This is a genomic window from Hyphomicrobium sp. NDB2Meth4 (genome assembly GCF_900117445.1).
Taxonomy (GTDB): domain Bacteria; phylum Pseudomonadota; class Alphaproteobacteria; order Rhizobiales; family Hyphomicrobiaceae; genus Hyphomicrobium_A.
Window position 1 is genome coordinate 54,848 of the sequence record NZ_FPEJ01000005.1, and the last position, 452,320, is coordinate 507,167.

The 452,320-nt window shown below is 62.5% G+C and carries 440 protein-coding genes, 6 tRNA genes and 2 pseudogenes (2 of these 448 cut by a window edge); 197 read left to right on the top strand and 251 right to left on the bottom strand.

Going from position 1 to position 452,320, the window contains the following annotated elements:
- The 3 genes from NDB2M4_RS09160 to NDB2M4_RS09170 form a co-directional block, all read left to right on the top strand.
- Positions 1 to 206: the final stretch of an energy transducer TonB family protein gene (locus NDB2M4_RS09160; protein ID WP_072373651.1), read on the top strand. It extends 859 nt beyond the left edge of the window; the window shows 206 of its 1,065 coding nt (coding positions 860-1,065); its start codon lies beyond the left edge, outside the window; its stop codon occupies positions 204 to 206.
- Between the two features lie 56 nt (positions 207 to 262).
- Complete coding sequence (locus tag NDB2M4_RS09165) at positions 263 to 1,066, top strand: hypothetical protein (protein WP_083556099.1); 804 nt, start codon at positions 263 to 265, stop codon at positions 1,064 to 1,066.
- Between the two features lie 99 nt (positions 1,067 to 1,165).
- A complete protein-coding gene (locus tag NDB2M4_RS09170) occupies positions 1,166 to 2,059 on the top strand; it encodes a hypothetical protein (protein WP_072373657.1) in 894 nt (297 codons plus the stop codon).
- A gap of 226 nt (positions 2,060 to 2,285) precedes the next feature.
- Here NDB2M4_RS09170 and NDB2M4_RS09175 read toward each other — a convergent pair whose 3' ends face one another.
- Positions 2,286 to 2,747 (bottom strand): hypothetical protein, encoded by a 462-nt coding sequence (locus NDB2M4_RS09175; RefSeq protein WP_072373660.1) that lies wholly within the window; start codon positions 2,745 to 2,747, stop codon positions 2,286 to 2,288.
- Between the two features lie 115 nt (positions 2,748 to 2,862).
- Positions 2,863 to 5,388 carry a hybrid sensor histidine kinase/response regulator gene (locus NDB2M4_RS09180; RefSeq protein WP_244536109.1) on the bottom strand — a complete coding sequence of 842 codons (2,526 nt, stop codon included), beginning with the start codon at positions 5,386 to 5,388 and terminating at the stop codon, positions 2,863 to 2,865.
- 302 nt (positions 5,389 to 5,690) lie between these two features.
- Between NDB2M4_RS09180 and NDB2M4_RS09185 the strand changes: the two genes are divergently transcribed.
- Both NDB2M4_RS09185 and NDB2M4_RS09190 read left to right on the top strand, forming a co-directional pair.
- Entirely contained in the window at positions 5,691 to 6,035 is a 345-nt protein-coding gene (locus tag NDB2M4_RS09185; RefSeq protein WP_072373666.1) for a flagellar biosynthetic protein FliO, read from the top strand.
- Positions 6,036 to 6,086: 51 nt separating this feature from the next.
- The gene (locus NDB2M4_RS09190; protein ID WP_072373669.1) at positions 6,087 to 8,933 is read left to right on the top strand and encodes a DUF3772 domain-containing protein; all 2,847 of its coding nucleotides are present in this window, start codon (positions 6,087 to 6,089) and stop codon (positions 8,931 to 8,933) included.
- Positions 8,934 to 9,062: 129 nt separating this feature from the next.
- Here the strand turns inward: NDB2M4_RS09190 and dksA are convergent, their stop codons facing one another.
- On the bottom strand, positions 9,063 to 9,500 hold the full coding sequence (gene dksA, locus NDB2M4_RS09195) for an RNA polymerase-binding protein DksA (protein WP_072374937.1): 438 nt from the start codon (positions 9,498 to 9,500) through the stop codon (positions 9,063 to 9,065).
- 516 nt (positions 9,501 to 10,016) lie between these two features.
- On the opposite strand from dksA, the gene NDB2M4_RS09200 reads away from it, so the two are divergent.
- The gene (locus NDB2M4_RS09200) at positions 10,017 to 10,862 is read left to right on the top strand and encodes an AAA family ATPase (RefSeq protein ID WP_072373672.1); all 846 of its coding nucleotides are present in this window, start codon (positions 10,017 to 10,019) and stop codon (positions 10,860 to 10,862) included.
- Between the two features lie 14 nt (positions 10,863 to 10,876).
- Here the strand turns inward: NDB2M4_RS09200 and NDB2M4_RS09205 are convergent, their stop codons facing one another.
- On the bottom strand, positions 10,877 to 11,281 hold the full coding sequence (locus NDB2M4_RS09205) for a hypothetical protein (RefSeq protein WP_139247176.1): 405 nt from the start codon (positions 11,279 to 11,281) through the stop codon (positions 10,877 to 10,879).
- Positions 11,282 to 11,539: 258 nt separating this feature from the next.
- On the opposite strand from NDB2M4_RS09205, the gene NDB2M4_RS09210 reads away from it, so the two are divergent.
- The 6 genes from NDB2M4_RS09210 (at position 11,540) to NDB2M4_RS09235 (ending at position 16,888) form a co-directional block, all read left to right on the top strand.
- The gene (locus tag NDB2M4_RS09210; protein WP_244536111.1) at positions 11,540 to 12,091 is read left to right on the top strand and encodes a DUF2975 domain-containing protein; all 552 of its coding nucleotides are present in this window, start codon (positions 11,540 to 11,542) and stop codon (positions 12,089 to 12,091) included.
- Positions 12,092 to 12,098: 7 nt separating this feature from the next.
- Complete coding sequence (locus NDB2M4_RS09215) at positions 12,099 to 12,311, top strand: helix-turn-helix domain-containing protein (RefSeq protein WP_072374940.1); 213 nt, start codon at positions 12,099 to 12,101, stop codon at positions 12,309 to 12,311.
- Between the two features lie 67 nt (positions 12,312 to 12,378).
- Positions 12,379 to 13,257, top strand: coding sequence for a class I SAM-dependent methyltransferase (locus NDB2M4_RS09220; RefSeq protein ID WP_072373681.1), 879 nt, complete (start codon positions 12,379 to 12,381; stop codon positions 13,255 to 13,257).
- A gap of 118 nt (positions 13,258 to 13,375) precedes the next feature.
- Complete coding sequence (locus tag NDB2M4_RS09225; RefSeq protein WP_072373684.1) at positions 13,376 to 14,080, top strand: hypothetical protein; 705 nt, start codon at positions 13,376 to 13,378, stop codon at positions 14,078 to 14,080.
- Between the two features lie 275 nt (positions 14,081 to 14,355).
- Complete coding sequence (locus NDB2M4_RS09230; RefSeq protein ID WP_244536112.1) at positions 14,356 to 15,825, top strand: YcjX family GTP-binding protein; 1,470 nt, start codon at positions 14,356 to 14,358, stop codon at positions 15,823 to 15,825.
- A 16-nt stretch (positions 15,826 to 15,841) separates the two neighbouring features.
- Positions 15,842 to 16,888 carry a YcjF family protein gene (locus tag NDB2M4_RS09235; protein ID WP_072373687.1) on the top strand — a complete coding sequence of 349 codons (1,047 nt, stop codon included), beginning with the start codon at positions 15,842 to 15,844 and terminating at the stop codon, positions 16,886 to 16,888.
- 198 nt (positions 16,889 to 17,086) lie between these two features.
- Here NDB2M4_RS09235 and mdoH read toward each other — a convergent pair whose 3' ends face one another.
- Positions 17,087 to 19,030 carry a glucans biosynthesis glucosyltransferase MdoH gene (mdoH, locus tag NDB2M4_RS09240; RefSeq protein ID WP_244536113.1) on the bottom strand — a complete coding sequence of 648 codons (1,944 nt, stop codon included), beginning with the start codon at positions 19,028 to 19,030 and terminating at the stop codon, positions 17,087 to 17,089.
- Positions 19,027 to 20,508, bottom strand: a complete 1,482-nt coding sequence (locus tag NDB2M4_RS09245) for an OpgD/OpgG family glucan biosynthesis protein (protein WP_244536114.1) — start codon at positions 20,506 to 20,508, stop codon at positions 19,027 to 19,029. The genes mdoH and NDB2M4_RS09245 overlap by 4 nt, the downstream gene beginning before the upstream one ends.
- 925 nt (positions 20,509 to 21,433) lie before the next feature.
- Here NDB2M4_RS09245 and NDB2M4_RS09250 point away from each other — a divergent pair.
- The 7 genes from NDB2M4_RS09250 (at position 21,434) to NDB2M4_RS09280 (ending at position 29,471) form a co-directional block, all read left to right on the top strand.
- A complete protein-coding gene (locus NDB2M4_RS09250) occupies positions 21,434 to 22,672 on the top strand; it encodes a porin (protein ID WP_072373696.1) in 1,239 nt (412 codons plus the stop codon).
- 743 nt (positions 22,673 to 23,415) lie between these two features.
- Positions 23,416 to 24,873, top strand: coding sequence for a porin family protein (locus NDB2M4_RS09255; protein WP_072374946.1), 1,458 nt, complete (start codon positions 23,416 to 23,418; stop codon positions 24,871 to 24,873).
- Positions 24,874 to 25,076: 203 nt separating this feature from the next.
- Positions 25,077 to 25,796 carry a hypothetical protein gene (locus NDB2M4_RS09260; protein ID WP_072373698.1) on the top strand — a complete coding sequence of 240 codons (720 nt, stop codon included), beginning with the start codon at positions 25,077 to 25,079 and terminating at the stop codon, positions 25,794 to 25,796.
- Positions 25,797 to 25,902: 106 nt separating this feature from the next.
- Positions 25,903 to 27,081 carry a vWA domain-containing protein gene (locus tag NDB2M4_RS09265; RefSeq protein WP_072373701.1) on the top strand — a complete coding sequence of 393 codons (1,179 nt, stop codon included), beginning with the start codon at positions 25,903 to 25,905 and terminating at the stop codon, positions 27,079 to 27,081.
- Between the two features lie 99 nt (positions 27,082 to 27,180).
- On the top strand, positions 27,181 to 27,717 hold the full coding sequence (locus NDB2M4_RS09270; RefSeq protein ID WP_244536115.1) for a hypothetical protein: 537 nt from the start codon (positions 27,181 to 27,183) through the stop codon (positions 27,715 to 27,717).
- 18 nt (positions 27,718 to 27,735) lie between these two features.
- The gene (locus NDB2M4_RS09275) at positions 27,736 to 28,095 is read left to right on the top strand and encodes a hypothetical protein (RefSeq protein WP_072373704.1); all 360 of its coding nucleotides are present in this window, start codon (positions 27,736 to 27,738) and stop codon (positions 28,093 to 28,095) included.
- An 83-nt stretch (positions 28,096 to 28,178) separates the two neighbouring features.
- Positions 28,179 to 29,471 carry a GNAT family N-acetyltransferase gene (locus NDB2M4_RS09280; protein WP_072373707.1) on the top strand — a complete coding sequence of 431 codons (1,293 nt, stop codon included), beginning with the start codon at positions 28,179 to 28,181 and terminating at the stop codon, positions 29,469 to 29,471.
- Here the strand turns inward: NDB2M4_RS09280 and NDB2M4_RS09285 are convergent.
- The 3 genes from NDB2M4_RS09285 to NDB2M4_RS09295 form a co-directional block, all read right to left on the bottom strand.
- Positions 29,464 to 30,516 carry an NAD(P)/FAD-dependent oxidoreductase gene (locus NDB2M4_RS09285; protein ID WP_072373710.1) on the bottom strand — a complete coding sequence of 351 codons (1,053 nt, stop codon included), beginning with the start codon at positions 30,514 to 30,516 and terminating at the stop codon, positions 29,464 to 29,466. The two genes, NDB2M4_RS09280 and NDB2M4_RS09285, sit on opposite strands and share 8 nt — an antisense overlap.
- 20 nt (positions 30,517 to 30,536) lie before the next feature.
- Positions 30,537 to 30,857, bottom strand: coding sequence for a 2Fe-2S iron-sulfur cluster-binding protein (locus NDB2M4_RS09290; protein ID WP_072373713.1), 321 nt, complete (start codon positions 30,855 to 30,857; stop codon positions 30,537 to 30,539).
- 155 nt (positions 30,858 to 31,012) lie between these two features.
- Entirely contained in the window at positions 31,013 to 31,396 is a 384-nt protein-coding gene (locus tag NDB2M4_RS09295) for an Hpt domain-containing protein (RefSeq protein ID WP_072373716.1), read from the bottom strand.
- A 330-nt stretch (positions 31,397 to 31,726) separates the two neighbouring features.
- Between NDB2M4_RS09295 and NDB2M4_RS09300 the strand changes: the two genes are divergently transcribed.
- Both NDB2M4_RS09300 and dgcA read left to right on the top strand, forming a co-directional pair.
- Entirely contained in the window at positions 31,727 to 34,555 is a 2,829-nt protein-coding gene (locus NDB2M4_RS09300) for an apolipoprotein A1/A4/E domain-containing protein (RefSeq protein WP_244536116.1), read from the top strand.
- Between the two features lie 7 nt (positions 34,556 to 34,562).
- Complete coding sequence (gene dgcA / locus NDB2M4_RS09305) at positions 34,563 to 35,552, top strand: N-acetyl-D-Glu racemase DgcA (RefSeq protein WP_072373719.1); 990 nt, start codon at positions 34,563 to 34,565, stop codon at positions 35,550 to 35,552.
- On the opposite strand, the gene NDB2M4_RS09310 is transcribed toward dgcA, so the two are convergent.
- From NDB2M4_RS09310 to NDB2M4_RS09345, 7 genes are all read right to left on the bottom strand, one after another.
- Complete coding sequence (locus tag NDB2M4_RS09310; RefSeq protein WP_072373722.1) at positions 35,521 to 36,783, bottom strand: MFS transporter; 1,263 nt, start codon at positions 36,781 to 36,783, stop codon at positions 35,521 to 35,523. The two genes, dgcA and NDB2M4_RS09310, sit on opposite strands and share 32 nt — an antisense overlap.
- Positions 36,784 to 37,073: 290 nt before the next feature.
- Entirely contained in the window at positions 37,074 to 37,913 is an 840-nt protein-coding gene (gene thiD / locus NDB2M4_RS09320; RefSeq protein ID WP_072374954.1) for a bifunctional hydroxymethylpyrimidine kinase/phosphomethylpyrimidine kinase, read from the bottom strand.
- A gap of 13 nt (positions 37,914 to 37,926) precedes the next feature.
- The gene (locus tag NDB2M4_RS09325; protein ID WP_072373728.1) at positions 37,927 to 38,748 is read right to left on the bottom strand and encodes a cytochrome c biogenesis CcdA family protein; all 822 of its coding nucleotides are present in this window, start codon (positions 38,746 to 38,748) and stop codon (positions 37,927 to 37,929) included.
- Between the two features lie 148 nt (positions 38,749 to 38,896).
- A complete protein-coding gene (locus tag NDB2M4_RS09330; RefSeq protein ID WP_072373731.1) occupies positions 38,897 to 40,105 on the bottom strand; it encodes a phosphoglycerate kinase in 1,209 nt (402 codons plus the stop codon).
- A gap of 10 nt (positions 40,106 to 40,115) precedes the next feature.
- A complete protein-coding gene (gene tkt, locus NDB2M4_RS09335) occupies positions 40,116 to 42,131 on the bottom strand; it encodes a transketolase (RefSeq protein ID WP_072373734.1) in 2,016 nt (671 codons plus the stop codon).
- Positions 42,132 to 42,256: 125 nt separating this feature from the next.
- Entirely contained in the window at positions 42,257 to 43,159 is a 903-nt protein-coding gene (locus NDB2M4_RS09340; protein ID WP_072373737.1) for a PfkB family carbohydrate kinase, read from the bottom strand.
- Positions 43,156 to 44,991 carry a cation:proton antiporter domain-containing protein gene (locus NDB2M4_RS09345; protein WP_072373739.1) on the bottom strand — a complete coding sequence of 612 codons (1,836 nt, stop codon included), beginning with the start codon at positions 44,989 to 44,991 and terminating at the stop codon, positions 43,156 to 43,158. The genes NDB2M4_RS09340 and NDB2M4_RS09345 overlap by 4 nt, the downstream gene beginning before the upstream one ends.
- Before the next feature lie 376 nt (positions 44,992 to 45,367).
- On the opposite strand from NDB2M4_RS09345, the gene NDB2M4_RS09350 reads away from it, so the two are divergent.
- The gene (locus NDB2M4_RS09350) at positions 45,368 to 45,607 is read left to right on the top strand and encodes a hypothetical protein (RefSeq protein ID WP_072373742.1); all 240 of its coding nucleotides are present in this window, start codon (positions 45,368 to 45,370) and stop codon (positions 45,605 to 45,607) included.
- 43 nt (positions 45,608 to 45,650) lie between these two features.
- Here the strand turns inward: NDB2M4_RS09350 and kdsA are convergent, their stop codons facing one another.
- The 8 genes from kdsA to tpiA form a co-directional block, all read right to left on the bottom strand.
- Positions 45,651 to 46,529 (bottom strand): 3-deoxy-8-phosphooctulonate synthase, encoded by an 879-nt coding sequence (kdsA, locus tag NDB2M4_RS09355; protein WP_072373744.1) that lies wholly within the window; start codon positions 46,527 to 46,529, stop codon positions 45,651 to 45,653.
- Between the two features lie 123 nt (positions 46,530 to 46,652).
- Complete coding sequence (locus tag NDB2M4_RS09360) at positions 46,653 to 46,907, bottom strand: GlsB/YeaQ/YmgE family stress response membrane protein (protein WP_210186534.1); 255 nt, start codon at positions 46,905 to 46,907, stop codon at positions 46,653 to 46,655.
- A gap of 344 nt (positions 46,908 to 47,251) precedes the next feature.
- Positions 47,252 to 47,590 (bottom strand): P-II family nitrogen regulator, encoded by a 339-nt coding sequence (locus NDB2M4_RS09365; RefSeq protein WP_072373750.1) that lies wholly within the window; start codon positions 47,588 to 47,590, stop codon positions 47,252 to 47,254.
- A gap of 319 nt (positions 47,591 to 47,909) precedes the next feature.
- Positions 47,910 to 49,538: a CTP synthase gene (locus tag NDB2M4_RS09370; RefSeq protein WP_072373753.1), complete on the bottom strand. Its 1,629-nt coding sequence runs from the start codon at positions 49,536 to 49,538 to the stop codon at positions 47,910 to 47,912.
- A gap of 109 nt (positions 49,539 to 49,647) precedes the next feature.
- Positions 49,648 to 50,172 carry a CC0125/CC1285 family lipoprotein gene (locus NDB2M4_RS09375; RefSeq protein ID WP_139247177.1) on the bottom strand — a complete coding sequence of 175 codons (525 nt, stop codon included), beginning with the start codon at positions 50,170 to 50,172 and terminating at the stop codon, positions 49,648 to 49,650.
- 102 nt (positions 50,173 to 50,274) lie between these two features.
- Complete coding sequence (gene secG / locus NDB2M4_RS09380) at positions 50,275 to 50,664, bottom strand: preprotein translocase subunit SecG (RefSeq protein ID WP_072373759.1); 390 nt, start codon at positions 50,662 to 50,664, stop codon at positions 50,275 to 50,277.
- Positions 50,665 to 50,769: 105 nt separating this feature from the next.
- A complete protein-coding gene (locus NDB2M4_RS09385; protein ID WP_072373762.1) occupies positions 50,770 to 51,732 on the bottom strand; it encodes a hypothetical protein in 963 nt (320 codons plus the stop codon).
- Positions 51,733 to 51,806: 74 nt separating this feature from the next.
- Positions 51,807 to 52,568: a triose-phosphate isomerase gene (gene tpiA, locus NDB2M4_RS09390; protein ID WP_072373765.1), complete on the bottom strand. Its 762-nt coding sequence runs from the start codon at positions 52,566 to 52,568 to the stop codon at positions 51,807 to 51,809.
- Positions 52,569 to 52,781: 213 nt separating this feature from the next.
- Between tpiA and NDB2M4_RS09395 the strand changes: the two genes are divergently transcribed.
- Together NDB2M4_RS09395 and trpE are read left to right on the top strand one after the other, a co-directional pair.
- Entirely contained in the window at positions 52,782 to 54,689 is a 1,908-nt protein-coding gene (locus tag NDB2M4_RS09395; RefSeq protein ID WP_072373767.1) for a peptidyl-prolyl cis-trans isomerase, read from the top strand.
- Between the two features lie 66 nt (positions 54,690 to 54,755).
- Complete coding sequence (trpE, locus tag NDB2M4_RS09400) at positions 54,756 to 56,267, top strand: anthranilate synthase component I (RefSeq protein WP_072373770.1); 1,512 nt, start codon at positions 54,756 to 54,758, stop codon at positions 56,265 to 56,267.
- A 30-nt stretch (positions 56,268 to 56,297) separates the two neighbouring features.
- Here trpE and NDB2M4_RS09405 read toward each other — a convergent pair whose 3' ends face one another.
- On the bottom strand, positions 56,298 to 57,197 hold the full coding sequence (locus NDB2M4_RS09405) for a hypothetical protein (protein WP_072373773.1): 900 nt from the start codon (positions 57,195 to 57,197) through the stop codon (positions 56,298 to 56,300).
- 376 nt (positions 57,198 to 57,573) lie between these two features.
- Here NDB2M4_RS09405 and NDB2M4_RS09410 point away from each other — a divergent pair, with 376 nt between their 5' ends.
- The 4 genes from NDB2M4_RS09410 to NDB2M4_RS09425 all read left to right on the top strand — a co-directional run bounded on the left by NDB2M4_RS09410 (position 57,574) and on the right by NDB2M4_RS09425 (position 61,884).
- A complete protein-coding gene (locus NDB2M4_RS09410) occupies positions 57,574 to 58,101 on the top strand; it encodes a SixA phosphatase family protein (protein WP_072373776.1) in 528 nt (175 codons plus the stop codon).
- Between the two features lie 33 nt (positions 58,102 to 58,134).
- A complete protein-coding gene (locus NDB2M4_RS09415; protein ID WP_072373779.1) occupies positions 58,135 to 58,749 on the top strand; it encodes an anthranilate synthase component II in 615 nt (204 codons plus the stop codon).
- Positions 58,750 to 58,767: 18 nt separating this feature from the next.
- The gene (trpD, locus tag NDB2M4_RS09420; RefSeq protein WP_072373782.1) at positions 58,768 to 59,793 is read left to right on the top strand and encodes an anthranilate phosphoribosyltransferase; all 1,026 of its coding nucleotides are present in this window, start codon (positions 58,768 to 58,770) and stop codon (positions 59,791 to 59,793) included.
- 135 nt (positions 59,794 to 59,928) lie between these two features.
- Entirely contained in the window at positions 59,929 to 61,884 is a 1,956-nt protein-coding gene (locus NDB2M4_RS09425; RefSeq protein ID WP_072373785.1) for a hypothetical protein, read from the top strand.
- 78 nt (positions 61,885 to 61,962) lie between these two features.
- On the opposite strand, the gene NDB2M4_RS09430 is transcribed toward NDB2M4_RS09425, so the two are convergent.
- A complete protein-coding gene (locus NDB2M4_RS09430; protein ID WP_072373789.1) occupies positions 61,963 to 62,256 on the bottom strand; it encodes a hypothetical protein in 294 nt (97 codons plus the stop codon).
- A 212-nt stretch (positions 62,257 to 62,468) separates the two neighbouring features.
- Between NDB2M4_RS09430 and NDB2M4_RS09435 the strand changes: the two genes are divergently transcribed.
- On the top strand, positions 62,469 to 62,987 hold the full coding sequence (locus NDB2M4_RS09435; protein ID WP_072373792.1) for a hypothetical protein: 519 nt from the start codon (positions 62,469 to 62,471) through the stop codon (positions 62,985 to 62,987).
- Positions 62,988 to 63,251: 264 nt separating this feature from the next.
- On the opposite strand, the gene NDB2M4_RS09440 is transcribed toward NDB2M4_RS09435, so the two are convergent.
- Entirely contained in the window at positions 63,252 to 64,484 is a 1,233-nt protein-coding gene (locus tag NDB2M4_RS09440; RefSeq protein WP_210186528.1) for a hypothetical protein, read from the bottom strand.
- A gap of 168 nt (positions 64,485 to 64,652) precedes the next feature.
- Here NDB2M4_RS09440 and NDB2M4_RS09445 point away from each other — a divergent pair, with 168 nt between their 5' ends.
- The gene (locus NDB2M4_RS09445; RefSeq protein WP_072373798.1) at positions 64,653 to 65,579 is read left to right on the top strand and encodes a hypothetical protein; all 927 of its coding nucleotides are present in this window, start codon (positions 64,653 to 64,655) and stop codon (positions 65,577 to 65,579) included.
- Here NDB2M4_RS09445 and NDB2M4_RS09450 read toward each other — a convergent pair.
- Positions 65,576 to 65,806: a hypothetical protein gene (locus tag NDB2M4_RS09450; RefSeq protein ID WP_072373801.1), complete on the bottom strand. Its 231-nt coding sequence runs from the start codon at positions 65,804 to 65,806 to the stop codon at positions 65,576 to 65,578. The two genes, NDB2M4_RS09445 and NDB2M4_RS09450, sit on opposite strands and share 4 nt — an antisense overlap.
- Positions 65,807 to 66,005: 199 nt before the next feature.
- Between NDB2M4_RS09450 and trpC the strand changes: the two genes are divergently transcribed.
- The 4 genes from trpC to lexA all read left to right on the top strand — a co-directional run bounded on the left by trpC (position 66,006) and on the right by lexA (position 69,364).
- Positions 66,006 to 66,812 (top strand): indole-3-glycerol phosphate synthase TrpC, encoded by an 807-nt coding sequence (gene trpC, locus NDB2M4_RS09455; RefSeq protein ID WP_072373804.1) that lies wholly within the window; start codon positions 66,006 to 66,008, stop codon positions 66,810 to 66,812.
- On the top strand, positions 66,809 to 67,309 hold the full coding sequence (gene moaC, locus NDB2M4_RS09460) for a cyclic pyranopterin monophosphate synthase MoaC (protein ID WP_072373807.1): 501 nt from the start codon (positions 66,809 to 66,811) through the stop codon (positions 67,307 to 67,309). The genes trpC and moaC overlap by 4 nt, the downstream gene beginning before the upstream one ends.
- Before the next feature lie 2 nt (positions 67,310 to 67,311).
- Complete coding sequence (gene glp / locus NDB2M4_RS09465) at positions 67,312 to 68,517, top strand: molybdopterin molybdotransferase MoeA (protein ID WP_072373810.1); 1,206 nt, start codon at positions 67,312 to 67,314, stop codon at positions 68,515 to 68,517.
- A gap of 133 nt (positions 68,518 to 68,650) precedes the next feature.
- Positions 68,651 to 69,364: a transcriptional repressor LexA gene (lexA, locus tag NDB2M4_RS09470; RefSeq protein ID WP_072373813.1), complete on the top strand. Its 714-nt coding sequence runs from the start codon at positions 68,651 to 68,653 to the stop codon at positions 69,362 to 69,364.
- 34 nt (positions 69,365 to 69,398) lie between these two features.
- Here the strand turns inward: lexA and NDB2M4_RS09475 are convergent, their stop codons facing one another.
- Entirely contained in the window at positions 69,399 to 71,561 is a 2,163-nt protein-coding gene (locus tag NDB2M4_RS09475) for a ComEC/Rec2 family competence protein (protein WP_072373816.1), read from the bottom strand.
- A gap of 80 nt (positions 71,562 to 71,641) precedes the next feature.
- Here NDB2M4_RS09475 and gltX point away from each other — a divergent pair, with 80 nt between their 5' ends.
- Positions 71,642 to 73,084, top strand: a complete 1,443-nt coding sequence (gltX, locus tag NDB2M4_RS09480) for a glutamate--tRNA ligase (RefSeq protein ID WP_072373819.1) — start codon at positions 71,642 to 71,644, stop codon at positions 73,082 to 73,084.
- Between the two features lie 283 nt (positions 73,085 to 73,367).
- Positions 73,368 to 74,681 carry a citrate synthase gene (gene gltA, locus NDB2M4_RS09485; protein WP_072373824.1) on the top strand — a complete coding sequence of 438 codons (1,314 nt, stop codon included), beginning with the start codon at positions 73,368 to 73,370 and terminating at the stop codon, positions 74,679 to 74,681.
- 63 nt (positions 74,682 to 74,744) lie between these two features.
- On the opposite strand, the gene lpxB is transcribed toward gltA, so the two are convergent.
- The 14 genes from lpxB to NDB2M4_RS09555 form a co-directional block, all read right to left on the bottom strand.
- On the bottom strand, positions 74,745 to 75,995 hold the full coding sequence (gene lpxB, locus NDB2M4_RS09490; protein ID WP_083556105.1) for a lipid-A-disaccharide synthase: 1,251 nt from the start codon (positions 75,993 to 75,995) through the stop codon (positions 74,745 to 74,747).
- Positions 75,992 to 77,296, bottom strand: coding sequence for an LpxI family protein (gene lpxI, locus NDB2M4_RS09495; RefSeq protein ID WP_072373827.1), 1,305 nt, complete (start codon positions 77,294 to 77,296; stop codon positions 75,992 to 75,994). Before lpxI ends, lpxB begins: the two co-directional genes overlap by 4 nt.
- 3 nt (positions 77,297 to 77,299) lie before the next feature.
- The gene (gene lpxA, locus NDB2M4_RS09500; protein ID WP_072373830.1) at positions 77,300 to 78,106 is read right to left on the bottom strand and encodes an acyl-ACP--UDP-N-acetylglucosamine O-acyltransferase; all 807 of its coding nucleotides are present in this window, start codon (positions 78,104 to 78,106) and stop codon (positions 77,300 to 77,302) included.
- Positions 78,099 to 78,620: a 3-hydroxyacyl-ACP dehydratase FabZ gene (gene fabZ / locus NDB2M4_RS09505; protein WP_072373833.1), complete on the bottom strand. Its 522-nt coding sequence runs from the start codon at positions 78,618 to 78,620 to the stop codon at positions 78,099 to 78,101. The genes lpxA and fabZ overlap by 8 nt, the downstream gene beginning before the upstream one ends.
- A 52-nt stretch (positions 78,621 to 78,672) precedes the next feature.
- Positions 78,673 to 79,716, bottom strand: a complete 1,044-nt coding sequence (gene lpxD, locus NDB2M4_RS09510; protein WP_072373836.1) for a UDP-3-O-(3-hydroxymyristoyl)glucosamine N-acyltransferase — start codon at positions 79,714 to 79,716, stop codon at positions 78,673 to 78,675.
- Positions 79,717 to 79,826: 110 nt separating this feature from the next.
- Positions 79,827 to 82,211, bottom strand: a complete 2,385-nt coding sequence (gene bamA, locus NDB2M4_RS09515; RefSeq protein ID WP_244536117.1) for an outer membrane protein assembly factor BamA — start codon at positions 82,209 to 82,211, stop codon at positions 79,827 to 79,829.
- 235 nt (positions 82,212 to 82,446) lie between these two features.
- Positions 82,447 to 83,607: an RIP metalloprotease RseP gene (gene rseP / locus NDB2M4_RS09520; RefSeq protein ID WP_072373841.1), complete on the bottom strand. Its 1,161-nt coding sequence runs from the start codon at positions 83,605 to 83,607 to the stop codon at positions 82,447 to 82,449.
- Between the two features lie 145 nt (positions 83,608 to 83,752).
- Positions 83,753 to 84,964, bottom strand: a complete 1,212-nt coding sequence (dxr, locus tag NDB2M4_RS09525; RefSeq protein WP_072373844.1) for a 1-deoxy-D-xylulose-5-phosphate reductoisomerase — start codon at positions 84,962 to 84,964, stop codon at positions 83,753 to 83,755.
- A gap of 22 nt (positions 84,965 to 84,986) precedes the next feature.
- On the bottom strand, positions 84,987 to 85,847 hold the full coding sequence (locus NDB2M4_RS09530) for a phosphatidate cytidylyltransferase (RefSeq protein WP_083556107.1): 861 nt from the start codon (positions 85,845 to 85,847) through the stop codon (positions 84,987 to 84,989).
- 8 nt (positions 85,848 to 85,855) lie between these two features.
- Positions 85,856 to 86,614, bottom strand: coding sequence for an isoprenyl transferase (locus NDB2M4_RS09535; protein WP_072373847.1), 759 nt, complete (start codon positions 86,612 to 86,614; stop codon positions 85,856 to 85,858).
- 66 nt (positions 86,615 to 86,680) lie between these two features.
- On the bottom strand, positions 86,681 to 87,244 hold the full coding sequence (gene frr / locus NDB2M4_RS09540) for a ribosome recycling factor (protein WP_072373850.1): 564 nt from the start codon (positions 87,242 to 87,244) through the stop codon (positions 86,681 to 86,683).
- A gap of 104 nt (positions 87,245 to 87,348) precedes the next feature.
- On the bottom strand, positions 87,349 to 88,095 hold the full coding sequence (gene pyrH / locus NDB2M4_RS09545) for a UMP kinase (protein WP_072374965.1): 747 nt from the start codon (positions 88,093 to 88,095) through the stop codon (positions 87,349 to 87,351).
- A gap of 159 nt (positions 88,096 to 88,254) precedes the next feature.
- A complete protein-coding gene (tsf, locus tag NDB2M4_RS09550) occupies positions 88,255 to 89,184 on the bottom strand; it encodes a translation elongation factor Ts (RefSeq protein WP_072373853.1) in 930 nt (309 codons plus the stop codon).
- Positions 89,185 to 89,280: 96 nt separating this feature from the next.
- A complete protein-coding gene (locus tag NDB2M4_RS09555; RefSeq protein ID WP_072373856.1) occupies positions 89,281 to 90,267 on the bottom strand; it encodes a 30S ribosomal protein S2 in 987 nt (328 codons plus the stop codon).
- 213 nt (positions 90,268 to 90,480) lie between these two features.
- Between NDB2M4_RS09555 and NDB2M4_RS09560 the strand changes: the two genes are divergently transcribed.
- Positions 90,481 to 91,260 (top strand): RMD1 family protein, encoded by a 780-nt coding sequence (locus NDB2M4_RS09560; protein ID WP_072373859.1) that lies wholly within the window; start codon positions 90,481 to 90,483, stop codon positions 91,258 to 91,260.
- A 90-nt stretch (positions 91,261 to 91,350) separates the two neighbouring features.
- Here NDB2M4_RS09560 and NDB2M4_RS09565 read toward each other — a convergent pair whose 3' ends face one another.
- From NDB2M4_RS09565 to NDB2M4_RS09675, 23 genes are all read right to left on the bottom strand, one after another.
- Positions 91,351 to 92,229 carry a hypothetical protein gene (locus tag NDB2M4_RS09565; protein WP_072373862.1) on the bottom strand — a complete coding sequence of 293 codons (879 nt, stop codon included), beginning with the start codon at positions 92,227 to 92,229 and terminating at the stop codon, positions 91,351 to 91,353.
- A 57-nt stretch (positions 92,230 to 92,286) separates the two neighbouring features.
- Entirely contained in the window at positions 92,287 to 95,850 is a 3,564-nt protein-coding gene (gene dnaE, locus NDB2M4_RS09570; RefSeq protein WP_139247178.1) for a DNA polymerase III subunit alpha, read from the bottom strand.
- An 88-nt stretch (positions 95,851 to 95,938) separates the two neighbouring features.
- Positions 95,939 to 96,694, bottom strand: a complete 756-nt coding sequence (locus NDB2M4_RS09575) for an ABC transporter ATP-binding protein (protein WP_083556203.1) — start codon at positions 96,692 to 96,694, stop codon at positions 95,939 to 95,941.
- An 11-nt stretch (positions 96,695 to 96,705) separates the two neighbouring features.
- Positions 96,706 to 97,977 carry a lipoprotein-releasing ABC transporter permease subunit gene (locus NDB2M4_RS09580; RefSeq protein WP_072373868.1) on the bottom strand — a complete coding sequence of 424 codons (1,272 nt, stop codon included), beginning with the start codon at positions 97,975 to 97,977 and terminating at the stop codon, positions 96,706 to 96,708.
- A gap of 120 nt (positions 97,978 to 98,097) precedes the next feature.
- Positions 98,098 to 99,630 carry a proline--tRNA ligase gene (gene proS / locus NDB2M4_RS09585; protein ID WP_072373870.1) on the bottom strand — a complete coding sequence of 511 codons (1,533 nt, stop codon included), beginning with the start codon at positions 99,628 to 99,630 and terminating at the stop codon, positions 98,098 to 98,100.
- A 621-nt stretch (positions 99,631 to 100,251) separates the two neighbouring features.
- Entirely contained in the window at positions 100,252 to 100,503 is a 252-nt protein-coding gene (locus NDB2M4_RS09590; protein ID WP_072373873.1) for a DUF1467 family protein, read from the bottom strand.
- A 39-nt stretch (positions 100,504 to 100,542) separates the two neighbouring features.
- Positions 100,543 to 100,947, bottom strand: coding sequence for a methylmalonyl-CoA epimerase (mce, locus tag NDB2M4_RS09595; protein ID WP_072373876.1), 405 nt, complete (start codon positions 100,945 to 100,947; stop codon positions 100,543 to 100,545).
- Between the two features lie 70 nt (positions 100,948 to 101,017).
- Positions 101,018 to 102,727 (bottom strand): ribonuclease J, encoded by a 1,710-nt coding sequence (locus tag NDB2M4_RS09600; RefSeq protein WP_072373879.1) that lies wholly within the window; start codon positions 102,725 to 102,727, stop codon positions 101,018 to 101,020.
- Positions 102,724 to 103,497 (bottom strand): biotin--[acetyl-CoA-carboxylase] ligase, encoded by a 774-nt coding sequence (locus tag NDB2M4_RS09605; protein ID WP_072373882.1) that lies wholly within the window; start codon positions 103,495 to 103,497, stop codon positions 102,724 to 102,726. The genes NDB2M4_RS09600 and NDB2M4_RS09605 overlap by 4 nt, the downstream gene beginning before the upstream one ends.
- Positions 103,494 to 104,966, bottom strand: coding sequence for an NADH-quinone oxidoreductase subunit NuoN (gene nuoN, locus NDB2M4_RS09610; RefSeq protein WP_072373885.1), 1,473 nt, complete (start codon positions 104,964 to 104,966; stop codon positions 103,494 to 103,496). The genes NDB2M4_RS09605 and nuoN overlap by 4 nt, the downstream gene beginning before the upstream one ends.
- An 11-nt stretch (positions 104,967 to 104,977) precedes the next feature.
- Entirely contained in the window at positions 104,978 to 106,519 is a 1,542-nt protein-coding gene (locus tag NDB2M4_RS09615) for an NADH-quinone oxidoreductase subunit M (protein WP_072373888.1), read from the bottom strand.
- Complete coding sequence (gene nuoL / locus NDB2M4_RS09620) at positions 106,519 to 108,462, bottom strand: NADH-quinone oxidoreductase subunit L (RefSeq protein WP_072373891.1); 1,944 nt, start codon at positions 108,460 to 108,462, stop codon at positions 106,519 to 106,521. The genes NDB2M4_RS09615 and nuoL overlap by 1 nt, the downstream gene beginning before the upstream one ends.
- A 5-nt stretch (positions 108,463 to 108,467) precedes the next feature.
- Positions 108,468 to 108,776: an NADH-quinone oxidoreductase subunit NuoK gene (gene nuoK / locus NDB2M4_RS09625; protein ID WP_072373895.1), complete on the bottom strand. Its 309-nt coding sequence runs from the start codon at positions 108,774 to 108,776 to the stop codon at positions 108,468 to 108,470.
- A 22-nt stretch (positions 108,777 to 108,798) separates the two neighbouring features.
- A complete protein-coding gene (locus NDB2M4_RS09630; RefSeq protein WP_072373898.1) occupies positions 108,799 to 109,440 on the bottom strand; it encodes an NADH-quinone oxidoreductase subunit J in 642 nt (213 codons plus the stop codon).
- Positions 109,441 to 109,645: 205 nt separating this feature from the next.
- On the bottom strand, positions 109,646 to 110,140 hold the full coding sequence (gene nuoI, locus NDB2M4_RS09635; RefSeq protein ID WP_072373901.1) for an NADH-quinone oxidoreductase subunit NuoI: 495 nt from the start codon (positions 110,138 to 110,140) through the stop codon (positions 109,646 to 109,648).
- Between the two features lie 20 nt (positions 110,141 to 110,160).
- Positions 110,161 to 111,228, bottom strand: a complete 1,068-nt coding sequence (gene nuoH, locus NDB2M4_RS09640) for an NADH-quinone oxidoreductase subunit NuoH (protein ID WP_072373903.1) — start codon at positions 111,226 to 111,228, stop codon at positions 110,161 to 110,163.
- Positions 111,229 to 111,243: 15 nt separating this feature from the next.
- Complete coding sequence (nuoG, locus tag NDB2M4_RS09645; protein WP_072373906.1) at positions 111,244 to 113,355, bottom strand: NADH-quinone oxidoreductase subunit NuoG; 2,112 nt, start codon at positions 113,353 to 113,355, stop codon at positions 111,244 to 111,246.
- Positions 113,356 to 113,377: 22 nt separating this feature from the next.
- Positions 113,378 to 113,629, bottom strand: a complete 252-nt coding sequence (locus NDB2M4_RS09650) for a hypothetical protein (protein WP_139247179.1) — start codon at positions 113,627 to 113,629, stop codon at positions 113,378 to 113,380.
- Positions 113,630 to 113,639: 10 nt separating this feature from the next.
- Positions 113,640 to 113,975, bottom strand: coding sequence for a pentapeptide repeat-containing protein (locus NDB2M4_RS09655; RefSeq protein WP_072373912.1), 336 nt, complete (start codon positions 113,973 to 113,975; stop codon positions 113,640 to 113,642).
- A gap of 5 nt (positions 113,976 to 113,980) precedes the next feature.
- Positions 113,981 to 115,264, bottom strand: a complete 1,284-nt coding sequence (nuoF, locus tag NDB2M4_RS09660; RefSeq protein ID WP_072373915.1) for an NADH-quinone oxidoreductase subunit NuoF — start codon at positions 115,262 to 115,264, stop codon at positions 113,981 to 113,983.
- A 13-nt stretch (positions 115,265 to 115,277) separates the two neighbouring features.
- Complete coding sequence (nuoE, locus tag NDB2M4_RS09665; RefSeq protein WP_072373918.1) at positions 115,278 to 115,901, bottom strand: NADH-quinone oxidoreductase subunit NuoE; 624 nt, start codon at positions 115,899 to 115,901, stop codon at positions 115,278 to 115,280.
- A 170-nt stretch (positions 115,902 to 116,071) separates the two neighbouring features.
- On the bottom strand, positions 116,072 to 116,422 hold the full coding sequence (locus NDB2M4_RS09670; RefSeq protein WP_072373921.1) for a hypothetical protein: 351 nt from the start codon (positions 116,420 to 116,422) through the stop codon (positions 116,072 to 116,074).
- A gap of 3 nt (positions 116,423 to 116,425) precedes the next feature.
- Entirely contained in the window at positions 116,426 to 117,616 is a 1,191-nt protein-coding gene (locus NDB2M4_RS09675) for an NADH-quinone oxidoreductase subunit D (RefSeq protein ID WP_072373924.1), read from the bottom strand.
- 171 nt (positions 117,617 to 117,787) lie between these two features.
- Here NDB2M4_RS09675 and NDB2M4_RS09680 point away from each other — a divergent pair, with 171 nt between their 5' ends.
- Positions 117,788 to 119,029: a DMP19 family protein gene (locus tag NDB2M4_RS09680; RefSeq protein WP_072373927.1), complete on the top strand. Its 1,242-nt coding sequence runs from the start codon at positions 117,788 to 117,790 to the stop codon at positions 119,027 to 119,029.
- A 101-nt stretch (positions 119,030 to 119,130) separates the two neighbouring features.
- On the opposite strand, the gene NDB2M4_RS09685 is transcribed toward NDB2M4_RS09680, so the two are convergent.
- The 7 genes from NDB2M4_RS09685 to NDB2M4_RS09715 are packed head-to-tail and all read right to left on the bottom strand — an operon-like array spanning position 119,131 to position 122,409.
- Positions 119,131 to 119,586, bottom strand: coding sequence for a thioesterase family protein (locus tag NDB2M4_RS09685; protein ID WP_072373930.1), 456 nt, complete (start codon positions 119,584 to 119,586; stop codon positions 119,131 to 119,133).
- Positions 119,583 to 120,011: a DUF6278 family protein gene (locus NDB2M4_RS09690; protein WP_139247180.1), complete on the bottom strand. Its 429-nt coding sequence runs from the start codon at positions 120,009 to 120,011 to the stop codon at positions 119,583 to 119,585. The genes NDB2M4_RS09685 and NDB2M4_RS09690 overlap by 4 nt, the downstream gene beginning before the upstream one ends.
- Positions 120,012 to 120,015: 4 nt before the next feature.
- Positions 120,016 to 120,396: a hypothetical protein gene (locus NDB2M4_RS09695; protein WP_072373935.1), complete on the bottom strand. Its 381-nt coding sequence runs from the start codon at positions 120,394 to 120,396 to the stop codon at positions 120,016 to 120,018.
- 24 nt (positions 120,397 to 120,420) lie between these two features.
- On the bottom strand, positions 120,421 to 121,038 hold the full coding sequence (locus NDB2M4_RS09700; RefSeq protein ID WP_072373938.1) for an NADH-quinone oxidoreductase subunit C: 618 nt from the start codon (positions 121,036 to 121,038) through the stop codon (positions 120,421 to 120,423).
- Between the two features lie 28 nt (positions 121,039 to 121,066).
- A complete protein-coding gene (locus NDB2M4_RS09705; protein WP_072373941.1) occupies positions 121,067 to 121,477 on the bottom strand; it encodes a hypothetical protein in 411 nt (136 codons plus the stop codon).
- 18 nt (positions 121,478 to 121,495) lie between these two features.
- Positions 121,496 to 122,053 (bottom strand): NuoB/complex I 20 kDa subunit family protein, encoded by a 558-nt coding sequence (locus NDB2M4_RS09710; RefSeq protein ID WP_072373943.1) that lies wholly within the window; start codon positions 122,051 to 122,053, stop codon positions 121,496 to 121,498.
- Positions 122,044 to 122,409 carry an NADH-quinone oxidoreductase subunit A gene (locus NDB2M4_RS09715; protein ID WP_072373945.1) on the bottom strand — a complete coding sequence of 122 codons (366 nt, stop codon included), beginning with the start codon at positions 122,407 to 122,409 and terminating at the stop codon, positions 122,044 to 122,046. Before NDB2M4_RS09715 ends, NDB2M4_RS09710 begins: the two co-directional genes overlap by 10 nt.
- 568 nt (positions 122,410 to 122,977) lie before the next feature.
- Here NDB2M4_RS09715 and NDB2M4_RS09720 point away from each other — a divergent pair.
- A complete protein-coding gene (locus tag NDB2M4_RS09720; protein WP_072373947.1) occupies positions 122,978 to 124,333 on the top strand; it encodes a tyrosine-type recombinase/integrase in 1,356 nt (451 codons plus the stop codon).
- Here NDB2M4_RS09720 and NDB2M4_RS20635 read toward each other — a convergent pair.
- Positions 124,296 to 124,373, bottom strand: a pseudogene (locus NDB2M4_RS20635) (DNA-binding protein); the annotation flags it as partial. The gene NDB2M4_RS09720 and the pseudogene NDB2M4_RS20635 sit on opposite strands and share 38 nt — an antisense overlap.
- Positions 124,374 to 124,423: 50 nt before the next feature.
- Positions 124,424 to 124,627 carry a helix-turn-helix transcriptional regulator gene (locus NDB2M4_RS09730; RefSeq protein WP_072374971.1) on the bottom strand — a complete coding sequence of 68 codons (204 nt, stop codon included), beginning with the start codon at positions 124,625 to 124,627 and terminating at the stop codon, positions 124,424 to 124,426.
- 89 nt (positions 124,628 to 124,716) lie between these two features.
- Between NDB2M4_RS09730 and NDB2M4_RS09735 the strand changes: the two genes are divergently transcribed.
- The 4 genes from NDB2M4_RS09735 (at position 124,717) to NDB2M4_RS09750 (ending at position 128,749) form a co-directional block, all read left to right on the top strand.
- Entirely contained in the window at positions 124,717 to 125,211 is a 495-nt protein-coding gene (locus NDB2M4_RS09735; RefSeq protein WP_072373951.1) for a hypothetical protein, read from the top strand.
- A 369-nt stretch (positions 125,212 to 125,580) separates the two neighbouring features.
- Positions 125,581 to 126,057 carry a hypothetical protein gene (locus tag NDB2M4_RS09740; protein WP_139247181.1) on the top strand — a complete coding sequence of 159 codons (477 nt, stop codon included), beginning with the start codon at positions 125,581 to 125,583 and terminating at the stop codon, positions 126,055 to 126,057.
- Between the two features lie 83 nt (positions 126,058 to 126,140).
- Entirely contained in the window at positions 126,141 to 127,190 is a 1,050-nt protein-coding gene (locus NDB2M4_RS09745) for a transposase (RefSeq protein WP_083556111.1), read from the top strand.
- A 329-nt stretch (positions 127,191 to 127,519) separates the two neighbouring features.
- Positions 127,520 to 128,749: a transposase gene (locus tag NDB2M4_RS09750; protein ID WP_139247182.1), complete on the top strand. Its 1,230-nt coding sequence runs from the start codon at positions 127,520 to 127,522 to the stop codon at positions 128,747 to 128,749.
- 967 nt (positions 128,750 to 129,716) lie between these two features.
- Here the strand turns inward: NDB2M4_RS09750 and NDB2M4_RS09760 are convergent.
- From NDB2M4_RS09760 to NDB2M4_RS09795, 8 genes are all read right to left on the bottom strand, one after another.
- Positions 129,717 to 129,986, bottom strand: coding sequence for a hypothetical protein (locus tag NDB2M4_RS09760; protein WP_072373963.1), 270 nt, complete (start codon positions 129,984 to 129,986; stop codon positions 129,717 to 129,719).
- A 549-nt stretch (positions 129,987 to 130,535) separates the two neighbouring features.
- Complete coding sequence (locus NDB2M4_RS09765; protein WP_072373967.1) at positions 130,536 to 131,438, bottom strand: tetratricopeptide repeat protein; 903 nt, start codon at positions 131,436 to 131,438, stop codon at positions 130,536 to 130,538.
- Positions 131,439 to 131,530: 92 nt separating this feature from the next.
- Positions 131,531 to 134,764, bottom strand: coding sequence for an efflux RND transporter permease subunit (locus NDB2M4_RS09770; protein WP_072373970.1), 3,234 nt, complete (start codon positions 134,762 to 134,764; stop codon positions 131,531 to 131,533).
- Positions 134,765 to 134,776: 12 nt separating this feature from the next.
- Positions 134,777 to 136,240, bottom strand: a complete 1,464-nt coding sequence (locus NDB2M4_RS09775) for an efflux RND transporter periplasmic adaptor subunit (RefSeq protein WP_083556113.1) — start codon at positions 136,238 to 136,240, stop codon at positions 134,777 to 134,779.
- An 8-nt stretch (positions 136,241 to 136,248) separates the two neighbouring features.
- Complete coding sequence (locus NDB2M4_RS09780) at positions 136,249 to 137,604, bottom strand: TolC family protein (protein WP_072373973.1); 1,356 nt, start codon at positions 137,602 to 137,604, stop codon at positions 136,249 to 136,251.
- 73 nt (positions 137,605 to 137,677) lie between these two features.
- Positions 137,678 to 138,157: a hypothetical protein gene (locus NDB2M4_RS09785; RefSeq protein ID WP_139247183.1), complete on the bottom strand. Its 480-nt coding sequence runs from the start codon at positions 138,155 to 138,157 to the stop codon at positions 137,678 to 137,680.
- A 135-nt stretch (positions 138,158 to 138,292) separates the two neighbouring features.
- Positions 138,293 to 139,198: a cation diffusion facilitator family transporter gene (locus NDB2M4_RS09790; protein WP_072373979.1), complete on the bottom strand. Its 906-nt coding sequence runs from the start codon at positions 139,196 to 139,198 to the stop codon at positions 138,293 to 138,295.
- Positions 139,199 to 139,483 carry a hypothetical protein gene (locus NDB2M4_RS09795; RefSeq protein WP_072373982.1) on the bottom strand — a complete coding sequence of 95 codons (285 nt, stop codon included), beginning with the start codon at positions 139,481 to 139,483 and terminating at the stop codon, positions 139,199 to 139,201.
- 459 nt (positions 139,484 to 139,942) lie between these two features.
- Between NDB2M4_RS09795 and NDB2M4_RS09800 the strand changes: the two genes are divergently transcribed.
- From NDB2M4_RS09800 to NDB2M4_RS20640, 5 genes and pseudogenes are all read left to right on the top strand, one after another.
- On the top strand, positions 139,943 to 140,590 hold the full coding sequence (locus NDB2M4_RS09800; RefSeq protein ID WP_348533039.1) for a response regulator transcription factor: 648 nt from the start codon (positions 139,943 to 139,945) through the stop codon (positions 140,588 to 140,590).
- 62 nt (positions 140,591 to 140,652) lie between these two features.
- A complete protein-coding gene (locus NDB2M4_RS09805; RefSeq protein WP_244536118.1) occupies positions 140,653 to 141,954 on the top strand; it encodes a sensor histidine kinase in 1,302 nt (433 codons plus the stop codon).
- Between the two features lie 267 nt (positions 141,955 to 142,221).
- Entirely contained in the window at positions 142,222 to 142,602 is a 381-nt protein-coding gene (locus NDB2M4_RS09810; RefSeq protein ID WP_072373987.1) for an ArsR/SmtB family transcription factor, read from the top strand.
- Entirely contained in the window at positions 142,599 to 143,579 is a 981-nt protein-coding gene (locus NDB2M4_RS09815; protein ID WP_072373990.1) for an arsenic resistance protein, read from the top strand. Before NDB2M4_RS09810 ends, NDB2M4_RS09815 begins: the two co-directional genes overlap by 4 nt.
- Positions 143,580 to 143,637: 58 nt before the next feature.
- Positions 143,638 to 143,826, top strand: a pseudogene (locus NDB2M4_RS20640) (integrase); the annotation flags it as partial.
- Positions 143,827 to 144,111: 285 nt separating this feature from the next.
- On the opposite strand, the gene NDB2M4_RS09825 reads toward NDB2M4_RS20640, so the two are convergent.
- Genes NDB2M4_RS09825 through NDB2M4_RS09835 form a run of 3 tightly spaced genes read right to left on the bottom strand, consistent with a single transcriptional unit; the run spans position 144,112 to position 147,214 of the window.
- Positions 144,112 to 144,585 carry a DUF411 domain-containing protein gene (locus NDB2M4_RS09825; RefSeq protein WP_244536120.1) on the bottom strand — a complete coding sequence of 158 codons (474 nt, stop codon included), beginning with the start codon at positions 144,583 to 144,585 and terminating at the stop codon, positions 144,112 to 144,114.
- Positions 144,582 to 145,103, bottom strand: a complete 522-nt coding sequence (gene lspA / locus NDB2M4_RS09830) for a signal peptidase II (protein ID WP_083556115.1) — start codon at positions 145,101 to 145,103, stop codon at positions 144,582 to 144,584. The genes NDB2M4_RS09825 and lspA overlap by 4 nt, the downstream gene beginning before the upstream one ends.
- The gene (locus NDB2M4_RS09835) at positions 145,100 to 147,214 is read right to left on the bottom strand and encodes a heavy metal translocating P-type ATPase (protein WP_171988086.1); all 2,115 of its coding nucleotides are present in this window, start codon (positions 147,212 to 147,214) and stop codon (positions 145,100 to 145,102) included. The genes lspA and NDB2M4_RS09835 overlap by 4 nt, the downstream gene beginning before the upstream one ends.
- 126 nt (positions 147,215 to 147,340) lie before the next feature.
- Here NDB2M4_RS09835 and NDB2M4_RS09840 point away from each other — a divergent pair, with 126 nt between their 5' ends.
- From NDB2M4_RS09840 to NDB2M4_RS09865, 6 genes are all read left to right on the top strand, one after another.
- On the top strand, positions 147,341 to 147,766 hold the full coding sequence (locus NDB2M4_RS09840) for a MerR family transcriptional regulator (RefSeq protein ID WP_072373998.1): 426 nt from the start codon (positions 147,341 to 147,343) through the stop codon (positions 147,764 to 147,766).
- A 374-nt stretch (positions 147,767 to 148,140) separates the two neighbouring features.
- A complete protein-coding gene (locus NDB2M4_RS09845) occupies positions 148,141 to 148,515 on the top strand; it encodes a hypothetical protein (RefSeq protein ID WP_072374983.1) in 375 nt (124 codons plus the stop codon).
- Between the two features lie 104 nt (positions 148,516 to 148,619).
- Positions 148,620 to 149,015: a FixH family protein gene (locus tag NDB2M4_RS09850; RefSeq protein ID WP_072374001.1), complete on the top strand. Its 396-nt coding sequence runs from the start codon at positions 148,620 to 148,622 to the stop codon at positions 149,013 to 149,015.
- Entirely contained in the window at positions 149,012 to 150,511 is a 1,500-nt protein-coding gene (locus NDB2M4_RS09855; protein ID WP_072374004.1) for an efflux RND transporter periplasmic adaptor subunit, read from the top strand. Before NDB2M4_RS09850 ends, NDB2M4_RS09855 begins: the two co-directional genes overlap by 4 nt.
- Positions 150,508 to 153,726, top strand: coding sequence for an efflux RND transporter permease subunit (locus NDB2M4_RS09860; RefSeq protein WP_083556117.1), 3,219 nt, complete (start codon positions 150,508 to 150,510; stop codon positions 153,724 to 153,726). Before NDB2M4_RS09855 ends, NDB2M4_RS09860 begins: the two co-directional genes overlap by 4 nt.
- 857 nt (positions 153,727 to 154,583) lie before the next feature.
- Entirely contained in the window at positions 154,584 to 155,069 is a 486-nt protein-coding gene (locus NDB2M4_RS09865) for a DUF305 domain-containing protein (RefSeq protein ID WP_072374986.1), read from the top strand.
- Between the two features lie 396 nt (positions 155,070 to 155,465).
- Here the strand turns inward: NDB2M4_RS09865 and NDB2M4_RS09870 are convergent, their stop codons facing one another.
- The 5 genes from NDB2M4_RS09870 to NDB2M4_RS09890 form a co-directional block, all read right to left on the bottom strand.
- Positions 155,466 to 155,855 carry a hypothetical protein gene (locus tag NDB2M4_RS09870; protein WP_072374007.1) on the bottom strand — a complete coding sequence of 130 codons (390 nt, stop codon included), beginning with the start codon at positions 155,853 to 155,855 and terminating at the stop codon, positions 155,466 to 155,468.
- Between the two features lie 26 nt (positions 155,856 to 155,881).
- Positions 155,882 to 159,004 carry an efflux RND transporter permease subunit gene (locus NDB2M4_RS09875; RefSeq protein ID WP_072374010.1) on the bottom strand — a complete coding sequence of 1,041 codons (3,123 nt, stop codon included), beginning with the start codon at positions 159,002 to 159,004 and terminating at the stop codon, positions 155,882 to 155,884.
- An 11-nt stretch (positions 159,005 to 159,015) separates the two neighbouring features.
- A complete protein-coding gene (locus NDB2M4_RS09880; RefSeq protein WP_171988065.1) occupies positions 159,016 to 160,758 on the bottom strand; it encodes an efflux RND transporter periplasmic adaptor subunit in 1,743 nt (580 codons plus the stop codon).
- A 37-nt stretch (positions 160,759 to 160,795) separates the two neighbouring features.
- The gene (locus tag NDB2M4_RS09885; RefSeq protein ID WP_139247218.1) at positions 160,796 to 161,248 is read right to left on the bottom strand and encodes a CopM family metallochaperone; all 453 of its coding nucleotides are present in this window, start codon (positions 161,246 to 161,248) and stop codon (positions 160,796 to 160,798) included.
- A 787-nt stretch (positions 161,249 to 162,035) separates the two neighbouring features.
- Complete coding sequence (locus tag NDB2M4_RS09890; protein ID WP_072374013.1) at positions 162,036 to 162,311, bottom strand: metal-sensitive transcriptional regulator; 276 nt, start codon at positions 162,309 to 162,311, stop codon at positions 162,036 to 162,038.
- Positions 162,312 to 162,439: 128 nt separating this feature from the next.
- Here NDB2M4_RS09890 and NDB2M4_RS09895 point away from each other — a divergent pair, with 128 nt between their 5' ends.
- The 11 genes from NDB2M4_RS09895 to NDB2M4_RS09950 all read left to right on the top strand — a co-directional run bounded on the left by NDB2M4_RS09895 (position 162,440) and on the right by NDB2M4_RS09950 (position 172,431).
- On the top strand, positions 162,440 to 162,643 hold the full coding sequence (locus tag NDB2M4_RS09895) for a hypothetical protein (protein ID WP_139247184.1): 204 nt from the start codon (positions 162,440 to 162,442) through the stop codon (positions 162,641 to 162,643).
- 48 nt (positions 162,644 to 162,691) lie between these two features.
- Complete coding sequence (locus NDB2M4_RS09900) at positions 162,692 to 165,061, top strand: heavy metal translocating P-type ATPase (protein ID WP_072374016.1); 2,370 nt, start codon at positions 162,692 to 162,694, stop codon at positions 165,059 to 165,061.
- Between the two features lie 86 nt (positions 165,062 to 165,147).
- Complete coding sequence (locus NDB2M4_RS09905; protein WP_210186529.1) at positions 165,148 to 166,128, top strand: cation diffusion facilitator family transporter; 981 nt, start codon at positions 165,148 to 165,150, stop codon at positions 166,126 to 166,128.
- A 59-nt stretch (positions 166,129 to 166,187) separates the two neighbouring features.
- Positions 166,188 to 167,402 (top strand): hypothetical protein, encoded by a 1,215-nt coding sequence (locus tag NDB2M4_RS09910; protein ID WP_244536121.1) that lies wholly within the window; start codon positions 166,188 to 166,190, stop codon positions 167,400 to 167,402.
- Between the two features lie 189 nt (positions 167,403 to 167,591).
- Positions 167,592 to 168,683, top strand: a complete 1,092-nt coding sequence (locus NDB2M4_RS09915; protein ID WP_171988066.1) for a replication protein RepA — start codon at positions 167,592 to 167,594, stop codon at positions 168,681 to 168,683.
- A 1,290-nt stretch (positions 168,684 to 169,973) separates the two neighbouring features.
- Positions 169,974 to 170,270, top strand: a complete 297-nt coding sequence (locus NDB2M4_RS09925; protein WP_072374027.1) for a nucleotidyltransferase family protein — start codon at positions 169,974 to 169,976, stop codon at positions 170,268 to 170,270.
- On the top strand, positions 170,267 to 170,626 hold the full coding sequence (locus NDB2M4_RS09930; protein WP_171988067.1) for a HepT-like ribonuclease domain-containing protein: 360 nt from the start codon (positions 170,267 to 170,269) through the stop codon (positions 170,624 to 170,626). The genes NDB2M4_RS09925 and NDB2M4_RS09930 overlap by 4 nt, the downstream gene beginning before the upstream one ends.
- Before the next feature lie 59 nt (positions 170,627 to 170,685).
- On the top strand, positions 170,686 to 171,000 hold the full coding sequence (locus NDB2M4_RS09935; protein ID WP_072374030.1) for a hypothetical protein: 315 nt from the start codon (positions 170,686 to 170,688) through the stop codon (positions 170,998 to 171,000).
- Between the two features lie 49 nt (positions 171,001 to 171,049).
- Positions 171,050 to 171,715: a nucleotidyl transferase AbiEii/AbiGii toxin family protein gene (locus NDB2M4_RS09940; RefSeq protein WP_072374033.1), complete on the top strand. Its 666-nt coding sequence runs from the start codon at positions 171,050 to 171,052 to the stop codon at positions 171,713 to 171,715.
- The gene (locus tag NDB2M4_RS09945) at positions 171,712 to 172,026 is read left to right on the top strand and encodes a hypothetical protein (protein ID WP_072374036.1); all 315 of its coding nucleotides are present in this window, start codon (positions 171,712 to 171,714) and stop codon (positions 172,024 to 172,026) included. The genes NDB2M4_RS09940 and NDB2M4_RS09945 overlap by 4 nt, the downstream gene beginning before the upstream one ends.
- Before the next feature lie 54 nt (positions 172,027 to 172,080).
- Positions 172,081 to 172,431 (top strand): A1S_2505 family phage non-structural protein, encoded by a 351-nt coding sequence (locus NDB2M4_RS09950; RefSeq protein WP_244536122.1) that lies wholly within the window; start codon positions 172,081 to 172,083, stop codon positions 172,429 to 172,431.
- Positions 172,432 to 173,143: 712 nt separating this feature from the next.
- On the opposite strand, the gene NDB2M4_RS09960 is transcribed toward NDB2M4_RS09950, so the two are convergent.
- The 11 genes from NDB2M4_RS09960 to NDB2M4_RS10010 all read right to left on the bottom strand — a co-directional run bounded on the left by NDB2M4_RS09960 (position 173,144) and on the right by NDB2M4_RS10010 (position 182,927).
- A tRNA-Asp gene (locus NDB2M4_RS09960) sits at positions 173,144 to 173,220 on the bottom strand.
- Positions 173,221 to 173,312: 92 nt separating this feature from the next.
- Positions 173,313 to 173,831, bottom strand: a complete 519-nt coding sequence (locus NDB2M4_RS09965) for a DUF1993 domain-containing protein (RefSeq protein WP_072374044.1) — start codon at positions 173,829 to 173,831, stop codon at positions 173,313 to 173,315.
- Between the two features lie 90 nt (positions 173,832 to 173,921).
- On the bottom strand, positions 173,922 to 174,467 hold the full coding sequence (locus NDB2M4_RS09970) for an AAA family ATPase (RefSeq protein WP_139247186.1): 546 nt from the start codon (positions 174,465 to 174,467) through the stop codon (positions 173,922 to 173,924).
- A gap of 38 nt (positions 174,468 to 174,505) precedes the next feature.
- Positions 174,506 to 175,243, bottom strand: a complete 738-nt coding sequence (locus tag NDB2M4_RS09975) for a class I SAM-dependent methyltransferase (RefSeq protein ID WP_072374050.1) — start codon at positions 175,241 to 175,243, stop codon at positions 174,506 to 174,508.
- Positions 175,244 to 175,405: 162 nt separating this feature from the next.
- Positions 175,406 to 175,480: transfer RNA gene (locus tag NDB2M4_RS09980), tRNA-Val, on the bottom strand.
- Between the two features lie 271 nt (positions 175,481 to 175,751).
- The gene (locus tag NDB2M4_RS09985; RefSeq protein ID WP_280173530.1) at positions 175,752 to 176,156 is read right to left on the bottom strand and encodes an HU family DNA-binding protein; all 405 of its coding nucleotides are present in this window, start codon (positions 176,154 to 176,156) and stop codon (positions 175,752 to 175,754) included.
- 152 nt (positions 176,157 to 176,308) lie between these two features.
- Positions 176,309 to 178,732 carry an endopeptidase La gene (lon, locus tag NDB2M4_RS09990; RefSeq protein WP_072374056.1) on the bottom strand — a complete coding sequence of 808 codons (2,424 nt, stop codon included), beginning with the start codon at positions 178,730 to 178,732 and terminating at the stop codon, positions 176,309 to 176,311.
- Positions 178,733 to 179,020: 288 nt separating this feature from the next.
- Positions 179,021 to 180,274, bottom strand: coding sequence for an ATP-dependent Clp protease ATP-binding subunit ClpX (gene clpX, locus NDB2M4_RS09995; RefSeq protein WP_072374100.1), 1,254 nt, complete (start codon positions 180,272 to 180,274; stop codon positions 179,021 to 179,023).
- A 344-nt stretch (positions 180,275 to 180,618) separates the two neighbouring features.
- Positions 180,619 to 181,269: an ATP-dependent Clp protease proteolytic subunit gene (locus NDB2M4_RS10000; protein WP_072374103.1), complete on the bottom strand. Its 651-nt coding sequence runs from the start codon at positions 181,267 to 181,269 to the stop codon at positions 180,619 to 180,621.
- 164 nt (positions 181,270 to 181,433) lie between these two features.
- The gene (gene tig, locus NDB2M4_RS10005; RefSeq protein WP_072374106.1) at positions 181,434 to 182,789 is read right to left on the bottom strand and encodes a trigger factor; all 1,356 of its coding nucleotides are present in this window, start codon (positions 182,787 to 182,789) and stop codon (positions 181,434 to 181,436) included.
- A gap of 53 nt (positions 182,790 to 182,842) precedes the next feature.
- Positions 182,843 to 182,927: transfer RNA gene (locus NDB2M4_RS10010), tRNA-Leu, on the bottom strand.
- Between the two features lie 446 nt (positions 182,928 to 183,373).
- Here NDB2M4_RS10010 and NDB2M4_RS10015 point away from each other — a divergent pair.
- Together NDB2M4_RS10015 and sseA are read left to right on the top strand one after the other, a co-directional pair.
- A complete protein-coding gene (locus NDB2M4_RS10015) occupies positions 183,374 to 184,414 on the top strand; it encodes a cysteine synthase A (protein WP_072374109.1) in 1,041 nt (346 codons plus the stop codon).
- A 124-nt stretch (positions 184,415 to 184,538) separates the two neighbouring features.
- Entirely contained in the window at positions 184,539 to 185,411 is an 873-nt protein-coding gene (sseA, locus tag NDB2M4_RS10020; protein ID WP_072374112.1) for a 3-mercaptopyruvate sulfurtransferase, read from the top strand.
- Between the two features lie 177 nt (positions 185,412 to 185,588).
- On the opposite strand, the gene NDB2M4_RS10025 is transcribed toward sseA, so the two are convergent.
- Positions 185,589 to 186,011 (bottom strand): hypothetical protein, encoded by a 423-nt coding sequence (locus tag NDB2M4_RS10025; RefSeq protein ID WP_072374115.1) that lies wholly within the window; start codon positions 186,009 to 186,011, stop codon positions 185,589 to 185,591.
- Positions 186,012 to 186,319: 308 nt separating this feature from the next.
- On the opposite strand from NDB2M4_RS10025, the gene NDB2M4_RS10030 reads away from it, so the two are divergent.
- On the top strand, positions 186,320 to 186,817 hold the full coding sequence (locus tag NDB2M4_RS10030) for a four-helix bundle copper-binding protein (protein WP_072374118.1): 498 nt from the start codon (positions 186,320 to 186,322) through the stop codon (positions 186,815 to 186,817).
- Positions 186,818 to 186,905: 88 nt separating this feature from the next.
- On the opposite strand, the gene NDB2M4_RS10035 is transcribed toward NDB2M4_RS10030, so the two are convergent.
- On the bottom strand, positions 186,906 to 187,646 hold the full coding sequence (locus tag NDB2M4_RS10035; protein ID WP_072374121.1) for a Crp/Fnr family transcriptional regulator: 741 nt from the start codon (positions 187,644 to 187,646) through the stop codon (positions 186,906 to 186,908).
- 75 nt (positions 187,647 to 187,721) lie between these two features.
- Positions 187,722 to 188,036 (bottom strand): hypothetical protein, encoded by a 315-nt coding sequence (locus tag NDB2M4_RS10040; RefSeq protein WP_072374123.1) that lies wholly within the window; start codon positions 188,034 to 188,036, stop codon positions 187,722 to 187,724.
- Positions 188,037 to 188,311: 275 nt separating this feature from the next.
- On the opposite strand from NDB2M4_RS10040, the gene NDB2M4_RS10045 reads away from it, so the two are divergent.
- The 17 genes from NDB2M4_RS10045 to NDB2M4_RS10115 all read left to right on the top strand — a co-directional run bounded on the left by NDB2M4_RS10045 (position 188,312) and on the right by NDB2M4_RS10115 (position 199,225).
- Positions 188,312 to 188,719: a hypothetical protein gene (locus NDB2M4_RS10045; protein WP_139247187.1), complete on the top strand. Its 408-nt coding sequence runs from the start codon at positions 188,312 to 188,314 to the stop codon at positions 188,717 to 188,719.
- A 127-nt stretch (positions 188,720 to 188,846) separates the two neighbouring features.
- Positions 188,847 to 190,334 carry a cytochrome-c oxidase, cbb3-type subunit I gene (gene ccoN, locus NDB2M4_RS10050; protein WP_072374129.1) on the top strand — a complete coding sequence of 496 codons (1,488 nt, stop codon included), beginning with the start codon at positions 188,847 to 188,849 and terminating at the stop codon, positions 190,332 to 190,334.
- A gap of 8 nt (positions 190,335 to 190,342) precedes the next feature.
- On the top strand, positions 190,343 to 191,068 hold the full coding sequence (gene ccoO / locus NDB2M4_RS10055) for a cytochrome-c oxidase, cbb3-type subunit II (protein ID WP_072374132.1): 726 nt from the start codon (positions 190,343 to 190,345) through the stop codon (positions 191,066 to 191,068).
- Positions 191,069 to 191,076: 8 nt separating this feature from the next.
- Positions 191,077 to 191,241, top strand: coding sequence for a cbb3-type cytochrome oxidase subunit 3 (locus tag NDB2M4_RS19955; protein WP_139247188.1), 165 nt, complete (start codon positions 191,077 to 191,079; stop codon positions 191,239 to 191,241).
- Positions 191,234 to 192,103, top strand: a complete 870-nt coding sequence (gene ccoP / locus NDB2M4_RS10060; RefSeq protein WP_072374135.1) for a cytochrome-c oxidase, cbb3-type subunit III — start codon at positions 191,234 to 191,236, stop codon at positions 192,101 to 192,103. The genes NDB2M4_RS19955 and ccoP overlap by 8 nt, the downstream gene beginning before the upstream one ends.
- Entirely contained in the window at positions 192,103 to 193,566 is a 1,464-nt protein-coding gene (gene ccoG, locus NDB2M4_RS10065) for a cytochrome c oxidase accessory protein CcoG (RefSeq protein ID WP_072374138.1), read from the top strand. Before ccoP ends, ccoG begins: the two co-directional genes overlap by 1 nt.
- Positions 193,563 to 194,063, top strand: coding sequence for a FixH family protein (locus NDB2M4_RS10070; protein ID WP_072374141.1), 501 nt, complete (start codon positions 193,563 to 193,565; stop codon positions 194,061 to 194,063). The genes ccoG and NDB2M4_RS10070 overlap by 4 nt, the downstream gene beginning before the upstream one ends.
- Before the next feature lie 30 nt (positions 194,064 to 194,093).
- A complete protein-coding gene (gene ccoS, locus NDB2M4_RS10075; protein ID WP_072374144.1) occupies positions 194,094 to 194,264 on the top strand; it encodes a cbb3-type cytochrome oxidase assembly protein CcoS in 171 nt (56 codons plus the stop codon).
- On the top strand, positions 194,251 to 194,628 hold the full coding sequence (locus NDB2M4_RS10080; RefSeq protein ID WP_072374147.1) for a hypothetical protein: 378 nt from the start codon (positions 194,251 to 194,253) through the stop codon (positions 194,626 to 194,628). The genes ccoS and NDB2M4_RS10080 overlap by 14 nt, the downstream gene beginning before the upstream one ends.
- Before the next feature lie 33 nt (positions 194,629 to 194,661).
- Entirely contained in the window at positions 194,662 to 195,360 is a 699-nt protein-coding gene (locus NDB2M4_RS10085) for a sulfite exporter TauE/SafE family protein (protein WP_072374150.1), read from the top strand.
- A 76-nt stretch (positions 195,361 to 195,436) separates the two neighbouring features.
- A complete protein-coding gene (locus NDB2M4_RS10090; RefSeq protein WP_072374153.1) occupies positions 195,437 to 196,102 on the top strand; it encodes a Crp/Fnr family transcriptional regulator in 666 nt (221 codons plus the stop codon).
- A 74-nt stretch (positions 196,103 to 196,176) separates the two neighbouring features.
- Complete coding sequence (locus NDB2M4_RS10095) at positions 196,177 to 196,392, top strand: YgaP family membrane protein (RefSeq protein WP_072374156.1); 216 nt, start codon at positions 196,177 to 196,179, stop codon at positions 196,390 to 196,392.
- Positions 196,389 to 196,541 carry a hypothetical protein gene (locus NDB2M4_RS20220; RefSeq protein ID WP_171988069.1) on the top strand — a complete coding sequence of 51 codons (153 nt, stop codon included), beginning with the start codon at positions 196,389 to 196,391 and terminating at the stop codon, positions 196,539 to 196,541. Before NDB2M4_RS10095 ends, NDB2M4_RS20220 begins: the two co-directional genes overlap by 4 nt.
- 9 nt (positions 196,542 to 196,550) lie before the next feature.
- A complete protein-coding gene (locus NDB2M4_RS10100; RefSeq protein WP_072374159.1) occupies positions 196,551 to 196,979 on the top strand; it encodes a YeeE/YedE family protein in 429 nt (142 codons plus the stop codon).
- Position 196,980: 1 nt separating this feature from the next.
- Positions 196,981 to 197,439, top strand: coding sequence for a DUF6691 family protein (locus NDB2M4_RS10105; protein ID WP_072374162.1), 459 nt, complete (start codon positions 196,981 to 196,983; stop codon positions 197,437 to 197,439).
- Positions 197,440 to 197,441: 2 nt separating this feature from the next.
- Entirely contained in the window at positions 197,442 to 198,326 is an 885-nt protein-coding gene (locus NDB2M4_RS10110) for an MBL fold metallo-hydrolase (RefSeq protein WP_072375003.1), read from the top strand.
- A 116-nt stretch (positions 198,327 to 198,442) separates the two neighbouring features.
- Entirely contained in the window at positions 198,443 to 199,225 is a 783-nt protein-coding gene (locus NDB2M4_RS10115; protein WP_072374165.1) for a sulfite exporter TauE/SafE family protein, read from the top strand.
- 5 nt (positions 199,226 to 199,230) lie between these two features.
- Here NDB2M4_RS10115 and NDB2M4_RS10120 read toward each other — a convergent pair whose 3' ends face one another.
- Both NDB2M4_RS10120 and NDB2M4_RS10125 read right to left on the bottom strand, forming a co-directional pair.
- Complete coding sequence (locus NDB2M4_RS10120; RefSeq protein WP_072374168.1) at positions 199,231 to 199,998, bottom strand: hypothetical protein; 768 nt, start codon at positions 199,996 to 199,998, stop codon at positions 199,231 to 199,233.
- A 55-nt stretch (positions 199,999 to 200,053) separates the two neighbouring features.
- Positions 200,054 to 200,770 carry a Tll0287-like domain-containing protein gene (locus NDB2M4_RS10125; RefSeq protein WP_171988070.1) on the bottom strand — a complete coding sequence of 239 codons (717 nt, stop codon included), beginning with the start codon at positions 200,768 to 200,770 and terminating at the stop codon, positions 200,054 to 200,056.
- Between the two features lie 140 nt (positions 200,771 to 200,910).
- Here NDB2M4_RS10125 and NDB2M4_RS10130 point away from each other — a divergent pair, with 140 nt between their 5' ends.
- The 6 genes from NDB2M4_RS10130 (at position 200,911) to NDB2M4_RS10155 (ending at position 209,580) form a co-directional block, all read left to right on the top strand.
- Entirely contained in the window at positions 200,911 to 201,927 is a 1,017-nt protein-coding gene (locus NDB2M4_RS10130; RefSeq protein WP_072374171.1) for an efflux RND transporter periplasmic adaptor subunit, read from the top strand.
- Positions 201,924 to 205,148, top strand: a complete 3,225-nt coding sequence (locus NDB2M4_RS10135) for an efflux RND transporter permease subunit (RefSeq protein WP_072374174.1) — start codon at positions 201,924 to 201,926, stop codon at positions 205,146 to 205,148. Before NDB2M4_RS10130 ends, NDB2M4_RS10135 begins: the two co-directional genes overlap by 4 nt.
- A gap of 131 nt (positions 205,149 to 205,279) precedes the next feature.
- Positions 205,280 to 205,480 carry a hypothetical protein gene (locus tag NDB2M4_RS10140; RefSeq protein WP_072374177.1) on the top strand — a complete coding sequence of 67 codons (201 nt, stop codon included), beginning with the start codon at positions 205,280 to 205,282 and terminating at the stop codon, positions 205,478 to 205,480.
- A 284-nt stretch (positions 205,481 to 205,764) separates the two neighbouring features.
- Entirely contained in the window at positions 205,765 to 207,096 is a 1,332-nt protein-coding gene (locus tag NDB2M4_RS10145) for a glycosyl transferase family protein (RefSeq protein ID WP_072374180.1), read from the top strand.
- Positions 207,097 to 207,121: 25 nt separating this feature from the next.
- A complete protein-coding gene (gene wecB / locus NDB2M4_RS10150) occupies positions 207,122 to 208,249 on the top strand; it encodes a non-hydrolyzing UDP-N-acetylglucosamine 2-epimerase (RefSeq protein ID WP_072375009.1) in 1,128 nt (375 codons plus the stop codon).
- Positions 208,250 to 208,266: 17 nt separating this feature from the next.
- Positions 208,267 to 209,580, top strand: coding sequence for an HlyD family secretion protein (locus tag NDB2M4_RS10155; RefSeq protein WP_072374183.1), 1,314 nt, complete (start codon positions 208,267 to 208,269; stop codon positions 209,578 to 209,580).
- 62 nt (positions 209,581 to 209,642) lie between these two features.
- Here NDB2M4_RS10155 and NDB2M4_RS10160 read toward each other — a convergent pair whose 3' ends face one another.
- From NDB2M4_RS10160 to NDB2M4_RS10170, 3 genes are all read right to left on the bottom strand, one after another.
- Complete coding sequence (locus tag NDB2M4_RS10160; protein ID WP_072374186.1) at positions 209,643 to 211,589, bottom strand: acyl CoA:acetate/3-ketoacid CoA transferase; 1,947 nt, start codon at positions 211,587 to 211,589, stop codon at positions 209,643 to 209,645.
- Between the two features lie 499 nt (positions 211,590 to 212,088).
- The gene (locus NDB2M4_RS10165; protein WP_072374189.1) at positions 212,089 to 214,395 is read right to left on the bottom strand and encodes a Tex family protein; all 2,307 of its coding nucleotides are present in this window, start codon (positions 214,393 to 214,395) and stop codon (positions 212,089 to 212,091) included.
- A gap of 200 nt (positions 214,396 to 214,595) precedes the next feature.
- Positions 214,596 to 215,255: a M23 family metallopeptidase gene (locus NDB2M4_RS10170; protein ID WP_244536123.1), complete on the bottom strand. Its 660-nt coding sequence runs from the start codon at positions 215,253 to 215,255 to the stop codon at positions 214,596 to 214,598.
- Between the two features lie 316 nt (positions 215,256 to 215,571).
- Here NDB2M4_RS10170 and NDB2M4_RS10175 point away from each other — a divergent pair, with 316 nt between their 5' ends.
- Positions 215,572 to 216,309 (top strand): 4'-phosphopantetheinyl transferase family protein, encoded by a 738-nt coding sequence (locus tag NDB2M4_RS10175; RefSeq protein ID WP_072374195.1) that lies wholly within the window; start codon positions 215,572 to 215,574, stop codon positions 216,307 to 216,309.
- A gap of 55 nt (positions 216,310 to 216,364) precedes the next feature.
- Positions 216,365 to 220,426, top strand: a complete 4,062-nt coding sequence (locus NDB2M4_RS10180; RefSeq protein ID WP_072374198.1) for a Pls/PosA family non-ribosomal peptide synthetase — start codon at positions 216,365 to 216,367, stop codon at positions 220,424 to 220,426.
- 2 nt (positions 220,427 to 220,428) lie between these two features.
- Here the strand turns inward: NDB2M4_RS10180 and NDB2M4_RS10185 are convergent, their stop codons facing one another.
- On the bottom strand, positions 220,429 to 221,268 hold the full coding sequence (locus NDB2M4_RS10185; protein ID WP_139247189.1) for a TorF family putative porin: 840 nt from the start codon (positions 221,266 to 221,268) through the stop codon (positions 220,429 to 220,431).
- A 270-nt stretch (positions 221,269 to 221,538) separates the two neighbouring features.
- On the opposite strand from NDB2M4_RS10185, the gene NDB2M4_RS10190 reads away from it, so the two are divergent.
- Together NDB2M4_RS10190 and NDB2M4_RS10195 are read left to right on the top strand one after the other, a co-directional pair.
- The gene (locus NDB2M4_RS10190) at positions 221,539 to 222,294 is read left to right on the top strand and encodes an outer membrane protein (protein ID WP_072374204.1); all 756 of its coding nucleotides are present in this window, start codon (positions 221,539 to 221,541) and stop codon (positions 222,292 to 222,294) included.
- Positions 222,295 to 222,696: 402 nt separating this feature from the next.
- On the top strand, positions 222,697 to 223,539 hold the full coding sequence (locus tag NDB2M4_RS10195) for a hypothetical protein (RefSeq protein ID WP_139247190.1): 843 nt from the start codon (positions 222,697 to 222,699) through the stop codon (positions 223,537 to 223,539).
- 55 nt (positions 223,540 to 223,594) lie between these two features.
- On the opposite strand, the gene hrpB is transcribed toward NDB2M4_RS10195, so the two are convergent.
- A complete protein-coding gene (gene hrpB / locus NDB2M4_RS10200) occupies positions 223,595 to 226,069 on the bottom strand; it encodes an ATP-dependent helicase HrpB (protein WP_171988071.1) in 2,475 nt (824 codons plus the stop codon).
- A 173-nt stretch (positions 226,070 to 226,242) separates the two neighbouring features.
- Between hrpB and NDB2M4_RS10205 the strand changes: the two genes are divergently transcribed.
- Positions 226,243 to 227,178, top strand: a complete 936-nt coding sequence (locus NDB2M4_RS10205) for an RlpA-like double-psi beta-barrel domain-containing protein (protein WP_072374209.1) — start codon at positions 226,243 to 226,245, stop codon at positions 227,176 to 227,178.
- Positions 227,179 to 227,193: 15 nt separating this feature from the next.
- Here NDB2M4_RS10205 and NDB2M4_RS10210 read toward each other — a convergent pair whose 3' ends face one another.
- Positions 227,194 to 227,439: a hypothetical protein gene (locus NDB2M4_RS10210; RefSeq protein WP_072374212.1), complete on the bottom strand. Its 246-nt coding sequence runs from the start codon at positions 227,437 to 227,439 to the stop codon at positions 227,194 to 227,196.
- Between the two features lie 282 nt (positions 227,440 to 227,721).
- A complete protein-coding gene (locus tag NDB2M4_RS10215) occupies positions 227,722 to 227,931 on the bottom strand; it encodes a cold-shock protein (protein ID WP_072374215.1) in 210 nt (69 codons plus the stop codon).
- Between the two features lie 491 nt (positions 227,932 to 228,422).
- On the opposite strand from NDB2M4_RS10215, the gene NDB2M4_RS20460 reads away from it, so the two are divergent.
- From NDB2M4_RS20460 to NDB2M4_RS10230, 3 genes are read left to right on the top strand one after another with little or no spacing between them, the layout of a single operon-like run.
- Positions 228,423 to 228,623: a hypothetical protein gene (locus NDB2M4_RS20460; protein WP_072374218.1), complete on the top strand. Its 201-nt coding sequence runs from the start codon at positions 228,423 to 228,425 to the stop codon at positions 228,621 to 228,623.
- Positions 228,544 to 228,894, top strand: a complete 351-nt coding sequence (locus tag NDB2M4_RS10225) for a GcrA family cell cycle regulator (RefSeq protein ID WP_280173532.1) — start codon at positions 228,544 to 228,546, stop codon at positions 228,892 to 228,894. Before NDB2M4_RS20460 ends, NDB2M4_RS10225 begins: the two co-directional genes overlap by 80 nt.
- On the top strand, positions 228,891 to 229,160 hold the full coding sequence (locus NDB2M4_RS10230) for a hypothetical protein (RefSeq protein ID WP_139247191.1): 270 nt from the start codon (positions 228,891 to 228,893) through the stop codon (positions 229,158 to 229,160). Before NDB2M4_RS10225 ends, NDB2M4_RS10230 begins: the two co-directional genes overlap by 4 nt.
- A 21-nt stretch (positions 229,161 to 229,181) precedes the next feature.
- Here NDB2M4_RS10230 and lpxD (NDB2M4_RS10235) read toward each other — a convergent pair whose 3' ends face one another.
- From lpxD (NDB2M4_RS10235) to NDB2M4_RS10250, 4 genes are all read right to left on the bottom strand, one after another.
- Complete coding sequence (gene lpxD, locus NDB2M4_RS10235; RefSeq protein ID WP_072374227.1) at positions 229,182 to 230,255, bottom strand: UDP-3-O-(3-hydroxymyristoyl)glucosamine N-acyltransferase; 1,074 nt, start codon at positions 230,253 to 230,255, stop codon at positions 229,182 to 229,184.
- Between the two features lie 467 nt (positions 230,256 to 230,722).
- Positions 230,723 to 231,133, bottom strand: a complete 411-nt coding sequence (locus NDB2M4_RS10240) for a Rieske (2Fe-2S) protein (protein WP_072375015.1) — start codon at positions 231,131 to 231,133, stop codon at positions 230,723 to 230,725.
- A 146-nt stretch (positions 231,134 to 231,279) separates the two neighbouring features.
- Positions 231,280 to 232,935, bottom strand: coding sequence for a GMC family oxidoreductase N-terminal domain-containing protein (locus NDB2M4_RS10245; RefSeq protein ID WP_072374230.1), 1,656 nt, complete (start codon positions 232,933 to 232,935; stop codon positions 231,280 to 231,282).
- 223 nt (positions 232,936 to 233,158) lie between these two features.
- On the bottom strand, positions 233,159 to 234,055 hold the full coding sequence (locus NDB2M4_RS10250; protein ID WP_072375017.1) for a LysR substrate-binding domain-containing protein: 897 nt from the start codon (positions 234,053 to 234,055) through the stop codon (positions 233,159 to 233,161).
- A gap of 135 nt (positions 234,056 to 234,190) precedes the next feature.
- On the opposite strand from NDB2M4_RS10250, the gene can reads away from it, so the two are divergent.
- From can to NDB2M4_RS10280, 5 genes are all read left to right on the top strand, one after another.
- Positions 234,191 to 234,838 (top strand): carbonate dehydratase, encoded by a 648-nt coding sequence (can, locus tag NDB2M4_RS10255; protein WP_072374233.1) that lies wholly within the window; start codon positions 234,191 to 234,193, stop codon positions 234,836 to 234,838.
- A gap of 164 nt (positions 234,839 to 235,002) precedes the next feature.
- Positions 235,003 to 235,380: a hypothetical protein gene (locus NDB2M4_RS10260; RefSeq protein ID WP_139247192.1), complete on the top strand. Its 378-nt coding sequence runs from the start codon at positions 235,003 to 235,005 to the stop codon at positions 235,378 to 235,380.
- A gap of 170 nt (positions 235,381 to 235,550) precedes the next feature.
- A complete protein-coding gene (locus tag NDB2M4_RS10265; RefSeq protein ID WP_139247193.1) occupies positions 235,551 to 235,793 on the top strand; it encodes a hypothetical protein in 243 nt (80 codons plus the stop codon).
- Between the two features lie 97 nt (positions 235,794 to 235,890).
- The gene (gene rpsU, locus NDB2M4_RS10270; protein WP_072375020.1) at positions 235,891 to 236,139 is read left to right on the top strand and encodes a 30S ribosomal protein S21; all 249 of its coding nucleotides are present in this window, start codon (positions 235,891 to 235,893) and stop codon (positions 236,137 to 236,139) included.
- A 245-nt stretch (positions 236,140 to 236,384) separates the two neighbouring features.
- Complete coding sequence (locus NDB2M4_RS10280) at positions 236,385 to 236,729, top strand: hypothetical protein (protein WP_171988072.1); 345 nt, start codon at positions 236,385 to 236,387, stop codon at positions 236,727 to 236,729.
- A gap of 85 nt (positions 236,730 to 236,814) precedes the next feature.
- Here NDB2M4_RS10280 and NDB2M4_RS10285 read toward each other — a convergent pair whose 3' ends face one another.
- Positions 236,815 to 237,024, bottom strand: coding sequence for a cold-shock protein (locus NDB2M4_RS10285; RefSeq protein ID WP_072374248.1), 210 nt, complete (start codon positions 237,022 to 237,024; stop codon positions 236,815 to 236,817).
- Between the two features lie 341 nt (positions 237,025 to 237,365).
- Here NDB2M4_RS10285 and NDB2M4_RS20225 point away from each other — a divergent pair, with 341 nt between their 5' ends.
- Genes NDB2M4_RS20225 through NDB2M4_RS10305 form a run of 4 tightly spaced genes read left to right on the top strand, consistent with a single transcriptional unit; the run spans position 237,366 to position 238,791 of the window.
- A complete protein-coding gene (locus NDB2M4_RS20225; RefSeq protein ID WP_072374250.1) occupies positions 237,366 to 238,022 on the top strand; it encodes a hypothetical protein in 657 nt (218 codons plus the stop codon).
- Positions 238,023 to 238,054: 32 nt separating this feature from the next.
- On the top strand, positions 238,055 to 238,255 hold the full coding sequence (locus NDB2M4_RS20465) for a hypothetical protein (protein ID WP_244536152.1): 201 nt from the start codon (positions 238,055 to 238,057) through the stop codon (positions 238,253 to 238,255).
- Positions 238,252 to 238,509, top strand: coding sequence for a GcrA family cell cycle regulator (locus NDB2M4_RS20470; protein ID WP_348533038.1), 258 nt, complete (start codon positions 238,252 to 238,254; stop codon positions 238,507 to 238,509). The genes NDB2M4_RS20465 and NDB2M4_RS20470 overlap by 4 nt, the downstream gene beginning before the upstream one ends.
- 3 nt (positions 238,510 to 238,512) lie before the next feature.
- Positions 238,513 to 238,791, top strand: coding sequence for a hypothetical protein (locus tag NDB2M4_RS10305; protein WP_072374253.1), 279 nt, complete (start codon positions 238,513 to 238,515; stop codon positions 238,789 to 238,791).
- Positions 238,792 to 238,862: 71 nt separating this feature from the next.
- Here NDB2M4_RS10305 and NDB2M4_RS10310 read toward each other — a convergent pair whose 3' ends face one another.
- Both NDB2M4_RS10310 and NDB2M4_RS10315 read right to left on the bottom strand, forming a co-directional pair.
- On the bottom strand, positions 238,863 to 239,072 hold the full coding sequence (locus NDB2M4_RS10310) for a hypothetical protein (protein ID WP_072374256.1): 210 nt from the start codon (positions 239,070 to 239,072) through the stop codon (positions 238,863 to 238,865).
- Positions 239,073 to 239,430: 358 nt separating this feature from the next.
- Positions 239,431 to 240,813 carry an O-linked N-acetylglucosamine transferase, SPINDLY family protein gene (locus NDB2M4_RS10315; protein ID WP_244536124.1) on the bottom strand — a complete coding sequence of 461 codons (1,383 nt, stop codon included), beginning with the start codon at positions 240,811 to 240,813 and terminating at the stop codon, positions 239,431 to 239,433.
- A gap of 426 nt (positions 240,814 to 241,239) precedes the next feature.
- Between NDB2M4_RS10315 and NDB2M4_RS19960 the strand changes: the two genes are divergently transcribed.
- Genes NDB2M4_RS19960 through NDB2M4_RS20235 form a run of 3 tightly spaced genes read left to right on the top strand, consistent with a single transcriptional unit; the run spans position 241,240 to position 241,859 of the window.
- Positions 241,240 to 241,461 carry a hypothetical protein gene (locus tag NDB2M4_RS19960; RefSeq protein WP_072374258.1) on the top strand — a complete coding sequence of 74 codons (222 nt, stop codon included), beginning with the start codon at positions 241,240 to 241,242 and terminating at the stop codon, positions 241,459 to 241,461.
- A gap of 29 nt (positions 241,462 to 241,490) precedes the next feature.
- Entirely contained in the window at positions 241,491 to 241,631 is a 141-nt protein-coding gene (locus NDB2M4_RS20230; protein ID WP_171988074.1) for a hypothetical protein, read from the top strand.
- A 12-nt stretch (positions 241,632 to 241,643) separates the two neighbouring features.
- Positions 241,644 to 241,859, top strand: coding sequence for a hypothetical protein (locus NDB2M4_RS20235; RefSeq protein ID WP_072374261.1), 216 nt, complete (start codon positions 241,644 to 241,646; stop codon positions 241,857 to 241,859).
- Positions 241,860 to 241,870: 11 nt separating this feature from the next.
- On the opposite strand, the gene NDB2M4_RS10330 is transcribed toward NDB2M4_RS20235, so the two are convergent.
- Both NDB2M4_RS10330 and NDB2M4_RS20240 read right to left on the bottom strand, forming a co-directional pair.
- A complete protein-coding gene (locus tag NDB2M4_RS10330; RefSeq protein WP_072375029.1) occupies positions 241,871 to 242,743 on the bottom strand; it encodes a transglutaminase family protein in 873 nt (290 codons plus the stop codon).
- 174 nt (positions 242,744 to 242,917) lie between these two features.
- The gene (locus NDB2M4_RS20240) at positions 242,918 to 243,088 is read right to left on the bottom strand and encodes a hypothetical protein (RefSeq protein WP_171988075.1); all 171 of its coding nucleotides are present in this window, start codon (positions 243,086 to 243,088) and stop codon (positions 242,918 to 242,920) included.
- A 38-nt stretch (positions 243,089 to 243,126) separates the two neighbouring features.
- On the opposite strand from NDB2M4_RS20240, the gene NDB2M4_RS10335 reads away from it, so the two are divergent.
- Together NDB2M4_RS10335 and NDB2M4_RS10340 are read left to right on the top strand one after the other, a co-directional pair.
- On the top strand, positions 243,127 to 243,336 hold the full coding sequence (locus NDB2M4_RS10335) for a hypothetical protein (protein WP_072374265.1): 210 nt from the start codon (positions 243,127 to 243,129) through the stop codon (positions 243,334 to 243,336).
- A 119-nt stretch (positions 243,337 to 243,455) separates the two neighbouring features.
- Positions 243,456 to 243,671 (top strand): hypothetical protein, encoded by a 216-nt coding sequence (locus NDB2M4_RS10340; RefSeq protein ID WP_139247195.1) that lies wholly within the window; start codon positions 243,456 to 243,458, stop codon positions 243,669 to 243,671.
- A gap of 68 nt (positions 243,672 to 243,739) precedes the next feature.
- Here the strand turns inward: NDB2M4_RS10340 and NDB2M4_RS10345 are convergent, their stop codons facing one another.
- Genes NDB2M4_RS10345 through kdpA form a run of 5 tightly spaced genes read right to left on the bottom strand, consistent with a single transcriptional unit; the run spans position 243,740 to position 251,524 of the window.
- Positions 243,740 to 244,429, bottom strand: coding sequence for a response regulator (locus tag NDB2M4_RS10345; protein ID WP_072374271.1), 690 nt, complete (start codon positions 244,427 to 244,429; stop codon positions 243,740 to 243,742).
- Positions 244,426 to 247,113 (bottom strand): sensor histidine kinase, encoded by a 2,688-nt coding sequence (locus NDB2M4_RS10350; protein ID WP_072374273.1) that lies wholly within the window; start codon positions 247,111 to 247,113, stop codon positions 244,426 to 244,428. The genes NDB2M4_RS10345 and NDB2M4_RS10350 overlap by 4 nt, the downstream gene beginning before the upstream one ends.
- Positions 247,114 to 247,129: 16 nt before the next feature.
- A complete protein-coding gene (gene kdpC / locus NDB2M4_RS10355) occupies positions 247,130 to 247,735 on the bottom strand; it encodes a potassium-transporting ATPase subunit KdpC (protein WP_072374276.1) in 606 nt (201 codons plus the stop codon).
- Positions 247,736 to 247,746: 11 nt separating this feature from the next.
- Positions 247,747 to 249,795 (bottom strand): potassium-transporting ATPase subunit KdpB, encoded by a 2,049-nt coding sequence (gene kdpB, locus NDB2M4_RS10360; RefSeq protein WP_072374279.1) that lies wholly within the window; start codon positions 249,793 to 249,795, stop codon positions 247,747 to 247,749.
- A gap of 25 nt (positions 249,796 to 249,820) precedes the next feature.
- On the bottom strand, positions 249,821 to 251,524 hold the full coding sequence (gene kdpA / locus NDB2M4_RS10365) for a potassium-transporting ATPase subunit KdpA (protein WP_072374282.1): 1,704 nt from the start codon (positions 251,522 to 251,524) through the stop codon (positions 249,821 to 249,823).
- Here kdpA and NDB2M4_RS20475 point away from each other — a divergent pair.
- Positions 251,518 to 251,679, top strand: a complete 162-nt coding sequence (locus tag NDB2M4_RS20475; RefSeq protein WP_244536126.1) for a hypothetical protein — start codon at positions 251,518 to 251,520, stop codon at positions 251,677 to 251,679. The two genes, kdpA and NDB2M4_RS20475, sit on opposite strands and share 7 nt — an antisense overlap.
- 425 nt (positions 251,680 to 252,104) lie before the next feature.
- Here NDB2M4_RS20475 and NDB2M4_RS10375 read toward each other — a convergent pair whose 3' ends face one another.
- From NDB2M4_RS10375 to NDB2M4_RS10385, 3 genes are all read right to left on the bottom strand, one after another.
- Complete coding sequence (locus tag NDB2M4_RS10375) at positions 252,105 to 253,361, bottom strand: porin (protein WP_072374288.1); 1,257 nt, start codon at positions 253,359 to 253,361, stop codon at positions 252,105 to 252,107.
- 794 nt (positions 253,362 to 254,155) lie between these two features.
- Positions 254,156 to 254,797 carry a helix-turn-helix domain-containing protein gene (locus tag NDB2M4_RS10380; protein ID WP_171988076.1) on the bottom strand — a complete coding sequence of 214 codons (642 nt, stop codon included), beginning with the start codon at positions 254,795 to 254,797 and terminating at the stop codon, positions 254,156 to 254,158.
- 273 nt (positions 254,798 to 255,070) lie between these two features.
- On the bottom strand, positions 255,071 to 255,859 hold the full coding sequence (locus tag NDB2M4_RS10385) for a sulfurtransferase (protein ID WP_072374291.1): 789 nt from the start codon (positions 255,857 to 255,859) through the stop codon (positions 255,071 to 255,073).
- A gap of 472 nt (positions 255,860 to 256,331) precedes the next feature.
- Between NDB2M4_RS10385 and NDB2M4_RS10390 the strand changes: the two genes are divergently transcribed.
- Positions 256,332 to 256,601 (top strand): hypothetical protein, encoded by a 270-nt coding sequence (locus NDB2M4_RS10390; RefSeq protein WP_072374294.1) that lies wholly within the window; start codon positions 256,332 to 256,334, stop codon positions 256,599 to 256,601.
- Here the strand turns inward: NDB2M4_RS10390 and NDB2M4_RS10395 are convergent.
- From NDB2M4_RS10395 to ssuD, 4 genes are read right to left on the bottom strand one after another with little or no spacing between them, the layout of a single operon-like run.
- Positions 256,590 to 257,963 carry an FAD/NAD(P)-binding protein gene (locus tag NDB2M4_RS10395; RefSeq protein WP_072375038.1) on the bottom strand — a complete coding sequence of 458 codons (1,374 nt, stop codon included), beginning with the start codon at positions 257,961 to 257,963 and terminating at the stop codon, positions 256,590 to 256,592. The two genes, NDB2M4_RS10390 and NDB2M4_RS10395, sit on opposite strands and share 12 nt — an antisense overlap.
- A gap of 8 nt (positions 257,964 to 257,971) precedes the next feature.
- Positions 257,972 to 258,772, bottom strand: coding sequence for an ATP-binding cassette domain-containing protein (locus tag NDB2M4_RS10400; RefSeq protein ID WP_244536127.1), 801 nt, complete (start codon positions 258,770 to 258,772; stop codon positions 257,972 to 257,974).
- Between the two features lie 4 nt (positions 258,773 to 258,776).
- A complete protein-coding gene (gene ssuC, locus NDB2M4_RS10405; RefSeq protein ID WP_072374297.1) occupies positions 258,777 to 259,577 on the bottom strand; it encodes an aliphatic sulfonate ABC transporter permease SsuC in 801 nt (266 codons plus the stop codon).
- Positions 259,574 to 260,836, bottom strand: a complete 1,263-nt coding sequence (gene ssuD, locus NDB2M4_RS10410; protein WP_083556145.1) for an FMNH2-dependent alkanesulfonate monooxygenase — start codon at positions 260,834 to 260,836, stop codon at positions 259,574 to 259,576. Before ssuD ends, ssuC begins: the two co-directional genes overlap by 4 nt.
- A 160-nt stretch (positions 260,837 to 260,996) precedes the next feature.
- Here ssuD and NDB2M4_RS10415 point away from each other — a divergent pair, with 160 nt between their 5' ends.
- From NDB2M4_RS10415 to NDB2M4_RS10435, 5 genes are all read left to right on the top strand, one after another.
- Positions 260,997 to 261,971 carry an aliphatic sulfonate ABC transporter substrate-binding protein gene (locus NDB2M4_RS10415; RefSeq protein ID WP_072374300.1) on the top strand — a complete coding sequence of 325 codons (975 nt, stop codon included), beginning with the start codon at positions 260,997 to 260,999 and terminating at the stop codon, positions 261,969 to 261,971.
- Between the two features lie 282 nt (positions 261,972 to 262,253).
- A complete protein-coding gene (locus NDB2M4_RS10420) occupies positions 262,254 to 263,201 on the top strand; it encodes a family 2A encapsulin nanocompartment shell protein (protein WP_072374303.1) in 948 nt (315 codons plus the stop codon).
- Between the two features lie 19 nt (positions 263,202 to 263,220).
- A complete protein-coding gene (locus NDB2M4_RS10425) occupies positions 263,221 to 265,224 on the top strand; it encodes a family 2A encapsulin nanocompartment cargo protein cysteine desulfurase (RefSeq protein WP_210186536.1) in 2,004 nt (667 codons plus the stop codon).
- Positions 265,225 to 265,262: 38 nt separating this feature from the next.
- The gene (locus NDB2M4_RS10430; protein ID WP_072374309.1) at positions 265,263 to 266,036 is read left to right on the top strand and encodes an HAD family hydrolase; all 774 of its coding nucleotides are present in this window, start codon (positions 265,263 to 265,265) and stop codon (positions 266,034 to 266,036) included.
- A 106-nt stretch (positions 266,037 to 266,142) separates the two neighbouring features.
- Positions 266,143 to 267,198 carry a sulfate ABC transporter substrate-binding protein gene (locus NDB2M4_RS10435; RefSeq protein ID WP_072374312.1) on the top strand — a complete coding sequence of 352 codons (1,056 nt, stop codon included), beginning with the start codon at positions 266,143 to 266,145 and terminating at the stop codon, positions 267,196 to 267,198.
- Between the two features lie 53 nt (positions 267,199 to 267,251).
- On the opposite strand, the gene NDB2M4_RS10440 is transcribed toward NDB2M4_RS10435, so the two are convergent.
- The 24 genes from NDB2M4_RS10440 to NDB2M4_RS10555 all read right to left on the bottom strand — a co-directional run bounded on the left by NDB2M4_RS10440 (position 267,252) and on the right by NDB2M4_RS10555 (position 290,414).
- Entirely contained in the window at positions 267,252 to 267,824 is a 573-nt protein-coding gene (locus tag NDB2M4_RS10440) for an RBBP9/YdeN family alpha/beta hydrolase (protein WP_072374315.1), read from the bottom strand.
- Between the two features lie 189 nt (positions 267,825 to 268,013).
- Positions 268,014 to 268,952 (bottom strand): LysR substrate-binding domain-containing protein, encoded by a 939-nt coding sequence (locus NDB2M4_RS10445; protein ID WP_072374317.1) that lies wholly within the window; start codon positions 268,950 to 268,952, stop codon positions 268,014 to 268,016.
- Between the two features lie 460 nt (positions 268,953 to 269,412).
- On the bottom strand, positions 269,413 to 271,797 hold the full coding sequence (gene hypF, locus NDB2M4_RS10450) for a carbamoyltransferase HypF (protein WP_210186530.1): 2,385 nt from the start codon (positions 271,795 to 271,797) through the stop codon (positions 269,413 to 269,415).
- An 11-nt stretch (positions 271,798 to 271,808) separates the two neighbouring features.
- Entirely contained in the window at positions 271,809 to 273,260 is a 1,452-nt protein-coding gene (locus NDB2M4_RS10455; protein WP_072374320.1) for a nickel-dependent hydrogenase large subunit, read from the bottom strand.
- On the bottom strand, positions 273,257 to 274,282 hold the full coding sequence (locus NDB2M4_RS10460; RefSeq protein WP_072374323.1) for an NADH-quinone oxidoreductase subunit B family protein: 1,026 nt from the start codon (positions 274,280 to 274,282) through the stop codon (positions 273,257 to 273,259). The genes NDB2M4_RS10455 and NDB2M4_RS10460 overlap by 4 nt, the downstream gene beginning before the upstream one ends.
- Complete coding sequence (locus NDB2M4_RS10465; protein WP_072374326.1) at positions 274,275 to 275,696, bottom strand: sensor histidine kinase; 1,422 nt, start codon at positions 275,694 to 275,696, stop codon at positions 274,275 to 274,277. The genes NDB2M4_RS10460 and NDB2M4_RS10465 overlap by 8 nt, the downstream gene beginning before the upstream one ends.
- The gene (locus NDB2M4_RS10470) at positions 275,665 to 277,152 is read right to left on the bottom strand and encodes a sigma-54-dependent transcriptional regulator (protein WP_072374329.1); all 1,488 of its coding nucleotides are present in this window, start codon (positions 277,150 to 277,152) and stop codon (positions 275,665 to 275,667) included. The genes NDB2M4_RS10465 and NDB2M4_RS10470 overlap by 32 nt, the downstream gene beginning before the upstream one ends.
- Positions 277,153 to 277,216: 64 nt before the next feature.
- On the bottom strand, positions 277,217 to 278,263 hold the full coding sequence (gene hypE, locus NDB2M4_RS10475; protein WP_072374332.1) for a hydrogenase expression/formation protein HypE: 1,047 nt from the start codon (positions 278,261 to 278,263) through the stop codon (positions 277,217 to 277,219).
- The gene (gene hypD, locus NDB2M4_RS10480) at positions 278,260 to 279,420 is read right to left on the bottom strand and encodes a hydrogenase formation protein HypD (protein ID WP_072374335.1); all 1,161 of its coding nucleotides are present in this window, start codon (positions 279,418 to 279,420) and stop codon (positions 278,260 to 278,262) included. The genes hypE and hypD overlap by 4 nt, the downstream gene beginning before the upstream one ends.
- Positions 279,417 to 279,659 (bottom strand): HypC/HybG/HupF family hydrogenase formation chaperone, encoded by a 243-nt coding sequence (locus NDB2M4_RS10485; protein ID WP_072374338.1) that lies wholly within the window; start codon positions 279,657 to 279,659, stop codon positions 279,417 to 279,419. The genes hypD and NDB2M4_RS10485 overlap by 4 nt, the downstream gene beginning before the upstream one ends.
- A gap of 3 nt (positions 279,660 to 279,662) precedes the next feature.
- On the bottom strand, positions 279,663 to 280,607 hold the full coding sequence (gene hypB / locus NDB2M4_RS10490) for a hydrogenase nickel incorporation protein HypB (RefSeq protein ID WP_072374341.1): 945 nt from the start codon (positions 280,605 to 280,607) through the stop codon (positions 279,663 to 279,665).
- Positions 280,607 to 280,948, bottom strand: a complete 342-nt coding sequence (gene hypA / locus NDB2M4_RS10495; RefSeq protein WP_072374344.1) for a hydrogenase maturation nickel metallochaperone HypA — start codon at positions 280,946 to 280,948, stop codon at positions 280,607 to 280,609. Before hypA ends, hypB begins: the two co-directional genes overlap by 1 nt.
- A complete protein-coding gene (locus tag NDB2M4_RS10500) occupies positions 280,948 to 282,114 on the bottom strand; it encodes a nickel-dependent hydrogenase large subunit (protein ID WP_072374347.1) in 1,167 nt (388 codons plus the stop codon). The genes hypA and NDB2M4_RS10500 overlap by 1 nt, the downstream gene beginning before the upstream one ends.
- Positions 282,111 to 282,653, bottom strand: a complete 543-nt coding sequence (gene hybE / locus NDB2M4_RS10505; protein WP_072374349.1) for a [NiFe]-hydrogenase assembly chaperone HybE — start codon at positions 282,651 to 282,653, stop codon at positions 282,111 to 282,113. The genes NDB2M4_RS10500 and hybE overlap by 4 nt, the downstream gene beginning before the upstream one ends.
- A complete protein-coding gene (locus NDB2M4_RS10510; protein WP_072374352.1) occupies positions 282,637 to 282,879 on the bottom strand; it encodes a rubredoxin in 243 nt (80 codons plus the stop codon). The genes hybE and NDB2M4_RS10510 overlap by 17 nt, the downstream gene beginning before the upstream one ends.
- Entirely contained in the window at positions 282,876 to 283,724 is an 849-nt protein-coding gene (locus NDB2M4_RS10515) for a hydrogenase expression/formation protein (protein WP_072374355.1), read from the bottom strand. The genes NDB2M4_RS10510 and NDB2M4_RS10515 overlap by 4 nt, the downstream gene beginning before the upstream one ends.
- On the bottom strand, positions 283,721 to 284,182 hold the full coding sequence (locus NDB2M4_RS10520) for a thioredoxin domain-containing protein (RefSeq protein ID WP_072374358.1): 462 nt from the start codon (positions 284,180 to 284,182) through the stop codon (positions 283,721 to 283,723). The genes NDB2M4_RS10515 and NDB2M4_RS10520 overlap by 4 nt, the downstream gene beginning before the upstream one ends.
- A gap of 13 nt (positions 284,183 to 284,195) precedes the next feature.
- Entirely contained in the window at positions 284,196 to 284,528 is a 333-nt protein-coding gene (gene hypC, locus NDB2M4_RS10525) for a HypC/HybG/HupF family hydrogenase formation chaperone (protein WP_072374362.1), read from the bottom strand.
- 2 nt (positions 284,529 to 284,530) lie between these two features.
- Positions 284,531 to 285,178 carry a HyaD/HybD family hydrogenase maturation endopeptidase gene (locus tag NDB2M4_RS10530; protein WP_072374365.1) on the bottom strand — a complete coding sequence of 216 codons (648 nt, stop codon included), beginning with the start codon at positions 285,176 to 285,178 and terminating at the stop codon, positions 284,531 to 284,533.
- Positions 285,179 to 285,477: 299 nt separating this feature from the next.
- On the bottom strand, positions 285,478 to 286,191 hold the full coding sequence (gene cybH / locus NDB2M4_RS10535; protein WP_072374368.1) for a Ni/Fe-hydrogenase, b-type cytochrome subunit: 714 nt from the start codon (positions 286,189 to 286,191) through the stop codon (positions 285,478 to 285,480).
- A gap of 9 nt (positions 286,192 to 286,200) precedes the next feature.
- Positions 286,201 to 286,785, bottom strand: coding sequence for a HupE/UreJ family protein (locus NDB2M4_RS10540; RefSeq protein WP_072374371.1), 585 nt, complete (start codon positions 286,783 to 286,785; stop codon positions 286,201 to 286,203).
- A 24-nt stretch (positions 286,786 to 286,809) separates the two neighbouring features.
- Positions 286,810 to 288,603, bottom strand: a complete 1,794-nt coding sequence (locus NDB2M4_RS10545; RefSeq protein ID WP_072374374.1) for a nickel-dependent hydrogenase large subunit — start codon at positions 288,601 to 288,603, stop codon at positions 286,810 to 286,812.
- Entirely contained in the window at positions 288,603 to 289,673 is a 1,071-nt protein-coding gene (locus NDB2M4_RS10550) for a hydrogenase small subunit (protein WP_072374377.1), read from the bottom strand. Before NDB2M4_RS10550 ends, NDB2M4_RS10545 begins: the two co-directional genes overlap by 1 nt.
- Positions 289,674 to 289,964: 291 nt before the next feature.
- Positions 289,965 to 290,414 (bottom strand): CBS domain-containing protein, encoded by a 450-nt coding sequence (locus NDB2M4_RS10555; protein WP_072375047.1) that lies wholly within the window; start codon positions 290,412 to 290,414, stop codon positions 289,965 to 289,967.
- A 334-nt stretch (positions 290,415 to 290,748) separates the two neighbouring features.
- Here NDB2M4_RS10555 and NDB2M4_RS10560 point away from each other — a divergent pair, with 334 nt between their 5' ends.
- On the top strand, positions 290,749 to 292,908 hold the full coding sequence (locus NDB2M4_RS10560; RefSeq protein WP_072375050.1) for a TonB-dependent receptor: 2,160 nt from the start codon (positions 290,749 to 290,751) through the stop codon (positions 292,906 to 292,908).
- 333 nt (positions 292,909 to 293,241) lie between these two features.
- Here the strand turns inward: NDB2M4_RS10560 and NDB2M4_RS10565 are convergent.
- Positions 293,242 to 293,316 (bottom strand) — tRNA-Lys (locus tag NDB2M4_RS10565).
- Between the two features lie 138 nt (positions 293,317 to 293,454).
- Between NDB2M4_RS10565 and NDB2M4_RS10570 the strand changes: the two genes are divergently transcribed.
- Both NDB2M4_RS10570 and NDB2M4_RS10575 read left to right on the top strand, forming a co-directional pair.
- Positions 293,455 to 294,438, top strand: coding sequence for a DMT family transporter (locus NDB2M4_RS10570; protein WP_083556147.1), 984 nt, complete (start codon positions 293,455 to 293,457; stop codon positions 294,436 to 294,438).
- Positions 294,439 to 294,456: 18 nt separating this feature from the next.
- On the top strand, positions 294,457 to 294,690 hold the full coding sequence (locus tag NDB2M4_RS10575; RefSeq protein ID WP_139247197.1) for a hypothetical protein: 234 nt from the start codon (positions 294,457 to 294,459) through the stop codon (positions 294,688 to 294,690).
- Between the two features lie 215 nt (positions 294,691 to 294,905).
- Here the strand turns inward: NDB2M4_RS10575 and tgt are convergent, their stop codons facing one another.
- From tgt to NDB2M4_RS10615, 8 genes are all read right to left on the bottom strand, one after another.
- Positions 294,906 to 296,030: a tRNA guanosine(34) transglycosylase Tgt gene (tgt, locus tag NDB2M4_RS10580; RefSeq protein WP_072374383.1), complete on the bottom strand. Its 1,125-nt coding sequence runs from the start codon at positions 296,028 to 296,030 to the stop codon at positions 294,906 to 294,908.
- Between the two features lie 78 nt (positions 296,031 to 296,108).
- Positions 296,109 to 297,182, bottom strand: coding sequence for a tRNA preQ1(34) S-adenosylmethionine ribosyltransferase-isomerase QueA (queA, locus tag NDB2M4_RS10585; protein ID WP_072374386.1), 1,074 nt, complete (start codon positions 297,180 to 297,182; stop codon positions 296,109 to 296,111).
- Positions 297,183 to 297,632, bottom strand: a complete 450-nt coding sequence (locus NDB2M4_RS10590) for a DMT family transporter (protein WP_072374389.1) — start codon at positions 297,630 to 297,632, stop codon at positions 297,183 to 297,185.
- Positions 297,633 to 297,664: 32 nt separating this feature from the next.
- The gene (locus NDB2M4_RS10595; RefSeq protein WP_244536130.1) at positions 297,665 to 298,057 is read right to left on the bottom strand and encodes a DUF423 domain-containing protein; all 393 of its coding nucleotides are present in this window, start codon (positions 298,055 to 298,057) and stop codon (positions 297,665 to 297,667) included.
- A gap of 27 nt (positions 298,058 to 298,084) precedes the next feature.
- Positions 298,085 to 298,558: a peptidylprolyl isomerase gene (locus tag NDB2M4_RS10600; protein WP_072374392.1), complete on the bottom strand. Its 474-nt coding sequence runs from the start codon at positions 298,556 to 298,558 to the stop codon at positions 298,085 to 298,087.
- A gap of 211 nt (positions 298,559 to 298,769) precedes the next feature.
- Positions 298,770 to 299,312, bottom strand: coding sequence for a peptidylprolyl isomerase (locus NDB2M4_RS10605; protein ID WP_210186537.1), 543 nt, complete (start codon positions 299,310 to 299,312; stop codon positions 298,770 to 298,772).
- 123 nt (positions 299,313 to 299,435) lie between these two features.
- Positions 299,436 to 299,939 carry a pantetheine-phosphate adenylyltransferase gene (gene coaD / locus NDB2M4_RS10610; RefSeq protein WP_072374394.1) on the bottom strand — a complete coding sequence of 168 codons (504 nt, stop codon included), beginning with the start codon at positions 299,937 to 299,939 and terminating at the stop codon, positions 299,436 to 299,438.
- A 152-nt stretch (positions 299,940 to 300,091) separates the two neighbouring features.
- Positions 300,092 to 300,778, bottom strand: coding sequence for an OmpW/AlkL family protein (locus NDB2M4_RS10615; protein WP_072374397.1), 687 nt, complete (start codon positions 300,776 to 300,778; stop codon positions 300,092 to 300,094).
- Between the two features lie 390 nt (positions 300,779 to 301,168).
- Between NDB2M4_RS10615 and NDB2M4_RS10620 the strand changes: the two genes are divergently transcribed.
- On the top strand, positions 301,169 to 301,816 hold the full coding sequence (locus NDB2M4_RS10620) for a Crp/Fnr family transcriptional regulator (RefSeq protein WP_171988077.1): 648 nt from the start codon (positions 301,169 to 301,171) through the stop codon (positions 301,814 to 301,816).
- A 69-nt stretch (positions 301,817 to 301,885) separates the two neighbouring features.
- Here the strand turns inward: NDB2M4_RS10620 and gyrA are convergent, their stop codons facing one another.
- Positions 301,886 to 304,648, bottom strand: coding sequence for a DNA gyrase subunit A (gene gyrA / locus NDB2M4_RS10625; RefSeq protein WP_072374403.1), 2,763 nt, complete (start codon positions 304,646 to 304,648; stop codon positions 301,886 to 301,888).
- A 356-nt stretch (positions 304,649 to 305,004) separates the two neighbouring features.
- On the opposite strand from gyrA, the gene NDB2M4_RS10630 reads away from it, so the two are divergent.
- Positions 305,005 to 305,766, top strand: coding sequence for a PRC-barrel domain-containing protein (locus NDB2M4_RS10630; RefSeq protein ID WP_083556153.1), 762 nt, complete (start codon positions 305,005 to 305,007; stop codon positions 305,764 to 305,766).
- Positions 305,767 to 305,803: 37 nt separating this feature from the next.
- Here NDB2M4_RS10630 and NDB2M4_RS10635 read toward each other — a convergent pair whose 3' ends face one another.
- From NDB2M4_RS10635 to NDB2M4_RS10650, 4 genes are all read right to left on the bottom strand, one after another.
- Positions 305,804 to 306,361 carry an ATP-binding protein gene (locus NDB2M4_RS10635; RefSeq protein ID WP_072374409.1) on the bottom strand — a complete coding sequence of 186 codons (558 nt, stop codon included), beginning with the start codon at positions 306,359 to 306,361 and terminating at the stop codon, positions 305,804 to 305,806.
- A gap of 71 nt (positions 306,362 to 306,432) precedes the next feature.
- Positions 306,433 to 307,239: a hypothetical protein gene (locus NDB2M4_RS10640; RefSeq protein ID WP_072374412.1), complete on the bottom strand. Its 807-nt coding sequence runs from the start codon at positions 307,237 to 307,239 to the stop codon at positions 306,433 to 306,435.
- Positions 307,240 to 307,504: 265 nt separating this feature from the next.
- Positions 307,505 to 308,008, bottom strand: a complete 504-nt coding sequence (locus NDB2M4_RS10645; protein ID WP_072374415.1) for a single-stranded DNA-binding protein — start codon at positions 308,006 to 308,008, stop codon at positions 307,505 to 307,507.
- Positions 308,009 to 308,254: 246 nt separating this feature from the next.
- A complete protein-coding gene (locus NDB2M4_RS10650) occupies positions 308,255 to 310,294 on the bottom strand; it encodes a pentapeptide repeat-containing protein (protein WP_072374418.1) in 2,040 nt (679 codons plus the stop codon).
- A gap of 224 nt (positions 310,295 to 310,518) precedes the next feature.
- On the opposite strand from NDB2M4_RS10650, the gene NDB2M4_RS10655 reads away from it, so the two are divergent.
- The gene (locus tag NDB2M4_RS10655; protein ID WP_072374421.1) at positions 310,519 to 310,893 is read left to right on the top strand and encodes a YkgJ family cysteine cluster protein; all 375 of its coding nucleotides are present in this window, start codon (positions 310,519 to 310,521) and stop codon (positions 310,891 to 310,893) included.
- A 91-nt stretch (positions 310,894 to 310,984) separates the two neighbouring features.
- Here the strand turns inward: NDB2M4_RS10655 and NDB2M4_RS10660 are convergent, their stop codons facing one another.
- The 4 genes from NDB2M4_RS10660 to NDB2M4_RS10675 all read right to left on the bottom strand — a co-directional run bounded on the left by NDB2M4_RS10660 (position 310,985) and on the right by NDB2M4_RS10675 (position 314,624).
- Positions 310,985 to 312,310: a dicarboxylate/amino acid:cation symporter gene (locus tag NDB2M4_RS10660; RefSeq protein WP_171988078.1), complete on the bottom strand. Its 1,326-nt coding sequence runs from the start codon at positions 312,308 to 312,310 to the stop codon at positions 310,985 to 310,987.
- Between the two features lie 80 nt (positions 312,311 to 312,390).
- On the bottom strand, positions 312,391 to 313,635 hold the full coding sequence (locus NDB2M4_RS10665; RefSeq protein ID WP_072374427.1) for an FAD-dependent oxidoreductase: 1,245 nt from the start codon (positions 313,633 to 313,635) through the stop codon (positions 312,391 to 312,393).
- Entirely contained in the window at positions 313,632 to 314,078 is a 447-nt protein-coding gene (locus NDB2M4_RS10670; protein ID WP_072374430.1) for a hypothetical protein, read from the bottom strand. The genes NDB2M4_RS10665 and NDB2M4_RS10670 overlap by 4 nt, the downstream gene beginning before the upstream one ends.
- Positions 314,079 to 314,084: 6 nt before the next feature.
- Positions 314,085 to 314,624 carry a DUF6790 family protein gene (locus NDB2M4_RS10675; RefSeq protein ID WP_072374433.1) on the bottom strand — a complete coding sequence of 180 codons (540 nt, stop codon included), beginning with the start codon at positions 314,622 to 314,624 and terminating at the stop codon, positions 314,085 to 314,087.
- Positions 314,625 to 314,836: 212 nt separating this feature from the next.
- Here NDB2M4_RS10675 and NDB2M4_RS10680 point away from each other — a divergent pair, with 212 nt between their 5' ends.
- The 3 genes from NDB2M4_RS10680 to NDB2M4_RS19965 all read left to right on the top strand — a co-directional run bounded on the left by NDB2M4_RS10680 (position 314,837) and on the right by NDB2M4_RS19965 (position 316,385).
- Positions 314,837 to 315,136, top strand: a complete 300-nt coding sequence (locus tag NDB2M4_RS10680) for a hypothetical protein (RefSeq protein WP_072374435.1) — start codon at positions 314,837 to 314,839, stop codon at positions 315,134 to 315,136.
- 209 nt (positions 315,137 to 315,345) lie between these two features.
- A complete protein-coding gene (locus tag NDB2M4_RS10685) occupies positions 315,346 to 315,624 on the top strand; it encodes a DUF1289 domain-containing protein (RefSeq protein ID WP_072374438.1) in 279 nt (92 codons plus the stop codon).
- A gap of 188 nt (positions 315,625 to 315,812) precedes the next feature.
- Positions 315,813 to 316,385, top strand: a complete 573-nt coding sequence (locus tag NDB2M4_RS19965; RefSeq protein ID WP_171988079.1) for an EF-hand domain-containing protein — start codon at positions 315,813 to 315,815, stop codon at positions 316,383 to 316,385.
- 11 nt (positions 316,386 to 316,396) lie between these two features.
- Here the strand turns inward: NDB2M4_RS19965 and NDB2M4_RS10695 are convergent, their stop codons facing one another.
- The 3 genes from NDB2M4_RS10695 to NDB2M4_RS10705 form a co-directional block, all read right to left on the bottom strand.
- Positions 316,397 to 316,888 (bottom strand): VOC family protein, encoded by a 492-nt coding sequence (locus NDB2M4_RS10695; RefSeq protein ID WP_072374443.1) that lies wholly within the window; start codon positions 316,886 to 316,888, stop codon positions 316,397 to 316,399.
- Between the two features lie 113 nt (positions 316,889 to 317,001).
- The gene (locus NDB2M4_RS10700) at positions 317,002 to 317,955 is read right to left on the bottom strand and encodes a hypothetical protein (protein ID WP_072375061.1); all 954 of its coding nucleotides are present in this window, start codon (positions 317,953 to 317,955) and stop codon (positions 317,002 to 317,004) included.
- 191 nt (positions 317,956 to 318,146) lie between these two features.
- Positions 318,147 to 318,836 carry a helix-turn-helix transcriptional regulator gene (locus NDB2M4_RS10705; protein WP_072374445.1) on the bottom strand — a complete coding sequence of 230 codons (690 nt, stop codon included), beginning with the start codon at positions 318,834 to 318,836 and terminating at the stop codon, positions 318,147 to 318,149.
- An 87-nt stretch (positions 318,837 to 318,923) separates the two neighbouring features.
- Between NDB2M4_RS10705 and NDB2M4_RS10710 the strand changes: the two genes are divergently transcribed.
- The 5 genes from NDB2M4_RS10710 to NDB2M4_RS10730 all read left to right on the top strand — a co-directional run bounded on the left by NDB2M4_RS10710 (position 318,924) and on the right by NDB2M4_RS10730 (position 325,234).
- On the top strand, positions 318,924 to 319,649 hold the full coding sequence (locus NDB2M4_RS10710; RefSeq protein WP_072374448.1) for a glutathione S-transferase family protein: 726 nt from the start codon (positions 318,924 to 318,926) through the stop codon (positions 319,647 to 319,649).
- A 164-nt stretch (positions 319,650 to 319,813) separates the two neighbouring features.
- A complete protein-coding gene (gene uvrA, locus NDB2M4_RS10715; RefSeq protein ID WP_083556155.1) occupies positions 319,814 to 322,783 on the top strand; it encodes an excinuclease ABC subunit UvrA in 2,970 nt (989 codons plus the stop codon).
- Positions 322,784 to 322,869: 86 nt separating this feature from the next.
- Positions 322,870 to 323,106: a hypothetical protein gene (locus NDB2M4_RS10720; RefSeq protein WP_072374451.1), complete on the top strand. Its 237-nt coding sequence runs from the start codon at positions 322,870 to 322,872 to the stop codon at positions 323,104 to 323,106.
- The gene (locus NDB2M4_RS10725; RefSeq protein WP_072374454.1) at positions 323,103 to 323,390 is read left to right on the top strand and encodes a type II toxin-antitoxin system RelE/ParE family toxin; all 288 of its coding nucleotides are present in this window, start codon (positions 323,103 to 323,105) and stop codon (positions 323,388 to 323,390) included. The genes NDB2M4_RS10720 and NDB2M4_RS10725 overlap by 4 nt, the downstream gene beginning before the upstream one ends.
- Before the next feature lie 419 nt (positions 323,391 to 323,809).
- Positions 323,810 to 325,234, top strand: coding sequence for a hypothetical protein (locus NDB2M4_RS10730; RefSeq protein WP_072374456.1), 1,425 nt, complete (start codon positions 323,810 to 323,812; stop codon positions 325,232 to 325,234).
- A gap of 452 nt (positions 325,235 to 325,686) precedes the next feature.
- Here the strand turns inward: NDB2M4_RS10730 and NDB2M4_RS19970 are convergent, their stop codons facing one another.
- Positions 325,687 to 325,950 (bottom strand): hypothetical protein, encoded by a 264-nt coding sequence (locus NDB2M4_RS19970; RefSeq protein WP_139247199.1) that lies wholly within the window; start codon positions 325,948 to 325,950, stop codon positions 325,687 to 325,689.
- Between the two features lie 131 nt (positions 325,951 to 326,081).
- Between NDB2M4_RS19970 and NDB2M4_RS10740 the strand changes: the two genes are divergently transcribed.
- Positions 326,082 to 327,044: an oxygen-dependent tRNA uridine(34) hydroxylase TrhO gene (locus NDB2M4_RS10740; protein ID WP_072374462.1), complete on the top strand. Its 963-nt coding sequence runs from the start codon at positions 326,082 to 326,084 to the stop codon at positions 327,042 to 327,044.
- Positions 327,045 to 327,087: 43 nt separating this feature from the next.
- Here the strand turns inward: NDB2M4_RS10740 and NDB2M4_RS10745 are convergent, their stop codons facing one another.
- Positions 327,088 to 327,504, bottom strand: coding sequence for a DUF7282 domain-containing protein (locus tag NDB2M4_RS10745; protein ID WP_072374465.1), 417 nt, complete (start codon positions 327,502 to 327,504; stop codon positions 327,088 to 327,090).
- A gap of 271 nt (positions 327,505 to 327,775) precedes the next feature.
- Here NDB2M4_RS10745 and NDB2M4_RS10750 point away from each other — a divergent pair, with 271 nt between their 5' ends.
- Positions 327,776 to 328,687: a hypothetical protein gene (locus tag NDB2M4_RS10750; RefSeq protein ID WP_072374468.1), complete on the top strand. Its 912-nt coding sequence runs from the start codon at positions 327,776 to 327,778 to the stop codon at positions 328,685 to 328,687.
- Positions 328,688 to 328,830: 143 nt separating this feature from the next.
- A complete protein-coding gene (locus NDB2M4_RS10755; RefSeq protein ID WP_072374471.1) occupies positions 328,831 to 329,019 on the top strand; it encodes a hypothetical protein in 189 nt (62 codons plus the stop codon).
- A 29-nt stretch (positions 329,020 to 329,048) separates the two neighbouring features.
- Here the strand turns inward: NDB2M4_RS10755 and NDB2M4_RS10760 are convergent, their stop codons facing one another.
- Both NDB2M4_RS10760 and NDB2M4_RS10765 read right to left on the bottom strand, forming a co-directional pair.
- The gene (locus NDB2M4_RS10760) at positions 329,049 to 329,612 is read right to left on the bottom strand and encodes a DinB family protein (protein WP_072375067.1); all 564 of its coding nucleotides are present in this window, start codon (positions 329,610 to 329,612) and stop codon (positions 329,049 to 329,051) included.
- Between the two features lie 72 nt (positions 329,613 to 329,684).
- A complete protein-coding gene (locus tag NDB2M4_RS10765; protein WP_072374473.1) occupies positions 329,685 to 329,942 on the bottom strand; it encodes a hypothetical protein in 258 nt (85 codons plus the stop codon).
- A gap of 165 nt (positions 329,943 to 330,107) precedes the next feature.
- Here NDB2M4_RS10765 and NDB2M4_RS10770 point away from each other — a divergent pair, with 165 nt between their 5' ends.
- Entirely contained in the window at positions 330,108 to 330,704 is a 597-nt protein-coding gene (locus NDB2M4_RS10770; RefSeq protein ID WP_072374476.1) for an HXXEE domain-containing protein, read from the top strand.
- A 65-nt stretch (positions 330,705 to 330,769) separates the two neighbouring features.
- On the opposite strand, the gene NDB2M4_RS10775 is transcribed toward NDB2M4_RS10770, so the two are convergent.
- Positions 330,770 to 331,159, bottom strand: coding sequence for a PRC-barrel domain-containing protein (locus NDB2M4_RS10775; protein ID WP_072374479.1), 390 nt, complete (start codon positions 331,157 to 331,159; stop codon positions 330,770 to 330,772).
- 132 nt (positions 331,160 to 331,291) lie between these two features.
- Between NDB2M4_RS10775 and NDB2M4_RS10780 the strand changes: the two genes are divergently transcribed.
- Positions 331,292 to 331,774, top strand: a complete 483-nt coding sequence (locus tag NDB2M4_RS10780; RefSeq protein WP_139247200.1) for a hypothetical protein — start codon at positions 331,292 to 331,294, stop codon at positions 331,772 to 331,774.
- Between the two features lie 252 nt (positions 331,775 to 332,026).
- Positions 332,027 to 333,082: a hypothetical protein gene (locus tag NDB2M4_RS10785; RefSeq protein WP_244536147.1), complete on the top strand. Its 1,056-nt coding sequence runs from the start codon at positions 332,027 to 332,029 to the stop codon at positions 333,080 to 333,082.
- A 12-nt stretch (positions 333,083 to 333,094) separates the two neighbouring features.
- On the opposite strand, the gene NDB2M4_RS10790 is transcribed toward NDB2M4_RS10785, so the two are convergent.
- Positions 333,095 to 333,772 (bottom strand): L,D-transpeptidase, encoded by a 678-nt coding sequence (locus NDB2M4_RS10790; RefSeq protein ID WP_139247201.1) that lies wholly within the window; start codon positions 333,770 to 333,772, stop codon positions 333,095 to 333,097.
- A 200-nt stretch (positions 333,773 to 333,972) separates the two neighbouring features.
- Here NDB2M4_RS10790 and NDB2M4_RS20580 point away from each other — a divergent pair, with 200 nt between their 5' ends.
- Positions 333,973 to 334,101, top strand: coding sequence for a hypothetical protein (locus NDB2M4_RS20580; protein WP_280173531.1), 129 nt, complete (start codon positions 333,973 to 333,975; stop codon positions 334,099 to 334,101).
- Between the two features lie 72 nt (positions 334,102 to 334,173).
- Here NDB2M4_RS20580 and NDB2M4_RS10795 read toward each other — a convergent pair whose 3' ends face one another.
- Positions 334,174 to 334,623, bottom strand: coding sequence for a MaoC family dehydratase (locus tag NDB2M4_RS10795; RefSeq protein ID WP_171988080.1), 450 nt, complete (start codon positions 334,621 to 334,623; stop codon positions 334,174 to 334,176).
- 11 nt (positions 334,624 to 334,634) lie between these two features.
- Positions 334,635 to 334,928 carry a hypothetical protein gene (locus tag NDB2M4_RS10800; protein ID WP_072374491.1) on the bottom strand — a complete coding sequence of 98 codons (294 nt, stop codon included), beginning with the start codon at positions 334,926 to 334,928 and terminating at the stop codon, positions 334,635 to 334,637.
- A 205-nt stretch (positions 334,929 to 335,133) separates the two neighbouring features.
- Between NDB2M4_RS10800 and NDB2M4_RS10805 the strand changes: the two genes are divergently transcribed.
- Positions 335,134 to 336,276, top strand: coding sequence for a DUF2778 domain-containing protein (locus NDB2M4_RS10805; RefSeq protein WP_072374494.1), 1,143 nt, complete (start codon positions 335,134 to 335,136; stop codon positions 336,274 to 336,276).
- 48 nt (positions 336,277 to 336,324) lie between these two features.
- Here NDB2M4_RS10805 and NDB2M4_RS10810 read toward each other — a convergent pair whose 3' ends face one another.
- Both NDB2M4_RS10810 and NDB2M4_RS10815 read right to left on the bottom strand, forming a co-directional pair.
- Complete coding sequence (locus NDB2M4_RS10810) at positions 336,325 to 336,843, bottom strand: hypothetical protein (protein ID WP_139247202.1); 519 nt, start codon at positions 336,841 to 336,843, stop codon at positions 336,325 to 336,327.
- A 184-nt stretch (positions 336,844 to 337,027) separates the two neighbouring features.
- Complete coding sequence (locus NDB2M4_RS10815; RefSeq protein ID WP_072374500.1) at positions 337,028 to 337,249, bottom strand: hypothetical protein; 222 nt, start codon at positions 337,247 to 337,249, stop codon at positions 337,028 to 337,030.
- A 170-nt stretch (positions 337,250 to 337,419) separates the two neighbouring features.
- Here NDB2M4_RS10815 and NDB2M4_RS10820 point away from each other — a divergent pair, with 170 nt between their 5' ends.
- From NDB2M4_RS10820 to NDB2M4_RS10840, 5 genes are all read left to right on the top strand, one after another.
- Positions 337,420 to 337,860, top strand: a complete 441-nt coding sequence (locus NDB2M4_RS10820) for a c-type cytochrome (protein ID WP_171988081.1) — start codon at positions 337,420 to 337,422, stop codon at positions 337,858 to 337,860.
- A gap of 194 nt (positions 337,861 to 338,054) precedes the next feature.
- Positions 338,055 to 338,732: an outer membrane protein gene (locus NDB2M4_RS10825; protein ID WP_072374503.1), complete on the top strand. Its 678-nt coding sequence runs from the start codon at positions 338,055 to 338,057 to the stop codon at positions 338,730 to 338,732.
- A gap of 188 nt (positions 338,733 to 338,920) precedes the next feature.
- Positions 338,921 to 339,244: a hypothetical protein gene (locus NDB2M4_RS10830; protein WP_072374506.1), complete on the top strand. Its 324-nt coding sequence runs from the start codon at positions 338,921 to 338,923 to the stop codon at positions 339,242 to 339,244.
- A 179-nt stretch (positions 339,245 to 339,423) separates the two neighbouring features.
- A complete protein-coding gene (locus NDB2M4_RS10835) occupies positions 339,424 to 341,193 on the top strand; it encodes a PQQ-dependent sugar dehydrogenase (protein WP_072374510.1) in 1,770 nt (589 codons plus the stop codon).
- Between the two features lie 130 nt (positions 341,194 to 341,323).
- A complete protein-coding gene (locus NDB2M4_RS10840; protein WP_072374513.1) occupies positions 341,324 to 341,608 on the top strand; it encodes a hypothetical protein in 285 nt (94 codons plus the stop codon).
- A 69-nt stretch (positions 341,609 to 341,677) separates the two neighbouring features.
- Here NDB2M4_RS10840 and NDB2M4_RS10845 read toward each other — a convergent pair whose 3' ends face one another.
- Positions 341,678 to 341,923 (bottom strand): hypothetical protein, encoded by a 246-nt coding sequence (locus NDB2M4_RS10845; RefSeq protein WP_072374515.1) that lies wholly within the window; start codon positions 341,921 to 341,923, stop codon positions 341,678 to 341,680.
- A 260-nt stretch (positions 341,924 to 342,183) separates the two neighbouring features.
- Here NDB2M4_RS10845 and NDB2M4_RS10850 point away from each other — a divergent pair, with 260 nt between their 5' ends.
- Both NDB2M4_RS10850 and NDB2M4_RS10855 read left to right on the top strand, forming a co-directional pair.
- Entirely contained in the window at positions 342,184 to 343,812 is a 1,629-nt protein-coding gene (locus NDB2M4_RS10850) for a peptide chain release factor 3 (protein WP_072374517.1), read from the top strand.
- Between the two features lie 65 nt (positions 343,813 to 343,877).
- Complete coding sequence (locus NDB2M4_RS10855; protein WP_072374519.1) at positions 343,878 to 344,273, top strand: hypothetical protein; 396 nt, start codon at positions 343,878 to 343,880, stop codon at positions 344,271 to 344,273.
- Positions 344,274 to 344,358: 85 nt separating this feature from the next.
- Here the strand turns inward: NDB2M4_RS10855 and NDB2M4_RS10860 are convergent, their stop codons facing one another.
- Together NDB2M4_RS10860 and NDB2M4_RS10865 are read right to left on the bottom strand one after the other, a co-directional pair.
- Positions 344,359 to 345,510: a sulfotransferase family 2 domain-containing protein gene (locus tag NDB2M4_RS10860; protein WP_083556159.1), complete on the bottom strand. Its 1,152-nt coding sequence runs from the start codon at positions 345,508 to 345,510 to the stop codon at positions 344,359 to 344,361.
- A 386-nt stretch (positions 345,511 to 345,896) separates the two neighbouring features.
- Positions 345,897 to 346,697 carry a methyltransferase domain-containing protein gene (locus NDB2M4_RS10865; RefSeq protein ID WP_171988082.1) on the bottom strand — a complete coding sequence of 267 codons (801 nt, stop codon included), beginning with the start codon at positions 346,695 to 346,697 and terminating at the stop codon, positions 345,897 to 345,899.
- Positions 346,698 to 346,979: 282 nt separating this feature from the next.
- Between NDB2M4_RS10865 and NDB2M4_RS10870 the strand changes: the two genes are divergently transcribed.
- From NDB2M4_RS10870 to NDB2M4_RS10880, 3 genes are all read left to right on the top strand, one after another.
- Positions 346,980 to 347,054 (top strand) — tRNA-Glu (locus tag NDB2M4_RS10870).
- A 45-nt stretch (positions 347,055 to 347,099) separates the two neighbouring features.
- On the top strand, positions 347,100 to 347,984 hold the full coding sequence (gntA, locus tag NDB2M4_RS10875) for a guanitoxin biosynthesis heme-dependent pre-guanitoxin N-hydroxylase GntA (protein ID WP_244536131.1): 885 nt from the start codon (positions 347,100 to 347,102) through the stop codon (positions 347,982 to 347,984).
- Positions 347,977 to 348,558 (top strand): DUF1989 domain-containing protein, encoded by a 582-nt coding sequence (locus NDB2M4_RS10880; RefSeq protein ID WP_072374527.1) that lies wholly within the window; start codon positions 347,977 to 347,979, stop codon positions 348,556 to 348,558. Before gntA ends, NDB2M4_RS10880 begins: the two co-directional genes overlap by 8 nt.
- A gap of 41 nt (positions 348,559 to 348,599) precedes the next feature.
- Here the strand turns inward: NDB2M4_RS10880 and recJ are convergent, their stop codons facing one another.
- From recJ to NDB2M4_RS10910, 6 genes are all read right to left on the bottom strand, one after another.
- Positions 348,600 to 350,435, bottom strand: coding sequence for a single-stranded-DNA-specific exonuclease RecJ (gene recJ, locus NDB2M4_RS10885; RefSeq protein WP_072374530.1), 1,836 nt, complete (start codon positions 350,433 to 350,435; stop codon positions 348,600 to 348,602).
- Positions 350,436 to 350,679: 244 nt separating this feature from the next.
- Entirely contained in the window at positions 350,680 to 351,195 is a 516-nt protein-coding gene (locus NDB2M4_RS10890) for a hypothetical protein (protein WP_244536132.1), read from the bottom strand.
- An 86-nt stretch (positions 351,196 to 351,281) separates the two neighbouring features.
- Complete coding sequence (gene glpX, locus NDB2M4_RS10895; RefSeq protein ID WP_072374536.1) at positions 351,282 to 352,253, bottom strand: class II fructose-bisphosphatase; 972 nt, start codon at positions 352,251 to 352,253, stop codon at positions 351,282 to 351,284.
- Between the two features lie 18 nt (positions 352,254 to 352,271).
- On the bottom strand, positions 352,272 to 353,615 hold the full coding sequence (locus NDB2M4_RS10900) for a homoserine dehydrogenase (protein WP_072374539.1): 1,344 nt from the start codon (positions 353,613 to 353,615) through the stop codon (positions 352,272 to 352,274).
- 14 nt (positions 353,616 to 353,629) lie between these two features.
- The gene (locus NDB2M4_RS10905; RefSeq protein ID WP_072374542.1) at positions 353,630 to 354,856 is read right to left on the bottom strand and encodes an LL-diaminopimelate aminotransferase; all 1,227 of its coding nucleotides are present in this window, start codon (positions 354,854 to 354,856) and stop codon (positions 353,630 to 353,632) included.
- Positions 354,857 to 354,993: 137 nt separating this feature from the next.
- Complete coding sequence (locus NDB2M4_RS10910) at positions 354,994 to 355,239, bottom strand: hypothetical protein (RefSeq protein WP_072374544.1); 246 nt, start codon at positions 355,237 to 355,239, stop codon at positions 354,994 to 354,996.
- Positions 355,240 to 355,427: 188 nt separating this feature from the next.
- Here NDB2M4_RS10910 and phaC point away from each other — a divergent pair, with 188 nt between their 5' ends.
- Positions 355,428 to 357,242, top strand: coding sequence for a PHA/PHB synthase family protein (gene phaC, locus NDB2M4_RS10915; protein WP_072374547.1), 1,815 nt, complete (start codon positions 355,428 to 355,430; stop codon positions 357,240 to 357,242).
- A 38-nt stretch (positions 357,243 to 357,280) separates the two neighbouring features.
- Positions 357,281 to 357,982 (top strand): VIT1/CCC1 transporter family protein, encoded by a 702-nt coding sequence (locus tag NDB2M4_RS10920; RefSeq protein WP_072374550.1) that lies wholly within the window; start codon positions 357,281 to 357,283, stop codon positions 357,980 to 357,982.
- A gap of 50 nt (positions 357,983 to 358,032) precedes the next feature.
- Here NDB2M4_RS10920 and NDB2M4_RS10925 read toward each other — a convergent pair whose 3' ends face one another.
- The 3 genes from NDB2M4_RS10925 to NDB2M4_RS10940 all read right to left on the bottom strand — a co-directional run bounded on the left by NDB2M4_RS10925 (position 358,033) and on the right by NDB2M4_RS10940 (position 362,556).
- Complete coding sequence (locus NDB2M4_RS10925; protein ID WP_083556161.1) at positions 358,033 to 359,814, bottom strand: putative bifunctional diguanylate cyclase/phosphodiesterase; 1,782 nt, start codon at positions 359,812 to 359,814, stop codon at positions 358,033 to 358,035.
- A 93-nt stretch (positions 359,815 to 359,907) separates the two neighbouring features.
- Positions 359,908 to 360,942, bottom strand: a complete 1,035-nt coding sequence (locus tag NDB2M4_RS10930) for a glutamine synthetase beta-grasp domain-containing protein (RefSeq protein WP_072374553.1) — start codon at positions 360,940 to 360,942, stop codon at positions 359,908 to 359,910.
- Positions 360,943 to 361,626: 684 nt separating this feature from the next.
- Positions 361,627 to 362,556, bottom strand: coding sequence for a glutaminase (locus NDB2M4_RS10940; RefSeq protein ID WP_072375076.1), 930 nt, complete (start codon positions 362,554 to 362,556; stop codon positions 361,627 to 361,629).
- Positions 362,557 to 362,821: 265 nt separating this feature from the next.
- Here NDB2M4_RS10940 and lpxD (NDB2M4_RS10945) point away from each other — a divergent pair, with 265 nt between their 5' ends.
- The 3 genes from lpxD (NDB2M4_RS10945) (at position 362,822) to NDB2M4_RS10955 (ending at position 365,723) form a co-directional block, all read left to right on the top strand.
- A complete protein-coding gene (gene lpxD, locus NDB2M4_RS10945) occupies positions 362,822 to 363,841 on the top strand; it encodes a UDP-3-O-(3-hydroxymyristoyl)glucosamine N-acyltransferase (protein WP_072374559.1) in 1,020 nt (339 codons plus the stop codon).
- 89 nt (positions 363,842 to 363,930) lie between these two features.
- The gene (locus tag NDB2M4_RS10950; RefSeq protein WP_072374562.1) at positions 363,931 to 364,311 is read left to right on the top strand and encodes a DUF427 domain-containing protein; all 381 of its coding nucleotides are present in this window, start codon (positions 363,931 to 363,933) and stop codon (positions 364,309 to 364,311) included.
- A gap of 101 nt (positions 364,312 to 364,412) precedes the next feature.
- Positions 364,413 to 365,723, top strand: a complete 1,311-nt coding sequence (locus tag NDB2M4_RS10955) for a DUF2254 domain-containing protein (RefSeq protein ID WP_072374565.1) — start codon at positions 364,413 to 364,415, stop codon at positions 365,721 to 365,723.
- 13 nt (positions 365,724 to 365,736) lie between these two features.
- Here NDB2M4_RS10955 and NDB2M4_RS10960 read toward each other — a convergent pair whose 3' ends face one another.
- Together NDB2M4_RS10960 and NDB2M4_RS10965 are read right to left on the bottom strand one after the other, a co-directional pair.
- Positions 365,737 to 367,023: an O-acetylhomoserine aminocarboxypropyltransferase gene (locus tag NDB2M4_RS10960; protein WP_072374568.1), complete on the bottom strand. Its 1,287-nt coding sequence runs from the start codon at positions 367,021 to 367,023 to the stop codon at positions 365,737 to 365,739.
- 219 nt (positions 367,024 to 367,242) lie between these two features.
- Complete coding sequence (locus tag NDB2M4_RS10965) at positions 367,243 to 367,449, bottom strand: hypothetical protein (protein WP_072374571.1); 207 nt, start codon at positions 367,447 to 367,449, stop codon at positions 367,243 to 367,245.
- Between the two features lie 448 nt (positions 367,450 to 367,897).
- Here NDB2M4_RS10965 and NDB2M4_RS10970 point away from each other — a divergent pair, with 448 nt between their 5' ends.
- The 4 genes from NDB2M4_RS10970 to NDB2M4_RS10985 all read left to right on the top strand — a co-directional run bounded on the left by NDB2M4_RS10970 (position 367,898) and on the right by NDB2M4_RS10985 (position 372,097).
- On the top strand, positions 367,898 to 369,481 hold the full coding sequence (locus NDB2M4_RS10970; RefSeq protein WP_072374574.1) for an AMP-binding protein: 1,584 nt from the start codon (positions 367,898 to 367,900) through the stop codon (positions 369,479 to 369,481).
- 251 nt (positions 369,482 to 369,732) lie between these two features.
- Positions 369,733 to 369,990, top strand: coding sequence for a hypothetical protein (locus NDB2M4_RS10975; protein ID WP_072374577.1), 258 nt, complete (start codon positions 369,733 to 369,735; stop codon positions 369,988 to 369,990).
- 299 nt (positions 369,991 to 370,289) lie between these two features.
- Positions 370,290 to 371,195, top strand: coding sequence for a 30S ribosomal protein S6--L-glutamate ligase (rimK, locus tag NDB2M4_RS10980; protein ID WP_072374580.1), 906 nt, complete (start codon positions 370,290 to 370,292; stop codon positions 371,193 to 371,195).
- 158 nt (positions 371,196 to 371,353) lie between these two features.
- Positions 371,354 to 372,097, top strand: coding sequence for an arginyltransferase (locus NDB2M4_RS10985; protein WP_072374583.1), 744 nt, complete (start codon positions 371,354 to 371,356; stop codon positions 372,095 to 372,097).
- A 4-nt stretch (positions 372,098 to 372,101) separates the two neighbouring features.
- Here the strand turns inward: NDB2M4_RS10985 and NDB2M4_RS20345 are convergent, their stop codons facing one another.
- A complete protein-coding gene (locus NDB2M4_RS20345; RefSeq protein WP_210186531.1) occupies positions 372,102 to 372,728 on the bottom strand; it encodes a hypothetical protein in 627 nt (208 codons plus the stop codon).
- Between the two features lie 333 nt (positions 372,729 to 373,061).
- On the opposite strand from NDB2M4_RS20345, the gene NDB2M4_RS10995 reads away from it, so the two are divergent.
- Positions 373,062 to 374,408 carry a chloride channel protein gene (locus tag NDB2M4_RS10995; RefSeq protein WP_244536133.1) on the top strand — a complete coding sequence of 449 codons (1,347 nt, stop codon included), beginning with the start codon at positions 373,062 to 373,064 and terminating at the stop codon, positions 374,406 to 374,408.
- 54 nt (positions 374,409 to 374,462) lie between these two features.
- On the opposite strand, the gene NDB2M4_RS11000 is transcribed toward NDB2M4_RS10995, so the two are convergent.
- The 4 genes from NDB2M4_RS11000 to gstA all read right to left on the bottom strand — a co-directional run bounded on the left by NDB2M4_RS11000 (position 374,463) and on the right by gstA (position 378,061).
- On the bottom strand, positions 374,463 to 375,476 hold the full coding sequence (locus NDB2M4_RS11000) for a M48 family metalloprotease (RefSeq protein WP_072374586.1): 1,014 nt from the start codon (positions 375,474 to 375,476) through the stop codon (positions 374,463 to 374,465).
- A 183-nt stretch (positions 375,477 to 375,659) separates the two neighbouring features.
- Entirely contained in the window at positions 375,660 to 376,130 is a 471-nt protein-coding gene (locus tag NDB2M4_RS11005; RefSeq protein ID WP_072374589.1) for a hypothetical protein, read from the bottom strand.
- An 80-nt stretch (positions 376,131 to 376,210) separates the two neighbouring features.
- Positions 376,211 to 376,876, bottom strand: a complete 666-nt coding sequence (locus tag NDB2M4_RS11010) for a hypothetical protein (RefSeq protein WP_072374592.1) — start codon at positions 376,874 to 376,876, stop codon at positions 376,211 to 376,213.
- A gap of 597 nt (positions 376,877 to 377,473) precedes the next feature.
- Positions 377,474 to 378,061, bottom strand: a complete 588-nt coding sequence (gstA, locus tag NDB2M4_RS11015) for a glutathione transferase GstA (RefSeq protein ID WP_072374595.1) — start codon at positions 378,059 to 378,061, stop codon at positions 377,474 to 377,476.
- Between the two features lie 252 nt (positions 378,062 to 378,313).
- Between gstA and NDB2M4_RS11020 the strand changes: the two genes are divergently transcribed.
- On the top strand, positions 378,314 to 378,892 hold the full coding sequence (locus NDB2M4_RS11020) for a CAP domain-containing protein (RefSeq protein ID WP_072374598.1): 579 nt from the start codon (positions 378,314 to 378,316) through the stop codon (positions 378,890 to 378,892).
- Positions 378,893 to 379,045: 153 nt separating this feature from the next.
- A complete protein-coding gene (locus NDB2M4_RS11025; RefSeq protein WP_072374601.1) occupies positions 379,046 to 379,786 on the top strand; it encodes an outer membrane protein in 741 nt (246 codons plus the stop codon).
- 17 nt (positions 379,787 to 379,803) lie between these two features.
- On the opposite strand, the gene NDB2M4_RS11030 is transcribed toward NDB2M4_RS11025, so the two are convergent.
- The 4 genes from NDB2M4_RS11030 to NDB2M4_RS11045 all read right to left on the bottom strand — a co-directional run bounded on the left by NDB2M4_RS11030 (position 379,804) and on the right by NDB2M4_RS11045 (position 384,664).
- Positions 379,804 to 380,604, bottom strand: a complete 801-nt coding sequence (locus tag NDB2M4_RS11030; protein WP_072374604.1) for a family 1 encapsulin nanocompartment shell protein — start codon at positions 380,602 to 380,604, stop codon at positions 379,804 to 379,806.
- Positions 380,597 to 381,670, bottom strand: coding sequence for a Dyp-type peroxidase (locus tag NDB2M4_RS11035; RefSeq protein ID WP_244536135.1), 1,074 nt, complete (start codon positions 381,668 to 381,670; stop codon positions 380,597 to 380,599). The genes NDB2M4_RS11030 and NDB2M4_RS11035 overlap by 8 nt, the downstream gene beginning before the upstream one ends.
- 193 nt (positions 381,671 to 381,863) lie before the next feature.
- The gene (parC, locus tag NDB2M4_RS11040; protein WP_072374610.1) at positions 381,864 to 384,119 is read right to left on the bottom strand and encodes a DNA topoisomerase IV subunit A; all 2,256 of its coding nucleotides are present in this window, start codon (positions 384,117 to 384,119) and stop codon (positions 381,864 to 381,866) included.
- Between the two features lie 71 nt (positions 384,120 to 384,190).
- A complete protein-coding gene (locus NDB2M4_RS11045; RefSeq protein ID WP_244536136.1) occupies positions 384,191 to 384,664 on the bottom strand; it encodes a DUF3280 domain-containing protein in 474 nt (157 codons plus the stop codon).
- Between the two features lie 202 nt (positions 384,665 to 384,866).
- Here NDB2M4_RS11045 and NDB2M4_RS11050 point away from each other — a divergent pair, with 202 nt between their 5' ends.
- Together NDB2M4_RS11050 and NDB2M4_RS11055 are read left to right on the top strand one after the other, a co-directional pair.
- Positions 384,867 to 385,541, top strand: coding sequence for a PAQR family membrane homeostasis protein TrhA (locus NDB2M4_RS11050; protein WP_072374615.1), 675 nt, complete (start codon positions 384,867 to 384,869; stop codon positions 385,539 to 385,541).
- A gap of 313 nt (positions 385,542 to 385,854) precedes the next feature.
- Positions 385,855 to 386,160, top strand: coding sequence for an EF-hand domain-containing protein (locus NDB2M4_RS11055; protein WP_072374618.1), 306 nt, complete (start codon positions 385,855 to 385,857; stop codon positions 386,158 to 386,160).
- Positions 386,161 to 386,230: 70 nt separating this feature from the next.
- On the opposite strand, the gene NDB2M4_RS11060 is transcribed toward NDB2M4_RS11055, so the two are convergent.
- The 7 genes from NDB2M4_RS11060 to NDB2M4_RS20350 form a co-directional block, all read right to left on the bottom strand.
- Positions 386,231 to 386,620 carry a hypothetical protein gene (locus NDB2M4_RS11060; RefSeq protein ID WP_072374621.1) on the bottom strand — a complete coding sequence of 130 codons (390 nt, stop codon included), beginning with the start codon at positions 386,618 to 386,620 and terminating at the stop codon, positions 386,231 to 386,233.
- A 133-nt stretch (positions 386,621 to 386,753) separates the two neighbouring features.
- Positions 386,754 to 387,422, bottom strand: a complete 669-nt coding sequence (locus NDB2M4_RS11065) for a response regulator (RefSeq protein ID WP_072374624.1) — start codon at positions 387,420 to 387,422, stop codon at positions 386,754 to 386,756.
- Positions 387,419 to 388,798: a sensor histidine kinase gene (locus tag NDB2M4_RS11070; protein ID WP_072374627.1), complete on the bottom strand. Its 1,380-nt coding sequence runs from the start codon at positions 388,796 to 388,798 to the stop codon at positions 387,419 to 387,421. The genes NDB2M4_RS11065 and NDB2M4_RS11070 overlap by 4 nt, the downstream gene beginning before the upstream one ends.
- A gap of 126 nt (positions 388,799 to 388,924) precedes the next feature.
- Entirely contained in the window at positions 388,925 to 389,719 is a 795-nt protein-coding gene (locus NDB2M4_RS11075; protein WP_083556165.1) for a tellurite resistance TerB family protein, read from the bottom strand.
- A 97-nt stretch (positions 389,720 to 389,816) separates the two neighbouring features.
- Positions 389,817 to 390,350 carry a CoA-binding protein gene (locus NDB2M4_RS11080; protein WP_072374630.1) on the bottom strand — a complete coding sequence of 178 codons (534 nt, stop codon included), beginning with the start codon at positions 390,348 to 390,350 and terminating at the stop codon, positions 389,817 to 389,819.
- A 63-nt stretch (positions 390,351 to 390,413) separates the two neighbouring features.
- Positions 390,414 to 391,223 carry an enoyl-CoA hydratase gene (locus NDB2M4_RS11085; RefSeq protein WP_139247221.1) on the bottom strand — a complete coding sequence of 270 codons (810 nt, stop codon included), beginning with the start codon at positions 391,221 to 391,223 and terminating at the stop codon, positions 390,414 to 390,416.
- A 45-nt stretch (positions 391,224 to 391,268) separates the two neighbouring features.
- Complete coding sequence (locus NDB2M4_RS20350) at positions 391,269 to 392,027, bottom strand: hypothetical protein (RefSeq protein ID WP_210186532.1); 759 nt, start codon at positions 392,025 to 392,027, stop codon at positions 391,269 to 391,271.
- A gap of 173 nt (positions 392,028 to 392,200) precedes the next feature.
- Here NDB2M4_RS20350 and rplM point away from each other — a divergent pair, with 173 nt between their 5' ends.
- The 4 genes from rplM to argC all read left to right on the top strand — a co-directional run bounded on the left by rplM (position 392,201) and on the right by argC (position 395,154).
- Positions 392,201 to 392,662 carry a 50S ribosomal protein L13 gene (gene rplM / locus NDB2M4_RS11095; RefSeq protein WP_072375089.1) on the top strand — a complete coding sequence of 154 codons (462 nt, stop codon included), beginning with the start codon at positions 392,201 to 392,203 and terminating at the stop codon, positions 392,660 to 392,662.
- A gap of 5 nt (positions 392,663 to 392,667) precedes the next feature.
- Entirely contained in the window at positions 392,668 to 393,147 is a 480-nt protein-coding gene (rpsI, locus tag NDB2M4_RS11100) for a 30S ribosomal protein S9 (RefSeq protein ID WP_072374636.1), read from the top strand.
- Positions 393,148 to 393,321: 174 nt separating this feature from the next.
- Entirely contained in the window at positions 393,322 to 394,065 is a 744-nt protein-coding gene (locus NDB2M4_RS11105; protein ID WP_072374639.1) for a TerC family protein, read from the top strand.
- A 111-nt stretch (positions 394,066 to 394,176) separates the two neighbouring features.
- Positions 394,177 to 395,154 carry an N-acetyl-gamma-glutamyl-phosphate reductase gene (gene argC / locus NDB2M4_RS11110; protein WP_072375091.1) on the top strand — a complete coding sequence of 326 codons (978 nt, stop codon included), beginning with the start codon at positions 394,177 to 394,179 and terminating at the stop codon, positions 395,152 to 395,154.
- Here the strand turns inward: argC and NDB2M4_RS11115 are convergent.
- The 3 genes from NDB2M4_RS11115 to NDB2M4_RS11125 all read right to left on the bottom strand — a co-directional run bounded on the left by NDB2M4_RS11115 (position 395,132) and on the right by NDB2M4_RS11125 (position 399,682).
- On the bottom strand, positions 395,132 to 396,205 hold the full coding sequence (locus NDB2M4_RS11115; protein ID WP_072374642.1) for a COX15/CtaA family protein: 1,074 nt from the start codon (positions 396,203 to 396,205) through the stop codon (positions 395,132 to 395,134). The two genes, argC and NDB2M4_RS11115, sit on opposite strands and share 23 nt — an antisense overlap.
- 96 nt (positions 396,206 to 396,301) lie before the next feature.
- Positions 396,302 to 397,369 carry a polysaccharide deacetylase family protein gene (locus NDB2M4_RS11120; protein WP_072374645.1) on the bottom strand — a complete coding sequence of 356 codons (1,068 nt, stop codon included), beginning with the start codon at positions 397,367 to 397,369 and terminating at the stop codon, positions 396,302 to 396,304.
- 147 nt (positions 397,370 to 397,516) lie between these two features.
- Positions 397,517 to 399,682 carry a GumC family protein gene (locus NDB2M4_RS11125; RefSeq protein ID WP_072374648.1) on the bottom strand — a complete coding sequence of 722 codons (2,166 nt, stop codon included), beginning with the start codon at positions 399,680 to 399,682 and terminating at the stop codon, positions 397,517 to 397,519.
- A 134-nt stretch (positions 399,683 to 399,816) separates the two neighbouring features.
- Here NDB2M4_RS11125 and NDB2M4_RS20480 point away from each other — a divergent pair, with 134 nt between their 5' ends.
- From NDB2M4_RS20480 to NDB2M4_RS11145, 4 genes are all read left to right on the top strand, one after another.
- Positions 399,817 to 400,824, top strand: a complete 1,008-nt coding sequence (locus NDB2M4_RS20480) for a polysaccharide biosynthesis/export family protein (RefSeq protein WP_244536137.1) — start codon at positions 399,817 to 399,819, stop codon at positions 400,822 to 400,824.
- A gap of 25 nt (positions 400,825 to 400,849) precedes the next feature.
- The gene (locus NDB2M4_RS11135; RefSeq protein ID WP_072374653.1) at positions 400,850 to 401,980 is read left to right on the top strand and encodes a glycosyltransferase family 4 protein; all 1,131 of its coding nucleotides are present in this window, start codon (positions 400,850 to 400,852) and stop codon (positions 401,978 to 401,980) included.
- A gap of 106 nt (positions 401,981 to 402,086) precedes the next feature.
- Positions 402,087 to 403,595: an undecaprenyl-phosphate glucose phosphotransferase gene (locus tag NDB2M4_RS11140; RefSeq protein ID WP_072374656.1), complete on the top strand. Its 1,509-nt coding sequence runs from the start codon at positions 402,087 to 402,089 to the stop codon at positions 403,593 to 403,595.
- 21 nt (positions 403,596 to 403,616) lie between these two features.
- Complete coding sequence (locus NDB2M4_RS11145; RefSeq protein WP_072374659.1) at positions 403,617 to 404,924, top strand: O-antigen ligase family protein; 1,308 nt, start codon at positions 403,617 to 403,619, stop codon at positions 404,922 to 404,924.
- Here the strand turns inward: NDB2M4_RS11145 and NDB2M4_RS11150 are convergent.
- Entirely contained in the window at positions 404,917 to 406,050 is a 1,134-nt protein-coding gene (locus NDB2M4_RS11150; RefSeq protein ID WP_072374671.1) for a DUF1513 domain-containing protein, read from the bottom strand. The two genes, NDB2M4_RS11145 and NDB2M4_RS11150, sit on opposite strands and share 8 nt — an antisense overlap.
- A complete protein-coding gene (locus tag NDB2M4_RS11155; protein WP_072374677.1) occupies positions 406,040 to 407,137 on the bottom strand; it encodes an imelysin family protein in 1,098 nt (365 codons plus the stop codon). The genes NDB2M4_RS11150 and NDB2M4_RS11155 overlap by 11 nt, the downstream gene beginning before the upstream one ends.
- A gap of 249 nt (positions 407,138 to 407,386) precedes the next feature.
- Here NDB2M4_RS11155 and NDB2M4_RS11160 point away from each other — a divergent pair, with 249 nt between their 5' ends.
- From NDB2M4_RS11160 to NDB2M4_RS11170, 3 genes are all read left to right on the top strand, one after another.
- Positions 407,387 to 408,661 (top strand): imelysin family protein, encoded by a 1,275-nt coding sequence (locus tag NDB2M4_RS11160; protein WP_072374679.1) that lies wholly within the window; start codon positions 407,387 to 407,389, stop codon positions 408,659 to 408,661.
- A gap of 95 nt (positions 408,662 to 408,756) precedes the next feature.
- On the top strand, positions 408,757 to 410,244 hold the full coding sequence (locus tag NDB2M4_RS11165; protein ID WP_244536138.1) for a di-heme oxidoreductase family protein: 1,488 nt from the start codon (positions 408,757 to 408,759) through the stop codon (positions 410,242 to 410,244).
- A gap of 2 nt (positions 410,245 to 410,246) precedes the next feature.
- Positions 410,247 to 411,344 (top strand): imelysin family protein, encoded by a 1,098-nt coding sequence (locus NDB2M4_RS11170; protein ID WP_072374685.1) that lies wholly within the window; start codon positions 410,247 to 410,249, stop codon positions 411,342 to 411,344.
- A gap of 46 nt (positions 411,345 to 411,390) precedes the next feature.
- Here NDB2M4_RS11170 and NDB2M4_RS11175 read toward each other — a convergent pair whose 3' ends face one another.
- The 3 genes from NDB2M4_RS11175 to tal all read right to left on the bottom strand — a co-directional run bounded on the left by NDB2M4_RS11175 (position 411,391) and on the right by tal (position 415,374).
- Positions 411,391 to 412,521, bottom strand: coding sequence for a linear amide C-N hydrolase (locus NDB2M4_RS11175; RefSeq protein ID WP_072374688.1), 1,131 nt, complete (start codon positions 412,519 to 412,521; stop codon positions 411,391 to 411,393).
- 117 nt (positions 412,522 to 412,638) lie between these two features.
- A complete protein-coding gene (gene pgi, locus NDB2M4_RS11180) occupies positions 412,639 to 414,288 on the bottom strand; it encodes a glucose-6-phosphate isomerase (protein WP_072374692.1) in 1,650 nt (549 codons plus the stop codon).
- Between the two features lie 9 nt (positions 414,289 to 414,297).
- A complete protein-coding gene (tal, locus tag NDB2M4_RS11185; RefSeq protein WP_072374695.1) occupies positions 414,298 to 415,374 on the bottom strand; it encodes a transaldolase in 1,077 nt (358 codons plus the stop codon).
- Between the two features lie 321 nt (positions 415,375 to 415,695).
- On the opposite strand from tal, the gene NDB2M4_RS11190 reads away from it, so the two are divergent.
- Positions 415,696 to 416,724 carry an aldo/keto reductase gene (locus tag NDB2M4_RS11190; protein ID WP_072374697.1) on the top strand — a complete coding sequence of 343 codons (1,029 nt, stop codon included), beginning with the start codon at positions 415,696 to 415,698 and terminating at the stop codon, positions 416,722 to 416,724.
- 302 nt (positions 416,725 to 417,026) lie between these two features.
- The gene (locus NDB2M4_RS11195; RefSeq protein ID WP_072374700.1) at positions 417,027 to 417,242 is read left to right on the top strand and encodes a response regulator transcription factor; all 216 of its coding nucleotides are present in this window, start codon (positions 417,027 to 417,029) and stop codon (positions 417,240 to 417,242) included.
- 16 nt (positions 417,243 to 417,258) lie between these two features.
- Here the strand turns inward: NDB2M4_RS11195 and NDB2M4_RS11200 are convergent, their stop codons facing one another.
- The gene (locus NDB2M4_RS11200) at positions 417,259 to 418,275 is read right to left on the bottom strand and encodes a hypothetical protein (protein WP_072374703.1); all 1,017 of its coding nucleotides are present in this window, start codon (positions 418,273 to 418,275) and stop codon (positions 417,259 to 417,261) included.
- A gap of 206 nt (positions 418,276 to 418,481) precedes the next feature.
- Here NDB2M4_RS11200 and NDB2M4_RS11205 point away from each other — a divergent pair, with 206 nt between their 5' ends.
- Positions 418,482 to 418,973: a hypothetical protein gene (locus NDB2M4_RS11205; protein WP_139247204.1), complete on the top strand. Its 492-nt coding sequence runs from the start codon at positions 418,482 to 418,484 to the stop codon at positions 418,971 to 418,973.
- A gap of 258 nt (positions 418,974 to 419,231) precedes the next feature.
- Positions 419,232 to 420,512 carry a hypothetical protein gene (locus NDB2M4_RS11210; RefSeq protein WP_139247205.1) on the top strand — a complete coding sequence of 427 codons (1,281 nt, stop codon included), beginning with the start codon at positions 419,232 to 419,234 and terminating at the stop codon, positions 420,510 to 420,512.
- A 31-nt stretch (positions 420,513 to 420,543) separates the two neighbouring features.
- On the opposite strand, the gene NDB2M4_RS11215 is transcribed toward NDB2M4_RS11210, so the two are convergent.
- Complete coding sequence (locus NDB2M4_RS11215; protein ID WP_072374711.1) at positions 420,544 to 423,012, bottom strand: autotransporter family protein; 2,469 nt, start codon at positions 423,010 to 423,012, stop codon at positions 420,544 to 420,546.
- A gap of 321 nt (positions 423,013 to 423,333) precedes the next feature.
- Here NDB2M4_RS11215 and NDB2M4_RS11220 point away from each other — a divergent pair, with 321 nt between their 5' ends.
- The 5 genes from NDB2M4_RS11220 (at position 423,334) to NDB2M4_RS11245 (ending at position 426,424) form a co-directional block, all read left to right on the top strand.
- Positions 423,334 to 423,738: a response regulator gene (locus NDB2M4_RS11220; RefSeq protein WP_139247206.1), complete on the top strand. Its 405-nt coding sequence runs from the start codon at positions 423,334 to 423,336 to the stop codon at positions 423,736 to 423,738.
- A gap of 22 nt (positions 423,739 to 423,760) precedes the next feature.
- Entirely contained in the window at positions 423,761 to 423,910 is a 150-nt protein-coding gene (locus NDB2M4_RS20245) for a hypothetical protein (RefSeq protein WP_171988084.1), read from the top strand.
- 212 nt (positions 423,911 to 424,122) lie between these two features.
- Positions 424,123 to 424,416, top strand: coding sequence for a hypothetical protein (locus NDB2M4_RS11225; RefSeq protein WP_072374716.1), 294 nt, complete (start codon positions 424,123 to 424,125; stop codon positions 424,414 to 424,416).
- Positions 424,417 to 425,285: 869 nt separating this feature from the next.
- Complete coding sequence (locus NDB2M4_RS11240; RefSeq protein ID WP_083556169.1) at positions 425,286 to 425,786, top strand: helix-turn-helix domain-containing protein; 501 nt, start codon at positions 425,286 to 425,288, stop codon at positions 425,784 to 425,786.
- Complete coding sequence (locus NDB2M4_RS11245; protein ID WP_139247207.1) at positions 425,777 to 426,424, top strand: hypothetical protein; 648 nt, start codon at positions 425,777 to 425,779, stop codon at positions 426,422 to 426,424. Before NDB2M4_RS11240 ends, NDB2M4_RS11245 begins: the two co-directional genes overlap by 10 nt.
- A 215-nt stretch (positions 426,425 to 426,639) precedes the next feature.
- Here NDB2M4_RS11245 and NDB2M4_RS11250 read toward each other — a convergent pair.
- From NDB2M4_RS11250 to NDB2M4_RS11285, 8 genes are all read right to left on the bottom strand, one after another.
- Positions 426,640 to 426,717 (bottom strand) — tRNA-Pro (locus tag NDB2M4_RS11250).
- A 56-nt stretch (positions 426,718 to 426,773) separates the two neighbouring features.
- Complete coding sequence (locus NDB2M4_RS11255) at positions 426,774 to 427,529, bottom strand: 4'-phosphopantetheinyl transferase family protein (RefSeq protein WP_072374727.1); 756 nt, start codon at positions 427,527 to 427,529, stop codon at positions 426,774 to 426,776.
- A complete protein-coding gene (locus tag NDB2M4_RS11260; protein ID WP_072374730.1) occupies positions 427,526 to 428,020 on the bottom strand; it encodes a MerR family transcriptional regulator in 495 nt (164 codons plus the stop codon). Before NDB2M4_RS11260 ends, NDB2M4_RS11255 begins: the two co-directional genes overlap by 4 nt.
- Before the next feature lie 40 nt (positions 428,021 to 428,060).
- The gene (locus NDB2M4_RS11265; RefSeq protein ID WP_072374733.1) at positions 428,061 to 428,378 is read right to left on the bottom strand and encodes an integration host factor subunit alpha; all 318 of its coding nucleotides are present in this window, start codon (positions 428,376 to 428,378) and stop codon (positions 428,061 to 428,063) included.
- A 137-nt stretch (positions 428,379 to 428,515) separates the two neighbouring features.
- The gene (locus tag NDB2M4_RS11270) at positions 428,516 to 429,493 is read right to left on the bottom strand and encodes a beta-ketoacyl-ACP synthase III (RefSeq protein ID WP_072374736.1); all 978 of its coding nucleotides are present in this window, start codon (positions 429,491 to 429,493) and stop codon (positions 428,516 to 428,518) included.
- Positions 429,494 to 429,544: 51 nt separating this feature from the next.
- Positions 429,545 to 430,585, bottom strand: coding sequence for a phosphate acyltransferase PlsX (plsX, locus tag NDB2M4_RS11275; protein WP_072374739.1), 1,041 nt, complete (start codon positions 430,583 to 430,585; stop codon positions 429,545 to 429,547).
- Positions 430,586 to 430,741: 156 nt separating this feature from the next.
- Positions 430,742 to 431,260: a YceD family protein gene (locus tag NDB2M4_RS11280; protein WP_072374742.1), complete on the bottom strand. Its 519-nt coding sequence runs from the start codon at positions 431,258 to 431,260 to the stop codon at positions 430,742 to 430,744.
- Entirely contained in the window at positions 431,257 to 431,736 is a 480-nt protein-coding gene (locus NDB2M4_RS11285; protein WP_244536139.1) for a ubiquinol-cytochrome C chaperone family protein, read from the bottom strand. Before NDB2M4_RS11285 ends, NDB2M4_RS11280 begins: the two co-directional genes overlap by 4 nt.
- 316 nt (positions 431,737 to 432,052) lie before the next feature.
- Between NDB2M4_RS11285 and bamE the strand changes: the two genes are divergently transcribed.
- Entirely contained in the window at positions 432,053 to 432,469 is a 417-nt protein-coding gene (bamE, locus tag NDB2M4_RS11290) for an outer membrane protein assembly factor BamE (RefSeq protein WP_244536141.1), read from the top strand.
- A 42-nt stretch (positions 432,470 to 432,511) separates the two neighbouring features.
- Here bamE and NDB2M4_RS11295 read toward each other — a convergent pair whose 3' ends face one another.
- Entirely contained in the window at positions 432,512 to 433,186 is a 675-nt protein-coding gene (locus NDB2M4_RS11295; RefSeq protein ID WP_072374750.1) for a DJ-1/PfpI family protein, read from the bottom strand.
- Between the two features lie 94 nt (positions 433,187 to 433,280).
- Between NDB2M4_RS11295 and NDB2M4_RS11300 the strand changes: the two genes are divergently transcribed.
- Complete coding sequence (locus tag NDB2M4_RS11300) at positions 433,281 to 433,853, top strand: TetR/AcrR family transcriptional regulator (RefSeq protein WP_072375092.1); 573 nt, start codon at positions 433,281 to 433,283, stop codon at positions 433,851 to 433,853.
- 63 nt (positions 433,854 to 433,916) lie between these two features.
- On the opposite strand, the gene NDB2M4_RS11305 is transcribed toward NDB2M4_RS11300, so the two are convergent.
- A complete protein-coding gene (locus NDB2M4_RS11305) occupies positions 433,917 to 436,091 on the bottom strand; it encodes a sodium-translocating pyrophosphatase (protein WP_072374753.1) in 2,175 nt (724 codons plus the stop codon).
- Positions 436,092 to 436,526: 435 nt separating this feature from the next.
- Here NDB2M4_RS11305 and NDB2M4_RS11310 point away from each other — a divergent pair, with 435 nt between their 5' ends.
- Positions 436,527 to 437,327, top strand: a complete 801-nt coding sequence (locus tag NDB2M4_RS11310) for a hypothetical protein (RefSeq protein ID WP_072374756.1) — start codon at positions 436,527 to 436,529, stop codon at positions 437,325 to 437,327.
- A gap of 25 nt (positions 437,328 to 437,352) precedes the next feature.
- Here the strand turns inward: NDB2M4_RS11310 and NDB2M4_RS11315 are convergent, their stop codons facing one another.
- The 3 genes from NDB2M4_RS11315 to NDB2M4_RS11325 form a co-directional block, all read right to left on the bottom strand.
- Positions 437,353 to 437,700 (bottom strand): hypothetical protein, encoded by a 348-nt coding sequence (locus NDB2M4_RS11315; RefSeq protein WP_072374759.1) that lies wholly within the window; start codon positions 437,698 to 437,700, stop codon positions 437,353 to 437,355.
- A 155-nt stretch (positions 437,701 to 437,855) separates the two neighbouring features.
- Positions 437,856 to 438,437: a GDYXXLXY domain-containing protein gene (locus tag NDB2M4_RS11320; RefSeq protein WP_072374762.1), complete on the bottom strand. Its 582-nt coding sequence runs from the start codon at positions 438,435 to 438,437 to the stop codon at positions 437,856 to 437,858.
- Positions 438,434 to 439,531, bottom strand: coding sequence for a DUF2157 domain-containing protein (locus NDB2M4_RS11325; protein WP_072374765.1), 1,098 nt, complete (start codon positions 439,529 to 439,531; stop codon positions 438,434 to 438,436). Before NDB2M4_RS11325 ends, NDB2M4_RS11320 begins: the two co-directional genes overlap by 4 nt.
- Positions 439,532 to 439,686: 155 nt before the next feature.
- On the opposite strand from NDB2M4_RS11325, the gene trmFO reads away from it, so the two are divergent.
- Positions 439,687 to 441,096 (top strand): methylenetetrahydrofolate--tRNA-(uracil(54)-C(5))-methyltransferase (FADH(2)-oxidizing) TrmFO, encoded by a 1,410-nt coding sequence (gene trmFO / locus NDB2M4_RS11330; protein WP_072374768.1) that lies wholly within the window; start codon positions 439,687 to 439,689, stop codon positions 441,094 to 441,096.
- A 12-nt stretch (positions 441,097 to 441,108) separates the two neighbouring features.
- Here trmFO and NDB2M4_RS11335 read toward each other — a convergent pair whose 3' ends face one another.
- From NDB2M4_RS11335 to yajC, 6 genes are read right to left on the bottom strand one after another with little or no spacing between them, the layout of a single operon-like run.
- Positions 441,109 to 443,061 carry an SGNH/GDSL hydrolase family protein gene (locus NDB2M4_RS11335; RefSeq protein WP_072374770.1) on the bottom strand — a complete coding sequence of 651 codons (1,953 nt, stop codon included), beginning with the start codon at positions 443,059 to 443,061 and terminating at the stop codon, positions 441,109 to 441,111.
- 23 nt (positions 443,062 to 443,084) lie between these two features.
- Positions 443,085 to 443,894 carry a squalene/phytoene synthase family protein gene (locus NDB2M4_RS11340; protein ID WP_072374773.1) on the bottom strand — a complete coding sequence of 270 codons (810 nt, stop codon included), beginning with the start codon at positions 443,892 to 443,894 and terminating at the stop codon, positions 443,085 to 443,087.
- A 54-nt stretch (positions 443,895 to 443,948) separates the two neighbouring features.
- Positions 443,949 to 444,326, bottom strand: a complete 378-nt coding sequence (locus tag NDB2M4_RS11345) for an Mth938-like domain-containing protein (RefSeq protein ID WP_072374776.1) — start codon at positions 444,324 to 444,326, stop codon at positions 443,949 to 443,951.
- Positions 444,327 to 444,351: 25 nt separating this feature from the next.
- Positions 444,352 to 445,398: a protein translocase subunit SecF gene (gene secF, locus NDB2M4_RS11350; RefSeq protein WP_083556177.1), complete on the bottom strand. Its 1,047-nt coding sequence runs from the start codon at positions 445,396 to 445,398 to the stop codon at positions 444,352 to 444,354.
- A gap of 11 nt (positions 445,399 to 445,409) precedes the next feature.
- Positions 445,410 to 447,023, bottom strand: a complete 1,614-nt coding sequence (gene secD, locus NDB2M4_RS11355) for a protein translocase subunit SecD (RefSeq protein WP_072374779.1) — start codon at positions 447,021 to 447,023, stop codon at positions 445,410 to 445,412.
- 41 nt (positions 447,024 to 447,064) lie between these two features.
- Positions 447,065 to 447,403, bottom strand: coding sequence for a preprotein translocase subunit YajC (gene yajC, locus NDB2M4_RS11360; RefSeq protein ID WP_072374782.1), 339 nt, complete (start codon positions 447,401 to 447,403; stop codon positions 447,065 to 447,067).
- A gap of 243 nt (positions 447,404 to 447,646) precedes the next feature.
- Between yajC and NDB2M4_RS11365 the strand changes: the two genes are divergently transcribed.
- The 3 genes from NDB2M4_RS11365 to NDB2M4_RS11375 are packed head-to-tail and all read left to right on the top strand — an operon-like array spanning position 447,647 to position 449,243.
- A complete protein-coding gene (locus tag NDB2M4_RS11365; RefSeq protein ID WP_072374785.1) occupies positions 447,647 to 448,531 on the top strand; it encodes an ATP-binding protein in 885 nt (294 codons plus the stop codon).
- A 19-nt stretch (positions 448,532 to 448,550) separates the two neighbouring features.
- Positions 448,551 to 448,916: a hypothetical protein gene (locus NDB2M4_RS11370; protein ID WP_072374788.1), complete on the top strand. Its 366-nt coding sequence runs from the start codon at positions 448,551 to 448,553 to the stop codon at positions 448,914 to 448,916.
- Between the two features lie 54 nt (positions 448,917 to 448,970).
- Positions 448,971 to 449,243, top strand: a complete 273-nt coding sequence (locus NDB2M4_RS11375; protein WP_139247208.1) for a hypothetical protein — start codon at positions 448,971 to 448,973, stop codon at positions 449,241 to 449,243.
- A 25-nt stretch (positions 449,244 to 449,268) separates the two neighbouring features.
- Here the strand turns inward: NDB2M4_RS11375 and NDB2M4_RS11380 are convergent, their stop codons facing one another.
- On the bottom strand, positions 449,269 to 449,583 hold the full coding sequence (locus tag NDB2M4_RS11380) for a hypothetical protein (protein WP_139247209.1): 315 nt from the start codon (positions 449,581 to 449,583) through the stop codon (positions 449,269 to 449,271).
- 170 nt (positions 449,584 to 449,753) lie between these two features.
- On the opposite strand from NDB2M4_RS11380, the gene NDB2M4_RS11385 reads away from it, so the two are divergent.
- Positions 449,754 to 450,041, top strand: a complete 288-nt coding sequence (locus NDB2M4_RS11385; protein ID WP_072374797.1) for a DUF3175 domain-containing protein — start codon at positions 449,754 to 449,756, stop codon at positions 450,039 to 450,041.
- Positions 450,042 to 450,051: 10 nt separating this feature from the next.
- Here NDB2M4_RS11385 and NDB2M4_RS11390 read toward each other — a convergent pair whose 3' ends face one another.
- Positions 450,052 to 450,699, bottom strand: coding sequence for a polymer-forming cytoskeletal protein (locus tag NDB2M4_RS11390; protein ID WP_072374800.1), 648 nt, complete (start codon positions 450,697 to 450,699; stop codon positions 450,052 to 450,054).
- Positions 450,700 to 450,954: 255 nt separating this feature from the next.
- On the opposite strand from NDB2M4_RS11390, the gene NDB2M4_RS11395 reads away from it, so the two are divergent.
- From NDB2M4_RS11395 to NDB2M4_RS11405, 3 genes are all read left to right on the top strand, one after another.
- Complete coding sequence (locus tag NDB2M4_RS11395) at positions 450,955 to 451,257, top strand: hypothetical protein (RefSeq protein WP_072374803.1); 303 nt, start codon at positions 450,955 to 450,957, stop codon at positions 451,255 to 451,257.
- A 177-nt stretch (positions 451,258 to 451,434) separates the two neighbouring features.
- Positions 451,435 to 452,088, top strand: coding sequence for a Crp/Fnr family transcriptional regulator (locus NDB2M4_RS11400; protein WP_072374806.1), 654 nt, complete (start codon positions 451,435 to 451,437; stop codon positions 452,086 to 452,088).
- A 54-nt stretch (positions 452,089 to 452,142) separates the two neighbouring features.
- On the top strand, positions 452,143 to 452,320 hold the start of the coding sequence (locus NDB2M4_RS11405) for a thioesterase family protein (RefSeq protein ID WP_072374809.1). Its footprint extends 239 nt past the window's final position; only the first 178 of its 417 coding nucleotides appear in the window; it begins with the start codon at positions 452,143 to 452,145; the stop codon falls past the right edge of the window.

Consider the following 452,320-nt stretch of genomic DNA (forward strand, 5'->3'; position numbering starts at 1 on the left):
CAGTGGCGCTGTGGGGCCGCGTGCTCGTCACTTTCCAGATCACCCAGCAGGGCGATCTGCTCTACGTGCGCGTGCTCCATTCCAGCGGCAACAAGGCGATGGATGATGCAGCGGTCAACGCCATCCACCGCGCCAAGTTCGTCAAGCCTCCCCCGGGTCTCTCACCTGAAGCGCGCACCTACATCATCGACTACGTCTTCGGCTGAGCGCTAGAATCAAGGCATCTCTTGCGCAGAACCTGCTCTCCGCGCTGGAGCGTCACGTGCACGGCATTCGGTTCGCCCTCGTCTTCGTGGCACTCGCGGTCACCGCCGCGAAGGCAGATGAACAGCTTTTCGAACTCGCCAAAAAAACCGCGAACCCTATCGCCGATCTCGCCACCGTTCCCCTGCTGTACAACTGGGATGGACAGCTCGGAGCAACCCGGGACGGCACCTCGAACTATCTGCGCCTGGAGCCGGTGCTGCCGCTGCACGTGACGCCTGGCTGGAATGTCATTACCCGCCTTTTCATGCCCATGATCGAGCAAGCAAACGTCACCCCCGACGGCGGTACGGACTACGGCCTCTCGGGCGTCAACCTCAGCTTCTTCGCTTCGCCCACCGGCCCCGTCGCCGAAGGTTTGTCGGTCGGTTTGGGCCCGGTCGTCGGATTTCCAGCCAGCAACCCGGAACTCGGCTCGCAAAAGTGGAGCTTGGGCCCGACAGCCGCCATCGTATGGCAGCCGCGTGGCCCTTGGACGGTCGGAATTCTCACGCGCCAGCTCTGGTCGGTCGGCGGCGACATCGATGAGCCGGAGATCAACGAACTCTATCTCCAGCCGTTCCTCAGCTACACGACATCGGATGCCTGGACGCTCGGCATCAACAGCGAGGCCTTCTATTATTGGCTCGACGATGAAGCGTCCGTACCCATCAATCTGTCGCTGACCAAGCTCATCCGGCTCGGTGGCGCAGCGCTCAGCATCGGTCCGGCTGTGCGCTATTGGGTCGAGAACCCGAAGACGGATGCGCAGGGCTGGGGCGCACGCTTCACCGCAACGCTCGTCTTTCCCGACGATCCATAGCTTCTCGCTGGATCGCCAGTGGCCCGCGCGCCACAACCGCACGCGGACGAATCAGACAATGTGCGAAGCTTGTGGAAATCCCGCCGAGGGAGGCTTCGAATGCGCGTGCCGATGTTCATGAGCGTCGCGCTCGCAATCTTCGCCACTGCTGCCCGCGCAGACGGCACTCCGCAATGGTCGGCGCAAACCTCACCCATCAAGCCCGGCCCGAGCGGCTGGCATTTCAAGTTCACGCCTTACGCTTGGCTCCCTTGGATCAACGGCGATGCCACCGTCAAAGGCCGTGACTTCACTATCAATCAGAACCCGGGCCAAGTCCTGAGCTCGCTCGATTTTGCCTGGATGAGCTACCAGGAGGCGCGTCGCGGCGCGATCACGCTGTTCTCCGACGTCATGTTCACCAAGAACTCGGACTCCGACAGCTTCGCCCGCTCACATCAGTTCTCGGCTCACGTTGAAGGCTCCGTCGGCGCAGCGCTTTCCGCCGACTACAAGCAATGGATTGTCGAATTCGGCGGCATGTACGAGACCAACCGCTGGCGCATGGGCCCGGGCCCCGGCGAAGCTGACACCACTCTCGATCTGCTTGTTGGCGGTCGCTATTGGCATCAAGAGCTGGACGTCGACCTATCCCTCGATGGCACGCTCGACATACGCAACCTCGTCATCGAGCGCGGCATCGCACTCGCCCGCTCTGGCGGCGTCGACTGGGTTGACCCGTTCCTGGGAGCGCGCATGGTCTACCAGCACAGCCCCACGGACTCGTTTGTCTTTCGCGGTGACATCGGCGGCTTCAGCGTCGGCAGCAAGATGACCTGGCAGGCCATCGCCACCTACAATTTCTATCTGGGCTCGCACGCCGCGATCGATTTCGACGGCTATCTCGGCTACCGCGCACTCTCCGTCAACTACGTGCAGGGCAGCGGCATCGACCGCTACGAATTCGACGTGGTGCAGCAGGGTCCCGTCGTCGGCATCACCGGCAAGTTCTAGCAGCGCGACAGCCGCGAAATGTCATCCTCGGCTTTAAGCCGAGGATCCAGCGAGCAACAGACACCATCAGCGAGATGCGATAGGTGGCTCCTCGGGACAAGCCCGAGGATGACGACTTAGACGCCGTGGCAGCAATCTTCGATCCTTACAAACTAGGATCGGCTCTACTTCATCGAACCCAGCATCGCAAAACAATACCCTCTCAAGCGTCGGCGGTTCACCCCGCCTACTCCACCGCCTGCAGCGGCTTCCACGTCGGATCATCGAACTCCTGCGGATAGCGCGCCAGCGCCGCGTCCGCGCGCTGTAGACCATCCATGGCGCTCAACTGCTCGGTCGGCTTGGCCACCGCGCCAAGCCCCGTCACCACTTCTTCCAGCAGCGCTTTCAACTTGTCGAGCGCCTCTCCCGAAAGGCTAGTCTTTGCCAATATCTTGTCGGCCTCCACCTTCACCTGCGCCGCAAACCGCTGCGCGTGATCGGGCGGCATCCGCCGATGCGTCACCAGCGAATGGTTGGTGATGACGAGACTGCGGATCGCCGCCATGCCGCTCTGCACGGCCTCGTCGGTCGGCAACGGCGCGATAGCAAAGCCCGCGCGCGGCACGATCTTCTCGGCAGCGGAAAGCGCCGGCGTCATGAGGCCGCCCATCAGGGCAAGCACGATCACACGAAGAATGAACGTCATTGGATAGGCCTCCCCCTTGGACCGTGACCGCCCCGGACCTTATCAGTCCGGAGCGTAAATCATCGGTCCCATTCAGCACTAGAGCACGTCGCCGTTCCTTGCGACTCCCAACGCTCTAGCGGGCGAGCTCCTCTTTCACCTTCGCGGCAAGCTGCGGCAGCGAGAAAGGCTTCGGCAGGAAGGCGAAGTTCTCGTCACCCAGCGCAGCCTTGAAAGCGTCGTTGGGGTAGCCCGACACGAAGATGATCTTAATGTCCGGGTTCTTCTTGCGCATCTCTTTCAAGAGCGTCGGTCCGTCCATTTCCGGCATGACCACGTCGGACACCACGATATCGATCTTGCCCTTGGTCTTCTCGATCACCTCGAGCGCCTCGACGCCGCTGCCGGCTTCCAGCACCTTGTAGCCCTGACGCTTCAGCGCCCGCGCCGCGAAGTTGCGCACCACCTCTTCGTCTTCGACCAGAAGCACGCGGCCGGTGCCGGTGAGGTCGGCAGCCTTCTGCTCCTTCTTGCGCTCCTTGACGACGACAACGTCCTCGTCGGCATGGTGCCGCGGCAGGTAGATGCGGAACGTCGTGCCCTTGCCCTCTTCGCTGTCCGGATAGATGTAGCCACCCGACTGCTTCACCATGCCGTAGACCGACGCGAGGCCGAGGCCCGTGCCCTTGCCGATCGCCTTGGTGGTGAAGAACGGCTCGAAGATCTTGTCCATCACCTCGCGGCTCATGCCGTGGCCGGTGTCGCTCACCTCGACCAGCACGTACTCGCCCGGCGTGAACTCGCGGTTCTCGAACTTCTGCGTCTCGCGCTCGGGAACGTTGCGCGCCTTGATCGTCAGCGTGCCGCCGTCCGGCATCGCATCCTTGGCGTTGGTGATGAGGTTGAACAGCGCCTGCGCGAACTCGTGCTTGTCAGTCATCACATACCAAAGATCGGGCGACGTCTCGATCCGCAGCTCGCTCTTCTCGCCGAGATAGCGCTTCAGCAGCGAGGACTCATCGCTCAGCACCTCGCCGAGACTGACGACCTCGTTCTGCAGCGTCTGCTGCCGCGCCAATGCCAGCAGCTTGCGCACCAGCTCGGCTGCGCGGTTGGCACTCGACTTGATGTTCATGATGTCTTTGTAGGCGACATCTTTCGGGCGATGCATGGTCAGCAGCATGTCCGAAAAGCCGAGGATAGCGGTGAGCATGTTGTTGAAGTCGTGCGCGATGCCGCCCGCCAGCTTGCCGACCACTTCCATCTTCTGGCTCTGCGCGAAGCGCGCTTCCAACGCCTTCTGCTCAGTCGCATCCACCACGTAGAGGATAGCAGCCTCACGCGCGCCACCACTGGCGAACGGGCTCATGTAGACGCGCGTGACGATCTCGCGCTTCCCGCCCGACGTGATATCGATCGGCACATTGTGCACGCGGCCAGAGATGACCTTCTTCAGGCCCTCTTCCACCGCCGCACGCGTTGTCGTGTCGGCGGCGCGCGCAAGTGCATCAACAGCCGAGACACCTGTTCCAGCAGCGCCGTCGAGCGCCATCCTGCAGAACGCGGCGTTGGCACTGACGATGCGGCCATCAGATCCGAGCATAGCGATGCCGAAAGGTGCCGACTGGAAGAAGCGGGCAAAGCGGGCACCCGCTGCATCTCCCTTGAACTCCGCTGCAGCCTCGCCGGCGATGTCGACAACGGCAACCGTCAGGCCACGGCCACTCGGCACCGTGCGCGCCAGCAGCCGGGCCGGCATCACCCGGCCGTCCTCGCCGGTGAGATCGATATCGATCGTCTGCAGCTCGTCCGGCACGCCGCCCGTCAGCCGCGACAGCAACTCCGCGCCATCACCGGAAGCGATATCCGCCAGCGTCAGCTGCTGCTCCATGACGTTGCGCGGCGTCCGGCCGATCCAGCGCGCCAGCGTCGAGTTGACGTGCAGCAGCGATCCATCCGGCCCGACCGAAGCGAGCCCGATCGGCGCGTTGTCGAACTGCGCAAGCTGCACCTCGACACCGGCCACGCGATCCGATTCGCGGCGGCGCTCCGCCGTGACATCGCTCAGCCGCCAGACCACCAGCCCCGGCGCGTCCAGGTTCAGCGAGTCCGGCACCGGACGAACCGAGAGTTGCAGGTTGATCCGATTGCGCGTGCCGCCTGCGCCGCGGGTCACGGAGAATTCCTCGAACAGCTCTTCGCCGCGCTCGGCCGCGCGCGTCAGGCGAAACAGCGCCGCGCTCGCCCCGGCATCGCGTGCCATGAGCTGCTGCAGCGCCGTCAGCGCATCGCGCTCTCCGCCACCGACGATGTCGTCGAATGCGGCGTTTGTGTACCGCGGCACGCCATCGCGATCGGCGATCATCACGCCAACGTCCATCTCGTCCGTCGCCGCCATGACGACGTCGCCGATGGGCGTGCGCTGACCGAAGCGAATGAAACCGGCTGAATAGGCGAAGAGGGCGAATAGCCCAACGGTCGCCAGCGCCACCAGCATGGTGACGAGCACCGGCGTTCCCGCGCCGCTCGCCACGATGCCGAATGCAATCAGCGCACCGAGGACGACGGCGCCCACGGTCGGCAGGTAACTGCTCAACCCCTGCATCTGCGTGACGGTATCAAATGGAGCGGACGGCAGATCGATTGCGTCGTGCTCTCGCATGCGCAGGGAAGCTATATGATTCTGACTGGTGGAGGCGTGGGGCGCCGGCATGAGCGATGTACTCTGTACGCATTACACACAAGAAGCTTCGCACCGATATTTACCGCGTCTGACTGGCATCAATGCCCGTATTATGCCCGCGCGGGGCTGTTTCGGTTGCGGCGCTTTACCCGTCAACAGTTCAATCATTAGGGTTAAAATCGCATAAATTCGCGGCTATACCCGGGAGTGGCGCTGACCGATGCAATGACGCCATTCGAAACTGCGAACGATCCTCGCACCTTACACCAGCGAAGTGAGAAATGACGGAAGTTCTGCTGCGTGTTCTCGTCGTCGCTTTCCTTGCTGCTGCCATTGTTGCGGTGGCAGTGATCGTGCGAAAAATGATGCGGTCACGCGGTCTCACCTCTCTGCTCGCACCCAAGGCGCAAAAGCGCCTCGAGGTTATCGATCAGGTCACGATCGACGCCAAACACAAGCTTGTCCTCATCAGACGCGACAATGTCGAGCATCTGCTCTTGACGGGCGGTCCCGTAGATATCGTGATCGAGACCGGCATTGGCGCGACACCCGAGGCGGGCGAGACGAAGTCCCCGCCATCGCTCAGGCAACATCCGCCGCATCCGCTCGGCGTCGCTGCCGAGTGACGACCGGCCAAACCACGGCCATTTGATCTGTTTTCGCGCCGGAGGCCCCTGATGCGCTCACCATCGTCGCTCAAAACTCTGTTCGCCACGGCGCTCTGCCTCGCCGCGATGGCAACGGCGACGATATCGGCGCAGACCGCAGCTCCCGCCACGCCGCGGGCCACGCCGCAGGCTCCGCCGGCTGCCGCCGCACCACCAACACCAGCTGCCCCGACCCAAGCGGCCCCCGCCGCACCGCCTGCGCGGCAGACGCAGCAGAAGCAGGCACCCGCGCAGACCCAGCCGTCACCGGCAGCGCCTCCCGCCAACCCAGCGCAGCCACAACCGGCAGTTCCCGGCGCGGCGCAGGCGCCCGCACAAGCCCCCGGCGCCGCAGTTCCTGCTCAAACTGCTCCTGCAACCAATCCGGCTGCGCCAGCAGCACCGGCCAATGGCGCCACCGCCCCCGCGTCCCCGCCGGCACCCGAGGCGACACCAGTTCTCCCCGAGCCGAAGGCCGCGGGCATCCCGGTCGAAGAGCTCGTCCGCCCGGTCAACAACCTCGCTGGCGAAATCGACGCGGCCGAGAAAAATCTCGAGCAGGCCCCTGGGAGCCAGAGCGACCTCGCCACCCTGCGCGGCAAGATCGAAAAGATCTCCACCAACGCCAAGAATGCCGGCGAGAATCTGAAGCCGGCGCTGGCCGAGGTTCGCTCGCAGATCGACAAACTCGGCGCTCCGCCGAAGGAAGGCGAGCCGCCCGAAGCCCCCGACGTTGTCGCGGAACGTCAGCGCCTCAATGGCATTGCCGCGCAGATCGACGGCGCCATCAAGAAGGCGGCGCTCATCGAGCTGCGCGCGCGCCAGCTGGTCAGCCGTGTTCAGCACGCTCGCCAGGGCATCTTCACCCGCTTCCTGCTCCGCCAGACGGACACGCCGCTGCAGTGGCGTGTCTGGACGCAAGCCGCTGATCAGGTTCCATTCGCCCGCCGCCAGGTCGGATCCGTCCTCTCCAATTGGTGGTCCGCCGCCAGGCTCTCCGGTTGGGGTCTTCTTGGGGTCGTAGGCGCCGCTCTTGGCGCGTATCTCGGGCTGCGATACTTGCGCCAGCGCATCTTGCGCCGGCAGCTCGACGAGGGTGGGCCAGCGACTCCGTCATTGCCCGAGCGCGCTGCCGCGGTCGCGTGGGTTGCCCCGCTGCTAGCGCTGCCATCCGTGGTCGCGCTGATAGTGCTCTATGCGGGATTGGACGAACTCGGTCTGCTGTACTGGCAGGTGGAGCGCTTTGCCACGGCTGCACTGTTCCCGCTGTTCGTCATGATCGCGATCTTCGCGTTCGCGCGTGCGCTGCTCCAGCCACGGCGCCCACGTTGGCGCATTTTCGACCTCGACGACACCGGTGCACGGCGCGTCTGTTACGCCGTCCAGGGGATCGCCGCCGTCTATGCGCTCGACTACATGTTGCAGCGGCTCATCGGCATTCTTGCGCTGCCGCTCTCCACCAGCATCGTCGTCGCATTCATCGCCAGCATTCTTTACGCGCTGCTGCTGCTGTTCATCGCACGCACGCCCTTCACATCGCCCACCAACATCGTCAGCACGCCGGTTTCTCGCTGGTCCCCTGTCTGGCTCAAGTTCCTGATCGTCGGCTTGGCAATCGCGCTCCTCGCCATGTCGATGCTGGGCTATGTCGCGCTCGGGCGCTTCTTCCTCACCCAGCTGCTGACGACGGGGGCCGGCATCCTCGCCGTCGCCGTGCTCTATATCGGCATCGCCGCGCTGGTGCCCGGACAAGCTGGTCCTTCGACCGGAATGAGCGCCATCATCGAGGAACGATTCAGCCTCGACGAGTTTGGACGCACACAGCTCGCCCGCGTCGAGCGGGTTCTATTGACGATTGCCCTGTTCGTCATTGCCCTGCCGCTGCTGCTGCTCTCGTGGGGACTGTCGGTCACCGACATCACCAGCTGGGTGCGCGCAGTCCTGTTCGGGTTCGAGATCGGCGGAATACACATCTCACCCGCGCGCATCTTCGCCGCGCTGGTGCTCTTCGTGCTGCTACTGGCAGTTACGCGATTTGTTCAGCGCTGGCTGGCGGCCGGCGCCCTCGCCCAGGGCCGCATCGAGTCGGGCCTTGCCAACTCCATCTACACCGGCGCCGGCTACATCGGATTTGCCGTCGCCACTCTGGCAGCCATCTCATACGCCGGCTTCGACATCACGAGCCTCGCCATCGTTGCTGGTGCTTTGTCGGTCGGTATCGGTTTCGGCCTTCAGTCTATCGTCAACAACTTCGTCTCTGGCCTGATCCTGCTCGTCGAGCGCCCAATCAAGGTGGGCGACCGCGTCACGGTCAATAACCAGGAAGGGTTCGTTCGTCGCATCTCGGTGCGCTCCACCGAGATCGAGACCTTCGATCGCGCCAGCCTGATCGTGCCCAATTCCGAGTTCATCACCACGACCGTGACGAACTGGACGCATCGCAACGCGCTTGGCCGCGCATTGGTGCGCGTGAGCGCCGGCTACAATTCCGATCCCGAACAGGTGATTGCAATTCTCCTCAAGGTGGCGTCCGAATGCCCGCTCGTGCAGAAGCACCCTCCGCCCTGGGCGGGCTTCGACAACTTCGGCGCGGATGGTCTCGACTTTATCGTCCTTGGCGTCGTCCCCGACGTCAACAAGGTCGGCGACGCGCGGTCTGATCTGCGCATCCGCATCTTCAAAGCGTTCAAGGCGGCCAATATCGAGATACCGTTCCCGCAGCGCGACATCCACGTGCACCACATGACGACCCTGGATGATTATCCCGATGTCTTCGCGCCGTCCGCAACTAAGCCTGAAAACGAGCAAGGCCGGCTGGAGCCCGCAGAGCAGCGGCAGCCGGGACCGAGCGTCGAGAAGCCAACGAGAGAAAGCTGAGGTAGGGGCGCGCGAAGCAGCGCAACGGGCGAGCGCGCAAAGCTGGCATTGATTGCCCCGCACGCTCCCCGCGCGAGGCCTTCACCGGTCACAAGCAAGGATGAAAGGGCGCCACCGCGGCCCTCGACCTCAGTCCTCGCGGTAGACCCGCTCGCGCCGCTCATGGCGCTCTTGTGCTTCGACAGACAGTGTCGCGATCGGACGCGCATCGAGCCGCTTGAGGCCGATCGGTTCGCCCGTCTCCTCACAGTACCCGTAGGAGCCGTCCTCGATCCGCGCCAGCGCCGCATCGATCTTCGCGACCAGCTTGCGCTGGCGGTCACGTTCGCGAAGCTCGAGCGCCCGGTCGGTCTCGGATGTCGCGCGGTCCGCAAGATCGGCGTGCTGAGTCGATTCCTCATGCAGCCCAGCAAGCGTTTCGCGGGCCTGCCGGATGATCTCATCCTTCCAGGCGAGCAGCTTGTTGCGGAAATAGATCCGCTGCCGCTCGTTCATGAATGGCTCGTCCTCGGATGGACGGTAGTCAGGTGGCAGCACAATCGACGAAGACTTGGCGCGTGCCGTCATCTTTTTCCCCGCAACCTTCTGCTTCTCGATACCCTGTCTCTCGACAGTCTTTTTGTCACTCGCCCCGGAATTCGCAGCAGCTCTTGTCTTGGGGGGCTTGCCGGCAATGCTTTTCCCTGCCGCACGCACCGATGCAGCGCGGCTCACCGAGGAAGCTTTCGCCTTTACAGGCGTCTTGGCGCTTCGCTTGCTCATCCGTGCCTCCACGAGGCTTGAAGAGAACGGCCGGCCCCTCAACCGGCGGTAACAAGCTGCTTTAAGCGCCTCCTATTGGCGGCAGGAACGACGTATGTCAAGGCGTTCCGAGAACAGACTTAAGTTGCGGCAGTGGAATGAAAAAGGCAGCGCCTGCGAATCGGTCGGCAAGGTAGGCATCCGCCTGCAAACCAGGCACGGTGAAGCGTTGCGGCATCACCGCACCCCGCCCGACCTTGCCGCCCGCTTGCCCGGAACACTAATGTCGACAAAGCCCTGAGGCCGGCCGGGCCTCCGATCACAAAGGATCCTCCCCCGCCGATGAAGTTCGAAGGAACGCGCCGCTACGTGGCGACCGACGACCTCAAGGTCGCCGTCAACGCCGCCATCACCCTCTCCCGCCCCCTCCTGATCAAGGGCGAGCCGGGAACCGGCAAGACCGCCCTCGCCATCGAGGTGGCCGAGGCACTGGGCGTGCCCATCATCGAGTGGCATATCAAATCGACGACCAAGGCCCACCAGGGCCTTTATGAATACGACGCCGTCTCCCGCCTGCGCGACAGCCAGCTCGGCGACCCCCGCGTCCAGGACATCAAGAACTACATCAAGCGCGGCAAGCTCTGGGAGGCCTTCACCCACGAGGCACGCCCGGTGCTGCTCATCGACGAGATCGACAAGGCCGACATCGAGTTCCCCAACGACCTGTTGCAGGAACTCGATCGCATGGAGTTCTTCGTCTACGAGACCGGCGAGACCGTGAAGGCGCACAACCGCCCCATCGTCATCATCACCTCGAACAACGAGAAGGAGCTCCCCGACGCCTTCCTGCGCCGCTGCTTCTTCCACTACATCAAGTTCCCGGACGACGAGACCATGCGCCAGATCGTTGAGGTGCACTTCCCCGGCCTCAAGGGAAAGCTCGTCTCCGAAGCGATGCGCATCTTCTATGACCTGCGCGACATGCCCGGCATCAAGAAGAAGCCGTCGACGTCCGAGTTGCTCGATTGGCTCAAGCTGCTGCTGAACGAGGACGTCTCCGCTGATACCCTTCGCGAGAGCGACAGCCGCAAGCTGATCCCGCCGCTCGCCGGCGCCCTTCTCAAGAACGAGCAGGACGTGCACCTTTTCGAGCGCATCGCCTTCATGGCCCGCCGCCGCGGAGACTAGGTCCGCGCGGCCTCTCAGGCGCAGAGCGGAATGAGCGCGGCTATGTCACGCTTGCTGTCCAGGGTGTGCAAATCGACGTCGGCCGTCAGTGGAACGTACGTCCCCGTTTCGCTGGTGCGCAAATACGTCGAAAACAGCAGCGATCCCCGCGGTAGCGGTCCCGTACGGCAGGCCTCGGGAATAATCGCGATACTCAGTGTACCGCTCGCCCCCTGCTGCTTCTTCTGCAAGAGCGTCGAGCGAAATGCTTCCAGCCGCGGAACATCCTTGTCAAGGATGCGATACGCATAGACCGACGTCCCGAGATCGATCGCATAATCGAGTGCGCGCAACTCGTCCCGGTCCGTCACCTCGACGAGAGCGAAGTCCTCCGCCACTTCGGGTGCATCGCCCGCCTTCACGGCGATCCTCAAATGCATTCCCCCTGCGCGCGGCTTGATCATTCGCGGCAGCTTTATCGCGGCCCGTATCTTCCCTGGGTCGGTGGTCTCAAAATCGATCTTCCAAAGCGAGTACAGTGAGGTGATGGGAACGTGCCCGCACGCCGAAAGCCCCACACCCAAAATCGCCGTCAAGAATGCCACCCGCATCTTACAAGCCATAATTGCCCCATCCTTTACGATGATTTATTATCGTGTTACGATAATTAATCATCGCAATCAAGTTAGGACATGCCCATGTTGAAACCCGCTAATCCCACGCGAGCTACCCTCGTCCGCCTGTCTCGAACCATGGCTCGACTGACGTCGGCCGGTATGGTGGCCATGGTCGCGTTGATGGGATCTGCCTTCCTCGTCCCGACCTGGACACGCGATATGCTGCTGACGCGTATGGGTCAGGCCGGCTCCAATCTTCCGCTCGGCCACGATCAAGTGCTGGCCGCTGCAGCGATAACGGCCGTGCCATTCAGCGTGATGCTGTGGGGACTGTGGAACGCCCGCGCGATGTTCAAAGACTTCGCTCGCGGACATGCATTCAGCAGCGCTGCAGCCCTCCACTTGCACCGGTTCGGAGTTGCGGTCCTGGCGCAGGCGCCGCTCGGCCCGCTCACCGCCACGGCACTTGCGCTTGCGCTCTCCCTCGCCAATCCGCCCGGCCAACGCATCCTGCTGCTCACGCTCTCGAGCAACGACTACGTCGCGCTGGTGGTTGGCGGCGTGCTGGTTGCTCTCGCATCCGTGATGCGCGAAGCTGCACGTCTAGCGGAAGAAAATGCCAGCTTCGTCTGAGGGCGCCGTGACAATCGTGGTCAATCTCGACGTGATGCTGGCGCGTCGCAAGATGCGCTCCAAGGAACTTGCCGAGCGCATAGGCATCACCGAGCAGAACGTCTCGCTGTTGAAGTCTGGCAAGGTCAAAGGCATACGCTTCGACACGCTGGAGCGCATCTGTGCCGTGCTCGACTGCCAGCCCGGCGACATCCTGGAGTATCGGCTAGAGCTTTCATGACACGGCAACAAAATTCGGGCACGGGGGTCATGAGCAATGCATGGGCCGCCGCAGCGGAGAGTAACCGATGACCGAGGCCCAGATAGGCGACCAGACAGGCCGCCAGACCGGCAAGACGTATACGATCTCGGATACCGCCAACTGGGTCGCCTTTCACCGCGCTGTGGAATCGGCCCGTCCCGATGCCGTCTTTCGCGATCCCCTGGCCGAACGCCTGGCCGGCGTCACCGGACCTGAGATCGTTGCGCGTGCGCCCAAGGCCATGCGCAATGGCTGGCCCATCATCGCCCGCACCGTCAGCATCGACGAGATCATCGCCACCGCTATCGCCGAAGGCTGCGACTGCGTCATCAACCTCGCTGCTGGGCTCGACACCCGCCCCTACCGGCTCGACCTGCCCAAAACGCTGACGTGGATCGAGGCAGACCTCCCGGGCCTCGTCGACGAGAAGAACCGGCTGCTGGCCAACGAAACGCCGCGCTGCCAGCTGGAACGCGTCAAGGTCGACCTCGCCGACAACGCCGCACGCGCCGCCTTCCTCGATGGCGTGACCGCAGGGCGCCAGCGCGTCCTCGTCCTCAGCGAAGGGTTGCTGATGTACCTCGACGACGCGCTGGTGCGCAGCCTCTCGGACGATCTAAAGCGCGCGGGCGTCAAGTGGTGGGTGTCCGATCAGATCAGCCCCGCCGTGCGAGAGATGTTCATGAGCAACATGCAGGACATCCTCGCGAGCGCGCCCATGCACTTTGCGCCTGAGAACGGCGTCGCCTTCTATGAAGCTCTCGGCTGGCGCGTGCGCGAGGTCCTCTCCAGCGCCGAGGTGGCATTGCGCCTCAAACGCCTCTCCTGGCTGATGACGTTGCTCATGCGACTGCCCCTACCGCAGCCCAACCCGCGCAAGCTCGGCACGGCTCGCTGGGGCGCCGTCGTATGGCTCGAGCGCTAAGCTCCGCACCCGCAGCAATCCGTTACCATCCGTGAACATCGGCGCCATCCGGCCGCCGCAATGGATCAGCGAGATCCTCCCCGTCATCTGGGCCGGCACGGCCTAACGGGGAGACGACATGCCAACCACCAGCGGGCCACACCCGGGGGACGAGCGCGCGCTCGCAAGCCTCACCGCCGCCATCGGCTACGGCGGCATTCAGGCGACAGTCCTGTCTGCCCTGGCCCTCGTGATCTCGGGCTTCTCGCTTTACGAATCGAGCTTCAAGACCGCTGAGATCGAGGTCTACGTCCCACCCGTCGTTCAGTATGCGCGCGACGGCGGCGGCGACACCGAGGTCTTCGTCGTGCCGGTGACCATCACCAATTCGGGCGCCCGCACCGGCACCGTCCTCTCGATGGAGCTGAACGTCGAGGACCTGAAATCCCACAAGACGAAACGCTATTACAGCGCCTTCCTGGGAGAGCATCAGGTCGACGCCGACGCCCCCAACCGCTCATTCGCCCCGCTGTCGATCCCCGGCCACGGCACTTTCACCGATACCGTTCGCTTCTATCCCGTCGGCAACCCGTTCCCGAAGATCGCCGAGGAAGCCGGAGACTATAAATTCTCGCTCAGCCTCGTCACTGCGGCGCCGCCACGGCCCGACCTCGTCGAGCGTCTTTTTGCCAGCAAGGTCGAGCCCGTCGTCTTCGAGCGCACGCTGCCATGGCTCTCCGAGCAGCAGCTCGACCAGCGTCGCATCACCATTTCGATGCCGGAAAAGGGCTGGACCGCGATGCCGGCCGCTCCAGCGCCTCTGGCAACAGGCTCGCCGCAATGAGGATTGCGCAGCCGACACAAAATATGAATGCCACCTGACAGCAAGCTTCAGCTTCCGTTCAAAGGTCACGCGCTAAACTGTACCTAACAATCACGTAATCCGTGTGGAGGGATTTCATGGCCGAGTTCATCCGCAGCAGCCTGATCATTCTCATGGGCACCGTCGTCATGGCGGCCGCCGTGCTCGTCGTCTTCTACGGCTGACGCGCGATACGCGCGGCTGGCTTGCCGCCACCGCTGCTTCGCACTAGCTAAGGGGACCGCGAGAGGTCCCCTTTGTCCGTAACATCGCCGCCACCCGCCCTGGACGATCCAACGCGCCAGCCCTGGCACCGCGCCGGCGCCCTGCTGAGCGACATGATGACTCCGACGCTGCGGCTCGGCGTCACCGGGTTGTCCCGCGCCGGCAAGACCATCTTCATCACCGCGCTGATCCGCAATCTGGTCTCAGGTGGCCGCCTGCCCTTCTTCCTTCCCGAGGCCGAGGGCCGCATCGAGCGCGCTTACCTCGAGCCGCAGCCGGACGATCAGGTACCCCGCTTCGACTACGAGGGGCACCTGGAAGATCTCGCCCGCGACCCGCCCGACTGGCCCGAAAGCACCCGCCGGCTCAGCCAGGTCCGCATCACCATCGAATATCGCTCGGCAAGTGCGCTGCGGCGCGCCCTCGGTGTCTCCCGCCTCAACCTCGATGTGGTGGATTACCCAGGCGAATGGCTGATCGACCTGCCGCTGTTGGAGATCACCTACGAGCAGTGGTGCGCCGAGGCGGTTGAGCAAGCCCTCGCCCCGCGCCGCCAGGCGCACTCCAAAGCCTGGCGAGAGTTCCTCGCCACCGTCGATCCCAATGCCCCGAAGGACGAGAAGATCGCCCAGCGCGGCGCCCAGCTCTTTGCCGAATACCTGAAAGCCGCCCGCGCCGACGACCACGTTCTGCACACCACCGGCCCCGGCCGCTTCCTGTTGCCCGGCGATCTCGAAGGCTCGCCGCTGCTCACGTTCTGCCCGCTGCTCCTCGGCGAAAAGCCGAGTTACGGCCGCAACTCGCTCGCGGCGATGATGGCGCGCCGCTTCGAGAGCTATAAGACCCACGTCGTAAAGCCCTTCTTCCGCGATCATTTCAGCCGGCTGGATCGCCAGATCGTGCTCGTCGACGTGCTCGGCCCGCTGAACGAGGGCGGCGACGCCGTCGTCGATCTCCAGCGCGCCCTCAATGCCATCCTGCGCGTTTTCCGCATTGGCTCGGGCAACTGGCTTACAGCCCTCTTCCCCCGCCGTATCGACAAGCTGCTGTTCGCCGCCACCAAGGCCGACCACATCAATTCATCGAGCCACGACCGGCTGGAAGCGATCCTGCGCGTCATCATTGATCGCGCTATGGGCCGCGCCGAGGACACCGGCGCCGATGTCGGCGTCCAGGCCCTCGCCGCCCTGCGCGCCACCAGGGAGACCGACGCCAAGGTCGGCAACGAGTGGCTGCCCTGCATTGTCGGCGTGCCAATGCCGGGCGAGCGCATCGGCGACAGGGTGTTCGACGGCAAGACCGAAGCTGCTGTGTTTCCAGGTGACCTGCAGGCAAATCCACGCAACGCTCTGAAGCCCGGGGCAGCGCCGGCCGGGTTGCATTTCGTCCGCTTCCGTCCGCCCCGGCTCATGCCTCCGGGCATCGACGGAGAGTCCCCACCCCTGCCGCACATCCGGCTCGACCGCGCCCTCAATTTCCTGCTCTCGGATTGGCTCGCGTGATGATCGGGAAATTCGCATGACGTCCGACAACGACATCCGCCGCCCGCGTGCATTCTCGCCCGACGACCCGGCCTTGCGCGCCGCCGCCGCCGAGCCGCCGCGCGCGCCTCCGGTAACCGAAACCGGACCTCTTGCAGGCCGCCGCCGGCGCCAGGCACAGCGCACCACGGTGCGTCCGACCGCCGGCGATCTTTCCCGCGGTATCCGTTGGGGCGCCATGCTTCTGTCCGGCCTCGCCGGACTTCTCGCGCTCGCCACCGTTACCTGGTTCACCCGCTACGTGGAAGTCGCGCTCGATCGCCAGGATTGGGTGGGCTGGCTCGCCTTCGCGCTGCTTTGCCTCGTCGGCCTTTCGACCCTCGTTCTGATCTTCCGCGAGATCTACGGCCTGTTCCGCCTCGCCCGCCTCGGCGCGTTACGCCAGGAGGTGTCGCACGCCATCGACACCGGCGATATGCAGAGCGAGCGCCGCGCGCTGCGCGATCTCAAGAGAATTCTCGCCGGCCGACCCGACTTGCAGTGGCAGCTTGCGCGCTTCTCCGAGCACGAGCGAGCCGTCCTTGATCCGGGCGAGTTGCTTTCCCTTGCCGATCGCGAGTTGATCATGCCGCTCGACCAGGAAGCGCGCCGCACTGTTCTCGCAGCAGCCAAGCGCATCGGCATGGTCACGGCCATCAGCCCGATGCCGTGGATCGCCATGCTCTACGTTCTGATCGAAAACCTGCGCATGCTGCGCACTATCGCCGGGTTGTACGGCGGACGCCCGGGACCGCTTGGCGCACTGCGGCTCGGCCGGCTCGTCGTCGGACATATCCTGGCGACCGGCGGCGTTGCTCTGACCGACGATCTGCTCGGTCAATTCCTCGGCCAGGACTTGCTGCGCAGGCTGTCTCGGCGACTGGGCGAAGGTGCCTTCAACGGCGCACTGACCGCACGAGTCGGGGCCGCCGCCGTAGAAGTGTGCCGCCCGCTGCCATTCATCAGCGCGCCGCCCGTGCGCGCCCGCGACATGCTCGCCGAAGCCTTCCGCCGCAACGCGACATCCACCCCTGACGCAAGCTGAAGCAATCCGTGGGTGTCGACCGCTCCGCCACTTGGCCGCGAAGCCGGCAAGGGCGCAAGGCGCCCCGGCGCGAGCGCCCCGATCGTCCGAGCGTCTACCAGCGAGGACGTGAATCGGCGGCGCAAAAATGCACGGCCATCGCCTCGTGAGACGTCGACGTCAGGCGAGCTCGCCGACGCTTGTGTCAGCTACGAAAAATCAAGCCGCCCTGATTTCCACCACGTTGCTTGCTTCAAGCGAGCGCATTGCGATGTGGTCAGCCCACTCGCCAGACGCCTTGCGCGCACTCTCGACGATCGCCGGCGGCGTGCGACCATCGCGGGTCGACAGCAGCAAACGCAGTGGCCGGGCTGCCGGACGCGACGTCAGCCAGCTCAGCGGCGCGGCCAGCACCAGGCCGATGATCACCGGCGCCATCCAGGCAAGGACCAAGGCCGACGCCTCATAGCAGGCAAAGCCCATCACCACGCCGATCAGCATGTGCCAGCGATGATAGCGCACCGCATCCGAGAAGGTGATGCCGGCACCGTCGCGGCTCTGCGCACGCCAACCGGAATCGATGCCGAACAACACCTGAAACACCGCCGCCGTCTGCGTCACCATCAGGATCGGCGACAGCAGGATGGAGAACAGCGTCTCCGTGACGACACCCATAACCGCCCGCGCCGAGCCGTAGGTCTCACGCGCCTGATGCACGCGCTTCAGTTCGAGCGCGAGGCCCAGGAATTTCGGCATCAGCACGATCAGCATCGTGGCGAAGAACAACCGCAGCGCCGCGCCCGGGTCCGTCACCGGCCACACGGGGAACAGCGTCTTCTCGTCGATGAAGTAGCTCGGGATCATCTGCTGGCCCTGCAAGGCCAGCACGATGCCGACCACCAGCGACGAAGCCCACACCAGCGACATCAGATAGGATGTAGCACCCATCAAAAGGTGCAGTCGGCCCATCGTCGTGATGTTCGAGGTGAACACGATGCCGAGGTGCTGCAGGTTGCCCTGCGCCCAGCGCCGGTCGCGCGCCACCACGTCGGGAAGCGTCGGCGGCTGGCCTTCATACGAGCCCTCGACCGTCGGCACCATGTGCACGCCCCAGTCGGCACGCGCCAAAAGCACCGCTTCGACGAAGTCATGGCTCTGGATGTCTCCACCGAACGGCGCCTTGCCCGGCAACGACGGCAAGCCTGCCGCCGAAGCAAAGGCAATCGTGCGAATGATGGCGTTGTGGCCCCAGTAGTTGCCCTGGTCGCGATGCCAGAAGGCAAGACCCGCAGCAACCAGTGGCCCATAAACATTCGACGCGAACTGCGTGAGGTACTGCAGCAGCGTCGTAGCGCCGGTCAGCCGAGGCACAGTCTGGATGAGACCCGCCGTCTGGTCGCGTTGCATCGCCAGCGCAAGCCGCACCAGCGTCGTCCCAGACATGACGCTGTCGCCGTCGAGAATAACGAAGTGCTCGTATGCGCCGCCGAAGCGCCGTACCCAATCCTTGATGTTGCCAGCCTTGCGCGCATGGTTCTCACGCCGCCGGCGATAATAAACAGGAATGATATCCTTCAGCCGGTGACGCAGCGCACGGTAAGCGCTCTCTTCGGCAGCGCCGTCACGCTCATCACGGGTATCGGACAATATAAAGACATCGAACGCTGCGGCGCTGTCCATCGACTGCAGCTCGAGCGCAATCGCCTGCACCGTGCCGGCAATGCGCGCCGGATCCTCGTGATAGACGGGGAACAGCAACGCCGTACGCGTGCTCAGCGGAGAGCCGGGCTGCGGCAGATCGATGGTGTCGGCCTTCTCGCCTCCGAACAGGGGAATGAAGCCCAGCGCCGCGTTCAGCGAGCCAAGCGCGATCCACCCGAATGCGATGGTCGAGAGAATGAGGAACAGGAACTGCAGCGGCGTCGCCTGCTCAACCGCCAGCACGCCATAGAGCTCGATGGCAAACGCCGCCGTAAGCAATGCAGCACCGGTGAAGACCGCAGCGCGGGGCATCCAGTAGCCCGGCCGGCGGCGCGGCTTCGCACCGCGCGCCTTGAAGTCCTGATCAGGCATGTCGAGCGGCAACTCCGCGGGCAGCAGCTCGGGGCTGCTCGCGTCGGGAATGCGACCGATTTTCTGGCCGGCCACAGTGATGTCGCTCATGACCTTGTCCATCGATAGAGCCAGGTCTCGGAGATCTGCTGATCACCAAGCTTCAAAGCCAAACGAAGTTCGCAAAGATCGGTTCCGCCCGGATCGAGCTCGAAGCTCACGCGGACACCGTTCGCTTCCGGATTCTCGTGCACCGCGATGTCGGACACCGTGCCCGGGTTCGAGGTGACCACAGCAACCGGCAACTGACGCACCGGCGTCACCGCCGGTCCTGTGAAGTCGACAACGAATTTCGTAGTGCCGTCGCGCTTGCCGCGTCCGACACGAGTCGCCGCCGTCGAAGCGCCCGCCCAACCGATCGGCAGCGTCTCCGTCCAATACATGCGATAGGCGAACGAATAAGGCGCACCTGCTGCCGGGCCGGTTGCCGGCTTCCAGTACGCGGCGATGTTGTCGTGGATCTCGACCGTGGTCGGAATCTCGATCAGCTCGACATAGCCCGAACCCCACGTGCCCTTCGGCTCGATCCAAAGACTGGGGCGCTTCTCGTAGCGCGCTTCCAGGTCTTCATAGGAATGGAACGAGCGCGCCCGCTGGCACAGTCCAAAGCCCTTCACGTTCTTGTCGAGGAACGCGCTGATCTGCAGCGTGCGCGGATTGGTGAGCGGGCGCCAGATGCACTCGCTGTTGCCATTGAAGATGGCCAGTCCGTCGCTGTCGTGGACAGCCGGGCGGAAATCGTCATCGATGCGATGATGACCGGGACCGTGCAGGTACATGCTGGTAAGCGGCCCTAAGCCGACATGGGTGAGCGCACGACGGGGATAGAGTGTCGCCTCCACTTCCACAGTGGTGGCTTCGCCGGGCTCGACAACAAATCGGTACGCACCCGTTGTCGACACGCTATCGAGAAGTGCGTGAATAACGATTGAACGGGAACCCTGTGCAGGCTTCTCGACCCAGAAAGCTCGAAAAAGCGGAAATTCCTCGCCACCGGCCCGCGCTGTGTTGATCGCGAGACCGCGCGCCGACAACCCATAGAGCTGCCCGCGGCCCACCGCACGAAAATAGCTGGCGCCCTGGAAGACGATGTACTCGTCGTAATAATCCGGGCGATTGATCGGACCGTGCACGCGGAAACCGGAGAAGCCATACGGCGCGCCGGGCCCCGCATCCTTGATGAGCGGTCCGATCGAAAACAGGTTTCCGTCCGCCTTGAGACGCTTCGCCGAAGCGCCGTCGACCAGCCAGATCTCCACCGGCGTATTATAGAGCCAGCCCACCGGCAGCAGCTGCAGCTCGAAATCGATCTTGTCGCCGCGCCAGATTGCCTGATCCGTACGGAAGCGCACGTCGCGGAACTGATCGTAGGACAGCTGCTTGAACGAGTCGGGCAGCGTCAGCTCGGGAGGAACGAAGTCGCTCTCCGAAAGCTGCTGCGCAAGGTTCTGCACAAGCATCGGATTGAAAGCGGTTGCCGCATCCGTCACCGGTTCGGCAAGCGCACGGGCGACCATGTCCGTTCGCATGCCTAATCCCAGCATCGCGAAGGCACCCGCCGTCATCAGGACCGATCGCCGGTCCAACCGCGTCGCATCCATTTATCTTCTTCTGCTTTCCGTGCCGTTTGGGCGCCCCTCGTCGGCGTTGGATACGCGCACTTGACATGCTCCTCTGCCGAAACCTCGCCCCAAGAACATCACTCCTTGGCGCGAGCCTTCTTTGCAGCGGATTAACAGCCCTGTACGAGGTTTCCTTCCGACAGTCTTTCGACCGGCGCGCCGCCCCGCATGACAATCATGCTTCGTCCCCCGGAGGCGAGCGTCTCGATCGATTGGCGCCGCGTATTGCGCTGCAACAGAATAATGTAGCCCCGTGATTTGGGCAAGCGAATGACAGTTAAAGGAAGAATATAAGATTGAGGCTCGGGTGCGTTGCCGCAGCCACCCGCCGCTGCCGGGCGCCTCATCAAAGGCGCACCTATTCATTTGAAGAGCCGACAACGCGCCATACTCTCCTATTATAGAACCTTCAGGGCTCGCGGCGCTCAGCCGGACCAACGTAAGGCAAGTTACCGACCCAACCCGAACGGCGATTTCGACCCCGACGCCAGCGGCCGAACCCGAGAACGGCCCGCACCCAACCTGTCCACTTTGGGGATAAACGACACCCTAGAGCACGGCGAAAAATGGGAAATTGCGTGGGGACACAGACGTTTGTGGCCAAAATGCGTAACGTGGCCATCGAGACACAAGCCCTCTGGATTCCGCGGGATTGGGCACCCCGCCTGTTTCCTGGGCAATCAATCTCTGCTTAATCTTTCTCCCCGAGCGGTGATTCGGTCTCGCGACCGCCGCGGTGAGAATGAATAAGAGGTTGCGTCGAGTTTCGTAGGGAGTAGGCGGCACTTGTGCGTGGCGTCGCCGGATAAAGTAAGCAGACGGGAGTAGGTCAATGAAAAAGTATAGTTTGGGTGCCCTCGTGGCAGCAGGCCTGCTGGCTGGCGGTCTTTCCGCTGGTAGCGCCTCGGCCGCGGATTTGGGGGGCAACTGCTGCGCCGATCTTGAGGAGCGCATTGCAGAGCTTGAGGCCACCACCGCTCGCAAGGGCAACCGCAAGGTCTCTCTGACGATTTCGGGCTGGGTCGCCCAGCAGGTCGTCGGTTGGGATGACGGCTACGAGTCGAACGTCTACGTCGGCGACATCGGCGGCACGCTGTCCTCGCACTTCAAGTTCACCGGCCAGGCCACGATCTCTCCGGGCTGGTATGCCGGTTACGTCCTCCACATCGAGGCTCGCAACAAGAACTCGCTCGGCATCAGCCAGGATTGGTCGAAGGACCCGTCCGGTACGGATGGCATCGGCCTCCTGCAGTCGTTCTGGTTCATCAAGAGCGACAATCTCGGCAAGGTCAGCGTCGGTCTTCAGTCGCAGGCTTCCGACAACACCGCCATCCTCGTTGACGGTTCGGGCTCGCTCGTTCCCGCCAACTGGGTCGCGTTCGACTACAACAGCTTCTACATCCGTCAGTCGAACGGCACTCTGACGGGCACCAAGTGGGGCTCCACGGGTGGCTGCGTCGGCGGCGGCGCTCTCGGCGACTGCAACGGCTGGACGCAGAACGTCGTTCGTTACGACTCGCCGACCTTCGGTGGCTTCTCCGTGTCGGCCTCTTGGGGCGAAGACGACATGTGGGACGTCGCCGCTCGCTACGCGGGTGAGCACGCCGGCTTCAAGTTCGCCGCTGCTGCTGCCTACAACGAGAACAGCAGCGAGAACTGGCTCCCGGCCGCTCGTATCGGTGACACCTTCCAGTACTTCCAGGTCGGTGCCTACCTCGAGCACGTTCCGACTGGCCTGTTCGTCTACGGCGCTTACGGCAACTCTCAGTATGACCTCGCCACCGGCGACTCCGACACGTACTACGTGAAGGCTGGTCTGCGTGAGCGTTGGACCCCGCTGGGCCACACGGTTCTCTACGGCGAGTACGAGAACAACGAGGCAAGCGGCGCCTTCGCGAACATCGGCTCCGACACCGAGTTCAACCTCTGGGGTCTGGGTGTTGTCCAGGAGATCGACGCTGCTGCTATGTCGCTCTGGGTGTCCTACCGTCACCTCGACTACAGCAACGACACGGCTACCAGCTACGAAGACTTCCAGTACATCAAGGCTGGCGCGCTCATCAACTTCTGATCTGAGCACCACGTCCTACATAAGATAGCGGAAGCCGCCCCTCGGGGCGGCTTCTTGCTTTTGAGCCCCGGCAGACCCGTTTAGCAAAATGGCGGGCGCCCTCGAGCTGCCGCTCTGGAACCAGCATTCTTGCGGCGCGAAGCCCAAGCCTCCCGTTCTGGAAGCTGTCTTCATTATTGCGCCGCAGCGCGGCTGCCGCGCCAACCTGCCTCCAGGGCCAGGCCAGAAGTCTGCCCCACCGACACCAGCGCCGCTCGCTCCCAAAGCGAACAATGCGCCGGTGGCTAGCCCCCAGCTTGGCTTATCCACAGACCATCCCCAGCGAAAATCCGCCCCGAAGCAGGCCGGACTTGCTCGCGCCTAGCGAAACCTGATGCTGGCAAACCGGTGCTGGGATTCTTGTTTGTGGCGCCCACTCACCGCCGAACGGTAAGCCGTTGCGTTGCAGGACCCTTTCAATGGCCTTCGCAACTCACCGCGCCCAACTTCCGGCCTCTACACGAAGCCTCTTACGAACCCGTTACCGTAATGACTCTCGTTGCCCCTTCGCCACACTCGTGGATTCGTCACCACCAATTCGCCACTGCCTAATTGTTGCACTCCGGCGAATCACAGCAGTGTCCCCCCTGGCACGCAGCGATACCTGAGGGAAATCGCACTGCGCATTGCTAAGGCGGTTTCTTGTCTCGCGTAGAACCAGTTCAGCGTCCGCCATCAGCTGAGATGAAGACGGGAGACTAATGATGAATAAATTCAGCCTTAGCGCCCTGGTGGCAGCGGGCCTGCTGGCGGGCGGTCTCTCCGCCGGCAGCGCGTCTGCAGCCGACCTTGGGGGCAACTGCTGCGCCGATCTCGAAGAGCGCATTGCCGAGCTCGAAGCAACGACAGCCCGTAAGGGCAACCGGAAGGTTTCGCTGACCATTTCCGGTTGGGTCGGCGAGCAGGTCATGTGGTGGGATGACGGCGGTGAGCAGAACGTCTACGTGACGGGCCTCGGCTCCACGCTTGCTTCGCACTTCAAGTTCACCGGTCAGGCCACGATCTCTCCAGGCTGGTCTGCTGGTTACGTGATCCACGTCGAAGCGATGGACAGCGACTCGCTCACCATCAACCAGTACTCGCAGCACAATCCGTCGGCGCTCCAGCCGAACAACCTTTCGTCGGGTGCCTACTCGGTTCAGCTCCTCCAGTCCTACTGGTTCTTGAAGAGCGACCATCTCGGCAAGATCGGCGTCGGTCTCCAGTCGTCCGCTTCGGATAACGCTGCAATCCTCGTTGACGGTTCGGGCTCGCTCGTTCCTGCCAACTGGGTGATGTTCGACTACAACGGCTTTGCTCTCCGCAACAGCACCAGCGGCGCTCTGACCCAGTTCAACTGGCAGCAGTTCGGTGGCTTCTGCTACGGCGGTGGCGGTGCAGGCGGTGACTGCTTCGGCGCTCCGCGTGACTCGGTCCGTTACGACTCTCCAACCTTCGCCGGGTTCTCGTTCTCGGCCGCTTGGGGCGAAGACGACTTCTGGGACGTCGCGGCTCGCTACTCGGGTGAATTCAACGGCTTCAAGCTTGCTGCTGCCGCTGCCTACACCCAGTTCAGCCAGGACTTCTTCACGGAGCCGGGCATCACCAACACGGGCGTCGCGATCAACGACGTCGGCAACATCGCCGCCATCGTTCCGACTAGCGCCCAGTATGACAACCGTTGGGTCGATTACTTCCAGCTCGGTGCTTACGTCGAGCACGTGCCGACCGGCCTCTGGCTGTATGGCGCCTACGGTCACATCGACCCGAACGGCGTAACCGCGGCCACGGTCATCACGGATGCTGACGGCAACATCACCAACACGTTCGCTGGCGGCCTCAACCGTGCATCGGGCGACACCTACTACATCAAGGGTGGTCTGCGTGAGCGTTGGACGCCACTGGGTCATACGGTTCTCTACGGCGAGTACGAGAAGTTCTCGAACTCTAACCCGGATACCTTCGTTGACCTCGGCATCTCTGCCAGCACGCAGCTCTGGGGTCTTGGTGTGGTTCAGGAAATCGACGCTGCTGCGATGTCTCTGTGGCTCTCCTACCGCCACGTCAGCGCCGACATCTCCGGCGTTGGCTGCACCAACGGCAACGCGGCTCTCGTTGGCCTCGGTGGCTGCTCGGTTGAAGACTTCGACTACATCAAGGGCGGCGCTCTGATCAACTTCTGATCGCCTCTCTTCTATCTCTCTCAGTTACTTGAACCGCCCTGGCTCGCCAGGGCGGTTTTTTTATCTGCGTACGCGATCCATGCAGCTCTGCATCACTTTTGCTCTCTGCACAGGGATTGCTGCGGATCACCACCCGAGCGCTGAAGCGACTCAGTTCGCGTGTTAGCCACGAATGAAATGACCGTCGAAGGTAGACGCGCTTCGTGATCTTGCATCGAACCAGCGATACGCCGCGGCATACGCGAGCAGCGGCCGTCGCCGCCGCAGCGATGTGTAGTCTGCTTGCCGGCTGCGCGTACAGCGGCGCCGGCCCCATCGAAGTCCACTACCAGAAATACAAGGCACGCATGCCAGAGGGCGATCGCGTGTTCGTTTGCAGCGCATACGGCTGTCGCACCCAAACACCTTTCAAGTTCACACCGGCTGACATCGCCGAGGTTGCCAAACTGATGGCTCCAGGCACCGCATCACCAGCCGCCGAGCGCGAAGCGACCAAGAAGGCAATCGCCTGGATGGGTCACCGCGCCGACACCGCGGTTGGCACCGCTGGCGACCGGCCAGGGGACGACATGGCGGGCAACGGCGACCCAGGCCAGATGGACTGCGTCGATGTCGCCACCAACCTCACCAGCTACATGCTGATCATGGAACGCCACAAATTGTTCCGCCATCACGCGGTCGGCTCCATGTACGTCAAGGAGGACATCCGCCGTGGCTGGAGCGGCTGGACGCACTACGCCGGCATTCTTGTCGAGAACAAATCCAAGCAGAAATTCGCCGTCGACGGCTGGCTGCTGGCTAGCGGCAAGCCGCCCGAGATCGTCGAGGTCGAGCGCTGGTATATCGACGATAACGACCTGCTCTTTGGCGGCGGCGGGGGCGCCAGCTCCATGAAGCCTGTCGCCAGCAACGCCGGCAAATAGCGGCAACCCGTCACGCGGCACGCGCCCGGCAGGGACCGCCAGTTGGCACACTGGCGCGCGTTTCCTATGCTGCCCGCCACCACGAGCCACGCGGGACCCCAGAAAAATGTTCGTCAGGTTCTTTCACGCTCTGAAGCAGGCCGGCTTGCCCGTGTCGCTGAAGGAATACCTGATGCTGCTCGAAGGGCTCGAAGCCGGCGTCACTCAGCGCAACATCGACGACTTTTACTTCCTCTCGCGCGCCTGCCTCGTGAAGGACGAGCGCAACCTCGATCGCTTCGACCGCGTGTTCGGCGAAGTCTTCAAAGGTATCGTAACACTCCCCGAAGGTGTGGAGCAGGCGGAGATCCCCGAGGAGTGGCTGCGCCTCATCTCCGAGCCTCACCTCTCCGATGAAGACAAGAAGCGCATCGAAGAGCTCGGCGGCTGGGAGAAGATTATGGAGACGCTGAAGAAGCGTCTCGAAGAACAGAAAGAGCACCACTCCGGCGGCAACAAGTGGATCGGCACCGGAGGCACGTCGCCGTACGGCGCCTACGGCTACAACCCTGCCGGCATTCGCATCGGCCAGAAGGAAAGCCGACACCGCCGCGCCATCAAAGTCTGGGACAAGCGCGAGTTCAAAGACCTCGACGACAAGGTCGAGATTGGCACGCGCAACATCAAAGTTGCTCTGCGCCGCCTGCGTTCCTTCGCGCGCACCGGCGCCGCCGAGGAATTGGATCTCAGCGGAACCATCCGCGGCACCGCCGAAAAGGGCTACCTCGACATCCGCATGCTGCCCGAGCGCCGCAATGCGGTGAAGGTGCTGATGTTCTTCGACGTCGGCGGATCGATGGACTGGCACATCAAAGGCGTCGAGGAGTTGTTCTCCGCCGCACGCACAGAGTTCAAGCATCTCGAATACTACTACTTCCACAACTGCATCTATGAGGCGCTGTGGAAGAGCAACGCGCGGCGCCGCACCGACATCACGCCTACCTGGGACGTGCTCCACACCTACCCCGCGGACTACAAGGTGGTGTTTGTCGGCGATGCCTCGATGAGCCCATACGAGCTGTCCCACGCGGGCGGTGCGGTCGAGCACATGAACCCCGAACCTGGCGCCCTCTGGCTGCGCCGCGTCATCGAGACCTGGCCCCACGCCGTCTGGCTCAATCCCGTGCCCGAACATCAGTGGGGCTATACGCAATCAATTGCCATGATCAGGGACATAATGCAGGGCAGGATGTACCCGCTCACCCTCGAAGGCCTCGACCGGGCGACTGCGGAACTGATGCGTTAACAAGCGGGCAAAGTTGCCTAGACCGCTCGAAAACATTGGGGGAAGCGCGATTGACGGCACGGCAATTGGCGCTAAGGTCCGCGCGGATGGATGGGCCGCATGCACGCAAATGAGGGGCACGTCATGAAGGCCGCAAGCTCGCTTTTGCTGGCTCTTGCGACACTCGCGCTGGCAGGCTGCGGCACGAGCGGCAGCGAGCTGCTGTCCACCGGCTCCCTGCTGGGCGAGAGCAAGCCCGCGGCCCCCACAAACGACGGCCCCGCCCGCGCCTTCCAGGTCGGTACGGTCTCAGCCCGCGCCATCAAATGCGGCTTCAATTTCGATCCCGCCAAACTGAAGACCAACTACCTGAACTTCGAGCGCCAGCAGCCCGTCACACAGGACGTCGCCAAGCTGGAGCACATGTACGACGTCTCGTTCAACGCCGTCGCCAAGGCTGTTGCCGCCGAAGGCGAGTACTGCACGGACGCCAAGACTCGCACCATCAAGGCCGATCTCGGGCGCCATCTCGCGGGCGACTACACGCCATCCGCTCCCCCGCCGCAGCAGGATGACGGCCTGTTCTCAGGCTGGGGCAGCTCCAGCTCGACCACCGGCTACAAGTCCAAGAACCCGATGGACAACAGCACCGACTGAGCAGCGGAGCGCGCCTGAGTGCAACAGCTCCTGTGGCTTGAAACCCTGTTGAAGTTCTCGGTCGGCATTTTCCTCGCCACACTTCCGTTGACCACGCTGCGCCTGTTGGGCCTTCCGCGGCCCGACACCGGTTTCTGGCCGCGCGTCTGCGGCGCACTGCTCATCGGCATTGCCGGCGCCTTGTTCCTGGAAGGCACATCCGCAGGTCATGGATTGGGCCTCGCCGGCGTGGTCATCATTAACCTTTGCGGCACCGCGCTGCTCGCCACGCTGCTCGTCCTCGATCGCGGACCGGCCTCTTTCCGCGGCCGCGTGGCCGTTTGGCTCACCGTTTGCGCTCTCGTTACCTTGAGCATCACAGAGATCGCAGTGCTCTGAGCTCATTAACGATTGGCTGGCACGGTGCTTGCTCACTTAGCGGGTGCAACCGCATTCTCAACGCCAACGTGCCGGGATCATCCATGAGTTCGCGATCCGCTGCATTGCGCAGCAATGGCGTCGAGTCGTTCGAAGCCTACCCGGCCAAGCAGCCGGCCGCGGCCTGCACCACCGGCGTGGACACGCCGGCCGCGGCCTGCACCACCGGCGTGGACACGCCGGACGCCGGCGTCGAAGTATCGATCATCTCAACCAAGTCCGACTTTGCTGCGCTCGAAGCTGACTGGAACGCTCTCTTTGAGCGCGCCGCCCAAGGCTCGCACGCATTCCAGAGCTTCGACTGGTGCGCGCACTGGTGCGATCACTACCTCGACGGCAGCTCCATCGCCCAGCGCCTCGCCATCGTCACCGCGCGATCAAATGGCCGTCTCGTGTTTGTCTGGCCGCTCGTCGTCGAACGCCTGACCGCCGGCATCACTGCGCTGACGACCCTCGGCGACCCCGTCAGCCAATACAGCGACGCCGTGATCGAGACCTCGCCTGATGCACAGCGTTGGCTGCAACAGGCTTGGCAAACGGTCCGCGCGAGTTTGCGCCCCGACCTTCTCTGGATGCCGCGCGTGCGCGAGGACGCAGCGCTCACGCCGTTGCTCAAGAGCATTGGTGCAATCCCGACGCAGCGGCTGGAGGCTCCCTATATCGATCTGCGCGCCATCGAAGAGCCCGAAGCATTCATGCAGCGCTTCTCGGCCCACGCGCGCAAGAAATTCCGCGCCGCCACGCGACGGCTGGGTAGCACCGGCCCCGTAGTCCACGAGACCCTCGATGGTGGGGCCGCAGCAGGCGTCGTCGCGCCCGCAGTCATCGACATGAAGCGGCGTCAGCTGATCGAGCGCGCGCTCCCATCGCCCGCCTTTGCTGACAACAAATTGGATTCCTTCTTCGCCGACGTCGCACGCGCCAGCAATAGGCCGGCCGCAACACGCGTGTTCACCCTCCGCGCCGGCGAGGAACTCGCTGCAGCCAACATCGTAGTCGCCTGTAAGGATCGAATGCTCGGTCACGTGTTCGCCTTCGACGCCCGCTTTGCGAAGGAAAACGTCGGCACGCTTCTGCTGCATGAGATGGTGAAGCAGGCTGTGACTATGGGCTGCGCGACGTTCGATCTCCTCGCGCCCGCCGATGAATATAAGCTCCGCTGCGCCGACGGGACACACGCAGTAACGAGCTGGGCCCTGCCGCTATCGGCAAAGGGCGCAGTGTTCACGCACGCCTATCTGCGATTTGCCCGCCCGTCGCTCAAGCGCGCGATAGAGGCGCTGCCGCAGCGCCTCCGCCATAGCCTCGTGCGCTGGTACTACAGGCGCGCTAGCTGACGCCCAGCTTCTTCTGCAGGCTGGACGACGAGGTGGTGTACTGGAACATCATCTTTTTGCCGGGATAGACGTATCTCGCGGCCTGCTGCGCCATCAGCGCAACCTCGTGGAAGCCGGAAAGAATGAGCTTCAGCTTGCCCGGATAAGTGTTGATGTCGCCGACCGCGAAAATGCCCTTCTCGCTGGTCTCGAACTTCTCCGTGTCGACAGGAATGAGGTTCTCGTGAAGCGCAAGGCCCCAGTTCGCAACGGGGCCGAGTTTCATCGTCAGACCGAAGAACGGCAGCATCACATCGACGTCGATCCGCTCTTCGCCATCCTTCGTCTTGATGATCGCGCCTTCGAGCTTATCGCCGCTTCCCTGCAACGCGCTAACCTGACCGATCATCAGCCGCACGTCCCCCGTCTCGACCAGCTCGCGCATCTTCGAGACAGAGTGCGGAGCGGCGCGGAAATCATCGCGCCGATGCAGCAGCGTCAGACTCTTGGCGATCGGCTGCAGATTGAGCGTCCAGTCGAGCGCAGAATCACCGCCGCCGACAATCAGCACCGCCTTGTCCCGCAGCGCTTCCATGCGCCGCACCGAGTAGAGCACCGAGCTGCCTTCGAAGGCTTCGATGCCCTCGAGCGGCGGACGCTTCGGCGTGAACGACCCGCCGCCGGCCGCAATGACGACCACCTTCGCGATGAACTCCGTGCCCGCGTCCGTCTTCAGCCGGAAGCGCTCATCGGCAAGCCGCTCCAGAACATCGACCCGCTCGCCGAAGTGGAATGTTGGCCCGAACGGCTGGATCTGCTGCATCAGCCGGTCGACAAGTTCCTGCCCGCTCACCGAAGGCAGCGCCGGAATGTCGTAGATCGGTTTTTCCGGATAGAGCTCGGCGCACTGCCCGCCGGGCTTGTCGAGAATGTCTACGACGTGCGCCTTCACATCGAGCAGACCTAGCTCGAACACGGCGAAAAGGCCGACCGGCCCCGCGCCAACGATGACGGCATCCGTCTCGATCGGCCCCGTTGGCTCGACCACGTTTCCATCCAGGCTCATCTCGGACCCCTCTTAAGGTCTCAGAACTGCTTCGCCGGCACGCGCACGACAAGTCCGTCGAGATCTGGCGTCAGCTTGATCTGGCAGCTCAGTCGGCTGGATTCGCGAACGTCGAAGGCGAAATCCAGCATGTCCTCCTCCATCTGCGAAGGAGTTCCGGTCTTCTCGCGCCATGCATCATCCACATAGACGTGGCACGTTGCGCAGGCGCATGCACCGCCGCACTCGGCATCTATGCCGGGCACGTCGTTCAATTTTGCCGATTCCATGAGCGTAACGCCCGGTTCCGCCTCGACCACCTGCTCGGCTCCGTCGGGCTGGATGAAAGTGATCTTTACCATTGTTGTGGCGTGAAACTCCGAATGGCGCCCCCGGCATCGTTAGAGCCGGGCGAGAATCCGCCTGGGCGGCGGTTAATTTGACCGCACCAATAGTCGGCAAGGCTGCTGAATTCAAGCGTGCGACAGTCGCGGCCGCCCCCGACGAAGGTCAGAGATCAGGCCGAGGGCGCAAGAGAGGCAATGTATTCCTGCACTGCGTCCGCAGCCGCCTCCAACCGCTCGATGACATGCCCGCGCGCGGCAGCGTCCGGCATAGGACGAAGACGCTCCGCATTCTCGGCGATGGTGGCGAGCGACCAGGCGCCAACGGCTCGGGCCGACCCCTTGAGCGTGTGTGCGGCGATCCCCCAGGCCTTCTCGGTGTCGGCCTCTTTCAGCGCGGCTATGGTGATCGGCAGCTGACCCGAGAACAGGCCAAGGATTTCCAGCTCTAGCGCCTCGTCTCCCATGGTGAAGCGCCTCAGGTGCGCCAGGTCCACGGGAGCATCCGCGCGGTTCGGCGCAAAGTCGGAGCTGAACGCGGTCGCTGAATTGACCATTGTTTTCGCCTAAACGGCTTCCCTGCCACGCAAAACGACCATCGAGCGTCACACACAGCTTATAAGTGCCGGTAAATTGCGCCACTTCAACTTGAGCATTAACCTTCGGGCGAATCGCGCGCTGTGAGTGCGCCGGAATCGGCAGGCGGAATGCACCTTTCTTTCGCCCCAAAATCCGGCCAAGCGTTGTAGTGACGGGTGGAATGGCTTTTCTGTTGCGGCCGCAGGGGTTGGCTCCCGAGGGATGGAGCTGAGCGCCGCTCTGAAATGGCCTGCGGACTCCCGTCGAACGCGTGCTCTTTTGAACCGGGGTGAGGAGACGCGTCAGGCATGGACGGGGCGATGGCGCAGGACAAGAACACGCTCGACGAGCATGAGGACGATGCCCGTTCCGAGCCATCTTTGTTGCTACCTGCTGACGGAACCGCGTCGTCTTCGGCTATCGGCCCGGCCGAACCTTCATTCGGCCAGTCCCCGCCCCCTATCCAGCTTCTTCCGCCGCCCCTTCCCGGCAGCGCCGCTCCCCGCACCGATTTCATTCCCCAGAGCGATTTTATTCCCCAGAGCGCCCCGCCGGCAGCGCCGCCGCAGTTGCCGCCCGAGGAGCAATCGCTGTTGGAGCCGCCGGCTTCTTCCGACGATGATGACGAGGAGAGCGCCGAACCCGGCACAGGTGCACCGCGTCGCCGCATGGCGCGCCGCCGTCCCGCCGGACCTTCGCGCAATCGGATCGCTGCTAACGATGACGGCCCCTCCATCGGCGGTCTCATCTTCGCGCTTCAGCAGAAACCATCCAACGCGCCGTTCAAATTCGCCGCCATCGCCAGCGGTATCTGGGGCGTGCTCGGCTCCGCATTCGCGATTGCTTCGGTCATCACCGACAGCAGTGGCGCAAGCACCCTCGAGTTGCTGACGCGCCCTACCGCATTCCTCACACTGGCTGCGATCATCGTACCCATTGGCCTGCTCTGGCTCATGGCGCTGCTGGCTTGGCGCACTGAGGAGCTGCGTCTGCGCTCTTCCACCATGACCGAGGTTGCCATCCGCCTCGCCGAGCCCGACCGGCTCGCGGAGCAGAATGCAGCTTCCCTCGGCCAGGCCGTGCGCCGGCAGGTCGGCTTCATGAACGACGCCGTCTCGCGCGCACTCGGCCGCGCCGGCGAGCTGGAAGCCATGGTCCACAACGAGGTCTCTGTGCTCGAGCGCTCCTATGAGGAGAACGAGCGCAAGATCCGCGGATTGATCTCCGAGCTGTCGGGCGAGCGCCACGCGCTCGTCAATACGTCCGACCGCGTCACCGAAAGCCTGATGCGCCTCGGCAGCGAGATCCCCACCCTCATCGAGAAGCTGTCGGAACAGCAGGTCAAGCTGGCGCAGGTCATCGAGGGCGCAGGTGAAAACCTCACCATGCTCGAGACCTCGCTCGCCACCAGCGTCGGCAGTCTCGAAACTTCGGTCGGCAATCGCACCGAGCAGTTGCAGACCGTCCTGCACGACTACACCACCGCCCTTGCCGACGCCCTCGGCAGCCGCACCGAGGAACTGCAAACCACCTTCGACAGCCAGCTCCTGCAGCTCGATTCCTCGCTCGCCAACCGCACCGAGAACCTGCAGACCGTCTTCGAGGAATACGCCCGCGCCCTCGACGCCGCGCTCGCCAATCGCGCTCAGGCGCTCGATTACCAGCTCGTCGAACGCACCCGCTCCCTCGACGAAGCCTTCGGCGAACGCCTGCGCATGTTCGATGAATCCATCATGCGCTCGACGCAGGCCATCGATTCCGCCGTCGTCGACAAGACCCAGGCGCTCACCAACGCCCTCGACGCGCATGCCATCAGCTTCCGCGAAACCATCGGCAAGCAGGCGACCGACCTCGACGAAGCGCTCATGCACGGCATCAACTCGGTTCGCCGCGCGTCCGAGAACATTTCGCGCCAGTCCATCAAGGCAATGGAAGGCCTCGCCAACCAGTCCGAGCTTCTGAAGAGCATTTCCGAGAACCTGCTCGGCCAGATCGGCGGCATCACTGGTCGTTTCGAGAACCAGGGCCAGCAGATCATGAAGGCGGCCAACGCGCTCGAAACCGTCAACTTCAAGATCGACAAGACGCTGCAGACGCGCCACGCCGAGCTGAACGAAACACTGGACCGGCTGTCCGGCAAGGCAGACGAGTTCTCCAACTTCGTCGGCGATTACTCCACCTCGATCGTCGGCTCGCTCACCGATGCCGACCAGCGCGCCCGCAACGAGCTGGAGCGCATGCGCGCCTCGGCCGCCGCCGAGAGCGAGCGCACCCTGGAAGATCTGCGCAACCGCCTCAACGTGGTGTCATCCGCCGTCACCAGCGAGCTAGGCTCGCTCACCAACCGTTTCACCGAGACGTCCGAAGAGATGCGCCAGCAGGCGACGCGCACCGCCGCGGAAATCGCCGCCGAGCAGCAGCGTCTGCGCAGCGAGATGGAGCGCCTGCCGGTCACCGCGCAGGAAAGCTCCGAAGGCATGCGCCGCGCTCTCCAGGATCAGATCAAGGCGCTCGACCAGCTGTCCCAGCTCGCCGCACGCACTGCGACGCAGCGCGACGTGGTACCCCCGCCGCCGCTGCACGCCGAGACGATTCAGCCCGCACCCCAACCGCCGCGCCGCTCGCCGCATGAGCAGGCCCGCTCTATCACTTCTCTTTCCTCGACCATCGCCCAGGAACTCGGCAACCGTCAGCGCCAGCGCGCTCCGGTCCCCGATGTCCGCGAAGGCTGGTCGCTCGGAGACCTGCTTGCACGCGCCTCTCGCGACGAGGAAGCGCAGGCCGCCGCGCACAACGCGCCACCCGCATTCAATCTCGATCTAGAAGCCATCGCCCGTGCGCTCGACCCGGCAACCGCAGCCGCGATCTGGTCGCGCATCCGCTCCGGCCAGCGCGGCGTCATGGTGCGCAGCATCTACGGCAACGAGGGCCGCATGCTGTTCGACGATGTGGCCCATCGCTGCCGCACCGACGGCGACCTGCTGAACGCGGTCAACCGCTATCTGTCCGATTTCGAGCGCATCGTCGGCGAGTCGGATCAGCGCGATCCGAGCGGCCGCCTCTCGCAGGGTCAGCTCGTTTCCGACACCGGCCGCGTCTATCTGTTCCTCGCCCACGCTGCCGGCCGCCTCGGCTGAGATCGGCATGGCCGGACCTGATACGCCCGCGCAACTGATCGAGGCCCGCGCCGAAGCTTGGCCGCTCGCCAAACCGTTCGTCATTGCCCGCGGCGCCAAGACCGAAGCCCACGTGATCGTCGCCGAAGTCAGGGCGGCCGGCCACAAGGGCATCGGCGAGGCCGTGCCCTACGCCCGCTATGGCGAGACCGTCGACGCCTCCGTCGCTGCCCTCAAAGGCGTGACGGGCCCTCTGACCCGCGCGAAACTGACAGAGCTCCTGCCGCCTGGCGCCGCCCGCAACGCAGTGGATTGCGCCCTCTGGGATCTCGAAGCCAAGCTCGCCCATAAGCGCGCCTGGGAGCTGGCCGGCCTCCCCGCCCCGCAACCGGCAATGACGTGTTACACGCTGAGCCTCGGCGACCCCGACCAGATGGCCACTGATGCGAGAGCCGTCCCCCACCTCAAGTTGCTCAAGCTGAAGCTCGGTGGGGCCGGTGATGACGCCCGCATGGCCGCCGTGCGCGCAGCACGCCCCGACGCGCGCATCGTGGCCGACGCCAACGAGGCCTGGCATCCCGACCAGCTCGCAGCCTTCCTCGCCGCCGCCAAGACCGCCGAGGTCGAACTGATCGAGCAGCCCTTGCCCGCGGGAGCAGACGAGGCCCTGGCCCATATCGACCGCGTGGTTCCCGTATGCGCCGACGAAAGCGCCCACACCAGCGCCGACCTGCCCGGCCTCGCGAACCGCTACGACGCCGTCAACATCAAGCTCGACAAGACTGGCGGCCTCACCGAGGCCCTCGTCATGGCCAAGGCCGCCAAGGCGCAAGGCTTCCGCATCATGATCGGCTCGATGGTGGCGACCTCACTTGCCGCCGCTCCGGCCATGCTGCTGGCCGGCTACGCGGACTGGGTCGATCTCGACGGGCCCCTGCTCCTCGCCCGCGACCGCTCCCCGCCCCTCGCCATCGAGGACGGTTGGATCAGCCCGCCCGAGCCGGAGCTGTGGGGCTGACCCGGCCCGATTCGCCGCCCTCGCCCCATAGAGGCTCCCCATCCCAACGCCGCGCCGCCAAGACGGCCGCAGCGCACCCGGCTATCGCCACGATCGTCGGCACGAGGAACACCAAGCCACCGATCCGGCCATAGAGGGCTCCCGAGATGAGCCCGACCACGCCGACCATCAGCCCCGCCGCAATCGTCGAATAGAGCGCCTGCGCGCTGCCCATCCCCGCATGCGGCACAGCCCGGCTGATGAACAGAATGGCCCCCAGATGCGAAGCGCCATAAGTGAGCGCATGCAGGGCCTGCAGTGGCACCAGCAGCGCCAGCGGCGGATCGAGCGCCATCGCTCCCCAACGCACCACGGACGCAACCGCCCCGGCGACAATGAGCTGTAGCGGACTGAACCGCCGCACGATCGGCGCGGAGAACGCGAACAGCAGCACCTCGGCGAACACGCCAATCGCCCACAGCGTACCCACCCACACCGCTGGCAGCCCCTGCGACTGCCAATAGAGCGCCCCGAAAGTGTAGAACGTAGCGTGTGCCCCGTGCGTGCAGCCGATCGCCACCAGGAACAGCAAGAATACCGGCGAGCCGACCAGGCGCGCCACCGACGACGACCGCCAGGCGAATCGTCCCGGAACGCTGCCCGCTGCCCCTTCATCGCTTCGCGGCAGAAAATGCGCGGCGACGACGGTCAGTAGCACGGCAAAGCCGATCAGCCAGAGCGCGACCCCACCCCCCGACGCCTCGATGGCGAGCCCGCCGGCAAAGTTGGCGATGATGAAGGTTACCGACCCCCACAGCCGCATCCGCCCGTAATCGAGCCCTTCGCGGCGCACCCCGCGTACCGCCATGGTCTCGACCAGCGGCAGCATCGTCCCATTGCACATCAGGAAGGCGACACCGAGCACCAGGATCGGCCCGTAGCCCGCTGCCATCGAAAGCCCGAGCACCATGGCCATCGCCATCCACGCCAGCACCACGACCACCCGGCGATAGTCGCCGAGCCGGTCGGCCAGCATGCCCACCCCCGGCGTCACCAGCACGCGCAGAAACAGCGGCGCCGCGGTAACCGTCGATATCTCCAGCGGGTCGAGGCCGCGCGTATGCAGCCATACGGGGAAGTACGGAACCACGACGCCGTACGTGAGGAACAGCGCGCCGAAGAACGACGCGATCCTGAGCCCTGTTGGCCCCGCGGTCGCTCCTCCGCCGAGAAGATAGTAAAGCGCGCGCATGCGTTTGCCCGGGCGCCCTGTTGATCGACGCTTTTTGGAACTGTTCTAGTCGAGCAGAAATTGCGCGACTACGCTTGCTTCAGCGCAAAAAGAAACCGGTCCGGAAAGGTCCGGACCGGTTCTTCAGCCAAGTCGGGCAGGCGCCCCTAATCGCCAACCCGACGCTCCCCCCGGAGCTCGAAAACGACGCCACAGCATCGCGTTGCCCAAATTTGTTACAGAAGCTCGGGCTGCCTGCAAGGGGTCAGAACAATATTCAGCTAACGACGATGCAGTAGCGCCACACGCATTCACCTTGGTTCCAATTTCTGCGTCCCGCCAATCGCATACAGATGATCGACCGGTCCTGCCCCTTCGCCGACAATCATGTCCGCGCCAGCTGCCAATGCGCCGTACACAAACTCTTTCGCAGCGCGCACTGCATCAGAAAGCGGCAGTCCTCGTGCGAGATGCGCGGCGATCGCCGCCGAAAGCGTACAGCCTGTGCCATGCGCATTTCGCGTTGCAATGCGCGGATGTGCAATGCGCAACGCTGGCGCGTTCGCTTGCACCAGGATGTCGACCGCTTCATCGCCCGACGCGTGCCCGCCCTTCATCAGCACTGCCTTCGCACCGAGGATGGCGAGCGCGCGCCCTTGCGCTTCCATCTCCGCCTCGCTGCACGCGATCTCGCCACCGAGCAGCGTTGCAGCTTCGGCAAGATTGGGCGTGATGATATCGGCCAGCGGCATCAGCACATCGCGGACTGCGCTCACCGCGTCCGGCGCCAGCAGCATGTCTCCGCTCGTCGCCACCATCACCGGATCGACGACGAGCGCATGCAGGTCGTGTCTTTTCACACCTTCGGCAACCGCAAGCACGGTCGCGCGATCACCCAGCATTCCCGTCTTCGTCGCGACGATATTGAGATCGGATGCAACCGCATCGATCTGCTGCGCCACGAAAGACGGCGGCACGGAAAGGATCGCCGACACGCCACGCGTATTCTGCGCAGTCAGCGCCGTCAGCACGCTCGCGCCATACACGCCGAGCACCGTGAATGTCTTGAGGTCGGCTTGTATGCCGGCCCCGCCCGATGAATCGGAACCGGCAATCGTCAGCGCGGCGGGAAGCTTTGCGCGCGTTGTCATAATCGGCAGCGCCTCACTGTTGCGGCGCACTCTTCTGCATGATCTGCGAGCCCAGATCCTTCGGCGTCACCAGCTCTTCGATCTGCGTCAGCGCCGGGAAGTGATCCAGCAGCCAGCTTCCGAACCAGTTGATCGAGCCGGAGAAGAACAGAATGCCCGTCAGCACCAGAAATGCACCCATCGCCTTCTCCACCTTATCGAGATGGCGGCGGAAGCGCTGCATGAAACCGAGGAACGGCCGCACGGCAATCGCCGCCAGCATGAACGGAATGCCCAGTCCGAGCGAATAGACGAACAGCAGTTTCACGCCCATCGACAGGCTGCCTTCGTTCGCCGCCACCGCGAGCACGGTCGCCAGCACCGGCCCGATGCAAGGCGTCCACCCGAACGCGAATGCCAAGCCGATGATGTAGGAGCCCAGATAGCTGACGCCATGGCTGTGCGAATGGTGATAGCGGGCTTCCTTGTAGAGCATGTTGATGCGAAACAGCCCAAGGAAGTGCAGGCCGAACAAGATGATCACGATCCCGGCGATGATCTCTAGCTCGCGCTTATAGGTCTGGATAAACTGCCCAGCCAGTGATGCTCCCGCACCAAGGCTCACGAACACCGTCGTAAAACCGGCAACGAACAGCAACGCGGCGACGATCACCCGCTGCCATACGTGCTTGGGAACGCCGCCCTCAGCGGTGAACTCATCAATCGTGGTGCCGCCGAGATAGCTGAGATACGGCGGAACCAGCGGCAGCACGCACGGCGACAGGAAGCTGACGAGCCCCGCCAGCGCCACGCCGAAATAGATATGCAGATCACCCATCACTTGCCCCTGGACCATGATCGTTTCGGACCATCAGTCCGGAGCGTGGATCATCGATCTCATCGTTAAGACAACGGGCGCGACAGCACGATCAGCCTTCGCGTCCGGTCAACACACGCCTTTCGGGGCGCCGCGGCCGAACGTTACGCCCCAACGGCACTCAAGCTCAACCCTGTGCCTTGATGAGGGCAGCGACACCCGGAAGCTCACGCCCCTCGAGCCACTCGAGAAATGCGCCACCTGCCGTAGAGACGTAGGTAAAATCGCCTGTGACGCCGGCTGCATTCAATGCGGCAACGGTATCGCCACCGCCCGCGACGGTCGTCAAATGGCCTTCCTTCGTCAGCCTCGCCGCCTCGCGCGCCAGCGCGAAGGTGCCCGTACCAAACGGCGGAATCTCGAATGCGCCGAGAGGTCCGTTCCAAAGCAGCGTGTGGCACTCCTTCAGCACGTCCGTCATATGCGCGACCGATTTGGGACCGACATCGAGGATCATCGCATCACTCGGCACCGCAAGCGTCGGCACCACGGCATTGGCGACACCGCTCTTGAATTCGCGCGCGATCACCGCGTCTTCCGGCAGCACCACCGCGCAGTTCTTCGCCTTCGCCTCCGCCATGATCTCGCGCGCCGTGTCGACGAAGTCAGCTTCCGCCAGCGACTGACCGATGTCGACGCCGTGCGACATCAGGAAAGTGTTCGCCATGCCGCCGCCGATGATCAGTTTGTCGACCTTGCCGATCAGATGCTTGAGGATCGGAATCTTGCTCGACACTTTCGCGCCGCCCACCAGCGCCGCCACCGGGCGCTTGGGCGCCTCCAGCACCGCACGCAGCGCACTGATCTCTTCCAGCATCAACGGTCCGGCATACGCAGGCAACAGATGCGCCAGGCCCTCGGTCGAAGCGTGCGCGCGGTGTGCCGCCGAGAATGCATCGTTGACGTAGATGTCGCCCACGCGCGCCAGCGCCGCGGCGAAAGCCGGATCGTTCTTCTCTTCGCCCTTGTGGAACCGCAGGTTCTCCAGCACTGCGATGTCACCTTCGGCAAGACCCGCCACCGTGCGCTCGACGTCATCGCCAATGCACTCCGGCATGAAGCCGACACCGCGGCCGAGCAGCTCGGACAGCTTCGCCGCCACCGGCAGCAAACTCATCTCCGGATCGGGACCATTCTTCGGCCGACCGAAATGCGAAATCACGACCACGCGTGCACCGCGCGCCGAAAGATCCTTCAGCCCGTCGAGCAGCCGCTCCAGCCGCGTCGCATCCGATACGAGCCCGTCCGCGACCGGCACGTTGAGGTCCGCCCTGACGATGACGCGTTTGCCTTTGACTTCGACGTTGGCAATCGACTTGAGGTTGGTGAGGTCCATGGCGTGCCGCTCACTTCTTGACGAGGCTGCGTGCAGCTTCCGCGACAGCGTCAGCCGTGATGCCGAAGTGCGGATAAAGCTTTCCGGCTGGTGCCGATGCGCCGAAGTCGGACATGCCGACAAAGCGGCCATTGCCGCCGAGCCACTCGTACCAGCACTGCGCGACGCCGGCTTCGACCGCAACACGCGGCTTGTCACCGAGCACACTCGCGCGGTAGCTCTCCGGCTGCGCGCGGAACAGCTCCATCGACGGCATCGACACAACCGCCGCCTTGATGCCTTCCTCGGCCAGCTTCTTGGCCGCTTCCGCCGCCAGCGCCAGCTCCGAGCCCGTACCGATCAGCGTCACGTCGCGCCCGCCTTCCGGCTCGCTCAGCACGTACGCGCCCTTCGCCGAGAGGTTCTCCGACGAAGCCGTCTTGCGTAAATTCTCGACCGCCTGCCGCGACAGCGCCAGCAGAGAGGGATTGGCATCGTGCTTCAGCGCGATCTCCCAGCACTCGGCCGTTTCCTGGCCCTCGGCCGGGCGCAACACAAGCAGATGCGGAATGGCGCGCAGCGCCGCCAGATGCTCGACCGGCTGATGCGTCGGGCCGTCTTCGCCAAGACCGATCGAGTCATGCGTCATCACGTAGATCACGCGCTGGCGCATCAGCGCCGACAGGCGGATCGAAGGCCGGCTGTAGTCGGAGAACACGAGGAACGTGCCGCCGTAGGGGATCAGCCCCCCTGACAGCGCAATGCCGTTCATCGCCGCTGCCATGCCGTGCTCGCGCACGCCGTAATGGATGTAGTTGCCGGAAAAATCGCCGGGCTGCACGTCGGTATGGTGCTTCGTGCGCGTGCCGTTGGACGGCGTGAGGTCCGCGGACCCACCAACCAGCTCCGGCAGCACCGGAGTGATTTTTTCGAGCACGAGCTGCGACCACACGCGCGTCGCCCGCTTGGACTCATCGGCAGCGAACGCCCCCTTCGCCTCCGCAATCGTCTTCTCGATTTCGCCGATCTTGTTCGCCGCTGTGGGCTCCGCCAGCGCTTCTGCCGCCGCAGATCCGGCCTTGCCGAGCTTCTGCTTCCACTCAGAATGCTCCTTGGCGCCACGCTGGCCGACGCCCCGCCACGCCATCAGCACGTGCTCGGGAATTTCGAACGGTGGATAAGGCCAGCCGAGCTTCTCGCGCGTGCCTTTGATCTCCTCTTCGCCCAGCGGCTCACCGTGCGTCGAAGACTTGCCCGCCTTGGTTGGGGCGCCATAGCCGATCGTCGTCTTGCACGCGATCAGCCACGGCTTCGAAGAATCGCCGCGCGCCTTCGCCAGCGCCGCCGAGATCGCCGCCGGATCGTGTCCATCGACGCGCACCGTGTTCCAGCCCGACGCCGCAAAGCGCGCGACCTGATCGTCGGAGACCGACAGGCTCGTCGGCCCGTCGATCGAGATCGAGTTGTCGTCCCACAGCACGATCAGCTTGCCGAGCCCGAGATGGCCCGCCAGTGAGATCGCCTCGTGGCTGATGCCTTCCATCAGGCAGCCGTCGCCGGCGACCACATAGGTGTGGTGATTGATGATGTCGTCGCCGAGCCGCGCATTCAGCATCCGCTCCGCCAGAGCCATGCCGACTGCGTTGGCGATGCCCTGGCCTAGCGGTCCCGTCGTCGTCTCGATGCCAGCTGCATGACCGTATTCCGGATGGCCCGCCGTCTTCGCGCCGAGCTGCCGGAACTGCTTCAGGTCGCCGATCTCCATCCCCGGATAGCCGGTGAGATAGAGCAGAGAATAAAGCAGCATCGAGCCGTGACCGGCCGAAAGCACGAACCGGTCCCGGTTCGGCCACTTGGGGTCGGCCGCATCGAAACGCATGGCCTCGCGGAACAAGACCGTCGCGACGTCCGCCATGCCCATCGGCATACCCGGGTGTCCCGACTTGGCAGCCTGCACGCCATCCATGGACAGCGCCCGGATCGCGCTCGCCATATCCTGGTGGCTGACCCCCTCGGCCTGGCCAGTCGTCTTTTGCGCCTCGGTCATCAATGCATCCCTGGTGGAGTCCGCCGGGAGCACCCCCGGGGCCTGGCTTTTTGGTCAGGCACGTTTAGCGAGGCCGCCGCCCCCCGTCCATGCCTAGGCGCGGGGCCGCAGCGCAGGATTCGGCCTCAATCCACACGCGCGAGGAAATCTTCCAGCTCCGCGCGTGTCGGCAGGCCCGCCCGGGCCCCGAGGCGGCGGCACTTCAGCGCCGCCGTCGCTGCGGCGATCCGCGCGCAGGCTGGCGTGTCGTACCCGCTGGCAAGTGCCCACGCGAACGCCCCATGGAAGGCATCGCCCGCCCCAGTGGTATCGACGATTTCTGCCTGGAAGGCCGGCTGGTGCCCTTGGCCTCCGTCGGCTGATAACCAGGAGTAGCCGCCCGCCCCGCGCGTCACACCGGCATGGCGCACACCCAGCGCAAGAACCTTTTCCAGTTGGGCGCCATCCTCGATCCCGGGCGCGAAAGCCTCGAGCGCCGGTTCGGAAAAGATGGCGTAGTCGGCAAGGCCGAGGAATTCCGTCAGTATCCCGCCGCCGCCCAGATCGACGTCGAGCAGGGTCGGCACCCCATGCGCGCGCGCCTCGGTGAATGCCAAGTGCGTCCCCTCCACCCACCGCAGATCGCTCATCACCGCCGCAGCGTCTTTCACGCGCTCCACCGGCAGCCAGCTTGCGTCCATCGGCATAGCGTGGTCGCGTTCTCCGATGATGAGGCGTTCCCCACCCTGGTCGACGATCACAGCCGAAGTCGATGATCGCGCGTGCTCGAAAGTGCGCACGTGCGAGATGTCGACACCCTCGGCCGCAAGAAGCTTGTGTATCCGTTCTCCGGCACTATCGCCGCCGGTGCGGCTCCAAAGCGCTACGTACCCGCCGAGCCGCGCGATCGTCGCCGCCGCATTAGCCGCCATCCCGCCGCCGCTCTCGATGTGCTCCAACGAGCGCACCTTGGTCGGCTCAGGCGGGAATGCCTCGATACGATAGACGTAGTCGAGCGCCGCGTGACCGACACAGATGACCGGCTTCACCGGGCGCCCTCCTCCGTCTTCGACAGCTCCCTGAGGCGCACTTCCTCGGCCGCATCTTCTTCAAAGAGCTTTTCCAGGGTCTTTACGTCACTGCGCGCCCGCTCGCGCAGCCTGTCGAGATCACTGGCCAGCTTGTAGTCCTCGACCAGGCGCCGCTCGTCATGCGTTCGGAAGGTATGGATGATCCGTCCCGCCTCCCGCTCCGACAAGCCGAGCCGCTTCAGAAGCTGCTTGGTGATGTCGAGCGACGACAGGAATGTCTCGCGCTGAATGTCCGTAATGCCGAGGTCCAGAAGACGATGCGCATGGTTGCGGTTGCGAGCGCGCGCAAAGATCGGCAAGTCGGGATAGCTCGAACGCACCAGTTCAGCCGTGCGCATCGAGGCTTCGACATCGTCGATCGCCAGCACCAGCGCGCGCGCCTTGTCCGCGTCTGCCGCCTCCAGAATGTCCGGCCGGCTGGCGTCACCGTAGAACGCCTGTGCGCCGAACCGGCGAACGAACTCGACCTGCTCGGCGCTGATGTCGAGAGCCGTGAACGGGATCTTCTTCGCCGTCAGGATACGCGCCACGATCTGGCCGAAGCGGCCGAACCCGGCGATGATGACGTGCCCGTCGTTGTCCGGCAGGCTGTCATAGATTGGTGCCGCGCTCTTGCGTCGCCGCGACAGCATTCCCTCGAGCTTCAGCAGGATCGGCGTCGCCGCCATCGACAGCGTCACGACGACGGTCAGCAGCTCGGTCATCTCGCTCGTCAGCGCGCCCGAGGCGTAACCGACCGTAAACAGCACGAACGCGAATTCGCCGCCCTGCGACAGGGCAATACCAAGCCGCCGCGCCGGTCCCGGCTCCAGTCCCTGGAAGCGCCCGAGCACGTAGAGCACGCCCGCCTTGATCGCCACCAGCCCCGCGACCAGGATCAGGATGATCCACGGCGCGTCGAGGAACAGGCGCACGTCGATGGTCATGCCGATGGCGGTGAAGAACAGCCCCAGCAGCAATCCTTCAAACGGCTGAATATCGGCTTCGAGCTGGTGCCGGTATGAGGATTCCGCCAGCAGTGCACCAGCGATGAACGCTCCGAGCGAGGCCGACAGTCCCGCCTGCTGCATCACGATCGTGACGCCGACCACCGTCAACAGCGCCGCCGCCGTCATCGCCTCCCGCACCCGCGTGCGCGCTACCAGCCGTAGCAAGTAGTCGAGCACGAAATGGCCGACGACGACGACCACGGCGATGAGACCGAGCCCCTTGATCACCGCCAGCACATCCTCCATCGGGGTGTGCGTCTCCGCGCCGGCAATGGCACTCACCGCAAACAGCGGCGCAAAAGCGATCAGCGGAATGGCCGCGAGGTCCTGGAACAGCAGCACTGAAAAGCCGAGCCGGCCGTGCCGCGTCTGCAGGTCGCCCGTCTCTTCCATCACCTGCAGCGCCAGTGCCGTGGAAGACAGCGCCAAGGCCAGTCCGGCAAACAGCGCGGCCTGCCAGGACAGCCCGATCAGCAGGCCGAACCCTGCCAAGAGCAGTCCCGTGATGATCACCTGTTCCGCGCCGAGCACGAACACGGCGTTGCGCATTGCCCAGAGACGTTTGGGGCGCAGCTCAAGCCCGATCAGAAACAACAACAGCACGATGCCGAACTCGGCAAAGTGCAAAATCTCCTTGGCCTTGTAGTCGGAGAACGACCAGCCGATCGTATTCGGACCCAGCAGCAGACCGACCACCAGGTAGCCGAGCACCTCGCTGATACCCAGCCACCGCGCAAGAGGTCCCGCAATCGCGAGCGCTGCCAGCAGTATCGCAACTTCGTGCAGTGATACGCCGAGCATTCCCCGCCTTCCTCGATTGCGCGCCGATGAGAAATGCCCGGCTAGCCTGTTTACGTAATTCTACGGCGCCGGCCCAGCCGACAAATCGTCTGTGTCGCCCCACGCCTAGTCCTGTCGCGCGACAGAAAAATTCGTGCTCCGCACTCATTCTCCGCCTCGTCGATCAGCGATGAATCTGCGATGCTTATGCGTCGGCTTGATTTGAATCGCGGCGGGGGCAGTGACTGCGACTCAAAGTGTTTAACCGACGCGTAACCTTAACGTCGCGTTAAGTGCTCTTTCCATACGATGAACGCGTCGGCCGTTTGTTCCGCTTCCACGGCTCGGGCAGGCGGCGCGGTCGATGTGCAGCAGCATTCAACAAGGGGGTCGCGCGATGTCTTTCGATCTCGTCATGCGTACGCTGGGGGTAGTCACCTGCCTCTATGTCGTCGCCTACTTCGTCACCACCATGAGCGTCGCAGCGCTCAATGGCGTTACCTTTAGCTCCGGACCCACCTGCGGCGAGAGCGGATGCGTGAGCATCGCAAGCACGCAGAGACCCGGCCTGCGCTACGCCTACGCAACAGACGATGCGCCGCTGTGGAGCGCCGCCTCGTTTCTCAAAATGGATTGAGCGGACCCGTCGGCGAAAGCCGTCGTAACCCACTCCGCAGACTTCAAATGGAGCGCGTGCCCTCGGCCGCGCTCCTTTGTTTTTTGGCCAGCGTGTCGAATTCCAGCAAATCCGACATCAGCGCCGAAAAATCCTTCAGCGGCACCATGTTGGGCCCATCTGACGGCGCACGATCGGGGTCCTGATGCGTCTCGATGAAAACGCCAGCGACCCCTACCGCCACCGCTGCGCGCGCCAGCACCGGCACGAAGCGGCGATCTCCACCCGAGCTCGTGCCCTGCCCGCCCGGCTGTTGCACCGAGTGCGTCGCATCGAAGATCACCGGGCAGCCCGTCTCCGCCATGATCGGCAGCGAGCGCATGTCGGCCACCAGCGTGTTGTAGCCGAACGAAGCGCCACGCTCGGTAAGCAGCACGTTGGGATTGCCGGACGCCACCAGCTTGGTGACGACGTTCTTCATGTCCCACGGCGCTAGGAACTGCCCCTTCTTCACTTTGACGACGCGCCCGGTCTGGGCGGCCGCAATGAGAAGGTCCGTCTGCCGGCATAGGAACGCCGGGATCTGCAGCACGTCGACGACCGGCGCCACGATCGCGCACTGGGCCGCATCGTGCACATCAGTGACAATCGGCAGCCCCAGGCTCTCGCGAATTTCTGCGAACACCGGCAGCGCCGCCTCGAGGCCAATGCCACGCTTGCCCGAGAGCGAGGTCCGGTTCGCCTTGTCGTAAGATGATTTGTAGATGAGGCCGAAACCCAGCTTTTCCGCGATTTCCTTCAGCGCCGAAGCCATTTCCAGCGCATGCGCGCGGCTCTCCATCTGGCAAGGACCGGCAAAGACCGCGAGCTTGGCGTCGTTCGCCACCTCGACCTGTCCGACCATAATGCGCGGGTTGGGGCGCAGGGATTCATGCTTTGTCATGGCCGCTCTATACCACACCGCCTGTGCCAAAACCGCGGCGTACCCCTAAAGCGGCCCGCCACCCATAAGCAAATGGCCGCGCCCCGAAAAGCACGGCCACTGCCAAATTTCAAAGTACCGCTGCTAGGCGACTTTGCGGACGAGCCCGATCAGCAATAGCAGGACGATCGCACCGATCGTCGCCGAAACGATAGCTCCTAGCAGGCCACTCATTCCAAAGCCGAGCTGTGGTAGCAGCCAGGCGCCGATGTACGCGCCGATGACACCGATGACGATGTTGCCCAATAGCCCGAAGCCATACCCTTTGACGAGTGTGCCGGCGAGCCAGCCGGCGATAGCGCCGATGACGAGAAAGATGATCAGTGCTTGGAGATCCAAAGGCATCGTGAAAACTCCCCTGAGCGCAATTGCTTTTATCCAGCCGTGACTGCGCCACGGCTTCGTTCAGGAGGACGTGCCTCTTCACAACGTCTACTGGAGCCCCTGCGGCGACGTCCTCCGCATTTCCCTTATCGCCCGATTCGGGCCGGGACCCCTCACAGGTCTACATCGTGTTGCAGCGGCACGACAGGATAAAAGCTCACGAAGGGTGTTTAGCGCGTGCCTGAGCAGCAACAAACCGAAGCTTTCTGCCAACTCTCGCCCCCAGGGCCCGCCGGGACCCACGCCATTAGGGCGACGCAGGATCCCGGCGAGGAGGGCGGCGTTTTCATTGCCGCCGATTAGAGAGCAGCCTCGGCAGTCTCGCCGGTGCGGATGCGGACCATCGCCTCGATCGGCGAGACGAAGATCTTGCCGTCACCGATCGAACCGGTGTTCGCAGCCTGGCGGATCGCGGCGACAACCGCATCGGCCTGGGCCGAGGCAACGGCGAGTTCGATCTTCACCTTCGGAAGCAGGTTCACGGCATATTCGGCGCCGCGATAGATTTCGGTGTGGCCCTTCTGGCGGCCGAAGCCCTTCACCTCGGTCACGGTCATGCCGTTGATGCCGAGCTTGGTCAGCGCACCACGGACGTCGTCGAGCTTGAAGGGCTTGATGATGGCGGTAACGAGCTTCATGGGGAGCACTCCTTGTGTTTGTCCCTATCGCCCTTTCGGGCATGTGCCGAAGGCCCTCGGCCGCCGGCGGTTGGTTAACGCCGTTAGTGGTAATCAATAACCATGCCAGATTGCCGACACACCAACCATGCCATTGAAAAACAATAACTAAGTCCCGCATCTGGAGAAAACAGCAGGCCTCTCCGACAGGCGAGTCGGAAAGCTCCTGATTAAAGTTTAGGCGCGCGAGTGGCGAGTAAAGAAGTCGACGGCCGCAACGCAGCGCCCAGCGTGCAGTGCATCGTTGCAGAAGCACACTGGCGCAACCACTGTTCGAAGATCAAACGAGGCGGCTCTGTTCGACGGCGGCAGCGACGAACGACCGGAACAGCGGATGCGGCTCGAACGGCCGGCTCTTCAGCTCCGGGTGATACTGTACGCCGATGAACCACGGGTGGTCGGGATACTCCACCGCTTCCGGCAGCAGCCCGTCCGGCGACAGCCCGGAGAACTTCAGGCCCGCCGCTTCCAGCCGCTCACGATACTTGGTGTTGACCTCGTAGCGATGCCGGTGCCGTTCAGAGATGTGCTGGCTGCCGTAGACCTGCGCGATATGGCTGCCCGGATTGAGCTCTGCCGGGAACGCCCCGAGCCGCATCGTGCCGCCGAGGTCACCGCCCAGGCGCCGCTGCTCCAGCTCGTTGCCACGCATCCACTCGGTCATCAGGCCGATCACCGGTTCAGGCGTGGGCCCGAACTCGGTCGAATTGGCCTCCTTGATGCCGACCAGATTACGAGCGGCTTCCAGGCAGGCCATCTGCATACCAAAGCAGATGCCGAAATAGGGAACGTTGCGTTCGCGTGCGAACTTTGCTGCGAGGATCTTGCCCTCCGAGCCGCGCTCGCCGAACCCGCCCGGCACCAAAATGCCGTTGACGCCCTCGAGGTATGGCGCCGGATCCTCGCGCTCGAAAATCTCGCTCTCGATCCATTCGATGTTGACGCGCACGCCGTTGGCGATGCCGCCGTGCACCAGCGCCTCGATCAGCGACTTATAGGCGTCCTTGAGACCCGTGTACTTGCCGACCACCGCGATGGTGACGTCGCCTTCCGGCGTCTCGATCCCGCGCGCAATGGTCTCCCAGCGCGTCAGGTCGGGCTTCGGCGCCCCTGAGATGTTGAATGCGCGCAGCACCTGTTCATCGAGGCCCTCGCGGTGATAGGCGAGCGGCACCTCGTAGATCGACGGCACGTCGAGCGCCTGGATGACGGCTTCCTCGCGCACGTTGCAGAACAGCGCGATCTTGCGCCGCTCCGACGCCGGCACAGCCCGATCCGAGCGGCACAGCAGAATGTTAGGCTGGATACCGATCGAGCGCAGCTCCTTCACGGAATGCTGCGTCGGCTTGGTCTTCAATTCGCCCGCCGACGGGATGTACGGCATCAGCGTCAGGTGAATGAAGATCGATGACAGCGGCGGCAGATCGTTGCCGAGCTGGCGGATCGCCTCGAAGAACGGCAAGCCTTCGATGTCGCCCACCGTGCCGCCGATTTCGACCAGCACGAAGTCTATGCCCTCGTTACCCGAGGTCACGAACTCCTTGATGGCGTCGGTCACGTGCGGGATCACCTGCACCGTTCCGCCCAGATACGCTCCGCGCCGCTCCTTGGCGAGGATGTCCTGGTAGATTCGGCCCGTGGTGATGTTGTCCGACTTGCGCGCAGGCACGCCGGTGAAGCGCTCGTAGTGTCCGAGATCGAGATCCGTCTCCGCGCCGTCATCGGTCACGAATACTTCGCCGTGCTGATACGGCGACATCGTGCCGGGGTCGACGTTGAGGTACGGATCGAGCTTGCGAAGCCGAACCGAGTATCCGCGCGCTTGAAGAAGCGCACCGAGGGCGGCTGACGCGAGGCCTTTTCCGAGGGAGGACACCACGCCGCCGGTAATGAAGATATACCGCTGCATGGGCCTTGAGGCTTACACGAAGGGGGCGGAGATTCGAAGCGGCATTATCGCCTCATCCCCGACGGGTAAGAAAAGATTGGAGTTTGTGGCCGGTTGTGCCCGAAATGCTTCAGGTAGCCTGGCCGCATGCCGCACGTGCTTCCTGCTCGGCCGCAGCCTTCTGGTCGGGCGGCACAACTTCGTTGTTGAGCTCACCGTTGAGGCTCTCGAAGCTCTCCTTGGCGCTGACGTAGCTCGAATCCACCGGCTCCTTCGCGTAGACCACGTCGACTAGAACGGTCTGACGGCTGCCGGGAGCGGTCGAGCCACCCTTGTAGAACTCCACCTTCTTGTCGCAGGTCACGCCATACTGGACGTTTGTGACCTTGTAGTACTTGAGCTTCTCCTCGACGCCGATCTGCGCCGCCCGGGCCATGGCGATCTTCTCGATGAGCGCTTTCGGCGTCGCCTCGGTCCCCGTCGCCTGCACCTGATATTGGGTGTCGCTGATCTTCTTCTGCGAGTAACCCGACGGCGACAGCACGTTAGAGGCGCCGAACGAGGCCACCGGCTGAAAATCCGTTCCAGCGCAGCCACCCATCAGCGCGGCGCACGGGATGATCGTCAAAAGGGCTGCGAGTTTCAATCTGGGCATGGCAGGCCACCGCTCGTTGGCAAGAATCACCAACGACTCTAGCGCGCACGCACCACCGGCATAGTGCGTCCCTGCCACAATCCAACAGAAGCGGCTTGGGCCTTAGCGGTTCTGCGGCACCGACGGTGACTGCAGCTTATCGAGAATGCCGCCACGGCCCGTTTCGGGAGCCCCCGGCGTGGTTGCCGGAGCAGGCGTGCCCGGAGCCGTCTCGCCGGCAGGCGCCGTGCTAGCGGGGACCTTGTCGAAGATGGAGCGCGCCGGTGCCGAATGCTGAGCCACCAGCGTCAGCAGAATGCTCGTCGTGAAGAAGGCAGCAGCGAGCGCAGCAGTCGTACGGGTCAGCAGATTGGCCGTACCACGGCCGGTGAGAAATCCGCCACCGCCGCCGCCACCAATACCCAGCGCGCCGCCCTCAGAGCGCTGCAGCAGCACCACGCACACGAGTGCGGATGCGATCATCAGGTGCAGAACGAGCAGTGCGGTAGCCATTGTCGATCTCTTGCAATTCGGTGGCCGCAGACGCGGTTCGACGCCTTCTATAGCAGTTGGCGCGGATGGGCTAGTAGGCAGTCCGGAAAAGACTGGATTCTCGGCTTATCTCAAGCCCGGCAGCGAAAAAGGGCTGACTTCGCTGGGTGAAACGTAAGCGCTACTAGGCGTCCGGCGGGGGTTCTTCTTTGTAGCCGCCGCGCCGACAGACGTAGAGGCCGGTGCAGCCTTAGCGGCGGTAGCAGCGCTCGGCAGCGGGCCAAGCTTGGTTACCGGAGGCCCGCCCACCGCAGCAGGCGCCGCCCGCGCGGCCACCGGTTGCTGCGGATTGGCAGCGGCGACAGCGCTGGACGTCGCTTTCTGCGGTGCTGGATGCGTGACCGCAGGCACCGCTGCGACGGGCGCCGGTTTAGAGTTGGCTGCCGGCGGGGCAGGTTTTTGCGGAACTGCGCTGAGCGCCCCCGTCTGCGGCACGCCCGACGGCCGCGGGACGGCACTTGTCGTTGCCCCGCTTGGTGGCGCCTTGGGAACAACGCCGGCAGAGGCCCCTGCACCCTTGCCGGGGACCGGCGTCTCCTTGGCGTTCCTGGTCGCCGGAGCAACCGGTGCCGGCGCCGGCCGCACCGGTGCGGTGGAGGGAGGCGAAGCGGCTGGAGATGTCACCTGGGCCTTGGGCGCAGGCGCGGCCGCACCCGGTTTCGGCGCAGGCGGCGTGGACCGCGCGTCGATCGTTGGTGCCGCGGGGTTGGTTGCCGGAGCCTGAGGCTTCTTCTTGGGAGGCAGCCCGCGTCCGCCGCAGCGGAATTCGAGCTGATCTTCGAGTTCCAGCAAACGCCGGGCGCTGCGCAATCGGTCTGGTGACATGTTTGCGAGGGCCCAGGCAGGCCCACGTTCCATTTCGGCCTTGAGGCCGTCCGCCGTCAGAGCGGTGAACTCCTGGGCAAGCCCGCCGCAGGTGTCCTTGTCGAGCTTCGACGCGGCCGCGGGGACTGCCGCGGCGACAGCCGCCAGCAGAACGACCGGCAGAAGAAACCCGGGGCGGCTTATCGAGAAAAATCTCTCGCTCATCGCTGCCTTTTGCGGCCTTCAAAACCTCACGACTTTAACATCAGTTGCCCTGATTCCCCTACCATTGCGAGAAATCAGGCTTCGTAGGCGGAAATGATGCCCAAAAAGTCAGCCGCCTTGAGGCTGGCCCCGCCGACGAGAGCGCCGTTGACGTTGTCGATCGACAGCAGCTCACGCGCATTCGACGGCTTCACCGAGCCACCATAGAGAATGCGCATCTGCGCGCCCTCCGCCCCGAATCGCCCCTCGAGCGCACCGCGGATGCTCCGATGGACCCGCGCGACATCCTCGGCCGTTGGTGTCAGCCCGGTCCCGATCGCCCATACCGGCTCGTAGGCAACGACAGTATTCGCCGCTGTTGCCCCGTCTGGCAGGGAGCCTTCGAGTTGCCGGCACACGACAGTTTCCGTAAGCCCCGCCGCCCGCTCGCCGGCCGTCTCGCCCACGCAGACGATGGCGGTCAGCCCTGCCCGGTGCGCTGCCGAAGCCTTGGCGCGCACATCTCGGTCGAGCTCCCCATGCCCGGCGCGCCGCTCCGAATGCCCGACGATGACGGCGGCAGCGCCGCAGTCGACGAGCATTTCAGCGGCGATATCCCCTGTAAAAGCTCCCGATTTCTCGCTGTGGCAGTCCTGACCGCCGGCCAGGATGCCCGAGCCTTCGAGTGCGGACGAAAGCCGTCCCAAGAGCGTCGCCGGCGGACAGATCATGACATCTGCAGCCGGTGAGCCCGAGCCCATCCCCGCACGCACGGCCTCTGCCTCAGCGAGTTGTGCCGCGAGGCCGTTCATCTTCCAGTTGCCGGCGACGAGCGGTTTTATTCGCGCCCCTGCCATCGCTCCCCCTTCCTGAAATCGCGTCCATGTTAATGATTGGCCATGCCTTTGGCTCTTTGGTGCACGGCAAACTTGCAAAGCTGCAACGGCTGCGCTTCATATCATGCCGACTTCAAGGCTAGGCGCACAAATCGCCAGTCACTCACATGGCCGCTGGGAACCCGGGCTGACGCCTGAGGCCCGCGGACCACTAGGGAACGGAACAACTTTCCTATGCTCGACGCTCTCCGCCGCGGCTCCACTGGACTGGTAGCCAAGCTGCTCTTTGCGCTTCTCGTGCTGAGCTTCGCCATCTGGGGCGTCGCCGACGTGTTTCGCGGATGGGGTCAGGGATCGCTCGCCAAAGTCGGCGACCATGAGATCAAGGTGCAGGACTACCAGCGCGCCTTCCAGAACGAGATCAACCTGCTCTCGCAGCAGGCCGGCCGCCGAATCACCGCCGAGCAGGCGCACGCCTTTGGCCTCGACAACCGCGTGCTGGCCCGCCTCATCGCGTGGTCGGCTGTCGAGCAGCATGCCAATAATCTCGATCTCGCTCTCTCCGATGCCGCGCTCATCGAGGGATTGCAGACGGACGACGCCTTCAAGGGGCCAGACGGCAAATTCAATCGCTTCGCCTTCGAGAACGTCATTGAACGGCTGGGCCTCACCGAGCGTGGCTTCCTGCAGCTGCGCCGGCGCGACGAGTTGCGCGAGCAGCTCACCTCCGCCCTCATCAACGGCGCGGCCGTCCCGCCCGCTTCGCTCGAGCTGATGAACGCCTGGCGCAACGAAACCCGAATCGCCGAGCACTTCACTATAGACGCCGACAAGGCCGTCACCGTGCCCGAACCCGACGAGGCCAAGCTCAAAGCGGCCTACGAAGCCAATAAATCGAGCTTCATGGCGCCCGAGTACCGCAAGCTCCAGCTGCTGCTGCTCTCTGTCGACGAAATCAAGAAGTCGATCGTGATCTCGGACGATGAGGCCAAGAAGGTCTACGAGGAGACGAAAGAATCCTACAACACGCCAGAGCGCCGTCGCCTCCAGCAGATCGCCTTCAAGGACAAAGCCGCCGCCGAGGCCGCCAAGAAGGCGCTTGACGGGGGCAAGTCCTTTGCCGACGTCGCCAAGGAAGCAGGCGCCAAGGATTCCGACATCGATCTGGGCCTCATCACCAAGAACCGCCTGATCGATCCGAAGATCGCAGATGCAGCCTTCTCTCTCCAGAAGGACAAGGTCTCCGACCCCGTCGAAGGCCGCTTCACGACCGTGCTGCTGCGCGTCACCGATATCCAGCCCGCAGTCAATCGCACCTTTGATGAGGTGAAGGGCGAAGTGAAGGACAAGCTGGCCTCCAAGCAGGCCGAAGGGCAGTTGCAGACCGTGCTCGACCAGGTCGAGGATCAGCGCTCCGCCGGCAAGTCGCTGAAGGAGATCGCCGACGCCACGAAGTTGAAATTCTTCGACATCGCCGAAGTCGACCGCAGCAACAAGGCGCCCGACGGACAGCCGGCGATCTTCATCAATGATCCCAATGCCGTGCTGCAGACCGCCTTCGCCAGTGGCGTCGGCGTGGAGAACGACGTCGTCGAGCTTCCGGGCGGCAGCTATGCCTGGGTCGACGTTCTCGACGTCATCGCCTCCAAGCAGAAGCCGTTCGACGCGGTGAAGGAAGACGTAAAGAAGTTCTACGTCACCAAGGAGCGCGCAACTCTGGTCAGCGAGCTTGCTGCCAAGCTCGTCGAGCGCGCGGACAAGGGTGAAGCAATGTCGGCCCTTGCCAAGGAAGCCGGCGCTGAGAAAGCCGACACCACACCCGCGTTCAATCGCTCGACCACGCCGCAGGGCATGAGCAAGGACGCCGTGGCACGCGCATTCACGCTCGCCAAGGGCAAGGCCGGATCCGCGCCCGACGCGAACGACAAGACGCGCATCGTCTTCAAGGTCACCGAGATCACGCCCGCGCCTGCACTTTCCGATGCCCAGCGCACGACGATCACCGCCGACCTCAAGAACCAGATCGCCGACGAAGTGCTGAGCGAGTACGTGCTCGCGCTGCAGAAGAACCTGGGCGCGCACATCTTCCAGGACGAGTTCAGAAAGGTGACCGGGGCCGGAGCGGGGGAGATTCCCCAATAGCCGTCGCCCCGGACGGAAAATCCCTTGAGCACGCTAGAGCGCACGAACAGGACAAGGCCGGGTCAAATGGAAGCCATGCCGACGCTGGCCGACTTCGCCGCGCGTTATGACGATGGCGCTCCACAAGTCGTGTGGACGCGCCTCGTCGCCGACCTCGAAACCCCTGTCTCTGCTTATCTGAAGCTCGCCGCGTCGAAGCCGATGAGCTTCCTGCTCGAGTCGGTCGAGGGCGGCGCCACCCGCGGGCGCTATTCCGTCATCGGCCTCGAGCCTGACATCCTCTGGCGCGCCGAAGGCGAGAAAGCCTTCATCAATCGAACGCCGGTCGCCAAGCCCGACGCCTTCAGGCTCGAGCCCCAGCCGACCCTCACCTCACTGCGCGCCCTGCTGACCGAATCGAAGATCGATCTGCCATCCGAGCTGCCGCCGATGGCCGCCGGCATTTTCGGCTACATGGGCTACGACACCGTCCGCCTGATGGAGCGCCTGCCGAGCCCGCCGCCCGACAGCCTCACTATCCCCGACGGCGTCCTCATGCGCCCGACGGTTATGGCCATCTTCGACATCGTCAAGGACGAGATCACCATCGTCACGCCGGTCCGGCATGACGCTAAGGTCCCGGCTGAGAAGGCGTACAAGGCCGCGTGCAAGCGCCTTAAGAGTGTCGTCGCCGCCCTCGATGAGCCGCTTCCGCACGCCCCGTCGGCCACGCCGCGCAAGCTCGCCGCCCCCAAGCCGACGTCGAACACCACGCCGGCCGAGTACAAGGCGATGGTCAACCGCGCCAAGGAATACATCGTCGCCGGCGACATCTTCCAGGTGGTGCTCTCGCAGCGCTTCTCCGCGCCGTTCTCGCTGCCCTCGTTCTCCCTCTATCGCGCCCTCCGGCGCACGAACCCCTCGCCCTTCCTCTTCCATCTGAATTTCGGCGACTTCGCTCTCGTCGGCTCCAGCCCTGAGATCCTCGTGCGCGTGCGCGAAGGCGAGGTCACCATCCGCCCCATCGCCGGCACCGCCCCACGCGGCAAGACTGACGCCGAGGACCAGGCCCTCGCCGACGCATTGCTCAAAGATCCCAAAGAGCGCGCCGAGCATCTGATGCTGCTCGACCTCGGCCGCAACGACGTCGGCCGCGTTGCCGAGATTGGTTCGGTGGACGTCACCGCGCGCTTCTTCATAGAGCGCTACAGCCACGTCATGCACATCGTCTCCAACGTCGTCGGCCGCCTCGACACCAAGCACCACGACTCGGTCGACGCGCTGATGGCCGGCTTCCCCGCCGGCACAGTCTCAGGTGCGCCCAAGGTGCGCGCCATGGAGATCATCGACGAATTGGAAAAGTCGAAGCGCGGCCCCTACGCCGGGTGCGTTGGGTATTTCTCGGCCTCGGGCCAGATGGACACCTGCATCGTCCTGCGCACCGCGCTCATCAAGGACGGCATGATGCACGTGCAGGCCGGCGCCGGCCTCGTGCATGATTCGGTGCCCGAGAAAGAGCAGCAGGAGTGCATCAACAAGGCTCAGGCCTTGTTCCGCGCCGCCGAGGAAGCTGTGCGCTTCGCCACCCGCTCTAAATAGGCGTCCGTTCGCAGAGGCCAGCGCCAAGTACTAAAGCGGCGAACGACGCGTGGGTGTGAACGAGAGCACCAGCCGCGCTGGAATGTTAGCGTCGCGATGGCGCCCGCCGTTCTTGGCCGCATACCAGGCAGCAAGCAGACCAACGAGCAGCGCAGTCACCGTTACCAACGCAACAAGAACCGCCGCCTCTCGCGTGGTCTCGATTGCCTGCATGCCTTCGGTGAATGCCTGGTTAACCCTGCGTTCGGCTTCCGCCTGGCTCAGCCCTGTGCGTGCCGAAACAATTTCCGCAAGAGTGCGCTTCTGCGCGGCAGACAGTTTGCCTTCACCAGCGGCAGCAACAAGTGTACGCGCCACCATCGCCCGCGTATCGGCATCAAGCACGGTAGCGCGAACACCTGCTTCGGCCGCGGCGGCAGGAGGCGTCCCCGGCGGCGTGGCATTGGCAGGCGGCGTGCTAGCAGCCCCGAACATCGTGTCGATCACGGGTGCGATCGCGACGTTCTCGTTTGTCATTGCACTGCTTGCAACGTTGGACCCCGTGCGCACTGCTCCGCCCGCGGCCATGGTAGCGAGAATCGCGGCGATCACGATGCCGAGCGCCCACACCAGCATGCCATGCATCCCATCGCGGAACTGCACTTCCTCGCTGGACGCATCAGCCCAGGCGTGGCGCATACGGCCCGCGATGTAGCCGCCCACGAGAAACGCCAAGATCGGCACCGCAATGGACCAGAACACTGCAATCGTCGCCGCCGTCTTTGGATAGGATTCCGCGCCATATGGAGAAACGAGCGACAATCCGATCGCCGCTCCCGCTGTCAACAATACGAACGAAATTGCACTTGCTGCGAGCCCGCCGGCGAAAATTGCACTCCACTCGACGTAGCTTGCACCGCCGCGTGCCGGCGTCGTGATCACATCAGCCATTGTTGGAACTCCCGCTTTTGTTCAGCGCACGCCAACAAGGCCGAGCACAAACATCACGACGACGACGAGGCCGATAAGATAAATGATCTCGTGCATGGTTCTGGTCCACTCACTGCCTTTTGAAACTGTGCAGTGGAGCAACGCGCCGATCGACGCACGGTTCCTAGCGAATTCTCCGCAAACAGAACATTGCGTGATGTAATCGGGCCCAACCGTTGTCTGACGGAGCCTCCCGCTTCAAACGCCCCCTTCCTGGTCGGGCAACGCCGCCTCGCCGCAGCGCACAATCGTCGCGACCGACAGACCCAGTGGATACCGGGCCGCCTTCCCCCATGTGACCGCTTGACGCCAGCCGCGTCCATGCCATCGTCGAGGCATGCTGACGCTGCTCCTCCTGCGGCATGCAAAGTCAAACTGGGACAACCCAGCGCTGGCCGATTACGACCGCCCGCTTGCCAAGCGTGGTCGGAAGTCGGCTCCACGCATGGGCGCCGAGATTGCCGCCCTCGGCCTGCGTCCCGACATCATCCTCTGTTCGTCGGCGGCTCGCACCCGCGAGACGCTCTCGCTGGTGCTGCCGGAGCTTGGCACCCCACCGCCGGAGATCATTTACGATGATGCTATCTATATGGCAGCGCCTTCGGATCTCTTGGCCGCCCTGCGCGCCCTCGCCCCGCGGGACCCGGCTCCGCAGACGGCTATGATCGTCGGCCACAATCCCGGCATGGAAGAGTTGGCCGAAATGCTTGTGGGCGGTGGCGATGAACACTCGCTGGAACTCATGGACGAGAAGTTCCCCACCTGCGCGCTGGCCGTTTTCACCTTTGATGCGAAGGACTGGGCCGACATCGCGCCCGGAACCGGCACGCTCACCCGTTTCCTCACCCCCGCGCAGCTCACTTGACGCTGCCCCGCAGCCTCCCTACACCCTGAGATCATGCTGATCCTGATCGATAACTACGACAGCTTCACCTACAATCTCGTCCACTTCCTGGGCGAGCTCGGCGCCCCGTGCGAGGTCATTCGCAACGACAAGGCGACCGCCGAGGAAGTTTTGAAGATGAAGCCGAAGGCGATTGTGCTCTCGCCCGGCCCGTGTACGCCGAACGAAGCCGGCATCTGCCTCGATCTCATCGCCAAGGCCGGCGGCAAGGTTCCGCTGCTCGGAGTCTGCCTCGGCCATCAGGCGATCGGCCAGGTCTACGGCGGCAAGGTCATCCGTGCGCCCGAACCCCTACACGGCAAGCTGTCCGCCATCCGTCATTCCGACAAAGGCGTCTTCAAAGGCCTGCCCGAGAAGTTCGACGTCACGCGCTATCACTCGCTCATCGTCGAGCGCGGCAGCCTGCCCGACGACCTGGAGGTCACGGCCGAAACCTCCGATGGCCTGATCATGGGTTTGCAGCACAAGACGCACCCCGTGCATGGCGTGCAGTTCCATCCCGAGAGCATCGCCTCGCAGCAGGGTCACGCTCTGCTCGCCAACTTCCTGCAGCTCGCCGCGATGAACCCGAAGCGCCGCAACGCGCCAGCCGCCCGTGACGCCGCCTAAAGACGCCCAAAGGACATCATGCCCGCCACCGAGCTGAAGCTCCTCATGCAAAAGGTGGCGACTGGCGCCAGCCTTACCGAGGACGAGACCCGCGACGCCTTCGAGACCATGATGTCGGGCATCGCCACTCCAGTGCAGATGGCGGCTTTCCTCATGGCGCTGCGCGTGCGCGGCGAGACGATTCCCGAGATCACCGGCGCAACGCGCCTGATGCGCGAGCGCATGCTGCCGGTCGAAGCCCCGCCCAACGCCGTCGACATCGTCGGCACCGGCGGCGACGGCCACAACACCTTCAATGTCTCCACCGCCGCGGCTCTCGTGGCAGCCGGCGCGGGCGTTCCCGTCGCCAAGCATGGCAACCGTTCCGTCTCGTCTCTCTCTGGGGCCTCGGACGTGCTGACCGCCCTCGGCGTGAAGATCGACGTTCCGCCCATGGTCATATCGCGCGCCATCGCCGAAGCCGGTGTCGGATTCATGTGGGCGCCGATGCATCACACAGCGATGAAGCACTGGGCTCCCGCGCGCGCCGAGTTGGGCATCCGCACCATCTTCAACCTCCTGGGCCCGCTCGCTAATCCGGCCGGCGTTACGCGCCAGGTCGTCGGCGTCTTCAACGCTGCCTGGACCGAACCGATCGCTGAAGCCTTGAAGAATCTCGGCTCCGTGCATGCTTGGGTCGTGCATGGCTCAGATGGCCTCGACGAGATCACCACCACCGGCCCGACGCGCGTCACCGAGCTGAAGGATGGCACCATCCGCACCTTTGAGGTGCGCCCCTCCGACGCCGGACTGCCTCCCGCGACCCTGGAGGATCTCAAAGGCGGCGATTCCACTGTCAACGCGGCAGCCATCCGCCAGCTGCTGACCGGCGAGGAAGGCCCGTTCCGCGATATCGTCCTGCTGAATGCCGGCGCCGCCCTCATCGTCGGCGGCAAGGCCAAGGACCTGCGCGAGGGCGCCGAACGCGCCGCGCGGGCTATCGACGACGGATCCGCCGCCCGTGCCCTCGACAAGCTTGTCGCCGTCACCAACGAAGCGCTCTGATCGCAACGGGCCGGTGAAAAACCGGCATTAGGGCCCAACAGCCCACGCAATTATTCCGTGGGCGACAAATTTTGCCATCTTTTGGCCAGAGGCTTCCCCGGCATTCTGAACCTGCGGGCTCAGCCGGGGGCGCAATTGTTTTTTCCACGCCATTGGATCGCTGCCAAGTCGACCCTGCTGCCTATCGTGGGCGCAGTCCTGTCGCTGGCTTTCTCAACCCTCGCCGCAGAAGCTCAAGCCACTGCCGACGCCTGCGAAGCCGCCAGCGGCGTCACGATGCTCGCCGCACCGCTGAGCCCGTCCAAGGGCTCGCCCCTGCGCGTCATCGTCTCGTCCGAACAGCCCATTGAGGGCACGCTCTCGCTCATCGCGCCAGACGGAAAAGTTGCAGCAACGACCGCCGAGCGCCTCGGTGGACCACCCTACTCCTGGTACGCCGAGGTGCCCTCCCCCGCTGTCGGTAAATGGCAGGCGAAGCTGACCCGCGCCGCATCGCCCGACTGCGCCGCCTTCACCAAGCCGATCGACGTACGCCGCAGCCCGCAAGGTGCACCGCGCGCGACCGCTGGCAGCGTCTGGCCCATCCGCGACACCTGGAACCGCGACACCGAAAACCTCTACTCGGCCTGGATCGAAAAGCTGTTCGATGCGCCGCAGGATCAATCACTGTCCTGGAAGGCCCTGCATGAGGTGCTGCGCGATAAGCAGCGCAACGTGTTGTTCAACTATCTCGGTCTGGGCGAAGATCAGAAGGGCCTCGTCATCCAGCCTGACTGCGCCGACCTTCCCTACTTCCTGCGCGCCTACTACGCCTTCAAGATGGGACTGCCGTTCGGTTACGCGAAGTGCAATCGCGGCGGCGGCGGACAGGCGCCACGCTGCCCGCAGTGGTGGAACATCCAGAAGGAAGAACCTCCGCCGCAACCCCCGCCTCAGAAAGTGGCGTCCGGCGGCGGCCTATTCGGCATGTTCGAGCCACCGCCCTCACAGCAGCCCGCGCTCAAGATCCCGCAGCGCCCGCCCGGCCTCGTGCCTGGCTTCGGCTTTTACGTTCGCACCACGGTCGCCAACGGCGTGCACTCCGGCTCCGGCCGAACGGCCAACGACGACGACAACACCGATTATTACCCCGTCGCTCTGAAGCAGGAGATGCTGCGCCCCGGCACCATCTTCGCCGACCCGTACGGGCACATCCTCGTTCTGGTGAAGCGCATTCCCCAATCAGCGAGCGGCGCCGGCGTGTTCCTCGCCGTCGACGGCCAGCCCGACGGCACCGTCGCGCGCAAACGCTTCTGGCGTGGCAACTTCCTTTTCGCGCAGGACCCCGCCCTCGGCGGTCCCGGCTTCAAGCGCTTCCGACCAATCGTTGCCACGCGCGGCGGGCTGCGCCGCCTTTCCAACGAGGAAATCGCCAAGAACCCCGATTACGCAGATTTCTCGCTCGAACAGTCCAAGCTCTCTGTCGAGGACTTTTACGATCGCATGGACGACGTGATGTCCCCCGCGCCGCTCGACCCGATGCAGGCCATGAAGGAAGCCATCACCTCGCTCGAGGAGCAGGTCGTCACGCGCGTTACTTCGGTCGAGAACGGCCGCAAGTACCAGACCGGCGGCGGCAAGGAAGTCTCGATGCCGGACGGGCCGTCGATCTTCGAGACCACCGGCGCGTGGGAGGACTTCGCAACACCATCGCGCGACTTGCGCCTGCTCATCGCCATTGACGTTGTCCGCGGTTTCCCCGAACGCGTGGCACGCCGCCCCGATCGCTATGCGATGCCGGCTGGCAAGACCCCCGCGGACGTGAAAGCGGAACTCGACAATGTGCTCGCCAGCGAAATGGCCAACCGCAAGTTCGCTTACACCCGCACCGACGGCTCACAGTGGAACCTTGCCCTGAAGGATGTCGTTGAGCGCGCCCAGAATCTCGAGATGGCCTACAACATCAACGATTGCGTCGAGCTTCGTTGGGGCGCACCCGACGGTAGCGAGGAAGCGGCGACTTGCAAACGTCGCGCGCCCGGCGCGCAAAAATCTAAGATGACTGAGTATCGCGAGTGGTTCCGTGAGCGCCGCCGCCCGCCCCGCGCCTGAGCCGGCACCTATCCGGCGCGCACACGGAAAGTGCGCGCCCCGCCTGGGGACGCGCACTCCACTAAGAGCCTTTTACTCTTAGCGAACCGGGTTCGACGTCGTCGGCTTCGTCATAGCCGAGCTGGGATTGCTCGACGGCGCCGAAGCATTGTTGTCGTAGAGATCCTCCTGCTTCTGTGGCGCGGTCGGGATCTGCGCCGCCGAGCCGGGGTTACCCGCAGCCGGGTCGGCAGGATTGTTCACGCTCGGCGCTGGAACCTGGTTCTTCGAGGCGTTCGGGTCGTTGCCGAACCCCGCCTCCTGCGCCATCGCGACAGAAGCGGTGAGGCCGAAGCAGGCAGCGGCGGTAATGGCTAGGATCGAAGATTTCATTGTTATTTGCTCCATTGATCATCTCCATTCCCTGCCCCGACAACGCGCGGTCACTCGCACCGTTCCGGCCCGGATGCGCTACCGCGCCGCGTTAATCCGTTTGCGGAACTAATCGCCCGCCAAACGCCTAAAACACGCGATATCACCTCCCCCGAACTTTCTGCATGGTGTATAGATCGAGCGCGCCATGCGCCGCGTCCGGAGGGATTGAGATGCACCGCACCCTGTTTGCCGTCACATCAGCCATCGCCGTAACCATCGCCTACGCGATGCCCGCCGAGGCATGCATTTCGTGCTCCTACACGCCCGAGGTACTGAACAGCGGCTCGAGCGGCGCATCAGCGCGTCCATCGAAGCGCGTGCGCGAATACACCGAGAGCCGTGAGCGCCGCTCATCGAAGAAGCACGCCGAGCGCGAGCGCGCACCGCGGAAAGATGCAAACGAGAAGGCGGCATCCGCGACGAGTGAAGCCGCGAAGACAGCGACGGCCGAGACTGAACACTCGACCATCACCACCACCGGCAGCGCCATCTCCAATCAGGTGAAGGCCGCAATCAGCCCTGCGCCCACGGGCCCGCAGAACGAGAATTCCACGATCTCCACCGCATCGACGGCATCGGTGAAACCCGCAGATGCCAAGCACATCGAGAAGGTGACGGCCGATCACAACGTAGGCTGCAAGAAATACTTCCCCAGCACCGGGCTCACGCTGTCGGTTCCCTGCGAGTAACCAAGAGCCATTAAGGGGGCGGCGGCAAGGGAACAACCAACGGCGCTGGCCGTTGGCTCTGTATGACCCTCACGCCACATAGATATGCAGCACCGAGTTCGGGGCCCGCTCCCGAACCGCCCAAGCCCACGAAGCCGATCACAATCGCGCCTCGACCGGGCCCCCGGCCGGATCCGACGCAGCCGCCCAGGCCGCCCGATCCGCTGCCGCCTACCGAACCACGCCCGACCCAGACACCAATCCGCTAGGCGGAGCCGGACGTCTTCAGCAGCCGCGCACGCACCGCGGCTCGATGCTGGCTTTCTTGCTTTCCCCGGACGCTTTCACCTCGTCGAACGCCGCCGCGAGATCCTTTGCGCCCGCGAGCTGCGATTCGCGCACCATCTTCGCATCCGTCGCCGCTATCAGCTTCGCCACGGTATTGTTGCGCGCCGCCACCGGATTGCGCTCATAGCCGCCGCGCTGGAAAAAGTTCGACGTCGGCACCTTCGCCCGTAGCGCCGCCGGCATCGTCACCATGTCGAAGCCATTGCCGTCGCCGGTGAGGTTCATCATCTCGAGCTCCGCTGCAGTCAGCGGCACGTCGTAACCCTTGCGCTTGGCGAAGTTCACCGAGGTCGTCAGCTTGCGGGTCTGCAACAGCGGCCCGATGTCGATGTCGAGGTTGAGCGCATGAATGCCGATGCCCTTCGGCGTGCCAGCGAGACGCCCATGCGCATTCCAGTCGTTGGGAACCGTATGCGCGTAGTCGATCATCTTCTTCAGCTTCGCCAGCTTGTCTTCGAGGCTCGCTTTACGCGGCCCATCGGCATCTTTGATCTTGTCGGACAACATCGCGAGGAACTCATCGCCATACTCCGCCAGCAGGCTGATCGTGTTGGTGGTGAGAAGCTGATTGTAGCCCAGCGCTGTCGAGATCACGCGCGCCTTGGGGTCGTACTCGCGCCCTGCCTGGATGTCGTATTTGCCGTCGCCGCCGGCCTCGAAGCCGTAGATCTTGACCGCGGCCTCTTTGGTAAGCCCATTGGTCAGCGCAACCTTCGCATAGGCCCGCTTGAATGCGGCCTCGCTGATCGGAGCCTCAGGCACGAAATTGAATTCGGTCTTCGCGTTCGCGAGAAAATCGCTCACGTCCGGAATTTCTCCGCGCGACTTCCCCACCAACGGGTTATCCGGCTTCGGAGGTCCCGTGTAGACGGGCGGCTGACTCATCACGTAATCGCTCGCCGTGAGCGGAATATTGTTGGCGAACTTGGTGCGCCGCCGCGAGCGTTTCTCCGTCACCTCACGCCAATAGGGCGCCGCGACCTTCTCGAACTTTTCCCAGGCGGCGTTGTGCACGGCGAGCTTCTTGCGATACTCCGTCATGGCGGCTTTCATCGCCGTCTCGCCGTTGCCGCTCTCAGCGAGGCCCGCAACCGGCGTAAGCGCAAGACCGAGACTTCCGATCGCGGCGGCAAGCATTGCACGCCCACCTGGCAAAGCCGGTCTACGCATTCTCGAGCCTCCCATGTTTTGCGGCCTCCAGAATTATTGGCGCACCGCCACACCAGCGCCGCAGCGCGCCACCTATATCCGATTTCTTTTAGGCAAGCGCGGGGTGCTATACGCACCCAGTACGATTGTTGCCCCACTCTTTTTTAACCATGCCTGCGAGGCGTTGCCGTGCCTGGATCAGTTGAGCTGACCGATATTGTCCTGCGCCTCTTGGGCGCCTTCTATGCTTTTGCCGGCTTTGTCGCCACGCGCGCCGCATTGATGTCCCTCTTCCTCGATCGGGCAATCGCCGCCATCGGCGCCCAGAAACCCAGCCGCATCGAAGTCAACCAGTCTGCCTGGCTGATTTCATCTGCCGCGCTGGTGCTGGTCGGTGGCGTACTGTTGCTGGCCGGCCTGCAACTCGCAGCGTTGGCATTCGTTGCATCGGCGCTTGGGCAAGCGGCCTACATCTTCCTTTTGGCACCCCGATACTTCGATCGCGAGGACCCGCCCGACCCGAGCGGCCGGCGCCAGACGACCAACGCCTTCGTCCTCTACTTGGCCGCCACGGCATTCATCCTCTGGGCCGCCTGGCGCGAACGCCTGACGCCGATTGAACAGGCCAGCCCCGTCGAGATCGCAGCAGTCTCGGCAGCCCTGCTCGCTTACGCCGTCTATGTCGCCCGCAGCCTATGGTGGTCGCCGCGCCAAGCGTCTACCGGCACTTGGGGAGGCGAGGAGAGCGTCTATGACGAAAGCGACGCCAACGGGCGTCCGCTCCACACATCCAGCCGCATAAAACTCATGGCTGAAGTCGGCTGCTATCCGCTTTGGGCCTTGGACGACGACCTCGACGGCTGTTTCGCACCCGAAGAGCTTCCGCTCTCGCAAGAGCTGATCAGTGACATCGACGCCTGGGCGGAAGCGAACGAAGCTTCTTACGACCCAGAAAATCCTGCCGAGAGCCCGTGGACACTCGAGCAGTTCGATGCCCACGAGGCGGAAGGCAGAAAACTTGCCGTGCGGCTCAAGCGCGAACTGCCTGACCGCACGGTCTTCACACACACCAGGGCAGTCGGCGTGGTCGAGGTCCATGCCGACGATCCGCTCTAAGTCATTGGGCGCTCGTGCGTGCGCTGCCAGCGGGAGCGCAACATCGGCGCAATCTGCCAAGCGATCAGCGGAGAGATGATCAGGCCGGCGGCGATTACCACTGGCAACCAGAACGTAGCGTTGTTGTTGAGCTGGGGAATGCTGAGCACCGCGATAATTCCGGTGCCGGTGAGAACCGCGGCGGTCATCATCCAGACGATGACGGCGATGCTGAGACGTGTCGTCATTGGCTCCTCCTCGACAGACTACGGTCCCCCGTCAGCGCATCCTAGGCGGGCAACCTTTACGCTCCACTCCTGACATGGCTCAGCCGTGCCCGGCGCGCTTGCTTAAGGGAACGCTGCCCGGCTCGCTAAAGTTCGATGCCTTGACCCCGGCCCAACCGGCAGGTAGCAAGCCGACACCTGCAGGCGTAACGTGGCTCCCATGGCCGATATCCTCGACAAAATCACCCGCTACAAGCTGGAAGAGATCGCCCGCGCCAAGGCCTCGGCCCCGCTGCACGTGATCTCCGAGCTTGCACGCAGCGCTCCCCGCGTTCGCCCTTTCGCCGGCGCCATCGAAGCCAAGCACAAGGCGGGGCTCCCCGCACTCATCGCCGAGGTCAAAAAGGCGAGCCCATCGAAAGGGCTGATCCGCGCCGACTTCGACCCGCCAGCGCTCGCCAAAGCCTATGAAGCAGGCGGCGCTGCATGCCTGTCCGTGCTCACCGACGCGCCATCGTTTCAAGGCGCGCCCGAATACCTGACCGCAGCACGCGCCGCGACGTCTCTGCCGGCCCTGCGCAAGGACTTCATGCTCGACACGTATCAGGTTGCAGAGGCCCGCGCGTGGGGCGCCGATTGCATCCTCATCATCCTCGCGCAGGTCGATGACGCCATCGCCCGCGATCTCGCTGCCGCCGCCAAAGACTGGGGCATGGACGCCATTGCCGAAGTGCACAACGAGGAGGAGTTGGAGCGCGCCCTCCCACTCGACTGCCGCCTCATCGGCATCAACAATCGCAATCTGAAGACGTTCGAAACGACACTGGAAACGACCGAGAAGCTCGCACCGCGCGTGCCGAAGGATCGCATCGTCGTCGGTGAGAGCGGCATCTTCACACCGGCCGACATTGCGCGCCTCTCGCGCGTCGGCGTCGAGACGTTCCTTGTCGGCGAAAGCCTGATGCGTCAGGCCGACGTCACCGCCGCGACCCGCACCCTGCTCGCACGCGCCGAGGCCGCGCAATGAGCAAGAAGCTCTCGCACATCGACGACAAAGGCGAAGCGCGCATGGTCGACGTGTCGGACAAGTCCGTCACCGCGCGCACTGCCCTCGCCGAGGGCTTCGTCTCGATGCAGCCCGAGACATTGGCACTACTGAAATCCGGCAATGCCCCGAAGGGCGACGTTCTCGGCACCGCCCGTATCGCCGGCATCATGGCGGCCAAGCGCACCCACGAGCTGATCCCGCTCTGCCATCCGCTCAACCTCACCAACGTCGCCGTCACGCTCGAGCCGCGCGACGAGCCCGCTGGCGTGCACGTCACCGCCGAGGTGAAGACCACCGGCCAGACCGGCGTCGAAATGGAAGCGCTGACGGCCGTCTCCGTTGCCTGCCTCACCCTGTACGACATGCTGAAGGCGGTAGACCGCGCCATGAGCTTCGATGGCATCCGCCTGATGCAGAAGTCCGGCGGTCGCTCGGGCGACTGGAGCGCCGATACAGCCACAACAAAAGGCGCCTGATAATGTCATTGCTTCCCATCGACGAGGCGCACCAGCGCATTCTCGATGGCATCGCCCCAGTCGAATCCGAGAGCGTCGATCTGCTGACCGCGATAGACCGCGTTCTCGCATCGCCGATCACTGCCCGGCTGACCCAGCCCCCGTTCAATGCCTCCGCCATGGACGGCTACGGCGTCCGCGCCACCGATGTGGCGACCGCGCCAGCGACACTGCGCGTGATCGGGGAATCCAATGCCGGTGGACCATTCGCGGGCGAGGTCGGCCCCGGAGAAGCCGTGCGCATCTTCACCGGCGCCAGCCTGCCGCACGGCGCCGACACCGTCGTCATCCAGGAGAACACCACACGCAACGGCGATGAAGTCACCATCACTGAAGCGGCGATGCCCGGCGCGAACATGCGCCTCGCCGGCGGTGACTTTAGCCAGGGCGACCTGTTGCTGCCGGAAGGCCGTCTGCTCGATGCCTCCGCGGTAACTCTTGCTGCCGCCGGCGGTCACGACGCTATGCTCGTCCGCCGCCGCCCGCGCGTCGCCATCCTCGCCACCGGCGACGAACTCGTCGAGCCCGGCGGCAGGCTGGCCCCCGGCCAGATCATCTCCTCCAACCCTTACGGCCTCGCGGCCATGGTCAAACACTTCGGCGGCGAGCCGCGCCTGCTCGGCATCGCCCGCGACAGCATCGAAGATCTACGCGCGAAATTGGACGAGGCCGGTGATGCCGACGTCCTGATCACCATTGGCGGCGCCTCCGTCGGCGACCGCGATCTGGTGAAACCGGCGCTCGAAGCCCACGGCATGACGCTCGACTTCTGGCGCGTCGCCATCCGGCCAGGAAAGCCGATGCTCTTTGGCCGCCGCGGTCCCATGCGAATCCTCGGCCTGCCCGGTAACCCGCTGTCGTGCCTGATCGCGGCCCGCATCTTCCTGGTGCCGCTGCTCTTCAAGCTGCTCGGCCGCACCGACAATCCCTCTCAGCTCCGCGCCGCCGTGCTCACCCATGACGTGCCGGGCAACAGCAGCCGCCAGCACTACATGCGCGCAACACTCACCGACAGCCCGGTCGGCCGGCCCCGCGTCACTGCACTGAAGGTTCAGGACAGCGCCCACATGTCGGCCCTCGTCGCCGCCAACGCTCTCATCGTGCGCGCGCCCCATGCCCCGCCCGCCACCGCAGGCGACGAGGTTTCTGTTCTCCCCATCGACTTTTAGTTCTGAAAATTCAGCACCCCTTGCGGAACGCTTAAAGAACGGTTAGTGTACGTTCACGCTTTGTCCAGACAACTGTCGCAACAACTGTTGCGGCAACCCGCAAGGCGCGGATCAACGGCCGCCGGGAGGCGCAATGCTCACTGAAAAACAGAAAGAGCTTTTGCTCTTCATCCATGCGCGCATGCAGGAGAAGGGCGTGCCGCCATCCTTCGATGAAATGAAGGACGCCCTCGACCTCAAATCGAAATCTGGCATCCACCGCCTCATCACCGCGCTGGTCGAACGCGGTTTCATCCGCCGCCTCCCCCACCGCGCCCGAGCCATCGAGGTCATCCGCCTCCCCGAAAATCAGGCCCCCCCCACGGCAGCGCCCAAACGCACTGGTGGCTTCCAGCCCAGCGTCATCGAAGGCAGCCGCACCAATCGCGACCTCACCCCGCCCCCCTCCACCGTTATCGACAGCCGCACGGTGTCCGTGCCCGTCATGGGCCGCATCGCCGCCGGCACGCCGATCAGCGCCATTCAGAACCACAGCCACGACATCGCCTGTCCGCCCGACCTGCTCACCAACGGTGAGCACTTCGCCCTGGAGGTAAAGGGTGACTCGATGATCGAGGCCGGCATTCACGACGGCGACATCGTCATCATCCGCCGCTGCGACACCGCCGAGAACGGCGACATCGTCGTCGCCCTCGTGGAGCACGAGGAGGCGACCCTGAAGCGGCTGCGTAAGAAGGGCACCACCATCGCCCTCGAAGCCGCCAATCCGGAATTCAAGACCCGCATCTTCGGCCCCGATCAGGTCGATATCCAGGGCCGCCTTGTCGGCCTGATGCGCCGGTATTGATGCGCCGCGGCTGTCAGCCGACAGACGCGCGCGATTAGTCGAGCGCAGCCGAGCGGGTCGCGTCCTCGTTGGTATCTTGCCGTCGAGGCCGCGGCATCGACCACGGCCGCAGACCGCGTCGCGCCGCAACGGTGTCGACACGCACGCGCCCGTCGCTCTCAATGTAAAGCGCGTGCGGCCCCTCCCGCCGCACCGCAAAGAAATCGACAACCACCTTCGGCCCCGAGCATCCCTTCGGGCTGACGATCGGCGCAATGAGGATGGTCGCGCGCCGGCAATCCTCGGCGAACGCCGCCGGATGCCGGGAGACCGCAAGCGCCATCCCCTTCACCTTAGCGCTGCAGCCGATCCCGTCGCACGCAAACCCGGAACTCTTCGCAGCCGCTTCCAGCGTACGCCCCGTCCCATCGTACTCGAGCCAGCGCTCCAATTCGTACGATGACCGTCCCGCACCGACCGCCGACAGTTCACCGCCGTTGACGCGCGCGGCAATTAGCTCTCCATCCCGCCCGATCAGCACGTCCGGCACCGGCAATGTCGGCGCCAGCGCGATCCCTGCGGCGATCGCCCCTAGGCCACCAATGCGCCATCGCGTCTGCCACAGCAGCAGCCACAGGCCGCCCAGCACCATCAAAAGGAACGCCGCAACCGGCATAGCCGGCACCGAAATCACCGCACCGGGAAGCTCGGCGACGCGCTCGGCGCCCCACACCATCGCGTCGATGCCCCAGCCCATGATCCACAGCGGAACGGCTTCGAGACCCAGCGGCATCACCACGATACTCACCAGCGCCGCCGGCATCACGACGAGATTGCACACCGGCACCGCAATCAGATTGGCGAGCAGCGCATACTGCTGGCTCTTGTGAAAATGATACGCGGTGAACGGGGCCACCGCCGCGCTTGCAACCAGCGTCGACAGCACGATGCCGCCGATGAACATCCCAGCGCGCACCCAGCGCCGCTCCATCAGCGCCCGCCATCTTTCGCTCTCTCGCAGCGCCTCATAAGCGCAGATCAATCCCAGCACCGCCGCGAACGACATCTGAAACCCGACGTCGAACAGGCTCTCTGGAAAGGCGACGAGAATGAGCGTTGCCGCCAGCACCACGTTGCGCACCGCCAGCGCCGGTCTGTCGAGCAGCACCGCCAGGAACATGATGGAAATCATGATCGCCGAGCGCACCGTCGCGAACGCCCCACCCGAAATCATCAGAAACCCGAATGCCGCTGCCATCGCCGTCGCCGCGGCCCACTTCTTGATCGGATAGCGCAGCGCAATGCTCGGAAACGCCGCCAGCATCAGGCGCACAATGAAAAACACCGACCCCGCCATGATCACCATGTGAAAGCCGGAGATCGACAGAATGTGCAGGATGCCCGAATCCCGGAACGCGTCATTCGTCTCCTCTGAGATACCGCCACGCTCGCCCGTGATCAGCGCCGTCGCGATCTCACCGCGCTCGCCCGGCAACGCCGCCGTGATGCGCGCGCCGATCATCTGCCGCAAGCGCTCGACGTGAGCCCACGCCCTGAGATCGAGCGGCGCTGCATCTGCGCCCACCATCGGCTCGACCACCGGCGTCGATAGCGAGTACCCCACCGCCCCCAGCCGCGCGAACCACGCCTGCCGCCCGAAATCGAAATCGCCGGGCATCGCCGGCCCCGACGGAGGCATCAGCGTCGCGCGCGCACGCACCACCTGTCCCGGCTGCAATCCTTCCGGCACGCGGGGCACCGAAATGCGCACCCGCACCGGCCGCGCATCGGCGCCTAGGTCGCCGACGCTGATCGTGCGCAGCGTCAGCCGCTTGCCCCGCGTCACGCGCGGCTCGATCAGCTCGACCCAGCCGCGCACCTCGATGTTGTTGTGCTGACGCGCCAGCACGGGGGCCGCCACCGTCTCGACGCGCACCTTCGCCAGCGCGAACCCGAAGCTCGATGCCAGCAGCGCCGAAACGATGATTCGCTCGACCGTCCCCTGTCCGCTGCGCGCCGCCCACACGGCCAGGACGACCGCAAGCGGCGCCAGCGCGAGCAGCAGCGAAGGCTCGGAGGACAGCGAAAAATAGGTGCCGATGCCGCAGCCGATCAGCACTGGCCCCCAAGCGAACCAGCGCTCCTGTTCAACCTCCAGCTGGCGCGACAGCCCCCACAGCCCCCGGCCCGCCGATCCCTCGTCACCCGACGCCGACACCAGCCGCCCCTTACCCCACCTGCCGAGGCATGCTACATGGCCCGGAGACTTCCCGCATCCGAACGTCAATCGATAAAATCATGAACAATCCGACACGCAGCGCCGCAGCGCCGATCGTGCGCTTTGCCCCTTCGCCCACCGGCTATCTCCACATCGGCGGCGCCCGCACGGCCCTCTTCAATTGGCTCTACGCCCGTGGCCGCGGCGGCAAGATGCTGCTGCGCATCGAGGACACCGATCGCGAGCGCAACAATCCCGCCGCTGTCGCCGCTATTCTCGACGGCCTAAAGTGGCTGGAGCTCGATTGGGACGGCGAGGCCGTTTCCCAGTATGGCCGCGCCCAGCGCCATCGTCAGGTTGCCGAAGAGCTACTGGCGAACGGGCACGCCTACCGCTGCTGGCTGACACCCGCCGAACTCGACAAGATGCGTGAGGAGGCCCAGGCCGAAAAGCGCCCGCTGACAATCCGCTCGCCCTGGCGCGACCGCGACCCAGCCGAGGCGCCCGCAGGCGTGCCCTACGTCATCCGCCTCAAGGCGCCGCGCGACGGCGAGACCGTCGTCGATGATCTGGTGCAGGGCCGCGTCGTGTTCCAGAACAAGGAGCTGGACGACCTCATCATCCTCAGGTCCGATGGCAACCCGACCTACAATCTCGCTGTCGTCGTCGACGATCACGACATGAAGATCACCGACGTGATCCGCGGCGTCGATCACCTCACCAACGCCGCGCGTCAGACCCAGATCTACGTTGCCATGGGTTGGGTGGTGCCGAGATTCGCCCACGTTCCGCTGATCCACGGACCCGACGGCGCCAAGCTATCGAAGCGCCACGGCGCGCTCGGCATCGAGGCCTATCGCGAGATGGGCTATCTGCCCGCCGCCTTGCGCAACTATCTCGTGCGCCTCGGCTGGAGCCACGGCAACGACGAAATCATGTCGACCTCGCAGATGCTCGACTGGTTCGACGTCACCGACATCAACCGCTCGGCCGCGCGCTTCGATTTTGCGAAGCTTGAGGACCTCAACGGCCACTACATCCGCTCAACTGACGATCAGGAGCTGCTGCAGCGGGTCGAGGATATTCTTCCCTACCTGCCCAATGGCACGCAGATCACCGAGCGGCTGGACGCCAACATGCGCGCCAAACTGCTGATCGCGATGCCCGGCCTCAAGGAGCGCGCCAAGACCCTCATCGAGCTGATCAACGGCGCCGAGTTCCTTTTTGCCGACCGCCCGCTGAAGCTCGACGAGAAAGCCGAAAAGCTGCTCGACGCCGACGCCCGCCAGAAACTCGCTGCCATGCTGCCCAAGCTCGAAGGCGCAAGCCGCTGGCAGGCCGCCGATCTCGAGGCCATCGTCCGCACCTTCGCCGAGGAAACGGGCGCCAAGCTCGGCAAAGTGGCCCAGCCCCTGCGTGCAGCCTTGACCGGCAAGTCGGTTTCTCCGCCGGTTTTCGACGTCATGGCCGTGCTCGGACGCGATGAAGCCCTAGGCCGAATTCGCGACCACGCCCAAGATTAGTTGCCCCGGCAATGCCCCCGCCAAGCCCTACGCTGAGTTGCGTAGGCGACGGGAATAGCTAGCGAATTTGGCAAATGGAGTTGCGCGCGCGGTATTGCCCAGGCAGTCTATGGTGCGCTGCGAAAATGGTGTAGCATCGCAGCAAATAAGTCGCCCGGCGTCTGAGCACCGCCGAGGCGTCCCATAACTAAAATGCTCATAGGGGACGTTGTTTGAGAAGCTCGGGAGATCTTCACCTGCTCGCACTCAGTTCCCACCGCCGGGTATCACAGGATTCCGCGCCATGAACGTCCACGAAAAAGCGCCCACTGCCGAGACTGCCGCTGAGCTGACCCTGGAAGGCAAATCGTCCAAGATGCCCGTGCGTAGCGGCACCCTTGGCCCCGACGTGATCGATGTCGGCAAGCTCTACCGTGATACCGGATGCTTCACCTACGATCCGGGCTTCACCTCGACCGCAAATTGCATGTCGCGCATCACCTACATCGATGGTGACGCCGGCGTTCTGCTCTATCGCGGCTATCCGATCGACCAGCTTGCCGAGCAGTCGAACTTTCTCGAGGTTTGCTACCTGCTCCTGCACGGCGATCTGCCGACCAAGGAACAGTTTGGCAGCTTCCGCACCACCATCACGCGTCACACCATGCTGCACGAGCAGATGACGCGCTTCTTCACCGGCTTCCGTCGTGACGCCCATCCGATGGCCGTCATGGTCGGCACTGTCGGCGCGCTGTCGGCGTTCTATCACGACTCGACCGACATCAACGATCCCACGCAGCGGGCAGTCGCTTCCTATCGCATGATTGCGAAGATGCCGACGATCGCTTCGATGGCCTACAAGTATTCCATCGGCCAGCCGTTCATCTATCCACGCAACGATCTCGACTTCACCACCAACTTCCTGCAGATGTGCTTCGCGATTCCGTGCGAGCCGTTTGTCGCGAACCCGGTGCTGACGCGCGCGCTCGATCGCATTTTCATCCTGCACGCCGACCACGAGCAGAACGCTTCGACTTCGACGGTGCGCCTTGCAGGCTCGTCGGGCGCCAATCCGTTCGCGTGCATCGCCGCCGGCATCGCATGCCTCTGGGGGCCCGCGCACGGCGGCGCCAACGAAGCGGCGCTCAACATGCTGCAGGAGATCGGCACCGTCGACCGCATCCCCGAGTTCATCAAGAAGGCGAAGGACAAGAACTCCGGCTTCCGCCTGATGGGCTTCGGTCACCGCGTCTACAAGAACTACGACCCGCGCGCCAAGGTGATGCAGAAGACCTGCCACGAGGTGCTCGACGCGCTCGGCATCCACGACGATCCGCTGCTGAAGGTTGCGATGGAGCTGGAGCGTATTGCTCTGCAGGATGAGTACTTCATCGAGAAGAAGCTCTATCCCAACATCGACTTCTACTCCGGCATCACGCTGCGCGCGCTCGGCTTCCCCGTGTCGATGTTCACGGTGCTGTTCGCCATCGCCCGCACCGTCGGCTGGATCGCGCAGTGGAAAGAGATGATCGAGGATCCCGAGCAGCGCATCGGCCGCCCGCGTCAGCTTTACATGGGCTCCGCCGAACGCAACTTCGTCCCCATGGATCAGCGCTGAGTGGATCAGCGCTGAGACGGCGCACCGCAGCGATGCGCGATGAGGATCAAAGCGGCCGGTGGCTCATCGCCCCGGCCGCAATCCGTTCACGGCATAGTCCAGCACGATGTTCGCCGCTTCCGCGCTCGGCGAGGAGCCCTCGATCAGCATCTTGTGTGGGATGCGTGCAAGTGCCGTCACCTGCGCCTGCCGCTCCGGCGTCTCGCGCAGCAACAGCTCCAGCGCATCCGCAAGCTTCACCGGCGTGCAGTCTTCCTGCAGCAATTCCGGAAAAGCGTTCTCGCCCAGCACGAGATTGGCGAGCACGACGGATTGCACGTTGAGCAGAAACCGCAGCTGCGCCGCGATCCCATCGACCTTGTAGGCAACCACCATCGGCGTGCCCGCCAGCGCCAGTTCCAACGTCACCGTGCCCGACGCCGCCAGCGCCGCATGCGCGAGCCGGAAAGCGGCGAACTTGTCTTCTTCGCCTTCCACCAGATGCGGCGTCACCGTCCATGACTGCATGTGCCGCTCGACGAGCGGGCGCACATGCGGCACCACCGGAATGATCACCTGCGGACGCACCCTGCGCTGCTGCAACAGCTCCAGCGCCTCGCCGAAAGGCTGCATCAGCCGCGTCACCTCGGACGCGCGGCTGCCCGGCAGCACCACGAGCGTCAGCCGGCCCGGATCGAGTTGCAGCCGCTCCGCCAGCCCGGCTGCGTCCACCGCATGCATCCAATCGACCTTCTCGATCAGTGGATGCCCCACGTACGTGCACGGCGGCCCGCCAAGCCGCTGATGCGCCGCCGGCTCGAACGGCAGCAGCCCCATCACATGATCAACGTAAGGCCGCATCTTGCGCGCCCGCCCTGGCCGCCATGCCCACACGCTCGGCGAGACATAATCGATGATCGGGATCGACGGCGCCCTCTTGCGTATGCGCTTGGCGATCGGATGCGTGAACTCGGGCGCATCGATGATCACGACGGCATCGGGCTCCGCTGCTACCGCCGCATCGACCGTGCGATGCACGCGCGAGATGATGCGCGGCAATCGCGGCAAGATCGACAGCGGCCCCATCACCGCCACATCGGACAAAGGAAACTGCGAAGCGAGTCCCGCTGCTTCCATCTGCTCGCCGCCGACACCCAGATAATGGATGCGCCCCTTGCAGCGCGCATTCAGCGCATGCATCAGCTTTCCGCCGAGCGCATCACCCGAGTGCTCGCCCGCGACGAGAAAAATGCGCAGGTCGTCGCGCCCGCCCGTGGGGCCGCCTTTTCCTGACGTCGGGGCGCGCGCAGCTGCAGCGCGATCAGTAAGGCTCATGACGCACTATCCTGCCGCGGCGCGGCGATGAGAAACAGTTTGTGGCGCTCGGCCGTCTCGATCCCGTGCGCCAGATCGATCATTGAGCAGCCGGCAACCGCAACGCCGGCCATATGCGCCGCCGCCGCCGCCGTCAGCACTGAAACGATATCGGCGGCAACCACGCTGCTAACCACAACCATAGCCGAACGCTTGCTCCACCGCCGTCGTCCCCACTGCCTCAGATTGCCCGCACGCGCGATGAGTGCAGCAACGCCTTCGTCACTCTCGATCGCCAGAACATGCCCGCGATCTATGACAGTGCCACCGCTGTGGCACAGCGGCGCCAGGGCATCCAACAGCTCGGCGCCACGCACCGCGTCCTCAAGCTGCACGGCTGTCGGTCGAACAATACCCACCGTCGAAAAATGCCAGCGCGAGGACCTCGCCAAACCCGGCGCAACATCGCCGGCTCTCCTGTCAGCGGCCCCAACGACGAACATTCCTTCGGCATCCGCACTGCGAATGAGTTCCGCGCGCTCTAGCGACAGCGCACCACCCGCGAGCACCGCAATCCCCGAAAGCCCGGCGGCTGCAGCAGCCGAAACGCTGCGCGGCCCAATCGCCGGCATGTCGACGCGCATCTCCTGCCCCGGCTTCGGCCGCTTGACGAGCACCCCCGTGCGCAGAGAGACATCGCGTCCCGCCGATATTCGCTGCAGACCGAGCCGCGCCAACATCGCATCGGTGTTCTCGGCGCCCTCGATGGCTTCGACGCGCCCATCCGCCACCACCACGGCCTGTCCCACATCGAACGGCCCTAAGGCGCGCACCAAGGCAAAGCCCAGGTCGATGTCGCGCTGATCGCTGGCGCTCGCCGCGTGCGCACCGAGCGCCCCCTCGCCCACCACCAGGGACGGCGCCACCTGCGCCGGCGAGACGACCTTGAACCCCTTGCCTTCGAAGAAGCGGACCACGCGCGTCAGCACGCTGTCGTCGCCGCCCGAAGTCACGATGCGCACGATCGCTGGCAGATTGAGGAAGAAACCCAAGTCAGGGCGGATTCGCGTCAGATCAGGCCGACGCACCGCGCCCGCGATCACCACCTCGGTCGTACCGGCATTGCGCAGCGCGCGCAGCAGCGCACCGAACTGCGCCCATCCAACGTGCGTAACTGGAATGCCGGCCAGATCGCGGTCGAACTCGCCGTCGATGGCAACGACGTGCACCGCCGCACCGCTCGCCCGCACATGCTCCGCAACCTCGCGCGGCAGACTGCCTCCGCCCGCTACGATGCCGACCACGCGCGGCGGCCCTGCCATGATCTAGGCCTCGGTCGCTTCTTTCGGCGTGCACAAGGAGCGCTTTCCGCCGACGCGGATGAACGCGATGATCTCCTGCACGATTGGGTGATCGGCGAACTCCTGCGCCACGTCCGCGGTGCGCTCCGCCAAAGTCCCCTCGGCAGCAAAAAGCGCGCGATAGGCCCGCCGCAGATCGTGGATGTTGTCTCGCGAGAACCCTCGCCGCTGCAGCCCCACGATGTTGAGCCCGGAAAGATGCGCGCGGTTGCCAAGCGCCATGCCGTACGGGATGAGATCGTTCTCGAGCCCCGACATGCCGCCGAGGAACGAGTGCGCCCCGACGCGCGCAAACTGGATCACCGCCGCGCCGCCACCGATGATCGCGAAGTCGCCCACGGCGCAATGCCCAGCCAGCATCACGTTGTTGGAGAACACGACGTTGTTGCCGACGTGGCAGTCGTGCCCGACGTGCGAATTGGCCAGGAACGCGCAGCGGTCGCCAACCGTCGTCGTCATGCCGCCGCCTTCGGTGCCGGGGTTCATCGTCACCCCTTCGCGGATCAGGCAGTCGGCGCCAATCGATAGCGTCGAAGCTTCGCCGTGAAACTTGAGGTCCTGCGGCTGATGCCCGATCGAAGCGAACGGAAAAATCTTTGTACGCTCACCGATCGTCGTGCGGCCGGCAACGACCACATGGCTCATCAGCTCGACTCCGTCGCAGAGCGTGACGTCCGCCCCGACGACGCAATAGGGCCCGATCTTGACGCCGTCGCCGATTTTGGCGCCGGCCTCGATCACAGCAGTGGGATGGGCAGTCATCTCACCCATTTTTCGTCGATGCGCTGGCTGCGAAGGCGCGGGCCTCTGCGGTGTCGGCGAGCATGGCGCTCACTTCCGCCTCGGCCACCGTCTTGCCGTCGACTTTCGCATCGCCGAAGAAGCGCCACACGCGCCCGCGGTTACGGATCTTGCGCACGTGATAGTGGATCTGATCGCCCGGCAGCACCGGCTTGCGGAACTTCGCGCGGTCGATGCTCATGAAGTAGACGAGTTCGGCCACATAATCCTCGCCCAGGCTGTGCACGCACAGAGCACCCGCCGTCTGCGCCAGACCCTCGATGATCAGCACGCCCGGCATCACCGGGTACTGCGGGAAGTGACCCTGAAAGAACGGCTCGTTGATGGTCACGTTCTTGACGCCGACGCAGCTCCTGTCGCCATCCATGTCGTAGATGCGGTCGAGCATCAGGAACGGATAGCGGTGCGGCAGCAGGCTTAGCACCCGCGCGATATCCGCGGTCGCAAGCGCCGTCGTTGCTTTGGCTTCGCCCATATCGTTCATTTCTTCGACCCTCTAACCCTTCGGCGCCGTGCGCGCCGGACACATACCCGCTTTAACCTTCGTCGGCACCGTCCTTCTCGCCGCGCTTTACCGCGCGGGCAAGAAAGGCAATCTCGCGCCCCCACTGCGTGAGGGACCTGGCCGGCGTTCCGCCGACCCGGGCACGCGCTGGCACATCCTTGGACGGGTGGCTAGCACCGGCGACCTGCGCTCCCGAACCGATCTTGATGTGACCGACCGATCCGGACTGGCCGCCCATGACGACGAAATCGCCCAGCTCCGTGGAGCCGGAGATACCAACTTGGGCAACAATCACGCAATGCCGCCCGATGACGACGTTGTGCCCGATCTGCACCAAATTATCAATTTTGCTGCCTTCTCCTATGATGGTGTCCTTAAGAGCCCCCCGGTCGATCGTCGAATTGGCGCCGATTTCCACGTCATCCTGGATCAACACCCGGCCAATTTGCGGCACTTTGAAATGCCCGCTGGGGCCCATGGCAAAGCCGAAGCCGTCCTGACCGATCCGCGCACCGGCATGGATAATGACCCGGTCACCAATAAGTGTATGCACCACCGTCGCCAGCGAGCCGACGTAGCTGTCCCGACCGATACAAACCCGGTAACCGATCACAGCTCCGGCGCATATGCGCGTCCCCCGGCCGATCCTGGCTTCTGGACCGATAACCGCGCCGGCCTCGACGACCACCCCTTCTTCGAGTTCGGCGGTTGGATCGACCCCGTGTCGCGCCCCCAGAGCCCCCTGCGAGAAGCGTGAATCCGGATAGAACAGCGCTAGCGCCCGCGCAAAGCCGCGGTAGGGATCGGCCGTCACGAGCCGCGCCGTCGTATCGGGCACCCGCGACTCGAACGCTGACGTCACCAAGCACGCGCCCGCATGCGTCGCCTTCAGCTGATCGGCGTACTTCCGGTTATTGAAGAATGAGATTTCGCGCGCCCCAGCGTCCGTCAGCGTGCGCACGTCTTGGATCAGGCTGGCAGGGTCGGCCCCTCGGCCAAGTTCCGCTGCTGTCGCCTTGGCAATTTCCGCCAGCGAGAACGGCCCAACCCGATTGAAAAATCCGGGATGTTCCATGCCTTACGCCGCCTTCGCGGCGCCTCCTCCAATATGTGACGCTTCTCCTGCGCGGAGCCGCTGCTCCGCGCTACGCCACAGGAGGCGTTCTTACCCCGAATGGGCGACGATTAGAACTTCGTCGCCGCACCGAAGCGGAAGAACTGCTCGTCGTCGTAAGTTTCTTTGCTGAGAACCTTGGCAAAGTCCATGCGGATCGGACCAACCGGCGAGGCCCACATGATCGAGGCACCGACCGACGAGCGGATCGCCGAGCTATCCGCGGTACAGACCGCGTTCCACACTCCGGCGCTGTTCTGATACGCGCTGCCGCAGCCCTCTGCAAACGAGCCGGTGTTAGCTCCCCACAAAGAACCAGCATCCGCGAACACCGCACCCGAAATTCCAAGGTCATCCGGAATGAACGGAATGGGGAAGCGGACTTCCGCGGTGGTCGCCCAGTAGTACTGACCACCCAGAGCGTCGCCAGTGTTCAAGTCGCGAGGGCCGTAACCCGCTCGATCGAAACCACGAACCGTCTCACCACCCTTGAAGTACATGTCGATCAAGCGCAGCTGCTCGCCACCCCATGAATTGATGGAGCCGCCAATCGCACGTGCAACGAAGGTGATGTTGTCGGTGATCGGATAGTAGCCGCGCGCTTCGGCAGCGAAGCTGACGTACTGCACATCGCCACCAAGACCGGCAAAGTCGCTGCCTACCTGGAACCAGAGTCCCTTGGTCGGATTACGCGGATCGTTGCGCAGATCGTAGGTGATCGTCGCACCCATCAGTGAGGTGTAAGACGCGCCCTGCATACCTGCCTCGCGGATCGCGAGCGAGGAGTAGTCACTGACGTCCGTAATCTCGTCACGCGATGCCGTGTAGTTCGTCTGCATCCACAGCTTCTCGGACAGCGGGAAGCCGAGGCGCAGCGTGCCGCCGTAACGCGAGCTCTGATACGAACCAGTACCAGACGTACCGCCGCTCCAGCTGCTGCTCGAACCGGTATTCGTCGTCTTCGCGAATATGTCGAAACCAGCCGCCATGTTGCGATCGAGGAAGCGCGGCTCGGTGAAGCTCAGGTTGACCTGCAGGCGCTGCAGAGATCCCGAGACGCCCAGGCGCAGGAACTGGCCGTTGCCCATCAGGTTACGCTCGGTGATCGACACGTCACCGATCACACCTTCAGACGTCGAGTAACCGGCACCGAACGAAAGCTCACCCGTCGACTGCTCGACAACCTCGACATCAAGGATCACGCGGTCCTGGTTGCTGCCGGGACGACGCTTCACGTCGACGTTCTTGAACAGACCGAGGTTGGTCAGGCGCTTCTTGGCCTGGTCTACCATGAGCGGATTGTAGGCGTCGCCCTCGGCCACCTTGAACTCGCGGCGCAGCACATAATCCTTGGTGCGCGTGTTGCCGGAGATGTTGATGCGCTCGACGTAGACGCGCGGGCCTTCCTCGATCACGTAGTTGAGCGAGATCCGGCGCGCCACCGGGTCGGGCGTCGCTTGCGGACGCACGCGGGCGAACGCAAAGCCGTCCTGGGACACCGCGGCGGTCACTGCCTCCACCGACTTGTCGATCAAGCCGGCATTGTAGGTATCGCCGCTTTCGGTCAGCACCTTGCCCTTGAACTTAGCGCCATCGATCGCCGAAACCGTGCTCTCGATGTTGATGTCGCCGAAGGTGTACTGCTCGCCTTCCTCGATCGAGTAGGTGAGGAAGAAGCCCGAGCCATCGCGGTCAAGCTCGGCATTGGCTGCCGTCACCTGCACGTCGGCATAGCCGTTCTTCAGGTAGTACTGGCGCAGCAGCTCGCGGTCGAGGCTCATGCGATCGGGATCGTAGATCGCAGTACCCTTGAGGAAGTCGAACCAGCCCTTTTCCGTCGTCGAGATGACGTCGCGCAGCTGAGTGTCGGAAAACGCCTTGTTGCCGACGAAGTGAATGCCTTTGACCTTCGTCGCGCTGCCTTCAGCGATTTCGAACACCAGGTTCACGCGGTCCTGCTCGAGCTCGATGATCTTCGGCTCGACGGTCGCGGCGTAGCGGCCCTGGCGGCGGTAGACGTCGAGGATGCGCTGCACGTCCTGCTGGACACGAGCACGGGTGAAGACCGAGCGCGGCTTCATCTGCACTTCGTTGCGCAGAGTGTCCGTGTCGACTTCGCTGTTACCCTCGAAGGCCACCTGGTTGATGACCGGGTTCTCGACGACGGTGACGATGATGTCCGCGCCCGAGCGATCGATGCGCACGTCGGAGAACAGACCCGTTGCGAACAGCGCCTTGATCGACCCGTCCACCTTGGCGGGATCGTAAGTGCTGCCGACCGAGAATTGCAGATACGAACGAACCGTCTCCGGTTCGACGCGTTTGTTGCCTGACACCTCAATGGCGCGAATAGGCGCGCTTTGGGCCAGGGCAGACGTAGAGGACAGCGCGCCACCGACGCAGGTGATCCCCGAGGAGACGATCGCCAGAATGAACGCGAGGCGACAGACTCTCACCGTAATGGCTCGAACCAGAGGCATTCGTGGACATGCCCTCATTATTGCCGAACTCCCCCTCGGTTTACGGACCCCGTCGGCTTCGGAGCACCGGACCGCATGACTAACACGCGCGCATCGGAAACTGACCCAAACGGTCTGATTCTTCTTGTGAGCGCACTCCCCTGTGTAAATTCCTTCTTAACGATTCAGAAGGGGTCGCGGAAGTGGCAAGATTACGTCACTGAACGCCATTTCAACCTGCACCGGTCCATCCGCGCCACACCCGCAATAAATCGTTCAAATTCACATAGACCATGAGCATCAGAACCAGCGCGACACCGATCTGGAATCCGATCTCCTGCATGCGTCGGCTGAGCGGTCGGCGCATCACGCCTTCGATGGCGTAATAAACAAGATGTCCACCGTCTAGCACCGGGATCGGCAGCAAATTCAGGAAGCCGATGTTCGCCGAGATGAAGGCGATCCAGCGCAGCAGGGGCTCCAGTCCGCCCTCGGCCACCTTCGCCGTGACCTGGGCCATCAGGATCGGGCCGCCCATTTGGTCGGCCGCCTGCCGCTGCGTCACAATGTCTGCAATGCCCTGCACCGTGTGCACAATGTTGGTGTAGGTCTCGCGCACCCCGAGCCGCATCGCCTCGATCGCGCTGACAGGCTTGGCCTCGTTATACCCCGAGACGCTCGATGGCGTGACGCCGATCAAGCCGCGCTTGAAGGTCCCGCCGAAGGTATCCGGCTGCTCGCGCACCTCCGGCGTCACCGTCAGGTCGAGCTTTTCGCTGCCGCGCTCGACGCCGATCTTCAGCGGCTTACCCCCACTGATCCCGACGATGCGCTGAATGTCCTCGAACCCTTCGACCGTCCAGCCGTCGATGCTCTTGATCACGTCGCCCGGCTTGATCCCGGCCATCGCCGCCGGCATGCCTTCCTTCACCTCGCCAACCACAGGCGCAATGGTTCGCACGCCGTAGGCCATGTTGACGCCGGCATAAACCATTGTCGCCAATATGAAATTGGCCATTGGCCCGGCGGCGACCACAGCCGCGCGCTGCCACAGGGGTTTCGTCTGGAAGGCGCCCGAGCGTTCCGATACCGACAGCTTCTCCAGCCGGTCGGCAGATGGCTGGCTCGCCGCGTTCTCGTCATCGACGAACTTCACGTAGCCGCCGAGGGGGATCCAGGCGAAGCGCCAGCGCGTCCCCTTACGGTCGTTGAACCCGAAAATCTCCCGGCCGAAACCAATCGAGAACGTGCTCACAGACACGCCGCACCAGCGCGCCACGATGAAGTGGCCGAACTCGTGCACGAAGACCACGATCGTCAGCACCACCAGGAACTGAACGATGGTGATCAGCACCCCGGACATCGAGGCAGCGGCATTGGCCAGCGTGAGCATGGATCTCCTATCATTTCTCGGCCCCGCGAAGACAGCGCCCCGAGGGGGTGGCAGATCCCGCGAATCTCGGAATGGTACGCGGGAAAAACGGCGATTTCGGTCCTCATCCCCAACGGAATTCCCGGGATAAGCACCAAAGGTTTAGCTACACATAGCGAACCAGCACATCGCGTGCCAGTCGTCGCCCCTCGGCGTCTGCGGCGAGCACCTCGCCCAGAGCGCCCGCGGTAATGATGGCGCCGCGCGCGTCGGCCGCTTCCAGCGTCTCCGCAACCACCCGGACGATATCGAGAAATCCTATTTGGCGGGTCAAAAACGCCTCGACGGCCACCTCGTTGGCAGCACTCAGGATTGCGGGCGCCGTGCCGCCGCGAAGCAACGCATCGCGAGCAATGGTTAACGCCGGAAACCTCTTCTCGTCCGGCGGCTCGAAGGTCAGCGTGCCCACCGCCGCCAGGTCAAGCCGCTGCGTCGGCGCACTCATGCGCCGCGGCCAGGACAGAGCGAGTGCGATCGGGGTGCGCATGTCCGGAAAAGCCATCTGCGCCAGCACCGACCCGTCCGTATAGCTGACGAGGCAGTGCACGATGGACTGCGGATGCACCACCGTCCCGAGCTGCTGCGCCGATACCGGAAACAGATGGTAGGCCTCGATCAGCTCCAGCCCCTTGTTCATCAAGGTGGCCGAATCGATGGTGATCTTCGCGCCCATCGACCAGTTCGGATGCCGCAGCGCCTGTTCCGGCGTTGCGCGCTCCAGTTCGTCGCTGTTCCAGGTACGGAACGGCCCGCCCGACGCCGTCAGCACGATGCGCTCGATGCTCTCAGGCGCCGCACCCGCCAGCGCCTGCAGCGCCGCCGAGTGCTCAGAATCGACCGGCAGCAGCTCGGCTTTAGCGTCCGCCACCGCCGACATGAACACATCGCCTGCCGAGACGAGGCACTCCTTGTTGGCGAGCGCCACCCGTCGCCCCTGCCGAACTGCCTCGAACGTCGGCTCCAGGCCCGCCGCCCCGACAATCGCCGCCATCACGCAATCGGCACGCTCCGCAGCAGCCGCCGTGACCGCCTCCGGTCCTGCCGCGGTGCGGATGCCCGTGCCCGCCAGCGCCTCGCGCAGCTCCCCGTGCTTCGAAGCATCGCCGATCACCGCAAGCCGGGCCCGCGTCCGCCGCGCCGCCGAAGCGAGGTCCGCGACGTTGCTCTGCGCGGTGAGAGCCACGATCTCGAAGGCCGCGCTGTTGCGCTCCACCAGATCGAGCGTGCTTTTCCCTATCGAGCCCGTGGCCCCCAGGATCGTCAGCGTGCGCGGTCCCGCCACTGGCACCTGCTCCCGGCCAGTGGCTGCTTCTGTCATGCCTTTGCGCCGGGGATGCACGTCAGAATCCGAACAGCAGTGCGCGCGCCGGCGCATGTGGATCGATGGCCAGCGCCATCAGCCCGCTGACGACTGCAACCGCAACAATGCTGTCCATGCGGTCCATAAAGCCACCATGGCCTGGGATCAGCTCGCTGGCGTCCTTGAGGTGGAAATGGCGTTTGAGGGCCGACTCCGCCAGATCACCCGCCTGAGCAACCAACGCCAGCGCCAGACCTAACAGCACCAGCCGCACCGCACCTGCCTCGGGCTCGAGCATTGAGAATACGACCCCCGAGATTGCGCCCGCACAAAGTGCGCCGATCAGCCCCGCCCACGTCTTGTTAGGCGAGACCGCGGGCCACAACTTCGGTCCGCCAATCGTTCTTCCCGCCGCATAGGCCGCTATGTCCGACGACCACACCACGGCGAAGATGAACAGCACTGCGGTGAACCCGAACGGCTCGTCGCTGCGGATCCACAGCAGCGCCAATGCCGGCAATCCGACGTAGAACACACCAAGCGCCGACAATCGCGCGCCATGTCCGAAATACAGCGGGATCAGCGTAATCGCCGCCACCAGCAGCACCGCAAGGCCCAGCGCCGCATATCCGGCCCCCGCCAGAACGATCGCCCCAGCCACCGCGATGGCATGCACGAAGAATCCCAGATCGAATGAAACGCCGCGTATCAGCCGCCCCCACTCCCAGCTGATCACCACAGCACACACAAGGAGGAGGAAGGCGAACGCCATCGGTCCCCAATAGGCGAGGCCAAAGGCGACCGCAGCGAGCACGCTTCCGGAAATCAGCCTCAGCTTCAGGTTGCTCGACAGCCGGGGCATGCTGGCGCTCTCCTCCGACGCTATCGTATCGTCAGGCATCGACTGCCTCACACGACCGAGCGCTTGGAACGGCCACCGAAACGCCGCTCGCGCGCCCGGTAACGTGCAATCGCTTCCTCGAGCAGCTCGCGTCCGAAATCGGGCCAGAAAGCATCGAGGAACACGAACTCCGTGTAGGCGCACTGCCATAGCAGAAAATTGGAGATCCGCAGCTCTCCGCTGGTCCGCACCAGAAGGTCCGGATCGGGGATACCGGCCGTATCCAGCGCCGCCCCCAGCGTGTCCACGTTGATCTCAGACGGCTGCATGGTTCCGGCGAGGACACGCTCGGCGAGCAAGCGGGCAGCCTTGGCTATCTCGGCACGCGCCCCGTAGTTGAAGGCAATGATCAACGTGATCGCCTTGTTGTCACGCGTCAGCTCCACCGCCTCGTCGATCAGCGCCATGAGTTCGGGATCGACATTGCCCCGCTCGCCGATGACAAGGATCTTCACACCATTATGGTGCAGCTCGGCCAAGTCACGCCTGATGAAACGCTTCATCAAGCCCATCAGGTCGTCGATCTCGTCCGCGGGGCGCGACCAGTTCTCCGATGAGAAGCTGTAAAGCGTCAGGTAGGGGATGCCGAGCTCGATCGAAGCGCGCACCGTACGCCGGACAGCCTCGACACCGTTGCGATGGCCAACCGCCCGCGGCAAGCCGTGTTTGGTAGCCCAACGGCCATTGCCATCCATGATAATGGCGACATGGCGCGGCATCGAAGCATCGCGCGGCGAAAGTGCTGGCTTGGAGTCTGCTTCCGTCACCGGCAATTGGTTTCCAACATCTCGGGGAACCCTAGGATAACGGCAATACCACTTTGATCAAAGCCTTCAAACCTTATGGATCTCGGCTTCCTTGGCCGAAAGCGTCTCGTCGATCTCCTTGATCAGACGGTCCGTCAGCTCCTGCACCTTCGCCGACGACTTATGGTGGTCATCCTGGCTGATCTTGCCGTCCTTCTCCAGCTTCTTGAGAAGATCCATGCCCTCACGGCGCACGTTGCGCACGGCGACGCGGCCATGCTCGGCGTACTTGTGGGCGAGCTTGGCGAGCTCGTTGCGCCGATCAGCCGTCAGCGCCGGAATGGGTAGGCGCAGCAGCGTACCATCGACGACCGGATTGAGGCCGATGTTCGACTCCCGGATCGCCTTGTCGACCGCCGAGACGTTGCTCTTGTCCCAGACCTGCACCGAGATCGTGCGCGGCTCCGGCACCGAGACCGTCGCGACCTGGTTGAGCGGCATGCGCGAGCCATAGACGAGCACCTGGATCGGATCGAGCAGATGCGCGCTGGCGCGTCCCGTGCGCAACCCCGACAACTCGCGCTTCAGCGCATCGAGCGAAGCGCGCATGCGCTTCTCCAGATCGTTGAGGTCAAAGGAACCGGTCGACATGGGTTTCTCCTTGGGCGGCCGTGTTGGAAGCTTTTAGCGGCTCCACTGCCGGCCGATTGGGGTCAAGATTCTTCCGCAGCGCGCAGTAGCCCCTGCGCCGCCGCTCATTCGATGACGGTTGCCCGCCCGTCGCCGCGCAGAACCTTGAGAAGGTTGCCCGGCTCTTCGATAGAAAAGACAATTACCGGAAGTGCGTTGTCGCGAGCAAGCGCGATCGCGGCACCATCCATCACCTTGAGATCACGCGCTAAAACCTCGGCATATCCGAGCCGGTCATACCGGAGCGCGTTAGGGTTCTTGCGCGGATCGCTGTCATAGACGCCATCCACCTGGGTCGCCTTCGCAACGGCCTGACAGTCCATCTCGATGGCGCGCAGCGTCGCGGCCGTATCCGTGGTGAAGAACGGATTTCCCGTCCCGGCAGCGAAAATCACCACCCGGCCGGCGTTCATGTGATGTAGAGCCTTGGGCCGCACATAGCTCTCGCACACCGTCGGCATGGGAATGGCGGACAGTACGCGAGCGTCAACGTTGGAATTCTTGAGCGCGTTCTCCAGAGCCAGCGCGTTCATCACCGTCGCCAGCATGCCCATGTAGTCGGCGGTGGCCCGCTCCATCCCCTTGGCTGCGCCCGCGAGGCCCCGGAAGATATTTCCCCCGCCTACGACGACCGCGATCTCCGCACCCGCCGCCAAAGCCTCAGCGATATCCCGCGAGAGCCGCTCACAAACGGCCATATCGATGCCGAAGGCGCCCTGCCCCATCAGCGCTTCGCCAGAAAGCTTCAGGAGTAGCCGCTTATAGACGAGCGGTTGGCTCTCCGCTCCCCCGGCTGCTGCATGAGCTGCCATGACTGCCTCCTCGTTATCGCGGCGCAGCTGGTCGCCGTTGCCGGCTGATGATCGCACCTAGCTAGCGCACCCGGAGCGGATTCGCCTAGGGCCGATCCGCACCCAGTCGCAAAAGAGCGCGCCCTCGGCGAGGACGCGCCCTTGAAAAGTTTCGTGTTATCAGCCTGCTGTGCCGGCGGCAGCAGCGACTTCGGCGGCGAAGTCGTCTTCCTTCTTCTCGATGCCTTCGCCGAGCGCATAGCGCACGTAGCCGACGAGCTTGATCGGACCGCCGACCTTGCCTTCCGAATCCTTCACAGCCTGAGCCACGCTCTTCGAGGGATCGTGGATATAGGACTGCTCCAGCAAGCAATTGTCCTTGCCGTAGCTCTTCATGCCGGAAGCGACGATCTTCTCGATCACCTGCGGTGGCTTGCCCTGGTTCTTGTCGGCGAGGATCGCCTTCTCACGTTCCAGCGTCTCGGCCGGAACGCCCTCTAGGTTGAGAGCAACCGGGTTCGTCGCGGCAACGTGCATGGCGATCTGGCGCGCGAGGGCAGCCAGCTCATCGGCGTTCTTGCCCGGCGACTCCAGCGCGACCAGCACGCCGATCTTGCCCAGACCCGGCGCCACCTGGCTGTGCACGTACGAGCCGACGACGCCCTCCGGCACTTCGAGCTTCGCCGTGCGGCGCACGCTCATGTTCTCGCCGATGGTGGCGATCAGTTCCTTCACCTGGTCTTCGACCGAGATCGACTTGCCGGGGAACGTGGCAGCCAGCAGCTCTTCGACGCTGCCGTTGGCTTCCTTGGCGAGCGCGGTGACCTTGGTCACCAGATCCTGGAACTGCTCGTTGCGGGCAACGAAGTCCGTCTCCGAGTTGACCTCGACGACAGCACCCGACTTCCCGTCGGCTGAGATGCCGACCAGGCCCTCGGCGGCGACGCGGCCGGCCTTCTTGGCAGCTTTGGAAAGGCCCTTCTTGCGCAGCCAGTCGATGGCCGCCTCGATGTCGCCCTTCACCTCGGTGAGAGCGGCTTTACAGTCCATCATGCCGGCGCCGGTCTTCTCGCGCAGCTCTTTGACGAGGTTTGCGGTAATCGTCGTCATTGATCAGCTCATTAGCTTGGCGGGCGCCCATCGCTCAAAGCATGGCGCCCGCGGGTTGGCACAATGGTGAAGCGGCCGCACATGGCGGCCGTTTCGTCAGGCAGCGGCCGATTCGACCAGCTTCTTCGCCTGCTCGGACCACTTCTCGGTCTCGATCTGGCCCTTCAGCTTCAGCTTCCGGTCCAGCGCACCGGTCTGCTCCGGATCGAGGTCGGCAAGCTGCCAATAGTGGAAGACGCCAGCGTCGTTGAGGCGCTGCTCAAGCTTCGGCGAGATGCCGGTGATGCGCTTGAGGTCGTCCGGTTCGCCGCGCGGAGCTTCGATACCGCGGAACGCTGCCGGCAGATCCTCGGCCGGAGGCGCTTCCGAAGCACCGACGTCGATACCAGCCGAGGACTGGCTGCGCTCCAGGCCGTCGAGAGCGGCGCGGGCGATCAGGTCGCAATAGAGCGTGATGGCACGGCCGGCGTCATCGTTGCCCGGAACCGGGAAGTCGATGCCGTCCGGATCGCAGTTCGTGTCCACGATGGCGACGATCGGAATACCCAGCTTCTTGGCTTCCTGGATGGCGATGCTTTCCTTGTTCGTGTCGATCACGAACAGAAGGTCAGGCGTGCCGCCCATGTCCTTGATGCCGCCCAGAGCCTGATTGAGCTTGTCGCGCTCACGCGTCAGGTTGAGGATTTCCTTCTTCGTGCGGCCATGCGGCTCGGCGAGAATGTCGTCGAGCTGGCGCAGGCGGCGGATCGACTGCGAAATCGTCTTCCAGTTCGTCAGCGTGCCACCGAACCAGCGGTGGTTGATGAAGTACTGGGCGCTGCGCTTGGCGGCTTCGGCGATCGAGTCGGAGGCCTGGCGCTTCGTGGCGACGAACAGAACGCGGCCGCCGTGGGCGACGGTGTCGGAGATCTTCAGCAGCGCCTGATGCAGCATCGGCGTCGTCTGCGTCAGGTCGATGATGTGAATGTTGTTGCGGGCGCCGTAGATGAAGGGCGCCATCTTGGGGTTCCAGCGGTGCGACTGGTGACCGAAGTGCACGCCAGCTTCCAAAAGCTGACGCATATTGAACGCAGGAAGCGTCATGGGTAGTCCTTTTTCCGGTTGATCCTCCGCGAACCTTAGAAGAGCGCCCCCTTAGCCAAGGGGTGCTCCACCGGAGCGCCGAACGGGGCTTTCAATCCGCTCTGACGACGAAGTCCGCGTGTGAGATGGGCGCGCTTATAGAGTGTACACTCCGAAATGACAAGCTTACCCCCGCGTAGCGTCGGTTAACGCCCGCAGGTTCCGGAAAGTCGCATGAGCAACAAAGTCATAAACGTACGCGCGCTGCAACTTGGTGAGCGCATCGACCTCAAGGGCCTCGAGCGCGACGACGCCTTCTCGACCACCCCCCTGGCCTTCCGCACCAGCGGCGAAGGCATCGCCGTCCTGTTCAAATCCGGCGCCGCCGTCTTCATCGGCATGAACCCCGTGGACGAGGAGCAGCTGATCCGCGGCCTCGACGACCGCATCATCGCCCCCCTGCTGGAGCGCGAGACCGAGACCTTGCGCCTCGTCGTGAAGCCCGAGGAGGACGGCCTCCTGACGCTCGCCGGCGACTTGCAGATCAAATCCGCTGATCCAGATCGGCTCCTGCTCGTCGCCGAGGCGATGGCAATGACTGTCGCCTTCGCCTATGACGAGCGCCGCCTCGCTGCCGCCTTCGAGCGCATCGACGAGGTTGCCCAGTCGCTGAAGCAGCGCCTCTTGCCCCGCGAGCCCCAGGGCTCACTGCTCGAGCAGATCGGCGAGGCCCTGTTGTTGCAGCAGCGGCTCGCCGCCCGCGTCGACCTCGACGACAAGCCCGACGTGTTGTGGGACCACCCCGAACTGGAGCGCTTCTGGGCCCGCCTCGTCGACGAGTACGATCTGCCCCAGCGCGGACGCGCCATCTCGCGCAAGCTGGAGGTGATCCGCGGCACAGCCGACACCTTGACCGACCTCTTCGCGACGCGCACCTCTCACCGCCTCGAGTGGTACATCATCGCGCTGATCGCCGTTGAGATCGCCCTCACCCTCTACGACCGCTTCGTGTAGGCGCAGGGCGCCCCGCGGCCTGTGGGGCGGCCATTAGCTTGCGCGGCGGATGCCGCACACCAAGCCTCTCCAAGCCCCTGTCAGACAGACTTACTTTCCAAGATCCGCGCGTTGCTCTTTGGGAGCCGTCTGCTCGCGCCGCGGATTGGGCTCCGGCACGCTTGCCGGCTTCTCATAGCTGCTCGTCGCGGAATTTATCGGCAGGCAACCCTTGAAGCGGCCCGCGGCGTCCTCCGAGACAATGGCAATCGCAGTGAAGCCCTGCGCGCTCCACTTCTGCAGCACCGTCAAGCGCTCCTCGCGCATGCCGATGCGCGCATTCGTGCCGGCCGTCTCGCCTTCCCATATCTGGATGAAGACGCAGCTTCCGGCCTTCGCCCCGCGCCGCGCCGGATAATCGACGATCATCCCGCGCTTCAGGCCCGGCGAGGCCGACATGTCCTCGCTGGCCTTCACGTACTTGGCCACGCCCTTGCCGACGATCTTCCCGTAGTAGCGCGACGTCGGATCGGCGACGCAGAAGCTGTTGTCCTTGGCAAGTCGCGTATACCCCGCGAGCTTGCTCGTCTCGAAACCGAAAGGCCCGGCAACACGGAAAATTCCCGCGGGAGTGCGCTTGTCGCCCTCGACCTTCTGCGGCTCGTCTTTCTTGGCGAGGTAATCGTAGTCTTCCGACCAGCCGACGCCCGCCGCCCCGACCACAGCATCCTCAGGCGGCCCGGCGCGCAACCACGATGCATCCGCCGGCGAGCGGCGCTCGAACGTGTGCAGCGTCGCCTTGACCGACGACATATTGGGAACCGTCACGATGATGAGCCGCGTCGCACGATGCAGCGCCCGCGGACAATAAGTGGCGATGGCCTTCCCCGGAGCGACAGTCTGCGCCTGCGACGAGGAAGATGAGACAGCACCCGCCTGCGAAGAATGCAGCGCGAGCAGCAATGCAGCGGCGATAGCTGGACGAAGCACGATGACGAGCCCTTTTGCGCAAATTGTATCGATCAGGTGCTAGGGCTGAGGGTACGTTTAGATATCTAATACTTCGACAACGCCGGGCACTGTGAACAGTGCGCCAACTGCATTCGGCGATACATCGTACCGCCCCGGAATACCAATCTCGAGTGCCTTACCTCTATCGGCCAGCTCGAGGCCCAACCGAATCTCACCCCTGCCCGGCTTTAGCAAAGCCTTGAGCTGGGCAATCGCGCCAGGATTCTTTTCGATCGCGCGCCGGTCGAGCATCAGCTTGATCCCGCCCTGAACTGCCGCCACCGCCGCATCGAGCGCCTGAATACTCTCGACGCGCAGCTTCACGGTGTCACCGTCGCGCTCCGCCGACACCGACAGCTTCACCGGCGTGCCCGGCTCCAGCAGATCGCCAGCAGCCGCGAGCGTGTCGGAAAAGATCACCGCCTCGAACTGTCCGGTTGTATCGGAAAACAGCGCGAAGGCGAACTTGTTGCCCTTCTGCGATCTGCGCTCGCGCGCCGAGATGACGATGCCGGCAAGTGCGCCGTTCGTTGCCCCTCGCTCCGTCATCGCTTCGAACTCGACGTAGCGCTTCACGCCCAGCTTGTGCAGCGCCTGCTCGTATTGATCGAGCGGATGCCCCGAAAGATAAAAGCCCACCGCATCGAACTCGTGCGAGAGCTTGTCCATCGGCGTCCAGCCCATCGCTGGGCGCAGTTGCAGCAGCGGCCCCGACTTGGCGCCACCACCACCGAGCGAGAAGAAATCGGCCTGCCCGTCGGACTTCTCCTGCTCCATCCGCTGCGCCAATTCGAGGATCTGATCGACGTTGGCGGCAACGAGTGCGCGGTTCGGCTCCAGTGCATCGAATGCGCCGGCGGCCGCCAGAGTTTCGATGCCGCGCTTGTTCAGCGCCTTTGGGTTGAGCCGCGCGGCGAAATCGGCAAGCGAGGCAAACTTCCCGCTTTTCTTGCGGTCGTCGACAATCGTCGCCACCGCCGTCGCGCCAATGTTCTTCAACGCCGCCAGCGAATAGCGGATGGCTCCGAGCTTGCCTTCCACCTTCGAAGCCTCAGCGAGGAAGTCCACCTCCGAAGCGTTGACGCACGGTGGCTGCACGGTGATGCCGCTGCGCCGCGCCTCGGCCGCGAACATCGCGAGCTTGTCGGTGTTCGACATGTCGAGCGTCATCGACGCCGCCAGGAACTCCTCGCGGAAGTTAGCCTTCATGTACGCCGTGTGATAGCTGACCAGCGCATACGCGGCGGCGTGCGATTTGTTGAAGCCGTACCCTGCGAACTTGTCGACCAGCTCGAAAATCTCCGCAGCCTTCGCCTTGGCGACGCCGCGTTCCATTGCGCCTTCCACGAACTTGGCCTGATGGCGCGCCATCTCGGCCTTGTCCTTCTTACCCATGGCGCGTCGCAGAAGGTCAGCGGTGCCGAGCGAATATCCGCCCATCACCTGCGCGATTTGAATGACCTGCTCCTGATAGATGATGACGCCGTAGGTCTCTTTCAGGATGCCCTCGAGCATGGGGTCCAGATAGTCGACCGGCTCTTCCCCGTGCTTGCGGTTGATGTACGTCGGGATGTTGTCCATCGGGCCCGGGCGATAGAGCGCCACCATGGCGATGATGTCCTCGAAGCGGTCCGGCTTCAGCCGCTTCAAGCTCTCGCGCATGCCCGTACTTTCGAGCTGGAACACGCCGACCGTATCGGCCTTGGCGAGCAACTCGTAGGATTTCTTGTCGTCGAGCGGCAGTTTGGTCAGATCGAGGTCGATGCCCCGCCCGCGCTTCACCAGCTCCACCGCCTTCTTCAACACGGTGAGCGTCTTGAGGCCGAGGAAGTCGAACTTCACCAGGCCGGCCGCCTCGACCAGCTTCCAGTTGAACTGCGTGACGGGCGAGTTGGTCTTCGCGTCTCGCGTCACCGGCACCAGCTCGACCAGCGGCCGGTCACCGATCACCATGCCGGCAGCGTGGGTCGATGCGTGGCGGTAAAGTCCTTCGAGCGTTTTTGATATCTCGACGAGACGCGCCACCATCGGATCGCGCGCGATCTCTTCCTGCAGCTTCGGCTCGCTCTCGATCGCCTCGGGCAGCGTCACCGGATTGGCCGGGTTGTTCGGCACAAGCTTACACAGCCGGTCTACCTGCCCGTACGGCATCTGCAGCACGCGGCCCACATCGCGCAGCACCGCACGCGCCTGCAACTTTCCGTGCGTGATGATCTGCGCGACCCGGTCGTGACCGTACTTGCCCTGCACGTAGCGGATCACCTCATCGCGGCGATCCTGGCAGAAGTCGATGTCGAAGTCCGGCATCGACACGCGCTCGGGATTGAGGAAGCGCTCGAACAGCAGCCCGAACCGCAACGGGTCGAGGTCGGTAATCGTCAGTGTCCAGGCAACCAGCGAGCCCGCACCCGAGCCGCGGCCCGGGCCCACCGGCACGCCCTGCGACTTCGCCCACTTGATGAAGTCGGACACGATGAGGAAGTAGCCGGGGAACTTCATTCCCTCGATCACGTCGAGCTCGTAGGCCAGACGCTTGTCATAATCTTCGCGCGTGAAGCCTTCCGCCAGCGGCGAGACGGCGAGGCGCGCATCCAGGCCCGCCGCCGCCTGCCGGCGCAGCTCCTGCGCTTCGAGCCTGGCGACCTCTTCAGGCGTCAGGTCCTGATCGGCCGCCACGAACCGCGGCAGGATCGGTTTCTTGCCGCGAGGCCGGAAGGCGCAGCGCTTGGCGATCTCGATGGTATTGTCGAGCGCTTCGGGAAGGTCGGCGAAGACCTCCACCATCTTCTCGGCGCTCTTGAAGTCGTGCTCGGGCGTCACCCGCCGCCGGTTGTCCTCGACCACATAGCGCCCATCGGCGATGCACAGCAGCGCATCGTGCGCCTCATAGTCGGCCGGCGAAGCAAAATAGGCTTCGTTGGTTGCAACGATCGGGATGTGTTTGGCATACGCGAACTGCAGCAGCTGCGGCTCGACGTCGTGCTCGCTTTTGAGGCCATGGCGCTGGATCTCGACATAGAGCCGGTCGCCGAACAGCGACTTGAGCAAATCGAGCCGGCCCTCTGCCAATCCGTGCTGGCCGTCGCGCAATGCCCGGTCGATCGGTCCATCCGGGCCGCCCGTCAGCACGATCAGCCCGTCGGTGTGCTGCTTGAGGATCTCCGCGGTCGAGTATGCCGCTTCGACGTCGGGCGATTCCAGATGTGCGCGCGAGACGAGCTTCAGCAGGTTGGCGTATCCCGCCTCATTCATCGCCAGCAGAGCGATGTTGCCGTCGCCGGGCCCCTGCGCGATCGGCGCGCCGCGCTCGGTCGCGTCATGCCGCCGGTCCTGGAAGTCGATCGTCAGGCTGACACCGACAATTGGCTGGATGCCCGCGCCCGCCAGCTTGTCGGAGAATTCGAGCGCACCGTAGAGGTTGTTCGTGTCGGTGAGACCTAGCGCCGGGAAGTTGAGCTTTTCCGCCAGCTTCGCCAGCTTACCGATGGGCAGCGCACCCTCGAGCAGCGAATAGGCGGAATGCACCTTGAGGTGCACGAAGCGCGGCTGCGCCGGCACGGCAGGCTGACCATCGTTCGGCATACGACTCGGAGCGTTCATGCCACCAGATTTAGGACATTACCCCGCGCCGCCCAAGCGCTCTCATCCCCTCTCCCCATCACACTGCATTCCGCGTGGGGCAGTCGGTTCAGCGCAGCGAGGCCGGCTCCAACTCCACCAGCTGGCCTTCGCTCAGCGTGATGACGCGGTCCATGCGCCGCGCGATTTCGAGATTGTGCGTGGCGATCAGCGCCGCAACGCCCGTGGTGCGGATGAGGTGCACCAGCGCGTCGAACACATGCTCGGCCGTATGCGGGTCGAGGTTGCCGGTCGGCTCGTCCGCCAGCAACAGGCGCGGCTCGTTGGCAAGCGCCCGCGCGATTGCAGTTCGTTGCTGCTCGCCGCCCGACAGCTCAGCGGGGCGGTGCTCGACGCGCTCACCGAGCCCCAGCGACGTCAGAAGCTGCCTTGCCCGCTCCGCCGCCACCTTGCGATTGCGGCCTAAAATCAGCTGCGGGATGACCACATTCTCCAGCGCCGTGAACTCGGGCAGCAGCTGGTGGAACTGATAGACGAAGCCCATTTTCGCCCGCCGCACGCGCGTGCGATCGGCATCGTTCATGCGCGAGCAGTCGCGCCCCTGGATGAAGACCTGCCCTTCATCGGGCGTCTCCAGCAGGCCCGCGATGTGCAGCAACGTGGATTTGCCCGCACCCGACGGGCCGACCAGCGCTACTGCCTGCCCGGGATAGATGTCTACGCTCGCCCCGTTCAGCACCGCGATGCGCCGCTCACCCTGGTGAAACACCCGCACCAGCTTGTCGAGCCGCAACACCGGCTGTGCGGTGGCAGTCTGCTGCCCGTTCTCTCGCAAGGCTTGCAGCTCCTCAACCAGTGCTGTCATGCGACGGTCGCTCATTCGTAGCGCAGCGCCTCTACAGGATCGAGAGTTGACGCCCGCCACGACGGATAGAGCGTGGCGAAGATGGATAGTGCCAGCGCCATCAGCACGATGGAAACCGTCTCGCGAGGCTCCATGTCGGCAGGCAGGCGCGTCAGATAATAGACGTTCGGGTCGAACAGCGTCGTGTCGGTCATCCACGAGACGAGTTCGCGGATGCTCTCGATGTTGAGACAGAAAACAATGCCGAGGACCAGCCCGGCAAGCGTCCCGACAATGCCGATCGACGCGCCCGTGATGAGAAACACGCGCATGATGGAGCCCCGGCTCGCCCCCATGGTTCTTAGGATGGCAACGTCACGCCCTTTGTCCTTCACCAGCATCATCAGGCCGGAAATGATGTTGAGTGCCGCCACCAGCACGATCAGCGACAGGATGATGAACATCACGTTGCGCTCGACCTCGAGCACCGTAAAGAACGTCTCGTTGCGCGCCCGCCAGTCTGACACGTGATTGACCGGCCCTGCCACGCGCTTCACTTCGCGCAGGTAATAGTCGACGTCGTTAGGGTGATCGACCACCACTTCGATCGCGTCCACTTCCGGCCCGCGCGAGAAATACCGCTGCGCCTCTGTGAGCGGCATGAACACCATGGTGCGGTCGTATTCCGCCATGCCCATCTCGAACAGGGCGGCGATCCTGTACGGCTTGGTACGCGGTGCCGTTCCGAACGGCGTCGTCGCACCACGTGGCGAAACCAGCGTGATTGTATCGCCGACATTCACGCGCAGCAGATTGGCGAGCCGCGTGCCGATGGCGATCCCGCTTCCCTCGCCGAACCCATCGAGCGATCCGAAGCGGATGTTGTCCGCCACGAGCGGCAGCGAGCGCATACCATCCTCGCTCATGCCGCGCACCAGCGCGCCCGTCGCCTGCACCGCTGATGAAACCATCACCTGGCCTTCGATCAACGGCATCGCCGCCTTGACGCCCGTCAGCTCTTTGATGCGCTTGGCGACTTCATCGTAGTCGTCGAACGAGCCGCCGATCTTGTTGACGATGATGTGCCCGTTGAGGCCCAGGATTTTCGAGAACAGCTCATTGCGGAAGCCGTTCATCACCGCCATGACGATAATGAGCGTGGCAACGCCCAGCATGATCCCGGTGAACGAGAACCCGGCAATGACGGAAATAAAGCCTTCCTTCCGCCGCGCCCGCAGGTAGCGCAGCGCTAACATCCACTCGAACAGCGCGAACGGCTTGGTATCGGAAGCGGCCGCCGTCATCCCCCACGTACTCCCTCGATCGCCTTGGCCGGGGAGAGCTACCCCGGCATTCGGGCTAGATTGCGTTGCGGCGCACCGGGCCCGGAGGCCCTGTCACCGCCCGGCCACTGACTACCCCGGTCAGTAGGCCCGCCCGATCAGTACGTATTCCTTCGCCGGGTTGCCGGTGAAAAGGCAAGCCCCCTCCGCCGGCTTCTGGCCCAGTGGCGCATTGCGGATTGTGAGCTTAAGCGCTTTCAGGCGCTCGGCAATCTCCTCCAGCACCGCCCCCTCGGGTTTCGACCAGGCAACGTACGCCCATCCCCTGAAGGCCCCGCCTTCGTCGTCGGCCTCAGCAGCCCCGAAGTAGTCCGCCAGCGCATCGAAGGTCTTGATGTCGGTAACGATGTTGCCATCGAGCCGCGCCTTGGCCTCGGCGAAGAGGCTGGCCTGGATGTCGTCCAGCAGCGCAGGAGCCCCTGAAACGAACGCCTCGCGCGGCTGCGTGTGGGAGGCGATCTTGTCGCCGTCACGCAGCTTGTCGCGGCGCATATAAGTGACGTTCCCGCCGGCGGCATCGCGGCCGCCGATCTCGACGATGACGGGAGCGCCGCGGCGGACCCAGTTCCAGCGCTTCTCTGCCGACTTCGTCGGCTTTGCATCGACCAGCACCCGGATGCCCTGCGCCTTGAGGTCCTTTTCCAGACCCGCGCAATAATCGAGCAGTTCCTTGTCCTCGGGCTTGTCGCGCAGCATCGGCACGATGACGATCTGGCGCGGCGCGATCCTGGGCGGCATCCTGAGCCCGTCGTCGTCGCCGTGCGTCATGATCACACCGCCGATCAACCGCGTGGAGACGCCCCAGCTCGTCGTGTGGCAGTGCTCGAGCTGCCCCTCTCGATTTTGATACTGGATGTTCTGTGCCTCGGCGAAGTGGGTGCCGAGGTAATGCGAGGTGCCGGCCTGCAGCGCCTTGCCGTCCTGCATCATCGCTTCGATGGAATAGGTGTTGTCGGCGCCCGGGAACCGCTCGTTGGCAGGTTTCTCGCCGGCGATCACCGGCATCGCCAGCACGCCCTCGGCGAACTCACGGTAGACCTCGAGCATCTTCAGCGTCTCGGCCATCGCATCATCGCGATCGGCGTGCGCCGTATGCCCCTCCTGCCAGAGGAACTCGGCCGTGCGCAGGAACAGACGCGTGCGCATCTCCCAGCGCACCACGTTTGCCCATTGATTGATCAGTAGCGGCAGATCGCGATAGCTCTTCACCCAGCGCTGGAACGCATCGCCGATGATCGTTTCCGACGTCGGCCTGACGATCAGCGGCTCTTCCAGCTTTGCCGCCGGATCGACCACCAGCTCCCCACCGACGTTCTTGAGGCGATGGTGGGTGACGACCGCCATCTCCTTGGCAAAGCCCTCGACGTGCTCCGCCTCCTTGGCGATGAAGCTCATCGGGATGAACAGCGGGAAATAGCAGTTCTCGTGCCCTGTATCCTTGATGCGCTGGTCGAGCTCGGCCTGGATGCGCTCCCACACGCCCCAGCCCCACGGCTTGATGATCATGCAGCCGCGCACCGGGCTCGTCTCGGCCATGTCGCCGTCGCGCACCGCCGCCTGATACCACTCGGGGAAGTTCTGCTCGCGGGAGATGGGTAGCGCGCGCTTGCTCATCGCCCACCCCACATCATCACGCATCGCGTTGCACGCAGCTTGGGTAGGGCAAAATGGGTAAGGCGCATGGTGGGCCTGATCAGCATCAGCGAAGCGCCCGAAGGCGCGATGGAAGGACATGACGGGGGCAAACCCCCGTCGATGCGGCTGGTAGCGTTAATCCGTGCGGGTGGCAACATGCTGCGCCGAACGTCTTGTGCGCATGCGGCCGCCACATGCGCGTGACATCGCAGCCCGCCGTCCGCCGTCTCAACTGGGTGCGCCGCAGCATTGATTGCACGCGCGAATTGCACATTCACGATGGCGCGAAATTTTTTTGGTTCGCGTGCATGAAGCCGCGTGACAGAAGGCCGCGCGTCGAGTAAAGCTACTGACCATAAGGGTGGGTCACAAGCCGCAGAAACAGGTGGCAGACAGCCCAAGTCTAGGGAAGATCGCAGGCATGCACGGCCTACCCTGCGGGGTGGTCAGTCGCTGCCAGAGTGTCGAGCCGGTCAGCGCAACAACGCGGCAAGGCTCCACGAAATAAAAAGCGATGAAGATGCGAGGAGCAAGGTTCGATGGACCTTGCTCTTCGCATTTTTGCGCCGCGCTTTACGCGAGCCGCTTACGAGATCGAGATCACCAGGGAAGGTTCTCTGGCGTGATCAATCGATAGGCAATGATCAAGTAGACCGCGGCAAACACGATCGACGCCACCACCGTGTTGATCAGGAAGATGCGTAGCATCCGCTGCTTGGCCGGCGCGCTGCCCGGCGTTCCCGGCACGACTTCCCCCGCCTCGTCCTGCGTACGCACGCCGAAGGGCAGCACGGCAAATAGCGTGATCCACCAGATGAAGATGTAGATGGCAGCGGCCATCACTCCGTCCATGGGCCGTCCTCCTGTCTTGGCGCGCTTATCGCTGCGCGCTCAAGCCTGCTCCAGCTCGACCAGCGTGCCGAGGAAATCCTTGGGGTGCAGGAACAGCACCGGCTTTCCGTGCGCCCCGATCTTCGGGTTGCCATCACCCAGCACGCGTGCGCCCTGAGCTTTCAGCTTATCGCGCGCGGCGATGATGTCGTCGACCTCGTAGCAGACGTGATGAATGCCGCCCTCGGGGCTCTTGTCGAGGAACTTGGCGATCGGCGAGCCCTCGCCCAGCGGCTCCAGCAGCTCGATCTTGGTGTTCGGCAGCGTAATGAAGACGACCGTTACGCCGTGCTCGGGCTGCGGCGTCGCCTCGGTTACTTCCGCGCCCAGCGTGTCGCGGTAAACGGCGGTGGCAGCGGCAAGGTCCTTAACCGCGATGGCAACGTGATTGAGACGTCCGATCATGGCATTTCCTTCTATCGGGGCCGGGGCGCACCTGGACTGGATAACCGGGCGCCGCATCGGCCGAGTGGGTTCAACCCTTAGTATCGACCACGTTCACGAGCACCTTGCAAATGGGCTTCTTGCCCCAAACCTCGTTGACCGCGGCCCGCACCGCCCGTCGCACCGATTCAGCCAGCGCATCGGGGTTTTTGCGGTTGTTCTGCGGGATCGAGCGCAAGGTGCCGTCGACCGCATCGAGCACCACGTCCAGCATCTCCTCGCCGTCCGCGGTCTCCTGCGGCACGCCGTCGATCACCGCCAGCGGCTCGCCCAGCAACGCCCCCTTACGCGAAACAGCCAGGCTGACCACCACCACGCCCACGATTGACAGCTTGCGGCGCTCGCGCACCGGACCGTCGCCCTCAGGGATTAGCAGTCGCCCGTCGCGGAACAGCCGGCCCACGGGAGCATCGTCGATGATCCCCGGTTTGGGCGCCAAACGCACGATCTCGCCATCTGCCGTCGGGATGACGGTCGGCACGCCCATTTCACGCGCCAGTTCCGTCTGCGCTTTGAGGTGCCGCGCCTCACCGTGCATCGGCACGCAGATCTTCGGCTTCATCCAGCGATACATCTGCCGCAACTCATCGCGCCGCGGATGGCCGGAGACGTGCACGAGCGCCTCGTTGTCGGTCATGATCTCGCAGCCCGCACGCGCCAGGTTGTTCTGAATGCGCCCCACGGCTTTCTCGTTGCCCGGGATCGTGCGCGAGGAAAAGATGATCAGGTCGCCCTTATCGAGCGAGATTTCGTTGTGCTCTTCCTCGGCGATGCGCGCCAGCGCCGCGCGCTGCTCGCCCTGGCTGCCGGTGCACAGCAGCACGACGTCCGATCGGTCGATGTAGCTGAACTGGTCCTGGTCGAGATAGCGCAAACCCATCGGCAGGTAGCCGGTATCCTTTGCCACCTCGATCACGCGATGCAGCGCCCGCCCAGCCACGACCAGCTGTCGGCCGCATGCCTGCGCCGCCTCGGCAATGGCTTTGACGCGCGCCACATTCGAGGAGAACGTCGTCACCGCCACGCGCTTCTTCGCCTTGGCGATGATCTCCGCCAGCGACTGGGCAACGTCCTTCTCCGATGGCGAGATGCCTTCGCGGAATGCATTCGTGGAATCGATCATCAGGGCGAGCACGCCCTCTTCGCCGAGCTTGGCAAGGCGCGCAGCATCCGCCGGCACGCCAATCGTCGGCGTCGCGTCGAGCTTCCAGTCACCGGTGTGGAACACAGTGCCGAGCGGCGTGCGAATAGCGAGCGCACTCATCTCCGGGATCGAATGCGTCAGCGAGAACATCTCGACGCTAAACGGCCCCACGTTGAACTGGGAATCGAGGTCGACCACGTGGATCGGAATCTCGAGGCCATTGCCATGCTCGGCCAATTTCGCCCGCAACATGCCCGCGGTGAACGGCGTCGCATAGACCGGCGCCTTAAGGCGCGGCCATAGCTCGATCACCGCGCCGATGTGGTCCTCATGCGCGTGCGTGATGACGATGCCGGTGAGGTCGCCGCGGTTTTCCTCGATGAAGCGCACGTCCGGCAGGATAACGTCGATGCCCGGATCGAACTCGCCTTCCGGGAACGTGATGCCGCAATCCACCATCAGCCAGCGCCGCTGATCGGGCGGCCCGAAACCGTACAGGTAGGCGTTCATGCCGATCTCACCGAGACCGCCGAGCGCCACAAAAACAAATTCGTCGCCGTATGCGTCGCGGCCTTCACGCCGCTTCGGCTCACTCATGCTTCGCTGTCTTTCTTTGTGAGAGTGACATCACCGAAGGAAAAAGTGCGCACCAGCCCTTCTCCGTCGCGAATGAGAAGGGCGCCGTGCTCGTCAATTCCGGCAAACGATCCGGAAACGGCACCCTGCAAAGTATTGATAGTCAGCGCCTCGCCGATCTCGCCGGCCCGCGCCAGCCAAGCCCGGCGCACGCGCTCAAATCCCTCGCCACCGTGCCAGATGGTGATCCAGTCCTGCATGGTCTGGGCCAGGAAGCATAATGCATCGCGTGGTGAAAGGTTTAATCCGTGCGCGGCAAGAAATGTCGCGGCCCGCCCCAAGTCGTCAGGCGCGGAGGCGAGATTGAGCCCGACCCCGACCACCGCCACGATGCCCGCCTGCGGCATCGGCGAGCTCGATTCGACCAGGATCCCGCCGACCTTCGCCCTATCAATTAGAATATCGTTGGGCCACTTCAACCGCAGCCCCGGCACCCCACCCGCCAGCCGGATCGCGTCGATGGCCGCGACGCCCGCAACCAGCGAAAGCTCACCCGCCTTCGCCGGCGCGCACGAAAGCGCACTGGCGTAGCTGGCGTAGAGGTTGCCCGGCTTCGACGTCCACTGCCGCCCCGACCGGCCGCGCCCCGCACTCTGGCGCGCCGCCATCACCCACAGCGGACCATAGTTGCCGGCGAGCACGCAGCGCATGGCTTCGGCATTGGTCGAGTCGACCTCGTCGAGGTCGATCAGAGAACAGCCCTCCGGCAAACCAGCCGGTGAAAGCGTCATCGGGCGGCAGCGGCAGTTGCAACATGCAGCGAGCGCGCGGCCTCGAGCGCAGCGTCGACCAGCGGCGACGGAATCACCACGAACAGCAGCACGAAGGCGCCAGCCAGCGTCATCACCACGCCCGTTGAACGCACGACCGGCAGGAAGGTCACCTTCGATTCATCGAAGAACATCACCTTCACGACGCGCAGATAGTAGTAGGCGCCGACCACGCTCGACAGCACGCCGATGATCGCCAGCGTATAGAGCCCCGACTTCATCGCCGCGCCGAACACGTACAGCTTGGCGAAGAAGCCCGCGAGCGGCGGAATGCCCGCCATCGAGAAGAAGATCATCGCCAGCACGAACGCCATGCCGAGGTTCTTGTTGGCGAGCCCGGAAAGCGAGTCGATATCCTCCACCGGACCATCCGCCGTGCGCATCGACAGGATGCAGGCGAAGGCGCCGATCGTCATCACGATATAGATTGCGAGGTAGACCAGCAGCGCCTGGGTGCCGGCTTCGCTATTGGTGGCCAGACCGATCAGCGCATAGCCGACATGGCCGATCGACGAATAGGCCATCAGCCGCTTGATGTTCTTTTGCCCGATGGCTGCGAACGCGCCCAGCACCATCGATGCGATGGAAAGGAACACGATGATTTGCTGCCATTGCGTCGCGATGCCGGGGAAGCCCATCAGCAGCGTCCGCACCAGCAGCGAGAACGCCGCGAGCTTCGGCGCCGCCGCGAAGAACGCAGTCACCGGCGTCGGCGCGCCTTCATAGACGTCCGGCGTCCACATGTGGAACGGCACGGCGCTGATCTTGAACGCAAGGCCGACCATCAGGAACACGAGCCCGACGATCAGGCCGATGTTCTGCGTCGCCGGCTGCCCTTGGGCCACCGTCGCGATCACCGAGAAGTCGATCGATCCGGTGAAGCCGTAGATCAGCGAGGCGCCGTACAGCAGCATGCCCGACGACAGCGAGCCCAGCACGAAGTACTTGAGGCCCGCTTCCGACGAGCGAACCTTGCTGCGGTCGATGGCAGCGATCACGTACAGCGCGAGGCTCTGCAGCTCGAGCCCCAGGAACAGCGCGATCAGGTTGCCGGCCGAAACCATCAGCATCATGCCGACGACGGCGAGCAGCATCAGAACGCAGATCTCCGGCGACAGAAGCTTCTCACGCGAAAGCGTATCGAGCGACATCACCAGCACGAGCGCAGCCGCGCCCAGGATCAAAAGCTTCGAAAACCGGCTGAACGCATCGCTGATGAACGCGCCGTCAAACAGCGCCTCGCGCGCCCCGTCTCCGTTGAGGATCAGCGCGCCGCCGATGATAAGCACCATCACCGTCAGCCAGCCCGAGCCGAAGTCCTCACCCGGCGTCACGTCCTTGCGGAACACGCCCAGCATCAGGATCGCCATGGCACCGATCGCAATCACGATCTCCGGCAGCATCGGTGCGTAACCAACAAACGCTTGCATCGAGCTGTCCTCTAATGCTGTGCCGGCTGCGGCGCCGGTTGTGCGGGGATGACGGCCGGCTGGATCTTCGCCGCCGGCGTACCGACAGCGGCCTCGTACGAGGACACCAGCTTCTTCACCGAGACCGCCGTCACATCGAGGATCGGCGCGGGATAGAAGCCGAATAAGATGGTGAGGGCCACCAGCGGCGCCAGAATGCCAATCTCACGCGGCGACAGATCCTGGATGGTCTTCAGCGCAGGCTTCACCAGCGCGCCGTAGATTACCCGGCGATAGAGATAGAGTGCATAGGCCGCCGACAGGATGATACCGCTCGTGGCGAGGAATGCGACCCAGGTGTTCACCTTGAACGCCGCCATCAGCGTCAGGAACTCGCCGATGAAGCCCGACGTGCCCGGCAGGCCGACGTTGCCCATGGTCAGCACCATGAAGAACACCGCGTAGATCGGCATCCGCTCCACGAGGCCGCCATACGCCGCGATCTCGCGCGTGTGCATGCGGTCGTAGATGACACCGACGCACAAAAACAGGCCGGCCGAGATGATGCCGTGCGACAGCATCTGGAAGATCGCGCCTTCGGTGCCCTGCGTAGAGAAAGTGAAGATGCCGAGCGTCACGAAGCCCATGTGCGCCACTGACGAATAGGCGATCAGCTTCTTGATGTCGGTCTGCGCCAGCGCCACCAGAGACGTATAGATGATGGCGATCACCGATAGCGCGAACATCATCGGCGCAAAGTAGTCGCTCGCCAGCGGGAACATCGGCACCGAGAAGCGCAGGAAACCATAGCCGCCCATCTTCAGCAGCACCGCCGCCAGGATCACCGAGCCGCCCGTCGGCGCTTCGACGTGCGCATCGGGCAACCACGTGTGCACCGGCCACATCGGCAGCTTCACCGCGAACGAGGCGAAGAACGCCAGCCACAGCCACCACTGCATGTCGTACGGGAACTTGTACGTCAGCAGCGTGGTGATGTCGGTAGTGCCGGCATGCCAGTACATCGCCAGCACGCCCAGCAGCATCAGCACCGAGCCGAGCAGCGTATAGAGGAAGAACTTGAACGTTGCGTAGATGCGGTTCGCGCCGCCCCAGATGCCGATGATCAGGAACATCGGGATGAGGCCGCCCTCGAAGAACACGTAGAACAGCACCAGATCCAGCGCGCAGAACACGCCAATCATCAGCGTTTCCAGCACCAGGAACGCGATCATGTACTCTTTGACGCGATGGTCGATCACCTTCCAGCTCTGCAGGATCACGAGCGGCATCAGGAAGGTGGTCAGTATGACGAACAGCATAGAGATGCCGTCGACACCCAGCTTGAACTTCATCACATCGAGCAGCGCCCGCTCCTCGACGAACTGGAAGCCGGCGGTCGTCGGGTCGAACTTCACCCAGATGACGATCGAGATCAGGAAGGTGATGACCGTGGTGTAAAGCGCGATCCAGCGCGCATTGCCCTTCGCCTCCGCGTTCAGCACGCCGATCAGCAGCGCGCCGACCAGCGGCATGAACATCACGATCGAAAGGATGGGGGCGGAAGCGAGATCCATCAGTGCGGTCCACCCATGAACATGAAGTAGGTGACGAGCAGCGCCACGCCGATCAGCATGACGAAGGCATAGTGATAGACGTAGCCGGTCTGGATACGCACCGCGCGCTGCGTCACGGCGTAGACACCAGCCGCCGTCCCGTCGATCAGCCCGTTGATGATTTTGATGTCACCAACCTTCCAGAGGAAGTTGCCGAGCCAGAACGTCGGCTTGACGAAGATCGCGTTGTAGAGCTCGTCGAAGTACCACTTGTTCAAGAGGAACAGGTACAGCGGACGGAATGTGTTCGCCAGCGCACCCGGGATCGACGGCGCCCAGATGTAGCCGATGTAGGCGATCACGAAGCCAGCCGCCATCGCCACGGTCGGCGACCACACGGCCCAAGCCGGGATCTCGTGCATGGCGTGCAGGATGTGATTGTGCTCGCCGTTGAAGATCGCCTTGCCCCAGAACTCGTGCTGCCCCTCGCCGATGAAGAACGGCATGGCCGCGCCCGCGACGACCGCGCCGAACGCCAGCACCGACAGCGGGAACAGCATGATCGGCGGGCTCTCGTGCGCATGATCGAACGTGTGATGGTCGGCGCGCGTCTTGCCGTGGAACGTCATGAACATCAGCCGCCACGAGTAGATCGACGTCAGCAGCGCCGCGATCACCAGCGCCCAGAACGCATAGTTGCCGGCCGTATGCGCGGCGAACGAAGCCTCGATGATCGCGTCTTTAGAATAAAAGCCCGAGAACCCGGCCAGATGCGGGATACCAAAGCCCGTCAGCGCAAGCGTGCCGATCAGCATCATCGCCCAGGTGAACTGCAGTTTGGGCATCAGACCGCCCATCTTCCGCATGTCCTGCTCGTGGTGCATCGCGTGGATCACCGAGCCGGCGCCAAGGAACAGCAGCGCCTTGAAGAACGCGTGCGTGAAGAGGTGGAACACGCCCGCCTGATACGCGCCGACGCCGCAGGCGACGAACATGTAGCCGAGTTGCGAGCACGTCGAATAGGCGATCACGCGCTTGATGTCGTTCTGGACGAGGCCGATCGTTGCCGCAAAGAACGCGGTGATCGAGCCGATCAGGATCACGAAGTCCAGCGCCACCGGCGCGTGCTCGAAGATCGGCGACAAGCGCGCCACCATGAACACGCCCGCGGTCACCATCGTCGCCGCGTGGATCAAGGCCGACACCGGGGTCGGGCCTTCCATGGCATCCGGCAACCACGTGTGCAGCAGGAACTGCGCCGACTTGCCCATCGCACCCATGAACAGCAATAGGCACAGCGTCGTCAGAATATCCACCTGATAGCCGAGGAATTCGAACGTCTGGCCCGCGACCCCACCGGCCCCATCGAACACCTGATCGAGATTGATCGTCCGGAACACCGCGAACAGGCCGAAGATGCCGAGCGCAAAGCCGAAGTCACCCACGCGGTTGACGACGAATGCCTTGATGGCCGCCGCATTCGCCTCGGGCTTGGTGTACCAGAAGCCGATCAGCAAATACGAAAAGAGGCCCACGCCCTCCCAGCCGAAGAACATCTGCGCCAGGTTGTCGGCCGTCACCAGCATGAGCATGGCGAACGTGAAGCCCGACAGGTAGGCGAAGAACCACGGCCGCGCCGGGTCTTCGTGCATGTATCCGATCGAGTAGATGTGCACGAGCGCCGACACCGTCGTCACCACGACGAACATCACCGCCGTCAGTGTGTCGATGCGGAACGCCCAGCTGATGTCCAGTTCGCCCGAGGTGATCCAGCGCTCGATCACGACCCGCGCCGTCTCATGCTCGAAGCCGACGCGCCAGAACACGATCCACGACAGCACGCACGAGACGATCAGCAGGCTCGTCGTCACGAGCTCCGAGCCGCGCGCACCGATCACGCGGCCGAACAGGCCCGCGATGAGGCAGCCGATGGCCGGCAGGAAGACGATGGCCGAGTAGATCATGCCCCTCAGCCCTTCATCATGTTGATGTCTTCCACCGCGATTGAGCCGCGGTTACGGAAGTAGACGACGACGATGGCAAGGCCGATGGCAGCCTCCGCCGCGGCGACCGTCAAGTTGAACAGGGCGAACACCTGTCCGACGAGATCGCCGAGATAGTACGAGAACGCCACCAGGTTGATATTCACCGCCAGCAGCATCAGCTCGATCGACATCAAGATGACGATGACGTTCTTGCGATTGAGGAAGATGCCCAACATGCCCAGCGTGAAAAGGCACGCCGCCACTGTCAGGTAATGACTAAGACCGATGGTCATGCCGCTGCCCCCGCTCCCTGCATCAGCTTCTCCCCTCGGCAGCTGGAATGACCGAGCCGCCCGAAGGCACCTTGACCACCTCGACGCCGGTTGCCGGCGTGCGCGCGACCTGCTTGGCGATCGACTGACGCCGGACATTGGCCTTGTGTTGCAGCGTCAGCACGATGGCGCCGACCATGGCAACCAGCAGCACCAGCCCGGCAACTTCGAAGAAGAACACGTACTTCGTATAGAGGACGAGCCCCAGCGCCTGCGTGTTCGAGGCTTCCCGGCCCATCTGCGCCACGGGCGCACCCGGATTCTGCGCCAGCCCGACACCGAACCCGCGCGAGACGAACAGCGCGATCAGCTCGAACAGAACCACGCCGCCGACGATCAGCCCCACCGGCGCATTCTTCACGAACCCCGCCCTCAGCTCCGCGAAGTCGACGTCCAGCATCATGACGACGAACAGGAACAGCACCGCCACCGCTCCCACGTAGACGATGACCAGCAGCATCGCCAGGAACTCGGCGCCCAGCAGCACGAACAGCCCGGCCGCGTTGAAGAAGGTGAGAATGAGGAACAGCACCGCGTGCACGGGGTTCTTGGCCATGATCACCATGGCCGCCGAGGCGACGGCAAGTGCCGCGAAGAGATAGAAAAAGCCTGCCGTCAGCGCCATTGCCTGCGATCCACAGCCTTGTGCCAGCCGCCCGCCCGACAAACCGCACCCGCTAAGGCTCGGTCCGGCAAACCGGCGGCACATCCAACCGCGATAGGGTGAGTACCCTATGCGTCAGTCCAAACCAAGCGCCGAGAGACCTTGCATCCCTTAGCGCGTTCCCTGCCCGTCCCCGGGCAAAACAACCTGCCCGTCACCGGGCAAATCAGCGATACGGCGCGTCCGCAGCCAGATTGCGTGCGATCTCGCGCTCCCACCGGTCGCCGTTATCGAGCAGCTTTTCCTTGTTGTAGTAGAGCTCCTCGCGGGTCTCGGTGGCGAATTCGAAGTTCGGTCCTTCAACGATGGCGTCGACCGGGCAGGCCTCCTGGCACAGGCCGCAGTAGATGCACTTCACCATGTCGATGTCATAACGGGTGGTACGGCGCGTGCCGTCGTTGCGGCGCGGGCCCGCCTCGATGGTGATCGCCTGCGCCGGGCAGATCGCCTCGCACAGCTTGCAGGCGATGCAGCGCTCTTCGCCGTTGGGATAGCGCCGCAGCGCGTGCTCACCCCGGAACCGCGGCGACAGGGGGCCGCGCTCATACGGGTAGTCGAGCGTCTTCTTCTTCGAGAAGAAGTACTTCATCGCGAGGCCGAACGCCTGCACGAACTCCCACAGGAAGAGCGACTTGACCGATTGTGCGACGTTGCTTGCCACGTCTCGAATTCCTTCCCGCCTCAGGCCACGCGCGTGTACTGCAGGACCGCCGCCACGATCACAACCATCACCAGCGACAACGGCAGAAACACCTTCCAGCCGAGGCGCATCAGCTGGTCATAGCGGTAGCGAGGCACGATCGCCTTCGCCATCGCGAACAGGAAAAACACGAACACGCACTTGAGCAGGAACCAGATGATGCCTGGAACCATGTTCAGCGGCACTACATCCACCGGCGGCAGCCAGCCACCGAGGAACAGAATGCTCGCCAGCGCGCACATCGTCACGATCGACACGTATTCGCCGAGCATGAACAGCAGATACGGCGTCGAGCCGTATTCCACCATGAAGCCGGCGACCAGCTCCGATTCCGCTTCGACAAGATCGAACGGCGGACGGTTGGTTTCGGCCAGAGCGGACACGAAGAAGATGACGAACATCGGCAGCAGCGCCAGCCAGTACCAGTCGAGCGCCGATGCGGGCAGTCCCGCGTGCGTGCCGATGCCGGTCTTCTGCGCGTTGACGATGTCGGTGAGGTTCAGCGAGCCAACGCACAAGATCACGGTGATGATCACGAAGCCGATCGACACCTCGTACGACACCATCTGCGCCGCCGAACGCAGCGAGCCCATGAACGGGTACTTCGAGTTCGAAGCCCAGCCGCCCATGATGATGCCGTAGACCGCCAGCGACGACAGCGCCAACAAGTAGAGAATGCCGACATTGAGGTCGGAGATCACCCACTTGCCGAGCGAATCCTCGTTCACCGGGATCACCGCCCAGGAAGCGAGCGCAAAGGTTGCCGTGGCAATCGGCGCCAGCAGGAACACGCCTTTGTTGGCGCCACCCGGAATCACCGGTTCCTTGAAGCAGAACTTCAGAAGATCGGCGAACGACTGCAAAAGGCCAAAAGCGCCGACGACGTTGGGTCCGCGCCGCATCTGCACCGCCGCCCACACCTTGCGGTCCATCAGCAGGAGATAGGCCACGATCAGCAGCAGGCCGACAAGCGTCAGCAGGCTCCAGCCGATCATCATCGCCAGCCAGAGGCCGTAGTCCCACCAAACTTGCCAGGAGCTCTCGGTCATCTTGAATGTCGCTCCCTACTCCGCCGCCTTGAGGCGGGGCGAGTCCTGCATGTTCTTCTTCAGCGCGCTCATCTCCGCCATCACGGCCGAGGAACGCGCAATCGGATTGGTGAGGTAGAAGTCTTTGACCGACGAGACGAACGGCTCGGCAGAGATGCTTCCCGTCGCTTTCGCCAACGCCTTGACGCCGTCGAGCGAGCCGGCCGCAATCTCGTTCAGACGGGCAAAGTGCGGCACGTCCTTGTACATTTCCGACCGCAGCTGCGCGAGCGTGTCATAGGGGAGCGCGTTGCCCACCTGCGCCGACAGCGCCCTCAGGATCGCCCAGTCTTCCTTCGCCTGCCCCGGCGCGAACACAACCCGTTCGGTGAGCTGCACGCGGCCTTCGGTGTTGACGTAGCTGCCGCTCTTCTCGGTGTAGGCCGCCCCCGGCAGGATCACGTCGGCGCGATGCGCGCCGCGGTCGCCGTGGTGGCCCTGATAAATCACGAAGGCACCGGGCGGCACGTCGATCTCGTCGACGCCGAGCAGATAGAGAACATCGAGCTTGCCGACAGCCGCGGCTGCAATCTGCCCGGCCGTGTCGAGCCCGCCCTTACCCGGCACCAGCTGAAGGTCGAGTCCTCCGACACGCGAAGCTGCAGTGTGCAGCACGTTCATCGGGTTCCAGCCGCCGACGTCCTTGCCCTCGATGGCACCCAGCGCAATGCGCGATGCCATGCCGAGGATCGCCGCCCCGTCCGCGCGCGCAACAGCACCCGCCCCAACGATGATCAGCGGCCGCTTGGCGTCCTTCAGAACTTCGGCGAACGAGTGCTTGCCGTCCGCCACTTCCTGCAGCGTCTGGCCGCCCGCGCCGAGGTAGTCATACTTGTAGGTCAGCGGTGCCGCTTCGCCGATCACGCCGACCTTGAGCCCGCCTTGGCGCCAGCGCTTCAGGATGCGAGCATTGAGCACGGCCGCCTCGAGCCGCGGATTGGTCCCAATCAGCAGGATCGCATCCGCCTCGTCGATCCCCGCGATCGTCGAATTGAAGAGATAGCTTGCGCGGCCCAGTGCCGGATCGAGCTTGGCGCCGTCCTGGCGGCAATCGATGTTCGCGACTTTGAGGCGGCTCGCCAGATCCTTGAACGCGAACATCTCTTCGACGCTCGCAAGATCGCCAGCGAGGAAGCCGATGCGCTCAGGAGAAGCCTCTTTCAGCTTCTGCGCCGCCAGTGCCAGGGCCTCGTCCCAGTTCGCCGGACGCAGCCTGCCGGCTTCGCGCACATATGGCTGGTCGAGCCGCTGCATGCGAAGGCCATCGCACGCAAAGCGCGTCTTGTCGGAGATCCACTCCTCGTTCACGTCGTCGTTGTTGCGCGGAAGCACGCGCAGCACCGCCTTGCCGCGTGAATCGACGCGGATCGCCGAACCCAGCGCGTCCATCACGTCGATCGACTCGGTCTTATCCAGCTCCCAAGGCCGCGCGATGTAAGACCACGGCCGATGCGTCAGCGCGCCGACCGGGCACAGGTCGTTCACGTTCGCGCTCATCTCCGACAGGATGCCGCGATCGAGATACGTGGTGATCTCCATGTCCTCGCCGCGGCTGATCGCGCCGAGCTCTTCCACGCCCGCAACCTCTGTCATGAAGCGGATGCAGCGCGTGCAGTGGATGCAGCGGTTCATGAACGTCTTGATCAGCGGGCCGATGTACTTCTCTTCAACCGCGCGCTTGTTCTCGTCATAGCGCGAGCCGCCGACGCCATAGGCCATCGCCTGGTCTTGCAGGTCGCACTCGCCGCCCTGATCGCAGATCGGACAATCCAGCGGATGGTTGATCAGCAGGAATTCCATCACGCCTTCGCGCGCCGCCTTCACCATCGGGCTGGCGGTGAGCACCTTGCGCGGCGCGCCGTCCTTGTTCGGCGGCAGATCCGTCACGCCCATCGCGCACGAGGCGATCGGCTTCGGAATCCCCTCCACTTCGACCAGACACATGCGGCAGTTGCCGGCGATCGACAGGCGCTCGTGGTAGCAGAAGCGCGGGATCTCGACGCCCGCCATCTCGCAAGCCTGCAGGATCGTCGTCCCGGGCTCGACCTCGATTTGCTTGCCGTCGATGATGATTGGCTTCGTCGTCATGTAATCCTACCCGGTCAGCCCGTCATCGCGTTGCGATGGCGAGCACGGCGAGCCCCCCGATGAACAGGCCGAGCGACACCCAGCCCTTGGCGTATGGCGACAGCGGAACCCCGGCCCAGCGCTGCGCGATCCACACGCCGCCGCCGTAGCCGAGCAGCGCACCGATCACCGCGCCGATCCAGCCGAGAATGAGATAGCCGATCGTACCGAGCACCAGCGCCCCGACGACAGCCGGGAGCGTGAACGATGCAATGATCAGCGCCAACAGATCCACGTGCAAACCTTCATTTGGCTTTCGGCGCGGTAACGGCAGCATCTTCCGATTTAGCGTGCACCGCCCACACCTTCAAAAGATCACCGATCTCGATGCCGTCTATTGTCATTCCCTGCATCTGGCATCCGGAAAGGGAAGCGCCCGCAAGGTTGGCATCCTCAACCCGTAATCCAGCAAGATTCACGTTACGCACGCGCCAGCCCGACATGTTGATGTCGTGAAACGTGCCACCCGACATGTTCACGTTCTCATAGGTCGAACCCGACAGGTTCACATCGTCGAAATGCGAGCCCGATAGATCGCTGACACTTACGTCCAACCGATGTTTCTCGCGGTGGATTTTCATGCGACCTATTCCGCCGCCTCTCTCGCGAGGGCCTTGCGTGCTTCGATCCGCTCTTCGATCACGTGCCGGTAGTTGCGCAACAGGCCCTGTACCGGCCACGCCGCGGCATCACCCAGCGCACAGATCGTGTGCCCCTCGACCTGCTTCGTCACGTTGTAGAGAAGATCGATCTCGCGCAGCTCCGCTTCCCCGCGCTGCATCCGATCCAGCACGCGGAACATCCAGCCCGTGCCCTCGCGGCATGGCGTGCACTGGCCGCAGCTCTCGTGCTTGTAGAAGTAGGCGATGCGCGTGATCGCTTTGATGATGTCGGTGGACTTGTCCATGACGATCACCGCCGCCGTGCCGAGGCCCGACTTCAGCTTCACCAGCGCATCGAAATCCATCGTCAGGTCGTTGCACTGCTCGGCCGGGATCATCGGCATCGAGGAGCCGCCGGGGATCGCGCACAGCAGGTTGTCCCAGCCGCCGCGCACGCCGCCGCAATGCTTGTCGATCAACTCGCGCAGCGGGATGCCCATCTCCTCCTCGACCACGCACGGATTGTTCACGTGGCCGGAGATCTGGAACAGCTTGGTGCCGGTGTTGTTGGGCTTGCCGAGCGAGGCGAACCATGCGCCGCCCCGGCGCAGGATGTCGCCCACAACCGCGATGCTCTCGACGTTGTTCACCGTGGTCGGCGCGCCATAGAGGCCGACGTTGGCCGGGAACGGCGGCTTCAGCCGCGGCATGCCCTTCTTGCCTTCAATCGACTCGATCAGCGCCGTCTCTTCGCCGCAGATGTAGGCACCCGCGCCGTGATGGATGACGATGTCAAAATCCCAGCCGTGGACGTTGTCCTTGCCGATCAGCTTCGCGTCGTAGGCCTCGTCGACCGCCGCCTGCAGCCGCTCGCGCTCGCGGATGAACTCGCCGCGGATATAGATGAAGCACGTGTGCGCGCGCATCGCGAACGAGGCGAGCAGCGCGCCCTCGATCAGCAGGTGCGGATCGTGCCGCATGATCTCGCGGTCTTTGCACGAGCCGGGCTCGGACTCATCGCCGTTGATGACGAGATAAGACGGCCGCGCATCGTTCTTCGGCATGAACGACCACTTGAGGCCGGTCGGGAAGCCGGCACCGCCGCGTCCGCGCAACCCCGAGGTCTTCACCTCGTTGATGATCCAGTCGTGGCCGTTCTCGATGAAGCCCTTGGTGCCATCCCACGCGCCGCGCGCCCGCGCCGCCGGCAGCCGCCAGTCGTGGAAGCCGTAGAGGTTACGGAAGATCCGGTCTTTGTCCTGCAGCATCGCAGTCCTCTCCTCAGACCTTTTCCGCTTTCAGCGTCGGATCGGCCAGCAGCGTCGTCGGACCTCCCGCGGGGCACGACGTCTGCCGGCCCGTCTGCGAGCCGGGCTTCAGCGGGCGGCCCTTCTCCAGATCCTGCAGGATCTTGGCGAACAGCTCAGGATCGAGATCCTCGTAGGTGTCCTTGCCGATCTGCACGACCGGCGCATTGGCGCAGCAGCCGAGGCATTCGACCTCTTCCCACGAGAAATCACCGTCCTTCGACAACTCGTGCGGATGTTCGGCGATGTGCTCCTTGCACATCTCGATGATCGCATCCGATCCGCGCAGCATGCACGGCGTCGTACCGCAAACTTGCAGGTGGGCCTTCTTTCCCACCGGAGCAAGCTGGAACATCGTATAGAAAGTCGCGATCTCGAGGGCGCGGATATAGGCCATGCCCAGCATATCGGCGATGGCGCGGATGGCGGGCTCGGTCGTCCAGCCTTCCTGCTCCTGGGCGCGCCACAACAGAGCAATCACCGCGGACGCCTCTTTTCCGGCGGGATATTTGGCGATCTCACGCTGCGCCCAGGCCTGGTTTTCCGGCGTGAACGCGAAACTCAGCGGCTGCTCTGGATATAAGCGGCGGACTGCCAAGGCGGGAACCTCTCGGGATCTTTCAGCGGGCGCCCGCGGAGGAGGCCCGGATCGGTTCTGCTCGGCGATTACTCTCGCCGATATTGTCGCAGCGCACAATCACCCGTTCACTACGTCTAACGCAAACGTAACGCAAGCGTGCGCGGCCGCGCACCTTGATTGACGTCAACTCAGCTGACACCCGGTAGCGCACCCGCCCACGCGCCAGCGAGCAGCAGAGCCGCCACAGGCGCGAAGAACAGCGATGTTTGCGAAGCGACGCGCAGGAAGCCGCTCCAGAAAATCGCAAGTCCGACACCGAAGATCAGGATTACCGCGCCACCGTCCATCGGCCCGCGCACGAGCGCGAGCGCAACGCCAGCGGCAATAGAAGAAACTGCGATCAGAAGCGTCAGCGTCGGCAGACGCTCCTGCGCCTCGCCCAGCGGCCAGCCTGCTCTCTCCGCAATCGGACGATAGAGCGCGAGCGACAGGCCCCACCCAATCGCGCCAATCGCCAGAAAGAACATGAGGTCGATCATGGCCTACCGGTCAATCTCGCCGAAAACGATGTCCAGCGAGCCGAGGATGGCCGACACGTCCGCCAGCATGTGGCCGCGGTTCATGTAGTCCATAGCCTGCAGGTGCGGGAAGCCGGGCGCGCGGATCTTGCAGCGGTACGGCTTGTTCGACCCATCGGCGACGAGGTAGACGCCGAATTCGCCCTTCGGCGCCTCGACCGCGGCGTAGACCTCGCCTGCGGGCACGTGGAAGCCCTCGGTGTAGAGCTTGAAGTGATGGATCAGCGCTTCCATCGAGCGCTTCATGTCACCACGGCGCGGCGGCACCACCTTCTTGTCGGCGGCCGTCACCGGTCCTTGTCCCTCCGGCGAGCGCAGCTTGTCACAGCACTGCTGCATGATCTTCACCGACTGGCGCATCTCGGCCATGCGCACGAGATAGCGGTCGTAGCAGTCGCCGTTCTTGCCGATCGGGATATCGAAATCGAGTTCTGAGTAGCACTCGTACGGCTGCGCCTTGCGCAAATCCCAGGCCGCGCCCGAACCGCGCACCATCACACCCGAGAAGCCCCAGTCGAAACACTCTTTGAGGCTAACGACGCCGATGTCGACGTTGCGCTGCTTGAAGATGCGGTTGCCCGTCAGCAGCGTCTCGATGTCGTCGAGCACCTTGGGGTGCGTCTCACAGAACTCGGCGATGTCATCGATCAGCTCCGGCGGCAGGTCCTGGTGCACGCCACCGACGCGGAAATACTTCGCGTGCATCCGGCTTCCCGAGGCCCGCTCGTAGAACACCATCAGCTTTTCGCGCTCTTCAAAGCCCCACAGCGGTGGGGTCAGCGCGCCGACGTCCATGGCCTGCGTGGTGACGTTGAGGAGATGCGACAGAAGCCGCCCGATTTCCGAATAGAGCACGCGGATCAGCTGGGCGCGCTTCGGCACTTCCAGGCCCAGGAGCTTCTCTGCCGCCATGCAGAAAGCGTGCTCCTGGTTCATCGGCGCCACGTAGTCGAGGCGGTCGAAGTAGCCGATGGCCTGCAGATACGTCTTGTGCTCGATCAGCTTCTCGGTGCCCCGGTGCAACAGCCCGATATGCGGATCGACCCGCTCAACCACCTCGCCGTCCAATTCCAGCACCAGGCGCAGCACGCCGTGCGCCGCCGGATGCTGCGGGCCGAAGTTGATGTTGAACTGACGGATGTCTGTCTCGGCCATGCGTTTCACTTCCTAAGGCGCCCGCTAACCGTCCGAATAGCTCTAAGGACAGCCCCCCGCAACTGAAAGCGCAACCGCGCGGCAACTTGCTTGGCTTGGGCATACAGATGCGGCCGCGCGCAATCTCAGGTAGATGGGACGGGGCTATTGAGCGAACCCGGGGGGAGAAAGATGGCTTGGTCGTTTTTTGGCAAGCGGGACGAACCACCGTCGGTGCGGAAGATCATCGCCAGCCGCTCGGCCTACGAAAGTCCGGATCCCTCCAAAATCGTTCAGCAGACTGTCGACTTCGTGAACGCCATGCTCCAGCGCGGCGCCTATCTGCGCAGCGAAATCCCGATCAATGCGATGCGCAGCTATCACGTCGACTACTATCTGGCCCAGGTTTCGAATGGCGGGCACGGCCAGTTCGTCGGCAACAGCCGCTGGCAGCCGCTGGTTGTCGAAGACATCTCGGTCGGACTCGACGCCATGGGCGCAAAGCCTTTCGTCGGCATCTTCCGGGATCTGCGCGCATTGATGGATGGCGACCCCGAGCGCGGGAGGGCAATCGGTGCCGCTTTCGGTTTTGGGCCCCCCGATCCGGCCGAGGCCGCGCTCGACAAGCGCTATTTCGCCCAGGACGCCTACAAGACGTTGCTTCCGGCAAATGCTGCGTGGTTGCGGACCTTGCCGGAACTCAAGGTGGTGCCCGACGAGGTCTACCCTACTGAGATTGGGGCCATCTGCAATGCCAATCCCCAGCGCACGGCCCGGCTTGCCGCGCGCCGGCGCCAGTCGATGGCCCAAATCATGGCCGATCCGTTGCGCGTTGCCGCCCGACTACTCAGCGTGAAGGCCAACTGCCTGCCGGTGCTAGCGTTCGGTGGGGGCGATCCATCGGCCATAGCTCCAGATGGCCGCAACACCACTGCGTGGACGATCCAGACGAGGACCGGCCCATTCGAGGTCTTCATCTTCGACGACGTCGCCCTGCTGTGCTCCAAACATCTCGCCGACGGTCGGCAGCTTACGAACGAGGTCATGGCGGAGACGGAACGCTCTATGGCCAACGGAAACAGAACTAGCCTTGCTGCTTTCGCGTCAATGACGCGCAAGGAGGTCGCTCGCATTCCAGCAAGCGAAATCGCCGGCGCAATAGCTGCGGCCAAGCAGATGCCCATTGTCAGGTTCGCCGAGCTGCTATGCGCCAAGCTCGATCAGGACGAGGAGTTGCAAGATGTTTACGCAGCGGTCCTTCACAGATCGGGTCAATGGCTGTGGCTCATGCAGACGAGCAAGCGGGCTGCGCTGTTCGGCTTCAACGCGCAAGATCTCGTACTCACGGATCCGAGGCAAGAAAAGCGCCTCGCAGTGTTGGGCCCAAGCGAAATCCGCAAGGCAATCAAGGAGGATGCCCTAGGCCAAGCTTGACCGTGCCCCCGCAAGGGGGAGGGGGAAGATATGAGGCGTCTGCCGATGTGAGTTGTAGATTAGCATGGTTGAACGCGATCTCGGCCCCTATCCGCTACCTCCTACTCCCGCCGCGCTATCGGCTCAATCGCTGAGACCCGCGCCAGCTTGGCTTTCTCGTTCACCCGCGCGACGAAACGCGCCCACGGCACGATCATGCGCTCGTGCCGCCCCTCGCCGATCATGTCGATCCCGTCGTGCGCCCTGACGTGGAACGCCACGCGCCGCCCGGTGATTCCCGTGCATTCCGCGTCCACTGTGACAGTCTGCCCCGGCACCGTCGCCGCCGAGTGTGACACGTCGATGTGCACGCCCAGGCTCCCCTCGCCCTCATCGAGATGCGGCGCCAGCACCTTGAGGCACGCCCACTCCATCAGCCCCACCATGAAGCCGGTCGCGAACACGGTCGGCATCTCGCGGAATTCCGGCGCCTCCGGATAAAGGTGCGGCACCGTCTTCTCGGCCGGAATACGGAACGAGAACTGCCCCTTGTCGCCAACCTTCAGCGTGTCCTTCACGGCGCCTCCTCACCCGCGGCTTCACCGAGCTTTCCGGTTGCCACGTAGTTTCTGCTTACGTTGTAGAAGCTGAGGATAGACTCGCCAGCATCGAGCCCCTCGGCGATCTGCTTCTCCACCTTATGGAAGGGATAGGCCGCATCGCCATTGGCGAAGAGTACGATGAGCGCGCCGTTCCCGTCCTCCGACCAGTCGGCACCCGGCACTGCCTCGATGATGGCTTCACCCAGATAGCACCCGATCACGCCCACGAGCCCGCGCGCCGTTTCGGGCACCTGGGCGCGCTGGCGCTCGATAAATTCCTCGACGTAGGCGACACTGGCGGCATCGAACCCCAGCGTCCTGCCGCTTGCATGAGCGAGCTCCCGAATGACGAGTTCGGCGTTTGCCCGAATGGTTTCCAGCCGCTCTTCGCTCAACGCCACAGCGTCACTCCGGCAGCCTGAGGCGCACCCACTGCCCGGCATATGCAGCAACCACGAGCGGCACCGCCAGCAGGGCGAACGTGAAAAGTCCCATCGGCCACAAGCCCGCGTTCACTTCTGCGGCAGCGAGACTGAGCAGCACCGCCCACACCGCCTGCGCACCGGCGATCACCAGCCCCCAGCGCCAGGGATGCTCGGGAAAGCCGAGACCGAGCAGAAAAGCGGTGCCGAGCATCAGCGGGTAGCCGATCATCCAGTATTTGGGATCGTCCCACGCCTCGCGCCGCTCACCGAGGAGCCGCACCAGATCCCAGCTCAGCACGCCGCATACGACGGCGATCGATGCCGGAACGATGCCTGAAATGTCGGGACCGGAGCGTGCCACGCCTCACCTCCGCACGAAAGCGCTTCAGGCCCTGCCCGAAGGGCCGGACGCCTTCTCGTCGCCCGGCAGCACGTAGTTGGTGCCTTCCCATGGCGACTCAAAATCGAACGAGCGGAATTCCTGCACCAGCTCGACCGGCTCATAAACGACGCGCTTCTGCGCCTCGTCGTAGCGAACCTCGACGTAGCCGGTGAGCGGAAAGTCCTTGCGCAACGGATGGCCCTGAAAGCCGTAGTCGGTAAGCAGGCGGCGCAGATCCGGATGGCCCGAGAACAGGATGCCATACATGTCGTAGGCCTCGCGCTCGAACCAGTTCGACGCCGGAAACACACCCACGGTCGACGGCACAGGCGTCGTCTCGTCGGTCGTCAGCTTCAGCCGGATGCGCTGATTGAGGCGCGGCGACAGCAAATGATAGACGACGTCGAACCGCTCGGCCCGCGCCGGCCAGTCGACGCCGCAGATGTCGATCAGCACCTCGAACTGGCACTGCGCATCATCCCGCAGCAACGTCAGCACATCGACGATCTTGTCGCGCGCAATATCGAGCGTCAGCTCGCCATGGGCAATGTGCGAGCCCAAAACAGCTGCACCCAGCGCGCCTTTGCAGTGCGTTTCCAGTTGCTGAAGCTTCTCGCTCATCGCTGCATTCGCTTTCTAAGGTCGCCGCTCACGGCTTCTCTGACGTGCGCTTCAAGTCGGAGCATCCGGCCGTCGCTTCAGGGCCGCCCTCGATATAGCAGGCCGCGATGTGATCTGGAGCGAGGATGCGCCCCTGCACCGAAGCTTTGCTGGTGGTCGCGGTCCAGGCGAACGACACGTTGTCGGGAAAGACGATCCCAAAGATATCCTTGTGACCGCCGTCGTAATCGAAGTAGCCGCGGAAGCGCCGATCTGTCTGCTCGGTGATGTGCACGGTCCGCTCGCGCGTCCTCAGCCCAAACCTTTCACCGATTGTGTCGTTCTTGCCCGACCAGGTCCCGACCATGTTCGGGATTTCGTCGGCCGATGCGAGCCCGGCGCTCGCAATGGACACGATCGCGCTCAGGACAGAGGCAAGGGCGAGCTTTGCGCGTTGCATTGCTTCTCCTCCGCGCCTTTAGCGCTCGATCGTACCCGTGCGGCGGATCTTACGCTGCAGCAGCAGCACGCCATAGACCAGGGCTTCCGCAGTCGGCGGGCAGCCCGGCACGTAGATATCGACCGGCACGATGCGATCGCAGCCGCGCACCACTGCGTAGGAATAGTGATAGTAGCCGCCACCGTTGGCGCACGAGCCCATCGAGATCACGTAGCGCGGCTCCGGCATCTGGTCGTAGACCTTGCGCAGGGCCGGAGCCATCTTGTTGGTGAGCGTGCCGGCGACGATCATCACGTCCGACTGGCGCGGCGAGGCGCGCGGGGCGAAACCGAAGCGCTCCAGGTCATAGCGCGGCATCGACGCCTGCATCATCTCCACGGCGCAGCACGCAAGGCCGAACGTCATCCACATCAGCGAGCCCGTGCGCGCCCAGTTGATGAGATCGTCCGTCGTGGTGACGAGGAAGCCCTTGTCGGCGAGCTTGGAGGAAATCTGCGTGAAGCCCTCCTCGCCCGGCTTCACCAGAAAGCCGCCCGAGCCGTCGAGCTCAGCCTTGGTCGGCGTGATCAATCCCATTCCAGGGCTCCCTTGCGCCACTCGTAGATGAAGCCGACGGTCAACACGCCGAGGAAGATCATCATCGCCCAGAATCCGTAAAGGCCGATGTCGCCGAACGCGACCGCCCACGGGAACAGGAACGCGACCTCGAGGTCGAAGATGATGAAGAGGATGGCGACGAGGTAGAACCGCACGTCGAACTTCATGCGCGCATCATCGAATGCGTTGAAGCCGCATTCGTACGCGGACACCTTTTCGGGGTCCGGGTTGTTGACGGCGATCATGAATGGCACCGCCATGAGAGCCACGGCGATGAAGAGCGCAATGCCGATGAACACGGCGATCGGCAGGTAATCGTAGAAGAGCTGGTCCATGCGAGCTTGCCTGGGGCGTGCCTGGGATCGGTTAGGCTGGCGTGTCGTTTTAGACTGAGAGGCCGCGATACGGCCAGCCGCTACCGCGCAGTCCGCTGCGCTGCAATAACGACTATTTGTGTGTTAACGCACCCGCCTCGCCCGCGCAACCCGCGCGCGCCGGCAGCGGATCACATGATCCGCCGCTATATGCCGCTCTGGGTCAGTTCCAGGTGTGGAGCAAACGGCGCCAGCATTGGACGCACAGCACCGTGCGCAGGCGCAGCGGCCAGAAGGGCGCGCTGCCGCAGGTGGGCTGAAGGCCGATTTGGATAAAGAAGGATTAGTGGCGCGAGAGACGGGACTTGAACCCGCGGCCTCCGGCGTGACAGGACAGAGGCCCAAATCACCCTTAGATACCCTTAGCTACCCTTTACCTCGATATTTCCTCTGCTTACCCGAAAACACCCCCCGACATAACCACCCTATTCCCCATTCATAACCACCTCCGTTTCCCGCCGCGTGCTGACCTATTGCTGACCCGTTTCAAATGCCCCCTTATGACCCAACCTCAAACCGGGAGCAGCACATGGCAGACAACTTTACCCAACGCACCATCGAAGCCCTTCAAGCCGATCCCAACAAAGATACCTTTCTCTGGAGCTCCGATCCCCCGGGGTTTGGTATCCGCGTCAAACGGTCTTCCGGCCTCAAGTCCTTCATCGTCCAGTACCGCAACAAATATAACCAGTCCAAACGCCTTACGATAGGCCGCTACGGCATCCTCACCCTCAAGGACGCCCGCGACCTCGCCAAGGCCGCCCTCGCCAAGGTCGCCGCTGGCCTCGATCCCGTCGAAACCGTCAAAAAAGATAAAGCCGCGCTCACCGTGCGCGACATGTGCGACCTCTATTTCGACCACGCCGAGCAGGGCATACTCCTCACCAGAAACGGAACACCCAAGAAGCACGCAACCCTCTCCGCCGACAAAGGCCGCATCGAACGGCACATAAAACCCCTCATCGGTTCCATCCCTCTACCTGAGCTGTCCTTCGCCGATGTCCAGCGCATGCACCACGGCATCGTCACCGGCAAAACCGCCCTCGAGGAAACCCGTCCCGGTGTCCATATACGCGTAACCGGCGGAGCCGGAGCCGCCGCCAAGACCGTCAAGCTCCTCAGCGCCATCTGCAATTACGCCCAGCAGCACCGCCTCCTAACCCAGAACCCGTGCACCAACATCAAGGTCAAGCCCGACGGAAAACGCACCCGACACCTCACCCCCGCCGAATACAAGTCACTCCGTCTCGCTATCACCAACACCGCCGTCAATGGCTCTTTTCCTATGCACGCCCGCGCCATCATCGCCCTGGCCCTCACCGGGTGCCGGAAAACCGAACTCCTGTCCCTCCATGAAAACGACGTCCGCGCCGACTGCCTCCGCCTCCGGGAAACCAAAACATCCAAACCCGGGCAACCCGAATACCGCCCCTGCGGCGACACGGCGCTCGCCTACCTCAATTCCCTAAAAACAGGAAAAACGGATTGGCTCTTTCCTTCCCCCACCAAAGACGGCCCCACGGTCAATGTGCGCAAATTCATGGCCGGACTCTGCCAGGCCGCAGACATCGAAGGCGTATCCAGCCACACCCTACGGCATAGCTACGCGACCGTAGCCAACGAACTCGGCTACAGCGAATACATCATCGCAGGCCTCCTCGGACACAGCCGCACATCGGTCACCGCCACATACGCCCACCAAGTGGATCATGTCCTCAAATCAGCGGCCGACCGCGTCTCAGCCGAAATAGCCGAGCGCATGGGTCTCAACATCATTCTTCCCGAGTCTTCTCCTCAAGCCAGCCCGCCACATCCTCGGCCGCATACAGCACCTTCGCCTTTCCCCCACGGCCAAAACGAAAATAGCGCGGACCTTCACCCTTGAGCCGCAAAACCTCCATCGCGCGCGGAGATGCCCTCAGCATCTCCGCCACCTCGGCACTCGTCAGAAATTTCGGAAACCGTCCCCCCTCACTCAAACCTTGAACTGCTCCGCCCAAGCGAGAACATCCTCCAGCTTATAAATCACCTTAGCCTTGCCCCCCGAACCAAACCGTAGGTACGGCGGCCCGCGCCCTTCCAGACGCATCTTCTCCAAAGACCGCGGCTTATACTTCAGCATCTCAGCTACCTCCGCAGTGCTCAGGAACACCGGGTAATTCTTTTCACCCTCATCCATCCCTTTGAACCGCCCCACGCTCACCAAAAATCACTTCACCACCCGACCCACCCACTGCTATCCTTCACTCAGCAGCTTTCAGGACCAACATGAACCCCACCGCACAACTCACGGCCGCCGAACGGGAATTGAACGCGGCCCTTGCCACCTTCAATATCGCGCGGCTTAGCCTCAACACAACACTTTCGGGCGTCGGCGCGCGGGAAGGGGCCTCCGACCGGCTCATCAGTCACACCGAGGAATACGGTGTCGACCACACCCTTTCCCAGCTGCGGAAGAACCCCTCCACCTTCGACCTCTCCGGTCCCATCCCCGAAGGCGCCCTGGCGCAACTGAAGAACCACCTTACCCGCGCCCGCGATGCCAACGAAGGCGTCGACCTTGCCATGGCCAAGCGCGAGAAGCTGGCAACCGCCGCCGATCCTTCGCGGCCCAAAGCCTTGATGGTCTTCGGCAGGCAGGTGTTCTTCGACCCCGACGCCGGCACCGCCCATGACCGGGACACCGGCACCGTCAGCCCCGCCACCTTCGAAAACGTCCAAACCAAGGAACCCGACCGCAAGCGCGACCGCGACCGCAACTGACCCCCCATGCAAACGGGGAGGCCAAAGCCTCCCCGCGCGGAACTCTATTTTCTGCCTACCCCTGAACTCCCATCCGACAATCCCCACACGGGCCACTTGCCCCGCAGATTCCCTTGTGAGATACGCGCTCCAACCACATCACGGAGGCGCGCATGAACAAATACATCAAACCAGAGCGCATCAGCCTCAAACTCCACCCCGACCGGCTTTGCACAATAAGCTCAAGTTCGCACAAAAACCCTAGCATCTGCACAAAAACTCCCCTCACCCAGCCGCACAACCGCAAACCGACGGGTCACACTTTTTCCTGGAACAATTCCCGGTTCATATCGTTGCAACCCCGTGATGTCGCATTTCATGGAGGGTTCCATGCAACCGTTTGTCCAGATATCGCACGAGGAGCTGACTCAGCTGAGGGAGAGATTGAAAGCTCTCGAGGAGGAGCGGTCAATTCTGCTTGGCTCGATACGCTTCATCGAAGAGAGATTCGCAGCCCCCCATGATTTGAGCCAGCGCGAGCCGAACATCGCGGCCCCGAGCACGTCGGCTCAGCCTGATGATGTCGCTGATCTGGAGGATCTACCTCCTGAAGCTCTGGAGACGCTAGGATTGTCCGAAGCTGTTCTCGAGATTGCTCGTAAGTATAGGCGTCCGATGAAGGCCAAGGGATACATGGCCTGCTTACCCAAGGTCGGCTTCAATCGAGAGGTCGAATACCAGAACGTCTACAATGCGCTTGTTCGGATGAGCAAAAAGAAGCGCCTTACCAGAACAGCAGACGCGAAATTCTCTCTTCCCGATGACGGAAAATCATCCTGGAATGGATCCGCACAATTGCGGCGGTAAGATTCAAACGCCTCTTCTGGGTTCAAACCAAGCCGCACACGGTCGCACCACCATTCGTGCTGCTAGTAAAGGAGCGTCATCCAATGCCGTCAAAAAAAGGCCGCCCATCTCAAAAACTGCCTCCCGAGGATCACGACCATTCAAAACCGCCACGCCGCGTCCGAACCTCTTGCCCGCCAAGAGCGTCTGGGCGCCTACGCAAAACCTATCGACAGAATTGGCCTGCTTACAACGCCGCTCAGACATATGAAAAAGCACAATTTCAATCGTTGCTGTCAAAACTTACGGAAGGTTTGGAGCACCCGAAACAACGCGTGAATGGGCGCCCGCGCATCCCTTTTAAGGTGGCGATGTTCTGCGCGGCCTACAAAGTGTATTCTACCTTTTCCGCGCGGCGGTTCATGACTGATCTCCGGGAGGCGCATAAGAGTGGTTTGATAACGGTGCTACCACATTTCAATACAGTACTTAACTTACTCGAAGACGCGACGATTACCCCCGTTCTAAAAGAGCTTGTAGTCATAAGCAGCTTGCCTCTGCGGGGCATAGAAACCTGCTTCGCCATCGATTCTTCCGGATTCACTGCGCCGCTCTACATTGATGACGATGCGGACAATGCAAGCGCCGATCGCAGGCAACATGGTTGGGTCAAGGCCCATGTTATGTGCGGGGTGAAGACCCACATTATAACCGCCGTAGACATTCGGGGGCCATACTCTGCCGACACAAACTCTTTCCCATGCCTTCTAAAGAAAACCTCAGAATCGTTTTGTGTAAGGGAGGTCAGCGCCGACAAAGCGTACTTTAGTCGCGCGAATTTCGTCTTAGCAGAAAAAATCAAAGCCCGTCCTTATATTCCATTCAAGAGCAACGCCACGGGGTTGGGACCTCCGCAAATGGAAAAAATGTATCATCATTTTCAATTGAGGCGAGATGATTTCATGCGGCATTACCATAAGAGAAGCAATGTCGAAACCGTATTCTCCACATTGAAGCGAAAGTATGGGGCATTCCTTCGCAGCAAAAGCGAACACGCCATGGTCAATGAGGTTCTTCTACGGGCTGTCTGTCACAACCTATGCGTCCTTATTCAAGAGGCGCAAGAATTAGGGATCAAACCAGAACTCGAGTAGGCTAATGCGTGTATCCTGACAGAAGCGGCGACCCAGCCACCCTCGGGGCTATGTTTTTTCGTCTGAGGCTCTACGCTTCGGCTCGCTTTCCTTGCTGACTTGCCTTGGGCGGTCCCAGTAGGGTGACTTACAGCGCGGGCAGACCTTTGGGTCACGCGCCTTTTCTCTTGGCAGCCATTCGTGCCCGCATCGCTCGCAGCGATAGCCCCATAGCTGAACCTTCTCCACCATGCGGCGCTGTATATTCCTTCCGGGAATATACTTCAAGGTCATTGACGGCGACAACCTACTAGGGATATATACCTATTAGGTATACCCAGGGCGTCGCCGTGCCTCAGACCTTGTCGCCGCGAGAAATTGCAGGACTGCAAATAGCCGCCATGGCACGGCTGAGGCGCCGCGGCGAATTTTGGCTGGTGCCATCGCATGGACAGGGGCGTGGTGGAAGCCCTCATAAAGTAAGACCCCACCCAACAACCCCTCACTGCTCTTGCCCTGACCACACACTACACGGCGGAAAATGCAAACACATCTATGCTGTCGAATACGCGCGCCAACGAGAGAACGCCGTAGCAAACGACCCGCATGATGAAGCTGAAATTCCAGTCGCACCACCGCCTCGAAAAACCTATCCGCAGGCCTGGAAGGCCTACAACGCAGCGCAGACGCAAGAAAAGGCGATTTTCCAACACCTGCTTAAAGAACTCGTGCGCGACGTCGGTCTTGAAACCTCTGAGGCCTCTAATGGACGTCCGCGGTTTCCGCTCGAGGACGCCCTGTTTTGCGCATGCTTCAAGGTGTATGCGACCTTCTCAGCCCGCCGCTTCATGACCGACCTGAGGGACGCGCATGGAAAGGGCTATATTTCGTCGGTTCCGCACTTCAACACGATCCTCAACTACCTTGGCGCTGAGGCAACCACGTCCATTCTGATGGATCTTGTCGCGCGCAGCAGCAAGCCGCTGTCGGGGATCGAAACGGACTTCGCTGTCGACTCAACCGGGTTCTCTTCATCGCGGTTCGATCGCTGGTTTGATCATAGGCAGAAGAAGCTTCGTCAGGAGCACTCATGGGTGAAGGCGCACGCCGTTTGTGGCGTCAAAACGAACGTGGTGACCGCGGTTGTCATCGGTGAGAAAAATGCACCTGACGGCCGCCAGCTTCCGCAATTGCTGGCTAAAACCGCTGAGCATTTCACAATGCGTGAGGTGTCCGCGGACAAGGCGTACTCATCGTTCGCGAACCTTGATCATGTCGACCGTTATGGCGCGACTCCCTTCATCGCATTCAGGCGCCATGTCAGTGGGCGTGGACCAAAGGTGTGGGAAAAAATGTTCCTCATGTTTCAGCTGGAGAGAGAAGCGTTCTTTGCGCACTATCACAAGCGCAGCAATATCGAAGCCTGTTTCTCCATGATCAAGAGAAAGTTCGGAGACAGCGTTCGAAGCCGACTACAGGTTTCCATGAAAAATGAAGTGCTCTGTAAGATTATCTGCCACAATATCTGCGTGTTGATCCAGGAAGCGCATGAGCTTGGTATCGAACTAAAGTACGAATGACATAGCTGCGGGCCGTGCCGGCAGAGCTTCCGTGGGCAACTCCAATGCGGTTGTTTGCGCTCGCAATTGGAGTATTTGTCGCCCGCCACGGGGTTCACCTGCAGCAACGTTCGCCTATCTCGGCCCTCGGCGGTTCGTGCAGCAATTGCTGTCGCACCAAGTCGAGTCAGATTTTAGTCGCCCGGCTTTGCAGATATCCGCGTACCTACGTGGCGACCGCGGATTAGCCAGGTTCGGCCAGCCAATATCTGACACGGGGAGCCGCAGCTGGGCAGCACGGCCTGTGGCCCTCGTGACGCAAACACTCTTTGAACCGATCAGCGAGCTTATCTGTGTCCAGCACCTCGCCCAAGCTCTCAGCAAACGAAGGCCAATGCGTCATGGAATCGGGTGGGGGCTGTTGGCCCTCTGCATCCCCGACGTATGACAAGCGGGCGATTATCAGCGGCAGGCGGCCTCTATGCGACCGCCTGCAGAAAACCATCTATGGCGAACTAATGCTGTCCGTGTCCGTGTCCATGGCGGTGGCCATGCCGATGCCTAAAGCCACGAAAGTGGTGGCGGTGGTGTCGAATGAAAAAGGGGATGTAATGCCGGTGACGGCTGTGAAGGCGCCGATGGACTTGTTGGAGCATGCCGTTCTCCAGCCCGACGGTACGCACAGCGGGGATCGGTGCGGCGTGAACGGATGTCGCCATCACTCCCAGTACGCAGACTAAGCCGCAAACCTTGATTGCGCTCAACATGATTTCCTCCTGACAACGCAACTTGGCCGCAAGCGAGCGATGCGTCGCTGAACGCTTGCAGCCAAGTTTCATATTGCACACCAAGCTGAAACCAGCCTGAACGGGCATTGAGGAACGGAGGATCGTCGCGAATGTCAGTGGGTGCGGGCGTCAGGAGGATCTGAATACTAGGCGGCCCGCGCATCGCCGATTTCGCGTCGACGGAACCTATGCTTCAGCGCTTAATGGCCGTGAGCGTCCTTGATGCCCAGCAGCTTTTGAGCTTCTTTGAGCGCCGCTTCGCATTCCTCATTCTTCTTCGCCGTATGCATCTCCTCAGCAGTGGCTCGCGCGGCCTTCACTTTGGCCATGTCGCCATCGCTCAGCTTCGCCGTTGCCATCGCCTTATCCACGGCGGCCATGTCTGCATCGCAATGATCGCCTGCTGCCATGGCAGGAATTGCGAGGCCGATTGCTGCCGCCGCAGCCAAGGTCAAGGTCAAGTTCTTCATAGTTGTCTCCTCTCAATTTGAGCCGAGCTTCCTGTGAGCTCGGCTCGTTGGTCAACTCTCTGTGTTAGTTTTTGTCCGAACGCTTGGCCTACCAGTTTCGGCCGTGACCATGGCCCCGGCGCGCGAACTTCAACCAGGGATTCCGAGCCCAGCGGTTGCGGACATGCCCGCGGCGTTCACGGTCCACGTGCCGCGAGTAGCCCCGGTCGTGATCGCGGGAGCTGTAACCACTGCGGTTGTGGTCTCCAGCCTGGGCTGCCGACGCAGCGATGCCTAGGGCGCCGCATCCTGTCAGAACGGCAAGCGCAAAAAGCGAGGGAGTGCGAAGCATGGGAATTCTCCTCTTCGACAATATATTTGTTTAGTCGCCGAGTTATTCGGCCATTCCCTTTTTAATAGGCTGCGAATGTCCCTCACGTGAACTGCCCGTTCACCGTCAATTCATTGACCTGATGAGGGGCTGAATAAAATAGAAATGCGCGTGTTTTGCGGCGCCAAACTGAAATGAATCTGAATAACGAAGGCGAATTGCGATTTTATCCGGACAACTTACTCGACGAGGCCAAAATGCGCATTGTGGTCACGACCGCCGGGCTTGTAGTCCGGGCGCAGGCGACTAAGCTCCTGCCGCGCAGCGGTGGCGTCGCCTGCTTGCTCGTAGAGCAGAGCTCGGTCTGCGCGCGCATGGTCATCTTCGGGCGCGAGTTCGAGGGCCCGGTTCAAGTCAATGAGCGCCTGACCATCTTGACCTCTCTTGAGAAAGAGATGCGCGCGACGATGATGCGCCTCCGCAAATGCCCCGCCGGCTTGAACGGACGCATTCATGTCAGATATCGCGGCGTCGAGCTGACCGGTTTTCTCGTAGGCGCGCGACCGATGGAAGTACGTCATGGCATGAGACGGGTTATGAGACAGCGCGCGTGTGAAGCTTATAATTGCGTCGGCGAATAGCCCCTGTGCCATCAGGGTCCGGCCCAAATTATCGAACACGACACCCCCGCCGATGCCGGGGTCGAGCAGGGCCGCAGTCTTGAAATCCTCTGTTGCGCTAGCCCAGAGATGTACCCGGGCGTTGATCAGCCCACGATTGTAGTAGGCAACCGCCAGCGTGGGATCGATGGCAATCGCGTAGTCCGAGTCGCCTACCGCACCTAAAATATCCCCCCGCGCAGCCCGGATCAGGGCACGCGCTGCACAGGCGAGCGCATTGCCGGGATCGATGCGGATTGACTTCGTTAGGAGCGTGAAAGCTCGGCGGAGGTCGCCGCCTCGACTTTGCGCGATTGCAAGGCTGTAGATGCGCTTACTCAGCGCGCGGTTCCTGGCGCGAGTAGGCGCTTCGGTAGGGTTGGCGCGTGTCGATATTGGAAAGAGCGAGTCTGCCAGCGAAAGCTGGGGAGCCACTACACAGACCGTGGCAACGATCGCGATTGCCAGCGCTTGCGCAAACATCGCTTTCCTCCCCTTGCGGCACACTGCGCAGTCTTATGTGGCCCAATACCCTCCGCACTGCATTGGACGAGCGATGAGCATTGCGTGCAGCATCATTCGGCGGCGAGGCCCGCGGCCGCGGGATCAACGGGACGCGGCTGGGCCAAAATGTAGCGCTTATAGAGCGCGGGAAGCACGATCAGTGTTAGCAGCGTTGCGGTGATCAAGCCGCCGATGACCACAGTGGCGAGGGGCTTTTGAACCTCCGCTCCCGTGCCGGTCGCCAGCGCCATCGGCACAAAGCCGAGTGAGGCGACGAGCGCGGTCATGAGCACCGGCCGAAGACGCGTCATCGCCCCTTCGTAGATGGCATCTTCCCCCGGCTTCCCTTGTTCTCGTAGCTGGTTGATGTAGGTCACCATCACAAGACCATTGAGGACCGCGATACCGGACAGGGCAATGAACCCGACGGCTGCCGAGATCGAGAATGGCATGCCGCTGAGGTAGAGCGTGAAGATGCCGCCCGAAACCGCCAGCGGTACGCCGGAAAAAACGAGCAAGGCTTCGCGCACACTACCGAGAGCGGTGAACAGCATGAGAAAGATGACGAAGAAGCAGACAGGTACGACGATGAGCAGGCGGCTTTGAGCTGTCTGCAGGTTTTCGAACTGACCACCCCAGGTGATCCAATTACCGGGCGGGATCTTGACCTGGGCGTCGATCTTCTGTTGGGCCTCCTGAACGAAGGAGCCGATGTCGCGGCCGCGCACGTTCGCCTGCACGACAACGCGGCGTTTGCCATTCTCGCGGCTGATCTGGTTGGGGCCTTCCTCGATGTTGAATGTGGCCAGTGTCTTAAGTGGCACGAAATTCGGGCGGCCGGGCCCCGCTGTGGGAATAGCGACCGGGAGATTCTGCAGTGTGTCGAGGTCATCGCGCAGACGATCGGGAAGGCGGACAAGGATGTCGAAACGCCGGTCGCCTTCAAACACAAGTCCCGTCTCGCGTCCGCCGACCGCGATGGAAACCACGTCAAGCACATCGCCGACATTGAGTCCGTACCGCGCGATTGCTGCTTTATCGAGTTTCACGTTGAGCATTGGCAGGCCCGTGGTCTGCTCGACTTTTACATCGGCCGCTCCCGGCACGGAGCGCAGCACCGAGGCGATCTTATTTGCGGTTTCTCCCAGCTCCTCGAATTTGTCGCCAAACACCTTCACTGCCACATCGCTGCGCACGCCGGCGATGAGTTCGTTGAAACGCATCTGGATGGGCTGCGTATATTCGTAGTTGTTGCCCGGCAACTGGCCGACCGCCTTGGCGATCCTTTCGATCAGTTCGGCTTTGCTTTCTCCCGGATTGGGCCACTCGTCCTGCGGCTTCAACATGATGAATGTGTCGGATACGTGCGGCGGCATGGGATCGGCGGCCATCTCGGCCGTTCCCGTCTTGGAGAAGACGAACGCAACTTCGGGAAATTTGCTGACGGCGGATTCCACCTTCAACTGCATGTCGAGCGATTGCGTCAAGGAGGTGGAAGGAATGCGCATGGCGTGCATCGCCAGATTCTTCTCGTCCAGTGTCGGAATGAACTCCTGACCGAGGCGCGTGAACAGAAATAGCGACACGGCAAAGAAGCCGAGAGCAACGATGATTACGAAGCCTGTGTCCTCGAGCCCGGCCCGCAGCATCGGGGCATAGCGCGCCTTGGCGAAGCGGATAAAAAAGTTGTCCTTCTCCTCGACTTTGCCTGACACGAAGATTGCGATCATCGCCGGCACGAACGTCAGAGACAGGACGAATGCGCAGACCAGGGCGATGATGACGGTCAGGCCCATAGGCTCAAACATCTTGCCTTCGACGCCGGTGAAAGTCAGCAATGGGAAATATACGGTGATGATAATGATCTGGCCGAACACCGATGGCTGGATCATCTCCTTGCTCGCAGTCATTACCTCCTGCATGCGCTCATCGAGCGTAAGGAGCCGACCTTCGTGATGCTGGCGCTCGGCGAGCCTCCGTATCGCGTTCTCGGTGATGATGACGGCGCCGTCGACGATAAGTCCGAAATCGAGCGCTCCCAGGCTCATGAGATTGGCCGACGTGCCGGTCTGGAGCATGCCAATTACGGTCATCAGCATCGTTATGGGAATGACGAGCGCGGTGATCAGCGCGGCGCGCAGATTGCCGAGCATGAGGAACAGCACGACGATGACGAGCAAGGCGCCTTCGGCAAGGTTCTTGGAAACGGTCTTGATCGTCGCGTCGACCAGCAAGGTCCGGTTCAGCACAGTCTGGATGGCAATATCGGGCGGTAGCGACTTGCTGATCTCCTTGATCTTCTCGTCCACGAGGCCGGACACGATGCGGCTGTTGCCGCCCTTCAGCATCATCGCAGTGCCGACGACGACCTCGCTGCCGTTTTCGCTCGCCCCGCCTGTCCGCAGTTCGCGACCCAGGCCTACCTCGGCGACATCCTTGAGGAAGACCGGCACGCCGTTTTTGTTGGCGATGATAACGTTGCCGATGTCCGTCGTGGTCTCGAGGCGTCCGTCAGCGCGGACGACGTAGGATTCACCGCGCTGCTCGATGTAGCCTGCACCGACGCTGGTATTGTTGCGCTCGAGGGCTGCCACAACGTCAGCAAAAGAGAGCCCAAGCGAGAGAAGTTTGTCAGGATCAGGCTGCACTTGGTACTGCTGCTTGAACCCCCCGATTGCATCGACCTCGGCGACCCCTGGAATGCCCTTCAATTGCGGACGGATGATCCAGTCCTGGACCGTGCGCAGGTACATGGCACGCTCAAATTCCTTGGTCAGCCTCTGTCCCTCTGGCGTGAGATAGCTGCCATCTGTTTGCCAGCCCGGTTGCCCGTCTTTTACGTCTGCCCCTTTGCCCTGCGGGTTCTTGTAATGGACCGTCCACATGTAGATTTCTCCGAGGCCCGTCGACACCGCTCCCATATGAGGTTCAGCACCCGGAGGAAGGTTCGCTTTGGCCTGCGACAGGCGTTCCGTCACCTGCGTGCGCGCGAAGTAGATGTCGACGTTATCCTCGAAGACGGCGGTCACCTGCGAGAAGCCGTTGCGCGAGAGCGACCGCGTGTAGGAGAGGCCAGGAATACCCGCGAGCGCCGTTTCAATCGGATAGGTGACGTTCTTCTCGATCTCGAATGGCGATAGTCCGTTGGCCTCGGTATTGATCTGCACCTGATTGTTGGTGATGTCGGGGACGGCATCGATGGGCAGCTGGGTAAGCGACTTCATGCCGAAGGCGGCAATGGCCGCGACAGCGAGAACGACCAGGAATCGCTGCTGGATCGAGAAGCTGAGGATGCGCTCTATCACTGGGACTGACCTTTAGTGCTCGTGCTCGGCTTCGGATTTTCCGAGCTCGGCCTTGAGGGTGAACGTGTTCTGCGTAGCAACGCTCTCTCCGGGTTTCAGACCCGAGACGATCTCAACATTCTGGCGGTCTTCACGCCCGAGCGTGACGGGACGCGCCCGGAAGCCGCCATTGACGGCTACAAACACCGACTTCTGACCATTGATCGTCTGGATGGCGTCCCGTGGCACGGCCACGGCAGCCTTTTGCTGGCCGGCAATGAGCTGCGCACGCACGTAGTCGCCGAGCTGCCAGCTGCCCTCGGCATTATCGATCTCGGCTATCGCCTTCGCCGCGCGGGTCTCTGGATCGATCACCGGGCTGAGCGCAATAATCTTCCCGCGCGCGGTGCGGTCGTCCCCGGTGACGATGACCTCCTGCCCCTCTTTGGCGAACGGTAGGTCGGCCGGCTGCACTGCGAGTTCGACCCACACCGTCGAAAGGTCCGCGATGTTGAAGATCTCTTGCTCGGTGCCAACCATTTCGCCGAGGATCAGGCTGCGCGCAGTCACCTTCCCGGCGATGGGTGACCGGATCTGGTAGGTTCGAAAGGACTGCTCCTCGCCTTTCCGGTTCGTGACGTCATCTATATCGCTTTCGTCCAGGCCCATGGTGTGGAGCTTCTGGTGGGCCAGCTCCAGTTGAATTTTCGACGTCTCGAAAGCATTCTTGGCGTTGAGGTATTCCTGCTCGGCCGTCACTTTCTGCTTCCACAGGCGCTCCTCGCGCTCGAACACGGACTTGGCCAGCTCCTCGGCGCGCCACGCTTCAAGGTATTGCGATTTGCCATCGGCCATCTCGCGGCTTTCGAGGGTGGCCAGCAGGTCGCCTTTGACAACCGGTTCCCCGAGGCGCTTGTCGATGGTCGCAACCGTCCCCGCCAGCTTTGGCACGATCTTGGCCTGACGGTCAGCGTTGAGCGTAACGCGTCCGGGCACGGATATTTCCTTCACGAGCGTTGCGGGCTCCACAGGCGCCGTCTCTATTCCCGCAGCGGCAATCTGCTCGGGGGTCAATTTGACAAGCCCTTCGCTTTCCTCTCCCGCTCCGTGCTGGTGTCCCTCTTCGGCTCCGTGTGCATGCCCTTCCGGCTCCGTTGCGGCGTGCTCGTGACCGTCAGGCTCCGTTTCGTGCCCGTCGCCGGGGGCGCCGTGCTTGTGTCCATCGCCCTCGGTGTCGCCGTGCTTGTGGTTCGTCTCCACGTTCGTTTCTGTCGAAGTTGAGCCAAGACCGATGGACTCGCTCAGCGCCGAAAATAGCCCGGCCTCGCACACGCGCGTGCCAAAGCCCTCTTCGGCGGCCGCGTGGCCTTGGCCATGCGCGTGCCCCTCCTCCGCCGACGCGGCAGGTCCACACGACTTGGAAATTTCACGCGCTCCAATTAGTGCAGCGAGTACAACGAGCGCCAGTCCGGCAATTAGCTTGGTCTTTCGGGTCATCTTTGTACTCACTTGAGGCCGTTTAGCTCGCGGCCGATCAGGGCTTCGACCTGCACGCGCGCCTTTTCATAATCCGCGCGGGCGTTGACCAGCTCGCGGCGGGCTTCGAAGAGGGTTCGCTGCGTATCGAGGACGTTCAAAAGATCGAACTTGCCTTCTTCGTACCCGGTGCGGGTCCGATCGAACGCCGATTGCGCGGCGGGGAGCACTTGGCTCTCGATAGCATTGGCCTGGGCATTCGCGGCCGCAACCGCGCCGAGGGCACCGATAAGCGTACCCCTCATCTGGGCCCTGGCAGCCTGCGCATCGAACTCTGCTCGGGCGATGCGATGCTGGGCCGCGGCGATAGCGCCTTCGTTGCGGTCGAACAGGGGAAGCGGCAATGAAACGCCGGCGATCATGCCGGTCGAGCTATCGGTTTCGAATCGCCTGAGTCCCGCACCGATGGTGACGTTGGGAACGGCTTTCGACCGCTCCACCTCGAGCACGGCATAGCGATGCCCGACGGTATCGCCCCAGCGGGCGATATTCGGATTGGCGTCGAGGAAAGCCTGTACTTCTTCAAACGAGGGCGCGCTGCGGTCACGACCAAGGCGGCCAGCGGCTCGCGTGTACGTTGCCCCGCTAGCGCCCCAGAGCGCCGAAAGCCGATCGCGTGCCGATTTTAGACGCGCTTCTTCGGCGCCGAGTGAAGCCTGGGCGCTGGCCACGGCAACTTTGCTGCGATCGAGTTCGATCGGGCTTGCGCGGCCGCCTTTCACACGTGCATCGACAGCGGAGCGCGTTTTTTGCGACACGCCGACAAAGTCGCGAAGGATGGCCACCTTTTCTTGCGAGGCGATCACATCGACGAAAAGTTGGGCCGCGTCGGTGGCGGCCTGCAAGCGGGCGACTTCGAAATCCCAGCCTGCGATCGACGCCTCGAGATTAGCCGCGTTGAGCCGCGCCATGCGCTTGCCCCCGAGTTCGAAGGTTTGCGACAGCTGCAGGCTTTCACTTGAATCTTCTGCGGCAATCCCGCCCGAATTCGGCAGGTTCTCGACGCCAGCCGCCAGTTCGGGGTTCAGTCGTCTGGACGCTTGGAACGCATCCCCGTGTCGAGCATCGATTTCAGATGCCGCGGCCTTCACCGACGGGCTGTAGGCAACGGCAAGATTGACCGCTTCGCCGAACGTCAGTGTGCCCGATGGCGCATACGCTTCTCTCGTCTCCGGTTGCGGAGCGGAGGCCTGCCAGCCGTAAGTTGCTCCGGACGCGCCCGGCTCGGGGACGACGACCGTCTCCGTAACCCCTCCACACCCGGCGAGACTTAACGTCAGTGCTATAACGCTTACGCGGCTACTGGCGCGGTATTGGCCCGCCATGCTGCCTCCCTAATGCGTGCTCAGTTGGCATCTCCGAGGGGGAGACGGCCGTACTCAGTCGCGATTGGAGACGCTAGATCAAAAGGACAATTGTCCGGTGCGAAGCGAGATGATCGACATCAGGCTTGGCCCGCTCTCGTCGATCTACCGCAGACAGGGACCAATGGCCGTCTTGGATGGCAGCAATTGTGGCCCAATGCGGCACTGGCGATTTGGACGGAAGCGACTTAATCAATGAACTTGGCTGCGGCAAGCTAGCGAGAGATACGATGTCTATGTCGACGCATCCCTTCGGCGCCTCGACGCCGGGTCCCGGATCTGTGCTGCTCAGCCGTTCTGCGTGCTCGGTCGCATGATGTGTTCCCGCATCCAACAGCTCGATTGCGCGGTGACCATCGGCGCCGAAGCAATAGACGAGCGGAAGAGCTGCTGCGAACGTGGCAGGCACGAAGGCGATCAACAGCACGATCGCTATGAGTTGTCGCCAGAGGCTCATCTGTCCCAGCCCTAAACCTGCACCTAGCCTAATGCGCATCACCGGCTTCATATTCAAGAAAAAACCGTTGGGGCGCTTATGCCATGGCGGCTCTGTCGCGGACGGGACACAACTATTTCAGGATGGGTTAAGCAAAGCCGCGCTGGAACAGGCAGTTTCCCCATAGATTCCGGGACGGAACCGCATGGAAGCCTAAGCATGGAGCACATGGTCCTCGATTCCCTCCCTGCAGTCTCGCAACTCCAGCTGCAAGGTTACGTGCGAGATGTGGAAATCCTCGGAAAGCACGCGTCCAGCCATTTCGCGCACCTCGGATTGTTCCCTGTCAGGTTCCAGTACCAGATGAACCGATAGCGCAGGCGTGTCGCTTCCCAATGCCCAGATATGCAGGTCATGAAGGTTCTTCACGCCGGGGACTTGCCGCAGCGCAGCGGCAACGGCAGCGTAGTCTATACCTTCCGGCACCCCTTCCAGCAGAATGTTGGTTGTCTCCTGCAACAGGGACCAGGCGCGGGGCAGCACCCACAGACCAATGCCGATGGCCACGACGGCGTCGACCCAGAGCCAGCCCGTCAGCCAAATAATAGCCGCGGCGGCAATGACCCCGATGGAGCCGAGCATGTCGCTCCACACTTCAAGGTAGGCTCCCTTGACATTGAGGCTTTTCGCTTGACCGGCCGCCAACAGCCGCATGGAGATAAGATTGATGACGAGCCCGATCACCGCAATCACCAGCATACCGACGGACTGTATTTGTTCGGGCTCAACGATCCTCTTGTAGCCCTCGTACAGGATGTAGCCGGCGACACCGAAGAGGATCACAGCATTGGAGGTCGCCGCCAGCACCTCGAAGCGTTGATACCCAAACGTGCGCTGGCTGTCCGCCGGGCGGCTGCCCACCTTAATCGCGGCGAGAGCGATGGCGAGGCCGAACGTGTCAGTCAGCATATGCATTGCATCTGAAATGAGCGCGAGGCTGCCGGTCAGTATGCCGCCGATCACTTCCGCGATGAGGAATGTGCCCGTGAGCAACAAAGCTCCCCGCAGGGCTGCCGAGTTCGCTGCACGTGGATTTGCGTGCTGATGTCCATGGCCCATCTATATTTGCGACGTTTGTGGAGCACCGCTCGCGGCGTCGACCGCAATGTCCTTGAGCGCTTGGACCTCTCGCTCTCCAGCCTGAACGGCCAGCATAATGCCGAGCGCCATAAGTTTCTCAGACGCCTCAGACACGACGGCTTCCCGCGCCAGGATCTGTTCGCGTGCCGCATCGAAGGCACAACTCATCAGCGCGACGAGCTCTCGGCTAAACGCAGCATCATCAAAGGTCATCAGCTCAGGATTGCTCGACGGGGAAGCCACGTGCTCGATGGAACTCATCATTTTATCGGATCGCCTTACCGTTTATCTCGGACCCTTGTACACGAGGCCCCTGTGGCAGTTCATTCCGCCACGCCGCGGCAGATGGCAATGCAGATCCGTTGGCGGGATGGTTGGCATCGAACGTCGCCGTTTTATCCAAGCCCTGCGGCCGATCGAGCGCCTCGCGCTATGTGTCGATGCAAGCGAGGTTTCGACACCGGACAACGTAACGGGAGATCCTTGAGCAGGATATCCGACCGCCATCACTGCGATCAACGCGACTATCGCGCTCGTTACGGTCTTGCCCATAGCACGATGTCTGACACGGCAGGCTGAAACCAAGCTGAAAAAGCTGCGGCTGCGGGGCCACGGCGTCGAAATATGCTGAACGGGGACTTGCTGCTTATGGTTTGAGGGTCATCTTTCCTGCCGCAGCCCCGCAGCCCCGCAGCCCCGCAGCCAAGGAGAATCGCCATTCGAATACTACTTGTCGAGGATGATGGGGCGATCGCAGAGCGTCTGGCCACCGCGCTTGAAACCGCGGGCTTTGTCGTGGATCACGTTTCCAATGGAGCGGATGCGTGCTCGCTAGCGCTTGATCAGTCTTTCGACGCTGCCGTGCTCGATCTCGGGCTGCCCGGGATGGACGGGTTGGAAGTGCTGCAGTCGTGGCGCGCGGCCGGCATTTCGATGCCAGTGTTGATTTTGACGGCGCGTGGAGCCTGGCCGGAGAAGGTCAAGGGGTTGAACGCCGGTGCGGACGACTACATCAGTAAGCCATTTCATGCGCCCGAGATCGTTGCGCGGTTGCGTGCCCTGACGCGGCGCACATCTGGTGCCGCGCATCCCCTTCTCAGCCATAAGAATATCACCCTCGACACCGTAGCGGGAAAAGCCACCGTTGACGGCCACTCTACAACGCTTACGGCGTTGGAGCTGCGCATGCTCACGTATTTCATGCTGCGGATCGGGCGCATCGTCTCTCAGAAGGAGCTGGTGGAGCATCTTTACAACCTGGATGACGGCGCCGTGTCGAATACGATTGAGGTCTACATTGCCAGGCTACGGAAGAAGTTCGGTCGGGATTTCATCACGACCGTCCGCGGTCTCGGCTACCGGATGGATTGAGCAGCATGCGTAGCCTCAAGATGCGGTTGATCATTGTAGCGGCGGCGTGGATCGCTGGAGGTGTGGCCGTCGCTGGACTTTTGCTATCGACCGCTTTCAGGGATTTTCTGGTCACCCAGTTCTACGATCAGCTGCACGTCAATCTCGATGAACTCGAACGACTAGTCGAGATTGATTCGGCTGGGGCCCTGAAGCTCAAGAGTTCGCTCAGCGACCCGCGCTACAGCGCGCATCTATCCGGCGCATATTGGGAAATTCAAAAGGGCGGCAAGGTTCTGGCGCGCTCGCCATCACTCGAGGGGCCCCCGCTAAAGATTCCCGCCGGGGCCGGAGAAAACGCGCAGACACATACGTATCGGATCGAGGGACCGACCGGCGGGTTGATGATTGCGGAGCGGCTTCGCTGGTTCGGCGAGGATCTGGTGCCCACGCGTATCATTATTGGCACCGACCAAAACGCGCTCGATCGTGAGATGCAGAAATTCAACTACGTGCTGCTCTGGGCGTTGGGGGGCTTTTCGCTATCGCTGATAGCCGCCGCTGTTCTGCTCCTGCTTTATGCGATGAGGCCGTTTGCCCAGCTGCGTCGAGCACTGGCACAAGTTCGCACAGGCGACTCGTCAGCAATCAAAGGAATTTTCCCCGAAGAGGTGCAGCCGCTCATCGACGACCTCAACAATCTTCTTGCCTCTTCCGGGGAGCAGATGGTCAGAGCACGCACGCAAGCAGGAAACATTGCGCATGGTCTAAAGAGTTCGCTGGCGATACTCGTCGACGAGGGACATCGCTTCAAAGCCAAGGGAGACGAGGATGCTGCTGCGGTCGTGCTGGGTGAGGCCAAGCGCATGCGTCGCCAGATCGACTATCACATCGCCAGGGCCAGGGCGGCCGCATCACGCAGGAATCCCCAGCAAGCGACATCGCTCTCGGATTCTGCGGACAACGTCATTGCAGCGTTGGAGCGACTGCATCGTGATCGGCAATTCACTATTCAGAACTTAATTCCTGCCGACGTGTTTGTCGGTTGCGAAGCCGAAGACTTGGAGGAGATCCTCGCCAATATCGTCGACAACGCCTGCAAGTTTGCGAGGAAAACGATCCGACTTGGCGTTGTGAAGGCGGGCCCACGGAAGCTTGTCGGAGTGGCCATAGAGGATGACGGCCCAGGATTGCCGGCAGAGGCTTGGGATGTCGTCCTGGACGTCGGTGAGCAGTGGGGCAGTTCTGACGGTTCAGGCTTGGGGTTGGCGATCGTGCGCGACTTAACGCAGCTCTACGGTGGATCTGTCCATTTGGATCGCTCCGACTTGGGTGGTCTCAAGGTAATCCTAGAGCTACCGGCGCATTCTACGATGAACAGCTGATCTCGATCGTCCGCATGGAATCGGTAAGTCCTTTTCCGTATCACGTAGAAAATCAGCCCATAGCTTCCGTGGGCTGCGGTCAACCGGAGCGGCAGCGGCAAGTTCGATGACTCGGCTTGCCGGCGGCAGAGACGTCAAATTGCGGGGTCGCCTGCCGTTGTCTTGTTCAGCTGATCGGCCAACGGGCCAGCCGGTTGCAGAAGGCTCTTGCAAGCCCGATCGGGATCTGAACTAATATCTCAACATCTCTTGAGATATTGAGGCAGTATGCGCGAACGGCAGGCTCTGGATGGCTTCGCGGCACTGGCCCAGGAAACGCGGCTACGAATTGTAAGAATGCTGGTCAAAGCAGGAGCCGAAGGCATGGCAGCGGGCGCGATTGGCGCTGCCCTCGACGGTTCGGCGAGTTCCCGGGTCGCCTTCCATCTCAATCATCTGCAGCAAGCGGGATTAATCGTGAGCCGCCGGGAAGGTCGCTCGATAATTTACAGTGCAATCTTTCCTGCGCTCTCCGACCTCGTTGCCTTCCTCATGCGCGACTGCTGCGAAGGCCACTGCGAGGTTTGCGACCGAGCCATCAAGCTCTTCGCCCAATGCGAGGGGCGACCCACAAAGTTGCGAACCCGAAATCGAAAGCGCATCACATGACCGCGAGCTTGCGCGAGACGCTGGAAATCTGGCAGGTGGCGATCTACTTCGCCGCCATGCTTTGTGCTGTTGGCGCGTCGCTAGTCTTTTCGACGGCTGGAATGGCGTCTCTCGTCGAGCCGGCGCTGGCACTGATGTTGTTCGTGACATTTCTTCAGGTACCACTTGTAGACCTCGGTAAGGCGCTTCTACGGGTCCGCTTTCTTGGTGCTCTGACGGCAGCCAATTTCGTTGCGATCCCACTCCTCGTGTTGGCTTTGCTCCAATTTGTTCCGGTTGATCCAATTGTTCGCCTTGGCGTGCTGATGGTCTTGCTTACCCCCTGCATCGACTACGTCGTGACGTTCTCGCATATCGGACGTGCGGACGCCCGGCTGCTACTCGCATCGACGCCAATGCTTCTTCTCCTGCAGATGCTTTGTTTGCCCATCTATCTAAGGGTATTCCTTGGCGAAGAGGCGGCTCGCCTGATGCAGATCGGCCCGTTTCTTCACGCCTTCTTGTGGCTGATCGCCATGCCGCTGTCGTTGGCCGCATTGGTGCAGTTTGGGGAAAAGCGCAGCCAATTACTCTCTCACCTGAAGACCGGCTTTGACCACCTGCCCGTACCTTCGACCGCGTTGGTGTTATTTCTGGTGTTCGCAGTGGTGGTGCCGCAAATGGGTCTTGCGCTCCCAAGCGCGACGAATGTGATCCCGGTGTATATCGCGTTCGCTATCGTTGCTCCCGCGATTGGGTGGGGCATCGGGCGCGTTGCAGGATTGACGGTCCCGGGTGTCCGGGCCATTGCGTTCAGTTCAGCCACGCGCAATTCACTTGTCATTCTTCCGTTGGCCTTCGCGGTGCCGGGGGCCATGCCCCTCCTACCTGCCGTGATTGTGGCGCAGACCGTCGTCGAACTCGTCGCCTCGCTTGTCTATATGAAGGTCATGCCGAAGCTGGGGGGCGTTGAGATTGCCACTTCTCCGCAGGCCTGAATTTGACTCCATCCTGCGCGAAGCCCGCCATCGTTTTACGGTCGCTCGTGGGGGGAGACTGGCGGCAACCGGCGACATCCGCAAGGTAGCGCTGTAGCTCGGCCACGCGAGCATCCAGAGCACAGAAGCCTACCTGCGAGCCGATCCCGCCGAGAAGCTCGCTGTCCTCGCCGCCCATTCACCGCCAATGATCAAACCAGGCAAGTTTCGCCCCCCGTCGGATGTGCTCCTCGCGAGCGCTCGGTGAAATTCGAAAAGCGACATAGAAGCGATTCTTCACTGCTAACAACAAATGCCCCGTCGGTCCCACAAAGGCCAACAGTATACGTCGCCTCCAAGAGACAAGCCTGCTGCCCAATGCGGCTGGTGATCGAGAGCAGATGCTCCCGCACCGATACGTGCACCTAGGCGCATGAGCGAGAGTTGGGGCTTGAAATCGATACTGTTCGCGAACCGCTCGATCTGGCGGAGCAGCCGCAAACCGCAGGCGATCGACGGCAGCCTTGCCGAAGAGCCGCCCAGGCCATCAGTATCATTCAGGTTGCGAGCCATATCGGGCGAACACTTCCGTGCTGCCGTCTTTTTTCAGAAGAAGAACCTCGTAGGCTTCGCGCTTGTTGCCAAATTCCATGCCGGGCGATCCAATGGGCATACCTGGCACAACGAGCCCAAGGGCCTCGGGCCGCTCGGTAAGCAGCTTACGAATATCTTGCTCGGGAACATGCCCCTCGATCAGATAGCCATCGACTCTTGCGGTATGACAGGCCGTCATTGCAGCGGGAATGCCCGCATCGAGCTTCATCTTCATCAACTGGCCCATTGCGAGATCCTTGACGGCAACCTCATGACCGGCTGCCCGCAAGTGGCGGGCCCACGCATGGCAGCAAGAACATCCTCCGGTGGTCATCATCTCGAGTGACGCCGCAACTGCCGCAACCGGAAAAAATCCTATGGCGAACGCCGTCATCCAAGCTGACCGCCGATAAATCTGATGTTCTGTGGTCATGATGGGTTTTCCTTCGACTGATTGTCCGCGAAGTTGCCAAAAGAGGTTGCGAGCAAGACCATGACGCCGACTACGATTGCGGCATCCGCGAAGTTGAATGCGGGCCAGTGATAGTCCCGGACATGAAAATCTAGGAAATCGACAACCGCACCGAGGCGAAGACGATCTAGAGCGTTGCCAAGTGCGCCGCCAATGATCAGACCGAACGCGATGGCTTCCCAACGCACGGTCGATCGGATCAGAAGAATGGCAAATAGCGCAACAATGACGAGCGTGATCCCGGCCATAAGCGTGGGTCGGCCCGCGAATGTCTCAGCGAACATGCTGAAGGATATCCCTTGGTTGAAGCTGAGACGGAGATCGAAAAATGGCAGCACGGATTGTGCGTTTCCGCGCTCAAGCGTCGCTAACGCCATCAGCTTGGTGGCTTGATCGAAAACGAAGGCGACAGTAATAGCCGCCAATCCAAATAGTTTTGTCAGGCGGGGCGTTGCCGAGGTGTCTATTGCGCTGCTCATGCGATCTCCTGAGATGACGCTTTCGCTGCCGGACGAAATCGCAGCAGGCGCAATGCGTTCGCGGTGACCAGCACGGTGGCCCCTGTATCTGCGAGGATGGCCATCCACAGCGTGCTAATGCCGAGCAGAGTGGTGATCAGAAATACGGCCTTCAGCCCGAGCGCGAGCGCGATGTTTTGCCAAATATTGGACAAGGTTGCCCGAGCGAGGCTGACAAGCTCGGCAACGCCGGTGACGCGATTGCCGAGCAAGGCCGCATCGGCTGTCTCCAGCGCAACATCGGTCCCGCCCCCCATCGCGATGCCGACCGAGGATGCCGCAAGGGCGGGCGCGTCATTGATGCCATCGCCAACCATGGCCACAGGGCCAGCCGTCTTGAGTTCAGCAATTGCTTGGAGCTTCGCGTCAGGCAAGAGCTCGGCGCGTACATCGAGGGCAAGGGCGCTTGCTATGGCTTGCCCGGTGCGCCGGTTGTCGCCCGTCAGCATGATGCTGTGTACCCCGAGGGCCTTAAGCGATCTGATCCCGGCCACGGCATCGGGACGTGGTTCGTCGCGGAGCGCGATGAGGCCGAGAGCGCGCTCTTTCGTGGCCACGATCACCACAGTCTTGCCTTCCGCCTCCAGCCTCTGCACCGCGTCTTCTAAGGAAGGGGGCAGCAGGTTGAATTCGGCTGCATAGCGCGGCGAGCCGACCGATATAAAACCCTCGCCAAGGCGAGCAACAACGGCCTTGCCAGGCACGGCGGATGCGCCCCCGTAGGCCTGTGGGATCGCGAGCGAGCGAGCGCGGGCTGCGGCGATGATCGCAAACCCGAGCGGATGGCTGGACCCTTGCTCGACGGCAGCAGCTTTCCCTAATATCTCACCATCGTCGCCTTCAATGGCGATGACATCGGTCACCTGCGGCTTGCCGATTGTCAACGTGCCGGTCTTGTCAAAGGCCACAGTCTTGATCTTGCCAAGAGCCTCTAAGGCTGCACCGCCCTTGATAAGAAGGCCACGGCGGGCCCCCGCCGCGAGACCGGAGGCGATGGCAGCGGGCGTCGAAATCACGAGCGCGCAGGGACAGGCGATAAGCAGCGTGGCGAGGCCGCGATAGATCCAAGTCCCCCAATCGGCTCCGAACAGCAACGGCGGCACGACAATGATTAGGGCCGCTGCACCCATAGACGCGGGCGTATAATAGGTCGCGAATTGGTCGATGAAGCGGGCTGTAGGCGCTTTGGAGGTCTGCGCCTCCTCCACCAGATGAATGATGCGGGCGATGGTGTTATCGGCTGCGGCCTTGGTGATCGATATCCTGAGTAAGCCGTTGCCGTTGATACTACCGGCATAGACCATGGCGTCGGCAGTTTTAAGGACCGGAACCGACTCGCCGGTGACCGGGGATTCGTCAAGTTCCGATGTGCCTTCGATGATTTTTCCGTCCGATGGAACCCGATCGCCAGGGCGGACCACGGCGACATCGCCGACGCGCAATTGTTCGACTGATACTTTCCGTACCTCGCCGTTTTGCTCGACCTGGGCGATGCGCGGAACTAATCCGATCAGCGCTTGGATACCCGCCCGCGCACGCCCTGCCGCGACGTTCTCCAGTAGTTCGCCCACTGCAAAGAGGAAAATCACAACGGCCGCTTCCTCGGTCGCGCCGATGAGAATAGCCCCGGCGGCCGCCACGCTCATGAGCGTTTCGATGCTGAAGAGTGTGCCGGACATTGCCCCCGCGAGCGCACGCCGGGCAATAGGTACGAGACCAATGACGGCCGCTGCGAGATAGGCGAAAAACGAGAGATCCGGCGCAATCCAAGCGACAATGGCGGCCCCTGCAAGCAGGGCTGCGCTTACAAGGACGAGCTTTCCCTTGCGCGTTTGCCACCACGGCCGGTCAGCCCGCTCGCGCGAAGGGGTCGAGTTGGTTTCTTCCACCGCCAGAGGACGCGGCGTGTAGCCAAGGCTGCGGATCTTGTCCTCTATCACTTGGCGTGAGATTCGATCCGGGGCGTGGCTCAGGGTCAGCGTCTCAGTGCCATAGTTGACGATGATGTCGCTGATGCCGGGTAGACGCGTCAGGGCATACTCGATCTTGAGGGCGCACGCGCCGCAATCCATCCCTTCGACCCCCATCTTGAGCGTGTGGATGTTTGTTGGAGGTCGTTCGGCAGCCGTCATGATTTTTGGACTTTCTCCCGTTAAGAGCGCATATTGCACCCTGTAGTAACTATAGGGTCAACCCTTATGAGTTCAGGCATTCTCACGATCGGCGATTTGTCCAAGGCCACCGGCACCAAGGTGGAAACGATCCGGTATTATGAGCGAATCGGATTGCTCGCCGCACCTGATAGGACGAGCGGAAACTATCGTGCGTATGGAGCCAAGGATCTCGGTCGGCTGAGCTTTATCCGCCGTGCCCGCGATCTGGGATTTGGTCTGGAGCAGGTGAGAGAGCTTCTGGGCTTATCGGATCAAAAGCAGCGTTCCTGCGAGGCTGTCGACATGATCGCGCGCGACCACCTCGCGGAAGTCGATCGCAAGCTTACCGATCTGAAGGCTCTGCGGCGCGAACTTGACAGCATCATCCGCCAGTGCGGTTGCGGCACCATTGCCGAGTGCCGGATAATCGAAGCGCTGGCTCCTATCGATCCAAACGGCCCAGTTAAATAGCAATCGAGACACAAACAATTGGTGCAACTATAACCGCCACCGTGCCGATCGCAGGCCTGGCCGGCACCGCGGGCAGCCCCGTCGCCGACAAGACGTATTTGCCGGGGGGAGGCCGAGTTCGGCAGAGTTCGGAAAATCCGAAAAAAATGCCGCCAGGACGCGGCATACCGGATTTCACGCCTAGCGATGCTACCGATCGGTGCGGTAGGCCGAGAAGCTGCCTAGCGCGCGGCTTAAGTCGCACGCACGCCCTCCGGGCAACCTGCCGCGATGATTTTTCAGTCGCCGGAGTCGCTTAACTTCGGCCTAATTGACGCTGCTTGATCCTCCAGCCGCGTGTTGCCGGGATCACCTCGCTGTGGCAGTCTGCGCTTGTGAGACATCGCGTCTACCAGCGCTGGTCTGTGGTCCTCGGCATGCTCGCCATGCTCGGGGCGATCGTCGCTATGCCGCTGTCGTCGACCTACGCACTGGCCATGGCAACGTCAAACCAGGCGATGGCGGAGCACACGGCGGCGATGAAGCACGATATGCCGTGCCACAAGCCGGCCAAGCCCTGCCCGGAATGCCCGCAAAAGGTTTGCCCAGAGATGGGCACCTGTCTCGTTAAGTGCTTCCAACCGCTGGCCTCGCCGGTTGGTGAAATGACTGTGCCCGGCGATGTCGTTTCAGCGCGCGTGCGGCCTGCCGTATCGCAGGTTTCCGGCGGGTTGCTGATTCCTCCCCTCCTTCGACCTCCAAGCGTCTGAATCTGCGCCCCTGGGCGTACGTGCGGCTGCGGCCATAGCCGTGGTCGGCGCGAGCGTTGGCCATGCCGGTCCGCGCTGGTTCACGACAACAGGAGAATTGAAAGATGCAACGCAAGACCCTGCGTGCCGCCACCTTTGGCGCTGCACTGCTCGCGCTTCTATCCGTCGCCGCTGTAGCCGGCGAGAAGGACTACGAGTTTCAGCTTGTCGACAAGGAGGTGAAGCAAGGCGACGCCGTCATCGCCGTAAAGCTCGTGCACAAGCCTTCGGGTCGCCCCATCCCCGATGCGGTGATCTTCGCCAAGCGTATCGACATGGGCCCCGACGGCATGGAAATGATGGATTCGCCCATCGAGCTCGTCGGCTCAACGGAGCCGGGTGTCTACCGTTTCAAGACCAAGCTCACCATGGCTGGAAAGTGGGCGCTGTCGCTGGGCGCTAAGGTCCAAGGAGAGACCGGGACGGTTGAAGACAAGCTCATCGTCACGGCGACCGAATGAAACCGCTTCTCAAAGGGGTGCTGACCGTCGCGGCTATATTGGCCGCGGCGGGAGCCGGGCTGTGGGCGGGCCAGACGGGCATCGTCAAACTCCCAGGACATGTCGCGAGTTTGATCACGGAGCCGGCGAATCCTGCCTCGCAGGGGCCCGTCATCTATTACCGCGACCCGAGCGGCAAGCCGCTCTATTCGCTGACGCCGAAAACGACGCCGGACGGGAAGGCGTACGTCGCCGTACACGCCTCGGAGGACATAGGGTTCGGCAAGCCCAGAACGACTGGCGACGCGGCGAACGCGACAGCGGAGGCCGAGCCACAGGACGCTTCGCTCCCCGAGCAGGGTCGCAAGATCATTCACTACCGCAATCCGATGGGGCTTCCCGACATCTCGCCGGTGCCCAAGAAGGATTCGATGGGGATGGACTACATCCCCGTTTACGAGGACGAGGTCGACGATGGCGATACTGTCAAGATATCGCCAGGGAAAATCCAGCGCACCGGCGTGAAAACGGAGGCCGTGAGCAAGAGACAAATCTCCAGAGACATCCGTGCGCCGGGGGTGGTCGAGCTAGATGAGCGCCGAATCACCGTAATCGCACTCCGCTTCGACGGTTATATCGAGAAAGTAGCGGACGTCACGACTGGTACCCATCTGAAGAAGGGCGCGCCACTCATGACGATTTATGCGCCCGAACTCCTCAGTGCCGGGGCCCGGCTCGTCATCGAAGAGCAAACGGGCTGGGGCCCGACTGCCGGCAAGAACAGGGATTTCCTAAAAGCGGACAACCTGAGGGCCCCGGTCATCGGCGCGCGCCGTCGTCTTGAAAATATGGGGCTTCCAATAGAGTTCATCGACAACATCGCGCGAACGCGCGAGGTTCCCGATACCGTTGTATGGCGCGCACCGGGCGACGGCATCGTTCTTGAGCGACGCGCGGTCGAAGGCATGCGGGCCGCGGCTGGCGACGTGCTGTTCCGTATCGCCGACCATTCGGTCGTTTGGATCATGGCCGATGTCGCCGAGGGTGACATCGGCGCGCTGAAGCCGGGCCAATCCGTCAAAGTGACAACGCGCGCGCATCCCGGCCGCGTCTTCAACGGCAAGGTGGCGGTCATCTACCCGCACCTGATGAAGGAAACGCGCACGGCGCGCGTGCGCATCGAGCTGCCCAACCCCAACCTCGCGCTGTTGCCCGGCATGTACGCGGATGTCGATATTGCAACCGGCTCCGATGAGCCTGTTGTCGCCGTTCCGCAAAGTGCTGTGGTCGACAGCGGCGCACAGCAGGTCGTCTTGCTCGATCGTGGCGAGGGCCGCTTCGAGCCGCGCGACGTCAAGCTTGGCCGCAAGGGGGACGGCTACGTTGAGGTCCTGAACGGCGTAAATGACGGCGACAGAGTCGTCGTCGACGGCAACTTCCTCATAGATGCAGAGAGCAACCTGCAGTCCGCACTGAGGGGCCTGTCGGCGGCACCGGCCAAGGCGGCCAGCCAATGATCGCGCGCCTCATCGGCTGGTCGGCGCGCAACCTGATGCTGGTGTTCATTGCCACGGCGTTCGCCGTTGTCGCGGGTCTATGGGCGCTGACGCACTTGCCGCTCGACGCCATCCCGGATCTCTCCGATACGCAGGTCATCGTCTACACCGAATTCCCGGGTCAGGCGCCACAGGTGGTCGAGGATCAGGTTACCTATCCGCTCACCACATCGATGCTGACGGTGCCACGCTCTAAGGTCGTACGCGGCTTTTCGTTCTTCGGCGTGTCGTTCGTCTACATCATCTTCGAGGACGGTACCGACATCTATTGGGCGCGCAGCCGCGTTCTCGAATACCTCAATGCGGCCGCCAAGCGGTTACCTGCGGGCGTCACGCCAACGCTCGGGCCGGACGCGACCGGTGTCGGCTGGGTCTATCAGTATGCGGTGCTGGGCAAGAACAAATCGCTGGCTGAACTCCGCTCGCTGCAAGATTGGGAGATCCGTTTCGGATTGTCCAAGGCCGAAGGCGTCGCCGAGGTGGCGAGCGTCGGTGGCTTCGTCAAGCAGTACAGTGTCGTCGTCGATCCGGGGCGCATGCGTGCACTCGGCATCTCGCTGCAAAAGATGCGCGAGGTCATCCGCGACAGCAACATGGACGTCGGCGGCCGCACCCTTGAGCTGGCCGAGCATGAGTTCATGGTACGGGGGCGTGGATATTTGAGGAATACCGCGGATATTGAGAACATCGTCGTCAAGATGAACGGCGGCACGCCGGTGCTGCTGAAGGATATCGCACGCGTCGAGATCACGCCCGACGAGCGGCGCGGCATCACCGAATTTAACGGCGAAGGAGAGGTGGCAAGCGGCATCGCCCTGCAGCGCTCAGGCGCCAACGCGCTGACGGTCATCGAAAACGTCAAGGAGCGCTTGAAGGAGATAGCCCCCTCGCTGCCTGAGGGCACCGAAATTGTCCCCGTATACGATCGCTCCGAACTCATTCACCGCGCCATCGCCACCCTCAAGTCGACCCTGTTCGAGGAAAGTGTGGTCGTCGCCTTGGTGTGCATCGTATTTCTTCTGCACGTGCGCAGCGCGCTCGTCGCCATCCTCATGCTGCCCGTCGGTATCCTCATGGCGTTCATCGCCATGAAGCTGTTGGGCATCGGCTCCAACATCATGAGCCTCGGCGGCATCGCCATCGCCATCGGCGCAATGATCGACGCCGCGATCGTCATGATCGAAAATGCGCACAAGCATCTTGAACGAGCGCCGCCGGATAAGCCGCGTGTCGAAATCATCATCGAAGCGGCCTCCGAGGTTGGACCGGCGCTGTTCTTCTCCCTGCTTATCATCACCGTGTCGTTCCTCCCGATCTTTACCTTGGAGGCGCAGGAGGGCCGTCTGTTCGGACCGCTGGCGTTCACCAAGACCTTCGCCATGGCCTCGGCGGCCATCCTCTCGGTGACGCTGGTACCGGCGCTGATGGTGGTCTTCGTGCGCGGGCGCATCATCCCGGAAGCCAAGAACCCGCTCAACCGCGCCCTGATCGCAATCTACCGGCCGGTCATCCGCGGCGTGCTCAGAGCGAAGATGCTGACCATCGCGCTGGCGATGATCGTGGTCGGCATTTCGATATGGCCCATGCTGCATATGGGCAGCGAGTTCATGCCCAACCTCGATGAGGGAACGCTGCTCTACATGCCGACGACGCTGCCGGGAATATCCGTCACCAAATCCGCGGAACTGCTCCAAACGCAAGACCGCATCATCAAGACGTTCCCGGAGGTCGCCTCGGTCTACGGCAAGGCGGGACGCGCGCTGACGGCAACCGATCCAGCGCCCACGGAAATGTTCGAGACAATCATCAACCTCAAGCCGAAGGACCAATGGCGTCCTGGGCTCACCGTTGATGCTCTGATCCAGGAAATGGACCGATCCCTGCAGTTTCCCGGCGTCTCGAATGCGTGGACCATGCCGATCAAGGCGCGCATCGACATGCTGTCGACCGGCATACGCACGCCCGTGGGCGTGAAGGTGATCGGCAAGGATCTCACCGAGATGGAGAACGTCGCCCGGCAGGTGGAAACCGTCCTCAAGCCTGTGCCAGGAACATCGAGCGCCTACGCCGAGCGCGTGGTCGGCGGATACTACCTCGAGGTGATTCCGGACCGCGCGCGTCTGGCACGCTATGGCTTGATGGTTGCCGATGCGCAAAACGTGGTGGCATCGGCGCTCGGGGCCGAGCCGATCACCACGACGGTCGAAGGACGCGAACGCTACACGGTCGTGCTCAGGTATCCGCGCGACCTGCGCTCGGACCCCCAGACCATCGCCAAGGACGTCTTGGTCGGGCTGCCGGGCGGGGGCACAGTGCCGCTGGGAGAGGTCGCCGATATCGAACTCACGCAGGGTCCCACGTCGATCCGGACCGAGAACGGCAAACTCGCAACGTATATCTTCGTCGACATTCGTGACCGAGATCTCGGCGGCTATGTCGCCGATGCCAAGAAGGCGGTAACCGACCAAGTGGTGATGCCTGCCGGTACCTACCTCATGTGGAGCGGCCAGTTCGAGTATCTGGAGCGCGCCGAGGCCCGACTTCAGATGGTTGTGCCGGTGACGCTGATGATCATCTTTCTGCTGCTCTATCTTAATTTCCGGCGCATCACCGAAACGCTCATTGTCATGCTGTCTCTGCCGTTCGCCTTGATCGGCGGGCTATGGCTGATGTGGTGGCTCGGCTTCAATATGTCGGTGGCGGCCGCGGTCGGATTCATCGCTTTGGCTGGCGTGGCCGCTGAAACAGGCGTCGTGATGCTTATCTATCTCGATCACGCGGTAGAGGAGATTATGCTGCGCTGCGGGAAGGAGCGACGCCCGTTTTCGAAGGCTGACCTCTACGAAGCGATCATGCTGGGCGCGGTGGAGCGCGTCCGGCCGAAGATGATGACGGTGGTGGCCATCATGGCCGGCCTCCTGCCCATACTGTGGAGCACCGGAACTGGCTCGGAGGTGATGCAGCGCATTGCGGTGCCGATGATCGGCGGCATGGTCTCATCAACCCTTCTGACACTCATCGTCATTCCCGCCATTTACGGCCTCATCAAAGGATGGCGGCTGCCGCCTGCCGTTTCTCTGGCAGAGAAAGGAACGGCTCTTTCTGGCTTTTGCCGGCTCGATATTGCGGAAGATGAACGTTATCTGAAGACCATCTTACCCTACGATCGGACCTAGTCGGCAATCGCCGAGGGGCAAGTCTGGCCGGCCCACACCACGGCGCAGACTCGCGGTCCGAGAAGGTCGCATACACTTTGAAGCACGCGCAAACACGGCATCCTCGAGCGGCAGTCGAGGACGTCCGTTCGCCCGACCAACGGTTTCACCCCCAATGCCTCACACTATCTCTTTAAGTAGGTACTAAAACCGCTTCGTGACTGACGTCCGCGAGGCACATGTAAAAGCCTAAGTTTCTAGGGTCCGCACTTCAACACGATACCCGTGGTCCAATACTGGACGACGCCCACCCAACGGCGACCCGAGTATCGAGAATTTATGCAACCCTCGACACTGGGCGTGACGTCACGGTGCGCTAGCCAACGAAGCCTATGGAGCTGAATTGGAGCAGATAGCACTTTTTACAGGGATTTCGGGTTGGCTTGGGATGCAGAAGACGCGAGACAACAATTCCCACATTGAGTACCGGCCGGATCCCCAGATTATCAGTGACTGTCAAAGAGACGGTGACACGAGCTGGCTGTGACGTCACAGCTCCGGGAAAGCGGTCGAAGTTGCAACTGAAACGGTGCCGTCTCCGGCGCGTCCAGACTGCGTTCCCCGGTCGGAACCTTTGCCTGTCGCTGACGTTGGCCCGGTTGGAGTTTTCCGGCATCAGTCGGGTAATCGTAACTGGCTCAGATCACATCGCCGATCCTCGCCTTGCACAAGTTCAGTTGCCGCGCCCGTTTCGCGGCGGGTCTGGGTCAGTGATCGATGGCGTTAGCGCATCCGCACAAACGGCGGCATTGCCGGAACGATTTTCTGCGAATGCCGCAAGCTGAAAAGAACCCAGGGGCAACTTCGTGAGGAAGATGATGTCGTATATCCGCTTTTTAGCAATGATCGCCGTCTCGACCGTTTTGATGTACGGCCTGATGTACCTCAACACCTACGAGCTGGATCACGTCTTCTTTAGCCAAACACGCGCGTGGATGGCGCTCGTTATGGGCACGGCCATGACGATCGTTATGCTGGGTTTCATGTGGGGGATGTACGAAAACAAGCGCGTCAATGTCGGCATCGTCGCTGGCAGTTTGGTCGGGTTCGCGATGGCGCTTTGGCTCGTGCGCAGCCAGGACACGGTCGGCGATCTCAGCTACATGCGGGCGATGATCCCACATCACTCGATCGCGATCCTAACAAGCGAACGCGCGCATATCCGCGATCCGCGCGTCCGCAAGCTCGCCGACGGGATCATCGATGCGCAGGTGCGGGAAATTCGCGAGATGAAGGTGCTCATCTCGGAAATCGAGCAGCATCCTATACCGGATGAGCAACCGGACCTTCCACCGGCACGCTAGACAAAGTGCTACGTCCGGAAGGAGCATTCGCGGGCCGAGCCAGATTGTGGAAGCCGCGAGCAAGTCGTCGACCCACATCTAGATGCTGCAATTCTCCCTGTGGTACGAAGGCGTACACGCTCAGTCAGCAGCACACTGCTTGATCGCCCGCAAAATCCGCGGCCCGAGCCGCTGCCAAACGATTCGGCGTCACCACCACATCATCGGAAAGATACGCCGTGCGCAGTGCTGCGTGGGCGGGCTCATCCAGAGAGAAGTCCGTCAGCCGATTGTAGAAGAGGTCAGGCCGGGCAGCCACGAGCTGGACTTTGCCGTCGTTTGGTTCGAGGGACCTCGATCGAGAGCCCGTAAACCGGGGATGCCCTCTTCTCGCCGGCTGGGAGCATCAAGAACCCACTATGGCATCTCAAACTTAGCCAGCAAGCTGTGCCCATCGGACAGTGCGCCCGTGACAACAACTTTCGCGCCCTTCGCTAACGGCGCTGTGAGCTTGCCAACGAGCTTATTGGGCTCGACCGGCTTGAGATCGATCTGAGCCGTCTTTCCAGCGTCTTGCGTAATTGCTCTCACCTTAGCCCCGGCAGAGCCCATCGGTGCGTCTGCTTCCCCGGTCAGGTAAAACGTCACCTCGGTCGCACTCGGCACAAACTCAACATGGTGACCGTCGACATCGACGACCGCGCCGCCATTGGGACCCTTGGCGGCTTCGTGCGCATACGCTCCGGATACGGTAGCAAGCCCGAGGACGGCGGCGAGAGCTAGCGTGAAGTTGAGTTTGCGATGCACGTGAATACTCCATTTCTCGTGATTGGTTAAAACGCTTGTATTGGTTTAGTCGCCGAAGAAGGCGCGCGGGCGTCGACGAGACGCTGAAGAGAACGCTTGCCGAGCTTGAGAAACAGAACGGGCGTCAGGACGGCATCGAGCAGCGTCGCGCTGATTAATCCGCCGAATATGGTCACCGCGACTGGGTGGAGAATTTCCTTACCCGGTGCGTCGGCCCCATAGAGCAGAGGTATCAGCGCCGTCCCCGCCGCAAGCGCTGTCATTAATACCGGCGTCAGACGCTCAACGCTGCCGCGCACGATCAGCGGACGCCCGAAGACCTCACCTTCGTACAAAGCGAGATTGATGTAATGGCTAATCTTCAGGATACCGTTGCGGGCCGTGATCCCCGTCAGCGTAATGAAGCCGATCATGGAGGCGACGGAGAGCGGCTGATCCGCGATCCACAGCGCCGTCACGCTACCGATCAAGGCGAGCGGCACGTTGCCCATGATGATGAGTGCCAGCACAGCCGAGCGGTAGCGGCTGTACAAAACAACAAAGATCGAGGCAAGCGAGACCAGCGATAGACCCAAGATCAAACGCGACGCTTCCTCTTGGGCGAGGAACGAGCCCTCAAGGCTCGTCGAGTATCCCGTCGGCAATGCCGTGTCTGCGAGCACGGCCCTGATCCGTTCGATGATGGCAGCCATGTCCGAGCCATCAGTGTTGGCCAGCACGACCATGCGGCGACGGCCGTTCTCCCTTAGAATCTGATTGGGACCTTCAGTCTCTTCCACCGTGGCAATGCGACTTAAGGGAACGCGACCTTTCGGCGTTTCGATCAGCAGATCGCTCAGACCGGAAGTCGTGCGATCGCTTTCCGAGAGCCTGAGCACCACGTCGAACCGGCGCGCACCATCGATGATGGTCGATACCGTACGGCCGTTGGATAGGCTTTCGAGCGCTTCCGTGATGGCAGCGGGCGTCACGCCAAACAAAGCGGCGCGGTCCGGATCGACACGTATTTCCAGCTGCGGGATCAAAACCTGCTTTTCGAGCTGTAGATCAACAAGCCCCGGCACTTTAGTGAGCTTGCCGCGCAGCGTCTCGGCAAGGCGGCGCAGCGAATCCAGATCGTCCCCGTAGATCTTGAGCGCTATCTCAGCGCGCACTCCGGAGAGCAAATGATCGAGCCGGTGCGAGATCGGCTGGCCGACGTTGATGGTCGCGGGCAACACAGCGAGTCTACGGCGCACGTCCTCCAAAATGGCCTCACGTGTGCGTTCAGACTTGTCCAAGTCAACATCGATCTCGCTTGAATGCACGCCTTCGGCATGCTCATCGAGTTCGGCGCGGCCTGTGCGGCGGCCAACCGTTTTGACTTCCGGCACTTCCGTCAGAAGGTTCTCAGCGATCAAACCGATGCGATGACTTTCCTGGAGAGAAATACCCGGATTGAAGGCGAGGCTGATGGTCAACGTGCCTTCATTGAATGAGGGTAGGAAGGATCGCGGCAGAGCGGTTGCCGCCAGTCCGGCCAGTAGAACGGCAACCAGCGCCGTCCCGATCACCCAATTGGTCCGTTCAAATGCCCATGCCAGCAATCGTTCGTTGCCCCGCTTAAGTTTACGGACAAAAGCCCCATCGCGATGATCGAGCTGCTTTGCGCTGCCGAGCAGATAAGACGCAAGAACCGGCGTGACCGTGATAGACACCAAAAGACTCGCCAGGATCGAGACGATGTAGGCAACGCCCAACGGGGCGAACAAGCGGCCCTCAATGCCCGTCAAGGCAAAGAGCGGGATGAAGACGAGAACGATGATGAAAGTCGCATAGACGATACCAGACCGTACTTCGATGCTGGCATCGGCCACGACCTGCAGCAGCGGTCTTGGACTGGCGCGTTTGCTATTTTCTCGCAGGCGTCTGTAGATGTTTTCCACATCGACCACGGCGTCATCCACGAGTTCGCCAATCGCAATCGCCAGGCCGCCGAGCGTCATCGTATTGATCGATAAGCCAAACGCTTTGAAGATAAGAACTGTGACCAGAAGGGAGATCGGGATTGCCGTCAGCGAGATCGCCGTAGTGCGGAAGTTGAGCAGGAACAGAAACAAAATGACCGCCACAGCGACCGCGGCTTCAACGAGCACGCCTTTGACGTTGTCGATCGAGGTTGAAATAAAATCAGCCTGACGGAACAGAATTTGATTGGCGCTGACCCCATTCGGTAGTCCTCGTGTTAGTTCGGCCAGCGCCGTCTCGACCTGACTAGTCAGTTTGATCGTATCGGCACCGGGCTGTTTCTGAACGGAGATGATCACGGCAGATGCGCCGTTAAATCCTGCATCACCCCGCTTCACACGCGCCGCATATTCGACGGCTGCGACTTGCCGCAGAAAGATCGGTTGCTCGTCCTTTGTCACGACAACGACGTTGCGTAAATCATCCAGCTTTGTCGTGCGGCCGAGATTGCGGATCAGATACTCGCGGTCATTCTGATCGACAAACCCGCCACCCGTGTTGGTGCCAAAAGATTTGATCGCTGTTTCGATCTGCTCGACACTCACATTCAAGCTGGCGAGTGCCGCGATATTGGGCGTCACCCTGTACTGGCGAACCTCGCCGCCGATGGGGATGACCTGGCTCACGCCTGATATGGACAGGAGCCGGGGCCGGATAACGAAGTCAGCAACTTCGCGCACAGCCATCGGGTCCGCCTTGTCGCCGCCCGTAACGGCAATCAGCATGATCTCGCCCATGATGGAGGAAACCGGCCCCATCTGGGGCGTCACGCCGGGCGGCAATTGTGAAGCGATGCTGGAGAGCCGCTCCGCTACTTGCTGGCGATTGCGATAAATGTCGGTGCCCCAGTCGAACTCGGCAAAGACAATGGAGAGGCCAATGCCTGCCACCGAGCGTACGCGCGTAACACCGGCGATGCCGTTCATTGCCGTTTCGATCGGATAGCCAACGAGCTGCTCGACTTCGGGCGGGGCCAAACCTTCCGCTTCCGTCATGATGGTGACGGTTGGCTTATTGAGGTCGGGAAACACATCGACTGGAATGGAGGAGAGGCTCATGCTGCCCCACACCACTAGAATGGCGGCGGCTGCCAGCACCATCAGCCGGTTGTTGAGGCTCGCTTTGACAAGGAAATTGAACATTGCGCGCCTCCTTACCGAACCTGATTGATGAGTTCGGCCCCGCGGACAACGACGCGCGTGTTTGGCTCCAGCCCTGCCGTGATGCCAATGCGATCGGCGTCAATTGGCTCACTGGCTATGACGCGCTGCTCAAACCGTTCCGGTCCGGTGTGTGCCCACACCACCGATTGGCCATTGCCTGATCGGACCACGCTGGAGCGCGGCAACGGGATGGCCGCAATCGGCTCATCTACAGGTGCATGCACCGTGACCGGCTCGCCGATGCTCAGCCCCGGATTTCTGCCCTTAATCTGAAAGCGCAGCGGCACAGCCTGCTGGCGCAGCGTGAGCCCTCGACCTGCAAAGCTTAATTCTATTTTGTGTCCATCCGCTGTGGTGCCGATAGCTTCCTTATTATTCTTCTCGACTCCCGTAGCTGCTGCACTGTCGAACGCGAGTGCCTCAACCCATAAACTGTCGGGATCAACGATCTGGAATAGCAGGGTCTGTGGTTCGACCACCTGACCGGATGCCGCATTAGCCTGCGCAATCACACCATCAGCCGGAGCGATCAGCGCTTCCCGTTCAACAACTGGTTTGATCTGGTCGCGTCGCTTGCGCAGCGCGTCAAGCTCAATGCGGGCATCGATGACCTGACCTGCGGGTACTGCGTTGCCAGACAATGGCTCAATGCGGCGCAGTTTCGCTGCGGCGAGGGCGATTTGGCGATCGAGATCACCAGTCGTTTGACGGATATCGCTTTGATCAACCAACTGCACGCTCGGAAGGAGATAGCCAAGAACATCGCCCGCCTTCACCCGGCTGCCGATTGCCGGAAATCCACCTTCCGGCGCTTCGATACGGCCTGCCAATAGAACCTGAACCAGACCGCTCTTGTTGGGATCGGGGATGACCTGACCAATCAGACGAACCGTTTTTTGTGCGGCACTTGCCGCTGCCGTCCGGACAGTCGTGACTTCCAAAAGTCGTTGCGTCGCCTTTGGAACGAAGACGGCCCCATCTTCCGTACGCCTAGCGGTTTCTCGAAGGTCGAGGAGGGCGATTCCGGCCAAAGTCGCGCCACTCGTGCTTCCATTCACCAGCATGACCGCCGCGAGAGCAACGCTGCTCATTGCGGCTATGCTGGCCAGCACCATACCCGCGCGACGCACGGTGCCGCTGGATGTGAGTGCCACTAGTGCCAACAATAGCGTAAGCGCCACGGCGCCCGCAGGTAGCCACGCGGAGATCGAAGGAAACTGCGGCAACTCTGGCGCAATATGATCCCATAGACTGTTGTGCTGGTCGGCAGGTGCAGCCGCTGCGGGAACGGTCAGGCTTCCGATCAAGAGATCCGATCTCTCGCCCGAGGTGACCGCGAAGGTGAGATCGTAGCGCCCCGGCGTTTTGACCCATGGCGCATTTAGCTCATACAGTCCCTGCTTTTCGGTGGCTTTGGTCGTAGCGTTCCCGACGGTCACTTCGATCGCCGCCCCGGGGACAGGGGCGTTGGTCCAGAAGTCATTCACATAAAGAATAAGTCTGCCGTCACCAGCACCTGTAGGAATGCCGACGATCTCGAAAACTTCGGATGTCGCCTCGACGCGAGGGTTGGCATTCGTTTCAACAACAGGTCTTTCATCATGACTGTGATCCTCACCCCCGTGCGCTAAAGCGTCGGTTGATGAGAAGGATACGGCAAAGAGGGCGATCGAAGAAAAGAGCACCCTAGCGGCCCTGTTCCACCGCATCGATTTTGTTGTCGTTTTGCTCATCGCCGTATCCTCATTCATCGATCGTATTGTGCGGGCCTTACTTCGACTGCTTGGCGAGCCAGCCCTTCATAAAGGCGATCTCGGAGTCCTGTGCCTTGATGATGTCTTCAGCCAGTTTCTTCAGTTCCGGGTCCTTGCCGTATTTCAGAACGACCTTGGCCATGTCGATCGCGCCCTGGTGATGCGGGATCATCCCTTGGGCGAAATCCACATCGGGATTGCCGGTAAACGCCATTGTCATGTTCTTGTGCATCTTCTTGTTGACCTCGGCGAAAGCCTTGGAGGATTCGCTGCTGTCGGCCCCCATCGCTTTCGTGTCGTGCATGCCTTCCATTTTCATGTCTCTGTGGTCGTGCATGCACTTCATGTCCTGCATGCACTTCATTTCGTCCATGCCCTTCATGTCATGCTGGGATGCCGGGTCTTCTGCGCGCGCGGTGAGCGGGATAGCGAGCAGTGTGAGAGCGATAATTGTTGATAGCGTTTTCATGGTTGTGGTCCTTACCTGTTTTTGGTTGCGGGTCATTGTGGTGAAGGAAGTCATCGCCACACACCCCGCTAGGTCCCGGAGAAATCCGGATGCTGGCGTCCAAGATCGCTGCACATCACGCGCAAGGCCTCGGCATGACGCTTCATGCAGGGTCGCTGGTGTGCTCGCGTCTCACGGTGAGGATTGCAGCGCGGACAACGACAATGCGTTGTCCAACCGCTAAGCGGCTCCGGCTAAGACTACGGAGCGGAGGATCAGACCTTTGGTGGTCGATCGAGGCCGAAGATGAGATCGGGATACGGCCAGCCCAAAAGAGCTAGCTGAAAGCTTTTAGCTTCACGCTGGTTCAGGCCGTAAGGCTGCGTGGTGGTCATGCCCAATGAACAGCAATGACCGGCGCCGCACGACGATGCACCCTGACAGCAGCATGATCCGGGTGTGCACCGGACGATGATCGTGCCGGACGATGGGTTTTCAACCGCGAAATCGGTAAGTCCGGATTTTTCCGAACTGTGAGCGCGCAAAAGAGGAACGGCGTGTTGCGACTTGGTCCGTGAATCTGAGGTTGGAGAATAGGAGGCTGAAGTCGGTGCGCCCGTAGGACCCGTGTGCGCGTGGCCAGCATGTGCAAACGCGGTCGTCGCCAGCCCCGCCATTAGGGCCAGCAGCGCAACGACGACTTTTATGGTGCGCACAACGTTCAAAATCTAAACCTCAGTCTTCCTTATTCTATTCGCAAGAAACATGCTCAAGGTTACTGGCTTATGAACCCAAGTTCCCCAACCTTTTAGCGAACCGTTCTTGCCAACACGTCCATCAACTCAGCGACCTTCTGACGTTGCTCAGCCTTGTTGCCGCTCGCGATAGCATGCTCAACACAATGACCAACGTGATCTTTCAATACAGCTTCCTCAACCCGCCGCAGTGCTGCGCGCACGGCGGATATCTGGGTGATAATATCGATGCAGTAGCGCTTCTCATCGACCATCTTGGCGATGCCGCGCACTTGCCCTTCGATCTTGCTCAAGCGCTTCAGGCAGATGTCTGACGTCTCTGATTCCATGCTTGACAGATACCCTAGCCGGGTATAGGTGTCAAGCTATATACCCCCATGGGGTAGGTGCATTCGTGTTATCAAGTGGAACGAGTGGCTGGGCTGCAACGTTGTTGCAATGCCCAAAAAAGTAATAAATGAAGGAGATCACCATGCCTTGCGCCAGTCATACCAAAGCCGCTGAAAATCATGAGGCCGCAGCCAAAGCACATCATGGGGCAGCGGAACTTCATGAAAAGGGCGACCATAAAGCGGCCCTCGTAAAATCCACAGACGCCAAGTGCTGCTGCGGGACCGCTCAAAAGGCGACCGATGACGCTCACGAAAAGAGCGCCATGTAGGCGAGAACTTGACACGATTGCGGCGAAAGACCGGCTGAGTGAGACAAAATGGAAAACCAAAAATCGTCGCAGAAACCCGATCATGGCGCACATGAGCATGATGAAGCGAGCAGCGATCAACGACCTGAATATCTGGTCAAAGACCCCGTCTGCGGCATGGATGTTGATCCCCATGCAGCCAAGTACACTGCAGCGCATGCAGGACAGCCGTATTATTTTTGCTCGGCTGGGTGCCACACCAAGTTTGTGGCGAACCCCATCAAGTATTTGGATAAGAACGCCGCCGACGATCATGCAGTCCCTGCAGGCACGATCTACACCTGCCCGATGCATCCACAAATTCGTCAGATAGGCCCCGGCGCTTGCCCCATATGCGGGATGGCGCTGGAGCCAGAAATTGTAAGTTTGGATTCAGGGCCAAATCCTGAGCTGGTCGATATGTCCCGGCGCTTCTGGATCGGGCTGGTGCTCACCATTCCCGTTCTCATTTTGGAGATGGGCGGGCACTTTGCCGGGCTGCATACGCTTATCGCGCCTCGCGCATCGAACTCGCTGCAGCTCATTCTGGCGACGCCCGTTGTGCTGTGGGCCGGATGGCCGTTCTTTGAACGCGGCTGGGCTTCGCTGCGCTCCCGCAACCTCAACATGTTTACACTCATCGCCATGGGCACGGGTGTCGCCTGGATTTACAGCGTGGTGGCGACCCTTATCCCTGAGTCATTTCCAGCCGCATTCCGAACGCTAGACGGGGCTGTGCCCGTTTACTTCGAGGCCGCTGCCGTCATCACGGTGCTGGTGCTCCTAGGGCAAGTCCTCGAACTCAAAGCCCGTGAAAGTACAGGCGGCGCAATCCGCGCATTGCTTGATCTCGCGCCTAAGACAGCTTGGCGCGTGTCAAAAACCGGCAGTGACGAAGAGATTTCGCTCGACCAGATCGCTGTGGGCGAACTTCTGCGCGTCAGGCCCGGTGATAAGGTGCCTGTCGATGGCATTGTCGTTGAGGGACGCAGCACCATCGATGAATCGATGGTTACCGGCGAGTCGATGCCTGTCACCAAATCTGTCGGCGACAGCGTGATCGCAGGCACCATTAATCAATCCGGCAGTTTCGTCATGCGGGCCGACAAAATCGGCCGCGACACCATGCTGGCCCGCATCGTTCAGATGGTGGCGCAAGCGCAGCGAAGTCGCGCGCCCATTCAACGGCTCGCGGATCAGGTCTCGGGCTGGTTCGTGCCGCTCGTGATTGGCGTCGCAATTCTGGCATCCGCTGTCTGGGCAATCTGGGGACCAGAACCCAGCATGACCTATGGGCTGATTGCGGCTGTGTCCGTTCTAATCATTGCGTGCCCTTGCGCCCTTGGACTTGCGACGCCGATGTCGATCATGGTTGCGGTCGGTCGCGGCGCGCAGACAGGCGTGCTGATCAAGAACGCAGAATCACTGGAGCGGCTGGAAAAGGTCGATACGATCGTCATCGACAAAACCGGCACGCTTACCGAAGGTAAACCGAAAGTGGTGGCGGTGCGGACGGCGAGCGGCGTTTCTGAAGTTGACCTGTTACAACTTGCCGCCAGCCTTGAACGCATGAGCCAGCATCCGCTTGGTACCGCAATCGTCGCCGCAGCGGAAGCCAAAGGCCTTGAGTTATTGACTGTCGAGAATTTTGATGCGCCCACCGGCAAAGGCGTGACTGGTGTCGTTGGCGGCAAGCGCACGGTGATCGGCAATGCGCGCATCATGAAGGACGCCGGAATCGACACGACGTCCTTGGATGGCGAAGCGGATCGGCTGCGCGAAGATGGCGCGACCGTCATCTTTATTGCGCTCGATAACGCGCTCGCAGGCATTCTCGCTATTGCCGACCCGATCAAGTCCACGACGTCCGAAGCGTTGCAGGCGCTTAAAGCTGCGGGCCTCACCATCGTCATGCTGACTGGCGACAACAAAGTCACCGCTCAAGCGGTAGCTCGCAAGCTCGGCATCACCCAAGTGGAGGCGGAGGTGCTTCCCGAGGACAAGAGCCGCATCGTCGAACGGCTCAAAAGTAAGGGTCATGTCGTTGCGATGGCCGGAGACGGCGTCAATGATGCGCCTGCGCTTGCTGCGGCCGATGTTGGCATCGCCATGGGAACTGGTACCGACGTTGCCATCGAGAGTGCAGGCATCACGCTCGTCAAAGGCGATCTCACCGGCATCGTGCGCGCACGCCGCCTGTCGCAGGCCACCATGGGCAACATCCGGCAAAACCTGTTCTTTGCCTTTGTCTATAACGCGGCCGGCGTGCCGGTGGCGGCGGGTGTTCTCTATCCTATCCTTGGTATTCTTCTTTCGCCCATCATCGCTGCGGCGGCTATGGCTCTGTCATCAGTGAGCGTAATCGCTAATGCGTTGCGACTTAGGGCGCTACCATTGTGAATGTGCCGGAGTCAACTAAAGGGCGCCCCGGTCGACCGAGTTTGATGAGCACGCGAAAGAGCAGGTTTAGCAACATGGCAGAAGGCATGCAGACGCAGTCACACGCTGGCCATGTCCCCGCGTCGGCTGATCGACGCGCACTCATCATCGCTGGTTGGCTGACCGGCATTTACTTTTTTGTGGAACTTTTCATGGCGTATTGGAGCGGTTCAGTCGCCGTCCTCTCGGATGCCTTCCATACCTTTTCAGCCGTCGGCGGCGTACTGATAGCGCTCTTTGCGCAAAGGCTCAGCGAGCGAGAGGCGAGCCCGGAACAAACGTACGGCTGGGCGCGGGCCGAAATCATCGGAGCCCTCTTCAACGGCGTATTCCTGTTCCTGATGGCCGGCTACGTGCTTTGGATGGGCGCTATGCGGCTCATGGAACCTGTCGAATTGCGCACCGGAGCGATGTTGCTCGCGGCTGCAGGCGGCATTGCGACGGAAGTGATCGCGTTGCGGCTCCTTTACGGCCGGCAGCGCGAGAACCTCAACATGCGCGGCGCTTTCTGGCACGTCGTCCAAACTTTCGTCGGGAGTATCATCATCATCATCTCGGCGGCTGTCGTGTGGCTTACCGGATTCGTCGCTATCGATGCGCTGCTCGGTATGGCCTTCGGCCTCGTGCTGTTTTGGGCCTCCTGGCAGATACTCAAGGATTCCCTCGTGATCCTCTTGGAAAGCACTCCGGAGGGAGTCGATTTGGATGAAGCTGTCGCCATGATCCGCAAGCTGGCCGGCGTCATCGACGTGCATCATGTCCACGCATGGAGCCTCACGCAGGGCCGCAATGTCTTCTCAGCCCACATCCGCGTCAACGATCTGGGCCGTGATGGCCAACGGGTGCTGAAGGACGCGCACGACGTGCTCCGCGCGAAGTTCGGCATCTACTTTTCGACCCTGCAGGTCGAAGACGGTTGTCTGGATGAAGAGGATCGTGCCAAGGCGATCGACGTCACGCGCGCCGATCACTCCTCCGCGGCCCACGCGAGCGCCAAGGTTTCAAAGCGGGAAAGCACGGATCGATGAATCTGAGCCCGGACAGTCTGAACGCAGACTGCGCCTGTATCTCGCTGGATCGGCCTGCCTTGGGGCGCGCCCTTGAGTTCGAAGTGGGTGATGCGGAGTTCAGCCGACGGCTGGCAGAGACGCATCCGACGCTGATCTCCAGCCTCCCCGTCTTCATTCGCGCCGAACATGCGACGCGAATGGCGCAGATTATCGAGGCCATTGAGGCGATCGCCAAGCTCCCGGCATACCGCCAGGCTGCGTTGGAATCGGCACCGGCTGCGGCACAGTTCGAGCCTGGCGCCATTGGCGTGCTTATGGGCTACGATTTTCATGTCGGACCTGGCGGGCCCAAGCTCATAGAGATTAACACGAATGCAGGAGGCGCGCTGATCAACGCTTTCGTGGCGCGCGCTCAGAAGGTGTGCTGCCCGGCGATCGAACGCGTCTTCCCAGGCCCGGTCGAGAGGCAGGATATCGGCGCCACCTTCCTAGAGAGTTTCCGCCAGGATTGGCGCCGGCAAAGGGGCGACGCCCCGCTCACTGCCGTTGCCATTGTCGATACGGACCCGCAAGCGCAGTATCTCTATCCAGAATTTGTACTCTTCGAGCGTCTGTTTAGGCGCCACGGCATGGCCTCGATCATCGCTCCCCCTCAGGCCCTCGAACATCGCGGCGGGAGGCTATGGTGCGGCTCCCAGGCGATTGACCTCGTCTACAATCGGCTGACGGACTTCTCTCTGGATGAGCCCGCCCACGCCGCACTGCGCACGGCGTATCTTTCCGATGATGTGGTGGTGACGCCGAACCCATGGTCGCACGCCATGTTCGCGGACAAGCGCAATCTTGTTCGCTTGACGGACGTGGAGACGCTGGAGCGGTGGGGCGTCGTTGAGAAGCTGAGGACCCTTGTTCGGAATGGGATACCCAAGACGGTGCTGGTCGTTCCCGGCCGTGCGGAAGAGCTTTGGACTATGCGCAGCAGACTTTTCTTCAAGCCGGCCGCCGGATTTGGCGGGAGAGCCGCCTATCGCGGAGACAAGATCACGCGCCGCGTTTGGCAAAGTATTCTCGAGGGTGGCTATGTGGCCCAGGATCTGGTGCCGCCAAGCGGTCGGACCGTCATCGTCGATGGGCGGCGCGAGGTGATGAAGCTCGATATTCGCAACTACACCTACGACGGCAAAGTCCAGCTCGTGGCGGCCCGCCTTTATCAAGGTCAAACCACCAATTTTCGCACTCCTGGGGGCGGCTTCGCTCCGGTCGTCTGGCAGCGAGCGGGAGATTGCCGGTGATCCCTCTCAATGCTGTTAGCTGAGTGCGCGATCTCAGGCGAATGTCCGCAGACTAAATTCTCACTGCACAAAAACTCGGTCGTTTGCACAAAAAGTCCCACCTGACGGCACTAAATGTGCAAAGCCCCGCGGCCTTGCACAAATACGGGTTCAAGGTCTTGGACCGCGACCTCATCGAGGACGGGCGCCGTGCCAAGTAGCCCTCTCCCGCTCTTCACCGAGGAACACGATACGGGGCAGGGGGCCCCGGCACCCGCCGTCGTCCACGCCGAAATCCGCGACACCGATCTGCTCGCACGCCTCGCCGCCGCCGACGTGTTCTCGCGTGGCTTCACCGAACGCAGTTGCATCGCCGAACAAGCACGCCGCGACGCGCTTGCCGCCATGTCGCCGGCACAACGCCGCCGGGCAATCGCCCAGCACGAGCTATCCAGCCAGGAAGAACTTTCACGCGACAACGTCGGGCACATCCACTCCGTGCTCGCCATCTGTTCACTGCCTTATGTCCGCCAGCCCGACAGCGTCCGCGAATGGAACCGCGAGCAGGGGAAAATGCGGCTTTCCATTTCGGCTGGCAAACTCCTCACCCCCGACGGCGAATGGGAACAGCAGCCCATCCCTTACGGGGCGAAGGCCCGCCTGCTTATGATCCACCTCTGCAGCGAGGCCGTCCTCAACGGCTCACCCAACATCGACGTGAACTCGAGCATGACCGCCTTCGTGCGGTCCCTCGGCTTCAATCCCACCGGTGGAAAGAACGGCACGCTCACCGCCTTCCGCCAGCAGATGAAAGCACTCGCCGCCTGCCACATGACCATCGGCACCTATAACGGCGACGCCAGCAAGACCATCAACGCCAGCCCGTTCTCATCCATGGAGCTCTGGAAGCCGCGCGGCAAGAACGGCCAAACCGAAGTCGTCACCCTCGACGACAAGTTTTACCGCACCCTCACCAAGCACGCGCTGCCGGTGAACATGCGCGCGGTGCGCATCTTCGCCAACAGTCCCAGAAAGCTCGACATTATGTGCTGGATCGGCCACCGCATCCATTGCCTGGACGACAGCTTCACCCTCGGCTGGGAACACCTCTTCCAGCAGTTCGGCGAAGGCTATAACCGCTTCGGCAATTTCAAGCGGGACTTCCCCGAGGAATTGAAGGAGATCAAGGAAGTGTTCCCCAAGCTTCCCATCAAGATCACGGAGAAGGGGGCCGTCATATCACCGGCCGGGCCGGACGTGCTTTACCTTCCGAAACCCAAACCCAAGAAGGTCAAAACCTGACACTTCCACGCGCAGCACCCGTCTTTTCGTCAAGCCTTTGAGTTAGGCCCGCTTTTTCACGCATAAACGGTAGCGCTCCACCCATCGACCTACCCAGCTCCGCGCCCCGGACCACCCGAAAAGGGAAGGGGCGCGTCGCCCCGGCCTGCCGGTATTCTCCGCTCCTCTATAAGCATCGGCCTCGCCAGGCCCCACGCAATCACGCCCCAGCTCAAACTCTCTCGCCAAAAAGCTGACACCGAACTTCCAACCTACGCCCCATCGTGGAACGTAAGATCGGTAGCCGCCACCTATCCCACACCACGCATAAACGGTAACCCCATCTTCCCTTCGCGCGCGACCCGCTCCAACGCATAAACGGTAGCAATCCGACCGCCATCATCTTGATAGATTTGACCTCGCTTCTCGACCACAGCCATTGCCCTCAACCGGCTGCACGCATAATCGGTAGCGGCGACCAACGCATAAACGGTAGCGCCCGCTTCCCCCGCGCCGCACGCATAAACGGTAGCCCGCTCCACCCTTCCGCAACGCATAAACGGTAGCGGCCCATCATCCCTCAGCACAGCCCGACCCCAACGCCGCCACGCCATCGCCCCGCTCCGCAACGCATAAACGGTAGCAGTTCCAGAAATATGCCTACGCATAATCGGTAGCGCCCCCGCCCAGACAGGTGACCCGTAAGTTGCATGAAACACCCGCCCCCCGCCACGTCCCCGACCCACAACGCATAATCGGTAGACAACCTTCGAACGGATCTCCTTCCGCAAACAAGCTCCAGCCCCGAACAGCCTGTCCGCGCCACGCATAAACGGTAGCAATCCCATATCCGCACCGCCAGCTCGCCAGGGACGACCGGACACCCCATCCCCCCAACGCATAATCGGTAGCAACGCCGCTTTTGAAAATCCAAGCCCAGCGCGGCGTTCCGGGCGCCCTACGCATAAACGGTAGAGGCCCAGCGCATAATCGGTAGCAAAACCAGCGCCTGCAGCGCATAAACGGTAGCGGCCCAGCGCATAATCGGTAGCCGCTTCAACGCATGATCGGTAAACCGGCTACGCATAAACGGTAGCCCTATATATAGAACAAACCTCTCTACTAACCGTCCCAACCGTTTTCCTAACCCTTATTCTCAAACCTCTTCTCAAATTTCAAACTGGGATTTTGTTTCTGGATTGAGGGAAGGGGGCTTTGCCCTTCGCCACCTCAAACCAATTTCACGCCCATTACATAACCTGTCAGGAAAAACCTTTGCCCCATTCATTATCGGCATCATATAATGCCCACATGGACAAAGACCGCGCCATCGCCAAAATCCGTGAACTCGAGCCCCTCATGCGCCGACTGGGCGTATCCGCCCTTTACCTCTTTGGCTCCACCGCGCGTAACGAAGCCCTCCAGACCTCCGACATAGACCTGTTCTTCGACCCCGATCCCGCCGTCAAAATAGGCCTGCTTGAATTCGGCCAGATGGAACGCGCCCTGCACGAAACCCTTCAAGCGGAAATCGACCTCTGCACCCGCGCCTCGCTGCATCCGGTTCTGAAACCCGAAATCGAACGCACCGCCGTGAGGGTCCTTTGACCCGAAGCATCCGGCCCCGCCTCTACGACATCGACGCCAACATAGACGTCGTCCTGGCACGCGTCGCAGGCCGGCAACCCGAAGACCTGGCAACCGACCTCGACCTCCGCTACGTCCTTCTCCATGCCTTCATGATCATCGCCGAGGCGGCGAACAAACTGCCCGAACCCGTCAGGCAACAAAGCCCCCAAGTTCCCTGGCAAGACATCATCGGCATGGGCACCAAGATCAAACACGAATACCACCGCATCGACCTCAACATCCTTTGGGATGCCGCAACGGTCCATCTGCCCACGCTACGTCCGATCGTAAAGCAATTGCTGGTCAATACCGAGAATACCCTGGCCCCTGTATGACCCCCGGCCGCTCACCCAACCCCGGTCAGCACCGCTCGCGCCTTCAGCCATAGCTCCCCATGCACTACACCCAGGCCGACTACGACAAACTCGCCCGCAAGCTCATCGAGGTGTTCTCTTTCCAGACCTACCCCCGCGAGAAAGGGTTCATGCGCTACTGGCCGCTTGCAGGACCCGTGGAGACGTTTTCCGAGAAGGCAGTGGGTGAACTGGAGCAGCAGGTCGCAAAAAGCCTCCACAGCGTCATGGAAGGGCTGCTGCGGGAACTTGCACCCAAATCGTCAGACCCTTATGTCGCCACCGCCGTTGCCGAACACCTGGGCGAGAAGACCTGGTTCGAGCGGCAGTACGAACGCTGGAATGGCAAAAAATAGCACCCAACCGGTGGAAGCGCCACGTCCCTTGCCGTATGATTCAGGCAACATGGCCAGCACCTTCAGCCCCCGGCTCGACATCCTTCCGTCAGCGCAGCGGCGCCTGTGGCCCGACCTCTCGCAAACCCCTCAGCAATTCATACTGTACGGCGGCACCGCCATTGCCCTCCAGCTCGGCCATCGCGTATCCGTCGACTTCGACTTCTTCGCTTTCGCCGACGTCGACACGACACACCTCCACCTATCCGTACCCTACCTCCGCGACGCCAAAGTCATCCAACACGAAGCCAACACCCTCACATGCCTCATCGGAACCGATCATCCCGTGAAGGTTTCGTTCTTCGGCCTCCCCAAGCAACATCCCGTCGACCCGGCACTGTTCGCCACAGGCAACAACCTTCCCGTCGCCTCCCTCCTGGATTTAGCCGCCACCAAAATGCTCACCGTACAAAGCCGCGCCCAGGCCAAGGACTATCTCGATGTCGACGCCCTTATCAGCCACGGCATCACCCTCAACAAAGCCCTCGCCGCAGCCAAGAAAGTCTACGGAGCCGCGTTCGAGCCGACACCCACCCTCAAAGCCTTGACCTATTTCGACGACGGCGACCTACCCTCCGTCCCCCAGGATGTCCGCAAGCGCCTCGTCAAGGCCTCCGCCGCGGTTGACCCCACGCGCCTCATCGACAAGAGCACCGACCGGGAGCCGGGCGCATGAACCCTTTTCCGCACACGCCCGCCTTCCTCGCCGCAGCGCGCCGCATCGTTTGGTTCAAGGAACCCGCAGAAGCGTTGCGCCATCCCCTTGAGCTCATGGCCTATGCCATGAAGCACTCCACCGACGAGGACATGGCACTCCTTCTCGGCCACATCCGCACCGAAGGCCTGCGCGAAGCCATCGACCATGCCCCTCCCGGCATCATAGACCCCCGCTCGTGGTCGTATTGGAACGCCAAGGTCGGACGCTATCCGCCGCCTCCCATGCCCCGGCGCACCTTCGACCGCGAACCCTCCATCGACCGGGCATAGTCAATGCCCCCCGTCTGGACAGCACCCCTTACGCCCCCAGCCAACGGAGTGTTCGTGTTCGGCTCCAACCTGGCCGGCCGCCACGGAAAAGGAGCCGCGCTCACCGCCCGTCAGCTCTATGGCGCCGTCTACGGGCAAGGGGAGGGGCTCCTGGGCCGCTCGTACGCCCTGCCCACCAAATCCGCTTCGCTGCACACGTTGCCGTTGGATCACATCCGCCGCCATGCGGAGCTGTTCGTGGCGTTCGCGCACGCCCGACACGATCTGGCGTTCTATCTGACCCGCGTCGGCTGCGGGTTGGCCGGCTACCGCGATGCGCAGGTCGCGCCGCTGTTTGCCGATGCTCCGGGAAATGTGCTGCGGCCGCCGGAGTGGGGAAGGCATCTTGAGCGGGACCGATCGTGAAGCGGTTCACGCAGGAACCGGGCGCATACGCGAGGCCGATTCCTGCATTTTAACGGACGCCCCTTGTCAGGGCATCACGCTCACCGTCTGGGCCTTGGCGCCTCCGCTGTACCGTGGGCTAAGCGTATACCCACGCCACCCTTGCATCTATTCCAGCAGCCCACGAAACAGGCACGCGCCGCACCCGCTAATGCTGTCGCCACACCCCCTGTTGCGCAACCGCACCCCCCCAACCGTCGTAGTAAAGCGTACCTAGGAAAAAACCGTCGCTCGCTCCACGCCCACACATCACAAATGCCCAGACGCGTCCTCACACCACTTTATCCACAGGTTTTTTAGGCGAGCCGATGATCCCCCTGAAACGCCCCCCCGCCCCCCCCCCCAGAAGCCTTCGATTACCCTCCTCACTACCAAGCTCAACTGACCCCCTCCTCAACACGAAAGAAGCTGCCCACTATGTCCGCATGTCCCCGCAAACACTGGCAAAATACCGTGTCCTCGGCGGCGGGCCACCTTTCATCCAGTTCGGCAACCGCGGCAGCAGAATCCTTTACCGACTATCGGCCCTCGATACCTGGCTCGCCGCGCGGACCTACCCCCACACAGCGGCATACAAATCCAAATGATTACCTATTGCTTACCCGGCGCCGCAGCGCCCGCAAACCCGCCGTTATCGGCAGGCGCTTTTTCTTGGTTATTCAATGGGGTAAGGTGGCGCGAGAGACGGGACTTGAACCCGCGGCCTCCGGCGTGACAGGCCGGCGCTCTAACCAACTGAGCTACTCCCGCAGTCAAAAATGCGCGCCCCAGAGGACGCGCTTGCCACGAGGCGATCATCTACGTGGACCGCCGGTGGAAGTCAAGGAACTCTGATGCAGAAATCAGATTAAGCCTTGGGAGGCTCCCAGAAAATCGAGCTTGCCCACCGGCACGCCATTATGGCGCAGGATGGCGTAGGCCGTGGTGAGGTGGAAATAGAAGTTCGGCAGCGCAAAGAACACCAGATAATCCTGGCCTTTGAAGTGTAGCTCGCGCGGCCCCGCCTTGAGCGAGACGGCCCGCTCCTCCGACCCGTCGATCTGCTCGCGGCTCAAGGTGCCGATGAAATCCAGCGTCTTGGCGATCCGCCCCTTCAACTCGGGGATCGTCCCCTCGGTATCGGCAAAGCTCGGCACCGCGACCCCTGCCAGCCGCGCCGGACAGCCCTTGGCGTGATCGCTCGCCATCTGCACCTGCCGGGCGAACGGATACATGTCCGGTGCCAGCCGCGACGACACGAGCACCGCCGTATCGAACTTGCGCGCATCGGCATAGGCGATCGCCTTGTCGAGAATGGCATCGAGCGCTTTGAGGCTGCGCTGGAACGCTGGAACCGATGCATCGTACATCGACAGTGCCATGAACCTATCTCCCTATCCGCCGGCTGGTCGCCTCTGGCGATCCTTGCCGCGCAGTAGATTGGGCGGCGACAGGCGAACGGCAAGACACAGCTAGCGGGCAATCTCGCGCACGATGAAATCAACGCGCGCCGCCACCGATGTGCGCGGCAGCGCGATGGGCTCATAACCGAGCCCTCGATAAGCCGCGTCCAACGCGCGGTATGTCGCCTCGGCCTCGTCCTGCGACTGCCGCCGCTCCGCATCCCGCTCGTAGATCTCCGGCCACGGCGGCGCGATGAACACTTGCCGGCGATATCGGAACGTCCGCGCCGCGGCCTCGAAGTGCGGCCCCACTTCGAGCCCGCTCAGGGCGATGTAGCCGATCACGTCTGGAATGCCGCGATCGAACACCACCTGGCCGCTGAGGCCTGCCGCATCTCGATAGGATCGCATGTCCCAGGCGAGCATCAGTTCGGCGAACTTCGCCCGGTCGGCCCACGGGAGCGCATCCCCGCCGATCGCAACCTGATCCTGGATGATGGCCCGTCCCGCTTCGGGCATGCAGTGGAAGCCGCGCGCCGCCAGGGCCGCAACCAGCGTGCTCTTGCCGGACCCAGGCCCGCCGGTAATCACGATAAGCCGATCAGTGCCAGTCACTGCCGTCTGCCCCCTTTTCCAGATGCGCCGCTGAGTGGCTAAGGCAGGAGTTCAGGAAAACCGAGTGGAACAGCCACCATCCACGCGAGGCGCCTGCCAACGAAGATGAAGTTGTTGGCGATGGAAGACGCGCCCCACATCAGTCGGCGCATCATGCCATCCAACCCGCCCTTGATGCCCATGGAAGGTATGCGCGCCTCGACCGAAAGACCGTGCGCGCCAAGAGTGCGGCTCACGTCTTCGAGGTCATACCGGCGATAGCGCTCATCCTTGCCGAACGCGGCCCAGATGGGCCCCGCGCGTTCATCGAGAATGTCGAAGTAAAGCCGTCCGCCGGGCTTCAGATAGCGGACGTACTTTTCCGCGATTGGATAGAAGTCGACGTACTTGGTGTAGAACAGGTCGTTGATGATGATTACGTCGTAGTTGCGCCGCGGCTCGTACGCCATGACATCGGCCGTTCGGAACGTGCTGCGCTGAACCAGGCCGCGCGCACACAATTCCTCGTGCAGGGGCGACAGCGCCTCATCGACGTCGAAGCTATCGACCGACGCAGCCTCCGGCGCCACGTAGAATTCGAGCGCAAACGGCCCGCAGGCGACATTCAGAATATCCGCACCCACGAGGTGCTGACCGAGCGTATCGCGCAAAATATCGAAACGCCGCTCGTTGATGAAAAACTCCACTTCCCGCGGCTCGCGGTCACCGAAGTGGCGATAGAGGCAATCACGGTAAACCGCGACGCTCACCTCCGGCCTCGCGCCTTCTGCGCGCATCCTTCCTCCTTGCACACCGATGGGCAACCCACCGCCGCAGCTCTCGAAGATTCCACCCGGCCAAATCCGCGGGCGCCATAACGGCACGCTACGCAGCAATATCCCTGCCAGCGCGGCGCGAGCGCCGGCGAAGGGAGCGAAGTGGTTAAAATGGGAAGGGGATGGTGGGCGGTGAGAGGGTCGAACTCCCGACATCCTCGGTGTAAACGAGGCGCTCTACCACTGAGCTAACCGCCCGACGACGCATTCCATATCGGCCCTGGCTGACCGCCGCAAGCCGCCGCGTCGAAATCTGCACGCCCCATATCGGCGCAACGCCCGGCCCCAAAGCCAGATGCCGCCGCCGCAGGCGGCAAGGCGCCAAGGGAGCCCGGCGCGAGCGCCGGGTTTCAGCTCACACGACGCCCGCCGCATACAAAGCTTCCCACCGCTTGCGTCACCCGCAAAAAACAAAGGCGCGCCGCAAGCATCGCGACGCGCCGAAGCATTCCCGTAGATTTAGGGCCGCTTAATTGAGAGCGTCCTTGAGACCCTTCGAGGGGCTGAACTTCGGCACTTTCGACGCCGGGATGTTGATCGTGGCGCCGGTCGCCGGGTTGCGGCCCTCGCGAGCCTTGCGCGCGGCAACCTTGAAGGTGCCGAAGTCCGGAATGCGGACCTCATGGCCTTCACGCATCGCGGTGCGGATGTGCTCGAGCACGGCATCCACCGCCACGGTGGCCTTGTCCTTCGTGAGCTCGGCTTCCTTCGCGACGGCGTCGATCAGATCTTTCTTGCTCATATCGTGTCCGTCCTTTGCATTCGGATTTGCGACTTGGGGGAGGAGTTGGCGGGAGTTAGGGGTCCGCCGTGTTGCTAAAGCCGCAACAGTGCGTGAGAGAAGCGCCCAATGACGGGCTGCGTCAAGGGGCAAAACCCCCGATTTTGCCCGAAAAACCTGGGGAAATGAACGTTTTGACGCGCACGGATCAGGAACAAGAAACCTCGCGGTTTGGTGGCCGCGAGGTTACTTGAGTTGCATCAAAAACTTATCAGCGCTCACCTTGGTGAATGCGCAGATGAGCGTCAGTGGGCAGTCACACGCGAACCGGCGTTTGCTTCTTCTGCCTTGACGGCAGCAGCCTCAGCCGCCTCGTCCCAGACGAGCCGTTCAGGCACACGCACCAGCGCCGCCTTCAGCACCTCGTCTACGCGCCCCACCGGGATGATCTCCATCTTGTTCTTAATCTCGACCGGAATCTCCGAGAGGTCCTTCACGTTCTCCTCGGGGATGATGACGGTCTTGATGCCACCGCGCAGCGCGGCAAGCATCTTTTCCTTGAGACCACCGATCGGCAGAACCCTGCCGCGCAGCGTGATCTCGCCCGTCATCGCAACGTCCTTGCGCACCGGAATGCCCGTCAGCACCGAGACGATCGTGGTCGCCATGGCGACGCCTGCCGAGGGACCATCCTTCGGCGTCGCGCCCTCCGGCACGTGCACGTGGATGTCCTTCTTCTCGAACAGGGACGGATGGATACCGAAGTCCACGCACCGCGAGCGCACGTAAGCGTTAGCGGCCTGGATCGACTCCTTCATCACGTCGCGCAAGTTGCCGGTGACCGACATCTTGCCCTTGCCCGGCATCATCACGCCTTCGATGGTCAGCAGCTCGCCGCCCACCTCGGTCCATGCAAGACCGGTGACGATACCCACCTGATCCTCGAGCTCGGCCTCGCCGTAGCGATACTTCGGCACGCCGAGGTACTGCTCGAGATTCGATGCAGTGACGACGACCGTCTTGTTCTGCGAGGTAAGGATCTCCTTCACAGCCTTGCGGGCGAGCTTGGCCACCTCGCGCTCGAGCGAGCGCACGCCCGCTTCACGCGTGTAGCGACGCACCAACTCCAGCAGCGCGCTGTCGTCGACGGTCCACTCGTTCTGCTCCAGACCATGCGCCTGACGCTGCCCCGGAATGAGGTGGCGTTTGGCGATCTCGATCTTCTCGTCCTCGGTGTAACCCGCAAGACGGATGATCTCCATGCGGTCCATCAGGGCCGGCGGAATGTTGAGCGTGTTGGCCGTCGTCACGAACATCACGTTCGACAGGTCGTAATCGACCTCGAGGTAATGGTCGTTGAACGTGCCGTTCTGCTCAGGATCCAGCACCTCCAGCAGCGCCGCTGCCGGATCGCCCCGGAAGTCCGAGCCCATCTTGTCGATCTCGTCGAGCAGGAACAGCGGGTTGGTCCGCTTCGCCTTGCGCATCGACTGAATGACCTTGCCGGGCATCGAGCCGATATACGTGCGGCGGTGACCGCGCACCTCGGCCTCATCGCGCACGCCGCCGAGGCTCATGCGCACGAACTCACGGCCCGTGGCATTCGCGATCGACTTGCCGAGCGACGTCTTGCCGACGCCGGGCGGTCCGACGAGGCACAGAATCGGGCCTTTCAGCTTGTTCGTGCGGGCCTGCACCGCGAGATACTCGAGGATGCGCTCCTTGACCTTCTCGAGACCATAGTGCTCCGCATCGAGAACCAGCTGGGCCTCGTCGAGATCCTTCTTGACCTTGCCCTTGATCCCCCACGGGATCGACAGCAGCCAGTCGAGATAGTTGCGCACGACGGTGGCTTCCGCCGACATCGGGCTCATCTGCTTGAGCTTCTTCAGCTCGGCAAGCGCCTTGTCGCGGGCCTCCTTCGAGAGCTTGGTGTTCTCGATCTTCTCTTCGAACTCGGCGATATCGTCGCGCTCGTCGCTGTCGCCGAGCTCCTTCTGGATCGCCTTCATCTGCTCGTTGAGATAGTACTCGCGCTGCGTCTTCTCCATCTGGCGCTTCACGCGCGAACGGATCTTGCGCTCCACCTGCAGCACGGAGATCTCGCTCTCCATGAGCGTGTAGACGCGCTCCAGACGCTCGGAGATCGTCGAGGTCTCCAAGATCTCCTGCTTGTCGGCGATCTTGATCGCAAGATGCGAGGCGATCGTGTCGGCCAGCTTCGAGTAGTCCTCGATCTGCGCGACGTTGCCCAGCACTTCCGGCGAAATCTTCTTGTTGAGCTTCACATAGCTCTCGAACTGCGCGACCGCAGAACGGGCCAGCGCCTCGATCTCGTCCTTCGCGCCGATCTCCTCCGGCACGGGCTCGACCTCGGCTTCGAAGTAGTTCGGGTTGTCCGTGTAGCGCTGGATGCGCGCGCGCGTCGTACCTTCGACGAGCACCTTCACAGTGCCATCGGGCAGCTTCAACAGCTGCAGCACGGACGCAAGCGTACCGACCGGGTAGATCGCATCGGTCGCCGGATCATCGTCGCCAGCGTTCTTCTGCGCAGCAAGCAGGATGTGCTTGTCGGAGCGCATCACTTCTTCCAGCGCGTTGATCGACTTGTCGCGACCAACGAACAGCGGGACGATCATGTACGGGAACACCACGATGTCGCGCAGCGGCAGGACCGGATAAAGACCCTTACCAGCCGTCTTGTCTTTGTTCTTCGTGTCGTCGCCCATTTCGCTACCTATCGTGGCCGCCTGCAATTTCGCCTCAACGCAATGCCGCAGCATAGCCTATCGGCGCTCATCCAGGACATCGAAGTCGCAAGCCCTGGCCGTTTTGAGGCAGAGATCGCATCAGCCTCTATGCGTTTCTGACCTCAACCCACAACTCCGCAGCATCGCAGAGGCAGAGGCCCTTTTGAAATGGGGCCGTCTGCCGCTGGATCAAGAGCCGCCCGCCAACAGGCGCGCGACAGAATATTTCCGGTGAAAAGAGTCGCCAACCCTCCGGCGACCCCACGATCAAGACGCGCTCGATCCCTTTTCATCCACCCGGTCGGAGTAGATGCGCAACGGACGCGCACTGCCCTCCACGACTTCCGGGCCGATGACGACTTCTTCGACGCCCTTGAGTGCTGGCAAATCGAACATGGTGTCGAGCAGGATGCCTTCCATGATGGAGCGCAGACCGCGAGCACCCGTCTTGCGCTCGATCGCCTTGCGGGCAATCGCCTTGAGCGCATCCGTTGTGATCGTCAGCTTGACGTCTTCCATCTCGAACAGGCGCTGATACTGCTTAACCAGCGCGTTCTTCGGCTCCATGAGGATCTGCACGAGAGCATCCTCGTCGAGGTCTTCGAGCGTCGCGATGACCGGCAGACGACCGATGAACTCGGGGATAAGCCCGAACTTCAACAGATCCTCCGGCTCGACGCCGCGCAGAACCTCGCCAGTGCGGCGCTCGTCAGCTCCGATGACCTTCGCACCGAAGCCGATCGACGTGCCCTTGCCGCGGCGAGAGATGATCTTCTCCAGACCCGCAAACGCGCCACCGCAAATGAACAGGATGTTCGTCGTGTCGACCTGCAGGAACTCCTGCTGAGGATGCTTGCGGCCGCCCTGCGGAGGCACGGAGGCAACGGTGCCTTCCATGATCTTCAGCAGTGCCTGCTGCACGCCCTCGCCCGACACATCGCGCGTGATCGACGGGTTGTCGGACTTGCGCGAGATCTTGTCGACCTCGTCGATGTAGACGATGCCGCGCTGCGCCCGCTCGACGTTGTAGTCGGCGTTCTGCAGCAGCTTCAGAATGATGTTCTCGACGTCCTCGCCGACATAGCCCGCCTCGGTGAGAGTCGTGGCGTCGGCCATGGTGAACGGAACGTCCAGCATGCGCGCCAGGGTCTGGGCCAGAAGCGTCTTACCGCAGCCGGTCGGACCAACGAGCAGAATGTTCGACTTCGCCAACTCGACGTCGTTGTTCTTCGACGCGTGGTTGAGGCGCTTGTAGTGGTTGTGAACCGCCACTGACAGCACGCGCTTTGCGTGGTCCTGGCCGATGACATACGAGTCGAGGACCGTGGAAATTTCCTGCGGGGTCGGCACGCCGTCGCGAGACTTCACCAGGGTGTTCTTGTTCTCTTCCCGGATGATGTCCATGCACAGCTCGACGCATTCATCGCAGATGAACACGGTCGGTCCGGCAATCAGCTTGCGAACCTCATGCTGGCTCTTGCCGCAAAACGAGCAATAGAGAGTGTTTTTCTCTTGAGCCATCTCGGATGTCTTACCCCTCCTCGGGCTGCTGTGCGCCGAACCGCCGACGCTCGCCTTGGAAAGATTCCTGTCTCAGCCGCCCTGTGCGGAGCGCGGGTCCGAGTCCATTACAGTGATCTGAGCACGCTAGCGTTCACCAGATCAAGATTGGATTAACGGATATCCGCCCACACGCTACTGAAGCGACCCGATTACCACAGTTTTATGGCGTTCCCCTGGTTAGCCGTAACATCGGCTTTCCAACGGTGCCACGCTGACCTCAGCCAACCCAGCATGACCTCACCTGGACGGGGAGGCAAGCGCCCCGTCCACCCTGCGGCCATTCGGCTTGTCGGTTAAGCGTATCAGGCCTCGGACTTGCCCTCGATCGGGCCAAAATCGGCCTCATCGCGGCTCGTTAGAACCTTATCAATAATCCCGAAGTCTTTAGCCTGCTCTGCAGTCATGAAGTAGTCACGGTCGAGCGTGCGTTCAATGACTTCGTAGGGCTGATTGGTGTGCTTGACGTACACTTCGTTGAGCCGCCGCTTCATCTTGATGATGTCCTCGGCGTGGCGCTCGATGTCGGAGGCCTGGCCCGAGAAGCCGCCGGAAGGCTGATGCACCATGATCCGGGCGTTCGGCAGCGCATAACGCAGGCCCTTGGCCCCCGCGCACAGCAGCAGCGAGCCCATCGAAGCCGCCTGGCCGATGCACAGCGTGGCGATCTGCGGCCGGATGAATTGCATCGTGTCGTAAATCGCCATGCCCGCCGTGACGACACCGCCCGGCGAGTTGATGTACATGGAGATTTCCTTCTTCGGGTTCTCCGCTTCGAGGAACAAAAGCTGCATGCAGATCGACGCAGCCATGTGGTCCTCGATCGGACCCGTCACGAAGATAATGCGCTCCTTGAGCAGGCGCGATGGCAGATCATAGCCACGCTCGCCCCGGTTGGTCTGCTCGACCACCATCGGCCAGAACGTGTTCGTCAAGGTGCTGACCGGGTCGCGCATCGTCGTCTTCCTTTGCTTCGATCGTGGGGAGCGCGCGGCACTCGAATCGCGCCGCGCTGCTTTGTACTTTCTTGGGCAGTGCCGCCCTCGGGCGCAAGCCCCACCTGGGGGCCGGCGAACCTATATAGGAAGCCCCGAAGCCGAATAGTAAGCCCCGAAGCCGATTACGCCTCCTCGGCTTCGTCCGGCCGCTTGAAAAGCTCGTCCTTGGAGACTTTTTTCTCCACCGGTTTCGCCTTGTCGATGATGAAGTCGACCACCTTGTCCTCGAAAAGCGGCGCCCGCAGCTCGGCCAGCGCGCCGGGGTTCTTCTCGTAGTATTCGTAGACGGCCTTCTCCTGACCCGGGAATCGGCGCGCCTGCTCCATGAGCGCACGGCGCATCTCGTCCTGGGTGATCTTCAGCTCGTTCTTCTCGGCGATCTCGCCGATCACCAGCCCAAGGCGCACGCGGCGCTCGGCGATCTTGCGATACTCCTCGCGCGTCTCCTCCTCGGACTTGCCCTCGTCCGCAAAGGTCTTGCCCGCGCTCTTCAGGTTGGCCTCGAGCTGCTGCCAGATGCCGGCAAACTCGCTGTCGACCAGCGATGGAGGAAGCTCGAACGAATGCGCCTTCTCCAGCGCATCGAGCAACTGCCGCTTCAGCTTCGAGCGCGCGACGTTGCCGTACTCACGAGCAATCTGCTCCTTCACTAAGCCCTTGAGCTGCTCGACACTTTCCGCACCCAGCGTCTTGGCGAACTCATCGTTCACCTCGGGGCGAACCGGGCTCGCAACCTCCTTTACCTTCACCTCGAAGACAGCGGCCTTGCCGGCCAGCGTCGCGACCGGGTAGTCGGCCGGGAAGGTCGCCTCGACGTTGCGCTCATCGCCCGCCTTCACGCCAAGAAGCCCGTCCTCGAAACCCGGGATGAAATTGGCTTCGCCCAGTACGATCGGCGCCGCCTCGGCGCTGCCGCCCTCGAAGGCCTCGCCGTCGATCTTGCCCACGAAGTCGATCGTCACGCGATCGCCCTTCTCGGCAGCCCGCGCCTCGTCCGGCGCAAAGGTAAGGCTGCGCGAAACCAGCTGCTGGATGCCTTCCTCGACCGCCGAATCCTCGACGTCCGCAACCAGCTGCTCCAACTTCAGCTTCGTGAAATCCGTCAGCTCGATCGCCGGCAGCACCTCGAACGTCATCGAATACGAGAGGTCGGCCTTGCCCGACAGCACCCGCTCGATCTCGTCCTGGTCTTCCGGCAGGCTGACATTCGGCTGCATCGCGGCGCGTTCGTTGCGCTCGGCGATCGCCTTGTTCGACGATTCGCGCACGGCTTCCTGCAGCACCTCGACCATGAGCGAGCGGCCGTACATCTTCTTCAGATGCGGCACCGGCACTTTGCCCTTGCGGAAGCCCTTGAGCTGAACGCGGTCCTTGATCTCGTCCAGGCGATCGTCGAAGCGCTTGCCGAGTTCACCCGCCGGCACAACGACTTGCAGCGTCCGCTTCAGACCCTCGCTGCTGGTTTCGGTAATCTGCATTGCTCTCCAACCTGCTCGTAAACCCGACGGGCTCCGTTCCTATCGCCAAAGCGTGGTGCGGGCGGAGGGACTTGAACCCCCACGCCTTGCGGCACTGGAACCTAAATCCAGCGCGTCTACCAATTCCGCCACGCCCGCGCGTCGCCCCCGCCTCAGGCCGGCCAGAAGCCAGTCCATCTCACCTTTTTAGGGTAAGTCGCTGCGGCTGTCGGGATCGATCGGCGAAGGTATATCTGCCTGGACCCGCAAAAGGCAACGCCCTTTGCCGCACCCGCGGCGGAACGCATCGCCGGCCCCTCGACCTGGCACCTGGCACCCCATTTGCCCACATTGCCTTTGCAGCGGGTTCAGCCCCTAAAATTAGTAAATTCCCCGGCAGGCCAATCCCAACTGGGCCGAAGCGATGGAAACGAAAATCCAGCGCGCCCTGCCACCGCGGCGACGCCTTGGCTCTACCACCTCGACCAGCCGCGCCAACGAGGCTCTGGCGTGATCGATCAAGAGCGCTGACAATCCCCGCAAACACCCGGCACTCGATCACATTCCACCGAAACTGGGGCCCGCGTCCCCAACGGAGCACTCTCTTGCAACCATGTTCCAGCGTCGTCGCCGCCGTCGGCCACACGCCCCTCATCCGCCTGCGCCGCCCATCTGAAGAAACCGGCTGCACCATCCTCGGCAAGGCCGAGTTCATGAACCCGGGCGCCTCCGTGAAAGACCGCGCCGCCCTGGGCATCCTCACCGAGGCCATGGAAAGCGGACGCTTGAAGCCCGGCGGCACCGTGGTCGAGGGCACCGCGGGCAACACCGGAATCGGCCTGACCGTGCTCGGCAACGCCCTCGGGCTGCGCACGGTCATTGTCATTCCCGATACTCAGTCCCAGGAGAAGAAGGACACTCTCCGCCTGCTCGGAGCCGAGGTCGTCGAGGTTCCTGCGGTCCCTTACAAGAACCCCAATAACTACGTCCGCTACTCCCAGCGCCTTGCTGAGACTCTTGCCGCCACTGAGCCGAACGGCGCTGTCTGGGCAAACCAGTTCGATAACGTTGCAAACCGCGACATCCACACGAGAACGACGGCGGTTGAGATTTGGGACGGCACAGAGGGCCGCATCGATGGCTTCGTCTCCGCGGTCGGCTCCGGAGGCACGCTCGGCGGAGTTTCCCGCGGCCTGAAAGACAGACGCGACGGCATTCGCATCGCGCTCGCCGATCCCTTCGGCTCCGCGCTCTACTCTTACTACACCACCGGCGAGCTCAAGGCCGAGGGCTCCTCCATCACCGAGGGCATTGGCCAAGGCCGCATCACCAAGAACCTCGAGGACGCGCCCATCGACACTGCCTTCCGCATCTCCGACGAGGAAGCTCTGAACGTCGTCTTCTACCTGACGCGAGAAGAGGGCCTCTGTGTCGGCGCCTCGAGCGGCGTCAACGTCGCCGGTGCCGTGCGCCTCGCCCGCGAGCTGGGGCCCGGTCACACGATCGTGACGATGTTGTGCGACAGCGGCACCCGCTATCAGTCGCGATTGTTCAACCCCGGGTTCCTGGAAAGCAAATCTCTCCCCGTGCCGTCGTGGCTCAAGGGGGAAAAATCGCCACTTCCCGAGGTTTTTGCCTCAACCTGACCTCGTTTGGACGGGAGAAGCGGTCGCCATCCTTGCGGCCCACGCCGCTTTTGCCTATGTCGCTAGCAAGCGCGGCCAAACAAGCCGTGCGCGGATAGTTCACGCTGATGTAAGAGAGGGAAACGTGCTGGAGAGCGCCAAGAAGTGGATCGTCGAGACAGACTGGCTCGCTTCGCATCTAGACGCCCCTGACCTTGTGATCTTCGATGCCAGCTGGCATCTGCCGACCGCCGGTCGCGATCCCAAAGCGGAGTACATGCAGGAGCACATCCCCGGCGCGCTCTTCTTCGATATCGACGACCTCACTGACGAGAAATCATCTCTACCGCACATGCTGCCCTCGACGGTGAAGTTCGCCTCGCGCATGAAGAAGATGGGCGTCGGCGACGGCATGCGCATCGTCGTCTACGACACGCTGGGTCTCTTCTCCGCCGCCCGTGCCTGGTGGACGTTCCGCGCCATGGGCCACGAGGACGTTGCCGTTCTCAACGGCGGCCTGAAGAAGTGGAAGGCCGAAGGGCGCGAGACCGAGGATGGCCCGCCCATCAAGCGCACCGAGCGGCACTTCTCTCCGTTGCTCAATGCTTCGCTGATACGTGACATCGACGACGTGAAGAAGGTCGTCGCCAAGAACACCTCTCAGATCGTCGACGCACGGCCCGCCCCGCGCTTTGAAGGCACCGAGCCCGAGCCGCGTCCCGGACTGCGCTCCGGCCACATCCCCGGCGCCCGCAACGTTCCCTCGCAAACGCTGATCAACGCTGACGGCACCCTCAAGTCGGAAGCCGAACTCGCCAAGATCTTTGCCGAAGCCGGCATCGATCCCCGCCAGCCCATCGTCACCACTTGCGGCTCGGGCGTCACCGCTTCGATCCTGTCGCTCGCCTTAGCCGTGCTGGGTCAGACGAATGCAGCCGTCTACGACGGAAGCTGGGCCGAGTGGGGCGCCGACCAATCCGTGCCCGTCGAGACCGGCCCCGCTCGCGAACTCGCCTAACCTCGCAAACAATCAGGGCCGGACGCCAACAGCGACTGGCCCAACCTTGATCCCACGACTCCCGCTTCGCCGCCGTCAGGCGGCAGGCGCCAAGGGCGCCCGGCGCGTGCGCCAGCTATCCACCGGCACTATGATCGCCGCACACCAAGCGTGTCGAAGCTCGTGTCACCTACTCAATCAAGACCTGCACTGCGGGTTCATGTAGTACGTGATCATCAGGAACGACATCAGGATCGCCGAGCCCAAACCCGCAACAGTCCCGACCCACTCCGGCGCAAAATTGCCGCCCGCCTGATCCAACAGCTCTTTGCCTGGCAAGCTGCCGGCAATCGAAGCAATCGCCGAATAGACCACCACCACCATCGGTATTCTGAAGTCGTCGGGCCCGACGCCGGCCACGCGGTTCAGCAGCTTGTTGCGCACGACCACCGCGGCGATGGTGGCAACGAAACCCGCGACCATCGCCAGCACGGCCGGATTGGTCGAATACCCGATCAAGCGACCGACGATTGCACCCACGGCAGCCGCCACCAGCAGCATCACGATGAGGCTCGCCGATGTCGAACCCTGCGGCCTTGCCGTTGAAATGACCTGTGCCATTGAGCAATCCTTCTGTGACTGTGCGAGCCTCCGACCGAGGCTTCGCACGCCAGCGAAGACGCAAAGCTCGGGCCGGGCAAAGCCTACCCGCAGGCATCGCTACGATGGCGCCAACGCGTCTGTTGCCACTCGACTAAAATTAGAACCGAGCAAGCGCCGACTTATTCTCGCGATCAACGGCAGATATTCGCAGCGCGACGCGTGACTGGCTCCGGCGCCGCACCCGGCATATATGGGAACATCCGAACCTGTTGCGTCGCCCGGAACGTCCAACAACACGCAAAGCCGCACACAAAGGTAGAGGCCCAATGACCGATTCTATCGAGACGACTGACCAGACCTCGGCCGTCAACCGCCGCGCGATTCTCGCCGCACTCGCAGCCTCCGGCACCGCACTCGCCACCGGCGCAGCCAGCGCCCAGGAAGGCCATGACCATCATCACATGGACCATGGCGGCGGTAACCACGGCGCCCCGCCGGCTCATCTGGCGCTGATCAATGCCGCGTTCGATTGCATCAAGAAAGGCGAGATCTGCGCCAACCATTGCATCGACCTTCTCGGCGACGGCGACAAGGCGATGAAGGATTGCCTGCGCTCAGTTTCGACCATGCTGCCAGCATGCGCCGCGCTCGCACGACTTGGCGCTCTGGACGCAAAACGCCTGAAGGAGTTCGCCAAGGTTTGCGCTGACATCTGCAGCGACTGCCAAGCCGAGTGCAAGAAGCACGCAGAGCACCACGCCGAATGCAAGGCCTGCGGGGAAGCCTGCGGCGTCTGCGTCGACGAGTGCAAGAAACTGATCTGAACAATCTTGATCAGCAGCGGTGCCCCGAGGAGCACCGCACCGCTGCTGGTCCTGTTTGACACCCCGGGAAGCATACCGCCCCGAGCCGTCAGCCGCTCGGCGATTGTCCTGCTTCCGCAAAGCTCGCTAGCGACTCGGCGTTCACCACCTCGATCCACTCGCGCCCCGACGTGCGGATCGCCCCGATCCCCTTCAAATTCTTGATCGCTCTACACACGGTCTCGATGGCAAGCCCCAAATGGCTCGCCATATCCGACTGCGCCAGCGCGAGGCGATAATCGCCATCGCCTTCGGTGGCGACTTCCGCCTTCGGCAATGAGAGGATCAAGGCCGCCACGCTCTGCGTCGCCGACATCCGCGTCCGCATGCCGGCCTGCTCATGCAGCTTCTCGACCTTGTGCGTCAGCACCTGCCCCACCATCCGCTGGAGATTGGTCGACTTCTCGATCGCGCGCCGCGTGATCTTTCGCAAAACAGTTCGTGTCATCGTCTCAGCGTGGCAACCATAGCGCGCGCCCGAGACGATCCCAGCAAAGCCGCCTGGCCCGACGACTTCCAACACCTGCCGCTGACCCGCCCCATTGCAGCGCGTGATGATTACTGCACCAGAGATCACCTCAAAAATTGCGTCGGCGGCGTCGTGCTCATCAAACACAGTGTGCCGCTTCGCATAGATCGAACGACTGGCGACTCCCGTACTGCCGCGCCGCTGCCGCGTCATGCTAAGCCGCGATATCGGGCGAGCTGGTGCAATTGCCCCATCTCCCTCTGTCTGATCCGAACGGCCATCACCGGACTGATCAAACGTCCCCTCGATCATCATCATCATTGTTCTCGCCAAATCCCCACAGCCCAGCGCACACGCGCGGGCTCGGGCGCTGATAAACTTTGTTGCTCGTGCGCCTCAGGCGAGAACAGACGGCGGTGCACGCGGACGCGCATCGCTGTCGAAACGTTTCTTGAAACTCGGGATTTCGTACGGCGCTTCGAGCACCGCGACGACCGAAACGGCGGGAGCAGAGATCGCCAGCCCACCGACGATCAGACCAGGCGCCGCTGTCAGCAAGCACGCATCGCAAACAGCGATGGATTGACTGCGCGAACCACCACCCTTCGCGGGTGAGCACAACAGCGGCAGCGTACCGTCAGGCAGTTCGTACGCCGAGAGATCTGGCGCCGACTGACGGACCGGCCGATGCGCCAGCGGCATAAGCAGCATCGCTAGCCCGTAAAGGACTGCGATGAAAAGCCTCTCATTCAGCTGGCGCCTAAAAACTCGCATGTCCACATGCTAGCCAGCCGAATCTTCAATGGTCAATTGGCGCAACCCATCTATGCCACGAAGTCGCGCCTGAAATGACAATGCGCATACGCCATGTTGCGGTTAGAGCATGGCGACATGCGACAGCCCGCGTCAAAAGATGAAGACAAATCAACTTAGGTGCGACGTCTTAGTTCGTTGACGATTGAGCCACATCATTGACCTCTGGAGGCATGCTCGGGTGGCTTCATAAAAACGCAAAAAACGACGCTAGGGGGATGATTGTTGCACTTTACGTGCTCGTCACTCTGAGCCTCGTCTTTGCGCAGCGCTGCCTGCGTCCAGGGCACGACACCCCGGAACCCTCGATTAACCAGATCGATCTTGCAGACCTGTCGCATTTCGCGCATGCGACCCGCACGAACACACCAGATACCCCGCAAACGCGCGAGTTTTGCGACCATTCGATCGATGACTGCGAAGGTACCGTCGCCGCCAGCTGCGCGCCGATCTGCACAAACTTCGCGCACATCGGCGTGCACTCCACCGGTCAATCCTTCGCAGCGCACGTCGCCGCACATGTTCCAGCGACGTTCAAAGCGAACGCACGCTCACGCGCCCCGCCCGCGCTCTTAACCTGAAAATCGCGTCACATCAGGCTCTGCACCGCACCGCCTGATCTGCGTCAGAAACGCGCGCACCGAGCGCACATCCGCGCACGGCTCTAACACCCCCTTCGTTCGAACTATTCCAAGGAAGACCGGGCCGATGTCTGCCGCTGCCACTTCACTCGCATCTGCACATGGGGCTGACGATCGTCAGACGATCATCGGTTACAACGAGGATGTCGTTCGCGCCTTCTCCATCGCAACGGTGCTGTGGGCGCTGTTCGGACTGGCAGTTGGAGTTTGGGTCGCCCTGCTTCTCGCCTTCCCCGGGATGAACGTCGGCGAGTTTCTCACCTTCGGCCGCCTCCGCCCCGTGCACACATCGGGCGTCATCCTCGGCTTCGGCGGCAATGCACTGCTCGCAACGTCGCTCTACGTCGTACAGCGCACCTGCCGCACCGGATTGTGGGGCGGCCCAAAGCTCGCGAGCTTCCTGTTCTGGGGCTACAACGCCTTCCTCGTCGCTGCGATGGTGAGCTACCCGCTCGGACTGACCCAATCGCAGGAGTACGCCGAACCCGAGTGGTTCCTCGACATCTGGCTGACGGTCGTCTGGCTGACGTATCTCGCCATCTTCGTCGGCACGCTCGCCATCCGCCGCGAACCGCACATCTACGTCGCCAATTGGTTCTTCCTCGCCTTCATCCTCACGGTGTCGGTGCTGCAGGTCGTCAACAACGCCGCCGTACCGATTTCCTGGACGTCAACGAAAAGCTATTCGGCCTACTCCGGCGTCCAGAGCGCGATGATCCAATGGTGGTACGGCCACAACATGGTCGGCTTCTGGCTCACCGCCGGATTCATCGGCATGATGTACTACTTCGTGCCCAAGCAGGCCGACCGCCCGATCTACTCGTACCGTCTGTCGATCGTGCACTTCTGGGCGCTGGTGTTCCTCTACATCTGGGCCGGCCCACACCATCTGCACTACACCGCGTTGCCCGACTGGACGCAGACGCTCGGCGCCGCCTTCTCCATCATGCTTTGGATGCCGTCCTGGGGCGGCATGATCAACGGCATCATGACGCTCTCGGGCGCATGGTCGAAGCTGCGCACTGATCCCATCCTGCGCTTCCTCGTCGTCGCCGTCGCCTTCTACGGCATGTCGACGTTCGAAGGCCCGCTGATGGCGCTGAAACCCGTCAACGCGCTCTCGCACTACACCGACTGGACCGTCGGCCACGTGCATTCGGGCGCGCTCGGCTGGGTCGCGCTGATGGCCTTCGGCTCGCTCTATCACATGGTGCCGAAGCTCTGGTCGACGCGCCTGTGGTCGATCAAGCTCGTCGAAGTTCACTTCTGGCTCGCGTCGATCGGCATCGTTCTCTACATCACCTCGATGTGGGTGTCGGGCATCACCCAGGGCCTGATGTGGAAGGCCTACGACGAGTTCGGCTTCCTGCAATACTCGTTCACCGACAGCGTCGCGATGCTGCACCCCTACTACGTGGTGCGTGCGCTCGGCGGTATGTTCTTCCTCGCCGGCGGCATCCTCTTCGCCATCAACATCTTCATGACCATCTTCGACGCGCCCGCGCGACGCCGGTCTGACGCTGGGCTGCGCGCCCAGCTCGCGCCTGCGGAGTGAGACCGACCATGAACCACTCCCTCATCGAAAAGTCCGCTGCACTGCTGTTCATGCTGACGTTCATCGTCATCTCGATCGGCGGCCTCGTGCAGATCGTGCCCCTGTTCAAGATCGACACGACCGTCACCAAGGTCGAAGGCATGCGGCCCTATACGCCGCTCGAGCAGCTCGGCCGCAACATCTACACCCGCGAAGGCTGCTACACCTGCCACAGCCAGATGATCCGTCCCTTCCGCGACGAGGTCGAGCGTTACGGCCATTACTCAATCCCCGCCGAGAGCATGTACGATCACCCCTTCCTCTGGGGCTCCAAGCGCACCGGCCCTGATCTCGCACGCGTCGGCGGCAAATACTCCAACGCCTGGCAACTCGCGCACTTGATCCATCCGCAGAGCGTCGTCCCCGTTTCGATCATGCCGTCCTATGCCTTCCTCAAGGACAAGCCGCTCTACGTCGATGATCTCAACTTGCACATGTCGGCGCTCAAGACCGTCGGCGTCCCCTACGACGATGAGATGATCGCGTCCGCGCACGCCGACCTGGAAGCGCAGGCCACCGGACAGGGCGCCACCGAAGCTCTGCTCAAACGCTACCCGAAGGCAAAGCTCGGCGACTTCGACGGCGATCCTTCGCGCATCACCGAGATGGACGCCCTCATCGCCTATCTGCAAGTCCTCGGCACTCTCGTTGACTTCTCCGAACCGGACGCATCCAGCGCCACGCCCTCCAAATAGAGCCGACGATGACCGCCGAGACATTCACCCATCATCTGGAGGCGATCTGGCCAATCATCGGGATCGGCCTGTTCGTGATGATCCTCTGGGTCGTGCTGCATCCGGCCAGCAAGGCCGAGTACGACCGCGACGCGCAAATTCCGTTCGACACGAAAGACGATCAAGATGGCTGAGCATCGCTACGACCCCGTCACAGGTCAGTACACGACCGGCCACTCGTGGGACGGCATCGAGGAGCTTTACACCCCGCTCCCGCGCTGGTGGGTCATCACCCTGGTCATCAGCTTCATCATCGCCATCATCTACGCCGCGCTCTACCCAGGCTGGCCCACGACGCGCTTCGCCTTCGCCGGACTGCTCGGCTGGACCAGTGCCGGCCAACTCGCCGAAGAACAGGCCGAAGCACGCAGCGAGCAAGCTCACTGGCGCAACCAGATCGCAGCCAAGTCTGTCTCTGAGATCGAGCAGTCTGACGAGTTGCGCACCTTCGCCATCACCGGCGGCCGCGCACTGTTCAATCAGAACTGCGCCGCCTGCCACGGCAGCGGCGCCGGCGGCCAGCAGGGCCAATTCCCCTCGCTCATCGACGACGACTGGCTCTGGGGCGGCAAGATCGATGATGTCTACCAAACCATCGCCCACGGCATTCGCAACGAGGATCCCGAAAGCCGTCAATCCGAAATGCCGGCCTTTGCCGAGATGCTGAGCCCTGAGGAAATCGCCGCCGTCGCCGAGTACGTCGCGACGCTGTCCGATGCCAGCAAGGCCGACAGCCGTAAGGCGCTCCCTGGCGCCGAAGTCTTCGCCAACAACTGCGCTGGTTGCCATGGCGAGAACGGAGAAGGCATGCGCGAGATGGGCGCCCCCCGTCTTGCAGATCAGATCTGGCTGTACGGCGATGGCAAAGACGCAGTCGCACGCCAGGTCGCCCACCCGCGCATGGGTATGATGCCCGCGTGGAAGCCGCGTCTCGGCGATGACGCGGTCAAAATGCTCGCAGTCTATGTGCACTCACTCGGCGGCGGAGAGAAGTAATGCACACGCAGGTGCCGACCGCGCTGCAAACGGCTCAAACCCGCGCCTTGCGCACGGGAACGCCACACGCAGCCTCCGGAAAATTTCGTCTGACGAAAACGGCGCTGACGTCATTCCTGCTCGGCCTCTACTTCATCACGCCGTGGCTGCGCTGGACCCGCGCTGGTGAATCCGCCCAGGCCGTCATCGTCGATATTCCGGCCCGCCGCTTCTATCTGTTCGGCATGGAGTTCTGGCCGCCCGATCTGCCCCTGCTGCTTGGCCTCCTGATATTCTCGGCCGCAACGCTATTCTTCGTCACCGCATACTTCGGTCGCGTCTGGTGCGGCTTCACCTGCCCGCAAACGGTCTGGACCGATCTCTTCTTCGGTGTCGATCGCCGCATCGACCAGCGTTTCGGCCGCGACAGCGCATTGGGCCAAGCCATCAAGTCCGCGCTGCACATGCTGATCGCAGTGCTCACGGCCTTCACCTTCACCGGCTACTTCATCGACATCACGCATCTCGGTGGCCAGCTCGCAACCGGCATCGCGCCGGCTGCTGCCTATGTCTCGCTCGGCGTGCTCACGTTCACCACTTATGTGTTTGCCGCGCACACGCGCGAGAACATCTGCCTGCATATGTGTCCCTGGCCGCGCTTCCAAAGCGCGCTGCTCGATTCCGAAACGCTCGTCGTCACTTATCAGTCGTGGCGCGGTGATCCGCGCGCCCGCGCGCGTGTGCCGCTGCGTCCCGATCTTCTCGACATCGGCAACGATGGCCCGCCTGCTGCGCACTCCTACCTTGCAGGCAGCGATGCCTATCGCGGCGACTGCGTTGATTGCGGCAGGTGCGTCAGCTCCTGCCCGACGCGCATCGACATCCGCGATGGGTTGCAGCTCGGATGCATCGGCTGCGGGCTGTGCATCGACGCCTGCAACACCGTCATGGACCGGCTCGACCGCCCGCACGGACTGATCAAGCTCGGAACGGAAATGCCGGCCGAGCCATCCATGGCGACGGCAAAGCGCACGCGCCCGCGCATCCTGCGCATCAAGCCGATGATGTTTGCGTCCGTCATGCTCGTCTCCGGCTCCGCGATGGCCGTGGCCCTCGCCAACCGCAGCAACGTCGACGCCAGCCTCGAGCATCAGCGTCAGCCTCCGTTCGTAAAGATGTCGGACGGCAGCATTCGCAACGACTATGCGCTCCGCTTCACCCACCGCGGCGACGATATCGCCAGCGTTGCGGTCACCGTCGAAGGTCTCCCCGGCGCAGCCGTCCGCCTCTCGACCAGCGACGAACCCTCGCCTGCATTCATTTGCAACCGGCGCTCGTTGTCGGAGCGCGTGATGGTCACCGTGCCGATGCACTCCGCCCCGCAGGGCCGCGTGCCCGTGACGGTGGTGCTGACCGAGCGGACCACGAACGCGCCGCTCGCCCGCCTCGAAACCTACTTCTGGGGACCAGGAGGCGCTCAATGATTGCACGTCTGAAGCGCCTCTTCGGCGAGGATCGCTGGATACCTGGCCTGTTCATCGGCTTCTTCGTGTTCCTCGCCTGCGTCGAAGTCGTGCTGATCACGCTGTCGGTCAACAGCTTCTCCGGCCTCTCGGAAGCCGATCCCTACCGCCGTGGGCTCGCCTACAACGACACCATCGCTGAACGCCGCAAAGAGCGCGACCTTGGCTGGCGCGTCAGCATCGGCTTCGAGCCGGAAGGCGCGCTGCGCGGCATCGTCAAGATCGCCGCGCGCGATGCTGAAGGCTCAGAGCTCAAGGGCGCAGAGATCACCGCCACCGCCGAGCGCCCCATGGAGGGCAAGCCCCCGCAGCTCATCAAACTGAGCGCGCTGGAGGATGGCGCCGCTGAAGGCACCCTCGCCGTCGATACGCCAGGGCGCTGGTTCGTCCGCGTCAAGATCGAGGATGCCGGCACCAGCATCGAGCGCCGCCGCGAAATCTTCATCGAACCCCAATGACGCCGGCGCACGAGAAGAGGAAGCACCAGCATGGATAGTCTTCTCCTCCTCATCCCCATCGCACTCTGCCTTGGCGGATTCTACCTCGCCGCGTTCCTGTGGTCGTTGCGCGCCGGTCAGTACGACGACCTCGAGGGCGCAGCGGCCCGCATCCTGTTTGAAGACGAGCCCTTGGAGACAAACACCGATGAGCGACGCTAAGTCCGCCACGCCATTCGATGAAACACCCCAGCGCAAGCGCGCACGCTTGACGCTGGCGATCATGAACGCCGCGATGGCAGCCATTGTCTGCGGCCTCACCATCGGACCCGGGGCCGCAGTCGCCGCCGCACTTCTGATGGCGATCCTGCCCTACGCCCCGGTTCTTTGGCGTGTCGTCCCTGCCTGGGCTCAGGCGAACGTCCTGGCTGCCGCCACTGCGCTGTTTTTGCTCAGCGCCATTGCCGGCACCATCATTTGGGGCATGGCAGTGCCGTTTTATATCGCACTCGGCCTCGTCCCGGTGATGCTCGCGCTGATCCCCGCCGTCGCCCTCAACAACCCCCCGCTGAGCGATTCCGACTAGACTGCCGGCCGCACAGCGGTCTAAAGGCGGCGCATGTCCGAGCTTACGTTCCTGGCTGGCATCCTCGTCGGGCTGGCTGCAAGCCTGCATTGCGCCGCCATGTGCGGCCCCATAGCCTCAGGCCTCGTCATCGCGCTTGCGCCCTCCGGCGGCGCACACGCCGCATTGCCGACGCTACTTGTTGCGCAGGCCGGCCGCATCACGTCTTACGTCGTCGCTGGCGCGCTCGTCGGTCTCTTCGGCACGACGCTTTACGCCGGGCTCGACCGCGACATCGCATTTCAGGTCATGCGGTGGGCCGCTGGCGCCACGCTCATGTGGATCGGCCTCTCGGTTGCCGGCCTCGCCCCTGCGCCTACTGCACTCGACAAGGCCACCCGCTTCATCACCGAGCGACTGACGCGCGTTCGCCTCGCCCCCCAGCCCAGCTACTGGCTATGGGTCTACTCGACCGGTCTCCTGTGGGGACTGCTGCCGTGCGGCATGGTCTTCGCGACCTTGTTCTTCGCCATGATGAGCGGCACGGCTGTGCAAGGCGCCGTCATCATGCTCGGCTTTGGCCTCGGCACCCTGCCATCCGTCACCGCGACGGCATTCGGCGTCGCATCGTTGAAAGGCTGGGCGGACGGTCGCGGACCGCGCATGGCCATCGGCCTCGCCATCGCTTCCCTGGCCGCCATTTCGCTGGCCATTCCGATGAAGCAACTCATGGCCTGGTGCTTCCCCACCTGAACAGGGTCAAGCCGGCGAGGCTGACATTGTCCCGGTGGACCGATATGGTCGCGCTTCAATAAAGCGGGCCGCCAGAATGTCCGACCAGAATTGGATCTCCCACTTTTCCGGACTGGCCCATTTGCCACCGGACGTCCTTGCCTCGCTCGTCACGGCAAGTCGCGTGGTGCACCTGCCCGCCGGCACGCGCATTTTCGGCCCCGGCCAGGCGCCCGACGCCTTCCTGCTTCTGATCCGCGGCACTGTACGCGTGCAGCAGGTCTCCGATTCTGGCCGCGAGATCGTGCTCTACCGCGTCTCCGCGGGCGAAAGCTGCGCCCTTACCACCGCCTGCCTGATGGGTTACGACGACTACCTCGCCGAGGCCATCTCCGAGACCGAGGTCGACGCCGTCGCCATCCCGCGCGCCACCTTCGATGACCTCATCGCCCGCTCGCCGGATTTCCGGCGCTTCGTGTTCACCGCCTTCAGCCGCCGCGTCACCGACCTTTTCCGCATTATCGACGAGGTGGCATTCTCGCGCGTCGACGTCCGCCTCGCCCAGCGCCTGCTCGAGCGCGCCAACACGCAGGGCCACATTGACCTCACCCACCAGCAGCTTGCCTCCGAGCTTGGCACCGCCCGCGAGGTCGTCAGCCGCCAGCTCAATGAATTTCAGCGCCGCGGATGGATCTCCACCTCCCGCGGCGCCGTAGACATCCTAAATTCAGAGGGACTGCGCCAGCTCGCGACGGCCCCGTAAGCCACTGTGACTAGGTCACAGACCTGACCTGCATCAGGGACTATCGAGGCCCTTCAAACACTGGAGGCGCTCCGATGCTGAAAAATGTCGGCACCTGGGATCGCACGGCCCGGATTATCCTCGGCCTCGCGCTCCTGAGCCTTGTTATCATTGGCCCGAGAACATGGTGGGGCCTTGTTGGGCTGTTGCCATTGATCACCGGCCTGGCCCGCCTCTGCCCCGCCTACTCGATTGGTGGCGTCAATACCTGTGCGCTCGGCGCATCAGGGCAGCGCGAGGGCAAGGCATGACGAACTTTTTCCTTTTGCCGGGCGACCTTGTCTGCAACGTCCCCGGCATCCCGCACGACAGCGATCATCGGCAGGTGCTGCGATCGTTCATCAACATGATGTTCTGGAGCGCGATCGCTATCCCCCTAGCGCTCTGGATCGGATCCTGAGGACCAACAATGGCAACGGACACCATCCTATCGGCCGCATTCGGGGGCCTGTTCATAGGCCTCTCGGCGGTCCTGCTTCTCGCCCTCACCGGCCGCATCGCCGGCGTCAGCGGCTTCGTATCGCGTCTCTTGCCGCCCTACAGCGACAATCAATTGCCCGTGCGCCTCGCTTTCGTCGCCGGCCTCGTCATCGCGCCGCTGCTCTATGCGGCTGCCACCGGCATCCCCGTAGGCATCGAAGTGACGTCCAGCCTTCCCCTGCTCGTCATCGGCGGCGTTCTCGTTGGCTTCGGCGCAGTACGCGGCGGCGGCTGCACCAGCGGTCACGGCATCTGCGGCACCGCACGTCTGTCACCGCGTTCGATAGCGGCAACTGCAATCTTCATGACCACCGGTGCCATCACCGTCTTCATCATGCGTCACGTGCTCGGAGGCTGACATGCCAATCATCGCCACATTCATCTCCGGCCTCCTGTTCTCGACCGGCCTGATCGTTTCCGGCCTCATCAACCCGGCGAAAGTGCTGAACTTCCTCGACATCGCGGGCAGCTGGGATCCGAGCCTTGCCATCACGATGGCCGTCGCGGTCGCCACCACGGCCATCGGCTACCGCCTCGCGTTCGCTCAAGGCGCACCTCTGCTGGGCGGCGTATTCCAACTGCCGGCCAAAGCCGACATCGACGGGCGGCTTGCATCCGGCGCTGCAATCTTCGGCATCGGTTGGGGGCTCGTCGGCTTCTGCCCAGGACCCGCTGTCGCCTCATTAGGCATCGGCGCCAATGCGGCCTTCATCTTCGTCCTGGCTATGCTTGCCGGCATGGCCATCGCACGCAGCCTCGACACCTTCTCCGTAACACCCATCACGCCACAAGCAGGGATCAAGGGAGGAAACAAGTGAGCATTCCCCATGCCGTCGACCTCAATGTGAAACCTGAAGTGACGGCGTTCTTCGACGAGCCGACCAACACCATCAGCTACGTCGTCAAGGACCCGAACTCGAACGGCTGCGCCATCATCGACAGCGTGATGGACATCGACTATGCGGCCGGGCGCATCTCTTACGATTCCGCCGATGAGATCGTCGACTACGTCAAGAAGCACGACCTCAAGGTCGAATGGCTGATCGAGACGCACGCCCACGCCGACCACCTCTCCGCCGCGCCCTACATTCAAAGCAAGGTTGGCGGCAAGCTCGGCATCGGCGAGAACATCAAGATCGTGCAGGAGGTGTTCGGAAAGATCTTCAACGAAGGCACCGAGTTTCAGCGCGACGGCAGCCAGTTCGATCGCCTGTTCAAGGACGGCGACACCTATCAGATCGGCACGATGACGGCGTTCGCCATGCTGACGCCCGGTCACACACCCGCCTGCATGACTCACGTCATCGGCGATGCGGCCTTCGTCGGCGACACGCTGTTCATGCCCGATGGCGGCACCGCCCGCGCCGACTTCCCCGGCGGCGACGCGCGCACGCTCTTTCGCTCGATCAAGCGCGTCCTCGAGCTGCCGCCCGAGATGCGGCTCTTCATGTGCCACGACTACGCACCTGGCGGCCGCGAGATCAAATGGGAGACCACTGTCGGCGAGGAGCGCGCGCACAACATTCATGTGCACGAGGGCATATCAGAGGATGAGTTTGTCCGCGTACGTGAAGCCCGCGACAAGACTTTGGATCTGCCGCACCTGATCATCCCGTCGATCCAGGTCAACATCCGCGGCGGCAACCTTCCCGAGCCGGATGAAACCGGCAAGCGCCATCTCAAGGTGCCGATCAACGAGCTTTGAGACGGCCCTAGCGCTCTGCGCATCGGGTCATCGCCACGCTTTCCACGTTCTACCCGGGCCGTTGCGCGATGGCCCGGCCGATCCAGCTCGTACCTGAAGCTTGAAAAGGAGCGCCGATGCAGGACCTTCTCGCAACGTTTTCCGGCATCCTCGTCGGCTTCGTGCTCGGCCTGATCGGCGGCGGCGGCTCGGTGCTCGCCGTGCCCCTGCTCGTCTATCTCGTCGGCGTATCCTCGCCCCACGTCGCCATCGGCACCAGCGCCGTCGCCGTCGCCGTCAGCGCACTCGCCAACCTCATCGGTCACGCCAAGGCCGGCAACGTGAAGTGGCCATGCGCGCTGGTGTTCGCCGCCGCAGGCGTTGCCGGCGCCGCCATCGGCTCGACTCTCGGCAAGCAGTTCGATGGGCAGAAGCTTCTGCTTCTGTTCGGCATGTTGATGATCGTCATCGCCGGCTTCATGTTCTGGAACCGCCACAGCGGCGGCGACGTCGCCGTGCGTCTCACGCGCCATTCCGCTCCTCGCCTGATGCCCTGGCTGCTCGCCTACGGTACCGGCGTCGGCGCACTGTCGGGCTTCTTCGGCATCGGCGGCGGCTTCCTCGTCGTGCCGGGCATCATGGCGGCAACCGGTATGCCGATGATCTACGCTATCGGTTCATCGCTCGTATCGGTGTTCGCCTTCGGCATCACCACCGCCATCAACTACGCCATCTCGGGCCTGATCGACTGGGTGCTCGTCGCCTTCTTCATCGGCGGCGGCATTGCCGGCGGTGTCGTCGGACGCATCGCCGCCCAGCGCCTCTCGACCCACCGGCAGGCTCTTGCCACCGCTTTCGCTGTCATCGTCGCGGCCGTCGGCTTCTATGTTGTATGGCGCGGGATCGGCGCCATCACCTGACGTTGCTAGTCGACGAGAAACGTCGTGCGGTCGAGCCCGGTGTTGCCATTGGCCGGATCGTGCGCATAGACGATCACTTCGTAGGCACCCTTGCCATCGACCGAAACCGACCCGGCGAATTGGCTCGTCTGCCCGGCGTACTTCATCGGTACACGCGCGACCTCTTCACCGTTGCGCTTCACGATCGCCGCAACTTCGTACTTGTCCGCATCCCACAAGCCCGCCGGCTCGATGGGGCAACCGCACATCATGATGACGTTGGCCCGGACATCGACCGAGCTACCGTTCTTGATTTTGACGTGCGCGGGCGGCGCCAGAACGTCGACGGCAAAACCCGGGATCTCCAATACCCAGCCGTCACCGCCGCTGTGATGCTTGCCGGGAACGATCCATTGGCTCGACACCACACGATGCGCCGCCTGTGGCTGCGCCACGGGGCCATACGCCTCCACCTCGATCAGCCGCGGCTCCTTCAAGTCGAGCGTCGTCGAAAACTTCGCCGAAGACGTATCCGCAAGCCCAGCGCGCCGGCCTCCGTCCTTGTGCATCAAAAGCTTTGTGTCGCCGGTTCCGCCCTGCGTCAGCCCCGTGGCCAGCACTTCACCGGTGTGCGCATCCCGTAGCGTAACGCGCATACCGCCCATGCTGGTGCCGACGAACTTTGCGTCCCGGCTCAGCACCCGCACGACGATATCTGTAGGCTCCGCCTGCGCTCCCGCACCAAGCGCCGCCAACGCGCCTGCCGCCAACACGCCGCAAAGAATAGCCCGCATCGTTCAACTCCCTTGATGTCCCGGCCCCAACGCGCCGCTCGCCGGAAATTTCTTATCAGTTCAGCTTCTCGGTCACCGAAAACGCGCCACGCAGCTCGCCCGGCTTGAACCCTGTTGCCTGATCGTCAGGGTAAAGCCTCGCGATTTCGGCCTTGAGCTCGGGACTGAGCTCCGCCCCATGGCATGTAGCGCACGGCTGCGCCGCCATCGGTATAGCCTTCATATAGCGCAGCACGCGGCCACCGCCATCGCTGACGATCTCTGCGTGCTCGAGCTTGGTCGCATCGGCACCCTCAGCGATCTGCCGAACGAAATCCTCCAGCACGCGTCTCTCGAAGGCATCCGGCGCATTGCCAGGATTGCGCACCTTCAGCGCCGTCCGGCCGACCTTCACCCCGTGCGCATGCGACTGCTGCTCGGCGATCGCCGGCGCAATCGTGCGGCATACACTCACTGCCGCTATAGGTCCGCCCTCTTTGATTGCAGCCATCAATTGATGCTTCAAATTTTCACCCAGCCCTTTGATTGACGCCCGTGCATTGGCAAGCTGTGCTGCGTCGGGGACGGGCGCCTCTTCCCCACGCGAAGGAGAGGCGAGCAGCAGCGGCATCATCGCTACCGGTAACAGCAGGGACGACGCCAGAGCGCGCCGCGCCGAATGCGCGAGAGCGAGCAGCACCCGGCGCAACACGCTTGTGATCTGGCTCAAGGCGCCCTTGTCAGGAATGCGCGACGCTGCAGTCGTGGCGGTATTGAACGCTGAGTTGCGCATTTCGTCCTCCATATGATGCCTGCGGGCCTTCATCCTAAGATGTCTCATCTTTCTCATCACAATATGCATTGCAACTAAATTAGCTTACCCTAATATATGTTCAAGTTCGGATCATGCCTGTAAGAGACAGGGGAATTACGGTGACAAAGCTTCCAGCGGCGCTCGCACTCATTGCCTGCCTCATCGCCACATCGACAGCGAGCATCGCCGCCGAACCTGCCTTGTCGCGCGTCTATGACGTCAAACTCAGTCAGGTCGACGACCTGAAATCCGTGTACGCCACCGTCCGCAGCCGCGATGTCATTGAAGCCCGCGTGCGCACGCCCGGCACCATCGCAACTCTCAAGGTCGATGAAGGTGACTTAGTCACACAAGGCGAAGTCTTGGCCCTCGTCGCCGACCCAAAGATCGCACTCCGCATCAAGGCGCTCGATGCCCGCCTCGTCGCTTTGCAATCGCGCATCGAGACAGCCGACGCAGAACTGAAACGTGCCCTCACATTGAAGGAGCGTGCCGTCGCCTCGCAGGCGCGCGTCGATCAGGCTCAGACCGCCTACGACGTTGCCGTGAATGACCTGAAGTCTACCCGCGCCGAGCGCTCCGTCATCGAGACCGAAAGCGAGGAAGGCCAGGTCCTCGCGCCGGCATCCGGCCGCGTCCTGAAGGTCCCCGTCACCGAGGGTAGCGTCGTCCTCGCAGGCGAGAGCATCGCCACCATTGCCGCCAAGGAATATCTGCTGCGCATCGAGCTGCCCGAACGCCACGCCCGCTTCATCAAGGTCGGCGATCCCATCCGCGTTGGCGCCCGCGGCCTCGGCGCCGACGCCGCCCCACTCGCCGCCGGCCGCATTACACAGGTCTATCCGCAGTTGACCGACGGCCGCGTCATCGCCGATGCGGAAGTCCCCGGTCTCGGCAACTACTTCGTCGGCGAGCGCTTGCTGGCGTGGATTTCCGCTGGAAAGCGCGACACGTTCCTCGTGCCGCGCAGCTTCATCTTCAAGCGCTACGGCCTCGACTACGTACGCCTGGAGGCGAAAGGCGGCAGCCCCGAGGACGTCGTCGTGCAGACCGGCCGCAGCGCCGACGATGCGGCCACAGAGATGGTCGAGGTGTTGGCTGGCCTTGAAGCTGGCGACAAGCTGGTCCGCCCATGACCCAGAAAGACACCCAACATCCGGCTGGCCTCGGCATCTCCGGCAACCTTACGCGCTACTTCATCAACTCGCCGCTGACGCCGCTCATTCTGCTCGCCGGCCTGGCGCTCGGCTTCCTCGCCCTTCTCGCATTACCGCGCGAGGAGGAGCCGCAGATCTCCGTGCCGATGGTCGACATCTTCGTTACCGCCGATGGCCTCAAGGCCGAGGATGCGGTGAAGCTCGTCACCGAGCCTCTCGAGACCATCGTCAAAGGCATCAGCGGCGTCGAGCACGTCTATTCCACCACCGAGGACGACCGCGTCGTCATCACCGCGCGCTTCTTCGTCGGCACCACCGCCGACGACGCCATCCTGCGCGTGCACGAGAAGATCCGCGCCAACTACGATCGCATTCCGCTCGGCATTCCCGAGCCGCTCATCGTCGGCCGCGGCATCGACGACGTCGCCATCCTGACGCTCACGCTCGCACCGAAACCCGGCGTCGACCGCTACCAGGACAACGCCCTCTACCACATGGCCGAGAATCTTCAGGTCGAGCTGGCAAAGCTCGATGACATCGGCCTCACCTACATTGTCGGCGGCCGCCCCGACCAGATCCGCATCGAACCGATCCCCGAGCGCCTTTCGCTTTATGGCATCACGCTCACCCAGCTCGTCGCCAAGGTAAAGGCCGCCAACCGTTCGTTCCTCGCCGGCCGCGTGCGCGAGCGCAATGACTCAATTCCCATCGTCGCCGGCGAAACGCTGCAAGGCGTCCCCGACATCGGCCTGCTGCTGCTTTCTTCGCGTGACGGCCGCCCGGTCTATCTGCGCGACGTCGCCAACGTCGTCGTCGGCGCCAAGCCTCTCGATCAGCAGGCCTGGCACTACACTAAGGCCGCGGACGGAGAGCTCGTTCGCGCTCCAGCGGTCACGGTGGCACTCGCCAAGCGCTCCGGCGCAAATGCGGTCACCGTTTCAGAGCGCATCACCGAGCGTCTGCACGAACTGAAGGGCGATCTTGTGCCCGACGACGTCTCCGTCACCGTCACGCGCAACTATGGCGAGACGGCCAACGAGAAGGCCAACGAGTTGCTGTTCCACCTGGGGCTGGCAACGGTCTCGATCGTGCTGCTCGTCGCGCTCGCCATCGGCTGGCGCGAAGGCGCCGTCGTCTTCGTCGTCATCCCCACGACCATCCTGCTGACGCTGTTCGCCTCCTGGCTGCTCGGTTACACCATCAACCGCGTCAGCCTGTTCGCGCTCATCTTCTCCATCGGCATCCTCGTCGACGACGCGATCGTCGTCATCGAGAACATCGCCCGCCATTGGGGCATGCACGATGGCCGCAGCCGCATGAGCGCCGCCATCGACGCCGTTGCCGAAGTCGGCAATCCGACCATCTTCGCCACTTTGACTGTCGTCGCCGCCCTGCTGCCGATGCTTTTTGTGTCCGGCTTGATGGGCCCCTACATGAGTCCGATCCCGGCCAACGCCTCCGCGGCGATGGTTCTGTCGTTCTTCGTCGCGGTGACGATCACGCCCTGGCTGATGCTGCGCTTTGGCGGCAATAGCCCACACGCTGGCGAGGCGAGCGACAGCTGGCTCGCACGCAGCTACGTCGCCGCCGCGCGTCCGGTCATCGCCAGCCGCCGAACCGCATTCGTCTTTCTCGCCATCGTCGGCGTCGCCACGCTGCTCTCTCTCGGCCTCTTCGCCACCAAGGCCGTCACCGTCAAACTGCTGCCGTTCGACGATAAGTCGGAGCTGCAGGTGGTCGTCGATCTGCCGCGCGGCGCCAGCCTGGAGGAAACCCAGCGCGTGCTCGATGACGCCGCCCAGCGCCTTGCGGGCCTCCCCGAGCTGGCATCCGTTCAGGCCTACGCCGGCACGGCCGCTCCCTTCAACTTCAACGGCCTCGTTCGCCACTACTATCTGCGCGCCGAGCCCCAGCAAGGCGATCTGCAGGTGAACTTTGCCCCCAAGGCCGAGCGCCACAGAACGAGCCACGAGATCGCTCTCGACGTGCGCAAGCGCCTGCAGGGTCTGCCTGCGCCCGATGGCACGGCGGTTAGCGTCGTGGAAGTTCCGCCCGGGCCGCCCGTCATCGCCACGCTGCTCGCCGAAATCTACGGTACTGACCCCGAGCAACGCCGCGCCGTAGCGCTGAAGGTGCGCGAGATCTTCCGCTCCATCCCCTTCATCGTCGACGCCGACGTCAGCTTCCGCCAGCGCGCCCCACGCATGCGTTTCGTCATCGACCAGGACAACCTCGAATTCCACAAGGTCGAGCAAAGCGACGTCTACGACACGATCGCCGCCTACCTCGGCCGCACGCCCGTCGGCTATTCGCATAAGGGCGGCGGACGCCATCCGGTCGAGATCGCTGTCGAGCTGCCGAAGGAAGACCTCACCATCAACGAGCGCGCGCTCTCAACGCCCGTTCCCGCCAACGCCGTGCCCGGTGGCCGCGGCGTCGTCGAGCTTGGCGACGTCGTCACGTTGAAAAAAGAGCAGGCCTCTTACCCGATCTTCCGCCACAACGGCCGCGCCGCCGAAATGGTAACGGCCGAACTCGCCGGCGCATACGAAGCGCCGATTTACGGCATGCTCGCGGTCGCTGACGCTATCGACAAGGCCGACTGGGCAACGCTGCCCAAGCCACAGATAAGTCTGCACGGACAACCCGCCAGCGAACTGAAGCCCACGCTCCTCTGGGACGGCGAATGGGAAGTCACCTACGTTACGTTTCGCGACATGGGGGCTGCCTTCGCAATTGCCCTTCTCGGCATCTACGTGCTTGTGGTTGCCCAGTTCCGTTCATTCACCCTGCCGCTGGTCATCCTGACGCCGGTGCCGCTCACGCTCATCGGCATCATGATTGGACACTGGCTGTTCAACGCGCCCTTCTCTGCCCCATCGATGATCGGATTTATCGCGCTCGCCGGCATCATCGTGCGCAACTCGATCCTGCTCGTCGATTTCATCCGTCACGGACGCAGCCGCGGCGCGCCGCTGCGCGAAGTGCTTCTGGAAGCCGGCGCCATCCGCTTCAAGCCGATCTTGTTGACGGCGCTTGCCGCGATGATCGGTGCAGCAGTCATTCTCATGGATCCGATCTTCCAGGGTCTCGCCATCTCGCTGCTGTTCGGCCTGGCATCCTCGACGCTGCTCACCGTTCTCGTCATCCCCGCGATCTACATCCTGCTGCGCGATGATGCGCCACAGAAAGCGGCCTGACACTTCGCTGATGACTGTCAGAGGACAGAGACATTTTGCGCGCTGTAAGGTTGATGCCCGTCAAGCAACACCGGCGCACTTTCACCTATCGTCATGAACATCCGACGCAGCCGCTTTGACAGGAGCAAAAGATGTTCAGGATCGCAGTGCTCGTATGGATCATGCTCGCAACGACTCTCGCCGGCATCGCCCTGCTGGTCGTAGTCACTGTTCCAGAGCTTAATGCAGATGCCACACGCCTGATCCCTATGGCCTGCGGCGCGGCAGTGGTCCTTGCCGCTCCCATTTCATACATCATCGCCTGGCGAATCTCGGCCGCCAGAACGGCTTGAAACTCGTTCACGCAGGGTGCCCTTCCCCAATGGGGCACTCAGTCCGGGGGGAAGCAGCGTCGGTGCGATATTGCGCACCGGCGCCAGCTTCCGTCTGATATCCAGCAGAAATGTAGGACACCGAAACGCTCGGTAACACTTGGTTGACGCTGTTGACGGATTAAGCGCGATCAATGGAAACACTTTGAGCCGCTTTTCCGAAAATTCGAACTAAAGCCAGTACACACAAAGTTCGAATTTTAGAGAAGTTGCCCCGATCGAGGGGTAACCCGGAAGGCAGCCAAGTGTTAGAGTTCCTCATCATCCTGCTGTTTGCGGTGAGCGTGTTGATCGCCGTGTCGTCCATCGACGACGCGTTCATCGACCTCATCGCGCTCGGCATCGTGCGCCGCCGCGTCCCCCAGCTCGATGACGGCGAGATCGCCGTTCCCCCCACCGCTGTTTTCGTTGCCAACTGGCACGAAGAGGACGTCCTCGGAAAGATGGTCGAGGGCAACCTCGCGCGCATTCAGATCCCGCAGGTCTCGCTCTATCTCGGTGTCTACCCCAACGACACCGGCACCCTGCGCGTCGCCGAGGAGCTCGCCGCCAAATACCCCGACCGCGTGAAAGCCATCGTCAATCGTCTCCCCGGCCCGACCTCCAAGGGGCAGATGCTGAACGAGATGTTCGCGCAGGTCTTCGCCAGCGATGATGCGCCCGAGCTGGTCGTCCTGCACGACAGCGAGGACGTGATCGACGCGCGCTCGTTCCCCGTCTACGCGGCCTACGCCAAAGAGAATGACTTCATCCAGGCGCCCGTATTCTCGCTCAACCGCGGCAAGGGCGCCATCGTCGCCTCGACCTACATGGACGAGTTCGCCGAGCGTCACACCCGCGAGCTGATCGTCCGCGATGCCGTTGGTGCTGCCATCCCATCGGCCGGCGTCGGCACCTGCATGACCAAGCGCCTCATCAAGCACTTCCTCGCCACGCGCGGACAGGTGCTGATGTCGGGCACCGTGACCGAGGATTACATCCTCGGCATCGAGGCCAAGCGCGCCGGATTCAAATCGGCCTTCGCCGCCATTTCGCGCAACGTCGACGACGGGTTCGACTTCGTCGCCACGCGCGAATATTTCCCCAAGACGCTGGCTGCATCCATCAAGCAGAAGACCCGCTGGGTCTACGGCATCAACTTCGAAGCCTACTGCAAGCTCGGTTGGCAAGGCGATCCGTGGGACTTCTACTTCTTCCTGCGTGACCGCAAGGGCATGATCACCAGCTTCCTGCCGCCCATCTCAGCAGTGCTCCTGGCATTCATGCTGCTCGGCTACGTCGACCTCGCCGACTTCCCCGAGGCGATGGGCAACGTCGTTATCGCGTGCATGTGGATCAACCTATTCGCATTCGTCACGCGCTACGTCGTGCGCGTCATCTCCGGCTACGAGGTCTACGGCAAATACGACTGGATCGGCATCGCCATCCGCTGGCCGGCCGCCCTTTACATCAACATGGCCGCCGTCTGGCGCGCCTGGAAGACCTTCCTCGGCGAATCCCAGCTCGCCACCAAACCCATCGTCTGGTCGAAGACAGAGCACGACATCCCCGACGATTTCGTCTCCGCCAACCGCTGACATGAGAACGAAGAGAACAAAAGTTATGCGTATTCTCGTCGCCTTCGGCACCCGCCCTGAGATCATCAAGCTAGGCCCCGTTTGCAAGACATTGCAGAACGCCGGCGCCGAGCTCGATGTCTTCTGGTCTGGTCAGCACATCGAGCTGGCGGCCGGCCTGCTCGACTTCTTCGGCATCACCGTCACCCACAACGGCACCAACATCGTCGATGAGCAGGGTCTCGCCGGCAAGTTCGGCCGCATGACCGAGCAGGTCGAGAAGATCCTGCGCGCAAAATCGTACGACTGGATCATCGTCCAGGGCGACACCGCGACCGCTGCTGCGGCCGCCACTGCCGGATTCATGGGCCGCGTTCCCGTCGCCCACGTCGAAGCGGGCCTGCGCACCGGCGACCTTTATTCGCCGTTCCCCGAGGAGTTCAACCGCCGCCTCATCGGCCAGGCGACAACCCTGCATTTCCCGCCAACCCACGAAGCGCGCAGCAACCTCATCCGTGAAGGCGTCCCCGCAAAGGACATCGTCATGGTCGGCAACACCGTGGTCGACGCGCTGCTCTACGCTCGCGCCAAGATCGGCACCAACTACACGCCGATCGACGCCGACGTTGCCGCGCTTCCGACCGATAAGAAGCTGGTTCTCGCCACGATGCATCGCCGCGAGAACATCGGCGGCCCCATGCGCAACGTGCTCCGCGCCCTGCGCACACTCGCAAATGACGGCGACAAGGTCATCGCGCTGCCCGTGCACCTCAATCCAGAAGTGCGCGCTGATGTCATGAAGTATCTGGGCGATGCTCCGAACGTGCATCTCCTCGCACCGCTGCAGTACCCGGACTTCGTCTATCTGCTCGACCGCGCGTGGACCGTCGTCACCGACTCCGGCGGCGTGCAGGAAGAAGCCCCCACCTTCGGCCTGCAGATCCTCATCACCCGTGAGAGCACCGAGCGCCCAGAAGTGGTCAAGGCCGGCTTCGGCAAACTCGTCGGCTCCAACTACGACGCCATCATCAGAGGCGTCCGCCAGCTCACCGCCGGCGACGAGCGTCAGCTGCTCGACGCACCGAACCCATTCGGACGCGGAGACGCTGCACAGCGCATCGTCGCCCGTATCATGCACCGCAAACTGCACAACAATCACGCCCGCGCCGCGTGACAACAACGAGAAAAGTCATGAGCGAACAATTGCAGGCAAGCCAGGTTAAGTGGAGACGGCTCCGCAAGCTGGTGTTGACCACCCTCTTCATCGGCAGCGCCGGCGCCCTTTCGGTCTACGCCCTGGGCGGCGGCAGCCTCATGCTCGACGCCGACGGGCTCGTCACGCGCCAGACCGTGGCCGTCGCCTCCCCCTGGCCGGATGCCCGCATCCGCGAGGTCAGCGTGCGCCCGGGCGATTGGGTCGAAGCCGGCCAGAAGATTGCCGTCGTCGATTCCGCGGCGATGTCGCGCTCGCTCGCCGATCTCGCGGCCGAACAGGCGCGCGTTACCGGCCGCATTGCCCAGCTCGAAGGACGCCGCCAGGTCGTCGACGCCCTCATCCCGATGGCGAAGCTCTCCGCCGAGAGCACCAACGCCTACTTGAGCAAGCTCGAGACTGCGAACACAAAGGGCCTGATGCTGGCTCGTTCGATGCAGCAGATGTCCGCCGCCCAGGTGCAGGCGATGGACAAGCTTCTTTCCCTCGAAGCCGAGAAGACGTCGCTGGAGACCGAAATCACCGCCAACCAGGGCGCACTCCAGCAGGTATCGGCAGCCTACGCTGACCTGCAGCGCACCTACGGCAGTGGCGTGCTCACCGCCCCGGCGAGCGGCTACGTTGGCAGCCACGTCGCCATGGTCGGCGAGGTCCTCAGCGCCGGCACCACGCCGGTCGCCAACATCTACGCCGGCACCAGCTACGTGCTCGCCTATATCCCGGAGAACTATCTGTTCGATGTGTCCGAGGGTCAGGAAGTGTCGATCAAGGGTCGCGGTCGCATCGCCACCGGACACATTGAGCGCGTGCTTCCCGTCACCGACGCCCTGCCGCCCGAGTTTCAGCTTCCCAACCGTGTGCGCGGCCGTGGCCAGCTGGTGCGCGTGTCTCTGACCAAGCCTCAGGACTTTGCCCTCGACGAGAAGGTTCGTCTGACCAGCTGCTACACGGACAGCTGCCGCCTCACCGTTTCCGAAGTCATCCAGGCCGCTCTCCCCAGCTCTTGGTGGTCGAGCAAGGACAAAGTCGAAACGGCTCGGGTGCATCGCCAGAAGACGCCGGCTACCGCAAGTGCAGAGGCGGAAGCGCCCGCAGATGCAACGCCCGTCATCTCGTTGGATGACCACTTCGGAGATCCGGAGCTGAACAAGCGGCCGCTTTCGGAGATCCTCAACGACCCCGGCGAAGCTGACCGGCCGCTTACGGGTACTGTCGAGCGGCCGGCCATCATGGCCGTGCCCCCGACCACGGGCAGCTTGCAGCAAGCAGAAACCCTGCGGCCACGCACCTAGAACGCAAAGAGGCGCCCCAGCGGCGCCTCTTCTTTATCTCCAGGCTAGTCTCGCCTGCGCTTTCACTCGGCCGCCGAGCGCGACGCCTCGACGATCGCGTGCGCTTCGTCCGCACTCTCGAAGATATGCGGCTGCAATCCGCGACGCTTCAGCGCCTCCTGCATCTTCAGCCGCATGAACGAGCTAGTCGAATAGCGCGCCGTCGTCGTGTAGTAGTGCTTCATCATGTATTGGATCATCTCGGCGTAATCGTCGTAGAGATCCTCAGCCATGCGGAAGCCGTCATGATTGACCACCGCATTCACCCGGCGCCCCGCCTTTACGCAAGCATCGACGAGCACTTTCTGCAGATCGACGACGTCGCTCTTCTTGCGCACGCTCCAGCCCTCGAGGTTGAGGAACAGGATGTTGCGCTCGGGATCGTAAGTGCACCGCTCGCATAGCTTGAGGTTGGTCAGTTCTTCCATGAGTTCCATCGGCTCATCACGGAAGATGCGAGCATCCATCGGCATCGGCTTGTTGATGATCGGCTTGAAGTCCATGTGCGCGAGGATGTCCCGCTCGATGTCGATGCCCGGCGCCACCTCGATCAGCTCCAGCCCACCTGGCGTAAGCTGGAACACGCAGCGCTCGGTTACGTAGATCACCGGCTGAGACTTGGACGCAGCGTAAGAACCGCTGAACGTGATCTGCTCGACCGCCTTCACGAACTTGCGCGCACGGCCCTCGTTCACGATGCGCAGCTTGCCGTCCTCGATGGCAACCTTCAGGCCGCCCGCCGTGAACGTTCCTGCGAACACCACTGCGCGCGAGTTCTGCGAGATGTCGATGAAGCCACCGCAGCCGTTGAGACGGCCGCCGAACTTGCTGGTGTTGACGTTGCCTTGCTCGTCCACCTCGGCCACGCCGAGGCAGGTGAGATCGAGACCACCGCCGTGATAGAAATCGAACATCTGGTTCTGATCGATGACGCTGTCGGCGTTGGCCGACGAGCCGAAGCTCGATCCGCCTGCCAGCACACCACCGATGGCGCCCGCCTCGGTCGTCATCGTCAGGTACTGCGTCACCTGCTCTTCGGCAGCCACCGCCGCGACACCGTCCGGTGCGCCGACGCCCAGATTGATCGCGCCGTTCAGCGGCAGCTCGAACGCCGCGCGACGCGCAATGATCTTGCGCTCGTCCAGTTCCATGCGCGGCATGTGCTCGACGGGAACGCGGATCGCACCAGACAGGGCCGGGTTGTAATGCACGCCGTAGTTCATGCGGTGCATTTCCGGCGGATCGGCCACCACCACGCAATCGACGAGAATGCCGGGTACGCGCACGTCCTTCGGCTTCAGTGAACCATGCGCCACGACGCGCTCGACCTGCGCGATCACGATGCCGCCGTTGTTATGCGCCGCCATCGCCTGCGCGAGGCAGTCCAGCGTCAGCGCTTCCTTCTCCATCGACAGGTTGCCGGAGGGATCGGCGCTCGTCGCGCGGATCAGCGCCACGTTGATCGGCGTCGCCTTGTAGAACAGCCACTCCTCGCCATCGACCTCGACGCGCTTGACGATGTCTTCAGTCGTCACCTCGTTCACCTTGCCGCCGCCAAGACGCGGATCGACATAAGTGTGCAGTCCCACTTTGGTGAAGAGACCGGGCTGCCCGGAAGCGCACGAGCGATAGAGCTTCGAGATCACGCCCTGCGGAAGATTGTATCCCTGGATCTTGTTCTTTTGGGCAGCTTCCGCGACCTTCGGCATTCTGCCAAAGTTCGCCGCGATGACACGCGACAGCAGACCCTCATGGTGCAAGCGCCCCGTCCCCAGACCCTTCGAGTCACCGGCGCCCGCGCACATGATGAGCGTCAGCCCCTTGGGATGCTGGCTCTCGACGTAGCGATGTTCCAGCGCGGCGTGCAGCATCTCCGGGATGCAGCTCTGCACGAAACCCGTGGTGCAGACGACGTCGCCATCATTGATCAATGCGACAGCCTGTGAGGCCGTAATGACCTTGTTCTTCATTTTTGAAGCAGATTCCCCGGTCCGTTGAGGATGCGACGGCGTCCCGGCCAGTCGAACCCCCTGTCAGGATCTCGTTATTACACCTCCGAAACTAGACGTAGCGGCACACGCCCGCAACGGCCGAAGAGCATTGAAACTACAGCAGACTTTGCTGCACTGCAGTAGAACCCACCCGCGTCCTACCCGCGAAATAGATGCGCGCTGCGTGCCGATCGTCAGCAGACGCATCGCGTCACGCGGATGGAAGCAAAAGTGTTGCGATCAGATAGCGACATTGAAGGCATAGAAGTTCCCGCTCTGACCGAACCGTTCGCACCGCAAAGCCAGCGGCAACGTCCGCGCCCCGGGAGGGTAGTCATTTCCCACCCCTGCAAAATCGTCTCAGCGTATCGCTGACGCCTTCGATCGACGCCGGAACGCACTATCGGTTGGAAGAGCGGGCGGTGCCGGTCCCGAATCCTCGCTCAGGTTGCATCACCGCCGAGATCGCCGGACGCCCTTAGCGTCCCTTCTCCTGCGCCTTGCGCAGAGCCGCCGCGAACGCGCTTTCCCCCGACGACTGTTCCGCCTGCCGCGGAGGCGGAGCGGACGAGCGCGGAGCCGAAGCACTCGGTCGTGCTGCCTGGTGCCCGGCGCCGATGTCGATTGCACCCGACTTCATCGTCAGCGCGATGCGCTTGCGCGCAACGTCTACCTCTTTGACGCGCACCTTCACCACGTCGCCCGCCTTCACCACCTCGTGCGGGTCCTTGATGAAGCGGTCCGCCATCTCCGAGATGTGCACCAGCCCGTCCTGATGCACGCCGACATCGACGAATGCGCCGAACGCGGCAACATTGGTCACGACGCCTTCGAGCTGCATGCCGGGCTTCAAGTCGCCGATGCTGTCGACGCCATCCGCAAAGGTTGCGGTCTTGAATTCCGGACGCGGATCGCGGCCCGGTTTCTCCAACTCGGCGAGAATATCCGTCACCGTTGGAATGCCGAACGCTTCGTCGGCAAACTGCGCCGGCTTCAGCGACTTCAGAAATGCCTTGTCGCCGATGATCGACTTCAGCGGCCGGCCCGTCGCCGCTGCGATCTTCTCGACAACCTCGTAGGCCTCCGGATGCACGGCCGAACCATCGAGCGGATTCTTGCCATCCATGATGCGCAGGAACCCCGCCGCCTGCTCGAACGCCTTTGCGCCAAGCCGCGGCACCTTCTTCAGCGCCACGCGCGACTTGAACGCCCCGTTCTCGTCGCGGAAGGCAACGATGTTCGAGGCAAGCGTCTGATTGAGGCCCGACACGCGCGACAGCAGCGGTACCGACGCAGTATTCACATCGACGCCAACCGAGTTCACGCAATCTTCCACCACCGCATCGAGCGAGCGCGCCAGGCCGCCCTGATCGACGTCGTGCTGATACTGCCCAACACCGATCGCCTTCGGCTCGATCTTCACCAGCTCCGCGAGCGGGTCCTGCAGGCGCCGCGCGATCGACACCGCGCCCCGCAGGCTGACATCGAGATCGGGAAACTCCTTCGCCGCCAGCTCCGACGCCGAATAAACCGAAGCGCCCGCCTCCGACACCATCGCCTTGGTCAGCTTCAGCTCCGGCATCTTCGCCATCAGCTCGGCGACGAGCTTGTCCGTCTCGCGACCGCCGGTTCCGTTACCGACACTGACGATATCGACCTTGTGCTGCTTGCACAGCGACGCCAGCGTCGCCAGCGATCCGTTCCAGTCACGGCGCGGCTCGTGCGGATAAATCGTCGTCGTCGCCACCACCTTGCCGGTCGTATCGACCACAGCCACTTTGACGCCCGTGCGGATGCCGGGGTCGAGCCCCATCGTCGCGCGCGGGCCTGCAGGCGCCGCCAGCAGCAGGTCTTTCAGGTTGCGCGAGAATACGCCGATCGCTTCCGCGTCTGCCCTCTCCTTCATGCGCGCGAGCAGGCCCGATTGCAGCGAACCATGCAGCTTGTCGGCCCATGCGCGGTGCACCGTATCCCCGAGCCACGCATCGGCGGGGCGCCCACGATCGGCAATCCCGAACGCGTTCTTGATGCGCCCCTCGGCAGGATGCGTCTTCCCCGCCTCGTGCGGAATATCGAGCTCCAGCGCCAGCACGCCCTCGTTCAGGCCGCGCAGCATGGCGAGCGCGCGGTGCGAGGGGATGTCCTTGATGCGCTGCCCGAACTCGAAGTAGTCGGAGAACTTGGCGCCTTCTTCGTTCTTGCCCTTGCGCACCACCGACTTCAATTCGCCGTCGCTCCACATCCATTCGCGCAAGCTGCCGACCACCGTCGGCGTTTCCGCAATGCGCTCGATGAGGATGTGCCGCGCGCCTTCCAGCGCCGCCTTCGTATCGGCGATGCCTTTTTCGCTATCGACGAACTTGGCCGCTTCCGCTTCCGGATTGAGAGCGGGGTTCTGCAGCAGCGTCTCGCTCAGCGGCTCCAGGCCCGCCTCACGCGCGGCCTGCGCCTTCGTGCGCCGCTTCGGCTTGAACGGTGCGTAGATGTCTTCAAGTTCCATCTTCGTCTCTGCGCCGTTGATCGAACGGGCAAGCTCGGGCGTCATCTTGCCGAGACCGTCTATGGTCTTCAGCACCAGTGCGCGCCGGTCTTCCAGCTCACGCAAATAGCCGAGCCGCTCTTCCAGCTTGCGCAGCTGCGTATCGTCGAGGCCGCCGGTCTTCTCCTTGCGGTAACGCGCGATGAACGGAACCGTCGCGCCCTCGCCCAGCAGCTCTACAGCAGCGGCGACCTGCTTGGGAGCAACGTTGAGCTCGGCTGCGATGCGTTGATTGATCTTGTCCATGCTGCGCTCCTTGCCACCCGGGGCTCATGCAACGCCTTCCCCGAGCCGGTCAAGTAGATGCTACCGCTCGCCCGTGGACTGGCCCCAGCAGCAGGCCTCCGCGTGGCGTCAATGAGACAACGTGCGCACCCTTGGACGCTCTTTCCACCGATTCTGTAAGGCGGCCGCCACACGGCTATTGCGCTGCGCAATGCCGCTGCTCACCCGCGCTTCACGCATGGCAGGATATAACTGAAACCCTGAAAGTCGCCGAAATCGAACTCGACATCGTAGGGCTTCACCACGACATGCACGCCGTCGTCCGGCGGATCGTGCAGCGCCATCAGATACAACGGGTCGATCAACCGCGCTGTATCGTTGTCCCAATCGGGGCGGCCATATTTGTTCGTCTTCCACACTGTCGCCGCGTCATCGCGCACCTCGTACACTTCGAGATGCACTTCCGGCAGGTACTTCGCTTTCCCGCCCGGGCGAAAGACATTCGCCAGCTTCTGTCCGCGCTTGATCTCATCGCCTGCTTTGAAGCTGGCGACGTCCTCGTACTTCAGATGATAGAACGCCGAGTAATAGTACGGCGCACCCTTATCGAGGTTGAGATCCTCCCGCGTATGCCGGATGAGCAGAGCGCCTTCATCGCCCCACTGCCAATTGGCCTTCCATACCGCCGACACCACGCCGGGCGCCGGCGCCAACACCGCATCACCCAGACGCCCACCGTCGATGCCCGAATGCACCTCGTCGCGACGCGTGCCATCCACGTCGATCCAACTCGCGTAGAGCGAAGTCAACGGCGAGCAATCATATCCTTCCGGATAGCTCGGCTTCAGCCCCGTGCGCGTAATGTCATAGCCCTTCTTCACGGACAGCTTCCCTTGCGCAGCAGGCTGCAATGCTAACAGCGCCACAATGCAAGCAGAGACGCGCAGCACGCTCCTGATATTGATCCTCACATCCCCTCCAGTGATTGCGGCCCCACCCATGTGGGAGCGATCGCGCCTTCGTTAAGCGCCTCGGGATCCATTCGGCAATTAGCGTCAACGGTTAACGAAAACGCGCAATGTTTTGCGCATTTGCTTCAAATGCTCTGCACATTTGTGCACAAGGGGTTAATCGGCAGCCCCAATTGGCACGCGCCATGCGTCGCTCGCGTACGAACTCGTACGCAAGGTCCAATGAATGCCAGCCAACACCGCGGTGCGCTCACTACTCAACGCGCCCGACGTCAACCATGAACGCGCCGCAAATACGCTTTGCTTCGGTGAGCTTGTCGCTCTCCCCGCTTCCGTTCCTGCAGATGTCACCGTATGGCGGCTCGACCGTCGCGAGGATAACTTTGTCGCCCCACGCACCCTTCTCACCGCCGACGACTGGCGCGAACTGAGCCGTCTGCGCGGCGACGCGCGCGAGCGCGGCTTTGCTGTGCGCGGCCTGCTGCGCGCAGCGTTAACGCAAGCCGTGGAGGGCGCCATCGCGCCGGAGGTATGGCAATTCACCAGAAGCCCCTACGGCAAGTTGCTGCTCGCTCCTCACCTGCCCGCGCTCGACTTCAGCATCTCGCACGCCGGATTAACCTCGTGCATCGCCATCTCCACTTCGGGGCGCATCGGTCTCGATATCGAGCATTGCGCTGTGCCCAACTGGCACAGCCTCGCCGGTGACTTCCTGCTCAGCACAGACCGCGACATGATTAATCGCGCCCCGCCTGCCCAGCGCGAATGTGCGTTTTCGCATGCTTGGACGGCCAAAGAGGCCTTCGCGAAGTTGCTCGGAGTCGGCCTCGCCATGAGCGCACCTGCCAACGACTGCGGCTTTGGAACGCGACTTGCGACGTGGCAGCTCGAAAGCCCGTCGGGCGCCCTGAGCATCAGCCTTGCCTTCGATGAACCCGTCGAAAGGGAGCTCAAGCGCGCCTGACGCGGCAAGTAACCAAACCGATCCTCAGCTCAAAGAGGACTTAGGGAAACGCATCATGGCTTTCGTTGGCACCGAGCATACCGGCGTCCCATTGAGCCACCCCACCGCGCCGCGTTTCCTGCATCGCTATTTCGAGCGCCAGGTCGACCGCGTACCTCATCGCGTCGCCGTGGAGTGCCAGCACACCTCGCTCACCTACGTCGAGCTTGACCGTTACGCCAACCGGATTGCGCATGCCCTGCAGCGCTGCGGTCTCGAACCAACCGCGCTCGTCGGCATCCTCCTCGACAAGTCTCCGGACCTCTACGCCGCCATGCTTGGCACGCTGAAGGCCGGCGCGGGTTACGTGCCTTTGGACCCCAAATTCCCAACCGATCGCATGTCGGCCATTCTCGCTGATTGCGGTGCCAGCGTCGTCGTCACCGATGCCGTGGGCGCCGAGCGTCTCGGCGACTCGGTCGACGCACGCTTTCTCCTTCTCGATTCCGACAAGGACTGGATCGAAGAGCTGCCCGCCACGGCAATCTCGACCCGCAGTCTCGATCTCACGCCCAAAGACCCCTGCTACGTCATCTATACGTCCGGCTCCACCGGCCGCCCCAAAGGCGTGATGATCGAGCACCGCAACGCGTCCGCCTTCATCGAGGGCATGCTGGAATCTTATTGCGTCGACGAGGACGATCGCATCTACCAGGGCTTTTCCGTCGCCTTCGATGCCTCCGTCGAAGAGATCTGGCTGGCGTTCTCGCAAGGCGCAACGCTCGTCGTCCCGCCGCAAGACGTATCGCGCTCCCCGGTCGATGCCGCCGAGTTCATCCGGCAGCGTGCCATCACCTACTTTTCGACCATCCCGACATACCTCTCAATGATCGATCAGGAGCTGCCGACCGTATCGACCATCGTGGTCGGCGGCGAAGCCTGCTCGACCGAACTCGTCAATAGATGGGCAAAGCCCTGGCGCCGACTGCTCAATACGTACGGTCCGACCGAAGCCACCGTCGTCGCCACGCTGTCTGAATGCATCCCCGGTCAGCCCGTCACCATCGGCCACGCTCTGCCCGGCTATCGCACCCACGTTCTCGACGAGGACATGGAGCCCGTCGCCGTCGGCGAAGTCGGCGAGCTTTACATCGGTGGTCCAGCCATCGCGCGTGGCTACGTAAACGCGCCCGAGATGACGGACGAGCGCTTCCTCCACCTGCCGCTTGTCGATAACGGCCGCCTCTATCGTACCGGCGATCAAGTCCGCCTGTTGGAGACGGGCGATCTGCAATTCATTGGGCGCATCGACGGGCAGATCAAGATTCGCGGGTTCCGCGTCGAGCTGTCCGAGATCGAAGCCGTACTACAGCAGCAGCCGGGAATTCGCGCTGCCGCTGTAAAGGTTGCCCAGACCGAGCAGGGCATGGAGCTCGCCGCGTTCGTAGTCGCCGACAGCGCCGACACGCTCGATGCCGGGATGCTCGCCGAAGTGCTGAGCCGCGTCCTCCCCGAATACATGCTGCCGAAGTATCTCGACGTCATCGCGGACATTCCGCTCTCCAACAGCGGCAAAGTCGACCGCAAGGCGCTGCCCGAACCGCACACGCTTCTGAAGCGCACACGCGGCAACATCGAACGCCCCGCAGACGAGTTGGAACGACGCATTGTCAGCATATGGCAGGATGCGCTCGGCATCCCAGAAATCTCGGTAACCGACGATTTCTTCACCGACCTGCGTGGCCATTCACTCCTTGCAGCGCGCACTATCTCCGCGCTGCGAACCAGCTTCGCTAACACCTCGATCGCCGTGCGCGATCTCTATCGCCACCCGACGGTCCGCGCGCTTGCAATCGAGCTGCGCCAACGCGGCGTCGACAACGGCGAGCCGGCCCATACGGCCGACGAAGCATTGGTGACGCCCAGCGAACTCGCCTTCGCCAGTGTCGGGCCCATCACCCGCACCCTCGTTAGTTGGCTGCAGGGCGTTTGCGTTCTCGCCTATTACGCTCTCGAATCCGCGCCTATCAGCTTCGCCATCCTACTCACCACCGCGATCTACAATGGCAACATCACCTGGGTGGAAGCCGCCTCCATCTCCACCGTCTTCGGCTTCGGCTACTGGCCGTCGATGGTGTTGCTCACCATCGCTATCAAATGGCTGGTGATCGGCCGCTATAAGCCCGGGCGCTACCCGGTTTGGGGCTTCTATTACTATCGCTGGTGGCTGGTAACGCGCTTCCAGGCGCTCGCCTGGTCCGACATGTTCGCCGCCACGCCGCTGATGAGCCTCTACTATCGCGCCATGGGCGCCCGCATCGGCCGCGGCGTCACGCTTGCAACCTCGCACTGCCTCGCCTTCGATGTCGTCTCCATCGGTCGCGGCAGCAGCATCGGCACCGAAACGCAGCTCCTCGGCTGCCGCGTCGAGGATGGCATGCTGGTCATCGCTCCGATCGACATCGGCCGCGATTGCTTCGTCGGTATGCACTGCAATCTTGGCCTCGACACTCTCATGGGCGACGGCGCACGCCTCGACGACATGTCGGCGCTGTCAGACGGCACCGCGCTCGACCCCGGCGAAATGCGCGCCGGATCACCCGCCCTGCACGCAACGGTGCGCGCCCCCGGCGACCAGTTGACGCCGCCGCCGCGCTTCGGCCGCGCTTTCCTGTTCGGCTTTCTGCACCTCGCCCTCATTTACGCGATGGGTTATTTCCTGCTGGCAACCATCGCCCCGTCCGCATTGCTGATCTTGGCAGCGCTGTACTTCGCCAGCCCTCTGTGGACGATCCCGGCTGCACTTCTGTCGGTGCCGCTGTCGGTCGCCTGCTATCTGCTCGGCACCATCGCCGTGAAGCGTTACCTGATCGGCAGGCTCGAGACCGGCACCATCCGCCAGTACAGCTTCGCCTACCTGCGCCACTGGTTCGCAAAATACCTGATGGAGAATACGCGGCAGATCATGATGCCGCTGTACGCGACCGTCTATCTGCCCGCGTTTCTGCGCAAGCTTGGCGCCAGCATCGGCCACGGCTCGGAAATCTCGACTGTCGCTCACATCTGCCCCGATCATCTCGAGGTCGGCGACGGCAGCTTCCTCGCTGACGCCTGCCTTGTCGGCGGCCAGCGGATCCACGCCGGCTACGTGCAGACAGCTCCGGTTGCCATCGGCTCCAAGACCTTCATCGGCAACAGCGCGCTCGTCCCCGGCGGCACTATCGTCGGCGACGACGTCCTGATCGGCGTCTCGTCCACCCCGCCCAGCGCCACGCGCGTGCCGGACGATAGCGCCTGGCTCGGCGCGCCCTCCTTCAAGCTGCCACATCGCCAGCAGGACTGCTGCTTCCCCGAAGCGACGACGTTTGCGCCGACGAGGTCCATGCAGCGCCAGCGCGCCTTTATCGATGCCGTGCGTGTCATCGCCCCGGGCACGATCCTGATGCTCAATCTGATCCTTCTCGCGATCGGGCTCGTCATCGCCTGGCAGAACTTGCCGCTGTGGGGCGTCGTGCTCGCGGTGCCGGCTCTCAATGCAGCCGCATCGTTCAACGCCATTCTCATGATTGCGCTGATCAAGAAGGCGCTCATGGGCACGCTCGAGCCAACCGTGCGCCCGCTATGGTGCCGCTTCGTCTGGGTGAACGAACTGGTCAACGCGCTCTACGAAGGCGTCGTCGCCATCGTCATGACACCGCTTCTCGGAACCCGAATGGCCGCGCCGGCGCTGCGCATGATGGGCTGCAAGGTCGGAAGCTGGACCTTTATCGACACGACCCTGTTTTCAGAGTTCGACCTCGTCCATATCGACGATCACGCCGCGCTCAACCTCGGCGCCACCATCCAGAACCATCTTTTCGAAGATCGCGTCTTCAAGGCCGACACGCTTCGCATCGGTCGCGGCTGCTCTATCGGCAACATGGCCGTGGTGCTCTACGACACACAAATGCACGCCGGCGCCAAACTGTCGCCGCTCTCCGTGCTGATGAAGGGTGAAACGCTCCCTTCCGGCAGTGTGTGGGCGGGCATTCCGTGCGAGCAGATTGCGCGCGGCAGAGCCAGCGACCTGGAGCAACTCCAACCGCCGCCAATTCCGGCAACGCCTGTAATCTATGTGGAGCTGCCGCGCGCCGCCTGAGATCAGTTCTCGAATGTGATGCGCCCGACGACCTTGCCGTCGCACACGTTGGAGCAATCGATGTATCCGGGCACGTCGAACGTATCGTAGAAGCGCAGGTCGAACTCGAAGTAATCGATGACAACCGACGCGCCGACGTTCCAATACCAGTAATCGATGCCGCCCTTGCTGGGCTCACCGTCGCTGTAAGCCAGCATGCCGCTGACAGACGGTTGCCAGTCGTCGCCGAATTTCGGCAGGTACTTCACCAGCGAGGACTCGATGATCCAGTTGCGACCCACGCCGCCCTGATAGTCGGGAGAGTAGTAAAGCGTGACGCCGCCGACGAGATCCTTCGGGATGAGATCGTAGTTCACTGAGCCGTAAAACTCGAAGAAGTCGAGGTCAGCCCAGCCAGCCGCGTTCGGATAGGCGTAATAGATAAAGCCGCCATCCAGCTCCGTCCGCCCGAACTTCTTGTTCGCGCCCACCCAGCTATAGATCGAGTAGTCGCCTGACTCCTCGAACGCGTTGTCGAGGTTCGGAAAGACGCCGAAGTTGACGTTCGTCGCCCACACGCCCGCATAGAACCAATCGTATTTGAAGTCAGCGCCGCCCTGGATCGCCGCGCTGCCATCCGTGTCGCTGAACCCGCGGAATCGATAGTCCGAAGCGAGGCCCACGTTCACGGTGAACTTGGCACCCTTCGCGTTCTCTTCATTGTCGTCGAGGATTTCCAGCGACGGAATGCCGGTCTGCGCTTGTGCCGGCTGGGCATGAGCATGCTGCATGGGCAGAAGCATCATAAATACAGCGCACCCGACAAGATTTCGGATCGCCTTCAGAACTTCCGTCCGCAGCATCAATGCCTCCTGCAACACCGGAGCAAGTCTTTTTCTCGATTTTCTTCCGTACGCATACGCTCAAACCGAGAGACACCCGATTCGCGCTGCTCCGACAAACGCTAGAGCGCGACGAAGGCGGGTTGCGTCGGACGAGTAACACTGAGGACACAAGGTGGAAAACCGGTGGGCGAGCGCCTCGACATCCCACCCGAATCACCGCCACTTCCAACCAAAGCTCGCCGAATGAGCAAAGGCGTACACAGCCGCCGAAAATAACGAGGGATTGGCATGCTACGACTGACACTCGGACTGACCTTCGCGCTAGCGATCGCTGGTTCCGCACTGGCAGACGGCTACGAGGATCCCAAATCGTTCAAGGCACCGGCGGCGCCGATCTGGAGCGGTATCTATCTCGGCGCCGGCGCTGGCTACGGCCAAGCATCCACCCGCGACGACTATAGTGAGAATGTCAGCGGCGACACTTTCAGCACCAGCTTTAGCGGGCAATCCGCTCAGGGCGGTCTCATTCGCTTTCTTCTCGGCGCCGATCGGCAGATCAAGGAAAAGTTTGTCCTCGGAGTGTTCGCCGATTTCGACTGGACGGACATCAGCCAGACCTACAAGGCGACGGCTACCGGCAGCAGCGACGCCATCGACGATGAGCTGACAATGGAATGGCAGTGGTCAATCGGCGGTCGCGCCGGATACCTCTTCACGCCGACGACGATGCTCTACTTCCTCGCGGGCTTCACCCAGGCGCACTTCAAGAGCGACGGCTGGTACGATATCTACCCGACCTCCGGGCCCATCGATGTGCTGCCGGGCAAGTCATCGATCACGTACAACGGCTACGTTGTCGGCTTCGGCATGGAAACACTGATCGGGCACAACGTCTTCCTGCGCGGCGAGATGCGCTATTCGGAGTTTGACGGCCAGGTGGTCAACAGCGGCACGCTGTTCGGCGACAGCTACAGCGACAGCGAGCACCCGAGCCTTCTCACCGGCATGCTCGGCCTCACCTACAAATTCAACCGCGCCGACTGACGTTTACGCACCCCACATTCGCGTATTTGGCGAGTGCATCTGCCGCGCCACAACCCGTGAAACGTGCTCGGTTAAGCGGTCAAAGCCTGCGAGCTTGCCTGCCCGCCGCATCGCACCTAACGTCTGGAATAGGCTAGATCCTGGTTGGTCCGCCTCAGGACATGAGCCGGTGGAGCGAGTGGTAGCGTCGACATGCGGCCCGAAATATTTCTGCACGTTGGTATTCACAAGACGGGCACAACGTTCCTGCAATTGCTGCTTCAGAAGCATCGACAGCTTCTCCTCAGCGCCGACCGTCTGCTCTTTCCAAACACTGGACTATCCGCTCCCAGGCATCACGGCCCAAAAGCGAACGGCTTACCCGGGCACAACGGTTTTTGCTCGCCGAGTGAGCGCAACTCGATGGTCCGATCGCTCGCCGAAGAAATAGCATCCACTGCGCCTCGACGCGTCTTTATATCGGCCGAGAACCTCAGCACTACTGCGCCTCAACACGTTAGCGCACTCGTCCGCGATCTCGAGGGCATTGGCCCCGTTTCGATCATCATAACCCTACGTCGCCAGGACAAATGGATCGACAGCTTCTATCGGCAGCAGGTTGCAGGTAATCGGCATGGCGAGACACGCGATTTCGGGAAGTATCTCAAAGACGAAGGTTCAGCACTGCTGGATTATGAGAGGCGCTTCGGCTTTCTTCGCGACACCGGCTTCTCTGGTGAATTCATAGCCGCCTCGTTCGACGATATGACCAAGGGACCAGGCATCTCCCGCTGGTTCTGCCAGACAGTCGGAGCCGACGAAGCTGCCGACACCCTCTGCTCGAGCGACGTTCCGCGTTACGCGTCGCTCACTCGCCTTGAGACGGAAATCACGCGACTGATGAACCTCTCGCCAACCCTAGGCTCAGCCAGGCGCACAGAGCTACTGCGTGCCGTCTATGAAGTGGGAACCGCCGCCGACACGCCTTTCACTACGGGTGACATCTTCGAGGAACTGCGCTCGGTCTACGAGCCGAAGAACCTGGCGTTGGCGACGGAATGGAATATTTCCCCGGCGGCCGAGTTCACCACATGGACAAAGCCGAAGCGCACCGAAGAATGGAACGACCACTACGAAGCGATCGCGAACCAGCTCGCGATCGCCGTCAACGCGATGTACATGCCAGTGGGCAGAGCCCGGCACCTCCGTCGCCTCGCTGACGCGTGGATAGATCTTCGACGCCTCGCAGGCATGAAAAGGCATTAGAACGAGCATACCGCAGCTCTGGTCTGGGGCGTCCGGCGCGCTGCTGCGCTGCCGATTAGGATCGCCGCGGCTTAGCCCGTGCGGTTGCGGGCGCCGACGCCGGATCGTCCGGCCAAGGATGGCGCGGATAGCGTCCCTTCATCTCTGCCTGCACCGCAGCCCACGAGCCCTTCCAGAATCCGGGAAGATCGCGCGTGATTTGGATGGGCCGGTGCGCGGGCGATAATAGATGCAGCGTCAGCGGCAGCTTGCCATCTGCAATGGATGGATGCTGCGTCAATCCAAACAGCTCCTGCACGCGCACATGCAGCGCCGGAGCCCCCGCACTCTCATAGTCGATCGCATGCCGATTTCCGGTCGGCACTTCGAAATGCGTCGGCGCCTCCGCCTCGAGACGTTGCTTCAGATGCCACGGCAGCAGCGTATCGAGCGCCGCGCCCAGATCATCCGCGCCGATCTCGGCAAGTTTCGTCTTCCCCGTTAGAAACGGCGCCAGCCAATCCGTAACCGCAATAGAAAGGCCCGCATCGGTCAGGTCGGGCCAAGCGTCCTCGCCTGCAGCCCGCAGGAACCCCACGCGATCACGCAACTGCAATTGCGTCTTGCTCCAGGGCAGGCGATCTATGCCCAATCGCGCGATGCCCTCCGCGAGCAACCGCGCGGTTTCATCATTCGCCGCCAGCGCACGCGTCTCATTGGCCAGCACGATTGCATCGAGGCGGCGCACTCGGCGCGATCTCAGTGCCGCCGCCTGGGCGTCGAATTCGATCTCATCGCTCTCGCGGATACGGTCCCCGGCAGAGGCCATCACCTCTGCCTCATCCGCTGCTGCCGCCAGCAGAATGCGCGTCGACGCAGCCTTGCCCGACAGCTCTGCCGCGATGATGAATTGCGCCCGCGCCAGAGGATGCGTCGGCTCCACATTTGCGCCGCGCCCATTAGCCAGCAGAAATTGCCCGCTGCCGCCACGCGACTTGCCGATCCGCTCGGGGAACGCGAGCGCCAGCAATTGCGCAACGGATAGATCCTCGCCTGCCTGTCGCGAGCCGGCACTCTTCGCAGCGATCCGAGCCCACTTCGCCGCCAGTTTGCGCATGTCGTTTGCGCGGCGCGAGCGGTCTCGGCGAAACCCCTCCAACCGATGCACCAGATCGACGTCATTGCCACCGAGCCCGCGCTCTACGATCACCGCCGCGATGTCCGCCGCTTCCTCGGCGTGGCCTCGCTCCGCCGCACTGATCACCATGCGTGCGAGCCGTGGCGGCAACGGCAGCGACCGTAACCGCTGCCCCATCGCAGTGATGCGCCCCTCCGCATCGAGCGCCGCCAGCTCCATCAGTTCCTCGCGCGCGGCATCGATGGCCGTGATCGGCAACGGATCGAGCCAGCGCAGCGAGCGTGGGTCGCTCGCGCCCCACTCGGCACAGTCGAGCAGCAACGCCGAAAGATCGGCCGAGCGGATTTCCGCCTCGGCATACGCGGGCAGGCTCTGCGTTTGCGGCTCGTCCCATAAGCGATAGCAAACGCCGGGCTCCGTTCGCCCAGCGCGTCCTCGGCGCTGATCGGCGCCTGCCCGCGACACCCGGACGGTTTCAAGCCGCGTTACGCCGACATCCGGCTCGAACCGCGGGACGCGCGCAAGCCCGCTATCGATAACGACACGCACCCCCTCGATGGTGATCGACGTCTCGGCAATCGACGTCGCCAGCACCACCTTGCGCTGCCCTTTGGCGGCAGGCTGTAGTGCGAGATCCTGCGCCCGCATATCCATCGCGCCATAGAGCGGCGCCACCATGATGGCAGGATCGCTGATCCGCTCCCTCAGTCGCTCCTCGACCCGGCGAATTTCGCCCTGCCCAGGGAGAAACACGAGGATAGACCCCGTCTCCTGTCGCAGCGCATGCATCACTGCATCCGTCGCCTGATCCTCGATGCGCGCATTTGCATCGCGCCCGAGATAACGCGTCTCGACCGGAAACGCCCTCCCCTCACTGACGATGACATCCGCACCGCCGAACAGTTCCGCAACGCGCGCGCCATCGAGCGTTGCCGACATCGCCAGGATACGCAGGTCATCGCGCAGCGCGCCCTGCGCGTCGAGCGCGAGCGCCAGTCCGACATCGGCATCGAGCGAACGCTCATGGAATTCGTCGAACAGCACCGCGCCGATCCCGCGCAACTCGGGATCATCGAGGATCATGCGCGTGAAGACGCCTTCCGTGACGACCTCGATGCGCGTCTTCGGTCCCGACTTTGAGACCATGCGTGCGCGCACCCCGATCGTCTCTCCGACAGTCTCCGCCAAAGACTGCGCCATGCGTTCGGCCGCAGCACGCGCAGCGATCCGGCGCGGCTCCAGCACCAGGATCTTGCGGCCCTTCAGCCAGCCTTCGTTCATCAGGGCCAGGGGAACGCGCGTTGTCTTGCCTGCCCCCGGCGGTGCCACGAGCACGGCCGATGCCCGCGCCGAAAGAGTGCGGCGGACATCATCCAGAACGGCATCGATCGGCAGCGCGTCGGCGAAATTCATGGCCGCTATATCCAGCAACGAAATCGCCCGCGCAAGTGCACGAGCCCCCGCCCCAGCAAGCTGAAATGAGCCTCAGAACCGGCAGAAGCCGCCTTCTGATGGGCCCTGCTCAAACAATTGCCACGGTTCTTTCGCAAGTCGAACACTGACTTCAGCGAATCGACCGGCCCCACATGCCCCGGAAGACGTATCCGCTGCGCTCTGCAGCCTCGAAGATCGCCACCCGTCGGTGGCACCCGCTATTGGCTTCGTCCGCCGTCGCAGCATTGATTTTAACCGGTATCGCTATTTCACCGCCTGTAGCCGACGCCAAATCTCCTGGCAGCCGCTACTGCTTCCACGGCTACTGCCACCGCGTCGGCACATTGGCGCAAACCGATACCCTCGTTGGCTGGCGCGGCTACGTGCTCGCTTCCTACTACGACAGCTGCGAGCGTGACCCCTTGAATCCGTGCGGCCTGACGAGTTCAGGCACCGTATTCCGCGCCGATCTACCCGACAACGCCGCGAGCCCGTTACTCCCCGACGGCACCGTCATTCTCGCCTACAACCCCGACACCGGTGACGCGTCGGTGCTTCGCATCACCAACGCTGGCCCCTACAGCGGCAAGCGCAAACTCGACGTCTCGCGCGCCGCCGCTGAGAAACTCGGCTTCCGCAAACAGGGCGTCGCCTCGCTCGTCATCACCGTGTTGCAGTCACCGACCAAAGCCGAAGCCAGTTACGTGCGCCGCCGCGCCTACGCAAAGGTCCCCGGCCACATCGGAAAATTCGAGACGGTCGACCGCGCACTGATCGCCGCGCGCGAACGCTTCGATACTCGCGGCGACAACGAGATGTTCGCCGCGGTTCCGCAGAGCACGTCCGCACCCGAGGTCGCATCGGTGCCGAAACCGCAACTCGCAGTTTCGCCGTCGCTTGCCAGCGAAATGGTGATGTTGCGTTCTCCGCCCCGGCCAATCAGCCGCGGCGCAACCGGCAGCGATGAAGTGGAGAGCCCGTCGGTACAGCTGGTTCAAGGGCCACGCCCTGTCAGCCGCGCAGCCTTCCTCAAACAGCTTGCCGGAACGAATAGACCCGAAGCTCCGCAGTCGGATGCCGGCAACTGATTGGCGACGCCGGCCTTACTTCGCCTTCACTTTGGCCTTCGCGCCAGCTCTTTCGATCAGCTTGATCCGTCCCCGGCTGACGCCGGAGCGCTCTGCGATCTCGGCGTCCTGCGCCTCGATGATGGCTCTGGCAGGCTCATCGCCTTCAAAGCCGCCGAGCTCGGAGCTCGGCACCTTGCGGTTGGAAGTGCGCGCCCCATCCTCATAGTAGACATCGAAAAGCACGAACTCGGATTGGGCCTTAGAAGGCTTGCGAGCCATTGTTCCTCTCCTATCCGCGAACCTGCAGCACGTACCACCCGTCACATCGAATTCGACGAGCGCCGCCCCGACGTACAACGACAGCGTTCAAAAAGCACTATGGGTTAAAGTAGCGCCACCGCGATGACGATCGCGGAATGGGTGTGCCGTCCGAAAAATGGCGGCCATGGCGACGATCGATCGCGCTCATGTCGAGCGCACATGGATCAAGCGCAACGTCTTGATTCCAAGCTATAGAAGAACGCGAGCGAAACTCGATAGCCCGCTCGCGCTCCGATGTTCTTACGCGAGCTCGATGTTCTGCACCGCGATCTTGCCGCTTCTGCGGTCCTCGGCCGTGTCGAAGGAGACCTTCTGACCTTCGGCGAGACCACCGATCCCAGCCCGCTCGAGTGCAGACGCATGAACGAACACGTCCTTGCTGCCGTTATCAGGCGCAATGAAGCCGTAGCCCTTCTGCGCGTTGTAGAATTTCACTGTTCCGTTATCCATGACGTCCTCAGTCGGTAGCGATACTAACGAACCGGCGCGACACGTCGTGTCGCAATCCGGCCCTGTGTTTTCGAAGAATGGAAGGTCAAAAGAAGCGAGGCGTTGTGCTTGGCATCAAACGCCACGGCTCGGTCATCCGGCCACAAGTCGATAGCAATCCATGCCGGATTGCAGCCATCCGCGCAAGCCTCAACGCTTAATATATTTCCGTACAAAGCTTGGTAAAGGTCACTGCGATGGACAAACAGTGCACTAATACCTATATTTATCGCATCACGGACAAATCATTCGGGCTTCCGTGCTGAGAGCTTTGTGCGCTCCCGCCTTTCAAAGCGAGGAAGCGTTGGTCCAGCCACTCTCAGCGACGGAACAGCCGTTCTATGCCGCCGTACTTCCGCGGCCAAACATCTGCAATGCATCGCTCTCTGGTGTCGACAACGCCGTTGCCGCCCTGGTTCTTTGCAATTCTGCGGCAACATCGGAGGCATTACATGGCTAAGTTCAAGGTCGGGCAGATGGCGGACTTCGTGCCAACCAGCCGGGCAGTCCCCGCCTCGGTGCGTTCCTATAAAGTGCTGCGCGTGCTGCCCAATGAAGGCGGCGAGCAGCTCTATCGCATCAAGACGATCAACGAGGCCTTCGAGCGCGTCGCACGCGAAAGCGAGCTCTTGCAGACGACATCACCACTCTAAAGCGCTCGGTCGAGCGCGCAAACCAATGGAAAGCACAACTGAAATGCCCCATGACGCGACGGTTTTGAAGGACAAGAAAGCTGCCGTGCGCAAGACGGTCGCAACACTGGGCACCAATGACTGCCGGTGGCCGATCGGCGATCCCCAAATTGCTGGCTTCCACTTCTGTGGGGAGCACGCGAGCGACGGCCACCCGTATTGTAAAAAGCATACCGCGCAGGCCAGCACGCCAGCTCGTCCACGTCCGATCCAGAACCGGAACTGGGAATGAGCATGGAGCCAACCGGCAGCAAATTCGCGTTCGAGGCACCGGCCGAAATCTACTCGAGCGGCAGCTTTCGCAAGGGCAAAGGCCCTATGAGCTATCGCCGCTTCACGAGCAGTGCTGAGGCTATCCGCTTCGCCGTGGAGGAGCTGCCGCAGATGCTACAGCGTGGCACCGTCATGGAGGTCGGCGACGAGCGCTTCGAGTTTGCCGACATCCAGGCGCTCTACGACAGCACCGACTATCCATTGCCGCGCGGTGAGGCAGACTAAGCCTGCTGCCACCTTCTCGGGCTAAGCAGCTCCTGAACCATTCCGGCTCGCAGCCGCCAGTCGTTTCAGCGTTGCCACCTCACGCGCCCATTCCTTGAACGGCACAGCGGGGGTACCGCCCATGCGGGCCCCCGGCGGCACGTCGTCCTTCACATGCGCCATGCCCGCAATTTGCGCGCCGTCGCCGATCTTGACGTGCCCGACGACGCCCGAATGACCACCCATAACGACGAAATCGCCAAGTTGCGCTGAGCCAGCGATGCCCGTCTGCGCCACGAGAACGCAATGGCGACCGATGATGGCGTTATGACCGATCTGCACAAGATTATCGATCTTGGTGCCTTCGCCGATCACCGTGTCATTGAGCGCTCCGCGGTCGACTGCGGAATTGGCGCCGATCTCGACATCGTCGCCGACGATCACGCGTCCGACTTGCGGCACCTTCAAGTGCCCCTTCGCGCTCATGGCGAAGCCGAATCCGTCCTGGCCGATGCGCACGCCAGCATGCAGGATAGTACGATCGCCGATGAAGCAATGCATGAGCGTCGCACACGGCCCAATGTAGCAATCTGATCCAACGACGACGCGATAGCCCACGACAGCGCCAGCCGCCACCGTCGTTCCCGAGCCGATCTGTGCCTCGGCCCCGATGATCGCGCCGGGCTCGATCTTCACGCCCTGCTCGATGCGCGCAGTCGGATGAATAAGCGTGCCGCGCCCGCGCTCGTCCTCAAGCCTCGCTGCGATGGGATGCAACGCGTCGGCATAAAAGAGACGCAAGGCAAAAGCGAAGGCGCTGTAGGGCGTCTTGGTCTTCAGTATCGCAGTGTCCGCCGGCACGCGGCCGGCAAACGACGGCGCAACGAGACAGCCGCCGGCATGGGTTGCCGCGAGTTGATCGATATATTTTGGGTTGTCGAAGAAGGCGAGATGCTGCGGTCCCGCGCTACCCAGCGGCTTGACGTCTTCGATCTCGCTGCTTCCCGCCGCGAGTTGCTCGAGTTCCGCGCCCAGCTTGTCAGCGATGACCGGCAAAGGAAATGGCCCCGACCTCGTGAAGAAGCCCGGATGGTCTGTATATCGTGCTGCTTGCATTCCTCGCCTTCCAGGCAGGTCAGTTGCGTTCATTGGATCGAGCAGGAAGAGTTAGGCAGCCGACGATATACGTGCACACCTACCCCGGTGTCGTTGGGTAAAGGACGAGAATACCGGCAACAAACACGATTCCTGAAACGAGCGGCAGAACCCCAAGCGGGCGTGTCCTGAGGACAGCGATCTTACCCTCGCGGGTCCTGCTCACAACGACCGCATCAGCGTCGCCGACGGAAATTGGCGGGAGCTGCCAATGAGTGCAGCGGGTTGAAATCTGCCTAGCCCGTGATGCATCTGGTTTCCCGGTCTGCCGTACAGGCGGGAGCACAAGCATCTCTCGGTCGCAGGCGCCTGCGGGCTCTATGCCTACGATGCCGCCAACCTATGCTGGTTTGGGACGGTTGGCAAACTGCGGCTGGACGCTGCGACGCAGAGTGCATCCCTCGCGTAAAAGCGCAGCAATCCCAAACCTAGTCACCCGTGATCATCACCTCGGGCGCACCTTCCGAATCATCGAGATTGAGCCCGTCCTCTTCAGCCAGCTTCACGCCCGTCAGGCATACGTCGCCTTCATCGACCACAACCCTCAACGCCGTCAGCGATTTTCCCTGACTAGCGCCGCTGAACGAATATCCCGTGTCCATGTCGAACTGCGACCGGCACTTTCCGCACACCAGGAAATTTCCCTCGTTGTCCATATCGACCTGCGCGGCATCGTTCGGACAAGCATTCTCGAACCCATAAAAATTGTTGCCCTTGCGCGTGACCAGAATCGGCCAGGGCTTGCTGCTGCCTGCCTCGTCCGGGCGCGCAAGAACGAAACCGCGCGCCCCGCCGTCGTCGACCTCGAAGGTGGAACAAATGACAAATAGCTCGTCCATGCCGCGCGCCTTTCCAGCCAGCGGAGCGAGCGCCCGTTGTAGGGAAGCCCACACACCGCACGAATTCCATAGCTCTGAGCTGAAGCAGCAAGATACGTGCCGCACCAACGCGCACGGCATCGATAGAGCACGGCGCTGGAACCGCCCTACATGGCGGCCTGGCGCAGCGGGAGAAGCGGCTGCATGTCGGTATCGAGCGTTCTGCCGAGTTGCCGCGACGCCAGGATCATGGCGCGCTCGGCGAGTGCCGTGATCGTCAGCAGCGGACTGACACCCACCGCCGTCGGAACTGCCGCGCCATCGCACACATAGAGCCCTTCGTGCACGCCAACGGGCCCCTTCTCAGGATCGAACACGCGTCCATCCGGCGCCACGACCCCGTGCTCGACGCTCTCACCCATCCCGCACCCACCCAGCGGATGCGCAATGATGCGATTGCCACCGAATGCCGTCATCGCAAATGGGTTGGCGTTGAACTCCCCACCCATGGCTTCGATCAGCGACTTGACCTTCTGCTCTGCGCGCAAGCGTTCCGGCGCCGCGCTGTAACCGGGCCATTCGACCACAACGCTACCGTTCTTCAGCACCAACCGGCCGCTGGCATCGTCATGCGAGACGACATAGAAGAGCTGTGCGCGGCTCAAGCGATCGCCGTAAACGCCCTGCCACAACAGCTGCAAAGCCGTGCCCACCTTCAGCTGCAGAAACTCCTTCAGCGGCGCAAGCGCAGCCATCATGGTGAGCATCGTGCCGTCATGCACCCATACCGGCCCATCCTCATCGCCCAGATCGATCATCGCCATGCTGTGCGGGCCGACAGGCGGTCCGCCTGCCGGTCGCTGTGACGGGAAGCCGGTCGCCACGGCATTGACCGGCACTTCGAGATTGCCCGCCACGACGAGGTCGTCGCCGTTGGCCGAGAAGTTCTGACCAAGCTTGTCGGAGAGCGTGAGCCCCCGCTGCTGCGCCTTCAGCAACAGTTCATTGGTCCCCAGTGTGCCCGCGGCCAGGACGACGATGGGCGCTTCCAAGCGGACGCTGGCGCCCGGCATCGACAAGTCCTGCACGACCACTTCCCAGCCACGCGCCGTCTTTGCGATCGACTGCACTCGGCTTTCGCAGAACACGGACGCACCATTGCTCACCGCATCGGCCACGTAGGTGACACCGGTCGTGTTCTTTGCGCCCGCGTTGCAACCCGACCAGCAGTCTCCGCAGTGCTCACACGCATTCTGCTTCACGCCGGAGATGTTCACGCCCGGCGTATGAGTGATCGTCATCGAAGGCAACAGCGCCGAACGTCCCGACGCTTCGGCAGTTCGGCACATCCCGGCATACTTGGGGAACCGCGCCGGACCTGGCACGGGAGCAACGTCGAGCATCTCTTCGGCAAGTCCAATTCCCCGCAGGAACAGGCCGTCGTCGATCACAGCCTCAGGCCAGCCTGCTTTGCGCAGCCGCGCCAGATCCGGCCGCAGCGCAATCCCCGCGTTGATCAGCGAGCCGCCACCAAGACCCGAAGCACCGAACACGGTCAGCCCCTTGCCGACTGACAAGTAATAGAGGCCCGCTGGATCACCGAGCTTCGGTGCGCGCCCTGTCAGCCGCGTCTCTGCGCGACGCGCCTTCGCTGTCGTCGGAAACTCGCCCGGGCGCCAATGACGGCCCTGCTCGAGCACGGCGACCTTGAACCCCATGCGCGCCAACCGGCAGGCCGCCACGCCTCCGCCGTAACCTGACCCGATGACGATGGCATCGTAGCCGGGCATCGCTGCAGAGATTGTCTTTGTGGCAAAGGGCATGCGCGCTCGACCTCCAGAGAAAATATCCGTTCGACGGTTCTCTCAGAGACTCGTTCACAGAGGCACAAACTTGGTGCGCCGCAATTTAATCAAAACCGCGCATTGTGAGGGCTGGCCGCAAAAACTGCATGCCGTCGCTGCCTCTCAAAGGCCCCCGATCGAGACAGGAGCAATGCGTGGAACCGCGAACGCGCGCACCGACCGCGGCGTTTGCGGTCGGCATCTACGCTGTCAGCGATTGCCGCTGCGCCTGCTCGGGACCATCGCCGAGACACCGGATGATGTGATCGCGCAATTTTGTAGCCGGTGCCGCCAGCGCGCGCACGGTCATGAGTGCGATCTCTGTGTCCTTGAGTTCTGGCAGCGGCTGTCCATCCGTGACGTGCAAGCCGTGCGGAACCATCTCGCGCGGCAGAACAGCCACCCCGAGCCCGGCCCGCACCGCGGCAAGCGTACCCGCGAGCGAAGCGCACGTGTAGGAGATACGCCAGCGCATACGGGCGCGATTGAGAGCGTCGACTGCGCGCTTGCGGTAGACGCAAGGCTCCGGCGACACGACGAGTGGCAGCGGCCCGCCGCCCGCGATGAAGTCGTGATGACCCGAGACCCACACCAGCGGCTCGCGCCACACGCGCACGCCCTGCGCGCCTGCACCCTGCTCGCGCTTTACCAGCACGATATCGAACGTCCCGTCCCGAAATCCCGCCAGAAGATTGAGCGTCAGATCGCAGGTCACTTCCAGCGCAACGGATGGGTACGCCTGCACAAAGCGCGAGAGGATGCCGCTCATATGATGCGTGGCAAAATCCTCAGGCACGCCCAGCCGGATCGAGCCCTGCATCTGCGGCTCGATGACGAGCGAGACCATCTCGTCATTGAGGTCCAGTATTCTCTGCGCATAGCCGAGAACCGCCTCGCCTTCCGGGGTCAGATGTACCGAGCGGGGCGTCCTGTCGAGAAGCCGCTGGCCGAGGGCGTCCTCCAGCCGCTTGATCTGCAGAGAAATCGTCGACTGCTGGCGCAAGAGCCTCTCGGCTGCTCGCGTAAAGCTGCCCGCGTGGGCAATCGTGACGAACGTGCGCAGCAGATCGACGTCGAGATTGATGAGCGTCTTGGGCATAGGCGCGGCATCCATCAACAAAATTCATCATAGAGGCCAAGATTATTCAATTTGCCAATGCCGTTTGCAAGGCCCATTGGTCCCTGAGGCAGGTCCGCTGCCGTCCGGCGCAGAACCAACAGAAGGGATGAAATAGTGGCCGAACTGGCAAAGCTGTTCGAGAACAACCGCCGCTGGGCTGAGGCCAACCTCGCCGCCGATCCGCAGTTCTTCGAGAGATTATCCGAGCAGCAATCGCCCAAGTATCTTTGGATCGGATGCTCCGACAGCCGCGTACCAGCAAATCACATCCTCGGCCTCAAGCCGGGCGAGGTCTTCGTTCATCGCAACGTCGCCAATCTCGTCGTGCACACGGACATGAGCTGCCTCTCCGTGCTCCAATTCGCCGTCGAAGTTCTGAAGGTCGAGCACGTCATCGTCTGCGGACACTATGGTTGCGGCGGCGTGCACGCAGCGTGCGGCACGCGTCAGTTCGGCCTCATCGACAACTGGCTTCGCAACATCAAGGACATTTACGTCCGCCATCGCGACGAGCTCGAACAGATTACCGACATGAAGCATCGCGGCGACCGCCTGTGCGAGCTCAATGTCGTCGAGCAGGTGAAGCACGTCTGTCAAACGACCATCGTTCAGAACGCTTGGACCAGCGGGCAGCCCCTGTCGGTCCACGGACTGATCTACGGATTGCATGATGGACTACTGCGAGACCTCGCCGTGCGCATATCCGGCGCCAGGCAGCTGGAGGAGGTCTACCGCTTCAAAATGGGCGAGGCCGCCGAATAGCAGGCGCGAGCGCTCTCGCCTGCGGCGTGGCTGCGGCGTGCGGCACGGCCGCAGACGCACCATCATCAAAAACATCAATGCCACAGATTGCATATATCAATTTCCGCAAGAGTGCCTCGGAGGCTACTGAAGGATTTGGCCTTCCGAATTGCGGGGAAACGATAGTGCTGGAGAGTGTCCTTCACCGCGAAATCACGGAATCCGCCTTCGTATCAATCGTGTGGGCGGCCATTTCGCTCGCCATCGGCGCCATATTTCAAATCGACGTGCTGCTGCCGGTGCTCTGGAGCCTGGCGATATTTGCGGCGGCGGAGGCATCGCGCATTTGGCACGGCACCCCGCTCAACGGCTCCAACTCTTGGCGCATTGCCAAACTCAGTGTCTGGGCGGCTATCGGCTATGCGACCTTTGTCGTCGGCCTCTGGTATCTGCTGCCGATCTCGCTCGCCTTCCTCGGTATCATCCTATTCGACAAAAATGCCGCGCACCGCTCAGCGCCGGCACGCGTTAATGCAAAAGCATATCGACGCCAGCTGGGCTGATCGCCGCCAGGCCCGGTCTTCCTTGAGACAGGACGCCTGGAACGCCCCCCAGCCCACGCTAAGAGTCGACTCGGCGCAATCGAAGCTCTATGAAGGGTGCATCGTTGGCTACGGTGCTCGGGCGCTGACGACTGGGAGCTGAATACTCCTGCCGCAAAGCAGGAGGTTTCATGGACAGCTCAGCGTGCTACTTCGACCCTACGCTTATTCGCAATATGGTAGCCGCATTCGACGCCGCAATGGCGCGGCGCCTTCTTCCGTCTGACCACACGCCTACCGTTCGCTTCTTCATTGCGCGTCGCATAATCGACGCGGCACGGGGCGGCGAACGCGACCGCCATAGGCTCGAGATGGCGGCCGATTCACCGCCAACCGAGCAGCGCCTGCCGGTAGCTCATCGCTCATCGACCTAGCGCGCCGGCATCTCGATCCCGCGTCCGTGACCAGCATTTTGCGCAGGCGTCGGCGTCCTCGCGCTGAGCGTTGACCACCAATAGAAAGGAAACCACCCTGCAAGTTCTCGTCCGCGATAATAATGTCGATCAAGCCCTCAGGGTTCTGAAAAAGAAGCTTCAGCGCGAAGGCGTGTTCCGCGAGATGAAGCGCCGCCGCTCGTTCGAGAAGCCATCAGAACGACGCGTCAGGGAAAAAGCAGAGTCCATTCGCAGGGCCAAAAAGGCCGCGCGCAAGCAGGCTCAGCGCGAAGGCTTGATTCCGATGCCAGCGAAGAAGCCGCCGATCGGTGCAGAGCGTCGTTAAACGCCGTTTGCTTCCTGTTTGGTTTCCGCCTTTGTGCATCTCCGCCGAAGAGCCCTGCAGCTCCTCGGCTGCAGCCCAGGCGCGCGGCATCCTGTGATCAGATGGTGGCGTGAGCGCTCCAGCGCCCCAGTATGGCGAGCGCTTCTGGATCTTGCGTCAATAACGCGCCATTGTCCCACATCCTCGTCAGCAGCGAGCCAGCCCGCACGCGCGGCCTGCGACGATGCTGGCTTTCGACGCAATACATGAGGACCTCGTCGCAGAACGCCGAGGTATCACGAGCAGTGCCAATGAATTTAAGTGAAGCCATGTCCGACTTTGCACGGTGGTCAAAGTGGTTCGCTTGCGGCAGCGAACTCGGAGCAAACAAGACCAATGCGCTTGCGCTGATGGCATGGATTGCCGCGCATGCTGCAAGTGACGGGAAAGGCGTTGAGTTCGACGAGCGCGTCTGGCTGTCTCTTACGCGACAAACCGGTTTGACCGCCGAAGAAGGACGCGACGCTCTGGACGCACTGATTGCCCATGGCCTGGTAACCGCCGTGGGTCAGGAGAAGCCGGGGCATCTAATCGCGCGCGCCGTCCTATGAGTAAAGCGGTTCACTGCCCACAAGGAAGCAGTGAACGCAGCGATTGCAAGCGACTTAGGCCGGAACCCAGCGCTCACGAGCCCAATTAGGCGAGCTCGATGTTCTGCACCGACACCTTGCCGGTCTTGCGGTCTTCCGCCGTGTCGAAGGCAACCTTCTGCCCTTCAGCCAAGCCGCTGATGCCGGCCCGCTCAAGCGCGGTCGCGTGGATGAAAACGTCCTTGCTGCCGCTGGCCGGGGCAATGAAGCCATAGCCTTTCTGGGCGTTGTAGAACTTGACTGTTCCGTGATCCATAAAGTCCTCAATAGGAAAGAATTGCTAACGGGCCGGCGCGACAGGTCGTGCCGCGGCCGGCCCTATTTTTCGAAGCATGGTAGGTCTAAAGAAGCGAGGCGCCATGCGCCGCGGCTCGGTAATCCGGCCACAAATCGAATGACATTCATGACCGATTGCAGCTCAAAAAGCAAGCGCAGAAGCAAATATATTTCTTTTCGAAACAATGTTCGCGGTGAAAAATCCCGCGCCAATGGACTTTCCGCCTTTCAATCCCTACATGTAAAAAATCACGGAAAATTAAATTAGGCCTCCGTGCTGAGAGCTGCGCGCGCTCCCGCCTTCAACAGCGCGGAGGGCTCATGTCGGCTTACATGCGATCGTCTCGTGTCGACAGCGCCATTGCGTCGGCTTCTCCCGCGCATCGAGCGCGCCGGCGTTCCACCTCGACATGCATCGCTCTGGCGATCGTGGCGTTGCTCGCCACGCAGTCGCCCGCGATTGCGGCATGCGAAACCACCGGTATCGACGGCTATCCCGCAGAGCCAGTCGCACACTGCGCTGAGGCAGAGATAACCGCCGACAGCGGAAGCATGGCTCGCTGCGACGCCAATCTCGAGGAAATGGCGACGACGGGCGCAAATGCATACGCGGCAAAAGGAAACCTGGCCGCGGCAGAGTACGCTGGGCCGATGGGGGGCTTCTTCGATACCGCTGCTGCGCGCGAAAGCCCTGCAAACGCATGCGTCGTGAGCTGCCTGAAATTGCCGTTGGGCTCCAAGATTGTCGACACGCGAGCAGCCACCACGTCAGCCGCTTCGCAAACATCCCCGATGCGTCGCGTCTACGCCGTCGCGCGCAAAAGCCCGCTCCCCGGGGATGCGGCATACATTTCCAGGATCATCGTCGTCGACAGTACGATCGGGCCGGTTGTCTGCATGGCCGTCGCAAACTGGCAGAACCGCCCCGCAGATCAGGGCTTCAGGTTCTACGCCTACTACGAGGCTTTGGCGGAATAGCCCAAGCGGGAACAATGATGCGGAGGTTCAGCGTGGCCAGCTTCAAGGTCGGACAGATGGTAGATTTCGTGCCCGGCAGTCGCGCCGTCCCAGCCTCGGCGCGATCATACAAGGTGCTGCGCGTGCTTCCCAGCGAGGGCGGCGAGCAGCTCTACCGCATAAAGACGATCGCCGAGGCGTTCGAGCGCGTCGCCAGGGAAAGCGAGCTTCGGCGTGCATCATCGCCGCTGTGACGAGCCGCGATGAACCTGACCTCGCAGCAAAGGAGACCACAATAGACCAGCACACCAAGAAAACATCAAAGCGCAGAACGCTGGCGACACTCCTGAACAATGAATGCCGTTGGCCGATCGGTGATCCCCAGCAACCCGACTTCCACTTCTGCGGAGAGCACAAGAACGACGGGCAATCGTATTGTCCAACACACGCGGCACTCGCAAGCTCGTCGGCGCGACCACGCGGTGTCACGAACAAGCGCGGAGACTGATCCATGGAACAGACCGAAAAGTTTACCTTCGGAGCACCCGCTGAGATCTATTCGAGCGGCGGCTCACGGGCGCGCAAGGGGCCGATGAGCTATCGCCGCTTCCAGAGCAGCGCCGAAGCCATTCGCTTCGCCGTAGAGGAACTGCCGCAGAACCTTCAGCGCGGAACCGTCATGGAGGTTGGCGACGACAGGTTCGAATTTGCAGCTATCCAGGCGTTCTACGAGAGAGACGACTATCCACTGCAGCGCGTCGTCGTCGCAGACGAGGCCCTCCCCGGGTAGCACCCTTTCGTGAAATGCGCAGGGTACTCAGCCAGGACTGTTCTGCGGCGATAGCACTTCTGCAAAGCTGTTTACTTCGCCGCAGCAGGCTGACCGCGCGCAGGATCCGCCATCTCGGCCCTTAGCCTATCGAACAGCGGCTTGGCCGCCGCATAGGCAGCGTCCTGATCGTCAGCCAATCCGAATTCGACTTCCTCGCCGTCGCGGCTCACCGACCAACGCCACCCCTGATTGGTGTCGCTCGAGCCCACATCGGCAACGGTGATGTTAACCGACGTCATGTCACGCGCTCCTAGCCCGGCGTGGTGGGATAGAGGACGAGCACCACGGCTACGAAAACCAAAGCAGTCACCAACGGTACGACCCACAACGGCCGAGGCTTGCGCGCTGAGATTCGCGCGACAGGATCCTGGCTCATGATGACGACACCTGCCGCACGTTCATGCCACGGCAGACGCCGGGCACGAGATCGATGACCTGAGGGTTGCTGTGTTTTGGACGCATGTGCGCTCCTATTCTGCCATACAGGCGGGAGCACAAGCATCTCTCGGTCGCAGGCGCCTGCGGGGCAAAATACCTACGATGCGGCGACCTTATGCTGCTTCGGTTCGCTTGGCAAACGACGGGTGCCGCCAACGGTCACGGCATCGACGTCCAGATGGGAGCGTGAGGCATACCTTCGCTATGGCGCTGCCACATCGCTGTATAGAGTTCTTCCAGGGCCATAGTGTACGCGGCAACGTCGAACAACGGTGTCGTCAAGCGATTGCGCTGCAGCTTTGCCTTGCAGGCTTCGAAGAGCTCAATGTCATTCGCCAGAGTCAGAGCCACCGCGAAGTAATCGTCCTCGCTTGTCGCGATCAGCTCGGAAAGACCAACCGCGTGCAGCAGACTTCCAGCAACGCGCGACGGAAACGTTTCTCCCGCACACGTCACGACTGGTACGCCCGCCCAGAGGGCATCACTTGCTGTCGTGTGCGCACCATAGGGTGAGGTGTCGAGAACGAGGTCGGCGAGTTGCAGCCGGTCGAGATGCTCCCTCTGCCGCATATCGGGTGCGAAGATGAGGCGGTCAGGTGACACGCCACGGCGCAACGCCTCGCCGCGCAGATTGCCCTCCGCCTGCTCCGCGCACAGTAACCACAAGACGCTATCAGGCGTGGCTTGCAGCAGGCGGCACCATAGATCGAACACCGGCGGCGTGAATTTGTAGGCCTGATTGAAGCAACAGAAGACAAAGCCCGTTTCAGGCAGCCCCACCTCGGCGCGCGTCGGCGTGCTCCCAAACAGCTCGCTCCGGCCGTGCGGCTGATAGGAGTGCGGCATGTAAGCAAACGACTCCGAGTAGTCCGAAGATGTCGCCAGCGGCGTCATGTAACGATCCGTGATGATGTAGTCACAAATCTCGCCGCCCAGCGTCCCTGGGTAGCCGAGGAAATTCACCTGCACCGGCGCCGGACGCAGCATCAGCACGCCGGTCCGCGCGCCACGCGTAAACCCCTTCAAATCGACGAGAATACCAATCCCGGCGCGATGGATAGCCTGGGCAAGTTCTGCATCGTCGAGGGCCGCCACGTCGTGAAACACATCGAACGCGGTTCTGAGGCGACGGCGCATCGCGCCCCCATCGTCGACGCCGAACGAGAAGGCGTGCAGCTCGAACCGCTCCCGGTCATGCGCCTCGATCGATTCGATCAGCAGGCGCGAAGTAGCGTGCTCATGAAAGTCGTTGGACAGGTAACCAATGCGGAGTCTTGGCGCCGTACTCTGGTCGTGCCGGAACGCGAGCCGGTCGCGCTCCGGCAAGCTTGCCACCACGCGGTCGCGCGTCCAAAGCTCCGAGCAATCGCGGTGTTCCCTGGCGTTGATGCCGGGCACCGACAGGAGCAGGAAGGGAGAAAGTTGGCCAGACCGCGCTTTACCCATGGCGTCACGGGCCCGCGTGGCCGACTGGGAAAACTCGTCCCACTCGCACATTTCGCGGCTGCGGCTTTGAGACTTCAGCACATCCGAGCCGGCCATGGACTTGTAAGCTTTCCGCCAAAGTTTCTCGTCTGCCCACGCGCCATGCAACATCGCAGCCAAGCCGCCTCGCTACGCCAGCAAAGTTGCCGCGGATTCGACTTGAGCCGCCCCTTGAGCTATGGTCGTTCAATCACGCGCTACGACCCCCGGGCGCTCGTGACTGAGAGCGAAGAGTGCTCCCGCCTAAAAAGCGAGGAGCCTGCGTGGACCGCTCGAGCGGCATTTGCAAAGCCGATCTCCCCGAACCGACGACAGCGACACAAAAGGCGACCGTTGGCGCGATTCCCGCCTTGCGCGGCGCCATCCATCCGCTGCCGCGCATGCACGTCTGCATGACCTGCCGACGTCGGCTATCTCGAAGCGCCTCGCGCTATCGAAGATCACTGACAACCGCGATGAAGCTGACCTTTGGAGCAACGAGCTATGGCAAGACGGCCCGCACCCGTTCACAAGTTCAAGCTAGGGCAGATGGTCGACTTCGTCCCCTCCAAGACCGGAGTGCCGGCATCCGCGCGATCATACAAGATCGTGCAGCTGCTGCCAGCCGAGGGTGGGGAGCGTCTCTATCGCATCAAGACCGTAGCCGAAACATTCGAGCGCATAGCCCGCGAGAGCGAGCTCCTGCGCACGGCTTCACCAATCTGAGCAGCTAAAAGCCCGCAACGGAGACCACGATGGCTAAAGAACACCAGAAGTCCAACAAAGAAATCCGAAAGCCGAAGAAGTCGGCGGCCCAGAAGACAGCGGCGACAAGTCCCGGAACCGTTGCCTCGACCTTCGCCGTCCCCTCGCACAAGACCACCAAGAAGCGCTAAGGCACCCGCCTGATGCGGTATCACAAAGCTGTCGCGATAACGAAAGTGGAAGCGCGGTGGATCATGGATCGCCGTTGCGATGCCCTGTCTGAAATCGTGGTCGTTTCGCGAGGCGAGCGCTACTACGACGTGCGCGCGATGACCCAGCTCGAGATCGACGCATTCCTCGAAGATCTGGTGCGCGCCGAGTTCGCACAATTGGAAGCTACCAAATATCCCGACAACTGAGAGACGAGCCGCTACCCGCCATTGCTTGTGACGCGTACCGACACCGACATTCCAAGGAACGCATCAGTCATCCCCACGAAACTGCCGGCCACGGGGACAGCCTGCTGGATGTTGCGCGCAACAGCCACGGGAATGAGATTGGCGCCGCCGACACTTCGGTTCGTCGGATCGAACGTAATCCAGCCCGCGCCCGGGACATAGACCTCGGCCCAGGCATGCGTCGACCCCGCACCGGCTGAGCCCGCTAAAGCATTGTCTGGATTGTAGAGGTACCCCGAAACGATCCTCGCACCGAAGCCGAGGCTGCGGACCGCCTCAACGAACAGCACCGCGAAGTCCCGACACGATCCCCACCCGCGATCCAGAGTCCCAGTCGGAGTCTGCGTGCCCTCGTCATCCCGGCTTTGATAGCTGACCCATACGGAAACGCCGATGCTCAAGTCTTTCAGGAGCGAAAGCGTGTCTGTCACATCACCGCGGACAAACGCCCGTGCCCAGCTGTGCAGCCGACCTCCCGGATCCGCATATTGGGGCATGGCCAGCGAACCAAGATCGATCCATTCATCATCCGAATAGCGAAACGGGTATGAAGCAGCGTAGGCCGCAATTTCGAAAACAGGCCAAGCCGCTGCATGCAGCTCGATCTCCGACGTGCTGCAGATGTCCAGATGATCAGACCAGTTCTGCAGCGCGGCGGTCGCGATAGCATTGCCGAAGACGTCGTGCGCCCATGTCACCGTCGCAGCCGGATTGACGCGCACATCATTGGAGATCAACCGCACATCGCGGCTCTCGCGCGGGCGAAGCATCAGTCGATGAACACCGAGACTCACCGGCAGGCGATAGCGGTAGGACGTCCGGTGCTCGATGCTCAGTCGGATCACACGCTCCATCGTGAACTGGCCGCACCATCACAAACTGATGCGATTCCGCTCTTGCCACCACGGCAGTCTAGCACGATCTGATCGATCGCCCTTACTCCGCGGCGCCGACAGTCGCGAAATGAGTGAGCGCCCGCCTGGAATCTGCAAATGCCGCATTTCCGCAAAACAAATGCATCAGCCATCCCAATGCAAAATTCGCGGAAAAAGGCATTTCTTCCAGAAAACGGTGCGGGCAAAAATAGCAAATAATGCGATTTGCGCCAGAAATTTCAAAAACATTTCCGTTTGACCTGTTTTAAATTCTATCGCACCCCACATATCAAATAATAGTTTGGGTGATTCCATTCAGATTATTACTGAACCTAACATTTTTGGTGATTTCTATGACAGAGACCGCACACGCGAACGCAGCGACCAGCGGCCCCGGCATGCGGGGCGAGATCTCAGCAAAGTGGGGCAAGTTCAGCTCCGCTGAAATCGCGGCCCTGAAGAGCAAGGACGATCTCGTGTCCCAGGTGCAGACGAAATACCAGCTCGACAAGGCGCAAGCCCAAAAGGATGTCGATGCCTTCGCGAAGGGGCGTCAGCTCTAAGCACGAGGCATTGCGCGGCTGGCGGCTCCTCGGCGCATGCTGAGCACCGCCGCCGGTTGCGCTCCGGACGCTGCAACGTCCCAATGTCCTGCGGTAGAGACCCCGGTGTTGAGGAAACAATGCCCCACCAATTCCGGATTGGCCAGATGGTCCACATCGTCCCTGCGCAGGATGGCTCGCAGCCTTCTCCATGCTCCTACAAGATTCTCCGGCTGTTGCCGCAAGTCGGCGTGCAGCGGCTCTATCGCATCAAGACAATCATGGAACCGCTGGAGCGGATCGTCGATGAGGCCGCCCTCGTGTGCCGGCCAGTCACGCTGACGCCGGTGATGTGAGGGCAGAGAAGCTCTGCTATTGCTAGGTCTTTCTCCGCTCTGGACGAGACGTTCTCGGCACTACGGCCTCAATCCGCGGCCAAGCGGTAGCCGATGCCGAGTTCGGTGAGGATGATCGCCGGCTCCTCGGGGTCGTGCTCGATCTTCTGACGTAGCTGCCCAATGTAGACGCGCAGGTACTGCGTATCCAGCGCATGCGCTGGTCCCCAAACAGCCGTCAGCAGTTGCTTATGTGTCATGACTTTGCCGGCGTGACGCCCAAGCAGCGCGAGCAGATCGAACTCGCGCGGCGTAAGTTTGATCTCCGCACCCTTGCGGGTCACGCGATGGCGGTCCGTATCAAGCTCGATCTCGCCGATCCTCATGATCGGCGTCTCCGGCTGGGCTTGCTTGCGGTGGCGAAGCGCGGCGCGCAGCCGGGCCATCAACTCACCCACGCCGAAAGGCTTGTTGATGAAGTCGTCGGCACCGAGATCCAAAGCCTCTATCTTCTCGGCCTCGCGGTCGCGTGCCGACAGGACGACGATAGGCACGCTCGACCACTGGCGCACCTGGCGGATGACGTCCTTGCCGTCACCGTCCGGAAGGCCGAGGTCGAGCACGACCACCTCCGGCGGCTGGCGCGCAATGAGCCTCGTCGCCTCCTCTACGCTTGCCGCAGAACTTACCTCGTAGCCGTTCGCCTCGAGCGCCGGCTTGAGGAAGCGCAAAATCGCTGCTTCGTCATCGACGACCATCACTTTAATTCGAGCCGTCATCGCACCTGCCCCGCGAGCCGAAATCTCATCGCCACGCGCGTGCCCCGGCCCTTCTCGACAGGACTCTCTGCCACGATAGACGCTTCGTGCGCCTCGATGATGCCTTTCGCGATCGCCAGTCCAAGTCCCGTGCTTTCTCCCCCGTCGGCCAAGGCCCGTCCGGGCCCTTCTGCGTGCACGAATTTCTCGAAAATATGCGGAAGCGCCGCCTCGGCGATGCCTGGCCCGTCGTCGGTGACACGCAGAGAAAGCGATCTATCGTCGACGACAGCATCGATGACGACGCGAGTATCGGCCAACGTGTGAATGACGGCGTTGCCAACGACGTTTGAGAGAGCCTGCTCAAGCAGCCTCGCGTCGGCATGCACGAGTGGAAGATCGCCGGGAAGGTCCACCTCGATTTTCTGTCTGGCCCCGCGGCGGCGCGCAGCACTAGCGACCCTCTCGGCAATCTCACGCACGTCCACCCAATCCTTTCGAACCTCCAGCGCTCCCGCATCGATACGCGTCATCGACAAGAGATTGCGCACCATCTCGTCTAGCGCTTCTGCCTCACTCTTCACCTGATCAAGCAGTTCCAGCCTTGTCTTCGCGTCGAGCTTGTCTCCATAGTCGATGAGGCTCGTCGCCGAACCAAGTATCGACGCAAGTGGCGTGCGAAAATCGTGCGATATCGATGCAAGCAGCGTGTTGCGTATTCGCTCGGTCTCCGCCGCACCGCGCGTGCGCACGATCTCCCGCGACAACGACGCGCGATCGAGGGCGGTCGCGGTCTGCTCGGCCAGCGCCTCGAACAGAATGCGGGCCTCAGGATCGAGCTTCTCGCCGTCATCGCCGAGACCAACGCCGATGACGCCAAGGACGCCGTGCGCGGTGCGCATAGGCAGAAACAACCAGCCTACGGAAGGAAGCGTTGCCGTGTCAGTGCCGGCCGGCTCGTCGTGCTTCAACGCCCAGCGTGCAGCCGTCATCTCACCGGTTCCGAGCGCCTCCAGCGGCGGCCATGCGGCGGCAATTTCGGGCTCCTCGTTGGCGCCCAGCAGGATCACGGTCGGGCGTGCGAGACCGGCGTGGACCGCGCCCACGGCGGCGTCCGGTATATCCTCGTATTTGGCTATGCCAGCCAGTCGGCGTGTGAACTCATAGAGCCGGCGCGTCGCGCGCATGCGATCGGCAGCCAATCGCGCCTGCTCGCGCACGCGGCCAGCGAGCGTGGATATGATCACCGCGACGGCCAAGAAGACCATGAGCGCCAGCAGCTCATGCGGCTCGGCCACCGTGAAGGTGTAGAGGGGCTCGATGAAGAACAGATTATAGGCGAGGAAAGACAATACCGAAGCATAGACGGCGGGCCAAATGCCGAACGTGACGGCAGAGGCCGCAACCGCCAGCAGAAAGATCATGGAGATGTTGGGAAACGTAGTCAGACGCGTCAATCCCTCCGCGACGCCGATCGCGACCGCGACCGCGATCGTCGCCCACAGGAAGGAGCGGGGTTCCAGCGGCTGACGCCTCGGCGCCGGAAGCGCTCCGCGCGCCCTCTCGCGCTCGCGGCTGGTAATGACGTGCACCGCCACACCGTCGGCGCGGCGAAGAAGCTCATGCGGCAGCGAGCGGCGCAACATCTCCGTGACGAACCCGCCGCGCGAGCGCCCGAGCACAATTTGCGTCACGTTTTCAAACTTGGCGAAGCGCAAAAGCTCCGCCGCAATATCGCTCGCGGTGAGGGTGCTCGTCTCGGCCCCGAGCGTACGCGCAAGCTCCAGCGCGGCTTCAACGTTGCGCCTTGCCCCGGCATCGAGCTGCTCGCTGGGACGCTCGACTGTCACCGCCATCCACGGCGCATCCATGACGTCGGCGAGCCGCTTGCCAGCGCGGACGATAGAGACGGCATCGCGATCTGGACCGATGCATGCGAGGATACGTTCGCGCGCAGGCCACGGCCCTTCGATTGCTTGTGCCCGCATGTGCTCGATCAGGTCGGCATCGATGCGTTCGGCAGCGCGCCTCAGCGCTAGCTCGCGCAGGGCTGTGAGATTTTCCGGCTTGAAGAAGCGCTTGCGCGCTCTGTCCGCCATATCTGGGACGTAGACCTTGCCCTCGGCGAGCCGCTTCAGCAGTTCGTCCGTCGGCAGATCGACCAGCACGACCTCATCGGCATCCTCGAAGACGTAGTCAGGCACGGTCTCCCGTACCTTCACGCCCGTGATCTTCTGCACGATGTCGTTGAGCCCTTCGAGGTGCTGGATGTTCAGCGTCGTCCATACATCGATGCCGGCAGCAAGCAGCTCCTCTACGTCCTGCCAGCGCTTCGGATGCCGGCTGCCGGGAATATTGGTGTGCGCCAGCTCGTCAAGCAGCAGCAGACCCGGGCGGCGCGCCAAGGCCTTGTCGATGTCGAACTCGGAAAGGATCTTGTTGACGTAGATTGCCGGCTTTCGCGGAATGCCCTCAAGGCCCTCCGACAGCGCGTCGGTCTCCCTACGCCCGTGCGTCTCGACCAGCCCTACGACGACGTCGCGGCCCTCCACCTTGGCGGCGTGGGCAGCACTCAACATGGCAAACGTCTTACCGACACCCGGCGCGGCACCGAGGAATATCTTTAGGCGCCCGCGACCGCTCGCCTTGGTAACGGCGAGGATGGCATCCGGCGAGGCTCTTTGCTTTGGTGTCGAAGCGGGCATGGCTTCGCCAGGTTCTCTACTGAGCGCCGAGGCTATCGAGGGCGAGGTTGAGCCGCAAGACGTTGACCCGAGGCTCGCCGAGCACTCCTAACGCGCGTCCTTCCACTTCCCCGTTAACGAGGCGGCGCAAACGGTCCTCCGTCACACCCCGGGCCTTGGCGACGCGCGGAATTTGCATCAACGCGTTCTGAGGCGAGATGTCCGGATCGAGGCCGCTCGATGATGTGGTCACCGCATCGACCGGAACCGGTCCGGCAATGCCCTCCTTGCGCAGCTCATCGACGCTGCCCTGCACGCGCTCAATCAACTTCTTGGTGATCGGCCCGAGATTAGAGCCAGTCGATGCCGCCGCGTTGTAGGGCGCATCGACGGTCTTGCTCGGGTCGAACGCATCGGTGCCAATGGTGGCCGACGGGCGCGGATGGAAGTATCGCTCCGACGTGAACGCCTGACCTACGAGGGCCGAACCAACAACCTTGCCGTCCCTGCGAACGAGACTACCCAGCGCCTGATCCTGCATCATGACCCAGGCCACTCCAGAGACAGCCAGTGGATAGACGACGCCGGTCAACACAGTGAAGCTGAGCAACATGACCACTGCGATGCGCAATTGCTGAAGCATGGTCTTTTCTCCTAGACGAGGTGCAGGCTCGATACCGCGAGGTCCACAAGCTTGATGCCGATAAAAGGCGCGGCAAGACCGCCGAGGCCGTAGACGAGAAGATTACGCCGCAAGAGGGCCGCAGCGCCGATCGGCCGGTACGCGACACCCTTCAGCGCCAAGGGGATGAGCGCGACGATGATGAGCGCATTGAAGATGACGGCGGAGAGTATTGCGCTTTCCGGTGTCGCCAGATGCATGATGTTGAGCGCGCCGAGTTCAGGCAGCGAAGCGACGAACAGCGCCGGGATGATGGCGAAATACTTCGCAACATCGTTGGCGATCGAGAAAGTCGTCAGCGACCCGCGCGTCATCAGCAGCTGCTTGCTTATCTCAACGACTTCGATGAGCTTGGTCGGGTTGGAATCGAGATCGACCATATTGCCGGCCTCGCGCGCCGCCTGCGTGCCCGACTGCATGGCAACTGCAACGTCGGCTTGTGCCAGAGCCGGGGCATCATTCGTGCCGTCGCCGCACATGGCGATCAGCCGCCCTTCAGCCTGCTCATTGCGGATGTAGCGCAGCTTATCCTCCGGTGTCGCCTCGGCGACGAAATCGTCGACGCCGGCTTCAGAGGCAATGGCCGCCGCGGTCACAGGATTGTCGCCAGTGATCATCACCGTTTTGATGCCCATGCGCCGAAGCTGCGCAAACCGCTCCTTGATATCCGGCTTCACGACGTCCTTGAGGTGGATGACGCCGAGGAGCCGGTCGCCCTCGACAAGGCCGAGCGGCGTCCCGCCTGCGCGTGCAATCCGGTCCACGGAGGCGCGGAATGCCGGTGGCTCGGCGACGGACTGCGTCCCACCGGCGAACTTCAGCACGGCATCGACCGCACCCTTACGCAGCTTTCGAGTTTCGATGTCGATTCCCGAAAGACGGGTGCTCGCCGAGAACGCGATGAAGGTTCCCTGAGGGACATTGCCCGGCAGCGCGAGGCCGTATTTCTCCTGCGCCAGCGTCACGATTGAGCGGCCCTCGGGCGTCTCGTCAGCGAGACTCGCAAGCAGAGCTGCTTCCGCGGCTTCGCGTTCCGATACGCCGGGCACGGGCACGATCTCCGTGGCCAACCTGTTGCCGAAGGTGATGGTACCCGTCTTGTCGAGGAGTAACGTATCGACGTCGCCTGCGGCCTCGACGGCGCGCCCCGACATAGCGAGCACATTGAATCGCAGCAGTCTATCCATGCCGGCGATACCGATGGCCGAAAGCAGCCCGCCGATGGTTGTTGGGATGAGCGTCACGAGCAGCGCCACGAGCACGGTGACCGCTATGCTGGTCCCCGAGTAGGCGCCAAGGCCCGTCAGCGTAACCACAGCAATAAGGAAGACGATGGTCATGCCCGCAAGCAGGACGTTGAGCGCGATCTCGTTCGGCGTCTTCTGCCTCTCGGCGCCTTCGACGAGCGCAATCATGCGGTCAAGGAAGGATGAGCCCGGCGAGGAGGTAATGCGCACGACTATCCAGTCGGACAATACCGTCGTGCCGCCCGTGACGGCGGAGCGATCGCCACCCGCTTCGCGGATAACCGGCGCGGATTCGCCGGTCACGGCAGCCTCGTTCACCGAGGCGACACCTTCGATAATCTCGCCATCACCGGGGATGATCTCGCCCGCGACCACGAGAACGTTATCGCCGGGGCGCAAGTCGAGCGCCGAGACCGTCTCACGGCGCTCGCGATTCTTCGGGTCCGACAGGCGGTTCGCCAACGTCTCGGTGCGCGTCTTGCGCAGAGACTCGGCCTGTGCCCGGCCACGGCCTTCGGCTAGCGCCTCGGCGAAATTGGCGAACAGCACCGTGAACCAGAGCCACGCTGCAATCTGGCCGCTGAATGCCGACGGCTGGCCGGCGATCAGATCGCGCGCAAACAGAACGGTGACCAGCGCCGATACGACCGCCGTGACGAACATCACCGAGTTCTTAATCAGCTGGCGCGGGTCGAGTTTGCGGACGGCATCGGCCGCGGCTCGCCACAGTAGCGAGCCATCGAACGAAGCGGAGTTGTAGAGCTTGCGAACCATGGATGAAGCCTCCTGAAGTCGCAGGTCAAAACGTCTTGCCGGCAAGCATCTGGAAATGCTCGGCGATGGGACCGAGTGCTAGCGCCGGGAAGAATTCCAAACCGCTGACGATGACGATCACGCCTGCGAGCAGAGCGACGAACAGGGCTCCGTCGGTCGGGAACGTGCCACTGGATGGCGCGAGCCTCGGCTTCGCCGCGAGTGAGCCAATGATCGCCATCACCGGAACGATGATGCCAAACCGGCAGGCCAACATGGTGATGCCCAAAGTCGTATCGTACCAGGGCGCGTTGGCAGTGAGACCAGCGAATGCCGAGCCGTTATTTCCAGCGGCCGACGAGAAGGCATAAAGGATCTCGCTGTAGCCGCGCGGGCCTGGGTTATTGAGGCCTGCCAGAGCGGCGGGCAAAACAGCCGAGACCGCGCTGAAACCTAGGATGAAGGCCGGCATGATGAGAATTGCCAGCATGGCCATCTTCACTTCCTTGGCCTCGAGCTTCTTGCCGAGATACTCGGGCGTCCGCCCGACCATCAGACCGGCAACGAACATGGCGATGATGGCGAACACGACGATGCCATAGAGACCGGAACCGACACCGCCGGGAACGACCTCACCGATCTGGATGAGCAGAAGAGGAACCAGGCCGCCGAGCGGCATGTACGAGTCGTGCATCGAGTTGACGGAGCCGTTCGAGGCACCAGTAGTGAACGTCGCCCATACCGCGGACTGCGGGATGCCGAAGCGAACCTCCTTGCCTTCCATGTTTCCGCCGTCGACGCCCATCGCGTGCATGAACGGATTGCCCGCCGCTTCGGCCCAATAGGCGATGGCGCAGCCGACGATCATGAAGAGCATCATTACGCCGAGCAGCGCCCATCCCTCGCGCTCGCGGCCGATCATGCGCCCGAAGGCAACGGCCAGCGCGAGGGCCAGGGCGAGAATCCCCCAAGCCTCCAGCGTGTTGGTCCATATGTTGGGGTTCTCGTAGGGATGAGCCGAGTTGACATTGAAGAAACCGCCACCGTTGGTGCCGAGTTGCTTGATGGCGAGTTGGCTGGCAACGGGTCCCTGAGCGATGGTCTGCTTGGCGCCTTCCAGGGTCGTCGCATCGATGTAGTTCGACAAGTTCTGCGGCACACCGAGCGCGATGAGCGCGAACGCCATGACGATCGACAAGGGCACAAGCACGTAGAGCGTCACGCGAGTGAGATCGACCCAGAAATTTCCCACCGTACTAGCGTTTGCGCGAGAGAACGCACGAGCGAGCGGAACGATGATCGCCATCCCAGTCGCTGCGGAAACGAAGTTCTGCACCGTCAGTCCGACCATCTGGCTGAAATACGAAAGCGTGGTCTCGCCGCCGTAGCTCTGCCAGTTGGTGTTGGTGACGAACGACACCGCCGTGTTGAAGGCGAGGTGCTCGCTCAAGGCGCCGAAGCCTTGCGGATTGAGCGGCAGGAAGCCCTGCAGCCGGAGGATAGCGTAGAGCAGCACGAAGCCGGCGGCATTGAAGGCGAGGAGTGCGGCAACGTACTGCAGCCAGGTTTGCTCGCGGGTTTGATCGACGCCGGCGAGCGCGTAGATGCGCCCTTCTACCGGCATCAGCGCAGGTGTGAGAAAGCAGCGCCTTCCGTCCATGACTGTAGCAAGGAACGACCCTAAGGGGCGCGCCGTCAACACGACGAGCGCGAGCATGATGGCGATCTGAAGCCAGCCGTTGAGTGTCATCGGTTTTGTCCAAGTTGCGCGGCGATGCGCGCTCAGAGCTTCTCGGGATGGAGAAGCGCAAAGACGAGATAGATCGCGAGGAAAAGGGCGACGCCGCCGCCGAGGATAAGATCGAGCATCGCCAGCCTCACTCTTTCGCGGCCCAGCGGGCGTAAAGATGCATGAGGCCGAAGAGCGCCAACCCGAGCGCGAGGTAGGTTAGGTCCAGCATTTAGTCCTCCTGTCGCCACCGACGTGGAGGAGCTAAGGGACCTCACATAAGGATTCGATATGGATTTCAGGGGCCCCGCGTAAGGATCGCATAAAGGCGGCACACAGAGCCGCCTCCATTCACGGCGCTATGCCAGTGCGGACATCGTCCCTTCTGCGATCTCGTTCGTATTATCGGGGTTTCTAATGCGCGCGCCCAGCATCTTGCTTCGTCGTCAGTCGACGCGAACACGAATTGACTGAGTTTGCGGCCTGTCGTTCGCAGATACTTATTGCAAAGACCTCGACCGGCGGGAGTTGCGTGGCCAGCCGGTCGAGGCAGGCATCTGACGCAGGCGTAGGACTCTGCGTCAAATTTCTAGCGGGCAGCTCAGAAGCTGATCTTTGCGCCCGAGAACACCGTGTCGTAGTCCTCGACGTCGATCGCTACGCCTTTGAGATCGGCCGAGTAGTGGCGATAGGCCACATACAGATCTAGTGAGGCCGCGTCGATCGATTGGACGGCCGCAAGGCCCCAAACGTCTACGTCCGAGCTCTTAATCGCAGCGTTGCTCTTGGCCTGGCCGAAATCACCCTGGTAGTACTCTCCGTAGAGTGTCGTGTTGCCAAGCGGGTTCCACTTGCGCTGGATGCCCGCCTGAATGTTCCAGTTCGAATAGTTGCGGTCGTTGCCCGCACCGACGACTTTCTGGGCAAGCTCGGTCTCACCATACGCGAACGTCACGAACAGGCCCGTCCCAGTGTGCAGAATGCTAGCAGAGCCACCCAGCGTCGTGCCGCGGTCGTTGCCGGCCGCGGTCGACCCACCGAACTTTTGAGTGGCATCGGTGATCTCGCCGTAGCTGATGCCAGCGGCAAGCTTGAAGCCCTGAAACTCGCCCGCATACTTCAAAGCAACCGCCCAAAAGTCATCCTCACCCCAGTTAGCGGACGCGACGAACCCGCCGAACTCAGGTGAATCGTAGCGGACGAGATTGTATCGATCACCTTCGCCTACACCTGTGCTCTGTCCGAACGTCAGGTCCGTCCAGGTTGCCCCGACCGATCCGCCGGCACTGTTGCGCAGGCTCACGGCACCGTTCGGTGTGAAGATCGTGATCGGCTTGTCCACAAGCACCGTCTTGGCAAGCGACAGCTCGGTGATGCCATCGTTGACAGCGGACGTCTGTCCGACAGTCACCTTACCCAACTTCTTGCTTTCCAGGAACCAAGCACTGTGGCGCAGCGTGAACGAGCTTGCCGCAAGGGCATCGGCTGTATTGCTCGACTGAGCAGCCGAGGCCACGCCGATCTCGAGGATGTAGCCCGCAGACCAATCGCTATCGATCTTTGCCTTACCCACGAAACGGAACCGCGAAGGGTCACTACCGTTCGTCGTCACATAGGTATTGCTTTCAGCACCGTCGTCCCACCACTGAACGGCCTGGTTGACCCAGCCCGAGACAGTCAGCGAAACCTTGCGATTGCCCTTGCGTGCGGTGGTTGCCTCAAGCTCAGCGACCCGCTCTTCCAAGTCCGCTACGCCGTCCGATCCCAGATCGGCTGCATAGGCAGGAACCCCACCCGCAAACAATCCCGCACTTAGAACCAACGCTAGGTTGGCCCTACCCCATACTCCCCCGTACATCGCGTACTCCTAACGCTACAGTTACGCCACGAAACTGACGCTCACTAAATCGCCCCGGCGATCTATTGCTGCGAGGCGAATGCGCTGAGAAGTACGGTTCGAATTCCCTCATTCAAAATAACTAAAAATGCACACCATATGGCCAGCCATCACACCAACCGCAGCCGCTATCGGCCAACACGTTGGAAATAGACAGATTTCCGACAATACTTTCTAAACAAAACAATGCTGCAAATACGCAACAGACACATAAATTCACATCAGCCAATTTTACCACCCAATTTCACATACAAATGAAGCCAAATAGCAGACACAAATAGTGCGACTCAACATGTTGTACTTCCGCACTAATTTAACAAGCAAAACCGAGGCGAAACTGTCGCAGCAACCACATATAGCAGCGGTCGCGACCAATTTAATGGGACACTGAAGCGGACGAAATAGAAGCAACCATGGACAGGCCGCCCCCGGCCCCAGAAGCCAGAGCCAATATCATGGATTATCGGCCCACTTCAGCAGCCACTGGGCCATTTATTGAATGCCGCAATAGGCCACAAATGCGCAAGCCGAGCCAAATAGCAAACCCAATAACATTTCACCCGTGATAAGCAGAATTATTGCGCACCAGATTTAGCGCGATAGCCTCTCGGCAGCCCAATAAAATGTACGCGGTAAATGTCGCGTCCATAGGCCGCATGAAAGCGGAAGGCTGCGTTGGTTCAGGAGGCTTTTGTTTTGAAAGAGACTTGCACGCTATCCGCGAAACGTGAGGCCGAATGCGGCCCCGCCACGCGTCAGCTGACCATGCTGGAGGGAAGCATCGTCAGATAGAGGACACCATCGTCATCCCCCACATTCCGATAGCCGTGAGCGCGATCAGCAGGGAACCCCAGCGAGTCGCCGCCAGCTAGCGTCACCGCCTGCTCGCCGGCGACTGTCACCGCGATGATGCCTTGCGTCACAACCAGGTGTGCCGTTGTCCCGAAACCGCGCGCTTCGCCTTCTTCAAAGTGACCGCGCGCGATGGCCAACTCGAAGAACTCGACGCCGACCTGATGGCCAGACAACGGACGGATTACGAATTTGCCATCGCTCGACCTGACTGTGACAGAGCGCGAGCGCCGCAGCACGCGTGTCGCAGGCCGCGCGCCCACATCCATCAGGCTTGCAAGCGGAGCCCCCAACGCCTCGGCCAATCTCGACAGCACAGTCACTGTAGGCACACTGCGCCCGAGCTCTATCCGGCCGATCATGCCCCTGCTGACACCTGACAGCGTTGCCAGCTTTTCGAGAGAAAGTCCGGTACGCGCCCGGTGCCGGCGCAAGTTATCGCCCACACGCGTAGCTAGCTCGCTTTTTGCTGTGGACGCTATGGGACCACCACTCGTCGACGTGGCGTTCTCCTCGGCATCTGACACATGTGAGCGATCGTCCACCACTGCACCCTCGCACCGCCAACGCATGAGCCAAGGGATTTTGTGCCGTGCCGCGACTACGCCTCACCAGGGGGATGCCACTAGCATCGCCCCAGGTGGGCACGTCGCCCAGTCCAACCAATTGGATTCCGCTTTCGCGCAGTCGAAACAGCCCCAATCCCCACTCAAGGATTAGCCGTGGGCTGCGCGGCCCTCAACAAAGAAGAAATGCTTAGAATATGCGCGCTTTCGTGCGGCAGTCCGGCGCAGCAGACATACAGGCAGAGCGGGCGCTTACGTCACCACGGGGCAGCTCTCGTCGCGCGACCATGCCGCAAAGCTCGGGTAATAGATGCGAACATCATCAAATCCCGCCCGCACCGCAGCCGCCGCAGCCAACGCAGCCCTTCCGCCAGCGTCGCATAACGTCACCACGCTGTCGTCGGCTCGCCCGCCGGCGCGCTCCATGAGTTGTACGAGATCCTCGGGCGAGCGAATGCGACCGTCGCGAAGCAAAGATGCATGAGGCACATGTCTCGCCCCTGGCAAATGTCCGCCGCGATCATTCTGCCGCAGATCTTCGCCGTCGTACTCAGCGCGTGTCCGCACATCTACAATGGCAACATCCGTTTCCAGCGCATCTCTTAGATCAGAGCGGCTGATCAGCTTCACAACCTCACCAGCACCCTGAAGATCACCCGCTGAAGACGGCACCGGAGCACCAGCAATCTTATCATGTAGCGCCTCGATCGCCGGCCATCCGCCATTGACGATCCGCGCTTCAATGCCGAAGTGCTGCAGGATCAGCCATGCGCGAGACGCTTCGATCAACCGGCCATCATCGTAGACGACGACAGGACGCTGGCCATCGATCCCGAGCCTGGCGAACTCGCCTCGCCAGTAGTTCCCATCATCGAGCGCATCCTCAGTGGAGCGCGCTTTTGGCTCCCAGACCTCAACGGGAATGCGCCGGGCGTTCTTGACGTGGCCATCTTCGAATACACCGAAGGAGCGGGCATCACAGACATATACTTCGCCCAGCCCGACAACAGCGGACGCATCGATGAAGGGGTCATTTGACATTAAGATACTCCAATCGCTGAACTGTCCCGGTTCCCCTCTGCCAGCACCTTGCCACTACGCAACCAGGTGCCCCCGGCCCGACCCTATGCGCCCGGCACCGGCGCCCCAATCAACAAAAGCTGCATTACTTATTCCACGCGTTACCCGCTTCCCTCGCAGATGAAATTACAATGCTGATTTGCTTCGTTGCCTCGCGACGAACCCTCTGTAGTCTCTGCGGTGACGGTCTCGTTCGTTCGCCTGTGTCGGCGGGCGCGACCGAATTAGCTTCCTTCCCAGACGAACACACACTAAGCCCCGCATCGCGGGGCTTTCTTTTTTGTGTGGCTGTTCGCTCTGCGGCGCGGCAGCAAACTGCGCGCCGCATCACGGAGCGGTGCTAGGAGTGGATTGCATTCAAGATTTTCGTATTGGCCGCGCACGCTGCTTTTTGCCAAGTGTCAGTGGCGTTCCGCCTCGTGCGAGATATCCCATGTTGACGATCGAAGACTATTGGATCACCTGGATCATCGTCGGCAGCCTCTCAGGCACCGTCTCGTCTTTCACACTTCGCAGTGATGAAGTCTACTATGCCCGCATGATCGATGGCATCCTCGGCGCCTGCGTAGGCGGCGAGATCATTCGCCGATGGGATCCTCTGCTTGTCACCGCCACCACCGGATTGGTCACAGCCGCCGTGACCAGCGCTCTCTTCCTTTTGGTAATCAGCCGGCTTCGCCGCTTGCGGGCCCTACACCGGTGAGGTCGCATGCGCGTTGACCAGTTGGTTCGCCAGAACAGCCGTCTGCTGGCGGATATCGGGAATGCTGATCGACTCCCAGAATTGTCCGCGCGTCAGTGGACCGATCGCGTAGAGATCGCTCGCCGCCTCGCCTGCATCATCGATGAGTGCGCAGTCTCTATCTACTGCCAACCCGAAACCATGGCGTCCGGTCCGAGCAAGTCCCTGTGTGAGCAGGCTTTGCAGGACCGGATTATTCGACTGCGCCGGATCGAGCTCGAAGCCTCTGCAATCAATGATCCCTTGAACAACGAGCTTTTGCTCGAAGTCCGTCCCACGACCACCGATTACGACCTCCGCCGCCTCACCAATGTCGGACACCGATTGCAGCCGGCCCGCGATCACACGCAGCCGATCCTCTCGCTGCAGCCGATCCAGCACGTTCGCAACGAAAGGTGCAAGGCGATGCCGACGCACGTCGTATCTCGAACGCGCGTGGCGGATGAAGCGAGCCTGCTCCGCATCGGATAGACTCTGCCAGAGCTCTTGAGCATGCGGCCGTAAGCCATCAAGGACTGCGCGCCAATCAGATCCGGCACTTTCCGCCTGCTTGGCGAGAATGCGGACCCAGCGCCATACCGCGCTCAATCTCGCCCCGAATGGAACCTCTCGCGCATCGATACGCGCCGGCTCGACAGGCTTGTGCACCGACGGCATGAAGCCGTGACGCGACAGCAACGTGATCCTGCCGCGATACCCCGCAGCTAGCAGAAGCTGCACGTGATCAATTGCCGAGTGCCCGGTGCCCAGGATCAGCACATCCTGCACCGATGCGAGCGCATCCGTATCGATGGGCGCCCACGCCAGCCATTGATGCGGAAAACGGTTCTGAGGCTTCACGCCGTAGCCGGTGGCCAGAACGACGGCGTCGCCCGCAATCTGCCGCCCGTTCTCCAGTCCGACAACTACGCCCGAAGCCGTCCGTTCGAGCGAGGTCGCGAGCCCGTGAATGGTCTGCAACCTGTCACGTCCCAATGGAGACAGCGTCAGCGCGTCCAGCTGCTCCGCTAGATACCGTCCGTAGATCCTGCGCGGCACGAACCGGAAACGCCCCTCACCTGTTACGTTCTCTGTGCTCGAAGTTCCATCGAGCCAATCGAGCAGGTGATCCGGAACGTCCAGGTAAGCGCTCATGTTCGCTGCGCGAACGTTGAGCAAGTGAAACGGCGCGGCTTCACCATAGGCAAAGCCACGCGCGAGAAGAGGGCGTGACTCGATGAGCGTGGCAGTCACTCCACCGCTCGCACGCAGCAGGTTCAGGGCAAGCAGCGCACCGCTAGCGCCACCGCCGACGATGATAATATGACGAATGGCTACCCCCATGCCCAAGCTTAGACTTGCTCGAGGATCTTCGATTGCAGCGCAACGATCGCAGCGTCTGAGCGCCGGCGCGGTCGCGGGATGGTGATCGGAACATCGTAGGTGATCTGCCCATCCCTGATCACCACGACGCGATCCGCGAGCAATACGGCCTCAGACACATCGTGGGTAATAAGCAGTGTCGTAAACCCGTGTTGCAGCCACAGCCGCTCCAGCAGAGCGTGCATGTCGCTGCGGGTCAATGCGTCGAGGGCACCGAACGGCTCATCGAGAAGCAAGATGGACGGATGGCTGACAAGAACGCGTGCCAGCGCTACACGCTGGCGCTGGCCGCCCGACAGCACCGCCGGCCAATCGCTCTGACGATCGACAAGACCCACATCACCAAGCGCGGCCAGGGACGCCTCGCGCCACCCAGGGCGGCGGGCGATCCCGACATTGTTCAGGACGGTCTGCCAGGGGAGCAGGCGCGCATCCTGGAAGAGAAGCCGCACGGACGGCTGCAAGCCATTAACAGGCACCCCATCGATGCGAACCTCGCCCGCGCCGGGTTTATCCAGACCGACGATGAGCCGCATAAGCGTTGACTTCCCGACACCCGAGCGCCCCACGACAGCAACGAACTGCCGCGCGGGGATGTCCAACGTCAGGCCATTGAGAACTTTCCGCTCGCCGAAGGCGACGTGCAGTCCGTCCAGACTGAGGGGGCGCCCCAAGGCGGCGTCGGCATCCACCACCGGCGCGACGTCGCTCGACACCGGCTCTTGTGTGACTTCGACGCGCTTCAGCGCCGGTGACGTTGAATTTCCCAACGCCTCAGCCTCCCGCACTTCGCGCGGAATGATAGGCCGGGTGCCACGCCAGCATGCGGTGCTCCAGCGACTTGGTAACGACATCAGCCGCCTTGCCGAGTAGGGCATAGACAAGAATACCGAGCACCACGACATCGGTCTGCAGGAACTCACGCGCATTCATCGTCATATAGCCAATGCCCGAGGACGCAGCGATCGTTTCGGCCACGATCAATGTCAGCCACATGATCCCCAGCGCGTAACGCAAACCAACGAGAACGGACGGCATCGCCCCCGGCAGCACCACCCGCCAGAATACGGCGGCACGCCCCAATCCATTCACCCGTGCCATTTCAATGAGGCCGTGGTCGACCGTGCGGATCCCGTGGAACGTATTCAGATAAACAGGGAACAGGGTACCGATCGCAACGAGGAACACCTTTGCCGTCTCATCGATGCCGAACCAGAGGATGACCATCGGTATGACAGCGAGGTGCGGCACGTTGCGAAACATCTGCAATGCAGAGTCGAGCAGCAGCTCGGCGTGTCGCGACGTGCCGTTCAGCACCCCAAGCGCAAAGCCGAGCCCGCCGCCAGCAAGAAGACCAAGCAGCGCACGCTGGAAGCTGATCCCGACATGGTGGAACAACATTCCACTGGAAACGGTGTCCCAGAAGGCGACGGCGACCTGTGTCGGTGCGGGCAGCACGCGCTGCTCTATCCAACCACTCCGCGCCGCCACCTCCCAGAGCACAACAAGACCGAGTGGAACGAGCCACGGAGCCAGCCGCTCGAGTGAAAGCCTGTCCGCCCAGCGATGCTTCATGACTGTCCCACCCGGAGCGCACCCGGAAGCTGATCGTTGGCGACGGTTTCACCAACAGGTCCCCCGCGGCGCTGATCCTGCAGCGGCGAGGAATGCGCCAGCGGCAGAAGCGGGAAGACCAGCTCGGCAAAGCGATACGCTTCTTCCAGATGCGGATATCCGGAGAAGATGAACGTACTGACGCCCACGCGCATGTATTCCTTGATGCGCTCTGCGACAGTTTCCGGGTCGCCTACCAGGGCCGTACCGGCACCGCCGCGCACGAGACCGACACCCGCCCACAGGTTCGGACTGACTTCGAGCTTGTCCCGCCTCCCCCCGTGCAGCGCGAGCATTCGCTTCTGCCCAACGGAATCCATTCGCGCAAAAGTCTCCTGCGCGGACGCCAGCGTTGCATCATCAAGATGCTTGAGCAGATTGTCTGCCGCGCGCCACGCCGCATCGTTCGTCTCGCGCACGATCACATGCAGCCGGATGCCGAAATCGAGCTTGCGCCCGCGCTGCGAAGCTGCCGCCTGCACGACTTCAAGCTTCTTTGCCACCTCCGCAGGGGGCTCACCCCACGTGAGGTAGGTGTCGACGGTCTCTGCAGCGACGGCAATTCCTGCATCGGACGAACCGCCGAAATACAGCGGCGGATGCGGCCTCTGCAGCGGCGGAAACAGCAGGCGGCCGTCCTCGATCTTTATGTGACGCCCCTCGTAGTCAACGCGCCCGCCCGCCAGCAGACATTTGTACACGTCGAGAAATTCCTTCGTGACGACATAACGTTCGTCATGCGGGAGAAAAATGCCGTCGCCCTTGTTCTCGACAGGGTCCCCACCCGTGACGACGTTGATGATGAGGCGACCGTCACTGATACGATCGAGCGTCGCCGTCATCCGCGCAGCCACTGCCGGTGACAGCAGCCCGGGCCGCACAGCGACAATGAGGCGCAAATTCCGGGTGCGCGGCGCGATAGCCGACGCGATCACCCAGGAATCCTCGCAGCTCCGTCCCGTTGGCAGCAGCACACCGCGATAGCCGAGCCTATCAGAGCCCTCTGCCACCTGCGTCAGATACGAGAGGTCGACTTCGCGCCCACCAACCGCAGAGCCCAGATATCGTCCATCGCCGTGCGTCGGCAAGAACCAATGGACATGCGCCTTTTCCGCAGCAGCGACACCCACGATCAGACTCCCTTTGTGATCGACGTCACCCCAACCAAGCACGGCCGACCAGCGCGCCTCACCGACGCGCCGATCGACCAGCGTCCCCATGAAGCGCGTTATCGAACAACTGGCACAGGCTGCACAAACAAGAAGATTCGAAATCTATTTCCGATTTTCATATTGGAGCAGCCGGCCCACTTCATCGCACTTAAGTCACGTGATGCTCGCCAGCTTCGTGGCGAGCCGCGAATGACGAAGGGGACCTAGGATGAAAGTGCTTTCTCTCACGCGCGGCATCGCTGCAGTTGCCGCACTCTTTACGGCAGCTGCTGCAGTTCACGCAGCTGATGCGCCGAAGCAGGTACGCATCGGATATCAGAAGTCATCAACGCTCATAAACGTACTGCGCACCAACGGAGAACTCGAGAAGGCGCTGGCCGACGCTGGCTATAGCGTCTCCTGGTCAGAGTTTCCGAGCGGTCTGCCGTTGCTCGAAGCCCTCAACGTCGGCGCTGTGGATCTTTCCGGCGACGTAGCCGACACCGTGCCCGTCTTTGCGCAGGCCGCAGGCGCCAAGCTTACCTACGTCGCTACCGAGGCACCATCTGCCTCAGCCCAGGCATTGCTGGTCAAGGCCGACTCACCGGTCAAGAGTGTTGCCGATCTCAAGGGCAAGAAGGTCGCGGTGACGAAGGCCGCGGGCAGCCACTACCTGCTCATCGCGCTGCTGAAGAAAAGCGGATTGAAGTTTTCCGACATCACGCCGGCATTCCTCACTCCCGCCGATGGGCGCGCAGCATTCGAAACGGGTGCTGTCGATGCCTGGGTAACGTGGGATCCGTTCGTTGCGGCCGCGCAACAGCAATCCAAGGTCCGTGTCATTGCCGATGGCAAGGGCGTCGCCGACTATCAGCGCTACTATCTCGCATCCGCTGCCTTTGCAGCCGAGCATTCGGACGTTCTGCGGCTCGTATTCGACAAGCTGCGGCAGACTGGCAAGTGGATCAAGGCCCACCCCGATGACGCTGCCAAGGTTCTCGGACCGGCATGGGGCTTGAAGCCAGAGATCGTCAAAGCAGCCAACAGTCGGCGCAGCTACGATGTGCAGGCCGTAAAGGAGCAGAACCTCGGCGAAGTCCAGAAGATTGCCGACGCGTTCTTCGCCGAAGGCGCTCTGCCGAAAAATATCGTGGCAAGCGAAGCCCACATCTGGTCGCCCGACAAGCAGGCGTCAACGCGCTAGGCGCGTGTCGTGCCTCGCAAAAAGGTGGGGCACGCCAATCGTCTATGGCCATCAACCTCAGACATCACTGCACGTCAGCCATCAAACGTTGCTCCGTTATAACGAAGGAAAGCGACGGCATCGCCATAGACTTCGTTGCGCGGGCCCGCGAGCGGAATGTAAATCCGCAATCGCCAACCGCATTGCAAATTCTATCCCGTCTCGCGCTAGGCGTTATCCGCGCGCACAGGCCAAGCGGCCGGCGCGCAGGCACGTCGCATCAGAATTCGAAAGAGGACCATCATGGCCGACGAAGGTCGCGGTACACTTGCAGAGGGCGCAGCAAGACAATTAGCCAACGCGACGAAAACCCGTGCCCAGTGGGGCGGAATTACGCCGCGATGGCTCATTCCGTTTCTGCCTTGGACGCCCGTCGAAGCAGGCATCTACCGCCTCAATAAGGTGAAGGAGACGCGCGGGGCAACGTCGGCCAAATCATCTGATGTCGAGTGCAGCCCACCGCGCGACCGCGACGCGGCACTGCCCGAAACGTTCGTCGATTACGAGGACAATCCGCGCGAGTACTTTCTCAACGCGGTGACCACGGTGCTCGATGTTCAGACGCGCGTCTCCGACCTCTACAGTCACCCGTTCGATCAAATCCAGGAGCAGTTGAGGCTGCTGATCGAGAAGGTGAAGGAGCGCCAGGAAAGCGAACTCATCAATAACAAGGAGTATGGCCTCATCGCCAACTGCGCTGCCTCCCAGCGCATCTCCACGCGCTCTGGCGCGCCGACGCCGGACGACCTCGACGAGCTGCTGACAAAGGTTTGGAAAGAGCCGTCGTTTTTCCTCGCGCATCCCCGTGGCATCGCCGCGTTCGGTCGCGAATGCACGCGCCGTGGCGTTCCACCGCCCACCGTGACCCTGTTCGGCTCGCCGTTTCTCACCTGGCGCGGCATTCCGCTGGTGCCCTCCGACAAGGTGCCGCTGACGGCAACGGGCAAATCGAAATTCCTTCTCCTGCGCACCGGTGAGAAGAAGCAAGGTGTCGTCGGCCTCTTCCAGCCCGGCGTTCCCGGCGAGGTATCACCCAGCCTCTCCGTACGCTTCATGGGCATCGACCGGCGCGCGATCGCCTCCTACCTGATCTCGCTCTATTGCTCGCTCGCCGTGCATACGGAAGATGCGATCGCGGTTCTGGATGATGTCGAGGTGGCGAAGTATCATGACTATCCCTCAGCAAAGTGACCTGATGGGCGGACCGGCGATGGTCGAGGCGTCGTCCGGTCCGGGCGATGCCGCTAGCTACGCGCCACCGCCGAACGTTCCCGATGCGGCTACGATCGCGCGGCTGGCAAATGCGTTCTACGCAGCCCCGCCCTCCCCGCCGCTACCGGGGCCGGGTGCGGCGTTGCCTTCCGCTCCCGTGTTCGCCGCCGAGCCGCTCTACAATTCCATTCCCGGAACGCCGGCGCTGACACTGCCTCTGTCTCCCAATCTCAATCCGGGCCTGCCGCCGGTGCCGATGCCCTCATCGGGCGCAGCACAGCCATCGGCACATGTGTTCGCGCTCGAGCCGCTGGTGGCGCAGGTGCAATCGCCGGCCTCTCCTCCTACGGTTACGCCGCAAGCCGAAAATGTCGGACGCGGTGACTCGCCCGGCGCTCCCGTTGCAATTGCGGCTTCGGAAGCGCCCGCAACAATGGGGGCCGACCCGAACTTTGCCTCGCTGCCGTTCTCACTGGGCGATGCTCTCGCGTTCGTTCCAAGCTTCGATGATGTCGCGAGCCCTTACGGGCCCGGCACGCTGAGCGGTCCAGCCGAGAACTCCGCGGTTCCCGGCAGCACGTACTCATTCCTTGAACGCGGCGCTCCCTCAGCGTTCGACCCGACGCCGCCAACCGCTGCGCCAGCTAAGCCCAATCCCAGCGCGAACCTGCCGTTTGCATACCAGGCTTCAGTGCTCGATCTTACGGCGCTCGGCTATCAGCATCGTTCCGACCTCGGCGTGCCGGCGACTGGCATAACCGGTGTGCGCCCATTCGACCCTCGTGCGATCCGGCGCGATTTTCCGATCCTGCAGCAGAACGTCAACGGCCGGCCCCTGGTCTGGCTCGACAACGGCGCCACCACGCAGAAGCCCCAGAGCGTGATCGATCGGCTCGTCTACTTCTACGAAAACGAGAACTCCAACATCCACCGTGGCGCCCACACGCTGGCCGCGCGCTCTACCGATGCATATGAGGCGGCGCGCGCCAAGGTGCGTGCGTTTATCAATGCGCCCTCGCCCGATAGCATCATCTTCGTGCGCGGTACGACCGAGGGCATAAACCTCATCGCCAAGGCGTGCGGTGGCCGCAACGTCGGCGAGGGCGACGAAATCGTCATCACGCACCTAGAGCACCACGCCAACATCGTTCCCTGGCAGCAACTTGCCGCCGAAAAAGGCGCCGTGTTGAAAGTGGCGCCGGTCGACAACTCCGGACAGATCATTCTCGCGGAGTACGAGAAGCTGTTCACGCCGCGCACACGCGTTGCGTCCATGACTCAAGTCTCGAACGCGCTCGGCACCGTTGCTCCCATCGCCGATATGGTTGCCATCGCACACCGCCATGGCGCAATCGCGATCGTCGATGGCGCGCAGTCGGTCTCGCATATGCCGATCGACGTGCAGGCCCTCGATGCGGACTTCTTCGTGTTTTCCGGTCACAAGATGTTCGCCCCGACCGGTATCGGTGCGGTGTACGGGCGCCCCAGCATCCTTGAAGCGATGCCACCCTGGCAGGGCGGCGGCAACATGATCCAGGACGTCACCTTCGAGAAGACGACGTTCCACGGCGCACCGGCGCGCTTCGAAGCCGGCACTGGCAACATTGCGGACGCCGTGGGTCTCGGCGCGGCGATCGACTATCTCATGACCATCGGCATGAGCAACATCGCCGCGTACGAGCACGAGTTGCTCGGCTATCTAACGCAAGGGCTATTGAGCGTTCCGGGTCTGCGCATCATCGGGACGGCGAACGAGAAGGCAGGCGTCGCCTCGTTCGTGCTTGACGACTGCAGGGTGGAAGACGTCGGCAAGGCGCTAGCGGCCGAGGGCATAGCGGTGCGTGCCGGCCATCACTGCGCGCAGCCGATCCTGCGCCGCTTCGGCCTCGAGGCGACAGTGCGGCCCTCGCTCGCGTTGTACAACACCACCGATGATGTCGATGCGTTGGTGACGACGTTGCTGCGGATCCAGTCCGGACGGGGCAAGCGCGGCACTAAATAGAGCTTGCCTTCTACTTACAGTTGGGCGAGGGACGCTGCATGCGTTCTCTCGCCCAATCCGTTTCCGCCGATTTTGCCGGCGTTGAGTTCGTCCTAACCGACATGGACGACACGCTGACTTATCGTGGCCGATTGGCGGCCGCGACGTTCGACGCGCTGGAGAGGCTGCAGGACGCGGGAATCAAGGTCATTCCAGTTACTGCGGCCCCTGCAGGCTGGTGCGATCAGATGGTTCGCATGTGGCCCGTCGATGCCGTCGTCGGGGAAAACGGCGGTGTCACCATGCTGCGTCGCGACACATCCATCGAGTACGCATTCTGGAGCAGAGAAGCGCGCGGTGAGGCGACGTGTCGGCTTGCTGCGTTGCGTGCAGACATTGCCTCGCGCTTTCCCTCGGCAACTCTGGCCAGCGATCAGCCGTTCCGGCTTACCAGCCTCGCCTTCAACCGCCCGAGCGATGGTGATGACACGACCAGGCTATGCGCGTTCATTCGCGCAAGTGGGGCCGATGCTGTGGTGAATTCGCTTTGGGTGCTCGCGTATTTCGGGGGATACGACAAGCTCTCGGCTGCGCGACGGTTACTCGCATACGCTTATGGCGTCGATATAGATTCTCAGCGTGACGCCGTGGTCTATGTTGGAGATTCGGCAAACGATGCGCCCATGTTCGCCCACTTTCCGCGATCGGTGGGTGTCAGAACAGTGGTCGAGCATCTGGCGGAAATCGAGAAACCGCCGGAGTGGATTACGCGTGGCCCGGGCGGCTCCGGCTTTGTCGAGGTTGCAAACTCCGTGCTGGCGGCGCGTCGATAGCGCAGCTCACACGCGCCGCGGCGATTATAAGCTTCGCTCTATTTCTTCGTTCTCACCAATCCTTCTCCACTCCTAGGTTGCACGACTTCAACATCGGGAGGGGGGCATGGTCCTTCATCGCACTAGAGTTGGCGCAAGCATCGCCATCGCGGCACTCGCCGTCGCAGCATTCGCCGCAGTGGCGAGCGCTCAGGAACAGAAGCCCGCTGAACCTGCCGCGACACCAGCTTCTGCCAACGTGTTGCTGAACGCATCTTACGACGTCTCGCGGGAGCTCTATAAAGACATCAACGCTGCCTTCATCGCCGACTGGAAGAAGAAGACGGGTGAGCCCGTCACCATCAACCAGTCTCACGGCGGTTCGACCAAGCAGGCTCTCGCTGTGATCAATGGTCTGGACCCTGACGTCGTAACATTCAATCAGGCGCCCGATATCGACATCCTGGTCAAGCCGGGGCTTGTCTCGGCCGACTGGCGCAAAGCGTTCCCGAACGATGCTTCGCCCTACACCTCCACATCAGTGTTCCTCGTCCGCAAGGGTAACCCCAAGGGCATCAAGGACTGGGATGATCTAGCCAAGTCCGGCATCAGCGTCATCGTCCCCAATCCCAAGACGTCCGGCAACGGACGTTACACCTACCTTGCGGCGTGGGGCTATGGCCTGAAGAAGTCGGGCAACGAGGCGGGCGCGCGGGGCTTCGTATCAAAGGTGTTCGCCAACGTGCCTGTGCTCGACGGCGGAGGACGCGGTGCAACGACCACCTTCACCCAGCGCAATACCGGCGATGTGCTCGTCACTTTCGAGAGCGAGGCTAAGCTGATCGGCAAGGAGCTGGGAGAGGATAAGTTCGATATCGTCTACCCGTCCGTGAGCATCGTTGCCGAGCCGCCTGTGGCGATCGTCAATCCGGTGGTCGATAAACGCGGCACCCGCAAAATCGCCGAGGCGTATCTGAACTTCCTCTATTCGCCCGAGGGACAGAGGATTATCGCCAAACACGGGCTGCGTCCGCGCAACGCTGAGGTTCTCAGCGCGAACGCGACTGAGTTCCCGGTGATCGAGACGTTCCGCGTCGAGGACCTGCTCGGAGGTTGGGAGGCAGTCAAGAAGCAGCACTTCGCCGACGGCGCGACCTACGATCAGATTACGATCAAACAGTGAATGGTCTGGGCGGAGCAGGGCTTGATAAAGGCTTCACCTCAAGCCCTGCTCACTCAGATGGCGCGTGCCAGATGCGGGGTCTCGCGCAATGCGAGCTGCGGCATCCTCGTCTGCGCCGAAGAACGGAGCCCGTCAAGGAGTCGCAGAGCTTGCGGCCACGGGCCAAAGCCGCTCGCCGGATCCACACATCCGGCACGGCCCAGTTCAATCAGGTCGCAGCTCCAGTAGTTCGCCCAGAATGCTGCTTTACTCGATCTCAGATAAGGATCGTTGCTACTCGCGGCGATCGCTGCGGGAAATGGCAGCGGCTCCTCGGGTAGCATCCACGCCAACCGCAATGCGTCCGCATCGAACGGCGCCACGAGAAGTGCGCTGGCAACGCGACCCGGACAATCCATCGATGCCCGCAACGCTGCCAAGCAGCCAAACCCGTGCGCAACCACGGTCGCAGGCTCGGCGCACTTGCTGATCTCTGCCCTCACTGCAGATGACCATTCGAGCAGGTCGAGAGAGCTTAGGTCTTTCTGAGTAACGCGGCGCGTGTCGGGAAGGACGCCTTCGATCCAACGGAGCCAGTGACCGGCGCCGCCGCCGTCAAGGCCAGGAACTACGAGAGTGGTCGTCATGGTGATGCCTCGCGTAGTGAGCGTTTTGTCCTCAGTCTTCGCTAACCATCCCCTGGATTGACATTCCCTGTTTGAAGTTCTGCACGCCAGCCTACGCCGGCAATGCCACGCGGCAACCAAGAATTCAGAATGTCCATATTCCAATTCCTGATGTCGCGAGGATCATTCTACGCCTGCCGCGGCGCTCAACTATGCTCCTGACGTCGTCTCACCTTTGACAACGGCGCGCAGTCTCTTCTCGCTCAGCTGCGGCGAGCACATGCTTATGAAGTTATATATGAACCCGCGGAGATAGCGGCCACGACGGACAGCGAGACTGGAGGTGTTCACCTCGAAAAGATGGCTGCAGTCGAGCTTTCGCAGTCCTACATCTCGCCCGGCATCGAATGCCATTCCCGCCATGATGCCGACGCCGAGCCCCAGCTCCACGCATGATTTAATGACGTCGGCATCGAGCGCAGTAATCGCGATATCGGGTTCGACGCCGGACCCTGCGAACGCGGCGTCAATGCGTGCGCGCCCCGTAACTCCATCGTCGTAAGTGATAATGGGCCACTCAGCGATCGCCGCCAGTGTCAGCGGTCGCACCTGTTCCAGAGGATGCCCAACCGGCACTACCGTGACGTGTTCCCACTGCACATAAGGAAACGCTGCGAGGCCGGCATGCCCCTCGAGGGTATCGGTTGCAAGCCCGATATCCGCCTTGCCGTCGAGCAAAATGCCCGCGATCTCCTTGGCGTTAGCCTGATGCAAGACCAGCCTCACTTGTGGATGGGCCTGCGTGAACTTGGCGAGCACGGGCGGCAGTGCATAGCGCGCTTGCGTATGTGTCGCCGCAATTCGCAGAGTGCCATCCTCGCCGTCGGCGAGGCGCGCGCCTACCTGCGCCAGGTTATCGACGTCGATCAAAATGCGCTCAATGATCTGCAGCGCTTCGGCCCCAGCATCGGTCAGGCGGAGCAGCCGCTTGCCCTTGCGCACAAACAGCTCAAGTCCAAGTTCGTCCTCCAGATCCTTGACGTGCTTACTGACGCCCGACTGGGACGTCAAAAGCACGTTCGCGACCTCGGTCAGATTGAAATTGCACCGCGCGGTCTCGCGCATGATGCGAAGCTGTTGAAAGTTCATGCTCGCACTGCGGGCCGCTCGCGCTGCGCCCGCATCTTCCCACCGCTGAATGCCCAGCTCAACGTAAGCGCGCTGCTGAACGCGCGGAATAAAGTTATTCTGATAAGCTTATGAAGAACGCTGGTTTGAGCAGACCCTCAGCGATAGCTCCCGAACGTTGACGAAGCCGGAACCGTGCTGCCGACTTGCTCGTAAGGGCAATTCCTCGGGAGTTCGAGTAGCGTGGTGGGCAAAGCCACCGGCTCTGGTTTGCCTAGGGTCGCTTGACGATCGACAGCGGAAGTGAACTGTCCGGCGCCGAGGGCCAAAAGCGGCCCACGCAAATTTCACACAAGCCACGGGCCATCGCGGCAACAGCGACGGGATCGCGAGCCAGCTGCTCGAGCGGATAACCTCACGTTGGTCGGGCGACGGAATGATCCTTAGGCCGACGCAAGAAGCGAGCACACGGCGACGCTTCTTACTTCGACACGCGTCGATCCGCGATGGCGCGCGCTGCGGCGATAACGGCTTGGCCAAGAGCGATGCCCCCATCGTTGGCCGGCACGCGCTGCGGGGTTAGGACGTCGACACCGCCAGCGCGCAGCCGCCGCGTGGTCTCAGCTAGTAGCAACCGGTTCTGCATAGTGCCGCCCGAGAGCACCACCCGACGGATTCGCCGCCGACGGGCGATGTCGAGGCCGAGCCGCGCGGTTCCATCCGCTAGTCCAATGTGAAAGCGCGCGGCGATCACCTCGCGCGAGACGCCGGCCGCGACATCGTCCAGCAGCGCGCGCCATAGCGCGCCCCAACCGATGACCTGCGGTGAACTGCCTTCGATGTCGACGTGATAGCCCGCGCCGGCCTCCTGCAGCCCGCCCTCGGCGAGCACTTCGAGCTCGATGGCCGCCTGCCCCTCATAAGACACGCCAGCCGTGCAGACGCCGAGCGTTGCTGCCACGGCATCGAAGAGCCTTCCCGCGGAGCTAGATAGCGGCGCGTTGATGCCGCTATTCAGCATCTTCCTCAGGACGCCTGCCTGCCGCGCGCCCACGTGCCGTACGATCTTAAGGTCAGGAAAACGCGCGGCGACCTCGTCCCAACCGATGAACCGCTCCAAGTGGGCAAACGCGTTTCGCCACGGCTCTCGCATTGCCTTGGCGCCCCCCACAAGCGCGACCGGTGCGAAACGCGCCAGCCGTTCATAACCTGTGTAGGTGCAAACCAAGAAATCGCCGCCCCACAAGGCGCCGTCATCTCCAAAGCCAAGCCCATCGAGAACGATCCCCAGTACCGGCGGATCCGAGAGTGGCGCCCCGTGTTCAGCGAGGCACGCTGCGACGTGCGCGTGATGATGCTGCACCTCGGCGAGCGTGGCACGCTCGTCGGCAGCGATGTTGCGTCCCCAACGGGTCGACAGGTAATCCGGATGAAGATCGACTGCGACAATATCGGGATCGAAGTCATAGAGCTGCCGATAGAGCTTCAGCGCGGAACGGTAGTCGCTATGGGTCTCTGCATTCTCGAGATCGCCGATGTGCTGGGAAAGTACAGCCTCTCCGCTGCGCAGGATGCAAAACGTGCTCTTCAGCTCCGCCCCCATTGCGAGGACGCGCGGAACTCCGGAAAATCCCTGAGGGAGTCGAATGGGTTCGGGCGCATACCCCCGTGCGCGACGTACAATCACCGGCGTGCCGTCAATGACCCGAGCCACGGAGTCATCCAGCCGATTGACGATGTCACGATCATGCATCAGCCAGAAGTCGGCGACACCCATGAGGCGCGAGCGGGCTTCAGCATTCTGCGTGCATTGAGGCTCGTCGCTTCGATTGCCGGAGGTGAGCACGATCGGGCGGCTAAGCGTTTGCATCAATATTTGATGCAACGGCGTATAAGGCAGCATGAACCCAAGGCTCGATTGCCCGGGAGCCACGCTCGCCGCCAATGTTTCTGCGCGCGGTCTCTTATCGAGCACGACGATTGGCGCCGCTGAGCTATGCAGCAGCCGCGCTTCCGCCGGTCCAAGCAGAGCATAGCGTGAAATGGCGTCCTCGCTTGACGCCATGACCGCAAATGGCTTGTGATAGCGATGCTTGCGCAATCGCAAGCGAGCGACGGCCTCCTCGTTAGCGGCGTCGCACGCCAGATGAAAGCCGCCTATGCCTTTAATGGCGACGATGCTTCCGTCGCTGATTAGACGTGCAGTCGCAGCAATTGCGTCCTCTCCAGGCCTGCGGTTGACCTCCTGACCCGTTGCATCCTCGAGCCAAGCGCGCGGACCGCACTGCGGACAGGCAATCGGCTCGGCGTGGAATCGACGGTCGGCGGGATCCTCGTATTCACGCCTGCAACTGTCACACATCGCGAACGCGGCCATTGATGTCGCCGCGCGATCGTAAGGGATTGCGCTCACGATCGACAGCCGCGGACCGCAGTGCGTGCAATTGGAGAATGGGTAGCGATAGCGCCGGTCCGCGGCGTCGAACACTTCCTCTAGGCATGCCGGACACGTGGCGGCATCCGCAGCGACCCCCGTCGCCACTGCCGCCCGCTTGCTTTGCACGATGCTGAACGCGGCTGGCGCCGGCTTGTCGATGACAGAGAGATCCCGACGCTCGATCGCGTCGATCCGAGCGAGCGGCGGCGGCTCGGTCGAGAGCGCCGCTTCGAAGCCCACCAAATCGTCCTCCTGACCCCAAGCGCGGATCAGCACGCCCTCGCCATCGTTCAGGACCTCGCCCGTAAGGCCGAAGCGCCGTGCCAACCGCCAAACGGTGGGACGAAATCCAACGCCCTGCACCAGGCCACGCACGCGGATCACCACCCCGCGAATATCATCTCGTCGATCATGCGAGGCGACTTCCACGCTGCACTCCTTCAATGCACGGTACAGACCATGCAAGGGTCGAACGAGCGCACGATGTGCTGAACGGCGACCGGCTCGATCTCTCCATCGCGTACGGGAGCGCCGACAAGCGCCTGCTCGCAGGCGCCGGGTACACCGGCGGCATCACGCGGCGAGAAGTTCCACGTGGTCGGCGCCACGATTTGATAGTTGGAGATACGGCCATTCTTTACGCTCAGCCAATGGCCAAGCGAACCACGCGCAGCCTCGATAAGCCCGACGCCCTCGGCGTTGGCCAGCGCCGGGGCATCGACGAAGAATGGCTCGTGCGGCGTGATCCTTTTCGCCCAAGCCTCCAGCGCCTGCACTACTCGCGCAATCTCGATCAGTCGCGCGATCACCCGATTGGCGACGTTGCCGCCGCTCCCCTGCACGAGATCGCGGATCAGGGGATGGTCGTCGACCACTTGTCGCGCAAGCGCGCCCACCTCGACCACCTGCCCCGCCAGACGCGGCGCCTTACACCATGTATAGGCGTCCTTTGCTTCGGCGTCGGGCATCGTCACGCCGCGCGAGGGATGTCGCGGTCCGTCACTGGGCGCAAACCAGCCGGACGATGAATCCTCGGTGATGCCTGCGGCATCGAACGCGAAATCGTTACCCTGTGCGTGCACGCCCTGCTTGAAGAGGAATGCATCGTCCAGCGCGTAGGCACCGTAGCTAAGGAAGCGATCTGTGGCACGGCCCATCGTATCGAGTGACAGTGCGTCGGCAAGCTTGAGGAAAAATCCGAAGTCGCTCGTTGCCGCTGGTTCGCGTTGCCGCCAGGCGTCGAGTTCGCCCTTAGAGCTCAGAGCCGTCACAGATTCGAGCCGATCACCGAACATGCGCGTCTCGAGAAAGCGGCGAAAGGTGGCGAGCGATGCGAGCACGCGTACCTGAGCGGCACCATCGATCGAATGCGTCGTGCCTCCGGGCTGCAGTCCGAGGGTATGCGGCCAATGGCCGGCGAGCGTCCCCATAATGTGCATGAAGGCCGCACGAACGGGCAACACCTCCCGCGATGCTGCCCCTTCCACGGCCTTGAAGCGCTTGACGACTTCAAGATGCCACGGCTCGTCGGCGTAAACAGGCCGCGCAAAGTCCGGCATGAAGAAGAGATAGAAGTGGGTGAAATGGTCGGCGACGTTTTCCACTCCGAGAACGAGGTTGCGCATCAGCCGACCGTTCAAGGGAGGCTCGACGGAGCCGGCCTCAGCGAGGGCGATTGCCGCCGCCATGGATTGCGAAACCGAACAGATGCCGCAAATCCGCGGCGTGTATACGAGAGCGTCGCGCGGATCGCGCCCGCCGAGGATCTGCTCAAAGCCCCGATAAAGCGGTGAGTTGACCCAAGCTGCCTTCACCGAGCCTTGCTCGATGTCGAGCTTGATTTCCAGGTCCCCCTCGACGCGATTGAACGGCCCGACGATGCGACGGCTCATTTCTGCGGCTTCCCCTTCACAACTGTGGGAGGGGTAATGATGTAGTCGGCAACGGCATTCATTTTGACGCGGTTGGGAGTCGCCGCCTTCGACAGGGCGGCGAGCGCGACGAACCACGCCTTCGGCATGTCGGTCGGGAGTCCGATAGGAATGCCGGCGAGCTTCGGTGTTTCCAGGTACGGGTGCGAAGGATCCTCGAAGCCGGGCTCGGTGCAGGAGATGCAGGGGTAGCCGGCGCGCGTGCACGAGCTGCCGCCATTCCATAGACGGATATTGCAGTCAGCGTGCACCTGGGTTGCCATGCATCCGAGGTGCTCCATGAGGCAACCCAGATTGGATAACCGCTCAGCGCTTGCCTTGTATTCATAATACTCGTTGCGCGCGCAGCCGTGGTGCACGAGGTGGTCAGCATAGAGCCGTGGGCGGCCCAGCGCATCGAGATCACCCTGCCGCAACGTGCCGAACGCAAGCTGCAGCAGCGTCTCTACGACCCAACCGGGATGAATTGGACAGCCCGATATGTTGATGACCGGCCGGCCAGAGTGGGCACGGAATGAAGGGCCAAGCAGCCCGCCAGGGTCCGAGCCATCGTAGACGAGCCCGGTCGCCTCGACGTGATTGGCGCCCCCGGCGGTAATGCCGCCAAAGGCAGCGCACGTGCCAATCGCCAGCACGTCGCCGGCGAGCACCGCGAGTTCTGCGATGAGTTCCTTCATCGGCGTGCCGGTCCCAGCCTGCACGTGAAACCGTCCGCTGCCATTGGGACCGTGGATCACCGAACCTTCAAGGCAGAGGATGTCGAGCGGAATGGCACCGGAGCGCACTCCGTCGATCACGGCGCTAAATTCGCTTCCCGTCGCCTCGCTCAGGGAGGGGTGCCAAAGAAGGCGGATACCCGCCGCATCGAGAGCCGACAGAAAGTCGGGCTGCTCGGCACAGATGAGTGACATCGTGCACCCACCGCATCCTCCCGACTGCAACCAAAGCAACGTGCGCTGGCGATTGCTTGCGCCGTCAGGCATCCTGTCCCCTTTCCTGCAGCGGCAGCCGCAACGTAAACACTGCGCCGCCGTCGGGGTGGTTATGCGCTTCCAGCTTGCCACCTAGCTCCTCAGCAAGCCCGTAACTGACGTAAAGACCAAGGCCAGTCCCTTCCCCGATCTTCTTGGTGGTGAAGAAGGGCTCGAAGATGCGCTGCAGTGCCTCCGGGGCAATGCCGGGGCCGAAGTCACGCACCACCACGGCCACTTCAGCCTCCTCGACACGGCCCTCGATCACGACGCGCGGTTCTTCGCTGTCGCCCATGACATCGATCGCGTTCTGAACCAAGTTGACGATGATCTGATGGACGGGCCCCTTGCGCCCTACGACGTCGAACGGCTCAGGCAGCTTGAGCTCGATTACCGGCTTAGTACGGCAAGCCTTTACTACCCAGCTTACGGCCGTGCGGATGACGCGTCCTAGGTCGAAAGTGTCGGCCAACTCCGATTGAGTGCTGGAGAACCGCCGCAGATCCTGCACGATCTCGCTGACGCGCTCGGCGCCCTCCAGCGTTCCTTCCACGAGCGGCGTGATATCGGCAAGCACGCGGTTGATCTTGAGCTTCGCGCGCAACTTCTGCAGTGCCTCAGCACTCTCACCCCGATCGATCGCCTGCAAATAGGTGGTCAGACGCTCTCCATAGCGCTTCAGCGCGTGCATGTTGCCGAAGACGAAGCTGATCGGATTGTTGAGCTCGTGCGCGACGCCGGCGACGAGGCGGCCAAGTGCAGCCATCTTTTCCGAAAGCACAAGTTGCTGCTGCGCCTGGGTCAGTTCGCGGTGCGTACGATTGAGACTTTCGTACGCACGCCGCAGCTCGCCCACTGGACGTCCGATCAGCACCCATCCGACAAGGGCACCCTTGTGATCGAAGCGTGAGGAGCAGTTGATAGCCAGCGGCGTCGGATGGCCGTTCATGTCAATGAGGCCGACCTCCTGGTCCGCGATTGCCAATCCGGCATGCGATCCATCCGTCAAGCGCGCGATGAGTGGACGCGATTGCTGCGAGAAAATCGTTTGCAGCGGCACGTCGATGAGCTCGGTTTCGGAGCAACCGGTCAACTGCTCGAGAGCCGCGTTTGCGCGTTCAATGCGGCCGTGCCTGTCGCAGACGATAAGCACGTCCGTCATCGCCGCAACGACGCTACCGATGAATTGCTGCGCTTCCTCGAGAGCTGCGTTTTTTCTTTCAAGCTCGACTTGATGATGAACCAGATCGGCGTAGACCGCGTCCATCGTCTGGACCACCTCGATCCAAGCCTCCTCCCCGACGCCCGTCAACTCGAGCGTGTGGGCCCCGGCTCTCTGGCTGAGGCGCGAATCGGCTCGGCGATGCGACGGCCGCAACACATCCGCAACCGTATCAGCTGGCGATCTTTCGGCGCGCTTCTGCATCGAGGGCTTCAACCTTCTCCAGGCCGTAACGTTCTAGCTTGCTGCGTAGACCGACGCGCGACAGCCCAAGTTCCTTGGCGGCACGGCTCTTGTTCCATCTATTCCGGATCAATGTCTCGCGGATGATGCGCGCCTCGACCGATTCGACCCTTTCTCTCAACGTTCCGTCAAGTGCCCCGATGAAATCGATTTCTTCGCCCTCGTCCCCTGGCGCTGCCCGGAGAATCCGCGGTGAGAGCAGATCCGCCCCGATTTCACGGTCCTCCGGCGCCATCACGAGTGCCTGTTGGAGCTCGTTTTGCAGCTCGCGCACGTTGCCGGGCCAATGATAGGCGGTGAGGCAGGTAATCGCCTCGTCAGAAAGGCCCCGCACGCGCTTGCCCAGCTGCTTCTGGGCCTTTTCTAGGAGCATACGCGAGATAATGGGAACATCGATGCGCCGATCACGCAGTGGAGGGATGTGGATCGATACGGTCGAAAGCCGGTAATAGAGATCCTCGCGGAAGCGGCCGGCCCGCACCTCGCTCTCCAAATCCTTGTTGGTCGCGGCAAGCACGCGGATGTCGACCTTGCGTGTCTGTCGACGGCCAACAGGCCGGATCTCCCCCTCTTGCAGTACCCGCAACAGCTTGACCTGAAATGCCGGCGAGACCTCACCGATTTCGTCCAGGAAAACTGTGCCACCGTCGGCACGCTCGAAGAGCCCGATATGATCCTCGACCGCGCCGGTAAAGGCTCCGCGCTTGTGGCCGAACAACTCGCTCTCGAGTAGCTCGCTGGGCATCGCGGCGCAGTTCTCGACCACGAAAGGCTTATCCCATCGCAGACTATTATAGTGCAGTGCGCGGGCGACTAGCTCTTTGCCGGTTCCGGACTCTCCCGTGATCAGAACCGAGACGTCATACGGCGCGATGCGCGAGATGCGGTCGCATACCTCGTTCATCGGGCTGTCACTGTCTCGCACGATACCGTCGTCGCGTTGATAGTGCTGCTTTAGTTCGCGCCGACGCGTCTCGATCACGCTTTCTGCCCGCTCGGAGGACATTTTGAGCTCGACGGCAAGAAGCTCGTTTTGCCGCTGCAGGTCGAAAAGATGCACAGCGTTCTTGAGCGTCAAGATTAGGCTTTCCGGCTGCCAAGGCTTCATCACGTACTGATAGATGCCGGCTTCGTTGATCGAGCGGATGATGTCTTCGGCATCGGTATAGCCCGAGATGATCATGCGCACGACCTCGGGCCATCGCTCGCGCACCGACTTGAGAAACTCGACACCCGAGACCTGTGGCATGCGCTGGTCGCACAAGATGACCTGCACCCACTCCCGCTCGAGGATCTCTTCCGCTTTCTCGACGCTCGTGGCGCTCTTGATGTCGAAGCAGTCCTCGAGAATGCGCTCCAGCGATTCAATGCTGCGCGGCTCGTCATCGACGATAAGCACCGTCGGCAGGCTGGTCATATTTGATCCCTCCCGGAGCCTGTGCGTTGCTCGCCCGCTCTCTTATTCCGGCTCCGCATGAGCATCAGCAGATCCTCGGCAGTTGCTCGCCAGTAAGCCAATCGACGATACGGCTACCCCCGAATTCCGTCTCCATCTGCACGAAGCCGTTTGCGTCGGCGATGACCGAGCCGATGATCCCGGCTTCTCTGCCCAGCGGATGCGCGCGCATCGCTTCAATCAGCAGCGGAGCGTCTTCTGCGGCACAGATCGCGATGAGCTTTCCCTCGTTCGCCACATAAAGCGGATCAAGTCCGAGAAGCTCGCAAGCTGCATGGACTTCTGGTTTCAGCCCTATGGCTTTCTCCACGATGCGCATTCCGACTTTGGACTGCTGCGCCAGCTCGTTCAGCGTCGTGGCCACTCCGCCGCGTGTCGGATCACGCAGGCAATGGATCGCCGGCACAGCAGAGACCATGTCGGCAACCAGCCCGTGCAGCGCTGCGGTATCGGAACAAATCTCAGTTTCAAATTCCAGGTTGGCGCGCTTCGACAAAATCGCGACGCCGTGTTCGCCAATCGAGCCGGAGCAGATGATCGCATCGCCCGGCTGTGCCTTGTCGCCGGAGATATCGACGCCATCGGGGACAACGCCGATTCCCGTCGTCGTTATGAAGACTCCGTCGCCCTTCCCCTTCTCGACAACCTTGGTGTCGCCAGTGACGATGGGCACGCCCGCCTCCCGCGCCGCCGTCGCCATGCTGGCAGCGATCCTCGCAAGGTCCGCCAGCGGGAACCCTTCCTCGATGATGAACCCCGCCGACAGATAGAGTGGCCGCGCACCCGACATGGCAACGTCGTTGAGGGTGCCATGCACCGCAAGGCTTCCAATGTCACCGCCGGGGAAGAAAAGAGGCGAGATAACGTGCCCATCGGTGCTCATGACAAGGCGTCCGGCAGGGACGTCGAATGTGGCTTGATCGTTACCGAGCGCCAGAATGGGATTGTCGAAATGTTGGACGAACAGCTCGGAGATGAGTTGTGCCGTCGCCCGGCCTCCAGCGCCGTGCGTCATATCCACGGCACCAGATCTCACATCGAGGCGAGATGAAAACCGCGTCATGATCGTCATGCTGCAGCCTCCTTGTGCCGTTGGGTGCCATCCCCGCTTTGGCGGAACCGGCCATAGGTCCAATACGCCGCGCACGCGCCCTCCGAGGAGACCATGCAAGACCCGATCGGACTCTCTGGAGTGCACACAGTGCCGAAGAGCTTACAATCGGTGGGCTTCTTGGCGCCACGCAGAATCGAAGGGCACTCGCAGCTTTTGGCATCGCGGACCTTTCTCGTACCGAGGGCGAAGCGCTTCTCCGCGTCGAATTCGGAGTAGGCGTCCTTGATCCGCAGCGCACTGGAGGGCACTTCGCCCAATCCACGCCACTCAAAGCTCTCCCGCAGTTCGAAGACCTCCGCGACGAGCGCCTGCGCCTTTAGGTTCCCTTCGCGGGTGACCACCCGCACGTACTCGTTCTCGACCTCGTGCCGCTGTTCGTTTAGCTGTCGAATGACCATGAGGGTCGCCTGCATGACATCGAGCGGCTCAAAGCCGGCAATCACTACAGGCCGCTTGTACTCGGCAGCGAATGGCTCGTAGGGCCGGCTGCCGATCACAGCCGAAACATGCGCCGGTCCGAGGAAGCCGTCGATGGCCACCGTGCCGTGCTCGCGGACGTCAGGCGTCTGCATGATGCTCTGGATTGCCGGCGGCGTGAGGACATGGTTGCAAAAAACGGAGAAGTTCCTCAACCCCTCGGCCTGCGCATCGCGAACGGCAACTGCCGTCGGCGGCGTCGTCGTCTCGAAACCTATCGCGAAGAACACGACCTCGCGTTGCGGCTCCTCGCGCGCGATTCGCATCGCGTCACGGATCGAGTAAACCATACGGATATCGGCCCCGGCCGCCTTAGCTTTGATGAGACTCCTGCGCTCCGACGCTGGGACACGCATCATGTCGCCGTAAGTGCAAACCGTTGCGCCGTGTCGCTCGGCAAGCTCGATCGCGTTGTCGATGCGGCCGATGGGAAGGACACAGACAGGGCAGCCGGGCCCGTGAACGAACTGCACGTTCGCAGGCATCAGATCCTGGACGCCGTAGCGGAAGATTGCATGCGTATGCCCACCGCAAAACTCCATGACATGATACGCGCGACCGGTGTCAGCTTCACGGGTGATGCTGGCTGCTAGACGCTTGGCGAGATCGCCGTTGCGAAACTCATCGACGAACTTCATGCGCTAAGCTCCTCGAGCGGATCTTCGCCCGCCTCCTCGATCATCCTCAGCGTGCGTGCGGCCTCATCTGGCGACAGCTTGTGCAAGGCAAAACCCACATGAACGAGAACGAAATCACCAACCTCGAGCTCATTGAGCAGCGCGACGGATATCTCCTTCTTGACGCCGCCCAAGGTCACCACGGCCGTCTCATTGGCGCGGTCGATCGACACAACTTCTGCTGGTAGCGCAAGACACATGGCTCACGATCCTTGCACGACAGAGTGCGCTGGCAGCCGCCCGACGCCTGCCATCGCATGCGCAGCCTTGATCCATTGGCACCAAGCCTCCAGCCCCTCGCCGGTCCGCGCCGAAAGCTGCAGCACCTTGATGCGCGGGTTCACCTTGCGCGCATTAGAAATGGTCTCCGCGACGCTGAAATCGACGTGTGGCAGCAGGTCGATCTTGGCGATGATCATGAGGTCCGCGGCATGGAACATGTCGGGGTACTTGAGCGGCTTGTCCTCGCCTTCCGTCACCGACAGGATCACCACCTTGTGCGCCTCGCCCAGATCGAACGCGGCGGGACAGACGAGATTTCCCACGTTCTCGATGAACAGCACGCTGTCGGCGGCGGGACTCAGGTGCTCGATGGCATGCCCGACCATATGCGCATCGAGGTGGCAGCCCTTGCCCGTGTTCACCTGGATCGCCGGGACTCCTGTAGCCCGGATGCGGGCGGCATCGTTGGACGTCTCCTGATCGCCCTCCACGACCGCGACGGCTAGCTCCGCCGCCAGACACTCGATTGTTTTGACGAGAAGGGTTGTCTTACCTGATCCCGGGCTCGACACGAGGTTCAATGCAAGTATGCCCTGGGCATTTAAATGCGCGCGGTTGTCCGCGGCGTATGCGTTGTTCTTCGACAGGATCTCCTGCTCAATCGCCACCGTGCGTGCTCGGCTCAAACCGGGCACGTGCGCATGCCCCTGGCCATAGGTGATAGCACCCTCGCCGTGCCGGTGATCGTGGTGGTGATGTACGTGATCGTCGCCGTGATGATGATCGTGGTGAACGTTGTGCTCGTGCTCGTGCCCATGCGCATGACTCACACCGTCGGCGTGAGTGTGGTGGTGATCGTGAGCGTGCCGCCCTCCGGCGTTCTCGATGCGGGTCTCGCCCGCGCCGCAACCGCATACTGAACACATCAGTCGACCTCCAGATCCTTGATCCTCATCTCCTCACCCGCCGTCACCTGCAGTTGATGGCCACCGCAGCCCGGGCATGCGTCATAGCGCTGGCGAATGGAAACGGTCCGCTCGCACATGAGGCACCACGCGCGGCCCTCGGTGTTGATGATCTCGAGCACGGCATTCTCCGCCAGCGTACCCCGCTTCACGACATCAAAGCTGAAGTAGAGCGCCTCCGGCTCGATACTCGACAGCGCACCGATCTCAAGCCTCACCTTGCGCACGCGGGAAAACCTTTGACGGCGCCCTTCGTCTTCGAGGATGCCAAGAATGCTTTCGGAGATGGCCATCTCGTGCATCAGTGAACCCTCACCTCGTAACCGACGCAAGGGTCGACCGACGACACAAACAACGAGGCGAGTGCATGGACGTCGCCGTCGCGGACGGCGATCTCAGCGAGGCCCTGCGCTGCAGCACCCGCCGAGTGAAAGTTCCATTCCGTCGGCGCCAGGATCGCGTAGCGCTGCACAACTTCATCGGCGATTTCGACACCGTGCACGAGACGCCCCCGCGCCGCTTCAACATGCGCGATGCCCCGCCCCTTGGGCAAACGTGCTGGTGGCGAGGCAAAGCCGTCGTCTGCGCAGAACACATCTGAGATCTGCCCCGGCAACTCGGCCATCTCGACCAACCGGGCCGTCAGGCGCGCCAACAAACCGGCCCCGTGCGCTCGCATCGTGTCCTTGACCAACGGATGCTCGACCTGTCGCGACAGAACACTTGTCTCACACGCCGCCCCATCCCACTCCGGCGCCGCCACGAAGGCCGAACTTTCTGAGCCGAAGAGGTGCGAGGCTATTTCCTGCTCCGGCAAATCCGGGAGCATATTGAGCGGAGCGCTACCAGCGTCGGCCCATGCTCGGTCAATCACCGTTCTGACGAGCTTCTGCGCCGGGGTCCGGCCGGCTTCGCACCAATCATCGAGATCGGCCCGCGTCGTGCGCTTATGCCACTGATGAAGCGGCTCCGTCAGAACGAGATCGCGGAGTAGTTGCTCGGCCTCAGCAAGAGAAGGCTGCAGTGCAGCGCAAGCTTCAGTCAAATCGACGGCGATCGTAAACGCTCTCGCGACGGGGTCGATGGCTCGTCGCGCCATCGTGAAAAGGCGCATGACGCGCAGCATTTCATCCGGTCGAGGCGACAGACCGAGGAAACTCGGCCAATCCATCGCCGCTCGAACCATATGCTCTCGAAGCATCTCCAAGAGAACGAGCGCCTTGCGCACCTGTTGCGTTCGCGGTGAGACGCTTATGCCGAGGGCACGCTCGCACGCCGCCACAGCGGCCGAACCTTGGGCCACGCCACAGATATTGAATAGCAGGGGGATCGTTTTCACCACATCGTGGGCCCTGCCGCCGGCAAGAACGCGCGTGATACCAAGGGGACGGCTTGACGCGATACTGGCCCGCCCGGAACCATCGGGCGTGCGATCCAGATCGATCAAGAGACGCCCCTCGACGCTCATGCTGCAGGATCCTGCTTGCCGGTGAGCTTGCCAGTTAGAAGCCCTCGTCGCGACATACTTGTGGCCGGTCGCTCGACGGTCGCCGCCGCTTGCGTCTTGGCTTCCTCGGTTGGGGCGTCGATGTCAGCATCAAAGAGCGCTTCGAGCGCTGCACGCCCGGCGATCCGCGCCGCTACCTGATCCTGAAACTCCAGCACGGGCGAGAATAGCGAACACATCTGATAGCGCCCGATGCCTTCCTCCTCGCCGATAAGGAAATCGAAGCGACCGGCGGGAAAGCGATGCGCAATCTCCGCACCGATCGCGAGATTGCGCCAAGCGTCAGCCTGATCGGTCCTCTGCGCCAGCAGCATCAGGTTGATGAACCACGGCGTGACGACGAGAGCGAGCCAATGCCCGTTCCAATCCTGTACGCCGATCACCTCCACCTCGAGGCGCGGATTGATGATCGGAACGCCATGCATGCGCTCGGTCCGGATCTTGTTAAAGACCGCTGCCAGCCTCTCCGACAGTTCCACGATCTCAGGGGCTTCCGACATTGGGCCCTCCCTCGAGAACCATGAAGCCGGACCTCGCGCCGTCGCAGTTTGGGCATGTCCAGTGGTCGGGCAGGCGTGAAAACGGCGTACCTGGCGGGATCTGCCAATAGTCGTCACCCTGGGCCGGGTCGTAGACATACCAGCAGATCTTGCACTCGAGCCGCGTGTGGTCGGTGATTTTTGCGGCATCACCGCCATACGATCCTGCAAAGAAGCCCCCGCTCATCGGTACACCCCCAGGATCTCTTCGATGCGTTGCGCGCTGTCCGCCAAGTCCTCAGGAGCGGCGCACGCAACACCCGGCACGTCCACGATTTCGATGGTATTGAGCACGACGGTGTCACGCGAATTGTAGTATCTCACCCACCAAACGTTGCGCGTTCCAGTCGAGGTGATGCGACAGTTGCCGTAGCCGCGCGAGAGAACCGTCACTGATCCGGGCCCGAGCCGGTGATCGAGGAACGCGACGTCCTCCTCGCTGAGCGGCAGCAGCGTGAGATTGATCACGTATGCCTCAGCACCCGGCCGGTGCGCAGCGATCTTGTCGTCCAGCTCTGTCGCCAGCGCCGCTGCATTGACCACACCCGGAGGCAGGCTGCCGCGGTGGGAGCTCCCCTCCAAGGTTCCCTGATGCGCGATATCTAGTACCAGAGACGGGAAAGAGCCGACCTCGATGCAGTCGTGCTTGATTCTTCCCGTTACACCGTATTCCTGCACGCGCCAGACGCCTGCAAATACCGACTCCTGTGCCTGAAACGTTGATCCAGCGACTATCGATACCTCACCGTCGCCCAACGCCTGATCTAGAAACGTGCGGTTTTGCGCATCAAGATCGGTGATGTCGATCGCGAACGGTGGGTCGTTGGCCCGCTGCGCGCTCGCGGCATCACGGATCTTGGCGAGGATGTCCAGCGCGTGCTCAACGCCCTGCGCGTCGTCCGGCTCCGGCAGCGCAGGCGCGGAATACGTGCGCATGGCCTTCGGCATTTCCATGTATTCGAGTTCGGCGCCATCCTCGCTCGCCGGCTGCGTTCCAGCGCCGACGATGCCGCCCATGTTGAAACCGCTCATTGGAACTCTCCCCGTGCCGAATTCTCGCCCTCGCGTGCCATCCCGTTGGAGTAGCAGCCATCCGGGAACTCGAACGGCGGCGGCTCGCTCACATCGCGAGCCAGAATGGCCGCGATCTCATCCAGGTATTCCGACCAGTCGAGCACGCGCGAAAGCACGCCGAGGTATCCGGTGCGGCGCATGAATACGATCGAGGGAAAGGCGTTGAAGCGGAAACGCCGTTGCAACAGGCGCTCGGAAGGCTTGGCCACCAGTGCCGGCGTGAGCTTGCCGCCGTAGACCTTGAGTATCTCCGGCAAGATGACGGCGACGTCGTTGCTTTCTACCAGACGCTCGGCGTCGCCGGGAAAGAACAGGACGCTGTGCTCGCGTGCCTCGAGGAAGCCGTCGAGCGATTCCGTGTCGACGAGAGTGAAGCCGTGCCGTGCCGTCAGTGCTTCGATCAGCGGCGTGGTCATCGCAGAGGTATCCTCATGTTCGGCCCTTGGTGCGTTGGACCTTGAGATGCTCGGGAAGCTCGGGCTCGCGTCCGGCGAGATCGGGAAAGAGCCTGTCGAAGTCAGCAGAGGGATCCGTCCTCGCGACGGTCAACGCGTCGAGCGCTTTGCCGATGAGAGCGGCCTGCTCAGCGCTCACGACCTCGCGTGCGGCGTCCAGGAATACGAGCACCCAGGTATCGGGCCGCTGCTGGCCAACGAGCGCCATGTCGACCCAGGACTGCTCCTGGCGCCCCCTGCCGTAGCGCTCGCACAATGCGCGACCGGGGAGCACTTTGAGAACACGCATGGGAATTGCGATGCACATAACTAGGGGTCCTCAGTCGCGGATGGTGCCGCTGCCGATGCCAGCACCCGCGGATCGCCGATGCGGCAGGCTTCGCTCTCCGACGGGCGCTCGCCCTCATAAAGCGCGAGCGCGAACTCCGGCGAGGACAGTGTGGCCGTGTCGGGAAGTGGATGAAGCAGCCGGTGGGGATTGACGCCGAAGCGGGCCAGGTATTCGAGCACTAGTTCGCCAGCGGGGCCGATCTGACGCTTGACCACATCGCGTAGCGAGCCGCCGAAGTCGTCAAGCTCGACCGGCTGCACGCCGATCAGGCACAGGTGCTGCGGCAGGTCCCCCAGCATATCCGCCATGGCGAGCACTTCCTGGAACCCGGTCTGGTGCAGGCTCATCTTCTTGGCGCCGAGAAACTTTGGCACCTCATCCTGCTCGATGACTTTCAGGGTCCCCGGCGCAAGGCCGTAGTCGATGGCGTCAAGCACGACGAGAACGTCGGCGTTGCGGACGTGCTCGATCAGATAGATGCCCTGCGTGCCGCCATCCATGAGCGTCACGTGCTCGGGAAATACGAAGCCGCGATGCAGCGCCTCCACGGCGCGCACACCGAAACCCTCGTCTGCCCAAAGCAGGTTTCCGATCCCAAGGACCAGAACTTGCGGTCGTTCCTCCATCGCACACCCTTATTTTTTTGGGGCCGAGTGTTGCGTTAACGTCCGTAAAGCAAGGGTCGGACCAAACCCCAAAGATGCGATATCACGCCGCTTTCAGCGCGACTTGCGTCAGCGCGCTGCAAACAGTCCTTCCAGCCTCCTGATCCAACTGAAAAGTAACTTTCCAGATCTCGTGCCAGCTTTGATCTCGCGCAAACGAGGCATCGCTTAAACAAAAAATGCCCACCCTTGGGCAGGGTGGGCAGGCAGGAAGCCACACTGGGGCGCGGGCCGGGAAAGCCTTGGCTGGTACAGGTGCACTACGCGTGGTCGTCGTCCGCGGGGCGGGCGTCCTTGAATGTGCGCCAGCCCGTGATCATCGTGCTCAAGATGCTTTGACGGGACATGATGTCCTCGCGCAGCGCAGCGTAGACGTGGACCATCACGAAGATCAGGATCACCCACATTCCAAGGTGGTGATAGGTGTGGACCCACTGGCTATTTCCGAAGAGCGGGATCACCCAACTGGAGAACAGCGTGTACTGCCAGGAATTCATGCCTTCGCCCTCGCCGTAGAGCGCGAGGCCCGTGATCATCATGAAGATGATGCCCCACACGAACAGCAAGTGCATGGCGAGCGTGGCGAGTGGGTTATGGCCGACATACTTCTTCGGCTCCGAGGCGATGAACGCGTACCACGCAATCTCGTGCCGCACCTCCGCCCACCATTTCGCGCTGAAGATCGGTGGCAGAAAGATCTGGCGTGCATGATCGTTGCCAACGAAAGCCCAATAGATGCGTAGCGCGAAGGCGACAATCAGCACATAAGCCGCTGCAAAGTGCGTAAACCTGATGTAACCCATGAGGAAATGCTCGCTTGCCTCGCCCGGCATTGTCGGCAGGGGACTGCCGATAAAGTAGCCGCTTAGGCAGAGCGTCAGGATCGCCAGGGCGTTCACCCAGTGCCAGAGGCGCAGCGGTCCCTCGTACACATAGACCTGGGTTTGGGCATGTGATTGGTCTGCGGTTGTCATGGCGCCCCCTCAAGCCGCGAGGAGGTAAGTGCCGGCCGCGGCAATCGCCGTACCAGCAGTAATCGAGGCATACCGAACATTCGTGAGGGCAAGCCCAAGGCCGATGCCCGCCACGTGCAGCGTCGCCGTAGCGATGGCGAAGCCCGCCATGTACGCGAGGATGCTGCCGGTCGCCTCGGCACCGTGCGCGTGGCCGTGGCTGATGGCGAAGACAGCAACAACGAGCACGCCGACGGCCAATGGGAGCTCAAGGCGCGCTACGATCATCAGACCCAGCAGGATCACCGACAGCGCGATGGCCGTTTCGACCATCGGCAGAGCAACGTTGAGATACCCGAGCGTCGCGCCCAGCAGCATGGCGACGACAAAGGCAGCTGGCGCTACCCACATGCGCCCCGTTTCGTTCTTGTTGGCGAGCGCCGACCAGATGCCGACGGAAAGCATCGCCAACAAATGATCAAGGCCGCCAAAGGGATGGCTCACGCCGGCGAAGAAGCCGCTGGTGTGCCCGATCCCTGTGTGCGCAAACGCCGGCCCTGCCCCACTCGCCAGGACGGCGAGAGCAGCGATGGCGACAATCCGTTGATTTCTCATTGTCATTATCCTTGTCCTCCCGTCTCAGCGCACTTTCACGCGCGCCAGCTCCCGGCCATCCTCGCTCATGACGTGGGTCGAGCACGCAAGGCAAGGATCGAAGCTGTGAATCGTACGCAGTATCTCGACCGGCTCCTCGGGGCGCTCGACCTTGGTGTCCATGAGCGAGGCCTCGAAAGCGCCGATGTTACCCTCGTTGTCGCGCGGTGAACCATTCCAGGTTGTCGGCACGACGCACTGGTAGTTGTCGATCTTGGTGTCCTTGATCTTGATCCAGTGCGCCAAAGCCCCGCGCGGCGCCTCGGAGAAGCCGACGCCCTTGGCTTCCTTCGGCCAAGTTTCCGGGTCCCAGCGCTCGACGTTGGCAGTGGAGGAATCGCCCGCCTTGATGCGCGCGATCAGCTTGTCCATGAAATGGCGCTGCAGGTGGCAGCAGCGTTGCGCCTCAAGCGCGCGGGCTGCGGTCCGCCCCAGCGTAGAGAAAAGCGCGTCGATCGGCACGTTTAGTGCGGCGAGCGTCGCGTTGATTTGCTCGGTGATTTCCTTGTGTCCTGAAGCATAACCGACCACGTAGCGGGCGAGAGGACCGACCTCCATAGCGTGTCCCCGCCAGCGCGGCGCCTTGATCCAGGAGTACTTGGCGTTCTCATCAAGCTCGATGATGTTAGTCTTGGTCCCCTTAGCGTTTGGACCAAGCTCGTAGTGCGGCACGGTAATACCGTCCCACGGATGCAGACCAACTTTTTCGTCAGGATACCTGTACCACGAATGGGGCACGAACTCCTGGATCTGCTCGGGGTCGCGCAGATCCACAGGGTGCACTTCCTTGAGGTTGCCGTTGATGACCGCACCCTGCGGCAGCAGCAGATTGGCTGCCGAGTAGTCGTTTGCGTTCTCGGGGATGTCTCCATAGGCGAGCACACTTTTGCCAGACAGCCCGCCGCCGTAGAGCCAGCCCTTGTAGAGGTTGCCAATCGCGATGATGTCCGGGATGTAGACGTTCTCGACGAACTCCGTGGTCTGGTTGATGACGTCAGACACAAAGTTCAAGCGCTCCATGTTGATCGCGCCAACGGCGCCGACCCCATCGACGTTGATCGCACACGGCACGCCGCCGACGATCCAGTTTGGATGAGGATCCTTGCCACCGAAGATAACGCGCGTCTTCATGATCTGCGATTGGAAGTCGAGCGCCTCGAGGTAGTGCGTGGTGGCCATCAAGTCGGCCTCGGGCGGCAGAAGGTAGGCAGGATTGTCCCAATAGCCGTTCTTGAAGGGGCCCAGCTGCCCGCTTTCGACGAACCGTTTCAGACGGTTCTGCACGTCACGGAAATAGCCCGGCGATGACTTCGGGTGCTTAGGGGAAACCTTTTGCTGCAGCTCACTGGTCGCCTTCGGGTCGGCCTTTAGGGCGTTGACGGGATTGACCCAGTCAAGTGCATGCAAATGGTAGAAATGCACGAGGTGGTCATGGATCTGCAGCGACAGCTGCATGATGTTGCGGATGGAGTTTGCGTTCTCGGGGATCTTGATATCGAGCGCATCCTCGACCGCGCGCACTGAGGTAAGCGCGTGCGTGCCCGTGCAAACCCCGCATATGCGTTGCGTGAAAGCCCATGCGTCGCGCGGATCCCGCCCCTTCAGGATGACCTCGAGCCCGCGCCACATGGTGCCGGTCGACACCGCATTGTGAATTATATTGTCGGGGCCGATGTTCACCTCGCAGCGCATGTGCCCCTCGATGCGGGTCAAGGGGTCGACCACGACGCGCTTGCCGCTGGTATCGAGGTTGAATCCGTTTGGCGTCTGAATGGCCATTATTCGTTCCCTCCCTTGGTGCGCGCGCGCTTCACGGCGCTGACTGCTGCGTGCGCAGCGACCGCGGCACCGACGACGCCGGCCGTGGCGAGACCGATCTCGTCCGCGTTCGCCTCGACGCCGAACTGATTGATGTTGGTGAGCCGGTTGTAGAACGAGCCGTTATCCCAGAACCCGTCCTCCGAGCAGCCGATGCAGCCGTGACCTGATTGGATCGGGAAGGACGTGCCGCCGTACCAGCGTGTGGTCGAGCACGCGTTGTACGTGGTCGGACCTTTGCAGCCCATCTTGTAGAGGCAGTAACCCTTGCGTGCGCTTTCGTCGTCCCACTGCTCGACGAACTGGCCGGCATCAAAATGCGGTCGCCGATAGCACTTGTCGTGAATGCGCTGAGAGTAGAACATCTTCGGCCGCCCTTGACGATCGAGCTCGGGCAGCTTCTCGAACGTCGCGATATACGTGATGATCGCCGTCATGACCTCCGGAATGGGCGGGCAGCCGGGCACCTTGATGATCGGCTTGTCGTAGATAACCTTGTGGATTGGCACGGCCTGCGTCGGGTTGGGTCGCGCGGCCTGCACGCAGCCCCACGACGCGCACGAGCCCCAGGAGATGATCGCCTTGCAGTTGGAGGCAGCCTTCTTCAATTGGTCGAGATAGGGCTTACCGCCGATGATGCAGTACATTCCATCCTCGTTGAGCGGCGGGTTGCCTTCACAGGCGAGGATGTAGTTTCCGGCGTACTTCTCGATGATCTCATCAACGATCGCCTCGGCTTGGTGTCCGGCCGCGGCCATGATCGTGTCGTCATAGTCGAGAGAGATCATCGACAAGATGACGTCGGACGCGAGCGGGTGCGCGGAGCGGATGAAGGCCTCCGAGCAGCACGTGCACTCGAGACCGTGCAGCCACAGCACCGGCGTGCGGGGCTTGGTCTCAAGTGCGTTGGCCATCGTCGAGACGAACTCTGGCCCGAGCCCGAGCGAAGCAGCGGTCAAGCTGCAGAATTTGAGGAAGCTTCGGCGGGATATGCCCTGCCTCCGCAGTACTTCATAGAAGGTCTCGGTCATTGCTGGCGTTTCTCCCTCGCGCATCGCTGCTGTTCGGCGATGTCGTTCGTTAGAGTCACAGAGCAAGACGCGGACCAATCTTTAGTTATCTTTTAAAATCCGTGATTTGATCGCCTGGCGCACCCCCCGGTCCTGGTTGATGGACTCTCACCATCGATACGAAGTGGATAGCGACTGACCGCCGCACGCTCGGTTGCTCGAGGTCAGTTTGAGGAGACCAATTGCCGAGTGCAGCGCAGCACGCGCACGCCTCTGCATGCGCTCTCAGTCGTCAGCAAGACTCGGCAAACGCTACTCGCTGGCGATGTAGCTGCGCAGGAGTTGCGTCACGTGTTGCATCTCATCGAGCCGATGCATGAAGACGTCGCGCATGCCAATCACCCCGACGAGGCAACCACCATCGACGACTGGCACGTGACGGATGTGGCGCGCGGCCATCACCTTTGACACCTCTGCGAGATTGTCCTGCGGGCTGCAGGTGACGACATTCTTCGTCATCAATGAGGAGACGGGGAGTGTATGCAGCTGCCCGCGATGAAGCGCCAGCGCATATGTGACGTCGCGTTCCGAGATGATTCCGTCGACTGACCGGCCATCCTTGCTGACGACCATCGCGCCCATCCGCTCTTGCTGCAGCCGGCGCGCAAGTATTGCGATACTTTCGGACGGCTTGATCGTCACCGCCCCTGGAGCCTTTGTTTTCAGCAGGTCGGCAACTTTGTTCGAACGTCTCGTTCTCATATGTCCCGCTGCCTCTTGTTGACCGCCGCGCGATGCCTGCGGCTGCGAGGCCGCGTACGGAGCAAGACCCAGACCAATTTGGAATCGCAGCATCTATACCGCCCTTCCGGGAGCGCGTTCCCGATCGCACTGGGCGCGATGTTTTCATTTCGTCACCGCGATGGATGCACGCTGACCACTTGTGTGTCTTGCCCATTACTCAGCGCGCCATTCAACGAGGGATGAGTGGCCCACCCTTCCGCTGCATCTCTATCGAGCACTATCGTCCGTAACGATCTCTGGTTGCGTTGCTTGGGTGATAGTCGTGCGTGTTTGGTTATTGGTGGCGTTTGGCATGCTGGCTGTAGCCTGCGCCGCTCCTTCGGCCGCGCAGCAGGTAGAACAGCTCCCGGCGGTGACTGTCGTAACGACCGCCAAGGAGTCAAAGCCAAAGTCCGCGAAGAAAACCAAACCGGCATCACCACCGGTTGAGGCCCAGGCGCCCTCCGCGGGGACCAAGGACGCGCCGGCGACACTGCCTTTCACGCCGCTCGACGTACTAGACCCGCGCAGCTCTCAGGTCGGCGTGGCGCAATCCGCCAGCCAGGGCATCGTCACGGCCGCGGAATTGGCTGCGACGCCTGTCTATCGCACGGGTGAAATGCTCGAAACCGTGCCCGGGCTGACCGTCACGCAGCATAGCGGCGAGGGTAAAGCCAATCAGTACTTCCTGCGCGGATTTAATCTCGATCACGGGACTGACCTCGCCATCTCCGTCGATGGCATGCCGGTCAACATGCGCACGCACGGCCACGGCCAGGGTTACGCCGACACTAACTTCATCATCCCGGAAATCGTGCGCGGTCTCTCTTTTCACAAAGGCCCCTATTTCGCAGAGGAAGGCGATTTCGCCTCAGCGGGCGCCGTTCATCTCGACGTCGTCGACCAGACGCGCCCCAACTTCGCTAAGCTTGAGATCGGGCAATTTGGCCAACGGCGCGCCGTTGGCGCGCAGACCGCTTCGCTCGGCGTCGACGGCTCGATCATGGTGGCCGGCGAGATCGTGGGCTTCAATGGGCCATGGGAGAACCCAGACGACCTGCGAAAGCTCAACGGTGTCGTCCGCTATTCGAACGGCTCCTATGCTAACGGCTTCGCGCTCACAGCTATGACTTACTCAGGCCGCTGGAACTCCACGGACCAGATCCCCCTCAATGCGGTGGAGGCAGGGAATCTTGACCGCTTCGACGCCGTCGATCCGACGGACGGGGGAACCTCTCACCGCTACAGCCTCTCGGGCCGCTGGCATGCAACCGACGCCGACAGTGCGACACGCATCAATGCCTATCTGATCAAGAGCGACCTCGATCTGTTCAACAACTTCACGTATTTCCTCAACGATCCCGTGAATGGCGACCAGTTCCAACAGTCCGACGATCGCGTGATCGCGGGCGGGACCGCGGCGAAAACCTATTACTCTACTCTCCCGGGCATGGCACAGACTGCAGTGACCTTGGGCATCGACGTGCGTTACGACGACATCGATGTCGGGCTGTTCAATACCAGGCAGCGCCAGCGCCTTTCGACCGTGCGCGAGGACGCCGTATCGGAATCGAGCGCCGGGGTGTTCATGGAGAACACCACGCGATGGACTCAGTGGATGCGCACGACGATCGGACTTCGCGGCGATATTTTCAGCGTCGATGTCGCCAGCGATCGCGGGGAGAACTCGGGGGAGGAAACGGACGGGATGCTCAGCCCCAAAGCCGGCCTGGTGCTAGGTCCCTGGGCCAATACCGAGCTGTATCTCAACGCCGGTACCGGCTTCCACAGCAACGATGCGCGCGGCACCGCCACGACGATCGACCCCGTAAGCCTCGCCAACGTGGATCCCTCTCCGCTGCTCGTGCGCTCCAAAGGCGCCGAGGTCGGCTTGCGCTCGCAGCCGACGCGCGACGTCACGACGACGCTCGCTGCCTTTGTTCTAGATTTCGATTCCGAGATCCTGTTCGTGGGCGACGCCGGCACCACGGAGCCAAGCCGGCCAAGCCGGCGCATCGGAGCAGAGTTCAGCGTGAAGGCGCATCTGCTTCGCTGGCTCTATCTTGACCTCGACGCGGCTTACACCCAGGCGCGCTTCACTGACGAAGACCCGGCCGGCGATCGTATCCCGGGAGCTGTAGAAGGCGTAATTTCAGCGGGGCTATCGTTCGCTGAGCTCTGGGGCGGCATGTTCGGCGCCGCAAATGTGCGTTACTTCGGACCGCGTCCGCTCACCGAGGACAACAGCGTACGATCGAAATCGTCAGCGCCGGTCTCCGCGCGACTGGGATACAATTTTGGCCACGGGCTGATCGTGCAAGTCGACGGATTCAACCTCCTCGACGAGACCGCGAGCCAAATCGATTACTACTACGAATCTCGCTTTCCGGTGGCCGCCAGTCCGGAGGGAGGCATTCACTTTCACCCGCTGGAGCCACGCTCGTTCCGGTTGGCGATCACTCAGCAGTGGTAATTGGCTTCTGACTAGGCGAAACAGACTTGAAAAGCGCCGTCTCTTCGGACGCGGATGCCCGCATCGGGTCAGGACGGCACAAAGCCGTCTCCAGTAACGTGGTTCCCCAGACGGCGGATGCCGTTGTCCGACAATGATGGACCTTTCTTTCCCGAGTAGACCACGTGCCTTGACGCGCTAGGGCGCAGCACCCCCATCGGGCTCATGGTGCCCGAGCGAAAGCGCAAGGGCCGCGTCCTCGACCCGCGCCTCTTCCTGATGAACGAGGCGCGCAAGCGCGTTCGCAAAGCGGCAGAATGCCGGGGCAAAAGACTCGTAATACATTGAAATCATTGGTGAGCCCGGATGGGATCGAACCATCGACATCCTGATTAAAAGTCAGGCGCTCTACCGCTGAGCTACGGGCCCCCAAGGGAGCCGTGCTTTTAGGCGGCTTGCCCCCCAAAGGTCAAGGCGACCGGACACTCAAAGCCTTGCCCCACCGGCTTCTCCCCTGTGCGTTTTGGCCCTTAGTCGGCGTCCCCATGCTGCGCTAAAGAAGCGCGCATGGATCAAAGGACCGGAACAGAAGCCGCCCCTCGCGAGGCGGACGGGCACGTGCACCCCGGCGCTCAGGCGCCGCGCGAAACGCTCACCCCTGCCGCCGACCGTCTCAAGGCGATCGGGTTGATGTGCATTGCCGTCACCCTGTTCTCCGCCCTCGACACCTCGGCGAAGTATCTCGTCACGCACGCGCACCTGCCCGCGATCGAGGTCGTCTGGGCACGCTTCCTCGGCCAGTTCACGCTCATGCTGACGCTCCTGACCGCCATGCCGCTGTCGGCGCTTCTGCACACCAGAAAACTGAAGCTGGAACTGACGCGCTCCTTCCTCATGGTGTCGACCACGGCGTGTAACTTCATCGCCCTGCGCCATCTGCGCCTCGACCAGACCGTATCGGTCACCTTCCTGGCCCCGCTCATCGTCGCCCTGCTCGCCGGTCCGTTCCTCGGCGAATGGGTCGGCTGGCGCCGGCTGGTCGCAATCTTTGTCGGCTTCATTGGCGTACTCATCGTCGTGCATCCGGGCTTCGGCGCCCTGCACCCCGCCTTCGCCGTCTCCTTCACCGGCATGCTCGTCTATTCGTTCTTCATGATCCTGACGCGCTATCTCGCGGCCTACGACAAGCCGATCACCATGCTGTTCTATTCGATCCTCATCGGCACGTTCGCGCTCGCGCCCTTTGCCATCTGGCAATGGGTCTGGCCGCAAAACTGGAGCGAATGGCTGCTGCTGTCAGGTCTCGGGGTCTTCGGCGGCGTCGGGCATTACCTTTTCATCCACGCCTATCGCCTCGCGCCCGCATCCAGCGTCGCGCCGTTCCTCTACGTGCAGCTTTTGACGATGGTGGCATTCGGCTTCGCCGTGTTCAGCGATATGCCCGACATCTACACGCTTGTAGGCTCGGCGGTGATCATCGGCTCAGGCATTTATCTTCTGCACCGCGAGAACAAGCTGCGCGCCGAAGTCGCCCCCACCGACCCACCCTGACGGACCGAGCGCAGCGACATGACTTCGTTATCCTCGGGCAGTCCTGCTGCTGTCCGGGTGAGGTCGGCAGCCGCCACCACTCCCGTCATGGCCGAGAAGTCGGCCATCCACGCCACTATCGAGGCGCACAACCGTCGCCAGGAAATGGAGACGTTTCCTCTACCTCTCCAGCAATCTCTCAACGTCGCGATTGCTGAAGCTGGCGTGGACGGCCACCTGCGTGGCCGTGACGGAATCATGTTCTGCGCCTAAGCCTATAGAATTCCGGCTGACTTCGTCATCCTCGGGCGCCAAATGCGCCCGTGCAGCTTGCGTCACCCCTGAAAAACGCCGCCGAAGGCGCCAAGGGCCCAAGGGGGCCCGGCGCGAGCGCCGGCCCTCAACCCGCGCGACATCAGCCGCAGACAAAGCTGCTCACCGCTTGCGTCACGAACAAAAAACGATGCTTCTTGCAGCTCGTGTCAGGCCTACTCGATCTTACTAAGCGTCTCTTCTGCCCAGGCATCGAAGCGCCCCTCGGCAATCGCCGCGCGCATCGCCGCCATCAGCTCCTGATAGAACGCCGTATTCACCCACGACAGCAGCATCGCCCCCAAAAACTCGCCCGAACGAATGAGGTGATGCAGATACGCGCGTGAATAATCGCGCGCGGCCGGGCACGAGCTTTGCGGATCGAGCGGCGCTGAATCTTCCGCGTGCATGGCGTTGCGCAGGTTCACCTTGCCGTTCCAGGTGAAGGCGAGGCCATGACGCCCGTTGCGCGTCGGCAGCACGCAATCGAACATATCGACGCCCCGCTGCACCGACTTGATCAAGTCAGACGGCGTGCCCACGCCCATCAGATAGCGCGGCTTCGTCGTCGGCAGATGCGGCAGCACACCTTCCAGCGTGCGCAGCATCAGCTCCTGCCCCTCGCCCACCGCAAGACCACCGACCGCATAGCCGGGAAAATCCATCGCCACCAGCGCATCGGCCGAGCGCTGCCGCAGCTCCGCATCGGTCCCGCCCTGCACGATTCCGAACAGCGCCTGTCCGGGCGCCGCACGCGTCTCGAATGCGCGCTTCGCCCGCTCCGCCCAGCGCAGCGACAGCTCCATCGCGCGCTCAACCTCCCGCCGCTCCGCCGGCAGCTCGATGCATTGGTCGAGCTGCATCTGAATATCCGAGCCAAGCAGGCACTGGATATCGACCGCGCGCTCCGGCGTCAGCATGTGCCGGCTGCCGTCGATGTGCGAGCGGAAGCGCACGCCCTCTTCGCTCATCTCGCGGATCTTCGACAGCGACATCACCTGAAAGCCGCCGCTGTCGGTGAGGATCGGGCCATCCCAGCGCATGAACGTGTGCAGACCGCCGAGCCGCGCCACGCGCTCCGCACCCGGCCGCAGCATCAGGTGATACGTGTTGGCCAGAACGATATCGGCGCCGGCCGCCTTCACCTGATCGAAGTACAGCGCCTTCACCGTCCCCACAGTACCGACGGGCATGAAAGCCGGCGTGCGCACTGCCCCGTGCGGCGTCGTCAGCAGCCCGAGACGCGCCGCCCCGCTCTGCCCTTTCAGTTCGAAACCGAAACTCGCCACCCGCTCTTGCATCTAACCTATCGCTTTGGCCTTTTTGATCCGCGCACTGCAACTGCCATGTCTCATGGCACCTGTCACGCGGGCGAGGGGTTAATCCGCCCGGAACAACAATGAAGAGTCACCGTATGAATAGAACCGGTAGCCTTGCGCAATCGCATGTGCGTAGGCCGCCTGCATCCGCTCCAGCCCGGCAAACGCCGACACCAGCATGAACAGCGTCGAGCGCGGCAGGTGGAAGTTCGTCATCAGGACATCGACCGACCGGAACCGGTAGCCCGGCGTGATGAAGATGTCGGTCGAGCCGCTGAACGGTTCGAGTTCACCGCTCACCGAAGCCGACTCCAGCAGTCGCAGCGACGTCGTCCCGACAGCCACGATGCGCCCGCCCCGCGCCCGCGCAGCCTTCAGCTCCGCCACCGTCTCGGCACTCACCTCGCCCCATTCGGAATGCATCTTGTGGCCGGAAGTATCTTCCGCCTTCACCGGAAGGAACGTTCCCGCCCCAACGTGCAGCGTCACGAAGTGCTTCTCGATGCCCCGCGCCGCGAGCGCTTCGAAAAGCTCCGGCGTGAAATGCAGCCCAGCCGTCGGCGCCGCGACAGCGCCATCGTGCGCGGCATAGACGGTTTGATAGTCGGCCCTATCCGCCGCCTCGACGCCGCGCTTGCCCGCGATGTACGGCGGCAGCGGCATCTCGCCCACAGCGGCAATCGCCGCATCGAGATCGGGACCGGAAAGATCGAACGCGACGTCGACCTCTCCTGCATCGCCGCGTGCTTCGACGGTTCCATCGAGCGCGCCCTGCATGCACATCTCGCCGCTATGCCCGAAGTGCAGCCGGTCACCCGGCTGCAACCGCTTCGCCGGCCGCGCCAGTGCACGCCAGCGATTGGCACCGAGCCGCTCGATCAACGTCAGTGCCACGTTCGCCGTCAGATCGCCTCGACGACGCACGCCTTCGAGCGCCGCTGGAATGACCCGGGTATCGTTGAAGACGAGCGCATCGCCCGAGCGCAGCAGCCCCGGCAGGTCTCGCACCCCGCGGTCCCCGAACGGGCCGCCACCTTCGGGCACCACGAGCATGCGCGCACTGTCGCGCGGGCTGGCCGGATGCAGCGCGATGGCTGCCTCGGGCAACTCGAAATCGAAAAGGTCGGTACGCATCTAGGTCAAGCGGATCAGCAGCGCCCCGGCGAGAAGCAGCACAGCGCCGCCGACGCGGCCGACGGTGATCTCGCGTACGGCAAGGCCGAAGTAACCGAAGTGATCGAGCACCAGCCCACCGACGAGTTGCCCCGTCACGATGAAAGCCATCGTGGCTGCCGTCCCGAGCTTCGGCGTCAGGATGATCGTAATTGTCACGTATGCTGCGCCTAGGCAGCCGCCGGCGATGAACATCCAGAGCGGAGGCGCGCGCCAAGCGATGGAGACGCCCTGCGCCAAGGAAGAAGCACTCGCCAGCGCCACCAGCACAACCGCGCCGGCGATGAACGACGCCGCCGCCGCGGCAAGGGGAAAGCCCAGATCGCGCGCCAGATGCGCATTGATCGGCGACTGCAGAGCGATGAACGCACCGGCCAGAACACCGGCAAGCCCCCAGACGAAACCCATCATGCGCCGACGTCTCCTTGCGACGGGTATCTCCGTCAACCGCGTCCCGAGAACAGCTCCCATGCGCCGCCCAGCGCCACGATCAGCCAGCCAACGATCATCGTCGTCCCGCCCGTCGGAGCCGCCATCGGGAACAGCCGGTCGCCCGTAAACGTCCTCAGCGCGATGTCGCCGCTGAACAGCGTCGCACCGGCCAGCAGCAGGAACGCAGCAAACAGAAATATCCCCGGATGCGACGCCCGTGCCGCAACCGCGATGATCGCCGCCGAGGCCGTTGCATGCATGATCAGGAAGTACGCCGGCGGCGTCAGTGCGGAAAGATCGCTGCCATGCGCTCCAGCAGCGGCAAGCGCCACGCCCGCCGCACCCGCAAGTCCGGCATAGACAATGAGTGCTGCGCCCATCGTGCTCAGGCTGGAAGCTTCCATGACAAGTCCTCTTTCCGCACTCTTTGTTTACGCTGCGTCCGCGCCGACTTTCACCGACACCATGCGGTCCGGGTTCTGCACTGGCTCGCCGCGCTTGATCTTGTCGACGTTTTCCATGCCCTCGATCACCTTGCCCCACACGGTATACTGGCCGTCGAGGAAGGTGGCATCGTCGAACACGATGAAGAACTGGCTGTTGGCGCTATCCGGGCTCTGCGCGCGCGCCATCGAGCAAACGCCGCGCACGTGCGGCTCGCGGTTGAACTCGGCCTTCAGGTTCGGATAGCTCGAGCCACCCGTACCGATGCCCTTCGGGCAGCCGGTCTGCGCCATGAAGCCTTCGATCACGCGATGGAACGGGATGCCATCGTAAAAGCCTTCGCGCGCCAGCGTCTTGATGCGCTCGACGTGCTTCGGTGCAAGATCGGGACGCAACTCGATCACCACGCGGCCCTGCGTCGTCTCGATGATGAGTGTGTTCTCCGGATCAGGCGTCGCCATGGTTGTCTCCAAGCTGGGGGGTTGAGGCTCGTAGCCGGGTTAGGGTTTAGGGGGTCGCGCCCGCGGGCGCAAATGCCGTGCCCGCGGCCTTCCGACCGCCCTCGCACGCCTGTCGGGGCTCACGCGCACGGCGGGAATCAGGCAGCGCGCACGCTCCAGCACTCTGGCAGGTGCCCCCGCCAGACGGGCCAGGAAATGAGCGTCCGCGCCGTTACTTCTTGGCGTCCGGCTGCAGGTAGACCTTTTCCATGATGTCGGGCACCGCCGGAGGCTCACCCTTGGCGATCTTGTCGACGGCGTCCATGCCGTCGATCACCTGCCCCCACACGGTGTACTGGCCCGTCAGGCTCGAGCACCCCGTATCGTTGAAGCAGATGAAGAACTGGCTGTTCGCGCTATTGGGGTCCGCCGTGCGCGCCGCGCCCACCGTGCCGCGCCTGTAAGGTTCTGACGAAAACTCGGCCGGCAGATCGGGATAGTTGGAGCCGCCCGCGCCGCTACCCAGCGGATCGCCCGTCTGCGCCATAAAGCCGTCGATCACGCGATGGAACTTCAGGCCGTCGTAGAAGCCTTCCTTCGCCAGCGTCTTGACGCGCTCGACATGCTTGGGCGCCAGATCCGGACGCAATTTGACGAGAACCTTCCCGTGCTTGGTCTCGATCACCAGTATGTTGCCGTCGGCGCTCGCCTGTTGCTGGTCCGAGCACGCCGCGCCCGCAAGCGCAAAGAACGCCAGCATGAGGCAAGTCAACATCCGCATGGGGCTTCCCTTCCCGTAGTTTCTGCTGAGGCACTGAGCGGCGGCATTCGAGCATCGACCGCTATCCGTGTCGATTTTACCGCTCCTCGCCGCGCGCGCAACGACGCCGTGCCCGGACTAGCCCTTTTGCAGGGCTTTCGCTTTCAGCTTCGCAGCAACGGCGGGCGAAACGAACGAGGAGGCATCGCCCCCCATTTCAGCGATCTGGCGCACCAGATTCGCTGCGATATGCCCAACCGAGGGGGTCGCCGCGAGAAACACCGTCTCGATGTCGGATGCCATCGCAGCATTCATGCTGCCCATGCGCACCTCGTAATCAAAGTCCGTGGCATCGCGCAGCCCGCGCACGATCACTCCGGCACCTGCAGCACGCGCGGCATCGACCGCCAGCCCGCCGAACGTTGTGATGTCGATCGTGACGCCCGACTCGTCCGCGATGGCTTTTGTCTCCGCCTCCAGCATCGCCACCCGCTCCGCCACGGAAAATAGCGGCCGCTTGGCGTCATGCGTGCCGACCCCGATCACCAGGCGGTCGAACAGACGGCAAGCGCGCGCGATGACATCCGTGTGCCCGAGCGTCACGGGATCGAAGGAGCCGGAATAAAACCCGATGCGTTGCATAGACGGTCAACACGCCTTGAGTTGTATGGGGCCACGCAATGTCGCGGCCACGCAGCCTACATCAACCCCGTAGCGTATCGCGTAAACAAAAAAGAACGGGCGGGGCCTTCCGGCACCCGCCCGATCGATTAATGGCTTTGCCTGGAACCGGCTTACTTCAGCGGCTCGACCGAGCGCGAACCGAAGAGGTCCGATAGGTTGAAGCGATAGCCAAGGTTGGCGGTCACATACAGCGGGTCGAGGTCGTGCTTGGCGGAAACGCCGCTCGAGTAGTTCAGCTCCGTGTCGAGCCACGCCTTCTTCACGTCGATGCCGAGCGACCAGCCCTGGCCGAGGTCGTAATCGACGCCGCCCTGCAGCACAAAGCCCCAGCTATCGTCGAAATCGACGCTGCTGCCAGCGAGGTTCGACTTCTCGTCGAAGTAGTGGATCCACTGCACGCCAGCGCCGACGTAAGGCTTGATGGGGCCCATGCCGTCGAAGTGGTACTGCGCAGTCAGGATCGGCGGAAACACCCACGTGGAGGCCAGCTTGCCGAGGCTGCCAAGCTGGCCCGACTTGCCATCCACGTTCACCTGGGCGAAGCAGCAGAACAGCTCGACGGCCCAGTTGTTGGTGAGATAGTAGGTCAGCGCCAGCGTCGGGATGACCGTGTCGTTGACCTCAGCCGTGCCAAGCGGAACCGGCGACGTGGACGTCGTGTTGTCGTCGAAGATAATGCCCGTCACGCCCAGCTTTGCTTGGAAATTGCCGCTGCTGTCGCCGGCCTGAGCGGGCACCGCCGCCATCACACCCATTACCAGCGCGGCTGCGCTAATCCAGATCGTCTTTGCTCGCATCGTAGTGCCCCTTCTGTCTCAGCCCCGCTTCCGCGCCCCCACGGCGTTCGACTCGGGACCAAATCGATGTGCACAACCTTCCCCTAAACCTGTGAATTGCCGAGGGATTAATCTGCGACTACACTGACGAATATCAGGCCTACAGACGCTCGATCAGTCCCTGTGGCGCGCCCGACACGAAATGGTTGACGCCGCTCAAAAGTATCCTGGCAACTTCGCCGCGCGGCCTTCTGGTCGCACGTCCCCCGGCTTTGATCAGGATCAAGCCCGGAAAGGGCAATGCCGTGCACACTTGAAAACATGACAATCCTTGATAGCAGCGCGCACACCGTGAGCCAGCATCAGCCTTCCCAGCGTCTCGGTCCCCGGATCGGAGAATCGGAAACAGTCATGCGCGAGCATGCGACGCCCGTGCGCGCACGCCGTCGGCAGCGCCTCGCGCTCGATCAGGCGCCCGCCGAGGCCGTCTATATCGTCCGCTCCGGACTGCTCGGCACCGAAGCGTCCCCTCCCGGAAAACACAGGCAGTTGCTGGAGTTATTCTATCCGGGAGACATCATCCGCCGCGCGCTCGTGCCCGACCTTCCGGGCCTCACGCTCACAGCATTGAGCGTCACCGAAGTATGGCGCCTTCCCGCCCGCAGCTTCGATTCGCTGACTGCGGCCAACCCCGATCAGATCAGTCAGACTCAGAAGCGTCTTGCTGAGCAGCACGCCCGTGCGACGCTCCACGCCTCGATTATCGGCGCGTTGAGCGGCGATGAGCGATTCGCTTCTCTGCTGATCGAATTGGGCCTGCGCCTCGGCATGCGCGGGCCGGCTGGGATCTCGTTTGATGTCCCGCTATCGCGCACCGACGTCGCCGACTACCTGTCGCTCAATCCCGACACTTTGAGCCGCATCACGTCGCGCTTCAAATCGCGTGGACTGCTGCAGCACGCCCGCAACGGGCACACCGTGCTTCCCGCCTGGGAGGCGCTGCTGCAGGCAAGCCCGATCGCAACGACGCTGCAGACGCTTCACGCGCCCAGCACCTGAAACCAAACCGGTCGAAAAGCAAGGTCGACACCCTTCCGGGTGCGCGACCTTCCGCGCTTCACCAACCGGCTATTCCGTTGCAGGCGTCTCGTCGCCGGCGCCCGCTTCGTCCTCGCCGTCCTCGGGCTCGCTGCCGTCGTCGGGGATGCGCTCCACCGACACGACCTTGTCGCCGTCCGTCTTGAAGATGCGCACGCCCTGCGTGTTGCGGCCGGCGATCCGCACGTCGTTGACCGGGCAGCGGATGAGCTGACCGCCATCCGTCACCAGCATGATCTGATCGCTGTCGACCACCGGGAACGACGCCACCAGCGGTCCATTGCGGTCGTTGACGACCATGGCAACGATGCCTTTGCCGCCGCGACCGGAGATTCGATATTCGTACGACGACGAGCGTTTGCCGAAGCCGCGCTCCGACACCGTCAGAACGAACTGCTCTTTGGCTGAAAGTTCGGCGAACCGTTCCGGCGTCAACTCGGCAGCCGCAGCTCCCTCGACCTCTTCCTCGTCCGCATCCGCCGCCTCGACAACCTCGTCAGCGATATCATCGCCCTGTGCCCGGCGCAGCATGTTGGCCTGCTTCAGGTAGGCGGCACGCTCTGGCGCGTCGGCACCGACGTGCGTCAGCACCGTCATCGAGATGATCTCGTCGCCGTCGTCAAGCTTGATGCCGCGCACGCCGTCCGAGTCACGTCCCTTGAACAGACGCACCTCGTCTTCCAGCAGGAAGCGGATGCAGCGCCCTTTGGCGGTGGTCAGCAGCACGTCGTTATCGGGCGTGCAGATATTCACCGACACGATCTGATCGCCCTCGTCGAGCTTCATCGCGATCTTGCCGTTGCGATTGATATTCTCGAAGTCCGACAGCGCATTGCGACGCACCCTGCCCGAGCGCGTAGCGAACGCCAGTTGCAGCGTGCCCCACGTCTCGGCGTCTTCGGGTAGCGGCAGGATGGAGGTGATCACCTCGCCCTGCGCCAGCGGCAACAGGTTCACCAGCGCCTTGCCCACGGCCTGCGGTGTCGCTGCTGGCAGACGCCACACCTTCATGCGGTAGCACATGCCGCGCGACGAGAAGAACAGCACCGGCGTATGCGTCGAGGCGACGAACAGCGTCGTGATGACATCTTCTTCGCGCGTGCCGGCGCCCGAACGCCCCTTGCCGCCACGCCGCTGCGCCCGATAGGTCGCCAGCGGCACGCGCTTGATGTAGCCCTTGTGCGAGACGGTGACGACGACGTCCTCGCGCTGGATCAGATCCTCGTCCTCGACGTCGCCGTCCATCTCGAGGATTTCGGTCTTACGCGGCGTCGCGAACTCTTCCTTGATGGCCGTCAGCTCGCCGACGACGATATCGACGATCCGCCGGCGCGAAGCCAGAATGGCGAGATATTCGCGGATCTCTTCGCCCAGTTTCTTCAACTCGTCGGCGATCTCGTCGCGTCCCAGAGCCGTGAGGCGTGCAAGGCGCAAATCCAGGATCGCCTTGGCCTGCTCTTCCGACAGCTTGTAGGTGCCCTCGGTCGACACTTTGTGCCGCGGATCGGCGATCAGCTCTACAAGCGGCGCGATATCGCGCGCCGGCCAGTCCCGCGCCATCAACTGCTCACGAGCATCCGCCGGGCTCGGCGCATAGCGGATGAGCTTGATCACCTCGTCGATGTTGGCAACGGCAATCGCCAAGCCAACCAACACGTGCGCGCGATCGCGCGCCTTGTTGAGCAGGAACTTGGTGCGCCGGCTCACCACCTCCTCGCGGAAGGCCGTGAACGCCTCGATCATGTCCTTGAGGTTGAGCTGCTCAGGACGCCCGCCGGTGAGCGCCAGCATGTTGGCGCCGAACGAGGTCTGCAGGTCGGAGTAGCGATAGAGCTGGTTCAGCACCACGTCGGCAACCGCATCGCGCTTCAGCTCGATGACGATACGCATGCCTTCGCGGTTGGTTTCGTCCCAGATATCCGAGATGCCCTCGACGCGCTTCTCGCGCACCAGATCGGCAATCTTCTCGATCAGCGTCTTCTTGTTGACCTGGTAAGGGATGGCGGTGACGATCAGCGCCTCGCGATCCTTGCGGATCTCCTCCACCTCGACCTTGGCGCGCATCAGGATCGAGCCGCGACCCTTGTGATACGCGGCCAGAATCCCGGCGCGGCCGATGATCAGAGCGCCAGTCGGGAAATCCGGTCCCTGGATAATCCCGCACAGCTCGTCGATGGTGATCTCAGGGTTTTCCAGCTGCGCCAGGCAAGCGTCGATGACCTCGCCAAGATTGTGCGGCGGGATGTTCGTCGCCATGCCGACAGCGATGCCGCCAGCGCCATTGACGAGCAGGTTCGGAAACTTTGCCGGCAGCACCGACGGCTCGAGCAGTCGGTCGTCGTAGTTCGACTTGAAGTCGACAGTGTCCTTGTCGAGATCGTCGAGCAGATACTGCGCCACCTTTGACAGGCGCGCCTCGGTGTAGCGCTCGGCCGCGGGCGGATCGCCATCGACCGAACCGAAGTTTCCCTGGCCGTCGATCAGCGGCACGCGCATGGAGAAGTCTTGCGCCAGACGCACCAGCGCATCGTAGATCGCGAGGTTACCGTGTGGATGGAAGTCGCCCATCGTGTCGCCCACGACTTTGGACGACTTCATGTGCTTCTTGTTCCAGTCGAGCCCCAGTCGCTGCATCGCGTAGAGGATGCGGCGATGCACGGGCTTCAAGCCGTCGCGGACATCGGGCAGCGCGCGCGAGACGATAACGCTCATCGCGTACTCGAGGTACGAGCGCTTCATCTCGTCCGAAATCGTCACGGGGCGGATGTCGCTCGGCTGTTTGCCTGCGGGCATCTGGTCGTCGGTGCTATCAGCCACGATTTGTTTGGGTCCGCTTCAACAGCGCGACGCACGCCTTTTCGGGGCGTGCGTCGGCAGGGTCAGAATCTGCCGTCAGATTACCCCAAACGCTCCCTCTGGTGCAACGTGCGCGACGCTTTGTGGCACCGTTCTCAACCTCATAATTTTCATCGCTAAATCATCAACTTATTGGCCGGCTTTATCCTCAGGACCCGCCCCCTCCCGCCCCGCATCGGACTTGAGAGCGTCACAGTCTGGCGCTACATGCCTGCCCGCGCCCACGTATGGTTAATCCTACGCGGGGCACGGGCGCCGACGACGGGCCCGTTCGAGAACAACAGGAGAGTTCGATGCAAAGAGGTGTGTTGGCCCTGGCAGCCGTTGCAGCGTTCTGGACGCTGCCGGCAATTGCAGACCCGGCCATCCCCCAGGACGTGTTCGTCACCACGCAGGGTGAAGGACAGTATCTCGCCAAGGATCTGCTCCTTGGCGCCAAGGTTCACAACAAGGATGGCGCCATCATCGGCGACGTCGAAGACCTCATCCTCAACGCCAACAATCAGGTCGAAGGCGTGATCCTGGGCGTCGGCGGGTTCGCCGGCTTCGGCGAGAAGCGCGTCGGCGTTGCCCTCCCCGCTCTGCAGATCAAGAACGAAAGCGGCGTCGTCATCGTCAGCCTGCCCGAAGCCACCAAGGAAACGCTCGATGCGCTTCCGGCCTTCGAGCGCAAGCAGCCGCCGAAGTCGCTCATCGACCGCGCCATCGAGAAGGCTAAGGAGCTTTCCGACAAGAGCTCCGTGACGGCGAAGGACGCCTACGAGAAGGCCAAGGAAGAGGCCGGCCCTGCGCTTCAGCGCGCCGAGGAAGCGGCCAAGAAAACCTACGAGGAGAGCGTGAAGCCCGCTCTCGACAAGGCCGGCGAGGCGACCAAGGAAGCCTACGACGCCGCCAAGGACGCGATGGCTCCCAAGCCTGAAGCAACACCGGCCGAGACGCCGCCAGCCGCAGAAGCTCCCAAGACCGAGGCTGCACCAGCGGCACCAGCCGAAACGCCGGCTGAGACCCCGCCGGCCGAGGCTCCGAAGGACGCTGCTCCCGCGCCCACGCCCTAAGCACGTTTCGCACGATCGAAGCTTCGAGAGCCCCGCCTCAGTGCGGGGCTCTTTTTTTATGCTGATGCAGTTTGTCGAGAACCTCAGCCACAAGCTCCAATTCGGATTTGCGCCCATCGACGCGAAGAGTGGGAGCAGTCTGCTCGGCAAGCCACGCTAAATGGCGGTGAAGACTGCGGCTCGTAAATGTCGGGTCATCGTAGCGTGACGCCCACTCGGCGAACGCCTTGTGGTTCTCGTGCATGTCATTCCCCGGAAGAATGCGGTCCCCGTAACGCTGTTTTTCCCGCTTCTTCAGCCTTGCCATGCGCACGGGCGTTGGCGTGATCACCATCACGATGAGATCGACGGTCGATATGAGTGAGTCTCCCCACCCGTCGAACGACCCTGACAATACCCAAGCCCCGTCCCCCAGCGCCGCGGCGATCATCCGCACGCGCTTCTCTACTGGGCGCTTCTCGGTAAAGGGCGGATCAGTCGGCATCCAGTAGAAGTCGTCGCAGTCGACGTGCAGGGCGTGCAAGGCCTTCGCCAAGCCTGCGCCGAGCGTCGTAACGCCCGAGCAGGACGCGCCTGTCAGATAAATCCTGCTCACGGCAGTCCCCCAAAAACGAAAGAGCCCGGCGGTGAGGCCGGGCTCTCGAAGTCAAGCAAGTCGAAGCCCAATCAGCGGCCGAGGACGCACACCGTTGCCGGGCCCTTGATCATGTTCAGTCCGAGCGTCTGCCGATACGTCAGGTCGACGCGGTCGATGATGCGACGCTCGCCGCGCAGATCGAGCGGAGGCGTCTCGTCGCCGTCGCCGATCTTCTTGCGCACGACGATCTGGTCGGGCGGCCCGCGCTCGTAAACGACCGTGAGGTCGATGAGTTCGATCTTGCTGCCGCGCACGAGCAGCTTGATCGCGCTGAAGCGTCCCTCGCGGCGACCGACGCGGATCGTATCGCGGTCAGGCTTGAGGCCCACCTTGCCGCAGCCCAACTCTTCCCAGCGCGCAACCGGCGGCGGAGGAGGAGGCGGCAGGTTCTTCAGTCCGAACACGGCGACCTTGGCTTGCCCACGGAAGCCCGGGCGCGAGCGGTAGACGATCTCGATCCGATCGATCAGGCGATCACCGCCGACCAGATCGATCGGCCGGGTGCGGTCTCCGGCGCGGATGCGCTGGCGCACGCGAACGTCCTGCGGCATGCCGCGCTTGAAGAACACCTTGAGATCGAGGATTTCGACGTCATTGTCGCGAACCTCCAGCGCAATCTTGCTGAAAAATCCCTCGCGGCGGCCGACGCGGATGACATCGCGGTCGACACCAAAGCCGACGGCCTGCTCGCCCAGCATTTCCCACTGCTCGCGCATGGGCGGCGGCGGCGGCCCGCGATCGTAGCCAGGAGGCGGCCCTCTGTCGCGGTCCCGCGGCTGAGCCGACGCAACGTCGGCGGTTACACCAAACGCAAGCACTGCAAGAAGTGGCGCCATAGTGGATCGCCAGAACATTATCTTCACTCCCTTAAGTTGCTCCCGCGACCGGTGCCGGCGGGCGGCAAAAGCAATGCGGGTCTTCAGCGACGAAATTGTGATAGCTGCATCAACCTGAATGCAGGCTGCACGTGAGCGGCCCAGCATTAACCCTTCATACCGCAGCCAAAACCGGTTGAAGCGCGCGTGACCGCCCGGAACAGCCGGCAGCCACGAAAAAACCCCGGGGAAACACCCCGGGGTCGAAGTACGGGAGTAGCGTGGCTCAGAACGGAATTTCGTCGTCCAGCTGCTTGTCGAAGTTACCGCTGCTCTTCGCTCCGCCCCCGCGCGGGGCCGAACGAGCCGGAGGCGCGTCGGAGTAACCGCCCGTGTCGCCGGCGTAATCTGACTGACCGCCCTCGCTCATGCCGCCCGAGCGGCCATCGAGCATGGTGAGATTGCCGTTGAAGCCCTGCAGCACGACTTCGGTCGAGTAACGGTCCTGACCCGACTGGTCCTGCCACTTGCGCGTCTGCAGCGCGCCCTCGATGAAAACCTTGGAGCCCTTGCGCAGGTACTGCTCAGCGAGCTTGCACAGGTTCTCATTGAAGATCACGACCGAGTGCCACTCGGTCTTCTCGCGCCGCTCGCCCGTCGCCTTGTCGCGCCAGGTGTCGCTCGTGGCGATGCGCAGGTTGGCGATCGGACGGCCATCCTGCGTGCGGCGGATCTCCGGATCCCTACCGAGATTGCCGACCAGGATCACCTTGTTGACCGAACCAGCCATGCCGTCACTCCTCGCATTCCGTGGCGCCAAGCGGGCGCCGAAAGCCCTCAAGCTCCTCACCCGCCGCATCAGCCACGATGAGTCGCACTCGCAACCTTAGTTACCCTATCGCGCCGCCCGAATACGGTCCGGGTCGAGGTTTGCACATGATTGTGTTTGCACGTTCGCTATATGTTCTTAAGCTAGGGTAGAATTTGCCGCTCTGCAAGGGGGGCAGCACCACGAACGAGGAGACCGCGGCCGCGCCTAGTTGCGCACGGTTTCCGCGGTCGATGACAGATCGCGCATCACCTTTTCAGGCATGGTACTCGCGGCCGGGCAGGAAGTTGCCCGCAGTCCGTCATAGACCGAAACCACATCGCCGCGGAACTGAGGCGCCAGCGCCCGCCGCGCGATGCCCGTGGCAACGCCCCCATTGCTCCACCGCGCGCTGCACATCAGCTTGGTCAGGTACGTCGTGAGGTCGACGGTATAGTTCAGAGCCGGCGGAACCGGCGAAGCCCCGATCCAGCTCTGCCAGCGCTGCTGATCGAGCGAGCCGCTCCACTTTGCGTCCTGCGCCGCCACCTGCGCCACGAACTCCTGGCTCCGCTGCCGCAGCTCCGGATCGGCAATCTGCTCCATCCGCCCCTTCATCGCCGCCCGCTCCTGCTCGTCGGGCGCCCGCACCACCAGCTGGCTCAAGTCCGTAAGCCCGGTAGAATCCCACGTCGGCGGCTGCGTCATCCACACGGCTGCGCCCCGGAGGTCGCTGCCCGTCATCTTCATGCCAGTCATGTCGACGCCGAGCAGCCGCGCATTCTGCAGGCTGGCAGCTTCGATGCTGGCGTCACGCAGCACTGCACCATCGAGCCGCGCGAAGTTCAGCAGCGCCCCCTGCAGCGAGGCGCTGGAAAAATCGGCCAGCTGCAGCTGCGCGCCGGTGAGATCTGCCCCCTGCAGCGAGGCATTGAGGAAGTTTGCACCCTCGGCTCGCACCCCGCCTGTGAGGTCCGCCTTGTCCAGGCGCGCATTCGACAACGACGCCCCGACCAGCGAGGCGTTCGCCAGTTCCGCCCCTTCGACGAGCGCCTCGTCGAGCTTGGCGCCATCGAGGTCGATGCCCCATAGCTTCCCCTGGCCCAACTTGGCGCGGCTGAAATCGGCCCCCTTCGCCGAGGCGCACCGCCCCTTCACCCGGTTGTTGCTGAGCAGAACCACATCCGGCTCCGCGCAAGCCAGCGAGACGTTTTGCAGGTTGGCGCCAACGAGGCTCGCCCCATCGAGCTTTGCGCCCGTCAGGTCGGCTCCCGACAGGTCAGTGCGGTCGAGCTTTGCAAAACGCAGATCACGTCCCCGCAGCCGCAGCGATTTGTCGGCCCCTTCATCCCGGTCGGCGACGAGATCGGAATCGGTCACGACGAGATTGCGCCGGAATATCCCGAACAGCGCTCCATCCGACGAAGCGTTGACGAACGGCAGCGCAAAGCCGCCACCCTGCTGCACCTTGCCCCCAACGGCGGGCGAAACCAGCCCCGTCAGCCGCTGTCCGATCCGGTCCAGCCGCTCACCCGGCACGGTCGCCGAGAAGTATGACAGGTATGCCGCCACCATCAGCACCAGCACCGTCGCGACGACGCTCAGCGGATGCGTGATCGTGGAGCGCAGAAACGCCTGGAAAAACGAGGTTTCGGCCCGCATCAGGAACACGCCGATCAAGAGGATTCCCGCGATATCCAGCGTCAGGAAAATGCGGTTGATCCACGTCGTGGTGACGTCGTGATAGGGCAGGAATGCCACCTGCATGTAGAGCAGCAGCACCACCGGCAGAATGACGATGGTGAGCCAGGAAATGAGGTTCAGGAAGCCGCTCATCACAGCCGAACGCTGCGGACCCGCCAACGCCTGCACCAAGAAGAAATTGTGCACCTCGAGCCGCAGCGGGTGCGTGCGCTTGTTGGACAGCTCCAGATAGCGGATCGCCTGGTCGAACTCGAGCGCCTTGCGCGCCAGCAGCACCAATTGTGACAGTATCCCCAGGTGGAACAGCACCAGCACGATCGGCGCAAACTGGAAGAATTGCTTGAGCTGGATCTTCACCTGCAGGATCGGCAGCTGCACCGGGGTTTCCAGCAGCAGCGCCTCGTGCGTGACACCGGCAACCGCAATCACCAGATAGGTCATGATGGCGAGGAAAATCAGCCAGCCGGTGTGCGCGGTGTCACTCGAGCTGTTCACCGCCTCGAGCAGACTGTAGGGATTGACCGGCGTCTCGGTTTCGGGAGAAAGACGAGCCCTGTCCGTCATGCAGTGACACCCCCACGCTGAACGCGTGCGAACTACGCAGACCTTATGGGAGAAAGTGTGACATCTGGCGCGCGTTTTTCCCCCGCGCGTTACAGAACCCCATCATCCCCCTTGCTCTTTCCCCATGCTGCATTGCATGAGTCAAGCAAGAGTCGGCACCATCGCGACTCTCGACGTCCGTAGCGGCCCAAGGGTGGCCGAAACACCGCAGGAGAGCACCCCGCGTGAGCGCCGCTCAGTATAACTGCCGCAAATGCCCCGGTTATTGCTGCTCATACCCGCTCATCCCCTTGGATAAGCGCGATGTCGAGCGCCTGGCCCGTCATCACAACATGACCTTCGAGGCGGCCAAACAGGCCTTTACCAAGGAGGACCATGGCCGCAAGTACGCCATGCGGCGCAAAAAGGATGACATCTACGGCCGCATCTGCCGCTTCTTCGACACCAAGGAGCGCTGCTGCACGATTTATCTGGCCCGGCCGAGTGTATGCCGGTCGTTCCCGGGCGGCGGCCGTTGCGGCTACTACGACTTCCTCTCCTTCGAGCGCCGCGCTCAGGAGGACGAGAAGTTCGTCGCCCTCACAAATCACGAGGACTGACACCGTTTCGCCTGTCATTCCGGGCGAGCAGGCCGCGGCCGGCGAGACCCGGGACCCAGCGAACGAGCGGCGCAGCCTCATTCTTTCGCCGCTAGCCCGTCGTCACGGCCGTTTCGACGTCCGACGGATCGACCCGCCGCTCAAGCCCACGCGCCAGCTTCTCGCGGTCGAGCTCGCCCTCCCACGCCGACACCACGATCGTCGCCACACCGTTGCCGATGATATTGGTGAGCGCCCGGCACTCGCTCATGAACTTGTCGATGCCGAGCACGATCGCCATGCCCGGCACCAGCGCCGGGCTGACCACCGCCAGCGTTGCCGCCAAGGCGACGAACCCTGCTCCCGTCACCCCGCTCGCCCCCTTTGACGTCAGCATCGCAACGCCGAGGATCACGAGCTGCTCGCCGAACGTCAGCTCCACGCCCAGCGCCTGCGCGATGAACAAGGTCGCCAGCGTCAGATAGATGTTGGTGCCATCGAGATTGAACGAATAGCCGGTGGGCACGACCAGGCCCACCACCGACTTCGAGCATCCCAGCCTCTCCAGCTTCTCCATCAGCTGCGGCAGCGCGCTTTCCGATGAAGACGTGCCCAGCACCAAAAGCAGCTCATCGCGGATGTAAGCGAGGAAGCGGAACATGGAAAAACCCGCCGCCCGCGCGATCAGGCCCAGCACTACCACCACGAACAGCGCCGACGTCACATAGAACGCCGCGATCAGCCCCGCGAGATTGCCCAGCGCCGACGGGCCATACTTGCCGATCGTGTACGCCATGGCGCCGAACGCACCGATCGGCGCAGCCTTCATGATCACGGCGATCACGCCGAAGAAAGCGTGCCCCATATCATCGACCAGAGCGCGCACCGTGTGCCCGCGTTCGCCCAGCACCATCAGCGAGAACCCGAACAGGATCGAGATCAGCAGCACCTGCAAGATCTCGCCATCGGCAAACGCGCCAACGAGACTGTTCGGGATGATGTGCAGGATGAACTCGACCGTCGACTGATGCGTCGCGCGGTTCGCATAGTCGGCAACAGCGGCGGCATCGGCCGTTCCGGAAAAACCGTCCCCGGGGCGCCACACATTGCCAACCACCAGGCCGAGCACCAGCGCCAGGGTCGACACCAGCTCGAAGTAGACGAGTGCTTTGACACCAACGCGCCCCACCTTCTTCGCATCCTCGATGTGCGAGATGCCCGACACAACGGTGCAGAAGATGATCGGCGCGATCGCCATCTTGATCAGCTTGATGAAGCCATCACCGAGCGCCTTCATCCACGGACTTTCGGCGACGTGCGGCGCAAGCCAGCCGACCAGAAAGCCCAGCACAATAGCGAAGAGAACCTGCACGTAGAGCAGCCGGTAGAACGGCCGGCGTTTCGGCTTCACGTCCTGTCCCGCAACCGCCTCGGCCATCATCGCCCCCCGCTGGCTTCCCGCCGGGCGATCTAAGCAATTCGTCTTGCCACAGGCAATCAGTCGCTACTAATCGCGTCTCAGCCGACCGGTCCCGCAGGGGATTGCACATGCTCCGGCCTGATCCCGACGCCAACGATCCGCGCCGGGATACGCTGCAGCAGCGGGGTCCGCCCCAACAATCGCAATGCCCACGGCACTTGCAATGGCGCGGTCGAGCGCAGAACGGGCTGCGCGAAGCGGTTCTGTGCCAGCACCTGCAGACGCTGCGTCACCCGCGTGGGCAAGGTTCGCCGATGCTGGACCTTGGCAAGATCGAACGTCGTCAGCGTTCCATCCTTCAGCGGCTTCCAGAGAATATTGGCCGCCGCCACTGCATCCTGGATCGCAAGGTTGATCCCGACGCCCCCCACCGGCGACATCGCATGCGCCGCGTCGCCGATGCAAAGCAGCCCGGTGCGGTACCACGTGCGCAGCCGATCGATCTTGACGCTCAGCAGTTTGACATCGTCCCACGTCTGCAATTCGTCGACACGCCCGGCAAGGAACGGCAACGCCGCGGCCAGCTTTTGGCGGAATGCCGGCAATCCCGCTGCCTTGATCCTGTCCGCGGCTTCCTTGGGAATGACATAGGCGATCTGGAAGTAGTCACCCCGATCGAGTACGGCGATGAAGCTGCCGGCATTGAGATGACCGCCCGTCTCAGGATCGCCAGGCTTGCGCGAGATCCGCATCCATAGAACGTCGATCGGCGCGCCTACGTCCTCCACCGGAAGACCAGCCTTGGCACGTACCGTCGAATGACGCCCATCGCAGCCGACCGTCAGCGCCGCATGGACGTCAAGCGGTCCATTCGGCGTCAGTGCACGCACGCCCGCTATGCGGTGACGGTCGCGGATCAGGTCCACGACGTTCGCCTGCATCACCAGCTTGAAGTTCTTATACGCCCGCGCCTTCTCGGCGAGAAAATCCAGAAAGTCCCATTGCGGCATCAGCGCGATGAACGCATGCCGCTTCGGCAGAAACGAGAAGTCGGCGAAGGCGACGTCCTCTCCACCGATCTCGACCGACACCTTCTGCACCTTGTTGTGCGGCAGCTTCAGCAGCTCATCGAGCAGACCTAGCTCATCCATCAACTGCAGTGTTGAAGGATGAATGGTGTCTCCCCGGAAATCGCGCAGGAAGTCGGCGTGCTTCTCCAGCACCACCACTTCGATACCCGAGCGCGCCAACAGCAAACCCAGCACCATCCCCGCCGGACCACCGCCGACGATACAGCACGTGGTATCGAGACGTTCGGCCGGAGATGCTGCATCTCCGTTCATCGATTGAATCCGCAAGCCTGCATCAGTCCCTCGAAGCGCTGTTCCGATTCTTTCTCGACACTGTTCACTTTTTCCGGTGCGACGCCGCTCTCCATCAATCCCTTGGTGATGGCGACAACCTTGCTCGCACTTCCTTCGAGACTAGCCGTCAACACAAGTCGCAAGAAGCGCGATAGATCTGTGCCGGCCTTGTCGGCAAGACAGCTGCAACTGTCCTGCTGCTTCGGCACATTGCGCTTCTCGCACGCGTCCAGCAGTGCCTGCCGCTCCTCAGGCGGATAGCTGCCGCCGATCGCGAGGTCGGATTCCGTCACCTTCACGCTTTCAATGCCGCTCGCCCAATAGACGACACCGATGATCGCCACCGCGCCGGCAATGAACAACACGCCGAAAATCAGCAGCCCCCACTTCAGCACCGTCAGCTGTCGCGATGCATTTGCCATCTCAGATCACCCGTAAGCCTTGCCAGCGCCGCCGGGTATACCGGACCCGTCTGTCGAACGTTTGAACCACAAAAGCGCAAAGCCGATGACCGGCAGCAGAATATCCGAATAGAGCATCACGCCGGCATTGCCTGGCGCCATGTTCCCCGTCTCCGCGATGTTGCGGACGTGCCCGATCGCAGCGCCCCATTGGAAAAGCGCCGGCCCGAGGATAGCCGCCAGCCGCACCATGCAGTTGCCCTTGAAGGCGAGCAGCCCCACCGCCGCAAAACCAAGACTTGCATAGCCCACCTCGGCCTGGAACGGGCTATTCGCCCAGCCGATGAAGCTCGCCGCCACATCGCCGAAGAACACGTGGACCACGAAGTTGTAGAAGTAGGCGATCGCCACAGTGAACAAGATGAAGTAGGCGAGCAGCTCTTCCGCCACGTTGTCGAGCGCGAAGCCGCCCGGCTTCAACGCGATCGCGATCAGTGCAGCGACCACGCCGAACACAAAAAACGTCAGCGTGAAGTTGCTCATCGCCAGTCGAATGAGCTCGCCCATGTGAACCTCTGTTACCGATAGGTTTATCTGCATCGCAACATAGTTCGGCGGTTCCTAAGACCGCGTGTGCGGAACGAGAGTTTACAAAATTTCAATTCCAAATTTTGCAACGATATAGCCTTGCCGTCCCGGCATGACGAAACCATTTTCCCTTCAGCCCTGCCGACAGAAGCAGGTGCGTATGGACGACAGCAACCCAATCGGAGGAAGCAATGAAGGTTCTCACCGCCGTAGCAGCCGCAGCGTTTGCTCTCGCCCTTGCCGGACCCGCAGCCGCGGCCGTCACGGTCAAGAACACATCAGCCGGCGAGTTCACTGTTGGCGTCGACCTCGGTAATTCCGAAAAGGTCGAGACCATCGCCGCTGGCAAGGAGATCAAGGTCGATTGCCCCGAAGGCTGTGGCATCACCGGCCCCTGGGGCTTCTCCTGGAAGGTCAAGGGAGATGATGTCATCAGCTCCAACGGCGAGTCGCTGATCTCCGTTCAGGAGCCCGGCGAGAAGAAGAAATAACGACTAGCAATCTTACGGGCGATGTTTGCGCCCGCAGGCCGCGGAACCCGTCTTCCGCGGCCTTTTTTCTTGCCCGATGCGATTAGCTCTGCCCGCGCCGACCCATCTGCGCCTGCGCGTGCCTCAATACCTTTCGCGCGACCGCTCGCATGCCTATGTCAGTCGCACAGACCGCAAGCTCACCTTTCGACTGGCACCAGCCTCGCCGCATGAAAATCCCCTCCCCCTGCATCGACGTCTGCAAGTTCAGCAATGCCGGCCATTGCATCGGCTGCGGCATGACGAAGAAGCAGAAAAAGAAGTTCAAGCGGCTGGACGGCAAGAAGGCCAAGCGCCGGTTCATCGGATGCTTGCGCGTCCAGCAGTTCCAGATCGGCCTCAAGGTCAATTGGGAGCGCGCCTACCGCCGCCGCTGCCGCAAGAAGCGCCTGGACTGCCCCCTCGATCACCCCGCATTGGCCAGCGCGCCGGCGCCTGCCGAGAGCTGAGCAACGGTCTCAGCAAACTCCGAACACGGCCAGCAACACGCCGAAACAACGGAAACACTGCGAAACCAATCGCCCGTTTTCGAGCATATCGCCGCCGCACTAGAGTTCGGCTGCGCGCCCAATAAGGCTTGTCTCGCTTTCGCTACGAACCGACGGGAAACATGCATAGACGCTCCTCGCATCGCGCCATGTCTGCGCTGATCAAGCACGGCATGGCACTGCCCCTCCTCGCGTCATTGCTCGGATGCGCACCCATCGGCGGCCCCATGGGAGGTAACCCCGGTCCCGGACAGAATGTGAGCGAAGCCGATCGCATGTTCGTCATGGCCGCGAACACGTGGGACCGCAACCACGACGGCCAGGTCACCTGCGGCGAGTGGCAGGCTTATGTGATCGAACTCGTAGCCACCGTGGACAAATCGAAGGACGGCGCGCTGAGCGAGGAGGAGTTTGCAAAGCTCGTACAAACGGACCGCCTGTTTGCCACCGCCGGATTCAAATATTGGGACACCAACAAGGATGGCAAAGTCACCCGTCCCGAAATGCTCGAGCACACCAACCCGGCATTCACCTTGCTGGATCGCGATACCGACTGCGTTCTGACATCGACGGAACTTTCCGCTGCCCGCTCGATACAGAGCTCGCCTGAAGGCGGAGGCGGACCGCCGGGCGGCGGTGGCCCCGGACGCGGCGGCCCTGGTGGCGGATCCGGGAGTTCTCCAGACATGGGCGGAGGCTCCAGCAGCTCCTGGCCGAACTGACCCCCGCTCGCTTAACCGCGGCGCGCGGCGACGATCTTCGCTACGTCGATCTTGCGCATATCCATCATCGCCGCGAATGCGCGCTTCGCCTCATCGCCACCGATGGCGAGTGCCTCGGTCAGCACCCGCGGCGTGATCTGCCAGTTGACGCCCCACTTGTCCTTGCACCAGCCGCAGGCGCTCTCCTGCCCGCCGTTTCCGACGATCGCGTTCCAGTAGCGGTCCGTCTCTTCCTGGTCGTCGGTCGCGATCTGAAATGAGAAGGCTTCCGACTGCTTGAACGCCGGTCCGCCGTTGAGCCCGACGCACGCAATCCCCGCGACGGTGAATTGGACGACGAGCACATCGCCTTCCTGGCCCGACGGATAGTCGCCCGGGGCGCGCAGCACCGCATCCACCGCGCTGTCGGGAAAGGTTTGCGCATAGAAGTGTGCGGCAGCCTCCGCATCCTTGTCATACCAAATGCAGACGGTGTTCTTGGGCGTCGCGCGTTCCTGCACCATCGGTCGGCCTCCCAATTGCGATTTCATGCTTCCCACCCCATGAAAGCATCGAATGCCCCGAGCAGTTCCGCCGCGAGGCGCAGCCTCACGCATGGGCACGCTCGCACGTTTCCTCAACGTGCGCAGATCGGCGTCGGCTGCGGAGGTGGCGCGGGGTGGGCTTTCTCATACCGCGCAACGATTGGCTCCAGCCGCTCTTTCGCCCAGAACCTCGGGGTACCTATCGCCGCCAGACACGACGCATTCCAATATGCCCCGCTGGCCGACAAAGCCGACCCCGTCTTCACAGCCTTCGCGACCGCTTCGATGTCGCGCGATTCCGGATAGATGTAGAGCGTCGCCGGCTTCTCCTTCAGCATCCCGACAATCCGCGAAGCATCCGCCGGCGACCAGCTCGTGCAGCCGCTGCTCCGCCCGTCGGAATAGTTCTCGATCGTACCCAGCGGCACGAAGCCTTTGGTGTCCGCGTAGGGGCTGTCCGGCTTTTTGCTCAGGCACGCCTTTCGCAGCAGCACGGCCGCGTGTCCACCGATCTCGCGCTTTCGTGCATTGGCCGTCTCGCCTTCTCCATCGAACTGCACGAACGAGCGCATCAGCGGCGCCTGCTGTCCGCCGGGCCGGCGGTAATAGCCCTTGAATGACGTGGTCTGCTCGCTCGTCACATAAGCGCCGCCCGCCGTCAGGCTGGAACTCATGGCATTGCCGAAATTGCGCGCGCAGACCTTGCCGTTGGAAAAGTCCACAATGCCCAGCAGACGACGCCCGCCACCGTGGCCCGCGGAAATCGCCTCGAACGACCGCTTTGCTTCGCAGATGATATAGAACCGCCGCCCCAGTTGCCCGTTGCTCAACTTGCTCGGGCGCGTCGCGTCCATGGCGAAGTAGCAGGGGTTGCTCGCCGTCCCCGCACGCGTCTTCCGCAGATAGAGCGCGCGCGCACGCTCCAGCACCACGGGAGCGATCTGCCCGTCATTGTAGCCAACGTGGGCACGCAACCAAGCGGGTACACCTGTCAGCGGGTCGGCCGCAAAACAACTACCCGACCAGACGAGCGCCGCGGCAGCCATGATCAGTCCGCCAGCGATGCGATCGAGATGGCGCGTTCGTGACGGCAAGAGCGAAATTCCCCTCACGAGTTTCCTCTATGAACCAATTGCGCGTGCTTTGGCCCAGTGATCCCGCGCACTTGGGCGCCTCATTATGGCATCGAAATGATGACACCCGAACCCCATACCGCCGGGTCATTGTGACACCTCGATCAGCACGCGCCGTTCATCGTCGCCCGCCACCGCGCCAGCAGCTTTGCGCGCGACCCCGGATACCGTTGTGCGGAAATTTCCGCGCGGCGCACGCGGTCGGTGCGGAAGTGGCGAAAATCATCACGCATTTCGCACCACGCGATGACGATCCGCGACATCTCGAAATATCCCAGCGCCAACGGCCAGATGACACGCGTCGTCGCCCTGCCCTTCTCGTCGCTGTAGGCAATCTCGACCTTGCGACAATTGCGGATGGCAGCGCGCAGCGAAGCCACATCGATCGTCTCGTCCGGCAATTCCAGAGGCCACCGCGGCGCATCGACAGCCGGCTCGAACAGCACCGGCTTCAAGTGCACCGGCAGCATCTGGCCGATCTTGGCAACGACATCGGCCGCCGCCCGCGCCAGCGAGGCATCGCCTCGCGCTTCCACCCAGCGCAGCCCGACGAGCATCGCTTCGATCTCGTCGGCGTTGAACATGAGTGGTGGCAGATCGTAGCCGTCGCCGAGAACGTAGCCGATGCCGGCTTCGCCGCGGATTGGCACACCCTCGTCAATCAGTCCGGCGATGTCGCGATAGACGGTGCGCTGACACACCTCCAGCTCGTCCGCGATGACGCTCGCCGTCACCGGCCTGCGGTGACGTCGCAATATCTGCAGCAATCGAAGGAGTCGGTCTGCGCGCGCCATGGATGACTACTGCCAGAACACTACTGACCATTGTTGTCAGTAGCATGTCAGTACGGTCTGCGGCAGCAAAACTCAAACAGGTGCCCGATGATCACATTGTATGCCTTTGGCCCCAATTTCGGACTGCCTGACTCCAGCCCCTTCGTCACCAAGGCCGACGTGCTGCTGAAAATGTCAGGCCTGCCCTACCGCGTCGACACCACCGGTTTCCGCAAGGCGCCCAAGGGCAAGCTCCCCTACATCGAGGATGATGGCCTCATCGTCGCCGACTCGACCTTCATCCGGCTCCATCTGCAGCGCCGCTATGCAACGGATTTCGACGTCGGCCTCACCCCCGCGCAGCGCGCCACCGCCTGGGCGTTCGAGAAAATGTGCGAAGAGCACCTCTACTTCGCGCTGGTGCACGCCCGCTGGATGATCGACGAGAATTTCGACATCGGCCCGCGCCATTTCTTCGACACCGCGCCCGCTCCCCTGCGGCCGCTCATCTGTGCCCTGGTCCGCCGCGAGGTTCGCCGCAACCTGAAGGGCCATGGCATCGGCCGGCACACCGAAGACGAGATCTGCCAGCTCGCCGTCCGCGACCTCGGGGCCATCGCCGACTTCCTCGGCGACAAGCCCTATCTGATGGGCCCGCGGCCGTGCGGCGCCGACGCGACCATTTTTGCCTTCGTTGCCGCCGCTCTGGCCCCCTGCTTCAAGACCCCGATCCGTATTGCCGCCGAGTTGCAGGACAACCTCGTCGCCTACCGCGACCGCATGATGCAGGAGTATTATCCAGCCCTGGCAGCGGGGACTGCAAAGGCCGCCTGACCGCCAGCGAGCCCGGCAAGCGCGACAGTTGCGGCGCTTTCGCCGGGCCCCGCCCGACATTATCTATGGGGGCACGTATCCACGGGCGCGCCCCCGCCCGCCCGTCCATTTTCCCTGGTTCCCGGCAATTGCTGCCCTTCTCGGCGTCGGTTAGACAAGTCTCCATGGCCAAACCCCCTAAGACGCCCGCCGCCCCGTCGTTGATGAAAACCATCCACGTCCGCGGCGCGCGCGAGCACAATCTCAAGAACGTCGACCTCGAGATCCCGCGCGACGCCCTCGTCGTGTTCACGGGCCTGTCCGGCTCGGGCAAATCCTCGCTCGCCTTCGACACCATCTATGCCGAGGGCCAGCGTCGTTACGTCGAAAGCCTCTCCGCCTACGCCCGCCAGTTCCTCGAGATGATGCAGAAGCCGGACGTCGACCACATCGACGGCCTGTCGCCCGCCATCTCCATCGAGCAGAAGACGACCTCCAAGAACCCGCGCTCCACGGTCGGCACCGTCACCGAAATCTACGACTACCTGCGCCTGCTGTTCGCGCGCGTCGGCGTGCCCTATTCGCCCGCCACCGGCCTCCCCATCGAAAGCCAGACCGTCTCGCAGATGGTCGATCGCGTGCTCGGCCTGCCCGAAGGCACGCGCATCTACCTGATGGCGCCCATCGCCCGCGGCCGCAAAGGCGAGTTCAAGAAGGAACTCGCCGAGCTGCAGAAGAAGGGCTTCCAGCGCGTCAAGGTCAACGGCACCTTCTACGAGATCGACGAGGCGCCCAAGCTCGACAAGAAGTTCAAGCACGACATCGAGGTCGTCATCGACCGCCTCGTCGTGCGCGCCGACATTGCCAAGCGCCTCGCCGACAGTTTCGAAACCGCCCTCAACCTCGTCGAGGAGCAGGTCGCCGTCGTCGAGTTCGCCGACAAGCCGCTGCCCGATTCCGAAACCAAAGGCGCCAACAAGTCGAAGAACGAGACGCACGAGCGCGTCATCTTCTCCGCCCGCTTCGCCTGCCCCGTCTCAGGCTTCACCATCGACGAGATCGAGCCGCGCCTCTTCTCGTTCAACGCCCCCGCCGGCGCCTGCCCCACCTGCGACGGCCTCGGCACCGAACTGCAGTTCGAGCCCGACCTCGTCGTGCCCAACGCCGACCTGTCGCTCGCCGACGGTGCCATCGTCCCGTGGGCCAAGACCGGCGCCTCCTCGCCCTACTACGAGCAGACGCTCGAAAGCCTCACCAAGCACTTCGACGTGTCGATGGACACGCCCTGGAACAAGCTGCCCAAGCACGTGCAGCTGGCGCTTCTCTACGGCACCGGCGAGGACGAGATCACCTTCACCTATTTCGACGGCACCCGTAACTACAAGACCGTAAAAGCCTTCGAAGGCGTCATCGGCAACATCGAGCGCCGCTGGCGCGAAACCGATTCCGACTGGGTGCGCGAAGAACTCGAGCGCTACCAGGGCTCGCACCCGTGCGAAGCCTGCGGCGGCTATCGCCTCAAGCCGCAAGCGCTCGCCGTCAAGGTCAACGGCCGCCACATCGGCGAAGTCACCGACATGTCGATCAAGGCGGCCAACCAGTGGTTCGCCGAGCTGCCCAAGACGCTCACCAAGCAGCAGAACGAAATCGCCACGCGCATCCTCAAGGAGATCCGCGAGCGCCTGCAGTTCCTCAACGACGTCGGCCTCGAATATCTGACCCTGTCGCGCTCGTCCGGCACCCTGTCGGGCGGCGAAAGCCAGCGCATCCGCCTCGCCTCGCAAATCGGCTCCGGCCTCACCGGCGTGCTCTACGTCCTCGACGAGCCGTCCATCGGCCTGCACCAGCGCGACAACGACCGCCTGCTCGGCACGCTCAAGCACCTGCGCGACATCGGCAACACCGTCATCGTCGTCGAGCACGACGAGGACGCCATCATGCAGGCCGACCACGTCGTCGACATCGGCCCCGGCGCCGGCATCCACGGCGGCGAGGTGATCGCCCAGGGCACGCCCGCCGAGATCATGGCCAACCCCAAGAGCCTCACCGGGCAATACCTCTCCGGCGAGCGCCAGGTGCCGCTGCCCAAGCAGCGCCGCCAGCCGCAGAAGGGCCGCTTCCTGCGCGTCGTCGGCGCCACCGAGAACAACCTGCAGGACGTCACCGCCGACATCCCGCTCGGCCTTCTCACCTGCGTCACCGGCGTATCGGGCTCGGGCAAATCCTCGCTCATCATCGACACGCTGTTCGCCGCCGCCGCCCGCAAGCTGAACGGCGCGCGCATCCACGCCGGCGCCCACAAGCGCATCGAGGGCCTCGAACATCTCGACAAGGTCATCGACATCGACCAGTCGCCCATCGGCCGCACGCCGCGCTCCAACCCCGCGACCTACACCGGCGCCTTCACGCCCATCCGCGACTGGTTCGCGGGCCTGCCCGAAGCCAAGGCGCGCGGCTACGGCCCTGGCCGCTTCTCCTTCAACGTCAAGGGCGGCCGCTGCGAAGCCTGCCAGGGCGACGGCGTCATCAAGATCGAGATGCACTTCCTGCCCGACGTCTACGTCACCTGCGACGTCTGCAAGGGCAAGCGCTACAACCGCGAGACGCTGGAGATCACCTACCGCGAGAAGTCCATCGCCGACGTGCTCGACATGACCGTCGAGGAAGGCGCCAAGTTCTTCTCCGCCGTGCCCTCCATTCGCGACAAGATGGAAACGCTCGCCCGCGTCGGCCTCGGCTACATCAAGATTGGCCAGCAGGCGACGACGCTGTCGGGCGGCGAAGCCCAGCGCATCAAGCTGTCGAAGGAGTTGTCACGCCGCGCCACCGGCCGCACGCTCTACATCTTGGATGAGCCGACCACGGGCCTGCACTTTCACGACGTGGCGAAGCTCTTGGAGGTGCTGCACGAGCTGGCCGACGCCGGCAACACCGTCGTCGTCATCGAGCACAATCTGGAAGTGATCAAGACCGCCGACTGGATCATCGACATGGGCCCCGAAGGCGGCGACGGCGGCGGCCGTGTCGTAGCCGAAGGCACCCCCGAAACCATCGCGGCCACGAAGGCCAGCCACACCGGGCATTACCTGAAGCCCGTCATGTCCCGCACGGCTCCGACCCCAGCCAAGAAACCCCGCAAACAAGCCGCGGAGTAAGAGTTTTCGCTGGCGGGCAACGATGCTATTTTGGCACGATGAAGCTGATCGTTGGCCGCGCAGCCGGAAGATAGCGAGGTTCGCCCATGAGCCGCATCGAGCGCATCGCGCCTTTTATCGAAGCCCTGTCAGATGACGCCTTCGAGGACTTTCTCGCGGCTGCCTCCTATGCTGCAAGCGATGACACGATCTACGCCACACTTCCCGACAGCGAGAAGGCCAAGATCGACGCCGCAATCGCCCGCCTCGATGCCGGCGCCGGCGTTCCGTATGACGAGGTGAAAGCCCGCCTCGACGCAAAGCTAAAAGCAGCCGGCAAGTGAGGATCACGTTCGATCCGCGCGCTGCGGATGATCTCGCCGCCCAAATCGAATACCTCATCGACAACCAAGCGCTGCCCGCCGCCCTTCACCTCAAGGCGCGGTGCGATGCGTTCTTCGAGAAGTTCCTCACCCGCCATCCACGTGCCGGCAAGCACATCGCTGGCAAGGACATCTGGGAAACGTGGATCCCCGGCACCCGCCTCGTCGTCTGGTACCGCTTCACCAACGCCGAGCTACAAATCATCCGCATCTGGCACGGCGCCCAAGACCGCACGCAAGAATGACCGAGACCCACTCGCGGACATGCAGCGCGCACGGCTCCCACCCCCGCCAAGAAACCCCGCAAACAAGCCGCGGACAGTAGTCCAACAGAAAACTGCGAGAACCGCAGCTCACCCGGCCAACGAGCCAAATCCGCCGCATGATCAACGACGTACAAAACTAAGCGCCTCGGCAAAGCAACTCCACGAACCCACGACGGCGACCTCCACCCTCGGCACGCAACCCATACGAACCAACCCCGAAAACTAATCGACGAAGGCATCAGCCGACCCCTCGTAGCAGTTACAGGCATCTATCCAACAGCATCCACCCCTTAATCCGTGGACTCATATTTGCGGCGTCGACACCGGTAGGTTGCGACAACCCGTTGCGACATTTTCTAGGAAACGCTAGCGTCACCCCGCCAGGGGGAAACATCCACATGCCAGTTTTCTTTTCCACGATTGCCCTTGTCATAACGATCGGCGCCCTTTTGGATCGAATCATTTCAATAGAATCAAAGAAAGCAATAGCCACCTACCTTCACAAAAAGGCAACGCACCAGTCATTTTCCGAACGACTTCACGAAACCATCACTTCAATTAAGCCTTTGATATTCGACCGCATATTTTCCGCACGCGCCTTCAGCCTCAAATTCCTGTTTAGGTCGTCCATTCTTTCGATAATCATATTCTTGTCAGTCATGGCGCTATACTCCCATGGGAGTACTGACTTTTTTGTCCGCCACAAACTTTGGACCGGTCCATTTGGCGCGGCCGCACTGGCATTATCCGTGATACTAAATCTGGCAATTGACTATCTATCGTCGGCACAAACTGGGTTTTTCCTTGGTCTTGGCTCCAACACTAAGCGCGTTGGCGAGATCGCCATTATTTACGCTGCCGATCTCCTAGTAACAACAGCCCTATTTGTCATACTCTTCGCGTTCGTATTAGCTGTGACCGCGCCAATCTCAATGTTGGACGCACATCCAACAGAACTGGCCATCCAGCTGCCGCGACAAGACAAGAAGCGCTCCATCGACGACAAAGAGTGGGAGGCACTATTTAAACCAAACTTAGGTTTATCGATTATGCCGCCCGAACTCCAATCGCAACTGACCGCCCCAAAATACGCGGGAATTGCCACGATAACAATGAAGGATGATATTCGTAGCGGCTACCAGGTCTATACGGCTATATTCGCCACTGACCCCCAGGACATAAAGGCCATTAAGAAGGCGATTGACTTCCTAGTAGCGCGATCCCGCTTGGTCTCCGGTCACACTAAGGTCAACCACAACGAAGAACTGAAGTACGCTATTAAATTCTCGTTGCGGAATGTGGAGCTGGACGTGCCGTACCTTTATGCGGCGTCATATTTGTCTGCGAATGCCATCCAGACGCAGTTCTGGGGAGTGTTTAAGGGGCACATCATATCTGCCAGTTACGATCGACTCATAAAGGACTACGACGTTTACATTAGTGGACTAAGAGCCACCAATGGCCAAATAGAAGGTGTTTGTCTCGATTCTTCTCAGCCTAGAGCTTTGCAAAAACTCGATACCAGTTGCGCCAAATGGGTGGCGCTGGCAGATCCTCTGGATGGGCTACTTTTCACCGCCGGCGCCACGGCCATAGATACGAACGTAATACCATTATCTGCCTTTTTCATATCTAGCCTTTCGATGACCGTTGCGATCTATGCCGCGATATTTATTTTCATTTTGGGTCGCGCCAGCTGGTTGCTTTGGGTGAAGCTAGGAAGCAGCAGACTCGTGAACATCGACGATTACCCCTTTTCATTTGTTTCTGTTCCAACTGCAGTCGCCCTTGGCAGCGCGCTTGCTTTTCTTTGGGTTCGTTAAGGGAGGGTCACAGCTAGCCTCCATCGTAGCATTGGGCCCAGAATGCTGCTGACGTCCTTGCGTGGATGGCCGCCTCTGCGGCCATGACGCTTGGCGCTGATCGCCACCAGCTTCCGCTCAGCGACGAACCTCCGCGCGGCCAGCCAATCATCCACGCGCCCCAGACTTCTCCTCGCCTTCCCACAACGTCATTCCCGCGCAGGCGGGAACCCACGACGCGCTTCAGCATCGGGATCGCTGAAGCAGGCATGACATAGCCTGACAAGCTTCTGGATCGGGACCTGAACCTCAAAGGGCAACCAGGGCCGATCTTTTTGAGCGGCGCGATCCCGCGCCCTCCCCGCAACTAGCGATGCCGGCTAGCGCCGCAAGCAAATGGCGGATAGCCAAGGCGCGCACGACACACGATTCCGCAACTGTGCGCGCTCACCCTGGAGCCGTCGTCTCAAAGACTAGAAGCTAACGACTCCCAACAGCATCAGCACGATGATCGCCACCACAGGCACACCCAACAACCAAAGAATAATCGGCATTTTTTTTGCTCCGCTTATTGATTTCGTCAGTACAACGACAGCGAAATCGGATTGTTCCAATGCGTAGCGGTAGACGCATGTTGGCGGCGAACACACCGAAAGACGTCGCGGCGAGGCTTTCATCGCCACCGGAAAGACGCGCGCGGCAACTTCTCCCCTCCCCGCTCCCGCATACTGCCCCATCCGCCCCGCAGAGGGGGCCGCGCCGCGGGGCTCAGCTGAACGCGGCTGATAAGCGCTCCGCCGGCAAGGCTGACTCGCGCGGTCCTCCCGCCGGGCTTCCAGTCGCCGCGCGCAGGCGATATGACAGCGCCATGCAGAACCCTGACGAACCCATCCTGATTGCGGCGCTCTATAAGTTCGCCGCCCTCCCGGACTATGCGGATGCCCGCACACCGCTCGCCGCGCTATGCTGTTCGCAGGGCGTCAAGGGCACGCTGCTGCTGGCCCCCGAAGGTATCAACGGCACCATCGCCGGCACCGACACAGCCATCGGCCGCGTGCTGGATCACATTCGGCAACTCGTCGGCACCGCCGGCCTCGAAGTGAAATTCTCTAGAGCCGCTGAGCTCCCGTTCCACCGCATGAAGGTGCGTCTGAAGCGCGAGATCGTCACCATGGGCGAGCCGGGCATCGACCCGCGCCACAGCGTCGGCCGCTATGTGTCTCCGGTCGATTGGAACGCGCTCATCAGCGAGCCGGGCACCATCCTCATCGACACCCGCAACGACTACGAAGTCGCCGTCGGCACCTTCGAAGGCGCCATCAATCCGCAGACCAAAACCTTCCGCGAGTTTCCCGCCTGGTTCCGCGCCGAGCGCGAGCGCCTCATCGCTGCCGGCACCGAGCCGAAGGTCGCCATGTTCTGCACCGGCGGCATCCGCTGCGAGAAGTCGACCGCGTTCCTCAAGGCCGAGGGCGTCGACAACGTCTATCACCTGCAGGGCGGCATCCTGCGCTACCTTGAGCAAGTCCCGCCCGACCAAAGCAAGTGGCAGGGCGAGTGCTTCGTGTTCGACGAGCGCGTCACCGTCGGCCATGGACTGGAGCGCGGCAACTACGAGCTGTGCCGCGCCTGCCGCCGTCCGCTCAGCGCCGAGGACCGCGCGTCCGAGCTGTATGAAGAGGGCGTCAGTTGCCCGGCGTGTCATGACGAGCGCACCGACGAGCAGCGCGCCCGCTACCGCGAGCGTCACCGCCAGGAAGCCCTCGCCGCAGCGCGTGGAGAGACTCACGTCGGCGCCGTACAGACGCACGCGGCCGACCGCGAGCTATAGGAGCACACGGCCGGCCGACTTTTTCCCGGGCGGCGCCCCTGGCTTAAAGTGCCTTGAAGCTCTGCTGCGCGCGCTCGTCAGCCTTGGAGAACGGCACCACAGCGTCGCCCTTGCCCTTGTCGACCATGGCCCAAAGCCGCGTGCCCGCTTCGGGCGCATTGGTCAGCGGCACCTTGAGCTGACGATGATCGCCGGCCTTCAGCTCGACAGAACCGAGGGCAGATGCATCGGACATTTTCTCGGGATTGCCTGAGAAAATAGTCAACTTGCCATCTTTCGGCAGATACGCGTAGGCGATCGACACCTCGTCGTTCTTGAGCTGCTGGTCCAGAACCGTCACAGACGGCGGATACGGCGGCACTGTCTCCTGGGCATAATTCTGAGCGCCTGCATTCGGCACGATGGCGAAAGCGGACATCAACACACCGATTGCGGGGACAATGATCTGCATAGGCTTCATGATTGTTCTCGCGTTGGGGATTTCGGACCACGGGCGGCGATTGCTCACCCTTCAAGCCCAGCAGTCTCGGCGGCCAGTTCAATCTCGCACCTCAGCGCTGAGATCGGCTCACCCTTCTGCATGTTTAGCACCTGGGTCCCCAATGAACCCGTTGCAAGGCCACAAACTTTGCGTCGAGATCAAGCTCCTTCACGTCATCGCGAGATCGCCGAAACTTGCCTCATTGTGGTACCCGTAGGCAGCAGGCATTTTCATCAATTGGGATCGCTCAATGACGGACAATTCCGACTACGGAACTCTGCTCTACGAACTCCTGAGAAGGGCCGACGACGGCGATGCCGCGCCGCTCGATACCTACCTCGCCGCTGATCGCACGCGCGCAGCATCCGCAGATCACAGACACCTGCTTATCGTGCGGCATCAGTTCGGCACATACAGCGGTGGCCTGTGGCACGCCTATTCGGCCCAACCCGACATCAACCCTTGGCCCGGCTCGCCGACGCGAACTGCACTCGTCCTGGTGCTGAGCGATGCCCGTGGCGGACGATCCTGGCACGAACTCACCATCCCCGCAGGCACGCGCATCGAGAAGATCGACATCGAGGGCAGCACGTTTCGCATTTGGACCAGCGATGGGGCGATCACCACCACAGGTGAAGAGGTCTACCGCGTTATTGCGGATTGCTCGTTCGCGCCCCCAGGCGCCTCGGAAACTGAAATGGCGCGCAGCTTCGACAAACTCGCCGGGCGGGCGCCGTTGGACGTTGTCGGGCCGGCAGAGCCAAACGCACCCTTAGGACCTGCCCTCCCGCTCATTCTCAGCGATCCCGCACTCGGAGCGTTCAAATTCTGGCCGCAACGGCCCGCACGCTACATTCAGACCCGCGAAGATGCGCCGACTTATTCGTTGCTCACCAATGCGGCGGGCAGTCCGGAAGAGGCCCTCGCCCGCGCCCGCGAGATCATTCCCGACATCGCGAAGCAGGTACTTGCCGGCGCTCACCTCGTTCACGCGCTTAAGCCCGACTTCGCCACGAGTGCAGCCCGCCTGCTTAGCGCTGAGTTTCTTGCAGACGGAAGCGTCCGCCTCTCGATCGACGACGGCATCGAAGGCTCGACGTCAGCGGACCTGGAACTCGGAACCGACGGAAAGCTGAATCTGCTTGGAACTGATGGTCCCTAGACGCGGCGCTGATTGCGACCAATTCGGGAACCAACATCAGATCATCCGGATTTATTCTCTAGAACCAACGGAGCATTACCATCCCGAGGCAGATAACAATCCGGCAGCCGCACGACGGAATGCCGCCCAACTCGGATAAAGAAATGGATACGCCGCCAAAAGTCCTCGGCCCGTCACTGCGCCAGCTATTCGCGTCTATGATCCGCCGGCCGATGGGTTGGACTATGATCGACGCGTTCGCCCGCCTCGAAGAGCGTGAGGAAGCCGCGCGCGACACCGAAACGGACAACAACAGTTCCACTAAAGAGTCAGATCGCCACAAGCGCTCCTGACGGCACACCCCCAAGTAGGTGCCCGCGACTTACTTGCCCCACACGGTGGCTTCGCTCCACCCGAGCTCCGCGAACTCCTCCGCGCGCAGTGGAGCTTCAGCAATGGAAAAGAACTCATCGAGCTGCGGCGGCTTCACCTGGGTCCCCGAAAGCATGGCATGGGCCTGCCCGCGGTGATGTATCTGATGCTGAAACAAGTGCATCAGAAGCCGATCGCAACGCTCCGTCTGCACGCGATTACCCCGGTTAACGCGCACGACGGTGTTTAGCGCTGCATCGTCGAGCTTGTCGCAAACTGCAATTAAGCGCTGGTCCATCGACCGTTGCGCCGCAGTGAGTTCCGATAGTTGCGGATACGGCACGTCGGTGTTCCAAGCAGCTGGACCTAGCCACCCGCCCTCGATCGCATCTATGTAGAACAGATCGACAATGTAGATATGGTTCAGCGTCGCCTGCAGGCTGGGAAAAAATGACGTACGCTGCGCCTCGAACTCCGCCTGCGTAAGCGCAGCGCATGCAGTCAGCAGGCGATGGTTGCACCACGCATTGTTGTAAGCGAACGCACGATACGTCTGCACCAAACTAGCGTTCATCATAGCCCATCAGCGAACATAATCTCGTTCGATCATACTCGCAGACTAGCACGGGCAACACCGCTTGCACGCTCAGTAGGGATCGGCGCGATAGTAGCGGCAGCGCGGACGATCGTAATAGCCATTGTCGTAGGGCTCGTACCTGCCATAGCGCCAGTCGTCGTTGCTGCCCCAGCGACGCAGCTGTTCACGCTCCTGGCGATCCAGCCAGCGACCCTGCCGCTCCTTGGCACGGGCGCCTTCAATGCCGGCAACCGAGTCCGCTCGTGCCGCCGGTGGCGCAAATGCAAGTGTAATTGCTGCTGCCGCAAGACCCAGTTTCAACTTCATGACCCATCTCCAACTTGCGCGTTAGATTCAACGATGGCGCTTACTGGCTAAACGTCCCGCGGCCCACTGCCGTTCCGCCCACTGCGCCCCGGAAACCCCGGCTACACCTCTTTGCTGCTAAGCTCCGATCCCCGGCCCCCCGACGCGCAAACTGTAGACAAACGCATGCCCCTTCTGACTTTCATCGCCAACAACTGGCAGCGCGCCCTGCCGGCGCTCGCCATCGCCGGCGTCGTCGCTTGGCTAATCGCTTTTCATGCCGACCCCAGCAGCGAGCGCGCGTTGTTTGCAGCCTTGCTCGTAATCTACATGGTGCACCAGACCGAGGAGCACCTGTGGCCCGGCGGGTTCCGCCAATTCACCAATGCGCGCCTGTTCAAGAGCAGCAATCCCAATTGGCCCGTGGATATCGACGGGGTGGCGCTGGTCAATATCGTCTATGTCTGGGTGCCGCTGGTGCTCGCGGTAATCTGGCCCGACGAATTGCGCTGGATCGGGCTGGGCTGGGTCGCGCTCACGCTCGTCAACGGCATCATCCACGTCGTCACGACGCTGCGTTTCCGCGTCTACAATCCAGGGCTCGTCACCTCGATTGTGCTGTTCCTGCCATTTACGCTCTATGTTCTCTATCACGGGGTTGCGATCGGCGCGATTTCGGGCGTTGAGGTTGCAGCGCTCCTCATTGCTGGCGTGCTGCTGCATATTCCGGTCGCCGCACTGTTCGCGCTGCCGTACATGCAGCGCCGCCAAGCGCACGCTTGAAATAAAATGGGCCACCCGCAATGCGGATGGCCCAGTCACTCGGTGACAACACCAAACGCGTGTTCTTAGTTCTTTTCCGCGTTGGTCGGCGGCAAGCTCTTCACCTCCGCCTCTGTCATCTTCAACGTGATGCGGTCAGGCTGCACTGCCTCCAGGTTTCCGTTGTCAAGAAGCACGCGGCTCTCACCGATGCCAAGAAACCCGCCGACGTCGACATAGACGCTGTCACCCGAGATGGCCGCCACCTCGCCTACGTTCTTGCCATCGCTCGAGTAAACGGCGCGGCCAATCCAAGCCTCCGTGGGTTTCATGCTCGAGCCGACGTCCACGTTGATATCGACCGGACCGGCAGGCGTATCGACGCGAGCCCCCGGCGTGTTGACCTTGACGTCCGCCAGCGCAGCGCCGGCCGTGCCAAGCGCGAGGGTTGCAGCAAGAATGATGCGGCTGGTCATGTCACTCCTCCAAATTGTTGCGCCGTGGAAACGCCGATCAAACGAACCCGTTCCATGCACCCCAGTGCGGCAAGCTGTGCTAGTAAGAAGCAAATCCAATCGTGCGGCGTCGGAATCCGGAAACAAACAGAGATGTCACATTTGCGTCGCCGCAACGCTCGGTCCCATTGCGGCAAAGCTGCGCTGCTGTTTTTGGCTCTGATGTGCGGCGCGTGCTCGGGTATCGGCTCGCAGAACGGTGCCACGACGCCGAATGATCCTGCCGCATTGATGCCGACAGCTGACGCTGCCGTGCGCAACACCCCCGTCGTCACGGGACGCCCGGCACGCGTCTTCGTTTTCGCCGGACTCGGCGACAAGTGCGAAACCCTCCCGGCCCCGCAAGTCACCGTCACGCATGCGCCGGCGAAGGGCGACATTTCCTTCGTGCCGGGCCAGGAGACGACGATTGCCGCGTCCGCGCAGGGCACTTGCACCGGCAAGAAGGCGAGCGGAACCGGCGTCTACTACACAGCGCGCTCCGGCCAGCAGGGAACGGATCGCTTTTCAGTGACGGCGCGCCTCGCCAGCGGCGAAACCACGACACGCAATTTCGAAGTTCACATCGCCGAATAGGTCACCAGGCCAGCGCGCATGGGGAGATCGTGCTTTCTCCACGCTTCAGCGTTAACATCGAGCAACCGCATGCGTGCGCACGACCGAAGCAAATGGCCACACCGGATCGAGCTTAAAATTTAGCAACGTTGACGGTTGCCGATGCCCGCGCGGGCGCCCTGCGTGTTATTAGACGCCCCAACCTCATTAACAGCAGCGGGTTTCATTCAGCGCATGCGAGCAATTTTGCCTCTTCGATCGACACTGATGCTTATGGCTACCCTTCTGTTCGCGACGGCACACCTGTCGCCGCCGAGCGAAGCCGCAGCACTCACGAAGGAACAGGTTGAGGCCCAGTCCGCGTATGATTCCGCGCTCGCTGAATTCAAGAAAGTGCTCGCCGAGCGCCGCGCGCAGATCGACGGCAAGAAGAAAATGCCGACACGCCCCGGACAAGCGCTCTACCTCGCTCGCGTCAAGGTGATGTCGACCTACAAAGATCTCACTGACGCCGTCCCCGAGCGCATCGGCCGGCCAAACAAGTTCAACGTGCCGCCTGCCTACTTCGATGCCGCCATCGAACCGCTGATCCAGGAGTACGCCGACCTGTTTCGCGTGCTACAGGCCCCGCCGCCCAACGCGCAGGATTCAAAGACCCCGTTCAAGGATGTCGTCGATCTTGGCACTGTCATCGCACGAGCCGAAGGTCTCGATCCGACGACCGCGCAGAAGGCCGGAGAGATTAGCCTTGGCCTGTTTTACGCCGAGACGAACGGCCGCCAGAATATCGGCAACGCCCGCTCGAAGACTTACATGGGCAGCTTGCAGACCGGCACCTCGGAGAATGCCAAGGGAGCGCGCAAGTGGGCCGCGATCAAAGCCAAGGTGCGCAAGCTGGATCCCCAACTCGCTGCGCGCGACGATGCCGAGGAGAAGCGCGCGAAGGGCATCGACCAGCGCTACAATCACTGGATCGCCGTTCGCAACGGATTGATGAACGCGCACGCCGATCTGTTCGGTCAGATCCCCGAGATCGTCAAAATGGTTCCCGACGATATCGACCAGATGAAGTTGTTCGAGCTCATCCAGATCATCCCCACACCAACACGCGCCGCCCTCGCATCCGGCGACTTCGAGAACTATCGCATCACCGATCCGAAGATTATGGGCTACCTGCGCAACAACGCCGTATTCACCTTCGGCAAGAAGGATCGCGCCAAGAAGTCAGCGACTTACCGTGAGATCCTCGACGGCATGTGGCTGTTCGACGACAAGTTCAAGCGGGCACAGAAAAAGTACGAAGAGGTCAAAGCCGGCACCGCCGGCTAGTCACAGCGCGATCTAGTACGCCCAGCGGTCGATGTCACGACGCGGCAGATCGCGCGATCGCATCGACCGCAGCCGCCGATCCTCTCGCGGTCCCGACGACACCGAATAACCGCCGCCGAAACGCTCCCACGTCACCGTCACCTTGGTGCCGACAGGAACACGCGGATAGAGGTCGAGCACGTCGCGATTATACATGCGGATGCAGCCCTTCGAAGCCGCTGTGCCGATTGTCCAGGGCGCATCGGTGCCATGAATGCGATACGTGCTGGAGCCGAGATAGAGCGCGCGCACACCGAGTGGATTCATCGGATGCCCGCCAGGCACCCAACTTGGCAACCGCGGATTCTCGCGCAGCATGTCGGGGGTCGGCCGCCAAGAGGGATTGACCCGCTTGCTCGTCACCTTGGTGATGCCCTGCCAACGGTCCTGCTCGCGCGGGATGGCGATTGGATAGCTGATCGCCTCGCCCGGCCGCGCGATGTAGTACAGTCGCCTGTCGCCGAAGCTGACGATGATCTGATTGGCCGTGTACTTCGGATCGAAGCCTACGCTCTCACGCCCGCTTCCGTCGCGATCCTGCCCACCACCCCAATCCCAGAACAATTGAGCCGATGCAGGTTGTGCCGTGGCCGCCAGCCAGACCATGCAACCGGACAGTCCTGCAACCGCACAACGGAGGAAACGCATCATCGCCTAATAGCCTCTAAGAGCACCCATTTCCCCCTTTGAGCCAACACTGTGGCAACAGAGAGTCGGAGCACGCAAAAGGCGACATCTTCGCGGCTCAAAAGGGCTCAGAACGCGCATCTTTTCAAAGGCATCTTGCCTCCCCGGCGCCATCTCTAGTATGCAGCCGGGCAGAAACCGATTTTGCCTTCCAGGAGCACATGATGCCGACGCTGTCAGATTCCCGCCGCAAGAAGATCCAGGCCCGCCAGCGTAAGGCCGAGAACGAGAAGAAGCGCCTCGCAAAGATCGCCAAGAAAGAGCGCAACGAGAAGACGGCGGCCTCGGCCTGATCTGACCGGAAGGGCGGGCGGGAAGACTGCTTTCCGCGCCGCCATCTCCGCCTCAAGAGGCAACGCCAAGACCTAGGCTGGGCGTCGCGGCACCACGAGCTTCGACGCCAGCACCTGCACCACCTCGCCACGTTGATTGCGCGTTTCCGAGCGCACCGTGACGATGCCGCGATCGGGCTTCGATCGCGACGGCTTGATCTCCAGCACTTCACTGAACACCTGCAGCTCATCTCCCGGCCGAGTAGGCCGCGGCCAAACGATCTCGCCGCCCGCTCCGATCACGCCCCCGGCAATCGGCGCACCGCCCTCGACGAGCAGGCGCATCGTCACCGCCCCGGTATGCCAGCCGCTCGCCGCCAGTGCGCCGAACAGCGACTTTTCCGCCGCCTCATCATCGAGGTGGAACGGCTGCGGGTCATACGCAGCCGCAAATTGCTTTATGTCCTCCGCCGTCATCAGGTGCTTGCCGCTTTCAAAGCGCTGACCGACGGAGAGATCATCGAGATAGAGCCGGTTTGGCATCTCGGCTTCGATCAGGTCGGCAGCACGGAGCGCAGCTGATCCTCGTACTGCTTCACGGCAGCCAGAGCGCGCTCCTTCATGATGGACGCCGACGGACCGCCCTGCTCCGGCCGGAATCCCTCGATCGCCTTCTGGGCATTGGTGACGATGCGAGTGGCGGCATTCTGCGGGTTGAGCTCGCGCAGCGTCATCGCCTGGAGCAGCTGGGTGAGGATCACACCGGTGGCCAGAACCATACCGTTCAGCTCGGCGTTCTCACGCTTGAGGCGCTCAATGGCGGCTTGCATCTCTTCGTTGTTCGACATCGGGTCTCTCCAGACGTGGGGTTGCCTTTTGGGTCCCTCGCTATAGCAATGGATTCCGGGCCCCGCAGCGCCCCTCTTTGCGACACATGGCCCTTTGGGGCAGGGGCCGGAGCCGTAAAGCCGGCGCAATGAGCCTTTCTCTTGCCCCGACTCCTCGTTAGGACTGGCCATAGACGCGGGACAGCCTCAGGGAGCACCGGCACCTATGTTCGGCGGGGTCCACATATCGGGACTGGCGGGGATGCTATGCGCCCTGACGACCCTGTTGTGCCTGGCCGCTCCCGCCAACGCCGTCGAGAAAAAGGGGACGTCGGCCGCAGAAGCCGCCGCCGCGCTCGCCGACATCTTCAGCCAGGTTGGCGATCAAATCTATGAAGAGTGCATCTTCGAGCTGTCACCCGAGCAGGTCGAAGTCCAGCACGCACTGATCCAGGCCTACGTCGACCAGGGCGCCACCAGCTCACTCGCCCGCCAGCTCGCGGTGAAGCAGATTCAGCCGCCTAAGCTCTCGGACAAGTGCGAAGCGATCCGCACCCAGCCCGCCGCCGAGCCGCTTCCCTGGGACACGACGCTTCAGGTCGAGAAAAAGCCCAAGCTCAAGGCTCCCCCGAAAATCGCAAAAGAGCCCCCGCTGCCCGATCCGCCCTCGATCGCCGTGCAGCGCGCCGCAATCGCCGACAAGCGCATGCTGCCGCAATGGGACTGCGGCCCCAACGTCGATTACGTCACCATCAGCCTGAATGGCTTCAAGCGAAAGCTGACCGGCGGAGAGATCTGCAATCCCTACAAGGATATCGTGCGCGAGGTACCATCCGAAGCGCCCCCGTTCCGGCTCGGCTACGTCATCGCCACTGGACGGCTGTTCGTCGTTTCGGACGATGCGCGTTACAACGGCCGCACCATCGCTTGGGCAATCTCTGGCCGCGACGTTTGCCGCAACAATCCAGACCCCGATTGCCTGGCCGCACGCGCCATTGGATCTCTTCCTCCCGGCGAATACTCGTTCTCCGGGGACAAAAACAATCGCGTCACCTGGGGACCGAAGACCAAACGCAACGTCGCCGGCATCTGGCTTCGTAAACTCTGGAACAAGGAGCACTTCACGCCGCAGCAGCGCGCCGCCATCCTCGCGCGCGGCAACATTGCTATCCATCTGCGCTTAAAGGGTGAGATGTCGGAGGCCTGCATCGGCCTCGAACCAAAAGGCTGGGCCTACGTCGCAGGGCTGATCAAGGAGGGCCGCGCCACGGGCGTCAACGCCTACCTTGAAGAGCCCTATCCCCAGGTCGCCGAAGCGCCTCCACTGGTTGAGGGATCATCGTTCTCCCTCACATCTCTCTTCAAATAGAGAGCTCGGCGCGCGCAGCCCGACACGCGCGCCTGAAGTCACAGTTCCTTATTCGCAAGGAACGGTGAGCGTCATCCCGACCGAAGGAAAGAACTTCTTGCAGTCCGTCGGCTTGGCCTCTGCTTGCTTGTCGACGGCTTGAGCGACCTTGCTCTTTGCATCCACCGCGGCAACCGTAATCGAAGAACTCTCGCTGTCGGCAGCCTTGGTTTCTACCTTCCGTTCGCGCGGAGCAACTGACGCCGTCTCGACAGGCTCGGCGCGCTTCTCCTTCTTGGCCTTGGCAACGCGCACCGGCTCTTCTCTATCGGCCTTCGCCACGCGGTTGGGCTTCTCGACCTTGGCAGACTTCACGCGTTTGCGCGCCGGCTCGTTCTTATCGCAGCTCTTGGTTCCGCCCGAGCGCGAAACATAAGCGCGCGACTGTCGGTAGGAAGCAGCGGGGCGTTCCGTCGTGTGCTGCCGCACCACCTCGGGAACATACTCACACGAGATGCAAGCGTAGGCGCTCTGGCTGGCAAAAAGGCCGGCGATCATGGTTGCGGCGGCGAAGCTGGTGCGGATCACGGCGCTCACTCCAAGTTGGTTGTCGAATTCTGGAGTGAGGATGCCCCGTTACCAGCCCATGCGCTGTTCCACCTGGAACAGAGCGATTTACTTCAACTTGGAGAGAGATCGTGGGGGACGGGGTTCGGACGATTCCGGACCCCGACTGCAATCAGTCGACGGTGATAGCGAAAACCTTGAAATCCTAGTCGACGCGGAAGTCGTAGTTGCCCGACTTGCACTTGACGTCTTCGGCCTCGTAGACGCCTGTTCCTTCAGTCTCTTTCTCGAAGGTACCGCCTTCACACCCCCAAGCAGCAACGATCTCCTTGAGCTTCGCCGCCTCGTCGTCGGTCACTTTCGAATCGGCCAGAGCAGTCCCGCCCAAAACCGCCAAGACCGCGATCGTCGAGAGTAAGACCCGCATGAAGACCTCCTATCCTGCAACGGCCGAAGCGCCGTCCTTCGTCCATAGTGGAGCACCCAACCTGACGCGATACTGACACCCTGATGCAAATCAATGTCACCCTTCAATTTCCATTAGAGTATCGGTGCTTAGACTCCATACGCACCGCAAAAGCGTCTCAGGCCATTCTGATGTTCAAAGTCGCTGCTCGCCCGATCTTCTCCGCAGCCGCAGCCATCTTGCTCGGCGCCGCTCCAATCGTTGCCGCACGAGCAGCCGAGAATACCGATGCCGAGGCTGCCAGCCTCGCCCTCGGCGAAGCCTTGTTCAAGGAACGGTGCGCCAGCTGCCATGGCGCGGATGCCACCGGTAACGGCCCCGCCGCCGATGCACTGAAAGTTCCGCCCGCGAACCTCACCGAGATATCGAAGCGATCGGGCGGCAAGTTCCCCGCAGCGCACATCGTCGAGGTCATCACCTACGGCGGAAATATCAAGGCCCACGGCAGCGGCCCGATGCCCGTCTGGGGCCTTGTCTTCAGCCAGGAAGGCGGTCGCGGAAAGATCGGCGCTGCACGCTCGCGCCAGGCCATCATCGGCCTGAGACGCTACCTGGAATCCATCCAGAAATAAGCCGCGGCCTTTACCCGAACACGCACGCGAATACCTGCCCGCACAAAAGTTATTCATCTGCTGTGAAAAAACCGGCCCCCTGTGTGCACAACCGTGCCCGCGCAACAATCACCCCGCATCCGGCCGTGTTAGCCCTCGCTCGTCGCGTATCCCGCGTAGAAGGGAACCAATAATCGAGCGAGGGAGTACGTAGCTTGAAACAGATCTATCTCGCGGTCGTAGCAATCGTTGCTGCAATCGCCACTATGTCGTCAGTGCAGGCACAGGAAGCGCCATGGCGGGGGTTCTATGCGGGCCTCAACGGGGGCTATGCATGGAACAGTGCCAACGGCAAGTTCAACAACGCGACCGATTTATCGAACTTGACGCTGAACGGCGCCATCGTCGGCGGCCAGATCGGCTATAACTGGCAGGCCAACCAGTTCCTGTTCGGCCTCGAATTCGACGCATCAACGCGTGCAGGCGGTGAAGACACCGTCACGGCAAATGCCGGTACGGTGAATGCAGCCAGCATCAGCGCCGACATGAATTACCTGTCGAGCGTGCGCGCACGTCTCGGCTGGGCGATCAACAACTGGTTGCTCTACGGCACTGTCGGCTGGGGCTTCGGCGAGTTCACCTTCAAGGAGGACATGCCGCAGGTGCCTTTCAGCGGCAAGGTGCGCTTCAATGACAACGGCGTCGTATTCGGCGGCGGTGTCGAGTGGATGGTGGCCTATGGCGTGTCTCTGCGCGCGGAATATCTGCGCTACGATCTCACTGCCGGCTCGACCATCTCCGCCGACTTTCCGACCTCCTCTTCCGACGCGCACATCGGCTTCGATAACGTCGACGTTGCGAGAGCCGCACTCAACATCAAGCTGAGCAACTAATCCTGCCGGCAACAATGTGCGATTGTGGCGGAAGCATTCGGGGATGCTTCCGCCGCACGCTCTGCATCTGAACGCCGCTTTGAAATCAATCGGCTCTCAGTTGCACTGAATTCGATCGACTGGAACAAAGCTCCGGCAATTCACCGGCGTTACTCCGTTAGCTGCGCATAGCTCAAGGAGTGCCGCCAATGAGAAAACTGATCGCCTGCTGCGTCGCCGCCGGTATGACAGCCGCATTGACACCTGCCTTCGCTGACACGTCCGCAGACGACCGGATGTTGAAAGCTCCAGAGAAGAGTATGGGTGACGAAGGCAAGCTGCCCGCCACGGAGAAAATGGGCAATCAGGTCCGGGACATGACGGGACCGCGCACCGCGGCATCCCCCGGCGCCGAGAACACGGGGCCCTCCGGACCCAAAGGCCCGCCTAAGCGCATGGGTGACGAAGGGACACTGCCTGCTACCGGAAAAATGGGCAGCAAGGTTCCGCAGATGAATTCTGACCAGGACTAGATATTCCTCCAAACCTTCGACGATGCCGCTGGACTTTGGCCCGGCGGCATTTTCGTGCGCGCAGCAGTCACGCCACGCGACCACCGCGTCAGCCGGGTGTGCCTCTCATATCTCCATCGCGCTTCCCATATAGACATATCCGACCGCTCTGCAGTCTTCCCTTCAGCAAGGATCTAGTCATGGCGCTCCCACCACAACTCCCAAGACGAACAGCCGCCACTATCCTGGCCATCGGCTTCTTGCAGATTGCATCACTGCCACTCGCCGCTGAAAAGATCGCCTGCCCGCAATCGGACGCGGGCATCTCGCTCCCAAAGGGCTTCTGCGCCACGATCCTTGCTGACAATATCGGTCACGCCAGGCAGATGGCGGTCGCCCCCAACGGCACCGTCTACGCCAACACTTGGAGCGGCACCTATTACAACAACGACACTCCGCACGAAGGGGGCTTCCTCGTCGCCATGAAGGACATGGACGGCGATGGCCGCGCCGACAAGATCGAGCGCTTCGGCCCGACGTTCGCCGAGGGCGCACACGGCGGAACCGGAATCTACATCTATAACGACGGTCTCTACGCCGAGGCGAACGATAAGATCGTTCGCTATCAGCTGAACGACGACGAGATCGCACCGACATCAAAACCCGAGACGGTCGTCTCCGGTATGCCGGTCACCGGTGACCATCCCATGCACCCCTTCGTCATCGACAAGGACGGTAATCTCTTCGTCTCCATGGGCTCTGCCACCAACACATGCGAGGTGAAGAACCGCATGCCTGGCTCCAAGGGCCACGAGCCGTGCACCGAGTTGGAAACCCGCGCTGGCGTCTGGCGCTATGACGCCAACAAGCGCGATCAGGCCTTCTCGCCGAAGGAACGCTACGCATCCGGCATACGCAATGGCGAAGGCTTCGACTTCGATGAGGCGGGCCGGCTCTACGTCACCCAGCACGGGCGCGATCAGCTGCACGAGAATTGGCCCCGCCTCTATACTGCCGAGCAAGGTTTCAACTTGCCCGCCGAGGAGGTGATGATCCTCGAGGAGGGCGCTTGGTACGGCTGGCCGAAGTGCTACTACGATCCCCAGCAGGAAAAGCTCGTACTGGCACCCGAGTACGGCGGTGACGGCGGCAAGAAGGTCGGCGAGTGCGACAAGGCTGTCCCACCCGTCGCCGCGTTCCCGGCGCACTGGGCTCCCAACGACCTCAAGATCTATAAGAGCGAGGACTTCCCCGAAGGCTATCGAGGCGGCGCGTTCATCGCCTTCCACGGCTCATGGAACCGCGCGCCGAACCCGCAGCAGGGCTACAACGTCGTTTTCCAGCCGCTGAAGGACGGCAAGAAATCCGGCGACTGGATCGTCTTCGCCGATGGCTTCGCCGGCAAACACAAAGACCCTAGCCGCGCCGCGCATCGCCCCTCTGGCCTCGCCGTCGGACCATACGGCGCGCTCTATGTCAGCGACGACGTCGGCGGGCGCGTCTGGCGCATCGTCTACGAAGGGGACCCGGACGCCAAAGGCATTGAAGCGGCACCTGCACCCGAGAGCCGCGCCGCAGCGTCACCGGACGCGCTGCCGCCCGAAGGTATTCACCCCGACGCCGGCAACCCGCCGAAGCTGACACCACCGCCCGGCGCGAGCGCGGCCGACGTCGAACTCGGCGCCAAGATCTTCGCTGGCGAAGTTGCAGGCGCCACATGCGCCGGCTGTCACGGCGCTGGCGGTATCGGCACGCCAGTCGGCCCGAACCTCACCACCGGCAAATGGCTCTGGGGCGACGGCAGCCTCAAGGACATCACCAACACCATCGAGAACGGCGTCCCCGAACCCAAACAGCACCCGGGCGCCATGCCCCCGATGGGCGGCGTCGAGTTGTCGAAATCTCAGCTGGCTGCGGTCGCCGCATACGTCTGGGCTTTGGGCCACAACGACAAGCAGGCGGCCCAGTGAAGCGGACAGGCGACTGGCGAGGCACCACTACGACTGCCTAAAGTTCCAAGCCTCTTGCCAGATTGCCCGCTTGTCGCCGGCCAGCTCCGCCAAGCATTGTGCGGCTCCACGTCGAACCCTGGAGCCCGCTATGCTGAAGACGTCCGCCCTCTTTGCCGTTTGCGCGGTGCTCCTCGCCGGGCCGACGCTCGCCGCCGACTACAAGTGCGCCAACAAGGCCACCGGCGTGAAGCTCAATGACTTCGATATCGCCATCAAGAACCGATCCGAGGCGATCTCTGAGATGAAGGACGAGATCAAGCAGGCCGGCGGCTCGACCGAGGAGCACAAGAAGGCGATTGAGATCCTGGAGGAAAAGCTCACCAAGGCGAAAGCCGACCGCGAAGCCCTTCTCGTGGAGTGCAACGCGAACTGAGCACCTAGGCGGGGAAGGCGCACAAGCTATGCGCGGGACCGCTCGGCCTCACCAGCGAACCGCCGATTCCTAGTCCGGCCGGAAGGCTGACATCTCGACGACATTGCTCTCCGGTCCGTTGACCTCCGAGAAATGCGTCACCTTGTTACTGTCGCAGACATAAACCCACTTGTAGTCGAACAGCTCGCCATCGCGGATGTGCCCGAACACGGCGCCCTTCGCTCCCCGCCAGAATAGCGTCGCCGGGCTCTTCTCGGAGTTGACCTTCTCCCAGTTCGGCTCGATGTACTCGTTTATCTGCTTCCAGTGGATCAAGGGAATTCTCTCCTGAGTGGGACGCGATCCCGCTCTTATGGGCTGATCCCCGTGAAAAGCGAAGCAATTCCGCTCTCTGCCCCGCCCTCATCGGGTCGACTCAGCCCTGTCAACAGGTTGCATTAAAGCGAGCCATTTCGCCCCGCCGGCGCCTCCAAGGGGCCGGGAATCGACGACGCCGGGGAACGGTGCTAACAGCAGCGCTCGCACCCTGAGATGGCAACGCCCGCGTGCCCGCAACCCTTGAGCCCGCAACGAGAATGACCGACGACATCGCGATCACAGATGCCGCGCCCGCGCAGGGCGGCGCGCCGGGGAAGCTCGCCACCGAGATCAATCGGCGGCGCACCTTCGCGATCATCTCGCACCCTGACGCCGGTAAGACGACGCTCACCGAGAAGCTGCTGCTTTTCGGCGGCGCGATCCAGCTCGCCGGCCAGGTGAAGGCGAAGAAGGACGGCCGCAACACGCGTTCTGACTGGATGGCCATCGAGAAGTCGCGCGGCATCTCCGTCGTTACCTCCGTGATGACGTTCGAATACGGCGGCGCCGTCTTCAACCTGCTCGACACCCCGGGCCACGAAGACTTCTCCGACCACACCTATCGCACGCTCACCGCCGTCGACAGCGCCATCATGGTCATCGACGCGGCCAAGGGCATCGAGGCGCGCACGCGCAAATTGTTCGAGGTCTGCCGCCTCCGCGACATCCCCATCATCACCTTCATCAACAAGCTCGACCGTGAATCGCGCGAGCCGCTGGAGCTGCTCGACGAGATCGAGAAGGTGCTCGCACTCGACACCGCGCCAATGGTCTGGCCGATCGGCATGGGCCGCACATTCCGCGGCACGTACGACTTGCAGAAGCCACGCATCCGCCGCGTCGACGAGGCTCCTGAAGGCACGCCCGTTTCCGGCCCCGACGACCCCATCTTCGAGACGTTGCTCGACGAGACCGACCTCGCCAAGTGGCGCGAGGATATCGAACTGGTGCGCGATCTGTGCGGCAGCTTCGATCTCAAGGCTTTCCGCGAAGGCACACTTTCGCCGGTCTACTTCGGCAGCGCACTGCGCAACTTCGGCGTCCGCGATATCCTCGATGCACTCATCGCCTATGCGCCGCCGCCACTGAGCCGCAAGGCCGCCACCCGCACCATCGAGGCGACCGAGCCGGCGATGACCGGCATCATCTTCAAGATCCAGGCGAACATGGATCCCAACCACCGCGACCGCATGGCGTTCATGCGGCTGTGCTCGGGACGCCTGACGCGCGGCATGAAGGTGAAGCACGTGCGCACCGACAAGACGATGGCGCTCAGCGCCCCGCAGTTCTTCTTCGCTCAGGACCGCTCGCTCGCCGAAGAAGCCTTCGCCGGAGACGTCGTCGGCATTCCCAACCGCGGCACGCTGCGCATTGGCGACGCGCTGACCGAAGGCGAGGACATCACCTTCCTCGGTATTCCCTCATTCGCGCCGGAGATCCTGCGCCGCATTCGTCTGGGTGACGCGATCAAAGCTAAGAAGCTGAAGGACGCGCTCAAAGAGATGGCTGAGGAGGGCGTGGTGCAGCTGTTCTCGCCCATCGATGGCATGCAGCCGATCGTCGGCGTCATCGGCGCGTTGCAGCTCGACGTTCTCGGTGATCGCCTGACGCACGAATACGGATTATCGACCGGCTTCGAGGCTGCCCCCTGCGAAGTGATGCGCTGGATCGAGGCCGCCGATAAGGCCAAGCTCGATAAGTTCATCGAGGGCAACCGCTCGGCGATCGCCGTCGATTCCGACGGCGACTACGTCTACATGGCGCCATCGGTCTTCAGCCTGAACTGGGTTGCCGAGCGCAACCCCGACATCACCTTCAAGGACGTGAAAGCCGTCACGCAAGGCTGAACCCCTGCGTAACAGTCCCTCAACGGCGGGCCGATATACTGGCCGATATGCCAGGATCCATAGGCTTGCTATCGGTCGCAACGCGCGTAATCGCTGTCGCAGGTGCCCTGTTCGGTGCCTTCATGGTCCTGCGACAGGGCGATAAATCCACCATCGCGCTCGTCATTATCGGCTTCTGGTTCGCCACACTCGCGGCGGCGCCATTTATTCTCCCATGGCGGCTTGCGCCAAGCCTCGATGATCACAAGCTTGCAGGCTTCGTTTTGCTGGCCGGTACAGTCGCTGCAGCGTCTTTTTCAGTAGCAGTCTACTGGAAGACATTCGTCGACAACGCCAATCCCGACGCGCAGGACGGGCTCGTTTTTCTCTTCGTGCCGATCTACCAGCTTATCGGCCTTGGGCTCGCCTATTGGCTTGCCACCACACTTGCGACCCGCTCCGGGCTGCAACGCCGCCGCTGAAGGTAATGAGCCATCGGGTCGAGCAAATTGCGAGCCTCTAGGGTAGGAGGCTGGTCAGCTGAGACCTCAAGCGCGCAAATTCCGCTTATGCCGTCGAGCGTCGTGATCGGTACCTCGATCGGGCCAGCCGCAAGATCCACCCTGCTCGCAAAGGTAGGAATCTCATCCGGCCTCGCGCCACCTCCTGCGCTTGCCGAACCGGATGGTGCGCCCCAGAAGCAGCGTGCTTTACCAGCCGCGCCAGCGCGGAGGAGGCTCCCAGTCTGATCGGCCGTCTCAGCATCGCTGTGAAAGCGTAATCCTTCGCACCGGCAGGCGACTGCACTGCCTCTCGGCCAGCAGGCTTCTCCGATACAACGGCCGGCGCCTTTCCACTCCCACCCGAAAGCAAAGCGGATGAGCGTGCCACAGTGACCTCGATTGACCGCGCACAAACGGTTGCGAGGTCGAGTTCCGGTGCTGCCCGCTTTCCGATCTCGCGCCACAGCCTATTGTCGATCCGAGAGCGCCAGCGCAACGCGTCCACCGCAGCCGCACTCATATATTCGGCAAGCACGCCTCGATGCTGCTCCGGCACCGGAGAGGTGACTTTCTCGCGTAGCGGCACCACTCTTTTGCCCACCCAGGCGCCGAGCTTGCCCCAGATTTTTGGATCTTCCACGAGGCCGACAAACTCAAAGCGCTGCAGCCGCTCCAGACACAGCGCCAGTATGCGGTCATCGTCTGCTTCATCGAAGAATTCATCGGTTGGAACGTCAGGCCAAAGCAGCATTCTCGCGAACACATTATCCGTCTGACACGACACCTTCGGCTCATTGAGGAAATCTAGAAGAGGTGCGTGCGCCGAACTGAGCCTGCGCTCCCAATCGTTCCGATCCTCTGACCTTGCGGCCCCCGACCGCCAGAAAATCCAATGCGAAAGAAGACGCGAGAACGGCTCGCGCATGATCGTCATACGCCGTGCCGACGGCATCCTCGCGTCAATCGTCGACAGGGAAAAATGACCCGCAAGAAAATCAGTCTTGGGTGGGATTTCGTCGGGCTTCAGGTAGATGTAGCGCATCGACGACGGCGACAACTCGTGGAAATCGTTGAAGCCTCCGAACAGCGCGCGGTCGAACCCGCCCACACAGTGGCGAGGTCTCAAGGACTTGATCAGACCTCGCGTGAAGCTCGTTCCCGCGGTCTTGGGCACATGCATGTAAGCCAAAGGGAGACGGGACTGAGAAGACAGCATGGCGTCAGACACTTCCTCTTGAGGAAAGCGCACTAATGGCCATCGACGTTTAGCCGGTTACGCCTTCCCGATGATCCAAGCGAACCTCAGCTTAGCCATCGAGGACTGTCTGTCTTGCACGGCCGAACAGTTGTTCAACATCGCCAACATCTTTTGCGCGCTTCGCCGTAGCTCGCCCGTGTCCGGCCTCCGATTACTCGCGCCTCGCTACCCATGGCAGCCAAAACACAACTTCACGTCGTCTCAGGGCCTGCGAGCCGACATGGCTGCGGTATGCGTCTCCGCTTCCCAGATGCTCATTCATTCAGCGGGGCTATAATTCGCCTACTTCGAGCCGAGCCGCTCGGTGCTATGACCGGACAGGAGGACAGCTGCCTCTCTGGTACCTACCGCCGCTGCAAGAGCGCGTTCACTAGGGGCACATAGATCTGGCGAGCGAAATGCTCTCTTGCCGAACCCGGCGGGGCAAATTGCCGGCGAACCCCGCGCGCGAACGGAACCAGCGCGGCTGCTACCCTGGACCGCTCCGTCAACGTTCTGCGTGGCACCACGGGTTCTGCCGCAGGCAGAAGGTTCCAAGCCGGCGCTTGAACCTTCTCTACGACAAGCTCGATTTCATAGCAGCCACACGAATGCCTCTCTGGCGGGATGCCGTAATTGTAGCCGAAGTCATTATCCTCGATGTGCCGCACTCGGTACGTGTTGGGCTTGAGCGACCGCTCTATTTCTCCCAGCAGCGAGGCCGGTGTGTAAAAGCGCTTGTGATCTCCGTTCCAGTTCGACGGCAATTCTTCTTTCTTCTCGTACAGAAATTTGTGCGGCACCGTGATGACGAGATAGCCACCCACCCGCAACACGCGGAACCAGTCCCGCAGCGCACCTTCAAAATCATCGATGTGTTCAAGACAGTGGCTCGCATAGACGGCGTCCTGACTGCCTTCGGGAAACGGCAACCGCTTGCCGTCATAGCCCGGATAGTCGAGGTCGACGCCGATCGCTAGCGGCGTGATCGGCAGCACATCCTGGAGATATCCCTTGTATCCGATGTCGAGGATATTCGGCCCTGATAGGTACTTCGCGATGAAGCCATTCTTCAACTTCAGGCCGAACGTCTTTCGCGACTCTTCCCCGACGAGCCGAGATGGATCGATTCCTAGCGCGCAGTCCGCCATGGCTAGCTGCCCCATCATTAAAACCTAAGGTTGTATAACAGCAAACGCCCCCCCGCCAAAGGGCGTTCGCGCATCTATGCACATTGACTATGGTTGAGCAGTACGTCCGCGACTCAGCGAGAACGGGAACCTCGATGCTCATCGGGCCGGTCGGCACTGAACCACTCACGCCTCCTGCACCAGAGCGCTGATTTCTCGGACAAATAGCCGCTTCGAAAGAAGCTGTTTGCACCCCCCGCTGAGACAGGCGGCCTCGCTTGCGTCGACGAAGAAACGCCACTATACGAACCCCCTGCTGGTCCCTTCGTCTATCGGTTAGGACGCGAGATTTTCAATCTTGAAAGACGGGTTCGACTCCCGTAGGGACCGCCAGCAATTTCAATCACTTATCGCTGCTTCCCAACTCCACTGCTCGCCGTGAGCCGTGCAGATGCGCGCGACATTGCACTGCAGCAAACTTGCCCGCGAGAGCGCCCTCCGGTCGCCCGCACCAGAGAGGCTGAACGCCATCCAGTCCAAAGGCTGCGCCTCGGTTCGTTAACGCCCGATCCTGGAACCAGCTTTTGGGCTGCTCCGTTCTTCGACCACCGACGAACAGAGCAAAAGCAGGAAATGCAGCCACACTCCGACATTATCGCCACGACCAGTGCCGACAGAGACCAGATTGCAGATGAGCTGCGCACGTTTGTGGCGGCCCCAGATTTCCCCTGCGTCGGCGCCAAGGCTGCGCTGCGGCGACATCAACTCGAAATTCTCGTCGCCTCTGACATTCGCCGCAACGCCTACGATCGCCTGGTGACCCATCGCCTCCAGGAATTCGCTATCGGCCACGATATCGATCAGACCATGTTTGTCAGCCAGGCGATCGTCTACCGCAACGATGCCGATCTGACCGAATGCCAGTTCGAAACGTTCCTGTGGCAACGCCTCAGCGCCTTCCATGCCATTGATGCCGAAACATACCGCTGGGACCCGAGCGTCGACTCCGACCCGGATTCTCCGCACTTCAGTCTAAGCATTGGCGGCAAGGGGTTCTTCGTGGTCGGACTCCACCCGAACGCTGCGCGGCTCGCCCGGCGCTTCAGGTATCCGACTCTGATCTTCAATCTTCACGCCCAGTTTGAGCGACTGCGCGAGGAAGGCCGGTACGATAAGATCCGGGAAACAACCATTGCGCGCGACGTCGCCCTGCAGGGCACCCCGAACCCAATGCTTGCGCGCCACGGCTCCGGACCGGTAGCGGCCCAATTCAGCGGTCGCCGTGTGGGCAAGGCCTGGAAGTGCCCGTTCCGCCATGCGTAACCGGATTGCGCCGCGCAGCGGCACCGCATTCGAGCTGCGCAAAGGGCAACGCCTGTCCGTCACCGATCCGCAGGGAGAACAGGTGAGCGACATGCTCGCGTTCTCACTGGAAGATGTGCGCGAGCACCTCTCGTCGGGCCGCAGCCTCGACTATGCGTCGAAGCTCTTTCTCTCCTCGGGAAATGTACTCTATTCCAATCGCAGCCGTCCCATGCTCGAGATCGTGGAAGACACAGTTGGCCGGCACGACTTTCTGCTGACGCCGTGTTCCGCCGATACATTTCGCATCATCTATGGGGACCACAGCCCGCACCACGGCTGTCAGGGCAACTTCGAACGCGCACTCGCGCCGTACGGCATCACCGCCGACGACATTCCGGTCGCTTTCAATATCTTCATGAACGTCGCCATAGATGGGGAAACCGGGGCAATCGCCGTGAAGCCGCCGCGCAGCAAGGCTGGCGATCACATAGCATTTGTTGCCCTGATGGATCTCGTCGTCGCATTGACCGCGTGCTCGGCGCCTCAGAGCAACAACGGCTCATTCAAGCCGATCGACTGGGAAATTCTCTAGGCGGAACGACCACGATTGCGCGAGCGCAGGAGCCGCGCGTTTCAGCCCTGGCGCCGCGGATCGGCGGCGTCGTCAATATGCACCTCGATGCGCTCCCGGCCATTGAACGATGACCGTTTCACCGTGCCAGCAACGTGCAGAGGCAATCCGCTTCCCAGCAGCAAGTCGCCCAGCGGACTGCCCGCCGCACGGAACGCGATGGCCTCCAGCCGCGCGCCGTCGGCCGATTGCAGTACGCAGCGCACATGCGCCTCGCCTACCACCTTGGCAAACTTCACGTGCGTCGCTGGAAATGCGAACCGCGGCGTAGGATTGCCCTGGCCATAAGGTCCCACACGTCCGATGAGATCCAACAGCTCTTCGCTCACGCCGGACGCCGTCAGCGATCCGTCGATCTCGAGCGCGTGTCGTTCCCGCGCCTGCCCGAGACTGTCCTTCAGCTCGTCATGCAGGAACGCTTCCAGCTCCGCCAACTTCGCGCGCTCGACCGTCAGGCCGGCAGCCATCGCATGCCCGCCGCCCTTCACCAGATGCCCCGCAGCGACAGCCGCACGAACGGCTCCACCGATGTCGGCCCCGGCAACGGATCGCAGCGATCCCGTGCCTTCCCCGCCGGCCTCTTCGTTCCACGCGATCACGCACGAGGGCAACCGGAACCGCTCCGTCAATCTGCTGGCGACGAGACCAACGACACCCTTGTGCCAAGTGTGCGAGCCGAGCAGCAGCAGCGCCATGTCAGGACGCTCGCCCAACCTGATCTCAGCTTCAGCCAGCGCCTCGTCGAGCATCTGCTTTTCAAGCGCGCGCCGCTCTTTGTTGAGCCGGTCGAGCAGCGCCGCGATACGCGCCGCCTCCACCTCGTCCTCGCCGGCGAGTAGACGCGAGCCCAGCGCCGCGTCGCCGATCCGACCGCCGGCATTGATGCGCGGACCAAGGATGAAACCGAGATGATAGGGCGTCGGCGGTTCGTTGAGCCCCGCCGCATCGCCCAGCGCCTTGAGGCCTTTGTTGCGTCGCCAGCGCATCACCTGCAGGCCTTGCGTCACGTAGGCGCGATTGAGCCCCACCAGCGGCACGACGTCGGCAACGGTCGCCAGCGCCACGAGATCGAGTTCCGCCATGAGGTCGGGCTCCGCCACACCCCCCGCATAGAACCCGCGCCGGCGCAGCTCACGGGTCGTTGCCACCAGCACCAGGAAGCAAACGCCGGCTGCGCAAAGATGCCCGAGCCCCGAGACATCGTCCTGCCGGTTTGGATTGACCACCGCGCGCGCGGGCGGCAGCACTTCGTCGGCCTGATGGTGATCGATCACCACCACGTCGCATCCGAGTTCCTTCGCCCGCTGCAACGGCGCACTGCTCGTCGTGCCGCAGTCGACCGTAACGATCAGCTGCGCGCCTTCCTTCACCAGCCCTTCGATGGCAGCTACGTTCGGTCCATAACCTTCGAACAGGCGGTCGGGAATATAGATGCGCGCATTGATGCCGTGGTGAACCAGGAAGCGCGACATCAGCGCCGCCGATGAAGCACCATCGACGTCATAATCGCCGAACACCGCAACGTGCTGGCGCTTTTCGATCGCATCGGCGAGCCGGGCAGCGGCGACATCCATGTCACGCACGCTGCTGGGATCCGGCATCAGCGCTTTTAGCGTCGGATTGAGCACGATGGGTACATCGTCGACGGCGATCCCGCGCGCCGCCAGCACCCGGCCGAGAAGGTCGGGAAGTCCGTGCCGTTGGCTAATGGCAGCGGCGCGAAGGTGCCCATCACCGGAAAGCCGCTCTCGCCATTGCAGCCCGCGCGCCGATGCTACGACACCCAGGAACGGAACGGCATCTGTGGTCTCGTCCCGCCGCTTCCGCGCCGCAACCATGCGCTCCCCCGGATTGATTCGCCTTCAGCCGACTTCACCACCCCCGCGATGAGTTGGCGATACGCACACACCAGCTTATCCACAGGCACTGGCCCTGCCTTTCCGCCGCAAGCGCAACAGGCCTGATGCCTTGCCTAACCGTCCGCGTAGCGGACAAGGCGCCAAGGGCGCCCGGCGCGAGCGCCGGCTATCAACAGAGCGCAACGCGAGATGTCGCGAAGCGTCTCTCAGCTTGTGTCAGTTTCTAACTTCGATAGTGCTTCCACATCCGCAGCAGCGTCCGATGCATCTCCTCGGGCTCCCCGGTGAACGGCTCAAGGTTGATCCCGATCACGTTCGAGCGCGCCATAACCCACGGCAATCGCATCAGCGAGCGCCAGAACGGTTGCTTCCGCCAGTCGGCGACGAGCGCACTCGACAGCCGCGTCTTGAGGCCGATCTGCAGCTCATGGATGGTGCTGGCGCGCACCGCCATCTCGGTCAGCTCGATGCTGCCGATCGCGCTCCAGCGAACAAGCCCGAGGCCCTGAATGAAGATTCCATACTGGTTGGCGCCGATGACGGGGCGCTTTTCGAGCAGCGGCACGTTGTAATAGGTCACGCCCGCCGCGGCGACGCCCAGCACCAGCCATAACGTGCTTCCGGTCGCCAGGGCGGCGGCCAGGAAGGCCGCTGACAGGAACGCCACCGCATAGACGGGCGCCTGGATTTCCTCGCGGCCATAGGTGACGGAGAAACCGCCGACGTTACGTTCGTCCACGCTCGTTCCCCTTGGAAGTGCGCCCACGAATGGGGACCATTGTCGGGGAACACCGCTGCCGGTTCAAGGCCGGACGATACGATCGGCTACTCGCCGATGCGGCACTTCGTTTGAATGCGCCGAACCGTGCCCGTTTTGGAGCGCATCACGACAGAATCGACCTCGGCGAAGTCGCCGCGGAAGCGCACGCCGTCGAGCAGCGATCCATCAGTCACCCCGGCAGCCGAGAAGATCACGTCACCCGACGCCATGTCCTCGAGCCTGAACTTGCGATTGATATCGGCGATGCCCATCGTCGCGGCGCGCGCACGCTCTTCTTCGTTTGCCGGCATCAGGCGCCCCTGGATCTGCCCGCCGATGCAGCGCAGGGCCGCTGCCGCAAGAACGCCTTCCGGCGCGCCACCCGAGCCGAGATAGATGTCGACGCCTGTCTCCTCGGGATCGGTCGTCCAGATGACGCCGGCAATGTCACCATCGGGGATCAGTTGCACCCCAGCGCCAACGGCACGCACCGCAGCGATCAGTTCGGCATGGCGCGGACGATCGAGGATGCATGCGGTGATCTCCGACACCGGCACGCCCTTGGCCTTTGCCAACGCAATGATGTTGTCACCGGGAGCCGCATCCAGATCGACGAGGTCCGGCGCGTAGCCCGGGCCAATGGCAATCTTGTTCATATACATGTCGGGCGCGTGCAGCAGTCCACCCCGCTCCGACATCGCCAGAACCGCCAACGCATTCGGCATCGCTTTGGCGCAGATCGTCGTGCCTTCCAGCGGATCGACGGCGATATCGACCTCAGGCCCCTCGCCGGAACCGACCTTCTCGCCGATGTAAAGCATCGGCGCTTCGTCCATCTCGCCTTCGCCGATCACCACGGTGCCGCGGATCGCCAGATTGGCCAGCTCGCGCCGCATGGCGTCGACCGCAGCTTTGTCAGCCGCCTTTTCAGCACCGCGCCCGCGCAGCCGCGCAGCCGCAATAGCGGCTGCCTCGGTGACGCGCGTCACCTCGAGTACGAGCGTGCGGCTGAGACCTGAATCACTGTCGCTTGCCATGGCCCCATCCCTCTCCAACTAGCTCACTTCGCCTTCGCCGAGTTTCTCGATGCGGATCACCTGCGGCCGTTCAGACACCTGACCGTCCTGCGTGATGGCGTCCACCGCCTGGCGGATCGCCTCCTCGGTCGTCTCATGCGTGATGATGACTACGAGAGCCGGTGCGCCCGGCTTCTGCCGCGCCGCCACGCCCGGCACCGCCGAGCGCGGGCGCCGCTGCACGATACTCTCGATCGATATTTCGCGATCGCCCATACGTTTGGCGATCGCCGCCATCGCGCCCGGCCGGTCGAACACCGACATGCGGACATAATACGCACCGTGGTGTGCACCGAGCTTGGATTTGACGTAAGGCTTCAGCCCATCCGTTGGCGTAACCAGCGGCGGCATCACCACGCCTCTGGCGATGTCCAGAATATCCGCAGCAACTGACGACGCGGTTGGGCGGCCACCCGCTCCAGGACCGATCAACAAGAGGTTGCCGCAGAAATCCGCATCGATCGCCACTGCATTCGTCGCGCCCCAAACCTCGGCGATCGCCGACTCCTCGGGGACCATGGCGGGATGCACGCGCGCCTCGATTCCGGATTCGGTGCGCGAAGCAACGCCAAGCAGCTTGATGCAGAAGCCCATGTCGTTGGCCGCATCGATATCGGCCTCGGTGATCGACTGGATGCCTTCCACGTCGATCTGCTCGAAATTGATCTCGGTCCCGAACGCAAGGCTAGCGAGGATGGCGAGCTTGTGCGCCGTATCGAACCCGCCGATATCGAACGTCGGATCGGCTTCCGCATAACCTAGTTCCTGCGCCTCTTTCAGCGCATCGGCGAACGAACGATCCTCATCCGTCATCGACGAGAGGATGTAGTTGCAGGTGCCATTGAGGATGCCGTAGACCCGCTGCACCTCGTTGGCGACGAGCGACTCCCGCAAAGCCTTGATGACCGGGATGCCGCCCGCGACAGCGGCCTCGAAGTTGAGCGCAACGCCCTTCTGCTCGGCGAGCTTGGCGAGCTTGACACCGTGCTTCGCCAGCAAGGCCTTGTTGGCCGTGACGACGTGCTTGCCAGCGCCGAGGGCAGCCTCCACGGCCTCCTTGGCGATGCCGTCAGAACCCCCGATCAGCTCGACGAAGACATCGACGCCGTCGGCTTTCGCAAGCGCCACCGGATCGTCGAACCATTTCAAGCCGCTCGTATCGATGCCGCGGCTCTTGTCGCGCGAACGCGCCGAGACACCGACCACCTCGACAGGGCGGCCTACGCGCTCCGCGAAACGTCCCCCATGCTGGTTAAGCAAATCAAGGAGGCCCGCGCCGACGGTGCCAAGGCCGGCAATGCCCAGGGTCAGAGGTTTTTGCATTGGTACGCGAGGAGTTAGCCGCTGGCTTTCTGCTGAATCGGGATCACGTTATGCATCGTTTCCGGAGCCTGGGCGAGGAACTTTTTGATGTTCCTGGCGGCCTGTCGGATACGGTGCTCGTTCTCCACCAGGGCGATACGGATGAAGCCCTCGCCGTATTCGCCGAAGCCGACCCCCGGGGACACCGCAACGCTTGCCTTCTCGATCAGCAATTTGGCGAATTCCACCGACCCGATCTCCTTGAACGGTTCGGGGACAGGCGCCCAGGCGAACATGGTTGCGGGCGGGGGCGGCACCGGGAATCCCGAACGGCCAAACGACTCCACCAGGCAGTCACGCCGCGCCTTGTACGTCGCGCGGATTTCATCGACACAGTCCTGTGGTCCGTTGAGCGCCGCCGCAGCCGCCACCTGGATCGGCGTGAACGCGCCGTAGTCGAGATACGACTTCACCCGCGCCAGCGCCGCGATCAGCCGTTCATTGCCGACCGCGAAGCCCATGCGCCAGCCAGGCATGTTGTAGGTCTTCGACAGCGAGGTGAATTCCACCGCGACGTCCATCGCACCCGGCACCTGCAGGATCGACGGCGGCGGATTGTCGTCGAAGTAGATTTCCGCGTAGGCGATATCGGACAGCAGGATGAGATCCAGCTTCTTCGCCAGCGCGACGGCATCCTTATAGAACTCGAGATCCGCCACCATGGCTGTCGGGTTCGACGGATATGACAGCACCAGTGCCAGCGGCTTGGGGATCGAATGCCGGCACGCGTGCTCGACGAGCCGCAGGAACTCCGCACCGGTCGACGCCGGCAAATGCCGGATCGCAGCGCCCGAGAGCAGGAAGCCGAACTCGTGGATGGGGTAGGTCGGGTTCGGCACCAAGATCACGTCGCCCGGCGCCGTGATCGCCTGCGCCATGTTGGCAAAACCCTCCTTGGAGCCCAGGGTAGCCACGATCTGGGTCTCGGGATCGAGTTTCACGCCGAAGCGGCGCTCGTAGTAGGCCGCCTGAGCCCGCCGCAGTCCGGGAATGCCCTTCGACGCCGAATAGCGGTGTGTGCGCGGCTTGGACACCGTCTCGACCAGCTTGTCGACGATGTGCTGCGGGGTCGGCAGATCGGGGTTACCCATCCCCAGGTCGATTATGTCGGCACCGCGTGCACGTGCCGCTGCCTTCAGCCGGTTGACCTCGGCGAAGACGTAAGGGGGCAAGCGCTTGATGCGGTGGAAGTCCTCGTGCACGGGACGCCTCTTTCTCGGCCTATGAATGGACCCGGCTGCAGAACGACACGGGAACGCGCTTCACCGCGGCCGGAACCCCCGTGTTTACGCCTCGCTCTACCCCCCGTCCAGCCCGCCCCTTGGCCGAGGCGGAGCAATCAGCGGGAATTTTCGATCTCTTGTTCTGCCTGGTGCTCATGCGTCGCACCTGCCCGCGTCAGTTCATCCACTGCTTGCCGTTGCTGCTGCTGCGTCAGCGATGTCGAGGCGTGCGAGCCCGATAATTCGCGCAACGGCGTCGAGATCGTGGAAGCGCACCCGGCCAGGGCGAGCCCTGCTGCCAGACCGGCAAGCCTCGCAACTGCCCGTCCAGCCTTCCGCACCACGATACAGGCCTCACGCATCGGTATGACTCGCATACGAATTCCACCTTGCCGGAAAGGCCTGCTTGCGCGACTTCAGCGCGGCGCCAAGATGCCTGTGGGTGCAGGGTTGTCCACACCGCCGGATGACACTGCCCGCGCAATGTCGCAAAACATTGGCATACAATGGATACTCGGCCAGCTAAGGCCGCAAAGCGCTTAAGGTTACGATGTCCAAGCTCAATGAAGACGCCCCTGCCGACCATCAGCCGTTCCAGACTGTGAACGCGGAGGAGCTGTCGCGCAATCTGCTGCGCCTCTTCGAGCAAGGCGGCAACGTACTTTCGGAGTTCATCGAGCGCAACGACGCCAAGATGGGCCCGTACTCGGCCGCCACCGAGATCAATGAGGCGACGACGACACTAACGGACCTCACGTCTCAATGGCTCTCCGATCCAGCCCGCTTTGCCGAGGCCCAGGGAACCCTGCTGCGCTCCTATGCCGAGCTATGGAACAACACCGTGCGGCGCATGTTCGGCGAGGACGTCTCGCCCGTCGCCGAGCCGGACCCGGGTGACAACCGCTTCAAGGACCCCGAATGGTCCGCCAATCCCTACTTCGATTTTTGGAAGCAGGCCTATCTGCTCACCTCGCGGTGGGCGGAGGATATGCTGGACAATACCGAAGGTCTCGAAGGCAAGACCCGCCAGCGCGCCGAGTTCTACCTGCGCCAGGTCGCGAGCGCCTTGTCTCCGTCGAACTTCCCACTCACCAATCCTGAAGTGCTGCGCGAAACGCTGGCGACCAACGCCGAGAACCTCGTGCAGGGCATGTCGCTGCTCGCAGAGGACATGAAGAAGTCCGGCGACCTTCTCAAAATCAGCCAGACCGACGCTACGGCGTTCGAGGTCGGCCGCAACCTCGCCACCACACCCGGCAAGGTCGTCTACCAGAACGACATCTTCCAGCTCATCCAGTACGCACCGACGACCGACAAAGTCCGCGAAATTCCGCTGCTCATCGTGCCGCCCTGGATCAACAAGTTCTACATCCTCGATCTGACGCCACCCAAGAGCCTCATCAAGTTCCTCGTCGATCAAGGCTTCACGGTCTTCATCATTTCCTGGGTCAACCCAGACGCCTCGCTCGCGCATAAGTCCTTCGAGGACTACATGCAGGAAGGCATCCTCACCGCCGCGGACGCGGTGAAGCGCGAAGCCGGTGTCGAAAAGATCAACGTCGTCGGCTACTGCGTCGGGGGCACCCTGCTCGCTACCACGCTCGCCTATCTGGCCGCCCGCGGCGAGGAGCTGGTCAACGCCGCCAGCTTCCTCGCCACGCAGATTGATTTCACCTACGCCGGCGATCTTTTGCTCTTCACCGATGAGGAACAGCTCGAAGCGCTGAACGAGCTGATGAACGAGCGCGGCTATCTCGACGGCTCGCGCATGGCCAACGTGTTCAACATGCTGCGCCCCCGCGACCTGATCTGGCCGTACATCGTCAATAACTACCTGCTCGGCAAGAAGCCGTTTCCGTTCGACCTGCTCTACTGGAACCAGGATTCGACGCGCATGGCGGCCGCCAACCACACCTACTATCTGCGCGAGTTCTACAACGCCAACCGCCTCGCAAAAGGCGAGCTTGTCGTCGCCGGCACGCGCCTCAACATGAGTAAAGTGAAGGTGCCCGTCTTCGAGCTCGCAACCAAGGAAGACCACATCGCCCCGGCAAAGTCGGTTTACGAGGGCGCGCAGAAGCTCGGCGGCGACGTAACGTTTGTCCTCTCGGGCTCCGGTCACATCGCCGGCGTCGTAAACCCCCCAGCAAAGGTCAAGTATCAATACTGGACGGAAGGGAAGCGGGGTGCAAAGTCGCTCGACCAATGGCTGACGACCGCCAAGGAGCATCCCGGCTCCTGGTGGCCGCTGTGGGCCGAGTGGCTGAACGAGCATTCCGGCGCCTGGACCGTCCCGCGCGAGCCCGGCGAGCATCACGGTGCGATCGAAGATGCACCCGGTTCGTACGTGAAAGTGAAAAGCTGATCCAACTGCCCGGCTGTAGCCGCCGCCATTGAGGTCCGATGAGCCGCCTGCCCAAACATGCCGAGCACCACCTCGTCGGTCGCATCGGCTGGCTGCGCGCCGCGGTCCTCGGCGCCAATGACGGCATTCTCTCTACGGCCAGCCTCATCTCCGGTGTCGCCGCAGCCGATGGCTCGCACACCAGTGTACTGATTGCGGGCATCGCCGGCCTCGTGTCCGGTGCAATGTCCATGGCCGCCGGTGAGTATGTCTCGGTCAGCTCGCAGGCCGACACCGAGGATGCCGAGCTGTCGCGCGAACGAGACGAGCTGCGCGCCTATCCTAAGGCCGAGCTGGAGGAGCTGGCGCAAATCTACGCCAAGCGCGGCGTCGAACTGCATCTCGCCCGCAAAGTGGCTGAGCAGCTCATGACCAAGGATGCGCTCGGTGCCCACGCGCGCGACGAACTCGGCATTTCCGAGATCACCACCGCTCGCCCGGTCCAAGCGGCTCTGACGTCCGCGGCAACGTTTGCATCCGGCGCGGCCATGCCGTTGCTAGCGGCAGTGCTGGCACCGGAGGGGGCGATCATCCCTGTTGTCACCGCCGCCTCGCTGATCTACCTCGCGGCCCTCGGCGCCATCGGAGCCAAGGCAGGAGGCTCAAACATTTGGCGCGCCGCCGGACGTGTCGTTTTCTGGGGCGCCTTTGCCATGGCGCTCACCGCCGGAATCGGCAAGCTCGTCGGCCAGACGCTATGAATCCGGGGAATTAATTCCCACGCATTCCGCGGACAACCCGACATCTTAAGTCACAGTCTCAATGCAGCTGCCGCGACCGGTCGCCCGAACAAAAAGCCCTGCATCCGTTCGACCCCCACTTGCCGCGCGATATTCGCCTGCTCCACGGTCTCAATGCCCTCAATGACGGTGGACATACCGAGCCGGTCCGCCAGACGGCAGATTGCTTCGACCACCGCTCGCGCCTTCTCCGACGTCGCTAACTCGGCAACAAACGTGCGATCGATTTTGAGCACATCGACCGGGAGGCGACGCAGATAGGACAGCGAAGAATAACCGGTGCCGAAGTCATCCAAAGCAATGGTAACGCCCATCTCATGCACCCTGCGCAGCATTGCGGCACATTCGTCGCCATTGCCGATGAAAAGAGTTTCTGTGACTTCAAGCTCCAGCCGTGATGCAGGAAGTCCGGATTCGCGAAGTGCCTTCACCACGCTATCGATCAGATAGCCCGCCTGACATTGCTGCGTAGAAAGGTTCACGGCTACTTTGATCTGCGACGGCCAAGCCATTGCGTCAGCGCATGCCTGACGCAGAACACAGGCGCTCAGCTGGCGTATCAATCCCGTCTCCTCGGCCAACGGAATGAACTCAGCGGGCTGCATGCGGCCACGCGTAGGATGGTTCCAGCGAGCCAACGCCTCGCAGACGACGACGTGCCCTCCCTGCGCATCGATAATCGGTTGGTATTCGACCACTATCTCGCCATTGGCACACGCCCTTGCGAGATCGCTCTCCAACTGCCGACGCTCTCGCAGTTCGACTTCCATTACCGGGTCAAAGATGCGGTAGCAGTTTCTGCCACCACTCTTCGCCGCCTGCAGAGCGAGGTCGGCCTCAGTTAGAAGTCTGTTCGCATCAACGCGCCCACTCGACCGCTCTGCGATGCCAATGCTGACGCTGACTGGCAATTCACTTGACTCGAGGGAGATCGGCTCAGCCATCGCCTGCAGGATCGCTTCCGCCGCACTCTTGGCATCGTGGCTGGCAGCATCGCCTCTCAGAATGATGACAAACTCATCCCCTCCGAACCGAAATACCGATGCGTTCGGCGGGGCACATGTCAGCAACCTCTCGGCGACTTTCTTCAGCAGTGCATCACCGGTTGCATGTCCCAGCGTATCGTTGACGGCCTTCAGCTTGTCGACATCGATGAAGAGAACGCTGGCCCTCTGGTCGGATTCCCACTCCCACGCTTCATCGTCTGCATTGACGAAGTTCCGCAGGCCTGTCAGGGCGTCGTGGTGTGTCAGATGAGAGATCAACTCATGCTGATGACTCAACGCTACATTGAGACTGCTCAGCTGACCTTCCAGCGCTTTGCGTGACGTGATCTCGGTTCTGATCGAGATGTAACCGGTGATTGTTCCACCCGAATCGATCAGCGGGACGATCCAGGTATCGACCCAATAGAAGCTGCCATCCTTTGCCCGGTTCTTTATCTCGCCCCGCCAGATCTTCCTCCCACGGATCGTTCGATACATCTCCAAGAAGAACGATCGCGGGTGGTGGCCTGAATTCAGGATGCGATGATTTTGCCCAATGAGTTCTCCCCTTGAGTACTTACTCAACTTTTCGAACTGCTCGTTGGCATAGACGATTGTGCCAGCAAGGTTCGTAATGGCCACAATCGCGACCTTATCGAGAGCCGCCGCATAGGTTGCGGCTGCAAATCTCTCATCCTCGAGCATCATGCTCTGAATGACGGCAATCATGAGCGCATGTAATTTTCCGGCAGATTGGATTCCACGATCATTGTTTACCAGAAGGCGCTTGAAATTGATCTGGATCAATTTCAGCCGCGGCCCTTACTCGGCCGTAAAAAAGAAAGCGGCGCCGGACGGGAGCCACGGCGCCGCTCAACTCTCTACGCGTCTCGATAAAGTTTATGCGGCCTTGGCGGCGGCAGCGGGAACTTCCGAGATCGTCTTCAGGATCTGCGAAGCGATCTGGTAGGGGTCGCCCTGCGAGTTCGGACGGCGATCCTCAAGATAGCCCTTGTAGCCGTTCTTCACGAACGAGTGCGGCACGCGGATCGAAGCGCCACGATCGGCAACGCCGTAGCTGAACTTGTTCCACGGCGCCGTCTCGTGCTTGCCGGTCAGACGCTTGTCGTTGTCCGGACCATAGACGTTGATGTGATCCATCAGGTTCTTGTCGAAGGCCTTCATCATGGCCTCGAAGTAGTCCTTGCCGCCGACAGTACGCATGTACTCGGTCGAGAAGTTGGCGTGCATGCCCGAGCCGTTCCAGTCGGTGTCGCCCAGCGGCTTGCAGTGGAATTCGATGTCGATGCCGTACTTCTCCGTGAGGCGGAGAAGCAGGTAGCGCGCCATCCACATCTCGTCGGCAGCCTTCTTGGAGCCCTTGCCGAAGATCTGGAATTCCCACTGGCCCTTGGCCACCTCGGCGTTGATGCCTTCGTGGTTGATGCCGGCAGCAAGACACAGATCGAGATGCTCCTCGACGATCTGTCGAGCGACATCGCCGACGTTCTTGTAGCCAACGCCGGTGTAATACGGACCCTGCGGGGCCGGGTAGCCGGCGGCGGGGAAGCCGAGCGGACGACCGTCCTTGTAGAAGAAGTACTCCTGCTCGAAGCCGAACCACGCGCCCGCGTCATCGAGGATGGTGGCGCGCTTGTTCGAGGAATGTGGCGTGACGCCATCCGGCATCATCACTTCGCACATGACGAGCGCGCCGTTGGTGCGCGCGGGATCGGGGTACACGGCGACAGGCTTCAGCACGCAATCGGAGCTATGGCCCTCGGCCTGCATCGTCGAGCTGCCATCGAAGCCCCACAGCGGCAGTTCTTCCAGGCTCGGAAACGCACTGTATTCCTTGATCTGGGTTTTGCCGCGCAGATTGGGAACCGGTGTGTAGCCGTCGAGCCAAATGTACTCGAGCTTGTACTTCGTCATGCTCAATCTCTCCTAATTGACGACGCGGTCGCTGGGTCATCCTGGTGCTCGTGCAAGGACATCAGCCTCGGCATCGAGCGATGCTTATCGTGCATTGTGCGGTGCGATCGCCGGCTCCGTGACGACGCCGAGCTCGCGCAAACCAGACCTCGAAGCACGTCAGCAACTGTTCCGACCTCCCGCTTAGCGGGCGAACCTCGTCCGGTGCCTGGCTGCGCTAGGCGCGGAACCGATAGCGGCTGAGTGGGTTCACCCTGACCGGAATGCTAGCGAAAGATGCAATTTATGGCGTGCCTATAATGTGAGCATTTGCTGCACGTTAATTCAGCAGGGCCCTTATTTGGCATCGGCAGGACTCACACATCGTGAGATGATCCCGTTCCAGCGTAACAGCGCTGTAGAGGAGCAACGAGACGAGAGCAAAAGGAAGAGAGAAACAATGACTTCGCACCAGTCTACTGCGACGATATACGCCTTCCCCCCTGGCGGACGCCGCAACCTTGGCCGCCAGCACGACAGCATAACGTCAGCCAGCTCCACCCCCCTCCGCTCGGCCACCGCCGATCGGACACCGAGAATCGATACCGGCAGCTGGTATCATCAAGCCGCAGTCGAAGAGGCACAGGCCTTCTGCGAGCGATAAAAAGGTACGCTCCAATCCCGAGCGTGGCGCCAATCCGGGCGTCACGCACCGAAGATCGACCATTCCATCCGCTTGCTCAGCCTCTCCAGCGCAAGCCGGCCCCGCTTCGAATTCCCCGACACATCGAGCCCCGGCGACCACACGGCGATCGACGCCTTGCCCGGCGCGATTGCGAGGATACCGCCGCCGACGCCGCTCTTGCCCGGCAGCCCGACGCGGTAAGCAAATTCACCCGACCCGTCGTAGTGCCCGCACGTGAGCATCAGCGCATTGATGCGACGCGCGCGTTCCGGCGTGACCACCGGCAGGATCGTCGACGGGTTGGCGCCGAAGTGCGCGAGGAACCGGCCTGCCATGGCAAGCTGCAGGCACGACATGGCAATCGCGCAGTGATGGAAATAGACGCCCAATGCGTAGTCGACGGGGCCATCGATGACGCCGTACGACTTCATGTAGTTGGCAAGCGCCGCGTTACGGAAACCCGTCCGCGCCTCTGAAGCCGCGACCTTGTGATCGATGTAGATGCTGTCATCCGCCGCGAGAAACTGCATGAAGCGCAAAATCTCGCCCAACGCCTCACGCGGCTGATGGCCTGCCACGATCGCGTCCGTGACGGCTATGGCGCCGGCATTGATGAACGGGTTGCGCGGAATACCGTGCTCGGATTCAAGCTGGACGATCGAATTGAAGCGGCTCCCTGACGGCTCACGACCAACACGCTCCCACAGCCGGTCCCCGAACTTGCCCAGCGCCAGCGTCAGCGTGAACACCTTCGAGATGCTCTGAATGGAGAACGGCACGTCTGCATCGCCACCCGCCGCGACATTCCCCTGCGCATCGACGACAACCAACGCAAACTGATTGGGATCGACGTTCGCAAGCTCGGGGATATAGGTGGCCACCTCGCCGCGATCGGGCATCGCCCGCATCTCATCGGTGATTTCCTGGACGACGACTTGAAGATCGGACACGATTGCAGCTTCCCGCGGTGAACCGCCGCACCTCATGCGGGCACGGCAGCCGCACAATGGTTAAACCCGGCCGGGATTGAAAGATCCTTCCTAGCCGCAGCGGTTGCAACTGGCCGCAGCTGCCCCAGCGACGTGCGTCCATAAACAGGCTGATGCGCTTTCACAGGCGATAGCGTATGCTGAGCGCGAAGCCGGCCGCGAAAGCGATCGGCTTCTATCCAAATATCTTTGTGCAGTACCGCTCAACGCGTAAGGGTGTGTCCCAATGGCTGACGCTCGCTTTTTCCATCGCGCCGGCCCTTTTCTGCTGTCTGACATCGCGGCGCTCATCGGCGCCGAGCCCTTGCCCCCCGAAACAGAAGCGATTGCCTTCGCGGACATAGCCACGCTCGAAACGGCGGGTCCCGACGACATCAGCGTGTTCTCCGACGCCCGCTACATGGGCGCGCTCGCAACCACCCGCGCCGGCGCCATCATCGTCAGCCGCAAGCTTGCGCACCACGTCCCTGAAGGCTCCCGATTGGTCTACGTCGCCGACCCGCGCCGCGCCTACGCGCAAGTCGGACGGCTCTTCTATCCCGCCGCCGTGCCGACCCCCGGCATACACCCCAGCGCCCACGTGCATGCCAGCGCCTGCATTGGCCCCGGGACGCAGATCGACCCCGGCGCCGTCATCGGCCGCGATGTCGATATCGGTGAGCGCTGCTACATCGGCCCCAATGTCGTAATCGGCGACGGCGTGCTCATCGGCAACGACTGCCGCATCGGCGCCAACTGCACCATCAGCCATACTCTGCTCGGGCACCGCGTCGAGATCGAGACGTGCGTTACCATCGGATCGCAAGGCTTCGGCTTCGTCCCGGGACCCGCCGGACTAGAGCGCATGCTGCAGCTCGGCCGCGTCATCATCGAGGAAGGCGTGAAGATCGGTGCCAACTGCGCCATCGACCGCGGCGCGACCGACGACACCATCATCGGCGCCGGCTCCGTTCTCGATAACCTCGTCCACATCGGACACAACGTCCGTCTCGGACGTCACTGCGTGATCTGCGCCCAGGTCGGTATCGCCGGCAGCACCACCGTCGGCGACGGCGTGATGATGGGCGGGCAGACCGGAGTTGCCGATCACCTGACCATCGGCAGCGGCGCACAGATCGCCGCCAAGAGCGGCGTCATGCGCGACGTCGCAGCAAAGACCGTTGTCGGGGGTTTCCCTGCCATGCCCATCAAAGACTGGCACCGCCAGACCATCGGCATCGCGCGCCTGTCCAAGAAGGTCGAGTAGAGTCGCGCGCGTCCCATGCCACCCAAAGACTTTCCGCGCGGCACACCGCTCCCCACATAAGCTGCCTCAGCATTCTCCGAGGCATCGCCATGGCCACCCGACCCATCAAAATTCCCGGCCCCGACCATCCGATCACCATCACCGCCCAGCCGGGTCGCATCGTCGTCAAGGTCGCCGGACGCACTCTGGCCGATACGCGCGCCGCTCTCACGCTACGCGAGGCCGACTATCCCCCCGTCTATTACATCCCGCGCACAGACGTCGACATGAGCATGCTCACGCGCACCAAGCACGTCACCTACTGTCCCTACAAAGGCAAGAGCAACTATTACAGCGTGCCATCTGGCGGCGACCGCTCGCTCAACGCGGTCTGGTCCTACGAGGACCCGCACGACGCTGTGAGCCAGATCAAGGAGCATGTTGCGTTCTATGCCGACCGCGTAGACTCGATTGAACTGCACGACAGTTAACCGCGCCGGAGCTGATTTCCTCACAGCCGAACGAAATTGTCCGTCCACGAGTTTAAGGGCTAAACAATAGCATCGCCATATCCTGGCAGATGGGAGCCCCGATGGTCGCCCGATATCACAAGCTCATCGACGACCTGCTTGAGGCGTTCTGGTTCATACCCGCCTTGATGCTCCTGGGTGGCGTGGCACTGTCTTTCGCGATGGTGCAGTTCGACCATGCATTCGAGATTCCCGAACGGCTCCAAGAGAGCGCCTGGATCTTTCGCGGCGGTCCTACTGGCGCCCGTGCCGTTCTGGGCGCCATAGCCTCGTCGACCATCGCCGTGGTCGGAACGGTATTCTCTATAACCATCGCCGCACTTTCGCTGGCTTCCGGCCAGATGGGCCCGCGGCTTCTGCAGAACTTCACCCGCGACCGCGGCAATCAGCTCACGTTCGGCGTCTTCATCGGCACCTTCGTCTATGCGCTGTTGGTGCTGCGCACGGTTCGCAGCCCGAGCGAGGGCCAGTTCATTCCCCACGTTGCGCTGTCCCTCGCCATCCTCTTGGCGTTCATCTGCGTAGCGACGCTCGTCTGGTTCGTCGCCCACATGGCTGAGCGCATCAACGTCGACACGGTCATTGACCTCGTCAGCGACGATGTAGACGCCGCAATCAAACGCATCGACGCCGAGCCGACTGCGGCCCCCTCCGATGCCTTCTGGAGCGACGCGGCGCCTATCGTCCGCAAACGTAGCGGCTACCTGCAGCACATTGATGAAGGCGGCCTCGCTGACTGGGCGTCCGAGCACGGAACGAGCATCCGCCTGCTTAACGGGCCAGGAAGTTTCGTCTCGCCCAATGCGCCGATCGCCTTGATCAAGCCGATGGTGGATGGCGCGGAGGACGCAATCGAAGACGCTACTGCGCTCGGCACCAAGCGCCGCGGCGATGACCTCCGCTTGAGCATCGCGCAACTTGTCGAGGTTGCGGTGCGTGCGCTATCGGCGGGCATCAACGACCCGCACACCGCCATCGGCGTCCTCGATCGGCTCGGCAGTGCGCTATGCGAACTGGTTGGCAAAGAGCTGCCCAACGGAGTGAGCACGCGCGAAGACAAGGCCGTGCTCGTGGTGCCCAAAATGAACTACGACGAACTCGTCGAGGCAATGCTGCAGACAATTCGCCAGAACGCGTCGAGCCAGCCATCGGTCCAACGCAAAATCCTGCAGGTGCTGGCAACGGTTGCGAGCTGTGAGCGCGATGCCCACCGCACCGCCACCCTGCAGCGGCATGCTGATTTGGTGATTGCCGATGCACACCGCGGATCGATCGCGCAGTGCGACTTGGAAGAACTGGAACGCGAGCGTACCCGTTTATCAGCCGTGGTTGATCAAGGCGCTTACGCCTTGATCCGTCCTGCGGCTCAGTAGGTCGGCCCGGCAATTACAATCGCGCCAAGCCCTGTTCCAAGTCGGCGATGATGTCGTCCTTGTCTTCGATGCCAATCGACAGACGGACGACATCCGGCCCAGCACCGGCGGCGATACGTTGCTCGTCCGTGAGCTGGCGATGCGTCGTGGAAGCAGGATGAATGACGAGGCTGCGCGTGTCACCGATGTTGGCGAGCAGGCTGAACAGCTTCAGTCCGGATGCGAGCTTGACGCCCGCCTCGTAGCCCCCCTTGAGGCCAAACGTGAACACGGCGCCCGCGCCCTTGGGGCAGATCTTCTTGGCAAGTTCATGATACTTGCTCGAAGGCAGGCCAGCGTAGCTCACCCACGCAACCTTCGGGTGCTTCTCCAGCCACGAGGCAACCGCGAGAGCATTCTCGCTGTGGCGTGCCATGCGCAGCGGAAGCGTCTCCGCGCCGGTGAGAATCATAAAGGCGTTGAACGGCGAGATCGCCGGCCCGAGGTCACGCAGGCCCATCACGCGCGCGGCGATGGCGAACGCGAAGTTGCCGAACGTCTCACCGATCACCATGCCGTTGTAGGACGCATTCGGCTCCACCAGAGTCTTGTAGCGATGCTTTGCGCTGAGCCAGTCGAACGTTCCTGCATCGACCAGTACACCACCGATAGAATTGCCGTGGCCGCCGATGAACTTCGTCATCGAGTGCACGATGATGTCGGCCCCGAATTGCTTCGGCTGGCACAGGTACGGTGTCGCCAGGGTGTTATCGACAATGAACGGAACGCCCGCCTTCTTGGCGATCGCAGCAATCGCTGGAAGATCGACGACGACGCCGCCGGGATTGGCGATCGACTCCACGAAGATCGCCCGCGTCTTCGGCGTAATGGCTTTCTCGAAGCTTTGCGGATCGGTGGAGTCGGCCCACACGACGTTCCAGTCGAACTTCTTGAACGAGTGATTGAACTGGTTGATCGACCCACCATACAGCTGACGTCCGGCGATGAATTCGTCGCCCGGTTCCAGCAGAGTATGGAACACTAGAAACTGCGCCGCATGTCCCGAGGCAACGGCCAGCGCAGCGGTGCCGCCTTCCAGCGCGGCGACGCGCCCTTCCAACACGGCCTGCGTTGGATTGGTGATGCGGGTATAGATGTTGCCGAACGCCTCAAGCCCGAACAGCGAGGCGGCATGGTCCGTGTCATTGAAGACATAGGACGTCGTTTGATAGATCGGCGTAGCGCGCGCGCCGGTCGAGGCATCGGGAGCGGCCCCCGCATGCACAGCGAGGGTGGCAAACTTTGGCTCTGATTCTGACATCGCTTTCTCCTTCTAACCGCGCTCGAGCGATCGCGACTAGGGAGGCGATGATGGTCTTCAAGTCAACGGCAAACGCTAAATGTTGTGGCTGCAGCCAATAGATTGGATCGTAATCTTCGCCTGCCTGTCTGCTTCCTGTCTGCGGCTGTCCAAAAGACTAATCCGACAAGGGCATAGGGCAACTCGTATAGCCGAGGCCGACACGTAAGCCGGCCCCGCTCAAGCCTTCGCGTAACGACCGGAGCGGCCGCACGTGAATTTACGAATCTGCCAGTCGGGATTGCCGACGGTCCACTTCGCCAGCTCGGCCTGGCCGTACATCATGCATTGCTGCGGCGTCACCGACTCCGCGGCGAATGACAGATGCACGTCCTTGCACCGGTTCGGTACCTGGATGGAGCAGACGATCGCGACGACTTCTATCATGGGACACCCCAAGGTTCCTGCCGAAAGCGCCCTCTCAAGAAGGGCCGGATCCACCTTGGTCGCGTCCTCGTCGTTTCTTGTTGATCTTGACTCAAGCGTAGGCCCGAATCGACCCCTGCTCAAGTTTCATTCCTGTGCAGAAAATGCCCAATTCCCGAACATACCGGGAAGTAATGGCAAACAGGTTCGGGAGCACACTAAAATGCTGCAAATATTAGATTTTTCGCCGCAACGGACGCTTTCGCTGCGGCGTTTTGCTTCAATTCATGCCCATTCTGCTGCCCCCTTTTCCGGCAATTTTTGCTGCAACGCACAATCTGCCGCACGCGTCGTATGCTGCAGTTGCGAAGTCGATCTCGATTGCGCCTGCGACACATCCGACTACAACGGCATCTAGCCGCAGATTTCGGCGCGCGCCGGCCCAGACTAGAGCCTCCAAAGCTTTTCGATGACGCAGACATTCGATCCCAACCACGCCCGCACCACGCTGTTTTCCGCCTTCCTCGAGGCAGCGGATCGGCACGGTCGAGATCGCGTTATTGTCGAAGACGCTGACGGCACAGCCCTGACCTACCGCGCCCTGACGCTTGCAAGCCTCGTCCTCGGCGGCAAGCTGCGCAGCCTGGCGCGCCCCCGCGAAAACGTCGGAGTTCTGCTGCCCAATGCCATCGGTCTCGTCGTCACCATTCTTGGCATAAATGCCTATGACCGCGTGGCCGTCCTGCTCAACTTTTCCGCCGGCAAGAAGGCTCTCACATCAGCCATCGGCACCGCCCGTCTTCGCGCCATTCTCACCTCGCGGCGCTTCGTCGAGGCCGGCAACTTCGAAGAGTTGATCGACGCCCTCGCGAACGCCGAATACGCGCCGGGTCAGAAGACACGCATCGTCTATCTTGAGGACGTACGCAAACGCATCGGCATCGCCGACAAGATCGCAGGCGTAGCGCGCGCGCTTGCCAGTAAAGTCGTCTTCCGCAAGTCGCCAGCGAAGGCCGACGACCCGGCAGTCATTCTCTTCACCTCGGGTACCGAAGGCGCCCCCAAAGGCGTCGTGCTCACCAACGCCAACATCGTCTCCAACGTCGAGCAGTCCATCGCGCAGCTTTCGGCCGTGCTGGTGCCGGGCGAAGTGCTCGTCAATCCGCTGCCGATGTTCCACTCGTTCGGGCTCACTGCGGGCACCTTCGTGCCCCTGCTCGCGGGCGTGAAGTGCGCCCTGTATCCGAGCCCCCTGCACTACAAGCAGATCCCCAAGTTCATCGAGAAGGTGAAAGCGACGTGGATCGTCTCCACCGACACTTTCCTTGCCGGCTACGCGCGCGTCGCCGACCCCGGCCAGCTCGACACGCTCCGCTTCGCCGTTGCCGGCGCTGAGAAGGTGAAGCAGCCGACGCGCGATCTGTGGGCCAATTCGGGCGCCGTGCTGCTCGAAGGCTATGGCGTCACCGAGACCTCCCCGGTGCTTGCCGTCAACACGCCCGACGACAACCGCGATGGCACGGTCGGCCGCCTCCTCCCGGGCATTGAAGCCCGGCTCGAGGACGTGCCGGGACTGAGCGAAGGCAAACGCCTCTTCGTCCGCGGACCGAACGTGATGGCCGGCTACATGTACCCGGAGAAGCCCGGCTCAATCATCCCGCCCGACGGTGGCTGGCACGACACCGGAGACATCGTCGCCATAGAGGACGGTTTTGTACGCATTTGCGGACGTGCCAAGCGCTTCGCCAAGCTCGGCGGCGAGATGGTGTCGCTCGGCGCCATCGAGACGCTCGCGTGCGGCTTGTGGAACGACGCCCAGCACGTCGTCGTCAGCTTCCCCGATCCGCGCAAGGGCGAGCAGTTGCTGCTGGTTACCGACAAGGCTGCGGCGAGCAAAGACGAACTCCTCGCTCACGCCCGGCGCGAAGGCTTCCCCGAACTTTGGGTCCCCAAGTCGATTCTCATCGTCCCAGCCGTACCGCTGCTCGCCACGGGAAAGATCGATCTTCAGGCGACGGTAGAGCTCGCGCGTCAGTCCCGTCCGAGCCTCTAGCTCACTCCCGGTTGCAAACCGGTTTTCCCGCCAAGGCTCTAGCTGCAGCCCTTATCACTGGCCGCAAATGCCCGTCCAACGGGGGAGAGTGGCTGCTCCACCACGTCAAGAAAGGAGTTGTCGGCAGCCGCATTAACGAGTCTTGACCGTACGCATCAGGTCTTCCATGGATGTTGTGGAAAAAGTGGGCGGAACCACAGCCCACGGGGAACGCCAAGCCAACTTCCACCTTGAAATAGAGTGCGAAAGCCATGTCGACGACCACGGCGCCGCAGAGCGTTGAGGCCACGAATGTCGCGATGCTGCAGGGTCCAACCCTGCAATGGGCGCTGAAGCGGACATTGCTCGGACTGATCATTCTTTTTGTGACGATTGCGTCAGCCGCAACGCTTCTCTACGCCTCGATCGAGGAAGAGCAGCCCACAGGCCCCGCCGGAGCCATTGAGGACACGGCATCTTCAAAGCCCCCTGCGTTGCTGGGCGTTAAGCCCTCACAGCGCCGCGTCTGATCCATCATAGACGGGAGGGCCGCAGCGCCGCACGCTGCGGGCCTAACTTTTCCCGCAATTGCACCTGATGCACGCAACAGCCGATATTCGGTTGAGTTCATCGGCCGTTAGCCGTGATCCTGGTGTGATGGGCGCGAAGTTCGCTATCATCCGCTGCCGGGTGCCCGGGCAATTCCGCGATCTGGATGCTGCACTAGCTTGTCAACGATCTTCCTAGTGTCCGCCGTGATCCGGCACTCGTCCTCCGGTCCAGCAGCAAGCGCTGGCGATTTCCGAAATCGAGACACTGGGAGTGCTCGATGCGCTTCGTGATGCTCGCTCGCAATCCGCAGCTCTATTCGCACGTGCGCATGTGCGAAGCAGCCCGCGCGCGCGGCCATTCGATCGACGTGATCAATACCCTGCACGTCCACATGAACATCACGTCCAACCAGCCGGTCCTGCGCTACAACGGCGAGCGCCTCCCGATTTATGATGCCGTCATCCCGCGCATCGGCGCATCGATCACCCATTATGGCCTTGCCGTCCTGCGGCAGTTCGAGATGCAGGGCGTCTACCCCCTCAATGAAAGCGTCGCCATCGGCCGCTCGCGCGACAAGCTTCGTGCGCTCCAGCTCCTCGCCCGCGAAGGCATCGGTCTGCCCGTCACCGCTTTTGCCCATGGTCCCCGCCGCGCTGAGGAGGTGATCAAAGAGGTCGGCGGCGTCCCTGTCGTCATCAAGCTTCTCGAGGGCACACAAGGCATGGGCGTCATTCTCGCCGAAACCCAAGGATCGGCGAAATCGATCATCGAGGCTTTCAGCGCCGCCAACGTCAACATCATGGTGCAGGAATTCATCCGCGAGGCGAACGGCACAGACATCCGGGCGCTCGTCATTGGCGGCGATGTGATTGCAGCCATCAAGCGAACGGGCCGCGCAGGAGAGTTCCGCGCCAACGTCCATCGCGGCGGCTCAGCCACCCAGGTTGAGCTTACCGCCGAGGAGCGCCGTATCGCGGTACGCGCCGCCACCGCGCTAGGCCTTAACGTTTCCGGGGTCGATATGGTCCGCTCCAGCCGGGGCCCCCTCGTCATGGAGGTTAACTCTTCTCCCGGCCTGGAAGGCATCGAGGGCGCTACCGGCATCGATATCGCCAGCAGGATCATCGATTTCCTCGAAGCCAATGCCTGCTATGGGCACACCCAGACCAAGGGGCTCGGGTAGAGTTGCTGGGCCATTCCGGGCACCATCGCCCCGGCTTTTGTCAATTGCTGAGCCAAACCTCGACAGGTGCCTTGATCAAGCCCTAAGCCCCAACTTATCATCAGCTTACGGTTGATGGCGCCGTCGGCGCCTTAGTCCACCTTGAGGGATTTCGGCGGATGACGGAGCAGCAGAAGCACTTTCCGGAATTCTACGTCACTGCCCCTCAGCCCTGCCCGTATCTGCCTGGCCGGCAGGAGCGCAAGCTCTTCACGCACCTCACCCAGGAAAAGCCGGTCGGCCTCATCGACAATCTTCTGCGCGGTGGTTTCCGCCGCAGCCAGAACATCGCCTACATGCCGTACTGCGAGGGCTGCCAGGCTTGCGTGTCTGTGCGCATCGTCGTCGACGAGTTCGTCGTCTCCCGCTCGATGCGCCGTGCGCGCGAAAAGACGTTACATCTCGATGCCCGTCGCGTACCGCCCGAACCGACTTCGGAGCAGTTCGCGCTCTTCCGCCGCTACATCGATGCGCGCCACTCCGACGGCGGCATGGCTGACATGACCGTTCTCGACTACGCCATGATGGTCGAGGACAGCGTGATCAACACGTTCGTCACTGAGTATCGCGAGAAGCCCGAGAACCCGCTCGACAGCGATCCTGATAGCTGGCCGCTCAAAGCCGTTGCTCTGTGCGACTTGCTCTCCGACGGCATCTCGATGGTGTACAGCTTCTACGATCCAACCGCCGAGCAATTGAGCCTCGGCACATCGATGATCCTCGAGCACGTCGAGTACACCAAGACGCTCGGCCTGCCGTATCTCTACCTTGGCTATTGGATCAACGGCTCGCGCAAGATGAATTACAAGATGCGCTATCAGCCGCAAGAGCACCTCGGCCCCAACGGCTGGGTGCGTAAGTAGTCCGCTACTGCTTCAACGCCGCATCCAGCTTCTGGAACATGTAGCTCCACTTCGCGGTCTGCGTATCGACCAGCGTTTTCATGCGCGCCTTGAGATCGGCAAGCAGTGCGCAGTCGGGCGACGGCGCTTCCGCACCCTCCTGCCCCAGCGAAGAGATGTCGGACAACAACCGCTCCGACTCCTGGTCGTAAACCGCGATCTTGTCGTCGCGCACGAACGGAGCCGCCTCCTTCAAGAAGGCATCGTGGCTCCAGCCGCGCTTCTCCTTGAGTTCCCGCAACTTCTCCTGGAAAGCCGGCTTGTTCTCCAGATTGAGATCGCGCAGCGCACCAGCCGCATCGTCAACGACGGCCTCGAACTCAGCTTTCTGGCAAACCTTCTCCTGCGGAGCGCCAGCGGGCGGAGAACCAAGCCCGGGAGGAGCCCACGACTTCGGCACCTCGTCGGCATCCGATGGTTCTCTGGGGAGCTGCGCTGCAGGCTTCGCAGGCGCCGCACCCGCATCTGGTGACGTAACCGGCTTCCAGGAATTGGCCGGCGCATTGTCCTGCGCTAGCGCGACGCTGCCGATGGCAAATCCGGCCACCAGCATCGCCACCGACACAATGTGTTTTGGTCCCGCCCCGATCATGTGAGGAGTCCTAGCCGCCAGTCGGGCCATCGGCAAGCGTAGCCATCGCACTGGCGTTTTTTGCGCTCAGGCGGCGTGGCCCGCGGGAGACCGATAGTCCTGAAATGAAATGTAACAAGGCAGAATTCCCGGCTGCAGATCAAGTCACAGCGAGTACGCACCGATGGAGGCATACCCCGCATACCTCACAGCAAACCGGCGAGCAGTCTGACTGAGTCGTTCTGCCCCGCGGCCTAGCGAAGACGACGGCGCGAGCACGCGCCATCCGCCGCGACCATTCGCGGCCCGCTGGCCCTCCCAATGCTTGACGCCAAGCCTTGAACGGATCAGATCATGCCTCAGCCCGTGCTTGGTGCGGGAAACCACCCAGGCATCCGCTCCATGGTCCTTCCCCACTTCTCCCTTCGCGAGAGCCGGTCATTGTCAGTCAATCTCGGACGATGGCGGCGACGCCTCGTCTTCGTGATCGGCGGCATAGCCGTGGGCCTCGCCGCCGTGGGCCTCACCATCTCAGCCGACTACGCGCAGAAGGCATTTCAGATGCTCGTCGAGCGCTGGCCTTACGCGCCCATGGTGGTAACGCCTCTCGGCTTCGGACTGGCCGTGTGGCTGGCCGTGAGCTTTTTCCCCAACACGCAGGGGTCGGGCATCCCGCAAGCGATCGCAGCGCGCAAAATCGCCGACCGCCGCGCGCGCAACATGCTCGTCGGCGCGCGCGTTGCCATCGGCAAGGTCGTTCTCACCTTGCTCGGGTTGCTGGTCGGCGCTTCGACAGGACGCGAAGGTCCGACCGTTCAGGTCGGTGCATCGGTGATGTCCTTCATCGGTCAGCGCAGCCCGCGCCGCCAGCCCGATCTCATCCTCGCCGGTGCCGCCGCAGGCATCGCCGCTGCATTCAATGCGCCTCTCGCCGGCGTCGTGTTCGCCATCGAAGAGATGAGCCGCAGCTTCGAGCTCCGCACCAGCGGCCTCATCGTCGGCGGCATCGTGGTTGCGGGCCTCACCGCGCAGATATTGCTCGGCGACTACACGTATTTTGGCTTCACCGGCTCGGCGCTTCCTCTCAACACTGCCTGGCTGGCTGTCCCTCTATGCGGCGTCGCCGGCGGTCTATTCGGTGCCGTCTTCAGCCGTATGCTTGTCACGGTCCCCAATCAACTCCCACAGCGCGCCGCATCGTGGATCACCGCCCATCCGGTTTGGTTCGCTACCCTATGCGGCCTGGGCGTTGCGCTATGCGGCCTCGCAACCGGCGGAGACACGTTCGGCACCGGCTATGAGCAGGCACGTCACGTGTTGCACGAGAATGCCGATCTTCCGATCATCTATGCCCCGCTCAAGCTCATTGCCACGGCGCTGTCGGCTGTCAGCGGTGTGCCGGGCGGCATCTTTTCGCCATCGCTGTCCGTCGGCGCGGCCCTCGGTGCCGAGATCGCGCGCCTGTTCGATCAGGTAACGGCAGCCCCGATCGTCCTGCTCGGCATGGTGGCTTATTTCACCGGTGTCGTACGCGCGCCTATCACTGGCTTCGTCATCGTGTCGGAGATGTCCGACAACCACAGTATGCTGGTGGCACTGATGGCGACCGCACTGATTGCCGACGCATCCGCAAGCCTCATCAACCGCGATGGCGTCTATCAGGAGCTGTCGGTTCGCTTCTTTCCAAAACCGAAGCCCTGACCGAAGACAAAGCGCAACGGGGCGGCGCCGACAGGACCTGGCAGCGCCTCTGCGTCAGGCCAGAATGTGCACGAAGCTCAAGCGCTGTCCGGTCGATGGATGTGTGCGCAAATAGGCCGACGCATCTCCTTCGACTTCAAAGCGCGGGGCAGTTGCCCGACCCATGTGATGATGCTCGAGCTTCTCTAGCGCCGAGGCCAGTGCGCCGGGGTTCGGGATGAGATCGAGCGCGAACGCATCGGCTGCAAGCTCCCGCATGCGCGACAGACCGAGGCACAACAGCTCGGCAATTGCGGGCGCTGCATGCAACAGCGAAAGCAGCGAAGAGGGAACCCCGCGCCGTCCGCCAGAGGCGATGCTGGCAGCGGTGACAATTCCGATCGCTCGCTGCAGATTGCCGGCGACAGTCATGGTCGAAGCATCGCCATTGCAGATGTGCGCAATCTCGTGCGCGACGATCGCCGCCACCTCGTCTTTCGTCATGCCCTGCAACAGCCCTCGCGTCAGCGTGATGACGGCATCGTCAGCCGTGCCGAGCGCATAGGCGTTCATGGACCTCTCGCCAGTGAGCACGTAGAGTTCAGGTACGCGCCGCATGCCAGCGCGCCGGCAGATCTCGTGGACGACCGCGAATAGCTCCAGCGCCTCGCCAGCATGCAGTCGGCGCGCGTCGCGCCGCTGCCGAAGCGCCGCGCGCGTTTCCGGCCCGCTGCCAGCGCCACTAGGCGTCAGCGCCCCGGCGACCGAAAGCCGCGCGCCTTCATCGCCGCCGCTGATCCATCCGCATACGGCCAGAAGCACGGTAAGCCCCGCGATCGCGCGTCCGCTGCGCCGGTCGTTGATGGCCCGATGCAGTCGGCGGCGCACCTCAGCGGGCAGCTGTGCATCGGCGAAAGCCGCACACGAGCGCCTGAGATCCTCCGCAGTAAATGCTCGATCGCCGAGCTGAATGGCGCGGCGCGCCAGCGCGCCTAGGGCCGCGTCGGCGGAGGCAGCGCGCCCCCCCGCACAGAACGTCGGCTCCTGAACGCCGACCGCGATTGCGTCAAAACCCCCGAAAAAGGCCACGCCCGTTCGCCGACTCCTGTTTGCTCTGGCAAGAGCGTATCAGGACGTCCGCGCTGTGCGCAGCCTAGGAGGCGAATATGGCGCAGGTGCCGCGGCCCATCGGCAACAGGTGGGGCTCCAACAGGTGAAGCACCCTCACCTGCCGCGTCTGGGACGGCTGGAATGCTGCAGTCCTGCAGCTACTCAGTGCACGACGTCGCCAGCTCCCTGCATCTCGTCCTGCGCGCGTTGCCGCACCGGCGGCAGTTCCGGACGAATAGCCCGCATCACCGCGATCGCCCGGTACATCTCGAATATCATCGTCAGCGCGCGCTGATAGTCCTGCGCCGCCAGAGAACGCCGCGCATCGGCAATGACCGACCCATAGGCATCGAGCCCCTGATAGCGCCCACTATTGCGCTGCACGTAGGTCGAAAGATTGCGTAGCGCATCGAGGATCACATCCTCGGTGAACGCCACCGCGGCCTGCTGCTCCAACCGTGCACCCCGCCCATCCTGGTAGCCGAGCGGCCCGGCCTGTCCGAAGGTTTGCGTCTGCAGATGCAGTAGCAGCGGAACGAGATTCTCCAGAAGGCCGACGAGGCGCTGCGGATCAAGATCGGCGTCGCGCCCGCCACCGGAATATCCGGCGTTGGCTCCTTGTGAGTTCGACATTGCAAAGCTCCATTCAATAGCTGCGGGAGGCCCCCCAGTGGCGAGCCTCCCCTTCAGTTGAAAAGCGAACGCGCGGCGAACTATGCCGCGCGCTGCTGCTGCTGATTGAACGCCTGCAAATTGCTGATCACCTGCGGCAGCACAGCGGAAAGCTGGCGCACGACCTCGCCGATGTCGCCTTGGCCAGACTGGCGCTGCGCGCATGCCCACGCGTTGCCCATGTTCCCGTAGGCAGCCTGGCCGAGGCCGCCATACTGCTGGGCGCCGACATACTGCCCCTGCAGCATGCTGACGATCTGAGGCAGCGCAGGCAGGATCTGGCGCACCATTTCGCCGACGTCATGCTGAGACAGATAGCGCTGGCCCTGGCCAAAGCCACCGAAGCCGCCACCACCGTAGCCCTGCTGCCAGCTGCCGAAGCCACCGCCGTAGTTCTGCTGCCCGAAAGCAGCATGCGGCTGCTGCGCTTGGTTCACGATCATCGGCAGCAGCGGCGCCAGATGCCGGACGATCTCACCCACCTCATGCGGCGACAGCCCACGCTGCTGCCACGGCGCACCGCCGTAGTTCTGCTGCCAGCCACCAGCGCCGCCGAAACCCTGCTGGCCAAAGCCCTGCTGCCCGAAAGCTGCCTGCCCGAGACCACCCTGGTGGCCCCAACCCTGTCCGCCCTGTCCAAACGAACCACCGTGACCCCAGCCCTGCTGGGCATTCTGCTGAAACGGGATGTACTCGCTGTAGGTCATCCTAACTCTCCTGTGGGGGATTGTGTCGCGTCTCTTCAGTTGCGCCCGCCCCATGGTGGGTGCGGGCAGTCCGGCCCGGTAGAGGCCCGAGCCCGTTGCCCGGTTTCCGATCGAATTGGTCAGTCAACCGGCGGCAAATATCTGGCAGAGGCCAATCCCAATTTCCAGCCCCGTTTCTGAAATTATTTTCGCAGGAAGATTGCACTGATTTCAGGATAGAAAAACTTTGTGATCGCGCCGGTTGTAATCGAATGAATTATTTCAAAGGCCAGCAATAACCCATCACCAGCCGCCGTGCTAGAAAAGTAATACACTGATACAGCACGATAATATCGATGAACTCAGTGGGTGACGCTGGTGCCGGCGCTTTACCGAATTCGCACATTTGAGCGAGTCAGGGCGCCTGCACGCGAAAGTTGACTTGACCGAATTGCGGCGACATTTCAACGCCATCCGGCGCCTAAAAGCCGCAACTATTCACGTCAGCAATTTCCCTTTCCGCGAAGTCAAATGAGAACATTTCCAATATCAATTTCCATTGACATTTAAAACGGCCCCCAGACGCTCAAGTCTGAAAACTGTAAGCAGCCTGCAAGGTCACTCGAGCCCCTCATGCGCCAGCGCCTGCTTCACTGCCGCCCGCTCGCGCATGCGCTCGGCGAACGCCGCCAGGGCGTCCGGCACATCGAGGCCCATGTCCATCCCCCACGTCAGCATTACGAAGAGGTAGGCGTCGGCCGCACTCATGTGCGCGCCGAACAGGTACGGGCCTTTGAATTGCGTCGCTACGAACCGAAGTTTCTTCTCCACCGCCGCGCGCGCCTGCCGCTTGTCCGCCTCACTCGCTTGCGGCACGAACAGCGGATGGAATGCCTTGTGAAGCTCGCTGGAGAAGTAGGCGAGCATTTCCAGCATCCGGTAGCGTCCGAGATGTCCGGCCGGCACCAGTTCAGGTTTCTGATCGGCGACCCAGCTCAGGATTGCGACGTTCTCAGTCAGCAGCTCGCCATCGTCGAACTGAAGCGCCGGCACGTATCCCTTCGGATTGATGTCCAGGAACGAGCGGCCGTCTTCGAGCTTGTGCGTCTTGAGATCGACCTTCACGAGTTCCAGCGGCAAGCCGGCCTCGTGCATCGCTATGTGATCGGCAAGACTGCAGGCACCCGGCGAGTAGTAGAGCTTCATATGCGTGCGTCTCCTGGAGTTGGCATTTTCTCTTTCTCAGCCTATGCAGCACCGGTTTAACGAAGCCTGCAGCATATCGGTTGCATCGGCTGAATGCGCACCGATCCGCGCGTCACGGCACCCGCCGCTGCCTCCAAAAGGCGCCAATGCCAACGCATCGTTCGAAGCTTGATTGATTCTCGCTGGCCCCGTTCGACAGCAGGGCCTCGCCCCGCCAGAGCGCAGAGCCGTGCTGCTTAGGAATCCCCTTAGATGAAACCGCGCTGCATCGTGCGGACGTGGCCAATACTGCTCCTGACCGCCTTATCGGCATCGCCGACAGTTGCGGCCGACAGCGGCCAGGGCTGGCAGACGCAGACCATCCCACGCACCGAAGCGCCTGCACCCAAGCCCGCTACGGCCCCCCCGCCTTTGAACAACCTCGCGCGCCAGGCCGCCGAGACGATCAAGCTCACGAACGCCTTCCGTCGCCGCAACGGTCTTCCAGAGTTCAAGGAGGACCCTGTCTGCACGCAGGCCGCTTTCGACCACGCGCGCGACATGGCGCGGCGAAGCTATTTCGATCACTTTGCGCCGGACGGAAGTTCGCCGACTATCCGCTACCGCCGCCGCAATACCGCCGGACAGCGCGTCATCCGCGTCACCGAGAACATCGCCCGCGGCAACGGCACGACGCCCGAAAGCGCGCTGCAGATGTGGCTCAACTCTTCGGGTCATCGAAAGCATCTCGTCGGCACGGAGATGAATCACATCGGTGTGGGCGTCGCCAACGGCAGCTGCTTCTTCTCTGCCTGCACCTACTTCGTGCAGTGCTTCTCGCGCTGGCCGTAACCCCAACGACTTGCAGATACCCGCGGATTGTCGCCCCGAATTTCCCTGTGGGTCGTCGCACCCTCGCGGGCGTTCGCCTCGCGACAAGCAACATAGAATCCGTCCACCCGGTGGAAGACGTTGATCAGCCGCTTGGCTCACCGGAGACATTCTATGCGTCGGCACCTCGCTTCAGTCGTCGTCGCGTCACTTGCGGCTCTTGCTTCCGGACCCGCCGCTGCTGACGGTTATGAGCCCGCAACGTCTGCCACCATCGTCGAGCGCGGTCCCACATGGACGGGCTTCTATGGCAATGCTGGCCTGGGCTACGGCATTTGGGATGCCGAGACGACGACCTATGCGCCGGGCCGCTGCGTCTCGTGCGCCCAAACCGACAATGGCGGCAAAGGTTGGCTCGGTGAAGTCGGCGTCGGCTACGACTATCAGTTCACGTCGCGGTTCGTCGCTGGCGTACTCTTCAATTACGACTTTTCGAGCATGAAAGGGCATACCAGCGACGCGGTCTTCACCACCGCCGAGACCAGCAGCGACAACACCTGGTTCATCGGCATTCGCGCAGGCTGGCTGATGACGCCGGACATCCTCAACTATTGGAGCGTCGGCTACACGCAGACGCACTTCTCCGGCGGCGCGCTTCACAACAGCTACACCGGCGCCGTCCTCCCGCACAACGCGCGACTGGAAAGCTACAGCGCCGGCGGCTGGTTCATCGGTGGCGGCCTGGAAGTTGCTATGCACAACGGCTGGTTCTGGCGCAGCGAAGCGCGCTACGCCGACTATCGCGATGAAGCGCGCACCGAAAGTGGCATCTCGCCGGTGTTCCAGCTCAACTTCGATCCCGTCGTCGGCACGGCCACCAGCGGCATCGTCTACAAGTTCGACTGCTGCCACTGACCGCGGCGACAGCGCGCTCAGCTTGCCGCAAGCGCGACTGATGCCTCCGTCGTCAGGAGAAGGAAAGTGAACGTCTCCTCCAGGTAGAGCCGCACCATCTTGTCGTCGTGGCTGAGATAGCCAATCGACACATCCTCACCGATGTGAAGCGCAAAATCTCCCCCGCGCATGGTGAGAACGTAGGCGCCTGAAATCCCTGGAGCCCACACGATCTCTCCGTCGACGATCCGCTTGATGTGCTCGAGCACCGGATAGCCGTGGTCGCTCGCCTCGCTCAGCTTCTGGTACGCCTCGGCGCTGAGCACGACCGAATAAGGTCCATTCACACCGGCCAGCCGCAGCTGATTGAGCGCGCCGGCGATGGCATCGGGATACGCAGTGATCTCCGCCGGAAGCGTCATGACCGGATTGCTGGTGCCTTCGCGAATGCCGCCGATGCCGCCCGCGCTATAACCTTCGAACACAGCCCGGTTTTCGGCGTACGCCAGATCTCGTGCCGCATCCTTCACCGGCTGCCAGTCTGAATCGTTCGAGCCGCGCTCCACATCATCGATCTGTTGCCGCTCGAGTACAAACGGCACCCGCAGCTCGACCATCGGCTTGACCACACGTTGCCGCGCGATGATGCCGGCACCGGGCGCCGCGATCGGATGCAAGTGGCCCGTGCCGATCGCCGAGGTGGCAACACCGCTCGGCCCCTCGACGTCCACCACCCGGCGCGCAGCCAGATAGCGCTTCAGCGTACGCTTCGCTTCTTCTTCGATCTGCCCCCACGCCTCAGCGGAGATCGGGGCAAGCTCGCGGTGGAGGTTATTCATTGGCGGGGTGTCCTTTCAACGAACCAATGCCAAGCGAACCATCGGTCGTTGCGGGCGCAGGCTGCGCCTCGACGGCGGGTTCAGACGCGGTCTCATCGGGAAGCGAAGTATCGTCTCCGACGTTCTCCAAAAAGGTTGCCGAGGGCACAAAGAACAAGCACCCCGTCTTCGCGACGCTGAAATCGAGGATGCGGTCGTAGTTCCCCGGCGGGCGCCCGACGAACATGTTCTGGAGCATCTGCTCCGTAGTTCGCGGCGAGCGCGCATAACCGATGAAATAGGTCCCGAACTCTTTCGACCCGACGCGGCCGAACGGCATGTTATCGCGAAGAATTTTAACTTCCTTGCCGTCTTCGACGATGGTCGTCAGTGCGTTGTGCGCACACGTCGGCTTCACCGCATCGTCAAGCTCGATGTCGGACAGCTTCTTGCGTCCGATGATGCGCTCTTGCGTCTCTGTGGAAAGCGCGTTCCAAGCGGACATATCGTGCTCGTACTTCTGCACGATGACATAGCTGCCGCCGGCAAACGCAGGGTCCTCGGCACCGATGTAGGCAGATTCCATCGCGACCCTGGCCGTTGGATTCTCAGTGCCATCGACAAAGCCGAGCAGATCGCGTTCGTCGAAATAGCGAAACCCGTGCACCTCATCGACGACCGTCAGCGCATCGCCGACGCTGTCGAGGATCTGCGTCGCCAGCTCGAAGCAAAGATCCATCCGCTTAGCGCGGATGTGCAGCAGCACATCGCCGGGCGTCGAAACAGCGTGCCGCCCTCCCGATCTGATCTCGCGGAACGGGTGCAGTTCCGCCGGCCGCGGCAGGCCGAACAGCCGGTCCCACGCATCGGAGCCGATGCCCAGCACGCAGGAAAGGTCGCCACCTATGTCGCGAAATCCAACCGCGCGCAGCAACGCGGGAAGGTCGCCGCAAAGCCCCCGCATGGCCTGACAGGCTTCACGCCCCGGATTGATCGTCGCGACAATAAAAATCGCTGATTTCGTCAACGCCTGAACGACGGCCTGCGGCTCCGGCGGCAGACCGGTTTGCGAACTTGGTGTGGTCAAGACGGGCCCCGGCAAACGGTTATTGCCTATCATTGCCCGCGACCTCCTAAAGGGAAGCCTAACAAATTGCTGACGCACGGCAGCCGAAGCGGGCTTCGTCACCGCGGCCATCCGCATCACGCCAAAGAAAAGGCGCTGCCACGTCCTCCGCGGCAGCGCCTCTAGTCTCGTTCTGGATGAGCGGCCGCCGGCTCTAGAACACCGGTCCGAAGCTGTTCGAACGTGGGAAGCCCTTCGGTACGCTCTTGCCCGCCTGCGCGCGCTGCCCCACCCACTCCTTCAGCTCGCTCCACGGCATCGTGAAGGTGCGTCCGGCGCTATCGACCCACGACAGACCTTCCGACTTCTTGAACGTGCGCGCGTCGGCGAGGTTGCCCTCCTTCGACTTCTGCAGGATGACACCCTTGCCGCGCGTCATCTCGTTCACTTCATCCAGCTTGAAGATCAGCATCTTGCGATTGTCGCCGACGATGGCGAGGTAGTCGGCATTGTCCGCCACCGGCACAATCAGCTTGGCCTCGTCCGGCTCGGTGACGTTCAGCACCTGCTTGCCCTTGCGCGTGGACGCGACGATCTCGTCCTCGGGCACGATGAAGCCGTATCCGCCGGTCGAAGCGATCAAAAGCTTGCGTCCGGGCTGATAGGTGAACACTTCTGCAATGTCGTGGTTCTCTTCCAGGTCGATCATCAGCCGCACCGGCTCGCCGTGGCCGCGCCCGCCCGGCAAAGCCGATCCTTCCAGCGTGAACACCTTGCCGTTCGTCGCCATGATCAGCAGCTTGTCGGTAGTGAACGCCTTCACCGCGCGCTTCAGCTTGTCGCCCTGTTTGAAGTCGAGCTTCGACAGATCGTCGACATGCCCCTTCAACGCGCGCACCCAGCCCTTGTCGGACAGGATGATCGTGATCGGCTCCTTCTCGATCAATGCCGCATCGAGGTCGACGTCAATCACCGGCGCATCCGCGAACGAAGTACGCCGGCGGCCCAACGCCGTCGACTTGGAATAGCGCTCGCGCACCTCCTTCACTTCGGCCGAGATCCGCTCCCACTGCAGATCGTCCGAGGCGAGAAGCTTCTGCAGCTGGCGCTTCTCTTCCGAGAGCTTGTCGTGCTCGGTGCGGATTTCCATTTCCTCGAGCCGCGACAGAGACTTCAAGCGCAAGTTTAGGATCGCTTCCGCCTGCACTTCCGACAGCTTGAAGCGCGACATCAGCTTGGCCTTGGGATCGTCCTCGAAACGAACGATCTTGATGACTTCGTCGATGTTGAGATACGCGATCAGATAGCCGTCGAGCACCTCCAGGCGATGCTCGATTTTGCTCAACCGGTACTTCGACCGCTTGACAAGCACATCGATGCGGTGTTCGAGCCACTGCCGCAGCACATCGCGCAACGACAGCACGTTGGGAATCTGCCCGGCCGACAGCACGTTCATGTTGAGGCCGAAGCGCACTTCCAGCTCTGTGTAGCGGAACAGGCTTTCCATCAGCAGCAGCGGATCGATAGTGCGGCTCTTCGGCTCAAGGACCAGCCTGATCTCTTCTGCCGATTCATCGCGCACGTCTCCGAGCAGCGGCAGCTTCTTCTCGGTCATGAGCTCGGCGATGCGCTCGACCAGCTTCGCCTTCTGCACCTGATAGGGAATCTCGGTGACGACGATCTGATAGCCGCCGCGGCTCGTTTCTTCCTTGTCCCACTTTGCGCGGATGCGGAAACCGCCGCGTCCCGTCTTGTACGCCTCGATGATGTTCTCGCGCGGCTCGACGATCACGCCCCCGGTGGGGAAATCCGGCCCCGGGATCATCTCCACCAGCTTCTCGATCGTCGCATTCGGATGCTTGATGAGATGCAGCAGCGCCTGGCACAGCTCGTCTGCGTTATGCGGTGGGATGTTCGTCGCCATGCCCACGGCAATGCCGGAAGAGCCGTTGGCCAGCAGGTTCGGGAAAGCCGCCGGCAGCACCACCGGCTCCATCTTCCGCCCGTCATAGTTCGGGCGGAAGTCGACCGTCTCCTCTTCCAACCCCTCCATGAGGTCGGCAGCGGTGTTGGTAATGCGCGCTTCGGTGTAGCGCTCGGCGGCCGGGTTATCGCCGTCGATGTTGCCGAAGTTGCCCTGCCCGTCGATCAGCGGATAGCGGACGGCAAAATCCTGTGCGAGACGCGCCAGCGCGTCATAGATCGCTTGGTTGCCGTGCGGGTGGAAGTCACCCATCGTCTCGCCGACGATCTTGGCGCACTTCAGGAAGCCGCCGTCCGGCGACAGCCGCAGCTGGTGCATCGCGTAAAGGATGCGCCTGTGCACCGGCTTGAGACCGTCGCGCACGTCGGGCAGAGCCCGGTGCATGATGGTCGACAGCGCATAGGCAAGGTAGCGCTCCTCGAGCGCTTCCTTGAGGTTGATGGGCTCGATCCCGTCAGGCCCGGGCAGAATCGGTTTTTCGGTCATGGCCCCGTGGCTAGCGCGGGCCGAGCGTTCCGGCAAGCGCAAGGTTGGCTATGCACAACCTTGCCGCACATTCACGCCGGCGGCAGCCCGAGATGCGCCGGCAGAACCCGATTTTTCACCAGATATTTCACCGCCCGCGTCCAGCTCTCGTCCGTGTTTCCGCGCAGATCGACACTTTTGACCAGAACCTGACGCCTGCTGGCGACATCGACCATGTAGACATTCATGTTCAGGATCAGGTTTGAAACCTTCTGCATGGTCATCCAGGCGACGATGTCCGCTCCGGCGGCTTTGCCGTACTCGATCTCGCACTGACCGCATTCGCCGGGCGTTTGGCCCGCCGCGATGTGCTGAAGCTGTTCGGCCCCCAACCGCACGATGCGAAACTGACCACTGTCGCCGAGGTCTTGCGTGAAGATTTCACCGACCTTCCTAAGTCTCGCGCGCTCGGCGTCCGTCGTCGGCTCCAAACCCGCATTGTCGTTTTGAAGGAAAGCACCGAGATAAGTCAGCGTAGGCAGCGCATCGGCCTTCGCCGTTGACACTCCATACGCCGCTGTCACCGCCAAGAGCGCGACTGCAATGCTGCTGATCAGGCTTCGAAGATTAAGCATCCCAAGTATTTAGGGATCTTTTCCCGCCACCCAAGGGTTAAACCACTGTGTTGTTACCTCGGGAAATGCTGCGCACGCCTTGTTCTGCCGACAATGCGCCTTATGTCCGCCAAGCGCGTGCGTGCGGACGCACATGGCCTCGAAACAGGATTGCGTAAACGAGATGAGCGAGGCTTCGACCTTCCCGAGCTACACGAAGTCGGAGGTAATCGCCGACGGCATCGTTCATGCGACCGGTTTGGCGTTTGCCGTGACCGCCGTCATCGCGCTCATCATCCTTTCGCTCACGCGTCTCGACCCAGCATCATCCACGGCCGTGTTGATCTACGGCGCCGGGATGCTTGCGGTCTTCGTTTGCTCCGCCGCCTACAATCTCTCGCGCAGCCGATGGCGCTGGCTTTTGCGTCGCCTGGATCATGCAGCGATCTTCATCAAGATTGCTGCCACGTACACACCATTCGCCGCCATCAAGCTGGGCGGAGGCGTTGGCATCGCGCTCCTCGTCGCCGTATGGGCAATCGCCTTGATAGGCGCGAGCGCCAAGCTCATCGCGCCGGCACAGTTCGTGCGCACAGCTTATGTGCTCTACCTCGCTCAGGGCTGGGCTGCCGTGTTCACGCTGCCACCGCTTTTCGCCGCGCTCCCTGCGACAGCGTTCACACTTCTTCTCGTTGGCGGCGTGCTCTACACCATCGGCGTTATCTTTCATCTGTGGGAGCGGCTACCGTACAACAACGCCATCTGGCATGTTTTCGTGCTTGCCGCCTCAGTCTGCCATTTCAGCGCCGTGCTCAGCGCGGTCACCTAAAGCAATATTCCTCAAGCATTTTCGCCGGGCGCAAATCGCACCCCTTGTGGCACTCGCCGCGCTGCACCGCAGCAGCGCATTGCAAAAGTTGCCCGACACGACATCAAAAATTCTGAAGCGTCTTCCCGTCTCGCCAATCCGCCTGCCAGCATGTCCCTGGCGGATTGGAAGTAGTGCCATTGATTAGCGTCGAGAGAGGGCGCCCTTTTGAGAGGTCGCCAGGAAGGGCGGCGGCATGGGCGTTGCCGGCATGGGCGACGACGTCATGACAATAACCTACGCAATTGGGAAACGTTTTTAGGAGACGACGCTTATGACCAAGAAATGGGTCGCTATTGTATCGGCGCTGATGCTTTCGGGGACCGCCGCCGTCGCCGCTGACTGGGCCGATAGCTTCAAGGCAATGGACACCGACGGCAGCGGCACGGTTTCCCAGACCGAGTATGACGCCAACGCGTCCAAGCTGGGCATCGATCCGGTGCCGCAGTTCACCGCCATGGACAAGAACAACAACAGCAGCGTGTCCAAGAAAGAGTGGGCGGAAGCTGAGAAGATGGTGAAGGCCTTCCCGGTCTCGTGCAAGTCTTCCACCGAGTCCTGGTGCCCGAAGGGCTACTGATCGATCGCCCCCGCTACCTGTCTCGAAACCCGGTGGGTGACCTCCGGGTTTCGAGTGTCTGCCGCTGCGTTCAGCTGAGTGCAAACTGCACGATCGCCCACGTGATCCACATGAAGCCGACCGTGGTCACGACGAAGCTCAAAGCCGTGTAGGCCTTCCAGATCTTCTTGTTCCAGAAGTTCGGATCAAACGCGGCAATGGTGAACACGGTCGGGTTCGAGAACCCGCCGATCGCCAGACACCAGCACGCGATGACCGGCAGTTCGACACCGATCCCATAGAACCCGAGCCCGAACACGGCCATCAGCGCATAGTCGACATGCGCCCGGATCATTGTCTTGTAGTCGACCACGAACCGGTCCACCGACTTTATCGGAAACCACTTGGCGAAAGTCATCAGCCAGGCAGAGAGAATGAGCGCCGTGATGCACGCGGCCGCTCCTAACAGCAGTATCTTCATAGAACGCTTCCCCACGATTGTTGTGCCGCCGGCGTCGCGCGCCGGTGCAGTTTTTCAATCGTCAGAGGCTATGTTCGGGTGGCGCGATTCAGCAGAGCAGCATGCCCGCTGCATTAGAGGCACGATGCCCTGATCAACTTCGTTCAGCGATCTCAGTCAGCCGGTCCCAAGGCACCAGCCCGGCGCTCAGCGCCAGCCAGACGAGATGAGCATCATTCTCAGCCCCGATCTTCGCCTTGATGGCGTAGTGGTGATTGCGCACCGTCTTGTGGCTGAGGTTCAAGAGCTCGGAAATCGCTTCACTGCTGAGCCCGGTCGCAAGCAGCCGCAAGATTTCCGTCTCTCTAGGCGATAGCTCCTCGATTGCCGGATTGCTTCCCGCGAGACGATCGGCGGCCAACGCCTTCGAAATGTCGTCGCTGAGCGCACGGCCCCCGCGCGCTACGATCTCCACCGCGCGGATCAGATCGTCCGGCGGGCTGCTCTTCGTGATGTAACCCGAAGCGCCCGCTGCGAACGCTTTCAACGCAAACGCCGAACCCGCATGCATCGTGAACACCAGCACTTTGGCGTCCTTGTCCCATTCGCGAATCCGCCGCACGGCTTCAAGCCCACTCGCACCCTGCAGCGTCAGATCCATCACGACGACGTCGGGCCGGTGGTTCTTGTACGCGAGGTAGGCTTGCGGCACGTCCTCGGCTTCCGCGCTCACCCGAAAGCGTCCGCGCATCTCCAATAGCCGACGATACCCTTCCCGCACCACGGGATGGTCGTCGACCAGCAATATCGAGATGGCGCTCATGCGTACGCCTCGCACCCGGTGAGCGGTACTGTCGCAAAAATGCGAATGCCACGCGCACCGTTGCCGATCGACAGCCCACCGCCGAGCTGGGCCAGCCGTTCGCGGATGCCGAGGATACCGTAGCCGGCCGCAGTCTTGATGCCGCCGATATCGCCGCCGCCATCATCCTCGATCGTCAGCGCGATGTGCGGGTCATGATCTTGCCAATGCTCCAGCCGCACATTCACCTCGGTCGGTCGGCCGTGCTTTGACGCATTCGTTAGACACTCCTGCACGATCCGATACACGTCGACAGCAACGCGCTTCTGCAATTCCGCCAGACGCCCCACCATCTGCAATCGGAAGATCGTCCCGGACTTCGACTGCGCATTGAAGTCGTTGATGAGCTGACGCAGGCTTGCTTCCAGACCAACCTCCTCGATGCTCTGCGAGCGCAGCCGAATAAGTGTCGAGCGAAGCGTCTCCATCATGTGCTTCTGCGCCTTCGCGATCTCGCGCGCATCCTTCGCAATATCGAGTCTGTCAGCTGGAGCATTGGTCTCGATGATGGCCGCCAGCGCCGAGGTCGCCGCCAGCGCCTGCCCGAAATCGTCATGCAGGTCGCGCGCTATCGCCCGTCGCTCATCCTCCTGCACCTGGAACAGCCGCGCCGTCAGCGCCAATCGCTCCGCGTTGGTCTGCCGAAGTGTTGCAGCGAGCTTGTTGACGGCCGAGGCTATGTGATTGAAGTCGGTGCTTCGGAAGCGGCCGAGCTGTGCCGATAGCTGCCCGGCTTCTAAGCGATGCAAGGCATCAATAATCGCGCGCGCAGGCAGCAGCGCATGTCCGATCATGAGCGCAGCAAGAAACGCGATGCCCGCCGCCATGAGAGCTGCAATCTCGACCACGGTGGAGCTTTCACGCCACGCACGCCGCAGCGCCGCGTCGGGATCGGCGCCCGTCACGATGACCCCAGCGCTCGCATCCCGGATCGAAAGCAGTCTCTCCACCGGATTGTGCGCACCGAGCAGGCCGAGATATGTGCTCGCGAACCAGGATGGCGGCTGCGGCCCCAGCGCTTCCACCTGGCTGCAGAGCTTTTGCGGATCTGCCCCCGGTGGAGCGTACGTCACACAGATGCCCGGCGAGATGATGCTCTGCGTCGCCAGCGTCTCCCACTCAGGCAGCGGCAGCAGCGATCCGCGCTTCATCCCGTCGCGCCACATCAGATGCTGCCAGTAGAGGCTCTTCAAGTGCGCCTCTACGCGCGTGGCCGTTCCCGCAACGTCACTTTCAATTGCGCGGTGCGCATCGACGATCAGCCACCCCACGGCCAGCGTGAGACAGAGCAGCACCACTGCCATCAGGCGAATGACGAGCAAAGTGAGCAGGCGCATGGTTTCCTCCCGGTGGACCGGGATTGTGCCACACGCCATAGCCCCTATTGAAGATGCCGGCGTCGTCAGCGGGCATATTGCCCGGGCAGCCTCGGCTGATCGCCATAGCCCCAGCCGATCAGCGCCTCACCCGAGTGCTTGCCGCGGCGGCGCGGCCACAGCCGGTGCAACCTCGCCGCGCGCTCCCCTCACTGCATCTTCCAGGTGCGCGATCAGCCGGTCATCGAGTCCGAGAGTGGCTGCAAGGTACCGCAGATAGGCCCGCTCGGCCTCGGTATCGGCATCGATTGCCAGCGCGGACGCGAGGTAGACCTCTGCGCGCTGCTCCGGCGCCCGGGCAACCGCCGCGAACTGCGCCGGCGACATCGGCTTGGCCATCTCGGTGTCGAGGAAGCGCTGCTCCTCCGAGCCGATGCCCGCTGCCGCCAACCGCCCGACGATGGCCGAACGCTCCGCCTCATCGACAACGCCATCCGACAGCGCCGCGGCGATCATCGCGCGCACCAGCAACAGGGCATGGTCGTTCGCCGCCGTCGCAGCAGGAAGCGGGCTAGGCGTTACCGACGGCACGCTTTGCGACGACGTATCTGCGCCAACCGGCTGTCCAGCGCGGTAGTTCGAATACGCACGATAGGCGAGGCCGCCCAGAGCCGCAGCCGCACCTAGTTTCAGCGCTTCACCGGCAAACTCGCGGCCGGCCTTCGAGCCGAGCAGAAGCGATGTGATTGCACCAGCCGCCACGCCTCCGGCGACGCCGCCGGCCAGGCCGCCGGGCACGTTTTGGCCGGCGTTGCCGAGCATGTCACGCGCGCGCGCCAGCAGATCCCCTGCACCATTTTGTGCTGGCGCGGATGGTTGTCCGGGGCCTCCATTGGCTCCGCTGCCGACCAGCATATCCAGGATCCGCGTCGCATCGATCATCGTGAGCTCCCGAGCGTTTTACTACGTCGGCTACGTAGGACGCTTTCCCGCTACGACAAGTGTGGCGGCAAACATTGGAAGTGGTGCAACCGCGCGACTATTTCTTATCGTCCAGGCGCAATCCTTGCACCCCCATGGGCGACAGCTTGGGCCGCGCGCTGCTGATCTTCCCCGAGTTGACGCCGGCCCAACCGATTTCGCCAGAAAGCCGCCCGTACTCGATCTTCGGGCAGCGGTTCATGACGACCTTCAGCCCGGCGGCTTCCGCTTCCGCGGCCGCCTCGTCGCTGCGAACGCCAAGCTGCATCCACACAACCTTGATCCCGAGCTTTTCTTTCAAGGCTATGGCGTCACGCGTCACGCCCAGCGCCGCATCCGAATTGCGGAAGATGTCGACCACATCGACGGGCGCCGGCACGTCGGCAAGCGTCGCAAACACGCTTTGACCGAGGATCTGCTCGCCTTCATGCCCCGGGTTGATCGGATGCACAGCGTAGCCCTTCGCGAGCATGTACTTCATTGCGAAGTAGCTCGGACGGATCGACTTCGCCGACGCACCGACGAACGCGAACACGCGCACCTCGCGCAGAATGTCCGCGATGTAGTCGTCGCTGTAGCGATCGTGATCCATGCACCGCACTATAGGCGCGGGCAAAGCCGCGGCGTTAGCGATCCCAACGCCGCAGGCTGTTGCTCAGCAACCCTTCCACTCCGGCTTTCGCTTGCCGAGGAACGCTCCGATGCCTTCCTCGGCATCGCGCGCCATCATGTTGTCGACCATCACCCGTGCGGCGTACTCATAGGCATCCTTGAGGCTCATTTCCGCCTGCGCATAGAACGCCGACTTTCCAATCGTCACCGTCAATGGCGATTTCTGCGCAATCTGCGTTGCCAGCGCCAATGCTTCAGGGACGACATCCTCCGCCGCCACAGCTTTGTTGACGAGACCCCAATCGGCAGCCTGCGCTGCCGGAATCAACTCGCCGGTCAGCAGCATCTGCATCGCCCGCTTGCGCGCGACGTTGCGAGTCAGCGCCACCATCGGCGTCGAGCAGAACAAACCGATGTTGACACCCGGCGTGCAGAAGTGTGCGCTCTCTGCGGCAATGGCGAGATCACACGTCGCGACGAGCTGACAACCCGCCGCCGTGGCCGTGCCCTCGACGGCCGCAATGACAGGCTTCGGGCACGCAACAATCGCCTGCATCATGTCGGCGCACGCAGTCATGGTGCGCGTGAAGAAGGCGAGCCCCTTGTCGGCATCAGCCCGGTGCGCCGTCAGCTCCTTCAAATCATGGCCCGACGAGAACACCTTGCCCGCCGCAGTGAGCACGATAGCGGCAACATCATCTTCCGCGCCCAGCTCGGTGATGGCCGCGTGCAGCGCTTCGATCATCGCCAGCGACAGCGCGTTGCGCGCATCCGGCCGGTTCAAGCAAATGCGTGCAACGCCTTGTTCCGGTCGATCGATGACCAGCAGAGGCGCCGCGTCGGCGGGCGCCATCGATACAGCAGCTTGCGTCATGGAACGGGCCTCGCTTCGTTGAGACTACTGCAGCGCCTTCTCGATCTCAGCGCGGTGAGCTTTCACCAGCTCCACGTTCTCCGGATATTCGATATGCGGCGTCGTCTTGATCGCTTCGTTAAGCTCCGAAACGAGTTGTTTCTTGTCATCCTCGGGGATCGACGCATCGGCGGTCACGTCTTCCAGCTCCTTCTTCAGCGCCTCCACTGGCTCCGTGAACTCCCCCGATTTTGAATCGAGCCCCGCCATCACGATCGAGATATTGGCGGCGACGTCGTCCAGTTCGTTGAAATTCGCAAACCCATGCTTCTTCGCCAGTTCATCGAGCTCTGCCTGTAGCGCTGCATCGATGTTGTCGCCGGCCTCCTGAAGCTTGGGGGCCACGCTGGCGAGATCCGGTTGGGCAGCGACGAAGCTTTTCACCTGTTCCTCGGTGAGCTTCATCTGTTTGATCGGAACATCCTTCTGCGGCTCCGCATCCTGGTCCTGGGCCCACGCGCCTGTGCAGGTTACAACCACCATCGCTGCTGCCAGGAAAGCAAGAAAATGTCGTAGGGCCTGCCGCATGGATACCTCTCCTTGAACCTTCATTTTGCTTTTTGGTTCGATCCCGCCCACGTCAGGCGATTTGAACGTCACTCCTAGACGCCATGTTGCGCTAATTCGCGGCGGCCACACAGCCTCTGCCTCAAATTCACGCGCCCATGCCAATTGCCGTAAGTTGTCATAAGCCGCAAGCACGACCGCGGCCTCAGCCACCGAACTGAAACCAACGACATTCATGCGGTATCACGCTACCACACACAGCAACATATTGATATTGCACGAGAAAAATGAAACAGACAAAGCTTCTGTTGACACCGCGCCCGCGTTCGGATTAGAAGGCGCCTCCTTCGCCGGCCCGCAGTATTGCGCGCACCCTGACTACGCCGGTGATCCCAGCATTGGAGCTCATTATGACGACCTTCGTCGCCAAGCCCGGCGAGGTAGAGAAGAAGTGGATCCTGATCGACGCGGAAGGTCTCGTCGTCGGTCGGCTTGCCGCTCTGATCGCCACGCGCCTCAAGGGAAAGCATAAGCCGATCTACACTCCGCATGTCGACTGCGGCGACAACATCGTCGTCATCAACGCCGAGAAGGTGATCTTCTCCGGCGATAAGCACGAAGACAAAGTCTACTACCGCCACACCGGCTATCCCGGCGGCGTCAAGGAGACGACCCCGCGCAAGATCCTCGAGGGCAAGTTCCCCGAGCGCGTCGTCGAGCTGGCGGTCGAGCGCATGCTGAAGCGCGGCCCCCTGCAGCGCAAGCTGATGCGCAACCTGAAGATCTACAAGGGCGGCGAGCACCCCCATCAGGCCCAGAACCCTGAGAAGCTCGACGTAGCCAAGCTCAACCGCAAGAACGCGAGGGTCTAAGGACAATGGCTCAGGAAACCAAGTCTTTGGAAGACCTCGGCAATCTCAAGGGGGCCGCTCCTGCAGAAGCTCCCGTGCACGTGCAGAAGCTGGACAACCTTGGCCGCGCCTATGCCACTGGCAAGCGCAAGAACGCCATCGCCCGCGTCTGGATCAAGCCGGGCAAGGGCATGATCACCGTCAACGCCAAGGACTACACCAAGTACTTCGCGCGCCCGGTTCTGCAGATGCTGCTCCAGCAGCCCCTGTCGGCCACCAACCGCGCGACGCAGTACGACATCATGGTGACGGTCGCCGGCGGCGGTCTCTCCGGTCAGGCCGGTGCCGTTCGTCACGGCATCTCCAAGGCGCTCACCTATTACGAGCCCGACCTGCGTGCGGTCCTCAAGAAGGGCGGCTTCCTCACCCGCGACAGCCGCGTCGTCGAGCGTAAGAAGTACGGCCGCATGAAAGCTCGCCGCAGCTTCCAGTTCTCGAAGCGCTAATCGGCAGGTCTCCGCCGAGGCTGCACAAGACTTTGGGCCGTCCTTCGGGGCGGCCCTTCGCTTTTCGGCATCGGGAGGCTTGCCGGAACAAGGCGGGAATGCCACATACGCCCCCGGGTGGGAGAACTGGCACCGGCGGAGGCAGCTCCGCGGTACCTCGATAGGCAGGGTTGGATGGACTGGTTACTGCAAGACCTGAGCTATTTGCTCGGGGTGATTGCTGAAGAGGCGCAACATCTCGTCTCAATCGACTGGTACCGGCAGAACTTCGTACCGCTGCTCAACATTATAATGATCGACCTCGTGCTGGCGGGTGACAACGCCATCATCGTCGGTCTGGCGGCGTCGCGCGTTCCCAGGGAAATTCGCAGCAGGGTCATCTTTTGGGGCATCGCGGCCGCCGTCGTCCTGCGCATTTTCTTCGCGGCGATCACTGTTCAGCTTCTCGCCATCATCGGCCTCACCCTCGCGGGCGGCATTCTGTTGCTGTGGGTGTGCTGGAAAATGTACCTGCAGATCACCACCGGCAGCCACCATTCCGACGTCGAGCCCGGCGCGAACAATCATGCTGACGGCCAGGAATTGGGCTTCTGGCAAGCCGTCGGACTTATCACCGTTGCCGACGTATCGATGTCGCTTGACAACGTACTGGCGGTCGCCGGCGCGGCAAAGGGGTCGACGCTCGTCCTCGTCATCGGTCTTGCGGTTGCAATCATCCTGATGGCGGTAGCCTCGCACTACATCGCGGCATTGCTCGTGAAGTATCCCTGGATCACCTGGATCGGCCTGCTCATCATTCTCTGGGTCGCCCTTGGCATGATTTATCAGGGATCGCATGAGGTAACCTGCAATGCCTTCAACTTCGGCTGCTCCGAAACCCTGTGGCAGGGCATCAAGCACCGATTAGGCTTCGGCTAAGCTCGCGCTCCGTCACATCCGCGCCCTGTACGGACGCTGCAAAAGTCGGTACGGAGGGCGGCCGAAGCGGAGCTCTGCTCCCCTGGCGCGATGCTGCAAGGACCGATTGCCATGGGCAAGTCGCAACACCCGACGGTTTTCATCGACGGCGAGGCCGGCACCACCGGCCTCGAGATCCGCGAGCGGCTCGCCCGCGTTCCTGAAGTCGAGGTGAGGAGCATCGACCCGGCCCTGCGCAAGGACGCAGCCGCGCGCAAGGCCATGCTGCGCGAAGTCGATCTCGTGGTGCTCTGCCTGCCCGACGACGCCGCCAAGGAAACTGTCGCGCTCGCCGACGAACTGGGCGCCGATGCCCCGCGCATCCTTGACGCTTCGACCGCGCACCGCGTCGCTCCCGGCTGGGTTTATGGCTTCCCCGAACTCGACGCCGCCCAGGCGGAAAAGGTGCGTGCTGCCCAGCGCGTCGCCAACCCCGGCTGCTATCCGACCGGCGCCATCGCGCTCATCCGCCCGCTCGTCGACGCCGGCATCATTCCTGCCGACTACCCCATCACCGTAAACGCGGTGTCGGGCTACTCGGGCGGCGGTCGCAGCATGATCGAGGCATACGAAACCGGCACCGCACCATCCTTCGAGCTTTACGCCCTGTCGCTCGAGCACAAGCACGTGCCCGAGCTGATGCGCTACGCGGGCCTGACCCGGCGGCCGATTTTCGTGCCGTCCGTTGGCAACTTCCGTCAGGGCATGCTCGTGTCCGTGCCGCTGCACCTCGACTCTCTGCCCGGCAAGCCCTGCTTGCGCGACCTCGAGCTGGCGCTCGACGCCCACTATCGCGGACAAGAGCTGATTTCAGTGGCGCAGGAACCGACGGCGAAAGCCGCGCGCCTCGCCGCCGAGGAGCTGAACGGAACCGACCGGCTGGAGCTGTTCGTCTTCGGCAAAGCGGCCCACAATCAGGCCGTGCTCGTTGCGCGGCTCGACAACCTCGGCAAGGGCGCCGCCGGCGCAGCCGTGCAAAACCTGCGCTTGATGCTCGGGCTCGCACCCGCAGCGGCTGCCAGAAGCGCTAGCGCCCGCCAGCCCGCGTAATCCGGTTCAGATGGAATGTGGTCGCGGCAATAACGATGGCCGCGCCGGCCTGATGCGCCAGCCCCAGCGCCAGCGGCACGCCCGACAATAGCGTCCAGATGCCCACCAGCATCTGCGCCACCACGCAGCCGGCGAGCAGCGCGCCACTCCCGACGATGCGCTCGTCATCCGCCGAGCGCACCAGTGAGATAAGGTGCGCGACCGCCAGCAAGACCACCACATACGCCACCATGCGGTGATCGAACTGCACAGTGGCGACATTCTCGAAGAAGTTGAGATACCAGGGCGTCTCGGCCAGCAGCCCGCTCGGCACCAGCTTCCCATCCATCAACGGCCAGGTGTTGTACGTCAGCCCAGCTTTCGTCCCCGCCACCAGCGCGCCGAGGCCAGATTGCACGAACACCAGCACAAACAGCGCCCACGCTGTCCGCCGCTGCCAATCGGTCAGCGTCTGCAGGCGGATGCGATCGGTGCTCGGCCCCGCTTCCAGCGCCAGCCACACCAGCAGCGCCAGAATCGAGAACGCCGTCAGCAGATGCAGCGCAAGCCGGTATTGGCTGACATCGACGCGATCGACGAGCCCCGACATCACCATGTACCAGCCGATGGCACCCTGCAGTCCGCCCAGCGCGAGCACGCCAAGGCACTTCAGCGCAAACGTGCCGCGCAACCGCCCGGTCAACCAGAAGAACAAGAAAGGAAGCGCGAAGGCGACGCCGATGAAGCGCCCCAGGAACCGGTGCGACCACTCCCACCAGTAGATCGACTTGAAGGCCGCCAGGTCCATCCCGGCGTTGACGATCGAATACTCGGGGATCGCCTTGTACTTCTCGAACGCCGTATGCCAGTCGGCTTCGTTCAGCGGCGGAATGGCGCCCAGCAACGGCTGCCATTCGGTAATCGACAGCCCACTATCGGTGAGACGCGTCGCCCCCCCGACGACCACCATTGCAAACACGAGCAGCGCCACGAACGCCAGCCACAGACGCACCGCTTCGCTTTCCGGTGCACTCGTCACCGCATTTGCGCGGTCTGAAACGGATACGGCCAATACAGCCCCCTGCTCGCTCACTGCAGGCGTGATAAAGGGGGCGGAGCGGCCATTCAAGTTACCGTTCGCCGCGCCGTATGCTGCAATGCGGGACGGTTAAGCGGACACGCCTACCCCGGTATAGCGCTTGAGCGTGTTCATCACGGCAAACGGAAGCCCCGTCAGCAGGGCCTTCACATAGCGCAAATCCTGGAAATCGCCGTTGAGCGATAGCCGCGGAAGGCTCGTCAGCTCGTGCGCATGGTCGCTGTAGAGCAGGCCCTTCTGCGTCGTTACCGCGGTTTCGATGCCAAGCTCCTCGGCTATCCGGAACTCGCGCTCCCCCGCACTGTTCTCACAACCGTACGGATAGCTGAAATGCCGGCAGGGACGCTGCAGTTCGCGCTCGATGCGCGCGATGCTCTCGGCCATCTCCGCCCGCGCCGTGCCCTCATCCAGCTTCGCCAGCGCATAGTGCCCGCGCGTGTGCGCACCGATGGTCACCAGCGGATCGTCCGCCAGTTCCCGCAACTCGTCCCACGACATGAGGATGTCACCGTGCGCGGTGCGCGGATTGATACCATGCGCACTGGCAAGCTCGGCCACCACCGCGCGCGCCCGATCCTCTGGCAAACTCCGCAGCCACCAATAGATGTCGTGATGCGCTGCATCCTTGTCAGCGGCGGTTGCCAACCCGAAATGCCGCGTCTCTCCGTGCATGGCGAGCGTAATCGCCGGCGCAGCGCGAAGAACCTTCTCGAGCGTCAGCCACCACAGATCACCGCGGCCATCGGCAAAATCCGTCGGCACATAAATCGTGAAGGGCGCGCAATAGCGGCGAAAGATCGGATAGGCGAACTCGCGGTTATCGCGATAGCCGTCATCGAGAGTAAAGCAGGCAAACGGACGAGCGCCTTCGCCTTGCTCCAGCCGCTCGCGCACCTGGTCGAGCGGAACGATATCGAAACCCGCATCGAGCACTTCGCGCACCACCGCCTCGAGAAAGTTCGGGGTGACCTTCAAGATGCGGTTCGGCTCGAACTCCTGCGGCGCAGAAGGGTCGACGTGGTGCAGCATGAAAATCACGCCGCGCCCGCGCGTATACGGGGCAAGCAGATTGCCGGCGCCGCTATAATGCACGGCCGCCAGCGCCGTTTTCAAAAATGCAGTGGATCGCCGACTCATGCGCCCCTCACCCGCCGGAACCGCAACGGCTCCTTACGAACAATCCAGCAATTAGCGCTGAGACGCACCCGCAGAATTCACTGATGGCACACCAACACGGCGAGTTGGCTAACAACCGCTTAAATCGAGGCCCGCTCTATCGACGGATCAGCCCCACTGTTCCGCGCCCGATGCCTTGCCGGAAACGCGAGCGAGACGATCGCGCGCCAGTTGGTTCGCTTTGGTGCGTTCGACCCGATAAAGCGCAATATCGGCGACCTCAAACCCGAGGAACTTCCCTGGCGTTTCTGGCAGCGCCCCGCGGCGGCCGGGCTCACTCACCACGATGCCCGCGTCGAAGCGGCCGAGGATTGCTCCAAACAGCGCGCGCGCGACGTCCTTACGCGCCGCAATGAGGATCTGATCGTACGCAGTGTCGAGCGCATCGAGGGCGAGATTGACGCGATCGGGATCGAGGAGCGTATCGCGATCACGAACCGGCTCGCCTGCGCCGATGAAGTGAGCGCCGCTCGCCGGAATCCGCGTCACCACATCCTCGAAACCGGCTTTGCCTTGCAGCAGCTCATTGAAGCCGGGACGCTCTTCGTATCCCATGCCTGCTGCGATGCCGCTGCCCTCTGGACTCCAGTCGATGAGGATCACATCGCATCCGAGATCGGCCATCGCCTTGGCCAACTCGACAGCCTCCGCGCCGACGTCGAGCTGCTCATTCGCGCCCGTCAACATCGCGCGGAAGCCCCCGATATCCTGCGGATGCAGCACGAGATGATGCGCCAGATCCGAGATTGAATCGACCATCTGCACGCCAACCTCGTCACGCGGCAGCGGCGGCACGTCCACCTTTTTCGCAGCAGCCGGAACTGGAGTGAGGCGGGGCGGGGCGACCGGTGCTCTGGCCGCGGTCGTCTTCGCCGGACGAACCGGCTCCATCCCCCGCGCTTCCCTGAACAAGGCACGCGTGATGACGATGGCGAGCCCGAACAGCAACGTCGCCAGACCGATCAAGACTGAATACGGCAGCGGCTTCGGGAAGCTAGGCACGCTTGTCGGCCGCGCCAGAGAAATAATCTGGGCTTCGATTGGCACCGCGCGTCGATCGGCGGCAATGCGGTTCGCCTCGAAGCGCGCTTGCAGGCGCTCCAATTCGGCGCGTTTTGTCCTTGCCACAGCTTCGAGCTGACGCAGTTGCGCCTCATCGTCACCCGTACCGACGGCCTGCTTCTTCGCCAGATCCAGGCGCTGGCGCACCGACGCCTCGCGCGTCGCTGCGATCGAGGCATCCTTCTCGATACCCTCGACGATCTTGCCCACTTCACTCTTGATCTGCCGTTGCAGCCCGTTGAGATCGGCCCGCAGCTGGCGCATGCGCGGATGCGCCGGCAGCAACGTCGCCGACAGCTCTGAAAGCTGGCGTTCAACACGTACACGCTGCTGCACGAGGTTCTGGATAAGCGGCGAACGCTGCACGTCCGGCAGCGCTTCCTCGTTGCCCGCCCGCACCATTTCGCGCACCGATTGTGCACGCGCATCTGCTTCACCGCGCGCGGCCTGGGCCCGCGTGAGCTCTGAGTTGAGATCGCCAAGCTGCTGCTGGTTCAGTCCCGTATTATTGGGGCCGCCCTTGAAGATATTCGCTTGTCCTTTGAAATGCTCGACAGCCACATCGGCAGCGGCGACTTCTTGCGTCAGCTTGTCGATCTTCGGCTGCAGCGCCTGCTGCACCGCATCGGTTTCCGACAGTGCGCGCGTTGCCAGCTGGTTGCGATAGGTCTCGGCGATCTTGTTCGCAACGTCCGCCGCCAGCTTCGGATCGCTCGACGTGAAGCGGATGCCGATGACCCGGCTCTCCGCCGGCGAATAGACATCGAGCCTCTTGTAGAATGCCTTGAGCACGCGATCCTGCTCGCTCTCGACCACACCGTGTCCGAAGTCGAGGCTATCCTCGATCTTGCTCATCCACCGGTCGAGTTCGCTCGGTTTGCGCAGCGTGTCGTTGAATTCAGGATTCTTGTCGAGCTTCTCTGCGGCGATGATCTGCAAAGCCAGATCCGGCGCCATCAGCCCGCGCAGATGCGTATTGACTGCTTCCTTATCCAGGCGCGAAGCCACTGCCTCGAACGACTGATCGCTGCTGCCTTTCGGCGCCACAATCTGAATCTGCGCTTCGGAGGTGTACCGCGGCGGCAGGGTAGACAGCACGGCATATGCCGCACCTCCCGTAAGCAGGCTGAGCAGCACCAGCTTGGGCAGCGCGCGGCGCACAGAGCGCCATACGGCTCCGATATCGATGTCGTCGGGTGAGGCGTTGGACATGGGTAAGCGGACGCTTCCAATGAAGAACTAATGGTTGCGCCAAATTAGATCGCTCCTCGGTTGCGATTTCCTTAAGCGTCCGAGATGAAGACACTCGCTTAGCTTTTGTTAACTGGTGCCGCGGCAGAGTGAGGATGCGCCGATCCCTCTCGCTTTGGCTTCCTATGTCTCTGCGCCTTGCAACGTTGCTGACCGCTGCGGCCATGCTTCTCGCTGGATGCGCCCAGTCGCATCTGGGCGAGATGGCGTCTGACCTCTCGACCATTAGCACCCTAGCGCCGTCAGCGGCCTCCGCGCAGAAGGAAGGACCCCAAGAGCTTGTCGATGTCATCTATGACAAGCCCGAATCGGCCCCCGCCGCCGACAAACCCGTCAAAGCTGCCGCCTGGGGCGAAACTGACGTGCGCCCGGCCGCGGAAACCCCGTCCGGCTGGGGCGACGTCACGGTCAAAACCGCACCGCTACCGAAGCTCGCCGACAGCGACAGTCCCCCGGAAAAGAAGGCCGATGCCCCGGTAAAAGTCGCCGACGGCTGGCTGCCCAGCACGCAGCGCGTCGTCTCGCCTGAACCCATGGGCCCGCCCCCAGCCGCTGCCCCCCGAGGCGCCCCGAGAGGCGCGCCGCTCGTCTGGGGCCCCGGCGTCGTCGTTCAAGCCGGCCTCACCGGCGGCCCGACTGGCAATGAACCCTACTTCCTCGACACTGGCGACCGGCTACGCGTCTTCATCTATGGCCAGCCGAATCTGTCCCGCCTCTACACCGTCGATCAGGTCGGCAACATCGCCGTGCCGCTGATCGGCTCGGTCAGAGCGCGCGGCCGCACGACGGTCGAGCTGGAACGCGTCATCGCCGCGCGGCTCGGGCGCGAGTTCGTCAGGGACCCCCAGGTAACCGTCGACGTCGCCCAGAACCGACCCTTCTTCATCCTCGGCGAGGTGCGCCTGCCCGGCCAATATCCCTTCGTCTCGGGCATGACCATCGAGCAGGCCGTCGCCATTGGTGGCGGATACACCGAGCGCGCCAGCAAGCGCACCTACCGCATCACCCGCAAGCTCGGCGCCCTCATTGACCAAATCGAAGCACCTGGCGATTACCCATTGTGTCCAGGCGACACCGTCTACGTCTACGAACGGTGGTTCTAGTTGCTTGTGACAGTCGAGAGCGCGCGTGACGAGGCGCCTACGTATCATTCATTGCCTCCGCGCACCGGTTGGCGGCCTTTTTCGCCACGTGCTGGATTTGAGCGGCGCGCAGGCTGAGCGCGGGCACGATGTTGGCTACGTCATCGATTCAAGCACTGCCGATCCTTTGACAGAGCGTCGGCTCGCCCAGGCCGCCGAGCATCTCTCTCTCGGCATCACGCGCGTTCCGATGCAACGCCTCCCGAGCCTGCACGACTTCCGTTCGACACGAGCAGTCTGCGAGGTTGCGCGCAGCAAGCGCATCGATGTGTTGCACGGACATGGAGCCAAGGGGGGCGCTTATGCCCGCCTCGTCGCTCGCAGCCTGCGTCGCTCCGATACCCCGGTGGCCGCCTTCTACACACCGCACGGCGGCAGCCTGCATTATCCGCCACACTCAATCCAGGGACGCATCTACACGGGTATCGAAAAGATCCTCGCCCGGCACACGGATGGGCTGATCTTCGAGTGCGACTTTATCGGCCGCGTCTATGACGAGCGCATCGGCGCCCCGCACGTGCCGCGTCGCGCTGTCCCCAATGCGCTGCAACCGCGCGACTTCACTCCGCATGAGCCCAATGCCGACGCGGCCGACTTCCTCTTCATCGGCGAGTTGCGCATTCTGAAGGGCGTCGACGTTCTTCTGCAGGCGCTCGCGCGCATCGCGGCGCGCAGGTCCGTGCGCGCTGTAATCGTCGGCGCCGGCCCCGACGCCGTAATGTTCAATGACCTGGCCCGCACCCTGAAAGTCGAGGACAGAGTCTCTTTCCCCGGGGCTATGCCGGCGCAGGAGGCCTTCCGGCTCGGCCGCTGCCTCGTCGTCCCATCCAGGGCCGAAAGCATGCCGTATATCGTCCTGGAAGCGGCCGCTGCAGGTGTCCCACTTCTGGCCACGAGCGTAGGGGGCATCCCGGAGATCGTCAGCGGCACCGACACGTCTCTGCTGCCGCCCGCAAATGTCGATGCCCTGACCGACGCGATGAACCGCTTTCTCGACGCACCGGAAGTGGCGAAAGCCCGCGCTGAGCGCCTGCGGGCCGCCGTTGCTGACCGCTTCACAGTGGATCGCGCCGCTGAAGCCGTCATTGCCTTCTACGCCGAGCAACTGCGCCGCTAACCTTAACAGCATCGTTTAACGCCGGGGCACTCCCGGTCCCGCCCCGTGGCACGAAGCCTGCTTTTGACAAGCCAGGTTTCGTAAACGCCGCCACAGGTAACCGGGAATGCTCGACATCGGCCGCCATACAATTTCATCCATCGGCGAGGCCAGCACGCGCGCAAAGACGCCACGTCTTGCCGACTTCCGCTTCAACGACAAGACGCGCCTCATCTCGATGGTGGTGATCCGCGGCGCCGTGCGAATTTGCGACATCGCGCTCATCTGCTTCCTCGGCTTCGCCGTTGCGATGTACTACGTCGAGGAACCGCAAATCTTCTCCAACAGCTACTACCTCGTGGCCATCGGCACGACCGCTGTCCTCACAGTTGCCGGTTTCGATATCCTTGGCCTTTACTCGCGCGCGTCCTTCAGCTCGTTCATCGGCCAGGCGCCGCGCCTGTTGCTCGCCTGGACCGCGGGCTTTGCGCTGCTTCTTGCCGGCGTCTTCTTCTTGAAGGTCGGCTATGACTTCTCGCGCGTCTGGTTTGCATCCTGGTACGTCGTCGGCGCGACGGTGCTGCTGACCGAGCGGTTGCTCGTCGCCAGCTTCGTCCGCCGTTGGACGCGCGAAGGACGCCTCTATCGCAAAGCCGCAATCTACGGCAGCGGCGAAATCTCCGAAAAACTGCTGAGCGAGCTCGAGCTCGACGTAGATGCTGACATTCGCATCACCGGGATCTTCGATGATCGCAGCGATGAGCGCTTGACTAAAAACGTCGCTGGCTATCCGCACCTCGGCGGCCTCGACAAGCTCGTCTCCATCGCCCGTTCCTCGCGCCTCGATCTCGTCATCGTCGCCCTGCCGATCACCGCCGAAAAGCGCGTGCTCGAAGTCACGCGTGCCCTTGCGGTGCTGCCCGCCGAGGTAAAGCTGCCCGCACGTTCCACCGAGTTGCGCTTCACGCCTGGCACCTATTCGCGCGTCGGAAACGTCGCCATGATCGACCTGCTGGAAAAGCCGATTGCCGACTGGGGCTCGGTCGCCAAATGGCTGTTCGACAAGATCGTCGGCTCACTGGCACTCATCGCACTCTCGCCGCTGATGCTTGCCGTGGCGCTCGCCATACGCCTCGACAGCCGTGGCCCGGTGCTGTTCCGTCAGAAGCGCTACGGCTTCAACAACGAACTCATCGAGGTGTTCAAGTTCCGCTCGATGTACGTCGACCGCTGCGATGCGACCGCGTCCAAGCTCGTCACCAAGGGCGACCCGCGCGTCACCCGCGTCGGCCGCTTCATCCGCAAGACGTCGATCGACGAGCTGCCGCAACTGTTCAACGTCATCCTCGGAAATCTATCGCTCGTCGGGCCGCGTCCGCATGCGCTCGAAGCCAAGGCCGCCGGCGACCTTTACGACAAAGTGGTCGACGGCTACTTCGCCCGTCACAAGGTGAAGCCCGGCATCACCGGCTGGGCACAGGTCAACGGTTGGCGCGGTGAGACTGACACGCCTGAGAAGATTCTGAAGCGCGTTGAATGCGACATTTACTATATCGAGAATTGGTCGCTGCTTCTCGACATCTACATCTTGCTCAAGACGCCCTTCGCCCTGCTCAAATCCGATAACGCCTACTGATCGGGCGCAGAGGTTCCCAGCATGGCGGCGCTAGCCGGTCATACATCGCGCGATTGGGCAGGTCGGTCGTCTGCCATCGAAGATGCAGTGCCGCGCAAACGGCGCAGCGCCGTTACCTGGCTTGCGCTCGCCGCCGTCGCTCTCACCTTCGCGACCAGCGGCATCGTCTTCTCCGAGCCCGCGCCCGTCGATGCGCTTAGCATCGGCCTGATCGTTCTGCTTCCGACCATCGGTCTCGTATCGTTCAACCGCGGCCTGCTCGCTTTTGGCACACTGTGGCTCATCGCCGGCGCATGCGCGCTGCTTGCGGCCACGCTCTCGCTCGATCAGGCAACGACAGCAATCCACGTCGCCGTGACGATCTATCTCTACGCCGCCTGCTTCGTCATCGCCGGCTTCGTCGCCTATGCGCCGCGCCAGCACACGAAGCTGATCCTCGGCGCCTGGACTCTCGCCGCCATCGTCGCGGCGGCCGCCGCCCTGGCTGGCTACTTCGGTCTGCTACCAGGAGCTGCGGAACTCTTCACCCGCTACGGGCGCGCCGCCGGCACCTTCAAGGATCCGAACGTGCTCGGCCCGTTCCTCATCGTGCCCATCATCTACCAGCTCGGCACCGCCCTTGAACGCCCCCTGCATCGCATGATCCTGCCGCTCGCCATTGCCGGCTTTCTCATGCTGGCGGTATTTCTGTCGTTCTCTCGCGGCGCCTGGTTCGTCCTCGCGCTCTCGCTCGCCATCTATGGCTATCTCGCCCTTGCCACGGCATCGCGCGCCCTGGTGCGCCTGAAGATCATTGGATTGCTGGCGCTCGGAAGCATTCTTGCCCTCGGCGTTGTCGCCGCCGCCCTCAGCAACGACAAGGTCGCCGAGCTCGTCAGCCAGCGCGCCAGCCTGGAGCAGTCATACGACACCGGCTCTGAAGGCCGCTTCGGCGGCCAGCAGAAGGCTATCGGCCTCATCGCCGAGAACCCGCTCGGTATCGGCGCACAGGAGTTCACGTCTCGCTATCACCATGAGGAAGTCCACAACGTCTATCTGACGCTGTTCCTAAGTGCCGGCTGGCTCGGCGGCAGCATCTACTTGATCGTCGTCGTGCTGACGATCGTGCTCGGCTTCCGCCATCTGTTGCGCGCAACGCCGACCCGGCCGCTCTTCCTCATCGTCTACGCGACCTTTGTCGCAACAGCACTCGAAGGGCTGATCATCGACACTGACCACTGGCGCCACTTCTACGTGCTGCTGGCATTGATCTGGGGAATGATGACAGCGACGCAACCGCGCCCCGCACGCCTTCGAGACGACGCCTACGCCAGCGCGCCGCTCAGATGATCATCCGCACGTGATTATCGAACGAGCGCCCCGGGAACGTCATGGTCGAGAGGTGGGTGTGATCGGGCGCGTCCACCTGCACGATGCCCATCCCTGACGTCATCGCGAAGCTCTTCTCCGACGCCGCGATGATCGCACAGCTGTCCATCAGCAACGTCTCGCCGACGATCGCCCGACGCTGCGTATCGACATAGACGATGCGGCCCGCCCGCGGTGCTGACGCCGCGATCAGTCGGCCATCTCCGCTGATCGCCACGGAGCCGATATAGCCGGCGAGTCTCGCACCCATCGGATCGGCCGGCTCGATGATACGCAGCGGCGTATCTATCCCCGCACAGCCGATCAGCTCAGGCGTACCGCCCGCCGCACCTTCCCACTGACAGCCGAACCAGATGGCGCCGCTGGCATCCTGCGCCAGATGCCGGATCGACAGCTTATGCAAACCGTCGCTCTGCATGTGCTGGCTGATGAGCCGCCCGGAGCTGCTGTCAACGAATGCGAGCGAAGGCTGCATCGTCTCGACGTTCAGCTTCTCACGCCCGGTCATCCCCGGCTCGACGTGCGTCTCGATCCCGCCGTTTGCGACAGCGAGCGTCTTGCCGTCCGCCAACAGGATCGCCTCGTGCGGACCGACGCCATAAGTGGGAAATTCGCCGATGCGCCGATATCCCCCGCTGGCATCGTACACACCGATCACGCCTGCGCGCGTGCCGTTGTCATGCTCGGTCGCGTACAGCAGCCGCCCATCGCGCGAGAATGTGCCGTGGCCATAGAAATGGCGATTGGCCGGCGTCGTGAACAGCACAGGCTCGCGCCGTCCATGAATGTCGAAGGCCAGCGCGAACGAACCTGGCCTGCGCGCAAACACCACCGCCTCGCCGCCCGCCTGGTTGAGCGCGATGTCATGCCCGCGTCCCTCCAGCGGCAACTCGCGAAGAATGCTCCCGTCGACCGAAAGAATAACGACCGAATAGGTGCCGTCGGGCCGGCGGCAAGCGGCGATGAGGTCACCGGAGGTAATGCCAAATTGCTCATCGTCCAACACGCCCGCAAACGCATGTGAGGCCTGCGCCGACGCGAGGGTCATCGCGGTGCCGATCAGGAAATGCCGCCGGTCAATCGCCATCGAGCTCGTTGAACCCTATTCTCAATCCAGCCAGCGGCGCGATCTCGCGTCCGACCAGCTTGCGGATGCCCTCGATGTGGAATCGCACCATGCGCAATTCACGCGTGCGCTCCGCCGTGTCCTTCGCCCGTCCCAAGCCTTCTACCGCAGCAGGCCCATCACGGGCCAGCCGCTCGAATGCCGCGCTGATCCATCGCGGCATCCACTCTTTGTCGGCGGGCACATTACGTCCCAACCCCATCGTCTCGTAGAGATCCTGCGCCGAGGTAACACCCGCCCCAACGTAGCGAGCGGAAAGCCCAGAGCGCGAGAATGGCAGGCGCGGCGTCTTACCCTGGCTTGGAACAGCAGCGACCATCGGCGCAATCTCACGGTCCTGGATCATCTGCAGACCCGTGATGAGGGCGCGCGCAAAATCGGCAGCAGGTTCCTCGGCGCTTTTATAGCGCGGGTCCCCCGCCTGCGGCGACACCATACGCTGGCGCCAACCGCTGTCACCTTGCCAATCGGTAAGTACCTCCTGCGCAAGCGCATGCGTAGATTGCGCCATGGCACGCGCTAGCCCGCAGCGGTACTTTGCGGCGTCATCATCACCGGTAATCGGATGCGCGGCATCGAACAACAGAACCTCGAGCGCCGACAGACCTTGCACTGCCGCACTCTTCTTTGCGAGCATGGCCGGATCGAGCGCGCTGGCATCGCGCTTCGCGACCAGCTGCGCCACTTGCCTTTGCGTCACTCCGCGCGGATCGGGCCAGAAATCGAAGCGCTCGGGAACACCCACCTGCGACATCGGTCCGAAGCGCAGAAATTCCACACCCGCCCAGGCCAGCACGGTGTCGGCATAGTCCTTATCGACTGCTTTGATCGCCCCCTTCTCGCCAGCACACGCGCGCGTCAGGCTGGCTGCGAGCCGCCCGCTCGTGGCCGCAAGCGCCGTAAAGCGCGGCAGGACATACTTGTCGATGACGCGCGCGTTGATTTCAGGGAAATCAGGGGCAACCGGAGCCGCGCCGGCGGCACAGAACAGGCCAAAACCAGCGCAAACCATTGCCATGACGAAATAGCGCGCGATCGCGTGCTTCATGTTTACTTTGCCCAGCGGTGATCCCGGTGCGCGTCAAACGACAGACACAAGCTTCGCTAAGCTTGGCCATCGCCGTGGCATTCGTGCGACTGACTTCATAAGCCGCTACACAGGAAAAATAATCTTGACTTCATCGGTAGGAAATCATTCTCATCACGCGCAGAATTATGGGGCGCGCGAGCTGATCAAAATCAGGAGCGCGATACGCAATACCACCCGCGACGCGGGTGAAGCAGGGACAAGCATGCAATGTTGAAAGCGCTCGCCGCCGCGTCCGTCGCGATTCTTCTTGCCGCCACCACGGCAGCAATTGCCGCCGATGCGCCGAGCACCGCCGCGGTCGCAAAAAATTATGCCGACATCGCCGAGGCGAGCTTCACAGATACCCTCATCGAGGCACGCAAACTCAAGGCGGCCGTCGATACCCTGATCAAGTCGCCGACGGAAGATAACCTCGTCGCCGCGCGCAAGGCCTGGATCGCAGCCCGCGTCCCCTACATGCAGACGGAAGCCTTCCGCTTCGGCAACAAGATCGTTGATGATTGGGAGGGTCGCGTCAATGCGTGGCCGCTGGACGAGGGCCTCATCGATTACGTCTCTCAGGAGTACGCCGATCAGGGCGGCTCCAACAACGATCTCTACGCCGCCAACGTTATCGCCAATCCGAAGCTGAAGATCGGCGGCGAGGAAGTCGACGCCACCAAAATCACCAAAGAGCTTCTGTCAGACAAGCTGCGCGAGGCCGACGGCGTCGAAAGCAACGTATCGACCGGCTATCATGCCGTCGAATTCCTGCTGTGGGGCCAGGATCTGAATGGCACCGGCCCCGGCGCCGGCAAGCGCCCGGCAACCGACTACGACACCAAGAACTGCACCGGCGGAAATTGCGACCGCCGCGCCCAGTATCTTGAGACCGTCACCAACCTGCTCGTCGACGACCTGGCCTTCATGGCCGCGCAGTGGGGCCCCGAAGGCGCCGCCCGCAAGGCGGTCATGGCCGACGACGGCCGAGCCGGACTCGTCGCCTTGATGAAGGGCCTCGGTAGCCTCTCCTATGGCGAGCTCGCCGGCGAGCGCATGAAGCTCGGGCTTCTCATTCATGATCCGGAGGAGGAGCAGGACTGCTTCTCCGACAATACCCACAACGCCCACTATTACGACGCGCTCGGCATCAAGAATGTCTACCTAGGTTCCTACAAGCGCACCGACGGCACTATCGTCTCCGGCCGCAGCGCGTCCGACCTCGTCAAGGCGAAGTCACCCGAAGCCGACACGCGCACCCGCGCAGCAATCGACAAGACTCTGCAGCACATGCAAGCAATCGTCGATCGGGCCAACAGCGTCGAAGCCTATGATCAGATGATCGGCGAAGGCAACGCGGCCGGCAACGCCGTCGTTGACCAGACGATCCAGGCGCTGATCGCCCAGGCCAAGGAATTCGAACGCGACATCGCCGCCCTCGAACTCACCGCCATCGAGTTCGAAGGCTCCGACAGCCTCGACAGCCCCGGGGGCGTCAGGTGAAAGCAGCCATGGGGAGGCACCCGCTCGCCGCGTGCGGCAAATTCGAGCAGCGGCCTCTCCAATCGCTGCACGCCCGATTATAAGCGGCCATGCCCTTGCGCCGCCAAACGTCTCCGTGGAAAGCGACCCTACCGTTTCTCATCCCCGGCGCCGCTGCCGTCCTCATCATCGGCGCCGCCGTTGCTGGCGCGACATTCCCCGATCATCCTAACGAGCCCGGCGAGGAAAACCCCGGCGGCAGCGCCACGACGCGCCAAAGCATCGATACGCCCGATGCCTTCTCACACGCCTCGAACGGCGTCGGCCTCGAAGGCGAAGCGAAGTTCAAAGTCGGCAACGCCATCTTCCGGAAGTTGTGGGTCTCAGCGCCCTCTTCAACCAGGGGCTCCGACGGGCTGGGACCGCTCTATAACTCGCGCTCCTGCCAGAGCTGTCACCTAAAGGACGGCCGCGGTCATCCGCCATCAGCCAATTTCCCCGATGATCGCGCGGAATCCATGTTCCTGCGCCTTTCCATCCCCCCGCAAAACGACGCCCAGCGCCACCTTCTCGCCGAGCATCGCATCAACACCATCGACGAGCCGACCTATGGCGAGCAGTTGCAGAACCTCGCCGTGCGCGGCCTCGACAACGAAGGCCACGTGCGCGTCGAATACTCCGACCTTCCGGTCAAACTCGGCGACGGCACAATCGTCAAGCTGCGCAAGCCGACGTACAGTGTCGAAGGCCTGAAGTACGGACCGCTGCATCCCGGAACTATGCTGTCGCCCCGCGTCGCGCCGCAGATGATAGGGCTTGGCCTCCTCGAAGCGGTCCCGGAGAGCGCCATCCGCGCCAACGCCGACCCCGCAGACAGCAATGGCGACGGCATCTCCGGCCGCCCCAACGAGGTCTGGTCGCACAAGCAGGACAAGGTCACGCTCGGGCGCTTCGGCTGGAAAGCCGGCAAGTCCTCCGTCCGCGAGCAGTCAGCCAGCGCCTTGGCAACCGACATGGGCCTTTCGAACCCGATCGATCAGCGCGCCTCCGGAGATTGCACCAAGGCACAGTCGGCATGCCTGGAAGCGCCCAACGGCAACACCCAGCGGGAAGACAACCTCGAGGTAGGCCCGCAGATATTCGAGCATCTCGTCTTCTACGCAGAGAACCTCGCCGTGCCCCCGCGCCGCGCCCCGAACGATCCCATCGTCCGCAATGGAAAGGCCGTCTTTTACAGTCTCGGCTGCCAGGGCTGCCATAAGCCATCGTTCACAACGGGCACCGTCGACGGCCAACCCCACCTCAGCGGCCAGAAGATTTGGCCCTACACCGACCTGCTGCTGCATGACATGGGCGAGGGTCTGGCCGACAATCGCCCGGAGGGAGTAGCCGATGGGCAGGAGTGGCGGACTGCGCCGCTTTGGGGCATAGGGCTGACGCAACTGGTCAACGGTCACACGCTGTTCCTGCACGACGGTCGCGCGCGCAACATCGAGGAAGCAATCTTATGGCACGGCGGAGAGGCGCAATCGGCACGCGACGCTTACGCGAAATTGCCGAAGGCGGAACGCGATGCGCTGATCAAATTCGTGGAGTCGCTGTGAGCATGCACGCCGGAGTGCGCCAAGCCGCCAGCCTCGCCATTATCCTCTCAGCTTTTGTGGCCGCAGCCACTCCCGCCGCGGCTTTCGACGACGCCACACTCGCGCGTCAGAGCTATGAGAAAATAATCCTGCCGGGTTACGCCCGTTTCGATGAAGCCGCGCACGCCCTGGCGGAGAAGACGTCAGCGCTCTGCGCCTCGCCGTCGGTAGACGCTCTAGCCGCCGCACGCGGCGCAGCGCGCACCGCCATCATCGTGTGGGGACGGATCGAGCCGATCCGCTTCGGACCGATCACACAGAAGCAGCGCCTCGACCGCCTTCTCTTCTTCCCCGATGCCCACGGCTTCACCGCCAAGCAGACCGCCCGTCTGCTCGCCAAGCAGGACGAAGCCGATATCGATCCAGCCAAGCTCGCCGGTGCGAGTGTCGCCGTGCAGGGGTTTGGCGCCCTCGACGTTGCGCTCTTCGGCCATGGCTCGGATGAGCTGGCGACACCGGGCTCAAAGTCTGCTTTCCGCTGCCGCTACGTCAACGCCCTTGCGCTCGACATCGCCGAGATCGCGCGTGCAACGCTTGCTCAATGGCAGGGCGACTACGGCCGGCTCTGGCTCCACCCAGGCGATGAAAACAAGACCTACCTTGCGGACAAGGAAACCACGCAGGCGCTCTATCGCGCTTACATCACCCAGCTCGAAGTCCTGCGGCTTCAGCGGCTCGCCGCCCTCGACAGCAATGCCAAGAAGACCGCTACCGCGCTGCTTCCCAACAGCAATCTCGCCCTGCCGTTCGTCCTCGCCGGCATCGAAGGCGAGCGAGACATCATCGGCGAGGATGGATTTTCCGCGCCCGACCTTTCCAGCACGGAAAAGGAAGTCGATGCCGTGGCGCTGCTCGGCAGCGTCGTCACCGATCTCGGATTTGCGCTGCGGGCCGGAGAGGCAGCGGTGGCGATGTCACCCGACCCGCTCAACGATCCCGCTGCGCGAGAGCGCCTGACGCCGCTGCTGTTGTCATTGAAGAATGCCGAGGATATCGGCCGCGCCGCGCTCGGCCAGCTTACCGGCCAGACGCTCGGTTTCAACTCACTCGACGGTGACTGAGCTGCGGGCAGGCGACCCTTGGTGGAAGGGCCGCCAGCACACCCTGCTACTCGGCGTTCGCAGTCTTCTTGGCAATGAACTGCCCCGTCATATCGACCACGCTCTGCGCTGTCGTCGGGTCGGGGAGCTTCATGACATCCTTCGCATCGAGGTCGAAGCGCTTCAAATCGACCATGCGAATGGTCTGATCGTCGTAGGTCTTATAGTAGATGCGCAGGTTCTGCGGATCGCGCATGGTGGTGAAGATCGTCTGATCGCCATGCGTCTTGCCGTCGACCTTTTCGCGCACCGAGCCGTACGGAATGTCGAAGTTGTTGAGCACGTGGAAGCCGTCGAAGATGCCCGACTTCGCATTCGGCGCCTTGAAGTTCGTTGCGCTGAACACCGCGGCGCGAACGAAGCGCGAGGGAGGCGTGAAGTCGCCAGGCAACCCCATCAAGCCATTCCCCATGCCGAACGCCTGCAATGCCTTACCGTCAACGTCAACCTGCGGGACACCGAGCGGATCGAGCGAGATGTAGTTGCGCAGGTTGGTCATGTGCCAATCGAACGTCGGCGAGTTGGTCAGTACACCCAGCGGATTGTCGGTAACGACGAGCTTACCCTTCACCGGTTCGATCACGATGCTCTTGCCGCTCTTATCGTACACGACCCAATGGAACGGCTGCACTGTCTGCGGCCAGCCAGGCAGCAGCGTCGGCGCCACGATGGCTTCGCCGCCATCAACCGCCGCCTTCACCTCATCGACGTTTGCAAATTGCGTCAGGATCCACGTGGAGAAGTCGATCGACGACATCGACTTCGACTGGTTCTCCGCCGTAGTCGGCGTGTACTCGGCCTCGGTCGGGAAATAGAAGGCCCCGATAGCGAGCCCCTTCTCGTTCATCCCGTCCATCACGCCGAGGTTGCCGAAAACGATGGCACCGAGGACGCCGTACTTGCTCGTCCACTTCTTCCCATCGCCCAGCGGCGTGAGCCCGGTAAAGTTGTAGTTGCGCGGCACTACCGCGTAAGTGATCTCCAGCGGAATACCAAACTCGACGGTTCGGCCATGCACGATGCTGCCGTCGGCGTTGCGAAGCATGATACCGGTGCACGCGCTGGCAGTTTCGGCGCTGGCGAAGGCAAAGACCATCGCGGCTGCTACGCCGCGGAAGAATTTCGACTTGCTCTTCATGGAGGCTCTCCCTGGGACGGATCAAATGCCGTTTGGGAGACCTCTAGCCCTTCTTGCTTGCGATCCGCTGCGCCACTTCGGTCAAATTGAATCGAACTCGGTAGGGTTGGCGCAGCATCACGGCTTCTTGTGGAAGGCCCTGTAGCGCCGGATGAGCGCATCGGTGGAGCTGTCGTGCGCCAATTGCGGACGAGCCGGATTGCGCAGCTCGCTAATAATTTTCTTCGCCAGCACCTTGCCGAGTTCCACGCCCCATTGGTCGAAGGGGCCAATATCCCAGATCGCGCCCTGCACGAACACGCTGTGCTCGTAGAGAGCGACGAGCGCGCCTAGCGTCTTGGGATCCAGCCGATCGGCGAGGATCATGTTGCTCGGCCGGTTGCCGCCCATCACGCGAAACGGAACGTCGCGTTCCGCAACGTCGCTCGCCGCCACTTCCTCGGCGGTGCGCCCGAACGCCAAGCCTTCCGCCTGCGCGAACATGTTGCCCATCAACAGGTCGTGCGTCTCCGCGAGGGGGCTCAGCTGCGCGAGGAAGCCGATGAAGTCCACGGGCACCAATAGCGTGCCCTGATGCAGGAGCTGATAGAATGAATGCTGCCCGTCCGTCCCGGGCTCACCCCAGATCACCGGACCCGTGGCACAGTCGACGCGGCGGCCTTCAAGATCGACGCTCTTGCCCAGGCTCTCCATCAGCAACTGCTGCAAGTAAGCCGGAAAGCGCGCCATGTTCTGCGCGTACGGGAGCACGGCCTGCGAGGCGGCGCCGAAGAAGTCGGCATACCAGATCGTGAGCAGCCCAAGCAGCACCGGCAGATTCTTATCCAGCGGCGCATCGCGGAAGTGTTCGTCCATGCTGCGGAAACCCGCCAGCATGTCGTTGAAGTGCTCCGGCCCCACCGCCAGCATGGTCGACAAGCCGATGGCAGAATCCATCGAATAGCGCCCGCCGACCCAGTCCCAGAACTCGAACATGTTGGCAGCATCGATGCCGAACGCGCGCACTGCCTCGGTGTTGGTCGAGACGGCAACGAAGTGGTGCGCCACTGCAGCCGAGCTTCCCAGCTTGCCGATCAGCCAGGTCCGCGCGACCTCGGCATTGCTCATCGTCTCTTGTGTCGTGAACGTTTTCGACGACACGATGAACAGCGTCTCTTCCGCATCGAGATCGCGGGTTGCTTCTGCAAACGCGGCGCCATCAACATTCGAAACGAAACGGAAGCGCAAGTCCCGCTGACTGAACGGGCGCAGCGCCAGATACGCCATCTCCGGGCCGAGATACGAGCCGCCGATTCCGAGATTGACGATGTTGCGGATCGGCTTGCCGGTGAATCCCTTCCAAGCGCCGCTGCGTACGCGCTCGGCAAAGTCCGCCATGCGATCGAGCACCGCATGAACGTCCGGCACAACATTACGGCCGTCGACCTCGATCACAGCGCCGCGCGGCGCGCGCAGCGCCGTATGCAGCACAGCGCGACCTTCCGTGATGTTGATCTTGTCACCGCGCAGCATCGCCGCGCGCTTGTCACCAAGGCCCCGCTCTTCGGCGAGCCGCACCAGCAGATCGACTGTCTCCGCGGTGATGCGGTTCTTTGAATAGTCGAGCACCAGCCCGCCGCCCTCGACGGTGAACCGCTCTGCCCGATTTTTGTCCTGCGCAAACAGCTCGCGCAGGCGCACATCCTTGATCTCGGCGTGATGCGCCGCGAGCACCCGCCACGCAGCACACGCGCCCAGCGGCGCTGCCGTCGTTTCGCGGCTGTCCATGATCACCCTCTAAGCCAACGCCTTGCTCTTGGCGCCGATCGACTTCAACAGATCCTGCCAGGATGCAACGAACGCCTTGGCGCCATCCGCCTGCAGCTTGCTGGCGAGTGCCGCGACATCCACGCCGGCCTTGGCGTGCGCCGCTAGCACTGCATCGCAGTCGCCTCCATCGGCGGAGAGGACACCAGTGAACTTGCCGTGGTCGGCGAACGCACGCAGCGTCTCTTCCGGCATCGTGTTGACAGTATTCGGGGCAGCCAACTCTTCGATGTAGAGCGTATCGTGTGCGCGCTTGTCCTTGCTCGACGTGCTGGCGAACAGCAACCGCTGGGGACGCGCACCCGAATTCTCCAGTCGCTGCCAGCGATCCGAAGCGATGAGTTGCCGGTAGGCGCGATAAGCCTGCTGGCCGATGGCGATCCCGAGCTTGTTCTTCAACTCGTCCGGCACATCCTCGACGATGGCGCGATCCCAGCGGCTGATGAACACCGAGGCCACCGAGCGCACATCGGGGTCCAGCCCCGCCGCAACGCGCTTCTCCAGCCCGCGCATGTAGGCTTCCGCAGCCGCCAGATAGTCGTCCGTAGAGAACAGCAGCGTGACGTTGACAGGGACGCCCGCGAATGTGGCCTCCTCGATGGCCGGCAGGCCTTCCTTCGTCCCCGGAATTTTGATGAAGAGGTTCGGCTTTCCCGCCTGCCCGTACAGCCGCTTGGCCTCGGCGATCGTCGCCGCGCTGTCGTAGGCGAGCAGCGGCGAGACCTCGAGCGACACGAAGCCATCAACGCCGGCTGTCCGCTTGTAGATCGGAAGAAACAGGTCAGCCGCGCGCGAAAGATCATCCAGTGCCAACGCGAAGAACATCTCTTCGTCGCTCAGGCCTTTGCGCACCAGCGGCTCGACAGCCGCGTCATAATCGGAGCCCTTGCCGATCGCCTTTTCGAAGATCGTCGGATTGGAGGTGAGACCCGTAACCGACAGCTCGGCAATCATTTTCGCCAAGCGTCCGCTATCGAGCATGTCACGCGTGATGTCGTCTATCCACAGGCTCTGGCCGGCATCGTGCAGCTGCTCGGTCGCTCTCACGACATGTTCTCCAATCGAAACTGTAAAACCTAATGTGCATGGAAGCCGGATGTTCCCGCCCCGCGCACTCTCTTAGCCCAATCGACGCGACTTGCGTACCCTTACCCGGAGGGCCGAAACTGCGCGCGGAGGTCAAGACCAGTCAAAAGTGGCGCCACCTAGCCCTTCTTTGGGTGAATCACCGGCTTTCTGCCCATCCTCATGGTTGAAGCTGCTCCATCCACCTAAGTACCGTCTGTGCGGCGGCCGCCTTGCACAGCCCCAACCGCAGCCTTATCTGCCTGACGCCCACCCCTTCAAAATCGAAACAGGATCACTGCGATGGAACATCGGCGACTTGGCCGCTCCGGCTTCACTGTGCCCGTCCTCAGCTTCGGCACCGGCACCTTTGGTGGCAAAGGTAAACTGTTTGCGGCCTGGGGCTCCACCGACGTCGCCGAAGCGACACGCTTGATCGACATCTGCCTCGACGCCGGCGTTTCCATGTTCGATACCGCCGACATTTATTCCGCCGGCGCGTCCGAGAGCATCCTCGGCGCAGCGCTCAAAGGAAAGCGCGACCGCGCCATCATCTCCACCAAGGCGACATTCCGCTTCAATGACGAGCCCAATAATGTCGGCTCATCCCGCTTCCATCTTTTGAAGAGCGTCGACGAACAACTGAAGCGCCTCCAGACCGACCACATCGATCTGCTGCAGCTGCATGCCTACGATGCCATGACGCCGCCGGAGGAAGTGCTATCGACGCTCGACACGCTCGTTCGCGCCGGCAAGGTGCTTTACACCGGCGTCTCGAACTTCTCCGCCTGGCACATCATGAAAGCGCTCGCTACCGCCGACCGCTACGGCTACCCGCGCTACGTTGCCAACCAGACCTATTACTCCCTGATCGGCCGCGAATACGAATGGGAGTTGATGCCGCTCGGCGTCGAGGAAGGCATCGGTGCCGTCGTCTGGAGCCCGCTCGGCTGGGGCCGTCTCACCGGCAAGATCCGCCGCGGCACGGGCATCCCTAAGGACAGCCGGCTGCACGATTCTGCTGAATTCGGACCGCAAGTCGCCGATGAACTTCTCTTCCGCGTGGTCGACGCGCTCGACGAGGTCGCCCAGGAAACAGGCAAGACCGTACCGCAGATCGCCCTCAACTGGCTGCTGCAGCGCCCCACGGTTTCAACGGTGGTGATCGGGGCCCGCAACGAGGAGCAGCTGAAGCAGAACCTCGGCGCCGTCGGCTGGAACCTCACTAAGGAGCAGGTCGCCAAACTCGACAAGGCAAGCGAAGTGCCGCTCACCTATCCCTATTGGCATCAGCGCGGCACGTTCCTCGAACGCAACCCCGCACCCGTCTGAGCGTAGCAATGCAAGGGGAGCGCGCCGCTGCGCGCCCCCTTTTTTGCGGCCCGAGCAGGGCCCGAAAGCTCATTTACAAGAACACGCGATGATCTGTGCCATTGGTGCCGAAATGATCCGCATCCAATGTTGAAGATACTACGGCGAACAAAATTCAACGAAATCCAATATTCCTATCGAAAAAAATAGGTTGTACCCTGATTACAATATCAGTTATATCGATAATGATAGAGCTTTTCAATTTTTTCGCTCGATAAACTTTTTTGATCACTCAGTACGAAATAGATAAACTGGTATTCGAAATGACCGTTATTTTGCAGCGCTCGCTGACGCGCCGCGAAACGCAATGCCTGGAGGGTCTCGCACGCGGCCTCGACAACGCGGGCATTTCGCGTGAGCTGAGTATTTCCTTGCCGACAGTGGCGCTGCATCTCATCAATGCACGGCGTAAGCTGAACGCAACCACGCGTGAGCAGGCCGTTGCGCGCGCCGTGGAACTCGGGCTCATCCACCCATGACTTGAGTTCGCATGGCTTACCGCGGATCGAGTGCGAGCTGATAGCAAACCGAAGGGATGCTGCGTTCGTTGGTTCCGTCGAGGGCGACGTAGCGCCCCGGCGCCTCATCGCGGCGCAAGGCGTTCGTCGCAATCGTATAGTAATACTGCGGCGGTCGCGACAGATCGATCGAGAGCATTCGCGCCTGCTGCCACAAAAACGAGTGGAATGCCTTGTCTTCCGCTTCGTCCTTCAGAACAGCGACGACTGTTGCCTTCGCCTGCAGGCGGCTCTCCATGCGTTCCACCAGGCCACCCGGCAGGACGGCATGCGCGTACCCCGGGATCACGACAACTTTTCCGCCGCCCGTCGCCGCCACCGCCCTCTCGACGTAAGCGGCCAACTCGTCATCATGGCTGAACCGCTCACGCATGATGGCCGCATCGCGCTGCTCCTTCGTTACGGCTCCGTTGAGCCCGTAGCGCCGCCATACAGGCTGACTGAGCTGCGCGAGGCACCGATACACGGGATCATTCTGCGTCGTGAACCCTCCCAGCGGATTATTGAAATCATAAAAGATGAGGCTGAGGCCATATCTTCTCGCCAGCAGCACCTGGCGGGCAAGCGCCGTCAGAACGCGGTACTGCGCCAGCGTATCGTCCCCGCCGTCTCCATCCGGATCGGTAAAATGCCAACGTCCCGACCGGATCACGTCCTGCACGAATAGATCGACGTCGGACTCGGTCTCAACGCTCATGGCCTGGCGCCCGAGCACGCGCGGCATCTCGATCGCAACGTGACGCACACCCGCGCGCGCCATGGTGTCAAACAAGTCCGGAGACGAATAGAAGCTGATCCTATCTTCCACCCCGTGCTTCACGTCTGCGAGGATGACGAGTTTCCCATCCCGGAGAACGCGCTCCAGCGCACTCATGCCGTCGCCTGCTATCGCAGGCTGCACCGCAAAGGATGCGAGCATCGCGCAGACCACCCAGCGCCATGCGGCGAGAGTTTTGCGGAGAGTTTCGAAGCACAAAGTGAAGCTTGCGATCATCTGGCACCGCCGCGTGCGAGTTCTCTCTGTCGAACCCGCCACTAGCGTGACCTCCGTGATCGTTTCTTATCTACGCAATAGGCTAGCGCAATTCGATCCTTCCGCAAGCGCCATGTAGGCCTGCTTTTTGCGCAGTTTCTGATAATGTTATCATCAAGTACCAATTGCGCATGCCGGGACTCGCGCCTGTTGGAGAGCACGAAAGCATGGTGAGACAACGCTATTTCCGGCTACCGCTGAGCCTGGGCTTGGTCTTGGCGCTAGGCGCAGTGGCTTTCGCCCAACCTGCCTCCACACAGCCGGCCGCCGATCCCGGCGTCGTGCCCGACGATATGCTGACGCTGGTAGTCGGCACGCGCTTCGTTCCCGCCCCTGACGGCGCGGACGCACCTTCGGCACATGCCCTCTTCACCCGCGCACGCATTCCGCTCTCGGCGTTCAACGAGACCGACCACTGCATCGACCAGGCTGCTCTTGAGGTGGCGCAGGAGTATTTCACCGCGCTTGGCCGCCTCCTCGGAAAGGCTGGCCACTACTACTTCGTCCCCGACGACGCAGTGGAGAAGTCCGCGATCATGTGCGAGAGGCTGCACCGCAAGCCCCCGCAAGCCTGGAACTCTAGCAAGACCAAGATCCTCGCTATCGGACGCGTCGTCCCCACAGCCGAAGCGCCAGCCCTGGAACAGACACTGCGCTGACCAAGCGTTGCTCGCCCCCGGGCCTCGACATGCTGTCGAGCCAATGCCACCGAGCAGACGATCAGCCTCCTCTGGCCGCAACCATCGAGCCGAACCGCCCAAAATCGCCCCGACGCACAAAAATATTTAGTCGTTCCAAAGACTTCCTCGAAAACAGCCGAAACTCACTTAACCCGACTTTTGCCGCAAACGACCCACCTCGTGTCAAAAATGCTCTATAGGCACTTAGGACCGGTGGAACGTGCTTGGGGGAGAGTGGTGAGTTCTCGCGATATCGGCGTCTGGCCGCGTGTATTCGTAATCGTCGTTTTCCTGACGCTTGGCGTCGCCTTCGCTGCACCGACAGTCGTGCTGGCCCACGAGTTCTGGGACAGCGGCTGGTTCAGCCTCGCGGCCATGGACAGTCACCTGTTCGTCTTCTTCCCAACCCTCGGCGTCGTGGCGCTTGTCGCGTTCTATATTCCGTCCGCCGCCCTCGCCGACCTCTACTGGCGGCATATCCCCCTCGGCCGGTTGCGCTTCACCGTCGGGTTTCTGCTGCTCTGCGGACTTTCGTTCGCGATTGCCACCAGCCTGCTGGCCAGCCCCAAGCGCTCGATCTGGGAAATCGCACCCTCCGTCCTCACATCGGACCAAGGCGTCGGCCCGACCTGTCCCGGGAGCGAAGTCTGCGAACGCCTGCCCGTGCTCACAGCGTTGCAAGGTCTCCGCGAGGTCAGCCAATCCCGTTGGGGCCTCACCGACTTCATCCGCTCGTGCGATCGCGACGTCTTCCTCGAGCCCGCCGCGGCCCCCGAGCGCAAACGCTTCTGCTTCGCCTCGACACGCCTGACCTCATCGCCACAGCTTCAGGGCGACACCGAGTGCTGTCGTGCTCAGCACCTTCTCAGCACCGCTGTCAGCGACAACTACTCTCACGTCGATCGCCGCTCTTTGACAGCGCAAGCGCACGCGGCAACCTTGCCCATGAAGGTGTTCTTTCTGCTTGTCTTGCTCACCATCAGCATCCTTCTCGTGCTGCGTCATCGCGCAATCGAGGCGAACTACCAGGCGAGCAACCAGCGCATTGAATTTTCCGTCATTGTCGGAACGGCCGCGGTGCTGTTTTTCCCCCTCATGTCGCAGGCATTCGTCGAATCCGTTGAAGCGCTCTATGGCCTCACCGGACGCGGCACCTTCAGTCTGATTACGCCGATCCTCAGCTTGGCATTCGGCGTCTGGACCTTGCTGATGGTCTTTTTCTTCTACCGTCGCAGAGACAAGGACCTCGAGGCCATCGGCAAATTGGGGAGCGCCGTCGCTGCCGCGCTGGCTGTCCTGAAGTACGGCGTCGTTGTGGCGATTTTCACCCGCTTGCTCGGATCGGGCGCCACTTATGCCAGCATTGGTGCCCTTGTCGTCGTCTGCATCGCAGCGATCGTCGCCCTGTTTTGGCTGCCCCGCCGCTGGGCCCGGACTGCGGATGCGCCTTCCAAACACACCGTGGGCGGTGGCGAAATCGCTCCCACGCCGCCGAGCGAAGTTGCCAGACCGTCGTAATGGCCAGACCGTCGTAATGGATCGCGGTGCGTCACCACCCGAGCTTGACGCCGAGCTTGCCGTTATAGGCATCACTCTCGGCGCCAGCACCAAGCCCGATCTGGTAGCTCGCCGATGCGTACACCGCCGTATCGGCGGAGACCTGCGCGGTGAACCCAGCATCGAGCGCTAGCGTTGGCCCGAACAGGTCTGCGGTGAACGGAACGAAACCTTGCTCCGACGAGAACGACGTCGTCGGATCGCCGAGGAACTCGTACCAGAAACTCGGCCGCACCCAGCTCGTGAACACACCCGACGCCAGGCCGCCAAATTCCGCCATACTCGACGTCTTCACAAAGCGCGCACCGATCCGACCCAATAGCGAGTTTGCATCGGCGAACCGTATTGCCGCGCCGATGTCGGACGCGTCACTGACATCTACCGTCTGGAATGCAACCTGCGCCTGCGGCTCCACCGAGAACCCGGCTGAAAGCAGCAGCGGATAGCCAGCCTCTAGCGAAGCGCCGACACCCGCTCCGTTGGTGGTGAGCTTGGGCAGGCGCGTCGATTTCGCATCGGTATCGTACCAGGTACCGATGAGCAGCGCGTCGAGGTAGGCGCCCTCCGCGGTGTAGTGGGTCCAGTAGCCGCCGAAGCTGTAAGCCATGAACGTGTCGCGGCCAGCGTTGCTGCCGTCGAAATGGTCGACATCTCCGGTAGCATTGCCGATCACAAGGAAGGCGCCAGCCCGGTCGCGAGCCCCACGCGCGTCATTGCTGCGGTAGAGGTCACTGCCCGCCTGAAGTGCCCACAAGTCGTAGTCGTAAGCGGGACCATCGCCATAAATACCGAGTGCGTGCCCGTCATGATCCCCGTGCTGGCCGATGATGCGGCCCCAGCCGCGCTCAGCGCTGCCTCCTAACCCGGCGACCTCATCACCCATCCGCTCGTGCAAAGCGTCGAGCATCAACCGCCCATAGAGCAGCATCATCGCCGGCAGCGCGGTGTAGAGCGAGGTTTCAGAACGATAGGCAGGCGAATTGTCATCGAGCGTGGAGCGCAGATACCAGTTGTCAGGGGCTGAGCCATCGGCCGCGCCACGGTAGAGCGAATACTCGTAGGGGCCAGCGACAACGGGCCCCGCGAGCGTGAACGCTCCGGGTGCGGTGGTGGCGCCATTCGCCGTATCGATGACGAGTATGCCGTTTGCAACCGTCTTGGCTCCGCGCCCGCCGACATTGGTGATCGCAATGCCGGTTCCGCCGGTCGCGGTTCCGGTATCTATGACGAGCTTGTCGGATGGCGAAGCGTCCGAGCCAAGCCGCGTGTCGAGATGCAGTTGCCCCCCCTGGCCAACGTAATTACCGACGACTGTAAGCGTATCGCCGGGACTGCCATTGGCGAGGTCGATTGTGCCGGCATTGGTGACGAGCACGAGTTGCCCGCTAGTGAACGGTGTAATCGCGTTGCTGGCGCCGCCAGCGTACAGCGTGCTCGAAGAGTCGATCGACAGCGATCCTGTGCCAGTGTCGGCGCCCCCAAGCACGAAGTTGCTGTCGAGCGCGACGTATGAGGCGCTGGCGAGCGCGACTGTCTCCCAGTTCTGAAATCGAGCAATGCCGGAAATGACTGAATGCGCGAAGGTGATGAGATCGGTGTCCGCTCCGCCGTCAATCAGCGTCGTGCCGGCGAGGTTGGCAGCTCCGAGATTCGATAATGTTGCCCGATCGGCTCCGGCACCCAAGGCAATGGATCCGGTGATCGCACCGCCGCCCCAGGCGAACGTGTCGGTGCCCGTCCCCGTAACGACGCCGTTGCCGATCGTTCCGCCCGACATCGTGAAGCTGTTGGTGCCGTTGCCGAGGTCGACCTCGCCACCGATGCTGCCCCCAACGAGAGTGAACGTATCGTTGTTCTGCCGCGTGACGACGTCACCAACGATCGTCCCGCCTGACACGAAGAACACGTTATTGCCGACGTTCATGTCGACCGAACCGATCGAGCCACCGGTTATCGTCGCGAAATCGCCGTCCGTGAACGCGCCCACGATCGTACCGCCCGACAGGACGAAGATGTCGAGCCCGCCGCCCTGATCGACGGCACCCACTGACCCAGCGCTCATCATGAAGGTGTCGACGCCAGCGCCCTGACTGACCGTGCCTGCGATGGCGCCGCCCGTCATGGTGAAGAGGTCGACGCCATCGTAGGTCGTTATCCCAGCGCTTGTCGTGCCACCCGAAAAGGTGGTGATGCTGGTGCCGTTGCCGAGGATCTCGAAGGAGACGTAGTCGCCGCCCGCGACGGCCAGCAGGTTGTTCCCCGCAGGAATGATGATCGGCACATTGACGGGATCGGGCGGGATGGCCGCGTCGCAGGTAACGTCGAGGCCACCACTGATCGGCGCGGCGGAACATCCGGCTCTTGCCGGGTTTGCCCAGAATGCCGACAACGGAACAATGAGCGACAGCGCGGTTGCGAGTGCCAACGTGCTCCGGCGGAGCATCTTCTTGTCTGTCAGCATCGAGACCGGCAAAGTTTTGCGACTATGGCAACCGACTCAATGCAACGACTTACGAATCACGCTCTCAATTTACACTCTTCTCTGTCTAAGTATCCTGTCTGGTCAGGTGCAGTGGCCCGATTAGGTTGCAGAGCCTAGGCGTGCTATGCTGCCCATTCTCGCAACACCGAGCCCGCCCCAGCTCCGCGGGCTTTGCCTCCCAAGTCGATCATCACGTCTTGTTGCGCGCGTGAGGATTGATCGACGGCTCGGGACATAAAGCGGCGACACGGCCGCCCTGCCTCCGGCAGCTTGCGCTTAGCCAGCGCCTCTGGACATTACATGCGACGCCCAACTTTGGAAGGACGCTCAATCCTCGTCGTCGAGGACGATCCGCTAATCCTCATGGATATCGCGCTGGCGTTCGAAGCAACCGGTGCGGCTATGACCATGACGAACACGCTGAAGCATGCCCTGCTCCTCGTGGAGCACGACGGCCTGTCCGGTGCGATCCTCGATCATGCACTCGGTGATGGCGATTCCTCGGTGCTTTGCTCTCGTCTCGGGGAACGGGGCATCCCCTTCATGATCTATAGCGGATACGCCACTGTCGGCGGCGCTTGTAAGGATGCCATGCATATCGGAAAGCCCGCCCCGGAGGGCGCACTCGTGGCCGCAATGGAAGGGCTTATCGCGGGCGGCACATCGCTACCGACATGTGATCTGTCGCCGAGAAATCGCACTTAAAGCAACCCTCATGGAGAATAAGATGACTTTTAGATTTGATAGGTTCGCGACACCATCAGCAACAGTCGCCGTATGGGCGCCCAGCCCTGACCAGGACGTGCCCTACGCTCTGGGCGCGGGCCTCATCGTCATCATAGCCGCATTCATCCTAGTCGCCACTTTCGGCACTTAGCTCTGCCGCATCGAGCATCGCGAAGCAGAACGCTTGCTGCAAAGGAAGGATTGATACCGTGAGATCGTGGTTCACACCGCCCATCGTCATTCCAACGTTCATCGTACTGGTGATCGTTGGTATCGCGATCAATTACGCATTCACCCCGGCTCCACTTTTGGGGAGCCTTTGATGTAGGCAGCGCCCGTGACGCTGCCGAATAGAGGACGCACATGGCACAGTCACACAGTCGAGCTGTACGTTTCGCTCATGCATTTTCTTTGGAAGGCGTAGAGGGCACGTTCCCCTCGGGCACTTACGTCGTCGAAGAAACGACTGAGCCAGTCGAAGGGCTGACGTTTGTCGGGTATCGCCGGACAAAGACCACTATCGAGCTGCCGTGGTCGGGCTCGTCTAACTTCTCGCGGCAGTTGGTCGAGATCGATCCGGCCGCTCTCGAAACTGCCTTGGCGCGAGATGCGTTGGCGATTGCGCAAAACGCTCAGCAGGCCCCGAGTACACCTTGAGCGACTGTGGTTAGAAATGCGGATTGGCGTCGGCCCCGCACATCATTCTCAGCCATTGATGTCGCTCAGTTCAATCATCGAGGACAATGACGGCATCCTTGCCCTGACTTTCGACGAGCAGTCCATAACGTCGGCTACTGCTGCGGCAGTTTTCGCACCCGAGAAACTTCCGCTGACGAGATGCGCGCAAGGGTTCCTTCGACCATTCGGCCAAGTGGCTCAGGCCGACATAACCCTTGGCTTTGTTTGGAGTAATGGTCGGAGCGAGAGGATTTGAACCTCCGACCCCCAGTCCCCCAGACTGGTGACCATTCAAGCTAAACGTAGCAATATCAATAGCTTAGGACACACCATAGAAGCATCTATAACACAATCTATACCGTCCGCCTTTTGCATGGCTTCGCTAGTGAATGCTCACATATCTGACATTACCCACAATCAGCGGTCCTCCGAGGTCTTGTCACGCGTCCAGAAAAATATAACATGCACGTTATAATCATGCACAGCGGCGTTTGTTGAAAAAATAACATGCAAGTGATATATGGTCTGGGACTTGAAGGAATGGAGGAGTGTAGTCTCTTCCTTCTTGAGGGAGGTTGGCCTACCGGCCTCCACCCGCATTTTGCGCGACCTGCGCGGGATGGCCGCGCTCGGGCACAACTTTCGTGGAGACACAAAGCCACTCGGAGATGGGCTCTTCGAACTCCGCGTACGCCACTCGAAGTTGGCCTACCGGCTCCTCTATGTGCATCACCAGCGCACAGCTGTCTTCCTCGTGTGTTTCGCAAAGAAGACGCAAAAGACGCCACCGGGCATGATCAGCCTTGCAAAACATCGCTACGCTGAAATTCTGAGTATGGAGGTGGCACTTGGCAATATTGAATTCAATTGACCTTTCGCTGCAAGAGCGCCTCAAGAATCCAGAATTTCGACGCGAGTGGTTTCGCGCCGAACTTGAGACTCGAGTACCGGAGCTATTCCGGGACCTAAGAGAGCGCCGCAATCTCACGCAAGCCGAACTAGCAGTGAAAGCTGACATGAAGCAGTCCGCTATCTCGCGATTTGAAGCGTCTGCCGAGGCGACCTGGAAGCTTGAAACTCTGCTTCGGCTTGCGGATGCGCTTGATGCAAAGCTGTCTCTTACACTGGTGCCCGCAGAAAGCGTGGTTGCCCAATACATCAACGAAACGCTTATTGATAAGCAGGGCTCCTCAATCCTCGATGCGCTCGATCAACTACCTAGGCCAGAAGGATCATCCCTGCGTCGTCAGACGGCGCTCGTAACTCAGTGGTTTGAAAGAACCACATCGGAGCAAAAGCAAGCGGGAGCGAGACAATCAGTGCTCAAGGGGAGCCGTCCGTGGAATTAGTCGGATTTGAATTAAGTCGGCTAGTGAGCTTGTCCCTAACTCGTCGGATCGCCGGTCAAATTTATTGGCCCGCGGCGCTACACGCGTTGGTGGAGCGGTATCATTTTTCGCGCCATCCATCTTCATACAAAGAAATGACCGAAGAGCCGATCAGCTTCGCGCATGGCGCCTTCGGCGACGTAGCAATCGACACTTTTGATATCTATTCGGACGGAATCATCGTGACCTCCAGATCACGAACCGACGTGCTGGATGAATTCGTCGCAGATGTCACCGAATGGATGAAGGTGGAATTTGGAATGGAGCGCCTGGAAACCCATACTATATCAAAAATCTATGAGAGCCACATCCTAGTCCGATCCGACCCAACACTCTTAAAAGTACTCGAACCTCTCAACGAAATAGCGGAGTTGCTCGCAATCCGTTTGAATAAGGTTTCGCGCCAGGACGCCAAGTTTCAACCTTTCAGTTTAGCTTTGGCAGCCGACCAATCAACGCTGACAGGTCTCAAACCAATTCCTTTTAGAGTCGAACGGAAAGTTGGACTTGAGTTCGCAACGAACCTCTATGTCTCGTCTGCCCCACTGCCCACCAACGAGCATCTGGCTGTCCTGTCGAAACTAGAGGAGCTCAAATAGCGGCTGGCAACAGAGCTATGCGATAACTATATAGCTAGGCTTTAGTGTTGCAACATAGCCACAATGATCACTTGTCAACCTCGCTAACAATCGAGCGAGGCATCTATACCAATCGTCTATACCCTGGTCATGAAAGTTAGGCCGATTCTGGAGTGATTGTCAGTTGGACTAACAAGAATGTTAGTCTCCACAATCGGCTAAGTCATTGAAAAGATTGGTCGGAGCGAGAGGATTTGAACCTCCGACCCCCAGTCCCCCAGACTGGTGCGCTAACCAGGCTGCGCTACGCTCCGAAGCGCTCCTTTTGCCAAGCCCGGCCATGCCGGTCAACGGCAAAGCCGCTCAAGCCTCAAAACATTGCCTGCTCGAGCTGCTTAACGTCGCTCGCAAGCCAGCGCACGGGCACCGCGCAAGCCGCCATAGCCGCCACCCCGCGGCACGCAACGGCAGCAAAACGGCCTCTTCCAAGTTGCAGATCGCGCACGTCAGTCCTTGGAGCCTCTGCGACAATAGACGCAGCTCGGGCCAGCATGATCTCCGCCTCCACGGGCTCCCGCCCCCCAGCGCCCACAATGCCAAGCCGAGAAAGGACACGTCCGATTCCGCAGCCGTCGGCCTTCGCGAAAGCCTCGAGCCGCACCCATGCCTGCAGGAAACCATCGCCGCTATCGCGCGCAAGCGGCGCTGTCGTCAGCCCAGCGCCTGCCGCACAGATCCGCGCCCGACGCTCCGCTCCAATGCGCACCACGCGCTCGCATTCGACATCGACGCCGATATCCCCGTCGGGTGAAATACCGATCAGGGCCAAACCCGGCGCATGCGAAAGACTGAAAGAGATTGGCGCGCCTTCTATGAACGGCTTGCCGCGCTCCTCGCGCGCCAATGCGACGCCGCGCAATGCATCACCGCACGCGTGCTCGATGATGACGCGCAAAGCCACGTGCGCCGCCTGCCATTCATTGCGAACTTCGGCATCAGTGATGGACGCTGCCCGTTCCCGGTCCGCCGCGCTGAGGCGAGGCACGCGTCGCTCCACATCGAGCAACGCATCGCGGCAGGCCGCGAGGTCGACAGCCCAGAGTTCGACCTCGGAAAGCACCTTCAAACGCGCGCTGAGCGTCGCGCCTTCTGCACAGGCCGACGTGCCGCTGTCTCGATCGGCTTGCCCAGCAACACGCCGCGGCACGATTCAAGCTCGGCAATCGCCGCAAGCAGTCGTTCACGCACTTCGGCTTTGGTGAGGGCCGGACGCGCGACAGCCGCCGCTTTGCGGCCAGCACGCTTACCTGGTGCGGCAGCCGGCACCTCGTCGACCACAGCTTCCGGCTCGACGCCGAACTGCTTGACGGTATCGACGCCCTGCTCGCGCAGGATCTTCTGGACGCCCTTGATCGTGTAGCCTTCCGCGTGCAGCAGATGGCAAATGCCGCGCAGCAGCGTCATGTCCTCAGGGCGATAGTAGCGACGACCGCCACCGCGCTTCATCGGCTTGATCTGCGGGAAGCGGCCCTCCCAGAAGCGCAGGACGTGCTTGGGAACCTTGAGCTCGTCGGCAACCTCGCTGATCGTGCGAAAGGCCTCTGCCGTCTTCGTCAATTACGCCTCCACCGGCTGGTCTGACCGCCGGCGAGGAGCGCTATTCGGCTGCCTTACGACGGCTCAGACCTTGGTTGATGCGCTCCTTCATAATGTTGCTCGGCCGGAACACCAAGACCCTGCGGGGCGTGATCGGCACTTCGTCCCCGGTTTTAGGATTGCGCCCCATGCGCTCACCCTTTTGCCGGATACCGAACGAACCGAACGATGAGAGCTTCACAGCTTCGCCACGAGCAAGGCTCGCCGAGATCTCTCCTAGCACCAGCTCGACCAATTCCTGGCTCTCGTTACGCGGCAATCCGACCTTCCGCACGACGGCCTCGGCAAGGTCCGCACGCGTTAACGTCTTGCCTCCCATGGCATTTCGCCTCCCGCTCTTCTCACCTTTTTTTGGATCGTACTGGCGGATAGGCCGATCGTCAATCGAGAGCGTGCATCAACTAGCTGAAATAAAAGAAGGAAACATCCTGCAGTGCAGAAAGCGATAGGTTTCGCTCACCATCTGGCGAGGACCGCGCCCCAGGTGAAACCACCCCCCATGGCCTCCATCAGCACCAGAGAACCTTCCTTAACGCGGTGGTCCTCGAACGCCTGATTGAGCGCGAGCGGAATGGAGGCGGCCGACGTATTGCCGTGCTTGTCGAGCGTCACCACGATCTTTTCGGCCGGCACGCCGAGCCGCTTCACGATGCCATCGAGAATGCGCTGGTTCGCCTGATGCGGCACGAACAGATCGATCTCGTCTGGCGCGTAGCCTGTCTGCACCAGCGTCTCTTCGATGACGCCGGAGATCTTCTGAACCGCGTGCCGGAATACCTCGCGCCCGTTCATGCGCAGATGTCCGACGGTCTTCGTCGAGCCGGGACCGCCATCGACATACAGCAGATCCTCGAAGCGACCATCCGAGCGAATGATTGTCGAGAGGATGCCGCGATCTTCGCGCGTGCCGTGCTGGGGCTGTGCCTCAAGCACCACCGCTCCAGCGCCATCGCCAAACAGCACGCACGTTGTCCGGTCTTCCCAGTCGAGGATGCGCGAGAATGTTTCCGCACCGACGACAACCGCGCGCTTGAATTGTCCGCTCTTGATGAAGTTGTCCGCGATCGTCAATGCGTAGACAAAGCCCGAGCATACCGCCTGCACGTCGAACGCCGCGCCCTTCGTGATACCCAGTCCGTGCTGGATTCGCACCGCCGTTGCGGGAAAAGTGCGATCGGGCGTGGCTGTAGCGCAAATGACGAGGTCCACATCGACCGGATCGACGCCCGCGCGCACCAGCGCCTGGCGCGCCGCAGCGATGCCCAGATCGGACGTCAGTTCATCGTCGCTGGCGATGTGCCGCTGGCGTATGCCCGTTCGCTCGACGATCCAGTCGTCGCTGGTATCGACGATCTTCTCCATGTCGGCATTGGTCATCACACGCTTTGGAAGATGCGCGCCGACGCCGCGGATGACTGAACGGATGACTGCCACTGAGCTGCCTTGCTTCTTATCGTTGACCCAGCTTCGATGCCCTAGCTCGCATCAACCCGTGGCGGGCGCCTCGAGCTTGTGATGGAACGCAGCCAAATCGGCGGCAAGCCGCGGCACAAGCCGGCTCTGAGCCATCTCGTACGCGAGATCGACGGCGCTGGCAAAGCCCAGGGCATCGGTGCCCCCGTGACTCTTGACCGCGATACCGTTGAGCCCGAGAAAAGTGCCGCCGTTGGCGCGGCGCGGATCCATCTTCCGCTTGAGGATGCGAAACGCCCCCGCTGCGAGCAAGGCGCCGGCCTGCGATATCCACGAGCGCTTCATCGCCGCGCGCAGATATTCACCAATCTGCCTTGCCGTTCCCTCCGCAGTCTTGAGGGCGATGTTCCCGGCAAAGCCTTCGACCACCACGACGTCGACCACCCCCTGGCCGATCTGGTCACCCTCGATGAACCCGCGATAGTCGAGCGGCAATTCGGTGCCCTTTAACCAAGCGTGCGCCTGACGAACCTCCTCGACGCCCTTGATCTCCTCGACGCCGACATTCAGCAGCCCCACCGTCGGTCGCTCGATGTGAAACAGCGCCCGCGCCATGGCCGCGCCCATCAACGCGAAATCGCACAGCTCCTTCGCCGAAGCACCGATATTGGCGCCGACATCGAGCACGATGCACTCGGCTCTCACCGTCGGCCAAAGCGCCGCGATCGCCGGGCGCTCGATGCCCTTCATCGGCCTCAGAATCAACTTCGACATCGCCATGAAGGCGCCTGTGTTGCCGCCCGAGACGGCCACATCTGCCTCACCGTTTTTCACCGCTTCGATTGCCAGCCACAAACTGGTGCCCTTGCCGCGGCGCAAGGCCTGGCTCGGCTTCTCGCTCATGGAGACGACGAGGTCGGTGTGCACGACGCGCGTCTTCGCGGCCAGCCGCGGCAGCTTTTCGAGCTCAGCCCGGATCAGCGCCTCGTTGCCGTACATGATAAAACTGAGCTCTGGATACCGCTCCAGAGAGAGCGCCGCGCCGGGAACCACCACGGAAGGTCCGTGATCGCCGCCCATGGCGTCGAGCGCTATGGTCCGCGGCTGAGACATGTCGCGGTGTGCCTCGTAATTTTCCCCAGAATGCAGGCAGTGCGCGGACGCGCCCACCCACCCCTAATCGAGCGGACCATACTCTTTTGCATGTGCGAAACAACCGGATTCTGGCTGCTGTCCGCCGCGGCTAACTGCGCCGGACGGGCATGGCCCCTACCGATTTTCCCTTAATTTCCGTAGCGCCGCAAACGGACCGCCCGCCAGACCGTCGCCCTCATCCGGGGGCGGGTTGAATTCCACTCCCTCTTTGCGCGGGTAAGGATCGATCGATGCCGATAAAGTCTCGAACACGATCTGGCCAACGTTGATGCGGCCGTGCTCGATGGGCTCGATCTCCGCGGCGCTGAGCGCCTCGATCTCGTCCTCGGTCGCCTTCGGAAGTGCATCGGCGGGCCAGAACTCCACGTCGAAGTCACCCGTCGCACGCCCGTCGATCGGCTCCAGCGTCACGACGCACGCCTGCGTTACGTCGGCGCTTACCTTTCCAGCCAGGCGGTAATGGCCTTTACCGATGGCCCGAATGGTAAACTCAGCCACCATTCGTCGGCACGCGAGAATCTCCAGCGCCGCGGCCAATCGCACGCGTTCGCTTTCAGTAGCCTCCCGCGTCTCCTTCAAGCCTCCTTCGGGAATCTCCGTAACGCGGTACGACCAATTGAGATCTTCGCTCATGCGCCCTCTCCCCCCGCGCCGTTGACCGCCTCAAACGCCTGCCCGGCAGCGAGTGCGTCCACTGCATCGGGCCGCGACAGCACTGCCGCGGCATTGCGCACATATTGCGCGAGATCACCCGCCTCCGCTGCGGCTACGCCGGCGTAGACGTATTCGGTGAGGGCCCCCGTTAGCAGGTCCTTGTCGGCCGCCTCAATAGCCGCGCGATAGGCCAGATTGCGCTCATAGAAAGCAGCCGCCGCGCGCTTCACCTTCTTGGGGACCGAAAGGTCGCCCGTCCCCAGTTCGCGCAGGCTGTCGTCCATGTCGATCACAAACGCTTCCACGAGCATCCTCGACAACGCCTCTGGAACAGCCGCCCCACGCAGTCCCTCCAGGGCGAGGAACAGGTGCAGGGCCACCATCTCGAACCGCCCCACCGGTGTGTCAGGAACGCCCAGGTCGGCGTAAAAGCCCTCCTTGCGGGCTTGCGTCACGACCGCGCCATAAATGTCCCTTGCTTTACGGCGTGTCTCGGTTCGGGTTCTGAGAGAATCTAGCATCTGCGCCGGGGCCTTACGTCTGTACGATGCGAAAACCGGGGAGATGCCACTCAAGTTGCGTCAGCGCCCGTTGCAATAGGAAGTGGCACGGGGTAAGCGCGCTCCATGTGCTTCCCATGGCCGAAGTCGCGGGAGAGATAGCATCTCGAGAAGACATAGCAAAATGCGCCGAGACTCGAAAAACACCTTGCCCCGGATGAGCATCCTAAAGCTGGTAAACGCCCGTCGATCCTTCAGGCTTCCCGCCGCGATGATCGCAGCCACGCTGGCGCTTGCAGGATGTGACTCCAACGTCATCAAGCACGGCGTGCAGTTCCACGAAGGCGACCTGCAGCAGATCCAGCCCGGCATGACGCAAGAGCAGGTACGTATGAACCTCGGCACTCCTTCAACCACCGCCGTGGTGGGCACCAGTCAGGCCTACTACTACATCTCCAGCACCGCTACGCAGACCGCTTTCATGCTGCCGACCGAAAAGGATCGCCAGGTCGTGGCCGTCTACTTCTCGCAGGCCGGCACGGTCGAGCGCGTTGCCAACTATGGAATGAAAGACGGGCGCGTGTTCGACTACGTGTCCCGCACGACACCAGCGCCCGGTGGCAAAGACGTCGGCATCGTGCAGCAGCTCTTCCGCAACCTCGGTACCAAGCAGATCTTTGGCGACTAGAGTGATTGCAGAGAAGTCGGAACCTGTTTTCCGGACCGAGGGCTAGGCCGCATTCCCTTGTGCGCGGTCGTATTCGATGTCGCCGCGATAGCCGTCATACGCCCTTGCGTACTCCATCACCCGTGCCACCTCGCTTATGAACGCTTCGTCGTAACCGGCGCGGCGCAGCAGATGGAATCCGACCTCCATCCCTGAAGCGATGCCACCGCCCGTAATGATGCGTCCGCTATCGACCACACGCGCCCGCGAGATGCGGCACGCCGGAGCAATCTCCGCCAGCCTGTCGATCGGCACCTTGCCCATGTTCGACGCTTCGAGACGATCCGGCTCCTTGCGGTTGGTTGCCGCCCGTCCGTCGAGTAACCCCATCCGCCCATAGATCCACGAGCCGGTGCACACCGAAACGAGGAGCGTCTTCTGCGGCAACCCTCGAATGAAATCGTGCAGGCGCCCGTTGTTTAGCTCCTGCCGCGTCCCGAAGCCACCAGGGATCAGGAACGCATCCATATCGGGCTGATCCGCGAAGGCATAGTTCGGCAGCACGGTGAAGCCCGCCTGCGTCTGGATCGGCCGCAAGCTCTCGGCAACGAAGAACGCATCGAGCTCCGGATCGAAGCGCCGCGCCACCGAAAAAACTCCGTACGGCGCTGCAAAGTCGATGATCTCCAGATCTTTGCAAATGTAGACCCCGAGACGAAATCCAGCCTTCACAGCCATAGCGCAACTCCACTGATATACAGATCTGTCTATATTGGTAGACAGACTTGTCTACTCATGGCAAGAGGTAAATCCACCAACCCGGATGAAGGCCATGTTCAAAGCGACTGAAAAACCGACGTCGGCACGCGCCAAAATTCTGGAGACGGCGCTGAGGCTCTTTTATGCGCATGGGACACGCGCTGTCGGCATCGACCGCATCATCGCCGAGTCCGGCGTTGCCAAGATGAGCTTCTATAACAACTTCCCATCCAAGGCCGATCTCATCGCCGCCTTCCTCGATGAACGGCACGTGCGCTGGATGGCCTGGTTTCGCTCAGCTCTCGACGCACGCGATGCCAAGCCCGGCCACCGGCTGGCATCCGCCGCCGACGTGCTGCGCGAATGGTTCACCGCACCGGATTTTCACGGCTGCGCCTTCATCAACATTCTGGCTGAAACCGAGCGCACCAGTGAGCGCGAGCGCACCATCGCGGGCAATCACAAGTCCGATCTGCTCGCCGTGCTGACCGAGTTGGCACGCGCAGATGGCGCTGCACGGCCAACAGAAGTCGGGCGCCTCGCGCTCATCATTGTCGAAGGCGCCATCGTGCGCGCCGAGATGACGGGCGAAGGCGCCAAGGTCGCTGCCGACGCCAAGCGGCTTCTCGCGGGCCTCACCCAATAGGCCTGCAAACAAAAAGGCCCGGCACAATGGCCGGGCCTTCTCGTCAGCACTTGTGATCGTGCATCAGCCCATCTGGGCCAGCACCGCCAGCAGCAGCAGCGCTACGATGTTGGTGATCTTGATGGCGGGGTTCACTGCAGGGCCCGCGGTATCCTTGTAAGGATCGCCGACGGTGTCGCCCGTGACCGCTGCCTTGTGGGCGTCGCCGCCCTTGACGTGCTTCACGCCATTGGCGTCGATGAAGCCATCCTCGATCGCCTTCTTAGCGTTGTCCCATGCGCCGCCACCCGACGTCATCGAGATGGCAACGAAGAGACCGTTGACGATCACGCCCAGCAGCATTGCGCCAACGGCCGAGAAGGCCGCGCTCTTGCCGGCCACGCCACCACCCGCGATGAAGTAGATCGCGAAGAAGAGAGCGATCGGCGACAGCACCGGCAGCAGCGACGGAATGATCATTTCCTTGATCGCCGCCTTGGTCAGCAGATCGACGGCGCGCGCGTAGTCAGGCTTGGAGGTCCCCTTCATGATGCCGGGGTTGGACTTGAACTGACGCCGCACCTCTTCGACGATGGAGCCCGCCGCGCGGCCAACGGCCGTCATGGCGATGCCGCCGAACAGGTAGGGGATCAGACCACCGAGCAGCAGGCCGACCACCACGTACGGGTTAGACAGCGAGAAGTCCGGGCTGACGCCTTTGAAGTAGGAGTAGCTCGTCGCCCCTGCCTGGTTGGCCTCGGTGATGAAGTGCTGCAGGTCGTAGCTGTAGGCCGCGAACAGCACCAGCGCGCCAAGACCGGCCGAGCCGATGGCATAGCCCTTCGTCACAGCCTTCGTGGTGTTGCCAACCGCGTCGAGCGCGTCGGTCGAACGGCGCACTTCTTTCGGCAGCCCAGCCATTTCGGCGATGCCGCCGGCGTTGTCCGTCACCGGGCCGAAGGCGTCGAGAGCGACCACCATGCCGGCAAGGCCGAGCATCGTCGTGGTGGCGATTGCCGTGCCGAAGAGACCAGCGATCGAGTAGGTCGACAGAATGCCGCCAACGATGACGATCGCAGGCAGCGCGGTCGACTCGAGCGAAACTGCAAGGCCCTGAATCACGTTGGTGCCGTGGCCGGTGACAGAAGCCTGCGCAATCGAGCGAACGGGCTTGTAGCCGATGCCGGTGTAGTACTCGGTGATCCAGATGATGAGCCCCGTCACCGCAAGACCGATCAGGCCGCAAATGAACAGGTTGTAGCCGGTGATCGTCATGCCGGCCGCCGTGCCGACCTCGCCGAAGCCGCCGAGCACGTAGTGCGTCGCCGCCCACAGACCCGCAACCGAGAGCACCGCGCTGGCAAGGAACCCGCGATAGAGCGCGCCCATGATCGAGTTGTTGGAGCCAAGCTTCACGAAGAACGTGCCGATGATCGACGTGACGATGCACGCCGCGCAGATGGCCAGCGGATAGATCATCAGGATGCCGAGGTTCGGCTGGCCTGCGAAGAAGATCGAGCCCAGCACCATCGTCGCGACCACCGTCACGGCATAGGTCTCGAACAGGTCGGCTGCCATGCCGGCGCAGTCGCCGACGTTGTCACCGACGTTATCGGCGATCGTTGCCGGGTTGCGCGGATCATCCTCAGGGATGCCCGCTTCGACCTTGCCGACGAGGTCACCACCGACGTCCGCACCCTTGGTGAAGATGCCACCGCCGAGACGGGCGAAGATCGAAATGAGCGAGGCGCCAAAGCCCAGCGCGACCAGCGCATCCGTGACCGTGCGGTCATTGGGAGCAAGCTCGAGCCCGCCCGTGAGGAACAGGTAGTAGCCAGCGACCCCCAGCAGCGCCATACCGGCGACGAGCATGCCCGTCACCGCGCCCGACTTGAAGGCGATGTCGAGACCGCGGGCCAGCGAATGCGTCGCTGCCTGCGCCGTGCGCACGTTGGCGCGCACCGAGACGTTCATGCCGACGTAGCCAGCAGCACCCGAGAGAACGGCGCCGATCAGGAAGCCGAAGGCAACGAGCGGTCCAAGCAGGAACCACGCGGCGACGAAGATAACCGCACCGACGATGCCGATCGTCGTGTACTGGCGATTGAGATAAGCCTGCGCGCCTTCGCGGATCGCGGCCGCGATCTCCTGCATGCGTGCATTGCCGGCGTCGGCACTCATCACCGATCGGATCGTGTACGCTGCGTAGGCGAGCGCAAGCACGCCGCAGGCGACGATCCCCCACAGAAACTCCGTCATTATGTGAACCCCTTTGGCGCCCTAGAAAATCAGAGCCTCTCCGACACTGCGCACGCAGCATCAGCGGCTCGCTTTGGTTGGCGATTTGCGCGCGGAACATGCCAAAACAGGGGGCCAGATGCAACACACTGCCGCAGTCGTGCCTTGCGAACTCAAGTGTTTCTGAGGATTACCGAAAGCGGCTGTGTGCGGGATCGCGCCAGACCCTCGTCAGACTAAATGACGACACGCTGGCCTCTCCGCCCCAATGCCGAGCTTTACGATGTCGGAAAAGATATCGCTGCAGCGCAGCAAATTACCGCCGCGGGGGTGATTATTTCTGCGGATCAGTGTATTACGCGTTGGGGACGTTGCTTATCGGTACGCGATCGCAACTTGAAACACGGGGGGTGACGCCGTGCGCTTTCAGCTGACAACATGTGAAGTGCGCCTGTGATGCGGATCACAGAACGAGGCAACCGAGGGGCGATCTGGCAAGAGTTCATCCGCGTCCAGAATGGCCAGGTAGTCGATAACCTCGCTCGCGCTTTCCACTTGCCGCGCCCCAAGGCGAAGGCAGCCATCCTGGAGATGCTTGATGATCTCCAGGGTCTTCTGGGCGACCAAGCGCTTGGCCGCCCCACTCTGTCCCGGCTGATCGAGATCATCGGCAAGAACAACTACGAGCAGGTCCTCAACGACGCGACCCTCATGGGCGCCACCTCCACGCAGGTGATCGGCACGGAAGCCCTGACCGCACTCACCGGGCACAGCCAAAGCTCACGTATGGCCGGGCGCGCCGCAGAAGCCGCCGAGATCAGTCCGATGATTGCCGAGTATCTGCTGCCTGTCGTCAGCGCGATCTTTCTCGGGGCCATAACGACCAGAACCCGCGCAGCTCTGCTCGCTCTCGCGCGCAATGAGGAAGAACCCACCTACGTGGATCCCTCTGAAGCGCCAGCAGGCCAACTCCCGGTCGGCCGCGGGAGCAGCGGACTGTTCAGCGGCACCACCGTCTTGACGCCGAACGCCGGGCCCGACCGCGAAGTCCTCTTCCGCGAACTTGCCGAGCGCCTGCGCACGTCCGACGACAACGCCACGCTGGCCCGCGCCCGCGCAATCATCAAAGCAGGCCTCGGCAATCAGCCCGTGCACCATGCCCCGTGGTTGGCACAAGTGCAGCAATGGACCTGCGCATCGCTGCAGAACGCGGGTAGCCACATACAATCACGGCTGCGCAACCTGCGCAGCCGTTGATCTCGATGCAGCGATGTCCTCTGCCTTACTTGCAGGGACGGGCTTCGACGTCGCACGTCCAGCCGCCGCCCGTAGGTGAGCAACCAATCTTGCGGCTACCGGCCCGGCTGAAGCGAGCCCAGGCGCTGCCGTATTCAAGGTCGGTGAAATCCTGCCACGAAGCGATTGCAGCTCTTTGCGCGGCAGCCTTCGAGCTCTTCGTTCCACTGCTTCCGTAGTGCCAGTGATCCGTCATGCACAGACGGCCACGTTCGCGCCGTACCGAATGGATCGCCGTGGCAAGACCCGTATCCGAAGCAGCAAACGCTGGCACAGAAGGTGCCGCGGCCACGAGCGCACCGAACAGCAGCACATACATTGACTTAGGCAACATCCCCCACCCCCGTGGCTTTTGACAATGATTTGTGTGGACACTGCCAGATTCCGCTTGGCACCTCGATAGGGCCGTGACCCCGAAAAGAAACAATCGGCGCTTTTAGCGGCAAACCGGCCACAGGCGCCGCCTTATTCCGAACCGCCATAAAAGCGCTAAAGCAAGGGCTCGTCGTAGACTTGCTTGCCGTCCGACATGAGCCCCTTGATCGCGGCCCGCCCATCGGCATCGATCGCGATCACCGCGGAAATTTTCTTGTCGCCGACCATCTTCTCGAGCTCGCGTCCTGCCCCTTCCGGCACAAAGAAGCTCTCGATCCCGTATTGCAGCGCCACCACTACCGACTCTTGCTTGTTATCGAGGGTTGGTTGCGTCGTGTAGTCGACGCGGCCCTGGATCACGACCTCGTCCGGTTGAACCGTCCGCGGCGGCTCCGTTCCGCCGGCAACCGTCTGCCACGTCTCGCCTGCGCCCTTCTTCAGCGTGACGTAGAAGGGGGCGTTGCGCTTCGGCGGCTTCGTCCCTGGCGGCAGGGTATAGCGCGAGATGTCATAGCCCAGGACGACGTAGTCGCCGCGGAACAGACTGCGCGGATCGACGGGGATCACCTCGAGCACCACTTCGCGCCCGTTTGCGAGCAGCGAAACTCGGTCCCAGATCATCCAGCCCAGAACAGCCGCCTGCCCCAGCGCCACGGCGGCGATCGCCACCCAGAGATTGCGACGCTCCGTGGTCATGACGAGGCCTCCAATCCAGGCTGAACGCGCGCGTGCAGTCGATAGGCTACGACTGCCAGGAGAATGACGAGAATGCCCGCTGACAGGAAGAAGAACGACGAGCCGAGCAGCGAGCCTACCGTCTTGAAATAGATACCCAGCACCTCGATCGAGAAGCCGGCATAACCGAGCCATAGCAGAGCGGGGCTGCCGAGCCGCAAGCCCAGCGCGATGCTGCCCAAGACTAGTGCGAGGCTGAGGATCGCCAGCAGGATGAAGTAATCGAGCGGCAGCTCCTTCATGAACTGCAGCGCGAATAGACCTGCGTAGGCGATGCACAGGCCGTAAGCCGCGCCCTGCATCGACCATGGCGACAGCCGCTCATCCACTAGCGGCGCGGCGATGCCTGCTGCAGCAATGAGCAGGCCGAGCCCTACGACAACGCCATGCCCGTTTCCATCGAACAACCAGTAGCCAAGGCTGATGATCCAGATCGCCATGGCCACAGCTGCCAAGTGCAGGCCGCCGCTCCAGCCGCGCCACGCGATCGCTGCCGTCACCGCGCCCCAGCCAATGAGGAACGGCCAGAACACTTCTCCCGTGTCACCCGTTTCCCAGCCGGCCCACAAACACACCAGCAGCATCGCCACCGCAAGCGCCGGATTGGATTTCAGGATCACGCCCGCAGCAAGCGCACCCAGCGCCCATGTCAGCACGGCATCTGGCGGATTCCCTTCGATGTGGAACATCTGCGCGATCAGCATGATACCGGCGCCGAAAATCGAGACGCCGACCAGCACAGCCGCATGCGCGAACGTCGGGTGGCAGCGTTCGAACAGTACGCCGGCAACACCGTAAGAGGCGAACAGCCCGCCGAAGATCAGCGCCAGTCGGAACAGCCTCGGCATCTCGTTCCAGTGGGCTGCGATGAAGCTCATTGCGCCGAAGCCGATCAGCACAGCGCCCAGGATGCCCAGCGCCGACGCCAGATCGAGTTTGCTCGAATCTGTGCTGGCCAAGTCGCGGCGAATGTTGGCTTCTCCGTCCTGGCTTATCCAGCCCGCCTCACGCCAGCGCACGAGGTCTCGGTCAAGGCGCTTTGCATAGCGTGACATATAGGTTCCTGGGCTGATCCCGGGGCTTATTCTCTCGCCGGACGATATCGGGGCGCCCGGTGCAAAACAATGTCGCGAATGCGGCCCGGATTTGCCCGGGCCGTTAACGCTAGCCACATTGAGACAGAGCGGGCTTTCCATTAGGTTGCGCCGCCATGCAACAGATGAAGCCCATACACGTCGTCGGCGGCGGCCTCGCCGGCTCTGAAGCCGCCTGGCAGATAATCTCGTCGGGTGTCCCGGTCGTTCTCCACGAGATGCGGCCTCACCGCATGACGGACGCCCACAAGAGCGAGGGCCTTGCCGAGCTGGTCTGCTCGAACTCGTTCCGCGCGGACGACTGGGAGGCGAACGCGGTTGGCCTTCTACACGAGGAGATGCGTCGAGCCGGCTCGCTTATCCTTTCCGCGGGCGATGCAACCAAGCTGCCGGCCGGCGGCGCGCTGGCGGTTGATCGCGACGCATTCTCCGCCGAGGTCACCCGTCGCCTGACCGAACACCCGCTGGTAACCATCGCACGCGAGGAAATCGCCGGCCTGCCGCCCGCCGATTGGGACAGCGTCATCATCGCCACTGGCCCGCTCACCTCGCCAGAGCTGAGCGCGGCCGTCCGCGAGATTACGGGCGAAAAGGATCTCGCCTTCTTCGACGCCATCGCACCGGTCATTCATCGCGATTCGATCGATACCTCGATCGCCTGGTTCCAGTCGCGGTACGGCAAGACCGGTCCCGCAGGAACGGGTGCCGACTATCTCAACTGCCCGATGAACCGCGACGAGTACGAAGCCTTCATCGATGCCCTGCTCGCCGGCGAGAAAACCAGCTTCAAGGAGTGGGAAGCTTCGACGCCATACTTCGACGGCTGCCTGCCAATCGAAGTGATGGCTGAGCGCGGACGCGATACGCTGCGCTATGGGCCGATGAAACCCGTTGGCCTCGATGACCCGCGCACCGGCCGCTGGCCGCATGCAGTGGTGCAGCTTCGCCAGGACAACGCGCTCGGCACGCTGTGGAACATGGTCGGCTTCCAAACCAAGCTGAAGCACGCCGAGCAGGTTCGTATCTTCCGCATGATACCGGGTCTGCAGGAGGCCGAGTTTGCGCGCCTCGGCGGGCTGCATCGGAACACCTTCATCAACAGCCCGAGATTGCTCGACGGCGCGCTGCGCCTGAAGGCAATGCCGCGCCTGCGCTTCGCCGGCCAAATCACCGGCGTCGAAGGCTACGTCGAAAGCGCGGCGATCGGATTGCTCGCCGGCCGCTTCGCCGCTGCTGAACGCCTCGGCCACCAGATGGCCGCGCCGCCGAACACAACGGCTCTCGGCGCGCTGATCGCGCATATCACCGGCGGCCATCTCTCCGATGGCGACTCGTCGTTTCAGCCGATGAACGTCAACTACGGGCTGTTCCCGGAGATCGAAGGCCCGCAAACGGATGCTGACGGCAAACGCCTCAAGGGCAAGGAGCGCGGCCGCGCCAAGAAGCGTTCCATGAGCGTCCGCGCACTCGCCGACATCGACCGCTGGCTCACCGATACCGCGCTCACCATGAAGGCCGCCGAGTAAAGTCGCTAGCCGTCAGTGAAGTCCGATTGACGCCTCCGGCAAGTCGGGCGCCAGTAGCGGGCGTTCCGCGCCTTGCCCGTACTTTGCCAGTACGCCGCGCGCCTTGTGCACGACGGCGTCTGCAATCGCCGCCTGACCTTCTGCTGTCGGGTGGAACGCGCCCGAATAGGTCGAGGCCAGCACCAGCTGGAACCACGCCAGCGCGTTGAGCTTGAGCGCCTTCTGCATCAGTGATGCAGCGACGTGGAAATTGCCCGTCATGAATGCATCGTTCGGCGTGCGGAACCACCGCTGCCGCGGAATGTACGCGCGATAGTCTGCCGGGTTGTAGGGCCGCCAGCCGTCGGCCGTCTTGCGCGGCAGGCGCAAATCATCGGCGATGTTCGCCCCGTCGTATGTCGTGCCGGCACACAGGCCGCGGCCGACGAACTCCCGCCGATGGCCATCGACGAACGTCCATTCATAATGGTCCGCCGCTTCCTTCATCGCCGTGTTGAGCTTGTCGGCGATCCACGTGCCCACGCGCAGCTTCGTCTCGCTCAACTGGAAATCGGGCAATACGTCCATGCCCTCGACGCCATCGGGGCACGTGCTGACGCCATCACCCTGCAACGCCATGCCCGGATACGCTGTCAGCAGCACGCGGTCGGACTGCTCCCACGGAATGTGCAGCAGATAGTGGATGGCGCGATTGAGCGATTTGTAGCGCAAAATCAGCGCCTCGAGGCCCAGGCTCGCATCGTCGAGACTGTGCACCTGGCCGAACCAGCCGCCAAGCATTCGCAGCGTCGATTCGTCCGACAGCACCGAGTTGGCGAGCAGACGAGAGAACCCGACGTCGTTGCCGCCGATAGAAACCATCATCAGGTCGATCCGGCGCGCATTCAGCGGATCGCATTTGCGCAGCACCAACCCGCCCTTCAGCTCCGGAATCGTACCGTCCATGTGATACGCCTCGGGCAAGTCCTGCATCGGCGCGTCGTGCTGATCGCACTGCGCCGACGCCACCGCCGAGATCTGAGACATGTCAGCCGGATGCGGCACCCACTCGTTGCCGGCGTAATTGAGAAACAGCCCGTACGTTACTTCCGACCCCGAGCACGCAACGCCCACGTACGTCACCGCGCGATGATCGTCCTCGATCGACAACTGCAGCGCGGCGCGCAACTGATGCGAATAGAGCGAACGGTGGCAGCCTTGGTCGAGCCAGCGCGCGTTCTCGTCGATGAAGGGCTTGTCGCCGATCTGCTTCCACGCGCCGACGCGCGCTGGATAGCCGGTCAGGTCGCCACTGTCCGAGCGAGTCCCGTAATCAGCCGAGCGGTCGCGCGAGAAGCGCACCGGAATATCGGGGTTACCTTCGCCCGAAGCAAAGCTGTCACCCATGCCGACGATGAGAAGGTCATGCACCTTCACGTCGACGTTCGCGACCTCGCGCCCGCCGATCTCGACCGATACGGCGGCACCGTCGGGATAAGGGATGTCGAAATGCGCCTGCTCGCTGCAAGCTTGCACCACGGCATCGCCACGCACTGGACCGCCACGCGGTGCCGTCAGCCAAGTGCACGTGAGCCCCGCCGCTTCGTCGATGTTATCGATTTGCAGCGTGACGCGATGCGACTGCGGGTTGATGTAATCGCGCACCTCTTTGCACTCGAACCGGTTAGTGCGCGTGTTCCAGCACGTATCGCGGAACATCGTCTCCGCCCAACCATTCTCGTGCCGAATGCTAAGCGCCTGCTCTGCGGCCAGGATCGGCCGTTGCAGCTGATCCGCTGGCGGCAACGCCAGGAACGTTGCGCGATGCACTTCCGTATCGGCTGCATCGGTGAAGAAGCGGAATTGGTTCTCGACGCGCCACGTGATCTTGGGCACGGGCAGTTGCGTCACTTGCGCGGCTGCAGGCGCGACCGCCACCCCAACCAGCGTCAGCAGCAGTGCGATTATTGCTGCCCTCAGCGACATGTGCTGCCCTCGCCCCTTCCGGACTAGAAGCGCCCAAGCCTCTTCGCAACGTAGATGCGCCACACACGCGTCAATGGCGAAATCGTTGCCTGCTCATCGATGAGCTTGGAACCAAGCCCCTCCAAAGCCGCCAAATAGGGCTCAACAAGGGCAACCGGCAGTATGACATCGCGAATGGCGGCCGGGGCAAGCGGCGCAAGTCGCCGCACCTCGGCCATGGCGTTGCGCGTTCGGGCGATCAGCACCCCGGTGATCATCTCCCAATCCCCGGTGTTCGGCGCCACAAAAGGATTGTGCCCTTTGCGCAGCAAACCCGGCAGCGCGCGCATGAGTTGTACCCGCCCGTAGGCCTGCGATGCTGCCCTGATCAGCTCCGAACCCGAAGCCGCGCCAATACCCAGCCGACGGGCCGCCCAGCCAAATGCAGCCCCCTGCCCCATCGTCGCGAAGGCCTCGACCGCGCCCGGTCGGCTCAAAGCGCCCGGGTGCAGCAGCTCCTCGTAAGCGTCGACGATCGATATTGCGTCCTCGACCGCGGCGTCGTCCGCACACAGCAGTCGCTGCACACCCTCCGCCACGGGCGATCCCGGCGCTTCGCCCGAACCGCGGTTCTCGATGACGTCCCGCCACCATTGCAGACGGATCGCCCCGATCGTTGGCTCATGCACAACGACGGGCACGCGCGCGATCTCGCCATGAAAGGCGGCGATCGTCATCAGGTCTAGACGGGCGACTTTCGGCGACAGCAAAGCGGCGAGATAGCGGTCGTAGTCGAGATCACGAGCTGCCTCGCGCACCCCGTCTTCCGCCACTACCTGCGTCGTCTCACCCATCCTCGATGCCTAACGATGCTCGCCGCCGGCCAACAGCCTTACGCGACCCTGCGCTCAGACAGCAATGAAAGCCGCACCAAAATCGCGTCCTTCGGCCAGCAGCACGTTATAGGTGCGCGCAGCAGCGCCCGTGCTCATCGGCTCGAGCCCAATTCCAGCGTCTGCAAAGAGTTTTCGCACGGGCTCGGGCGGCAATTGATGCTCCAGACCCGTCCCCAGCAATATGAACGACGCGCGCGGCAGCTCTTCGATGAGCTTGGCGCAATCGTCCGGCTTCAAGTCCTGCACCGCCGTCACGTCCCAGCCGTACATCCCGCTCGGCACGACGATGACCGAACCCCAATGGCTCATGTCGGCAAATCGGAACCCACCGTTGCCGTAGGCATCGATGGGCGCGCGACCAGGAAAATGCGCTTTGCCCGTCGTCGACATGCGACCCTCCGGGCTCAACCTCGTTTCAGCGGGCAGCCTTGTTCGGCACCTGACGGCCACCACCGCGAGCTGCTTTCTTCGCCCGGTCAGCTCCCGCCGGAGTAGCAGGCGCAATTACCGGCCCGGCATCGGCCGGCTTTGGAGCCGACCCAACCGTGTCACGCTTCACGCCAAGGTAACCCAGCAGCGGCGCTGCGATGAACATCGACGAATAGGTACCGATGATGATGCCGAACAGCATCGCAAACGAGAAGTTGCGGATCACCTCGCCACCGAAGACGAGCAGGGCCATGATGCCGGCGATGGCGGTCATGCCCGTAAGGATCGTGCGCGAAAGCGTCTCGTTGATCGAGATGTTCAACAGCTCGTTGAGGTCCATGCGCTTGAACTTGCGCAGGTTCTCACGAATGCGGTCCGACACGACGACCGAGTCGTTCACCGAGTAGCCCAGAATGGTCAGCAGCGCCGCAACGATCGACAGGTCGAATTCGAGCCCCAGCAGCGAGAACACGCCGACCGTGACCAGCACGTCGTGCAACAGCGCCACCACCGTACCGGCCGCGAACTGCCATTCGAACCGGAACCACACGTAGATGATGATGGCGATGATCGAGGCGAACACCGCGATCAGGCCGGTGCGCCGCAACTCGCTCGATACGGCAGGTCCCACCACCTCGATGCGCCGCTGCGTATATTCCGGCCCGAGCGTGTCGATGACTTTCTTCATCGCCACTTGCTGCTCGGATTCACCACCCTTTTGCTGCTCCACACGGATCAGCACGTCGGTGTCCGAGCCGAAGCTCTGGATCTGCACCGAGCCGATGCCCAGCGCGTTCAGCTTCTCGCGCATCTCGCTGAGCGGAGCCGGGCCGTTCTTGTGCTGCACCTCAATGAGTGAGCCACCCACGAAGTCGACGCCGTAGTTCAGCCCCTTCGTGAAATACAGGCCGAGCGAGCCCGCCATGAACATCACAGAGAGAACGAAACACAGCCCCTTGTAGCGCATGAACGGGATGCGCAGGTTGTGCGGGAAAAAGTCGAAGCCCTTGAAGTCGGGAACGGGGAAGAACATCGTTTTCCTCTTTAGACCGGCACTTCGACGATACGGGACTTACCCTTGCTCTTGATCCAGAGCGAGACGAGCAGGCGAGTGACGGTCACGGCAGCGAAGACCGACGTCAGAATACCGATCGTCAGGGTAACGGCGAAGCCGCGGATCGGTCCCGAGCCCAGCCAGAACATAATGACTGCAGCAGCCAGCGTCGTCAGCTGGCTGTCGAGGATGGTGATCCACGCGCGCTGGAAGCCCTGGTCGATTGCCGCAATCGGCGACTTCCCGGCTCGCAGCTCTTCGCGGATGCGCTCATAGATGAGCACGTTGGCGTCGACCGCCATGCCGATGGTCAGAACAAAGCCGGCGATGCCCGGCAGCGTCAGCGTCGTTCCAATCACCGTCATCAGCGCGATGATCAGGAACCCGTGCACGATAAGGCCGAGCACGGCGAAGATGCCGAACGTGCCGTAGGCCACGATCGTCAGGATCGCGGTTGCCAGACAGCCGACGAGACCAGCAAGTTTGCCCGCCTCGATCGAATCCGCACCGAGCGATGGGCCGACCGTACGCTCTTCGACGATGGTCAACTTCGTAGGCAGCGCGCCGGAGCGAAGCTGCACCGCGAGCGTGTTCGCGCTATCGACGGTGAACTGACCCGAAATCTGACCCGAGCCGCCAAGGATCGGCTCGCGGATCACCGGCGCCGACAGCACCTTGTTGTCGAGCACGATGGCGAACGGCTGGCCCACGTTGTCTTTCGTGTAGTTGCCGAACTTGCGCGCGCCCGACTGATTGAAGCGGAACGAGATGATCGGCTCGTTGGTGCGCTGGTCGAAGCCCGGCTGCGCATCGGTGAGATCTTCACCCGACACGATCGGCGATTCCTGCAGCAGATAGTTGCGGCCCTCGCCCTCCCCGCCGGGGTAGACCTTGTAGCCGAGCGGCGCGCGCGTCTGTGTCGCTTCTTCGGCTGTCATGGAAGGATGTACGGCATGGAAGGTGAGCTTGGCGGTCTGCCCAATCAGCTCTTTGAGCTGCTTGGTGTCCTGCAAGCCGGGGAACTGCACCAGGATGCGGTCCGTGCCCTGACGCACGACCGTTGATTCAGACGTACCCAGCGCGTTGACGCGCCGATCGACCGTTTCGATGGCCGCGCTCGCCGCACTCGAAATGCGATGCTGCATGCCCGCCGGCGTCGGCGTGATGGTGATCGTGTCGTTGCCGATCGTCTCGACCGCGAGATCGTTGCCGCCGCCCCCGAGCATTGCGGTTCCGATCGGCTGAATGAGCTTCTTGAGCGCGGTCAGCGCCTTGTCGAGATCTTCCGGCTTCGTCACCTTCACCTGAACAGCACGGCCAACGATGCCAAGGCCGGTGAAGCCGATCTTCTCCTCGCGCAGCTGCTTGCGGGTGTCGTCGCGGATCGCGTTGAGCCAGTCCTTCTCCAGCTCTTTGGTGTCCATCGCCAGAAGCAAGTGGGCACCGCCCTGCAGATCGAGACCCAGCGGAAGCTGCTTGTGCGGCATCCACCACGGCCACTTCTCGACCGTCTCCTTGGCGAAGAAGTTCGGCAGCGTGAACAGCACACCCGCCAAACAGACGAGCGTGACCGCGATGATCTTCCAACGTTCGAAGTGCAGCATCTGTCAACCGATCCCGTTTGCGCGATTGCGGCGGAGCGATCTCACGCCGTCTCTTTCGCGACCTCACCCTTGCCACGCACGTCCATCAGCGTCGACTTGACGACGCGAACGCGCAGGTTGTCCGACAGCTCGACCTCGACTTCATCCGAAGTATCCGACGCCTTGATAACCTTGCCGACGAACCCGCTCGACGTGACCACCGTGTCGCCCCGGCGCACCTGACCGATCATCTCGCGATGCTGCTTGGCGCGCTGCTGCTGCGGACGGATGACCAGGAAATAGAAGATCACGATCATGATCAGCATTGGGAACAACAGTCCGCCGGCTCCGCCGAGCGGATCGCCGCCTGCTGCCTGAGCAAATGCTGGTGTGATGAACATGCTTCCGTCCTCTTAGGGGTGTTGGGCAACAGCGGTCGATTTCTGCGCGCGCGCAGCCAGGAGCGTCTGCTCTGCCAGAAAAGTGCCGTGGACTATAGTGGCCGACGCTTCCTTTGCAACCGAAAGGCCAATGGTGCGCCGCCACAGTATTAGAGTGACTTGCCACCAGTCGGCGCTATAGAAGCACCCACCCTCTCACGGCAAGCAAAAAGCGCCATGCACCCCGAAAATGCGGGATCAACGATGAACGATGAAGCCGCGATTCTAGACCGTCTAGACCGCCTAGCCGCCGCATTGGAGCGCTTGGCTCCCCGTGCCCCGGAAAAGCCCGATTTCAACGCCGCCGAAGCCTTCGTCTGGAGCGCCGAAGACCAGCGCTTTGTGCCGGTCCCGATGGTCAACCGCATCCCCTTGCAGCTTCTAAAGGGCGTTGAGAACGTCGCGCCGCAGCTCGTCGAGAATACTGAACGTTTCGCACTTGGGCTTCCGGCCAACAACGCCCTCCTATGGGGAGCGCGCGGCATGGGCAAGTCGTCTTTGGTAAAGGCGGCCCACTCCGACGTGCGCCAGCGCCTGGCCGGCAAGCTTTCCGCATCAGGCAGCGACCTCAAGCTGGTCGAGCTCCATCGCGAGGAGATCGCATCTCTGCCCCAGTGCCTGGCGCTGATGCGCCAGAGCCCCCACCGTTTCATCGTCTTTTGCGATGACCTGTCTTTCGACAAGGACGACACGACCTATAAGTCGCTGAAGGCGGTGCTGGAGGGCGGCGTCGAGGGGCGTCCGGAAAACGTCATCTTCTATGCCACGTCGAACCGGCGTCACCTGATGCCGCGCGAGATGGTGGAGAACGAGCGCTCAACGGCCATCAGCCCTTCCGAAGCCGTCGAAGAGAAGGTCTCCCTGTCTGACCGCTTCGGCCTCTGGCTTGGCTTCCACAATGGCACCCAGGACCAATATATCGACATGGTCCGCAGCTACGCCAAGCATCACAACTTCAACATGGCGGATGACGAGCTGGTACGCGAGGCATTGGAATGGAGTGTCACCAGGGGCGGCCGATCCGGCCGCGTCGCATGGCAGTTCACACAGCATCTCGCCGGCAAGCTCGGACTTCACCTCCGCACCTAGCGGAACCCCGGAACGCACTATGGAACGTGCAACCATGCGCATCATCTACCGAGGCCTCGCAGGCCTCGCCCTGACGCTCGCCTTTGCCCTGGCCCCAGCTGCCGCCCAGGATTTCGTTGGCAAGTGGGCCCTCGACCCCGCCAATTGCGGCGCCCCGCAAGAGAGCGAGAACGCCCCCCTCGTCATCGCCAATGATCGTTACGACCAGCACGAAAGCCACTGCACCTTCAAATCCATCGAGGGCGGCAACGGCGAGTGGAAGATTGGCTCCGAATGCACGGTTGAAGGCAGTGCCATGCCGTACGACTTCAGCCTCACCCTTTCAGGCGACACACTGACCGTTACCGACAGCGGCGGGCCGCGCGACTTCCTGCGCTGCAAATAAGACGACGCCGATCACCCATACTGGCACTTCGAGATGCGAATATTCCGCGCATTGATGGCAGTGGCTCTACTGGCGTGCCTGTCTCCGCTGATCGCCATGGCCATTGCCGATGCGATCGCACAATGGCACGGCTGCAAGCTCGACCTCGTCACGGTCCACCCCTGCATTGTCGGCGGAGAGGACATTGGCCACACCCTGCTCACGCTCGCCTTCATGGGCTATTTCCTGATGGCGACGTTTCCCGTCGCTATCGGGGTTCTCTCCGTCTGGATCATCATTGAAGTCGCCGCCTGGTGGCGCAGGCGCGCAGCTAGGACAGCCGCCTAGGCGCCTCAGTCCAACTGGTGAGCTGCTAGGCGAGAGAGCGCGGTTTGCGCGCGGGCGGCGGCGCACTTGCCCGCCGCAGCAGATGCACCAGCTCTGCAACGAGCCAGACCGTCACCGTCAAGATCAGCAACGGCACGCTGAAGAAGGTGCCATAGCTGAAGGTGCCCAGCACTTGCACCAGCGGCCCGATATCGCTTCCGGCTACGACGCAGGTAAGGGGCATGCCGATGTCGTATTGGCAACCCGCAGCGTATGCCACGACGCTCGCCGCCAGCGCCGCCGCAATTGGCAGCAGGCACAGCAGCACTACGACACCAACCATCTTCCGGAAGATACTCAACGCCGCCTCCCATGCCTCTTCAGGCTCCGAGCACGGCCAATCTAGGTCAAGCAGGCAAAGAAATAGACTCTTCCGCCTTGGCGCATTTGCGCAAAATGCTCGCAATAAGCCTTACGGCGCCTTTGCACTCTCCTGGTCTTCTGGAACTCCAGGAAGCTGAGGATCTACCCATGACCGACAAGGCCCAAAAATGGTCGAAGGAAGTCACCGAGCACGACCACCCGTTCGATCTTCCTTCGGGGGTTTTCAAATCGGCCGACCCCGACGTGATCGCGGCTGCACTGCAGCACTCAGCCGAGGATCCAAAGCGCGGATCGGATGATCCCTATCGCACAGCCATGTCGATGCTGGACTTCTATATCAACCGCGCCGGCAAGAACCTGTCGGGAAGCGATCTTACTGCACTTGAGCAGGCGAAGGTCGCGCTCCGCAAGCGCTTCGGCCGCGCGACTGACTGACGGCGGCCGATTAGCGGACGGCGACGTTCACCGTCTGCGCAGCACCCGAAGTTGCACCCGACATATCCGCGACGACGACTGCAAAGCTGGCGCGCGGATCATCTGTGCCATCGTGCCTGAACAGCACCGTCCCTCCCTCGAGATCGGCCTGGGTGAAAGTGCCGACGGGGCTCACCGGATCGTTGGCGAGCACCACGAAGCCGTTTCGCACCTGGGACACGGTGAAGGTGAGATTCTCGGCGCTGTCGTCGGGATCGAGCGCCGATAGATCCTGCAGCGTAATGCGCACGACTTTTCCTTTGTCGACCGACAGATCGAGATCGCCCGAGATCGACGGCGGGATGTTGCGCATCTCAGCCGAAAGCTGGCCGCCCATCTCCATCGCCAGCTTGCCGTACTTGACGTTGCCGACGACTTCTCCGCTCTCCCGGATGCTGATCAGCTGGCGCACCACGACGTCGCCCTGGAGCGTGCCGCGCACATCAGCCTGAGCAACGTTCACTCTTCCGAAGCAGCGGCCGCCGGGCTGCACGACCAGCATATCGCCCTCGATCTCGCCCTCGATGTAGCCGAAGACTTCGATGCGCCGCGCATTGCGGACCCCTCCTTTGAGGAAGGTGTCTTCCCGGATGATGAGTACGCGAGACGGATCTTCCACGGGCAGGCCCTCATTCCCCAACGCCAAGCGGCAGCATTCTGATCAGGATTAAGCCAGCTTGGTGACAACCAGGAGCGCGAATGCCCCACGAGGTAAACGCCGTGCCGGGCGTCTCCCATCCGCAACTGCCCGGACACACTCGGCACACAATCCACAGACCTCGGAGGTTCCTCGTCTTGAGATCGCAAGGCCGCGGGAGCAGCTTACGGCTCACTTCGTGGCTTAATTGCTCAGCGCCCGCATTTGGAGGGGTAAATGTCCAAGTTGAGATCCTTTATTTTCGTGGCGACCGCCAGCCTCTGCGCCCTCGCACCGACGATTGCCTCTGCCGCACCCGCGGTTCCGCGTGGCGCGACCGACTGCCGTGGCTTCCGTGCTGTTGGCAGCGGGCTGACCCAGAGCATCGCCACGCTGATGGCGACGCAGGGCGCTATCAATCTGGCTGAGAACCGCGGCTTCACGGTTATCGGCGATGCCAAGCTGCAGTCTTGCTCATCGGGCGGTGTGTTCGGTGTCGAGTGCGCCGCGACCTCTTACGCCTGCAAGATGCCGCATTAATTCGCCGCCCCAAAGGCGAGCACCGCGCCCATTACAGCGCTAGCCCACCGTGCTGGACAGCGATCTGACGCTGTCCAGAGCGGATTGCTTTTACTAGATAACAATTCACTTGATCGTTGCCATAATGCAACATATAGTCGCATCATTGTAAAAGCGTACCGAGCAGCTGCTACCGCCATGCTCACTATTGCAGATCATTCGATTTCTTCGAGCCGCGCCAGGTCAGCCGATAGCGACCACCGCGCGCTGACCAGCGGCGAGATCCTTTTCCGCGAAGGCGAGCCGCGCACCCACATCTATCGCGTCGAGAAGGGTGCAGTCTGCCTCTTCAAACACCGTCCCGACGGCACGCGTGACGTCATCGAATTTGCTTTTCCCGGTGACCTCGTCGGCCTGGGCTATGTCGATCATCATCTGTCCGGTGCGCAGGCGACCATGGACACGATGCTGACCTGTACGCCGCGCGCCATCGCCGAGCCGGAGCCCATCACTGCGCCTGTCGCCGTGAACGGCCTTTCGGCCGCCATCGAGCGCGAGGTCGCTTTCCTCAACGAAGCGCAGCGCCGCGCCACCATCGCCAAACCCTTGGGACGCATCGCAGCGCTGTTCGTGACGCTGTCGCGTTGCAACGCCTATGAGGGGCGTGACCCATCGGTTCTTACCGATTCCGTGAGTTGCGGCCTCGTCGCCGGCTACCTCAACATGAGCGTCGACGACTTAAGCCATTGGCTGTCCGAACTCGCCAGTCGCGGCCTCGTCGAGCCCTGCGACCGCGGTCTCCGTCTCAAGAATCTGCACGAGTTGGAGAGCCTCGCCGAAGCCGCGGACTAATCCGGCAGCGCGCGTTATAGTCGGCGCCCCACGCCGCCGAGGTCACCCCAATCCATGCCAACCGAAAGCGCTCCCGCCGATCCGCTTCAGCCCGGACGGACCGGCACAGCATCCGTCCTCGTGACGCCCGCACAGATGGCGCCCCACCTCGGGAGTGGCCGTGCACCGGTATTTGCCAGCCCGGCCATGATCGCCCTCATGGAAGCCGCCGCCGTCGACTGCGTTGAAGATG

Bases quoted from the DNA above. Each gene is read 5' to 3' on its own strand.
- NDB2M4_RS10835 (WP_072374510.1), top strand. From the start codon at position 339,424: ATGGCGCTCCCACCACAACTCCCAAGACGAACAGCCGCCACTATCCTG.
- frr (WP_072373850.1), bottom strand. From the start codon at position 87,244: ATGTCGACCGGTTCCTTTGACCTCAACGATCTGGAGAAGCGCATGCGC.
- NDB2M4_RS10830 (WP_072374506.1), top strand. From the start codon at position 338,921: ATGAGAAAACTGATCGCCTGCTGCGTCGCCGCCGGTATGACAGCCGCA.
- NDB2M4_RS10515 (WP_072374355.1), bottom strand. From the start codon at position 283,724: ATGAGCGGTTTCAACATGGGCGGCATCGTCGGCGCTGGAACGCAGCCG.
- NDB2M4_RS09890 (WP_072374013.1), bottom strand. From the start codon at position 162,311: ATGGAATCAGAGACGTCAGACATCTGCCTGAAGCGCTTGAGCAAGATC.
- NDB2M4_RS11125 (WP_072374648.1), bottom strand. From the start codon at position 399,682: ATGTCCAACGCCTCACCCGACGACATCGATATCGGAGCCGTATGGCGC.
- NDB2M4_RS20480 (WP_244536137.1), top strand. From the start codon at position 399,817: ATGCGCCGATCCCTCTCGCTTTGGCTTCCTATGTCTCTGCGCCTTGCA.
- NDB2M4_RS09735 (WP_072373951.1), top strand. From the start codon at position 124,717: ATGAACCCCACCGCACAACTCACGGCCGCCGAACGGGAATTGAACGCG.
- trpE (WP_072373770.1), top strand. From the start codon at position 54,756: ATGGAAGCCATGCCGACGCTGGCCGACTTCGCCGCGCGTTATGACGAT.
- NDB2M4_RS11010 (WP_072374592.1), bottom strand. From the start codon at position 376,876: ATGACCTACAGCGAGTACATCCCGTTTCAGCAGAATGCCCAGCAGGGC.
- NDB2M4_RS10120 (WP_072374168.1), bottom strand. From the start codon at position 199,998: ATGCGGGCTATTCTTTGCGGCGTGTTGGCGGCAGGCGCGTTGGCGGCG.
- NDB2M4_RS09280 (WP_072373707.1), top strand. From the start codon at position 28,179: ATGAGTTCGCGATCCGCTGCATTGCGCAGCAATGGCGTCGAGTCGTTC.
- NDB2M4_RS10305 (WP_072374253.1), top strand. From the start codon at position 238,513: ATGGAACAGACCGAAAAGTTTACCTTCGGAGCACCCGCTGAGATCTAT.
- NDB2M4_RS10745 (WP_072374465.1), bottom strand. From the start codon at position 327,504: ATGAAGCCTATGCAGATCATTGTCCCCGCAATCGGTGTGTTGATGTCC.
- NDB2M4_RS09855 (WP_072374004.1), top strand. From the start codon at position 149,012: ATGAAACCGCTTCTCAAAGGGGTGCTGACCGTCGCGGCTATATTGGCC.
- NDB2M4_RS10135 (WP_072374174.1), top strand. From the start codon at position 201,924: ATGACCCAGAAAGACACCCAACATCCGGCTGGCCTCGGCATCTCCGGC.
- NDB2M4_RS10350 (WP_072374273.1), bottom strand. From the start codon at position 247,113: ATGCCCGCTTCGACACCAAAGCAAAGAGCCTCGCCGGATGCCATCCTC.
- NDB2M4_RS09795 (WP_072373982.1), bottom strand. From the start codon at position 139,483: ATGATGAGTTCCATCGAGCACGTGGCTTCCCCGTCGAGCAATCCTGAG.
- NDB2M4_RS10660 (WP_171988078.1), bottom strand. From the start codon at position 312,310: ATGGCCGAGGCGGTTGCGGGACAGGACGTGAAGCCGAAACGCCGGCCG.
- NDB2M4_RS20580 (WP_280173531.1), top strand. From the start codon at position 333,973: ATGCCGACGCTGTCAGATTCCCGCCGCAAGAAGATCCAGGCCCGCCAG.
- NDB2M4_RS20230 (WP_171988074.1), top strand. From the start codon at position 241,491: ATGGCTAAAGAACACCAGAAGTCCAACAAAGAAATCCGAAAGCCGAAG.
- NDB2M4_RS11020 (WP_072374598.1), top strand. From the start codon at position 378,314: ATGAAACCGCGCTGCATCGTGCGGACGTGGCCAATACTGCTCCTGACC.
- NDB2M4_RS09285 (WP_072373710.1), bottom strand. From the start codon at position 30,516: ATGAGCCTGGATGGAAACGTGGTCGAGCCAACGGGGCCGATCGAGACG.
- NDB2M4_RS10230 (WP_139247191.1), top strand. From the start codon at position 228,891: ATGAGCATGGAGCCAACCGGCAGCAAATTCGCGTTCGAGGCACCGGCC.
- NDB2M4_RS09700 (WP_072373938.1), bottom strand. From the start codon at position 121,038: ATGAGCGAGAAGCTTCAGCAACTGGAAACGCACTGCAAAGGCGCGCTG.
- NDB2M4_RS10665 (WP_072374427.1), bottom strand. From the start codon at position 313,635: ATGAACGGAGATGCAGCATCTCCGGCCGAACGTCTCGATACCACGTGC.
- NDB2M4_RS11395 (WP_072374803.1), top strand. From the start codon at position 450,955: ATGTCCAAGTTGAGATCCTTTATTTTCGTGGCGACCGCCAGCCTCTGC.
- NDB2M4_RS09330 (WP_072373731.1), bottom strand. From the start codon at position 40,105: ATGGACCTCACCAACCTCAAGTCGATTGCCAACGTCGAAGTCAAAGGC.
- NDB2M4_RS20350 (WP_210186532.1), bottom strand. From the start codon at position 392,027: ATGAATGTCGTTGGTTTCAGTTCGGTGGCTGAGGCCGCGGTCGTGCTT.
- NDB2M4_RS10765 (WP_072374473.1), bottom strand. From the start codon at position 329,942: ATGAAGTTGAAACTGGGTCTTGCGGCAGCAGCAATTACACTTGCATTT.
- NDB2M4_RS09925 (WP_072374027.1), top strand. From the start codon at position 169,974: ATGGACAAAGACCGCGCCATCGCCAAAATCCGTGAACTCGAGCCCCTC.
- nuoK (WP_072373895.1), bottom strand. From the start codon at position 108,776: ATGACCATCGGTCTTAGTCATTACCTGACAGTGGCGGCGTGCCTTTTC.
- NDB2M4_RS09630 (WP_072373898.1), bottom strand. From the start codon at position 109,440: ATGGCGCTGACGGCAGGCTTTTTCTATCTCTTCGCGGCACTTGCCGTC.
- NDB2M4_RS09710 (WP_072373943.1), bottom strand. From the start codon at position 122,053: ATGGGATTGATCACGCCGACCAAGGCTGAGCTCGACGGCTCGGGCGGC.
- NDB2M4_RS10860 (WP_083556159.1), bottom strand. From the start codon at position 345,510: ATGCTGTCTTCTCAGTCCCGTCTCCCTTTGGCTTACATGCATGTGCCC.
- NDB2M4_RS09220 (WP_072373681.1), top strand. From the start codon at position 12,379: ATGACCGAGGCCCAGATAGGCGACCAGACAGGCCGCCAGACCGGCAAG.
- NDB2M4_RS09715 (WP_072373945.1), bottom strand. From the start codon at position 122,409: ATGGACCAGCTCTTCTACGATTACCTGCCGATCGCCGTGTTCATCGGC.
- NDB2M4_RS10960 (WP_072374568.1), bottom strand. From the start codon at position 367,023: ATGTCAGAATCAGAGCCAAAGTTTGCCACCCTCGCTGTGCATGCGGGG.
- NDB2M4_RS10340 (WP_139247195.1), top strand. From the start codon at position 243,456: ATGCCCCACCAATTCCGGATTGGCCAGATGGTCCACATCGTCCCTGCG.
- ccoS (WP_072374144.1), top strand. From the start codon at position 194,094: ATGGATAGTCTTCTCCTCCTCATCCCCATCGCACTCTGCCTTGGCGGA.
- NDB2M4_RS09590 (WP_072373873.1), bottom strand. From the start codon at position 100,503: ATGGACGGAGTGATGGCCGCTGCCATCTACATCTTCATCTGGTGGATC.
- NDB2M4_RS10240 (WP_072375015.1), bottom strand. From the start codon at position 231,133: ATGGACGAGCTATTTGTCATTTGTTCCACCTTCGAGGTCGACGACGGC.
- NDB2M4_RS10435 (WP_072374312.1), top strand. From the start codon at position 266,143: ATGGTCCTTCATCGCACTAGAGTTGGCGCAAGCATCGCCATCGCGGCA.
- uvrA (WP_083556155.1), top strand. From the start codon at position 319,814: ATGGCCAAACCCCCTAAGACGCCCGCCGCCCCGTCGTTGATGAAAACC.
- NDB2M4_RS10315 (WP_244536124.1), bottom strand. From the start codon at position 240,813: ATGGCCGGCTCGGATGTGCTGAAGTCTCAAAGCCGCAGCCGCGAAATG.
- NDB2M4_RS09655 (WP_072373912.1), bottom strand. From the start codon at position 113,975: ATGAAAATCCACCGCGAGAAACATCGGTTGGACGTAAGTGTCAGCGAT.
- NDB2M4_RS10985 (WP_072374583.1), top strand. From the start codon at position 371,354: ATGACGGAGCAGCAGAAGCACTTTCCGGAATTCTACGTCACTGCCCCT.
- ssuC (WP_072374297.1), bottom strand. From the start codon at position 259,577: ATGAAGCATCGCTGGGCGGACAGGCTTTCACTCGAGCGGCTGGCTCCG.
- NDB2M4_RS09530 (WP_083556107.1), bottom strand. From the start codon at position 85,847: ATGCCTGACGATACGATAGCGTCGGAGGAGAGCGCCAGCATGCCCCGG.
- NDB2M4_RS09430 (WP_072373789.1), bottom strand. From the start codon at position 62,256: ATGAAATCTTCGATCCTAGCCATTACCGCCGCTGCCTGCTTCGGCCTC.
- clpX (WP_072374100.1), bottom strand. From the start codon at position 180,274: ATGGCTCAAGAGAAAAACACTCTCTATTGCTCGTTTTGCGGCAAGAGC.
- NDB2M4_RS09435 (WP_072373792.1), top strand. From the start codon at position 62,469: ATGCACCGCACCCTGTTTGCCGTCACATCAGCCATCGCCGTAACCATC.
- NDB2M4_RS10460 (WP_072374323.1), bottom strand. From the start codon at position 274,282: ATGCCTGACGGCGCAAGCAATCGCCAGCGCACGTTGCTTTGGTTGCAG.
- NDB2M4_RS09410 (WP_072373776.1), top strand. From the start codon at position 57,574: ATGCTGACGCTGCTCCTCCTGCGGCATGCAAAGTCAAACTGGGACAAC.
- NDB2M4_RS09350 (WP_072373742.1), top strand. From the start codon at position 45,368: ATGTCTTTCGATCTCGTCATGCGTACGCTGGGGGTAGTCACCTGCCTC.
- NDB2M4_RS11080 (WP_072374630.1), bottom strand. From the start codon at position 390,350: ATGGATCACGATCGCTACAGCGACGACTACATCGCGGACATTCTGCGC.
- NDB2M4_RS10700 (WP_072375061.1), bottom strand. From the start codon at position 317,955: ATGGCTGCCGCGGCGCTCGTCTGGTCGGGTAGTTGTTTTGCGGCCGAC.
- NDB2M4_RS10285 (WP_072374248.1), bottom strand. From the start codon at position 237,024: ATGGATCACGGAACAGTCAAGTTCTACAACGCCCAGAAAGGCTATGGC.
- kdsA (WP_072373744.1), bottom strand. From the start codon at position 46,529: ATGACAAAGCATGAATCCCTGCGCCCCAACCCGCGCATTATGGTCGGA.
- NDB2M4_RS10575 (WP_139247197.1), top strand. From the start codon at position 294,457: ATGACTTCGTTATCCTCGGGCAGTCCTGCTGCTGTCCGGGTGAGGTCG.
- nuoG (WP_072373906.1), bottom strand. From the start codon at position 113,355: ATGACGACGAAGCCAATCATCATCGACGGCAAGCAAATCGAGGTCGAG.
- NDB2M4_RS09885 (WP_139247218.1), bottom strand. From the start codon at position 161,248: ATGAAAACGCTATCAACAATTATCGCTCTCACACTGCTCGCTATCCCG.
- lpxA (WP_072373830.1), bottom strand. From the start codon at position 78,106: ATGGGTGAGATGACTGCCCATCCCACTGCTGTGATCGAGGCCGGCGCC.
- NDB2M4_RS09245 (WP_244536114.1), bottom strand. From the start codon at position 20,508: ATGCGAACGGACATGGTCGCCCGTGCGCTTGCCGAACCGGTGACGGAT.
- NDB2M4_RS09680 (WP_072373927.1), top strand. From the start codon at position 117,788: ATGGCTTGGTCGTTTTTTGGCAAGCGGGACGAACCACCGTCGGTGCGG.
- NDB2M4_RS11025 (WP_072374601.1), top strand. From the start codon at position 379,046: ATGCGTCGGCACCTCGCTTCAGTCGTCGTCGCGTCACTTGCGGCTCTT.
- NDB2M4_RS09940 (WP_072374033.1), top strand. From the start codon at position 171,050: ATGGCCAGCACCTTCAGCCCCCGGCTCGACATCCTTCCGTCAGCGCAG.
- NDB2M4_RS11325 (WP_072374765.1), bottom strand. From the start codon at position 439,531: ATGTCACGCTATGCAAAGCGCCTTGACCGAGACCTCGTGCGCTGGCGT.
- dgcA (WP_072373719.1), top strand. From the start codon at position 34,563: ATGGCCGGACCTGATACGCCCGCGCAACTGATCGAGGCCCGCGCCGAA.
- NDB2M4_RS09175 (WP_072373660.1), bottom strand. From the start codon at position 2,747: ATGACGTTCATTCTTCGTGTGATCGTGCTTGCCCTGATGGGCGGCCTC.
- NDB2M4_RS09790 (WP_072373979.1), bottom strand. From the start codon at position 139,198: ATGGGCCATGGACATCAGCACGCAAATCCACGTGCAGCGAACTCGGCA.
- NDB2M4_RS11310 (WP_072374756.1), top strand. From the start codon at position 436,527: ATGCGGATCACAGAACGAGGCAACCGAGGGGCGATCTGGCAAGAGTTC.
- argC (WP_072375091.1), top strand. From the start codon at position 394,177: ATGGGCAAGTCGCAACACCCGACGGTTTTCATCGACGGCGAGGCCGGC.
- NDB2M4_RS09810 (WP_072373987.1), top strand. From the start codon at position 142,222: ATGCGCGAACGGCAGGCTCTGGATGGCTTCGCGGCACTGGCCCAGGAA.
- rseP (WP_072373841.1), bottom strand. From the start codon at position 83,607: ATGCTCACGCTGGCCAATGCCGCTGCCTCGATGTCCGGGGTGCTGATC.
- NDB2M4_RS19955 (WP_139247188.1), top strand. From the start codon at position 191,077: ATGACCGCCGAGACATTCACCCATCATCTGGAGGCGATCTGGCCAATC.
- NDB2M4_RS10645 (WP_072374415.1), bottom strand. From the start codon at position 308,008: ATGGCTGGTTCGGTCAACAAGGTGATCCTGGTCGGCAATCTCGGTAGG.
- cybH (WP_072374368.1), bottom strand. From the start codon at position 286,191: ATGACAACCGCAGACCAATCACATGCCCAAACCCAGGTCTATGTGTAC.
- NDB2M4_RS11005 (WP_072374589.1), bottom strand. From the start codon at position 376,130: ATGTCGAACTCACAAGGAGCCAACGCCGGATATTCCGGTGGCGGGCGC.
- NDB2M4_RS09255 (WP_072374946.1), top strand. From the start codon at position 23,416: ATGAATAAATTCAGCCTTAGCGCCCTGGTGGCAGCGGGCCTGCTGGCG.
- ccoO (WP_072374132.1), top strand. From the start codon at position 190,343: ATGAACCACTCCCTCATCGAAAAGTCCGCTGCACTGCTGTTCATGCTG.
- NDB2M4_RS10000 (WP_072374103.1), bottom strand. From the start codon at position 181,269: ATGCGCGACCCGGTCAGCACCTTGACGAACACGTTCTGGCCGATGGTG.
- NDB2M4_RS09615 (WP_072373888.1), bottom strand. From the start codon at position 106,519: ATGGATCTCGCTTCCGCCCCCATCCTTTCGATCGTGATGTTCATGCCG.
- NDB2M4_RS09745 (WP_083556111.1), top strand. From the start codon at position 126,141: ATGCCGTCAAAAAAAGGCCGCCCATCTCAAAAACTGCCTCCCGAGGAT.
- NDB2M4_RS09780 (WP_072373973.1), bottom strand. From the start codon at position 137,604: ATGGCGGGCCAATACCGCGCCAGTAGCCGCGTAAGCGTTATAGCACTG.
- NDB2M4_RS10025 (WP_072374115.1), bottom strand. From the start codon at position 186,011: ATGGCACAGGTCATTTCAACGGCAAGGCCGCAGGGTTCGACATCGGCG.
- NDB2M4_RS11140 (WP_072374656.1), top strand. From the start codon at position 402,087: ATGCTCGACATCGGCCGCCATACAATTTCATCCATCGGCGAGGCCAGC.
- NDB2M4_RS09290 (WP_072373713.1), bottom strand. From the start codon at position 30,857: ATGGTAAAGATCACTTTCATCCAGCCCGACGGAGCCGAGCAGGTGGTC.
- NDB2M4_RS09200 (WP_072373672.1), top strand. From the start codon at position 10,017: ATGAAGTTCGAAGGAACGCGCCGCTACGTGGCGACCGACGACCTCAAG.
- NDB2M4_RS10760 (WP_072375067.1), bottom strand. From the start codon at position 329,612: ATGAACGCTAGTTTGGTGCAGACGTATCGTGCGTTCGCTTACAACAAT.
- NDB2M4_RS10420 (WP_072374303.1), top strand. From the start codon at position 262,254: ATGGCCGACGAAGGTCGCGGTACACTTGCAGAGGGCGCAGCAAGACAA.
- NDB2M4_RS10705 (WP_072374445.1), bottom strand. From the start codon at position 318,836: ATGGCGCGCGCAGACCGACTCCTTCGATTGCTGCAGATATTGCGACGT.
- lpxD (WP_072373836.1), bottom strand. From the start codon at position 79,716: ATGGAACATCCCGGATTTTTCAATCGGGTTGGGCCGTTCTCGCTGGCG.
- NDB2M4_RS09295 (WP_072373716.1), bottom strand. From the start codon at position 31,396: ATGGTCAATTCAGCGACCGCGTTCAGCTCCGACTTTGCGCCGAACCGC.
- NDB2M4_RS09825 (WP_244536120.1), bottom strand. From the start codon at position 144,585: ATGACCACAGAACATCAGATTTATCGGCGGTCAGCTTGGATGACGGCG.
- rplM (WP_072375089.1), top strand. From the start codon at position 392,201: ATGACGACCTTCGTCGCCAAGCCCGGCGAGGTAGAGAAGAAGTGGATC.
- NDB2M4_RS11320 (WP_072374762.1), bottom strand. From the start codon at position 438,437: ATGACCACGGAGCGTCGCAATCTCTGGGTGGCGATCGCCGCCGTGGCG.
- NDB2M4_RS09905 (WP_210186529.1), top strand. From the start codon at position 165,148: ATGCAGACGCAGTCACACGCTGGCCATGTCCCCGCGTCGGCTGATCGA.
- NDB2M4_RS09670 (WP_072373921.1), bottom strand. From the start codon at position 116,422: ATGATCGACCTCATGTTCTTTCTGGCGATTGGCGCGATTGGGTGGGGC.
- NDB2M4_RS10265 (WP_139247193.1), top strand. From the start codon at position 235,551: ATGGACAGCTCAGCGTGCTACTTCGACCCTACGCTTATTCGCAATATG.
- NDB2M4_RS19965 (WP_171988079.1), top strand. From the start codon at position 315,813: ATGTCTGCGCTGATCAAGCACGGCATGGCACTGCCCCTCCTCGCGTCA.
- NDB2M4_RS10770 (WP_072374476.1), top strand. From the start codon at position 330,108: ATGCCCCTTCTGACTTTCATCGCCAACAACTGGCAGCGCGCCCTGCCG.
- NDB2M4_RS10795 (WP_171988080.1), bottom strand. From the start codon at position 334,623: ATGCCAAACCGGCTCTATCTCGATGATCTCTCCGTCGGTCAGCGCTTT.
- NDB2M4_RS10375 (WP_072374288.1), bottom strand. From the start codon at position 253,361: ATGTACGGGGGAGTATGGGGTAGGGCCAACCTAGCGTTGGTTCTAAGT.
- NDB2M4_RS10215 (WP_072374215.1), bottom strand. From the start codon at position 227,931: ATGGATAACGGAACAGTGAAATTCTACAACGCGCAGAAGGGCTACGGC.
- NDB2M4_RS10085 (WP_072374150.1), top strand. From the start codon at position 194,662: ATGTCCGAGCTTACGTTCCTGGCTGGCATCCTCGTCGGGCTGGCTGCA.
- tpiA (WP_072373765.1), bottom strand. From the start codon at position 52,568: ATGGCAGGGGCGCGAATAAAACCGCTCGTCGCCGGCAACTGGAAGATG.
- NDB2M4_RS11300 (WP_072375092.1), top strand. From the start codon at position 433,281: ATGTTCAAAGCGACTGAAAAACCGACGTCGGCACGCGCCAAAATTCTG.
- NDB2M4_RS20345 (WP_210186531.1), bottom strand. From the start codon at position 372,728: ATGATCGGGGCGGGACCAAAACACATTGTGTCGGTGGCGATGCTGGTG.
- phaC (WP_072374547.1), top strand. From the start codon at position 355,428: ATGTCCAAGCTCAATGAAGACGCCCCTGCCGACCATCAGCCGTTCCAG.
- NDB2M4_RS09865 (WP_072374986.1), top strand. From the start codon at position 154,584: ATGTCGTATATCCGCTTTTTAGCAATGATCGCCGTCTCGACCGTTTTG.
- NDB2M4_RS10995 (WP_244536133.1), top strand. From the start codon at position 373,062: ATGCCTCAGCCCGTGCTTGGTGCGGGAAACCACCCAGGCATCCGCTCC.
- NDB2M4_RS11205 (WP_139247204.1), top strand. From the start codon at position 418,482: ATGGTGAGACAACGCTATTTCCGGCTACCGCTGAGCCTGGGCTTGGTC.
- NDB2M4_RS09395 (WP_072373767.1), top strand. From the start codon at position 52,782: ATGCTCGACGCTCTCCGCCGCGGCTCCACTGGACTGGTAGCCAAGCTG.
- NDB2M4_RS10395 (WP_072375038.1), bottom strand. From the start codon at position 257,963: ATGGGGGTAGCCATTCGTCATATTATCATCGTCGGCGGTGGCGCTAGC.
- NDB2M4_RS10920 (WP_072374550.1), top strand. From the start codon at position 357,281: ATGAGCCGCCTGCCCAAACATGCCGAGCACCACCTCGTCGGTCGCATC.
- NDB2M4_RS10205 (WP_072374209.1), top strand. From the start codon at position 226,243: ATGCCCCGGAAGACGTATCCGCTGCGCTCTGCAGCCTCGAAGATCGCC.
- yajC (WP_072374782.1), bottom strand. From the start codon at position 447,403: ATGTTCATCACACCAGCATTTGCTCAGGCAGCAGGCGGCGATCCGCTC.
- NDB2M4_RS09375 (WP_139247177.1), bottom strand. From the start codon at position 50,172: ATGCCCAGATTGAAACTCGCAGCCCTTTTGACGATCATCCCGTGCGCC.
- NDB2M4_RS11070 (WP_072374627.1), bottom strand. From the start codon at position 388,798: ATGCGCCTGCTCACTTTGCTCGTCATTCGCCTGATGGCAGTGGTGCTG.
- gyrA (WP_072374403.1), bottom strand. From the start codon at position 304,648: ATGCCCGCAGGCAAACAGCCGAGCGACATCCGCCCCGTGACGATTTCG.
- hypD (WP_072374335.1), bottom strand. From the start codon at position 279,420: ATGAAGTTCGTCGATGAGTTTCGCAACGGCGATCTCGCCAAGCGTCTA.
- mdoH (WP_244536113.1), bottom strand. From the start codon at position 19,030: ATGAGCGACATCACTGTGGCCGGCCAGAAAATCGGTCGCATTCCCGAC.
- NDB2M4_RS10210 (WP_072374212.1), bottom strand. From the start codon at position 227,439: ATGGCTCGCAAGCCTTCTAAGGCCCAATCCGAGTTCGTGCTTTTCGAT.
- NDB2M4_RS09600 (WP_072373879.1), bottom strand. From the start codon at position 102,727: ATGAGTGAGCCGAAGCGGCGTGAAGGCCGCGACGCATACGGCGACGAA.
- NDB2M4_RS20245 (WP_171988084.1), top strand. From the start codon at position 423,761: ATGACTTTTAGATTTGATAGGTTCGCGACACCATCAGCAACAGTCGCC.
- NDB2M4_RS10445 (WP_072374317.1), bottom strand. From the start codon at position 268,952: ATGAACTTTCAACAGCTTCGCATCATGCGCGAGACCGCGCGGTGCAAT.
- NDB2M4_RS10900 (WP_072374539.1), bottom strand. From the start codon at position 353,615: ATGCAAAAACCTCTGACCCTGGGCATTGCCGGCCTTGGCACCGTCGGC.
- NDB2M4_RS11365 (WP_072374785.1), top strand. From the start codon at position 447,647: ATGAACGATGAAGCCGCGATTCTAGACCGTCTAGACCGCCTAGCCGCC.
- NDB2M4_RS10675 (WP_072374433.1), bottom strand. From the start codon at position 314,624: ATGGGCGAGCTCATTCGACTGGCGATGAGCAACTTCACGCTGACGTTT.
- trpC (WP_072373804.1), top strand. From the start codon at position 66,006: ATGGCCGATATCCTCGACAAAATCACCCGCTACAAGCTGGAAGAGATC.
- nuoF (WP_072373915.1), bottom strand. From the start codon at position 115,264: ATGCTGCAGGACAAAGACCGGATCTTCCGTAACCTCTACGGCTTCCAC.
- NDB2M4_RS11370 (WP_072374788.1), top strand. From the start codon at position 448,551: ATGGAACGTGCAACCATGCGCATCATCTACCGAGGCCTCGCAGGCCTC.
- coaD (WP_072374394.1), bottom strand. From the start codon at position 299,939: ATGCAACGCATCGGGTTTTATTCCGGCTCCTTCGATCCCGTGACGCTC.
- NDB2M4_RS20240 (WP_171988075.1), bottom strand. From the start codon at position 243,088: ATGGAATCACCCAAACTATTATTTGATATGTGGGGTGCGATAGAATTT.
- bamE (WP_244536141.1), top strand. From the start codon at position 432,053: ATGATCGCAGCCACGCTGGCGCTTGCAGGATGTGACTCCAACGTCATC.
- NDB2M4_RS11315 (WP_072374759.1), bottom strand. From the start codon at position 437,700: ATGTTGCCTAAGTCAATGTATGTGCTGCTGTTCGGTGCGCTCGTGGCC.
- NDB2M4_RS10455 (WP_072374320.1), bottom strand. From the start codon at position 273,260: ATGAGCCGTCGCATCGTCGGGCCGTTCAATCGCGTCGAGGGGGACCTG.
- NDB2M4_RS11215 (WP_072374711.1), bottom strand. From the start codon at position 423,012: ATGCTGACAGACAAGAAGATGCTCCGCCGGAGCACGTTGGCACTCGCA.
- NDB2M4_RS11050 (WP_072374615.1), top strand. From the start codon at position 384,867: ATGGCCTCGAAACAGGATTGCGTAAACGAGATGAGCGAGGCTTCGACC.
- NDB2M4_RS11385 (WP_072374797.1), top strand. From the start codon at position 449,754: ATGACCGACAAGGCCCAAAAATGGTCGAAGGAAGTCACCGAGCACGAC.
- NDB2M4_RS10550 (WP_072374377.1), bottom strand. From the start codon at position 289,673: ATGACCGAGACCTTCTATGAAGTACTGCGGAGGCAGGGCATATCCCGC.
- NDB2M4_RS11375 (WP_139247208.1), top strand. From the start codon at position 448,971: ATGGCAGTGGCTCTACTGGCGTGCCTGTCTCCGCTGATCGCCATGGCC.
- NDB2M4_RS09235 (WP_072373687.1), top strand. From the start codon at position 15,842: ATGACGTCCGACAACGACATCCGCCGCCCGCGTGCATTCTCGCCCGAC.
- NDB2M4_RS10850 (WP_072374517.1), top strand. From the start codon at position 342,184: ATGACCGACGACATCGCGATCACAGATGCCGCGCCCGCGCAGGGCGGC.
- NDB2M4_RS09185 (WP_072373666.1), top strand. From the start codon at position 5,691: ATGACGGAAGTTCTGCTGCGTGTTCTCGTCGTCGCTTTCCTTGCTGCT.
- NDB2M4_RS11105 (WP_072374639.1), top strand. From the start codon at position 393,322: ATGGACTGGTTACTGCAAGACCTGAGCTATTTGCTCGGGGTGATTGCT.
- NDB2M4_RS09760 (WP_072373963.1), bottom strand. From the start codon at position 129,986: ATGAAGAACTTGACCTTGACCTTGGCTGCGGCGGCAGCAATCGGCCTC.
- NDB2M4_RS10095 (WP_072374156.1), top strand. From the start codon at position 196,177: ATGCTGAAAAATGTCGGCACCTGGGATCGCACGGCCCGGATTATCCTC.
- NDB2M4_RS10570 (WP_083556147.1), top strand. From the start codon at position 293,455: ATGGATCAAAGGACCGGAACAGAAGCCGCCCCTCGCGAGGCGGACGGG.
- plsX (WP_072374739.1), bottom strand. From the start codon at position 430,585: ATGTCTCAGCCGCGGACCATAGCGCTCGACGCCATGGGCGGCGATCAC.
- NDB2M4_RS09385 (WP_072373762.1), bottom strand. From the start codon at position 51,732: ATGAGCGAGAGATTTTTCTCGATAAGCCGCCCCGGGTTTCTTCTGCCG.
- NDB2M4_RS09835 (WP_171988086.1), bottom strand. From the start codon at position 147,214: ATGGATTGCGGCGCGTGCGCCCTCAAGATCGAGTATGCCCTGACGCGT.
- trpD (WP_072373782.1), top strand. From the start codon at position 58,768: ATGCCCGCCACCGAGCTGAAGCTCCTCATGCAAAAGGTGGCGACTGGC.
- NDB2M4_RS10695 (WP_072374443.1), bottom strand. From the start codon at position 316,888: ATGGTGCAGGAACGCGCGACGCCCAAGAACACCGTCTGCATTTGGTAT.
- NDB2M4_RS09675 (WP_072373924.1), bottom strand. From the start codon at position 117,616: ATGGCCGAGACAGACATCCGTCAGTTCAACATCAACTTCGGCCCGCAG.
- nuoL (WP_072373891.1), bottom strand. From the start codon at position 108,462: ATGATCTACTCGGCCATCGTCTTCCTGCCGGCCATCGGCTGCCTCATC.
- hybE (WP_072374349.1), bottom strand. From the start codon at position 282,653: ATGTCGGAAGCCCCTGAGATCGTGGAACTGTCGGAGAGGCTGGCAGCG.
- NDB2M4_RS11195 (WP_072374700.1), top strand. From the start codon at position 417,027: ATGACCGTTATTTTGCAGCGCTCGCTGACGCGCCGCGAAACGCAATGC.
- NDB2M4_RS09965 (WP_072374044.1), bottom strand. From the start codon at position 173,831: ATGGCACTGTCGATGTACGATGCATCGGTTCCAGCGTTCCAGCGCAGC.
- NDB2M4_RS10390 (WP_072374294.1), top strand. From the start codon at position 256,332: ATGTTGACGATCGAAGACTATTGGATCACCTGGATCATCGTCGGCAGC.
- tig (WP_072374106.1), bottom strand. From the start codon at position 182,789: ATGCAGATTACCGAAACCAGCAGCGAGGGTCTGAAGCGGACGCTGCAA.
- NDB2M4_RS09345 (WP_072373739.1), bottom strand. From the start codon at position 44,991: ATGCTCGGCGTATCACTGCACGAAGTTGCGATACTGCTGGCAGCGCTC.
- NDB2M4_RS10975 (WP_072374577.1), top strand. From the start codon at position 369,733: ATGTCGACGACCACGGCGCCGCAGAGCGTTGAGGCCACGAATGTCGCG.
- NDB2M4_RS10090 (WP_072374153.1), top strand. From the start codon at position 195,437: ATGTCCGACCAGAATTGGATCTCCCACTTTTCCGGACTGGCCCATTTG.
- recJ (WP_072374530.1), bottom strand. From the start codon at position 350,435: ATGGTTGCGGCGCGGAAGCGGCGGGACGAGACCACAGATGCCGTTCCG.
- NDB2M4_RS10590 (WP_072374389.1), bottom strand. From the start codon at position 297,632: ATGATGGGTTTCGTCTGGGGGCTTGCCGGTGTTCTGGCCGGTGCGTTC.
- NDB2M4_RS09775 (WP_083556113.1), bottom strand. From the start codon at position 136,240: ATGACCCGAAAGACCAAGCTAATTGCCGGACTGGCGCTCGTTGTACTC.
- NDB2M4_RS10545 (WP_072374374.1), bottom strand. From the start codon at position 288,603: ATGGCCATTCAGACGCCAAACGGATTCAACCTCGATACCAGCGGCAAG.
- NDB2M4_RS09730 (WP_072374971.1), bottom strand. From the start codon at position 124,627: ATGGATGAGGGTGAAAAGAATTACCCGGTGTTCCTGAGCACTGCGGAG.
- NDB2M4_RS11340 (WP_072374773.1), bottom strand. From the start codon at position 443,894: ATGGGTGAGACGACGCAGGTAGTGGCGGAAGACGGGGTGCGCGAGGCA.
- NDB2M4_RS09555 (WP_072373856.1), bottom strand. From the start codon at position 90,267: ATGACGCTTCCTGCGTTCAATATGCGTCAGCTTTTGGAAGCTGGCGTG.
- NDB2M4_RS09580 (WP_072373868.1), bottom strand. From the start codon at position 97,977: ATGACGGCGGCCGCTTCCGATACCAAGCCGTTCGCGCTGTTCGAGTGG.
- glpX (WP_072374536.1), bottom strand. From the start codon at position 352,253: ATGGCAAGCGACAGTGATTCAGGTCTCAGCCGCACGCTCGTACTCGAG.
- NDB2M4_RS09880 (WP_171988065.1), bottom strand. From the start codon at position 160,758: ATGAGCAAAACGACAACAAAATCGATGCGGTGGAACAGGGCCGCTAGG.
- proS (WP_072373870.1), bottom strand. From the start codon at position 99,630: ATGAGCAAGCGCGCGCTACCCATCTCCCGCGAGCAGAACTTCCCCGAG.
- NDB2M4_RS10595 (WP_244536130.1), bottom strand. From the start codon at position 298,057: ATGGAAGCTTCCAGCCTGAGCACGATGGGCGCAGCACTCATTGTCTAT.
- thiD (WP_072374954.1), bottom strand. From the start codon at position 37,913: ATGACAACGCGCGCAAAGCTTCCCGCCGCGCTGACGATTGCCGGTTCC.
- NDB2M4_RS10520 (WP_072374358.1), bottom strand. From the start codon at position 284,182: ATGACCACGCCGCTGATCGAAGCACTGACGGCACGGCACGGCTTCACT.
- NDB2M4_RS09365 (WP_072373750.1), bottom strand. From the start codon at position 47,590: ATGAAGCTCGTTACCGCCATCATCAAGCCCTTCAAGCTCGACGACGTC.
- tgt (WP_072374383.1), bottom strand. From the start codon at position 296,030: ATGCAAGAGCGGGTGGCGAGTTTCGGTTTCGAACTGAAAGGGCAGAGC.
- trmFO (WP_072374768.1), top strand. From the start codon at position 439,687: ATGCAACAGATGAAGCCCATACACGTCGTCGGCGGCGGCCTCGCCGGC.
- NDB2M4_RS10385 (WP_072374291.1), bottom strand. From the start codon at position 255,859: ATGTCAAATGACCCCTTCATCGATGCGTCCGCTGTTGTCGGGCTGGGC.
- NDB2M4_RS10865 (WP_171988082.1), bottom strand. From the start codon at position 346,697: ATGGGGCAGCTAGCCATGGCGGACTGCGCGCTAGGAATCGATCCATCT.
- NDB2M4_RS10615 (WP_072374397.1), bottom strand. From the start codon at position 300,778: ATGCGAGCAAAGACGATCTGGATTAGCGCAGCCGCGCTGGTAATGGGT.
- NDB2M4_RS10630 (WP_083556153.1), top strand. From the start codon at position 305,005: ATGCAAAGAGGTGTGTTGGCCCTGGCAGCCGTTGCAGCGTTCTGGACG.
- lspA (WP_083556115.1), bottom strand. From the start codon at position 145,103: ATGAGCAGCGCAATAGACACCTCGGCAACGCCCCGCCTGACAAAACTA.
- NDB2M4_RS10250 (WP_072375017.1), bottom strand. From the start codon at position 234,055: ATGCCCAAGACGCTCATCAATCTCGACGTCGATCTGCTGCGCACGTTC.
- moaC (WP_072373807.1), top strand. From the start codon at position 66,809: ATGAGCAAGAAGCTCTCGCACATCGACGACAAAGGCGAAGCGCGCATG.
- ccoN (WP_072374129.1), top strand. From the start codon at position 188,847: ATGTCTGCCGCTGCCACTTCACTCGCATCTGCACATGGGGCTGACGAT.
- NDB2M4_RS09415 (WP_072373779.1), top strand. From the start codon at position 58,135: ATGCTGATCCTGATCGATAACTACGACAGCTTCACCTACAATCTCGTC.
- NDB2M4_RS10430 (WP_072374309.1), top strand. From the start codon at position 265,263: ATGCGTTCTCTCGCCCAATCCGTTTCCGCCGATTTTGCCGGCGTTGAG.
- NDB2M4_RS11170 (WP_072374685.1), top strand. From the start codon at position 410,247: ATGCACGCCGGAGTGCGCCAAGCCGCCAGCCTCGCCATTATCCTCTCA.
- dnaE (WP_139247178.1), bottom strand. From the start codon at position 95,850: ATGAACGCTCCGAGTCGTATGCCGAACGATGGTCAGCCTGCCGTGCCG.
- NDB2M4_RS10680 (WP_072374435.1), top strand. From the start codon at position 314,837: ATGAAGGTTCTCACCGCCGTAGCAGCCGCAGCGTTTGCTCTCGCCCTT.
- secG (WP_072373759.1), bottom strand. From the start codon at position 50,664: ATGGCTACCGCACTGCTCGTTCTGCACCTGATGATCGCATCCGCACTC.
- NDB2M4_RS10155 (WP_072374183.1), top strand. From the start codon at position 208,267: ATGAGCGAACAATTGCAGGCAAGCCAGGTTAAGTGGAGACGGCTCCGC.
- kdpC (WP_072374276.1), bottom strand. From the start codon at position 247,735: ATGCTTCAGCAATTGCGCATCGCAGTGGTCATGTTGCTCAGCTTCACT.
- NDB2M4_RS10965 (WP_072374571.1), bottom strand. From the start codon at position 367,449: ATGATAGAAGTCGTCGCGATCGTCTGCTCCATCCAGGTACCGAACCGG.
- kdpB (WP_072374279.1), bottom strand. From the start codon at position 249,795: ATGGTTCGCAAGCTCTACAACTCCGCTTCGTTCGATGGCTCGCTACTG.
- NDB2M4_RS09605 (WP_072373882.1), bottom strand. From the start codon at position 103,497: ATGACGCTTTCACCGGCTGGTTTGCCGGAGGGCTGTTCTCTGATCGAC.
- fabZ (WP_072373833.1), bottom strand. From the start codon at position 78,620: ATGAACGATATGGGCGAAGCCAAAGCAACGACGGCGCTTGCGACCGCG.
- NDB2M4_RS10500 (WP_072374347.1), bottom strand. From the start codon at position 282,114: ATGAGCGTCGAGGGGCGTCTCTTGATCGATCTGGATCGCACGCCCGAT.
- NDB2M4_RS09205 (WP_139247176.1), bottom strand. From the start codon at position 11,281: ATGCATTTGAGGATCGCCGTGAAGGCGGGCGATGCACCCGAAGTGGCG.
- NDB2M4_RS10160 (WP_072374186.1), bottom strand. From the start codon at position 211,589: ATGAAGAACAAGGTCATTACGGCCTCACAGGCTGTCGCATTGATCAAT.
- parC (WP_072374610.1), bottom strand. From the start codon at position 384,119: ATGACCGAAAAACCGATTCTGCCCGGGCCTGACGGGATCGAGCCCATC.
- kdpA (WP_072374282.1), bottom strand. From the start codon at position 251,524: ATGACACTCAACGGCTGGCTTCAGATCGCCATCATGCTCGCGCTCGTC.
- NDB2M4_RS09935 (WP_072374030.1), top strand. From the start codon at position 170,686: ATGCACTACACCCAGGCCGACTACGACAAACTCGCCCGCAAGCTCATC.
- NDB2M4_RS20235 (WP_072374261.1), top strand. From the start codon at position 241,644: ATGCGGTATCACAAAGCTGTCGCGATAACGAAAGTGGAAGCGCGGTGG.
- NDB2M4_RS10620 (WP_171988077.1), top strand. From the start codon at position 301,169: ATGCGCGAGCATGCGACGCCCGTGCGCGCACGCCGTCGGCAGCGCCTC.
- lon (WP_072374056.1), bottom strand. From the start codon at position 178,732: ATGGGCGACGACACGAAGAACAAAGACAAGACGGCTGGTAAGGGTCTT.
- NDB2M4_RS10345 (WP_072374271.1), bottom strand. From the start codon at position 244,429: ATGACGGCTCGAATTAAAGTGATGGTCGTCGATGACGAAGCAGCGATT.
- NDB2M4_RS10930 (WP_072374553.1), bottom strand. From the start codon at position 360,942: ATGACGAAGTACAAGCTCGAGTACATTTGGCTCGACGGCTACACACCG.
- NDB2M4_RS11160 (WP_072374679.1), top strand. From the start codon at position 407,387: ATGTTGAAAGCGCTCGCCGCCGCGTCCGTCGCGATTCTTCTTGCCGCC.
- NDB2M4_RS10140 (WP_072374177.1), top strand. From the start codon at position 205,280: ATGTTCAGGATCGCAGTGCTCGTATGGATCATGCTCGCAACGACTCTC.
- tkt (WP_072373734.1), bottom strand. From the start codon at position 42,131: ATGACCGAGGCGCAAAAGACGACTGGCCAGGCCGAGGGGGTCAGCCAC.
- NDB2M4_RS11175 (WP_072374688.1), bottom strand. From the start codon at position 412,521: ATGAAGAGCAAGTCGAAATTCTTCCGCGGCGTAGCAGCCGCGATGGTC.
- NDB2M4_RS11145 (WP_072374659.1), top strand. From the start codon at position 403,617: ATGGCGGCGCTAGCCGGTCATACATCGCGCGATTGGGCAGGTCGGTCG.
- NDB2M4_RS10125 (WP_171988070.1), bottom strand. From the start codon at position 200,770: ATGCGCAACTCAGCGTTCAATACCGCCACGACTGCAGCGTCGCGCATT.
- lpxD (WP_072374227.1), bottom strand. From the start codon at position 230,255: ATGCAAGCAGCACGATATACAGACCATCCGGGCTTCTTCACGAGGTCG.
- NDB2M4_RS11345 (WP_072374776.1), bottom strand. From the start codon at position 444,326: ATGTCGACGACGGGCAAAGCGCATTTTCCTGGTCGCGCGCCCATCGAT.
- NDB2M4_RS11085 (WP_139247221.1), bottom strand. From the start codon at position 391,223: ATGGCGCCCGCCGACGCGGCGCCTCTGCTGGTCATCGATCGACCGGAA.
- NDB2M4_RS10045 (WP_139247187.1), top strand. From the start codon at position 188,312: ATGCTCGGGTGGCTTCATAAAAACGCAAAAAACGACGCTAGGGGGATG.
- NDB2M4_RS10465 (WP_072374326.1), bottom strand. From the start codon at position 275,696: ATGCAGAAGCGCGCCGAAAGATCGCCAGCTGATACGGTTGCGGATGTG.
- NDB2M4_RS09190 (WP_072373669.1), top strand. From the start codon at position 6,087: ATGCGCTCACCATCGTCGCTCAAAACTCTGTTCGCCACGGCGCTCTGC.
- NDB2M4_RS11155 (WP_072374677.1), bottom strand. From the start codon at position 407,137: ATGAAGCACGCGATCGCGCGCTATTTCGTCATGGCAATGGTTTGCGCT.
- NDB2M4_RS09225 (WP_072373684.1), top strand. From the start codon at position 13,376: ATGCCAACCACCAGCGGGCCACACCCGGGGGACGAGCGCGCGCTCGCA.
- lpxB (WP_083556105.1), bottom strand. From the start codon at position 75,995: ATGAGCCTTACTGATCGCGCTGCAGCTGCGCGCGCCCCGACGTCAGGA.
- nuoN (WP_072373885.1), bottom strand. From the start codon at position 104,966: ATGCAAGCGTTTGTTGGTTACGCACCGATGCTGCCGGAGATCGTGATT.
- NDB2M4_RS10820 (WP_171988081.1), top strand. From the start codon at position 337,420: ATGTTCAAAGTCGCTGCTCGCCCGATCTTCTCCGCAGCCGCAGCCATC.
- hypA (WP_072374344.1), bottom strand. From the start codon at position 280,948: ATGCACGAGATGGCCATCTCCGAAAGCATTCTTGGCATCCTCGAAGAC.
- nuoH (WP_072373903.1), bottom strand. From the start codon at position 111,228: ATGACCGAGAGCTCCTGGCAAGTTTGGTGGGACTACGGCCTCTGGCTG.
- hypB (WP_072374341.1), bottom strand. From the start codon at position 280,607: ATGTGTTCAGTATGCGGTTGCGGCGCGGGCGAGACCCGCATCGAGAAC.
- NDB2M4_RS10530 (WP_072374365.1), bottom strand. From the start codon at position 285,178: ATGGAGGAACGACCGCAAGTTCTGGTCCTTGGGATCGGAAACCTGCTT.
- ccoP (WP_072374135.1), top strand. From the start codon at position 191,234: ATGGCTGAGCATCGCTACGACCCCGTCACAGGTCAGTACACGACCGGC.
- NDB2M4_RS10115 (WP_072374165.1), top strand. From the start codon at position 198,443: ATGCAGGACCTTCTCGCAACGTTTTCCGGCATCCTCGTCGGCTTCGTG.
- NDB2M4_RS09170 (WP_072373657.1), top strand. From the start codon at position 1,166: ATGCGCGTGCCGATGTTCATGAGCGTCGCGCTCGCAATCTTCGCCACT.
- NDB2M4_RS11280 (WP_072374742.1), bottom strand. From the start codon at position 431,260: ATGAGCGAAGATCTCAATTGGTCGTACCGCGTTACGGAGATTCCCGAA.
- NDB2M4_RS10425 (WP_210186536.1), top strand. From the start codon at position 263,221: ATGGTCGAGGCGTCGTCCGGTCCGGGCGATGCCGCTAGCTACGCGCCA.
- NDB2M4_RS09440 (WP_210186528.1), bottom strand. From the start codon at position 64,484: ATGCGTAGACCGGCTTTGCCAGGTGGGCGTGCAATGCTTGCCGCCGCG.
- NDB2M4_RS10175 (WP_072374195.1), top strand. From the start codon at position 215,572: ATGCCAGCCAACACCGCGGTGCGCTCACTACTCAACGCGCCCGACGTC.
- NDB2M4_RS09405 (WP_072373773.1), bottom strand. From the start codon at position 57,197: ATGGCTGATGTGATCACGACGCCGGCACGCGGCGGTGCAAGCTACGTC.
- NDB2M4_RS10485 (WP_072374338.1), bottom strand. From the start codon at position 279,659: ATGTGTCTTGCGCTACCAGCAGAAGTTGTGTCGATCGACCGCGCCAAT.
- NDB2M4_RS09265 (WP_072373701.1), top strand. From the start codon at position 25,903: ATGTTCGTCAGGTTCTTTCACGCTCTGAAGCAGGCCGGCTTGCCCGTG.
- NDB2M4_RS11220 (WP_139247206.1), top strand. From the start codon at position 423,334: ATGCGACGCCCAACTTTGGAAGGACGCTCAATCCTCGTCGTCGAGGAC.
- NDB2M4_RS10730 (WP_072374456.1), top strand. From the start codon at position 323,810: ATGCCAGTTTTCTTTTCCACGATTGCCCTTGTCATAACGATCGGCGCC.
- NDB2M4_RS10840 (WP_072374513.1), top strand. From the start codon at position 341,324: ATGCTGAAGACGTCCGCCCTCTTTGCCGTTTGCGCGGTGCTCCTCGCC.
- NDB2M4_RS11055 (WP_072374618.1), top strand. From the start codon at position 385,855: ATGACCAAGAAATGGGTCGCTATTGTATCGGCGCTGATGCTTTCGGGG.
- NDB2M4_RS09325 (WP_072373728.1), bottom strand. From the start codon at position 38,748: ATGGTCCAGGGGCAAGTGATGGGTGATCTGCATATCTATTTCGGCGTG.
- NDB2M4_RS10335 (WP_072374265.1), top strand. From the start codon at position 243,127: ATGACAGAGACCGCACACGCGAACGCAGCGACCAGCGGCCCCGGCATG.
- secF (WP_083556177.1), bottom strand. From the start codon at position 445,398: ATGTTCTTCCCCGTTCCCGACTTCAAGGGCTTCGACTTTTTCCCGCAC.
- NDB2M4_RS10880 (WP_072374527.1), top strand. From the start codon at position 347,977: ATGCGTAACCGGATTGCGCCGCGCAGCGGCACCGCATTCGAGCTGCGC.
- NDB2M4_RS10670 (WP_072374430.1), bottom strand. From the start codon at position 314,078: ATGGCAAATGCATCGCGACAGCTGACGGTGCTGAAGTGGGGGCTGCTG.
- NDB2M4_RS09300 (WP_244536116.1), top strand. From the start codon at position 31,727: ATGGACGGGGCGATGGCGCAGGACAAGAACACGCTCGACGAGCATGAG.
- NDB2M4_RS09210 (WP_244536111.1), top strand. From the start codon at position 11,540: ATGTTGAAACCCGCTAATCCCACGCGAGCTACCCTCGTCCGCCTGTCT.
- NDB2M4_RS19970 (WP_139247199.1), bottom strand. From the start codon at position 325,950: ATGGGGCAGTATGCGGGAGCGGGGAGGGGAGAAGTTGCCGCGCGCGTC.
- NDB2M4_RS10080 (WP_072374147.1), top strand. From the start codon at position 194,251: ATGAGCGACGCTAAGTCCGCCACGCCATTCGATGAAACACCCCAGCGC.
- NDB2M4_RS09270 (WP_244536115.1), top strand. From the start codon at position 27,181: ATGCACGCAAATGAGGGGCACGTCATGAAGGCCGCAAGCTCGCTTTTG.
- lpxI (WP_072373827.1), bottom strand. From the start codon at position 77,296: ATGGCAGGGCCGCCGCGCGTGGTCGGCATCGTAGCGGGCGGAGGCAGT.
- NDB2M4_RS09720 (WP_072373947.1), top strand. From the start codon at position 122,978: ATGGCAGACAACTTTACCCAACGCACCATCGAAGCCCTTCAAGCCGAT.
- NDB2M4_RS11030 (WP_072374604.1), bottom strand. From the start codon at position 380,604: ATGAATAACCTCCACCGCGAGCTTGCCCCGATCTCCGCTGAGGCGTGG.
- ssuD (WP_083556145.1), bottom strand. From the start codon at position 260,836: ATGGGGACGCTGGTCGATCGGCGCGTCGGTGAGGCGCGCTGGTCGGCC.
- NDB2M4_RS09815 (WP_072373990.1), top strand. From the start codon at position 142,599: ATGACCGCGAGCTTGCGCGAGACGCTGGAAATCTGGCAGGTGGCGATC.
- NDB2M4_RS10710 (WP_072374448.1), top strand. From the start codon at position 318,924: ATGATCACATTGTATGCCTTTGGCCCCAATTTCGGACTGCCTGACTCC.
- NDB2M4_RS11120 (WP_072374645.1), bottom strand. From the start codon at position 397,369: ATGAGTCGGCGATCCACTGCATTTTTGAAAACGGCGCTGGCGGCCGTG.
- NDB2M4_RS10815 (WP_072374500.1), bottom strand. From the start codon at position 337,249: ATGCGGGTCTTACTCTCGACGATCGCGGTCTTGGCGGTTTTGGGCGGG.
- NDB2M4_RS09250 (WP_072373696.1), top strand. From the start codon at position 21,434: ATGAAAAAGTATAGTTTGGGTGCCCTCGTGGCAGCAGGCCTGCTGGCT.
- NDB2M4_RS10685 (WP_072374438.1), top strand. From the start codon at position 315,346: ATGAAAATCCCCTCCCCCTGCATCGACGTCTGCAAGTTCAGCAATGCC.
- NDB2M4_RS10310 (WP_072374256.1), bottom strand. From the start codon at position 239,072: ATGACGTCGGTTAACATCACCGTTGCCGATGTGGGCTCGAGCGACACC.
- NDB2M4_RS11150 (WP_072374671.1), bottom strand. From the start codon at position 406,050: ATGGCGATTGACCGGCGGCATTTCCTGATCGGCACCGCGATGACCCTC.
- NDB2M4_RS09875 (WP_072374010.1), bottom strand. From the start codon at position 159,004: ATGTTCAATTTCCTTGTCAAAGCGAGCCTCAACAACCGGCTGATGGTG.
- hypC (WP_072374362.1), bottom strand. From the start codon at position 284,528: ATGTGCATCGCAATTCCCATGCGTGTTCTCAAAGTGCTCCCCGGTCGC.
- wecB (WP_072375009.1), top strand. From the start codon at position 207,122: ATGCGTATTCTCGTCGCCTTCGGCACCCGCCCTGAGATCATCAAGCTA.
- glp (WP_072373810.1), top strand. From the start codon at position 67,312: ATGTCATTGCTTCCCATCGACGAGGCGCACCAGCGCATTCTCGATGGC.
- NDB2M4_RS11075 (WP_083556165.1), bottom strand. From the start codon at position 389,719: ATGATCGATGCGACGCGGATCCTGGATATGCTGGTCGGCAGCGGAGCC.
- NDB2M4_RS10030 (WP_072374118.1), top strand. From the start codon at position 186,320: ATGACCGATTCTATCGAGACGACTGACCAGACCTCGGCCGTCAACCGC.
- NDB2M4_RS11190 (WP_072374697.1), top strand. From the start codon at position 415,696: ATGGAACATCGGCGACTTGGCCGCTCCGGCTTCACTGTGCCCGTCCTC.
- NDB2M4_RS09850 (WP_072374001.1), top strand. From the start codon at position 148,620: ATGCAACGCAAGACCCTGCGTGCCGCCACCTTTGGCGCTGCACTGCTC.
- NDB2M4_RS10070 (WP_072374141.1), top strand. From the start codon at position 193,563: ATGATTGCACGTCTGAAGCGCCTCTTCGGCGAGGATCGCTGGATACCT.
- NDB2M4_RS10955 (WP_072374565.1), top strand. From the start codon at position 364,413: ATGGTCGCCCGATATCACAAGCTCATCGACGACCTGCTTGAGGCGTTC.
- NDB2M4_RS09180 (WP_244536109.1), bottom strand. From the start codon at position 5,388: ATGCGAGAGCACGACGCAATCGATCTGCCGTCCGCTCCATTTGATACC.
- NDB2M4_RS10040 (WP_072374123.1), bottom strand. From the start codon at position 188,036: ATGCTGCTTATGCCGCTGGCGCATCGGCCGGTCCGTCAGTCGGCGCCA.
- queA (WP_072374386.1), bottom strand. From the start codon at position 297,182: ATGCGTACCGACCTTTTCGATTTCGAGTTGCCCGAGGCAGCCATCGCG.
- NDB2M4_RS10245 (WP_072374230.1), bottom strand. From the start codon at position 232,935: ATGCCCTTTGCCACAAAGACAATCTCTGCAGCGATGCCCGGCTACGAT.
- NDB2M4_RS10605 (WP_210186537.1), bottom strand. From the start codon at position 299,312: ATGTTGACTTGCCTCATGCTGGCGTTCTTTGCGCTTGCGGGCGCGGCG.
- NDB2M4_RS09840 (WP_072373998.1), top strand. From the start codon at position 147,341: ATGAGTTCAGGCATTCTCACGATCGGCGATTTGTCCAAGGCCACCGGC.
- NDB2M4_RS10790 (WP_139247201.1), bottom strand. From the start codon at position 333,772: ATGATGCGTTTCCTCCGTTGTGCGGTTGCAGGACTGTCCGGTTGCATG.
- NDB2M4_RS10035 (WP_072374121.1), bottom strand. From the start codon at position 187,646: ATGATGATGATGATCGAGGGGACGTTTGATCAGTCCGGTGATGGCCGT.
- NDB2M4_RS09450 (WP_072373801.1), bottom strand. From the start codon at position 65,806: ATGACGACACGTCTCAGCATCGCCGTCATCGTCTGGATGATGACCGCC.
- NDB2M4_RS11295 (WP_072374750.1), bottom strand. From the start codon at position 433,186: ATGGCTGTGAAGGCTGGATTTCGTCTCGGGGTCTACATTTGCAAAGAT.
- NDB2M4_RS10780 (WP_139247200.1), top strand. From the start codon at position 331,292: ATGTCACATTTGCGTCGCCGCAACGCTCGGTCCCATTGCGGCAAAGCT.
- NDB2M4_RS10185 (WP_139247189.1), bottom strand. From the start codon at position 221,268: ATGCTGCGGACGGAAGTTCTGAAGGCGATCCGAAATCTTGTCGGGTGC.
- NDB2M4_RS19960 (WP_072374258.1), top strand. From the start codon at position 241,240: ATGGCAAGACGGCCCGCACCCGTTCACAAGTTCAAGCTAGGGCAGATG.
- NDB2M4_RS10910 (WP_072374544.1), bottom strand. From the start codon at position 355,239: ATGCGTGAGGCCTGTATCGTGGTGCGGAAGGCTGGACGGGCAGTTGCG.
- NDB2M4_RS10600 (WP_072374392.1), bottom strand. From the start codon at position 298,558: ATGGCGACGCCTGATCCGGAGAACACACTCATCATCGAGACGACGCAG.
- gstA (WP_072374595.1), bottom strand. From the start codon at position 378,061: ATGAAGCTCTACTACTCGCCGGGTGCCTGCAGTCTTGCCGATCACATA.
- lpxD (WP_072374559.1), top strand. From the start codon at position 362,822: ATGGCTGACGCTCGCTTTTTCCATCGCGCCGGCCCTTTTCTGCTGTCT.
- NDB2M4_RS10775 (WP_072374479.1), bottom strand. From the start codon at position 331,159: ATGACCAGCCGCATCATTCTTGCTGCAACCCTCGCGCTTGGCACGGCC.
- ccoG (WP_072374138.1), top strand. From the start codon at position 192,103: ATGCACACGCAGGTGCCGACCGCGCTGCAAACGGCTCAAACCCGCGCC.
- NDB2M4_RS11065 (WP_072374624.1), bottom strand. From the start codon at position 387,422: ATGAGCGCCATCTCGATATTGCTGGTCGACGACCATCCCGTGGTGCGG.
- hrpB (WP_171988071.1), bottom strand. From the start codon at position 226,069: ATGAATTTCGCCGACGCGCTGCCGATCGATGCCGTTCTGGATGATGTC.
- rpsI (WP_072374636.1), top strand. From the start codon at position 392,668: ATGGCTCAGGAAACCAAGTCTTTGGAAGACCTCGGCAATCTCAAGGGG.
- NDB2M4_RS09975 (WP_072374050.1), bottom strand. From the start codon at position 175,243: ATGCGCGCAGAAGGCGCGAGGCCGGAGGTGAGCGTCGCGGTTTACCGT.
- NDB2M4_RS10720 (WP_072374451.1), top strand. From the start codon at position 322,870: ATGAGCCGCATCGAGCGCATCGCGCCTTTTATCGAAGCCCTGTCAGAT.
- NDB2M4_RS11400 (WP_072374806.1), top strand. From the start codon at position 451,435: ATGCTCACTATTGCAGATCATTCGATTTCTTCGAGCCGCGCCAGGTCA.
- NDB2M4_RS11265 (WP_072374733.1), bottom strand. From the start codon at position 428,378: ATGGGAGGCAAGACGTTAACGCGTGCGGACCTTGCCGAGGCCGTCGTG.
- NDB2M4_RS10560 (WP_072375050.1), top strand. From the start codon at position 290,749: ATGCTGGCTGTAGCCTGCGCCGCTCCTTCGGCCGCGCAGCAGGTAGAA.
- NDB2M4_RS10280 (WP_171988072.1), top strand. From the start codon at position 236,385: ATGAGGACCTCGTCGCAGAACGCCGAGGTATCACGAGCAGTGCCAATG.
- NDB2M4_RS11060 (WP_072374621.1), bottom strand. From the start codon at position 386,620: ATGAAGATACTGCTGTTAGGAGCGGCCGCGTGCATCACGGCGCTCATT.
- dxr (WP_072373844.1), bottom strand. From the start codon at position 84,964: ATGACAGAAGCAGCCACTGGCCGGGAGCAGGTGCCAGTGGCGGGACCG.
- NDB2M4_RS09370 (WP_072373753.1), bottom strand. From the start codon at position 49,538: ATGCAGCGGTATATCTTCATTACCGGCGGCGTGGTGTCCTCCCTCGGA.
- NDB2M4_RS10540 (WP_072374371.1), bottom strand. From the start codon at position 286,785: ATGAGAAATCAACGGATTGTCGCCATCGCTGCTCTCGCCGTCCTGGCG.
- gltX (WP_072373819.1), top strand. From the start codon at position 71,642: ATGAACAATCCGACACGCAGCGCCGCAGCGCCGATCGTGCGCTTTGCC.
- NDB2M4_RS10180 (WP_072374198.1), top strand. From the start codon at position 216,365: ATGGCTTTCGTTGGCACCGAGCATACCGGCGTCCCATTGAGCCACCCC.
- NDB2M4_RS09765 (WP_072373967.1), bottom strand. From the start codon at position 131,438: ATGTTTGCGCAAGCGCTGGCAATCGCGATCGTTGCCACGGTCTGTGTA.
- NDB2M4_RS10750 (WP_072374468.1), top strand. From the start codon at position 327,776: ATGACGGACAATTCCGACTACGGAACTCTGCTCTACGAACTCCTGAGA.
- mce (WP_072373876.1), bottom strand. From the start codon at position 100,947: ATGATCGGACGTCTCAATCACGTTGCCATCGCGGTTAAGGACCTTGCC.
- hypE (WP_072374332.1), bottom strand. From the start codon at position 278,263: ATGACGATCATGACGCGGTTTTCATCTCGCCTCGATGTGAGATCTGGT.
- NDB2M4_RS10470 (WP_072374329.1), bottom strand. From the start codon at position 277,152: ATGACCAGCCTGCCGACGGTGCTTATCGTCGATGACGAGCCGCGCAGC.
- NDB2M4_RS09310 (WP_072373722.1), bottom strand. From the start codon at position 36,783: ATGCGCGCGCTTTACTATCTTCTCGGCGGAGGAGCGACCGCGGGGCCA.
- NDB2M4_RS10950 (WP_072374562.1), top strand. From the start codon at position 363,931: ATGGCCACCCGACCCATCAAAATTCCCGGCCCCGACCATCCGATCACC.
- NDB2M4_RS09740 (WP_139247181.1), top strand. From the start codon at position 125,581: ATGCAACCGTTTGTCCAGATATCGCACGAGGAGCTGACTCAGCTGAGG.
- NDB2M4_RS20460 (WP_072374218.1), top strand. From the start codon at position 228,423: ATGGCTAAGTTCAAGGTCGGGCAGATGGCGGACTTCGTGCCAACCAGC.
- NDB2M4_RS10755 (WP_072374471.1), top strand. From the start codon at position 328,831: ATGGATACGCCGCCAAAAGTCCTCGGCCCGTCACTGCGCCAGCTATTC.
- NDB2M4_RS20225 (WP_072374250.1), top strand. From the start codon at position 237,366: ATGTCGGCTTACATGCGATCGTCTCGTGTCGACAGCGCCATTGCGTCG.
- NDB2M4_RS10195 (WP_139247190.1), top strand. From the start codon at position 222,697: ATGGTCCGATCGCTCGCCGAAGAAATAGCATCCACTGCGCCTCGACGC.
- NDB2M4_RS09575 (WP_083556203.1), bottom strand. From the start codon at position 96,694: ATGACAGCACTGGTTGAGGAGCTGCAAGCCTTGCGAGAGAACGGGCAG.
- NDB2M4_RS10415 (WP_072374300.1), top strand. From the start codon at position 260,997: ATGAAAGTGCTTTCTCTCACGCGCGGCATCGCTGCAGTTGCCGCACTC.
- NDB2M4_RS10100 (WP_072374159.1), top strand. From the start codon at position 196,551: ATGGCAACGGACACCATCCTATCGGCCGCATTCGGGGGCCTGTTCATA.
- NDB2M4_RS09705 (WP_072373941.1), bottom strand. From the start codon at position 121,477: ATGCAACGCGCAAAGCTCGCCCTTGCCTCTGTCCTGAGCGCGATCGTG.
- NDB2M4_RS10105 (WP_072374162.1), top strand. From the start codon at position 196,981: ATGCCAATCATCGCCACATTCATCTCCGGCCTCCTGTTCTCGACCGGC.
- NDB2M4_RS11305 (WP_072374753.1), bottom strand. From the start codon at position 436,091: ATGACGGAGTTTCTGTGGGGGATCGTCGCCTGCGGCGTGCTTGCGCTC.
- NDB2M4_RS10800 (WP_072374491.1), bottom strand. From the start codon at position 334,928: ATGTCGAACAACGAAGAGATGCAAGCCGCCATTGAGCGCCTCAAGCGT.
- tsf (WP_072373853.1), bottom strand. From the start codon at position 89,184: ATGACGACGATTACCGCAAACCTCGTCAAAGAGCTGCGCGAGAAGACC.
- NDB2M4_RS09895 (WP_139247184.1), top strand. From the start codon at position 162,440: ATGAAGGAGATCACCATGCCTTGCGCCAGTCATACCAAAGCCGCTGAA.
- NDB2M4_RS09945 (WP_072374036.1), top strand. From the start codon at position 171,712: ATGAACCCTTTTCCGCACACGCCCGCCTTCCTCGCCGCAGCGCGCCGC.
- NDB2M4_RS09860 (WP_083556117.1), top strand. From the start codon at position 150,508: ATGATCGCGCGCCTCATCGGCTGGTCGGCGCGCAACCTGATGCTGGTG.
- NDB2M4_RS10785 (WP_244536147.1), top strand. From the start codon at position 332,027: ATGGCTACCCTTCTGTTCGCGACGGCACACCTGTCGCCGCCGAGCGAA.
- NDB2M4_RS11225 (WP_072374716.1), top strand. From the start codon at position 424,123: ATGGCACAGTCACACAGTCGAGCTGTACGTTTCGCTCATGCATTTTCT.
- NDB2M4_RS10805 (WP_072374494.1), top strand. From the start codon at position 335,134: ATGTTCGGCGGGGTCCACATATCGGGACTGGCGGGGATGCTATGCGCC.
- NDB2M4_RS11200 (WP_072374703.1), bottom strand. From the start codon at position 418,275: ATGATCGCAAGCTTCACTTTGTGCTTCGAAACTCTCCGCAAAACTCTC.
- NDB2M4_RS10190 (WP_072374204.1), top strand. From the start codon at position 221,539: ATGCTACGACTGACACTCGGACTGACCTTCGCGCTAGCGATCGCTGGT.
- NDB2M4_RS10165 (WP_072374189.1), bottom strand. From the start codon at position 214,395: ATGGACAAGATCAATCAACGCATCGCAGCCGAGCTCAACGTTGCTCCC.
- secD (WP_072374779.1), bottom strand. From the start codon at position 447,023: ATGCTGCACTTCGAACGTTGGAAGATCATCGCGGTCACGCTCGTCTGT.
- NDB2M4_RS10510 (WP_072374352.1), bottom strand. From the start codon at position 282,879: ATGAGCGGGGGCTTCTTTGCAGGATCGTATGGCGGTGATGCCGCAAAA.
- lexA (WP_072373813.1), top strand. From the start codon at position 68,651: ATGCTCACTGAAAAACAGAAAGAGCTTTTGCTCTTCATCCATGCGCGC.
- NDB2M4_RS10740 (WP_072374462.1), top strand. From the start codon at position 326,082: ATGCAGAACCCTGACGAACCCATCCTGATTGCGGCGCTCTATAAGTTC.
- NDB2M4_RS09560 (WP_072373859.1), top strand. From the start codon at position 90,481: ATGAGCAACAAAGTCATAAACGTACGCGCGCTGCAACTTGGTGAGCGC.
- pyrH (WP_072374965.1), bottom strand. From the start codon at position 88,095: ATGGCAGCTCATGCAGCAGCCGGGGGAGCGGAGAGCCAACCGCTCGTC.
- NDB2M4_RS20220 (WP_171988069.1), top strand. From the start codon at position 196,389: ATGACGAACTTTTTCCTTTTGCCGGGCGACCTTGTCTGCAACGTCCCC.
- NDB2M4_RS11335 (WP_072374770.1), bottom strand. From the start codon at position 443,061: ATGTCGCTGAGGGCAGCAATAATCGCACTGCTGCTGACGCTGGTTGGG.
- rimK (WP_072374580.1), top strand. From the start codon at position 370,290: ATGCGCTTCGTGATGCTCGCTCGCAATCCGCAGCTCTATTCGCACGTG.
- NDB2M4_RS10970 (WP_072374574.1), top strand. From the start codon at position 367,898: ATGACGCAGACATTCGATCCCAACCACGCCCGCACCACGCTGTTTTCC.
- pgi (WP_072374692.1), bottom strand. From the start codon at position 414,288: ATGGACAGCCGCGAAACGACGGCAGCGCCGCTGGGCGCGTGTGCTGCG.
- gltA (WP_072373824.1), top strand. From the start codon at position 73,368: ATGAACGTCCACGAAAAAGCGCCCACTGCCGAGACTGCCGCTGAGCTG.
- NDB2M4_RS10440 (WP_072374315.1), bottom strand. From the start codon at position 267,824: ATGACGACCACTCTCGTAGTTCCTGGCCTTGACGGCGGCGGCGCCGGT.
- NDB2M4_RS10640 (WP_072374412.1), bottom strand. From the start codon at position 307,239: ATGGCGCCACTTCTTGCAGTGCTTGCGTTTGGTGTAACCGCCGACGTT.
- NDB2M4_RS10650 (WP_072374418.1), bottom strand. From the start codon at position 310,294: ATGACGGACAGGGCTCGTCTTTCTCCCGAAACCGAGACGCCGGTCAAT.
- dksA (WP_072374937.1), bottom strand. From the start codon at position 9,500: ATGACGGCACGCGCCAAGTCTTCGTCGATTGTGCTGCCACCTGACTAC.
- NDB2M4_RS10555 (WP_072375047.1), bottom strand. From the start codon at position 290,414: ATGAGAACGAGACGTTCGAACAAAGTTGCCGACCTGCTGAAAACAAAG.
- NDB2M4_RS09900 (WP_072374016.1), top strand. From the start codon at position 162,692: ATGGAAAACCAAAAATCGTCGCAGAAACCCGATCATGGCGCACATGAG.